328 protein-coding genes, 7 tRNA genes, 3 rRNA genes and 1 pseudogene (1 of these 339 only partly in view) are annotated in these 324,744 nt (G+C 38.8%); 188 read left to right on the top strand and 151 right to left on the bottom strand.

Features of this window, described 5'->3' with window-relative positions:
- The first annotated feature begins 107 nt into the window (after window positions 1-107).
- Window positions 108-581, top strand: coding sequence for a crossover junction endodeoxyribonuclease RuvC (ruvC, locus tag SULBA_RS12670; protein ID WP_014770690.1), 474 nt, complete (start codon window positions 108-110; stop codon window positions 579-581).
- Here ruvC and thyX read toward each other — a convergent pair.
- The 5 genes from thyX to SULBA_RS12645 form a co-directional block, all read right to left on the bottom strand.
- The gene (gene thyX / locus SULBA_RS12665) at window positions 578-1,192 is read right to left on the bottom strand and encodes an FAD-dependent thymidylate synthase (RefSeq protein WP_014770689.1); all 615 of its coding nucleotides are present in this window, start codon (window positions 1,190-1,192) and stop codon (window positions 578-580) included. The two genes, ruvC and thyX, sit on opposite strands and share 4 nt — an antisense overlap.
- Window positions 1,193-1,248: 56 nt before the next feature.
- Window positions 1,249-4,077, bottom strand: coding sequence for a flagellar hook protein FlgE (gene flgE / locus SULBA_RS12660; RefSeq protein WP_014770688.1), 2,829 nt, complete (start codon window positions 4,075-4,077; stop codon window positions 1,249-1,251).
- A 77-nt stretch (window positions 4,078-4,154) separates the two neighbouring features.
- Window positions 4,155-5,855, bottom strand: coding sequence for a flagellar hook-basal body complex protein (locus SULBA_RS12655; RefSeq protein ID WP_014770687.1), 1,701 nt, complete (start codon window positions 5,853-5,855; stop codon window positions 4,155-4,157).
- 12 nt (window positions 5,856-5,867) lie between these two features.
- Window positions 5,868-6,557 (bottom strand): flagellar hook capping FlgD N-terminal domain-containing protein, encoded by a 690-nt coding sequence (locus SULBA_RS12650; RefSeq protein WP_014770686.1) that lies wholly within the window; start codon window positions 6,555-6,557, stop codon window positions 5,868-5,870.
- Between the two features lie 21 nt (window positions 6,558-6,578).
- Window positions 6,579-8,246: a flagellar hook-length control protein FliK gene (locus SULBA_RS12645; RefSeq protein ID WP_014770685.1), complete on the bottom strand. Its 1,668-nt coding sequence runs from the start codon at window positions 8,244-8,246 to the stop codon at window positions 6,579-6,581.
- A gap of 208 nt (window positions 8,247-8,454) precedes the next feature.
- Here SULBA_RS12645 and typA point away from each other — a divergent pair, with 208 nt between their 5' ends.
- The gene (gene typA, locus SULBA_RS12640; RefSeq protein WP_014770684.1) at window positions 8,455-10,254 is read left to right on the top strand and encodes a translational GTPase TypA; all 1,800 of its coding nucleotides are present in this window, start codon (window positions 8,455-8,457) and stop codon (window positions 10,252-10,254) included.
- Window positions 10,255-10,429: 175 nt separating this feature from the next.
- Window positions 10,430-10,882: a flagellar basal body-associated FliL family protein gene (locus tag SULBA_RS12635; protein ID WP_014770683.1), complete on the top strand. Its 453-nt coding sequence runs from the start codon at window positions 10,430-10,432 to the stop codon at window positions 10,880-10,882.
- On the opposite strand, the gene SULBA_RS12630 is transcribed toward SULBA_RS12635, so the two are convergent.
- The 10 genes from SULBA_RS12630 to SULBA_RS12585 form a co-directional block, all read right to left on the bottom strand.
- Window positions 10,866-11,954, bottom strand: coding sequence for an MFS transporter (locus SULBA_RS12630; RefSeq protein WP_014770682.1), 1,089 nt, complete (start codon window positions 11,952-11,954; stop codon window positions 10,866-10,868). The genes SULBA_RS12635 and SULBA_RS12630 overlap by 17 nt on opposite strands.
- A complete protein-coding gene (locus SULBA_RS12625) occupies window positions 11,951-12,412 on the bottom strand; it encodes an RDD family protein (RefSeq protein WP_014770681.1) in 462 nt (153 codons plus the stop codon). The genes SULBA_RS12630 and SULBA_RS12625 overlap by 4 nt, the downstream gene beginning before the upstream one ends.
- A gap of 6 nt (window positions 12,413-12,418) precedes the next feature.
- On the bottom strand, window positions 12,419-13,027 hold the full coding sequence (gene pyrE, locus SULBA_RS12620; protein WP_014770680.1) for an orotate phosphoribosyltransferase: 609 nt from the start codon (window positions 13,025-13,027) through the stop codon (window positions 12,419-12,421).
- Window positions 13,028-13,037: 10 nt separating this feature from the next.
- A complete protein-coding gene (gene frr, locus SULBA_RS12615) occupies window positions 13,038-13,598 on the bottom strand; it encodes a ribosome recycling factor (protein ID WP_014770679.1) in 561 nt (186 codons plus the stop codon).
- Window positions 13,585-14,541, bottom strand: a complete 957-nt coding sequence (locus SULBA_RS12610) for a polysaccharide deacetylase family protein (protein ID WP_014770678.1) — start codon at window positions 14,539-14,541, stop codon at window positions 13,585-13,587. The genes frr and SULBA_RS12610 overlap by 14 nt, the downstream gene beginning before the upstream one ends.
- A gap of 6 nt (window positions 14,542-14,547) precedes the next feature.
- On the bottom strand, window positions 14,548-14,886 hold the full coding sequence (secG, locus tag SULBA_RS12605; RefSeq protein WP_425353015.1) for a preprotein translocase subunit SecG: 339 nt from the start codon (window positions 14,884-14,886) through the stop codon (window positions 14,548-14,550).
- A gap of 89 nt (window positions 14,887-14,975) precedes the next feature.
- Window positions 14,976-17,324, bottom strand: coding sequence for an HD domain-containing phosphohydrolase (locus SULBA_RS12600; protein WP_014770676.1), 2,349 nt, complete (start codon window positions 17,322-17,324; stop codon window positions 14,976-14,978).
- 2 nt (window positions 17,325-17,326) lie between these two features.
- Window positions 17,327-19,543, bottom strand: coding sequence for a CHASE2 domain-containing protein (locus SULBA_RS12595; protein WP_014770675.1), 2,217 nt, complete (start codon window positions 19,541-19,543; stop codon window positions 17,327-17,329).
- Between the two features lie 3 nt (window positions 19,544-19,546).
- Entirely contained in the window at window positions 19,547-20,848 is a 1,302-nt protein-coding gene (locus tag SULBA_RS12590) for a tetratricopeptide repeat protein (protein ID WP_014770674.1), read from the bottom strand.
- Window positions 20,848-22,422: a FecR family protein gene (locus tag SULBA_RS12585; RefSeq protein ID WP_014770673.1), complete on the bottom strand. Its 1,575-nt coding sequence runs from the start codon at window positions 22,420-22,422 to the stop codon at window positions 20,848-20,850. The genes SULBA_RS12590 and SULBA_RS12585 overlap by 1 nt, the downstream gene beginning before the upstream one ends.
- Window positions 22,423-22,581: 159 nt before the next feature.
- Here SULBA_RS12585 and SULBA_RS12580 point away from each other — a divergent pair, with 159 nt between their 5' ends.
- The 7 genes from SULBA_RS12580 to SULBA_RS12550 all read left to right on the top strand — a co-directional run bounded on the left by SULBA_RS12580 (window position 22,582) and on the right by SULBA_RS12550 (window position 30,346).
- Window positions 22,582-23,268, top strand: coding sequence for a methyltransferase domain-containing protein (locus SULBA_RS12580; RefSeq protein ID WP_014770672.1), 687 nt, complete (start codon window positions 22,582-22,584; stop codon window positions 23,266-23,268).
- A gap of 354 nt (window positions 23,269-23,622) precedes the next feature.
- A complete protein-coding gene (locus tag SULBA_RS12575; protein WP_014770671.1) occupies window positions 23,623-26,046 on the top strand; it encodes a molybdopterin-containing oxidoreductase family protein in 2,424 nt (807 codons plus the stop codon).
- 2 nt (window positions 26,047-26,048) lie between these two features.
- Window positions 26,049-26,714 (top strand): 4Fe-4S dicluster domain-containing protein, encoded by a 666-nt coding sequence (locus SULBA_RS12570; RefSeq protein ID WP_014770670.1) that lies wholly within the window; start codon window positions 26,049-26,051, stop codon window positions 26,712-26,714.
- Window positions 26,702-27,967, top strand: a complete 1,266-nt coding sequence (locus SULBA_RS12565; protein ID WP_014770669.1) for a polysulfide reductase NrfD family protein — start codon at window positions 26,702-26,704, stop codon at window positions 27,965-27,967. Before SULBA_RS12570 ends, SULBA_RS12565 begins: the two co-directional genes overlap by 13 nt.
- A 32-nt stretch (window positions 27,968-27,999) precedes the next feature.
- Complete coding sequence (locus SULBA_RS12560) at window positions 28,000-29,220, top strand: rhodanese-like domain-containing protein (protein WP_014770668.1); 1,221 nt, start codon at window positions 28,000-28,002, stop codon at window positions 29,218-29,220.
- A gap of 78 nt (window positions 29,221-29,298) precedes the next feature.
- Window positions 29,299-29,616 (top strand): hypothetical protein, encoded by a 318-nt coding sequence (locus SULBA_RS12555; RefSeq protein WP_014770667.1) that lies wholly within the window; start codon window positions 29,299-29,301, stop codon window positions 29,614-29,616.
- A gap of 187 nt (window positions 29,617-29,803) precedes the next feature.
- Window positions 29,804-30,346, top strand: coding sequence for an isochorismatase family protein (locus SULBA_RS12550; protein WP_014770666.1), 543 nt, complete (start codon window positions 29,804-29,806; stop codon window positions 30,344-30,346).
- Between the two features lie 49 nt (window positions 30,347-30,395).
- On the opposite strand, the gene SULBA_RS12545 is transcribed toward SULBA_RS12550, so the two are convergent.
- Window positions 30,396-31,103, bottom strand: a complete 708-nt coding sequence (locus SULBA_RS12545) for a Bax inhibitor-1/YccA family protein (RefSeq protein ID WP_014770665.1) — start codon at window positions 31,101-31,103, stop codon at window positions 30,396-30,398.
- Window positions 31,104-31,580: 477 nt separating this feature from the next.
- Between SULBA_RS12545 and SULBA_RS12540 the strand changes: the two genes are divergently transcribed.
- From SULBA_RS12540 to SULBA_RS12505, 8 genes are all read left to right on the top strand, one after another.
- Window positions 31,581-33,089: ribosomal RNA gene (locus tag SULBA_RS12540) — 16S ribosomal RNA — on the top strand.
- 90 nt (window positions 33,090-33,179) lie between these two features.
- Window positions 33,180-33,256, top strand: a tRNA-Ile gene (locus SULBA_RS12535).
- Window position 33,257: 1 nt separating this feature from the next.
- Window positions 33,258-33,333: transfer RNA gene (locus SULBA_RS12530), tRNA-Ala, on the top strand.
- Window positions 33,334-33,652: 319 nt separating this feature from the next.
- A 23S ribosomal RNA gene (locus SULBA_RS12525) occupies window positions 33,653-36,566 on the top strand.
- Window positions 36,567-36,701: 135 nt separating this feature from the next.
- Window positions 36,702-36,817, top strand: a 5S ribosomal RNA gene (rrf, locus tag SULBA_RS12520).
- Together the 16S, 23S and 5S rRNA genes with 2 tRNA genes alongside form the textbook arrangement of a ribosomal RNA operon.
- 271 nt (window positions 36,818-37,088) lie before the next feature.
- Window positions 37,089-37,427, top strand: coding sequence for a hypothetical protein (locus tag SULBA_RS12515; RefSeq protein WP_014770664.1), 339 nt, complete (start codon window positions 37,089-37,091; stop codon window positions 37,425-37,427).
- A gap of 35 nt (window positions 37,428-37,462) precedes the next feature.
- Entirely contained in the window at window positions 37,463-38,923 is a 1,461-nt protein-coding gene (locus SULBA_RS12510) for a DUF3373 family protein (RefSeq protein WP_014770663.1), read from the top strand.
- 93 nt (window positions 38,924-39,016) lie between these two features.
- On the top strand, window positions 39,017-39,265 hold the full coding sequence (locus tag SULBA_RS12505) for a hypothetical protein (RefSeq protein ID WP_014770662.1): 249 nt from the start codon (window positions 39,017-39,019) through the stop codon (window positions 39,263-39,265).
- Window positions 39,266-39,310: 45 nt separating this feature from the next.
- Here SULBA_RS12505 and SULBA_RS12500 read toward each other — a convergent pair whose 3' ends face one another.
- The 3 genes from SULBA_RS12500 to moaC are packed head-to-tail and all read right to left on the bottom strand — an operon-like array spanning window position 39,311 to window position 41,252.
- The gene (locus SULBA_RS12500; RefSeq protein ID WP_014770661.1) at window positions 39,311-40,531 is read right to left on the bottom strand and encodes a DUF6781 family protein; all 1,221 of its coding nucleotides are present in this window, start codon (window positions 40,529-40,531) and stop codon (window positions 39,311-39,313) included.
- Window positions 40,532-40,543: 12 nt separating this feature from the next.
- Complete coding sequence (locus tag SULBA_RS12495; protein WP_014770660.1) at window positions 40,544-40,801, bottom strand: HP0495 family protein; 258 nt, start codon at window positions 40,799-40,801, stop codon at window positions 40,544-40,546.
- On the bottom strand, window positions 40,779-41,252 hold the full coding sequence (gene moaC, locus SULBA_RS12490) for a cyclic pyranopterin monophosphate synthase MoaC (protein ID WP_014770659.1): 474 nt from the start codon (window positions 41,250-41,252) through the stop codon (window positions 40,779-40,781). Before moaC ends, SULBA_RS12495 begins: the two co-directional genes overlap by 23 nt.
- A gap of 238 nt (window positions 41,253-41,490) precedes the next feature.
- On the opposite strand from moaC, the gene SULBA_RS12485 reads away from it, so the two are divergent.
- Window positions 41,491-41,766, top strand: a complete 276-nt coding sequence (locus SULBA_RS12485; RefSeq protein WP_014770658.1) for an RNA recognition motif domain-containing protein — start codon at window positions 41,491-41,493, stop codon at window positions 41,764-41,766.
- Window positions 41,767-41,826: 60 nt separating this feature from the next.
- Here the strand turns inward: SULBA_RS12485 and SULBA_RS12480 are convergent, their stop codons facing one another.
- From SULBA_RS12480 to SULBA_RS12460, 5 genes are all read right to left on the bottom strand, one after another.
- The gene (locus SULBA_RS12480; protein WP_014770657.1) at window positions 41,827-42,888 is read right to left on the bottom strand and encodes a phospholipase A; all 1,062 of its coding nucleotides are present in this window, start codon (window positions 42,886-42,888) and stop codon (window positions 41,827-41,829) included.
- Complete coding sequence (locus SULBA_RS12475) at window positions 42,878-43,165, bottom strand: Dabb family protein (protein ID WP_014770656.1); 288 nt, start codon at window positions 43,163-43,165, stop codon at window positions 42,878-42,880. Before SULBA_RS12475 ends, SULBA_RS12480 begins: the two co-directional genes overlap by 11 nt.
- 36 nt (window positions 43,166-43,201) lie before the next feature.
- Complete coding sequence (gene mobA / locus SULBA_RS12470; protein ID WP_014770655.1) at window positions 43,202-43,780, bottom strand: molybdenum cofactor guanylyltransferase; 579 nt, start codon at window positions 43,778-43,780, stop codon at window positions 43,202-43,204.
- Entirely contained in the window at window positions 43,780-45,045 is a 1,266-nt protein-coding gene (gene leuC, locus SULBA_RS12465) for a 3-isopropylmalate dehydratase large subunit (RefSeq protein ID WP_014770654.1), read from the bottom strand. Before leuC ends, mobA begins: the two co-directional genes overlap by 1 nt.
- Window positions 45,046-45,156: 111 nt before the next feature.
- Window positions 45,157-45,384, bottom strand: a complete 228-nt coding sequence (locus SULBA_RS12460) for a YgaP family membrane protein (RefSeq protein WP_014770653.1) — start codon at window positions 45,382-45,384, stop codon at window positions 45,157-45,159.
- Window positions 45,385-45,536: 152 nt separating this feature from the next.
- Here SULBA_RS12460 and SULBA_RS12455 point away from each other — a divergent pair, with 152 nt between their 5' ends.
- From SULBA_RS12455 to SULBA_RS12440, 4 genes are all read left to right on the top strand, one after another.
- The gene (locus SULBA_RS12455) at window positions 45,537-46,244 is read left to right on the top strand and encodes a peroxiredoxin (protein WP_014770652.1); all 708 of its coding nucleotides are present in this window, start codon (window positions 45,537-45,539) and stop codon (window positions 46,242-46,244) included.
- Window positions 46,245-46,514: 270 nt separating this feature from the next.
- Window positions 46,515-47,951 carry a catalase gene (locus tag SULBA_RS12450; protein ID WP_014770651.1) on the top strand — a complete coding sequence of 479 codons (1,437 nt, stop codon included), beginning with the start codon at window positions 46,515-46,517 and terminating at the stop codon, window positions 47,949-47,951.
- Window position 47,952: 1 nt separating this feature from the next.
- Window positions 47,953-48,477 (top strand): ankyrin repeat domain-containing protein, encoded by a 525-nt coding sequence (locus tag SULBA_RS12445; RefSeq protein ID WP_014770650.1) that lies wholly within the window; start codon window positions 47,953-47,955, stop codon window positions 48,475-48,477.
- A gap of 19 nt (window positions 48,478-48,496) precedes the next feature.
- Window positions 48,497-50,143 (top strand): methyl-accepting chemotaxis protein, encoded by a 1,647-nt coding sequence (locus tag SULBA_RS12440; protein WP_014770649.1) that lies wholly within the window; start codon window positions 48,497-48,499, stop codon window positions 50,141-50,143.
- Here SULBA_RS12440 and SULBA_RS12435 read toward each other — a convergent pair.
- Window positions 50,140-50,541 carry a gamma-glutamylcyclotransferase family protein gene (locus SULBA_RS12435; protein ID WP_014770648.1) on the bottom strand — a complete coding sequence of 134 codons (402 nt, stop codon included), beginning with the start codon at window positions 50,539-50,541 and terminating at the stop codon, window positions 50,140-50,142. The two genes, SULBA_RS12440 and SULBA_RS12435, sit on opposite strands and share 4 nt — an antisense overlap.
- 190 nt (window positions 50,542-50,731) lie before the next feature.
- On the opposite strand from SULBA_RS12435, the gene SULBA_RS12430 reads away from it, so the two are divergent.
- The 12 genes from SULBA_RS12430 to SULBA_RS12375 all read left to right on the top strand — a co-directional run bounded on the left by SULBA_RS12430 (window position 50,732) and on the right by SULBA_RS12375 (window position 62,646).
- On the top strand, window positions 50,732-52,363 hold the full coding sequence (locus tag SULBA_RS12430; RefSeq protein WP_014770647.1) for a methyl-accepting chemotaxis protein: 1,632 nt from the start codon (window positions 50,732-50,734) through the stop codon (window positions 52,361-52,363).
- 123 nt (window positions 52,364-52,486) lie between these two features.
- Complete coding sequence (locus SULBA_RS12425) at window positions 52,487-52,972, top strand: GNAT family N-acetyltransferase (RefSeq protein ID WP_216593425.1); 486 nt, start codon at window positions 52,487-52,489, stop codon at window positions 52,970-52,972.
- A 1-nt stretch (window position 52,973) separates the two neighbouring features.
- A complete protein-coding gene (locus SULBA_RS12420; protein ID WP_014770645.1) occupies window positions 52,974-53,429 on the top strand; it encodes a methylated-DNA--[protein]-cysteine S-methyltransferase in 456 nt (151 codons plus the stop codon).
- Entirely contained in the window at window positions 53,426-54,568 is a 1,143-nt protein-coding gene (locus tag SULBA_RS12415; protein WP_014770644.1) for a glycerate kinase family protein, read from the top strand. The genes SULBA_RS12420 and SULBA_RS12415 overlap by 4 nt, the downstream gene beginning before the upstream one ends.
- Before the next feature lie 3 nt (window positions 54,569-54,571).
- Window positions 54,572-55,897 carry an NFACT family protein gene (locus tag SULBA_RS12410; RefSeq protein ID WP_014770643.1) on the top strand — a complete coding sequence of 442 codons (1,326 nt, stop codon included), beginning with the start codon at window positions 54,572-54,574 and terminating at the stop codon, window positions 55,895-55,897.
- 176 nt (window positions 55,898-56,073) lie between these two features.
- Window positions 56,074-56,400 (top strand): hypothetical protein, encoded by a 327-nt coding sequence (locus SULBA_RS12405; protein WP_014770642.1) that lies wholly within the window; start codon window positions 56,074-56,076, stop codon window positions 56,398-56,400.
- Window positions 56,401-56,460: 60 nt separating this feature from the next.
- Window positions 56,461-57,225, top strand: a complete 765-nt coding sequence (locus SULBA_RS12400) for a phosphatidate cytidylyltransferase (RefSeq protein ID WP_014770641.1) — start codon at window positions 56,461-56,463, stop codon at window positions 57,223-57,225.
- The gene (gene dxr / locus SULBA_RS12395; RefSeq protein WP_014770640.1) at window positions 57,226-58,293 is read left to right on the top strand and encodes a 1-deoxy-D-xylulose-5-phosphate reductoisomerase; all 1,068 of its coding nucleotides are present in this window, start codon (window positions 57,226-57,228) and stop codon (window positions 58,291-58,293) included.
- A 94-nt stretch (window positions 58,294-58,387) separates the two neighbouring features.
- A complete protein-coding gene (locus tag SULBA_RS12390) occupies window positions 58,388-59,638 on the top strand; it encodes a uracil-xanthine permease family protein (RefSeq protein WP_014770639.1) in 1,251 nt (416 codons plus the stop codon).
- 12 nt (window positions 59,639-59,650) lie between these two features.
- The gene (locus tag SULBA_RS12385) at window positions 59,651-60,979 is read left to right on the top strand and encodes an alanine/glycine:cation symporter family protein (RefSeq protein ID WP_014770638.1); all 1,329 of its coding nucleotides are present in this window, start codon (window positions 59,651-59,653) and stop codon (window positions 60,977-60,979) included.
- Between the two features lie 6 nt (window positions 60,980-60,985).
- Window positions 60,986-62,107 carry a metallophosphoesterase gene (locus SULBA_RS12380; RefSeq protein WP_014770637.1) on the top strand — a complete coding sequence of 374 codons (1,122 nt, stop codon included), beginning with the start codon at window positions 60,986-60,988 and terminating at the stop codon, window positions 62,105-62,107.
- On the top strand, window positions 62,104-62,646 hold the full coding sequence (locus SULBA_RS12375) for a hypothetical protein (protein WP_014770636.1): 543 nt from the start codon (window positions 62,104-62,106) through the stop codon (window positions 62,644-62,646). Before SULBA_RS12380 ends, SULBA_RS12375 begins: the two co-directional genes overlap by 4 nt.
- Here SULBA_RS12375 and SULBA_RS12370 read toward each other — a convergent pair.
- Window positions 62,643-63,254 (bottom strand): SAM-dependent methyltransferase, encoded by a 612-nt coding sequence (locus SULBA_RS12370; protein WP_014770635.1) that lies wholly within the window; start codon window positions 63,252-63,254, stop codon window positions 62,643-62,645. The two genes, SULBA_RS12375 and SULBA_RS12370, sit on opposite strands and share 4 nt — an antisense overlap.
- A gap of 230 nt (window positions 63,255-63,484) precedes the next feature.
- Here SULBA_RS12370 and SULBA_RS12365 point away from each other — a divergent pair, with 230 nt between their 5' ends.
- The 15 genes from SULBA_RS12365 (at window position 63,485) to SULBA_RS12290 (ending at window position 72,396) form a co-directional block, all read left to right on the top strand.
- On the top strand, window positions 63,485-64,441 hold the full coding sequence (locus tag SULBA_RS12365; RefSeq protein WP_014770634.1) for an IS110 family transposase: 957 nt from the start codon (window positions 63,485-63,487) through the stop codon (window positions 64,439-64,441).
- The gene (locus SULBA_RS12360; RefSeq protein WP_014770633.1) at window positions 64,434-64,745 is read left to right on the top strand and encodes a hypothetical protein; all 312 of its coding nucleotides are present in this window, start codon (window positions 64,434-64,436) and stop codon (window positions 64,743-64,745) included. The genes SULBA_RS12365 and SULBA_RS12360 overlap by 8 nt, the downstream gene beginning before the upstream one ends.
- Window positions 64,730-64,885 carry a hypothetical protein gene (locus tag SULBA_RS13000; protein ID WP_014770632.1) on the top strand — a complete coding sequence of 52 codons (156 nt, stop codon included), beginning with the start codon at window positions 64,730-64,732 and terminating at the stop codon, window positions 64,883-64,885. Before SULBA_RS12360 ends, SULBA_RS13000 begins: the two co-directional genes overlap by 16 nt.
- Before the next feature lie 6 nt (window positions 64,886-64,891).
- The gene (locus SULBA_RS12355) at window positions 64,892-65,086 is read left to right on the top strand and encodes a MarR family transcriptional regulator (protein ID WP_014770631.1); all 195 of its coding nucleotides are present in this window, start codon (window positions 64,892-64,894) and stop codon (window positions 65,084-65,086) included.
- Window positions 65,083-65,556, top strand: a complete 474-nt coding sequence (locus SULBA_RS12350) for a hypothetical protein (RefSeq protein ID WP_014770630.1) — start codon at window positions 65,083-65,085, stop codon at window positions 65,554-65,556. The genes SULBA_RS12355 and SULBA_RS12350 overlap by 4 nt, the downstream gene beginning before the upstream one ends.
- 142 nt (window positions 65,557-65,698) lie before the next feature.
- A complete protein-coding gene (locus SULBA_RS12340) occupies window positions 65,699-67,114 on the top strand; it encodes a hypothetical protein (protein WP_014770629.1) in 1,416 nt (471 codons plus the stop codon).
- A 2-nt stretch (window positions 67,115-67,116) separates the two neighbouring features.
- Window positions 67,117-67,488, top strand: coding sequence for a D-Ala-D-Ala carboxypeptidase family metallohydrolase (locus SULBA_RS12335; protein ID WP_014770628.1), 372 nt, complete (start codon window positions 67,117-67,119; stop codon window positions 67,486-67,488).
- Between the two features lie 9 nt (window positions 67,489-67,497).
- Window positions 67,498-67,818 (top strand): hypothetical protein, encoded by a 321-nt coding sequence (locus SULBA_RS12330; protein WP_014770627.1) that lies wholly within the window; start codon window positions 67,498-67,500, stop codon window positions 67,816-67,818.
- 11 nt (window positions 67,819-67,829) lie between these two features.
- Window positions 67,830-68,387 (top strand): hypothetical protein, encoded by a 558-nt coding sequence (locus tag SULBA_RS12325; protein WP_014770626.1) that lies wholly within the window; start codon window positions 67,830-67,832, stop codon window positions 68,385-68,387.
- Window positions 68,387-69,502 (top strand): hypothetical protein, encoded by a 1,116-nt coding sequence (locus SULBA_RS12320; protein ID WP_014770625.1) that lies wholly within the window; start codon window positions 68,387-68,389, stop codon window positions 69,500-69,502. The genes SULBA_RS12325 and SULBA_RS12320 overlap by 1 nt, the downstream gene beginning before the upstream one ends.
- Window positions 69,503-69,812: 310 nt before the next feature.
- Window positions 69,813-70,025 (top strand): hypothetical protein, encoded by a 213-nt coding sequence (locus SULBA_RS12310; protein WP_014770623.1) that lies wholly within the window; start codon window positions 69,813-69,815, stop codon window positions 70,023-70,025.
- 18 nt (window positions 70,026-70,043) lie between these two features.
- Window positions 70,044-70,253, top strand: coding sequence for a hypothetical protein (locus SULBA_RS12305; RefSeq protein WP_014770622.1), 210 nt, complete (start codon window positions 70,044-70,046; stop codon window positions 70,251-70,253).
- A 140-nt stretch (window positions 70,254-70,393) separates the two neighbouring features.
- Window positions 70,394-71,158 (top strand): hypothetical protein, encoded by a 765-nt coding sequence (locus SULBA_RS12300; protein WP_014770621.1) that lies wholly within the window; start codon window positions 70,394-70,396, stop codon window positions 71,156-71,158.
- A gap of 8 nt (window positions 71,159-71,166) precedes the next feature.
- The gene (locus SULBA_RS12295; RefSeq protein ID WP_156790544.1) at window positions 71,167-72,033 is read left to right on the top strand and encodes a hypothetical protein; all 867 of its coding nucleotides are present in this window, start codon (window positions 71,167-71,169) and stop codon (window positions 72,031-72,033) included.
- Window positions 72,034-72,396: a hypothetical protein gene (locus tag SULBA_RS12290; RefSeq protein ID WP_014770619.1), complete on the top strand. Its 363-nt coding sequence runs from the start codon at window positions 72,034-72,036 to the stop codon at window positions 72,394-72,396. It begins immediately after the preceding gene.
- Between the two features lie 347 nt (window positions 72,397-72,743).
- On the opposite strand, the gene SULBA_RS12285 is transcribed toward SULBA_RS12290, so the two are convergent.
- From SULBA_RS12285 to SULBA_RS12275, 3 genes are read right to left on the bottom strand one after another with little or no spacing between them, the layout of a single operon-like run.
- Entirely contained in the window at window positions 72,744-72,941 is a 198-nt protein-coding gene (locus tag SULBA_RS12285; protein WP_014770618.1) for a hypothetical protein, read from the bottom strand.
- Between the two features lie 2 nt (window positions 72,942-72,943).
- Entirely contained in the window at window positions 72,944-73,561 is a 618-nt protein-coding gene (locus SULBA_RS12280) for a hypothetical protein (protein ID WP_014770617.1), read from the bottom strand.
- Window positions 73,562-73,563: 2 nt separating this feature from the next.
- Complete coding sequence (locus SULBA_RS12275) at window positions 73,564-73,878, bottom strand: hypothetical protein (protein WP_014770616.1); 315 nt, start codon at window positions 73,876-73,878, stop codon at window positions 73,564-73,566.
- Between the two features lie 188 nt (window positions 73,879-74,066).
- On the opposite strand from SULBA_RS12275, the gene SULBA_RS12270 reads away from it, so the two are divergent.
- From SULBA_RS12270 to SULBA_RS12235, 8 genes are all read left to right on the top strand, one after another.
- Complete coding sequence (locus SULBA_RS12270) at window positions 74,067-74,426, top strand: hypothetical protein (protein ID WP_014770615.1); 360 nt, start codon at window positions 74,067-74,069, stop codon at window positions 74,424-74,426.
- Window positions 74,427-74,429: 3 nt separating this feature from the next.
- Window positions 74,430-74,774, top strand: coding sequence for a hypothetical protein (locus SULBA_RS12265; RefSeq protein ID WP_014770614.1), 345 nt, complete (start codon window positions 74,430-74,432; stop codon window positions 74,772-74,774).
- Window positions 74,774-74,992, top strand: a complete 219-nt coding sequence (locus SULBA_RS12260) for a hypothetical protein (RefSeq protein ID WP_014770613.1) — start codon at window positions 74,774-74,776, stop codon at window positions 74,990-74,992. Before SULBA_RS12265 ends, SULBA_RS12260 begins: the two co-directional genes overlap by 1 nt.
- A gap of 127 nt (window positions 74,993-75,119) precedes the next feature.
- Window positions 75,120-75,713 carry a hypothetical protein gene (locus tag SULBA_RS12255; protein WP_014770612.1) on the top strand — a complete coding sequence of 198 codons (594 nt, stop codon included), beginning with the start codon at window positions 75,120-75,122 and terminating at the stop codon, window positions 75,711-75,713.
- A gap of 17 nt (window positions 75,714-75,730) precedes the next feature.
- Window positions 75,731-78,616: a cache domain-containing protein gene (locus SULBA_RS12250; RefSeq protein ID WP_014770611.1), complete on the top strand. Its 2,886-nt coding sequence runs from the start codon at window positions 75,731-75,733 to the stop codon at window positions 78,614-78,616.
- A 30-nt stretch (window positions 78,617-78,646) separates the two neighbouring features.
- Entirely contained in the window at window positions 78,647-79,393 is a 747-nt protein-coding gene (locus tag SULBA_RS12245) for a M15 family metallopeptidase (RefSeq protein ID WP_014770610.1), read from the top strand.
- Complete coding sequence (tsaD, locus tag SULBA_RS12240; RefSeq protein ID WP_014770609.1) at window positions 79,390-80,394, top strand: tRNA (adenosine(37)-N6)-threonylcarbamoyltransferase complex transferase subunit TsaD; 1,005 nt, start codon at window positions 79,390-79,392, stop codon at window positions 80,392-80,394. Before SULBA_RS12245 ends, tsaD begins: the two co-directional genes overlap by 4 nt.
- Window positions 80,395-80,442: 48 nt before the next feature.
- Window positions 80,443-81,207, top strand: coding sequence for an NYN domain-containing protein (locus SULBA_RS12235; RefSeq protein ID WP_014770608.1), 765 nt, complete (start codon window positions 80,443-80,445; stop codon window positions 81,205-81,207).
- A gap of 31 nt (window positions 81,208-81,238) precedes the next feature.
- On the opposite strand, the gene SULBA_RS12230 is transcribed toward SULBA_RS12235, so the two are convergent.
- From SULBA_RS12230 to SULBA_RS12220, 3 genes are read right to left on the bottom strand one after another with little or no spacing between them, the layout of a single operon-like run.
- Window positions 81,239-82,012, bottom strand: a complete 774-nt coding sequence (locus tag SULBA_RS12230) for a UDP-N-acetylmuramate dehydrogenase (RefSeq protein ID WP_014770607.1) — start codon at window positions 82,010-82,012, stop codon at window positions 81,239-81,241.
- Window position 82,013: 1 nt separating this feature from the next.
- On the bottom strand, window positions 82,014-82,280 hold the full coding sequence (gene fliQ / locus SULBA_RS12225) for a flagellar biosynthesis protein FliQ (protein WP_014770606.1): 267 nt from the start codon (window positions 82,278-82,280) through the stop codon (window positions 82,014-82,016).
- Window positions 82,280-83,176 carry a menaquinone biosynthesis family protein gene (locus SULBA_RS12220; protein WP_041671862.1) on the bottom strand — a complete coding sequence of 299 codons (897 nt, stop codon included), beginning with the start codon at window positions 83,174-83,176 and terminating at the stop codon, window positions 82,280-82,282. The genes fliQ and SULBA_RS12220 overlap by 1 nt, the downstream gene beginning before the upstream one ends.
- A gap of 127 nt (window positions 83,177-83,303) precedes the next feature.
- Here SULBA_RS12220 and recA point away from each other — a divergent pair, with 127 nt between their 5' ends.
- The 4 genes from recA to SULBA_RS12200 are packed head-to-tail and all read left to right on the top strand — an operon-like array spanning window position 83,304 to window position 86,593.
- Window positions 83,304-84,341, top strand: a complete 1,038-nt coding sequence (recA, locus tag SULBA_RS12215) for a recombinase RecA (RefSeq protein ID WP_172634087.1) — start codon at window positions 83,304-83,306, stop codon at window positions 84,339-84,341.
- A complete protein-coding gene (eno, locus tag SULBA_RS12210; RefSeq protein WP_014770603.1) occupies window positions 84,338-85,609 on the top strand; it encodes a phosphopyruvate hydratase in 1,272 nt (423 codons plus the stop codon). The genes recA and eno overlap by 4 nt, the downstream gene beginning before the upstream one ends.
- Window positions 85,606-85,872 carry a septum formation initiator gene (locus tag SULBA_RS12205; protein WP_014770602.1) on the top strand — a complete coding sequence of 89 codons (267 nt, stop codon included), beginning with the start codon at window positions 85,606-85,608 and terminating at the stop codon, window positions 85,870-85,872. Before eno ends, SULBA_RS12205 begins: the two co-directional genes overlap by 4 nt.
- A 10-nt stretch (window positions 85,873-85,882) precedes the next feature.
- On the top strand, window positions 85,883-86,593 hold the full coding sequence (locus SULBA_RS12200; RefSeq protein WP_014770601.1) for an AMIN domain-containing protein: 711 nt from the start codon (window positions 85,883-85,885) through the stop codon (window positions 86,591-86,593).
- 44 nt (window positions 86,594-86,637) lie between these two features.
- Here the strand turns inward: SULBA_RS12200 and SULBA_RS12195 are convergent, their stop codons facing one another.
- The 3 genes from SULBA_RS12195 to topA form a co-directional block, all read right to left on the bottom strand.
- Window positions 86,638-87,924, bottom strand: a complete 1,287-nt coding sequence (locus SULBA_RS12195) for a citrate synthase (protein ID WP_014770600.1) — start codon at window positions 87,922-87,924, stop codon at window positions 86,638-86,640.
- Between the two features lie 73 nt (window positions 87,925-87,997).
- Window positions 87,998-88,855 (bottom strand): biotin synthase, encoded by an 858-nt coding sequence (locus tag SULBA_RS12190; protein ID WP_014770599.1) that lies wholly within the window; start codon window positions 88,853-88,855, stop codon window positions 87,998-88,000.
- Between the two features lie 60 nt (window positions 88,856-88,915).
- Window positions 88,916-91,000 carry a type I DNA topoisomerase gene (gene topA / locus SULBA_RS12185; RefSeq protein ID WP_014770598.1) on the bottom strand — a complete coding sequence of 695 codons (2,085 nt, stop codon included), beginning with the start codon at window positions 90,998-91,000 and terminating at the stop codon, window positions 88,916-88,918.
- Window positions 91,001-91,147: 147 nt separating this feature from the next.
- On the opposite strand from topA, the gene SULBA_RS12180 reads away from it, so the two are divergent.
- From SULBA_RS12180 to SULBA_RS12085, 20 genes are all read left to right on the top strand, one after another.
- The gene (locus SULBA_RS12180; RefSeq protein WP_014770597.1) at window positions 91,148-92,629 is read left to right on the top strand and encodes a flagellin B; all 1,482 of its coding nucleotides are present in this window, start codon (window positions 91,148-91,150) and stop codon (window positions 92,627-92,629) included.
- A gap of 103 nt (window positions 92,630-92,732) precedes the next feature.
- Window positions 92,733-94,616 carry a motility associated factor glycosyltransferase family protein gene (locus SULBA_RS12175; RefSeq protein WP_014770596.1) on the top strand — a complete coding sequence of 628 codons (1,884 nt, stop codon included), beginning with the start codon at window positions 92,733-92,735 and terminating at the stop codon, window positions 94,614-94,616.
- Window positions 94,617-94,621: 5 nt separating this feature from the next.
- The gene (locus SULBA_RS12170) at window positions 94,622-96,631 is read left to right on the top strand and encodes a glycosyltransferase family protein (RefSeq protein ID WP_245391468.1); all 2,010 of its coding nucleotides are present in this window, start codon (window positions 94,622-94,624) and stop codon (window positions 96,629-96,631) included.
- Window positions 96,624-97,892, top strand: a complete 1,269-nt coding sequence (locus SULBA_RS12165) for a hypothetical protein (RefSeq protein ID WP_014770594.1) — start codon at window positions 96,624-96,626, stop codon at window positions 97,890-97,892. The genes SULBA_RS12170 and SULBA_RS12165 overlap by 8 nt, the downstream gene beginning before the upstream one ends.
- Window positions 97,885-99,147: a hypothetical protein gene (locus SULBA_RS12160; RefSeq protein ID WP_014770593.1), complete on the top strand. Its 1,263-nt coding sequence runs from the start codon at window positions 97,885-97,887 to the stop codon at window positions 99,145-99,147. The genes SULBA_RS12165 and SULBA_RS12160 overlap by 8 nt, the downstream gene beginning before the upstream one ends.
- Complete coding sequence (gene asnB / locus SULBA_RS12155) at window positions 99,147-100,895, top strand: asparagine synthase (glutamine-hydrolyzing) (protein ID WP_014770592.1); 1,749 nt, start codon at window positions 99,147-99,149, stop codon at window positions 100,893-100,895. The genes SULBA_RS12160 and asnB (SULBA_RS12155) overlap by 1 nt, the downstream gene beginning before the upstream one ends.
- On the top strand, window positions 100,873-101,877 hold the full coding sequence (locus SULBA_RS12150; protein WP_014770591.1) for a radical SAM/SPASM domain-containing protein: 1,005 nt from the start codon (window positions 100,873-100,875) through the stop codon (window positions 101,875-101,877). The genes asnB (SULBA_RS12155) and SULBA_RS12150 overlap by 23 nt, the downstream gene beginning before the upstream one ends.
- The gene (locus SULBA_RS12145; RefSeq protein WP_014770590.1) at window positions 101,864-102,307 is read left to right on the top strand and encodes a GNAT family N-acetyltransferase; all 444 of its coding nucleotides are present in this window, start codon (window positions 101,864-101,866) and stop codon (window positions 102,305-102,307) included. The genes SULBA_RS12150 and SULBA_RS12145 overlap by 14 nt, the downstream gene beginning before the upstream one ends.
- A 2-nt stretch (window positions 102,308-102,309) precedes the next feature.
- Window positions 102,310-103,293 carry a radical SAM protein gene (locus SULBA_RS12140; protein WP_014770589.1) on the top strand — a complete coding sequence of 328 codons (984 nt, stop codon included), beginning with the start codon at window positions 102,310-102,312 and terminating at the stop codon, window positions 103,291-103,293.
- Window positions 103,294-104,331, top strand: a complete 1,038-nt coding sequence (locus SULBA_RS12135; RefSeq protein WP_014770588.1) for a dTDP-glucose 4,6-dehydratase — start codon at window positions 103,294-103,296, stop codon at window positions 104,329-104,331.
- 13 nt (window positions 104,332-104,344) lie between these two features.
- Window positions 104,345-105,250 (top strand): class I SAM-dependent methyltransferase, encoded by a 906-nt coding sequence (locus SULBA_RS12130; RefSeq protein WP_014770587.1) that lies wholly within the window; start codon window positions 104,345-104,347, stop codon window positions 105,248-105,250.
- 96 nt (window positions 105,251-105,346) lie between these two features.
- A complete protein-coding gene (locus tag SULBA_RS12125) occupies window positions 105,347-106,291 on the top strand; it encodes a class I SAM-dependent methyltransferase (RefSeq protein ID WP_014770586.1) in 945 nt (314 codons plus the stop codon).
- Window positions 106,284-107,228, top strand: a complete 945-nt coding sequence (locus tag SULBA_RS12120; protein ID WP_014770585.1) for a class I SAM-dependent methyltransferase — start codon at window positions 106,284-106,286, stop codon at window positions 107,226-107,228. Before SULBA_RS12125 ends, SULBA_RS12120 begins: the two co-directional genes overlap by 8 nt.
- Window positions 107,218-108,411 (top strand): FkbM family methyltransferase, encoded by a 1,194-nt coding sequence (locus SULBA_RS12115; RefSeq protein ID WP_014770584.1) that lies wholly within the window; start codon window positions 107,218-107,220, stop codon window positions 108,409-108,411. The genes SULBA_RS12120 and SULBA_RS12115 overlap by 11 nt, the downstream gene beginning before the upstream one ends.
- A gap of 2 nt (window positions 108,412-108,413) precedes the next feature.
- The gene (locus SULBA_RS12110; RefSeq protein WP_014770583.1) at window positions 108,414-109,724 is read left to right on the top strand and encodes a class I SAM-dependent methyltransferase; all 1,311 of its coding nucleotides are present in this window, start codon (window positions 108,414-108,416) and stop codon (window positions 109,722-109,724) included.
- A gap of 122 nt (window positions 109,725-109,846) precedes the next feature.
- Window positions 109,847-110,491, top strand: coding sequence for a class I SAM-dependent methyltransferase (locus SULBA_RS12105; RefSeq protein ID WP_245391415.1), 645 nt, complete (start codon window positions 109,847-109,849; stop codon window positions 110,489-110,491).
- Entirely contained in the window at window positions 110,488-111,645 is a 1,158-nt protein-coding gene (locus tag SULBA_RS12100; RefSeq protein ID WP_014770581.1) for a glycosyltransferase, read from the top strand. Before SULBA_RS12105 ends, SULBA_RS12100 begins: the two co-directional genes overlap by 4 nt.
- Window positions 111,630-113,420, top strand: a complete 1,791-nt coding sequence (gene asnB / locus SULBA_RS12095) for an asparagine synthase (glutamine-hydrolyzing) (protein ID WP_014770580.1) — start codon at window positions 111,630-111,632, stop codon at window positions 113,418-113,420. Before SULBA_RS12100 ends, asnB (SULBA_RS12095) begins: the two co-directional genes overlap by 16 nt.
- An 8-nt stretch (window positions 113,421-113,428) precedes the next feature.
- Entirely contained in the window at window positions 113,429-114,124 is a 696-nt protein-coding gene (locus tag SULBA_RS12090) for an O-methyltransferase (protein WP_014770579.1), read from the top strand.
- On the top strand, window positions 114,111-115,175 hold the full coding sequence (locus SULBA_RS12085; protein ID WP_014770578.1) for a DUF354 domain-containing protein: 1,065 nt from the start codon (window positions 114,111-114,113) through the stop codon (window positions 115,173-115,175). Before SULBA_RS12090 ends, SULBA_RS12085 begins: the two co-directional genes overlap by 14 nt.
- Here SULBA_RS12085 and pseI read toward each other — a convergent pair.
- Genes pseI through pseB form a run of 6 tightly spaced genes read right to left on the bottom strand, consistent with a single transcriptional unit; the run spans window position 115,172 to window position 120,281 of the window.
- A complete protein-coding gene (gene pseI, locus SULBA_RS12080; protein ID WP_014770577.1) occupies window positions 115,172-116,209 on the bottom strand; it encodes a pseudaminic acid synthase in 1,038 nt (345 codons plus the stop codon). The genes SULBA_RS12085 and pseI overlap by 4 nt on opposite strands.
- Window positions 116,190-116,678, bottom strand: coding sequence for a UDP-4-amino-4,6-dideoxy-N-acetyl-beta-L-altrosamine N-acetyltransferase (gene pseH / locus SULBA_RS12075; RefSeq protein ID WP_014770576.1), 489 nt, complete (start codon window positions 116,676-116,678; stop codon window positions 116,190-116,192). The genes pseI and pseH overlap by 20 nt, the downstream gene beginning before the upstream one ends.
- Window positions 116,641-117,498, bottom strand: coding sequence for a UDP-2,4-diacetamido-2,4,6-trideoxy-beta-L-altropyranose hydrolase (gene pseG, locus SULBA_RS12070; RefSeq protein ID WP_014770575.1), 858 nt, complete (start codon window positions 117,496-117,498; stop codon window positions 116,641-116,643). The genes pseH and pseG overlap by 38 nt, the downstream gene beginning before the upstream one ends.
- Window positions 117,476-118,177 (bottom strand): pseudaminic acid cytidylyltransferase, encoded by a 702-nt coding sequence (gene pseF, locus SULBA_RS12065; protein WP_014770574.1) that lies wholly within the window; start codon window positions 118,175-118,177, stop codon window positions 117,476-117,478. Before pseF ends, pseG begins: the two co-directional genes overlap by 23 nt.
- Entirely contained in the window at window positions 118,174-119,295 is a 1,122-nt protein-coding gene (pseC, locus tag SULBA_RS12060; RefSeq protein ID WP_014770573.1) for a UDP-4-amino-4,6-dideoxy-N-acetyl-beta-L-altrosamine transaminase, read from the bottom strand. The genes pseF and pseC overlap by 4 nt, the downstream gene beginning before the upstream one ends.
- A complete protein-coding gene (gene pseB, locus SULBA_RS12055) occupies window positions 119,292-120,281 on the bottom strand; it encodes a UDP-N-acetylglucosamine 4,6-dehydratase (inverting) (protein WP_014770572.1) in 990 nt (329 codons plus the stop codon). Before pseB ends, pseC begins: the two co-directional genes overlap by 4 nt.
- Before the next feature lie 117 nt (window positions 120,282-120,398).
- On the opposite strand from pseB, the gene SULBA_RS12050 reads away from it, so the two are divergent.
- From SULBA_RS12050 to SULBA_RS12030, 5 genes are read left to right on the top strand one after another with little or no spacing between them, the layout of a single operon-like run.
- Window positions 120,399-121,118 carry a flagellin gene (locus tag SULBA_RS12050; protein ID WP_014770571.1) on the top strand — a complete coding sequence of 240 codons (720 nt, stop codon included), beginning with the start codon at window positions 120,399-120,401 and terminating at the stop codon, window positions 121,116-121,118.
- A gap of 27 nt (window positions 121,119-121,145) precedes the next feature.
- Window positions 121,146-121,733 (top strand): class I SAM-dependent methyltransferase, encoded by a 588-nt coding sequence (locus SULBA_RS12045; RefSeq protein WP_014770570.1) that lies wholly within the window; start codon window positions 121,146-121,148, stop codon window positions 121,731-121,733.
- The gene (locus SULBA_RS12040) at window positions 121,730-122,512 is read left to right on the top strand and encodes an alpha/beta hydrolase (RefSeq protein WP_014770569.1); all 783 of its coding nucleotides are present in this window, start codon (window positions 121,730-121,732) and stop codon (window positions 122,510-122,512) included. Before SULBA_RS12045 ends, SULBA_RS12040 begins: the two co-directional genes overlap by 4 nt.
- A complete protein-coding gene (locus SULBA_RS12035; RefSeq protein ID WP_014770568.1) occupies window positions 122,505-123,677 on the top strand; it encodes a class I SAM-dependent rRNA methyltransferase in 1,173 nt (390 codons plus the stop codon). The genes SULBA_RS12040 and SULBA_RS12035 overlap by 8 nt, the downstream gene beginning before the upstream one ends.
- A 2-nt stretch (window positions 123,678-123,679) precedes the next feature.
- Window positions 123,680-124,177: an Lcl C-terminal domain-containing protein gene (locus SULBA_RS12030; RefSeq protein WP_014770567.1), complete on the top strand. Its 498-nt coding sequence runs from the start codon at window positions 123,680-123,682 to the stop codon at window positions 124,175-124,177.
- 20 nt (window positions 124,178-124,197) lie between these two features.
- Here SULBA_RS12030 and SULBA_RS12025 read toward each other — a convergent pair whose 3' ends face one another.
- Both SULBA_RS12025 and dcd read right to left on the bottom strand, forming a co-directional pair.
- A complete protein-coding gene (locus SULBA_RS12025; protein ID WP_014770566.1) occupies window positions 124,198-124,836 on the bottom strand; it encodes a GNAT family N-acetyltransferase in 639 nt (212 codons plus the stop codon).
- Window positions 124,837-124,842: 6 nt separating this feature from the next.
- Window positions 124,843-125,403, bottom strand: coding sequence for a dCTP deaminase (gene dcd, locus SULBA_RS12020; protein ID WP_014770565.1), 561 nt, complete (start codon window positions 125,401-125,403; stop codon window positions 124,843-124,845).
- A gap of 100 nt (window positions 125,404-125,503) precedes the next feature.
- On the opposite strand from dcd, the gene accB reads away from it, so the two are divergent.
- Window positions 125,504-125,980 carry an acetyl-CoA carboxylase biotin carboxyl carrier protein gene (gene accB / locus SULBA_RS12015; RefSeq protein ID WP_014770564.1) on the top strand — a complete coding sequence of 159 codons (477 nt, stop codon included), beginning with the start codon at window positions 125,504-125,506 and terminating at the stop codon, window positions 125,978-125,980.
- On the top strand, window positions 125,980-127,311 hold the full coding sequence (locus tag SULBA_RS12010) for an acetyl-CoA carboxylase biotin carboxylase subunit (RefSeq protein WP_014770563.1): 1,332 nt from the start codon (window positions 125,980-125,982) through the stop codon (window positions 127,309-127,311). The genes accB and SULBA_RS12010 overlap by 1 nt, the downstream gene beginning before the upstream one ends.
- A gap of 40 nt (window positions 127,312-127,351) precedes the next feature.
- On the opposite strand, the gene SULBA_RS12005 is transcribed toward SULBA_RS12010, so the two are convergent.
- The gene (locus tag SULBA_RS12005) at window positions 127,352-128,203 is read right to left on the bottom strand and encodes a peptidylprolyl isomerase (protein ID WP_014770562.1); all 852 of its coding nucleotides are present in this window, start codon (window positions 128,201-128,203) and stop codon (window positions 127,352-127,354) included.
- Between the two features lie 193 nt (window positions 128,204-128,396).
- Between SULBA_RS12005 and gltX the strand changes: the two genes are divergently transcribed.
- From gltX to upp, 3 genes are read left to right on the top strand one after another with little or no spacing between them, the layout of a single operon-like run.
- Window positions 128,397-129,794 carry a glutamate--tRNA ligase gene (gene gltX, locus SULBA_RS12000; protein WP_014770561.1) on the top strand — a complete coding sequence of 466 codons (1,398 nt, stop codon included), beginning with the start codon at window positions 128,397-128,399 and terminating at the stop codon, window positions 129,792-129,794.
- On the top strand, window positions 129,791-131,065 hold the full coding sequence (locus SULBA_RS11995; protein WP_014770560.1) for a malic enzyme-like NAD(P)-binding protein: 1,275 nt from the start codon (window positions 129,791-129,793) through the stop codon (window positions 131,063-131,065). Before gltX ends, SULBA_RS11995 begins: the two co-directional genes overlap by 4 nt.
- Window positions 131,066-131,698, top strand: a complete 633-nt coding sequence (gene upp / locus SULBA_RS11990; RefSeq protein ID WP_014770559.1) for a uracil phosphoribosyltransferase — start codon at window positions 131,066-131,068, stop codon at window positions 131,696-131,698.
- Window positions 131,699-131,745: 47 nt separating this feature from the next.
- On the opposite strand, the gene eat is transcribed toward upp, so the two are convergent.
- The 4 genes from eat to gdhA form a co-directional block, all read right to left on the bottom strand.
- Window positions 131,746-133,167: an ethanolamine permease gene (gene eat, locus SULBA_RS11985; protein WP_014770558.1), complete on the bottom strand. Its 1,422-nt coding sequence runs from the start codon at window positions 133,165-133,167 to the stop codon at window positions 131,746-131,748.
- 12 nt (window positions 133,168-133,179) lie between these two features.
- Window positions 133,180-134,028 (bottom strand): ethanolamine ammonia-lyase subunit EutC, encoded by an 849-nt coding sequence (gene eutC, locus SULBA_RS11980; RefSeq protein WP_014770557.1) that lies wholly within the window; start codon window positions 134,026-134,028, stop codon window positions 133,180-133,182.
- Window positions 134,025-135,431: an ethanolamine ammonia-lyase subunit EutB gene (locus tag SULBA_RS11975; RefSeq protein ID WP_014770556.1), complete on the bottom strand. Its 1,407-nt coding sequence runs from the start codon at window positions 135,429-135,431 to the stop codon at window positions 134,025-134,027. The genes eutC and SULBA_RS11975 overlap by 4 nt, the downstream gene beginning before the upstream one ends.
- A gap of 201 nt (window positions 135,432-135,632) precedes the next feature.
- The gene (gene gdhA, locus SULBA_RS11970) at window positions 135,633-136,988 is read right to left on the bottom strand and encodes an NADP-specific glutamate dehydrogenase (RefSeq protein WP_014770555.1); all 1,356 of its coding nucleotides are present in this window, start codon (window positions 136,986-136,988) and stop codon (window positions 135,633-135,635) included.
- A 180-nt stretch (window positions 136,989-137,168) separates the two neighbouring features.
- Here gdhA and SULBA_RS11965 point away from each other — a divergent pair, with 180 nt between their 5' ends.
- Entirely contained in the window at window positions 137,169-137,897 is a 729-nt protein-coding gene (locus tag SULBA_RS11965; RefSeq protein WP_014770554.1) for a TerC family protein, read from the top strand.
- 296 nt (window positions 137,898-138,193) lie between these two features.
- Window positions 138,194-139,201 carry a rod shape-determining protein gene (mreB, locus tag SULBA_RS11960; protein ID WP_014770553.1) on the top strand — a complete coding sequence of 336 codons (1,008 nt, stop codon included), beginning with the start codon at window positions 138,194-138,196 and terminating at the stop codon, window positions 139,199-139,201.
- 90 nt (window positions 139,202-139,291) lie between these two features.
- On the opposite strand, the gene SULBA_RS11955 is transcribed toward mreB, so the two are convergent.
- The 5 genes from SULBA_RS11955 to nrfD all read right to left on the bottom strand — a co-directional run bounded on the left by SULBA_RS11955 (window position 139,292) and on the right by nrfD (window position 146,012).
- Window positions 139,292-140,986 carry a methyl-accepting chemotaxis protein gene (locus tag SULBA_RS11955; RefSeq protein ID WP_014770552.1) on the bottom strand — a complete coding sequence of 565 codons (1,695 nt, stop codon included), beginning with the start codon at window positions 140,984-140,986 and terminating at the stop codon, window positions 139,292-139,294.
- An 11-nt stretch (window positions 140,987-140,997) separates the two neighbouring features.
- Window positions 140,998-141,795: a phosphate ABC transporter substrate-binding protein gene (locus SULBA_RS11950; protein ID WP_014770551.1), complete on the bottom strand. Its 798-nt coding sequence runs from the start codon at window positions 141,793-141,795 to the stop codon at window positions 140,998-141,000.
- Between the two features lie 95 nt (window positions 141,796-141,890).
- Window positions 141,891-142,592, bottom strand: coding sequence for a 4Fe-4S dicluster domain-containing protein (locus tag SULBA_RS11945; protein ID WP_014770550.1), 702 nt, complete (start codon window positions 142,590-142,592; stop codon window positions 141,891-141,893).
- Between the two features lie 14 nt (window positions 142,593-142,606).
- A complete protein-coding gene (locus tag SULBA_RS11940) occupies window positions 142,607-145,165 on the bottom strand; it encodes a molybdopterin-dependent oxidoreductase (protein ID WP_014770549.1) in 2,559 nt (852 codons plus the stop codon).
- 10 nt (window positions 145,166-145,175) lie between these two features.
- Complete coding sequence (nrfD, locus tag SULBA_RS12830; protein ID WP_014770548.1) at window positions 145,176-146,012, bottom strand: NrfD/PsrC family molybdoenzyme membrane anchor subunit; 837 nt, start codon at window positions 146,010-146,012, stop codon at window positions 145,176-145,178.
- Window positions 146,013-146,136: 124 nt separating this feature from the next.
- Between nrfD and SULBA_RS11930 the strand changes: the two genes are divergently transcribed.
- Genes SULBA_RS11930 through SULBA_RS11920 form a run of 3 tightly spaced genes read left to right on the top strand, consistent with a single transcriptional unit; the run spans window position 146,137 to window position 149,749 of the window.
- Window positions 146,137-147,009 carry a substrate-binding domain-containing protein gene (locus SULBA_RS11930; protein ID WP_014770547.1) on the top strand — a complete coding sequence of 291 codons (873 nt, stop codon included), beginning with the start codon at window positions 146,137-146,139 and terminating at the stop codon, window positions 147,007-147,009.
- Window positions 147,006-148,367, top strand: a complete 1,362-nt coding sequence (locus SULBA_RS11925; RefSeq protein ID WP_014770546.1) for a sensor histidine kinase — start codon at window positions 147,006-147,008, stop codon at window positions 148,365-148,367. Before SULBA_RS11930 ends, SULBA_RS11925 begins: the two co-directional genes overlap by 4 nt.
- The gene (locus tag SULBA_RS11920; RefSeq protein ID WP_014770545.1) at window positions 148,364-149,749 is read left to right on the top strand and encodes a sigma-54-dependent transcriptional regulator; all 1,386 of its coding nucleotides are present in this window, start codon (window positions 148,364-148,366) and stop codon (window positions 149,747-149,749) included. The genes SULBA_RS11925 and SULBA_RS11920 overlap by 4 nt, the downstream gene beginning before the upstream one ends.
- Before the next feature lie 27 nt (window positions 149,750-149,776).
- Here the strand turns inward: SULBA_RS11920 and SULBA_RS11915 are convergent, their stop codons facing one another.
- From SULBA_RS11915 to SULBA_RS11905, 3 genes are all read right to left on the bottom strand, one after another.
- Window positions 149,777-152,248, bottom strand: a complete 2,472-nt coding sequence (locus SULBA_RS11915; protein WP_014770544.1) for an arsenate reductase (azurin) large subunit — start codon at window positions 152,246-152,248, stop codon at window positions 149,777-149,779.
- A gap of 10 nt (window positions 152,249-152,258) precedes the next feature.
- Window positions 152,259-152,747 carry an arsenate reductase (azurin) small subunit gene (locus SULBA_RS11910; RefSeq protein ID WP_014770543.1) on the bottom strand — a complete coding sequence of 163 codons (489 nt, stop codon included), beginning with the start codon at window positions 152,745-152,747 and terminating at the stop codon, window positions 152,259-152,261.
- 282 nt (window positions 152,748-153,029) lie between these two features.
- Window positions 153,030-154,310 carry a hypothetical protein gene (locus tag SULBA_RS11905; protein WP_014770542.1) on the bottom strand — a complete coding sequence of 427 codons (1,281 nt, stop codon included), beginning with the start codon at window positions 154,308-154,310 and terminating at the stop codon, window positions 153,030-153,032.
- Window positions 154,311-154,463: 153 nt separating this feature from the next.
- On the opposite strand from SULBA_RS11905, the gene SULBA_RS11900 reads away from it, so the two are divergent.
- Genes SULBA_RS11900 through SULBA_RS11865 form a run of 8 tightly spaced genes read left to right on the top strand, consistent with a single transcriptional unit; the run spans window position 154,464 to window position 158,820 of the window.
- Window positions 154,464-154,862, top strand: coding sequence for an arsenate reductase ArsC (locus SULBA_RS11900; protein ID WP_014770541.1), 399 nt, complete (start codon window positions 154,464-154,466; stop codon window positions 154,860-154,862).
- Complete coding sequence (locus tag SULBA_RS11895) at window positions 154,859-155,566, top strand: cytochrome c biogenesis CcdA family protein (protein ID WP_014770540.1); 708 nt, start codon at window positions 154,859-154,861, stop codon at window positions 155,564-155,566. Before SULBA_RS11900 ends, SULBA_RS11895 begins: the two co-directional genes overlap by 4 nt.
- 8 nt (window positions 155,567-155,574) lie before the next feature.
- Window positions 155,575-155,988, top strand: coding sequence for a thioredoxin family protein (locus SULBA_RS12825; RefSeq protein ID WP_014770539.1), 414 nt, complete (start codon window positions 155,575-155,577; stop codon window positions 155,986-155,988).
- A 9-nt stretch (window positions 155,989-155,997) separates the two neighbouring features.
- A complete protein-coding gene (locus SULBA_RS11885) occupies window positions 155,998-156,363 on the top strand; it encodes a rhodanese-like domain-containing protein (protein ID WP_014770538.1) in 366 nt (121 codons plus the stop codon).
- A 5-nt stretch (window positions 156,364-156,368) separates the two neighbouring features.
- Complete coding sequence (locus SULBA_RS11880) at window positions 156,369-157,103, top strand: sulfite exporter TauE/SafE family protein (protein WP_156790543.1); 735 nt, start codon at window positions 156,369-156,371, stop codon at window positions 157,101-157,103.
- Between the two features lie 14 nt (window positions 157,104-157,117).
- Window positions 157,118-158,077 (top strand): permease, encoded by a 960-nt coding sequence (locus tag SULBA_RS11875; protein WP_014770536.1) that lies wholly within the window; start codon window positions 157,118-157,120, stop codon window positions 158,075-158,077.
- Between the two features lie 9 nt (window positions 158,078-158,086).
- Complete coding sequence (locus SULBA_RS11870) at window positions 158,087-158,548, top strand: rhodanese-like domain-containing protein (RefSeq protein WP_014770535.1); 462 nt, start codon at window positions 158,087-158,089, stop codon at window positions 158,546-158,548.
- Complete coding sequence (locus SULBA_RS11865; RefSeq protein WP_014770534.1) at window positions 158,545-158,820, top strand: thioredoxin family protein; 276 nt, start codon at window positions 158,545-158,547, stop codon at window positions 158,818-158,820. Before SULBA_RS11870 ends, SULBA_RS11865 begins: the two co-directional genes overlap by 4 nt.
- Window positions 158,821-158,845: 25 nt before the next feature.
- Here the strand turns inward: SULBA_RS11865 and SULBA_RS11860 are convergent, their stop codons facing one another.
- Genes SULBA_RS11860 through SULBA_RS11850 form a run of 3 tightly spaced genes read right to left on the bottom strand, consistent with a single transcriptional unit; the run spans window position 158,846 to window position 164,465 of the window.
- Window positions 158,846-160,228 (bottom strand): efflux transporter outer membrane subunit, encoded by a 1,383-nt coding sequence (locus SULBA_RS11860; RefSeq protein ID WP_014770533.1) that lies wholly within the window; start codon window positions 160,226-160,228, stop codon window positions 158,846-158,848.
- Window positions 160,218-163,343, bottom strand: a complete 3,126-nt coding sequence (locus SULBA_RS11855; protein WP_014770532.1) for an efflux RND transporter permease subunit — start codon at window positions 163,341-163,343, stop codon at window positions 160,218-160,220. The genes SULBA_RS11860 and SULBA_RS11855 overlap by 11 nt, the downstream gene beginning before the upstream one ends.
- Window positions 163,344-164,465: an efflux RND transporter periplasmic adaptor subunit gene (locus SULBA_RS11850; protein ID WP_014770531.1), complete on the bottom strand. Its 1,122-nt coding sequence runs from the start codon at window positions 164,463-164,465 to the stop codon at window positions 163,344-163,346. It abuts the gene before it with no gap.
- A gap of 209 nt (window positions 164,466-164,674) precedes the next feature.
- On the opposite strand from SULBA_RS11850, the gene SULBA_RS11845 reads away from it, so the two are divergent.
- Both SULBA_RS11845 and SULBA_RS11840 read left to right on the top strand, forming a co-directional pair.
- Window positions 164,675-166,108: a sensor domain-containing diguanylate cyclase gene (locus tag SULBA_RS11845; RefSeq protein ID WP_014770530.1), complete on the top strand. Its 1,434-nt coding sequence runs from the start codon at window positions 164,675-164,677 to the stop codon at window positions 166,106-166,108.
- A gap of 29 nt (window positions 166,109-166,137) precedes the next feature.
- Window positions 166,138-166,902 carry a sulfite exporter TauE/SafE family protein gene (locus SULBA_RS11840; protein ID WP_014770529.1) on the top strand — a complete coding sequence of 255 codons (765 nt, stop codon included), beginning with the start codon at window positions 166,138-166,140 and terminating at the stop codon, window positions 166,900-166,902.
- Between the two features lie 30 nt (window positions 166,903-166,932).
- Here SULBA_RS11840 and mnmA read toward each other — a convergent pair whose 3' ends face one another.
- From mnmA to SULBA_RS11780, 12 genes are all read right to left on the bottom strand, one after another.
- Window positions 166,933-167,952 (bottom strand): tRNA 2-thiouridine(34) synthase MnmA, encoded by a 1,020-nt coding sequence (mnmA, locus tag SULBA_RS11835; RefSeq protein ID WP_014770528.1) that lies wholly within the window; start codon window positions 167,950-167,952, stop codon window positions 166,933-166,935.
- A 90-nt stretch (window positions 167,953-168,042) separates the two neighbouring features.
- On the bottom strand, window positions 168,043-168,360 hold the full coding sequence (locus SULBA_RS11830; RefSeq protein ID WP_014770527.1) for a hypothetical protein: 318 nt from the start codon (window positions 168,358-168,360) through the stop codon (window positions 168,043-168,045).
- Between the two features lie 46 nt (window positions 168,361-168,406).
- On the bottom strand, window positions 168,407-169,690 hold the full coding sequence (locus tag SULBA_RS11825; protein ID WP_014770526.1) for an aminotransferase class V-fold PLP-dependent enzyme: 1,284 nt from the start codon (window positions 169,688-169,690) through the stop codon (window positions 168,407-168,409).
- Between the two features lie 11 nt (window positions 169,691-169,701).
- Complete coding sequence (gene cobA / locus SULBA_RS11820) at window positions 169,702-170,970, bottom strand: uroporphyrinogen-III C-methyltransferase (RefSeq protein ID WP_014770525.1); 1,269 nt, start codon at window positions 170,968-170,970, stop codon at window positions 169,702-169,704.
- A complete protein-coding gene (locus SULBA_RS11815; RefSeq protein WP_014770524.1) occupies window positions 170,967-173,249 on the bottom strand; it encodes a sulfurtransferase TusA family protein in 2,283 nt (760 codons plus the stop codon). The genes cobA and SULBA_RS11815 overlap by 4 nt, the downstream gene beginning before the upstream one ends.
- Window positions 173,250-173,421: 172 nt before the next feature.
- Entirely contained in the window at window positions 173,422-173,826 is a 405-nt protein-coding gene (locus SULBA_RS11810) for a M67 family metallopeptidase (RefSeq protein ID WP_014770523.1), read from the bottom strand.
- Entirely contained in the window at window positions 173,823-174,629 is an 807-nt protein-coding gene (locus SULBA_RS11805; RefSeq protein ID WP_014770522.1) for a HesA/MoeB/ThiF family protein, read from the bottom strand. The genes SULBA_RS11810 and SULBA_RS11805 overlap by 4 nt, the downstream gene beginning before the upstream one ends.
- The gene (thiS, locus tag SULBA_RS11800) at window positions 174,626-174,832 is read right to left on the bottom strand and encodes a sulfur carrier protein ThiS (RefSeq protein WP_014770521.1); all 207 of its coding nucleotides are present in this window, start codon (window positions 174,830-174,832) and stop codon (window positions 174,626-174,628) included. The genes SULBA_RS11805 and thiS overlap by 4 nt, the downstream gene beginning before the upstream one ends.
- Window positions 174,833-174,841: 9 nt before the next feature.
- The gene (locus SULBA_RS11795) at window positions 174,842-176,215 is read right to left on the bottom strand and encodes a sulfate adenylyltransferase subunit 1 (protein WP_014770520.1); all 1,374 of its coding nucleotides are present in this window, start codon (window positions 176,213-176,215) and stop codon (window positions 174,842-174,844) included.
- Complete coding sequence (cysD, locus tag SULBA_RS11790) at window positions 176,215-177,093, bottom strand: sulfate adenylyltransferase subunit CysD (RefSeq protein WP_014770519.1); 879 nt, start codon at window positions 177,091-177,093, stop codon at window positions 176,215-176,217. Before cysD ends, SULBA_RS11795 begins: the two co-directional genes overlap by 1 nt.
- A 174-nt stretch (window positions 177,094-177,267) precedes the next feature.
- Entirely contained in the window at window positions 177,268-177,960 is a 693-nt protein-coding gene (locus SULBA_RS11785) for a phosphoadenylyl-sulfate reductase (protein ID WP_014770518.1), read from the bottom strand.
- Window positions 177,957-178,184 carry a DUF2061 domain-containing protein gene (locus SULBA_RS11780; protein ID WP_014770517.1) on the bottom strand — a complete coding sequence of 76 codons (228 nt, stop codon included), beginning with the start codon at window positions 178,182-178,184 and terminating at the stop codon, window positions 177,957-177,959. The genes SULBA_RS11785 and SULBA_RS11780 overlap by 4 nt, the downstream gene beginning before the upstream one ends.
- Window positions 178,185-178,394: 210 nt before the next feature.
- On the opposite strand from SULBA_RS11780, the gene SULBA_RS11775 reads away from it, so the two are divergent.
- The 3 genes from SULBA_RS11775 to SULBA_RS11765 are packed head-to-tail and all read left to right on the top strand — an operon-like array spanning window position 178,395 to window position 181,935.
- Window positions 178,395-179,414, top strand: coding sequence for a Fe(3+) ABC transporter substrate-binding protein (locus SULBA_RS11775; protein WP_014770516.1), 1,020 nt, complete (start codon window positions 178,395-178,397; stop codon window positions 179,412-179,414).
- On the top strand, window positions 179,414-180,976 hold the full coding sequence (locus tag SULBA_RS11770; protein ID WP_014770515.1) for an ABC transporter permease: 1,563 nt from the start codon (window positions 179,414-179,416) through the stop codon (window positions 180,974-180,976). Before SULBA_RS11775 ends, SULBA_RS11770 begins: the two co-directional genes overlap by 1 nt.
- Complete coding sequence (locus SULBA_RS11765) at window positions 180,973-181,935, top strand: ABC transporter ATP-binding protein (RefSeq protein WP_014770514.1); 963 nt, start codon at window positions 180,973-180,975, stop codon at window positions 181,933-181,935. The genes SULBA_RS11770 and SULBA_RS11765 overlap by 4 nt, the downstream gene beginning before the upstream one ends.
- A 20-nt stretch (window positions 181,936-181,955) precedes the next feature.
- On the opposite strand, the gene SULBA_RS11760 is transcribed toward SULBA_RS11765, so the two are convergent.
- Together SULBA_RS11760 and SULBA_RS11755 are read right to left on the bottom strand one after the other, a co-directional pair.
- Window positions 181,956-182,825 (bottom strand): DMT family transporter, encoded by an 870-nt coding sequence (locus SULBA_RS11760; protein WP_014770513.1) that lies wholly within the window; start codon window positions 182,823-182,825, stop codon window positions 181,956-181,958.
- A gap of 91 nt (window positions 182,826-182,916) precedes the next feature.
- The gene (locus SULBA_RS11755; protein WP_014770512.1) at window positions 182,917-183,420 is read right to left on the bottom strand and encodes an NAD(P)H-dependent oxidoreductase; all 504 of its coding nucleotides are present in this window, start codon (window positions 183,418-183,420) and stop codon (window positions 182,917-182,919) included.
- Window positions 183,421-183,887: 467 nt separating this feature from the next.
- On the opposite strand from SULBA_RS11755, the gene SULBA_RS13210 reads away from it, so the two are divergent.
- From SULBA_RS13210 to SULBA_RS11735, 5 genes are all read left to right on the top strand, one after another.
- On the top strand, window positions 183,888-184,061 hold the full coding sequence (locus SULBA_RS13210) for a BrnT family toxin (RefSeq protein WP_342503278.1): 174 nt from the start codon (window positions 183,888-183,890) through the stop codon (window positions 184,059-184,061).
- Window positions 184,058-184,264 carry a BrnA antitoxin family protein gene (locus SULBA_RS11750; RefSeq protein WP_014770511.1) on the top strand — a complete coding sequence of 69 codons (207 nt, stop codon included), beginning with the start codon at window positions 184,058-184,060 and terminating at the stop codon, window positions 184,262-184,264. Before SULBA_RS13210 ends, SULBA_RS11750 begins: the two co-directional genes overlap by 4 nt.
- A gap of 60 nt (window positions 184,265-184,324) precedes the next feature.
- A complete protein-coding gene (locus SULBA_RS11745; protein WP_014770510.1) occupies window positions 184,325-184,915 on the top strand; it encodes a hypothetical protein in 591 nt (196 codons plus the stop codon).
- A gap of 102 nt (window positions 184,916-185,017) precedes the next feature.
- Entirely contained in the window at window positions 185,018-185,248 is a 231-nt protein-coding gene (locus SULBA_RS11740; RefSeq protein WP_014770509.1) for a DUF6364 family protein, read from the top strand.
- A complete protein-coding gene (locus tag SULBA_RS11735; protein WP_014770508.1) occupies window positions 185,245-185,661 on the top strand; it encodes a type II toxin-antitoxin system VapC family toxin in 417 nt (138 codons plus the stop codon). Before SULBA_RS11740 ends, SULBA_RS11735 begins: the two co-directional genes overlap by 4 nt.
- A gap of 322 nt (window positions 185,662-185,983) precedes the next feature.
- On the opposite strand, the gene SULBA_RS11725 is transcribed toward SULBA_RS11735, so the two are convergent.
- The gene (locus SULBA_RS11725) at window positions 185,984-186,421 is read right to left on the bottom strand and encodes a YccF domain-containing protein (RefSeq protein WP_014770507.1); all 438 of its coding nucleotides are present in this window, start codon (window positions 186,419-186,421) and stop codon (window positions 185,984-185,986) included.
- 91 nt (window positions 186,422-186,512) lie between these two features.
- Complete coding sequence (locus SULBA_RS11720; protein WP_014770506.1) at window positions 186,513-187,079, bottom strand: NAD(P)H-dependent oxidoreductase; 567 nt, start codon at window positions 187,077-187,079, stop codon at window positions 186,513-186,515.
- Window positions 187,080-187,220: 141 nt separating this feature from the next.
- Here SULBA_RS11720 and SULBA_RS11715 point away from each other — a divergent pair, with 141 nt between their 5' ends.
- From SULBA_RS11715 to SULBA_RS11685, 7 genes are all read left to right on the top strand, one after another.
- Window positions 187,221-187,562 (top strand): winged helix-turn-helix transcriptional regulator, encoded by a 342-nt coding sequence (locus tag SULBA_RS11715; RefSeq protein WP_014770505.1) that lies wholly within the window; start codon window positions 187,221-187,223, stop codon window positions 187,560-187,562.
- Between the two features lie 108 nt (window positions 187,563-187,670).
- Window positions 187,671-187,985 carry a hypothetical protein gene (locus tag SULBA_RS11710; RefSeq protein ID WP_014770504.1) on the top strand — a complete coding sequence of 105 codons (315 nt, stop codon included), beginning with the start codon at window positions 187,671-187,673 and terminating at the stop codon, window positions 187,983-187,985.
- The gene (locus tag SULBA_RS11705) at window positions 187,982-189,163 is read left to right on the top strand and encodes an ABC transporter permease (protein WP_014770503.1); all 1,182 of its coding nucleotides are present in this window, start codon (window positions 187,982-187,984) and stop codon (window positions 189,161-189,163) included. The genes SULBA_RS11710 and SULBA_RS11705 overlap by 4 nt, the downstream gene beginning before the upstream one ends.
- Window positions 189,160-189,828, top strand: a complete 669-nt coding sequence (locus tag SULBA_RS11700) for an ABC transporter ATP-binding protein (RefSeq protein WP_014770502.1) — start codon at window positions 189,160-189,162, stop codon at window positions 189,826-189,828. The genes SULBA_RS11705 and SULBA_RS11700 overlap by 4 nt, the downstream gene beginning before the upstream one ends.
- On the top strand, window positions 189,825-190,787 hold the full coding sequence (locus SULBA_RS11695) for a hypothetical protein (protein WP_014770501.1): 963 nt from the start codon (window positions 189,825-189,827) through the stop codon (window positions 190,785-190,787). The genes SULBA_RS11700 and SULBA_RS11695 overlap by 4 nt, the downstream gene beginning before the upstream one ends.
- Window positions 190,784-191,287, top strand: a complete 504-nt coding sequence (locus SULBA_RS11690; protein ID WP_014770500.1) for a hypothetical protein — start codon at window positions 190,784-190,786, stop codon at window positions 191,285-191,287. The genes SULBA_RS11695 and SULBA_RS11690 overlap by 4 nt, the downstream gene beginning before the upstream one ends.
- Before the next feature lie 25 nt (window positions 191,288-191,312).
- Window positions 191,313-192,449 carry a nitrous oxide reductase accessory protein NosL gene (locus SULBA_RS11685; RefSeq protein ID WP_014770499.1) on the top strand — a complete coding sequence of 379 codons (1,137 nt, stop codon included), beginning with the start codon at window positions 191,313-191,315 and terminating at the stop codon, window positions 192,447-192,449.
- Window positions 192,450-192,474: 25 nt separating this feature from the next.
- On the opposite strand, the gene SULBA_RS11680 is transcribed toward SULBA_RS11685, so the two are convergent.
- Window positions 192,475-193,284, bottom strand: a complete 810-nt coding sequence (locus tag SULBA_RS11680) for a universal stress protein (protein ID WP_014770498.1) — start codon at window positions 193,282-193,284, stop codon at window positions 192,475-192,477.
- 510 nt (window positions 193,285-193,794) lie between these two features.
- Here SULBA_RS11680 and SULBA_RS11675 point away from each other — a divergent pair.
- From SULBA_RS11675 to SULBA_RS13265, 3 genes are all read left to right on the top strand, one after another.
- Entirely contained in the window at window positions 193,795-194,973 is a 1,179-nt protein-coding gene (locus SULBA_RS11675) for a site-specific integrase (RefSeq protein ID WP_014770497.1), read from the top strand.
- Between the two features lie 142 nt (window positions 194,974-195,115).
- Window positions 195,116-196,357 (top strand): ATP-binding protein, encoded by a 1,242-nt coding sequence (locus SULBA_RS11670; RefSeq protein ID WP_014770496.1) that lies wholly within the window; start codon window positions 195,116-195,118, stop codon window positions 196,355-196,357.
- An 89-nt stretch (window positions 196,358-196,446) separates the two neighbouring features.
- Window positions 196,447-196,569 carry a hypothetical protein gene (locus SULBA_RS13265; protein ID WP_280938017.1) on the top strand — a complete coding sequence of 41 codons (123 nt, stop codon included), beginning with the start codon at window positions 196,447-196,449 and terminating at the stop codon, window positions 196,567-196,569.
- Here the strand turns inward: SULBA_RS13265 and SULBA_RS11665 are convergent.
- The 19 genes from SULBA_RS11665 to SULBA_RS11570 form a co-directional block, all read right to left on the bottom strand.
- Entirely contained in the window at window positions 196,540-197,430 is an 891-nt protein-coding gene (locus SULBA_RS11665; RefSeq protein WP_014770495.1) for a helix-turn-helix transcriptional regulator, read from the bottom strand. The two genes, SULBA_RS13265 and SULBA_RS11665, sit on opposite strands and share 30 nt — an antisense overlap.
- A 5-nt stretch (window positions 197,431-197,435) precedes the next feature.
- Window positions 197,436-199,151, bottom strand: coding sequence for a hypothetical protein (locus tag SULBA_RS11660; protein ID WP_014770494.1), 1,716 nt, complete (start codon window positions 199,149-199,151; stop codon window positions 197,436-197,438).
- A gap of 9 nt (window positions 199,152-199,160) precedes the next feature.
- Window positions 199,161-200,087, bottom strand: a complete 927-nt coding sequence (locus SULBA_RS11655; RefSeq protein WP_014770493.1) for a hypothetical protein — start codon at window positions 200,085-200,087, stop codon at window positions 199,161-199,163.
- Window positions 200,080-200,496 carry a TerB family tellurite resistance protein gene (locus SULBA_RS11650; protein ID WP_014770492.1) on the bottom strand — a complete coding sequence of 139 codons (417 nt, stop codon included), beginning with the start codon at window positions 200,494-200,496 and terminating at the stop codon, window positions 200,080-200,082. The genes SULBA_RS11655 and SULBA_RS11650 overlap by 8 nt, the downstream gene beginning before the upstream one ends.
- 8 nt (window positions 200,497-200,504) lie before the next feature.
- Window positions 200,505-201,062 carry a hypothetical protein gene (locus SULBA_RS11645; protein ID WP_041671860.1) on the bottom strand — a complete coding sequence of 186 codons (558 nt, stop codon included), beginning with the start codon at window positions 201,060-201,062 and terminating at the stop codon, window positions 200,505-200,507.
- 48 nt (window positions 201,063-201,110) lie between these two features.
- Complete coding sequence (locus tag SULBA_RS11640) at window positions 201,111-201,773, bottom strand: hypothetical protein (protein ID WP_014770491.1); 663 nt, start codon at window positions 201,771-201,773, stop codon at window positions 201,111-201,113.
- A gap of 330 nt (window positions 201,774-202,103) precedes the next feature.
- Complete coding sequence (locus SULBA_RS13095) at window positions 202,104-202,847, bottom strand: hypothetical protein (protein ID WP_014770489.1); 744 nt, start codon at window positions 202,845-202,847, stop codon at window positions 202,104-202,106.
- A gap of 14 nt (window positions 202,848-202,861) precedes the next feature.
- Complete coding sequence (locus tag SULBA_RS11625) at window positions 202,862-203,053, bottom strand: hypothetical protein (RefSeq protein WP_014770488.1); 192 nt, start codon at window positions 203,051-203,053, stop codon at window positions 202,862-202,864.
- 188 nt (window positions 203,054-203,241) lie between these two features.
- Complete coding sequence (locus SULBA_RS11620; RefSeq protein ID WP_014770487.1) at window positions 203,242-204,390, bottom strand: hypothetical protein; 1,149 nt, start codon at window positions 204,388-204,390, stop codon at window positions 203,242-203,244.
- An 81-nt stretch (window positions 204,391-204,471) separates the two neighbouring features.
- Window positions 204,472-207,615 carry a type I restriction endonuclease subunit R gene (locus tag SULBA_RS11615; protein WP_014770486.1) on the bottom strand — a complete coding sequence of 1,048 codons (3,144 nt, stop codon included), beginning with the start codon at window positions 207,613-207,615 and terminating at the stop codon, window positions 204,472-204,474.
- A gap of 176 nt (window positions 207,616-207,791) precedes the next feature.
- A complete protein-coding gene (locus tag SULBA_RS11610; RefSeq protein ID WP_014770485.1) occupies window positions 207,792-209,900 on the bottom strand; it encodes an AAA family ATPase in 2,109 nt (702 codons plus the stop codon).
- A gap of 89 nt (window positions 209,901-209,989) precedes the next feature.
- Window positions 209,990-210,481 carry a dual specificity protein phosphatase family protein gene (locus tag SULBA_RS11605; RefSeq protein ID WP_014770484.1) on the bottom strand — a complete coding sequence of 164 codons (492 nt, stop codon included), beginning with the start codon at window positions 210,479-210,481 and terminating at the stop codon, window positions 209,990-209,992.
- Window positions 210,469-211,620: a restriction endonuclease subunit S gene (locus SULBA_RS12890; protein WP_083834408.1), complete on the bottom strand. Its 1,152-nt coding sequence runs from the start codon at window positions 211,618-211,620 to the stop codon at window positions 210,469-210,471. The genes SULBA_RS11605 and SULBA_RS12890 overlap by 13 nt, the downstream gene beginning before the upstream one ends.
- On the bottom strand, window positions 211,613-213,127 hold the full coding sequence (locus SULBA_RS11595; RefSeq protein WP_014770482.1) for a type I restriction-modification system subunit M: 1,515 nt from the start codon (window positions 213,125-213,127) through the stop codon (window positions 211,613-211,615). The genes SULBA_RS12890 and SULBA_RS11595 overlap by 8 nt, the downstream gene beginning before the upstream one ends.
- Window positions 213,128-213,185: 58 nt before the next feature.
- On the bottom strand, window positions 213,186-214,106 hold the full coding sequence (locus tag SULBA_RS11590; RefSeq protein ID WP_014770481.1) for a hypothetical protein: 921 nt from the start codon (window positions 214,104-214,106) through the stop codon (window positions 213,186-213,188).
- 287 nt (window positions 214,107-214,393) lie between these two features.
- A complete protein-coding gene (locus SULBA_RS11585) occupies window positions 214,394-214,702 on the bottom strand; it encodes a DUF2958 domain-containing protein (RefSeq protein ID WP_014770480.1) in 309 nt (102 codons plus the stop codon).
- A 1-nt stretch (window position 214,703) separates the two neighbouring features.
- Window positions 214,704-215,357, bottom strand: coding sequence for a Rad52/Rad22 family DNA repair protein (locus SULBA_RS11580; RefSeq protein WP_014770479.1), 654 nt, complete (start codon window positions 215,355-215,357; stop codon window positions 214,704-214,706).
- Between the two features lie 9 nt (window positions 215,358-215,366).
- Window positions 215,367-215,951, bottom strand: a complete 585-nt coding sequence (locus tag SULBA_RS11575; protein ID WP_156790542.1) for a siphovirus Gp157 family protein — start codon at window positions 215,949-215,951, stop codon at window positions 215,367-215,369.
- Between the two features lie 10 nt (window positions 215,952-215,961).
- Window positions 215,962-216,780: a DUF932 domain-containing protein gene (locus tag SULBA_RS11570; protein ID WP_014770477.1), complete on the bottom strand. Its 819-nt coding sequence runs from the start codon at window positions 216,778-216,780 to the stop codon at window positions 215,962-215,964.
- A 496-nt stretch (window positions 216,781-217,276) separates the two neighbouring features.
- Here SULBA_RS11570 and SULBA_RS11565 point away from each other — a divergent pair, with 496 nt between their 5' ends.
- Entirely contained in the window at window positions 217,277-217,507 is a 231-nt protein-coding gene (locus SULBA_RS11565) for a MerR family transcriptional regulator (protein WP_014770475.1), read from the top strand.
- Window positions 217,508-217,705: 198 nt separating this feature from the next.
- On the opposite strand, the pseudogene SULBA_RS13310 reads toward SULBA_RS11565, so the two are convergent.
- Window positions 217,706-217,922 (bottom strand): annotated as a pseudogene (locus SULBA_RS13310) (IS256 family transposase); the annotation flags it as partial.
- Between the two features lie 168 nt (window positions 217,923-218,090).
- On the bottom strand, window positions 218,091-220,832 hold the full coding sequence (locus tag SULBA_RS11560; RefSeq protein WP_041671859.1) for a hypothetical protein: 2,742 nt from the start codon (window positions 220,830-220,832) through the stop codon (window positions 218,091-218,093).
- 944 nt (window positions 220,833-221,776) lie between these two features.
- Between SULBA_RS11560 and SULBA_RS11550 the strand changes: the two genes are divergently transcribed.
- Window positions 221,777-222,931, top strand: a complete 1,155-nt coding sequence (locus SULBA_RS11550) for a tyrosine-type recombinase/integrase (protein WP_014770473.1) — start codon at window positions 221,777-221,779, stop codon at window positions 222,929-222,931.
- 23 nt (window positions 222,932-222,954) lie between these two features.
- On the opposite strand, the gene SULBA_RS11545 is transcribed toward SULBA_RS11550, so the two are convergent.
- Both SULBA_RS11545 and SULBA_RS11540 read right to left on the bottom strand, forming a co-directional pair.
- A complete protein-coding gene (locus tag SULBA_RS11545) occupies window positions 222,955-223,284 on the bottom strand; it encodes a hypothetical protein (protein WP_014770472.1) in 330 nt (109 codons plus the stop codon).
- A gap of 14 nt (window positions 223,285-223,298) precedes the next feature.
- On the bottom strand, window positions 223,299-223,778 hold the full coding sequence (locus SULBA_RS11540) for a hypothetical protein (protein ID WP_014770471.1): 480 nt from the start codon (window positions 223,776-223,778) through the stop codon (window positions 223,299-223,301).
- 155 nt (window positions 223,779-223,933) lie between these two features.
- Between SULBA_RS11540 and SULBA_RS11535 the strand changes: the two genes are divergently transcribed.
- The 12 genes from SULBA_RS11535 to SULBA_RS11480 all read left to right on the top strand — a co-directional run bounded on the left by SULBA_RS11535 (window position 223,934) and on the right by SULBA_RS11480 (window position 236,761).
- Window positions 223,934-224,179, top strand: coding sequence for a hypothetical protein (locus SULBA_RS11535; protein ID WP_014770470.1), 246 nt, complete (start codon window positions 223,934-223,936; stop codon window positions 224,177-224,179).
- Between the two features lie 131 nt (window positions 224,180-224,310).
- The gene (locus tag SULBA_RS11530; RefSeq protein ID WP_014770469.1) at window positions 224,311-224,751 is read left to right on the top strand and encodes a hypothetical protein; all 441 of its coding nucleotides are present in this window, start codon (window positions 224,311-224,313) and stop codon (window positions 224,749-224,751) included.
- 329 nt (window positions 224,752-225,080) lie between these two features.
- Window positions 225,081-225,683 carry a hypothetical protein gene (locus SULBA_RS11525; protein ID WP_014770468.1) on the top strand — a complete coding sequence of 201 codons (603 nt, stop codon included), beginning with the start codon at window positions 225,081-225,083 and terminating at the stop codon, window positions 225,681-225,683.
- A gap of 178 nt (window positions 225,684-225,861) precedes the next feature.
- Window positions 225,862-226,635 (top strand): P-loop NTPase family protein, encoded by a 774-nt coding sequence (locus SULBA_RS11520; protein WP_014770466.1) that lies wholly within the window; start codon window positions 225,862-225,864, stop codon window positions 226,633-226,635.
- Between the two features lies 1 nt (window position 226,636).
- Window positions 226,637-226,993, top strand: coding sequence for a hypothetical protein (locus SULBA_RS11515; RefSeq protein WP_014770465.1), 357 nt, complete (start codon window positions 226,637-226,639; stop codon window positions 226,991-226,993).
- A gap of 11 nt (window positions 226,994-227,004) precedes the next feature.
- Complete coding sequence (locus tag SULBA_RS11510; RefSeq protein ID WP_014770464.1) at window positions 227,005-227,334, top strand: hypothetical protein; 330 nt, start codon at window positions 227,005-227,007, stop codon at window positions 227,332-227,334.
- Window positions 227,335-227,501: 167 nt separating this feature from the next.
- Entirely contained in the window at window positions 227,502-231,458 is a 3,957-nt protein-coding gene (mobF, locus tag SULBA_RS11505; protein WP_014770463.1) for a MobF family relaxase, read from the top strand.
- Window position 231,459: 1 nt separating this feature from the next.
- Window positions 231,460-233,133, top strand: a complete 1,674-nt coding sequence (locus tag SULBA_RS11500) for a type IV secretion system DNA-binding domain-containing protein (protein WP_014770462.1) — start codon at window positions 231,460-231,462, stop codon at window positions 233,131-233,133.
- Window positions 233,134-233,162: 29 nt separating this feature from the next.
- Complete coding sequence (locus SULBA_RS11495; protein ID WP_014770461.1) at window positions 233,163-233,546, top strand: hypothetical protein; 384 nt, start codon at window positions 233,163-233,165, stop codon at window positions 233,544-233,546.
- On the top strand, window positions 233,543-234,139 hold the full coding sequence (locus SULBA_RS11490) for a hypothetical protein (protein ID WP_014770460.1): 597 nt from the start codon (window positions 233,543-233,545) through the stop codon (window positions 234,137-234,139). Before SULBA_RS11495 ends, SULBA_RS11490 begins: the two co-directional genes overlap by 4 nt.
- Window positions 234,121-236,505: a hypothetical protein gene (locus tag SULBA_RS11485; RefSeq protein WP_014770459.1), complete on the top strand. Its 2,385-nt coding sequence runs from the start codon at window positions 234,121-234,123 to the stop codon at window positions 236,503-236,505. Before SULBA_RS11490 ends, SULBA_RS11485 begins: the two co-directional genes overlap by 19 nt.
- A gap of 1 nt (window position 236,506) precedes the next feature.
- Complete coding sequence (locus SULBA_RS11480) at window positions 236,507-236,761, top strand: hypothetical protein (RefSeq protein WP_041671857.1); 255 nt, start codon at window positions 236,507-236,509, stop codon at window positions 236,759-236,761.
- 56 nt (window positions 236,762-236,817) lie between these two features.
- Here the strand turns inward: SULBA_RS11480 and SULBA_RS11475 are convergent, their stop codons facing one another.
- The 15 genes from SULBA_RS11475 to tig all read right to left on the bottom strand — a co-directional run bounded on the left by SULBA_RS11475 (window position 236,818) and on the right by tig (window position 246,298).
- The gene (locus SULBA_RS11475; protein WP_014770457.1) at window positions 236,818-237,333 is read right to left on the bottom strand and encodes a hypothetical protein; all 516 of its coding nucleotides are present in this window, start codon (window positions 237,331-237,333) and stop codon (window positions 236,818-236,820) included.
- A gap of 6 nt (window positions 237,334-237,339) precedes the next feature.
- Window positions 237,340-237,510 (bottom strand): hypothetical protein, encoded by a 171-nt coding sequence (locus SULBA_RS12990; RefSeq protein ID WP_014770456.1) that lies wholly within the window; start codon window positions 237,508-237,510, stop codon window positions 237,340-237,342.
- A gap of 88 nt (window positions 237,511-237,598) precedes the next feature.
- On the bottom strand, window positions 237,599-238,300 hold the full coding sequence (locus SULBA_RS13090) for an SHOCT domain-containing protein (protein WP_014770455.1): 702 nt from the start codon (window positions 238,298-238,300) through the stop codon (window positions 237,599-237,601).
- A gap of 237 nt (window positions 238,301-238,537) precedes the next feature.
- Window positions 238,538-238,622: transfer RNA gene (locus tag SULBA_RS11465), tRNA-Leu, on the bottom strand.
- Between the two features lie 47 nt (window positions 238,623-238,669).
- A tRNA-Arg gene (locus tag SULBA_RS11460) sits at window positions 238,670-238,746 on the bottom strand.
- A 20-nt stretch (window positions 238,747-238,766) separates the two neighbouring features.
- A tRNA-Arg gene (locus SULBA_RS11455) sits at window positions 238,767-238,843 on the bottom strand.
- A 23-nt stretch (window positions 238,844-238,866) separates the two neighbouring features.
- Window positions 238,867-238,943, bottom strand: a tRNA-His gene (locus SULBA_RS11450).
- Between the two features lie 29 nt (window positions 238,944-238,972).
- Window positions 238,973-239,050: transfer RNA gene (locus SULBA_RS11445), tRNA-Pro, on the bottom strand.
- 225 nt (window positions 239,051-239,275) lie between these two features.
- Window positions 239,276-239,854: a phosphoribosylglycinamide formyltransferase gene (gene purN / locus SULBA_RS11440; RefSeq protein WP_014770454.1), complete on the bottom strand. Its 579-nt coding sequence runs from the start codon at window positions 239,852-239,854 to the stop codon at window positions 239,276-239,278.
- On the bottom strand, window positions 239,845-241,242 hold the full coding sequence (locus SULBA_RS11435) for a bifunctional ADP-dependent NAD(P)H-hydrate dehydratase/NAD(P)H-hydrate epimerase (RefSeq protein ID WP_014770453.1): 1,398 nt from the start codon (window positions 241,240-241,242) through the stop codon (window positions 239,845-239,847). Before SULBA_RS11435 ends, purN begins: the two co-directional genes overlap by 10 nt.
- 8 nt (window positions 241,243-241,250) lie before the next feature.
- Complete coding sequence (locus SULBA_RS11430; RefSeq protein WP_245391467.1) at window positions 241,251-242,759, bottom strand: YifB family Mg chelatase-like AAA ATPase; 1,509 nt, start codon at window positions 242,757-242,759, stop codon at window positions 241,251-241,253.
- Between the two features lie 29 nt (window positions 242,760-242,788).
- Entirely contained in the window at window positions 242,789-243,304 is a 516-nt protein-coding gene (def, locus tag SULBA_RS11425) for a peptide deformylase (RefSeq protein ID WP_014770451.1), read from the bottom strand.
- The gene (locus SULBA_RS11420; RefSeq protein WP_014770450.1) at window positions 243,301-244,389 is read right to left on the bottom strand and encodes a GGDEF domain-containing protein; all 1,089 of its coding nucleotides are present in this window, start codon (window positions 244,387-244,389) and stop codon (window positions 243,301-243,303) included. Before SULBA_RS11420 ends, def begins: the two co-directional genes overlap by 4 nt.
- 23 nt (window positions 244,390-244,412) lie before the next feature.
- A complete protein-coding gene (clpP, locus tag SULBA_RS11415; protein ID WP_014770449.1) occupies window positions 244,413-245,003 on the bottom strand; it encodes an ATP-dependent Clp endopeptidase proteolytic subunit ClpP in 591 nt (196 codons plus the stop codon).
- The gene (tig, locus tag SULBA_RS11410; protein ID WP_014770448.1) at window positions 245,003-246,298 is read right to left on the bottom strand and encodes a trigger factor; all 1,296 of its coding nucleotides are present in this window, start codon (window positions 246,296-246,298) and stop codon (window positions 245,003-245,005) included. The genes clpP and tig overlap by 1 nt, the downstream gene beginning before the upstream one ends.
- Window positions 246,299-246,426: 128 nt before the next feature.
- Here tig and folE point away from each other — a divergent pair, with 128 nt between their 5' ends.
- From folE to SULBA_RS11355, 11 genes are all read left to right on the top strand, one after another.
- Window positions 246,427-247,002: a GTP cyclohydrolase I FolE gene (gene folE / locus SULBA_RS11405; RefSeq protein WP_014770447.1), complete on the top strand. Its 576-nt coding sequence runs from the start codon at window positions 246,427-246,429 to the stop codon at window positions 247,000-247,002.
- Complete coding sequence (gene fliI, locus SULBA_RS11400) at window positions 247,002-248,306, top strand: flagellar protein export ATPase FliI (protein WP_014770446.1); 1,305 nt, start codon at window positions 247,002-247,004, stop codon at window positions 248,304-248,306. Before folE ends, fliI begins: the two co-directional genes overlap by 1 nt.
- Window positions 248,307-248,405: 99 nt before the next feature.
- A complete protein-coding gene (locus SULBA_RS11395; RefSeq protein ID WP_014770445.1) occupies window positions 248,406-249,596 on the top strand; it encodes a NifS family cysteine desulfurase in 1,191 nt (396 codons plus the stop codon).
- Between the two features lie 43 nt (window positions 249,597-249,639).
- On the top strand, window positions 249,640-250,629 hold the full coding sequence (locus tag SULBA_RS11390; protein WP_014770444.1) for an iron-sulfur cluster assembly scaffold protein NifU: 990 nt from the start codon (window positions 249,640-249,642) through the stop codon (window positions 250,627-250,629).
- Window positions 250,630-250,687: 58 nt separating this feature from the next.
- Window positions 250,688-250,909, top strand: a complete 222-nt coding sequence (locus tag SULBA_RS11385; RefSeq protein WP_014770443.1) for a MoaD/ThiS family protein — start codon at window positions 250,688-250,690, stop codon at window positions 250,907-250,909.
- A gap of 3 nt (window positions 250,910-250,912) precedes the next feature.
- A complete protein-coding gene (locus SULBA_RS11380) occupies window positions 250,913-251,359 on the top strand; it encodes a molybdopterin synthase catalytic subunit (protein ID WP_014770442.1) in 447 nt (148 codons plus the stop codon).
- Window positions 251,356-252,570 carry a molybdopterin molybdotransferase MoeA gene (locus tag SULBA_RS11375; protein WP_014770441.1) on the top strand — a complete coding sequence of 405 codons (1,215 nt, stop codon included), beginning with the start codon at window positions 251,356-251,358 and terminating at the stop codon, window positions 252,568-252,570. The genes SULBA_RS11380 and SULBA_RS11375 overlap by 4 nt, the downstream gene beginning before the upstream one ends.
- A gap of 43 nt (window positions 252,571-252,613) precedes the next feature.
- Window positions 252,614-253,081, top strand: coding sequence for a hypothetical protein (locus SULBA_RS11370; protein ID WP_014770440.1), 468 nt, complete (start codon window positions 252,614-252,616; stop codon window positions 253,079-253,081).
- Window positions 253,072-253,311 carry a hypothetical protein gene (locus SULBA_RS11365; RefSeq protein ID WP_014770439.1) on the top strand — a complete coding sequence of 80 codons (240 nt, stop codon included), beginning with the start codon at window positions 253,072-253,074 and terminating at the stop codon, window positions 253,309-253,311. Before SULBA_RS11370 ends, SULBA_RS11365 begins: the two co-directional genes overlap by 10 nt.
- Window positions 253,301-253,549 (top strand): hypothetical protein, encoded by a 249-nt coding sequence (locus SULBA_RS11360; RefSeq protein WP_014770438.1) that lies wholly within the window; start codon window positions 253,301-253,303, stop codon window positions 253,547-253,549. Before SULBA_RS11365 ends, SULBA_RS11360 begins: the two co-directional genes overlap by 11 nt.
- 133 nt (window positions 253,550-253,682) lie before the next feature.
- Window positions 253,683-253,889 carry a zinc ribbon domain-containing protein gene (locus SULBA_RS11355; RefSeq protein WP_014770437.1) on the top strand — a complete coding sequence of 69 codons (207 nt, stop codon included), beginning with the start codon at window positions 253,683-253,685 and terminating at the stop codon, window positions 253,887-253,889.
- Here the strand turns inward: SULBA_RS11355 and SULBA_RS11350 are convergent.
- Both SULBA_RS11350 and SULBA_RS11345 read right to left on the bottom strand, forming a co-directional pair.
- Entirely contained in the window at window positions 253,886-254,353 is a 468-nt protein-coding gene (locus SULBA_RS11350) for a threonine/serine exporter family protein (protein WP_050985290.1), read from the bottom strand. The two genes, SULBA_RS11355 and SULBA_RS11350, sit on opposite strands and share 4 nt — an antisense overlap.
- Complete coding sequence (locus SULBA_RS11345; protein WP_280938023.1) at window positions 254,353-255,078, bottom strand: threonine/serine exporter family protein; 726 nt, start codon at window positions 255,076-255,078, stop codon at window positions 254,353-254,355. Before SULBA_RS11345 ends, SULBA_RS11350 begins: the two co-directional genes overlap by 1 nt.
- Window positions 255,079-255,338: 260 nt before the next feature.
- Between SULBA_RS11345 and SULBA_RS11340 the strand changes: the two genes are divergently transcribed.
- The 4 genes from SULBA_RS11340 to SULBA_RS11325 all read left to right on the top strand — a co-directional run bounded on the left by SULBA_RS11340 (window position 255,339) and on the right by SULBA_RS11325 (window position 257,880).
- A complete protein-coding gene (locus SULBA_RS11340; RefSeq protein ID WP_014770434.1) occupies window positions 255,339-255,773 on the top strand; it encodes a hypothetical protein in 435 nt (144 codons plus the stop codon).
- A gap of 230 nt (window positions 255,774-256,003) precedes the next feature.
- Complete coding sequence (locus SULBA_RS11335; RefSeq protein WP_014770433.1) at window positions 256,004-256,612, top strand: Crp/Fnr family transcriptional regulator; 609 nt, start codon at window positions 256,004-256,006, stop codon at window positions 256,610-256,612.
- 58 nt (window positions 256,613-256,670) lie between these two features.
- Complete coding sequence (locus tag SULBA_RS11330; protein ID WP_014770432.1) at window positions 256,671-257,258, top strand: GNAT family N-acetyltransferase; 588 nt, start codon at window positions 256,671-256,673, stop codon at window positions 257,256-257,258.
- Window positions 257,242-257,880, top strand: coding sequence for a LysE family translocator (locus SULBA_RS11325; RefSeq protein WP_014770431.1), 639 nt, complete (start codon window positions 257,242-257,244; stop codon window positions 257,878-257,880). Before SULBA_RS11330 ends, SULBA_RS11325 begins: the two co-directional genes overlap by 17 nt.
- 83 nt (window positions 257,881-257,963) lie before the next feature.
- Here the strand turns inward: SULBA_RS11325 and SULBA_RS11320 are convergent, their stop codons facing one another.
- Genes SULBA_RS11320 through SULBA_RS11310 form a run of 3 tightly spaced genes read right to left on the bottom strand, consistent with a single transcriptional unit; the run spans window position 257,964 to window position 259,930 of the window.
- Window positions 257,964-258,194 carry a hypothetical protein gene (locus SULBA_RS11320; protein ID WP_014770430.1) on the bottom strand — a complete coding sequence of 77 codons (231 nt, stop codon included), beginning with the start codon at window positions 258,192-258,194 and terminating at the stop codon, window positions 257,964-257,966.
- Window positions 258,191-258,613, bottom strand: coding sequence for a YqaA family protein (locus SULBA_RS11315; RefSeq protein WP_014770429.1), 423 nt, complete (start codon window positions 258,611-258,613; stop codon window positions 258,191-258,193). Before SULBA_RS11315 ends, SULBA_RS11320 begins: the two co-directional genes overlap by 4 nt.
- Window positions 258,614-259,930, bottom strand: a complete 1,317-nt coding sequence (locus SULBA_RS11310) for an MFS transporter (RefSeq protein WP_014770428.1) — start codon at window positions 259,928-259,930, stop codon at window positions 258,614-258,616.
- Window positions 259,931-260,076: 146 nt separating this feature from the next.
- On the opposite strand from SULBA_RS11310, the gene SULBA_RS13060 reads away from it, so the two are divergent.
- The 5 genes from SULBA_RS13060 (at window position 260,077) to SULBA_RS11290 (ending at window position 264,207) form a co-directional block, all read left to right on the top strand.
- A complete protein-coding gene (locus SULBA_RS13060) occupies window positions 260,077-260,247 on the top strand; it encodes a hypothetical protein (protein WP_014770427.1) in 171 nt (56 codons plus the stop codon).
- A gap of 47 nt (window positions 260,248-260,294) precedes the next feature.
- Window positions 260,295-261,362 (top strand): murein transglycosylase A, encoded by a 1,068-nt coding sequence (mltA, locus tag SULBA_RS11305; RefSeq protein WP_014770426.1) that lies wholly within the window; start codon window positions 260,295-260,297, stop codon window positions 261,360-261,362.
- A gap of 48 nt (window positions 261,363-261,410) precedes the next feature.
- Window positions 261,411-262,001: an RdgB/HAM1 family non-canonical purine NTP pyrophosphatase gene (gene rdgB, locus SULBA_RS11300; RefSeq protein WP_014770425.1), complete on the top strand. Its 591-nt coding sequence runs from the start codon at window positions 261,411-261,413 to the stop codon at window positions 261,999-262,001.
- Between the two features lie 98 nt (window positions 262,002-262,099).
- Window positions 262,100-263,314: a saccharopine dehydrogenase family protein gene (locus SULBA_RS11295; protein WP_014770424.1), complete on the top strand. Its 1,215-nt coding sequence runs from the start codon at window positions 262,100-262,102 to the stop codon at window positions 263,312-263,314.
- 65 nt (window positions 263,315-263,379) lie between these two features.
- Entirely contained in the window at window positions 263,380-264,207 is an 828-nt protein-coding gene (locus SULBA_RS11290; protein WP_014770423.1) for an SDR family oxidoreductase, read from the top strand.
- 26 nt (window positions 264,208-264,233) lie between these two features.
- Here SULBA_RS11290 and SULBA_RS11285 read toward each other — a convergent pair whose 3' ends face one another.
- Window positions 264,234-266,372: a methyl-accepting chemotaxis protein gene (locus SULBA_RS11285; protein WP_014770422.1), complete on the bottom strand. Its 2,139-nt coding sequence runs from the start codon at window positions 266,370-266,372 to the stop codon at window positions 264,234-264,236.
- A gap of 131 nt (window positions 266,373-266,503) precedes the next feature.
- On the opposite strand from SULBA_RS11285, the gene nspC reads away from it, so the two are divergent.
- Window positions 266,504-267,649, top strand: a complete 1,146-nt coding sequence (gene nspC / locus SULBA_RS11280; RefSeq protein WP_014770421.1) for a carboxynorspermidine decarboxylase — start codon at window positions 266,504-266,506, stop codon at window positions 267,647-267,649.
- Window positions 267,650-267,727: 78 nt separating this feature from the next.
- On the opposite strand, the gene SULBA_RS11275 is transcribed toward nspC, so the two are convergent.
- Window positions 267,728-268,834, bottom strand: coding sequence for a M20 peptidase aminoacylase family protein (locus SULBA_RS11275; protein ID WP_014770420.1), 1,107 nt, complete (start codon window positions 268,832-268,834; stop codon window positions 267,728-267,730).
- A gap of 182 nt (window positions 268,835-269,016) precedes the next feature.
- Between SULBA_RS11275 and SULBA_RS11270 the strand changes: the two genes are divergently transcribed.
- From SULBA_RS11270 to SULBA_RS11240, 7 genes are all read left to right on the top strand, one after another.
- On the top strand, window positions 269,017-269,679 hold the full coding sequence (locus SULBA_RS11270; protein WP_014770419.1) for a nucleoside recognition domain-containing protein: 663 nt from the start codon (window positions 269,017-269,019) through the stop codon (window positions 269,677-269,679).
- Window positions 269,672-270,142 carry a YjiG family protein gene (locus tag SULBA_RS11265; protein ID WP_014770418.1) on the top strand — a complete coding sequence of 157 codons (471 nt, stop codon included), beginning with the start codon at window positions 269,672-269,674 and terminating at the stop codon, window positions 270,140-270,142. The genes SULBA_RS11270 and SULBA_RS11265 overlap by 8 nt, the downstream gene beginning before the upstream one ends.
- A gap of 31 nt (window positions 270,143-270,173) precedes the next feature.
- A complete protein-coding gene (locus tag SULBA_RS11260) occupies window positions 270,174-270,884 on the top strand; it encodes a response regulator transcription factor (RefSeq protein ID WP_014770417.1) in 711 nt (236 codons plus the stop codon).
- Window positions 270,869-272,419: a PAS domain-containing sensor histidine kinase gene (locus SULBA_RS11255; protein ID WP_014770416.1), complete on the top strand. Its 1,551-nt coding sequence runs from the start codon at window positions 270,869-270,871 to the stop codon at window positions 272,417-272,419. The genes SULBA_RS11260 and SULBA_RS11255 overlap by 16 nt, the downstream gene beginning before the upstream one ends.
- Window positions 272,420-272,532: 113 nt before the next feature.
- Window positions 272,533-273,921, top strand: coding sequence for a hypothetical protein (locus SULBA_RS11250; protein ID WP_014770415.1), 1,389 nt, complete (start codon window positions 272,533-272,535; stop codon window positions 273,919-273,921).
- Between the two features lie 10 nt (window positions 273,922-273,931).
- Window positions 273,932-275,092, top strand: a complete 1,161-nt coding sequence (locus SULBA_RS11245) for an MBL fold metallo-hydrolase (RefSeq protein WP_014770414.1) — start codon at window positions 273,932-273,934, stop codon at window positions 275,090-275,092.
- 49 nt (window positions 275,093-275,141) lie between these two features.
- Window positions 275,142-276,932, top strand: a complete 1,791-nt coding sequence (locus SULBA_RS11240) for a CobW family GTP-binding protein (RefSeq protein WP_014770413.1) — start codon at window positions 275,142-275,144, stop codon at window positions 276,930-276,932.
- A gap of 56 nt (window positions 276,933-276,988) precedes the next feature.
- Here the strand turns inward: SULBA_RS11240 and SULBA_RS11235 are convergent, their stop codons facing one another.
- The 3 genes from SULBA_RS11235 to rhuM are packed head-to-tail and all read right to left on the bottom strand — an operon-like array spanning window position 276,989 to window position 280,979.
- Window positions 276,989-278,053, bottom strand: coding sequence for a restriction endonuclease subunit S (locus tag SULBA_RS11235; protein WP_014770412.1), 1,065 nt, complete (start codon window positions 278,051-278,053; stop codon window positions 276,989-276,991).
- Window positions 278,054-278,112: 59 nt separating this feature from the next.
- Window positions 278,113-280,140, bottom strand: a complete 2,028-nt coding sequence (locus SULBA_RS11230; RefSeq protein ID WP_014770411.1) for an HsdM family class I SAM-dependent methyltransferase — start codon at window positions 280,138-280,140, stop codon at window positions 278,113-278,115.
- Between the two features lie 11 nt (window positions 280,141-280,151).
- Window positions 280,152-280,979, bottom strand: a complete 828-nt coding sequence (gene rhuM, locus SULBA_RS11225) for a RhuM family protein (protein ID WP_014770410.1) — start codon at window positions 280,977-280,979, stop codon at window positions 280,152-280,154.
- Window positions 280,980-281,147: 168 nt separating this feature from the next.
- Between rhuM and SULBA_RS11220 the strand changes: the two genes are divergently transcribed.
- From SULBA_RS11220 to SULBA_RS11190, 7 genes are all read left to right on the top strand, one after another.
- Window positions 281,148-282,071, top strand: coding sequence for an EF-hand domain-containing protein (locus tag SULBA_RS11220; protein ID WP_014770409.1), 924 nt, complete (start codon window positions 281,148-281,150; stop codon window positions 282,069-282,071).
- Window positions 282,072-282,145: 74 nt separating this feature from the next.
- The gene (locus SULBA_RS11215) at window positions 282,146-282,817 is read left to right on the top strand and encodes a response regulator transcription factor (RefSeq protein ID WP_050985289.1); all 672 of its coding nucleotides are present in this window, start codon (window positions 282,146-282,148) and stop codon (window positions 282,815-282,817) included.
- Window positions 282,810-284,063: an ArsS family sensor histidine kinase gene (locus SULBA_RS11210; protein WP_014770407.1), complete on the top strand. Its 1,254-nt coding sequence runs from the start codon at window positions 282,810-282,812 to the stop codon at window positions 284,061-284,063. Before SULBA_RS11215 ends, SULBA_RS11210 begins: the two co-directional genes overlap by 8 nt.
- Window positions 284,064-284,120: 57 nt before the next feature.
- Window positions 284,121-285,092 (top strand): DNA adenine methylase, encoded by a 972-nt coding sequence (locus SULBA_RS11205; protein ID WP_014770406.1) that lies wholly within the window; start codon window positions 284,121-284,123, stop codon window positions 285,090-285,092.
- Window positions 285,093-285,281: 189 nt separating this feature from the next.
- Complete coding sequence (locus SULBA_RS11200; protein ID WP_014770405.1) at window positions 285,282-286,370, top strand: transglutaminase family protein; 1,089 nt, start codon at window positions 285,282-285,284, stop codon at window positions 286,368-286,370.
- A complete protein-coding gene (locus SULBA_RS11195) occupies window positions 286,371-286,703 on the top strand; it encodes a mercuric transporter MerT family protein (protein WP_014770404.1) in 333 nt (110 codons plus the stop codon).
- Window positions 286,700-286,981 (top strand): heavy-metal-associated domain-containing protein, encoded by a 282-nt coding sequence (locus SULBA_RS11190; protein ID WP_014770403.1) that lies wholly within the window; start codon window positions 286,700-286,702, stop codon window positions 286,979-286,981. Before SULBA_RS11195 ends, SULBA_RS11190 begins: the two co-directional genes overlap by 4 nt.
- Here the strand turns inward: SULBA_RS11190 and SULBA_RS11185 are convergent.
- On the bottom strand, window positions 286,978-288,750 hold the full coding sequence (locus tag SULBA_RS11185; protein WP_014770402.1) for a DEAD/DEAH box helicase: 1,773 nt from the start codon (window positions 288,748-288,750) through the stop codon (window positions 286,978-286,980). The genes SULBA_RS11190 and SULBA_RS11185 overlap by 4 nt on opposite strands.
- A gap of 366 nt (window positions 288,751-289,116) precedes the next feature.
- On the opposite strand from SULBA_RS11185, the gene SULBA_RS11180 reads away from it, so the two are divergent.
- The 11 genes from SULBA_RS11180 to SULBA_RS12820 all read left to right on the top strand — a co-directional run bounded on the left by SULBA_RS11180 (window position 289,117) and on the right by SULBA_RS12820 (window position 297,551).
- Window positions 289,117-289,368, top strand: coding sequence for a phosphopantetheine-binding protein (locus SULBA_RS11180; RefSeq protein ID WP_014770401.1), 252 nt, complete (start codon window positions 289,117-289,119; stop codon window positions 289,366-289,368).
- Complete coding sequence (locus SULBA_RS11175) at window positions 289,343-290,470, top strand: beta-ketoacyl-[acyl-carrier-protein] synthase family protein (protein ID WP_245391412.1); 1,128 nt, start codon at window positions 289,343-289,345, stop codon at window positions 290,468-290,470. Before SULBA_RS11180 ends, SULBA_RS11175 begins: the two co-directional genes overlap by 26 nt.
- Window positions 290,460-291,101, top strand: a complete 642-nt coding sequence (locus SULBA_RS11170; protein ID WP_014770399.1) for a beta-ketoacyl synthase chain length factor — start codon at window positions 290,460-290,462, stop codon at window positions 291,099-291,101. The genes SULBA_RS11175 and SULBA_RS11170 overlap by 11 nt, the downstream gene beginning before the upstream one ends.
- Entirely contained in the window at window positions 291,098-291,448 is a 351-nt protein-coding gene (locus SULBA_RS11165) for a hypothetical protein (RefSeq protein ID WP_014770398.1), read from the top strand. Before SULBA_RS11170 ends, SULBA_RS11165 begins: the two co-directional genes overlap by 4 nt.
- A gap of 1 nt (window position 291,449) precedes the next feature.
- On the top strand, window positions 291,450-292,763 hold the full coding sequence (locus tag SULBA_RS11160; protein ID WP_014770397.1) for an alpha/beta fold hydrolase: 1,314 nt from the start codon (window positions 291,450-291,452) through the stop codon (window positions 292,761-292,763).
- A gap of 8 nt (window positions 292,764-292,771) precedes the next feature.
- Entirely contained in the window at window positions 292,772-293,719 is a 948-nt protein-coding gene (locus tag SULBA_RS11155) for a hypothetical protein (protein WP_014770396.1), read from the top strand.
- Entirely contained in the window at window positions 293,716-294,858 is a 1,143-nt protein-coding gene (locus SULBA_RS11150; protein WP_014770395.1) for a beta-ketoacyl-ACP synthase III, read from the top strand. The genes SULBA_RS11155 and SULBA_RS11150 overlap by 4 nt, the downstream gene beginning before the upstream one ends.
- Window positions 294,859-295,245, top strand: coding sequence for a DarG family dialkylresorcinol biosynthesis protein (locus tag SULBA_RS11145; RefSeq protein ID WP_014770394.1), 387 nt, complete (start codon window positions 294,859-294,861; stop codon window positions 295,243-295,245).
- Complete coding sequence (gene darH / locus SULBA_RS11140) at window positions 295,242-296,237, top strand: BtrH-related acyltransferase DarH (RefSeq protein ID WP_014770393.1); 996 nt, start codon at window positions 295,242-295,244, stop codon at window positions 296,235-296,237. Before SULBA_RS11145 ends, darH begins: the two co-directional genes overlap by 4 nt.
- A gap of 145 nt (window positions 296,238-296,382) precedes the next feature.
- Window positions 296,383-296,967, top strand: a complete 585-nt coding sequence (locus SULBA_RS11135; protein ID WP_014770392.1) for a hypothetical protein — start codon at window positions 296,383-296,385, stop codon at window positions 296,965-296,967.
- A 14-nt stretch (window positions 296,968-296,981) separates the two neighbouring features.
- Window positions 296,982-297,551 carry a hypothetical protein gene (locus SULBA_RS12820; protein WP_014770391.1) on the top strand — a complete coding sequence of 190 codons (570 nt, stop codon included), beginning with the start codon at window positions 296,982-296,984 and terminating at the stop codon, window positions 297,549-297,551.
- Between the two features lie 56 nt (window positions 297,552-297,607).
- Here the strand turns inward: SULBA_RS12820 and SULBA_RS11125 are convergent, their stop codons facing one another.
- From SULBA_RS11125 to SULBA_RS11105, 5 genes are read right to left on the bottom strand one after another with little or no spacing between them, the layout of a single operon-like run.
- A complete protein-coding gene (locus SULBA_RS11125; protein WP_014770390.1) occupies window positions 297,608-298,333 on the bottom strand; it encodes a hypothetical protein in 726 nt (241 codons plus the stop codon).
- Between the two features lie 8 nt (window positions 298,334-298,341).
- Window positions 298,342-299,499, bottom strand: coding sequence for a beta-ketoacyl synthase N-terminal-like domain-containing protein (locus tag SULBA_RS11120; RefSeq protein WP_014770389.1), 1,158 nt, complete (start codon window positions 299,497-299,499; stop codon window positions 298,342-298,344).
- Window positions 299,496-299,762, bottom strand: coding sequence for a phosphopantetheine-binding protein (locus SULBA_RS11115; RefSeq protein WP_014770388.1), 267 nt, complete (start codon window positions 299,760-299,762; stop codon window positions 299,496-299,498). Before SULBA_RS11115 ends, SULBA_RS11120 begins: the two co-directional genes overlap by 4 nt.
- A gap of 3 nt (window positions 299,763-299,765) precedes the next feature.
- Window positions 299,766-300,926 (bottom strand): ABC transporter permease, encoded by a 1,161-nt coding sequence (locus SULBA_RS11110; RefSeq protein ID WP_014770387.1) that lies wholly within the window; start codon window positions 300,924-300,926, stop codon window positions 299,766-299,768.
- Window positions 300,926-301,789, bottom strand: a complete 864-nt coding sequence (locus SULBA_RS11105) for an ABC transporter ATP-binding protein (RefSeq protein ID WP_014770386.1) — start codon at window positions 301,787-301,789, stop codon at window positions 300,926-300,928. The genes SULBA_RS11110 and SULBA_RS11105 overlap by 1 nt, the downstream gene beginning before the upstream one ends.
- 171 nt (window positions 301,790-301,960) lie before the next feature.
- Between SULBA_RS11105 and SULBA_RS11100 the strand changes: the two genes are divergently transcribed.
- Window positions 301,961-302,344: a hypothetical protein gene (locus tag SULBA_RS11100; protein WP_245391411.1), complete on the top strand. Its 384-nt coding sequence runs from the start codon at window positions 301,961-301,963 to the stop codon at window positions 302,342-302,344.
- A 40-nt stretch (window positions 302,345-302,384) separates the two neighbouring features.
- On the opposite strand, the gene SULBA_RS11095 is transcribed toward SULBA_RS11100, so the two are convergent.
- From SULBA_RS11095 to SULBA_RS11055, 9 genes are read right to left on the bottom strand one after another with little or no spacing between them, the layout of a single operon-like run.
- On the bottom strand, window positions 302,385-303,566 hold the full coding sequence (locus tag SULBA_RS11095) for an AMP-binding protein (protein WP_014770384.1): 1,182 nt from the start codon (window positions 303,564-303,566) through the stop codon (window positions 302,385-302,387).
- A complete protein-coding gene (locus tag SULBA_RS11090; RefSeq protein ID WP_014770383.1) occupies window positions 303,563-305,677 on the bottom strand; it encodes an MMPL family transporter in 2,115 nt (704 codons plus the stop codon). Before SULBA_RS11090 ends, SULBA_RS11095 begins: the two co-directional genes overlap by 4 nt.
- Window positions 305,661-306,137 carry a hypothetical protein gene (locus SULBA_RS11085; RefSeq protein WP_014770382.1) on the bottom strand — a complete coding sequence of 159 codons (477 nt, stop codon included), beginning with the start codon at window positions 306,135-306,137 and terminating at the stop codon, window positions 305,661-305,663. Before SULBA_RS11085 ends, SULBA_RS11090 begins: the two co-directional genes overlap by 17 nt.
- Window positions 306,138-306,141: 4 nt before the next feature.
- A complete protein-coding gene (locus tag SULBA_RS11080; RefSeq protein WP_014770381.1) occupies window positions 306,142-306,675 on the bottom strand; it encodes a hypothetical protein in 534 nt (177 codons plus the stop codon).
- Complete coding sequence (locus SULBA_RS11075; protein WP_014770380.1) at window positions 306,675-307,364, bottom strand: SDR family oxidoreductase; 690 nt, start codon at window positions 307,362-307,364, stop codon at window positions 306,675-306,677. The genes SULBA_RS11080 and SULBA_RS11075 overlap by 1 nt, the downstream gene beginning before the upstream one ends.
- The gene (locus tag SULBA_RS11070) at window positions 307,361-308,881 is read right to left on the bottom strand and encodes an HAL/PAL/TAL family ammonia-lyase (protein WP_014770379.1); all 1,521 of its coding nucleotides are present in this window, start codon (window positions 308,879-308,881) and stop codon (window positions 307,361-307,363) included. Before SULBA_RS11070 ends, SULBA_RS11075 begins: the two co-directional genes overlap by 4 nt.
- Complete coding sequence (locus SULBA_RS11065) at window positions 308,878-309,741, bottom strand: lysophospholipid acyltransferase family protein (RefSeq protein WP_014770378.1); 864 nt, start codon at window positions 309,739-309,741, stop codon at window positions 308,878-308,880. Before SULBA_RS11065 ends, SULBA_RS11070 begins: the two co-directional genes overlap by 4 nt.
- Complete coding sequence (locus SULBA_RS11060) at window positions 309,738-310,442, bottom strand: glycosyltransferase family 2 protein (RefSeq protein WP_014770377.1); 705 nt, start codon at window positions 310,440-310,442, stop codon at window positions 309,738-309,740. Before SULBA_RS11060 ends, SULBA_RS11065 begins: the two co-directional genes overlap by 4 nt.
- Window positions 310,429-310,755, bottom strand: a complete 327-nt coding sequence (locus SULBA_RS11055) for an ApeI family dehydratase (protein ID WP_014770376.1) — start codon at window positions 310,753-310,755, stop codon at window positions 310,429-310,431. The genes SULBA_RS11060 and SULBA_RS11055 overlap by 14 nt, the downstream gene beginning before the upstream one ends.
- Window positions 310,756-310,811: 56 nt before the next feature.
- Between SULBA_RS11055 and SULBA_RS11050 the strand changes: the two genes are divergently transcribed.
- Window positions 310,812-311,882 (top strand): methyltransferase, encoded by a 1,071-nt coding sequence (locus SULBA_RS11050; RefSeq protein WP_014770375.1) that lies wholly within the window; start codon window positions 310,812-310,814, stop codon window positions 311,880-311,882.
- On the opposite strand, the gene SULBA_RS11045 is transcribed toward SULBA_RS11050, so the two are convergent.
- From SULBA_RS11045 to SULBA_RS11035, 3 genes are all read right to left on the bottom strand, one after another.
- The gene (locus SULBA_RS11045; protein WP_014770374.1) at window positions 311,869-313,107 is read right to left on the bottom strand and encodes an ArsS family sensor histidine kinase; all 1,239 of its coding nucleotides are present in this window, start codon (window positions 313,105-313,107) and stop codon (window positions 311,869-311,871) included. The genes SULBA_RS11050 and SULBA_RS11045 overlap by 14 nt on opposite strands.
- A complete protein-coding gene (locus tag SULBA_RS11040; protein WP_014770373.1) occupies window positions 313,104-313,781 on the bottom strand; it encodes a response regulator transcription factor in 678 nt (225 codons plus the stop codon). Before SULBA_RS11040 ends, SULBA_RS11045 begins: the two co-directional genes overlap by 4 nt.
- Before the next feature lie 132 nt (window positions 313,782-313,913).
- Window positions 313,914-314,633, bottom strand: a complete 720-nt coding sequence (locus tag SULBA_RS11035; protein WP_014770372.1) for a thioredoxin domain-containing protein — start codon at window positions 314,631-314,633, stop codon at window positions 313,914-313,916.
- Between the two features lie 94 nt (window positions 314,634-314,727).
- On the opposite strand from SULBA_RS11035, the gene SULBA_RS11030 reads away from it, so the two are divergent.
- Window positions 314,728-314,934, top strand: coding sequence for a hypothetical protein (locus SULBA_RS11030; protein ID WP_014770371.1), 207 nt, complete (start codon window positions 314,728-314,730; stop codon window positions 314,932-314,934).
- A gap of 23 nt (window positions 314,935-314,957) precedes the next feature.
- On the opposite strand, the gene SULBA_RS11025 is transcribed toward SULBA_RS11030, so the two are convergent.
- The 9 genes from SULBA_RS11025 to selB form a co-directional block, all read right to left on the bottom strand.
- Entirely contained in the window at window positions 314,958-315,620 is a 663-nt protein-coding gene (locus SULBA_RS11025; RefSeq protein WP_014770370.1) for a winged helix-turn-helix domain-containing protein, read from the bottom strand.
- Between the two features lie 193 nt (window positions 315,621-315,813).
- Window positions 315,814-317,373 carry a flavocytochrome c gene (locus SULBA_RS11020; protein WP_014770369.1) on the bottom strand — a complete coding sequence of 520 codons (1,560 nt, stop codon included), beginning with the start codon at window positions 317,371-317,373 and terminating at the stop codon, window positions 315,814-315,816.
- A gap of 131 nt (window positions 317,374-317,504) precedes the next feature.
- Window positions 317,505-318,164 carry a response regulator transcription factor gene (locus SULBA_RS11015; protein WP_014770368.1) on the bottom strand — a complete coding sequence of 220 codons (660 nt, stop codon included), beginning with the start codon at window positions 318,162-318,164 and terminating at the stop codon, window positions 317,505-317,507.
- Window positions 318,165-318,239: 75 nt separating this feature from the next.
- Window positions 318,240-319,586: an OprD family outer membrane porin gene (locus SULBA_RS11010; RefSeq protein ID WP_014770367.1), complete on the bottom strand. Its 1,347-nt coding sequence runs from the start codon at window positions 319,584-319,586 to the stop codon at window positions 318,240-318,242.
- Window positions 319,587-319,684: 98 nt separating this feature from the next.
- A complete protein-coding gene (locus tag SULBA_RS11005) occupies window positions 319,685-320,317 on the bottom strand; it encodes a cytochrome c3 family protein (protein WP_014770366.1) in 633 nt (210 codons plus the stop codon).
- Window positions 320,314-320,754 carry a cytochrome c3 family protein gene (locus SULBA_RS11000; protein WP_014770365.1) on the bottom strand — a complete coding sequence of 147 codons (441 nt, stop codon included), beginning with the start codon at window positions 320,752-320,754 and terminating at the stop codon, window positions 320,314-320,316. The genes SULBA_RS11005 and SULBA_RS11000 overlap by 4 nt, the downstream gene beginning before the upstream one ends.
- 2 nt (window positions 320,755-320,756) lie before the next feature.
- Window positions 320,757-322,322 (bottom strand): flavocytochrome c, encoded by a 1,566-nt coding sequence (locus SULBA_RS10995; protein ID WP_014770364.1) that lies wholly within the window; start codon window positions 322,320-322,322, stop codon window positions 320,757-320,759.
- Window positions 322,323-322,583: 261 nt separating this feature from the next.
- Window positions 322,584-323,498, bottom strand: coding sequence for a DUF234 domain-containing protein (locus SULBA_RS10990; protein WP_014770363.1), 915 nt, complete (start codon window positions 323,496-323,498; stop codon window positions 322,584-322,586).
- Window positions 323,499-323,578: 80 nt separating this feature from the next.
- A protein-coding gene (selB, locus tag SULBA_RS10985; protein ID WP_014770362.1) for a selenocysteine-specific translation elongation factor crosses the window boundary here: on the bottom strand, window positions 323,579-324,744 show its 3' portion. 670 nt of this gene lie beyond the right edge of the window; the window shows 1,166 of its 1,836 coding nt (coding positions 671-1,836); its start codon lies beyond the right edge, outside the window; its stop codon occupies window positions 323,579-323,581.

Genomic DNA, 324,744 nt, shown 5'->3' with positions numbered 1-324,744 from the left:
TGTTTTATTCTAGCTAAACTATTATTAGTTAGACGTTAAAGCGGTTCTTTGTATAATGTGAAAAAAGTTATTCACCCTGTGAATTAACCTGTGAATAAAGGAAAAAAGTGTTTATTTTAGGAATTGACCCAGGCACCCGAAATTGTGGGTATGCCATCGTTAAAAAAGAGAAAAATAAGTTGGTTTTAATAGAAGCTGGGCTTATTAAAATTAAAGAAAAAATTCTTCAACATCAAATCATGGAATTGGTTGAAGGGCTTGATATTATTTTTAAACAGCATGTGATAGATGAGGTAGCAATTGAAGATATTTTTTATGCATTTAACCCTCAAACGGTTTTAAAATTAGCACAATTTCGTGGTGCATTAAGCCTTAAAATTTTGCAAGTTAAAGGTAATTTTAGTGAATACACCCCCTTACAAGTCAAAAAGGCAGTAACGGGCAATGGTAAGGCGCAAAAAGAGCAAGTGGCATTTATGGTAAAGAAGATTTTAGGGATTTTTCAAGAGATTAAACCTTTGGACATTACTGATGCTATTGCTATAGCCATTACACATGCCCAAAGGGTAAAAGTGAGTTAAGAAGGTTCTTGAATACTAAAGAGGTATTTGTGCTCTTCTGGGAGTGCATTATAGAGTGCATGGGCTAGATTTTGAATTTCCCAAAGCGCACTTTTATCGCTACGCAGGGTTAAAAAGTTTTGAAGGCTTCGTGCATTAATGGTCCAGGTAAGTTCTGTTTTATAGCTCTCTGGAAGGCAGTATTTTGCCTTATCGTTGCTAATGTTTTGGACAAGGACTAGACGAAGGTTTTCAAGTGCTTTAATGCTCATCTCATCAACCATCTCCACACCTGTTAAAACAAGGTATTTTTCAGCACGTTTTATATCTTTACATGTAAAGCTCTCTTCGTTTTTTAACTCCTTAAGCGTATAGCGTGTGGATTTGACAGAGAGTGATGCCATACGGTGACGGGAGAGTTCTTGTAAAAGCGCACGAGAGATTCCCTCAATGTAAAAGTTATAAACCAAATGCTCTAAGGTTGAAGCGTGTTTAAATTTATTGCCCACACGGTCAATCAGTTCTTTATCTTTTTGTCCACCCTCATCACTTTTATCAAAACTTTGCCAACACGTACGAATAGCATCAGCACAAATGAGAAGGGGAGTGTAGTGGTTGAGTGTAACTTTCATGTCAATGAGTCCCTTGTTTTTTTGGGACTCATTGTATTACATGTAAGCTAAAAATGCTATTTGAGTTGGAGCAGGGTGTTGAGCATTTCATCTGCTGTGGTGATGGTTTTTGAGTTGGCTTGATACCCTCTTTGAATCACAATGAGTTGCGTCAGTGAGCGTGATAAGTCGACGTTACTCATCTCTAATGAACTGGCTTGAACGGAGCCTTTTCCTGCTGTTCCTGCTTGCCCAAAAACAGGATCACCTGAGTTTGAGGTTTGAATATAGCAGTTACCCCCATCGCTGTCTAAACCTCCATTATTGGTAAAGCTTGCCATCGCAACTTGTGCAAGACCAAAACTTTTTCCATTGGTGAAAACACCAATAATGGTTCCATTCTCATCAATTTTAAGTTTTGATAAATCACCGCCTTCATAGCCATCTTGGGTAATATTTCCTGTGCTTGAGTCTTTATCAAAACTGGTAATACCATCGAGCTGCCCAACAGAGCCAAAATTAAGTTGAATAATTTGATTTGCACTCGAGCCATTATTGGCAGTAAACGTTAGGTTTCGTGGGGTGTAGGTGGCAAGAGAACCATCGGAATTAAAGTTAATGGAGCCTGTTACAACATTTTTAGGGCTTGCCCCTAAATTAATATCGCCTGGTTCAGCAACCGAAATGGTAACAGACCACTCCGTACCTCCTGTTGCATTAAAACCTGTTTTAGTGTATTGTAAACGAAGGGTGTGTTTGGAACCTAGTGAATCATACACTTCAGTTGTTGAAGCTAAACTTGCCATATAAAGGCTTTGTGTGCTTCTTGTTGCTGTACCACTAATTAATGTTCCATCAATGGAACTCATAATGGAAGTAAAACTTTTATTTGCCGAAATACCATTTGAGGTTAAGCTGGTTACTTTAAGGTTGAGAGGATAATCATCCTTAGATAAAAAATTTGTTCCCACGGCGAGCGTTGAATCGACGGTGGTTGATGGAAGAATAATATCCGTAGCACCACCTGCTGCTGTAGAGCCAAGAGGAAGGGTAATCAATCCTTCCGATGCCAAAATCGTAGCACCTGATGGAATGGTATCACCACCTGTATAAGCGGTACCAGCGATGGTGAGTGTTCCTGTATAGCTTGCTGGTAAGGTAATGGCTGCACCTAAGGTTGTACCTGCTGCTATTGTAACGCTGGATAAACTCAATGCTGTGGTAAGATCCGCTGCTGTGGTAGAGGTTGAGGTACCAACGGTTGAGCCTTGTGGTAGGGTTACATCGCTATCCAATACAGAACCTGCAGGAATAAAGGCACCATCCGCACCTGTTGGACCATATACAAAGGTTGTGGCACCTATGGTAACCGTTACATCAGAAAAAGGGTAAACATCTTCGCCAAAAATGGTTCCCTCTGCAAATAAAACATTACCATTTGCTAAAGCAGATGCTAAATAAGACGAAGATTTTGCAGCAGGCGCTACAAGCGTTGTCTCATCAATAATATCTTCATCATCTTCATTAAACGCATCCCCTGTTGGATTGGCAACAACAAATTGCCCTGCTGCATTAACGGTGACAGTAACCCCATCGTTTTTATCTGCAATACCATCACCCGTATAATCAACATGAAGCCTTGCATCTTTTTGCATGGCTTCTCGTAAATCTTCAGTAGTTGTAAAATAACGAGGATCTGAATCTAGCTCTGTATGGGTATTATTTTTAGGAGAACTGCTGTAGGTATACTGATAAGCGGTAATCACATTTAAGTCTTGAAAACCAGTTGCAGATATTAAACTGGCACTGGTTGCTGCGGGGTCTGTGTCTATATCGAGTTTAATATTTTTTGTTGATTCTGTCTCTCCATTAGCATTGGTATTGGTAAGGGTAATATCATTGCCTCCTGTAGGTGTTGCTACAACCCCCGTAATAGAAGTTTGGGCATTAATTGCGGCAGCAATTGCGGTTGCAACCGCATTGTCTCTATCCGCTGCAGTTGGATAAGAGGTTGCAGGTGTGGCAATATCTGCTGTGATTTTTGTACCATTTAGGGTCATAGTGATGATTGTGTTTGCCCCTGCTGCCGTTACTTCTATCTTTCGTGATGTTGCCTCTGCATAACTAATCCATGAACCTTGTCCATCTCTTAAGCTTAAGGCATCGCCATTGGCGTCAAAAAGAACCCCAAAGTCAACTCCTCGTTCATGGATTTTTGTATCGCTGTTAAAAATAGCATCAGCAGTATCGTCTTCATTATGCACTTCAGTATTAGATTTAATGCCATCATTATTGCTGTCCACCCAACCGCTGTTAGAATCTAGGGAGTAGATAGCGGTTTTATTGGTACCAACACTGATGCCTGAATCCAGATTGGCTTTAACGGAAACCAAAGAAGTCGCTTTTGCAGGGGTAGTAAGACCTGGGGTAATTAAAATATTAGTAATCGGTGAGGTATTGTCAATTAAGCCTGTGGTTTCATCTTTGAGCCAACCTTGAACAATATAACCGTTGGCATCCACAAAGTTACCATTGGCATCAAAATTAAAATCACCGTTTCGGGTGTATTTGTAGGTGACGCCTTTATCGGGAGAGACAACAAAAAAACCATCCCCACTAATAGCAAGGTCGGTGTCTTTGTCGGTGGTTTCAATGGAACCTTGTTCAAAAATCTTTGTGACGGTACTTACTGTTGTTCCCAAACCAATTTGCATGGAGTTTTGACCACCCAAATTTCCTTGTGGTGAGGTCGCAATAGAGACCGTTTGGCTTAAAAGGGTTGAAAAGTTTGCACGTGAATATTTATACCCTTTGGTGTTAACGTTTGCAATGTTGTTAGACTCAACATCCATCGCAACTTGGTGTGCTTGTAATCCGGTAACGCCGGCCCAGAGTGCTCTCATCATAGCGTATCCTTTGTCTCTCTTTTGATAAGTTTTGTATTTAGTAAAAGCAATTTTTATTCCATGTTACTTTTTGTTTATTAAGCTTTCATGTTAATGGCATTTTTTAGCAGTTCATCACTGGTGGTAATACTTTTAGCACTCGCACCAAAGGCTTTTTGAACCACGATAAGTTCAGTTAAAGCAGTGGCAAGGCTTACGTTGCTTCCCTCTAATTTTTTACTGTAAATTTTTGTTCCTAAAAAACTCTCACCGTTGTCGTCAGTGTAAAAAAAGGCTTTACCACTGTTAGCAGATTCGGAGAAAAGAGTGGAAGATTGGGCTGTTAAGCCTTGATCATTTTGAAAATGATAAACGGCAATCTTAGCCACAGAAGAGCTTTTGCCGTTGCTAAAACTTGCGACAATATTGCCGTTGGTATCCACAGCATACCCTGTTAAAAAACCTTCTAACGTACCATTAGAACTTGAAGTATTGGATTTTGATATATTGGCATTGGAGACCATACCGTCGTATCCGCCAACTGAACCCAAATTAAGACTAAGGGCAGTGCCTCCATTGTTGAGTGTGGGCATAGTGTTACTTGCCAAAGAGCCATCAGCATTAAAGGTTAATACACCTGTTTGGGTATCGATAATTTCATAAACTTTATTAGCCGTTTTATCAACGTAGTATTGCGTGGTGTCGTATGTTTTTGAGGCATCGTACGTTTCATAAAAACTGTAAATATTTGCCGTGGCGTTCCATGTGGTTTCTGTAGAGGTTTGGGGTACGACTTTGGTAAAAGTCATATCTAAAGTATCTTTATCACCATCAGGACCAATGATTGTCATACTAAAATGTTTTTGGGTAGCGACTTCTTGTTCTGTTTGGAGGGTCGCAGATGTAACGGTAAATCCACTGCTTAAATCGTATGTACTCACATCATGGCTGTTAATGTTCCATGCTAAATTTTCATCTAACTCAGCGGTGAGTGAGAGTTTATTGCCACTGGCATCTTGCAGTACAACATTGACAATATCTCCTTTTTTAGGGTTGAGTGCAGCGGTCGTATTAGCAGTTGTACCACTCAGGCTTAGGGTTTTAGCTGTCGTATCAAGGGTTTGGGTTGGATAGTCTGTGGTATCTAAATTGAGCGTGACATTGTCCACATTAATGGTTGGGTCTAAATTAGCACCATACGAAGCAATGGTTGTAGCAACAGGGTGATAATACAAATGATTGGGTAGATTGACAATGCCTTGTGTACCAATAGTCCCAAGTGCAACATTGTTGAGCGCTGTAATGCTGTAAGGAGTCACCGAAGTTACGGTGCCATTGTTGTAGTATTGACCAAATTGTGCCAAAGTATCTGCGTCTAGATTGGCTGGAGTTATATTATTGCCTAATGTAGCAAGAAGGTAGTTGCCATTGCCATCGACCAAATTTCCATTGGCATCAAGTGAAAAACTGCCTGCACGGGTGTAGTAGGTATTGCCATCTGCACCTTGAACACCAAACCATCCTTCGCTTCCAAGCGCAAGATCAAAGGTATTGTCCGCATCTTGAAGGATGCCTTGTGACATATCTAATGCTGTGGTAAGGCTTTGTGCTCCCATGCCTACCCCATTGGAGTAGCTGTTGTACGTTCCTATAAGAATAGAGGAAAACAAAGAGGAGACCTCCGCACTGCTTCCTTTGTACCCGTTGGTATTGACATTGGAAATATTATTGCCAATGACATCCATATAAAATTGGCTGGTTTTAACACCTGATACGCCATTATAAAAGGAGCTATTCATACACTATCCTTTTTATGCCAATGATTTATCATAAAATTCAAGCACTTCATCAATAGCATAATAGTAAGTGCCTAATTTAACATAGGCTGCACCATCAATGTAGCGTACGGATTCTACAGGGTAAGTTCCTGATTGGGTTGTTTTTAAATCGCCATTGCTATCGGTGTACGTCACGGTTGCACCATACGTGCCATCAGCAAGTTGATTACCATCATTATCCACACCATCCCAATTAAAGGCAACCACACCGCTTTTACCTTTAGTAGATTCGCTAATATCGATTGTCTTAACAGTCTTGCCATCAGTATCTGTAATGGTAAGTGTCCCTTTTGCAATTTCAGTGGGAAAATAAATTTCAAAATTGGAAGCTTTATCTTTAAGCGTAATGGCAGAACTTCCTAAACTTGCCATCTGTCCAATAACACCAATGGCACTAAAATTGGTATTGGCGGCCAATTGTTCAGAGAGCTTTTCAAGAGCGGTAGTGGTATTTTGCGATGCTTCAAGAGAAGAGAGTTGCGCTGTTTGGGTTAAGATTTTATCACTGTCCATTGGATCAGTGGGGTCTTGATGCTCCAATTCTGTGAGTAAGAGTTTTAAAAAATCATCGTTACTCAGGGATGATTTGGTTGAACTTGTTGTCGATGAGGTAGCCGTTGATGCGCTAGAACCTGTAATTAGATTTTCCCAACCTGTTGCCATAATAAATCCTTTATTTTTAGTTTAAACGTATTGAGGAATAACAATCTCTAAGAGTGTTGTTTCCTCTTCACTGGTTTCTGTGGTAAACGTATCGACGTTTCCACGACTGTTTTGTTTTTGATTTTGATGTGATTGTTCACTGTTTCTTTGATCGCTAAAATTCATCTCTAAATTGGTAAATCCCATATTAATGAGGGCACTTTTTACTTCGGCTTGATTTTGGGTAAAAAGTGACATCGTTGTTGTGTTAGACGAAATGTTTACATGTAAATTATTGCCTCGTGTAAGAAGCGTGACATCGACTTCTCCCAAATTTTTAGGACTAAGTGCTAATTCCACTTTCATAATAGGAGGTTTATAGGTTTCAATTTTTTCTTGTAAATCAGAAGCAAATTGATTTAGACTCTCTTTGAGGGTTGTGCTTTTTGTGTTTAGTTCTTGTTTAAAGGTTGTCTTAATATCGGTCTTATCAGTGGTGATGATTTGTGTTTCATCAGAAGTACTGGTGGCGGTTTCATCGACACTAAGGGTTGTTTTTTGTGTTTTTAACACCTCTTCTACAGCAACGTCATCCGTGTTTGTTTCTAACTTTACAGTTTTTAACATATTTTCAAGGGGTTTTGTCTCGTTTGTTTTAGGAGTTGTTTTGATCTCTTCGGACTTTAAACTTTGCCTTAACGGTTCTTCATCGGCTACAAATTCTGTTTTTAACACAGAATCATTCGCTACTTTTGCCACGTTTTTTTCTCTTTTTGCATCAAGTTCTGTTGTAAGCGCAGGGGCTATTTTTGCTGTGGATTCCTCATTGGACAGAGCTTCTGATTTCATTAAAGTTTCTGTTTTTATAACCGTTTCTGCTTTCAATGGAGCTTCTATTTTTTCTGTTTTATTTGGATTAAGAGCTTTTTGAATCATTGTTTCAAGGGGTGTGGTTTGTTGCTTTTCATTTACTGTTGAGGGTGTTGTAGCGATAGTGACAGATGACTCTTTGGTTGTATCCGTAGAAATTTTTTGGGTGCTTTCTTTTGCAATCAACTCACTTAAAATGGAGGGTGTTGGTTTAGATTCTGTTTTGGGTGTTTGCTTATCTAAAAAATTTATGACATTGTTGGTCAATGGTTTAATGAGCTCTTTTGTTTGGGTGTTATTTAACGCTACTTCAAGGTCATCAAAAAAAGCGTTTTCTTTTAGGGTAGAAAATTTTGTTTGAAGGCTTTGTAAACTCTCTTGGGAGACGGTTATTTTTTCCAAACCTAGATTGTATTTTTCAGAAAGGGCTACAAGTTCACTCACATTTTTCACGGCGGCAAACTCTTGACGTGTCGCTTCACTGGCGAGTAATTTATCTAAGGTAGGTGAGGTATTGAGTGTGGGAAAACTGGTTTGAGTGGAATCTTCTTGCAAACTTTGAATCACACTTAAAAGGTCTTCTAATAGATGTTCATCAATACTTTTAGCTTCTTGCGTAAGGATGGGTAAGTCGTTGGAAATAAGTTCAAGCGTGTCACTTGGTTCATAGGAATTTGCAGGCGATTCTTGTGTTAATTCACCCAATATGATTGAAAAAAAACTCTGTGCAAATGTGCTACTACCATCCTCATTGTTTGCAGAGATGGTGGCACTGTTGACAGGTGTTGCAAGGCTTAAAGGGTTACTTTGCGTCTGAACAAAAGCAAGAATATCGTACATCATACTGCCTTTTTATGCGTCTCATAGAGATAGTTTTGTATTCATTAAAAGCAATATTCGTTCCTTTTTGTATATAAAGGTTGAAAAATCTTTTACATGTAAGATTTTAGTCAGAACATGGTATAATCTAGCATAGTTACTTCTTCAAACCTACACCAATCACGTACGTTTTATTGAGATGTAAACCTTAAATTTCGAGGAGAATTTTTTGCAAGAGTTTAGAAATATTGCCGTGATCGCGCACGTTGATCACGGAAAAACAACCCTAGTGGATGAGCTGCTAAAGCAATCAGGTACGTACAGTGCGCACCAAAAAGTAGAAGAAAGAGCAATGGATAGCAACGATTTGGAGAAAGAACGTGGTATTACCATTCTTTCTAAAAATACAGCGATTCGTTATAAAGAGACTAAGATTAACATTATCGACACTCCAGGCCACGCCGATTTTGGTGGTGAGGTTGAGCGTGTTTTAAAGATGGTTGATGGTGTTTTATTGCTGGTTGATGCACAAGAAGGTGTTATGCCACAAACCAAATTTGTTGTTAAAAAGGCATTGAGCCTTGGACTTTGTCCGATTATTGTGGTCAATAAAATCGACAAACCTGCCGCTGATCCTGATCGTGTGATTGATGAAGTGTTTGACCTTTTAGTTGCTCTTGGTGCGAATGAACAACAACTTGAATTCCCCATTATTTACGCTGCGGCACGTGATGGTTATGCTAAATACAGCATGGATGATGAGAACAAAAATCTTGAGCCATTGTTTGAAACCATCATTAAGCATGTTCCAGCACCTTCTGGTAAAGCGGAAAATCCTCTTCAACTTCAAGTGTTTACCCTTGATTATGATAACTATGTGGGGAAAATTGGTATTGCTCGTATTTTTAATGGAACTATCAAGAAGAATGAGACAGTTATGCTTGCAAAGGCCGATGGTGAGCAAGTACGTGGACGTGTATCAAAATTGATTGGTTTTCATGGCTTGGATCGCATTGATATTAACGAAGCAGAGAGTGGTGACATTGTAGCAGTAGCTGGTTTTGAAACACTGGACGTAGGTGATAGTTTAGTTGACCCTGCTAATCCTATGCCACTTGATCCTTTGCACATTGAAGAACCGACCCTCTCCGTTGTGTTTGGTGTTAATGATTCGCCATTTGCAGGACTTGAGGGTAAATATGTTACTTCAAATAAACTTGCAGAACGTCTTGAATCTGAGATGAAAACAAACATTGCGATGAAGTACGAGTCTGAGGGTGAGGGTAAGTTTAAAGTTTCAGGACGTGGAGAACTTCAAATTACCATTTTGGCTGAAAATATGAGGCGTGAGGGTTTTGAGTTTTCACTTGGTCGCCCTGAGGTTATTATTAAAGAAGAAAATGGTGTAAAAATGGAACCATATGAGCATCTTGTGATTGATGTTCCTGATGAATTCACGGGTGCGGTTATTGAGAAATTAGGTCGCAAAAAAGCAGAAATGAAAGCGATGAACCCAACAGGTGATGGGCAAACCAGAATTGAGTTTGAAATTCCTGCTCGTGGTTTGATTGGTTTTCGTGGACAATTTTTGACCGATACCAAAGGTGAGGGCGTTATGAACCACTCCTTTTTAGAATTCCGTCCTTTAAGTGGTGAAGTTGAACACCGTAAAAATGGCGCATTGATTTCTATGGAGACAGGTACTGCGATGGGTTACTCACTCTTTAGTTTACAAGAGCGTGGTATTTTATTTATTGATGTACAGGTAAAAGTCTACGCAGGTATGATTATTGGTGAACATTCACGTCCAAACGACTTGGATGTCAACCCCATCAAAGGTAAGCCACAAAGTAACGTAAGAAGTAGTGGAGCAGATGAAGCAATTAAGCTTGTGCCACCTCGAAAAATGAACCTTGAATTAGCGTTAGAGTGGATTGAAAATGACGAATTGGTAGAGGTCACACCAACCAATATTCGTATTCGTAAAAAATACCTTGACCCAACCGTACGTAAGCGTATGAGTCGTTAAACTATACTTTACATGTAAAAAGATTTTGCCACGAATATGTGGCAAAATCACTGCTATTTACTCTTTTTTTTAGTTCAAATCAATTTTTAGTTTTTAGGGTGTTCATAAGGATTATACTTTTCTTATGGTTTTGCCGATATGCTATGGCAGATACAAACTTTGAAGTGGAGCAGAGATGTTTAATGAACGATTGCTTAAAATTTCACTCGCTTTTATAGCGCTTCTTATCCTTTTTGGAATTTTTATGCTTAATTATGCGTTGAAAGATGATGATTCACGTTCATCGTATGAAAATATACCCCAACAAAAGAGTGCTAAGCGAAGTACCAATGCAAATGAGGTTAGTTTGGATACGATTTATATCAATATTAAATCCCCAAAATTTAAAATTTTAAAAGCAGATATTGCCCTTGAGATGAAAAGTGCTGAGTCTAAAAAAGCGTTGCAAGGAAATATGCAAAACGTACGCAATGTAATGTTACGCTATTTAAATGAAATGGAAGCAAAAGGCTTGGAAACCAATGAGGGGAAAGACCGTCTTAAAGAGGAGTTGATAACACTTTTGGAGGAAAATTTTGGTTACGATGTTGAACGTATTTACCTCAAAAATTTTATTCTTTCCCCTTGAAAAAGAGCAGGCTAATATACGCCAATAGTGCTACAACACTTGCATATAAATAAAGATATTCCCCGTAAAAATAGCCTGCTATGAGGGCTCCTACAAATCCACCTAAACCAAATGAAATACCATAGTAAAACTGAGCTGCAAGTTTTTTATGCGCATAAAGGGTGTATAAAAGGCTAAGGGCTGCTGTGTGATGCAAAGCAAAACTAAAGGCATGGAAGGATTGTGAAAGGTAAGAGATAAAGAGCGATGAGGGAAAAGCAAAGAGTAAAAACCATCGTATGGCGGTGCTAAAGATGCTAAAGCGCACTAAATTTAAAAGGGTAAAACGCTTTAAAATAGGGGCTTGAAAATAAAAAAGCACAATTTCGCAAACCACTCCAAATGCCCATAAATAACTGGTGGTCTCTAAACTAATACCGTGTGCCGTTTCGTAAATCGTAAAGAAATTATAAAAAGCACCAAAACTAACTTGCATTAAAAAAAGAGCTAACCAAAAATAACTTACATGTAAAAGATTAAAAGGCTCATTCTCTGCTGTTGACGTTGTAAAATTGACATTATTGTGGGTTAGCCAAAATGCAAAAAGCGCTGTAAGGACTATAGCGCAGATGAGATAATGCAGACCATTGGTGTAATCATCTAAATGACGTGCTAGGACAATAGCAATCAGCATAAAGCCTAAGGACCCAAAAAGGCGTGATTTTCCGTAGCGCTCTTTTTGGAGATGCTCCATGGCATAGGTCTCAATGTAGGGTAAAATGAGACCTAATGAGGCACCTAGAAGCATGTTGGGTACCATAAAGAGGTAAAAATTATGAATACTTCCATAAAAGAGAAATACCGCACAAATCGCTCCAAGGAGTGCACCATAAAAAGTCTTTTGTGTGAGTTTGAAATGTTTAAGAAAGAAAAAAGGAACGATAAAACGCATGAGTGGCGCAAGGGCAAAAATGGTACCAATTTGCAAAGCGCTGTAACCGAGTATTTGAAGAATTTTGGGCATGAAAATAACATACACCCCTGTTACGACAAAATAAAAAAAGAAAAAACCAGAGATTTTAAAAAAAATCATTTGCAAAGGGGTGCAGTATGGCTTAACACATCATACAAGGCACGTCTGTCTTTACGAAAAAGTGGTACAAGAAGTCCAAAAAGGGAAGCTGTAGTTATAACCATCATGCTATAACGTAAAAAAATACGTTGCCATGAAGGTGTTTTAAGGGAGGATAGCTCTTTGAGTTCTATCTCATAGGCTTTGTAGCCAGGGGTTTGTCCCTTACGTACTAAGAAGAGGGTAGTAATGAGACCATAGGAGAGTAAAATGATTCCCCATCCCATTCCCATATGTTCTGCAAACCCTTCACGAGAACCAAAAATAAAGTAAAAAACACTGTATAAAATAGGCATTAAAAGCATAAAAGAATCAACAATAAAGGCTTTTAAACGTCTGGAAAAGGGTGCGATGACGTAAAGAGGTTGTGTGCTTTGCACCTCTTTTTTAACGCCTTTTTTAGACTCTCGCCATCGCATAGGCTCTTAATTTCCCCTGCTACCAGGTTTATGAGCCACACTGCCTTCTTGACACAAAGGGCACTCACTAGGCTCATAAATATCAAATTCAAAATCTGCTAATGCAAAAAATGGGGCATCGTTTGGAAGTTTACATGTAGGTTTTGCACTCACAGTACTTCCTACCCGCTTGCAAAAACCACGGTTAGCAAGGGCTGCAAAACCGACAATCTCTCCGCCCATGCTCTGCGCTACTTTGGCCGCTTCAAGGGCAGAACCGCCTGTGGTGATAATATCTTCACAGACAAGAATTTTTTCACCTTTTTTCACTTCAAAGCCACGGCGAATGGTCATTTCGCCATTGACACGTTCTGCAAAAATAAAGCGTTTGCCAAGTGCGCGTGCTAACTCATAGCCTGCTAAAACGCCTCCTAAGGCAGGAGAGCAGATGGTGTCTATTTCAATACCGTGTGCTTCAATCATCTTTGCCAATTCTACGGCTAAGGTCTCAGCGACTTTTGGGTCTTCTAACACCTTAGCGCTTTGAAGGTAGTAACGTGAGTGCTTACCACTGCTGAGGAGAAAATGTCCTTCTAAAAGGGCATTGGCATCTTTGTATATTTGTGCTACGTCCATTCAAAACCCTTTAAATTTTAAGTAATTCAGCTTCTTTTTCTTTGACCAAATCATCGACTTTGGAAACCGTGGCATCGGTGATTTTTTGGACTTCATCTTGACCTTTTTTGGATTGATCTTCCGTGATGAGTTTGTCTTTTTCAAGTTTTTTCACTTGATCGTTGGCATCTTTACGTACGTTTCGAATGGCAATTTTTGCTTTATCGCCCATAGATTTTGCTTGTTTAGCGCCCTCTTTTCTTTGCTCACTGGTCATTGGAGGAAAGAAGAGTTTAATGCTCTCACCATCATTGTTGGGATTGACACCAATGTTTGCTTGCATAATGGCTTTTTCAATTTCTCTGAGCATTTTTTTCTCCCATGGAGAAATGGTAATGGTGGTTGCATCGGTTGCTAAAACCGTTGCAACTTGACTAAGACCTGTGGGTGTTCCATAATAATCGACGTGAATGTTATCTAAAATCGTGGTAGAGACTTTTCCGCTACGAATGGTCATAAAGTCACGTTTAAGTGCTGCAATACATTTTTCCATATGCTCTTTTTGTTCTGCATATACTTTATTTAGTTCCATAGTTATCCTTTACAAGTAGTTTCGTTGAAATTTTATTGCCCACCGAGATCATGATTCGTGTGCGCTCTTTGATGGCAATTTTATTTAGGTTTGTTTTAAAAATACCCTCACTCAGTGTGAGTTCTTCATAGCCATACCCACTAATGTACATGCCCCCTTTTGATGCCGTCATTTTTACCTTTACATGTAAAGAAGTAAGCGTGTTGTTGTTTGAAAGCATCAAAGGTTCAATCCATTCACTCTCAAGCGCTTTATAGTTTAAAAATCCTGCTAAATCGCTTTTTCCAACAAGGGCAGATCGGTCTAAATCCAATGGGTCGCTAAAAGATGCAACCGCTCCCATGTTTTGGTTTAAAATGGCTTTAAACCCAAACGAGGAAGCGATAGCTTTGATTCGGGGTGAAAATTCCCCAAAAGGATAAGAAAAATAGCGTGGTTTAAAACCTAGGCGTTTTTCAAAGAGTGCCAAACCCTCTTCAAAATCTTTTGTTAATGCATCATCGCTTAGTTCGTGCATATGGGGATGGTTTAACGAATGAAACTCTAAAGAGCCATACTTGGTCGTTTCACGTAGCTGTTCCCAGCTCATAAAATCACCGTATTTCTTTTCAGTTGCACCCACATACACAAACAGTGAAAAAGGGTAGTTGTATTCTTTAAAAAGGGCTAAGCCATGCTCATAAAAACTTTTATAATTATCATCAATGGTTAAAACCACCCAGTTGTCTGGGATGGCTTCTTTGTTGTAAAGCGCATCAACCAATCTTTCCAATGGAATGACTTCATAGCCATGTTTTTTAAAATAATCAAATTCTTTGCGAAGCTCTTCAAGGCTTGTATTGGTTGATGGGTGTCTGGTATCGTTAAAACGATGATAGACAAAGATATGGGCATCTGCCCATACCATAACACTTAAACACAGGACAATCCAAAAAGATTTCATAACAGATTATTTAAGGGTTGGAGCTTCAGGAGCAGCAGGTGCTACGGGCATTGATGTGCTAGGATTGGCAGGTACAACGCTTTTTTCAATTTTAATCTCTTCAGCCAAAGAGACTTTTCGGTCTTGATTATAAAAGTAGCCCAGTGCCAGTGTGTTTGCAACAAAAACAATAGCCAAAATAAAGGTAAATTTTGCCATAAATCCAGCTGGTCCTTTTGCACCAAAAAGGGATTCATTGCTTCCACTGTATGCGCCAAGACCAATAGAAGAGCTTTTTTGAAGCAATACGGCAATGGTTAAAATAGCGGTTAAAATAAACTGAAAAACCAGCAAAACGGAGGTGATCATTCGTCATATCCTTTGTTTTCAAAATAGTGTAGAACTAAGGATTATATCTAAAATGGATTAAAAAATCGCTAAAGCATTTTTTCTTGCTAAAAATCCAATGAAACCTCATCCATACAATGCTTAGGTAAGAAGTGTTTGGCATAGTTTAGATAGAGCCCAGAGGTGTAGAAAAAACGAACCAAGTCTTCATCAATCTCTCCCTCTTTTGCCATCGTATAGAGAATTTTCATTGCTTTTGAAAGAGGCATACCCTCTTTGTAGGGGCGATCGTGTGCGGTTAAGGCTTCAAAAATATCGGCAATAGCCAAAATACGTGCTTCAAAACTGATTTCATCTCCTTGCAGTCCTTGAGGATAGCCTTTTCCATTGAGTTTTTCATGGTGATTTCCTGAAATCTCAGGGATTCTTTGGTATTTTTTAGGAAAAGGCAGACGGTTTAAAATATCAACACTCAATTTTGCATGGGCATTAATAATGTCACGCTCTTCTTTGGTTAGGGTTCCTCTTTGAACGCTTAAATTATACGCCTCATCCTGTGTTAAAAGTATATAGGTCATACCATCAATATTCCATGGTTCTTGTGCCATAGATTGTATGGATGCTCTATCTTCATCGTTCGTAAATTCCACGCCAGTGTTGCTTCGTTGTATCAGGTGCCAATAAGACTCCAGCAAGGATTCCTTAATAGATTTTTCTTCCAAAGAGAGTTTGCCCTCTAAATACGCAATATGCAATGCTTTTTGAATCAGTGCAAACCGTGTTTCAATAAGCCCTATGCGATCAAAAAGTGTTTCAAGCTTACATGCTTTATCTATGATTTGCTCAGGCGTTGCTAATTTACCGATGTCATGCATTAAGGCTGCAAAATTAATCTGTTTAATTTCTTCAGCACTAAAGTGTTTGTTGGCATAAACTGTTTGATCTTCATTGATAGCTTCTGCAAACATAACACTTAGCCTTACCATACGTTGAATATGCCCAGCAGAATAAGGCGATTTTTTGCTTATGGCGAAAATAATGCTTTTTAAAAAAGACTCCAAAAGGGTCTCAAGTCCTTGAATAAGAGAGGTGTTGGTAATAGCAATCGCTGCTTGTGAGGCAAGAGAGAGGGTTATCTTTTCATCTTCGCAATCAAATGGGATTACATTGTGCGTGTTATAATCGTATTTATTAATCAGTTGCAAAACACCAATAATCTCTTTTTCATGGTTTTTCATAGGAATCACAAGCATGGATTTTGAGCGATACCCTGTTCCCTTGTCAAATTGCTTTGTTCCCTCAAAAGAGAATCCCACAGCTTCATAAACATCAGGAATATTGATTAAACGATCTTCTAGGGCACACGTAGCGGCTACCATGGTTTTATTGGGGGTGCTATCTTCAAGGTAGAGCGGAAGTGGTAGCCACGAGATGGCATCACTGGTTCCTCCCATCTTAATGTGTAAAGAGTCTGTTTGAATGACTTTAAAGTGTAAGGCATGATTATCCAGTAAATAAAGTGTTCCTCCATCGGCATTGGTGAGATTTTTAGCTTCGGTGACAATCATTTCTAAAAGAACATCAAGGCTTTCATTGGCAGAGAGTGCGGTACCAATTTCGGTGAGCTTTTGAACACGCTTATCGTTTTTAGATGTGTGCAGCGCTTGTTGCAAGGCTCCTGAAGCAAGGTCTATGCGTTGAGCATCTTTTAAAATCATTGTTTCACCAATTCCTATTGCAGCAAGTTCTTGGGTAATTTGTTCTGTGTAGAGTGATTTGAGGTGGTTCACATAGACTTTGAGTTCGGTGCGCTTAAGGTGGCTCATCTCTTCTTTGAGAAAGGCGGGGGTGAGGTGTTTGCTTGTTGTTGCGATGTTGACAAAATGATTAGGAAAGGAGACATCTATTATCAGGGCTTTGATATGGGGCATTTCATTGAGGCGTTTCCAAAGTGCTTCATTGCGAAAGGTATCGCCTGAGAAAAGAACACCGCTTCCTTCTTGCTCAATGAAGTAGCCACAACACGGTACAGAATGGTTTGCTAAAATAGGGGTGAGGGTAATGCCCTCTTCAATGGCATAGCTTTGCTGCAGGTCTATCTCAACATAGGTAATGGCAGGAATGTGCGTATTGGGAAGGTAAAGCTGACTAAAATCAGGCCATAAAACATCATTAAAAAGATGTTTTTTTAAGGCTTCAAGGGTATGAGGAAGTCCATATAAGTAGAGTGTTTCCGTGCGTTTACTAAAAAAATGGTCAATCACAAAAGCCGTATCAATAATATGATCCAAATGGGCATGTGAGAAAAAAATACGGTTTACATGTAAAGCCTCTTCGCCTAAGGCATGGATGATATTTCCCGCATCAATCAAGGTGTGTTGATTAACATAAATACATGTGGTAAAGGCCTCTTTTGATCTGCTCCCTTGCGAACCTAAAATGCGAATAGAGCTCATGGTTATCCTTTGCTGGTATGTATAAATACCCCGTTAAATGCTACAGGGGGAAAGGCACAGTAGTGCTCACAGCGTTCTCGATAAAGTGTATAAATGCCTTCATTGCTTTTATTGGGTTCTTGCTCAAGGGTTTTAAAACGGTGCAGGGCTTCTTCAAAGCGAGCCTCTTTATACAGGGCAATGGCTTCGTGATAGGAGGTCAGTTCTTTTTGAAGCGCTTCGTAACTTTGTGGATAAAGAGGTTCTTTTTGAGGTGTGTTAAAATCATGAATTTGCCATAATTCAACAGGCTCATTTTTGCCTTTGACGGTGACCAAATCTAAAAACCGAAGGATATAATCACCCTCAAGCTGTGCTTTTGTGAAATGAGAGATAATAAGGCGTGCATGGTAATATTTACATAAAGACTCTATGCGAGAGCCTAGATTGATGGTATCGCCAATAACGGTATAATCGCTTCGATTTTCTGTTCCCATCTCCCCCACCACCGCAATACCTGTATTAATACCAATGCCTATGTCAATAATAGGCATTGCCTTTTCCTCAGCCATGGCAGCAATCGTTGAAAACTCAGGATTTTCTTTTAGTTTGGCATTTAGCGTAGGGAGGTAATGGAGTTGCTCTAAAGCACTGATGATTGCTTTATCGGCGTGGTTATAGGTGTCAACAGGGGCATTCCAATAGGCCATAATGGCATCCCCAATAAATTTATCCACCGTACCTTCGTTACGAATAATGATTTGACTCATCGGATCCATATAGGCGTTTATGAGGTGTATCAGCGATTTTGGGGAGCTTGACGCTTCTGAAAGAGCTGTGAAGCGACGTATATCGGAGAAGAAAATGGTAATTTCTTTTTCAATACCTTGTAAAACAGTCTCACCCGAGGTTAAAATACTCTCCATAACCGCAGGGCTGACCTTGCTTGCAAATTTATGTTTAATCAGCTCTTTTTGTTTGATTTCAAGAAAGTAGTTGATCACCTCTCCTATGATAAAGAGGCTATTCATCGCCAGTATGGGGATAACGGTGTTGAAAAGTATGCCATAATCGACCATACTAGCGTAATGGACTCCTATGAGAAGTGTGTTGAGGACAATAAGGGTTATAAAACTCAGCATGGCACTAGGAAGCAGTAAAAGAGCAAAGACAAGCAGACACAGAAGCGTGATACTAAGAAGATCAACACCCCATGTCCACACGGGTTTTGCGATATGGTCTTGATGCAAGATATTATCAATGGCATTGGCATGCACTTCTACCCCAGCATAAACACTCTCAAAAGGGGTACTGCGAAGGTCTAAAAGTCCTGCAGCAGAAGTTCCAATAAGCACAATTTTATCCTTTACATGTAACGCATCGACCTTTTTCGTGTAAACATCTATGGCGGGGATGTATTGATAGCTGTGTTGGCTACCACGATAATTGATCATCATACGCCCAAAGAAATCGGTGGGGATACGGTGTTCTCCTAAAGCAATATGCTCCATGCCTTGTTCATCATACTGAATATGAATCTGTTTTTCCTCCAAGGCAATACGTGCTATTTCAAGACTCAAGGAAGGATAGATGATGCCATCGTATGCCATGATTAAAGGGATGCTTCGTACCACACCATCGCTATCGGGGATGGTATTAAAATAGCCACTTGAGTAGGCGGCTTCTTGAAGGGGTGGAATATTAAGAATAGGACGATAGGGTTTTAGAAGTGATGAGAATTCAGGGCGGTTGTGCTCTAGGATTATTGCTGCGGATTTTGGAATGCCTTTGGGCTCAATGGCATCTGGATTTAAGGCGAAAACATAACCTAAAATGGTCGGTGTTTGTGCGATGGTTTGTGCAAAAAGTGCGTCATAATCAAGCAGATGCTCAAAAGGCAATCCCAATGTTTTAACAACGCTTTGAGGTGAGCTTTTGTCTGCTTCTGCAAAGACAACATCCAATCCGATAATGCTAGCACCTAAGTCATTGAGATTTTGTAGAAGGGTCGCCATCATATCTCTGCTCCATGGCCATTGCCCTAAAGTATGAAGGCTTTTCTCATCAATATCAACAATAACAATATTGGTATCCCCTTTGATTTCACCTCTGCTTTGGAGCATTAAATCTTTTATTTTATACTCAAAGGGTTGCCAAAATGAAGGAAAATAGAGAGACACCATCACCGCTCCTATGATAATAAAAAGGGTGGCGATGCCGTGTGCCAAAGTTTTTTTCATGGGCTAAAAACTTTTAATGTAGTTTAACCCAACCGTTTTTTTGGAATACTCATACGGTTCTTGTGTTGATTTTTGATCCTTATAGCTTAGGATTGCATTGAGGCTTGAGGTTTTACTCAGGGCATAGCTCAAGCTTGCACTGTAGGTGTTTTCTTTATCTTTGCGATGAGGATTGTTAAATCCAAAATCTTTTACATCATAATCTTTATCTTCATAGGCGTAGTAGAGTGAGCCTGTAAGCTGTCTCATCAGCTCTTTGGAAGCTTCTATTTTATGTGTCCATGTGTCTGCGTCGACATTTAGTCCTGTTCCTCGTAGTTTATGACTCTTTTCATAGCTACTCCCAATACTGAGAATAATAGGGTCATCTCCAAAAGAGCGTTTATAGGTAAGTGCCCATAGGTGAGCATTGGCATCGAGGGTATCATCATCACTGTAAGCAGTTCGCTTCAGGGAAACACTAGGGAGCAACATCGATTTTTCATCTATCAGATACGTTCCTTCCATACCTGCTTGAAGTACTTTTGCATAGCCTTCCCCTGAGAGGTAAACACGATCAAAACTGATGGGAAATCCAATTCTATAAGCGTTTTGCGTCCAATAGGGTTTTGTGCTCAGTGAGACAAGCGCAAGGTTATTGTCTTGAATATGGCGATTCATCTTGAGATAAAAAAGAGCATTGGATTCGACCAACCAATCTCCTCTTTGACCTATATCATAGATATTCGTAAGCCCTGCACTGGTGTACATGTAGGTATCGCTTTTTTCTTTATCTGAATTAATGGGAAAACTCAAATAGTTAAATTGTGACATGCCCGTATTGTTTGCATTGCTATCGTGTATGACGCCAATACTCACACTAGCAAGCCATGCAGTTTTAGTGAGTTTTTGTTCTAAATTGGCTTTAAAAGATTCAACATTATTTTTAACATCAAAAGGTAAATTCTCCATCAGTACAGACTTGATTTCAACACTGGCTTGTTCGTATTGCCCTGAAATATAATAAATACGGGCAATTTCAAGTTTCGTACGTACATGATTGGGATCAAGTATGAGTACCCTATCAAATGCCGCTAAAGCTTCATCGTATTTTTGAAGCTCTATGGCGCATAAGCCTAAATAGAAGTGCACTTGGGCATGAGTTGCCATTTCGCCACTCAACGTATCTAGTAAATCATAGGCTTTGTCATACTCTTTTGCTTCAAACCCTTTTTTTGCTTCTTCAAAGCGTTGCTCATAAGGCGTGCCTGCTACAAGAAGGCTACTGGTTAGTAAGCTGAGCAGTACTTTTGGCAGTGTTTTCATTATCGTACCGCCTTAAAGACACCTACGGCTTTGTTGGTACAGCTATCGCCACACGCTTGGATGGTTCCGCCAATGGCTTGCGCATTGGCACCAAAAAATTGCCCATGGATTGAGCCATTACTCACATCTATTGTTCCGCCATTGGTGCCCAATGAGGTCTCAAAACTAAATCCACTTGACGTGATGGAGCTGGTATTGGGTTTAAGCACCCAGTTATCTCCTGCACTGGAACTGAACGTAATAGAACTAGCACTGTTTATGGTTGAGGTGGAGCCAAAGTTAAAAATTAAATTGACATTTGAGGTATCGGTATTAATTGCATTCCATGACGAGCCAACATAGGTTTTTCCTAACACTTTCCCTGTATAGGTATAGGTTGTGTTATGGGTCATTAAGGCTTCAATTTTACTCTCAGGCGTACGGGTAGAACCTGCTACCCAATAATTTTCTGTCTCTAAATCAGGGTTGTTTTCATCCAATTGGGTTGTGCCCCAAACGCCCCATGAAAGGTACTGCGATGCTGTTGCATCGGTGCTTGTTGCGGTACCAAAGTAGCCTAGTGAGTTTGCGGAATCAACAAAACCGACACGAGCGAACAATTGGTCGTGGCTGTATGTTGCAAAGTTAGGTGCATAATCGTCCTGTTCAATGTAGGTTGCTAAATCAATGTAGGTTACAACAACATTACCATGATTTATAAATGCGTGGGCTAGTCCACCTGTGGGTGTGCCGAGTCCATAAACTAAATCAAGATCAGGATTAGGCACATACATCCCCCCTGTGGTTTGGGCGGTAGAGCGATGGATACTAAAGTCTAATAGGAAATAAGGGAAGTCATTGGTATTGGGTGTTGCAAGTCCTTGAAGTGTTAGTGTGCCTGTTCTTATTTTTGGGGCATTGTAATGAGTTTTTGCACGGTTTTCATTGTTGGTGTCCTCTACCGAATCAAGCGTATTAGGCAAGGGTGAGCCTGAAGGGTTTTGTGCTAAAAATTCACTAAAAAAAACCTCTCTTGTTTCTTGCGGTGGTGTTGGGTCTTGGTTTAGTGGAATGGCAGTAAATTGACCTGCTGGAACTTCAACGGTAACACCTGTATGGCGAGACATCACGAGAATACGCCCACGCAAACACGCAATGATATCTCCTTCATCTCCTGTTTCGCCTCTTATGATGGTACCTCGAATACCAATGGTCGCTGTTTTGGTTTCAAGTTGAAAATTTTCAGGAGCTTTTTTCCCAATGGCACCAGTGATGGTTTTAAAGGTGCCTTGATTAAATTTAAACTTTGCCTTCGGCTGTGTGGATTCATGAAGGTATTCTTGAATATCCATAACCGTAGAACTACCTAAAGTAATAACGGTTTTATCTTCAAAAATAAGTTGAATTTGACTTTTCGCTTGTGTGTGAATGACATCATGCTCTTCTATAAGCGCACCGTTAGAGAGTGCTACGGTGTTTTGATGACGCAACGCAAGAGCTTCTCCTTTAAGAAGCGACACTTTTCCAATAGATGCCCAGACTTGTGTGCTTGCAATAAGCCACAGTGCAATTACTAAACGCCCCCATTTAGACATGCAAGACCTTTGTGTGAGAAGTATGGTTTATTGTATGAAAAGATTTCTTAAAAGAATGTAGGACTCTTGATACTTTTCTTTACATGTAAGTTTAAAAGTCACTTTTTAGCCATTTGGGGGTATAATTTTTTTTAAAAAAAAGTAGGTATTTTAAGACAGATGATAGCAAAACACATTCAAGAATTTTCAAAAAATGCTTACTGCTACGATGCTTATACCTCATTACAACAAGAAGTAGCACACTATTTGGTTTCACATATTAGCACACAGCCTCAGAAAATTTTAGATTTGGGATGTGGCAGTGGAGCTGTTTTTAAGAATATTTCATGGCCTTTTGAACGCTTTATTGGGGTTGATTGTGCCATTAATATGTGCAACCTTCATCCGAAGTCTTCAAACGTAAAACTCATGTGTGAGCGTTTTGAATCATCGCACCTTTTTGAGACACACTACGATCTCATCCTCTCTTCGTCTGCTTTACAATGGGCAGATGATATTGTAGCGTTGATTCACAAAATTGCTTTGTCCTGCAAAGAGGGTGCTTTTGCTATTTTTACCGATAAAACCTTTGATACGCTGTATTCAATGAGTGGCTTAAACCGTTTTTTGCCAAATGCTCAAGCCCTTATTTCGCTTTTTGAAACTCTCTTTACATGTAAAGTAGAAACCAAAACCTTTCGTCTATATTTTGAAGACAATCTTTCAAAATTCCGTCACATTAAAAAAAGTGGTGTTAGTGGAGGGCAAAAGCAGTTAAGTGTTACACAAACCAAAGCATTGATTACTCATTATCCTTATGACTATCTTGAATATGAGGTACTTTTTGTTTGGGGATTTCCTAAATAAACTTACAATGTATAATCTACACTTATAAAAGAACATCTACTTTCTTATTTAAACTTAAATAAAAAAATTGACCCTAATTTATTTTTTTTGGTTTTTTTGATGAAAATACTTCATGAAAGGTTTAATAAATTTAACCTTTTTAAGAATAAAATGCCAAAAAAATAGAAAAAATACCTCTTATCAAATGCCCATCAATTCGATATTTTACACTATTTATATACCTTTTGTTCATTTTTTTTTACCTTTTGTAAGTTCTTTCTAAGATTTTACCTTTACAATGGATGTTACAAGATATGCGTTAAAAGTGTTGTTTAGCGTTTAAAGCTTAAGAGCCAAAGAGAATAAGGAGATGCAATGAAAGTAGAGATCTCACGAAGGAGATTTCTTCAAGGAAGTGTCGCACTAAGTGTTGTGGGTGGAACCGCACTAAGTAGCACATCCATTTTAGCAAACTCAGATAAGAAACCTGAAAATTTGCTGATGAAGGAAGTTCCAACCATTTGTGAAATGTGTGTGAATAAATGCGCTGCTATTGCGCATGTTAAAAATGGCATTGTCACCAAATTAGAACCTAACCCTCTTTTCCCAAAATCACGTAATATGTTATGTGCTAGAGGGGCTGCTGGTATTCATGCTGTGTATGATCCTGATCGTCTAAAATATCCTTTAATTCGAGCAGGAGAGCGAGGCGATGGTCAATACCGTCGTGTATCATGGGATGAAGCTTATGCATACATCCAAAATAAATTGGTGAAAATTTTAGATGAGGAAGAGGATAATCGCTCCTGTATTGGCTATTGCGCAGGTGAGGGCTTGGCAGAGCATACCTTTAAAACATTTATGGCAGATAAATTTGGTTCTTCTAACTTTTTAAATCACTCAACTATTTGTTTGCAAACGGCTGTTTCTGGCTACACCTTAACCATTGGTGGGTATGGTCAAGCTGATTTAGAAAATGCCAAATATGTCATTATGGCAGGAGCTAACCGTGCAGAAGCGATTTTAACCCCTGATACAATGGATATGTTTAAACGCACACGTGGCAGAGGCATGAAGCTTGTGGTGGTTGATCCTCGCTATACCAATACCGCCATGCACGCAGATACCTATTTACCAATCCGACCTGGTACGGATTTGGCGTTTGTTTTAGCATTGACGTATGTGGCAATTAGCACGAAGAGCTACAATCGTACGTATGTCGCTAAGAATTTTGTTGATTTTGATAAATATGAAAAACATATCCTTGAGGGTGGTTATACCCCTGAGTGGGCTGAAAAAATTACAGGCATTTCTGCTTCAGAAATTCGTAAAATAGCGCATGATTTTATGGCACATGCCCCACAATCTGTTTATTATCAAGGCAGACGGACTACGTGGTCAAAAAATGATTTTCAGCTACGACGCGCTATGGCGCTTTTTACGGCGCTAGGTGGAGGCATTGATGTTAAAGGTGGTATCGTTTTTGGTAAAAAATTGCCTTTAGGTGATCATGCCGTGAGTGCGCCGATGTATGCCAATGCACAGCCTCGTATTGATAAAAATGTAGCAGCTGTTGTGGGTGCTACAGGTTCATGGGTGGGGTGGAGAAATATGGTAGCAGAAGGTAAAACACCGTACCCGATTCGAGGTATGTTTGTTTATAAACAAAATCCAATGCTCTCTGTTCCAAATTCTGCAAAAACACGTCAAATGTTTGAAAAAATGGATTTGGTTGTGGTGATTGATACGATGCCAAGCGATACAGCAATGTTAGCAGATGTTATTTTACCTGAGTGTACGTATCTTGAGAGAGAAGACCCTGTTCAATCGTTTGCAGGAGTTGAGCCTGCCATAATTTTGCGTGAAAAGGTCATTGAGCCTATGTACGAGACAAAGCCTGTCAATGACATTATGCGTGAGTTAGCACAAAAATTGACACAGCCACTGTGGGAAATTACCAAAAAATATGATGAAGATGTACAAGAGGCGATTGAAGAAGAGGATGAACAGAGCGTTTTTGAAGAGGGTGGCTTTGATTTAGCAGAACCATTTATGCACTCTCAAGAAGAGACCAATCATCATATGGTGGTGAGTAAATACGGAGAAGATGCATGGAAAATTTTGAGAGAAAAAGGGGTGTTTTATCCTAATATGCTTACCTATTTCAAAAAAATAGATAACAATACCTATGAGTATTATCCAAAAGATAAAAAATTCTATTCTGTTTTGAAACTAGAAGAAGAGTATGACCCAGAAGCGTATTTACATGATTTATGTGTCAATCCAACGGATATTGCAGAGTTAAAGCGTTCTTTTAATACTCCAAATAAAAAAGTTGAGTGTTATCTTTCTAGTATGGTTGCTCGAAAAATAGACCCTATGCCAACGTGGCATGATGAAGAATATGTCAAAGTTCCTGAAGGAAAATTTAAATTTATCACAGGCAGACATGCGCAATTTACACAAAGTTCAACAGCGAATAATATTATGCTTTTAGAATTAATGCGTGAGAACTATTTATGGATTAATGATAAAGAAGCTCAAAAATTAGGTATTCGCTTTGGTGATAACATTGAAGTAACAAGCAGTGTTGGTCAAGTACGCATTAAAGCCTATCCAACACCAAAAATTGTTCCACAAACGGTATTTTATATTCATGGCTTTGGTGCAAAATCAGATGGATTAACCTTTGCACATCGCAATGGAGCAAGCGATAATGAAATTATTGAAGATACGATAGAGCCAGTTCATGGTTGTGCCAATATGCATGACACGCTTGTAACGCTGAGGAGGGTGTAAAAATGAATTACGCAATGGCATTAGATTATCAAAATTGTATTAACTGTAAAGCGTGTGAAGTAGCGTGTAAAGAAGAAAACGGTGTCCAGCTAGGCGCTGATAAACAACGTATTTGGGTAGGAGTTGTTGAGGGAACTATTTTTGGAAAGCCATTTGCCAATCTTTATCCTTCTCAATGTAACCATTGTATTGATGCACCTTGTGTGAGTGTATGTCCAACCAATGCAAGTCATTTTGCAGAAGGCGGTATTGTTAAAGTTGAACCGCATAAATGTATTTTATGTAAAGGATGTATGGAAGCATGTCCTTATGATGCACGTTTTGTGGATGATACCATGGTCGCTGTTGATAAATGTACTTTCTGTGATCATCGTTCTTTAGAAGCGGGTGGGACAACAGCTTGTCAAGCAACCTGTCCAACCAAAGTAAGACTTTTTGGTGATTTGGACGATGAGAACAGTGATTTGGTGAAATTACTTAAAACGAAACGCTTTTTCTTTCAAAAAGAGTATACCAATACCTTGCCAAAGCTTTTTTACATCTTACCCGATGATGAAGCGTATGCAAAGCAGAGTGTCTCGCATGACACCATTATTCATACATGGGATGACATTAAACCTCTTTATGAAGAAGCAAAAAATAGAAGGAGTAAAGAATGGAAAAAATAACATTTATGGGTCTTGAAATTAACAAGATTTCTATTTTTGGGCTCTTATTTAATAAAACAATGCTTCTTGGCTATTTCTTTATGGCATTAGCGATGGTCGGTATTTATGAGATTTTTGATGTGAGGTATTTTAGCGCAGCAGCCAATGCGCATGCTTCAGGTCTTAATCCAACGGATCCTGCACTCAAAGAGGCAATGCGTTTAGCCGTATTTGGTGATGTGGGAGAGGTAAATCGTAACATTCCATGGACACTGTTTATCGTGAATTACATGTACATGATTTACACAGGCAGTGGAGTGATTTTTCTTGTTGCCTTAGCCGAGTTGATGGGGTTTCATGTCATTGCCAAAGCAGCAGCTGGATTTATGGCTGTTGGTCTATCTATGGTATTTGCTGGACTGTTTACCATCGCAACGGATTTGAATATGCTTAATATGTTGTGGATGGTTTTAACGCCAAATATAAGTGCAGGTATGTGGTTGATGTTACCGCTTTATTGTACCTATATCCCTTTTGTTCTATTTGAAATTTACTTACTTTTGACGAATAAAAGAGAGTGGGCTAAACGTTTAGCTTTACCTATTTTGGTTTTAAGCATTGGCGTGGATTTGGTGGAGTATTATATTCAAGCGAAGCTATTTTCTATGAATACCGCACGTCATCTCTGGACAGAGTTTCCATTTTTGACGTTTTATTTCATTATTTCAGCCTTTGTTTCTTCTTTGGGTGTTATGGGTATTTACAGTTACTTAGTACACAAAAATAAAGAAGAATATAATGAATTAATGGATTTAATTAGAAAAGCGATGTTATTTTTTGTTTCTATCCTAGCACTTTATGAAGTTTTTGGGTATATGACAGTTGACAAAGATTGGTCTTTTTTAATTCTTTTTGGACCTTTTAAACCTATTTATTTTGGAGGTTATATCTTATTGACATTAGCTTTACCATTTTTCTTTATTTTCAAACCAGGTAAATCACTCTATACCCTGCTTGCATCTGTGTGTGTGGTGATAGGTGGTTTTGTTGGACGTTATATTTTCGTCTATGGTGGCAATGCCAATCCAATGTCAAATCGTTTTGGGTTGGGTTACGAAAAATATGATTTTTACGCTTTAGAAAAATCATTTAATTATGTAGCTCCTCATTTAGGTGAGATACTGATTGTTGTTGGTTCTTTAGGTGTGATTATGATTGTCTATAAACTGTTTGATAGTGTTCTCTCTGTAAGTGATTTCAGAGAACATCATTAATACGTGAAATTTAAACTTTTAAAGGAGAAAAAATGAAGTTAAGAATTTTTGGAGCAAGTATCGTCGTTGCAGGTTTGCTTCTTAGTGGATGTACAGCGACACAACCAGAAGCAGGTACGGCACCCAGTGCAAAAGTTTTAAATGCACCAACACCTCACGTCAAAGGCTTGATAGAGAAATTTAAACTTCAAGATGTTGATTATGCGTATGTTAAAGCTGCCATTGGCAATGGCACACGCAGTGGTGCAAAGGCGCTTTTAATTGATGCCCGTCCAAATCCTAAATATTTAGGAGGAACCATTCCATCTAGTTTGAATATTCCTGATACACAAATTGATAAATACATCGGACAGCTTGACAAAGTGGCTAAAGATAAAGAGATTATTGTTTATTGTGGTGGATGGGATTGTGAAAAAAGTCCTATTGTTGCAGGTCATTTGAAAAGTAAAGGCTTTACAAACGTAAAACTTTACCAAGCAGGTGAGCCAGAGTGGGCGACTAAGAGTTATTTAGAAGTAGGAACTCCTGTTGCACAAAGTGCATTTAAAAACAGTAGTGCGTTGATGATGGATGCTAGACCGTACGTTAAATTTTTAGCAGAGAGTATTCCTGGTTCTATATATATGAATGATGATGAACTTCCCAAATTAATGGGTCGATTCCCTGTAGATAAAAATACACCTATTATTACGTTTTGTGCAGGTTATGAATGTCATAAATCACATGTTGTTGCCAATAAACTCTTAGAATTAGGTTATACAAAAGTAAGTGTTTATGCGGGCGGACTTCCTGCATGGAAAGAGGCAAAGCTTCAAACAACGAAAGGTGAGTCAAAAGCCGAAGTCAAAGCTGACGCAACACCAAAAGCACCAGCTATGGTTGATGGCGTGAAACTGGGTGTTGATGAAGGATCTGTTGATGGCGAGTGGTATAAAGCACACATCGTAGCAGGAACAGTACCTGCTAATGTAGCGATTATAGATGTAAGAAGTCCAGCAGAATTTACTAATGGTCATATTAAAGGCGCCATCAATATTGAAGCAGGTAAAATGAGCGCAGTTGATTTTGCAGCCAAACTTCCTAAGGGTAAAGTTGTTATTATCAATTGTGCCACAGGTGGTCGTGCGATGGAAGCACAAATGAAGCTTAAAGATGCCAAAGTGGATGTGAGTCGTGTCTTTTTCTTTGATGCAAATATCAAATGCGATACTTCAAATAAATGTGAAATTAAAGTGAATGAGCCTTTAGGTTAATTAACTATTACATGTAAAGAAATATAGAGATGTTATATCTCTATATTTCTAAAATCAATTTTAATATAAGGAGATAGAGTGTCAAAATTCTTTAAATTGCTTTGTGCAATTATGGTAAGTATAAGTTTTCTAAGTACAGCAGCCCTTGCTGATGCAGGAAAAGGTCAAAAACTTTTTATTAAAGAGCTTAAAGGTCCTTGCGGTTTTGATGGTGCTACTATGGCAAAAAAACATACGCAAGCGGAGTGGAAAGCGATTCAAGAGAGTGGTAAGCTCAATGATGAAATGTTGAAATTTTGTCCAAATGCAAAGCCCTTGAAAGATTCTTATATTGAACATGTGTATGACTTTTTGTTTAACTATGCAAGTGACAGTGGTAACGTTCCAGCATGTTAAATGTGAAAGCAACAGGTTGTTGCCCACATCTGTATATTTTACGTTAGTCTAAAATTAGGGTGGGAGTTATGCTCTCGCCCACACCGATACTCCTCTTTTGCTTCTCCATACAATTGAGATTAACTTCCTTTTCACATAAAGATTCAGATAAAATTGTCAATATATTTTGAATATAAAGAGGTTTTTTATGCGTTTAGACTCTCGACACTCTGTATTATTACTTATTGATGTCCAAGAAAAACTTTTTCCTCATATTGAAAATGCAGATGCGCTTGAAAGACATTTGATCACCTTGATTAAAGGAGTTCAAGCATTAGGTATTCCCATTGTATGCAATCAACAATATACCAAGGGATTGGGCGCAACCATATCTTCTGTTGCGCAATGTTTAGGGAATCTGCCTGTTTATGAAAAATCTACCTTTAGTTGTTGCCTTAATGAAGATATGATGCAAACATTACAAACTTTACATGTAAAAACGGTGATTGTTGCAGGAATAGAAAGTCATATTTGTGTGCAACAAAGTATTATGGATCTCCTTGAGAAAGGCTTTGATGTTATCGCATGTGCAGATGCGATGGGTTCTCGAAAACAAGTCAATCACGATTTAGCCCTTCGTCGTTTAGAACAAGAGGGGTGTCTTTTAGGTTCAACGGAATCAATTTTGTTTGAATTTCTAGGAAGTGCTACGCATGAAGCATTTAAAATTATCAGCCAACTTGTGAAGTAACTGGTATAAATAAGAGCGGGGCCTGCATAACATTTTGCCCCGCACGGTACTACTCGTCTCTAGAACCAAAAATCCCAAGAATTTGTAGCAGTGATATAAAAAGATTTAAAAAGTCTAAATAAAGAGCAATAGCCCCTTCAATAGGTGTTTCATAAGCACCTCTGATAATGTTTTGTGTATCGTAAAGAATAAATGCACTAAACAATATGGAGCTAACACTTGCAATAACAAGTTGCAAAATAGGACTATGAAAGAAAATATTAATCAATCCAGCAACAACAACAACGATTAATGTAATGAATAACATTTTGCCCATGGTTGTAAAATCTTTTTTCGTGTTCATTGCGAAAACTGAAAGTCCACCAAAAGCAACTGTTGTTAAAATAAATGCGTTAGCAACAATATTTGCTCCACCTTTTAACCCTAAAATACTCGAAAGTAAAGGTGCGAGAGTTAACCCACTTAGAAAAGTAAAGCCAAAAAGCAATATTAAATTAAGACCTGCTTTTCGTTTTGCAGCATAAAGCCCAAACAAAAAGACAAACTCTAAAATAACAATTCCCCAAAACCAAGAGGCAACAGTACTTGCCATACCTATACCTACATATGCCCCAACACTTGCGGCAAGAAGAGAAGCTGCAAAGAGCTGATACGTTTGCTTAATGAAAAGTCCTATAGAACTTTCTTTGCCTTTTGCATGCTCATAGGCACCCTCATGCGAGTGTTGGTGTATGTAATTTCGATCATACAGACCCATGTGATTCTCCTTTTAGATGTTAATAACAGTATTTACACAAGACATATTCTATCAAAATTAATCAGAAGGAATGCTATTTTGTGTTCTCTATTATATGGAAAGAGAGTAAATGAAAAATTAATCAAATTGTATATGAAAATAAATATCCATTTTCGTTTAAAATCTTTTAATCTTCTTTTAAGGGACATGGGTATATAATTTCGTCCTCGTTTGAGAGAACGGGGTTAAAGAGAAGCACCCAAAGTAGGGGATTTGCTTCAAGTTCATTACCATTTTAACAATGTCAAATTCAATCTTTGAAATCTAAATAAGCGACCTTAGTCAGTGACGCGAAAAAAGAGATTATCAACTCTTTGAAAAAAAAGAGATACTTTAAGTCATTGAAGAAAACACTTCATAGCTTTGGTGCGACGCTTGCGTTGTGCTTTAGTATTTGGTTCTTTAAAACAGCTTTGCTGTCTGCTAAAAGAACGAAACTTTATGGAGAGTTTGATCCTGGCTCAGAGTGAACGCTGGCGGCGTGCTTAACACATGCAAGTCGAACGGATAAAATAAGCTTGCTTATTTTGTTAGTGGCGCACGGGTGAGTAATGTATAGCTAACCTGCCCTTTAGTGGGGGACAACAGTTGGAAACGACTGCTAATACCCCATACTCCTTCTTACTATAAGGTAAGTTGGGAAAGATTTATCGCTAAAGGATGGGGCTTTATTGTATCAGCTAGTTGGTGGGGTAATGGCCTACCAAGGCTATGACGCATACCTGGTCTGAGAGGATGATCAGGCACACTGGAACTGAGACACGGTCCAGACTCCTACGGGAGGCAGCAGTGGGGAATATTGCACAATGGAGGAAACTCTGATGCAGCAACGCCGCGTGGAGGATGACGCATTTCGGTGTGTAAACTCCTTTTATAAGGGAAGATAATGACGGTACCTTATGAATAAGCACCGGCTAACTCCGTGCCAGCAGCCGCGGTAATACGGAGGGTGCAAGCGTTACTCGGAATCACTGGGCGTAAAGGATGCGTAGGCTGTAATATAAGTCAGGAGTGAAATCCAACGGCTCAACCGTTGAACTGCTCTTGAAACTGTTTTACTAGAATATGGGAGAGGTAGATGGAATTAGTGGTGTAGGGGTAAAATCCGTAGATATCACTAGGAATACCGATTGCGAAGGCGATCTACTGGAACATTATTGACGCTGAGGCATGAAAGCGTGGGGAGCAAACAGGATTAGATACCCTGGTAGTCCACGCCCTAAACGATGCACACTAGTTGTTGCGATGCTAGTCATTGCAGTAATGCACTTAACAGATTAAGTGTGCCGCCTGGGGAGTACGGTCGCAAGATTAAAACTCAAAGGAATAGACGGGGACCCGCACAAGCGGTGGAGCATGTGGTTTAATTCGAAGATACACGAAGAACCTTACCTGGCCTTGATATCCTAAGAATCCTGTAGAGATATGGGAGTGCTAGTTTACTAGAACTTAGAGACAGGTGCTGCACGGCTGTCGTCAGCTCGTGTCGTGAGATGTTGGGTTAAGTCCCGCAACGAGCGCAACCCTCGTGTTTAGTTGCTAACAGTTTGGCTGAGCACTCTAAACAGACTGCCTTCGTAAGGAGGAGGAAGGTGAGGACGACGTCAAGTCATCATGGCCCTTATGGCCAGGGCTACACACGTGCTACAATGGCTAGGACAAAGAGACGCGATACTGCGAAGTGGAGCAAATCTTAAAACCTAGTCTCAGTTCGGATTGAAGTCTGCAACTCGACTTCATGAAGCTGGAATCGCTAGTAATCGTAGATCAGATATGCTACGGTGAATACGTTCCCGGGTCTTGTACTCACCGCCCGTCACACCATGGGAGTTGAATTCACCCGAAGCCGGAATACTAAACTAGTTACCGACCACGGTGGGTTCAGCGACTGGGGTGAAGTCGTAACAAGGTAACCGTAGGAGAACCTGCGGTTGGATCACCTCCTTTCTAGAGTATAGGGGCACTATCTCACAATGGTGCTCCGGCGAGCACTTGTCTAGGGAAGCTTATTTAGTTTTGAGAGATTGAATGAAAAAGGGGCTTATAGCTCAGGTGGTTAGAGCGTACCCCTGATAAGGGTAAGGTCAGAGGTTCGAGTCCTCTTAAGCCCACCATGGGGAATTAGCTCAGCTGGGAGAGCGCCTGCTTTGCACGCAGGAGGTCAGCGGTTCGATCCCGCTATTCTCCACCATTTTTTAGAGAGATGGTGAAAGATTGCTAAGAGACATTGTTAGTGAAAATGAGGACACAACGTCTAATATAAGAACAATTTTAGTTGTTTTTATATTAGACTTTTTAGTCTAAGTTTATGTTCTACAATTTAGAATACGATGCTTTGCGTTGTACTTTAGGTTTGGTTCTTTAAGATAGCTTTGCTATCTGGTGAAAGAACATAAAGATGTTATTTAATTTATTATTGTCAAAGTCAACAAAACGCAAAAAAAACAATTTACAACTTGTTAGATGGTTTACATTTAATAAGGGAGTGAAATGTGCATTAGAATACGAATAGGTAAGCTATTAAGAGCGAATGGTGGATGCCTAGGCTGTAAGAGGCGATGAAGGACGTACTAGACTGCGAAAAGTTGCGGGGAGCTGTCAAGAAGCTTTGATCCGCAAATATCCGAATGGGGCAACCCAACTGATAGTAATATCAGTTACCCTGCGGGGAGCGAACCTGGTGAAGTGAAACATCTCAGTAGCCAGAGGAGAAGAAATCAAATAGAGATTCCGATAGTAGCGGCGAGCGAACTTGGAAGAGGGCAAACCTGTTGCTTGCAACAGGGGTTGTAGGACTGCGTTGTAGAATGATGCTAGATAGTAGAGTAACCTGGAAAGGTTAACCATAGCGGGTGATAGTCCCATATACGAAATCTTAAATCATCTTAGCAGTATCCTGAGTAGGGCGGAACACGTGATATTCTGTCTGAAGCCGGGAGGACCACCTCCCAACCCTAAATACTACTTACAGACCGATAGTGAACCAGTACCGTGAGGGAAAGGTGAAAAGAACCCCAGTGAGGGGAGTGAAATAGAACCTGAAACCATTTGCTTACAATCATTCAGAGCCCTATGTTTTATACAGGGTGATGGACTGCCTTTTGCATAATGAGCCTGCGAGTTGTGGTATCTGGCGAGGTTAAGAAAACTCGGAGCCGTAGCGAAAGCGAGTCTTAATAGGGCGAATTAGTCAGATGCTGCAGACCCGAAGCGAAGTGATCTATCCATGAGCAGGTTGAAGCTGGTGTAAGAGCTAGTGGAGGACCGAACTCATTGACGTTGAAAAGTCTCGGGATGACTTGTGGATAGGGGTGAAAGGCCAATCAAACTTCGTGATAGCTGGTTCTCTCCGAAATATATTTAGGTATAGCGTCATGTTGTAGTATACGGGGGTAGAGCACTGATTGGGCTAGGGCCTATACCAAGGTACCAAACCCTGTCAAACTCCGAATACCGTATATGTAATCATGGCAGTCAGGCGGCGGGTGATAAAATGCGTCGTCAAGAGGGGAACAACCCAGACTACCAGCTAAGGTCCCAAAGTGATAACTCAGTGGAAAACGATGTGGAGTTGCTCAAACAACCAGGAGGTTGGCTTAGAAGCAGCCATCCTTTAAAGATAGCGTAACAGCTCACTGGTCTAGCGATTCTGCGCGGAAAATATAACGGGGCTAAAGTTATCCACCGAAGCTGTAGATTCTATTTTTAATAGAGTGGTAGGAGAGCGTTCTAGTCAGCATTGAAGGTGTACCGGTAAGGAGCGCTGGAGCGGCTAGAAGTGAGTATGCAGGCATGAGTAGCGATAAAACGGGTGAGAATCCCGTTCGCCGAAAACCCAAGGTTTCCTACGCGATGTTCGTCATCGTAGGGTTAGTCGGGACCTAAGTCGAGTCCGAAAGGGGTAGACGATGGAAAGTTGGTTAATATTCCAACACCAATTATAGAGCGCGATGGAAGGACGCTTAGGGCTAAACGAGGCAACTGATGGAATAGTTGTTCGAAGGGAGTAGATTAGATGACAGGCAAATCCGTCATCTTTTATTCGAGACCTGACAGGCACTTGATGCTCTTCGGAGTGGATGGTGAATCGTTGATGCCGTCGAGCCAAGAAAAGTTTCTAAGTATATCTGTAATTGCTCGTACCGTAAACCGACACAGGTGGGTGAGATGAGTATTCTAAGGCGCGTGGAAGAATTCTGGTTAAGGAACTCTGCAAAATAGCACCGTATCTTCGGTATAAGGTGTGCCTCCTTCTGTATATGGACTTGCTCCAAAAAGCGGAAAAGGTTGCAACAAAGAGTCCCTCCCGACTGTTTACCAAAAACACAGCACTCTGCTAACTCGTAAGAGGATGTATAGGGTGTGACGCCTGCCCGGTGCTGGAAGGTTAATTGATGGTGTTAGCGCAAGCGAAGCTCTTGATCGAAGCCCCAGTAAACGGCGGCCGTAACTATAACGGTCCTAAGGTAGCGAAATTCCTTGTCGATTAAATATCGACCTGCATGAATGGCGTAACGAGATGGGAGCTGTCTCGACCAGAAATCCAGTGAAATTGTAGTGGAGGTGAAAATTCCTCCTACCCGCGGCAAGACGGAAAGACCCCGTGGACCTTTACTATAGCTTGACACTGCTGTTGGGATAAAGATGTGCAGGATAGGTGGGAGGCTTTGAGGGTGTGACGCCAGTTGCACCTGAGCCATTGTTGAGATACCACTCTTCTTTATTCTGATAGCTAACTGGGACATATTATCTATGTTCAGGACAATGTCTGGTGGGTAGTTTGACTGGGGCGGTCGCCTCCTAAAAAGTAACGGAGGCTTACAAAGGTTGGCTCAGAACGGTTGGAAATCGTTCGTAGAGTATAATGGTACAAGCCAGCTTGACTGTGAGACATACACGTCGAGCAGAGACGAAAGTCGGTCATAGTGATCCGGTGGTTCTGTGTGGAAGGGCCATCGCTCAAAGGATAAAAGGTACCCCGGGGATAACAGGCTGATCTCCCCCAAGAGCTCACATCGACGGGGAGGTTTGGCACCTCGATGTCGGCTCATCGCATCCTGGGGCTGGAGCAGGTCCCAAGGGTATGGCTGTTCGCCATTTAAAGCGGTACGCGAGCTGGGTTCAGAACGTCGTGAGACAGTTCGGTCCCTATCTGCCGTGGGCGTAGGAAAGTTGAGGAGAGTTGACCCTAGTACGAGAGGACCGGGTTGAACGAACCACTGGTGTACGGGTTGTTCTGCCAAGAGCATCGCCCGGTAGCTATGTTCGGATGTGATAACCGCTGAAAGCATCTAAGCGGGAAGCCAACTCCAAGATGAACTTTCCCTGAAGACCTCATGAAGACTACATGTTTGATAGGCTGGGTGTGTAATGGGTGAGAGCCCTTTAGCTGACCAGTACTAATAGGTCGTTTGGCTTACATATTATTACGTATGATAATGCTATTTCACTTCCTTATTAAGTGTAAAGCGTGATGTTGACTAGACAATACTAAAATCACCAAAAGAATGGTGAATTAAGCCTATTTCGTTATAATATGACATAGATTTAATTCACGATTCTGGTGGCTATAGAGAAGAGGAAACGCCCTGTCCCATTTCGAACCAGGAAGCTAAGCTCTTCATCGCCGATAATACTCTCCCTTACTGGGATGGAAACGTAGGTCGCTGCCAGTTCCGTGATTCTTCCTCTTATCTTTATTCTAATAATAAACAATCTAAATTAACACTTATTCCCTTGATAAATGCTATAACTTATCTTTCTTTCTAATTCTACTTATACCTTTTATGCTTCGTTATATGTCATTTATACTCCCCCCTCTCTTTCTGCTCTTATTGTTACTTATAGGTAAAATAAATTTTTACTAATATCTCTAAAATACTCTTTTAAATTTAAATTTACTTTACTTTTGTTATCATCAGCGTATCTTAATATTAAAGGATTGTGATGAAAAAAGTTCTCAATTTCTTCGTTTCGACGTTGATGATTGTTGGGTTATTAGGTACATCTGCTTTAGCAGATGCTGCGAAGGGGCAAAAGTATTATTTAAAATACATGAAAAAAGAATCGGGTATGAATGGTGCTAAATTCGCTACTGAACATACACAAGCAGAATGGAAAGTTCTTTTTGATGGTAAAGCTGAGAAGTTTATTGCCGAGTATTCTAAGAAATACCCTGGATTAGAAGAGTTTCTAAAAGGCGAAAAATTTGAAAAATTTATGCCAGATATTAGGGATTTTTGCATTGAGTTTGCCAGTGATAGTGGTAATGTTCCTGCGTGCTAATGTGGTTAAATAAATTTTACTATAAAAGATAAACAATGAAAAAAACACTGGTAATACTCTCTTTAGGGCTTTCGTATGTATTGGGTGCCGATGATTCACTTCGACAAGAAATAGAAGCATTAAAAGCTCAGATGGCTGAACTTAAAAATGCTCAATCAAAAATTAACATTGATGCGCTTAAAGCGCAAATATCAGAGGTAAAAGCGCATGATGCCAATGATAATATCAAGTGGAGCGTAGATTTACGTACCTCTTATGATGCGGTTGATTATAAGGTAAATAAATCAGCTAATGCAATGGGTACTGTTGCGCAAGATGAACGAAATGGTGTTTGGACGAATAAACTGATTCTTGGTATGGCTGCACAACCTGCGGATAATTTAGTCTTTAAAGGATCACTAGGAGCCTATAAAGCCTTCGGTCAAACCAATATGTCAACGAATGGAACTATGTTTCAGTCTTTTGATTGGTATGGTACACAAAAACCAAATGACAGTACTATCAAATTAAGAGAAGCCTATTTCTTGTATTTTGGAAATATGGGTGACATGCCATATACGGCAAGCTTTGGTCGTCGTCCCTCTATTGATGGGTTCTTAACCAATCTTAGAGCAGATAATGAAAACCCAGCTTCTCCAATTGGGCATAATATCAATATGGAATTTGACGGTGCGAGCTTTAAGTTTGATTTAGACAAACTAACAGGTATTTCTGGTATGTATGTCAAACTTTGTTTAGGTCGGGGATTCTCTGAGACAAGGGGATCTTATTCTATGGACAGTAGTGGCGGATTTAATTCAAGCTATTCAGAAGATGGAGATACGCCCAATATGGATTTAGCGGGGCTTATTTTTCAAGTCTATGACAATGGTCAATATAAAGTCATGGCAAATGCTTTTAAAGGCTGGAATATGATGGATATTAATATGCTATCAGCTACCTCTTTTAAATTTGCAGATGTGGGTGATTTAACAGGCGGTGCATTATCCTTACAAGTTAATGGTATTGGTGATGGTATCAGTGATTTCTTAGATGATAGTATTTTCTTTATCTCTTATGCCTTTAGCAAAACAGATCCAAATAATAGTGTCTTAGGTACAACAACAGGTACTGCAACAGGTATGCTGGGAAGTACGGATAGTGAAACAGGTTCTTCTATTTACGCAGGTATTCAGGTCCCAAGCTTCTTTGCAGGGCATCGATTGGGCTTAGAGTACAATCATGGTAGTAAATATTGGAGAAGCTTTACTTATGGAGAGGATACCCTTGTTGGTTCAAAATTAGCTGCTCGTGGTGATGCCTATGAAGTCTATTATACCTTGCCACTTGTCGGTAAGAACTTGACCGCACAGTTGAGTTACTTGTATATTGACTATGACTACACAGGTAGTGATAGTTTTTTTGGATGGACAGGTTCACCTCAAAAAGTTAATGAAACAGCAGGGGCTGTGCAAACAGCTCAAAATGTGCGTGCCTCACTTCGTTATCGTTATTGATAGAGTTTAGGAGAGGAGTCTTTTTAGGATGAAAAGCTAACGAACAGTCAAAATGTGCTAGGCTATTCCATGGAGATAAAACAAGGAGTGGTGATGCGGTATCTTTTTATGATTGTTGTGATGCTTTTCATCACAGGATGCTCTAGTATGACAAAAGAAAATTACGATAAGCTTCATGTAGGTATGACGTATACTGAGGTACGTGATATTTTTGGGAAAGCTAATCATTGTGATAGTTTTATTGGAATGCGTGATTGTATGTGGGGTGATGAAACGCAGTATATTAAAATTAAATTTGTGGATGATAAGGTTATGCTTACCTCCTCAAAAGGATTGAAGTAGCAGAATTTAATGCGTTACATGTAAGGAAAATCCTTACATGTAACGTTATTTTTCATCTTTTTTGATAGCTTCTTTGGCTCCTTTAACCGCACCGTCTACCATGTTCTTAGCAACTTCCCATGCACGAAAACCTAATTTTTTAGCCTCATTGGCTACCTGTTTTGCTTTATCGCTTTCAAATTCGAATTGTTTGAGGGATTCTACTTTTGCGGAAGCAATTTTTTCAAAGACATTCACATCTTTTTTGAAGGATTCTAATTTTTTTTCAGCCTCACCTTTTAGGGTTTCAATACGCTCGGAGAGGAGCTCTTTAACTTCGTTGGTAGTTCTTTTAAGTTTTGCTACAGAGCTATTCATCTCTTCAATCATCTCTTTAATAATGCCAGAAGAAATACCCTCTGATTGTGAAGCAAATACGCTGAGCATAACAATAAACTCTTCATCAATTTTAAGAAGTTCTTTTCGTAAAAGTGATAAATCCATTTGCAAGAGGCTTTCAATATCTTCAGTTGGCATGTATTTAAAATCATTTTTAAATTTTTCAAGTGCTTTTGTAATGCCATCATGCACACCGTTAATAGATCCCTCAAGAATCTCTCTTGCGTGAGCAAAATCTTCATCGGCAATGTCAATGCTTGCAGTGATAATGGTCTGTGAAATATCCAAAATACGTTGCTTTGTTAATTGTCCCTCTTGAATGCTCAGGTAGGTTAAATTTTTACTGATGGTATGAATGGTATCGGTAAGGTCATGCCCTTTTTCAAGCGTTGTTAAAAGCGCTTCTTGCACCGTTTCTTTTAAAATACCTAACATTTCAATGCCTCTTAGTTTTGCATCATTTAGTGCAATAAAGGCGGCGTGTTTTGTGTCGTCTGTAAGGTTTTCAATATGAGCTTCAAGCGTGGAAAATGTTTGTGAAATTTCTTCTCTAATATGCTGTTTTTGAATAAAAATACTCTTTTCAAGCTGCTCTTTTTCATAAATCGTTTTGTATAAAAACGCTTCTTTATCATGGCTTGTTGCACGCAAAAGACCATTAATAACATGTTCTACGGCTTTAGGAGTTTTCAGTCCCTCATCGTGAAGCACTTTACAGTAAAGTTCAAAAAGCTCTCCAATACGGTTTTGGATATTTTTTTCATCTTTAAGGCGTTGGACTTTCTTGCGTGTAAGCTCAAAACTCATCTCTTGAATGAGATGTAACAGTTGAGGATTTTCTTTATTTTCTTTAAGGGTTACTGAAAAGATATGTTGTGTAGATTCCATAAGGTATTCCTTCTAAAGTACGAATTTAATATGTTGATGTTGTTTGAGTCGTTCGAATAGCGTTTTTCTGTCATCGGTATTGTGGACTAAAACACGTAAGGTGTAGCTTGCATAGTTACCTTTGGTGCTATTTTGTGATTTTCGTATATCATGAATACGCTCTTCAAGTAGCTCTTGCACAATGCTTATGATGTCATGTTCTACACTTAAAACCAGTTTGTATTCCCAATGACACGGATAATCAAGTTTAAGTTCGGGTGTAGTTTCCACTCTTCCCTCCACTTTTTGATTCAAGCTGAATGGCATTAATGACCATAGATTTATCAATGGCTTTTGCCATATCATAGATGGTTAGAAGTCCAATACTAACACCCATAAGCGCTTCCATTTCAACACCAGTTTGTCCTTTGAGTTTTGCAGTTACAGTGAGTTTAAATCCTGGAAGTGTGGGAAGCTCTTCCACATCGCAATTGACAGAAGTGAGCATTAAGGGGTGGCACATAGGAATGAGGTCACTGGTTTTTTTTGTTCCCATAATAGCTGCAATCACAGCAGTTTGGAGCACAGGACCTTTTTTTGTCTGTTGGGAAATAATTTGATGAAAGGCTGTTTGACTCATTGTAATTGTGCCACTCGCAATAGCGATACGAAATGTATCCTCTTTATCACTGACATCGACCATTTTTGGTCTATCTTTTTCATCCAAATGGGTTAATTGCATACGCACCTCGTTACATTTATATTGATTAGACTGATTATAGCACCATTTCTCTTAAGCGCTGTGTGATAAGAGTGTGTCAATTTTTCTCATTCTAAAGAAAAAGGGAGGATTCTGAGTATAGAAATGTTTATTATTATGCTACAATGATTGAATAAAGTCATTTATGTTACCCTCTAAGTAACGTATTTACGGGCAAAAGGTAACATTGAGTGATTTAAAAAAGAGGAGTGTGTTCACGATGAATATTTATGTAGGCAATGTCAAGTATGAGATGACGGGCGATGAGTTAAAAGAGATGTTTTCTGCGTATGGTGAGGTTTCAAGTGCTAGAATCATCAGCGATAGAGATACGGGTCGTTCAAAAGGTTTTGGTTTTGTTGAAATGCCAAATGATTCAGAAGCAAAAGCTGCTATTGAAGCAACCAATGAAAAAGAGATTGGTGGAAGAACTTTAAAAGTTAATGAAGCAAGACCACGGGAAGAGCGCCCAAGACGTTCTTCAAGAGATTTTTAACGAAGCATTACATGTAAAGAGAAGGTACAACACGTAGCGTTGTTCTTCTCTTTACTGCGTTTAGCGTGAAAGCGCAAAGCCTATGCCAATACGTTCGGTACGTTTATTGTAGTCAATAAGGCTCTCTGCATAACCACTATAGAGTTGTATGTATCCAAAAAGATTTTCTTCCCACAATGGAAAAGTCCAATCCAGTTGAACAGCGCCTTTGTTTTCTGTATCAAAGTGAAGATTGTTGCGTAGCAAAAGTTTAAAGGTATGTTTTTTCCATGGATAAATGAGCTCCAAGTCACCGTATCCTAAATAATCCTCAATGTTTGGATTATCATCGCTGTGTTCATCTTCTTTGATGCGGTACCAGATACGTGGAGAGACAATAAGATTGCCTGCTTGAAAAAAGCCTTTTGCATAAAGACGATTCCATGAACGTGACTTTTCACTATCTTTGCCGTTTGATTCGTGTAAAATTCCAAATTGATAGGCTTTAATAAAGCTTTCAGTGTCAAAGTGAGGCATAATAACAAAAAGTTCGGGCTGATAGTTTGTCTCACGAAAAGGCGCAGAGTCTTCGCTTGTTTGCCACCATGATGTTTGCGTATACGCTAGTACAATACTCTCATGTAAGCCAAAAAGATTATCGACAAGGTCTTTTTGGAAGCTGAGTTGAAATTTACTCTCTTGATGCTTTCTATTGTCGTGCGTGACTTTATCATACGTTGCGGGTAAGAGGTAGTTCATTTTGTAAGGTGCAATATCAAAGCTTTGCGTAATCATTTGCTTCATTGACTGATAGGTATCGGCGTCATCATAATTGTCTAAAAATGAACTATACACTGCTTCGGTGCGTTCAATTTTTTGTAAGCGTTCCACTATTGAATCTTCCAGTGCTTTGGTGTGGGCTGTTTTTTCTTCTAGACTCAAAGTAGCTGCTTTCTTATACCATATAAAAGCACTCTCTTTATCATTTTGTGCCTCATACTGTTGCGCTAACGCATAAGCAGCCGATGCGTCACCGTAGGAGGCTTTTTTTTCTAAAGCACTTGTATCAAGAGCCATGAGTGCTAGAGGAAAATGACAGAGAAAAAGAAAAAAACGCTGCTTTTTGAAAACTTTAATATTCATAATCAACGATTTTACTGAGCGTTTGTATTGATTTTAAGAACTCAACAACTTTTACATGTAAAGGATGTATCGCATAGGCCTGCAAATCTTCTTTCGTTTTAAAATCACTAATCAGTGCAAGATCAAAGGCCCGCTCTTCAGGAGAGAAATTAACACCTACTTCCAGATGAATCAGTTCATCAATGTTACCTTTAAGGCTCATAATGCGCTCTTTAACAGCATTTTTGTTGGCTTGTGAAGCATCAACAAGTTTAAAAAAAACAATGTGTTTTACCATGGGTAAACTCCTATGTGAGGTTTATTTTAGTTTGTATCATCCTAGAAGCTTCTTTGCATATACATAATCTTCGAAGCGGTTGAGATTTAAAAAAGGTGTATCTTCTTCAAACGGTACGTATTGCGTAGTACTTTGATTGAGTACGGTGCGAATTTTATGTTCATCTCTCTTTAAACAGGTACGAATATTTTCTTGAATGGAGGGAGCATAAATGGCGCACAAGGGGTGTGATGAAGTAGGTGATGTTGCAATAATCGCATCAGTGCTCTCTTGAAGTGTTTGATAGAGTTTTTCAAAAATTTCAGGGGTAACAAAAGGGGTGTCAACACTAAGGACGCATACAGGCGTGTTAAAATATTCTAAAATAGAGAGTAATGCAATCAAGGGCGAATGCGCTTCATAGGTTGCATTGTCGTTAATAAATAAGGCTTCAAAATCAAATTTATCACGTTTTTTTGTGCTTACATGTACACTTTTAAAATAGGGTTGAAGCCTTGCAATTTGGTACTCTGTTAGGGTTTTAAAATCGCCAAAGGGAAGCAAGGCTTTATCACTTCCCATGCGTGAACTTTTCCCGCCAGCGACAATGACTAAAGGCAGCGGGATATAAGTCATTAAAGCGTTCTTGGATCGGTGATTTTGCCCATCACCGCACTGGCTGCTGCAACAGCGGAGTTGGCAAGGTAGATTTCACTACTTCGTGCTCCCATGCGTCCTACAAAGTTACGATTGGTCGTGGAGACACAGCGTTCACCTTCACCTAAAATCCCCATATAGCCACCCAAACATGCCCCACATGTGGGATTGCTAAAGACGGCTCCTGCTTCTACAAAAATATCGACTAAGCCTTCTTTTTGTGCTTGTAAGGAGATTTTTTGAGTTGCAGGGGTGATGATTAAACGGGTTTTACGTGCGACTTTGCGACCTTTAAGAATACTAGCAGCAATACGTAAATCTTCCAAACGGCCATTCGTACAACTCCCAATAAAGACTTGGTCAATGGTTAAATCATCTTGAACCGCTTGGTTAATCGACTTTCCATTGGATGGTAAGAAAGGATAGGCAATAACAGGGTCAAGATTGGCAACATCAATGTGAAGCACTTGAACATAGGTTGCATCCGCATCAGAGTAGAAAAATTTTGCCTCTCGTGCAAGACTTTTGTCGTTTAAAAAAGCTTTGGTAATATCATCGACGGCAACGATACCGCTTTTTGCACCCGCTTCAATCGCCATGTTACAGAGTGAAAAACGGTCATCCATGCTTAAATGTGCAATGGTATCCCCTGTGAACTCTAAGGCTCGGTACAATGCACCATCCACGCCTAAAAGGCGAATCACCTCAAGGATTAAATCTTTTCCGTAAACATGTTTTTTAGGTTTTCCGCTAAAAACAACTTTAATAGATTCAGGTACTTTAAACCAGTTCTCACCTGTAATCATCGCAAACGCTAAGTCAGTCGAACCCATGCCCGTGGCAAAGGCACCAAGAGCGCCGTGTGTACAGGTGTGCGAATCTGCACCGATGATGACATCGCCTGGAACGATTAAGCCTTTTTCGGGCAAAAGGGCGTGTTCAATACCCATGTCTTTTTCATCAAAATAGTGTTTGAGGTCGTGTTTATATGCAAATTCACGACTGATTTTGGCTTGATTGGCACTGGCAATGTCTTTAGCAGGAATGTAGTGATCCATAACGATACTAAAGCCATCAGGATTGGCAAGCGTGGTAGCGCCACTCTCTTCAAACGCTCGAATAGAAATAGGTGTGGTAATATCGTTACCAATCACCATGTCAATTTTACTTTTGACAATTTCACCCGCAAACACAGGATGACCGACGTGGTCGCTAAAAATTTTTTCAGTAATGGTTTGTCCCATAATCATACACCTTACAATAGTAAATTGGGATATTTTAGCAAAAAATGGTTTAAGCGAAGAAAAGAGGTTGGTTGAGGAGAAAGAGTTCCCCTCAAAGAAGAGTCTAAGCGCTTATCGCCCGCAGCCGCAGCCGCCACTTCCGCAAGAGCTTTCATCATCATTTTTAGAAGTGTCAATACCAAAAGGAAGGTAAGCAGGGCAAAAACGAATGATAGCCGTTGCTAAAACAACCACACCAATCAGTCCAAACCAACTGTTGTAAATAACACTTAAAATGGCAATTAAAATACCTGCAATCATCCGAAGCATTTTATCGGTTTTTCCAACATTACATTTCATGATAATACTCCTTAATTTAAATTGGAGTTATTATATCTTGTTTTCAATAAATAGCAAACAGTTTCTCAAATGATAAAAATTACTATTGACAAATAATTATTCTTTTGCTAGAATTCCATCACCAAATCAAATTAAAACGATAAGGAGAAATTATGGCATGTGACACCAATACGGTTGAAGCAAAAGCTTCTCAAACAAATCAAGAAAATCAAAATTCAGAAATGAAAGTACAGGAGAAAAAATCAATGAGTTCATCTTTAGTTTTACAAAAAGCCCCAGAATTTAAAATGGATGCGTATGACGCAAAAACAGGTCACTATACAACGGTTAACAGTGAAGATTATAAAGGTAAATGGCATGTAGTTTGTTTTTATCCAGCGGATTTTACCTTTGTGTGCCCCACTGAAATCGCAGCGATGAATGCAAAATACGATGAGTTTCAAGAGCTTGGTGTTGAAATCTTAGCGGTTTCTACTGATACTAAGTTTTCACACAAACGTTTTGTGGAGACAGAACCTATTTTAGCAGGTCTAAAATTGACTATCGGTGCAGATCCAACAGGTACAGTAAGCCGTGCGTTTGGTGTTATGATTGAAGATGAAGGTATTGCGCTTCGTGGACGTTTCCTTATCAATCCAGAAGGTGTATGTGTCGCACAAGAAGTTCAAGCACCAATGGTTGGACGAAACGTCAATGAATTTTTACGCCAAGTGAGAGCATGGCAACATGCCAGCAAAACAGGCGAAGTATGCCCAGCAGGTTGGAGACCAGGTAAAAAAACATTGCCTGTAGCGACTGATGTTGAGCAGATGACAGGTCGTGTGGGTGATTATATTACCATTGAAGAGATTCTCTCTTAATTTTTTTACATGTAAATAGACAAGACCCCTTATAAAGGGGCTTGTCATATTCTTTTCTTTTCTCATCACATTCTTTTCTTTATCCTTCATTCTATAGACATCCTATTGTGTAGTCGTTCGTAGCAGCAATATATCATCTTTGGTTCTAATGACGATAAAATATTTTATTATATTTATTAAATGATAAAAATTACTATTGACAAATAATTATTAAAATATTACTATTCTGTTAGCTATTCAAGAAATTTGTAGAGTAAAAAAGGATAAACAATGAAAACACACTCAAAAACAATGACAACAACTGCTGGAAATCCCATAGCGGACAACCAAAATTCTTTAAGTGCGGGTTCACGGGGGCCGCTCTTAATGCAAGATTATCAACTTCTTGAAAAATTAGCGCATCAAAATCGTGAGCGTATTCCTGAGCGTGTGGTTCATGCCAAAGGTTCGGCTGCGTTTGGAACGCTGACCATCACGCACGATATTTCACGTTACACCAAAGCCAAAGTGCTTCAAAAAGGGGTGGAAACAGAGCTCTTTTTGCGTTTTTCAACCGTTGCAGGTGAGCGAGGTGCTGCAGATGCCGAACGCGATGTGCGAGGGTTTGCGATTAAGTTTTACACCGATGAGGGCAATTGGGATTTGGTGGGCAATAACACGCCTGTTTTTTTCATCCGCGATCCTCAAAAATTTCCCGATTTTATTCACACCCAAAAACGCCATCCACGAACCAATCTGAGAAGTAATGCGGCTATGTGGGATTTTTGGTCACTTTCGCCTGAGAGTTTACACCAAGTGACGATTTTAATGTCCGATCGTGGGCTTCCTAAAGGGTTTCGCCATATTCATGGGTTTGGTTCACATACGTACAGTCTTATCAACGCGCAAAACGAGCGATTTTGGGTGAAATTTCACTTTAAATCCGAACAAGGCATCGAAAACTATACCAATGCCGAGGCTGAAGCGGTTGTGGCAAAATCACGTGAGAGTTCGCAAGAAGATCTGTTTGCTGCGATTGAGCGTAAAGCGTTTCCAAGATGGAAATTGAAAATTCAGATCATGACCAAGGCGCAAGCAGAAGTCTGCTCTTTTAATCCCTTTGATCTCACCAAAGTATGGCCGCATGGAGATTATCCATTGATCGATGTGGGTGTGATGGAGCTGAATCGCAATCCGCAAAATTACTTTGCTGAGGTAGAACAAGCCTCCTTTAGCCCTTCCAATGTCGTTTCAGGCATTAGTTTCTCACCCGATAAAATGCTCCAAGCCAGAGTCTTTTCGTATGCGGATGCGCACCGTTACCGTGTGGGAACGCACTACGAGATGTTGCCGATTAACCGTCCAAAAGTAGAGGTAAACACCTACCATATGGATGGCTCAATGCGTTTAGATGTGCCTGATTTTGGGGATGCTTACTACGAACCAAACAGTTTTGGGGGAGCTAAAGAAGATAAGACGTATAGCGAGCCTGCATTTCCTGTCAATGGGGATGGCGATAGATACGATCATCGTATTGGAAATGATGACTTTTCCCAACCCAGAGCACTGTTTAGGCTGATGAGTTTGGATCAAAAAGCACAACTTTTTGGCAATATTGCCTCTGCCATGGCAGGTGTGCCAAGAGAGATTATTGAGCGACAAATTGCTTTATTTGATCAGGTCGATCCAGATTATGGTACTGGTGTGCGTCACGCATTAGGAATCTAAGATGGAAACACTCAGTAAAGAAGAAGAGGCTCGCTACGGTGAGCTTCAAGAAATGGCGCTTGATTTTGCACGCCATGGAGAGTGCGATATTTTAGAATCTATGCTCAAAAGTGGTTTACATGTAAACGTATCGGATGCCAAAGGCAACACCCTTCTTATGTTGGCTGCTTACAATGGTGAACGCGATACGGTTAGGATGTTGCTCTCTTATGGTGCTTTGGTGGATCAGAGAAACGACAGGTACCAAACACCTTTAGGCGGTGCCGCATTTAAAGGGTATTTGGAGATTTGCAAAGCTTTGGTTGAAGCGGGGGCTGAGGTAGATAGTGATAATGGTGGTGGACGAACGCCCATTATGTTTGCAGCCTTGTTTGGGCGTGTTGGCGTTGTGGAGTATTTGCAAAGCGTTGGAGGGAAAGGAAAAGAAAAGAAGATTATTGGTTTTTCTCCTCGTAGTGTTGCTAAAGCGGTCTTGTATGTAAAAATGCTTTTTACGGGGAAGCCTAAACGCTCGCTTGTAGCATAGGTTTGATAAAGGAAAAATAATGATATTTTTGACACAGTGGAGTATACGAAAAAAGCTTATGGGTGGTTTTGGGCTTGTGGTGGGCTTGATGTTTATTCTTACAGCCATAGGCATTCAAAAGGTTAATTTTATTGATGAAACACTGTATGAAATCACCGATGTCAATTCTCTCAAACAGCGTTATGCGATTAATTTTAGAGGCAGTGTGCATGATCGAGCCATTGCCCTGCGTGATGTAGTGCTTATAGACGATAAAAATGCTTTAACACAGGTGCTAGATGAGATAAAACGCTTAGAACAGTTTTATGAAGCATCCGCCAAGCCTTTGGATGCTATTTTTGCACAAAAAGAGGGTGTTGAAGAACAAGAACGGCTTATTTTAGAGAAGATTAAAAGGGTTGAACAAAAGGCAATACCTTTGATAGCAGAGGTTATTGCACTGAAGCAAAGCAATGAGCATAGTAGAGCAAAGGCTCTTCTTTTAGAACAGTTAAGCCCTGCATTTAAAGCATGGTTAGGCGCTATTAATGAATTTATTGATTTTGAAGAGGCAAAAAATCAGCTAGCAACGCCTAAGGCACGAGAAGTCGCTGGAAGTTTTGCACAGTTTATGATTGTGTTACTGTTGATTGCCTTTGTTCTTGCTAGTGGGGTTGCATGGCGTATCTCTAAAAATCTGACCTGCTCTTTGGGTGCTGAGCCAAAAGAGGTTTCAGAAATTGCAAATTATATTGCCAATGGAGATTTAACACGTCATTTAAGTGTAAAAAATGAGGGGAGTATTTTGGGTGCAGTGCTAAAAATGCAAGCTAACCTTAAAACCATTGTTTTGCATATTATTCAAACGTCTAATGTATTGGCGCAAAAAGCCGAAGAGGTGCATAAGGCTTCTGAAAATTCAAAAGAACTTGCGTCCAAGCAAGAGCAAACATCCCTCTCTTTGGTTCAAGAGATTGGGAGCATTAGCGCAAAAATTGATGCAATTGCGCTGATTTCTAAGCAAGCAGAGGAAAATTCACGCCAGAGTTCTCAACTGTCTGAAAAAGGGCGTGATGTTGTGACACAAACCGCCTTACATATGGAGGAGGTTACCCGCAATGTCAAAGCTTCGGCAATGCATATTGAAACCTTGAATCATCATTCACAAAGCATTGGTGGGAGCGCTGCTTTGATTAAAGAGATTACGGATCAAACCAATCTTTTAGCCCTCAATGCCGCCATTGAAGCAGCCCGTGCAGGTGAAGCAGGGCGTGGGTTTGCTGTGGTTGCCGATGAGATTCGAAAGCTAGCAGACCGCACCGATGTGGCGACCAAAGAGATTTCTCAGATGATTGGCATCATTCAAAGCGAAACGAAAAATGCGGTTTCCAATATGGAAAATGTGGTCACACAAATTGAAAAAAGTTATGACATGACGCATGAAGCAAGTGCTATGTTGGAACAGATCTATACGCAAGCGAGTGATTCACTGATAAAAACGCATGAGATGAGCCTCTCATCAGAAGAACAAGCGCAAAAGGTTTCAGGATTGGCAGGCAATGTACATTCTATTGCGCAGATGTCACAAAGCACTACCCGTTCAATGCAAGAGAGTGTTGCTGCGGTCAGTGAACTCATGCATATTTCTAAAGATTTACAAAAACGTATGGAGCACTTTAGCGTTTAGTGAAAGCCTTTGTATTCTTCTAAAAAGGTCTGAATGCCCTCTTGTGCAAAGAGGGCATCACTCCATGGCTTGGTATCGATTAAGTGAAAATAAGCCTCTTTTAAAATATACGCCGATGCTTTAATGGGAGTGTTTTCTACCAGAAGCTCCACCTCTTTACGTTCGTAATACTCGCCTTCAAAAGTATCAAGGATAACCAAATCTTCGTCTGACATATCGTAATAAACCACACCTTCAACGAAGGTGTTTGATTTAAAGATGACAGGGTAAACATCGTCTTTAATGGCACGTCTCTCATAGCCATGCAGGGTTGCTTTCTGGGCGAGATAGTTGCCTTTAACCAATTTGTGCCAAACATTTTCAAACATCAGTGATCCGTATGTAAAGAGGTGTGTCATTGCCTGCTCCTTGATGAAAATCATACCATGCTTTGTGTGCGTTTTGTGCTTAAAAATTATGCAAATTACACACGGGTATAGGGAACAAGGTAACCTGTCTTGTTTTGATTAAATTTTAATCAAAAATAAACATAAATTGTATACATTAATTTCATAAAATGACAGTTACGTTATAAATAAGGAAAGTAGAGTGACCATTAAATCAAAACTTATGCTGCTTGGGGTTTGTGCTTTTTTAGCGTTAATGACCGTATCGGTTGTTTCTTATCTGAGTATCGAAGCCACAAAAATAAAAGGGGACAAATACAACGATATTATCCTCTCCAAAGATCTGATAGCCGACATTCTTCCTCCTCCTGAGTATATCATTGAAAGCCGACTTGTCGCCTATATGATGCTTGAGGCCACAGATGAAAAATCTTTAAATGAATTGATTGCCAAAATAGATTCTCTTAAAAAAGACTATAGGGAAAGACAAACATACTGGGATGAAAATCTTAAACATACTGGGATGCGAAAATTGATATTAGAAGATACCAAAACACCAGCGTTTGAGTTTTTTGAAATAATGGAAAAAGAGTATGTTCCTGCGCTCAAAGCACACCAGAGAGAAAAAGCACAAGCGCTTTCCAGTGGCATACTCAGTGCTACCTATGAAGCGCATAGAGCCATGGTGGATAAACTGGTCGAAATGGCAAATAAGGAAGCGCTACAGGATGAAGAAGATGCGACTGCAATATTGCAAAAAAGCAGTACCGCAATGATTGTTACCGTTCTGTTCGCATGTGTCGTTATTTTAGTGATAATTTTTCTGACAATAAAAGCGATTACATCAAAGCTTACAATGATCAATAACGCTGTTACTGAACTTGTCAAAGGTGATGGCGATTTGACCAAAAAACTTGAACTAGAAGGAGACGATGAAATCGTAGATGTCTCTATGTTGCTCAATACGTTTGTTGAAAAAATAAGAATCACTGTAGCTGAGGCTAAAAGTCTTACCATTGAAAATGCAACTGCATCAGAAGAGCTCATTGCAACAGCCAAAGCCATTGAAACAAGGGTTTACCATGAATCAGCAATGCTACAAGATGCGGTTCAAAAAGTTGAACCTATGAGACAATCTGCTGTTAATAGCTCAAGCACGCTCAATGCAAGTAAGCAAGAGATTACCAAAGCTTCTGAAAAACTCAATGAGACCAGAGTCATAACGATGGGTATTATGGAGAAAATTAGAGAAAACTCGCAAAGTGAGCTTGCGTTATCTGAGAAACTTCTTCACCTTGTTGAAGATACACAACAAGTCAAAAATGTGCTTGGTGTTATATCTGATATTGCCGATCAAACCAATCTCTTAGCGCTGAATGCTGCCATAGAAGCAGCTCGTGCGGGGGAACATGGAAGAGGCTTTGCTGTGGTTGCTGATGAGGTAAGAAAATTGGCCGAAAGAACCCAAAAATCTTTGGTTGAGACCAATACAACGATCAATGTTATTACGCAATCCATTAGTGATTTAAGTGAAACCATGCAAAGAGACATTGAAAAAGTAAAACATGTTATGGAAACTTCATCTCATATTGAAACAGCACTCACGGATGTCTCTCACACTATGACTAAAATTACAAAAGTTGCAGAACAGAGCGCTCAACAAGCAGATGAAACCTCTTCTCAAATTCAAGAAATAGCACATAATCTTACAACGGTAGGTTTGTCTTCTTTGGATAACACCAAAAGTACCAAAGAGATGATGCTCGCTATAGATCATCTTAATTCAATGACTGAAAAGCTATCCTGCAAAATGGATGATTTTAAAGTTCAATAAGCTGTACGATACGTATTAGACGTTTTATAGTTTGTCAAAACGCACAGATTTTGTTTTGGCAAACTATCTTTAGACACTAAAATGAATTATTCATTTTAGTGAAATAGCATCAAAAAGAGTATAATGAATAAAATCATTAGTAAGAGATTCCCCCAAATGGTTACATGTAAAAGAAACAACAGTCATCAAGATTTTTGTGCTTTAACAAAGGCATTGGATGCAGAGCTAAATGCACGCTATGGAAAAGAGCAAGCACTGTATGACAAGCACAATGTGATTGATCCCATTGAAACGGCTTTGGTTGGTTATGAAAATGATGTTCCCGTGGCATGCGGGTGCTTTAAAAAAATTGATGCCAAAACGGTTGAGATCAAACGCATGTTTGTGGACCCAAACTGTCGCAGGCGTGGCTTTTCTTCACAACTTTTATGCGAATTAGAAGCGTGGGCAGTGGAGCTTGGCTTTAGCGAAGCGTGTTTGGAGACAGGCAAAGGTCAGCCTGAAGCGATTGCGCTTTATGCCAAAATGGGGTATGCGGTCATTCCCAATTATGGACCTTATGTGGGGATGGAAAACAGCGTCTGTATGCACAAAGCACTAAGGAGCTAGCATGGTTTACTGTTCATTTTCATCGCCTGTTGGGTTGTTGCTGATCTCAGCTGATGAGCGTGGCATTTGCGCTTTAGATTTTGACGATAATGGTGAAATCCTCAAAGATTCAAATCAACACATTGAACTACTTAAAAAAGAGTTAGAAGCCTATTTTGCAGGCAAACTCAAAAATTTTAGTGTGCCATTGAATCCCAAAGGCACTTTCTTTCAGCAAGGGGTGTGGCGTGTACTTCAGCGTATTCCCTACGGTGAGACCATTTCGTATAGCCATGAGGCAGAACTGCTCAAACAGTCCAAAGCTGTGCGTGCGGTGGCTAATGCCAATGGTAAAAACCCGATTGCCATTGTGATTCCTTGCCACCGTGTGATTGCTAAAGATGGAAGCATAGGGGGATACAGCAGTGGGGTTTGGCGTAAAGAATATCTTTTAGCGTTGGAGCAAAAATACCGATGAATGTTGTCATAGCAATTGATTCTTTTAAAGGGTGTGCAAGTTCGCAAGAACTTTCAGGATGGATAGAAGAGGGCATTAAAAACGTTTACGTAGAGGCGGAGGTAACACCGTGTTTTATTGCCGATGGTGGTGAGGGAATGCTTCATGCCTTAATGCAAAATCGTGATGGAAAAATTATTACATGTAACGTGCATAACCCGTTGATGCAACCCATTGAAGCGCAGTATGGCATTTTAAGTGATGGCATGACAGCGGTAATAGAAATGGCGCAGGCCTCTGGGCTTCCTTTGGTACCAAAAGAGCAGCGTAACCCATTAAAAACGACCACGTATGGGGTGGGAGAGTTGATTAAGGATGCGCTTTTAAGAGGGTGTCGCAAATTTATTGTGGGTATTGGGGGCAGTGCGACCAATGATGCAGGGCTTGGGATGCTTCAAGCATTGGGGTACCGTTTTTTAGATAAAAATGGCGATGTTTTGGGGTATGGTGGTGAGATACTAGAAAAGGTTGAGAAGGTTGATTTTTCAGGCGTTGAGCCTTTGCTCGAGCAGTGTGAATTTAGCGTGGCATGTGATGTGGACAATGTCATGTATGGGGCAAAAGGGTGTGTGCATGTGTATGCCCCACAAAAAGGTGCTGATGCGTTGATGGTTGAGCGTTTGGATGCGGGTATGGTGCATTTTTGCGAGGTGCTCGAACGCTCTTATGGCAAAAGCATAGCGCATGTGGCAGGTTCAGGGGCAGCAGGTGGTATGGGCGGTGGTATACTGGCATTTTTAAAAAATGCGTCGCTTCGCTCAGGCATTGAGATTATTTTAGATGCGATGCATTTTGATGAAACGCTTAAAGGGGCAACGCTGGTCATTACAGGTGAGGGGCGTATTGATACGCAATCCCTGATGGGAAAAGTGCTCAGTGGGGTTTCTAAACGTGCTCGCAGGGCGGGAGTCCCACTCATTGCGCTGGGAGGTGGCATTGCCGATGATTTGGAGATGTGTGAGGAGATTGACGCACTGTTTTCCATTATGCGTTACCCTATACATTTAGAAGAGGCGATGGAAAAAGAGCGTACCAAGCAGTTGGTGACCAAAAGCACGACAGAAATTTTTAGACTGATTCGTGCTATTTTACGAAAGTGATGAATGAAACATAAAGAGCTGATTTTAATTAATAATTTTTTACACCAATACCACAAAATTTCCTCCATTTACCGTGTGGACGATAATGTTTTACGCATTGTGTTTGAAGCAGGTGAGGCCCTTTTTATCGACCTCTCACGGAATGATTCGTATCTGTTTTATAAGAGCGATTTTAAACAATCCAAACGCTATAACGCTCCTTTTGATGTGCTTTTACACAAGCGCTTTGCCAATGCAAAAATTGTTTCTATGAAAGTAGAGGAGAGTAACCGTATTTGGCGTATTTGCGTGCTTTCAAGTTCGAGTTACAAAGCCTTTGAGACCACTTTACAACTGGAATTTACAGGACGCAACACCAATGCGATTATCTTAGATGAAAATGAGGTGGTGTTAGAGGCCTTGCGGCACATTGATGCGAGTGTGAGTTTTCGCAGTGTGAAAGTGGGAGAGGTGTTGGAGCCATTACCTCCTAAAGAGCTCAAAGAGAAGCCTTTTACGATAGAAGGAAGCGTGGAAGATTATTTGCAAGAGAGCTATAAAAAGCGTTTACATGTAAAGCTTTGTGAGCTAAAAAACCAAAAAAAAGCGGTGCTGGAGCGAAAGAGTGAAAAGCTCAGGCAAGCCATGAATGCTTTAGAAAATGAGGAAGAACTTTTAGCCAAAAGTGAGCAGGCGCATAAAGAAGCAACGCTGGTACTAGCGCATGTGTATAGCATTAAAAATTATCAAGAGCGTGTGGAACTTTATGACTTTGATGGAGCGCTTGTGAGCATTGAGTTACCCCTAGCGCATTCGCCTCAACACGCCGCCAATATGCTTTATAAAAAGTCGAAAAAATTGCGCCAAAAAGCCTTTTCTATTCACAGGCAACGGGAAAATTTGGAAGAGAAACGACTCTTCTTGGAGCGGATGATGGGGGTGATTGAAGCGGCACGGGATTTGGAAGAGATACACATTTTAACGCCCAAAGTCACCAAGCAGAAGCAAAAAGGCGATGATAGCAATTATGAAACGTTTTGGCTGGAGGGGTACCGCATTTTATTGGGTAAAAATGAGAAGGGCAATCTTGCTCTGTTGCAAGAGGCAAAAAAGAGCGATATGTGGTTACATGTAAAAGATATGCCCTCAGCGCATGTGATTATTTGCACCGAAAAGCAGAGTGTGCCTGAGCCTATTTTAATTTTTGCAGCAAAGTTGTGTGTGGATTTTAGCCTCTCTCAAAAAGGTGGCTATTTGGTCGATTATACACAACGCAAAAACGTGAAGCCTTTTGATGGAGCGAATGTTGCTTATGAGACATATCAGACACTCAAAATTTACAAAGAGTAAGTCTCCTTTCTGGCTCTCTGGCTCGAAAGAGCCAAGCTTTAGTGCCTAGTGCAACGTAGCTTTTTAGGCTTTGCCTAGAAAGCGTGTCAAAATCAGCGGGAGCGAATGTTGCTTATGAGACGTATCAGACACTCAAAATTTACAAAGAGTGAGTTTTACATGTAAAGGAGGAAGGTATGGCAGTAGGTCCTATTGGTAGTGTGGTGTATGCAAACCAAATGATGCCAGCACAAGCGGCGAAACAGATGGATTATCAAAACAGTGTTCAGATGCAAAATGCACTGGCTGCTGCCATGCAAGCCGAAAAAGAGGATGAGGTGCAAGAAGTACGGCCTCCTGAAGAGAGCTATAAAATTGACCCTGAAAATGAGCATGAACGCCATAAGCACGACCAAGAAAATGCCTCTAGCTCAAGCAAGGAGAAGCCTGAAGAAGCAGAAACGGAAGAAGAGCCTGAAGCGGTACCTTTTGTCACAAGTGGGCATTTAGACATTAAAGCTTAGCCTCACCTTTGGTTTGCTATGATTGCTTCTTATATAAAATACCACTATCAAAGAGTTCTTATGAATTTTAAAACACTCTACGAATCCAATAAACAGCGTGTTGTCACAGGCTTAGTGATGCTAGGTTTTGCAACCTTGCTTGCCTTTTTAGATAATTCCATTTTAACATGGCTGGTATTGGGTGTTGTTTATTTGTTCGCTTTTCATGAAGCGATGAATCTTTTTGGTGTACGGGATGTTAAACTGTATGTGTACGCAGTGCTTTTATGGTTAATCGCCTATGTCTATCCCAATCCTGATGATTTAATCTATCTTATCTTAATTCTCTCCCTCTCCATTATGGCATACACAAAAAAAGTGGATTATAAACTCTTAGCCCCGTTTCTTTATCCGTCCATTTCTATGCTCTTTCTTTATGCTCTTTATCATGATTTTGGCATGTCGGTATTGGTGTGGTTGGTTTTTATTGTAGCACTCACCGATACGGGAGCCTATTTTGTGGGTAAAAGTATGGGTAAAACCTCTTTTTCTCCCTCATCTCCGAATAAAACACTTGAGGGTGTTGTGGGTGGCATTGTGATTGGAAGTGTTGTTGGTGCGCTTTATGGCACCTTTTTTATCCCTTTTTGGCTCTCTGCATTTATTGCCCTTTTAGCCTCAGTATCTTCTGTATTTGGGGATTTGTTTGAGAGCTATTTAAAGCGTGAAGCAGGGGTAAAAGACAGTGGCACCCTTTTCCCAGGACACGGTGGTATGCTTGATAGACTCGATGGCTATTTGTTTGGTGGTGTGGTTATGGTTATTTTACTTCGAGGGTTGGCGTAAGTGGTACTCTTAGGATCCACAGGCTCGATTGGGCTTAATGCGCTGCTCATCGCTAAGCGTTTTGGCATTGAGGTTGAAGCGTTGGTGGCGGGGAAAAATATAGCTCTTTTAAATGAACAAATTAAAGAACATCACCCTAAATACGTTGCCATTGCGGATGAAAAAGACCGCTCTTTGGTCAACCATCCACATGTTTTTGTGGGTAAAGAGGGCATTTTAGAACTCATGCAAAAAACAGAGAGTTTTTTAGTTGTCAATGCTTTAGTCGGTTTTGTGGGGCTTGCTCCTAGTATTGAAGCACTGCGTTTAGGCAAGCGCCTCGCCCTTGCCAATAAAGAATCTTTGGTGGTTGCAGGGCATTTACTGGACACCAAAAAAATTACGCCCATTGATAGTGAACATTTTGGACTTTGGTATTTGTTGGGCAATCGTCCCATCTCAAAAATGATTATTACCGCCAGTGGTGGTGCCTTTCGTGATACACCTTTGGAAAAACTTGCTTCTATGTCGTTTGAAGATGCACTCAAGCATCCTAATTGGAGTATGGGCCCCAAAATCACCATTGATAGCGCAACCATGACCAATAAGCTTTTTGAACTGTTAGAGGCAAAGTGGCTTTTTGGGTGTGAAAAGCTAGACGCTATTATTGAGCCAAAATCTATCATTCATGCCTTTGTTGATTTTCAAGATGGCAGTACCACCGCTCATTTAGCTAAGGCGGATATGAAACTACCCATTGCATTTGCTCTTTTGGGTGAGGTACAAGAGGCTATTTTGCCACCGATTGATTTGGTCAGTATTGGTTCTTTTTCGTTTCAAAACATTGATAAAGCGCGTTATCCTATTTGGGAAATTAAAGACGATGTGCTGGCTAATCCTAAGCGAGGTGTTGTTATTAATGCTGCGAATGAAGTGGGTATTGCTCAATTTTACAACCGTGAAATCTCTATTTTAGAACTGGCTGAACGCACTAAAAAAGCCTACCGCTTTTTTGAAGATGCACTCCCTCAAAGTTTAGATGAGGTGTTTCAAATTGACAAAGAAGTTCGACATTATTGCTTAAAATAAGAACAATTTTTTTCTTTTTTTTCTTTTTTTGTCTATTATAATAAGACTTTTAAAATTCTAAAATCTTTCAAAAAATTCGTATAAAGAGGTGTGGATGCTCCATCGTACAGATTATGTTTTTAGGCTCAAAGAGAGCATTGTTGGCTTACAATTTTTATTTGTTGCCTTTGGCGCATTGGTGCTCGTACCTATGCTTACAGGACTGGATTCTAACGTAGCCCTTTTTACGGCAGGTGCTGGAACATTGCTTTTCCAACTTGTAACACGCAAACCAATTCCTCCTGTTTTTTTGGCTTCTTCGTTTGCCTTTATTGCGCCTATTTTGTATGGCGTAAAAACGTGGGGTATTGCAGGCACTATGAGTGGATTGGTGGCAGCAGGTTTATTTTATGTACTGTTGAGCCTTTTAATTCATCTTCGAGGCAGTAATTTTATTCATAGGCTTTTGCCTCCTGTCGTCACGGGTCCTGTGATTATGACCATTGGGTTGATTCTCTCTCCTGTTGCGGTCAATATGGCAATGGGTAAGACGGGGGATGGTGCGATCGTTTTAGTTCCTTTTGCTCAAGCCATAACCATTTCTCTGGTTGCCTTGGTGATTACGGTGTTGATTACCTTACTTGGTAAGGGTGTTTTTCGACTCTTGCCTATTATGTTTGGCATTATTGGTGGGTATGGTGTCGCCCTTATGCTTGGTGTGGTACGTTTTGATGCGATGATCAATGCTCCATGGTTTGCGATCCCGTCTTTTACAGCACCTGAGCTTAATTGGGAGGCGATTTTATATATTTTACCTATTGCTATTGCCCCTGCTGTTGAGCATGTGGGGGATATGTTGGCGATTAGTAATGTTACCAAACGGGATTATTTGGAAAAGCCAGGTTTGAAAAAAACACTTTTGGGCGATGGATTAGCAACGATGTTAGCTTCCTTCTTAGGAGGACCTCCCAATACTACTTATTCTGAAGTGACGGGAGCTGTTACCATTACTAAAGCGTACAATCCTGCTGTGATGACATGGGCGGCATTGTGTGCTATTGTGTTAGCTTTTGTTGGAAAACTGGGTGGATTTTTAGCGACGATTCCTGTGCCTGTAATGGGGGGTATTTTATTGCTCTTGTTTGGGCTTATTGCTTCTATCGGTATGGAGACATTGATTAAAGGCAATGTTGATATGGCAGAGCCTCGTAATATGATTATTGTCTCCATTATTTTGGTTTTTGCTATTGGGGGCATGAGTTTTGATTTGGGTGGTGTGAAGTTTAGTGGTATTGGATTAGGCGCTATTGTAGGTATTTTGTTGAATTTTATTTTGCCAAAAACACGCCATTTTGATGGCTATTAAAAAGGAGCTTTTGTGGAATTATTAGAAACGATTATTTCAAACCTTTCAGCCATTGTTTGGGGTCCTCCGATGTTGATTTTATTGGTAGGAACAGGTGTTTATTTAACGATTATTTTAAAAGGAATGCAATTTTGGGCATTACCGCATGCCTTGAAGCTTATTTTTCATAAAGAGAGCGATGGTGAGGGTGAAATTAGCCATTTTGCTGCCCTGATGACAGCCCTTGCTGCAACGGTGGGCATTGGAAATATTGTTGGTGTCGCAACGGCCATTACGCTAGGTGGACCAGGAGCTATTTTTTGGATGTGGGTCACGGGTTTAGTGGGAATGGCAACCAAATACTCTGAGGCCGTTTTGGCAGTCAAGTACCGTCAAAGAGGGCACCATGGCTATAAAGGTGGACCAATGTATTACCTAACGTACGGCTTAGATATGCCTCGCCTTGGTATGATGTTTGCGGTTTTTACGGCTCTTGCCGCCTTTGGTATTGGCAATATGACACAAGCCAATGCTGTTGCAACTATTTTAGAGACACAAATGGCAATTCCTCATTGGGTGACAGGTTTGGTGCTTCTAACATTAACTGCGCTGGTTATTTTAGGGGGTATTAAGTCCATTGGAAAGTTTACGTCTGTGTTGGTTCCCTTTATGATTGTGGCATATATTTCCGTGGCATTGATTATTTTAGTGATGAACGCCGATAAAATTGGTGGCGCCTTTGGACTGATTTTTTACCATGCGTTTAACCCCATTGCCGCAGGTGGTGGGTTTGTAGGTGCTACGATGGCAGCAGCCATTCGTTTTGGTGTGGCACGAGGTGTCTTCTCCAACGAATCAGGTTTGGGTTCTGCCCCTATCGCAGCAGCTGCTGCTAAAACCAATGATCCTGTGAGACAAGCATTGGTGAGCATGACTCAAACCTTTATTGACACCTTAGTCGTGTGTACGATGACAGCTTTAATTATTTTAATTTCACCGTTTTGGCAAGAAGGGGTGAGTGCAGGAACACTGACCATGCAAAGCTTTGGCTTGCATTTGGGTTCTTTTGGTGTGGTCGTTGTGGTTATTGCTACGGTTTTGTTTGCATACTCTACAATTTTAGGGTGGAGTTATTATGGTGAAAAAGCGTTTGAGTATATTTTTGGTGAGCGTTTTATTCGTCTGTATCGTGTTTTGTTTATTGCAGGTGTTATGGTTGGAGCAATGATGAAATTGGAATTTGTATGGAATTTCTCGGACTTAATGAATGGGTTAATGGCGATTCCAAACTTAATTGCGCTTCTTTTACTTTCAAAAGTAGTTTCCATTGAGAGCAAGCGTTATTTTGAGTCTTTAAAATAAAATACAATGTTTCGCCTTTCCTTTGCGTTGGTAGCGCTTATTGTTTTATCGCTTATTAATCTTTACAGCTATCAACGCTTCTTAAAGCGTTTAGATTTTTTACGCAAGATTCAGCTGCCCATTAAAGTGGGCATGGTGCTGATCACGCTGTGTGAAATTTCTTATTTTATGTTTTTGCGTTTAGATGGATTGGATCCTTTTTTGTATGCTCTTTTTTCAGCGATGATTGGGGTCTCTTTTATGCTTTTTTGTGTGGCACTGCTTTATGATTTGTTTCACATCCCGTATGCCAAAATTCCGCACGATTACTCCAGACGTCTTTTCCTGAAAATGGTCTTTGATGTGACCATGCTTCTTTTGGCACTCTCGTACATGCTCAAAGGTTTTTTCAACGGTATGAAAGCGCCTGTGATTAAAGAGGTGGAAGTGCTGATTCAAGGATTGCGTGAGGAGCTTAGCATTGTGCAGATTAGTGATGTGCATATTGGTAAAGTTTTGGGTAAAGCATTCATGGATGACATTGTAGACAAAATAAATACCCTTAATGCTGATATTGTTGTGATTACAGGTGATTTGGTGGATATGCCCGTGCATGAAATTGGAGATAAATTAGACAGCTTAGGTACGATAAAAAGCCGTTTAGGTGTCTATTTTGTTCCAGGCAATCATGAGTATTTTTATGGAGTTCATGACATTATGGCGCATGTAGAATCTTTAGGCGTGCATATTTTACCCAATCGTTCTATGGTCATTCACAATACGATTAATCTTGTAGGCGTGATGGATATGATAGGCAAACGCTTTGATTTTTCGCCCCCTGATGCCCCTCAAGCCTTTTTACATGTAGCGCCTGAATTGCCAACAATTTTATTGGCGCATCAGCCAAAATTCATTAAAGAGTTAAAAGATGAGAACGTCGATTTGATGATAAGTGGGCATACCCACGGTGGGCAAATTTTTCCGTTTGGGCTTTTAGTCTTATTGGATCAACCGTATCTTAGTGGATTGTATCAGCATTCAAAAACCACACAGGTGTTTGTCAGCAACGGCGCAGGATACTGGGGACCTGCAGTGAGGGTGATGGCTCCTAGTGAAATTGTCAAACTTATTTTAAAGCCAAACGCATGAAGCACGGGGTTCTTGGTATTGTCATCATGCTCTTTTTTGTGGGATGCAGTGTGAAATACGATGCGTTACATGTAAAGCGTGATGGTTTAGAAACATTAACACAGGAGTTGATGCACTTAGGTGAAAATGTTAGCTATCCAGAGGCTCGGCTGTTGGCGTATGAAGCGTTAAGCTACCCTCAGACTTTAGCGAAGAAGTATGGACTGGTCTCTCCGCCTACGTTTCATAATTTTTTAATCAACACAGGTATTAAAGAGCGAGGCTTGTGTTATGAGTGGAGTGAGGATATGATGGCACACCTCAAAAAAGGGCATTATGAAAGTTTTGATTTACGATGGGGTGTGGCGAATAAGGGTGCGTTTGATGAGCATAACAGTGTGGTGGTTGTGGCTAAAAATGCCCCTTTTCCCACGGGTATTTTGCTAGATCCATGGCGAAATTCGGGGGTACTCTATTGGGGAAAATTAAACGATGATCCTTCGTATGTATGGGTTGAAAATAGTGAACGAAGCCGTTATTATGGGACGATTCAGCCTTAGGCGGTTTTTTCTAAAATCATACGAATAACGCTTCCTCTGCCTTTATGTTTTTCCCCTTCATTGAGTATCACAATTTCTTGCGAGAGCTTATGCACATGGCATGGAAGTTTTTTAAGGATTTGGCTGAGTTCATGAAGGTCATAAAGTATCTTTTCATCCCGTGGACCCCCGCTTTTAAATTGCAGTTGGCTTTTACTGAAAAATTCTGCAATAAAGAGCCCTTTTTCTTTGAGGGCTTGCAGTGATTTCTCAAACAAGAGAGGCTGTTCATCGTTGGGGAGATGCAAATAGGTACACACAATCGCATCGTAGAGATTGGTGGGGGCATCCCACTGGTTTAGCAGCGTATGATGAACGGTAATGCGAAGATAACGCTCTTTGGCATAGCGTCTTAGTTTTGAAAGGGCAACAAACGATGCATCTAAGGCCTCAACATGTGCAATGCCTTGTTCTGCTAAGAAAAGCGCATTGCGTCCCTCACCTTCTCCCAGACAAAGAATGTTTTGGGCATTTTCCAGACGATCAAAATTCTCTTGAACAAAGGCATTTGGCGCTTCTCCATAGATAAAATCCGCCTCTTTAAACTTCTCATCCCACACTGCTTGCATATATCTAACCTTTAGCGATGAAGTAAATCAATGAACTAGGATTTATATTGTACTTGTAAGATTCTCTCGTTATTCCGATATGCGAATTCATCCTGTTATTGTACTAAGGCTTCAAGCCTGTATTGTAGATAAGGGGAATTCGTGTACTAACTTTTAATAATAATCTAGTGTCATATGAGCACGTTTACAAGTAAAAAGAAGTACACATTATACATAAAAAGGGGTTTACCATGAGTAAAGTTTTTGTAGGTGTTGATGTTTCCAAAGATACTTTGGATATTTCTTTTTCTCTTGATGGATTAAAATATGATAGTTTGACTATCTTTAATAATGAATCTTCGATTTTAGGCTTTTTTGATTATCTCCAAAAAACCTATAAAAAATCTTCTTTCTTTTTTGGCTATGAAGCTACTTCAAATTATATGCACGTACTCCAAAAGCTCTGCCATGAGGCTAATTTTAAGCAGGTGATGGTTAATCCTTATACCATGCATCATTACTTAAAACATTTAAATGCTCGTAAAAAAAATGATGTCATTGATTCTTTAGGTATTACAAAATACATCCAAACATTAAGTGAAGATGATTTTAAAACTACGTTCAATCAATCTCAAAAAATACTCAAAAAATATAACGCTTCTTTGTCATTGCTCAGTAAGTTGAATACACAGTTAAAAAATTTTATCCATTCCCAAAAAGATAATGATGTTCTCTATCTTGATAATGCCTTATCTTCCCTTCTTTCTTTAATCAAGGAAGTTAAAAAACAACTTTCAAAAGAAGCGCAAAAAGTTCTTATTGCCCTTTATCCCCATGTTGAATCAATTAAAAGTGATATTAAGGGTGTAGGTTATGCTCTTCTTTTAGAACTCATCCCCATTTTTCTTAGTTCTCAAAATTACACATTGAAACAACTTCAAAGCTTTGTAGGTCTTTCACCTCGTGTTTTTGAGAGTGGCTCTTCTGTTTATAAAAGAGAGAAAATTTCTAAGCGTGGAAGTTCTCTCGTTAGAAAACTTCTCTACATGTCGGCTATGGTCTCTCTTCGTTTTAATCCCATTATCAAAGAAAAATATGACCGTATGGTCTTGGGTGGAAAAGCAAAAATGGTGGCTCTTGTAGCTTGTATGGCTCATATCTTTAGAGCTGTTTACATTAAATTTAATCAAGGATTCGTAAATGTCTGATATTGTTTTTAATAAGATTCCAAAAAAACCCTCTCCATTTCCTCTTTTTCAATTTGATAAAGAGCTTTTTATTAATGATTTTATTCTCGGCTATTCTGTACATGATGATTTAACCTTTCGTTCTGTTCTTCTTCATCTTGAACATGAGGGCGCTAAATATCCATGCGGTGAGATAAAGCTTTACCATTCGGGCAATGTTTACAACTATGAACGCACTTTTGGGAGCGCTCAAAGATTGGCTCATGAGATTGTTCTTCGTTTTAATGCTTTCCGTGAAAAGGGGCAATTATGTTTAAAATTTTAATGAATGGCAATGTGATAGATACATGCGTTACTTATGCTCAAGCGGTTAGTAAAGCTCAAAAGGTAAAAAATCTTTTTTGTAAAAATACATTTGATGTAATTGTAGAAGATTCTCGTGGTCGTGTTTTAGATAGGTTTTAAAAAAAAATGAGATTTGAAGTATCAAAAGCAGATTATGAAATTTACGTATCTGTTTTAAATTTATTAAAAAAAGGTGGGGCAAAATGTTCAATCACTAGAGCAGATATTATTCGAGAAAGTGGCGTTTCACCTCAATTGGTGTCAAATCGAATTTTAAATTCATATCAAAAAGAAAAATTTTTAAAGGAAAACATAGCATGAAAACAACAATGAAAGAAATTAATGGTAAGCAAGTTCCTGTGACTACGATTGAAAACGGTGAGGCTGTAAACAATGTAGAGATTAAAGATATGAATCCTTTAGCAGGGAATTTCACCATGGAAGATTTTAACCGTATGATGGCATTACACAATCAAAGAGTAAACGCCAATGAGGTGACTTTATCCGCTGAAATTACCGCAAAAGAGATTATCAAAGGGAAAGAGAGAATAGACAAAGATAGCCGTTTACCCGTTCTTGATTCTGATGGCTTTCCTACATTTTACCCAAACCGTTACAAAATCACTTTCACGTTTAAAGGCGGTACTCTAACCCAAACCGTGAGTGAAGAGATGTATACCTCTTTAGAAATGGGCGCTACTTACATGTTAAAGGGTGCTTTAGGATTTGTTAAAGATTTTGGGCAAGAAGTCCTTTCCCCTATTTGGAAGAGTTGGGAAAAGGTCGCATAACCAAAGGGCTTAACCGCCCTTTTTTTTTGTTTATTTGGTCGGTGTTTAAACCTCGCACCGACTTAATAAGCAAAAATCACTTTGCCCCCACAATGGTTTATCAAGGGGGGCTAAGTGGGACAAAAATTAAAAAAGGTACTCAATGCAAAAAGAGCAAAAATTCGTGAAACTTTGGCAAAATGTAGACACATTAAAATATCACCTTTACCTCTCTTTATTGATAACTTCAAAAGACATAAGCTTTTATAATCTCCTCATTGATAAATTACTAGGGATTAAATCACAATCTCAAACAAATCGCAATGAAAACAAAAATGTTTCACAATTTCAGCACGATTTTAAAGGCTCTTTGTTTCAAGTGGCTCCCTCCACAGTAAGAGGCTTTAGCGTTACGATTGCAAACGCTGACGTTACAATTCATCTCAAAAAAATAACAATCACATGTGATCAAAGTCCTTTTTGCAAAGTTGAGTTCCGCTCCTCTTTTCTTCAACGCTTTGGCTATCTTGGCGCTGTTCAAAAAATCAATCAATTTTTAAAAGAGAACATTATCAGCGCTTTTCAAATCAAAATCAGTGAAATCCATTTGCACTGTGACGTTCAAGGCTATACCTTTTCCGTTCTTGATTTTCACCGCATTAAATCACGAACTAGAAACAATCGCTATTACAATGATGAAAGCTCCTCCACGGATTCTTTTTATCAAAACGGGCGCAAATTTCAAGGCTTCATGCGTGGCGGTGGTGATTATTTAATGCGTGTTTACAATAAAACAAAAGAAATACAAAAATTCCCAAATAAAGGCTTTATTCAAACGCTTTGGAAAACAAATCCTAACTATAGCGAATCACAAGAAGTCTTTAGAATTGAGTTTCAACTAAGGCGTGAAAAACTTAAAAACATGGTGATTAATGATGAAGTGCTAGATGGTTTTGAGGTGATTTTAAATAACCTTAACAACATTTGGGGGCGTTGCTTGGATGATTTTAGCTTAAGAGATTTGGACGATAAAAACACGTTAGAAATCATGCTAGGCTATAAAACTAACAAAGATGGCTCTAAGCTTTTGCTTGAACCTGAGACAATTCGAAAACGCTTTCAAAGAAGTGAAATTCACCCCCTGTGGGATACGATTCAAACCTTTAATGGTCATGTAAAAACGGACGTTATAGAAACATTTAAAAAACCGTTTACAACTGACTTTCTTTATGTTCATAATGCCTTTAAAGCCTTCTTGAGTACTACCCTTAGCCATTATGGAGATGTGCTACCCTCTACAATTTGTGATGCTATGAATAAGGTTGAAGAATACACACAATCTAAACATGAAAAAACAGTCTTGCAAGATGTTTACTCCAGACGCTTAGACCGTTTTAATCGTCTTGAAAAATTAGAAAGAGATGATGAGATTCTCTATCAGCAAAAACATACCTTTGTTAATCGTGTATTTGACCATATAGAGCAATCTTACGACCATATGTACCATTTGGATGTGGCATACGATTCAAAAGATTATTTTATTAAAAAATTCCAAAAATTCTTAGGTGAGGCGGTTTAAAAATGATTGATTGGAAAACTATAAAACACTTCAAAAAAGAAGAGTTTACATGTAAATGCGGTTGTTCATTGAACAATATTAGCTATACGCTTGTTTTGATGTTGGAAGATGCTAGGAAGTTGGCAAATATGCCTTTTAAAATTAACTCAGCGTGCCGTTGTGAAGCACATAATAAAAAGATAGGAGGTGTTAAGGATAGTGCACATGTTAAAGGATTGGCGGTGGATATTTCTATCCCTAGCGATGGTGCAAGATTTGTTATTTTGTCGGCTCTTTTAAATGTTGGGTTTTGTCGTGTGTTAATTTACCCTACATTTATTCACGTTGATTTGGATTTAGACAAACCAAATCCAATAATTAAAATTATGAAATAAGGAAAAAAAATGGATTTAAAAAGTTATGATTGGAGCGCTGTTTTAAATGGCGTTGGTAAAATTGCTACGGTGTTTAACCCTGCAATAGGTGGTGGTTTATTGGTTGCTTCTGAGGTTGTGGAAAAGTTTAATACTGATTCTACTTTATCAAATAATGACGTTCTTAAAAATGATGTCATAGGCTTAACCCGTTGTTCTGAAATTCTAGCAGATTACATCCAAAAAGTTGAGCTTAATCAAGCCCCTACGCTTGATAATGTTAAGCTCGTTCATGAGTCTTTAAAGTCTCTTGATGTTGTTTTTGATAAAAATTATGCGATTATGAAGTAAAAGGGGCTCTTATGCAAATTTCTGTAATGCTTGAATACCTTGACCGTCGTTCTAAGTCTATCTTTGGGGAATGGTATGGTTCTGAAAATACCTTTATTCTTGTTTTTAGATGCATGGATGATGAGGGTAAAGTTACTTATCGTGGTTGGAATTTTGGGGATATAGTATACTCTACTTCTGGTTCTTTTGAGATTGATGGGGTTACCTATAATTTTACTTTTACATGTGAGCCTTCTACTCCCTTTTCTATTTTTTTTAGTCCTGTTTTGGGTAATCCTGTTTTAATGGAAAATTTTACAATTGATTCGTTTCCGACTTTAGAGCGTATTGTTCAGAGTTTTTCATCTGCTTCATCCTCTTCATTCCCCTCATTGAATGGTAAATATGGTTCTTTGCCTGATGGCACAGAGGTTACCGTAACGGGTAAGAAAAATGAATATACTGTTGTTTCTTCGGAAATGCTTTGGAATGATTCTAGTTCTAGCTCATACATGATTGTTTATGTTTTAAAAGATGAAGATGACTTGTTTATGATGGCACCTGACGTTTCAGTCAAAGAGGTGGCATAATGGGTGCGGTTGCTGTTGATTATGTTAATCAGCCCTCAAACAATGTTAAATATGTAGGTAATGGAGCCGTAAAGGTTCCTGCTCCTACTGTCGCTACTCCTCCTATTTCTACAAATGTTAGCACCGTTGTTAATAAGTCTGTAGAATCTGTTTTTGGCTCAAACGGTAAAGCTGGGGGGAAGACTATTGGTAGGTCTAATCTTTTAGGCTTAGCCGTTTCTTTGGCGGCTCCTCTTATTTATGATTATTTTACAGATGATGAAAAAGCATCTTTAACAGATTCTGAGCTTCAAGCTGTAGAGCGTTATGAGTCGCTTCAAAAATCGTATGAAACTCAACTTGCTGCTTTAAAAGATTTGGAAGAAATGAATCATAAGGTTTTAGAGAAAGCGCCTGAGGTTGTGGCTACTCCTTTTACTGCTTATTCTCAAGGAGAAGCTCTCCCTACCGTTTTATCCAATAACTCTAAAGCTCTTGTAAAATCTGTCGATTCTCTTGCATCTGTAAACGCCAAAGGTGTTGGCGCAATTGTTGAGGCGGTTGGTGTTCTTTCTAACTCCTTGAGTAAAGAACTTGTAAATCTTAATACTACGTTAAAATCAAGTTTGTTGATTCAACAACAACTTTTAGATATATCTTCCGCCACTTTACAAATTGAAGCTCAAAAATTTGCTAATCCATCCGTTCAAGTTGTTGCTACCTCTTTAGATAAACTTTCTGAAAATGTTAAACCTTTTAATGCTTCTATTGTAGGTGTGAATAATGCTCTTGATGAGCTTGTTAAATTAAAAGCAGTTGACAATGAACAAGAAAAAGAACATTACGCTTTACGCTCTGAGGAGATTGAGCTAAGTAAAGAGGCTTTTGAATATAATAAAACCGCTCAAACTGTGAAAGATTTAGACGGGAACACCATTGCAAAGCTTGAACCTCGTGAAGCTGAATTGGTTAAAAATGCGGTTGTAGCTGTTGAAAAGACAGATATTAATAATTTTGAATTAGATGAAGAAGATATTGACATCGTTACCCCTTTTGATATATCATCTATTTATGGTTATGAGCATAATTCTGTAATTTATGAAAATATTATTAAGGGATTGGGAGGTTCGGTATAATGTTAAAAAATAAATTTAATTTAAATTATAAGCGTTTTTTTATTTTGCATATTTTTAAAGTTTTTTTTCTTTTTTTCTTTTTTCTTTTTTGTGTTTTTCTAGCTTATAAATTTAATTATCTTGGTTATCCTTCTTCAGCTGATATTTATAAGAAAATGTATTATGGCCTGGGTGGAAAAGAAAATTTAGATAATTATAAATCTAGTTATCTTCCAAAATGAGCAATGAAAAGTGTTATATGAAAAATATAAATTGTTGATTATTTTTGTTTTTTTTCTCTTTAATATTAATTGGTTGGGGATTGGTAAATATGTTTCAAAAAATAAAAGATGATTTTTTAGGTTTGCTTTATATTTTTTTGGAGGTTATTGTTTTTTTTCTTTTTCTTTGGTTTGTAGTCAAGCCTTTTATTTTTCCTACTATCCCCTCTTCTTTAGAAATACAGATGGAAGCATATGAAAAGGCTTATGGTAAAAAAATGGATATTCCTGACTATCTTCGTGAGACTCTTCCTAAAAATTAGGTGAAAAGGGATTGTAAAATGTTTAAAAAGATAAGAGAACAATTTTTTGGATGGCTTTATATTTTTTTATTTTTTTCTTTGTTCTTTTTTGTCTTTTTTGGTCGTGATATTTATGATTATTATTTTGCTCCAAATCCTGTTGAACAGTATATTGAAGCTTATGAAAAAGCTTTTGGAAAAAAAATGGAAGTTCCTGAACATTTAAAACAATATGTTAGAGATAAATAATAAGCCATTGATTTGGCTTTTTTCTTTTTAAAAAAATCAAATCACCTCCCTTTTGAATTCCCTTTTTATCGTGTCTTAACGTACCCATGATTTGATTTTTTTGTTTTATTTTAACATTCTTTAAAAAAAAAGGATGTTTTATGTCAGATGGTAAACAAATTAAGCAAATAGGGCAGAACACTGCAGAGGAGTTTTTTGAAACAATTCTCTATATGACCGCTTATGAAGAATCACGTAAAATTATGAAAGATTTTACCAAAGATATTGATAATCCCATTTTAAAAGAAGCGGTTGAATCGGCTATGAGTGTATCTATGTTTGGTTTAGTTTTTTTGGGTGTTCAATATCAAGAAAAAATCATTGAAAGAATTTTTAATGTTGCAGAGGCTCTTTTTGGTTACTTGATTATTGACCCTGCAAAAAGAGGTTTAAACAAATTAAGGAAATATAAAGGTATTAAGTTATTAAAGCGTATTCCTTACTTTAATTCTTCCCGTCAAGAAAATATCGCTTTGGCAAATGTAGTTGCTACACATCAAGGTTTTAAGGCTAATGGTTCTGCTTTAACTAACCCAACTCCCCGTTCTACTGATACTTATAACTCTGCTTTAAACACTAAGCAATCAGTCTACCAACGGGAAAACCTCCATTTTCAATTCGGCAACGCAATGGCATCCCGTTACAATGAAACCCTTTTGTTTAAACTTTTCACAAAATCATTCACCGCTCAAGATGAAATGCTCATTAAAAAAATGCTAGGTCGTGAGACGGGTGCAGTCCTCAACATTGAAGACTTGAACCACGTTGCTGATTTCATGTTTGTAAAAGACACAAACGGCAAAGTAACGGGGCTTTCAGAGGCGTTTTTTCAGCTTGTAAATACAATGGGTTATATTAATAAATAAGGATAGTTATGATGTCTCCTTTGCGTTCTCATTTGCTTTCACTTGTTTCTCATCTTAATGTCGTTAATGGTTATAACAAATTTCCTATTTTTGACCCTGTTGAGAATGTTTTTACTGGTGAGTTTGTTTTTATTCCCTTTTATGCTCCTAATAATAATAATCCCATTTTTTTCTATAATCTTGAATTTTGGCTTACTGGTCAGGGTGGTCTTACTGGAGTTTCTCCTCCTCTTTTCGCTATTAGGTATGATGATGTTTATGCTCTTTGCCGTCATACTCCTTATACTTATGGTCCACTATTTCCTCCTAGTTTTTCCTCTGTTGAGGATACTTCTGTTTATGTTAATGGGGAACACCATTTTGATTCTTCTTTAGATAGTGCTTATTCTTTTCTTTTTGATTGTGTGAATCCTTACACTTCTGGTAATGTTGGTCATAACGGTTTTAATACTTTTTTTACAAAAACATTTTATTTTGATAAATATCCTAATAGTACTGCCATTCGTTGGCATTATGAAATGTTTGATTTTTTTTGTTTTGCTGATGGTATTGAATGTTGTTACTCTGACTTTTCCCCAATAGTTAAAAACCTAGGCGCTACTCCCTCCCCCGTTCAACTCGAAAACCTAAAACAAATTTGCTATCTCTTAGGCGTAGATACCGCTGAAAATGGCTTAAAAGAGTGTGAACTTATGAAAGAGTACCTTAAACGATTAAATCAAATTCTAGGTGGTTCTCCATATGTTGAGCCAAACGATAATTTAAAATCAATTTGTAATCTTTTAGGCGTTGATTCTGCTGAAAATGGTTTGAAAGAGTGTGAATTATCAAAAGACTACGTCAAAAGAATTTCAAAAATGTTAGGAGCTGAATAAATGCCAAAATATAGAGTGCAACTTAAACAAGGTTCACGCACTATCGTAAACCACATTGAAGCAAAAAGTGTAGGCGCTGTGCTCACCTTTTATGAGTCCATCAGCACAATGAAAGTGACTGAGATTTTAAAAATAGAGTACGAAAATGACACCATGCCCCCCGTGGATGATATGCTCTATCATCCGCTCTTTAAAGGCATTATGAAAACAGATACACGCATGGCTAAGCAGATTATTATCAATAATGTAAAACTCTCTAAAAATGAAAAAGAAATCGCACAACTTTGTATCCAAAACCTAGAAATAGAAGGTCAGAATATTGATAGTCTTTATAGTGCACTTTTTAAAACTAAAATGGGTTAGCTTTAGCATTCTTTCTCTCTTCTCTTCACCCCTTTAGGGGTATAGGCACATCACTACAAATCTGGGGCTTTGCCCCCGTTTGTAGTGATAGAGTGCCGTAGCACAAAGTAGGCTTTGCCTCATCGCCACTCGGTCAAACTGCAATAAAGAATAGAACGCAAAATACATAAAATAATGCAAACTATTTTCCAAACGCCACCCTAAAAGCCCGCTCTTAATTCCCCATTCTTTAAAACGGTTATGTAACAAAGTGCTGAGGCGCAAGCCTCCTCTCTTTTAAGCGTGACGTAATAGGATGATTTTTACATGTAAAAAAAAGAGGATGAGAATGTGCAAAGCACACTCTCTTAAAACGTAGGGTTTATGATAGCGTTTATCTCTGCTTCTTCTCGCTCTGAAAGAGCGATCATATCTTTATCAATGCTTTTAAAATACCCAAAAGCTTTTTCAAGCTCTCCAACTTTTTTAATTAAAACAACCCCATGCCCTTGACCGTTTACCGCTGTGCGATAATCTTTTTCGTTCTGCATAATGTAACTGTGCATTTTTACTCCTTTGTATAGTTTAAAACAATTTTTGTTTCTGTGTATATTGTTAGATTTGCATAAGTTTGAATTTTTATAGTTCCGTTTTGTAGGAAGAGATTTATCCATGCTCCATTATTCGCAGTGTTTGCATTTACAGGAATATAAGGTAGGGGCATTGTTGAGCTTCTGTCTTTTGGCATTGTGTAGCTTTCCCCTGAGTTAATCCAATATTTGTTCAATGAGTTATGATTTGGAATTGTGATTGCTTTAGTTGTTGCATTTGGCAATGCCCCACAATCAACTTCTATTCCAAACACCTCTTTTCCATTACGTGTATATCCACATTTGTATTCCGTTCCGCTCACGTTGTAAGCCTCTGCTTTTTTATTAAGCATTGTGATTATCTGCTCTTTCGTATACACCTCAAAATCTTCCACGGATACAGTAATTGTGCTAAGTGGTTTCCATTGAATCGGCTCAATACTCTTTAATGCATAAAACCCATAAGGCTCAACCACTAGGCAAATTTTGTCTAAATCTTCCTCTTTCGCTTTATATAAATCTCTTTCACTTTCACTCATAAATTTAAAATTATGAATGACGTGAACATCTCCTGCTTTTACGTCTCTATGTTGCATTTTTATAAACTCCTTAAAATTGTTTTGTTTGCAAAAAGTACATTATTCCCACAATAAAGAACACTTGATGGCGTGATAACCTTTTTTGAGAAATCCATGCTCATTTCTGCATTATCAAAGAAATCTTTTAACATGTTTGCATATTTTGCTATGTATTCAAGATAACCTATCTCATGAGCGTTTTTACATGTAACACCGCTCAAATCCTCTTTTTCTTCTAACCTTTCCCCACACTCAAAACATTTTAATACCCCTACGTCTGTAATATCAAACGCAACCTCAAACAATGTTTTAAAATCTTCATTGTCTATTGTCAAAAAAGCCTCCTTTTTTCTTTAAAATATGTTTTAAATAATAAGAGCTTTTTTAAAAAATCAAATCACCCCCTTTTGAAAAGCCCTTTTTATCGTGTTTTAAAACACCCATGATTTGATTTTTTTTTATTTTTATAAACTTCTTTTTAGTTTTTGCAAAAACAAATTACAAGAAATTAAGGAGAAAAAAAATGATTAAACAAATCATTGGCGGTAAAACTGTTAAGACTGTTTATGCCGATATGTCGGCGGCTGATTTAGCAGTGCTTCAACCTCTTATGGAGGGTAAACTCGAAATTTATGATAAAAAATTCGAGGGTGGTACGGCTACAAGCGTTCCTACTGAAATGAACTATATTCGTTTTTCTGTGGGTAAAAAGATTTCTAAAAATGTTACTATGAGTGCTTCTGTTAGCGTTCCTCACATTAAGCAAGGTAAGAGCTTTGCTGATTGTAAAGCGATTGTTATCGGTGCGTTTGATTGTGGTTTTGAATCAGATGCAAAATGTGATTATTCGAATCTTATTGGTTCGTTAAGTGCTAAGGAGTAAAACATGGCAAAAACATTGATTTATAACACTTTGGGGGCGACCACTAAGTCTTTTTCTGTTCCTGCGGATGATACTTCTGCAAGTGCTTTTTGTTCTGCTATGCTTGATGGCGAATACGAGGGTTTTGTAAAAAAATCTGAGAGTGGTACTGATACAGGTATTACAGGTTACCATGATGTGCGTGTTCAGGTTTCTAATGACACAGGTTCTAAAACCTACTTTGGCTTTTTGGCTAAAATTGGTGTAACCGATGTCGAGATTCAAAATGCACTGATTGGTAAAACATTCAATGGCGTTAAAGCTGATAAGCTTTTTGTTCAAATGAGAGAAGTTAAAGTAGGCGCTTAATGAATTTCTCCGTTACGCCTGAATTTATTTTGACTTTAGCCGTTCAGATTGTTTTTATTGTTGGCTTCTTCACTTCTTTACGAGAGAAAGTAAAATTCTTAGAAGCGGATGTAATCGCCATCAAAAAAGCAATCAAAGAGGGGCAAGAACAACATAAACTCATCGCTAAAATTGATGGAAAACTCGACTTGCTTATCACTCAACTCTCTCAAAAATGAGGCTAGAGGCTTAATCGCCTCTAACCCCTCTAAAACTTCAAAATAATCAAAATCTCTTAAAATAAATGCCTCTCTTGACTTTTATCATATAATCTACAATGTAAAAAAAATCATCGAAGGAAAAATCATGAAGTATCCTGCATTTTTTAATACGGTTGAGGCTATCACCATGTATGACCCACTCTCTGAGGTCTTAGGCGCTTTTGAAGAGGGAAAAATATGTTTTTCATACACCGATGTGGTAAAGAGTGCAGGGCATAGTTGCCCTAGCATTGCAGGTGCATATTTAATGGTGCGTGAAGGGCTTAAGAGGCTTTATCCTGATACCTTGCCTTTAAGAGGTGGGATTGAAGTTTTTTTTAAAGAAGCTTTAGAAGAAGGGGTAACAGGTGTCGTTGCCAATGTCTTTTCCCTGATTACAGGGGCAACGGATGTGTGGGGATTTAAAGGGATAAATGGGCATTTTTCTCGTACAGGATTGATGCATTTTAATGCGGATATTGCCTTACATGTAAAGCTTAGAAGAACCGATACCACAGCGGAAATCAATGTGGCGTATCAGCCCTCGTGTATTCCCCCTGATTCACGTATGGACACCTTAATGCCTCAATATTTTACAGGCGTACCCACGGTAGAAGAAAAGAGGCTCTTTGCCCATTTATGGCAAGAAAGGGTGGCTAAAATTTTAGAAAATTTTGATAAAGTAATACTCTTACATTAACTTTTTTGGAGTAGCCATTGTTAAGTATAAAAAAACAAAATATTGTTAAATGGATTGTTTTTTTGCCTGTAATAGCCGTACTCCTTACCTTTGTAATTATTTTGGCAATGGTGATTTCTTTTGAACAAGCCGATTATGTCCGTTCTCTTGAACAAGCACGTATTTCGTATGTGAAGCGCTCTAAAATTCAAGCCCAAGAGCGGATTGATAAACTGATTGATTATATTAATGTTAATGAGACCTTATTGCGTAATGAGGCCAAAGAAGAGGTTGAAAACATTGTCAACCTAGGGTATAAAATTATGTCGGATACCTACTATGAAAACTCTTCGTTACCGCATGAAAAGATTATTGAAAATATTAAATCCAAACTCAAAGATGTACGCTTTTTTAATGATTTGAGTGGGTATTATACAATTTTTGACTTTGAGGGTAAATGCATTATGCATGGTGTGAATGAATCACTTGAGGGTAAGAATTTAATCAATATGAAAGATGGTGAGGGAAATTTTATCATTAGAGACTCTATTGAGTCTTTAAAAAAATACTCCGCTTACGCCTCTACATGGAGTTGGAAAAATCCACATGAACAGGTTTATCGTAAAAAAATAGGCTATTCTAAGCATTTTGCTCCACTGGATATTTTTATTATCAGTGGACGCTACGAAGATACCATTTTAGAAAAAATCAAAAAAGAGACGCAAAAAGTACTTTTAAATACAAAGTACGGTGAGTATGGTTATATTTTTGCGTACGATTATGACGGTTATACTATTTCTCATGGAAACCATGAATTTATAGGCAAAAATAGACTAGATGTTGTGGTCAATGATCAGTTTGTCATTCGTGATATTGTGGAGGGTGGAAAGCAAATTGCGGAGGGATTTTTTATGAACTACACCGCTTCGTATCATCCCATTGACAAAGACAGGCAAAAGGTCTCTTTTATTCGTCCTATCCCCCAATTTAAATGGGTCATTGGTACGGGAACCTACCTTTTAGAAGAGAATAATGCATTTTTAGAACAAGAAAAGATACTCAAAACAAAAATGCAAGCCAATATTGCCAATCTAGTGCTTATCTCAGTTGTGATTATGTCCCTTATTGTCGTATTAATGTTTATCATCTCTGTTAAATTACGCTCCATTTTGTCTCGTTATGAAAACCATCTTTTGTTAAACAATAAGCAAATTAAAGAACAAAAAATGGTGTTTGAAACCTTGTACCAAAAATCTGCTGATGGGATTTGGCTTTTAAAAGAGGGTGTCTTTATTGATTGCAATGAAGCCATTATGAAAATGTTTAAAGCGAAGGATAAAAAGCAACTCATCAATGTGACCTTAGCGGAGGTATCGCCTGATTATCAGCCTGATGGGCAAAATTCTTGTGACAAGTCACATTGGATGAACTCCATTGCTGCGAAAGAGGGCGTGCACAAGTTTGAATGGTATGCGCAAGCGTTTGATGGAACATTTTTATGGCTGAGCGTGGTTATGACGACTATTTTTATGAATCAAGGAAAGATTCACCACTGTTCTGTACGTGATATTACGGCACGAAAAGCATTGGAAGAGGAAAATAAAAAGCAGAAAAAACTTTTGATGCATCAAGTTGAACATGATATTTTAACAGGACTTCCTAACCGTAATTTACTGCAAGACAGGCTTTCACAGGCTATGAAAAAGGCAAGCCGTGATAATAAGGTTTTGGGCATTATGTTTGTGGATATTGATAAATTTAAAACCATCAATGATTCCCTCGGGCATGATGCAGGGGATATGCTTTTAAAAACCATTTCAAAACGGATGCAACACAGTGTTCGTGAGACCGATACGGTAGCTCGTTTAAGTGGGGATGAGTTTATTGTGCTCTTGGATGGATGCAAGGATGTTAACGATATTTTTGTGGCAATTAAAAAATTAGTGGGTGCATTTCAAGAACCGTTTATTTTTAGCAACGAGAGTTTTAGAATTACCATGAGTATTGGGGTGAGTGTTTATCCTAATGATGGAGCCATCGCCAGTAAATTGCTGAAAAATGCTGATATTGCGATGTATAAAGCCAAATCTCAGGGACGCAACCGTTATGTCTTTTTTGATCAAGAGATGAATCAAGAGACCAATGAGCATTTAGAAGTGGAAAAAAGTTTATATAAAGCGTTAAAAAATGAGGAATTTGCTCTGTATTATCAGCCGCAGGTTAATCTTAAAACAGGGGAGATTGTAGGCTTTGAAGCGTTGTTGCGTTGGAATCATCCTCAAAGAGGCTTGACGGCACCTGGGTATTTTATTCATATTGCAGAAGAGAGTGAATTGATTATTGAACTTGGTAATTGGGTGATTCGTGAAGCAATGCGACAATTTAAAGTCTGGTATGACAAAGGGTTACATCCAGGAAAAGTGGCCATTAATATTGCAGGTAAACAACTCGAATCTGGGCATTTAATTGATTTTATATTGCAAAGCCTTAAAGAGAGTGGGTGTAAGGCAGAATGGATCGAGATGGAAATTGTAGAGCGGTTTATTATGAAAGATACCACAAAATCCATTGCACTTTTGAAGCGTTTTCGTGAGTTGGGATTGGATATTTCCATTGATGATTTTGGGACAGGGCACTCTTCTTTAGCCTATTTGAAGCAGTTACCTATTACCAAACTTAAAATTGATCAGAGCTTTGTGCAAAATTTAGAGGACAGCAGTGAAGATCGAGCGATTGCTCGAACAATTATCGAGTTAGGACGAGGTTTGGGGTTGGTTGTTCTGGCTGAGGGGGTAGAGACGAAAGTCCAAAAAGAGTTTATTCACAGCAGCGGATGTGAGTTGATGCAAGGTTATTTATTTAGTAAGCCCGTGGATGCGAATGCGGTAGAAGTGATGTTGAAAAACCAACGTCACATGTTATAATCACAGATAAAATCATTACATAGGGTCTTTATGCAACGAAGGGATTTTTTAGGATTTTTAGGCGTAAGTCTTTTAGGCAATGGAGCATATGCGGATACCTTAGAGACAGAAGATGTCTGGCTTAGTAAAGAGCAGCAACTGCTTTTAGCATCGGTTCTTAAAAAACTTACCTTAGTAGAACGCACCATAGGGCATGCCAATTTCAATCTCATCTCGTTAGATGAAACACTAAAAATTGCAAAAAATTATCCCAAAATTGAGCCTTTTAGCCCTTTAGAGCTTGCCTATATTGAAGAGGTTTTTTATACAGACCCTCGTAAGTATGGGTTTTATGGACACAGAACCATTGATCAGATGAGTGCCGTGATTAACAAAAAAGAAGTGGTGAAAATTGGTGGCACAGGGCATTATGTTTTTGGTGATTATGCCCCTCTTCTAGAGCGCCTTATGAAAGATATAGGAGATTCGCTCATTTTAACTTCAGGTGTTCGCAGTATGGTGAAGCAGTTACGTTTACATCTTGAAAAAATTGAGAGTGAAAATGGCAATGTTACCATGGCATCTCGTTCTCTCGTTCCTCCTGCGTATTCGTATCATTCTATTGGCGATTTTGATGTCGGTAAAAAAGGATGGGGGCATCAAAATTTTACAGCAAACTTTGCCCGTACAGAAGAGTTCTGGAGGCTCCAAAAGCTCTCCTATGTCTCCATGCGTTATACCATCGGCAATGGCGATGGAGTGCGTTTTGAGCCGTGGCATATAAAGATTGTCTCATGATTTTAAGTATTGAAAGTAGCTGTGATGATAGCTCTATTGCCATCACACGCATTGATGATAAAAAGCTTTTATTTCACAAAAAAATTTCTCAAGACGCGGAACATGCTAAGTACGGTGGGGTCGTACCAGAACTTGCCGCACGACTGCATGCTGTGACATTGCCTAAGATTTTAGAAGAGACTCAAGTTTATTTTTCAGAGCTTAAAGCAATTGCTGTAACCAACGAACCAGGGCTTTCTGTCACTCTGGTGGAGGGGGTCAGTATGGCAAAAGCACTTAGCGTAGCGCTGGGGCTTCCTTTGCTTGGGATTAATCATCTCAAAGGGCATATTTGCTCTTTGTTCATTGAAGATGAAACACGTTTTCCTATGGATGTTTTGCTTGTCTCTGGAGGGCATACGCAGCTTTTACATGTAAAGAGTTTAGAGCACATTGAATTGCTAGCAAGCACCATGGATGATAGCTTTGGTGAGAGTTTTGATAAAGTAGGAAAAATGCTAGGACTTGCTTATCCTGCGGGTGCGGTTATTGAGAGTTATGCCAAAAGAGGTGATGCTAAACGCTTTGATTTTACCATTCCTCTGCAAGGTACGTCATCCTCTTTATTGGCGTTTAGTTACTCAGGGCTTAAAAATCAAGTGAGGCTTTGCATTGAGGCGCAAGAAAATATGGATGAGCAAACCCTGTGCGATATTTGTGCTTCGTTTCAACGTGTAGCCGTAGCGCATTTGATGCAAAAAATAAAAAAAGCCTATAAAGAGCGAAAAGTGGAGCACTTTGGTGTGGTAGGTGGGGCGAGTGCAAATCTCTATTTAAGAGATGCGCTTGAAAGCTTTTGCGCTTCTAAAAAAGCGCTATTACACACCGCTAAGATGGAGTTTTGCTCCGATAATGCGGCGATGATTGGTCGATGTGGTGTGGAAGCGTATAAGAAAGGTGCTTTTGTACGTTTAGAGGATTTAAAAGTGCGTAGTTCCTCCAAAGATATGTTTTATACGTGAACATTATTTTTAGAGAGTAAACCATAAAGAGACAAGGGAGGTTATGCGATGAAATCTTTACAAAAAATTGCATTATTAATTGATGCAGATAATACACAACTCTCTAAAATTGAATATGTCATTCGTGAAATTTCTACACATGGACGTATCGTTGTCAAAAGAGCCTATGGCAATTGGAAAAAAGAGGGCCTTAAACACTGGGAGAGTGAAATAAAAAGATTGGCGATTAAGGCTGAGCAGCAATTTGATTATGTCGCAGGAAAGAATGCAACCGATATGGCATTGGTGATTGATGCGATAGAGTTATTGCATCGGGGAATTTACGATGCTTTTGTGATTGTCTCAAGTGACAGTGATTTTACGCCCCTATCCATTAAAATACATGAGTCAGGTATCTATGTGATGGGTGTTGGTGAAAAAAAGACTCCTGAAGCTTTTAAAAACTCATGTGACGAGTTTATTTTCCTAGAAAATTTAGAAGATGACATCAATGAAAAAACATCTAACGAAGGGAATGAAAAAGTCATAAGCGATGATATTAATGAAATACATAGTCTCTTAAGAATTGCATCTGACAAGTATCAAGATGATGATGGCTTTGTAAATGTGAGCTCGGTTGGTTCCTTTATTAAAAGAGCGAAACCAGATTTTGACCCTCGAACGTATGGATTTGAGAAATTACCTCGATTAATTGAAGCATTTCCTGATAAGTATGAAATGACAAAATATGCAGGAAAAGGGACGGTAAATATTATTGCGTATCGATGCAAACAGGATAAAAAACAGATTCATGCGTTGGTGCAGAAAAGGTAAAATAGCGTTTAGAATGTTTACATGTAAAGCGCTAGAGGATAATAATTTCCTCTTCAAGTTCCACTCCAAAACGCTTGAAAACCTCTGCTTTCACCTCCGTGATGAGCTTCAGTGCATCTTCAAACGTTCCACCCCCTGTGTTCACCAAAAAGTTGGCATGTACGGGACTAAACATCATAGCGCCAATTCGTTTGCCTTTAAATCCCGCTTCTTCAATCAGTTTCCCAGCATAGTGCCCTTTTGGATTTTTAAAACAGCTGCCTGCGCTGGCCTCTTTAGGTTGATTGTCACGCATTTGCTTAAACATTGCTAGTAGACTTTCATCAAAACCCTCGTTACATGTAAAGGTGGCTTCATACACGATGCCATCAATGTTCGCAAAGCGGTAGCCATGGTTTATCTTAGATTTTTCTATCCATCCGTTTTCAGTGCGAATCGCACGGAGGTTATTGAACACTTCCCACTCTTTAAGCCCCGCATTCATAGCAACCATACCGCCTAGGGTTCCTGGGAGTTTTTGCATCAGCTCAAAGCTTGCAAGGTTGTGTTTTTTAGCAAAGGAGAGGATTTTACCACTGGGTGTGGCTCCACCTACATGTAACACATTTTCTTCTAATCGAATGAAATCAAAAGACTTGTCCAACATAGCAAGGGGTGGAGGTGTTGGGCTGATTAAAAGGTTGTTTGCACCACCAATTAAGCGATAATCCAAAGGGAGTGGCATCAGTGAATCTAAAAGAAAGACATCCACGCTCGGACCAATTTTAATACTTGAATAGCTTGAAAAATGAATTGTTTTTGTCATCTTAAAAAATGAACGTAGGAATCATGTCGAATAGGCGGGTGGTAAATTCTATCATCATGTTCATCATCCATGGCATGGTAAAAATAGCAACCACAATGGTAATTAAAATTTTAGGAACAAAACTCAGTGTTGATTCATTGATTTGGGTAACCGCTTGAAAAATACTAATGGAAAGACCTGCAATCATTCCCGCTAAAAGCATGGGTAAAGAGAGGTAAAGAGCAATTTTAAAGGTTTCAACACCTAAACCAATGAGTTTGGCTTCCATTAGCGCATCCTAAGTGCTTCGTATTCATGCGGAATAAGATAATCTTTTGCCTTGATGCTTTGGTCGTAAAAACCATGCTGATAGCCAAGTTCAAAAAGGGTATCAATGGCTTCATATTGTAGGTCGTTCATTTCGATGGAGTGAGCGTTAGCATACAGACCCAAATACGTTTTCAGCGTCGCATCATCAACCCGAACCAGATTACGCTCAAGCAACATTTTGGAGAGAAGCTGTTGATGCGTATGGGCAACATCAACCGCTTTAATGAGCGTTTTTTCACAATGAATCGCTTGCAATAATGGCATAGAACGGCGCAATGCCATACCGCCAAGAGGCAGAGGAAGCTCTTTATTGGGGGTTAACTCTTTCCAAATATCCCATAGCTCACGCTCGACCACAAGGGTATCACTAAAATCTAAAATACTCTCATGAATCAAAACCCCTGCATCTACTTCACCACTAAGCACAGCATGTTCAATTTCTAAAAAATTTTTATACACAATACGTGCTTCAGGATAGGCGATTTTAAATAAAAGAGCGTTGGTGGTGTGCGTCCCACTTAGGGCGACTTTAAAATTACGTTTGAGCGTGCTCTCTTTTTTCTTCACCAGTTTGGGACCATAGCCCTCACCAAAGCTGACCGCTGTGCGTAAAAGTGCATAATCGTTTCGAATTTTTGGGTACAAGGCAAAGCTAATGGCGCTAATGTCATAGGTAGTTTTAAGGGCTTCAACGTTGAGGGTTTCAATGTCTAGAGCGATATTGTCAAAGCAGACATTCCCTGTGTCAACCCAGCCAAATTTGATGGCATAATACATAAAAATATCATCAGCATCGGGGGAGTGCGCTACGCTAAGTGTTTTCACAAAAATCCTTACATGTAAATCTTTTTGCATTGTAACATATTGCAGATTGAAATATTTTGAGCCCCTTTATTTATTTTTGACTACAATCACCTCAAAGGGCTTTTTCAAGCTCGAAATGATAAAATAATAACACTATGAAATGAGGGGTCACATGCAAATCGATGAAAATAAGAGAAAAGCTCTCGAACTTGCGATAAAGCAGATTGATAAGGCGTTTGGAAAAGGCGCACTTGTAAGGCTTGGTGATAAGGTGGTTGAGCCTATTGCTTCTATTAGTACAGGCTCGATTGGTTTAGATTTAGCCCTTGGTATCGGTGGCATTCCACAGGGGAGAATTATTGAAGTGTATGGACCTGAGAGTTCTGGTAAAACAACACTATCACTTCAAATCGTTGCCGAAGCGCAAGCCAAAGGAAGCATCTGTGCGTTTGTGGACGCTGAACACGCCTTAGACGTTAAATATGCGGGGAATTTGGGGGTTGATATTGAAAACCTATTGGTTTCACAACCTGATTTTGGTGAGCAGGCTTTAGATATTGTTGAAACCCTTGCACGCAGTGGCGCGGTGGATGTGATTGTTATTGACTCTGTAGCTGCATTGACACCAAAGAGTGAAATTGAAGGGGATATGGGCGATACCCATGTAGGACTTCAAGCACGACTTATGAGTCAAGCCCTTCGTAAACTTACTGCTGTTGTGCATAAAATGAACACCACGGTTATTTTTATTAATCAAATTCGTATGAAAATTGGAACGATGGGGTATGGTTCTCCTGAGACAACTACGGGTGGAAATGCACTCAAATTTTATGCTTCTGTACGTATTGATGTACGTAAAATTGCGACGTTAAAGCAAGGTGAAGAGCAAATTGGTAACAGAGTGAAAGCCAAAGTCATTAAAAACAAAGTGGCTCCTCCATTTCGTCAAGCAGAGTTTGATATTATGTTTGGCGAGGGGATTTCTAAAGAGGGCGAAATTGTTGATTATGGTGTAAAACTCGATATTATCGATAAAAGTGGTGCGTGGTTTAGTTACAATGAAACCAAATTGGGGCAAGGACGTGAAAATGTCAAAGCCTTTTTAAAAGAAAACAAGGCGGTTGCCCTAGAAATTGAAGAAAAAATCAAACAAGCCATCAGTGGCAATGCCATGGTGATGGCATGTGGCGTTGATGATATAAAGGAAGATGAATGATCTATATCGAAGATATAAATGCAGATGAGGTTTTGGACAGTCGGGGTAACCCAACCGTTCGTGCTCGTGTAACATTGAGTGATGGTACCGTTGCCAGTGCGATTGTGCCTAGTGGTGCAAGTACTGGTAAGCGAGAAGCGTTGGAACTTAGAGATGCGGACAGTCGCTATATGGGTAAAGGTGTGTTAAAAGCATGCGAAAATGTGAACACAGAAATTTCGGATGAGCTCATTGGCTTAAGCCCGTTTAACCAAGCAGTGATTGATGAAACGATGAAAAACCTTGATGGCACAGAAAATTATGGCCGTTTGGGTGCCAATGCCGTCCTTGGTGTCTCTATGGCAGTCGCTCGTGCGGCAGCTCAGAGTTTAGATGTACCTTTGTATCGCTATTTAGGTGGTGCCAATGCCATGACGCTTCCAACACCGATGTTTAACATTATTAACGGTGGAAGCCATGCGAATAACAGTGTTGATTTTCAAGAGTATATGATTATGCCACTTCAGTTTGAGAATTTTTCAGACGCACTGAGATCATGTGTGGAAGTCTATCATCAGCTGAAAAAAATTATTGCTTCTATGGGAGAGAGTACCGCTCTTGGAGATGAGGGTGGTTTCGCTCCTAATCTTAAAGACAATGAAGAGCCGATTAAAGTGATTATGCAAGCGATTGAAAAAGCAGGCTACAAAGCAGGCGTGGATATAGCTATCGCCTTAGATGTGGCAAGCAGTGAGCTTGTCTGTGAGGGTGGGTATAAATTAGCGTCTGAAAATCGTGTTTTAAGCAGTGCTGAGCTCGTGACATATTATGAAAATCTCTGCGCAAAATACCCAATTGTTTCTATTGAAGATGGTTTGAGTGAGGATGATTGGGAAGGTTGGAAACTTTTAACTGAAAAATTAGGTTCAAAAATACAATTGGTGGGCGATGATTTGTTTGTGACCAATAAGAAAATTTTGGCGGAGGGAATTGAAAAAGGTATTGGAAATGCCATTTTGATTAAACCAAACCAAATTGGAACCGTTACGGAAACCATGCAAACGGTACGTCTTGCCCAACGTAACAATTATAAATGCGTGATGAGCCATCGAAGTGGCGAGAGCGAAGATGCGTTTATTGCTGATTTTGCCGTGGCTCTCAATGCAGGTGAGATTAAAACAGGTGCAACCGCACGTGGTGAGCGAACTGCAAAGTATAATCGTTTATTAGAGATTGAAAATGAAGTCGTTTATGGCGAGTATATAGGAACAAAACTTTTTGCTAAATGAGTGATGTTTTAGACGAACTTGAACACAATCCACAAGAGGGCAAAGCCCTCTTTTATTTAAAATTATTATCGCTTATTGTCCTTGTTATAGGTTTTGGTCTTTATATTGGTGATGTTCTTTTTGGAAAAAGCTCCTTAGATATTCTTTTAAATCTTCAAGCCGACAAGGATACCTTAAGCCAAAAGATTCAAAGCCTTAAAGAAGAGAATTCCATTTTACAAAAAGAGTATTTTGAGTTGCGTCAACTAGACCCTGATCGATAGGAGTATGTGAATGCAGAAATTTTTTTGGCTTTTTTTAGTGTTAATCATAACGCTAGAAGCAAGAGAAAATCCTTTTAAGAGCCTCTCTTCTACGGAGGATGTCGGTAAAATGACGGATATTGAAGAGCATATTGAAGAGTTTAAAAACATCTCCTTTACGCTTCCTAGTAGCGCACGTATTTTAAAAAGTGTTACCATTAGCTTTCAAAATATTGATGGCTCCATCGGCTATGAAGAAAAAGTGTTACATCATATGGTTGATTGGCATCATCCTTTAGTCCTTAGCCATAGCATTCCTGTGAAAGAGAAAGTATCCGTTACTCCCCCTGTATCTAGTACAACTCTTTCTAAAGAGGCAACTGAAAAGATTCAAAGTAAAATATCTCTTCTTGCCCCTACCCCAACCATACAAGAGAAGCGTGAAAAACCTTTGGTTTTAGCAGAGGGTATCTCTTTTTTACTCGATGAAAATGAATTAATCCTTTTTACGAAAGATAGCAAACTCCGTGATTTTTTAGTGGTAGACCCCTATAAAATTGTCCTTGATTTTAAAAGAGTACGCTCTTTTACGACAAAAACGCTTCCCTTTTTAAAATCACACTTTGTCTCCGTTACGCTTGGAGAGCATAAAGATTTTTACCGTTTAGCGATTTTATTGGATGGGCATTATCGTTATGATTTACAAGCATTTGAGGGTGGGTATCGCATTAAATTAAAATAAAAAAGTTTACATGTAAGGAAAAATATCCTTACATGTAAGAGCGTTTAAATATCAAATTTTGGTGTTCGCTCGACAGGTCCTAGATAGTGCTGGCGAGGGCGTGCAATCTTCATATCAGGTTGTTCTTTTAACTCAATCCATTGTGCAATCCATCCTGGAGTTCTTCCAATCACAAAAATAACCGCAAACATCTCTTTAGGAATTTTAAGCGCTTGTAAAATAAGTCCTGAATAAAAGTCAATATTAGGGTAGAGTTTTCGTTTGATAAAATACTCATCATTTAAAGCAATTTCTTCAATACGGTGTGCCACTGCCATTAATTCTGTGTCAATGCACAGGTCATTCACCAACTGCTTTTGGAGATTTTTCAAGATGGTTGCTCGTGGGTCAAAGTTTTTATAGACCCTATGACCAAATCCCATCAATCGAAACGGATCATTAGGATCTTTTGCCTTAGCAATAAATTTATCGACATTATCAACATTCCCAATTAATTCTAACTGACGAATCACAGACTCATTTGCTCCACCATGTGCACGACCCCAAAGTGCTCCAATACCAGCTGAAATAGCGGCATAAGGATGTGCATGTGTAGAAGCAACCACACGAACAGCAGTGGTTGAGGCATTTTGCTCATGGTCAGCATGCAGGGTGAAAATCGTATCCAATGCTTTAACTTCAATAGGCTTTAAATCAATATGATGATGAGGATACCCTCGTATCATATATAAAAAGTTCTCCGTAAAGCCTTTGTCTAAGTCGGGATAAATAATAGGAAGTCCCTGTGAATAACGGTAGGAAAATGCTGCAATCGTAGGAATTTTTGCCACAATACGATGTGCCATCTCTTTAGCTTGCTCAGGGGAGTCCATATCTAAATGGTCAAAGTAAAAGGTAGAAAGGGCTGAAACAGCTGCCGATAAAATGGCCATAGGATGAGCGTTATCAGGGAATGCATCGAAGAGTTTACGCATACTTTCATGCACAAAAGAGCGCTTTTTAAGTTCCATTAAAAAGTTTTTATACTCTTCTCTGTTGGGCAGTTCGTTGTGTAAAAGCAAATACGCTGTATCTAAGAATGATTTTTTCGTTGCTAGATAGGCAATATCGTATCCACGGTACATGAGTTTACCAATATCCCCATCAATGTAGGTAATTTTTGAACGGCAGCTTGCGGTGGAGGTAAACCCACGATCCAGTGTAAACATGCCAGTATTGGCATAAAAAGAGGATATATCAACCACATCCGAACCCAGTGTCGCCTTAAGAATGGGAAATTCAAATTCCTTACCTGTGCGATTGTCAATAAGGGTCACAGTATCTTTACTCATACGTATCCTTTCTAAAAACGATTGAACTTACATTAGGATTTATTATAGCAAATTTTATTTCGTATGAAACGATTTATGCAGGTGTCACATGCTGACAGAGTGTGGCAACCGTGTAGCCCAAATGTTCAATCATGGCTCTATCCCGCATCGGAGCTTCCCCTTTGGTGGTAAGATAGTCTCCAATAATAATAGAATCCGCCCCTGCTGCAAAAATATCACAGTGTGGGCTAAAGGTTTGTTCACGTCCTCCTGCTATCATTAAAACACTCTCTTTAGGAAGTTTGGCTCTAAATTCTTTGATAATATCAAGCGCTTCTGCTTCACTTAAAGGGGTCGCTTTAAGAGGCAATGCAGGATTTGAGATGTAAAAATTAAGGGGTACTGTTGCAGGGGAGAGTTCGCAAATACTTTGGAGTAAAGAGGCTCTATCCGCTTCACTCTCTCCCAATCCCACAATCCCTCCTGTAAATAAAAAGAGCCCCACCTCTTTGACATTTAAACAGGTTTGATAACGCCCTTCCCATGAATGGGTTGTGCAGATGTTAGAGTAAAACTCTTTGGAACTCTCTAAATTATGGTTATACGCATTGACTCCTGCTTCTTTAAGGGCTTTGAGTTGCTCAACACTCGCCGTTCCATTACAAGCGATTAAAAGAAGTTGAGGTAATTCACGTTTAACCGCACGGGCTGCTTCACACACGAAGGCAAGTTTTTTATCATCCAGTCCAAGACCAGAGGTCACCAAACAAAAACCAAGGGCACCATTGCTTGAAGCACATTTTGCTTCATGAACAATTTGCTCAATGGCTTTGTATTTGTAGCGCTCAATATCGGCATTGTGATGGGCACTCTGGGTACAAAACCCACAATCCTCCGCACAACTTCCGCTGGAAATATTGCAAATAGAACATAAAAAAATAGGTTTTTTCATCAGGTATTTTTCCTTACATGTAAAGATAGGTGAGATGGTTTTGGAAGAAAAGAAGAGTGCTTACGCCTCTTCTTTGTGTTTGCATTTAATGCACTCATAAATCTCTTTTTTACGTAGTTCTCGTTTTGCCATAATGTAGCCACATTCAGGGCATTTTTTATCAGTGGGTTCGTAATTGGAGATAAATTTGCATTTGGGGTAATTACCACAGCCAAAAAATTTGCCTCGACGGGAGCTTCGCTCAATAATATCGCCACCACACTCAGGACAAGGTACCGCAAGCTTGACATGCTCTTTAGGAGCACTTTCACTCACTTTTTTAAGGTTTTGTGTGTATTTACATGTAGGATACGTACTGCATGCAATAAACTCACCAAAACGCCCTTTTCGTCGCACAAGCTCTTTACCACACTCAGGGCACATTTCGCCTGTGAAGACAATAACTTTTTGGCTCTGAATCTCTGTTTTTCCTTTGGCAACTTGCGCTTCAAACGGTTCGTAAAAATTCCATAAAATGGCTTGCCAATCCTCTTTATCCTCCGCAATGAGGTCTAGGCGCTCTTCCATGTTTGAGGTAAAAGAGGAGTCTACAATTTGAGGAAAGTGTTGCTCTAAAAGCTCCGTGACTTGAAACGCCACTTCAGTAGGGACAATTTGCTTCTTTTCAATATTGATGTATTCACGTGCACTTAACACCGAGATAGTTGGCGCATACGTGGAAGGTCTGCCAATACCAAGGCTCTCTAATTTTTTAATCAAACTGGCTTCTGAGTAGCGAGAAGGTGGCTCTGTAAAGTGTTGATTGGCATCAAGTTTACTTAACGCAACGTCTTGTTTAAGCGCTAAATCTGGAAGCAATTTATCTTTGTCATTATCGCCATAGACTTTGTAAAAGCCATCAAAAAGGAGTTTGCGACCACTGGCTTTAAACTTACCACTTTGGCTTTCAAAGATAAGCGTTTGGGATTCAAAACGGGCATTGTTCATTTGTGAGGCTAAAAAGCGGTTGTAGATGAGTGCGTAGAGTTTGAGCTCATCAGAAGCCAAATACGCACTTGCAATCGCTGGGGTGAACTCCAAAATGGTCGGACGAATCGCTTCGTGTGCTTCTTGTGCGCTTTTGCTTTTGTTGGCATAAAAACGAGCTTTTTCAGGCAGATAGGCTTTGCCGTATTGATTTAAAATCTGCTCACGTGCCGCTTCAATCGCCTCTTTAGAGATATTAAGCGAGTCGGTTCTCATATAGGTAATAACCCCTTGAACGCCTTGATGGGTCTTAACACCCTCGTACAAGGTTTGTGCGAGCATCATCGTTTTTTTAGGCGAATACCCCAACGCACTGGAGGCACTTTGTTGTAAGGTTGAGGTCATAAAAGCAGGGCTGGGAGAACTCTCACGCTCTTTTTTCTCCAAAAGGGCGACATGAAAAGCTTCTTTTAAAAGTTTTTCTTTGATGGCATAGGCACGCTCTTGATTGCCTATGCTCATTTTTTCAATTTTTTCACCCTCAAACTCAACCAATAAAGCGTCAATGGTTTTGTTAAAGAGTGCATCAAGGCTCCAAAACTCTTCTGACTGAAAGGCTTTTATCTCTTTTTCTCTATCGACAATTATTTTAAGGCTAGAAGATTGCACACGCCCCGCACTTAAGCCTTTTTGGATTTTTGAGGAGAGCAGGGGAGAGAGTTTATAGCCTACAATTCTATCGAGCAGGCGTCTGGCTTGTTGTGCGTTAATACTGCTTTCATCTAAAGTGCGAGGATTTTCTAGCGCATGGGTAATGGCATGTTTAGTAATTTCATGAAAAACAATACGTGGCAAGCTTTTAGGGTCTTTACCAATGGCGGTGGCAATGTGAAACCCAATGGCTTCTCCTTCTCTATCCTCATCGGTTGCGATATAGACTTGATCGGCTTCTTTTGCCAGCTCTTTCATCTCTTTAACCACACTGGCGTGATCTTTTGGTACACGGTATTCGGGGATAAAGGTTTGGTTTTCTATTTTAATGCCAAAACTGCTTTTGGGAAGGTCTCGAATATGCCCTTTAGAGGCGACAACGGTGTAATTTTTACCTAAAAAATTTTTAATCGTTTTGGCTTTAGTGGGTGATTCCACAATGATGAGATTTTTCAATGATTTTTCCATAATAATATAGGTTACATGTAAACATTTTTTTGTATTCTATCGAAAAAAAAAATCTATGCCAAACGCTAAAGTTTTTTTTTGAGGTGACGATGTAGTTTACATCAAAGGCAAGGAAGCCCGAGAAATAAAACGATAAAAGGATTTATCATGCGTATTAACACTAACGTCTCTGCTCTTGCAGCACAAACGAACCTCACAAAGACTAATAGCGCTCTTAGTAGCTCTTTGTCTAAACTCTCTTCAGGTTTGAGAATCAACACAGCGGCTGATGATGCTTCAGGTATGTCAATTGCCGATTCTCTTCGTTCACAAGCAAATGCTTTGGGTCAAGCGGTTTCTAATGCGAACGATGGTGTATCTATCGCTCAAATTGCAGACGGTGCGATGGATGAACAGATTAAAATTCTTGATACCATCAAAACTAAAGCGACTCAAGCAGCACAAGATGGTCAAAGTCCCGCATCTCGTAAAGCGCTTCAATCCGATATTTCTAAATTGGTTGAATCCCTAGACAACATTGCAGGCTCAACCTCATTCAACGGTAAAAACTTGCTTTCAGGTAGTTTTACCAATGCAGAGTTCCAAATCGGTGCTTACTCTAACCAAACCGTTAGTATGAGTATTGATGCAACCAGTTCTGATAAAATTGGTCAAACCCGTTTTGAAACCAGTGCTATGGGTACAGCTCTTGGTACAGCAACGGTTACGTATACTCCTGAAAGTGGTGCAGCTAATAATATCGTATTTGAATCGGTTACCATTAGTACCAGTGCGGGTACAGGTATTGGGGCATTGGCTTCGGTGATTAATAAAAACTCTGAAACCACAGGGGTTACTGCAAGTTGGAGTTTAACCCAAACAGGTGATCAAGCGATTGCTGCAGGAACTGTTGAAGATCTCACCATTAATGGAACTATTGTTGCGGCTTCTTTAGCGGTTGAAGCGAATGATAGCAATGGTGTTTTAGTTGATGCGATTAATCAGTTTACGTCAACTACAGGTGTTTCTGCAAGCGTTGATGCACAGGGACAACTCAACCTTACATCGACTGATGGTAGAGCCATTCAAATTAGCTCAGATGGCACAAATAGCCTAGATACTCTTACGGGTATTGCTGATGGTGTTTCAACAGGTCGTTTAACGCTAACAAAGGCGGGTGCAGCGGATATTCAGATGACAATTGCAGGTGTAACAGACCTTGATACCACAAGTCAAAGTGAATCGAGCTTAAGCCTTCGTGACATGATGAGTGCAATTAGCGCGGATGATGCAGAAGCAATGGGTGCGTTTGCGAATGATAACGTTGTAGGCGCTAATCAAGAATTAACAGCGGGTGTAACAACGTATGCGGGTGCACAAGCGATGATTAAAATTGCTCAAACAGCGCAAGAGAAACTTGATACCATTCGTGCAAACATCGGTTCTGTTCAAAATCAGTTGACATCAACCATCAACAACATCTCTGTAACACAAGTAAACGTAACATCAGCGGAATCTCAAATCCGTGACGTTGACTTTGCTGAAGAGTCTGCAACGTTCTCAAAATATAACATCATGGCGCAAGCTGGAAGTTATGCTTTAAGTCAAGCAAACTCTACACAACAGAATGTATTGAAATTGTTACAATAGTAACAATTTTTCTCTCTAAGGGTAGATGGGGCGACCCATCTACCCTTTTTTTATGGGTATAGTTCTTGCTTTTAAAAGGGCTACGTGACACAAAAGGTGAACCATGGCTTTGTATGAAAAAAATTTCTCAGCACTTTCGTTAAAAAATCCTTCTCTTGCCCATGCGCTAAGTAGCTTGTCTTTAGAAATTCCGTATGAGATTTTTATGGAAAATGAAGCGCTTGAAACACTTAATTTAGTCCATACCACAACCTTTACACCCCTGTATGCAACCAAACCGCAAATGGTTTTAGAAGAGCAAAAAGAGCAGTTTAAAGTGTTTCAAGAGTACCCCTACCTTTACTTTTTTGGTCTAGGCAATGGGGCATTGTTGAAACATCTTTTAGCGAACCAAAAACATCAGCGTATCGTAGTGATTGAGCCTGATGCTTACATCGCTTATGTGGTGTTAAATGTGGTTGATTTTTCCAGAGAGCTAACGAGCAATCGTTTGGTAATTTTTGGAAAAGATGCGCTCAATTTTCCCACCATCTCTGCACTTTTTAGCACCTTTGAGACACAGCGCTATGCTAAACTTTATGATTTACATGTAAGCAGTGCGTTTTACGAAATGCATGAAGAACTCATCATGCAAAGCAATCGTTTGTTTATGGAGTGTTTGCACCAAAGTGTCCAATCGGCTGGCAATGATGTGCACGACGCCCTTGTGGGGGTGGAGCATCACTTTATGAACCTTCCTTTGATGCTTAAAACTCCACCTTTGCTTCAATTTTTTAAACAGGCTAAAACGACCGAAGTTGCCGTCTTAGTTTCCACAGGTCCCTCTTTAGCCAAACAATTACCGCTTTTGAAAGAGATGGCACCTTATATCACTATTTTTGCCGTGGATGCAAGTTTTCCTGTTTTAACACGCTATGGCATTAAGCCCGATGTGGTGGTCTCCATGGAGCGCATTCCTTTAACGGGGCGCTTTTTCAAAGAGACGCCTAAAGAGGCGTTTGAAGGCGTTGTCTTTTCCCTCAGCTCCTTGCAACACCCTGAGGTGGTGGGAAGCATAAAGACTGGGGTGATGCAGATGAATATGCGCCCTTTTGGCTATATGATGGAAACAGGTGCGCATGCGTGGGGCTATGTGGGTATTGGGATGAGTGCGGCAAATAAGGCGTATGAGCTTATTTACCACAGTGGTTTTAAAACGTGCGTGCTCATCGGGCAAGATTTGGCGTACAGCGATGAGGGCAAAAGTCACTCAGCAGGGCATGTGTTTGGCGAAGATGAGGTCAAGCACAAAGCGGGTGATGGATTTGTAGAGCGTTACGGTGGTGGAGGGGTCATTAAAACCACAGCGGTGTGGAACTGGTTTCGGGCATTTTTTGAAAAAGATATCGCCGAAACCAAAGAGCATATGCAAACCATCAATGCCACGGAGGGTGGTGCTCGTATTTTTGGAGCGATTGAGCGTGCTTTTAAAGAGGTGATGACAACGGTCGATAAAAGCAGAATCAAAAAGCCCATTGCATTGACGCCTCTTCATGAGACAGAACTCAAGCGTGTACAACAAGAGGTGGCCCACAACATTGAGGCGATTCGCTCTTTTTTAGCACAGCAACGAACGTTGGTCGAGACTCTCTTTTTAAAAACCGCAACACTGTGCGAAGCCCTTGAGGCAAACAAAAACGTAACACTAGAACAGTTAGAAGCTCTTGAAGCGCAGATTCTAGCAGTGCGTAAGCGTGTCAGAGAAGAGCGATTTGAGCAGTTGATTTGGCATGTGGGGCAGTCGATGCTTTTGGTGCAAGAGATGGATTTGGCGTGTATTGAAGTACGCTTTACATGTAACGAAAAAGAGCGCTACGAAAAGCTCTCGTTGTGGATACAAGCGCATAAAGGATGGCTTTTTGCCCTTGCGGGCTGCATTGATGCCATTCAAGTGGCGATGGAGCGCAAAGGAAGCCACTATGGTAGCACATCTGCGGTAAAGGTATGAATGTGATGGTAGATGATGCTTATGTTGCAAAACTCACTGAAGTCTTATCTCAGCCTTTAGACTTTGAGACGTTTGAGGGTATTTTGCGCTCCAATATACCTGAGCTTTATAAGCGCTCACGTGTTACAGGAACATTTCAATGCTCCCATGAATATGTGATAAATCTTTTAGAGGCGTTACGTGCTAAGTTGTATGTGTATCTTAAAGAGGGGCATCTTTTAGAGAATAATTATATCAATCTATGGTTTTTATTTTCGCAAACGTCTTTGAGGAATGATGCAACATTAAGCTCCTTTATAGCCTTACTTGAACAGAGCTATGCGACGTATGATGTCACTCAAAAAGAGCGTTTTATTTTTGCGCATCTTTTATTTGTTTTGAAGATGGCAAATGGAGAGGGAGTGAAGTGTTTGTCGTGGTTTATGGGGGAACATCTTTGGTTTGATGGAAAAAGTTATCATCTCATGGATGCCAATGCCCAAGCACTAAGAAGTTTTTGTGAGTCATTTGAAATCCCTGTAGAATGGGTCATTCAAGGACTCGCAGACTCTTTGGATGTGGAGCGTTTTTTAAAGGCAAGCTATGCGACTCGTATGGGCATTGGTACGTGGATATTAGGCTTTTTTTGGCAGATTAAGGGATTTGAAAATCATGCTTCTTGGAGAGATATTTTATATCCTGTTTTGAAGCAGCTCTTTGTTACATGTAAAGAGCGTGGAATGATGGAGGAGGTGATGAATTTGCACTTTTTAATGAGTCATATTGTCACCAATCGTATTCAAACGCAAGAAGAGATGAAAGAATTTAACATTGAAATTGAAGAAGAAGCAAGTGCTTTTTATGCCAAATGGGCAGAAGAACAGAAGCTTTCTTTGCCTAAAACATCTTTACATGTAAAGAAGAAAATAGCACTCGTAAAAGATAGAATCGTGGAGAATTCTCCTTTTAAAGTCGAGTTTTCGCTTTTAAGTGCATTGTCTGAAAATGAAGATTTTAAAAAGAATTATGAGCTTATTGTTTATTCGATGGCAATCATTGAAAAAAGTTTAGACGATGAAAGATGTATTGAAAGTATCCGAAACTTGGGCTTTGAGGTAAGATGTGTTGCGTTTGAGAGTCTCAATCCTAAAACCAATTTTCAAAGCCATTTGACACGGGCTTTAGCGATACGTCATGATATGCAAAAAAATGAAATTGATACGATGATAGTGGTAAACAATAATACCCCCATTGCGAGTTTTTTATTGAGTACACGAAGCTGTGTGAAGCAGATATTTTGGAGTCATGGGAATTTTGAGTACGATGTATTAGGAATTGATAAGAGAATGAGTCATTTTTCAGCAGAAACAAAATTTAAGTTTAGTCTCTTTGACATTCCCATTTTAGAGCAATTTTCAAATCCTCAGAGTGATTTTTTTGAAAAAGAAGCCATTAATATACGTAAAAAGTGGGCGGGAAAGCGTATCCTTGGAAGCATTGGGAGGCTGATTAAGTTAGATAGTGATGTGTATCTTGAAGCACTTTCAAAAATACTTAGCAATAATCCAAATACGATCTATCTTGCCTGTGGAAAAGGAGATATGCAGAATATTCGTGAAAAGCTCATTCGTTACCATATAGACGAAGAAAGGTTTATTTTTACAGGTTTTGTGAATCCTCATCTTTATGGGTATGTTATTGATTATTATTTAGATACGTTTCCCCTGCATTCAGGGGAAGCATTGAATGAATACATAGCAAAAGGGCGTGTTCCTTTGATTTTATTAAATAAAAATCATATTGCAAAAGATACCTATATTAGGTTGGGTATGTTGGATTCTCTTGAGAAAATACATGCATTTAGCGTGGAAGAGTATGTCAAAATAGCCAATTACATTTTAAGTGATGATACTATTTTTGAAAAAGTGAAAAAAAATATGATCCTTTTTGCAAAGCAGGTAAGTGAAAAACTTTTAGAGATTAAAAAGACAGTCGATGACTTTGTAAACATTGTAGAAGAAGCAAATCATGCGTAAAGACGGTTTAATTATTTTGGAAGAAGAATACAAGCCCATTGCTTCAGCTTTAAAAACACTAAAACATAGTTTGTTGGTTAAAATGATTGGTGTTTTTGGTGCTTTTATTTTCATGATTGCTTTGCCAATTGTTGGATTATTGAATGTAGTATTCCCTGCGAAGAAAAAACGTGTTATGGTTGGAACACATTCTCTTGTCAGTAATATTCACTATAAACATCTGCTTAATGGGGCTTTGCTTGATTATGAGATTGAAATTTTTGTTTTTACTGATTGGCTAAATGAGCCTTCTTATTATGATATTCAAGCAAAAGATATTTTGCCAAAATGGTTCATATGTCATGACGCTTATTTACTCTCTCCTTATATTGTATTTATTTGGGCAATGCGTCGTTATAGAGGGTTTTATTGGCACCTTGATGGTGCTATTTTAGAGAGAACTGCATTGTGGCGTTGGGAGCCGTTGCTTTTAGAATTATTTTCTAAAAAAGTTATCATTCAAGCCTATGGATCGGATCAGTGGACTTTGTTGCAGAGTACGGATGATATCAATTTTAAATTTGGACTCTCAAGGTTTAGAAAACGTTATTTTATGATGGATTTTAAACGCATAGAACTTCGTTATATGTGGGCACAATATGCTCATTTAATGGCTGGGGATATACGCTATTTACCTCGTTTTAGCTCCTTTAGTATGGCACATTTTTATGTAGATTTGGATCTTCTGCCTTATAGATATAATGAAAATATGGATAAAATTATTGTTTCTCATTTTGCTAATCATCGTGAACGAAAAGGTTCCTATGCGATTGAAGCGATGTGTGAAGAGCTTAAGGCTGAGGGATATGCTATAGAGTATAGAAGTATTTATGGAGCAAGTCGCCAAGAAGCACTTGCTATTTTAGATGAGTCTCATATCTTTATCGAGCATCTTTTTAATGGTGTTATGGGGACAGGTGCACTTGAAGCAATGGCAAAAGGAAATGTGGTATTGACAAATTTTGATCAGCGCTTGATAGATTTTTGTTTGGTTCAAGATTATGTATTTTATGCCACATTTTTTAGAGAGATGCCTATGGTAAATGTGAATGTTTATACGCTCAAACAAGCATTGATTTCACTCATAGAAGATAAAGATACGTTAAAAAAACGAATTGAAGATTCTCGCAAGTTTGTTGAGTTGAGTAGTAAGCGGGTTGTTGATGGGTTTTGTGAGAAAAATATTTTTCAAAATTTGTTTGATGGAGTGAAGAGTGAATAAAAATATGCAGACGCATGGTTGGGTTGCTCTTGATACGCCATTTGAACCACCTGTTTATTTTTGGCAAGAAGTAAAATATTATATCATAAGAGGAATTGTTGATGTGCTTGTTTTTCCATTCTTCCTATGTATAGTTTTAGGTTTAGTAATATGGAAAAAATCTTGCAAACAGCCTTTAAAAAAGAGAATGTTTTTTGGATCTCATCCTATTGTGACTTTTGTTCATAATAAACATATATTAGAAACTGAATATGAGTGTGTTTTATTTGCTTTTGAGGATTGGTCAAATGGTACAATGCACAAAGGAATAACACTTAAAGATATTATGCCATCGTTTTTAATAGGAAATACTCCTTATATGTTAGGTAGTTATTGGGCTATGGTATGGGTTTTATTACGATTTGAAGTTGTACATCTTTATTTTGATGGTGGATTATTAGAGCGAACATTATGGTGGAGAATTGAACCCGTTTTATACCAAGTATTTGGTATAAAAGTAGTTCTTTACCCATATGGAACCGATGTTATGAGTACTGTAAGAAATGTAAATAGAATACAACGTTTTGGGCATATGCGTTTTTCTAAAAAATATTTTATGATGGATTATAAACGAGAAAAACGTAATTTTTGGTGGAGTAAATATGCTAACCTTGTCATAGGTTATGCACCTTATATTGATTTTTTACCAAGATTAGATGTTTTAACATGGCATGGACATATTGTGTATGATGTTGATAGGGTTCCTTTTCCTTCTATAAAACCTAAAATTAAAATTATTCATTTTGCTTCACATGGTGTAAGAAAATCTAGTTATTTTATAAAAAATGAATTAGATAAATTGTCTAAAGTTTATCCTCAAATTGAAGTTGAATGCTTAAGTGGTTTGTCAAGAGATGATGCTATTAAGAAAATTGAAGATTCACATATTTTTATTGATTCATTAAATGATGGTTATTTGCAGTTTTCTTCTTTGGAAGCAATGCTTAAAGGAAGAGTTGTTCTTTCATTAATAGATACCCAATTGCAAACATTTTTTATGCAAATTGCGCCTTTGGAGTATAGCTCTTTTTTCCAAGATTTACCTTTGATAGGAATTAATTCTGATACGCTTTATACAAAACTTGAAGAATTGATACTTCATCCTGAAAAATTAGAAAGCATTGCAAACAAGAGTAATGAATTTGCTCGTAATATGGTAGCTCAAAATATTGAAGGGTATAAAATTATTATGGCAATGCTCGTGGAGCAAAAATAGTGTGTGCTATATTTGGCTTTGTTGCACCCAAAAATCAAGAATTATTAGAAAAAATGGCACAGAGTTTAAGGCATAGAGGTCCTGATGATAGGGGCTTTTGGCAATCAGATGAGTGCTCTTTAGGATTGGATCGTTTAGCTATTTTGGATATTAAAGGCGGAATGCAACCTTGTGTAAAAGATACAATTGTCTCTGTGATGAATGGAGAAATTTACAACTTTCAAGCCTTGCGAATTGAACTAGAATCTTTAGGATACGCCTTTAGTTCAAACCATTCTGATGCGGAAGTCATCCCCTTTGCATACAAAGAGTGGGGGCTTGATTTTGTGGATCATTTGGAGGGTATGTTTGCCATTGCTCTATGGGATAGTGTTTTGCAAAACCTTATTTTGGTAAGCGATCCTGTGGGAAAAAAACCGTGTTATTACACACTTGAAAAAGGAGATGTTTACTTTGCTTCGGAGATAAAAGCTCTTTTACATGTAAAGCCAAATCCGTCGATTTGCGAGAAAGCATTGTATGCGTTTTTAGCTAAAAAAACAGTTGCTTCACCTTATTCTATTTATGAGGACATTCTGCAAGTACCACCTGCAACGATGATGATTTTTCATCAAGGAGTTTTGGTAAATGAAAGACGTTACTGGACTCCTTGTTTTGATGGTAGTTTGGTTTTTTCTAGCGAAGATGAGTATGTAAAATTAATCACAGAGTCTTTAGAGCGTTCTGTAAAAATGCGTGCTCAAATGGATGTTGAATTTGGTGCTTTTTTATCTGGAGGGCTTGATTCAAGTCTTGTGGCAACATTGACAGCCCAACATACAAGTAAGCAACTTGAAACATTTACCTTGGTTTATGAGGATAGCATAGAAGGTAAAGATGATGATGAACGTTTTGCACAAATAGTTGCTGAAAGAATTGGAGCTAAAAGGCATATTTATAGATTGGGACATGAAGAGGTTTGGAGCTCTTTGTCCAAAGTATTAAGAGCGTTTGATGAGCCATTTTCTGCAACCATAAGTCCCTATTTTTTGTGTTCATTGGTTGCACAGCATGTAAAAGTGGCATTGTGTGGAGATGGGGCAGATGAGTTATTTGGGAGTTATTTCACGCATCGAAATTCAGCTAAATTAGATGAAATAAAAAATTATCAATTGTCAAATGGTTTATGGCGTAAAAAACTGAATGTTTTTAGCGATGAAGAACTTTCTATGTTGTTTGGAAAGTATATTAGTACGCCAGAACTTTTTTTTGGTGGAGCACATGCAATAACACAATTACATCAAACACTTGAAGGTGAGTTTTGTGATCAGCTTCCTAATCAGGTTCTCAAATACGCAGATCGTCTTTCGATGGCACATAGTGTTGAGATAAGAAGCCCCTTTTTAGATCGCTCTTTTATTGAATTGGTCGGGCATATCCCTAGTTCACTTAAAATCAAAGAGCAAGAAGTAAAATATATTTTAAAAAAAGTTGCATTGCAGTTTTTACCAAAAGAGCTTGTTTTTAGACCAAAAGAAGGTTTTGTTTTGCCTATTTGGCGTTGGATGGATAGTGTGTGGAAGGATCGCATCAAAGAAACATTAAAGATGTCCGATATTAATGTTGATTTTGGGATACAACAAGCGTATGTTGATTCTTTGGTAAGGGAATGGGAAAATGGAGCGTCTCATCATGCAAAAATTTGGAGTTTGGTTGTATTGACAATTTGGAATAAGGAGAGAAAATATGGTTATATCAGAAACGCATAAGAAGAAATTACTCGCCATTGAGAAAAATTTAGAGCAGCACGCTTTCCCACCTCAGATTGTAGTAGAAACAACTTCTGTGTGTAATATGAAATGTGCACATTGTAATCATAAAATAATGAAACGTCCAAAATTTCATATGAGTAATGATATATATTGCAAAATTATTGATGAAATTGCTCTTCTAGCACCCGATACCGAGGTGTGGCCTACTTTTTATGGCGAGGCATTTACTTTGGGAGATAAACTTTTTGAAAGATTGTGTTACGCAAGAGATAAAGGGCTTCGCAATCTCGTTTTAAATTCAAATGGTAAATTATTGGGTCGCAAAGATTATATTGATCAGATTTTAACATCAGGACTTAAGCGTTTTATTCTCTCCTTAGATGGGTTTAAAAAAGAGACGTTTGAGCGTATTCGTGTGGGTGGAAATCGTGATAAGATATACGCAAATGTCGAAAAGTTACTGTCTCGAAAAAAAGAGTTAGGGCTTGAATTTCCTATTATACAATGTCAGTTTTCAGCCATTGATGATAATGCTTTAGAAGTTGCTGCGTTTAAAGATTTTTGGGAAGTAAGAGGTGCTGAGGTAAAAGTTCGAAATATGCTTTCGTGGACAAATAGTGGCGATGTGGTTGCAAGTAATTTAGACTATGAAACTGATTTTAGGATTGCGTGTCCTTGGGGAAATAATACAATGGCAATTCACGCAAATGGCAATATCGTCGCATGTGCAGTTGATTATGAAGGAAATTTTGTAGCTGGAAATGTTGAAGAAAAAAGTTTAAAAGATATTTGGCAACATGATCATTATCAAAAGCTTCGTAAAATTCATAGGGAGCATCGCTGGAATGAATTGCCAGAAGTTTGTAAAACGTGTCCTGATTGGCAAGCGGTTGGTGCTGAATATTATGAAAATAAAACTTTAGGTGAAACGAAAGAAGAAGCTAGACCTTTTTGGTGGAAACATCGTGAAGATAGTTAGTTTAAAGGAAAATATCGTTTGGCTAGAGAATTATGTAGCGTTGAGAAATCAATATGCTAAGGCACTTTTTTCTTCTGAAATGAATAGTGATGAAACGAGAGATTGGCTTAACAATAGAGATATTGAGGTTTTGATAGCCATAGAAAATGATGCGCTTTTAGGAGTGGGAATTTTATACCTTAACAAAAAAGGTGAAATAACACTCTTTGTCAAAAAGCCAAATCAAGGTATAGCCAAACTTCTTTTAGAAAAACTACAAGACTATGCAAATCAAAAAAATTTGCTTGAGCTTTGGGCATGGGTACACGATGAAAATAAAGCTTCCCAAAAGTTTTTTATCAACAATGGATTTATAGATTTTAGTAAAGAAAATAAGACTGTTAATACAACAACATATTCAGGAATAATATACAAATACAGATTGGATTAACTATGCAAAAAATAGAACATACAAATAAACATTATGGCATCAGAGCTGAGGCAGTTGAATTTCCCATGATGATAGTATTATCGTTTAGTTATGTATGCAATGCGCTTTGTCCCAATTGTCCTTATACAAATTCTTCCATTAGAAGTGACTATAAAGATGCAAAATATATGAGTGAAGAAATTTTTAAAAAAATAGCGGATGAAGCGGGAAAATATGGAGCTTGGCTTCGCATTTCTGGTGGTGGAGAGCCTTTAATGCATCCGCAATTTTTAGAGTTAATGGCGTATGCTAAATTAAAAGGGTGTAAATTAGGCATTATTAATAATGGCTCATTGATGAGTATTGATAAGGCTAGGGCATTGTTTGAGATGGGTGTTGAGATGTTAGAGTTCTCTGTTGATGCTGCGACAAAAGAGGATTATGATATTGTACGAAAAGGGCTTGATTTTGACACATTAGTTAACGCTGTACGCACTCTTTATGCTTTAAGAAATGAGATGAACGCTCCCACTAAAATTTTAGCATCTGCTATCAATCAGCAAGGCATTGATGTGGATTCTGTGGAAGCATTTTGGAGTCCTTATGTAGATCAATTTCAAAAAAGAAAATACCTCACATGGGGAATCAATGACCCACAAAATTCAGCAGATGATACTCCTTATCTTCCTCCTGAAGAAAAAATCCCTTGCCCTTTTATTTTTGAGCGTTTAAATATCGATAGTCGTGGGCAGATTATGGTGTGTGGTTATGATATTGCTGCCAATACAAACATGGGCAATATTCGTGAAAAAAGTATCAAAGAGATATGGCATTCAGAGGGATTTGAGTTTTATAGACAAAAACATTTAGATAAAAAAGGCGATGAGATAGCGATGTGCAAAGAGTGTCCTGATTGGAAATACCGATCGTGGCATCATAATTACTGGAAGTTAGTTGAGAATGCAGAAAAAGTAAAGAACCAAGCTTTACATGTCAAAGGAAATTAAATGAAAAAAACGTTTCTCATTACGGGTGGTGCGGGATTTATAGGTTCAAATTTTTTGCATTATATTTTCAATGCCTATCCTAATTCAAAGATAATTGTTTTAGATCTTTTGACTTATGCGGGAAATGTTGATAATTTTCCCGTCAAGCCCAATAATAATTCTGGGCGTTTTGAATTTTGGTATGGTAATGTAACCAATAGTGCTTTGGTGGAAGAGTTGGTTGAAAGAGCAGATATTGTGGTGCATTTTGCCGCAGAAACACATGTAACACGTTCTATTTATGACAATCGAAATTTTTTTGAGACCGATGTTATTGGAACGCAAACAATCGCCAATGCGGTACTTAAAAATAAAAAAAGCGTTGAGAGGTTTATTCATATCTCTACGTCAGAAGTGTATGGTACGGCTGAGAATTGTACGTTTATGGATGAAAATCACCCGCTAAATCCAGCATCTCCTTATGCCGCAGCCAAAGTAGGTGCGGACAGATTGGTTTATTCGTATGTAAATACTTATGATATTCCTGCAACCATTGTTCGTCCTTTTAATAATTATGGTCCCAGACAACATCTTGAAAAGGCGATTCCTCGTTTTATCACTTCTCTTCTTTTGGGTGAAAAACTAACCGTTCATGGAAAAGGGGAAGCCTCAAGAGATTGGATTTTTGTGGAAGATACATGCAGGGGTATTGATGCTATTTTATCTGCTCCAATTGATAAGGTTAAAGGTGAAGTTTTTAACTTAGGAACAAGTAGAACCATTTCGATTCGTGATGTAGCTTTAAGTGTTACTAAGCTTTTTGGTTTTGGGGAAGAAAAAATTATTTACAATGAAGACAGACCTGGTCAAGTGGATTGTCATTTGGCAGATATTTCAAAGGCAGAAAATGTACTCGGTTGGAGACCAAAGGTTACCTTTGAAGAAGGACTTAAAGATACGATAGTTTGGTATAAAAATAATAGACAAATGTGGGAAAAACAGATTTGGATGCGTGAAGTACCGATTATGCTTAAAGATGGTAAGAGAGTAATCCATTAAAAGGAAAAAATAAATGATTTGCCCAGTTTGTAAAACGTCCATAGTCAATTCTAAGCATATTTGGAAATATGAATTTAGTGAAATTATTCAATGTAATTTTTGTGGCGTCGTTCATCATGTTAGAAATAGCACTTTATATAAAGAGCAAGTGTTTGCTACCTATAGCAAAAATAGTTGGGGTAATTTTAATAAAGAGGATTATGATTCAAATTTAGCATCAGTTCAAATTGCTCAGCATGCGGATAGAATGAAATTTAATCTACAATTTTTTCAAGAGTTTATATCGTTTGATAACAAAAAATCAATTTTGGATATTGGTGCGGGTATTGGCTTGCTTGAGTTTATTGTTGAGCAGACAAATGAAAAACTTGCAGATATGAATTTCGTATTATTAGAGCCGATAGCTGAAAATTATCAAATTTTAAGAGAGCGTTATTCTAATTATGTTGTTCTTAATGGGCATTTAGAAGAGTATGAAAATATTGAGTCTGTTTATGATGTAATATTCTGTCAAGGAGTAGATTATCTTTTTAATGATATAGATAAGTCTTTTTCACTGTTACATAGATTATTGAAAGATGATGGCTTATTATTTATATCAAGAAATGTTTTTATTGATATGCCTTGTTATTTTGGAGGAGAAAAAATAGATACTTTGCAAAAACTTTTTTCTCCCAATCCTTTAATTAATATATTTTTTCTTGAAACTCATTATAGAGAATTTTTAGAAAAGAATTTTGAAATTTTATCTTCAAAAGAGTATTTAGAAAAATATGGAAAAGGATTAGCCGTTGGTAAAAGCTACAACTATGTATTAAAGAAAAAATCTTTAATTTATGATCAATCAGCAATAATGAATCAAGATTTTAAAGAAGTATATGATATTGCTATACAAAAGTTATCTGTAAATAAAAAATAAAATGTTTAACGAAATAATATAACGATATGGGATAAGGGGGTAATTGATGGGATATAAAAATATTGAATTAAAAAATAAATATATTTTGGAATGAAAATGAGTGTTTTCATCCCCTCTTTATTGCTTGATATGATTGTTGAAAACAATTTGAAGTTACATAAGGAGTTGATACCTTTTGGCTCTAAAAAAGAAATTGAAAACTATTTTTTATCGCTTTGTGAAATGAATGAATTACCTCGTTTTGAAAAGTTTTTTACCAGCAAAAAAGAAGATAGGCGTTATCTTGAAATCGGAAGTGGTTTTGGGTTTAATCTTATCAATGCAATTCAATCAGGCTATAACATCGTAGGCATTGAGCCTGGGAGAAGCATAGGTTTTGAAGATAGATTCAATCTCGCTCTGAAGCTTATAGAAGCAAACGGCATTAGCCCTGCTGAACAGTATATCTACGATATGGTGGCAGAAAATTTAAGTCAATTTGATAATGAAACATTCGATATGGTTTTTAGCATTGCTGTATTGGAGCACGTTTTAGACATAAAAAAATCATTGAGTGAGGCACAAAGGGTTTTAAAGCAACAAGGCATTATGTATATGAATATTCCAAACTATAACTCTTTTTTTGAAGGACATTATAATATGCTTTGGATTCCTTATGTATTACTTTATAAGCCTTTTGCAAAAGTATATGTTAGGTTTAGAGGAAGGTCTGATTTTTTTATTGATGAGCTTAATTTTACAACACCTTCGCTCATTGATGCTTTAGCACACGAAGTGTTAAAAGAGGGGAGATATTATATTTTGCCTCATTTTGATGGATGGCTTGGAAAATTTGGATTTTATTACTATTTTTTACGTACTGAGTTGCCAACCAATAACTCTTTTTTACTTTTTATAAGAAAAAAGAGTTGGTTGAAATTTCTTGCAAATAGTGTGGTGAGTGTAGTTGTGAAAACGGGGATGTCTTTAGGTTTGTGTAAAGTATTTAATGTGCTCTATATTAAAGATGAGCAAGGATTTAAAGGACGATTTTATGCATAAAAAAGCATTAGAGTATTTGGTGTGCCCTTCTTGCCAGCGTGATTTTGAACTTAAAGATGTTGTTGAAGAGAGTGGCTGCATCAAAGAGGGAAAACTTTTTTGTCCATCGTGTCAAGCATCGTTTAAAATTCATAACTTTATTCCTCGTTTTGTAGAAGATCAAGAATATGTGGCATCTTTTGGGGAAGAGTGGCATCTTTTTAAACATGTGAAAAATACGAGACCTTTGATGTCAAAAGATGAAATGAACCAATATATGGGACTTAAAAAAGAAGATATTGAAAATAAAGAAGTTCTTGAGATTGGTTGTGGGGCAGGTCCTTATTTGGATATAAGTGCAAGAGAATTTCATGCAAAGCATATTATTGGTATTGATTTGAGTCGTGCTGTGGACGCTGCTTATGAAAATGTAGGACATTTGGACAATGTAACGATAATTCAAGCCAATCTTTTTAGGCTTCCTTTGCGAAAAAAAAGTTTTGATGTGGTGTATTCTTTGGGTGTTTTGCACCATACACCAGATACGCATAAAGCCTTTGAAGCTATTGCCCCTTTTGTGAAGACTAGAGGGCTTTTAAGTATTTGGTTGTATGGAGCGTATTGGCTAAAGAAAAGTGTCAATCAAGATAGAATTAGAAAGCTTTTTACTTCTAAAATGTCGCCGATGGCGCTGTATCGTTTTTCCATCATCGCCTCATGGCTTTATTATCTCTACAAAATTCCTTTTATAGGGCATGCGTTTAGGGAAACATTGCCGATTGCGATGGATAAAGACCGTCATGTGAGGGCACTCAATACCTATGATCTTTACAGCCCAACGTATATCAATCGGCATTATGTTGATGAGGTGTATCGATGGTTTAGCGAAGAAGGGTTTGAAAAAATTGAGCCGTGTCATTATATTTTGGGTATGAAAGGCTATAAGCGTGAAGTGTAATTCCCCTTATATTTTTAAAATAGCGGATATTCCAGAAGATCGTTCGCTTATCCTATACGGCGGGGGACATGCTGGAAGAATTTTAATAGCTCTTTTGCGTATATATCGCCCACATCAGCTCATCAGCTATATTGTTGATGATGCACATGTTGGTGACATAGATGGTATAGCGATTATCTCTTCTGCTGAACTTGAACAAATATATATACCAGAATATTTGGTTTTGGTTTCTGTGCTTTTATGTGAGAATATTTTAAGTGTATTGGAGCGAATGAATATAAGGCATTATGCATTGATTCGCTTGAATTATCCCCATGATTTAAAAGAGTGTGAGGCACTAGCAAAAATGCATCAAGACTCTTATGCTATCACTCCTAGATATAGTTCGATACAAGAGTATCATAAAGGATATTTTGAGCGTGTCATAGAGATATTTGAAAAAGAAGAAGATAGCGCTTTATACAGTATGATAGTTCATAATTGGCATAAGCGAAATTTTGATGTGAGAGATTATTATGTTCATCATTTTCCTTTTATAGGAAGGCATTATTTAGAGCATTTGGATTTTTCTGATGTTAAGGTAATGATAGAAGGTGGGTTGGCTGATGGAATCAATACCATTGAATTCTTACATGTCATGCCAAAGATAGAAAAAATATATGGGTTTGAACCTCTGTACAATGCCTATGAACATCCGCATAAAACGTATTTAAATGCAAATCCAAAAGTGCAGATTTTAACGCAAGGGCTTTGGCATGAAAACACTACATTAGCCATAGATACATCCAGTGATCTTCCCCTTGCGAGTGTGAGCACTTTAGAGGAAGTTAATTTCTCTTCTCATCTTGAAATTGAGGTGGTAAGTATAGATAGTTTTGTGGAAGAGCGAAAGATTGAAAAAATTGATTTTATCAAATTTGACATTGAAGGCGCAGAATTAAATGCGCTTAGAGGAGCTTATAAAACCCTTCAAAAAGATAGACCAAAATTAGCCATTTCGATTTATCATTCTTATGAAGATTTGTACCAAATCGCCCTTTTTTTAAATGAAACACTCAAAAATTATAGTTATCGTTTAGGGCAGTACCATTATGATTTAGGGGAGACGGTGTTGTATGCTTTTCCTAAGGAGTCCAATACCGCCACGACATGTGAAAAAGAATTATTATTTAAAAGGGTTTAATATTGGAAATAAAATCTTTGCTTATTGGTAATACGGTTGTTGTATTTGACGAAGAAATTATGGATAAATTGTCTGATTCATACAATATGTTTGTTAAAAGTAATGTTTTAATGATTAAAAGAAAAGATTTGATGGATAATAATTGCCATTCTTTTGAAAATATTATATTTTTTGGAATCACTCCTAATACACTTGCAGATGTAGAATACATCAATCAAGTGTGTCCTAAAATGGTCTATTGGTATGATGAAGTAACGAATCAGCTTAATCCTATTATATATTCTTTGTACGATGGAAATCTTAGTGTTGCAAAACTTCCATTTAGCATGATGATGCAAAATATTGAAAGAAGATTTTTGTTTGAACTTGCAAAGCGTGTTAGTCATCATGAATCAATCTTTGAAATTGGGCGAAATAGTGGTGGATCTACTCTTGCTCTAGCACTTGGAAATCAAGAAAAACACAATCTTTCTGTGCTGGTTTCTTTAGATATTCTACACAACCCTCTTTATGATTATTATGCTAAAAAATATGAAGTGATCAAAAAAATCAAATGTTTTGTTCAAGACTCCAAAACATTTGATTGGAAAGGTGAAAATAAAAATCTTCCAATAGGACTTTTATGGATAGACGGAGAACATACTTACAATGGTTGTAAAAGTGATATAGAAAGATATAAAGGATTTCTTTCAGATGGAGGAATGATAGCTGTACATGATTATGGAAGCGGAAATCCAGAAATCGCAGGTATTATGAAAGCTGTTCATGAAAGTATTGTTGAAGATGATAATTTTGAAAATTTTTGTGTGATTGGCAGTATTTTTTTTGCACAAAAAAAGGGTGGTAAACAAATTCTTGATACAAAAAATCTTTCTTTGGAAAAGAGCATTCCTTATTATATTTTAGAATATTTAAGACATTATACTCCTGTGTTTAATTCCAAAATAGCTATTTATGGTACAGGTTTTCAAAGTTTAGATATTTTTTGTATGGCAAAGCAATACGGTTTAGAAAAAAATATAGTAGCATTTGTGGATGATTTTTCTATGCAAAAAACTTTTTATAACTTACCAATAATATCACTCAGTGAGACCAAAAGTATGAATATAGAACATATTTTAATTGGTTCAAAAGATCACGAAGAATCTATGGCACAAAAACTAAAAACTAGTGGTTGGAGTGAAAAAGATTTTACCCGAATCTATACAGCCGAGGCTTTTAAAAACTTTATAGCTTCTGGTAAAAATATTTATCGATTTGAATCATCAAGATGGAATGAACTTTTTATATTTGATCGAAATTTGGGAGAGTAATAGTGGAATTTTGGAAAAAAACTTGCAACTTTTTCTCTTATAAAATTATTCCTTTTCTTACAGGGGCAAATAAAGCGCCAGATGTGTACATTACCGATGGCTTTTATCTTAATTGGAGGCAAATGAAGCACTCGATGCACAAAGCAAAAGAGTATGCTACGGGGATTTGCTTGGACATTGGCGCTGGTAAAGCACCCTACAAGCGCTACCTTGAACCACATTGCAAAAATTACATCATTACTGATAGTGAAAAAACACATAGCCATATGTTTAAAGACTCACACACAGATTTTGTGATGGCAGAAGCCACGTTGCTCCCTTTTGATAATGAAAGCATAGATACGGTTGTTTTAACGCAAGTGCTAGAACATGTGTTTGATTATGAAAAGGCTTTGAGTGAAGCGGTGAGAGTTATGAAAAAAGAGGGTGTTATGTTGCTCTCCGTTCCTTTTATCTATCAGGCACATGCAACACCCTATGATTATCATCGTTTTAGCGAATATGGCTTAAAAATGCTTTTGCAAAAGTATGAATTAGAAGTTCTTGAGTGGCATTATCAAGGCTATCTTGGAACGACTCTTTTTTCTATCATCAATGGTTTTATCTGGGAAAAACTAGCCTGCATACGCTCTCTTCGCAATAGCGTGTTGCTACCTTTTATCTTAATTATCTTTACATGTAATAATGTTTTTGGGTTGATTTTAGATCTTATTCCTGCGAAACATTTTTCGCCAAATTTTTTTGTGATAGCTAGAAAGAAAGCATGAAAAATATAGCAATCATAACGCATAATCTCTGCTTGGGGGGTGTTCAAAAAAATGTTTCATTGCTTGCAAATGCACTCTCTTCAACCCATAAGGTCACTCTTATTTTATTCGAAGATAAACCTTTTTCATACCATTTAGATTCTAAAATAACTGTCTATACGCTTTTACACCATGCTTTGGAACTGGACAATAAAACAGAAGAGGAACTTCAAAACATAGGCAAAGCGCTTTTTGATGCGAGAAGTAAAGACCTTACACACCTTTTTGAAAGTCATGTATTTGATATTGTGGTTTCCTTTGAGGATTATAATAACCTTTGCACACTTAACGCTCTTAAAAAAGGAATGAAAGCCATTGTCTCTTCACGGGTGAGTTTAGAGCATGGCTATAAAAATCGCTTGATTCATCTTTTGCCCTCTTCTTTTTATAAAACAACTATGCAAAAGCTCTACCCAAAAGCTGAATGTGTGGTATCGGTCAGTGATGGCGTCAAAGAGGAGTTGGCAAAACTTGGAATACGTGCTAGAACAATTGCGAACGGAATAGAGCTTAAAAAACTTCAAACACTCTCACAAGAAGCGTGTGCATTAAATGACGAATTCTTTTTACATGTAGGACGGTTCGATACCGCTCAAAAAGCACAACATGAAGTCGTAGAGGCATACAGAAGTGTGGCAAAAGAGCTTCAAAGCGCACTGGTGTTTGTGGGGGATGGAAAAGACAGAGCTAAGGTAGAAGCGTTGGTTGGTAACTACGGTTTGCAAAAGCGTATTTTTTTTATGGGATTTGACGAAAATCCTTATCAATATATGCGAAAATGTAAGGGATTTATTTTTTCATCGTACTATGAGGGAATGCCAAATGCTTTACTTGAGGCATTAAGCCTTGGGTGTGCTGTTGTGGCGTACAAGTTTGAGCCATCATGGAGAGAATTTGATGGCAAAGAGGCTGTTTTATTTGTAGAAAAAGGCGATATAAAAGAGCTTTCAAAGGCTTTAGTTCGCTTGGAAAAAGAGCCGATATTCAGAGAAACATTGCAAAAAAATGCCCAATGTAGTATTCAAAAGTATTCTCAAGAGATGTGTCAAAAGCGTTGGAGAGAGCTTATAGAAACTGTTGTGAAAAAGGAAGATCAATTGTGTGTGGAATTTTAACAGCCATTGGCAATCATAACAAAAAAACCTTTGAAAAAGCGCTGTGTAAACTCTCCCACCGTGGACCTGATGCAATGGGAATATGGGGGGAAAAAGATGTTCTTATGGGGCATACAAGGCTTGCTATTATAGACCTTGATGAGCGATCAAATCAGCCGATGGTGGACGAGCGGTATGCTTTGGTGTTTAATGGAGAGATTTATAATTTTGAAGAACTTAAACGTGAGTATGCGCTTACATGTAAAACCACCAGCGACACGGAAGTGCTCATTAAACTTTATGAAACATTGGGTCATGCGATGCTCTCACATCTCAATGGTATGTTTGCTTTTTGCCTTTACGACAGGCTCAACGATGAGCTTTTTATGGCACGAGACCGCTTTGGAAAGAAACCTTTGTACTTTAGTCAGAGCAAAGGTTTAATAGTCGCAAGTGAAATAAAGGCGGTTTTAGAGCTTTTAGGAACAACACCTGCGATGAATAAAGAAGGGTTTAGAGACTATTTTGCTTTTCAAAGTACCGTGCCACCCTATACATTTTTTGAGGGAATTCATAAGCTTGAAGCGGGCATGTATGCAACCTTTTCAAAAGGAACTTTTACATGTAAACGGTATTACGAGGTTGGAGAAAAAGCGCTTTTACATGTAAGCGAAAAGGAAGCCCTCGAAAACATAGAAGCATTGCTTTTAGACTCTGTACAAAAACGTTTAGTGGGTGATGTTGAGGTGGCTTCATTGCTTTCAGGAGGCATTGATTCTTCGCTGGTGAGTGCTATTTATGCCAAAGCCTCAGGCAAAAAAATCAATACCTTCTCCATTGGGTATGATGAGCATTTGCATTATGATGAGCTAACGCAAGCCAAAGAGGCATCCGTTTACATTGGTTCACAGCATCATGAACTTCGTATCAATAAGCGAACATACATTGATACCATTGAAAACACGCTTGCACATTTGGATGAACCTATGGGCGATACAGCGTGTATGCCGACGTATTTGCTATCCAGAATGGTGCATCAATCAGGTATTAAAGTCTGCCTCAGTGGTGAGGGAAGCGATGAGATATTTTTAGGGTATGACAACTACTTTGAGATGGCAAAATATTATCAGATGCATTCAGAGCTCTCAGCGCCGAGCAAGATGCTCTTAAAAAACTACTTAGAACGTAATCCTAATTGGTCTCGCAATTGGGAGTCTTTAAGGCGCATTAGTGCCAATGAGCATCCCTTTTACAGTGGAGGCGAAACCTTTACAAAACGCCAGTTTGATGCACTGTGTGGTGAAGAAACGAAGGATGTACGCACAAGCGTTGCCATTGATAAGAATCCGTTTTTATGGATGAGTACGATTGATTTTAAGATTTGGGTTGCTGAGGTATTGATGAGCAAGATTGACCGTATGTCCATGGCGCACTCTTTAGAGCTTCGAGCACCCTTTTTGGATTATCGTTTGATGGATTATTGTCTTGCGTTGCCTCCTTCTTTACGAGCGGGCGATACCAACAAATACCTTCTCAAACAGATTGCCCAAAAGTATATCCCCTCTTCTATTATTGAGCGTAAGAAAAAAGGGTTTAGCTCTCCGTTTATTGAGTGGTTGTATGCTGAATATGGCGATGAAATTTTAAAATTAATGTTACATGTAAGCCATCACAGCGGTCTATTTGATGCTTCATTTGTGACATTCTTGTACCACGAAGGCAAAGAGGGACGCTTCAAACAGCATGTTTGGTCACTGTATCTCTTTTGCAGATGGTATAATCAGTTTTATTTATAAGGATAAGCATGCTATTTACATCTCATGACCATACAATTTTTGAAGCCATTGAAGCCATTCGGACGAAGCGAAAAGCACAAGATGCGCTCATTGCTCTTGTGGATTATGGTGCAGGAGATCCTGAGGCGACACGAAGTCCTGAGCAGATGTATCAAGGGGTTCCAAAAGAGACTACCATCGCGCAACTTTCATCCATTGGCTTAAAAGGTGAATGGGCACAGGAGCTTTATTCTTTGGTACAAAAGCATCGTCCCAAAAAGGTTTTAGAGCTTGGAACATGTTGTGGTTTTTCAGCGATTTATATGGCAAAAGCATGCTGTGATTCACATATTTATACCATTGAAGGTGATCCCACTGTTGCCACTTTGGCAAAAGAGAACATAGACGAAGCAGGGTGCAAAAACATCACGCAGTATATTGGGCGTTTTCAAGATGTTTTACCGACCCTTTTAAAAGCGCCTTTGCAGATTGATTTGGCGTTTATCGATGGTCACCATGATAAAGAGGCAACGGTGCGCTATTTGGAGATGCTCAAACCTTATTTGAGTTCAAAAGCGGTGGTGGTTTTTGATGATATTTCGTGGTCCGAGGGCATGAAAGAGGCATGGGAGAAGATTTGTAAAGACTCTTTTTTTGAATCGTGTGTTGATATGAAAAAACTAGGAATATGCTTCGTTAAAGGAGAGATGAATGATTTGGTTTGATTTGGTGACTCCAAAATCGGTACTTTTTTTTATTCCCATTATCAAGCAGATTGAAAACAAAGGGCGTAAGACACTCATTACGGCACGTGAAGGGGAAGGGTACAGTGAAGTTGTGGAATTGTTACGGTTACACAACATCCCTTTTACCAATCGTGGTGAGTTTGGTGGGGCGTGTTTGCGGGATAAATTGCACGCTTCTATTGAACGTCAAAAGGCGTTAATGGAATTTGTGAGCCTCTACAACATCGACCGTTTGGTCTGTCTGTGTTCGGTGGATGCCAATCGTGTGGCGTTTGGACTGGGCATTCCTGTGATTAATTTTTACGATATTCCCCTCTCCGACCATAAAGAAAACTTCAAAAAAGCGCTTCCTCAAGCACGCTTAACCTTGCCACTTTCCAATCGTGTCATTAAACCTTTTGTCGTGCCTGATGATATTTTTCGCCGTTTTTCACTCGATGATGAGCAGATTTTCTCTTACGGATTTATCGACCCTGTCATTTGGCTCAAAGCGTTTAAGCCTGACATGAAAAGCGTTGAAGCGATTTTAAAGCCGTATGGTTTGGATTTGAAAAAACCGTTAATTGTGATTCGTGAAGAAGAATATAAAGCGAGTTATGTGGATAAACACTACCCCATTTTGTACGATGCGATGCAAGAGATTGCTACACAAACAGGGGCAAATATTGTCATTATTCCTCGTTACGAGAGCCGTTATCTTAAAGAGCAATTTCCTTTTGTGAGCGTGTTAGAAGAAAAAGTGGTCATTCAGCATCTTTTAGCCTATGCGGATTTGTTTATCGGAGGAGGAGGAACGCTCAATACCGAGGCATGCTATTTTGGAACGCCTACCATCTCTACACGCAGTTTTATCAGCCACTATGACAAATACCAAATCGACCAAGGGTTGATGGAGTGGGTCAATACCAAAGAGGAATTGCTTGAAGCGGTGGGACGTATGATGAGCAAGCGTTACGATGAAAGAGCCAAAGAAGTTTTCGGTGCTATGGTAGTGGATGTGGAAGCCATAGTGGAGGCTATTTTAGACTAGTCTAACATCTCTTTGGTAGCCCTCTCCCCTTTGCTTAGGTTTTTGGAGGCACGTTTGCCTAAAATCTCTCCTAGATATTTTGGATGCAGTCCATACCCTGGGCGAATGGAGCGAATGTTCTCTTCTGTAAAAACTTCGCCTTTTTGAATGGCTTTGGTGACATAGAGGCTTCTGGAAAACTGTCGTCCTTTAATGGTGTTTGGCTCGTTTGGGTAAGAAACTTCCCCTCGTAATTTTTCTGCTTCACGCACGGCGTGCACCATTGCTGAAAACGCTTCCACATCAAGTGAAAAAGAGGCATCGGCTCCACCAATGCTTTTATCTAAGATAAAATGTTTTTCAATCACTTTTGCTCCAAGGGCTACTGCCATGACAGGGGCGGTGAGACCTAAGGTGTGGTCTGAAAATCCCGCAATGACTCCAAAACGCTTTTGTAACTCAGGAATCATCAGAAGATTGGCATCCTCTAAAGGAGCAGGATAGGATGACGTGCATTGAAGTAAAACAATCTCCTCATTTCCCTCTTCCTTGCAGATGCGTACGACATCTTCGATTTCTTCCAGTGTGGCAATGCCCGTGGAGATAATAATGGGGCGTTTTTTAGAGGCGACGTAGCGCACGAGGGCGTAATCTGTAATTTCAAAGCTAGCAATTTTGTAGGCAGGTGGGTTAAATGATTCTAAAAAGTCCACCGCACGTTTATCAAAGGGAGTTGAAAAACAGAGCAATCCCTCTTCTTTAGCACACGCAAACAGTGCCTCGTGCCATTCCCATGGGGTGTAGGCTTCTTCATAGAGTGCATACAAGGTTTTGTTATCCCAGAGTGTTCCGCCTTTCACCACAAAGTCTTCTTTATCGCAGTTGATGGTGAGTGTATCGGCGGTATAGGTTTGAAGCTTGATAGCGTCCGCTCCTGCTTTTTTGGCAGCACGTATCGTTTGTTTGGCAATGTCCAAACTCTGCCCATGATTGGCGGAGAGTTCAGCGATAATAAACGTGTGAGGGCTGTTTAAATCAAAATGAGCGATGTTCATTGTCTAACTCCATACAAATAATCTCGTGTTTATTTATTGTTTTTCGTGCTGTCTCGCAAAAGCCAAAGGCTTCATACAGTGCTTTGGCTTTGGTATTAAACGCAAAGAGTTCCGCACAGAGTTTTTTTACATGTAAGGCTTCAAATCCATAGGTGATGATGGCATTCATCAACTCTTTGCCTATTCCTTTGCGAGAAAGTGTGGGATTGGCGTAAAGTCCTATGGTTGCGCATTGTTGTGTGATATGCGTAAAATCAATCACGCCTATATCCACACCTTTGTGTTGCACCAAAAAATAGCGTTTATCCAGAGATTTTTTTAAACTCTCTATAAAAAGTAGGTGTTCTTCAAGTGAAATCATCTGCACATGGTACATAAAGGCTCTTACCTTTTCGTGGTTGCGCCATGTTAAAATCATTGCTTTTTGGGTGTTACTTAGCGTTGTAAAGTCGCATAAATGCGTGCTCATTCCACTCCTTTAACACAAGATAGCCCTTTTGGTGAAGATACTGAAACATTGCTTCTTGATTTTGGGCTGTTTGAATGGCAATAAAAGGCACTTCCATAAAGAGCACCTCATGCACCATCACGCTAGGTGTTGTAATGACACAATGGCTTTGGTGCAAAAGTTTAGCTACTTCTTTTGAGTTTACATGTAAAGCGATGTTAGGCGTATCTGCCACAAAAGATTTCAACGCTTCAAGATGTGCATTGGCAGTGGTTGTGAGAATGGCAATGCGTTTGTCTTTGGGTAAGGTTTGTAAAATGGTTTGCGTTAGATTGCTTGCGTCACTTCCCCCCATCGCAATGCACACATCGTAGATTTTCTCACGCTGAATCGTTTTTTCTGTATGGAACTCTTCTCGTATCAAAGGCACTCCACAACGAAGTTCGCACCCTTTTGGAACAAGCCCCTCGTAGCGTGAAGCGTCCGCATAAAGGTTTGGGTTGAGGAGAATATCGCAGTGATGGCTCTCATAGGTGTCATCAACGCTTAAAATCTTCACCCCCATTGCCTCTTTGATTTTTCGCTCGAAAGAGACGTCAATGCCGTAATGGTCGATGACTAAAAGCGTTACATGTAAAGCGTGAATCAGTGCGATAAGTTCGCCCGCATCGTTAGACGTGAGGCGTTTAACCTCGTAGGGAATTTGGTCAATAATATTGCCCTCTAGCGCTTGGCACGCAAAAATGACTTCACCCTCAAATTCTTTGGCAAGGACAAGGTCTCTCATGATGTGCCCAAGTCCTATGGTGCTTGAACTATCAGCCCTGATGAGTATTTTCATGAACTATCTTATACATGAGTTCCGCCCTTATCCAATCTTCAGGCGTGTCGATGTCTTGCACGAGGTGAGGAGGTAGTAAAAAAGCTGTTGAATGGGGTGCAAAGATGGTTTTATTCTCTAACCATGCTTCTGGCTTTCCCCAATAAAATTGCCCTGCATCGTGGTACGCCTCTTTTAAATCCTGACTCCGAATGGCAAAATTTTCAGGAGAAAACATTTCAACCCTATCATCATGGGTGAGGCGGATGGCTCGCTGAATGGGGAAGGAAAAACGGGTTGCACTAAAGCAATAAAGCGCGGTACATGTAAAAAGTTTTTCATAAGCCTTTTGGAGAAAAGAAGCCTGAACAAAGGGTGCGGTAGCGTAGAGACAACAGACGGCTTTGATGCCATTAGTATATATGCCACTGTTTTGAATCGCATGGGCAATAACGGGAATCGTAGGCGTGTAATCATCACTGAGTTCACGAGGTCGCATAAAAGGAACTTCAGCTCCATAAAAACGTGCGACATCGGCTATGGCTTCATCATCGGTGCTCACGATGATTTTATCAAACAGTCCGCTTTTTTGAGCTGTTTCAATGCTGTAAGTGATGATGGGTTTACCGCAAAACTCCTTGATATTTTTGCGAGGAATGCGCTTACTTCCCCCTCGTGCGGGGATAATAGCAATGTTCATCGGTGGCACCCTTTGATGGATTCGCACACTTCTAAAAGGGATTGAATGACATACTGCGCCTCTTCTATGCTCATTCCCTGATGACATGGAATGGAGAGCTCGGCTCGGTAAAAATCCTCCGTATTGGGTAGGTAAAGTTCCCCAAAACGCTCTTTGTAGTAGCTAAACTGATAAATGGGTTTGTAATGCACTTGCACGCCCACACCTTTTACATGTAAGGCTTGAAAAATCTCCTCTTTGGAACACCAGAGATTTTTGGCAAGTAAAATGGGGTAGAGATGATGGCTGCTTTTTTTGCTATTATCAATGCCAATGGGCGTAAAATAAGGCGTGTGCGCAAAGGCGACATCGTACGCATGAGCAATGGCATTTCGTTTTTCTATAAAGCTATCCAATCGCTTGAGCTGACTTAGCCCCAAAGCACACGCTACATCGCTTAAACGGTAGTTTTCGCCCAAAAGTACCATGTCAGAATTCCACAAGGTTTTTTTCACAATGCCGTGGCTTCTTAAGAGTTTGGCTTTTTCGTAAAACTCGGTGTTATTGGTCGCAATCGCACCACCTTCAAAAGTGGTGATGGGTTTGATGGCATGAAAACTAAAAATGCTCATATCCGCTTTTTGTCCCACTTTTTGCCCATTGATTTCGCTTCCAAGTGCATGAGAAGCATCTTCGATTAAAAAGAGATGGTGAGCGTCACACAGAGCTCGTAAGGCATCAATTTCCACAGGATTTCCGCCAAAATCCATGGGCACAACGGCTTTCGTGTTTGGCGTGATGAGTGCTTCAACTTTTTTCTCATTCATATTGCCATCAAATTTAATGTCACAAAAAACAGGAGTCGCACCGCATTGAAGAGCCGTGTTGGAAGTGGCGGCAAAGGTGAGGGGTGTTGTGATGATTTCATCTTCCTCTTTAAGCCCAATGATTTGATACGCTACGTGCAAAGCGGAGGTGGCTGAGTTCATGACACAGACGTGTTGTACGCCTAAGTAAGAAGCCAGCGCTGCTTCAAACGCCTCGACTCTCTCCCCGCCTGTTAAAAAATCACCCTTTAATGTTTCAACCACAGCGTCAATATCGCACTGTTCTATGCTTTGTCTGCTATAAGGTATCATGCCTCTATCATCTCCAAAAGTCCTTTGGCATCAAGCCATTGTGTATTGGTTTCTGAGCTGTACTCAAAGCCGTATTGAACAGGTGTTCCCTTCTCTTTTAGTGCATTACATGTAAAGTCTGCTTTTTGCGCAAACTGAATGCTAGGCTGAATGACAAAATGGTCGTCAAACTCTAAGGTGAGGTGGCTGTCATCTTTGGGAACCATCACCTCGTGCATCTTCTCTCCTGGGCGAATACCAATGATTTTTATCCCAAGATGTGGCGCTAAGGCATGGGCTAAGTCAATCATTTTCATGGAAGGAATTTTAGGAACAAAAATTTCTCCTCCTTGCATCCGCTCAAAATTTTTCAAGACAAAATTGACCCCTTGTTCTAGGGTAATCCAAAAGCGACTCATCTGCGCTTCGGTAATGGGAAGCTCTTTTGCCCCCTCTGCGATGAGACGTTTAAATAAAGGCACCACAGAACCTCTGGAGCCTATCACATTGCCATAGCGTACGACGGAGAATTGGGTACGTTTGGAGCCTCGTATGTTATTGGCAGCGACAAAGAGTTTATCGCTAGCAAGTTTGGTTGCGCCATAAAGGTTGATAGGGTTAGCGGCTTTATCGGTGGAGAGGGCAATGACTTTTTGCACCCCACATTCAAGTGCGGCATCAATGACATTTCCCGCTCCGTTAATGTTGGTTTTAATGCACTCCATCGGATTGTATTCTGCAATAGGAACGTGCTTGAGTGCTGCGGCATGAATGACAAAATCAACGCCATCCATCGCACGTTTCAAACGCTGCTCATCTCTGACATCCCCAATAAAAAAGCGCATACACGGGTGGGTGAATTGTTGTGCCATTTCGTATTGTTTAAGCTCATCTCGTGAGAAAATAATAATCTTGTTTGGTTGGTATTTTTTTAAAAGAATTTCGGTGTATTTTTTACCAAAACTGCCCGTTCCGCCTGTGATGAGTATATTTTTTTGATTAAACACGCCACGCCCTTTACATGTAAAGATTTATTTTAAAAAGCAATTCTAATTCCGCACTCTATTTGACAAGAGTATGATAGGAGTAGTATAATAAAGACATCTTTAAGTAAGGGGCATGTGATGAAAATTTCAAGCAGTTCCAATACCCAAATTCTCAATCTTATTTCACAAAACAAAGAGAATACCTCAAATACATTAGAAAAAATTGGTGCAATGAAAGAGCTTAGCGGGGTTGATAGTGCCAATCTTGTTATCTCCGATGCCCTCTCTTCTCAAATCTCTTCGCTCACCCAAAGTGTCCAAAATGCCAATGAAACGGTGAGCATGTACCAAATTGCCGATAGCTCACTCCAAGCGCTTCAAGCCAACAGTGATAGGCTGAATGAACTCTCCGTACGCTACAACAGCGCTTCCCTCAATGATGATCAAAGAGCGATGGTGCAAAAAGAGTTTAGTGCCATCCAAGGGGCGATGCAAGACATCACAGAGCAGACCACGTACAATGGGCAAAATATGCTCTCCAGTGCTTATGGACTTGAAGTTTCAGGACTCTCAGAACTTTCGGTGGATGATCAAGAAGGCATTGCCAATTTTAGAGAAAATTTGAGCAGTTTAAGCCAAACCGCAGGTGGTAGTATCAATCGTGCTATGAGTGAGATTACCAATTCGCTGACTACGATTACCAATTTAAGCAGCGCTAATGCGCAGATTGCAGAAAAACCAATGGAAGAAAAAATCGCCCAACTGAACAGTGATGAGATAAAACTGACCAGCTCAACGCTTGCCCAAGTGCATCAGAACAATTTGATGCAACAAAGTATTTTGGCACTTTTAAATTAAACGTGCCTCCTTTTTCACCTTCTTCTGATGTCTCGTATTAACAACCAACGCTTTTACCAAAATGCTATAAAACGCTACGGGTGTACTGCCCGTGGGTTGAATTGGAACTCTAAGGGCTCACAGCATATCCGTTTTGAAGTGATTTATGAGCTTTTAATGCCCTATTTACAGCACAGCAGTGTGATTGATGCGGGGTGTGGTTTTGGTGATTTTTACCTTTTTTTACAACAAAAAGGCACCGTTCCTAGGGCATATACAGGGTATGATGTGCTTTTAGAAGCACTTTTTGTCGCACAAAAACGTACCAAACAGCACTGTGTTAAGTGTGATATTTTAAACGATAGCCTTGCGTTGGCGGATTTTTACGTTGCCAGCGGATCGATGAATATTTTAAGCCGTGAGGAGACTTTTACCTTCATTCGCCGTTGTTTTGAGGCGTGCAATCAGGGATTTATTTTTAATCTCTTAAGGGGTGAAGAGCGTGAGGGGCATTTTAACTACTTTTTACCCGAAGAAATTGAAGCGTATGTGAGCGATTTTGCTTACGAAGTGCAAATGTACGAGGGGTATATGGAGGGGGATTTTACCGTGTTTTTGAAGAAGGAGGGGGTATGATTAAGGTTTTAATGGGTGTGGTGGTGCTCTATGTGGGAGCGATGGGGTATCTTTATTTTACCCAAGAGAAACAGATTTTTGCAGCACATCTCATTGAAGAAAAACCCGCCCCACAAGGCGAAAATCTAGAGCCATTAGCGTTACATGTAAATGAAAATGTTGTTTTAGAAGGGATTTTACGTAAAGATGAACAGAGCAATGCAGGATTGCTCCTTTACTTTGGTGGTAATGCAGACGATGCTACCCATTTTGTCTTACATGTAAAAGCCTTGCAAGGCTATGATGTGATTGCGTTTAATTATAGAGGTTATGGCAAAAGTGGTGGAAAACCCAGTGAGGAAGCATTTTTTAGCGATGCACTGAAAATTTATGACACCTACGCACGGGGTAGAAAAGTGGTGATTATGGGGCGAAGTTTGGGCAGTGGGGTGGCAAGTTTTTTGGCATCCAAAAGGGTGAATGATGGTTTGGTGCTTTTAACCCCGTATGACTCCATTGTCTCTATGGCACAGAAAAAATACCCCATTTTTCCCATTGATTATTTAGTAAAACATAAATTTGAGAGTGTGCGTTATCTTCCGTTTGTGAATGCTAAGGTTGCGGTGATGGAGGTGCAAAACGATGCGACCATTCCACGCTACCATCTTGAAAAACTCTTAGAGGCTATGCCCGATACTCCTTTACATGTAAGCTTTTCAAATACGACACACGGCGATGTGCTTACCCATCCCTCTTTTTGTGAAGAGCTTCAAAAAATATTAGGAAATTTTAATGAATAAAGTCTATATCAAACACTCCGTTGTTCCAAAACTTAGACGTTTTACCCCATGGGTTTATGCCAACGAAATCGACTCTAACAAAGAAGAGTTTCAAAGTGGTGAAGTGGTCGCACTCTTTTCTAAAAAAGATGGTTTTTTAGGAACCGCCTATGTCAATCCCAAATGTGCCATTTTTGCACGGGTTCTTAGTTTTGGAAAAGAGGAGATTGGTAAAAAGTTTTTTCATAACCGCATTAAAAATGCCATTAAAAAACGTGAAGCGCTTTTAAACGTGAGCAATTCTGTACGGCTTATTCACTCCGAAGCCGATTTTTTACCTGGACTCATTGTCGATAAATACGGTGAAAATCTTGCCATTCAAATCAACACCGCAGGCATGGAAGTGTACCGTGAGCTCATCATCAGCACGCTCAAACAGTTTTTAAATCCCACGTGGATGGTTGAAAAATCAGACCTACACTCTCGTGAAATTGAAGGGCTTGAAGATAAAAACGGCACACTGTTTGGAGAGCCTTGTGTGCAGTTTGAACTCAAGGAAAACGGTTTACGTTTTTTAGTGGACATTGAAGATGCGCAAAAGACAGGCTTTTACCTTGACCAGCGCAAAAACAGAAGCATATGTGCACAGTACATTAAAGAAAATGATAAGGTTTTAGACTTGTGTTGCAACGCAGGGGGCTTTGGCATTTATGCGTTGCATGCAGGAGCTAAAGAGTGCGTGTTCGTTGATGCCTCCGACTCGGCCATTGAGCAAACCAAAGCCAATTTAGAACACAATGAACTTGTGAGTGAATCTTTACATGTAAACGATGTTTTCACCTTTTTAAAAGAGCAAAAATACAAAAATAGCTTCGATATGGTCATCATCGACCCGCCATCCTTTGCCAAAACCAAAGAGCAAGCCGTAGGTGCTAAACGAGGCTTTAAACACCTTTTGATGGAGTCCACCAAAGCAGTGAAAGATGGCGGGTTGATTGGCTTTTTCTCGTGTTCACACCATGTGGGGCGCAAAGAGTTGTTAGATATTGCGATGGAAGTCTCCCACGATGTCAAAGTACAGTACGTACTTTTAGAGCAGATGCAACAAGACAGTGACCACCCGTGCTTGATTAACGCAAGTGCTTCGTTTTATTTAAATGGGTTGTTGTTGAGGGTTGAGAAGTAATTATGAAAAGTATGGTTTGCCTCTTTTTTTTAATTTTTTTTGTTCAAACCATGTCTGCAAAATGCACTAAAAGTTTCTCTTTAGTGCAAAATAATGCGGAAGTATATGATAAAAAAACAGGGCTAATTTGGAGTCGATGTACGCATGGGATGTCTTGGAAAAATGGTGTTGGATGTGTTGGTGAGATAGAGCTTTTAACATTAAAAGAAGCTAGGAAAATAGAACAAACTAATAAAAAATGGCGTTTACCGAGTATTGATGAACTTGCAAGTTTAGTGGATGTAGCGTGTAAAGATTATCCTATTGATAGTACGGTTTTCCCTGATATAGACTCTGATGAAGGGGAGTCTACGTATTGGAGTAGAACAACGTATTTGAGTAATGAAGAGACTAAAGAGATGCCTTCATTGTTTTATACGATGGATTTTATGCAGGCTAGGGTAGATGCCCATACTCAAGGGATTGCATACAAAATACGTTGGGTGAGAAATAAAAAATAATTTAGGGTATTGTGTTTTTTTTAGTCAAACTTAAAATAAGAGGGTGTATGAGCAAGCATCTGTGCAATGCGAGGGTCATCTTTGGAACAGTTGTATGCGCCATTATATAAGGTTTCAAGCCATCGTTTGAGGGTCGCTTTTTCAAGTGTTGTGTGTGGGTAATGCAGCAGTAAAAGTTTCATAGGAGGTGGTGTTTCATCACTGTGAAGCGGTAACATATAATCAAAAGGCTTGATTTTTAAAGCACCCATTTTACGGTAGAACCGCTCTCTTTTTTCACGGATTTCCTGCTCGAAAGAGGCATGTTCGGGTGAGTCTATTTCAATGAGAATGGGGCGAATTCCCTCTTTATCAAAGAGCAATTCAATGCTTTTTTTTAGCAAAAAAGAGCCTAAGCCTTTGGCTTGAATGTGTGGAGTAATGGCAATGTATTCAAGAAGAAAAAAATCAGTATTTTGAGGATGAAAGATAATACAAAAGCCAACAATTTCTTCGTCATTATACGCTAAATAAATGGTGTAAAAAGGAGCCTCAAGCATGGAGAAAAGTGTCTCTTTACTCTTTTGTTCGCTAGGAGGAAATGCCTTGGCGTAGATGGCATAAAAGCCATCAAAAGCTAAGGCATTTTGAGCGGTTAAAATCGTTACATGTAAAGGCATGAAAAATTATTTTAAGATGCGTGGCAAGGTAATACCTGTTTGACCTTGGTATTTCCCTTTTTTGTCTTTATACGTGGTCTCACATTCGCTATCACCCTCTAAAAAGAGCACTTGTGCGATGCCTTCATTGGCATAAATTTTAGCAGGCAACGGGGTGGTATTGGAAATTTCAATGGTGATGTGACCTTCAAATTCTGGCTCAAATGGGGTTACATTTACAATGATGCCACAACGTGCATAGGTACTCTTCCCTAGACAAATCGCAAGGACATTTTTTGGGATTCTAAAGTACTCAACCGTGCGTGCCAACGCAAACGAATTTGGTGGAACTATACAAATATCTCCTGTAAAATCAATCACATTTTTATCGTCAAATTCTTTGGGGTCAACCACAGTAGAATTAACATTGGTGAAGATTTTAAATTCACGTCCCACGCGGATGTCATACCCATAACTGCTCACACCGTAACTGACCACATCTTTGCCCACTTGCTCTTCGCAAAAAGGCTCTATCATACGCTCTTTAAGCGATTTTTCACGTATCCAACTGTCTGCTTTCAAACCCATAAAACTACCTTTATATTATTAAGTGAGTGTATATCTTTAGTATGGTATTATAACACACTTTATGTTATGCCAAAAGATGGCAAATTATTAGGAGAATTCAATGGATAAAAATGAAATCAGAGAGTTAATGCGTTTTTTTGATAAAAGTGACATCACAAAACTAAAAATCAAAGAGGGTGATTTTAGTATTGAGTTACAAAAAGGTTTTGAGCCTACTGTGGTACACGGTACACCGATGGTATCTGCGCCGATGGCACCTGCTGTGGCAACTTCAGCACCTGTAGCAAGCTCTGTACCTCTTAGCAGTGGAGAAGCCAGTGTTAATGCGGCATCTGCTGGATTAAGCATCAAATCTCCCATGGTGGGAACATTTTATAAATCTCCAGCTCCAGGGGCTGCTGCGTTTGCAAAAGTCGGCGATGTGATCCGTAAAGGTCAGCCAATTGGTATTATTGAAGCGATGAAAATTATGAATGAAATTGAAGCAGAGTTTGACTGCAAAATTTTAGATATTTTAGTTGCAGATGGACAACCCGTTGAGTTTGACATGCCAATTTTCATGGTGGAGAAAGTTTAATGAAGATTGAGAAAATTCTTGTTGCCAATCGTGGTGAAATCGCGCTTCGTGCAATAAGAACCATCAAAGAGATGGGGAAGCAAGCCATTGCGGTTTATTCAACAGCGGACAAAGATGCGCTTTATCTTCAACATGCTGATGCCAGTATTTGCATTGGTGGGGCAAAATCGAGTGAGAGTTATCTCAGTATTCCCTCAATTATCAGCGCAGCAGAAATTAGCGGGTGTGATGCCATTTTCCCAGGGTATGGTTTTTTAAGTGAGAATCAAACCTTTGTGGAGATTTGTCAACACCATAACATTAAATTTATTGGACCTTCTGTAGATTCTATGGTGTTAATGAGCGACAAATCCAAAGCCAAAGAGGTCATGAAAAAAGCAGGTGTACCTGTTATCTTAGGCAGTGATGGCGCCCTGAAAGATGTTGCACAAGCTAAAGAACTTGCGGAGCAAATCGGACTTCCTGTCATTGTAAAAGCAAGTGCAGGTGGTGGCGGTCGTGGTATGCGTGTGGTTGAAAAAATGGAAGATTTGGAAAAATCGTTTCTTGCGGCTGAAAGCGAAGCTTTAAGTGCGTTTGGCGATGGCACGCTGTATATGGAAAAATACATCAAAAATCCTCGTCATATTGAAGTGCAAGTGATTGGCGATTCTTTTGGCAATGTGGTTCATATTGGGGAGCGTGATTGTTCGATGCAAAGACGTCATCAAAAACTGATTGAAGAATCTCCTGCAATTGCGTTGGATGATAAAACCAGAGCACGACTTCATGAAGTCGCTGTGAAAGCAACGAAGTACATTGGCTATGAAAATGCGGGCACCTTTGAGTTTCTTTTAGATGCAGATAAAAACTTCTACTTTATGGAGATGAATACACGTCTTCAAGTCGAGCACTGTGTCAGTGAAATGGTGAGTGGTATTGACATCATTGAGTGGATGATTCGTGTAGCTGAGGGTGAAAAACTGTTTGATCAAAGTGCACTCACTTTCAAAGGTCATGCGATTGAGTGTCGTATTACAGCGGAAGATCCTGTTAAATTTATCCCAAGTCCTGGTAAGATTACCAAGTATATTATTCCTGGTGGTCGCAATGTCCGTATGGATTCACATGCGTATCAAGGCTATTCTGTGCCACCTCATTATGACTCCATGATTGGAAAACTCATTGTGTGGGGTGAAGATAGAACCCGTGCTATTAAAAAGATGAAACAAGCACTCAGTGAGTTGCAAATTGAAGGAATTAAAACGGTTCGTGATTTTCACTTAGGGATGATGGACAACGAAGACTTTATTGACAATAAATTCGATACAAACTATCTTTCTCGTTATTAATACAAAAGGGTCGCTAAAAGAGCGACCCTTTTAAAACTACTTATGGTAAACGTACCACTTTAATATTTGCAGAAGATTTGAGTTTTTCAAAATACTCTTGAATCGCTTTTTGCTCTTTTCCTTCAGACAATTTTGAGTGAATATAGTTTTTTGCATCATCGAACGAGACAGTTTGAGCATTGTGTTTATTTTTCACGTAAAACATGACATAATTTGGTTCTGATTTAACAATCGTAGAAAATGTATTGGTAGCGGTTTTATTGAGGAGTGTTGCAAGGTTTGCATCAATTTTTCCTGCTTGAAAACTTCCCTCTTTAAGTTCAACATCTTTAGAAACACCCATAGGATTTTGTTTAATGGCTAGCAGACTCTCTTGATTTGTACTGGTATAGATGGTTACATCAAAACCACTGGCTTGCGAAAATTCATGAAGGTTTTCATTATAATAGGCTTTAAGCTCACCATCACTCATCTGTTGTAATTTTGTGCTGATGATTTTTCGGTACAACTTGTCACGTTTAAGTTTATTTTTTAATTCATCTTTGTACTCAACAATATCAATATTTTTAGATTGAATCATGGCAATAAAATCATTTTTACTCATGGAATTGCTGTTGGCTAAATTTTCTAAATATTGTTCAACCTCATAAGCGTCAATACTAATGTTTAACTTTTTAATTTCAGCTTCTTCGAGTTTTTGTTGAACAAGAATATCTAAAGCCTCTTTTTTTGAGAGGTTAAAGCGTTGTGAATATTTAAAAACATCATAAAGTGTAATGGGTTCTTTGTTAATAATTAAAGAAATGCCATCAACGGTTCCAGCACTTGCAGGAGAGAGAAGAAGCGTAGCGCCTAAAGTTACAAAAGTTAACACCTTCAATTTGATCTTCATTCATAATCCTTTGTTTTAAGAAAACTCTCTATATAATCACTATGTATTAAAATATAAGAAGCTACAAATAATAACATTTTTTTGAACAAAATAAATTAAAAAAATGTTTTTTCCTCCCGCTTCTTGTAAAAAATTTCGTTATTACGTAACAAAATGATACATAATTTATACATAAATGAAAAGGTTTGATGGTATGGTTGTGACACGTTTTGCCCCAAGTCCCACAGGATATTTGCATATTGGAGGGCTTAGAACAGCACTTTACAGCTATCTTTGGGCGAAAAAAAACAATGGAAAATTTTTGTTTCGCATTGAAGATACAGATTTGGCACGTAACTCTAAAGAAGCGGTTGATGCTATTTTAGAAGCGTTTAAATGGCTTGGTTTAGCACATGAGGGTGAGGTTGTTTATCAATCTAAGCGTTTTGAGCTTTATAAAGGCTATGTCCAGAAGCTGTTGGACGAGGGAAAAGCCTATAAATGTTATATGAGCAAAGAAGAACTTGATGCGCTTAGAGAAGAACAAAGTGCTCGTAAAGAACGCCCTCATTACGATGGAAGATACCGTGATTTTACAGGGACACCTCCAAAGGGTGTTGAGCCTGTGATTCGTATTAAAGCACCTATGAGTGGTGTGGTCTCTTTTGTGGATGGTGTTAAAGGTGAAATCTGTTTTAATGCCACTGATATTCTTGATGATTTTATTATTGCACGTAGTGATGGCACGCCAACGTATAATTTTGTTGTGGTGATTGATGATGCCCTGATGGGTGTTAATGAAGTAATTCGAGGGGATGACCATGTTTCTAATACCCCCAAACAGATTATTTTGTACGAAGCTTTAGGTTTTGAAATTCCAAAATTTTACCATGTCCCAATGATTTTAAATCCAGAGGGCAAAAAGCTTTCTAAGCGAGATGGTGCTGTGGATGTTATGGATTATAAACGTGAGGGCTATCTTCCTGAGGCATTGCTCAATTTTTTAATTCGTTTGGGTTGGAGTCATGGTGATCAAGAGATTTTCTCACGAGATGAGATGGAGGCATTGTTTAACCCTAATACTATTAATAAATCGGCTTCTGCCTACAATCAAGAAAAACTGTTATGGCTCAATGCGCACTATATTAAACAAGCAAGCTATGAGCGTTTGGTGGAAGAGTTACGCTTTTTTGGTGTTGATTTGTCCTTACATGTAAAAAAAGTGTTACTAATTGATGCACTAAAAGAGAGAGCAAAAACCTTAGTGGAGTTTGCACGTTTGGCAAAAGAGATTTTAGAAACACCAACGTGTTACGATGAAAAAGCCGTTGAAAAGTTTTTAAACGATGATGCTGTCATAGTTTTAGAGCATTATTTTGAAGCTTTAAAAGGTGAAAAAACGATGCATACTGCGGGTGAATTTGAAACATTTACCAAAGTATTTTTAGAAAAAAAAGGCTTAAAACTTAAAGATTTAGCACAAGGCATTCGTATTGCAATGGTTGGAAGTTCAGTAAGTCCTTCCATTTTTGATGTTTTAGAAATTATTGGTTATGAAAATGTATTAGAGCGAATTCAAAAATTAATATCTTTTAAAAGGAGAGCGGTGTGAGTAAAGGAAAAGTAACAAAAGAGGAATCTTTAGCGTACCACATTGGTGGAAAAATTGAGATTAGTGTGAAGTCACGTTGTGATAGCGCAAGAGATCTTTCTATGGCATATACCCCTGGCGTTGCGCATCCATGTTTAGAAATTGAAAAAGACAATGAATTGGCATACCAATACACCAATAAAGGGAATCTTGTTGCGGTTATTACCGATGGTACGGCTGTTTTAGGGCTTGGAGATATTGGTGCAGTTGCGGGTAAGCCTGTTATGGAAGGGAAATCTGTTCTGTTCAAAAAATTTGCAAATGTTGATGCGTTTGATATTGAATTAGACGAACATGACGCCGATAAAATTGTCGAGATTTGTAAAGCACTCTCTCCAACCTTTGGTGGTATTAACCTTGAAGATATTAAAGCGCCAAAATGTTTTGATATTGAAGAAAAACTTCAAGCAAGTGTCAACATTCCAGTCATGCATGATGACCAACATGGAACAGCGATGATTACCAGTGCTGGTTTAATTAATGCGCTTGAAATCAGCGGTAAAAAAATTGAAGATATGAAAATTGTAGTCTCTGGTGCAGGGGCAGCTGGTATTGCATGTGCAAAAATGTATAAACTCTTAGGTGCAAAAAACATTGTGATGATTGACACAAAAGGAGTGATTCACTCTGGAAGAACCGATTTGAACAAATACAAAGCAGAATTTGCGCTTGAAACCAGTGATAGAACCCTAGAAGATGCAATGCGTGGTGCGGATATGTTCTTAGGTCTCTCTGCTCCTGGCGTTGTGACTCAGGATATGGTTAAATCTATGAATCCTTACCCCATTATTTTCGCACTTGCTAACCCAACACCAGAGATTTTACCTGAAGAAGTCCATGCGGTAAGAGACGATGTTATGATGGGGACAGGCAGAAGCGACTATCCAAATCAGGTCAATAATGTCTTGGGTTTCCCTTTTATCTTTAGAGGTGCTTTGGATGTGAAAGCAACTAAAGTAACGGAAAATATGAAAATGGCAGCAGCGGTTGCGTTGGCAAAGTTGGCTAAAGAAGAAGTACCTGAATATGTTAAAGTAGCGTATAATGGTGAAGATTTGAAATTTGGTTATAACTACATCATCCCAAAACCGTTTGATAGACGTGTATTGGTTTGGGTAAGTGCAGCTGTTGCGGAAGCTGCGATTAATGATGGTGTTGCACGTGTGGAAGATTTTGATATTGGATTGTACAAACGCGATCTTCAAGAAATCATTGATGCTGAGCTTAAATAAATGCACAATGTTCATGTTATTAAGCATCCATTGATTGAACACAAGCTTTCTATTTTAAGAGATGAAAAGACAGAGCCATTTCACTTTCGCTTGTTGGTCGATGAAATTTCGTATTTGATGTTATTTGAAGCGACACGAGATTTGCCCTTGCGAAAAGTGTCTGTTAAAACGCCTGTGGCGGTAGCTGAGGCTCAAAAATTGGATGCAAAAATTATGATTTGCCCCATTTTGCGAGCAGCACTTGGTATGCTAGATAGCGTTTTTAAACTTATTCCCGATGCAAGTGTTGGATTTTTAGGCTTTCAGCGCAATGAAGCAACACTTGAAGCAGAGTTTTATTATGCAAAGCTTCCAGCCGATCATAAAGAGCGTACAGCGATTATTATTGATCCTATGTTTGCCACAGGTGGAACAGCGATTGATGCGGTAAACTTTTTGAAACAAAAAGGGGTAGAGGATATTCGTTTTTTAGCGCTTGTTTCAGCACCTGAGGGCCTAAAACGTTTTTATGAGGTTCATCCTGATGTCCCTGTGTACACAGCGTGCATTGATGAGGGTTTGAATGAAAATGGCTATATTGTCCCTGGTCTTGGCGATGCAGGTGATAGAGTTTTTAATACACAAAATAGTTAAGTAAAGTAAATGTGCGCAAAGAAATCTTCTTTGCGCACCCCCATTTTCTATAGTTCGTGCTCTAATTCTTGCTCTGCTTTTGCAATCATCGCAAACTCTTCTTCCGCTGTTTTAGCAACCAAATGATGTTTACTGTACATAAAGAAGTAAAGTGCTCCTATGACGTAGAGGATTAATGTATAATTAAACGCTCGTGGATCAAAGGCATACACACCTGTGAGTGCAATAAGCGATAATATCAAAGCAATGCCTGATGTTGCAATTCCACCAGGGGTTTTATACGGTCGTTTCATATGCGGCTGTTTGATGCGTAGAAGAATATGACTCAGTGACATTAACGCATACGAAATCGTTGCACCAACAACAGCCATCGCAAGCATCAAATCACCTTCTCCTGTTAAGGAAGCAAAAAAACCTAAGATACCAGGAATAATCAGTGCCCAAATAGGCGTTTTTCGCTCACTGGTCAGCGATAAAAATTGAGGCAAATACCCTGCTCTTGAAAGTGCAAAAACCAGTCTACTGTAACCGTAAATAATGGAGAAAAATGAGGCAATCAGTCCTGCAAGGGCTAAAACATTGACCATGGTAGCCAGTTTTGCATTTCCAACGGCATTTAATGCATCCACTAAAGGGACTTTACTCTCTCCCATCATCTGTGCACCACTTGCACCTGCGAGTAAAAAAAGTACCAATGCGGCGGTAAGAAGTAAAAAAACCATCGCACCGATGATGCCACGTGGAACATCTTTGGCAGGATTTTTTGCCTCTTCTGCTGCCAAAGGCACACCCTCAACGGCTAAAAATAACCACATTGCAAAGGGAAGTGCTGCCCAAACACCATGCCAGCCTAGTGGTAAAAAGTGTGTTGCCCCTACAACATCCGCTGATGGTGCAATGTCAAATAAATTAGCAACATTAAAATCACCTATGAGCGCAATAGCAGTTGCAATAATGGCAAAGACTGCCAACGCGCTAATGACCATCATGGTTTTAAGCGCTTCACCTGCTCCTAAAACATGGATACCAATAAATACCGCATAAAATGCAGCATAAACAAGAGGTCCATCAATGCCCAAAAGCTGCTCCGTTGCTGCACCAATGAAGATGACAATGGCTGCTGGGGCTAGAGCGTATTCGATTAAAATGGCAAGCCCTGTTAAATAGCCACCCGTTGGTCCCATCACTTGCCTTGCAAAACTGTATCCACCACCTGCTGCGGGAATGGCTGCGGACATCTCTGCTAGAGAGAGCACCAATAACATATACATAGTACCCATCAAAATGGAAGCAATGAGAAATCCACCCCATCCTGCTTGTGCGATACCAAAATTCCATCCCGCAAAATCTCCTGAAATGACATAGGAAATGCCAAGTCCTGCTAAAAGCAACCAACCAGCTGTTCCTTTTTTAAGCTGTCTTTTGGCTAGATACTCTTCATTGAGTGCCACATTTACGCCTGTTTGCATTGTTAAATCCTTTTAGTTTAGTAGAAAATTTGTTTCTTTGAGTTGTTCTTGTGTTTCTTCTTCTGCTCGCTCTTTAATCGCAACGCCTGAAAGATGCAATTTTCGTGATTCTTTCAATAAGTAAAGCGCTTTTTTTGCCGCTTCTTCATAACTCAGTCCTTCTTTTCGAATATTAGAGATACAATTACGATGCGAATCATTCAACCCTCCTTTGGGCGCATAGGTCATGTATAAGCCCAAGCTATCGGGTGAACTGAGCCCTGGACGCTCACCAATGAGGACGACAACACTCTTTACATGTAAAAGCTCTCCCACTTCATCACCAATGGCAACCCTGCCTTGTTCTACAATGCAAAACGGAGCAAGCTTCCATGCTTGTGTATCTTTAGCAAGCTCTTTGGTAAGGGTTTCAATGAATGGCAATGCATTTTCATGAATAGCAAGCGAAGAGAGTCCATCAACAACGACAATGCCAACATCGTAGCTCTCTTCTTTGTCTAAGTTTTCAAGCTTCTCTTTTGAGGCCGTATTGAGTCTTCGTCCAAAGTCGGGTCGTTGTAGGTAGGTGTTGCGATTTTGGGCTTGTGAATGCAACAAAACGGGGGTAACGCCCTCTTGTAAAAGTCCTTTTTGGCTTTGCGCTGAAAGAAGCGAAATATCTAAACACAGGTGAGAAAATTTTTCAAAAAGTGTGTTTACATGTAAAGGCAAATGCACCGCATCACGAGCCTTTGCGTGGGAGAGTTGAAAGTTTAAAAGTTCATGCGTTGGAATGCTAATCCCACTTCTTCCAAGACCAATGCGTGCATCAGTATAAGCTCTGAGCGCTGACCATGGGTTGTGAATAACGGTGTGACTCATAGCGGTTTTCCTAAGAGATGTGAGAGGGGTTTTGCAAAGAGGGCTGGAACACTTTGGTTGAGTAAAAAGCCCTCCATTGTTTTAAAAATTTCCATTTTAAGAAGCCATGCTTCAAATTCAGGAGAGGGTTTAAGCCCTAAAACCCGTCTTGCATAGAGGGCATCGTGAAACGAGGTGGTTTGGTAGTTGAGCATAATATCATCAGAGCCTGGAATCCCCATAATAAAATTAATCCCAGCAACCCCTAAGAGCGTGAGAAGATTGTCCATATCGTTTTGGTCGGCTTCGGCGTGGTTGGTGTAGCAAATGTCACAGCCCATGGGAATTCCTAAGAGTTTTCCACAAAAGTGGTCTTCCAATCCTGCCCTCGTAATCTCTTTGCCATCGTACAAATACTCAGGTCCAATAAATCCCACAACCGTGTTGACGAGCAATGGGTTAAATTTTCGTGCCAGTGCGTAGGCTCTGGCTTCACAGGTTTGTTGGTCAACGCCAAAATTGGCATTGGCGGAGAGGGAGCTTCCTTGTCCTGTCTCAAAATACATCACATTGTTGCCCACACTGCCTCTACCTAGGGAGAGAGCGGCTTCTTGCGCCTCTTTTAGCGTGGCGATGTTAAAGCCAAAACTCTCATTGGTCGCTTGTGTTCCCCCAATGGATTGAAAGACTAAATCCACGGGTGCTCCTTTTTCAATGGCTTCAATGGTGTTTGTCACATGGGTTAAAATGCACGATTGGGTTGGGATTTCGTATTTGCTAATGACTTCATCCAGCAATTTTAAAAGCTTAATGGCTTGTGTGACATTGTCCGTCGCAGGATTGATGCCAATCACCGCATCGCCGTTACCATACAGTAGCCCATCCAAAAGGCTTGCGGTAATGCCCATCATGTCATCGGTAGGGTGGTTAGGTTGAAGTCTGGTGGAGAGCCTGCCTCGAAGTCCAATGGTATTACGAAACGCAGTGATGACTTCGCATTTTTTAGCGACCATAATGAGCTCTTGATTGCGCATAATTTTACTCACTGCTGCGACCATTTCAGGGGTGAGTCCAGCGCTAAGGGCTTTGAGAACTTCTGGGGTTGTGGCATCGCTTAAAAGAAAGTTTCGAAACTCCCCCACGCTTAAATGGGCAATGGGCGCAAAGGCTTGAGCGTCGTGTTCATCGAAAATGAGTCGGGTAATTTCATCGCTCTCATAGGGAATAAGCGCACTTTCTAAAAAGCTCTTCAATGGCACTTCACTCAGACGCATTTGCGCAATGACCCGCTCCTCCTCAGAGGTCGCTCCAACGCCTGCTAGCATATCGCCAGAGCGTTTGGGTGTGGCTTTTGCCATCAAATCTTTTAAATCTTTAAAGTGGTAGGTTTGGTTTCCGTAAATAAATTTATAGTCGTTAGACATTTAGAGACACTTTCTTCGTTTGATGAAGAAATGCTAACATATTAGGAGTATTGATTAAACACTATATTTGTATATTTTTTAATCATTAAAATTTATTAAATCTAAACAAAGCATATAAACCAAAAAAAGTATAACGTATGTGGGGGATAGGGATGAAAGTAAAGATAGCTTTACATGTAAAACGGGCAAAAGCCCGTTTTACTACACTGCACCTTGGTCAATGAGCGCATCGGCGACTTTTCGAAAGCCTGCGATATTTGCGCCTAACATAAGGTTTCCCTCATCGCCAAACTCCACTGAGGTAGCGTAAGAGAGTTCAAAAATGTGTTTCATAATGTTTTGAAGTTTTGCATCTACTTCGCCAAAACTCCATTTTTCCATGCTGGCATTTTGGCTCATTTCTAACTGACTCGTAGCCACACCACCCGCATTGGCTGCTTTAGCAGGTGCATAGCCAATGCCATTGGCTTGCATGTATTCAATGGCTTCAATGGTACTTGGCATATTAGCCCCCTCAGTCACCACCATACAACCATTTTTGTGAAGTGTTTTAATGTCTTCAAGGTTAAGCTCATTTTGAGTGGCACTTGGAAATGCGGCAAAGCAAGGAATACTCCAAACCGCATGCGTTCCTTTTGTATACGTCTCTACAGGAATATAAGAAGCAGTAGGGTGTGTTTTGAGGTACGCACTTAGCGGTTCACGATGTATCTCTTTAATGGTTTTCAGCAAGGGTAAATCAATGCCATTTTTATCGTAAATTACCCCTTTGGAATCGCTACATGTAACAGGTATAGCACCCATGTCATAGAGTTTTTGAATGGTATAAATTGCAACATTTCCTGCGCCTGAGACAGTGCATACTTTGCCTTTTATGCTCTCACCTTTTTTATTGAGAAGGTTTTCCGCAAAGTAGACTGCACCAAAACCTGTGGCTTCCGTGCGTGCTAAAGAGCCACCCCAATTAATGCCTTTGCCTGTTAAAATACCATCGTAGCGGTTGGTGAGGCGTTTGTACATACCAAACATATAGCCAATTTCTCGACCTCCTACACCAATGTCACCTGCTGGAACGTCGATGGTTTCTCCGATGTGTTTGGAGAGTTCTAGCATAAACGATTGGCAAAAACGCATGATTTCACCCTCGCTTTTTCCCTTAGGGTCAAAGTCACTACCGCCTTTTCCTCCGCCAATAGCAAGTCCTGTCAGTGAGTTTTTAAAAATTTGCTCAAATCCTAAGAATTTAATAATGCTCAAATTGACACTGGGGTGAAAGCGAAGCCCTCCTTTGTAAGGGCCAATGGCATCGCTGAATTGGACACGATAGCCGATGTTTGTGCGAATTTTCCCTGCATCATCCATCCAAGGAACTCGAAAAATAATTTGACGGTCAGGGATAATCATACGCTCGATAATGTTGTATTTTGTGTATTTTGGGTCTGATTTTAAGAGAGGTTCAAGTGAGGTGAGTACCTCTTTGACAGCTTGGTAAAATTCATCTTGTCCTGGGGTACTGTGTTGGGTTGCTTTTAGGGCATCTTCAATAAATGAACTCATGGCATTCCTTGTAAAAAATCTCGGATTTATACTATAGTGAATGGCTTTAAGATACTCTTTGACTTTTGGGTTAATCACAAAGAAACTCTCTTAGGATGCATTACATGTAACGCCTTTTTGCTAAGAAGACTTATACGTGAAAGAGGGTAAAATAAACCAAAAATTTAGGATAAAGCAAAGATGATAGAGTCATTATTGACATTTGAAGCGTTGGTGGCATTGTTGACATTAACGGCTTTAGAAATTGTACTGGGCATTGATAATATTATTTTTATTGCGATTTTAGTAGGAAGATTGCCTGAACATCAAAGAGATAAGGGACGTATTTTTGGTTTAGCCCTTGCAATGGTGACTCGTATTTTACTTTTGCTTTCACTTTTTTGGATTATGAAACTCACCACACCGCTTTTTACAATTCTAGCACAAGAGATTTCAGGACGTGATTTGATTTTGATTGTAGGTGGATTATTTTTGTTAGCAAAATCAACCACAGAGATTCATCATGGGATTGAAAACGCAGGTGAAGAGGAGAGGGAACTTCAAAAAACTCCTCGTAATTTTTTTAATGTTTTAGTTCAAATTGCTATTTTAGACATTGTTTTTTCACTTGATTCGGTCATTACCGCGGTGGGAATGGTTAATGATGTAAGCATTATGATTTTAGCGGTGATGATTGCAGTGGGCGTGATGATGGTGGCAAGTAAAAGTATTTCTCGTTTTATTGATGCCAATCCAACCATTAAGATTTTAGCGCTCTCCTTTTTAATTTTAGTGGGTGTAACATTGATTGCAGAGGGACTTGATTTTCATATTTCTAAAGGGTATGTTTATTTTGCGATGGCGTTTTCCTTAGCCGTTGAGTCGTTAAATATTTACGGTAGAAAAAAACAGCGTAAAGCCCAGCAATAATCTTTGCGTGGGCATTGTTGCCTAAGCAAAACTCAGTGTTAACGTAGCTTTGAGAGCTTTGCTTGAGAAGTGTGATAAAAATAGAGAATAAGCACGAGAGTGCGTGGGCATTGCGCCGAGCAAAACCCAGTGTTAACGTAGCTTTGAGAGCTTTGCTTGAGAAGCGTGATAAAAATAGAGAATAAGCACGAGAGTGCGTGGGCATTGCGCCGAGCAAAACCCAGTGTTAACGTAGCTTTGAGAGCTTTGCTTGAGAAGCGTGATAAAAATAGAAATTAGACTAAAAAAGAGGTAAGATGTTTTCGTTTATTCGCTCTTCCAACCCGTCGTTTGCCATTGATTTGGGTACGAACAACACCCTTGTGTATCAGCCACGTAAAGGGATTATTTTAGAAGAGCCCACCTCTATTGCGTATGATTATAACCGTCGCTCTTTTTTTGATTGCGGTGAGAGCTCAAAGCGCATGGTGGGAAAAAATCCTAAATACATTGAAATTATGCAACCGCTCTCCAAAGGAGCCATTTCAAACTTAACGGTGGCAAAAGCGTACATTAAAGAGGTGATTGCGCGTATTTCACGCAAACGTATTTTTAAACCCCATATTATTGTGAGTGTTCCAAGCGATTTGAATGCCATGGAGCGTAATGCGGTCATTGAAGCGGGACGTGAGGGGGGTGCGAAGAGTGTGCAACTCATTAAAGACCCTTTTGCCGCCGCCCTTGGAACGCAGTGTGCCATTGAGCAACCTCAGGGTGTTTTAGTGCTCGATGTGGGTGCAGGGGTGAGTGATATTTCACTGCTCTCTTTGAGTGGTATTGTCATGTCAAAATCCTTGCGAATGGCAGGAAATGACCTTGATGAAGCGATTATTGAGCATTTTAAAGCGACTAAACGGGTGTTAATTTCTCCGAGTGACGCCGAGCGCATTAAGCACGAGTTGGGCAATCTTGTGCATCCAGAAGCGTTACAAATGAGCATTAGTGTAAAGAATTTAGTGACACGTTTACCTGAGACATTTACCGTGAATGCCATCGATGTGCATCAGGCTATTCTTCCTGTCATCGATAAAATTGTAGCCCTCACCCATACGATGCTCTCTGAGCTTCCTCCTGTTTTTGCTTCGGATATTTACGATAGGGGTATTTTGCTTACAGGGGGCTCTTCCATGCTTAAGGGCTTAGATACGTACTTATCTTCTAAGCTTGAAATTGCAGTCAACCCTGTTGAAAATCCTCTTCATAACATTATTCTAGGGGCAGGACGTGCAATTGAAGAAGAGCGTTACAGTAAGCTTTTTAAGTAAGTTCTTGTAAAACAATTTTTACAAGAACTTACGTGTTAATGTTGGGTATTTTTTGGTTACATGTAAAGCGATTGTGTTTCATGAAAATGCTTAGAGTTTAAACTCCTGCATGTTCATTTGAAGGGTATCTGCGGTTGTTTTTAATTGTATAGAAAATGATAAAAGTTTATTGGAAATATCTGCCATGGTGTCTGTCTCTAGGGTGAGTTTATGCGTAATTTCTTGTATGTTGTGACTCTCTTGTTGTTGCGTATGGGTTTGGTTCTCTACTTGATTTAATTCGGTATGCAGTGTGAGAATGGCGTTACTAATGCCATTAAAGGCATGGAGTGCAATTTGTGTTTGAGAAATGACCTCTTGCAAACTGTTCGCACTGTTTTCTATTTGAGTTTGAACGCCTACGGCTTTTGTATGAATATTTTCCACAATATGCTCAACATTGCCCGTAGCCGCTTGTGACATCTCTGCTAGGTGACGTACTTCATCGGCTACGACTGCAAATCCCCGTCCATGCTCTCCTGCACGTGCTGCTTCAATGGCAGCATTGAGGGCGAGGAGATTGGTCTGGTCTGAAATACCCTCAATAGCTAAGAGAATGTGGCGAATTTGTTCGGTTGCAACCGTTAGAGATTCTGTGGTTTGCTTGGTTTCTTGTGTTGCCTCTGCTGCTTGTTTTAGATTGTCAATAGAAACTTGCACGGTATGACTCACTGCTGTGTTATTGCTTAAAAGTTTTTGTGCATCATCCATTGTTGTATTGGTAATCAGCCCAATGTGTTGCGAGATAGCGCTAAAGTTTTGGTTGGTTTCATTAATTTTTTGCGTATGCATGATGACTTTGTCCGCTGCTTTTTCAAGATGCTTAACAATATCATTGACCACGGTAGCGGTTTGGTCTAAGGCTTTAGCCTGCACAACAATAAAATTGATTTTTTGGCTGAGGTTTTCAACGATGCTGTTATATAAAGAGCCTAGTTCTGCTACTTCGTCACTTCCTGAGAAGCGAAGGCGTTTTCTAAAATCTCCATCGGCTAAAACTCTAAACGCAACTCTAAAATCTTTGAGTTGTTTGGCAAGAATGGTTGGAAGATAGATGGCAAGAGCGAGCATGATAAGGGAGACAGCCCCGCCTAAGGTATTGACGATGACCATCTTTTGATGCATGGCGTCGTTCGCACGCTTAAGTGCTTCAACGCTTGTGAGTGTTTGTGTTTGGGTGGTGAGCGCTAAGGAGATAACATTTTGTCTTATATTTTCTCTTTTTTGAATTTCATCACGAAACAGTGCAATGAAAGCATCGAGTTTTGGCGAGAGCGAAATAAGCGAAATTTGTTTGGCTCTCTCATCGTTAAAGGAGACAATGAGTTTATCCATGTTGATAAAATCTTCGTGTATGCTTTGAATCTCTTGCGTCATACGGGTAGTTAAAAAAGAGAGTGCTTTATCTTCCGATGCTTTTTTAAGCGCAGAAAGTAAAGCGTTAAAATCAAGCCAATACGCACCATCGTGTAAAGAGGCGTAATTTTTTTGAACTTTGCTCATATTTTCAAGAATGAGTTGTGTATGAGAAAGAGCTGTAATCTCTTTTTGAAGGGCTTCAAGATTGGTAAGCTCTTTACTTTGGGTTATGGTTTTGCTTGAAACATTTTCCAAACGCTCTTCCATAATTTTTTCGGTGCTAAAAAAGGAGACAGATAAATAGAGTGCATAGGATGTAAATAAAATGAAAAATAAAAACATAAGAGAAAATATTTTAGCGTGAATACCTAATTTCAGTGAAGTCATCTCAGCCCTCCTTAACGTGCAGAAACAAATGTTTTATTAATAATCGCTTGTGCTTCTTTACTGTAGACATACTCTAAAAATTGCAGTAAAGGTGCAGAAATATTCTCTTTGGTCACTAAAATCAGTGGTCTTGAGATAGGGTAAGAACCATCGGCAATATTTTTTTCAATAGCTTCAATGCCATTAATCGCCAGGGATTTGACCTCAGGATTGGTTTTACTAAAAACCATACTCACCGCTGTGATGGCATGGGGGTGATTTTTCACATAGGCGACTTCATCAAGCGGCGCATCGACTTCAATGGCATCTTTGCTGTACGTTCCAATAAGTGTCTTTGTGTCGAACACAATTTCAGTAAAGACAATTTGTGTCGCTCTTTTATCCCCAAGAATTTCAACAACAACGTCGATTTTTGCATTGTTGCCACCCACTTCTGACCAGTTGGTGATTTTTCCACCAAAAATTGCTTTGAGCTGTTCCATGCTCAGATTTTTCACAGGATTGTCTTTGTGTACAACCACACCAATGGCATCGTAACCAATGATGAAAAAACGAAGATTTTGTGCGCGTTCTTTATCTTCGATACCCCGTGAAATACCTGCTAAATCAACTTTGTCTTTTAAGAGTGCATCTACACCTTGTCCAGAACCTGGGTTTTCAATGCGTGAAAAAGTATGCCCAGCTTTTTGAGAAAATTCTTTTGCCAATACTGGAAAAACAGTTTTCCCAATGGTAGATGAACCAGCATAGGACAAATCAGTTGCATAGATGAACACAAAACTTAGCATCCATGTCAATAGCATGCGCATGTGAGACTCCTTTTAAAAATGTACAGATTGATGGCAGGATTAGAAAACCCTTTAAAGAGGATATTCCCTCTCTTTAAAGGAGAGGGAATAATGCCTTATGCGTTGTAATCTCTGATATAAAACACTTTAGGCTTGGTACCTTTTTCAGGTAATAAGACTGTTGGTTTATGCGCACGAAGTAACGAAGCAATTTTACTTTTTTCATCGTTCATATCGCCAAAGATTCTAGCATCTGCTGGACAGGCAACAACACATGCAGGTGCTAAGCCTTTAGCAACACGGTGGTTACAAAAGGTACACTTTTCAACCGCACCTTTTCTTCGAACCGCTTCATACCCATCCGCACCACGTGCTGCATTGAAGTTAGGAAAGGGTGCTTTTGCTTTATCGGAAAGTTCTTTTTTAGAGAAAGTTCCGCCTTTTACTATCGCACTCTCATCGGTTGCATAATCTAAAAATGCATGGTGTTTGTTGTAAAAGATAACCCCATAAGGATCTGCCAACATACAGCTTTTACAGCCAATACAAATGCTTGGGTCATGTACTACAAAACCATCTTCATCTTTGTGCATCGCATGAGTTGGACAGACTCTCACACAGGGTGCATCTTCACAGTGGTTACACAGCGTTGGCGTGTGTTTGTAAGTGACGTTTGGAAAAACACCATAGGTTTCTGTTGTGTGAAACGCCCAGTTGATACCCTCTGGGGTATTGTTTTCACTTTTACATGCTAAATCACACGCACCACATCCGACACAACGATGAAGATCAATGATCATTCCATATTTTTTTGCCATAATCTATCCTTTCCCTATATCTTTTCAATTTTGACGCGTGCATTTCCACCATGGCGTGGCGTTGAACCCACCATGCGCTCAAAATCATAGACATGAAGATTATTGTTGTTTGCACCTCGTGGTTTTGAGCCAAACACTTCAGAGCCAACACGACCAAATGCCCAGTGACCTTGACCGTAGCATTTCACAATAACACCTGGACGAATTCCTTCCCAGAGTTTGACTTCACTTTCAATACTTCCTTGAACCGATGTGATTTTGATTTTGTCTCCATCTTTGAGTCCCAGTTTTTTGCCATCCAGCGGGTTGATTTTCGTGACATCTTTTCCTGCAACATCACCTGGGTCAACGTCTTTGATTTCATAATACCAAGGGGCATTTTGACTGCGACCTTCACGATTAAGTCGTGAGCGGTGCTCTGCAAAAATGAACGGATAGGTCTTTTCATCACCATGCCGTACGGCTTCTTCATAGTGTGGGACAAAGCCTAATTCTCCTCTACACGTATAATTGAGCGCCTCTAATGCCTCATCAACCGTTACTTTGTTTTTCTCAGCATGTTCGATAAGCACTTTTTTCAAAGTTTCGCTGTAAAACTCAAACTTTTTTGTTTCGGTTGCAAAGTTATCAACCTTTTTGCCTATTTTGTATTTTTTCGTTTTCCACACACCTTTATCTAAAAGCTCATTCCAACTGTTGATGGTGTCGCCTTTTTCATTGCTTTCACCACTCCAGATAGGCTTTGTGAACTGTTTTACTGCATAGAGGTCAAACTCTTCTGGGGTTGTGGGTGCTTTACCGCTTTCTGGGTCTTTGAAGTTATCTTGGAAATAGCGCAGTGGACCATCAAAACCTTTTTTTGCCAACGCTTGAGCAATCAAGAATGGAATTTCTGTTTCATCCGTTTTGGCATCGGCAAAGGATTTAACAAGAGGTTGATGAATGGTGAGATAGCCTTGGAGGTTTTGTTTGTTTTTACTAAATCCATAGCGTTCAAACATATGCATTTTAGCAGGCAAGACAATATCGGCGTACATACTCATTTCCGCTAAATGGGTTGTGATGTGGGCATAAAATGGTAATTTTTCCATTGCTTTTTCCCAAACATTAGCACCATTGATAGAGAAAACAAAGTTGTTCCAATAACCAATCGCTACTTTTACATCGTAGGGTTTGTCTGTTAAAATAGAATCAGCCACTTGTTGTGTGACAACACCACCGCCTGTTTTTTTGTTAAAAGCACCCAGTTTGAGTGTCCCACGTTGGTCAATTTTTTTCTGTTTGAGTGCTGCTTCAAACTCTGCTGGTAGGTAAGGTTTGATATCGGGAGTTTTTCCTGAAGGCGCTGAACTTCCTTGGAGTGTTCCTCCCACCGCATCGACTGAACCTACAAGGCCATTGAGTGCGTGTGCGGCTAAAGAGGCATACGCACCACGAATTTGCATAGAAGCACCTGTTGTTACCCATGAAATCGCTTTGCTTCCTGCATCAGAAAATTCTCGTGCGATTGTTCGAATGTCTTTCGCACTAATTCCTGTGATTTTTTCAGCCCACTCAGGCGTTCTCTCTTTTAATTCTAAGTTCCACCATGCCACAACACCGTACGTGTGGTTTTCTTCAAAGACAACAGGGAGAGATTTTTCATCAACAATCACTTCTGTTGGAACAGTAGAGCCTGGAATAAAGTAGTTTTTTCCATCTTGAAAGTCACCCACAAAAGATTTGTTCCATCGTCCTTCACTAAGAATCACATGCGCAATAGCAACGGCTAAGGCACTATCGGTTCCTGGAATAATCGGTGCCCAACGATCCGCCTTTGCCGCTGTTGCGGAGAGACGTGGGTCGATAATAGTAATTTTAGCTCTGTCTTTAACATAGCCTTGTTGGTTCATAAACCATGGTATTTGGCGGTTTGAAGAAACCATATCCGTTCCCCATCCCAAAATATAACGGGTATTGTCTAAATCAAAGTCTGCATAATCCCAAAATCCCTCAGTGTAGTAACGACCAAATTTTTCAGTTTTTGCACAAATAGATGCGTGAGAAATATTGTTTGGGCTACCAATAAGTTTTGGGAATGTGTTGTATAAAATTTCATTCATATGGGTGTAACGTCCACGCATAAGAACAAATTTATGAGATTCTCCTGCTTTAATGAGTCCTAAAATTTGCTCAGCAATGGTATTAATCGCTTCGTCCCACGAAATGGGCACGAATTTAGGATCAATGCCTTTGCCTTTTTTAGGATTGGTACGTTTAAGTGGTGTTTTCACACGGTCTGGATCATACACTTGTTGAATGGCTAAATGAGGACGTGGACAGATACGACCCATACTAGGAGAGTTTGGATTGCCACGTACTTTAACGACTTTTCCATCAACCACAAGACCTTGAATCGGACACCAACTGGTACAGCCTTGACAGGTGGAGCTCATCCATTTGCCAGTTTCACCTTCGTACTGTAATTCACCGATTTTCGCTTCGGCTTGTGTCGTTGTAAAGACCGATACGGTTCCTGCAACTGCCGCTGAGGCTGCTGTTGTTTTTAAAAAATCTCTTCTGTTTAAACTCATCATATACTCCTTATACCGCTTGACCAAGATAAACAACAAGGTTTTTGAGGAAGAAACTTCCGATTACCATCGTTGCAAAGGTTGGAAGAGCCACTGCTTTTAGGGTTGTTTTCCCTAAAATAACCATTGTTAAAAGCGCCAAAGGAATCAACAGCCCAACGATAATGCTCAGTCCCCAAAACTCTAATCCAAAGCTTCCCATTAAGACATCATAGGCATGTTTGGACGATGCGGTTGTAAGCGCTAGGTTGTAGACCCATGCAAAAATGGCTGCAAGTTCAAGTGTTAAAATCATGTTGATAATGACAGGAATTTTGAACTTTTGAAGCAGGGTATCAAGCTCTGAGAGATTGAGAAGAAACACCAATGAAGAACCTGCAAGAATAGAGGAGATAAAGAAAATAACAGGAATGGCGTTGTTCCAAGGCTCGATGCTAATACCTGTAAGCAAAAGACCATGATACAGACCAACCAAACCAGCCAAAACAGCTCCTATATAGACAAATTTAGCACAAACGCTCTCTACCCCTTTGGTGAGAATACTAAATGCGATGAGTAGCCCAACTGCCACAAACGCACTTTGTAAAAAGATACCAATCGACATAAACGAGGTAGGGTTGATCGCATAGATTGTCTTAATGACATTCAGCGGTCGACCAAGTTCTGTTAAGAGCAGTAATAAACCTGCAATCACTAAAATAGGCGTAATAATAAACGCTTTTTTAATCATACTCTCATAGATTTTGGCATCCATGTAGTACAAAACAGCCCCGACTAAGAAGGCACCTACCCCTAACCCACCTAAGAACAAGTCGAGTGAAACCCGAACATCCCAGAGTAAATCCATTGTGGACTCCTTTAAAGTTTCTTGAACATTTCTTCAAGTACAATGCATCAGTAGCAATGAGTGTTCCAACTCTTATAAATCCCTAAAATAGGGGATTTTATTAATAAAAAGGAGCTTTAAGACAATGCAAAACATTCAATTTTTGACCACTGCCTTTCAAAAATATACCATTGGATTTTTACTGCTGTTGTTACCCTTTTCTTTATGTGCCAAAGAAAAAATCGTCTTAGGGCTCACAGGAACTGTGTTTAAAGATGACCTCAAAAATTTTATGGATTGGGAAAAATATTTGGAACACAAAATTGGTGATTTTGACGTACAAATACATTTTACAAAAACCTATTCGGGAATGAACCAGCTCATTAAAGAGCAAAAAGTTGATATTGCCTATGTGTGCAACTCTAGCTATACTAAATTGGATAAAGAGGGGACGGGTAAACTCTTAGCCATTCCTATTTTTGATGGAAGTGATACCTATTACTCCTACATTATTACAAAAAAAGAGAATCCATACACGTCCATTTTAGATTTTAAAGGTAAGCTTTTTGCCTTTACCGATCCTCAGAGTAATTCAGGTGCAATTGCTCCTAGTTATTACCTATTAACACAAGGGCTTAGTCCAAAAACATTTTTCAAATCTTTTATCTATACGTATGAGCATGGAGAGTCGATTAAAGCGGTCATTGATGGGTTTGTCGATGGGGCAAGTGTGGACAGCATTGTGTATACACGTTTTGCTCAAAAACATCCAAAGAGCATTGAGCAGTTAAAGGTGATTCAAATTTTAGGACCCTATACCAATTCGCCTATTGTCGCACGCACGGCTTTGCCTCAAAAAGATTTTCTCAAGCTTCAAGAGGCTTTTGTCACCATGCATTTAGACCCTTATGGAAAGAGTATTTTGGAAAAACTCTCTTTAGAGCGTTTTGACTTACCCTCCAATCAAGATTTTTCAAATGTAACGAAAATGTTAGAAACGATTGAAAGTATGCAATGAATAAGCTCTTAGGGTATCTTTTTTCACTCTCTGTTCACATTAAATTAGCCACACTGATTTTTTGGGTGGTGGTTGCCATATCGACGGTATCGGTTATGATTAACATCGATATTCAAAAAAACCATACCAACCAAATCATTGATGAGTTGATTAAGACCAATATTAGCTCCAATCAAGCTTTTGTGAGTGATTTTATTTTAACCCACAATCAATGGGAGCTTTACAAATTTTTAAAATCACTCTGTTTAAGCAGTATGATAGAAGAGGCAGGGTTTATAGACAATGAAAATATGATAGTTGCCCATACCAATACGAAAGCGTACAGGTTAGGCGATTTGTTTCAAAATCAAGATTACACCAAAGTGCCCTTTGTTCAAGATGGTGTTGCTTTTGGGACATTTGTTTTAAAGGTGAAGAACCAAACCTTTTTTGGGATGCTTAAAGAGAGTTTGTTAGCACATGTGTTATTATTGATGTTTTCCCTTTTGTCATTAATTATTGCGGGTGTTTTTGTGGGAAGGCTTTTGGGACGACTCGATTTGTTGGCACATAATGCTCAAGCGATGATTGAAAAGCGTTGGGATGCTGTTGTGGTGTATCAAGGAAGAGAGAATGATGAAATTACACATCTGATTCAAACGACTACGCAGTTGATGCACGAATTAAAAGATTCGATTGAGAAAGAGGAAAAAAATGCTCGCATTGCGCACTCGTTGATTATTTTAGGAGAAATTAGTTCTTCATTTGCGCACGAGGTTAAAAATTTGCTCCAGCCTTTAAAGCTTCTGATTTCACCAACACATATTCCCGATGCAGAAGATATGCCTATTATTCATGGGGCATTAAAGCGCATTGACCATCAGGTGGTTGACTTTCTCGCTTTAGCAAAACCTGCTGATTTTAAGTATGAAAAATCTTTACATGTAAAGCCTCTTGTGGAAGAGGTTTTGGCGTTACTGCAAAGCTCTTTTGGTCTTAAGCATGTGAGCATTGAGAGTAAAGTGGATGAGGATTTTAGGGTAAAAATGGGAGCAAATGGCATTGAGATTATTGTGATGAACCTACTAACCAATGCCCTTGAAGCGGCGTATGAATTAAGTACCATAGAACTCTCGTGGAAGCGTTCCCAAAGGGCTGGATATTCGCTTTTGTGTGTGAAAAATCGTGGTGAAAGTATGGACGAAAAAACCAAAGCCAATTTGTTTAAACCTTTTTATACTACCAAAAAAGAGGGGTCTGGGTTAGGGTTATTTAGTATTTATAAAATTGTGTATCTCTCAGAAGGATATATTGAGTTTGAGAGCGAACATGAGCAAACAACCTTTTGTTTGTATATTCCGTGTGAAGAGGTTTCATGAAAATTGCTATTATTGATGACCAACAAGAGATTCGCTACTCGGTGGCAAAAATTTTACAGCGTTACAATCACACCCCTTTTCAATTTAATGGAGAAGAGTTTGAACTCTCCTTAATGCTTGAAGCACAGGGTGTGGAGCTTTTAATTGTGGATGTGATGTTAGGGGGAAGTTTTACAGGAATAGACTTAATTAAGCAGTTTAAAAAAGCAAAACTAAACCTTCCTGTGATTCTTATGACCGCATACACCACCCCTAGCAATATGATAGAAGCCTCTAAAATAGGGATTAAAGATATTTTGCAAAAACCCTTTGATGAGACCGAACTGTTGAAATTGGTTGAAAAATACGTCCACGTTACACCTAAAAAAAAGAGTGAGTCTATTGCTTTAAAGCAAGGAGATGAGGCTTTTGTGGGCTCTTATGAAACCATGAAAGAAATTTATAAAAAAATAGGCATTGCGGCTAATAATGATTTGTGTGTGTTGGTTTATGGTGAAACAGGAACAGGCAAAGAGTTAATTGCCAATTTAATTCATACCAATTCAGAGCGAAATGCCCATGCGTTTATTGCGGTGAATTGTGCTTCCATTCCTAAAGATTTGTTTGAGAGCCAGCTCTTTGGGCACGAGAAAGGCTCGTTTACCAGTGCGGATAAACAGCACATTGGGTACGCCGAGCAAACAGGGGAGGGAACCTTGTTTTTGGATGAGATAGGGGAACTTGACAGTGAGCTTCAAAGTAAGTTATTGCGCTTTTTAGAAACGAAAAAATTTAGGCGTATTGGTGGCTCAAAAGAGATTACGTTTGAGGGAAGAATTATTAGTGCGACCAATGCAAAACTCAAAGAGTTAAGTCAGCAAAAACTCTTTCGTGAAGACCTTTACTTTCGTCTCTCCATGCTCACCATCACCATGCCAACGCTTCAAGAACGTAAGCATGATATTCCTATTTTGTGCGAGCATTTTATTGCCAAGGCAAATCATGACCTTAAAACGTCTATTGCGGGTATCTCCCAAGAGGTGTTGGCGCTTTTTCGAGACCATGCGTGGCGGGGAAATATTAGAGAGCTTCGTAACACCATTTACAGTGCGTGTTTAAATGCGAACGATGAAATAATTCGGCGTGAAGATATTCAAGAGTGGGAAGCGCATCACGATTTGCCCAACACAAATTTGGAAGATTATTGTCGACATTTTTTAGAGACTCATGGGATTGAGCGTGTGGTTGAATTGAAAGAGAAGATGCAAAAAACCTTTTTACATGTAAGCTTTTCGCTCTACCCAAATATTACGCAACTCTCAACGCTACTGGATATTTCACGCAATACTCTGAAAAAACAGCTCAAAGAGTTTGGCATTTATGAAACTGAAGAAGAGAAGTAAAGAGGTAGCCTAAGCTACCCCTTGCATTTAAGCACGCTCTAAGAACGTCATATCTTTAATGAGTCCTTCGCTTCGTCCTACTTTAACGATGTTGGCAGCTGTTCCTTTGTAGAAAGGAATTTTGGTGTCAGGATCGACATAATCGGTGCAGAGGTCGTTGATGATGGAGTTTTGGAACCCAAAAGCGCCAAAGACTTCGCCTTTACGTACGGCATCGGTGACAATCGCAATCGCTCGTGTGGCGCCATAGTCGTTATTCAGTTGGACAATATCGCCACTCATCACACCTAGCTCTTTAGCATCACTGGGGTGAATCTCAAGCGGAGCCATTGGCCAGCGTTTGGCGGTAAATTCAAGACGACCTGTGTGGTAGTTTGACTGCCATACTTCGTTGATACGCCCTGTATTGACCCAGTATTTGTAGCGTTTGACCTGTTTTGCGACCTGTTTTGGCATGGCAGGTTGGGGTGTGGGTAAGAACGTTGCTCGACCTGATTTGGTGCCAAACTTGCCATCGGTGTAGTTAAGACGTGTGCCTAAAAGCTTGCCATTTTCGACTTTGACGATAGGGAGTTGCACACCGTTATTGCCTGCTTCTCTTAAAAGCTTATAGGTTGCAAGCGTCCCCGTTGCGCCTCCTTGACTTGCCATCTTAGCACCTTGACCTGCAAAACCGTCCATAAAGGCGTCCTCTTCGCTCTTCCACTCAAAGCCTTCAAAGCGTTTTGCCATGGTTTTATTGCCAGATTTTAGGTACTCCGCTTTGAGTGCATTAGCGATGTCTGCGGCAATGAGACAATCAGGCTTAGCAGTACCTGGTGCATCCATCACTTTTTCAGACAGACGCATTCTTCGCTCACCACTCATGGAAGTGAGGTTCATCTCCATCGTTGTCGCGGCAGGCAAGACAATGTGCGCTCGCTCGCTTGATTGCGTTGGGTAAATGTCCACATCGACCACAAAAAGACCGCCTGATTTACATGCGTTGTAGATAATATCGCAGAGTTCATCAAGGTTGTTTCCATGATACCCGTTAATCGCATCTTTGACGATTTGACTGCGTTTACTTACCGCATTTCTAAGGCGTTGTGTCGCAATGGACTGCCCAAACGGATTGGTTCCCCAGATGGAATAGACAAGGTATTTTCCCTCAATGATGTCCGTGTCGATGACGGCAAGGTTTTGACGGCTTGGCCCGTGATACTCGGGTCTTGTGTAACCCTCTTGGTGACCGCCTGCGCGGCACACGCCCGTTCCCACACGTCCCACGCTGTGCGTTAGCAGTGCTAAATTGACAATGGAAGCGACATTTTCGTAGTTTTTAATTCCCCAAATGATGCCTTTTTCATAGTAAATCGCATTGCGAGGGCGGTGTCCGCTTGGTTTTGGCTTTGCGATCCATTCGGCCGCTTTTTTGATGTCAGAGACGCTAATGTTTGTCAGTGCAGAAGCGTATTCAAGGGAGACTTTATTGACCTTGTACATTGCATCAAAGTTCTCTGTATGGTTTTTGATGAACTCTTTAGCCTCCCAGCCTTGCTCGATGATGTAACTCACAAGGGCATTCATCAATGTAATATCTTGAGCGGGTTTGATCTGGAGATGAAGCACATTCTCTTTGCCTGCAATCGCAATGGCGTTGGTGATGGATGCCGTGCGTCTTGGGTCAATGAAGATAATTTTGCCATTAGATACGCTCTCGCCTTTGTCAAACTCTTTCTTTTTAGCTTCTAGCGTACTGCCATCGAGATTGGCTTGCATGTGAATGTTAAAAAGGTTCGTTTGACACTCGTAAGGATTACACCCAATGACCACCATCGTATCGGAGAGACTCGTGTCATAATAGCTGCTGTTAAGCTCACCAACACCCATTTCACGGCTTGAATGCACTTCTGAGTTATACGCAGGGCGATTGTGAATGGAAGCTGACGCCGTGCCTATAGCGGTGTGAAAGAGCTTACCAGTACCCCATGTGTTTTCAAAGCCACCGCCGCCACCACCGTGGTCAAAGGTTTTATGCGAAATCTCATCGGCACCGTCGTTATCGATGATTTTTTTATAGACTTTGGCTATCACGCTGATGGCTTCTTCCCATGAAGTTTCCATGAGCATGCCACCACGGAAGATTTGAGGCTCTTTGAGTCTGTCTTTGGTTGGGCTGGCTGCGTTGAATGTTGAAACGCCCATCATACCGCCACGTACGGAGTTTTGTCCGACATTGACCACACATTGTGTATCAGGAATAACCATCAGGTTGTATTTTTTGCCATCCCTATCGGTAATGGTGTTGTACATGCGTTCACTGCACCACTCACCGTAGGTGGGTTGTTGTTGTGAAAGATCGATGCCAAGGGCATTGTCTTTGTAGGTTCCCTCTGTGCCAAGAGGCCATTTATAAGACTTATAGCCACACCCGACAATACAAAATTCACAGGTAACATTTTTGACTTCAGCATTTTTATGCGGAATGGGGAGTCTGTCGTTTAAAGTAAGTGCCATGGTGTTCTCCTTAACCTACGTTATTGTTAATGCGACCAAAGATAAGCCCATCCATACCAATGGCAAAGATGTCATCACCACTGATCTCTAAAAGCACACGAGGAAGGGCCCCTGTTGCGTGACCAATAATCATTTGTCCCTCTTTTTTTGCGTCATATTTGGTGAAATGACAGGGGCATTCAAACAGTGCTTTTTCTTTGTTATAAACGGTTGGACACCCTTTGTGGGTGCAGATAATGCTGTAGGCTTTGACTTCATTGTTCACATAGACCGCTTTACACAAAGCGTTTTCATCAGGGTATGAAAAATCAAGTTCACCCGCTTTTTTGAGCTGTGCTAAAGAGCCTATTTTATGTTTTGTGTAGCCTCCATACACGGACATCTCAAAAGGGGTTTTATTGCTAGCCATAAGCGATGGTGTCGCAACTACCGCACCTAAGCTTAGGGCAGAGAATTTTAAAAATTCTCGTCTGTTGTGTCTTTTCTCTAGGCTTACCATCTGTGTCTCCTTTAGTGGAATATACTTTTTTAAGGTAATCCATTTTTTCTAAAAAGAATCTAAAAATGTAACATTAAACTATAATGATTTGTTATCAACGATTTTTTTTAAGTAGGGTAAAGATATGAAAAGCCTTGTGTGAAGCTTTAGAGGCTTACATGTAAAAGAGTGGAATTATTTTTTCGTCATTTGATGTGTGATATTTACGTTACATTTTTACACATATTAAAGTTTTAGAAGGTATATGAGTGTGTTTACATGTAAACGTGGTTTGTATGTGTTTTACCGTGAAGCAAGGGTTTTGGCTAAGGCTCTTTGAATCCTTTCGTATTGTTTGTCCAAAGGGTGAGTACTCTTTTCAGAGGTTTCAACAAAGGTTTTGGCTTCATTGTAGCGTTTTACCCACATATCTATCTCTTTGTTTTTATTGCTTAAGCGCAGATCAATTTCGTCACAGTTTCTTCGTACTTTTGTCTTTTCATTCAAAAGTGTATCTTCTTTTTTGAAGAGTTTTGTCATAAGCATTTTACGGTTAAAAATGCTCTCAACCCCATTTTCATTGAAGGTGACTTCCTCGGAGTCACTCTCATTGAGTTTGTCCATGGTACGGTGAAGTTGGAGAATTTTATCCTCTATGCTTTGGAGGATATTTTGAGCGTTTTGCATCTCTTGTAAAATTTCTTTTTGATCCATGGCAAGGGTTTCTATTTTCTTTTTAATGGTAATAAGCGCATTTTTTTTATCGTAAAGGGTTTGTTTGGCTTTTTTATGTTGGAGCATCGTGGAGCGAATGGTGGTGGTATTCCATGCGTGATTACTTTCGTCTAAAATAGGGTTGGGTTTATGGCGATTGCCTTTGGAATCTATGGTCTCATGTACACTAAAAGCGCTTAAAAATTCAATGGCTTTTTTATCACTGTTGGAGAAATGAAAGAGAATATCTTGTGAAATTTGAAGCATCATTTCATCAAAAAGTTCACGTAAAAGGTAGAAACTAAACCCTCGAATGGTTTTTAAATCTTCCAATTTAGTCTGTGTAATCACAACCGTTTCAACCACGTTGACAAGTGTGGGAATAAAAATACGTTTAAAGTGAGCAGGGGTAATTTTTCGAAAACTAAGGTTCTCTTCAATGATGTAATGCAAAAAGTCCATGATGGATTTTTTATACTCACCGTTTGGAAAAAATTGATTTTTATAGCCCTCTAGCATTGTGTTATCAATGCCACATGCTCTACGCTCCGCATTTTCTTCGCTAGTGAGTTGAAAAAAAAGTTTAATATAAATGCCCCCTTCCACAAAAATAATCAAATCATTGGGTTCGAGGTTTAAGCGTTCGCTGAGGTGCTCACGCAAAACATCTTTGTAGGAAGCATAATGTTTGGGTAGTTTGGTGGTATTCAAAAGTGCAATAATTTCTGTAAGTTCACTGTCTTCAAAACCGTAAAGCGCTTCGTGAATTTTATAGTTTTCAATGGGGAAGTTTTGAAGAAAAAGGGTTATTTTTTTTTCAACATCACTAAATTTTAGATGGTGTGATTCATTTGGGTATTCATTCATCATTTTTTCGTCATTCCGTACTAAAAGATTATGGAATATGCATTGTACCAAAAAGAGAAAACAAATGCATTGCAGAGTCTGTTATATATCAACATATCTTGATATATAACAGATACTGTGCTATGATGTTGCATTATTTACATGTAAAGGTGAGGAATGAAAAAAGTTCTGATTTTATGTACGGGAAACAGTTGCCGAAGCATTATCGCAGAAGCGTTGGTCAATGCTAAATTAGAAGGGATTGAGGCGCAAAGTGCTGGAGTAAAAGCGACGGGCAAGGTCAATGCATATGCGAAAAAGGTTTTAGAAGAGGAAGGCATTTGGAGGGATTCATACCATTCCAAAACGCTGGATGAGGTTTTACATGTAAACTTTGATTTGGTCGTGACCGTGTGCGATCATGCCCATGAAACCTGCCCGATGTTTCCTCGTCCCATTCCTAAAATTCATGTGGGGTTTTCAGACCCAGATGGAAAAGATTATGGGGCGTTTATTCTTACATGTAAAGCGATAGAAGCGGAACTTTTACCGATTATCAAAGAAAAACTTTCATGAATGTAGAGCAGATGCTCGTTGAAATGACTTCGCAGTTTGGAATATGGGCGATTGTTGCTTCCTTTGGCATCGGTCTTTTGACTTCGCTGGCTCCATGCTCCATCATCACCCTTCCCCTGCTTGCAGGCAGTGCGCTTGGTTTGTCGATGGATTTGAGTGCTAAGCAGAAAAAAGTCTTTATTTACCAATACTCCTTTTTGTTTGTTTTGGGCTTGGTGATAAGCTTTTCATTGCTGATGCTTTTTGTCTCGAAAATGGGCATGATGCTCTCGTTTGCGCCCTTTTGGGCGTATCTTTTAGCATCCCTTGCTACCTTTGTTGTGGTGGCGTATGCGCTTGGATGGATTCAAGGGTTTGATAAAGACAAGGTGGCACGAAAGTTTTTAAAGTTCAAACTTTTAGGAGCCATCATCATCGGGCTGATTTTTGGGCTGGTGAGCACGCCGTGTGCTTCAGCACCTTTGGTGGCGATTATCACCATTGCAAGTCAAAGCGGTTGGGTCTATTCGTATGCCCTTGTTTTGGCGTTTGCATTGGGGCATGGTATGTTGCTTTTGGTGGCAGGAACCTCACTTGGCTTTACACAAAGTGTCGTTTCAAGTCGCAAGATTAATAAGGTGAGTCGTGTGATTAACGGCTTTTTTGTTGTGGTTTTGGTGGGAATTGGCGTTTATTTTCTCTACCAAAGTTACCGTGTTTTTTAGGATGAGCGATGAAATATAAACAAGTGATGGTCGTTTTAGTACTTCTTTTATTTGCAGGGTGTACGTTGGAAGAAAAATCAAGCGTAGCCCTTCCTAGCGAAGGTTTGGCTGCAACGGCGTATGAGAAAATTGTTCCTATCATTGGGAAAGAAGCCGTGCTTTTGGAGTTTGGCTCTACCACGTGTGCATCGTGCGTGGAGATGGGAAAGATTTTGCGTAAAATAAAAGAGGAAGACCCCCAAAGTCATGTCTATTTTATTGAAGTGTATGATGACAAAATGGCAATGAAAAATTACGGTATACAGATGATTCCCACACAAATTTACCTCAATTCCAAAGGCGAAGAGACAGATAGGCATATGGGTGTGGCGAGTTATGAGCAGTTACGCTCAAAGCTTAAAGCGGAGAAAATTATTCAGTAGGGAGAGAAAATGGACAGTTATATTCGTAGCCTTGATATGAAAGTGATCGCACGGGACAATATAGACGCTGATGATTTTATAGCGATGTATAACAGAGGTGAGGCAATTTTACTGGATGTACGCTATGGCTTTGAGCATCACGTGTGGGGACTTCCTTTTACATGTAACATTCCTTTGAATGAATTACCTGATAGACTTGATGAACTACCTAAAGATAAAATTATCGTATGCGCCTGTCCTGAATCGTGTCGTTCCAATATTGCTAAGCAGTATTTGTGTGTGAAAGGGTTTGATGCAAAAATTCTCTCTTGCGGTCTTCTTGTTTTAATGAGTCGTCTTAAAGGTGGCAAGGCTAAAGACCTTTCTTTGAAATAATCATGATGGAATATGCGCTTTATTTTGGTGTGACATTGATTATCTCCACCCTCTTTTCTATTGGGGGGACGGGTTCAGCCGTAGCATTAATTCCGATGCTTAATTTTTTAGGGGTTGGATTTGATATTGCTAAGGCAGTTGGGTTATTTGCCAACACAGCTTCAACGATTGGTGCATCTATTATGAATGTGCTTCGCAAAAGCATTGATGTTAAGCGTACACTACCGTTTGTTTTCATGTCTGTGGCATGTTCTCCTTTGGGCGCTTATGTGTCGACACAGATTGATGTGCATTATGTCAAGATTGGGTTTGCTTTTTTTCTTCTTTTTAGTGCGACGATGATGTTAGTACAAAAAAAACAAGGCAGTGTTCGGTTTACATCCGCATGGTTTATGGTATTTATGGGGGGTGTGGTTGGTTTTTTAGGCGGACTTTTGGGCATTGGCGGTGGAGCGATTATTATCCCTTTACTGATTTATTTAGGGTATGACGCAAAGCAAACGGCTATAACGGTAAGTTTTATGATTCCTTTTTCAACCCTTGCTGCTTTTTTAACGTATGTTTATTTGATTGAAATTGATTGGATACTTTTAGGCGTTGTAGCTTTAGCAGCTGCTCTTGGTGGTGTGCTTGGGAATTATATTATGGTGTTTAAACTCAGTGTGGAACATACACGAAAATTTATTGCTTTTTCGTTGTATCTTATTGGGTTTAAAATGATGTATTCATTGATAATTTAAAAAAGGATATAACGATGTTTGATTGGTGGGAGCAGTTAAGTGCTGTGATGGTTTTTGATGGACTAGGACTTGTGAAAGGCTCACAGCTAGGCGAAGCCGTGCATTTTTTTATTTACGATACCTTGAAAATTTACATGCTTTTAGTGGCGATTATTTTTGCGGTGAGTTTTTTGCGCACCTACTTTAACACCGAAAAGGTGAGGGTCTATTTGCAAGGTAAAAGTGAGTTTAGTGGCAATGTCTTAGCCGCACTTTTTGGCATTATTACCCCTTTTTGCAGTTGTTCGGCGATTCCTTTGTTTTTAGGGTTTATGCAAGCGCGTATTCCTATGGGCATTACCTTTAGCTTTTTGATTTCAGCACCGCTGAACAATGAAATTGCCATTGCGATGCTTTTTGGTCTTTTTGGCTGGAAAGTCACAGCTCTTTACATTGGGTTTGGTCTTTTGGTGGCGATTTTAGGGGGATTTATCATTGGAAAATGTAACTTAGAAAAATACGTACTTATTCCTGTAACGCCTATGAGCGGAGATTTAGAAGAGGTACACATTCGTTTACATGTAACGAAGCGTATCAACGATGCGTGGGTTTATACCAAAGATATTTTCATAAAAATTTATCTCTACGTGCTCATTGGTGTGGGTATTGGGGCGTTTATTCATGGCTATATTCCTGCAGATTTTATTGCACGCTATGCAGGTGGTGATGCGTGGTATGCGGTGCCTTTGGCGGTTCTGCTTGGCATTCCTATGTACTCAAATGCTGCAGGGGTGATGCCTTTGATTGAAGTTTTAACCAGCAAAGGGATGCTTTTGGGCAGTGCGCTAAGCTTTATGATGGCAGTTACCGCCCTCTCTTTGCCTGAGGCGATGATTTTAAAGCGCATTTTACATGTAAAGCTTATTGGTGTCTTTTTTGGCATTGTTGGGTTTGGTATTTTGTTGGTGGGCTATGTTTTTAATGCGATTTTATAAGGGGAAACGATGAGAAAAATCATTGGAGTTTTTTTGGTGTTGGTAGGACTTTTGCAAGCGCAAACGCCTAAAGAGGTGAGTTTTGATGCCTATTTGCAAGGTTTTGGTTATGAAGAGCGCAGTGCTATGAAAATCAGAACACCCGATATGCTAGCCCTTGTGGAAGAGGGAAAAGCAGTGTTGGTGGATATTCGCTTTAAAGAGGAGTATGCGGCGTGGCATATTGCAGGCTCGCTCAACATTCCGCTGAATGAACTTCCCAAACGCTATCAGGAACTGCCAAAAGATAAACTCATTGTTACAGCGTGTCCGCACAACGACCGCTCCAATATGGCAAGGCTTTATTTAACCCTCAAAGGCTATAAGGCGGTCTATTTAAACGATGGGCTTTTGAAAACGGCTGATTTTTTGCGAGGTGAGAATGCTAAAGAGTATATGGATGAACTTAAAACGTTAAAGGAGAAAAAATGAAAATCGAAATTTTAGGAACAGGGTGTGCCAAATGTCAGGCATTAACCGAAGCAACCAAAAAAGCGGTAGCGCAAAAAGGGATTTTTGCAGAAATTGTGAAAGTGGAAGACATTATGCAGATTATGAATTATGGTGTCACGTCAACCCCTGCATTGGTGGTAGATGGTGCTGTTGTAAGCAGTGGCAAACTCTTAAATGCTGATGAAATTATTGCTCTTTTGGATTCACATAAACCTTCACAAGGCGGATGTTGTTGTGGGGGTAAATGTTAATGTAACAGGAGGGACTTCCCTCTTGCTACTGATGTTGATTCCATCCTCCACCTAAAGCTTTAAAGAGTTCTACTTGTGAAACAAGAAGGGTTTGTTTTGTGGTGGTATGGTTAAGAGACGCATTTAAAAGACTTTTTTGAGAATCAAGAACTTCAAGCCAGTTGGCTGCTCCATTTTCAAAGCGTGTTGTTGTAATGGAAAGCATTTTTTGATATGCCTTTATTTCATCTTCATGATAGAGTAGCCTGTTTTGAATGAGTGCCTCTTTAGAGAGTGCATCATAAACTTCTTTATAAGCTTTTTTAACCGTTTGTTCATAACTAATGAGCGCACTTTGCAAATCTGTTTTGGATAGTTCAACTTTGGTATTAATTTTGCCAAAATCAAAAATTGGCAAGGTAAATGTTGGTCCAAAACCCCATTTGTTAGCTGTTGGTTGAAAAAGATTACTGGAGCTTTCGCTTTGTTGTCCATAACTTCCTGTAAGGCTAATGCTGGGAAAATAAGCAGAGCGTTCTACGCCAATAAGCGCATTTTTACTGTGTAAATTCATGAGGGATTCTTGAATATCAGGTCTATTTTCCAGTAAATCAGAAGAGATACCCTGAGGAATAGTCACAGGAGATGGTAAGTGGTCGATGAGTGGTTTTTCACCATCAAAAAGTTCTTTGGGAGATTTTCCCAAAAGAATGGCTAAAGCACTTTGTTGTGTTGTTTTCGTTTCAAGAAGTACTCCTTTGCTTGCATTTGCATTATTGTATTGTGCGAGCGCTTGCGTTGCCAGAAGCTCATTAATTGTACCTGCTTGGTGTTGTTGGCTTCTGTATGTATAGCTTTGACGATAATTTTCAATACTCTCATCAAGAATTTTAATGCGCTCTTCAAGTGAGGCAAGATTTAAATAGGCTTGAATAACATCATTAATTAAGGTATTGGTTACGGTTTGGTATGCCATTTTACTTGCGAGGTATAAGGACCAATTTGATTCTGCTTGGTTACTGAGTTTTCCCCAAAAGTCTATTTCATATTGCAATGAGAGACCCAGGGAATAATCTGTATAGTTGTACCGTTTATTTTGATACGTCTCTTCACTTGTTTTCTGCCTAGATTGTGTTCCTGTGGCATTGAGGGATGGGTAGAGATTGGCATCGCTTAACCCATACATTTGCTTCGCTTTTAAAATGCGAAGGGCTGAAAGTTTAATATCATCATTGTGTGTTAATGCTTCTTCAATAAGGCGATTGAGCGTTTCATCGTTAAAAGAAGTCCACCATTTTTCGTTTACATGTAAAGCAGTCAGAGGCTTGTTGGGAAGTTCTATGGAAGGAACTTGAAGGGTTGGAGAGAGTGAGCATCCCGATAAAATAACCATTGTGAGTAATGATATGCTGATATATTTACGCTTCATTGAATCCTCCTTTAGAATAAAATTTCTCCTTCATACGCATAATAAAATAAAAGAAGAATGGTACAAAGACAATACCAATGAGTGTGAGTGTTACCATACCCCCAACAATGGTTGTTCCTAAAATATGACGACTGTTGGCTCCTGCCCCATTGCTTAGTGCCAGAGGAAGAGTTCCTGCAATAAATGCCAAAGAGGTCATAATGATAGGACGAAAACGAATTTTTGCTCCTTCAATTGTTGCACAGAGCAAAGGAGTACCACTTTTGATACGTTGCATAGCAAATTCGACCATTAAAATAGCGTTTTTAGCCGAAAGCCCCACCAACGTTACAAGCCCAATTTGGAAATAAATATCGTTTTGTAACTCCCATGTGAGTGTGAAAAGTGCTGAGCCAAAAAGAGCAAAAGGAATGGCAAATAAAACTGCAAAAGGAATAGTCCAACTTTCATAAAGAGCTGCTAGAATTAAAAAGACAAAGACGATGGCGTAAATTAAGGCATTATTTCCTTCTTTTTGGAGGCGTTTTTCTTGAAAAGAAGCTCCTCCCCATTCTAGGGTATAGCCATTTGGTAAAATTTCTTGAGCAATGTTTTCTATGATCTGCATCGCTTCTCCTGAGGTATATCCAGCAGCAGGTTCTCCTAAGATTTGGGCTGCTTGAAACATATTAAAACGTTGCGTTACACTTGGATTGACGATAGGTGTTAAGGTAGCAAGAATACTTATGGGGATAAGATTTCCATCGCTTGAGCGGACAAAGACATCACTATAATTATCAACCCCTTCTCGAAATAAGTGTGTTGATTGAAGATTGACTTTGTAGGTACGACCAAAAAGATTAAAATCATTTACATAGACATTTCCAAATGTAGCTTGAAGGGTGGTATAAATATCTGAAATTTCGACATTGTATGCTTTTGCTTTTTTAGTATCGACAGAAATAGCGTATTGTGGGACATTGGTGTTGAGCGTTGTTCGAACAGCTTTTAGTTCTTCTCTTTGCGAAGCTTTTTGAACGATTTCTTTTGCGTAATGGCTAAGCGCACTGTATCCTGTTCCTGTACGATTTTGTATATAGAGTTCAAATCCACCTGTAACACTTAGCCCCATAATGGGTGGTGGTGTTACAGCCACAATGCGCGCTTCTTTATTTTTTGAAAATTGTGTGGTTAGTGTTTTGGCAATAGCATCTAAGCTTTGATTGGCATCTTTTCTTTGACTCCAATCAACCAAGCGTATATAACTGTATCCTGCATCGGTTTTATAAGCCTTAGAACTAAAATCGGTTCCTGAAAAGCCACCTACTTTAGCAACCAGAGGGTTATTTAGGGCTATGGAAGCAATCTCTTGATTGACGGCGAGTGTTCGGCTAAGTGAAGCACCAGGAGGAAGTGTACTGACGGCAAAAAAAGTGCCTTTATCTTCCTTCGGAATTAGTCCTGTTGGAATTTTTTGCCAAATAAAGTATGTGGCCATTAGCATAACGCCAAAAAGAAGAAGCGTTATAAAACTAAAACGAATTGTACGCTGAACAATACTTCCAAATCTTTCTGTTAATGCATGAAAAAAATGATTAAATTTTTGGATAAACCAAAAGGGTTTATGTGTTTCATGTTTCAAAATTAAAGCACACAAAGCAGGTGTTAACGTGAGTGCGATAAGCCCTGAAATGGAGACAGAAATAATGAGCGTGATAGCAAATTGTTTGGACATGACACCACTCATACTGTTGGAAAAAACCGATGGCATAAACACAGCACAAATCACCAATACAATGGCAATCACAGGCCCTGTAATTTCGTGCATGGCTTTAATGGTCGCTTGCTTAACGTTCATTTCGCCTTGTTTTAAAATACGTTCTACATTTTCAATGACAATAATGGCATCATCGACCACCAGTCCAATTGCAAGGGTGAGACCAAAAAGCGTTAGAAGGTTAATAGAAAATCCCATAGCGTAAAATCCCGCAAAGGTTCCAACAATAGAGACTGGAATTGCTAAAAGAGGGATAATGGTTGCTCTTATATTCCCTAAAAAAAGATAAACGACCAACACAACAAGAACAACCGCTTCTAATAAAGTCATAATAACTTCTTTAATAGAAGCTCTTACAAAGGTTGTGGGATCATAGGCTGCATCAAGCTGTAAATCACTTGGAAAATTTTTTGAGAGTTCGGCAATTTTGTCATCTAACTGCTTGGAAACATCTAAAGCATTTGCTTGTGAGGTTAAGAAAATTCTAATAGCAGACATAGGTTTGCCATTAAAAAGGCCTGCAAAAAAGTAACTCTCAGAGCCCAACTCTACCGTAGCAACATCGCCTAATGTTAAAGTCGAACCATCAGGATTTGCTTTTAGAATAATTTCTTTAAACTCTTCTGGTTTTTGAAGTCTCCCTTGCGATGCGATGGTATAGGTAAAAGAAGCTGTTTGGCTGATGGGTTCTTGTGCTATTTGCCCAGAGGGATATTTTTCATTTTGGTTTTTAATGGCACTGAGGACTTCCATGGTTGTGATTTGATAGAATGAGAGTTTTTGTGGATCAATCCATATACGGATAGAATAATCTTTATTGCCAATAATACTAGCATCTGCAACACCAGGAATACGTTTAAACTCTTCAATAATATTGTTAATTGCATAGTTGGCAATATAAGTAGTGTCGTGAACATTTTCTTTGGATGTAAGTGCTATAACACGTAGTACATCAGGTGATTTTTCAGTTACATCAACCCCTTGTCGTTTAACTGCGTCAGGGAGTTTATTAGAAGCCATTTGGACACGGTTATTGACATCAATTTTTGCTTGGGCAATATCGGTTCCCACTTCAAAAAAGAGGTAGATATTAAATGCGCCACTAGGAGAAGTTGTAGAAACCATATAAATCATATTTTCTAATCCATTGAGCTGTTGTTCAAGCGGTGACGCAACTGTTTCTTCTAATGTTTTTGCATCCGCTCCTGGATAGGTTGTGGAGAGAATAATTTGTGGAGGGACAACATTTGGGTATTCTTGCACTGGCAGTATCCGAATTGAAACAATACCCGCAATAAGGATAATAAGCGAAATAACAGAAGCAAAGATGGGGCGTTCAATAAAGAATTTGGAAAACATCTATTTTCCTTCTTTGTTAATGATTTTATCAATTTTTACAGGCGTATCTTGTTTGATTTTGAGAAGATTATTGACAATGAGTATATCCCCCTCTTTTAACCCTGCTTCGATAATGGCATTGCCATGACTGACTTCCGCTGTTACAACATTTTTAAGAATAGCTTTATTGTTTTCGATGATATATACGTTGGTTCCCAAAGGATTTTGTACTAAAGCCTTTTGTGGAATTTGAACGACATTTTGTCGCACAAGACCTATTAGCGAAATGGTTACAAACTGATTTGGAAGCAGTTCTTTATGAGAATTTTGAAAGGATGCTCTGGCTTTTAAAGTGCCAGTTTTGGCATTGATGGTGTTATCAATAAAATCAACTACGCCTAACTCTTTGTATGCTGTTTTTCCAAGCAGGAGAGAGGCTTTGAGTTTTCCTTCTGTTGGATGCGCCCATGTCCCATTTTTAATGGTGTATTTTTCTTTGAGAAGGTCACTATTTGGAATAGCGAACTCTACATGTAAAGGATCAATTTGAGTAATTTCTACCAGGGGTGTCCCCTCTGTTACTAGCGCACTTACATCAATCAGTTTTGCACCACTATATCCATTTATTGGCGATTTAATGGTCGTTCTCTCTAAATTAATAGTCGCAATATCCAAGGAAGCTTTTGCACTTTCTAACGCACTTTTTGCACTCTCGTATGCCCAGTAAGCGGTATCTTTGTCTTGTTCGCTGGATGCGCCTTTATCAAAAAGAGTTTTAATACGATTCCACTCCTTGCTTGTTTTTTGTACTTGAATCTCTTGTAAGGTAACATTGGCTTTTGCCAGCTTCTGTGCTGCACGATAACTATCAGGCTCTATTTGATACAAAATATCTCCCTTTTTAACAAAGTCACCTTCATTAAAAAATTTTTCAAGCAATATTCCATTGGCTCTGGCTTTGAGTGTTGTAGTTTGAGAACTGAGTGTTTTTGCTGGATAGGTTAGGGTAATAGCTTCTTCTTTAGGAGCGCCTACTTTAAAAACATCTACAGGAATCAATGTTGGGGTTCCTTCTGCATAGGAAGACGCTGAAGCACATGTGATTAATAGGTAAAAAAACAATTTTTTGGTGGGAGCAAACATTTTATTTCCTTTAAAATAACCTAGTACAATGTTATATATACTCATATTAACATATGTAGATATTTATTGTTGGCGTTAGTTTAGCATGGTTCGTGTTAACGAATATTAATTAAGACTATTTTTTGCATAAAATTATTTATTAATTTTTTTTGACAAACAATGCAGTGAAATCGTTTTGTGTTATACTCTCTCCTTATAAAGGAGAGAGGATGCAGTTAAAAACAAAAGTGGTTTTAACCATAGCGGGTTTATTGCTCGGCGTTTCACTGGTGGGTTCTTTTTTTAATTACCTCAAAAATGTACGAGACACGCAAGCACAACTGCAAAACACCTCTTTACCTCTCTCGGTAGATAACATCTACACGGAGATTCAGCAACGTATGATTGAGCCTCTTTTGGTTTCATCGCTCATGTCCCATGACACGTTTTTGCGTGATTGGATTATGGAAGGGGAGGCTGATATGAACGGTATTGTGCGTTATCTAACGCAAATTCAGCAAAAATATGACATTTTTACCACGTTTTTGGTCTCTGATGTCACGAAAAATTATTACCATCCTCGGGGCTTAATTGATGTGGTCAATGACCAAAACAGTGCGGATGCATGGTATTTTCGTTTTAAAGATCAAGCAGAACCGTATGAGATTAATTTGGACTACAACGCTCATTTAAGCGATACACTTATTATGTTTATTAACTACAAAGTGATGAATTATAAAAATGAGATGATTGGTGCTACGGGCGTGGGTGTACGGCTGGTGAACATTGAGCAGATGCTCAGTTCCTTTAAAGCAAGGTACAAATACGATGTCTATTTTATTGACACAAAGGGTGAGCTAACGCTGTACGCACAAGAGTTAAATAAGCGGGGAAATATCGCTAATATTGAGGGATTAAAGAAAATTCAAGAGGCTATTTTTAGCGGAAAACAGACCCAATTTGAGTACAAGGATAAAGCGGGCGAGTACCTTTTAAACACCAAATACATCGACAAACTCAAACTCCATCTTTTTGTGGAAATCAATAAAAAAGAGTATTTAAACGAGATTCAAAAGACCTTTTATCTCAATCTTATCATGTCGCTTTTGGTCACGTGTTTGGTGATTGCGATTATTCTCTATACGATTAATATTTATCAAAAACAGTTGGTACAATTGGCGAGTGAAGATGCGCTCACAAGCCTTTCGAACCGAAGAACTTTTAATGAATCCTTTGAGGCATTTTATAAATTGCACCAAAAAGGGCTTAAAAAAATCACCCTTTTATTGATTGATATTGATGATTTTAAAGAGGTGAATGACCTTTTTGGGCATTTGGTCGGTGATGAAACGCTGGTACGTGTCGCACAACTTTTACAAGCACACGTGCGTTCTAGTGATGTTGTGGCACGTTGGGGTGGCGAGGAGTTTGCCATTTTACTCCTTGATGTGGAGAAAGAGCACGCCAAAGAGATTGCACAAAAAATATGCCAAGCAATACAAAACGATGCTTTCTTTTTGGAGCGTTTGCGCAAACCTTTGACATTGAGTATTGGTGTGGGTGAGCTCAGCAACTTTGAGAGTCAAGATGGATTGGTGCATAAAGTGGATAATGCTTTATATGAGGCAAAAAAAGCAGGTAAAAATCAAGTAGTTGTGGTTTAACACATACTATTTACATGTAAAGGTGCACTATGGAACTTTTTCTTGTTGGCAGTGTTGCTCTACTGGCTTCTTTACTGACTTTTTTTTCGGGCTTTGGATTGGGCACACTTCTTATGCCCATTATTGCACTTTTTTTCCCTCTGCCTCTTGCGATTGCTATTACGGCTATCGTTCATTTTTCCAATAATCTTTTGAAATTTTTTCTTCTTGTGAAGCACAGTGATATTTCTATTTTATTGCGTTTTGGCTTACCTGCGGTTATTTTTTCTTTTTTGGGCGCATGGAGTTTAGAGCGTTTAAGTGTGTGGGAATGGAGTTTTGCCTATAGCATTTTGGGTGTTGCCTGTACAATAACCCCACTTAAATTCATCATTGGTGTGGTGATAGCACTTTTTCTTATCCTCGAATCAAGCGCTACTTTGCATCTTCCAAACGCCTTTAAAAAACTTTGGTTGGGTGGCGCTTTAAGCGGTTTTTTTGGGGGATTGAGCGGGCATCAAGGCGCTTTTCGTAGCCTTTTTCTTACCCAAAACGCACTCTGTAAAGAGGTCTTTTTAGCCACAGGTGTGAGCATTGCGGTGGTAGTGGATCTCTCCCGTCTTAGTGTGTATGCCAAGCATTGGGAGAGTGCACTTACACAATGGCAGATGATTGTGGTGGCAATTGTGTGTGCTTTTGTGGGGACGTTTATTGGCAAACAGTATCTTCAAAAAGTGAGCATTGAGTTTATTCGTACGGTGGTGGCGTGGATGTTAGGAAGTGTTGCGGTTTTATTGATTGTAGGCATTTTGTAGCATTACATGTAACGCTACAAAATAAGCTGCTTACGCTTCTATCCAGCCTCCGCCTAAGACTAAATCTTCTTGATAAACCACAAGGGCTTGACCGCTGGCAAGTCCATACACACCCTCTTCAAGTTCAGCGATGATTTTATCACCCTCGATTTTCACATGGGCTTTGACTTGTGGGCTTCGGTAGCGAACTTTTACCCCATACGTCCCCTCTTTAAAATCCTCACCTAAGGAGAAGTTTTGTGCTATGACTTGTTTTTGGAGTAACTCCTCTTTAGTACCTGCAATAACCGTGTTGCTCTTCGCATCAATGCCTACCACAAAATGAGGGTCATGCGCACCGTTGATGGTTAAGCCTTTTCGCTTTCCAATGGTGTAGTGCATGTAGCCTTTATGCTCTCCAATCACTTTTCCGCTTGTATCTTTCACCACCCCTTTTTGGTCAACATCGAGGTGTTTTTTTAGAATATCAATGTACGTATCGGTGACAAAACAAATTTCTTGCGACTCTTTATAGGTTTCTAAACTTCCAAGCCACGGCAGTTTTTCTAGGGCAATGGGTTTAATGTCCTCTTTTTTCATCTCGCCTAGTGGGAAAATGATTTTTTCAATCACCTCTTTTTTAAGACCAAAAAGAAAGTAACTCTGGTCTTTGCTCATGTCATAGGCTTCTTGAATATGCCCATTTTTCACTCTGGCGTAATGCCCTGTGGCAATTTTTTCACAGCCAAATTCTAAGGCTTTTTGAAAGGCAAAGCCAAACTTCATCTTAGGGTTACAAAACGCACAGGGATTTGGCGTAAGTCCTTGCTCATAAGAGCGCACAAAGTAGTCATAGACATGCTCTTTAAAAAGGGCTTTTGCGTCAATGATGTGGGTTTCAATGCCCAAATGCTGGCTTACTTTTTCAATGTTGGCAATGTTAACGCTGTGTTTTTTCTCATCGTCATGCAGTTTGAGGTAAATCCCCACCACTTCATGACCTTCTTCTTTGAGTAAATAAGCGGAGTAGCTTGAATCAATTCCTCCGCTCATCAGTAGTGCAATTTTCATAGTTATATCTCTTTTATTTACATTTTCGACGTCTAAAGAGTAAAAGTCTTTACGTTTCGTGTTGGCCCAAAAATAGGACACCATTTATTTTTAATCACGTGTTGGTTGATTGCAATCTTGAAATTTTTCAAAAGTAGCTTCATTCACATATTTAACAAATCTTGCAATATAGTCTGGATTTTCACAAGTTGAACCATCTTCTAATTCGTAAAACCCTTCTTCTGCATGTTCAAATAAATCTTCAAAATAAGGTAAGGTAATTTCTTCATTGTTATTTTGTTTTGTAACACAAACAGTATTTAAATTGTAAGATATGATTTTCCCAAAATAGACTTCTTTTGCTTCTGTCCCATCCTCTAAAATAGTGCGTATAGAAACAAGTATGACTTTGTTTTTTAAATCTTCCACTCCAGAATCTCCTTATTTACCGCATGTTTTGTTTCATTGTCTATTATTAAAAATCAAGCAGATACGGTTTCTCGGAAGCTGCTTCATCACTTGCCACAGCTTGCTCTTCTTTAAAGAGCGCTTGATCCATATCTTCAATCAAATCTTCCACATCTTCAATACCCACGGAGAGACGTATCATCCCCTCATTGAGTTCGTACGCAAGGCGTTGCTCTTCAGGATACTCCGCATAAATCGTATGGTACGGCGCAATCGCCAAAGATTTGTTATCTTGAATGTTGGTTCCTCTGCGAATCAGTTTGAGTTTGTTTAAAAAGGCATAAGCACTTTTTTTATTGGCTAAACTAAACGTGACAATCGCCCCACCTCCGCTAAACTGTTTCGTGGCATTTTCGTAGGAGCGTGAAGCTTCTAAGAGAGGATAATCAACACGGCAAACCTCGCTTTTGGTTTGCAAATGTTTGGCAACCACAAGGGCATTTTCGCAACTTCGCTTCACTCGTAAATCCAGTGTCTCTAGTCCCAAAGAGAGAAGGGCTGCACTTTGAGCAGTGAGCGTTGCACCTAAATTGCGAAAGGTCTCTTTACGCAAGCGTGCCATAAGTGCATTGGGACCAAATTTTTTACAATATGGCGCTAGGTTTGCATGGTTTTGCCACTCAAACGTTCCATTATCGACAATTAAACCACCCAAAACATGACCGCCACCGCTTAAGTATTTGGTTGCAGAGATGATTTCCACATCTACGCCATGTTTTTTCGCATCAAAAATGTTCCACGGTGTCATCGTGGTATCGACAACAAGAGGCACATGGTGTTCACTCAACACCGCTTTGATGGCTTCAAAATCAGGCACAATGAGTTGAGGGTTACTTACACTCTCGCAAAAAAGAAGGCGAGTTTTTTCATCGATGTTGGAGCGGATTTCCTCGAGATTGTTCACATCTACAAAGCGCACTTCCACACCAAAATCACTCAAAAGTGTCTGGAATAAAGAGAGCGTGTTGCCAAAAAGATACTTCGTGGTGATGATATTATCGCCATTTTTCAAAAGCGCAAACAAGGCGTTTGAAATTGCCGCCATCCCTGTTGCTGTTGCAATAACACCCAATGCACCACTGATAGCTTTGATTTGTGTTTCTAAGGCTTCAATGGTAGGGTTTGAGGAGCGGGTGTAGACATGCCCCATTTTAAAGCCCTTAAAAACGGCTTCCAACTCTTCTGCTTTTTCAAATTCAAAGGCGGAGCTTTGATAAATTGGAAAGCGCATTGCGCCATGAACATCGTTTTGAATTGGTTTGCTGTGCAGTGCTTTGGTCGTAAATCCCATAAGAATCCTCTTTACATGTAAATAATTTTACCGCTATTTGCAGAAGCGATAATGTTCTCACGTGCGACGCACTCACCGATAATCAGTACGGCTGGGGTGGAACATAAAGCAGCCATTTTATCTAAATTTGCCACAGTTCCCACAATGGTGACTTGATTGGGCAAGTCAATTTTTGAGACAAATGCTGCAGGGGTGTTCGCATCAATTCCCTCTTTAGCAATAGCGTCTTGAATTTTTTTGGCAAAACTGTGTGCCATTAAAACGATGACGGTATGAAGCGGTTGGCGAATGAGCGTAATCCACTCATCGTTAAAAAGGCTCTCCCTAAGGTGTGCTGAGACGATGCTCACCCCTTTGGAAATATCACGAATGGTCGGCACAATGCCAGAGACCGTACACGAGCGAAAGGCAGAACTGACACCGTTTATGACTTCAAATTCAATGCCGTGTTCTTTGAGCGTTTGCTTCTCTTCTCCCAAACGTCCAAACAAAAGTGGCTCACCCCCTTTAAGCCGTCCTACCACCAATCCCTCTTTGGCGTATCCTACCAAAAGAGCGTTAATCTCCTCTTGCGTTTTGGAATGAAATCCCTTCTTTTTACTCACATCAACGACGTTACATGTAAGTGGAATGAGGGCACGGATTTCTTCTGAAACCAACGCATCTACAAGGGCAACATCGAGCAGTTCAAAGGCATTTAGGGCATCGAGGGTGAGATTGCCTACGTAGCCTGTGCCACATCCGATGAGAAACACTTTTCCCACACCCTCTTTGGCAATGCCACGAAGCCTTGCCAAATCACGCTCAGGTTGTTGACGCTCACGTTTGAGGCGCTCAATCAAAGAGCCTAGGTTACGGGGTAAAATGCGCTCTACTTTATCACGAATGACTTGCGCTAAGCTGGGCGAACTGCCACCGCTACTGATGGCGACTTGAATGTCATCTCGTTGGGTGAGTGCGCTAAAGTAAAAATCGCACAGCTCTGGCACATCTACCACGTTGAGCCAAAAGTGATGCAGGGGTTTGAGTGCAACTAGACGAGAGGTTACCGCTTCATTGCCTGTGGCATCAATAATCACCTCATAACCTATGGCGTCAGCATCTTCAAAGGCTTTACATGTAAAGGTTTTGGATGCAAAGTAGTCGTCCAAAACCTCTTGTGCGATGATGTCGTGTGGAAAATCAAGACTATCAAGCACTTTAGATTTTTGCGCCGCTACTTTTCCCGCACCAATGAGAAGCGTTTTTTTGGGCTTAAGTGCGATGCCAAGCGTTCTCATTTTTTGACAATCCTTACACGCCAACCCTTGCCCTCTTTTGTGGTGGCTTCTACCGTGTGTCCCTCACTTGAGACCGATTTTGGCACGTTATCAATGGGTGCGCCATCATCCAATAAAATTTCTAAAATTTCACCGCTCTTCATTTTTGAAAGCTCCATTTTGGTTTTGACAAAGTTCATCGGACATGCCACGCCGCTTAAGTCTTTAAAGTGGGCTGATTTTTCAGGTTGCGCTTGTGCACTTGCCGCCAACTCTTTTTCTTTGGCAAATTTTAGCGTATGATCCATGCTTTCGTAAAGCTTCATCACCTCTTCGGCAAGTTCGATTGATTTTTCATCCGCATCGCCTTCTAGCATGGTGCCAAAGTAAGCATTAAGAAGCGTGGTGTCGATAAAATGGGTTTTGAAGGCTTTAAGCACACCTGCTTTATCACGTGCATCCTCTCCACGTGTGACGAGTAGCATACGAGCGGCTAAAAGACGAATCAACTCATAGTCTTTTTCCTCTTTCTCAAGTGCTTCTTTAAGTGCTTTTTTATCGGCTTCGATAAGGTCATACATACCTGCACTACACTCACCTGTTCCTCGACCTTTGAGTGAGAAGAGTTCAACCGCGTCGTAGTCAAAGTAAGGGTTTTTATCCTCTTTGAACGAAGGAATATCGACGTATTTTTTACTGATTTCGGTAATAATTGCTAATCCACCATCGTCAATCCAGTCTGCAAAACTCTCATAAGCCTTTACATGTAAAAGCCATGTATCCAAAACTTCTTCCACAAAAGCAGGAACATGAAAGGCTGCAACATCACCTGCTTTTTGGGCGTACACACTTCCATCGCCATGGGTGCGTGAACCTGCTACGACGTTGTAGGCAGGGTAGGAGTAGCCCTCATTGCGTTGGACTTTTCCGAAAAATCCAAGATCGCCGATGAGGTGTTTGCCACAACTGTTTGGGCAACCCGATAAATGAATCTTAAAGCCTTGAAGGGCGTCATAGTCACGCTCATCGATGAGTTTATTGAGACGTTTTTGAATCGCATCCACCGCGCCACGAGGACGCGCGATGCCAAGCTGACAGGTTGCCGCTCCCGTACATGCGACCATATCGCCAAAGAGCGTTGGTTTAGAGACTTCCACAGAAAATTTTTGCAAGATGTCGTGCAAACTTGCCATTTGAGGCGCTGTGAGGTTGCGAATGTAAAGGTTTTGATCGCCTGTAAAACGAAGCACATCTTCACCAAAGGGTAAAAGTGCATTGGCAAGGTTGCGTGCGTTTTCAAAGTGAATATCACCCAAATGCACAGGCACTTTACAGCCATAAAGCCCTGCTTGTTTTTGGGCGTAAACGTAACGATTCCACCATTTTTGAATGTTTGTAGGAACGCTAAATGGCTCATGCGTGGTGTCACCCACCGTTCGCTCGATTTCAGTGATGGGCATCTCCCAATCGCCCTTAGCTCTAAGGTCATTTAGTTCCACTTCTAAAAGTGTGTTAAATTCTTCAAGACCCAAATCTTCAAATAAAAAGCGAAGGCGTGCGGCATGTTTGTTTTTGCGGTTGCCGTATTTGTCAAACACTTGTTTGATGGCTTGCGAGTATAAAAAAACTTCGGTGTCGGGTACAAACTCACGCAACAGTGTTCCTAAGCGAGACTTCGCACCCATACCACCAGCGGTGAAGAGCTTAAAGCCTTTGATGCCACCGTGAATTTTAGCGATAAAGCCTACGTCATGGATGGTTGCATAACCACGGTCTGCCTCAGAACCACTAAACGTGATTTTAAATTTTCGTGGAAGTGCGAATGAATCTTTTTGCTCTAACATTTTAGAGGTCATCGCAAGAGCGTAAGGAGAGACATCAAAGACTTCATCTTGCGCTGTGCCTGCAAGTGGGTCAGCCATCACGTTACGCACGGTATTTCCTCCGCCACCTCTGCCGCTTAAATCAATACTGTGCAGGGTTTCGATAATACTGATAATATCTTCGATTTTGACATAATGCAGCTGTGCGCCACCACGGGTGGTGATGTGAATGGCTTCATGTGCGTACTTTTGGGCTAAATCCGCTAAAGTCAACAGTTGTTTAGGTGTTAGGATACCACCTGCTAGTTTAATGCGCACCATAAAGGTATTGGCGGCACGTTGCTCATAGACACCAAAAGGGACACGCATGGTTTTAAAGGTCAGCTCATCGAGTGTGCCTGCTAAAAAATCAGCATGGTTTTTTTTAAATGTGGCAAGGTCATCATAGACCATTTGGGGGATTTCGTATCTGCTCATAATCGTAACTCCTTATTGTTACATTAGAGAGTTCTTGTAGAACTCTTAACACGTTTTTAAAGCAAAGCTTCAAAAACTACGCTAACACTGCGTTCTCTTCGGCAGAGTGCCCACGCACCCTTGGTGCTTTTTAATAAAAAAATCGCTTTGTGTTCTCTTTTATGCGACTTCATCACACCTCTAAAATAATTTCAATTTCTTCAATTTCAACCGTTTTATTTTTAATCAAAAATGACTTCACATCAGGCTCTATCCCTGCCAGTGAGATAATGACATAACTCACATTAGGATCAAACGCCAAACGAATGTCTTCCTCGCTTGGGCGTGCGGGGGTTTCAGGATGTGAATGGTACACACCGATTAAGCGAAGCCCCTCTTTTTGCGTCTTTTTAAAGGCATCAAATTGCTCCTGTGGGTCAAAGCTAAAGTGTTCGTTGCTTTCATCGGTGTTTCTCATAGGAATCGCATACTTCACTTCGCCATTAATCCCTGCTAAATAACCACACGCTTCAATGGGGTTGTCTTTGAGTGCGTGGAGAACCATCTCGTTGTACGCACTTTGTGGAATTTTTATCATAATTTTGCCTCACAGACCACGGCTTCATAGTCTTTAATTTCCTTTATTCCATGCTCACCGCACACCCGACACTTTGGATTTTTCTTAAAATTGACGTTTCTAAAGTTCATGGTTTTTGCATCAAAACTTAAAAGTCTGTTGTACAACGGCTCACCCACACCCACGATGTATTTCAGCGCTTCTGCGGCTTGAATGGTTCCTAGCATTCCAGCAACTGCGCCTAAGATACCTGCACTCGAACACGTTGGAATGGCATTGGCTGGTGGTGGGCTATCAAACACACATGCGTAACATGCACTCTCGTTGGGTTTAATCGTCATGGTTTGTCCACCAAAACGTAAAATACCACCGTGAGAATAGGGCACGTTTGCCAAAACACACGCATCATTAATCAAAAACTTTGATGAAAAATTGTCCGTTCCATCGATAACAAAATCATAGCCTTTCACAATGTCCAAAATGTTGGAAGCGTCTAAAAATTTTTGATAGACCGTGACTTTCACATTGGGGTTAATCGCTTCCATCTTCGCTTTGGCGGAGAGCACTTTGGGTACGTTTACATCGGCTGTGGTGTGAATGACTTGACGCTGAAGATTGCTTAAATCCACCACGTCGCCATCGACGATGCCAATTTCTCCCACACCCGCAGCGGCTAAGTAGAGTGCCACAGGAGAGCCAAGTCCGCCTGCACCAATGACTAAAACTTTAGAATTGGCAATTTTCTCTTGCCCTTCAATACCCACATCTTGTAAGATAATGTGACGTGAATAACGCTCTAATTCCTCATCGCTAAACTCTCTCATGCGCCACCTCCCATGAAGTATAAAAAGTTAATCTCATCACCCTCTTTAAGCACAACACTTTTGTGTTCGTCTTGTCTTACAAATTCATCGTTGAGTTGTACCGAAACCATGTCAGGTTGTTCAACATTTTCAATAATGAGTAATTCTGGCAAGCTAATAGCCTCTTTTATCTCTTTTGTTTCGCCGTTAATTATAAGTTTCATTGACTATCCTTAGTTAAATTGGTGTGGAAAATGTTTACGAAGAAGCGCAAAAAGCTCCTCTTCAAACTCAGCACTAGTACTCGCTTTGTCGACCAAAACATCGCTTACATGTAACGCTTTGGTTCGTCTTGTTGTGTATTGTTCCAACACTTCGGTGATGATGCCCCCGCCTGCAATGTCAAACTCATCAACAATGACAAAACGCCCCAGCTTTTGGTTGTCGCAAAAAAGTTCCATCGCCAAAAGGTCATGCACCCTAAAGATGACACACGCTGCTTCATGGCGTGAGACATGGGGTTCATCATCGCTATCAAGTGTGTCGCCATCAATCACCCGTTTAATCTCTTCAAGATAAATCGTACTTTGCGCTGAGCCTATCTTGATTTTATAGGGCTTATTGAGCTCCAACGGTCGTGCCCCTAGCCAAAAAAGATTCGCCTCAAAACGGTTACTCACCTTTGGTGCACTCTGGTCTGCTCTGGCGACCACTTCACCGTTTTTCACATAAATTTGAGTTTGAAGGGTAAATCCCACCGCCTCACTCTCTTTAACACTGGTTTTCACTTCTGTGTTAAAACTCTCAATACTCGCCACACGTGAGCGTTTGAGCGAAGGGTAAAAGATGACTTCATCGTTTACATGTAATTCACCACTACTCACCGTTCCTGCGTAAATACGCCTATCATCGTTGTCACGGGTAAACTTGTAGACATCTTGCAGAGGCATTCTAAAATGCTCTGCCTCTTTTTCTTCAATGCTCTCAAAGCTATCTAACACTTCAAGAACCGTTTTGCCTTTATACCACGGTGTTTGCGGGGCATGTTCAATCAAGTTGACGCCACCACGAGCGCTGATAGGGATAAAAATCTCCGCCTTAACACCAAGGGTTTCTAAATATTCGGTGTACTCCACTTTGAGTTTGGTAAAAGCAATCTCGCTAAAGTCCACCAAATCCATCTTATTGACCACAACAGCAATTTGCTTGATGCCTAAAAGGGAGAGCAACATGCCATGGCGTTTGGAGTTCTCTGCCACACCCTCTTTAGCATCAATAAGAAGCAAAGCCGCCTCCGCACGTGAAGCACCGCTGATCATGTTTTTCAAAAATTCGATGTGCCCAGGAGCGTCAATGATGATGTACTCTCGTTTTTGACTTTGAAAAAAAACACGTGCACTATCAATCGTGATGCCTTGCTTTTGCTCATCGGCTAAGGCATCAAGCAAGAAGGCGTACTCAAACGGACGTGCATTGTTTTCACACATCTTTTTCACACTCTCTAGTTTTCCTTGTGGCAATGAGTCGGTATCGGCAAGAAGCCGTCCGATGAGTGTGCTTTTGCCGTGATCGACGTGTCCTGTGATGACAATATTGAGTCTTTGCATTACATGTATCCTTCTTTTCTAAGGGCTTCTAGTGTTCCACCACCGTCTTTATCTTGCGCTCTGCCTGAGCGTTCCGCAATATCTTTAAACTTCCCAGAAGTTAGCTCTTCAATAATCTCTTGAGGGTTCGTCGCCTCAGAATCGACTGGTGCCGTACATGGAAAACAGCCCAAAGAGCGGTAACGTTTGCCGTCTCCTTTGTTAAAATACAAATCAATAATAGGGATATTTTCCCTTTGAATGTACTCCCAAATATTAAGCTCCGTCCACTCTAAAAGTGGGTGAATGCGCACGTGAGTGCCTGGTGCAAAGTCCGTTTTGTACTGATTCCAAAGCTCTGGGGGTTGCGTACTGGCATCCCACTCACTCTTTTCATCACGGGCTGAGAAAACACGCTCTTTAGAACGACTTCCCTCTTCATCCGCCCTGACACCTACGATGACACCTGTGTAAGGAGCACCGTTTAATTCTTCTTCCCACTCTTTTTTATACGGGTTCCATTTACGGCGTGCCCATGTGCCATCTAAGGTGTACTTGAGCGCATCGCTTTTGAGTTTTTTACAGCAACTAAGGCGGTCTAATCCGTTCACAAACGTTTCGCCTTTGGCTAGGGCTTCTTTATTTTGTCCCACGACCAAGTTTAAATCCCATTGAATGGCAATTTCATCACGGTAGCGAATCATCTCGGGCACTTTAAACGCCGTATCAATGTGCACCAACGGGTAGGGAACGTGTCCAAAAAATGCTTTTCGTGTCAACCATAAAAGTACGGTGCTATCTTTACCAATACTCCAAAGCATGGCAAGATTTGGGAAGCTTCGATACGCTTCACGTAAAATGTAAACACTCTGTGCTTCGAGTCTGTCTAAATGGTTCATTAGTAAAATCCTTAATTGATTTTTTAATACGTATCACAAGCAAAGCTCGTGATACTACGCTTTTGAACTTTAATAACGCCAACAGAGCAAAGCTCCTTGTGGCTACGCTAATGCTAAGTTTGCCTCGGCGGCAAGCCCACGCTTCGCTTTTACTTTGATGTACTCAAAGTAGTATTAATTTTTATGTAAATGCAATCCGCACTCTTTATGTTCAGGGTTTTCCCACCACCAACGTCCCGCTCTGATGTCTTCGCCATCACGGAGGGCACGTGTACAGGGTTGACAGCCGATGCTTTTAAAACCTTTGGCGTACAAGCCATTTTTAGGAATGGCGTGTTCTTGCATGTAACGCTCTACATCTTCATCACTAAAGTGTGCTAAAGGATTAAATTTTAAGAGCTTAAAATTTTCATCATACTCCATCAAAGGGGTATTGGCTCGGGTGATGGACTGAGCACTTCGAATGCCACTTATCCAGCATTGATACCCTTTTAACGCCTCGTGTAAAGGGAGTATTTTTCGTACACGACAACACTCTTTGCGAAGATTAATGTCATCAAAAATGCCATACTCTCCCACGCTTTCTTCTAACGCTTTGATGGTTGCATCCTCTGCGCTAAAGCGCTCAATTTTGATGCCAAAAAAAGCTTCGACTTCTTTTTCATACGCCAAAGACTCCTCAAAAAGTTTGTGCGTATCAAGGGTAAAAACACGAAAATCAATGCCTGCTTTTTGCGCCAAAGAGAGGGCAATCGCATCTTCACTTTGGTGGCTAAATGCCAACGTGACGTTGAGATGTTTCTCGCCAATTAACGTGTGAAGCATGTGCAACGCTTCGGTGATTTTAAGTTCATAGCTCTGATTCATATTTGATACTCGGGTTGTTCTTTTTCTCTTCCAAAATCAATTTTATTCCATGCACGTTCGTGAAAATAGTACAAAGCTGTTTTGGTTATGAGCTCAAAAGCACCGATAGAAACAGCAGCAAGCGGACTACCAGTGACGATAAAACTAATTAGCATTGTATCGAGCGTTCCTAGTGTTCTCCATGAAATCGCTTTAACAATGCTTCGCTTCTTATGCTCTACCATACGTGCTCCTGCTTAAATTTTCAGAATAATAGCATTTTACTTCTCTATTGTCAAGTAAAATTATTAAAATACTCAAGATTAAAACAGCAGGGTATTGTATGGCGATAAAAAGAAAAAGGCTTAAACTTTTTAATTGATAATAGTTATTATGATTTATTAAAAGTTTTTTATATTAGACTGCCACAAAATAATCAAACAAGGAGAAGAATGATGCGTGTTTCATCGAGTCTATTTAAGCTATTTTTAGGGCTTAGCGTTGCTTCAAGCATGGCGCTTGCCAGTGAGGTCAATGTCTATTCCCATCGCCATTACGACAGCGACAAAGCGCTTTTTAAAGCGTTTGAAGAAAAAAGTGGCGTTAAGGTCAATGTCATTACGGCAAAGGCAGAAGAGTTGGTTACAAAGTTGAAAATTGAAGGAGCCAACAGCCCTGCTGATGTGCTCATTACCTCTGATGTTGGTAATTTATACGAAGCCAAAGAGGAGGGGTTGCTCCAAAAAGTTGACTCTAAAATTTTACATGTAAACATTCCTGAGCATTTACGAGACGGTGAAAATGAGTGGTTTGCTCTTACGAAACGAGCACGTATTTTTGTCTACAATCCTGAAAAACTCTCTGAAAAAGAGCTAGGAAGTTACCTTGATTTAAGTGATCCTAAATTTAAAGCTAAATTGCTTACCCGTAGCTCTTCTAACTCGTACAATAAATCGCTTTTAGCCTCTATTATCGCCAATCACGGTGAAGCCAAAGCGCTGGAATTTGCCAAAGGATTGGTTGCTAATTTTGCCAGAGAGCCTAAAGGGAACGATAGAGACCAAATCAAAGCCGTGGCAAGTGGTGAGGGGGATTTGGCGATTGTGAATACCTACTATTTAGGCATCATGCTGAACAGTAAAGACCCCAAAGATGTTGAAATCGCAAAAAGTGTTAAGCTCTTTTTCCCTGCTCAAAAAGCAGAAGGTACGCACATTAACATCAGTGGAGCGGGTGTGACAAAGTATGCTAAAAACAAAGAGAATGCCATGAAGCTTATTGAGTTTTTAAGCAGTGTTGAGGCGCAAACCCTCTTTGCCGAAGCGAACCATGAGTACCCTGTTAATCCTGCGGTTAAAGCTTCTGGTACCGTCGCAACCTTTGGAGTGTTTAAAGAAGACACACTGCCTCTTGGGGACGTGGGAAAATACACCAAAAAAGCCGTTGAAATTGCAACAAAGGCAAATTGGCGATAATGCAAAAATTTAAATACTTACTAGCCCCTTTTTTGGGGCTGGTCATCGCTCTTCCTATTGTTTGTCTTGTCCTTTATTTTATTGCTCAGAATGATTTTTTTATGAGAAACATCAACGCATCTGAGCTGGTACGTTACACATACCATACAAGCTTTGTTCTTGTAGGAACAGCGTTTTTAGTACTTCTTTTAGGCATCAGTACAGCGTTTATGAGTGCACGTTTTGTGTATTTTGGGAGTCGTTTTTTTAGCCTCATTTTTGTGCTTCCTTTAGCTTTCCCCGCCTACATCTTAGGGTACACCTATGTGGGATTTTTTGAGTTTCATGGCATCTTAGCCACGCTTCTCTTTCAGCCCAAAATTAAACTTGACATCTTAAATATTTACGGTGTTACGGCAATTCTCTCGTTTGCGATGTTCCCATACGTCTTTATCTTAGCACGAGTCTCTTTTGCTTCACTCTCTTCAACGGTGGTCGAACTCGTTTCACTCAAACAGCTTTTCTTTTTCAAAGCCTTTTTCACGGTGTATCTCCCCTTAGCGTACCCTGCCATTTTTGCGGGACTTGTGCTTGCCATGATGGAAGTGCTTAGTGATTATGGAACGGTAGCCTACTTTGGTGTTGACACCTTTAGTGTGGGCATTTTCAAGAGCTGGTTTGGCTATGGCAATTTGGGTGAGGCGATTAACCTTGCGATGATACTGCTCGTGGTTGTGTTTGCGATGATGTTTGGCGAAGCACGTCTTAGAGCCAAAATTCGTTTTATCAGCGCCACGCACAGCAGTCAAAAAGCGCCTAAAGTTCAGCTCAAAGGTTGGCACAATGCCCTAGCGTTTGGGCTTTCCTTTTTGATTGGTACGGTGAGCCTTTTCATTCCCACAGGTGTGCTTTTGTACTGGTTTTATCTTGATTTTAACACACTGGATTGGAGTGCTTTGGGCTATCTCTACCATACCCTTAGCCTCAATGTCCTCTCCTCTTTGCTGATTATTGCTTTAGCCTTTATCATGGTGTATGCTTCACGTTTTTACCCCAGCACCTTGGGTACTTTTAGCCATAAACTCTCGATACTAGGCTACTCCATTCCTGGTGCGATTGTTGGTATTGGCATTTTATTGTTTACCAATTTTATTGACCAAAGTGTGGGTAAAGTCATTCTTGGAGGCTCTTTTTTTGCGCTGATATTTGCCTATTTGAGCCGTTATTTTGCCGCTAGCATTGGCTCGGTTGAAAACGGGTTTAGTAAGATAGACAAAAGCATTGATGATGCGACCACTGTTTTTGGAACAAGCGAATGGGGACGCATTTTTAACGTTTATGTGCCACTTTTGCGACCGTATTTGCTCAGTGGTTTTTTGATTCTTTACATTGACCTTGCCAAAGAGCTTCCTGCAACCTTACTGTTAAGACCGTTTAATTACGACACCATTGCCATTCGCATTTACGAGCTAGCGAGTAATGAAATCCTCTATAAAAGTGCTTTTCCATCGCTCTTATTGGTGGTGACAACTGCCATTGCGGTCTTATTACTCCATTCAAAATTTGTACGAGGTAGCAGATGAAACCCATCGTTAGCATCGAAAATTTACACAAACGTTTTTGCAAAGGCAATGTTTGTGTTGCCAATGAAGTCTCTTTTTCCATTCAAGAAGGCGAGATTTTTACCATTTTAGGCAGAAGTGGCAGTGGTAAAACCACGCTTTTGCGGATGCTCTCAGGACTTGAAACGCCAGACAGTGGCACAATTTGCATTGGCGATAAGGTTGTCTTTGACGCCAAAACCAATGTCCCTCCCAATCAGCGAGAAATTGCCATTGTCTTTCAAAACTACGCACTTTTACCCCATCTAAACATTGCTCAAAACATCGCTTTTGGAAGCAAAGCTGACCAAAAAGAGCTTTTACATGTCATGCAAAAAACGAAGATAGAAACCCTCTCTTCCAAGTACCCGCATGAGATTAGTGGAGGGCAACAACAGCGTGTGGCATTGGCACGTGCCATTTTAGATAAGCCCAAAATTTTACTGCTTGATGAACCACTGAGCAACATCGACACCGAGCTTAGAGCCATTTTAAGGGCGGAGCTTAAAGAGATGATCAAACGCTTTGGCATCACAGCGCTTTTCATTACGCATGACAAAGAAGATGCGTTTTTTCTCTCAGATCGCATTGCCATTATGGAAGGAGGTGACATTTTGCAAATTGGCTCACCCAAAGAGGTTTACAACCATCCAAACTCATTGCAGTGTGCTCATTTTTTAGGCAAGATGAATGTACTACCTCAGAGCTTACATGTGGGTGAAAAAGAGTTCTATTGCCGTTTGGATGCGGTGCACTTAGGTGGACATTTGAAGCACAAAGCTTTCATTAAAGAGATTGTTTTTTACGGCAATTTTTACGAAATTTCTTTAGACGTTGAGGGTGAACTTTTGATGGCATACAGTTTTGATGATAGCTTGAACGTAGGGCAGAGCATCGGGTTTGAGATTGATAAGAATAAATTGATGTATTTTGAGGGGTGAGAGGGTTTACATGTAAAGCGTTAGAAACACTTGCGCCTTTCGTAGTAGCGCATAAAAAAGTGGTGTAACCAGAGTGAAAAACCAATGACCACACTGCCTATTCCCAGTAAGCTAAGATTGGTTTTGCTTCCCCATAAAAGAAGATTCATCAAGAGTCCTACGGGAACTAAGGCGTTGTTCATAATGGCAAGCACGCCCGCATCCACCTCACACGCTCCTTTGTTCCACCAAAAATAGCCCAGACCAGAAGCAACACAGCCAAGCCAGAGTAAAACGCCCCACTGAAGCAAAGAGGGAGAGAGTTTTTCGGGGTTGGCAAAGAGTGTAAAGGCAAAAAGGCTGACCACAAGTGCGCCAAAATGAAAGTAGCCAAACACCTCTTTTTGAGAGAGATTTGGGTGGGACTCCATTAGCTTTTTATAACCGCTTTGTCCGATGGCAAAGGAGAGATTGGCTCCTTGAACCAGTAAAAATCCTGTGATAAACTCCGCACTGATGGCATGGTAGCGAATGATGTACGCTCCCAAAACCGCCACACCCGTGCTGATGAGGTAGAGGGGTTTGAACTGCATTTTTAAGCCATCATACACAAGGGTAACATACATTGGGGTAAAAATGGTAAATAAAATCACCTCAGGCACACTAAGGTAGCCAAAAGCGTGGTAGAAAAAGAGGTACATAAGACCGATTTGAATGCTACCAATGAGCATAGTTTTCAGCGCTAAGATTTTTGGAATGCCACGAAAACGGGTGAGCGGTAAAAAGATAAGCGAAGCGATACAAACACGAATAAGTACGGCAAAATAGTTATCCAAAGAGCCTGCTAAAAACTCGCCAATAAAACTAAATGAAAACGCCCAAATAAACGTAACCGCCACTAAATAACGCATGATTTTTCCTTCAAAATTTCACGCACACTCTACCACAGTGAAGGTTAGAAGGAAGAAAAGTGAGGAGGTTACATGTAAAGAAAAAAAGCGCTTATTTTCGTGCAATGGCTACAAATTGCGTCAAAATTCTCTTTAAACTTTCTGCTTCGACTTTTTTATCGTACGTTGCTAAAATCTCTCGAGGGGCAACGATGGCTCCTAGTTTGCTAAATTGCGTTCGCATGGCATTGCAGACCTCATTTCCCCCACTTCCTGAATGGGTAGCAAGTTGAACGTATTTGAGGGTAAAGAGTTCTCTAAAATGCTCTCCTTGTCTGGATAACCACGCAACCACATTGGTTAAAACAGGAGGAATGGAGTAGTTGTACTCAGGTGCTACAACGATGTAGCCTAAGGCGTTTTTCATTTTCTCTGAGAGGGCTTTGATAGAGTCTGGAATGCCTTGGTTGCTCTCTTTTTGAGTGTCGTAGAGTGGAGCGTTTAACGTGACGAGGTTGATGATTTCGCTTTTGCATTGCATCGCTTCTAGCGTGTGTTGAATCTCTTGCGCTAACTTCATATTTTCATTTAAACTTGCGACTAAGATGATAAACATGGAAAATCCTTACATGAATATAATTAGGAGAATGATACTCCTAATAACTCAGACAATCAATAATCTAGATGCCTAACTCTTTTTTTGAAGGTTTCCTTTAGCACTGGCGGATTTCTTGCACAAGGGGGGGCGATGCAGTGAAATGGTATGGAAAAAGTTGAAAGTAAAGACCTGACCTTTTTTTCTGTTGGTATTGTGGCAAAGACGGCTATGGTGATGATAATTTACGTTGACGAAGCGAAGTAATACAACGCATCGCCACTCCGATGATAGGAAAATGGTAAGGTTTTTACATGTAAATATATTTTCTTCTTGATATATCATGATAATATCATTACAATATCTACATGAAAACACTCCCCTTTGAATGGGAACAAACCAAAGCAGTATCAAACCTTAAAAAACATGGCATCTCATTTGAAGAAGCCAAAACCATTTTGATAATGAAAATATAAGGTTTATGCTTAATCCTAAACATTCAGAAAACGAAGAGCGTTTTTATCTTACTGGGTATGAGTTATACCCTCAAAATTTTGACGGTTGTTCATTGTTACCGAGATCATGAAGGTATCATCCGAATCATCTCTGCACGCAAGTCAACCAAAAATGAAGCAAATCAATATAAGGAGTTTTTATCATGAAAAAAGAGTACGATTTTAGCCAATCTGTTAAAAATCCTTATGCAAAAAAAGTTAAAAAACAGATTTCACTCAATGTGGATGTTGAGACCATTGACTATTTTAAAGCGTTATCTGCCAAAGTAGGGATGCCCTATCAAACGCTGATTAATTCATTTTTGATGGACTGCGCGCAAAGGCATGTTGAGCCTAAAATTCAGTGGTGAGTTTAGGAAATAGAAGAAAAAGTAAAAGTTTAGCTCTATTTGACTATTCAAAGGAATTCAATGTTAGATATACTGAAAATAGAACAGTGGGAAAAGTATGTAAGGTCTATTCTAGACAAACCTACCTTTAGCGATTGGATACAAATTATAGGAGTTATTGTTGCTGCTATAGGGGTTATTATTGCATGTATACAAATTTTCGATTCAAGCAAGGTAAAACAAGAAATAAATTCTACTTTAATTGAATTCCAAAGTAATCTACAGCAAATCAAATATGTAAGGGAAAAGTATCATCCAGAAAATGTTTACTTAAGAACACGAGATGGCATAGTAGATGCTGTTGATAAGCTAAATGCCCACCATAAAGAAATGCATGAACCTGTAAAATTTGAAAAAATTTACCAATTAATAAAAGATTATGGCACGAAAAAAACGAATGATAGACTTTCTGAAGTTTCAATTCTTGTTAAAGATAAAACAATGGCAGTTACTTTATATGTTGCATCTATAAAGCCTGATGAGATAAGTGGACAAAAAGAGTTTGATAAAATCAATAATAAGTATATTAGTTTGGTCAATGAGGTTTCATCTGCTTATGCCGAATATCATGGTTTTATACAAGGCTTGACACTCAAAGATTTTGAGTATTAGCGTGAATCAATAAAAATAAGATTATCTCTAAATTCCCTTTTGACACAAAACAAAAAATACCGTATAATAATCAAAAATATATACGACTAAAAGGAGTGGAGCATGAGTTCGAAAATAACGCTTTATACCGATGTGCAGTTGATCGAAAATATGAAACTGTATGCAAAAAAGCATAATACTTCTGTTTCGAAAATGGTAACACAATTTTTTGAGTCTATTTTGAAAAAAGAGGAAAAAAGTGCTCCATCGTCTAAAACGTCACAGCTTCGAGGTGTTTTAAAAGGAGCAAAGGAAGATGACTATTTAACGCATTTAGAGAAGAAATACCTATGAGAGTATTGCTCGATACCAATGTTGTTTTAGACCTTCTTTTAGACCGTGAACCTTTTAGTGAACTCGCACAAGCGATTTTTTTAACAGTAGAATCAAAGCAGATTCAAGGTTTTTTATGCCCCACCACACTCACCACGCTTTACTACCTTTTAAGTAAACACCTTAATAAAAAACAGTGCAATCAAACGATGGAAAACTTGCTGGCTCTGTTTGAGATAAGCACTCTTACAAAATCCGTTTTGATTGATAGTGTGCGAAGTGTTGGGAGCGACTTTGAAGACAGCGTGATTTACACCAGTGCGAAACATACCAAGATAGATGTTATTGTCACACGTGATAAAACAGGCTTTAAAAATTCAGCCATCAAGGTGATGTCTCCACAGGATTTTTTGATTTTTATGGATGCAAACTAGAGGAAAATAAGCTTTCATGTTTACATGTAAATCTTATTTCCTTTACGCTCCATCTTTAACACCCCTAATTCCCCTCACTTTGCGACATCAGATGAAACAAGCCAATTTTGTAAATGCTCAGTTTTCGTTTGAGCATCTCGCACCACTTGAAACTTCAAGCAGTTTAGCGTGTGCAAAAAAGTATTTTTTAATGACCGATGGGTTTCTTGTAACACAGACAAAGCTCACGTCCCCTTCGCTTCGTTTGAGGAGAGCTCAAATAACGCCTGAGCCATAACACTGCTGAGTGCACCTACGCCAAAAAAGACACATTTGAGATGGTTTATTTTAACTCTTCCCCTTTTTGATAGAGTGCATCGGCGACTTCTTTATCGACAATGGTCATACCAATGGGTGCTAGTGAGATACCGATGAGTTTGAGGTGTTGAATCGCAAAGGGTATACCAATGATGGTGATAGCACACGCACATGCGGAGAGAATGTGCCCAATAGCAAGCCAGATGCCTGCGAAAACAAGCCAAATTACATTGCCAATAAAACCTAGTGTGCCTGTGCCGATGTCCTCTTTTTGGTGCAGCATTTGTCGGCTAATGGCTTCTTTGCCAAAAGGGAAAAAGGTAAATTGACCGATGACAAAACATGCTTTTGCCCATGGAATGCCGACGATACTTATGAGTGCCATCAGCCCAAAAAACCACCACGAAAGCCCCATAAAAACACCGCCAAAAAGAAACCAGATGATATTGCCAAGTAATCGCATAACCACTCCTTGCATTTTAGGAAGTAGTGTACTTGAATTTGGTTAAAGGAGCATTACATGTAAAGCGTTTTTTCTTTACATGTAAAAGGGTTTAGTTGCTTTGGAGGTATTTAAAAAGGGAACTGCTCCAGTCCTCTTCGTGTAAAAGCGCTTTGTACTCAAGGGCTTTTTGCGCAAGCTCTTCTTCTTTGATTTTCAGCGCACCGTGGACGGCAAAAGGTGCGGTATAGACCATGCCTGTAAACAAAGCGGTGATTTGCAGTGGCTTTAAGAGTTCACTGATGGAAGCATGGTCGTAAGCGCCTGCTTGATACGCATAGTCAGGAGAGCCTGTGGTAAGCGCCACTTTAAACTCTTTGTTAGCCAGTTTACTCCCTTCACTTCCATAGGCAAAGCCATACTCTAGGACTTTGTCTTGCCACTCTTTGAGTAAAGAAGGGGTACTAAACCAGAAGAGTGGAAACTGAAATACAATGCGCTCATTCGCTACAAGAAGGTCTTGCTCTTTTTTCACATCAATCTCCCCTGTGCGACCATAGGTGGCATAAAGGTCGTGAACGGTGATGTGCTCTTCATGTGAGATAGCATTGATGAGTGCTTTGTTTAATCGTGATTCATTCATCGATGGATGGGCAAGAATGACTAAGGTTTTTTTCATGGTAAATCCTTTGAAAGTTTAATTTTGAGAAATTTATCGTATATAAACTTATAATATACTTAGTGAAATAAATGTTAGTAATGAATTTATTTCACGCTTAACTTCTTCTGTGTTATAATCTGTACACATAAAGGATAAACCATGTACGAACTCAACGGAGAAGAATTTTTCTGTCCCATGCAAGTGACCTTGCATATTTTAAATGACAAGTGGAAGTTGTTTATTGTCTATAGCTTGCTTGATGGAGCAAAACGCTTTAAAGAGATTTGCGATACCTTTCCTAGTATCACACAAAAAACCGTCTCTATCAAACTCAAAGAGCTTGAAGCGTCACAGATGATAACACGAACCGTCTATGCACAAGTCCCTCCCAAGGTAGAGTATGCGCTCAGTGCAACAGGAAAAAAAATAGAGCCAATGGTCAAAGCCATGTATGAGTTTGGTCTCTTTTACGTTAAACAACATGGGTGCGAGAAGCAGTAAACAGCGTTACATGTAAAGTCTTGTTTAACACTAATTTAGCATATGAAAATTAAAATGTTACACTTATGTTTTTAAATTCAAAACATTTTTTTAAGGATTTATTCGTCAATGACACGCAGCATGTTGTTTCTTGTAACATTTTTTGTAAGTGTTGGTGTGTGTCTAGCCGCACAGTTTGTCTATTTGTATGCCACGAGAACCCTCAGCCCTAAAGTGCTTGAAAAAAAAACACGTTTTATCGCTCATGTGGGTTTGCCTGATATGAGTTTGGTGGGAGAGGCTCGTTATGTAAGGCATCGAAGTTTAAGTGATATTTTTTCTATTTTTGGTGAGTCACCTGAGCTTTTGGAGTATTTTCCCTCCACCTTTGTGTACCACTATGCTCCTTATGTCTCAACGAGCAGTGGGAGCGTGGAGCCATGAAGTTTAATGTGTATTTGCTGCAATTTTCACTCTCATCGCTGATGCGCAAAGGAGCAAAAACGCTTTTTGTGTTTTTACTCTTAACCTTTCTTATTTTTTTACTCTCATCGGTTTTGTTTATCTCTGATGCCATGAAGCAAGAGCTCAATGGTACGCTTCAAAGCCTTCCTGATATTACCCTGCAGCGACTTCAAGCAGGAAAACAGATAAACGTGCCTTTGAACAGAGTGGATGCGCTTTTAGAGATTGAGGGCGTGAGTGCGGTTATTCCTCGGATTTGGGGCTATTATTATTTCAAGCCTGCTGGGGTGAATTTCTCCGTGGTGGGTATTGATGCGTTTGAGCAGAGTTATAAAGAGAGTTTGCAAAAAATTGTCGATACGCATGATGTGAAAGCTTTAGAAAAAGAGGATGGCATGTTGGTTGGCAAAGGTGTGCAAAAACTGTTGCAAAGCTATCATTATCAAGATTTTTTTAATTTTATTACGGCTGAGGGTAAATGGAAGAAAATGTCTATCGTCGGGAGTTTTGATAGCGATGTTTCCCTTGAAGCAAACGATATGATAGTCCTGCCTAAAAAGAGTGCCTATGAAATTTTTGGAATGCCACGCCATGAAGCTACCGATGTGGTTTTAAGGGTTGCAAATCCTGAGGAGATTGCGACGGTGGTGCGTAAAATTAATGAGCTTTATCCTGATATGCGTGTCATTACCAAAGAAGATATTCGTGTGAGTTACCACAATATTTTTGATTATAAAAGTGGGTTTTTTCTCGCCCTTTTTGTTGTCTGTGCCTTTACCTTTTTCATGATAGTGTATGATAAACTAAGCGGTCTTAGCTCTGAAGAGCGAAGAGAGATAGGGGTGTTAAAGGCATTGGGATGGAGCATGGATGATATTTTAAAAGAGCGTTTTTATGAGAGTTTCATCCTCTGTTTTGGGGCATTTTTGCTTGCTTTAGCACTTTCAATGGCGTATGTTTTTTTCTTCAATGCACCGCTTTTAAATGCCCTTTTTGTGGGGTATTCTACGCTGAAACCCTCCTTTGAATTACCGTTTTATTTTAACGCACCGATGGTCATTTTACTTTTTTTCTTTAGCGTGCCTGTGTATGTGGGCTCTGTGATAATTCCCTCGTGGAGAGCGGCAATGTTGGATGCGGATGAGGTGCTTCGATGATCGTCTTAGAAAATGTCTACAAACAGTATGAAACAAGCGCACAACGTGTGGATGCCCTGCAAAATATTTCTTTACATGTAAAAGAAGGGGAGTGTGTTATTTTAAAAGGGGCAAGTGGGAGTGGAAAGAGTACCATTCTCTCTTTAATTGCAGGGCTTTGTAAACCAAGTTCTGGCAATGTGATGGTTGATGGTGCTTCCATTTCTAAATTGATTGATCCTTTTAGTGCACATGTAAGACGAGAAAAAATCGGTTTTATTTTTCAGCGTTTTCATCTGATTTCCAATTTAAGTGTTAAAGAGAATATTCTTTTGCCACTCATTCCAAGCAACCCTGATGCAAAGGTGTTAGACGCTAAAGTCAATGCGGTGATGCAACGCTGTGAAATTGCCCACAAAGCCAATACCCTCACACGGTATCTCTCAGGCGGTGAGCAACAGCGTGTTAGCATTGCTAGAGCGTTGGTAAATTCTCCTAAAATTATTTTAGCCGATGAACCAACGGCAAATTTGGATGAAACCCTCTCTTTGCACTTTATTGACATGCTTCGAAGCTTAAAAAACGAGGGTGTGAGTATGCTGATTGCAACGCATGACCCACTTTTTTTCCAGTTAGAGTTTGCAGATCGCATCATTGAAGTGAAGCATGGAGTGATTGTCGGATGAATCTTACCCCTGAAATTATTATGCTTTTGATGCTCGATGGGCTTTTTCTCTTTTTTGGAACGCTTGCCTTTGTGCTCTCTTTGAGGATATTTATTGCATGGGATAGAAATGCCACCACAAAAAATCAGTATCAACTTGAAAAAAATGCTTATCTCGTAGGCATTGTGGTAAAGTATATTTTGATGCTCAAAGTGCCTTTATTTCTCTTTTTTATTTACACCTGTGATACGCTCTCAAGCATTATTACAGGGGCAATGTGCGCAGCGGGTGTGGTGAATTCAGTGGATTTTGGGCTTTTTTTGCTCTTGTTTAAACTCTTAAACCTCTATCTGTTTGGGTTTTGGTTACTTTTACATTCTAACGATGTACGCTCTGAGGTTCAGCCTTACATGAGAGCTAAATCGTTCTTTTTTTGTGGAATCTTTTTTGTTTTAGTTGCAGAAATTGTGCTAGAGATTTTGTTTTTTACCTCCTTAGATATTAGTAAAATTGTCAGCTGCTGTGGCACTCTTTTTTCTGCAACAGAACATACTTCTTTCTCCTTTTTATTTGCCATGGATGAGAGGGTTGTGGTAGCTATTTTTTACGCCTCTTTTACTTTAATGGTGGTGGGATTTTTCCTTCGAAATGGTGCGGTTTATCTCTTTAGCAATCTCTTATTTCTTCTTTTTGGTATTGTCTCATTGATTGTTTTTTTTAGTACCTATGTGTACGAACTTCCGACACACCATTGCCCATTTTGTTTACTGCAAAAGGAGTATTATGGGGTAGGGTATGGGATGTATACGAGTTTATTTTTAGGAACATTTTATGGGATTGGTGGTGTGTTAATGGCGCACATCAGTGCCAAGCCTGCGGTAAAAATCATGCGTTTGTCACTTCTGTTCAATGGGATATATCTGCTGTTGGTAAGTGCGTATCCTCTGGTTTATTTTCTTAAAAATGGGGTGTGGTTGTGAAAAAATCAACATTCATTTTAATTGCTTTTCCACTAATAGCATTGGTATTTTTGTTTAGTTATTACGCTAAAGTTAACCAAAAACCAGATGAAATTAACAATAAAGCGCAACTTCCCCTTGAATTTAAAGACAACACCCTTCAATGTCCACAGTGTCATATGTATTTGGTAGGTAAAAAAGATACCGCTCAATTCATTACGTCTAAGGGAAAAACATACTTTTTTGATGATATTGGCTGTTTTGTCTTGTGGCAAGCAGAGCAAAAAATAGAGCTAGAGGGCGGAAAACTGTGGGTTTTTAGCCGAGATAGTAAGCGTTATATTGATGGGTTTGATGCATGGTATTCCCTTAGGGATGAAACCCCCATGCAGTATGGTTTTGGGGCGTATGAAGGGAAAAAAGAGGCGTTTGTGGGGTATGAGCAGATGCGCCTTCGTATGCTTCGAGGGGAAAATATGAGTGATCCAAGGGTGAGAAAACTCTTAGTAGAAGAGCGTTAAATCTTTACATGTAAAAGGAGAGAGTATGTTTAAACGATTGGGTATGGTCTGTTTTGGGTTGCTTTTTAGTTCAATGCTAATTGCACAAGAGTTTAGTAAGGTAGCTTCCAACGAGCCTGAGCTGATTCAAAAAGGTGAGGACAAACTCTACTGTCCTATTTGCGGTATGAACTTAAAGCAGTACTACAAAACTTCACACGGGGCAATTTTAAGTGATGGTACAGCAAAACAGTATTGTTCTATGCGTTGTTTGGCTGCGGATTGGGAGGCGATTGAATCGCGCCTTGTTAAAGTGGTGGTCACCGACGTAGTGAGTGAGAAGCTGATTGATGCGAACAAAGCAGTTTACGTCGTGGGTTCTAAAGTGCCAGGAACCATGAGTGTGGTCAGTAAGGTGGCATTTGAAAAAGAGGCAGATGCGCTTGCGTTTATGAAAGAGTATGGCGGAGAGTTGGCAAGCTTTGAGAGCGCTTTTGCCAAAGCCAAAGCTTCTTTGAGCGATGATGTGGATGAGTTTATTAAGAAAAAGCAAAAGGGTATGTACCCTATGGGTGAAAAAATTTACCACAAAGCATGCGATAAAGAGAAGATTCATCTGCATGATTTTAACACGATTAGTGAGTTGAAGTTTTCTTTGAAAAAAACAAAACTCTGTGGTGAATTGGAAGAAAAAGAGCTTCAAGCGGTTTCACTCTATTTGTGGGAAATTTTGCGTTTGTCAGAGCACAATCATACGCATAAAAGTGTGATTCATGTCGAAAAAGATGAAAAATGTCCTGTGTGTGGAATGTTTGTCTATAAATACCCTAAATGGACGGCACGCATGAGCTATGAGGAGAATGGTAAAAAAGTGAGTCATGCGTTTGATGGGGTGAAAGATTTGCTCAAGTTTTATCACAATCCATCCAAATGGGGAAAATACACCAAACAAAACGATGCGGCATATACGATTTTAGTCAGTGATTATTACACGCAAGAAGCAATTGATGGCAAGAGTGCATTTTATGTGATAGGAAGTGACACCTATGGACCGATGGGAAAAGAGTTTATCCCTTTTGCAACGCTTAAAAGTGCGCAGAGCTTTTTAAAAGACCACAAAGGCAGTGAGATTTTGAGTTTTGATAAGATTAGCGAAGCGTTAGTTTACGCACAAGATAAATAAGACAAGGGGAAATTCCCCCTTGTTATTAATGAAGTTTATAGATAAGAACATCGGCGGTGGATTCTTTAAGCACATTAAAGGCAAAAAGACTAATCGCCCCTGTTGTATGCATGGCAACAAGTTCAGGATTAATCTCTTTGAGTGTTTCAAAATCTAAATCTTCACGAAGTAAAGTACTGATACGTTCTTTTGGAAGATGATTGCTTTGAACAAATGCCTCTAATTCAGCTTTACTATCAGCCAAGCAGCGTTTTTTAAACTCCGCAATATCTTCTCTATCCAGACCATAAAGACTGAGGCGAAACTCCACAGGAACTCTCCAAATATGAAGCAAGTTTAGATGCGCTTTTGGAAATAGCTCTGTAATACCTTGAATAAAGAATGCAGAATCTTCAGATAAATCGGTTGGCAGAAGGATGGATTGGTAGTCTGATGGAAGAGTATTTTTAAAAACAAGCACAGGCGTACCTGCTTTTTTAATAATATTTTGCATATCAGAGCCAATAAAAATTTTCTCTGCAATGTATTTGTTTTGATTGTCTTCAATGACGATGAGTGTAGCGTTTATTTCTTTAGCAACATGAGAAATAGTACTTTTGAGTTCACCCTCAAGGCAATGAAAATACTCTGGTACAAAGGATGGAATTGCCTCAGCAATCTTGTTTAAACACTGTACTCTAATGTACTCTTTATTTTTGAGTGTAAAAAAAGAGGTTTCAACAACATGGATAACATGCAATGATGCATTAATAACGTTGGCTAAATGGAGCGCTTTTTTCAAAACACTGGTACTGTTTTGTGAAAAATCTGTCGCAACTAAAAGTGTAGGCTTCATACGTTCCCCTTTAAAACAATTTTCAAAGCTCAAAAGAGCCTTTTTTAATTTTACAATAAAAACATAGATTTAGGATAAAAGGGGGATAAAGTACAAAATTTGAAATGGGATGATTATGCCATCTCATCAAGACACTTCATCTGTAATGTGAAAATATCATTGTGTGTCATTCATTTCAAATGTATTGTTCAAAATACTGATAGCCTGAAGCAAAAAAGTAGTTAAAAGATGTTCAATTTGATTTCTTAAAAAGAGAGAAAAAGCTTTTGAAAAGTCCCTAGAAAAGGGATGGTGCGGATAAAGAGACTCGAACTCCCATGCCTCTCGGCACCAGATCCTAAGTCCGATTAGTAGAGTAAATACAACTAAATACAAGTAATTACGGAATCCCTAATTTATGGGATTCCGTAGCCATTAATGACTTTCTTGTAAGGTACAAGTAACTATAATTGTTTATAAAAATGTGTACCCTAATGTGTACCCTAACACAATATGCTCAAGGTTATAAAGATGGCTGATATTCTTGTAAAAGTGAATCTTCCAAATGTAGATTGTCGCAATATGTATTTTATTAATAATGATGAAATTTTTAGTGGTAAGGAAATCACAAAAGCGCCAACCTATATTCCTCGAGATTATAAGCTTGTACTACGCATTACATATGTTAATCAAAGCTGCGTGCGAACACAAACTAAAAAAACATTTGATTTTTCTCAAAAGACCACTTTTTTACAAGCTCTTCGACAGGTTTCTTCTCAAAGAGAAATACTATTGACAAAGTTAATAGAAGGCTCGCATAAAGAATTGAAGATTAAAATTCCAACTCTTCAGCAAGCATGGGAGGAATTTATGGATATGAAGAAGAATCAACTCTCCCTCAATACACTTGTTTCGTATAAAACGTTTGCTAACAAATGGATACTTTCTCAACCAGACTTAGCAAAGGCGCCCATTGATAAAGTTACAACACGTAAATTACAATCGATTGTTAATGGTATTTTAGATTCTGGGAAAAGCCCTCGTACTGCAAAATCGTTAAAAGAAACTCTTCGACCTATGTTCAAACGCTATGTATTAGATGGGACATTAAAATCAAATCCAGCAGACTTAATTCAAATACCAAAATTTGATAATCAGATGAGCGTTGAATTATCCGATGAAAAAACAAAAGAGCTTTACGATATTTTGTATAACTATCCGTTAGAGCCTTTTAAAAGTATATTTATTTGGTTAACGCATGGTAGAAGGCTTAATGAGACATTAAGCCTTCAATGGAGTGACATTAACCTTGAAAACAACACTTATACTATCAAATACGAGAACAATAAAGTCAGAAAGCCGATGACGTATAAATTGAGCAAAGAACTTATAGGAACACTAGAAGTTCTAGGAATTCAGAGTGGAAATCATTATATTTTCCATGCGTTCAGCGATAAAAGTAGAAAAATGGATAAGGGAACGGTACGTAATCACTGGGATAAGGTCTTAAAACAATTAGGAGTTCATCTTAGAATTCATGATCTAAGACACTTGATTGGTGGAACGTTGGTATCAAGTGGAAGAACACTAGAACAGGTGGCTTCTGTTTTAGGGCACACGTCTATTAGTGTGACAAAGCGGTATTCTAAAGTTCGTCAAGAAGTAGCAGCAGAGTCATTGGAAGACTTTTTTAGTAGAGTAAGAAAATAAAAGAAGAATTATTAATATTTGATAATAAAAATATTTATCAAAAGTATAATGTGTGATTCGGAAGAATAAAAAATTTATTTATATGTATTGTATTACATATAAAGTTGATGTATAATTGTTTTATAAAACATTAGGACAAGCTATGTTAGAAGAACTATTTATTAAAAGCCGTGAATTTATAGCACTCAATAACCAAGTATATAAGCGTTATTTTTTAATAACAGAACCATTAGAACATAGACTTTCTATTATTGTTGGAGCAAGAGGTATTGGTAAAACAACGACCATCGCACAATATATGAGTTTGCATTATAAAGAGCATGAAGCTTTGTATGTTAATCTTGATGATATCCAGAACACCTCCCAATTTAGCATGACAGAGATTGCAGAAGAGTTTGTTTTAAATGGTGGAAAGCTGCTATGCTTTGATGAGATTCACAAATATAACTCTTGGTCAGCAGAGCTTAAAAATATTTATGATCGTTTTGGTGAACTTAAAATCATTGCTACAGGAAGCTCGGCTTTACAAATCAATCAAGGTAGCCATGATCTCAGTAGACGTGCTATCGTCTATACAATGGTAGGCATGAGCTTTCGAGAATTTTTAGAATTGCATTATGGGTTTGAATTTAGTTCTTATGATTTACACAATATTTTAGAAAACCATGTAGATATAGCAACAGAAATTAAAAAAATGATTGAAATCAAAGAGCATAAGATTATCCCTTTGTTTAAAAATTATCTCAAATACGGTTATTATCCTTACTATTTATCAATGCCCAATATAACATTATTCCTGCAAACCCTTCAACAGAATATCAATGTCTCTATTGAGAGTGACCTACTCTATGTCTATCCAAAACTCAATGGTACTAGTATTAAAAAAATCAAAATATTACTCTCTATTATTATCAAAAGTGTACCGTTTGAGCCAAATATCAGTGATATGAAAAAAGCTGCTGAAATAGCAGATGATAGAACGTTAAAAGAGTATCTTTCAAAACTAGATGATGCAGGGCTTATTAAACTTCTGATGCGAAACGCTTTAGCCATGAAGTCTATTGATAAGCCAGAGAAGATTTATCTCGCCAATCCAAATTTAATGTACACAAAAGAGCCTGATATTGGCAACTTGAGAGAAACGTTCTTTGTAAATCAATTAGACAATTATTATAAAATCAAACGAAGCCTTAGTGATGATGGTATTTTTGCAGGTAAGAGTGGAGATTTTTATTGTGAGGAAAAATATACATTTGAGGTGGGTGGCAAAAAGAAGGGATTTGGTCAAATTAAAGACACCCCTGATTCTTATGTTGTGAGTGATGATTTGGAAATAGGAATTGGACATAAAATCCCATTATGGCTCTTTGGATTTTTGTATTAGTTCATGTGAAGAAAAAGAGGGTTAGAAACGATTAAATATAAATAATCGTACCATTTATGGTGTGATTATGATGTCTCCATAGGTGCCACTTGAAAACAGTATCAAGAGATATTGCAGAGTTGTGTGACTTTCAGCGCATTGAGCAGATGGAAGTTATGGAATTATTGAATAGCTATATTATCTTAATTGTTGTTCGAGAGATACTCCTCTAAAATCTTTTCAAACTTAGTTTGTAAATCCGTTGGTTGTAGAATTTTTATATGTGGTAACCAATATTTGACGATGCTAAAGAGTTCATCTTCGTAGGATACTTTTGTAGAAAGAATAAGATAATCATCATTTTGTTCTATGATTTTTTGGTTAGGAAGAAGTGCTCTTCTAAAAAAATACTCAGAAACATTTGAATTGATTTGTAAGGTCACCTCAAGAGTATTATTAGAAAACCATGTTACTTCATTTTTTTTGAGAAGTTCTACAAACTCAGGATTCTCTGAAAAATTAGTATCTAAAAATTTCAATTTGGTGATTTTTGAAAAAGTAAATGTTTTGAAAGTACCATCTTCATCTGCACCCAAATACCAAATACCATTGATATTGACAAGCTTGTAAGGGTTTAAAACTCTTTGTTTATTTTTATAAGTACATGAGATTTGTTGATGTTTGAGAATCCATGCAGAGATAGTTTCAAAAGATTTCTGTTGGTTTGTAATACTTTCATGGTTGAATGATTTAATAAGATATGCTTGATTGGTTTTGATATTAAGCAGATCCACAATAAATTCATTGGTTAAAGCAGGGTAGAGTGATTTTATACCACTTAGAGTAGCAAATGCCTGAATGTCTTTAAAGCTTAGATCTCCAAATGCAAAAGACTTAGCAAAATAATACCCATTTTCTTTTTTAATAGGTAAAAATGCAAGTCGCTCATTGACATCTCTTTGGATAGTTCGCTTATTGACATTGAACTCTTCACATAGCTCTTCAATTGTAAATCTTTCTTTAGCAACCAGTTTTTGCAGAATCAATGCTAATCTCGTAGCTATTTTATCGTGTTCAGTTATTTGTTTACTCATATTTTTTAGATCACTAATTGTTTTTTACTACTAAGTAGCGCTAAAAATTCGTCGGTAGATTTAGCTTGTAGATCAATATGCATAAAATTAGCCATTTGATAGACTGAATTATTTACATTCAAATTATTTTCTATAGCATGGTGCATATCTGAAGCTATCTTTTTAAATTGAAGTTTTTGTTTTGCTAACACTTCAATGGATGCTTTTTCAAATATGTCAGTATTCTTTTTGATTGTTTCAATTCTTAATTCAAAAATTTCTTTTACTCTCATTAGTCGCTTTTCACTTTTAACCGAGAATAGATCAATTTCATCCAGAACCCAGACTACCAAGGTTGTTGCTAATCCTGATACAATTATTGTAGCTATATCCCCTATAATTGGTATTTTACTCAAGGTTTGTTCAAATGAGAAGATTAAGATTGGAACTATCGCAGATGCTACTATTTTAACTATAGCATCTGCTTTCTGAGCAGGGGATATTATATTACCATTCTCATCTTTGTCTTTTAATATAATCTTCAATGCTTCTTTTAAAGCCAAGTATCCATCAGAAATAATTTGAACAATTTTTTGAAATATACCTTTGCATACTTGAATTAAAGCACTTATTAATATCCCAATGAAGTTTTCCATAATTTTTTGTAAATTTTCGCCTAGCATATGAAGTATATTCTCTTTTATAAAGTTATATGCTCTTTTGATTCTTAATAAAAAAGCTTCAAATTTATTCTTAGTTTTTGATGCAAAATCTCCTAAAATTCCATGAGTAAACATATCTTTGATTTCAAACCAAATAGGTTTTAAAATAAAAATAATAACATCTCCTAACGCATCTAACCCAATATTTTTAGCCATTAACTTTCTAGCTTCATTTTTTTGTGCTTCATTTGCCTTTTTTTCTAATTCTAATGCCTTTTGCTGTTCTTCAGGGGTTAATTTATTTGGATTTTTTTCAATATATTCACTCCATGACATATCATTTTTAGATATGTTGAGAGATGCGTTAATATATGATTCATTTTCTGGTAATCCGACTAACTTTTCAAGGTCATCTCTGTAAAGATAAGGATTATTTTTATTGTCTTCACGTATCTTGCTTATTGGATTAATATGATCCATATGTGACGTCTTTATATCTTTTTGCTTAGCACCAGCTATAGTTAAATCAAGTGTTTCACCAGTGATATTATCAATGACAGTTGTAGTAGTTATTGTTTTTATTTCGCCATTTTTATCTTCGTATGTAATGGTTGTATCTCTAACTAAACCTTTTTCTTCTTCTGTTGTACTTCGAGGTTTAGTATCATAAAACTTCATTCTTGTCCACGGACTATAATGTGCTTTTTCTCCTTGTCTCAGGAAGAAGTCATGGTTAAATATCGTTTGTTTAGGCTTAAAAGTTTTATAGCTAAAAGAGTTAACATCATTTACTAATCTACTAGGGGTAATATTGGTTTTTCTGAAGGTACCTTCAAGTTTTGGATGTTTGATAAGCCCATCAAATATATTAAGAAGCATAGGTGTCACAAGATTATCAATAACCTTTTCTTTACTTTCAAATTCTTTGTAAATTTGCTCCAATATTTCTATAGACGATTGTTGGTCGAAGAGTTCATACTCCATTAATTTTTTACTCATATTGAGCGGAGATGTGCCATTGAGCTCATCAAGCATCTCATCAAGCGAAAGTTCTTTTATTATATATTTTTCGTTACTCATCATTTATCCTTATGCTACAGCTAGTTCTTGGGTGACTAAAAGCTTGATATTATTAATAGATTTTTGATCTTCTTCGTTGACATTACCTTGTTCATCAAGATAGCCCATTGTAGCCATTGTTTTCAAAATGATAGAAAGATTGAAAAGCGCTTGAAATTCTTCTATATGAACTATAGGCATCATTTTAAAATCTAACTTTCCAGTTTCTAATGCAATATCATTTAACATGTTTTTTTGCATTTGAGAAGCAATTCCATATCTAAAACGATGCAGTAATTTTTCATAATTATGTATGAGAGAAGCAAAATATTCTTCAACATTTTCAAGTGCTAATAATGCTGTTTCTAACTGAGTAATATGTGCATTCATCTTTGTAATTTCTTCATGTACTCTTTTTTCTTCTGCTTGTACATTTCGTAAAGTTTCTACAGCTTTACTTCGTGTTGACCAACCTAAAGTAATTATTCCTATAGTGATCTCTTGAGCTTTCATATTATTGAAGTCAATGCTATATAAGTCATTTTTTGATCTCACGGCATTTAAATTTTTCATTTCATAAATACTACTATCAAAATATTCTATGAAACTCTCACCTTGAATGGAAAGATTATGCAGACGATTTGCTAATAAGGTAAATTGAGAAAAGTGGTTTTTGTAAATTTCTTGTTTATGATTGTTTATTGAAGTTATTGTTTGTTCCAAAGAATCTAGGAGTATTTTTGATTGTTGTTCATAGGATGTTTCTGTTTTATTATATTTTCTTGTAATTTTCTTACGTAATTTTTCAGCTTGCTTGAATTTATCTTCTCCCGTAATTCTACTCAAAACTTTTGAACCGTGTTTTTTAATGTCCTTTAGAGTAGAATCTAAAGTATCTCCAGTAACTCCAAAAAAATCATTTATAGATTTTAAAGGGTTATCAAAAATATCAAGCATTATCATTTCCTTTGTTGATAATCGTGTATCCTAATTTGACAATATGATCCATTGCCAAGGTCCATTTATTTATCTTTTCTAACTCTTCACTTGAAACTTTAAATTCACTAGCAAGGTGATTGATAAAAGTTTTTTCATTTTCATGTACTTCACCATCGGTTAATAAAATTTCAAAGAGTTCAATGAGAATTATTCTTTTAGTTTTAGAAGAAGTATTTTTAAGATTAGCAATAACACTTTCTAAATCATTTTGTTTTGAAATTATATACTCTTCTAAAGAACATTCATGTTTATAACTCTCAAATACAATAACTTCCTCATCTTGATGCATCCCATCTATCCCCATGAGATGATACGCTAATTCCAAAAAATCTTCTTGCTCTTCTTCTTTTAATAAATGTAAATACATGGTCATTCCTAATAATGAGTTTCTTGTGTTTGTTCTAATGCCCCATCTTCTGCGTAAAAATATTCAATTCTTTTAGTGACCTCACCAATCTCATTGTAAAAATATTCAAAAAGAAGATTTGCATGTGAATCGTACTCACAGCCTCTATGTAATCTATCATCTTGATAATGTGCTGAGTATGTCAAGATATTTTCGTTAAATGTCTCAGTATAAGATTTTCCCCCATTCTCATTGTAATAAACATTTGTAATAGAATTGTCTTTTTTATCGATAATTTTAACAATTTTACAATGTCCAAACTCTTGAGTAAAAAATTCATTCTCGTATATATGCTCTTTAGAGTTTAAGGTTTTATTTGCCGTATTAACATAATTATCAATTTTTAAATTTAAGATTTGCTGGCTAATTGTATGAAAAGTGGACTGCACTAAATTTGTAATATTTTGTTCAAGGCTTGTTATGTATTCTTGAGTTGCTTTCTGTTGATGTTTTACATTTTTTAGAACTATAAGTAAAACAATGAACTGAAGTAACACAACGAAGAACAATAGTAAAAGTATTTCCATAGAGAATTCCTTTGTAAAATATAAATGATTAAGAACTAATATATTTCATTAACTCTTAAATAGCTCAATTGTATGCTTAATTCTATTAAAAGATCTTATTGTAACCTTTGAAATTGTTACATTATCGCTACTAACTTTACAACAAATAACATTTTCTAAAAAAGTTTGAATTATATATAATTTTTTAATTTGATTTTGTGAAAGTGTATAAGGTTGCACTGAAGATTGATTTTGAGTGGGCAATGTTTTAATTTCATCAATGTATTGAGAGAGAAAGTTATTTGCCGTTGTTAATATATCGCAGAATTTTTCTATAATGAGATAGTTTTCTTCTGTATATCGTAGTGGTGTTTGTTTTTGGTCTCTTATCAGTTCTATTTCACATGGTTTATAGATTTCTGAACAAGAATTTTTTGTAGTATCAAACAGTAACTCATCAATGTCGTTATAGATGATTGTTGCTGTTGTACTTTTAATATCATCAAGTTCGTCTAAAAGTAAAGCTAGTTTTTCTTTATTTTTTGATTCATCAATCTTTTGGATTAAGCCATCAAAAAACTTTTCTGTTTTTTGATCAACACTGTCAAGCCAATCAACTCCTTTCATCAGAGTATCATTGATTTTATCAAGATTATCCTCATTGCTAAGAAACTGTTTGATTTTATAGCCTGTGGCTGCAATGGCGACTCCGCCTAAAATAAGTGGTAACATATTTGCTCCTTATTCTTAAAATAACAATCAAAGTTTAATTAAATGGTATGACAGGTTGTGTCGTAAATGTAAAGGGATACTCACGGGATATCTTTAAATACTTTTTTTGTATGCTAGGTGCTATATAGCCAGCCAAAAGAAACCCTAGAAGTCCTAAAAAAAGTTTAAAAAACTCAGAACTTATCCCTAACTCTATAGCTCCAATATAACCCATATAGGCTCCAAAAAAAGAAAAGATGATAGTGAAGCATAAAGGAAATCTCAAGGCAATGCAAAAAATAAGGATGACATATAGCATCGATAGCTCCTTTAAAATAATGGATGGTAATATTAATTGGTTAAACTAAATGTCCAATTTCCATGATCTGTTATGACTTCAACTTCAATTGCATTACAAGATTGATAGGTCCCCTGATATTGTTCTCCAAATTTTAAACGCAAAGGAAACTTCGCATTTAAGGCATTAGTCTTACAATTCCCACGATTAACAATAACATTACTTATTTGTACATTATTGACTTTTGAGATAACGTCAATATTTACAAATTGATATATCTGTCCTGTTTTTATATTGGCAGGGAAATTTTGTACTTTTAGTTGAACTGGTACCTGATTTGATTGTGTGGGTAAATTTTTATTTTGCTGGTTATTGATAGTATTTTCATCATAAGCCGTACATGCTTGTACTATATCAGATAGCTTTTCTGAGTTGTTTGGCTCAAATTTTTTATTGTTAAGTGTGATGGTTTTGGATGTTGGAAGTGAATAAATAAAATTGCCCCACGCCGTTTTATCGCTTTGAGCACTGGTTGCATCTATACTCGTTGGTACAGTCGTTTTAGTGTTATTAACGCCAATAGAAACAGCTTGCCCAAGTTTGATTTCATTTCGTTTTTCATTTCGTAAATATAAATAACTTCCTTGATCATTACACTCGATGAGTAATTGATTATTGTCTTTGTCGATAATAGCATGCGTTGATGTTCCGCCCATTGCCCAGCCTGTCTCCCAAGGCATACCAGCCCAACAGTTCAGCCCTACCATAGTAAGTATCGCAATTTTTTTTATTAACATAAATGCTCCTTGCATTAGATTTGTGTATCTTTGTTTGGTTTTGTTTCTAAAGCATTTTGAATGGCTTCATAATTAAATGAATCATTGTTTTCATTGGATTTGGGAGAAGAGGGTATTTCAGATTGAAATACGTATAAATCACGGATACACTTTCTTAAAATATATGTTGTAAGAATAAAAATAATCCCTACGGTAATTGAAAGCATAAAGGCTCAACCTTCTTCCAAATATTATGGAAGAAGTGTAGCCAGAGTGTGTGACAGGTTGTGTCATGGTATTGTTACAGGCATGATAAAAGAAGTTGAAAAAGATAAATATTAGAGGGGAAAACGCGATATTTTAAGGGGGGAGTGGTATGTATTCATCTCCAATATTTAGATCAGTTTTCGGGAAATTATAATTTTTGAATATTTTTCATAAAATTTTCTATATTGTTTTCGTAAGCTAAATAAGGCTTTCTGGCAGCTTCAGGAGATAAATTTACTAATTGAATAATAAATAGAATCAGATTTTCAAGTACGGTATTGAGATCTACTAAGTTAAGCTCTGAATGAAGCCCTGCGTTAAATAATGAAATTAATTTATCAAGTTGACTACCAACTTCTTGGATGCAAACTATATCTAAAGAGTTTTCTTTAACTACTGTTTCAATATATGCCCATAATCTATTCTTGTATTGTGTTTGCCCAACTTTTCTTCCATTATACAATTGATCTGAAGCTGGAAATAGATAGTCTGCACATTGTTCTAATATTCTTCTTCCAGATAATGCGCATTGTGCTATATCTTCTTCCGTTTCTACTCTTTCGTATGTTCTTGCTAGAGCTGCGAAAGAATTAAACAGTTTAGGATGCAACTCTTCCAATGATATGATCAAGTCATCTAAAATATCATCGGTTAAAGTTTTTATATTTAAAAAAATATTTTTTGTGTCCTGGACTCTAGTATAGTGTTCTAAAGTGTCATAGTCATCAAAAATTGTTTGCATTGCCCCCAAGTCTTCAAAGATAACTTCATAACCATAAGTTTCAAAATATTCTTTGGAACTTAAATCAGGATCTTCATTTTCTGACATAGAAAAAAATAAAGAGCATTTTTTTCCATGCAGTCTATAGCTAGTAATTAGAGAATTTTTAAAAAAATAAACATGATAAGGGTTTTTCAAATTAATATCCATTGAGCCTAAATATGAAGGATCTAATTTTAGAGAATTATGTAAGAAAATAGCCGTATTCTCACTCATGTTTTGAAAAAATAAACAATAAATTGTTACCGTTTGAGATAAATCTGTAAGTTTCGGTTGTATTAAATAATTAAAATTGTAAGGAGTGTATACCTGCCTATTTAATTCATAAAAATATTCATATGTTGGTGCTTTACTTTGTGATGCAGTTGAAAAAGTTAATATATCACCTACTGAGACTTTCATATTTCTATTGCTTTTCTGAATAATATCTTTTTCTAATATTAGCTTTAAGATAGGATAGCCATAAAAGCCATGATATTTTTCATGGTCTGAATTAAATAAAAATGCAACATTCATTCTAAATTTCCTATGACTGAAATAGTGTGAATTTTATATAATTGATTTTTTGAGACTCAAATATTATTTTTAGCTCTCTATTCATTGCCTAAATTTCTTAAAATTCTCAGCTTGTTCAAATATCTCTTTAAACACTTCATCTTTAGTAATTGGTGGATAGCCGTGTTTGGCAAGCAACATAATCAAATCCACTTTGAGTTCAGCTTTGATGTCTTCTCGTATATTCCAATCGGTATATTTAGATTTATCATCAACGACAATTTTGACTTCTTTTGCAAGGGCTATTAATTTATCATCAGGATATGAAAAGTCATATTTAATAGAGATCATTTTCAATATGTCGTAAAAAGCTTTTTCCTCAAAATCAATGCCCAAATCACCAAATGACTCTTTCTCTTTTTTCAATGCATTATAAAGATCAATGATCTCATCAGTGAAGTCCTCAAGGACTTCACTGACAAGTACATCTTCTTCTTTTCTTTCATTGTATTTTGCAACTAAAGCAGTAAATTTTTTTGAAAAATCAATTGCTTTGACTTTATTTGTTTTTTTAAATTCTTCTAATGCTTTGGCTAAAAGCTTTTGCAATAGCTTAATCTTCGTATTAGGTAGCTTTATTTTATTGATTTTGTTTATATAATCTTCATCAAAAATATCAATTTTTGATTCTTCTTCACTGCCTAATTTATAGATCACTTGAATGCCATCGCTTTTAAGAGCTTCTTCTATCATTTTTGCAACTTTTGCATTCATTTGTGCAGTATCGGGGGCATCGCCACGAGTTAGTTTCACGACAATTGAGCGAACAGCTAAATAAAAATGAATGAAATCTTTTTCGAGTTGCGTAAATTCTTCACTACCACAACAAATATCATAGGCAGATTTTAATCGTTTAACAAGATAGATAAAGCGTGTTTCAAGCTCTTTAGTCAATTGAACATATTCACTTGCAAGGTTTAAACACTCAAGTTGTTCTAGTGTGGTTCCGCTAAAGTACAAATGGCTGTCAAATTTATGAAAAAGTTTTGAAAGCAAGTCTAAATGATCTTTAACCACTACAATAGAGGCTTGTATATCTTCAAAGTTTTTACTATCAACCTTTGAAAATTGCTTTAAAGCTTTATTCATGGCTGTTTTGATACCAATGTAATCTACAACAAGCCCTTTATCTTTATCTGCATATTTTCTATTTACTCTTGAAATTGTTTGGATAAGATTGTGTTGCTGTATAGGTTTGTCTATATAGATCGTATCTAAACATGGTACATCAAATCCTGTAAGCCACATATCTACAACAATGGCTATTTTAAAGTTTGATTTTTCATTTTTAAATTGCGTATCGAGTGTCTTTCTATACTCTTTGGTTCCTAGAAGATTGTATAACTCTTTTTCGTCATCTTTATTTCGAGTCATAATCATTTTGAGTTTTTCAAGAGGTAGTATCTTCTTTTTCTCTTTCTCGCTAAGCTCTACATTTTCATCACAGATACGCTTTTCATTCCATTGTGGTCGTAAAGCAATAATCTCTTTAAAAAGGGCATAGGCTATAGGTCTACTACTGGAAACAAATATAGCTTTACCTTTGAGCGTGGCTCCTTCACTTACTCTTGTTTCATAATGTTCTACAAAATCTTTTGCTAAGGCTTTTATTCTCTTAGGATCACCAAGAATGTTCTCCATATTTGCCATAGCTTTTTTGCTCTCATCAATTTGATGCTCGTTTGCTCCGACATTAGCGCACTCTTCATAATATGCTTCTATCTCATGAAGCTTACTGTTATCCAGCAATACTTTTGCTGCTCTTCCTTCATAAACGATCTTAACAGTAATCTCATCTCGAACGGATTCAGTCATGGTATAACTATCAATGACATCGCCAAAAACATCTAAAGTTCCATCGATTGGCGTTCCTGTAAATCCAACATAGGTTGCATTTGGTAATGAATCATGCAGGTATTTTGCAAAACCGAATGTCTTTTTAACACCATCTTTTGTGGTTTTAATCTTTTGATCTAGGTTGATTTGGCTTCTATGCGCTTCATCGGATATACAGATGATATTTTCTCTATTGCTAAGTAGCTCAATATCTTCCGTGAATTTATGGATGGTGGTTAAAAAAACACCACCGCTTTCTCTGCCCCGTAATTTTTGTCTCAAATCTTCTCGGCTCTCAACACTGACAATACCATCATCACCTATAAAACTTTTAGCATTTGAAAATTGACTACTAAGCTGTACATCTAGGTCTGTTCTATCAGTGATAAGAATGATCGTAGGACTAGAAAAATGGATACTTTTCATAAGCAATCGAGTGAGATAAAGCATGGTAAAGCTTTTACCGCATCCTGTAGCACCAAAATAGGTACCACCTTTACCGTCACCGTGTGGTTTTTGGTGAAGTTTTATATTGTCATAGAGTTTTTTAGTAGCGTAATATTGAGGATATCGACAAACTATTTTTTCTTCTTTTTTTGATTTGTCGGGCATGTAAATAAAATTATGAATAATGTCGATGAGTCGTTCACGATTAAATGCTCCTTTAATCATGGAGTGCATAGAAGCAATACCATCCACCTCTACTTCATTACCTGTGATTTTTCTCCAAGCATAAAAAAACTCATAGGGTGAGAAAAATGAACCTACCTTATTATTCACTCCATCGCTGATGATACAAAATACATTGTATTTAAAAAGTTCTGGAATATCTCTTCGGTATCGTGTAGTAAGCTGCACATACGCATCATGAATTGTTGCTTCTTCTCGAATGGCACTTTTAAATTCAAAGACTACAAGAGGTAAACCGTTAATATAGAGAATACCATCAGGGATTCGTTTTTCATAGCCAATGATTTCTAGCTGATTGACAATTTTGAAGGTGTTTTTGTCTAAATTTTCATAGTCTATCAGTTCTATAAAAATATCTTTTTCGTTTGCATCTTCTCGCTTAAAGATAAATCCATCAGATACTAGTTTCATAATAGCTTTATTGGTATCGTACAAATCATTCGAAGGATAGTTTTCTAATATGCGAATGATTTGATCGATTTCGCTCTTGGTAATATGTTGGGATTCATATCTGGCAGCTAAATACTCTTTGAGATCATCTTTGAGGAGTACATCACTCTCATGTCTTATCAGCTCTTTGCCGTTTTGATGGATAATTTCTTGCTCATGAAGCAACTCTATAAATGCTTGCTCTAATTTATCTTCTGTAAATTTATTCATGATTACTTTCCATATTTTATAGTACTTCTCAAGTCTTCACATAAGAAACTGTATTTTATATCCGAAGTAATATACAATGTTTTTAGGTAGTTCTTTTTATTTAGCACACGGCGTCTGCTAAGATTTGATATTGTTAAATCGTTAGTCATTTTTTGTTGCCTATCAAATTTTTCATTTTATAAACCATTGATAAATTCATCACACCTATTCAGAATAAATTGTGGTGCAATATCATATTTCATTGGATCAAGTTGAAACAATAGTTCATTTTCAATATGATAAACTTCATTAATAAACTTCATAAAAACATCATCAGGGCTTATTTTGTCTTCTCCATCAATTATTATTCTAAATAATATTATTTTTGCAAAACTATCATTCGTTTGTTTATAAAGGCTAATGAGTTGTGGATTATCTTTAAATTTATTTAGTAGAGAATTGTAATCAAAGTTTGCAATTTTATTTTGAATTCCATTTATACCATTATTAAAATCATCATCTGATAGTTGTTGGTATTGATCAGCTATTTTTTCTTTTCTTTGATCTGTTGCTTCTTCTTTGCTTCTTTTATGGAGTAAATTTGATAAAACTTCATATTCATTACTTTTATCATCTATTGATTCATAATATCTTCTCAAATAAATCATTTTGATAATCTCATTTATAATGCCAGAACTTGTAATTTGATTACATATTTGAGAAAATGATAATAAATCGTTTTTTGTTATTGCCAATTCTTGAATTTGATTGTTTTTTGTATGTATAAAATAAGCATTAGTTAGATTTCCAAATTTTTGATGCAAAACTTTCACAGAGTCAATAATTGGCTCAATATCGTGTGTAAGCATTAAAACAGTCTTACCTTTGAAAGAATTATCTTCTCTAAATAACATATCCATAATCGCATATTTTTTATTTTTATCAAAAGAAGAAATTGGATCGTCTAAAATTATCAAGTCTGCTTTTTTTGAAAGTGCTTCATACATAAAAAGAACTAATGCAAAGGCATTTTTTTCCCCAAAACTTAAATATTGATTACCTTTTGAAATTTTCTCGTCTGATTCTATGTGTTTCAATTTTAATTTATAGCTTCTATCTTCACTTGGAATTAATACTTCGTATTGATACCCTGCTTTTTTTAGAAAATTGTTTATGTTTTTTTGATTTTTTTCTATAGATTTTTTGATTTCTGTGTTTTGTATTCCAATATTTCTTTGAAGTTCTATAATCTGCTCTAATGTAGTATCTATTGATTTATTAAATTCTTCTACAATTTTTTCAGTTTTATCGGATTTTAATTTATCAAAGCTTTCATCGATTTTTATCTTCAAGTCCTCAATTTTTTCCTTGATTTTTTCATCTTTCAAATTATTAAATGAAATCTCTCTTAGATTTTTTAGTCTTTGTAAGAAACTATCTATTTGCCCTTTAATTGTAACTAAATATGTTTTTTCTTCAGGGAGTAACCCCTCAGTTTTTTTTGTAATTTCTTTTAACTTATTTTTGGAAGCACTTGAAAAGTAATCTCCTAAATCTTCTAGAACCCTGATAATTTCTATAAAATTTTTAATAACATTTTTATCATAATTTTCCGAAATTGCTTTAATTTTTACTTTTCTTGATTCATCTGTAGCTGAAACACAATATGGGCAACTATCATGATCCTTGCTAAAATCATTTCCTTTCATTTGCCACTCTAGCCAGCTAACACATGTTTCTTTATTTTGTATAAATGGTTTGTATTCTTCTAAACCTTCTGGAACGTCATAAAATTTACTTTTAACACCTTTAGAAATTGCGGATGCATCAGAAAGTCCATCTTTTGTTGTTTTAAAACTTTTTGACAAGTTTTCAAAATCTAAAATTATCTTGTCTAATTCATTATTAGCTAAGAAAACTTTTTTTATAGTTTCTAATTGTTGTTCTATTTTTCTTTCTGTTTCAAGATAGTTTGGAGTTTGTATGAAAATTTCAAAACTATTGGAAATCAACTCGTCTTCTCTATAAACAAATTGACTTAAATATTCTTCATTAAAGATAAATACACTTTTTATATCTTGTGAGATTATTACTTCTGGCTTTATCTCTGAAGCTGTGTTTTTAACTTTAAATGGCGTCAGTTCTTTTAATTTATTTGGGGATTCAATTCCATATTTTATAGCCTTTGCAATTGTACTTTTCCCCGTTCCATTAATTCCATATTTAATGTTAAGTTTATTTATTTCTAAAGTTATTTTTCCTTCATCGATATTATTACAATTTTTTATTTCGATGATGTTTTGCATACATTAATCCTTTATTTTACTTCATCACTCAAAAGATTTGGCAAAAGAGTACATCTCTCAAGTTCTCAAGAGTTTGAATTTGTTTATGATTACTTTTCACTTTTTAACCATCTTGCTTGAATATACTCTAAATTGCCTCTTTTGGGTTGATAGTTATTGTAAAAATTATTTGTAAAATTTATAAAGGTATTGGTTGTATCTATCAACTCATTTTCTAACATATACATAAGAGCGATAGATGGACTACGAGATTCACCCAAACTACAATATATAAAAATCTTTTCATTATTTTCTAAATGATATTTTATGAATCTCAAAGCAGCATTTATCATTTCATCACTCACATATTTCGGATCTTCTCCATCTATCATATTCAAATAGATAGCATTCTCTTCTTCTTTATATAGATAATATGGGTTACCTTTATCACAACCTTTACCGCTCCAACCAATTTTTGATTGATGTGTTACAAACCCACTGGCACGATTTAAGGCGCATACTATCTTCATATTGTTTTTATATGCAGTAGTATATTCTTCTTTAGTTCCAACATATATATTCAAATCACCTATTTGTTGCATATCGAAGTCCTCTCTTTACTTTGATTAACCCTTACTTCCCCACTCAGAAGCTTTGGCAAGAGTGTATCTCGTAAGTTTTCAAGTGTTTGGATTTGTTTTTGATTTTGTTTTATTTTATCCCAAGCATTGTCTGTATATATTTTAAATTTTTCTTGTTCTTGTAAAGATGGTAAAGCAAAAGAAATCTCATTGAGCACTTTTGTTGTTAAACTAGGGACAGCAGAACCAACGTTCATATTTGAAAAATTCAGAGTTTTTAGAAATTCAAAAAGTAATTTCCCTGATATTTTTTCTGAATTAATTTTACTCCAAAAGATTGTATCAACTGTCCAAAATGGTTCATCAACATAAAAGATATTATTCAAAGTACCTTTTCTAGGGATAAGAATAGATTCTTGGTTATAAATAGCTGTATCTCCATATCTCATAATGCCACCACTACCATAAATTGGTACTTTCCCATCGTTTAAATGTTTGTGGTCTTTCCCATATTTTAATTCCATAACATCACTTAATGTTACTTCCTCCCACTCCTCTCTGGCTTCTTCGATGAACCATTGTCTAAAGAGTGTTTGGGCGAGGTCTTCGAGGGTTTTGTTTTGGCGGTGGAGAAGGTCTATCTTATCATCAAGGCTACTCAACACCTCTGCAATTGCTCTTTGTTCTTCAAGAGGTGGGAGTAACAACTCCAAAGTTTTTAAACCAGCTATAGTGAGTGCCTCTTGTGTTGAACCAATTGTAATTTCACGTAATGACTCTTTGCCCACAGATGAGCTTAACCATTTAAACAAAAATATTGGATCTAAAAGTTCATTATCTATGTTTTTAATCCAAGTTAAATTACCATCTTTAAAATAAAATTGCTCGTCATGCTGTACCAAATATGGTATACCTAATGTTCCTACAGAAGTTAATAGAATATCATTCTGTTGAGGAACACCAAATTTTGATTTAATCTCTTGATATTTATCATGTGAAATAAATAAATCAGTAGAAATTTTCTTCCGATTAAATTTTTCAATCACCTCTTTTGAACGCCAAAAAGGAATTCCTGATGGAACATATTCTGAATAAAAAATTCGTTTGCTTGATGTAATCTCTGCAACTTCCCCCAACTTACATTCTCTCCAACTACTCATCCACTACCGCCAAGTTCACTTTTGCAAGATTTGCAAGGATGCGTTCATTGAGGCTTTGTTCTTCTTTCATTTGCTCTTGAAGCTTTACATGTAAACTTTCAAATCGCTCTTTAAAGTCAAATTCATCTTCACTATCTTCTAGCCCCACATAACGCCCAGGTGTGAGTACATAGCCAAGTGTACGCACTTCTTCTACACTTGCACTTTTACAAAAACCTTTTACATCTTCGTAGTGTTTTTCGACTTTCCAGTTATGGTACGTAGATGCTATCTGTTCTATGTTTGCTTCGCTAAAATCTTTGTTGCGTCTGTTGATAAGATGTCCTATATTTCTTGCATCTATAAAGAGGATGTCATTGGTTTTTTTATTCTTTTTGATAAACCAAAGACAAGCAGGAATTTGAGTGTTGAAAAAGAGTTTTGCAGGAAGATTGACGATACAATCGATAAGATTGTTCTCAATGAGTTGTTTTCGTATCTCTCCCTCGTTGCTTGAATTACTTGTTAAACTTCCTTTAGCAAGTACAAATCCTGCAATGCCGTTTTCCGAGAGCTTTGAGACCATATGGAGTATCCATCCGTAGTTTGCATTTGATGCAGAAGGTACTTCATAGCCTGCCCATCTTGGATCATCCAGTAGTTCATTCACACCTCGCCATTCCTTTTGGTTAAATGGTGGATTTGCCATGATATAGTCTGCTTTGAGGTCTGGATGTTGATCTTTAAAAAAGCTATCGGCGGGGACTGCTCCAAGATTTGCAGATATACCTCTGATGGCTAAGTTCATTTTGGCAAGTTTATACGTCGTTGCTGTAAACTCTTGCCCATAGATAGAAATATCTTTTTTATTGCCTTTATGTGCTTCTATAAACTTGAGGGATTGTACAAACATACCACCTGATCCACAAGCAGGATCATAGATTTTCCCTTTGTAAGGCTCTATCATATTAGCTATCAAATTGACGATAGATTTTGGAGTATAAAACTGCCCTCCAAGTTTACCTTCTGCAAGGGCAAATTCACCTAAAAAGTATTCATAAACACGTCCGACAACATCATGCCCTTTATCTTCTAGTGTGTTGATGTTGTTGATCGTATCGATAAGGGAAGAGAGCTTACTCGGATCAAGACCAAGTCTTGAAAAGTAGTTATCTGGTAGTGCACCTTTGAGGGAAGGATTGGTTTTTTCAATGCTTGCAAGGGCTGTATCTATTTTGAGAGCGATATCATCTTGTTTGGCATTTTGTTTTATATATGACCACCTTGAAGTCTCAGGAAGGTAAAAAACATTATCCATGGTATAAAACTCAACCATATCGATAAATGCTTCTTTACCTTCTGCTAAGAGCTTTTCCCTCCGCTCTTCAAAGGTATCACTGACAAATTTTAAAAAGATAAGTCCTAAAACGATGTGCTTGTATTCACTTGATTCAACAGAACCTCTTAGCTTATTTGCGCTTTCCCAGAGGGTTTCTTCCATCGATTTTTGATTTTTTTCTTTTGCCATTGACCCATAATCCTAACATACAACTGAATATTTTATATTTTATCATAATACACATGTCTTAAAAAGTATTTCTGACCGTATTATGGATATTTTGCATAGATAATTCATACATGAACCATACTTCAAAATCATCTATTTTTAAAAGTTGTTCCACAAAAGATTTGATCTTCGTTATATCAGGGTAGAGTCTGTAGGTATCAAAACCAAGTTTAGTTATTTCTCTTTTATAGAAAGATTGATATTTTTCATATGCTTCTATTACACGATTTTTTTCATAGCTGTTCTTAAAATACATTACATAGTATCTGTTAAGAGCTTTTTCAATTGGCTCTATGTCAAAGCCATACTTATGAAAGTATTTTGGTTGTAGCTTTAGCTCAAAACGTGTCATCTGTTGAACGAGGTTTTCTTTATGGCTTTTGTTATATACATAAGATCTCAGTACAGCCTTATCTACTCTTTTCAGTGGTATTTTTTCGATATATGTTGTGTCAAAATATGCTTGCGATTCACTAAGCGCATAATAGTCTGTTTTAGGCGACTTTTTAACGCATAGTGCCAAAATATTATCAAATTTACACTCTGCATCGATACATACATCAAGCTCTGTCAATTTAAAAGCTATGTTATTGTCATTAAAAAAAGCACATATTTTTAGTAAGCAATAATGAGAGATAGAATCTATTTTTTCATTGTATCTGCATAAACCTGCAAACTTAACACTAATATAATACTTTTGTATACAACCTACAATACTACGGCTTCGCTCGTTAGATGATCCTGTTGTGATCGTAGCAATAACCGTTTGATGGCTATAAATAAAATAATCTCTTTGAAAAACATCCTTTTTGTCTTGAATATAGAATGCACCTGTTGTTGCTAATGTTTGAATTAAAGTATTTACAGCTTCTTGTTGTTCTAATGCAGTATCAAAGTCTACTTGTACTTTGACAGTGTCAATGACGGTATGATAGTTCATCTTTATTTCCTTCAAATGTGAGTATAAAAGATAAATTAAATGTGCTCTATCATCTTCGTAGTAAAGTTATATTTGGTATAACATATAACCCTTATATTATATGCTTTGTTATTTACCCTATATTCTTGGTGTTTTTCAAAAGAAGTTATATTTCAAAAAACGCTATGTTAATGGCACGTTAATATATCTCTCAATTCATTGGTATGTTGAAAAAAAATATTTACGTGTAATTTGGATCGTAGCAAAGAACTAAGCCTTTGCTACGATAGAGATATAAGTTTGGACTCCTATTCGTACTTTTTGCGTATTTGAGATAGCGGTGTCGGTTGAAATAACACATCTCGTTCAACCGCCAAACCTAAAAACCCCTTGACAGTTCTCAATTCCTTTAAACTAAAATAGCCTAATTCATTCTCAAGTCCTTGCACATAACCATAGCATGTATCCATATCTTCCTTGAAAAGCTCAATAACATACCATGTCCAATTTGAATCAGGTGTAAAGAGCTTAATATGGCACAGAGGATCTTTTGTGTCTTCCGTTTGGTAGAGTGTTGGGATGCTATCACGTAGTGAGATTGGTATGAGATCATCCATCTTATGCCGCCTGTTGCTCTAAAGGTTTACACCAATGTTTCAAGCGTCCATCCCACTTGAATCCACATGCCTTGATGGTGTCTTTTTTCGCAAAAATATCATCACCCATGACAATGAGGTTTTGTCCTTGTTGCATTACGCTCAAGCCTAGATTGGAGAGTTTGGAATAATCTTGTGGGATAGCGTTCACTTTGTTAGAGGGTTGTGGTTGTTGAGAATTCTGATGTTGTCTGCTTTTATCGTAGAGTGAATTGCCAAACTGATTTCCAAAGCTTCTCATGGAGCGTTTAAGTGCATCCGTCACCGCTTCTTTAGCAGCACTTTCATGTGCATCGGAGAGTGTTTTGGCAATACCCGTACCAAAGCCAACATCCTCACGACTGATATGGTGTTCATGCTTGGCATCAGATACTTTTACCGAAACAACAGCCTTATAACAGATGACAATGTTTTGATTTTGGTTAGATTCTTGGGATACTTGCTCTAATGTAGAGATGTTATAGCTCCAATTGCCATAACCAAAAATCCTATTAGCCGTATCGATGACATCAAACCCCTCTAAATAGGCAAGCTCAATATCGCCTTTTGAGCGACTTTTGATTCGTGTGTTTTCAAGCTCTTGTGCGAGAGCTTGATTTTGTGGTTGATCAAACATGATTTCTCCTTATGCTGCTTCAACGATGTTGAGTAGTTCTTCTGCTTGAGTACCTAGTCCTATACGTTTTGCATTGACCTTTACTTTTGCAAGTGTCTTTGTGGTATTGGTTTCGCTTTTCACAAATGCTGCTAACTCTTCTTTACCTTCACCGCTCATCATTGCTTGCTCAATCGCTTCAACATCGGGTTGGTATTTAATATAACCCAAACGCATCACCGCTTCATGGTCTAAAATGGTGAAGGAAGTTTGTGTACTAGATGTTTCATTGCTAAGGGTTAGCGAACTAATGATATTTCCATCAATACGATCAACACCATTTTCTAAGAACACTGTAGCAATGATCTCTTTGGCGATTTCAAGCGAATCAGAGAGCCTCTTTTTGAGGTTTTGAAGCTCTTTAATATCGTTGGCGAGGGTATCAATCTTTGATTTGATCTCTTGAAGTGATAAGCCCACATAATCAGCTCTTTGATAGTAGGGCTTGGCGGTATCTTGAAGAATGGAATGGACGTAGTCTGAGAAGTACTGTGTGGATTTAGAGGTTGCTAAGCTTTCAATGTGTGTTTGTAGTTGATAATTGAGCAGTTTCATCATTCATCCCTTATGCTGCCATCATGAGAGAAGGTGTTTTCAAATCAGCCACCATTTGAACAATAGTGAAGAGTTCTTTATTCATTTTGAGATTGGCATCAATCGCGGTAATAGGTTTGGATGTAAATGTTTTACCTGTTACTTTGTTAGAGCCTTTGATTCCACCTCTAATGATTGCTTCTTGAACACGGTTAAAGACGTTCCACAGTGTAGGCGCTTCATCTTCATCTCTTTGTACTTGCAAGAACTCTTTAAAGTCAACGCTATGCACTTCTTTATCGAAACGAATATCCAGTGCTACTTTGGCAAACGAGTGTTGCTCTGCAACGGATAGCTCAATCGCTTTGAAAGTTTCAATCTCTTCTTGGATACTTGGCATATGTGAGGTTACTTCTTCAATGGCTGTGTGTACTTTCTCAAAGTTAAAGCCAGCGTGAATGATGGAGTGGTGTGAAAAGGTGTGTGATGGCACCACGAGCATATTGGCACACACAAGGCGGAAGATGGCTAAATCAACACTAAAGGAGGATGTGCGATTGTGCGAATTGGTCAGTACAATATCCGCATATTCTTCATTAGCACTGGGACGTAAAAGATGCTCTAGGCTTCTAAACTGAATGATGTGTTTTTGATAGCCTTTGTTTTCATGGTTTCTCACGCGACTTTCACCAGCCATGATGGGGTAATAGCCCGCTTGTCTGAATGTATCCAATACTGAATAGGTTGGTACAAAAGCATATTTATCAGAAACACCTTCAATCGGATTTTCTGAAAAGATGGAGGGTGCTTGTGCTCTTAATTGTTCATTGCTAAGTGGTCTTACACTCATAGTTATTTCCTTATTAGGTTTATGATTATGTTTGAAAGTCTTATAGACTAAAGCATTGTTTCTATTTGTTTGAATTAAGCGTCTCTTTTATCGCGGTTGCTATTGCAATCACTAATGTTAAAATGACGGATGGTTCCATCTTCTACACTCCTGATAGTGGTTTACAATATGAATGACGAGGGGTAAAAGCAGTATTAGCATCTGGCAGTTACACTTCTTTGGTTTTTGAAATGACTTCGTTTTCATAACACATCTCCCATTTTCCGTTTTCCAACCAAAACTAAGCTCATTAGTTTGGTATGGAATGTGACATTTTCATCCTCTGTTCGCATAGGTCTCCTTTTTGTATGATGTAGTGTGGACGTCAAAAGAATAGGCTCTATTCTTCTTTCTATGGTGATGATATGTGGTTGGAAAAAAGTGGAAATCAAGATGTGAATAAAATTTTTGAAGAACCTCATTGTTTGATAAAAATTGAACAGTTGAGGAGCCTACAGTGAAAACTAACTACGATGAGTTAATCCAAAAAGGCGTAATTTTTAATTTGAAAGAAATTGAGGAGATGAATATAATCAAAATAGATATGGCAAAGAAGCTTATATCGAAGAATGAAATTGAAGTTGTCAAAATAGGGAACAAGCTTCATATCTCTAGGTCTGAGCTTATACGCTATCTTGAGGCTAATACTATTGTGGCATATAATCTAGATTTTCGCCCCTGCATTTAAGCACTTATTATATCTTTGTAAAAAGACTTTGTTGTATAAGGAGTATTTATAAATTTGATTTGGAGAGTAAGCCTTATGTTTATACTAATTTTAACCCAGACTGCTAGCTAGCAGTCTGGGTTAATTTAAATTTTATAAAGCCTGATCTGTCAACACAAAATGATACACAGAAACAAATATGGATAGCAAACTTCATATTGGAACATCTAGTTCAAATGCTCCATGATCACTCTTCATAATCTTTGAACTGTAACCGTTCTTTCTGTTTCTTGTGAGGTCTCGAAAAAGGTGAGAGTCTATCTCGCTTCAGTGAGTTGGTTAATAAGTGGAGCCAGAGCTTCATCTTTTCCACCAAGTGCTTTGCCTTTCCTATCAATTGTAATATTATTGCCTCTGTGTCTATCTGTATTTCTATCGCTCAATCTTTTTGTATACCAGATTGACACAGTTTTCTAACGCTTCCCCTAGGAATATTATCCATCTAATATTGCTGAGAATTGCCCAGAGAATCCAAAGAGAAAGGCTTGAGAGCACACTGAGAAAGGCTGAGAGTAGCTCTCAAAGCTTAATAATGTACTTAATATTAGACTTTTTTAGCTTTACTTTCTTTATACTCTTCATGGATTTTAATAGCATTATCTATATTATCATGCTTGTATTTTTTAATATTATCTTGGCTGGAAATTATGATTGCTCCATAAGGAATTGTTATATCTTTTGCTAAGGTGTAGCCATTGATTTTATAAAGCTCTTTGTAATTTGTGTCTTTTGAAGTTTTATGTGCTGGAAATAAAACCTTTTCTTTTTGTTCTGCTGTTAAAATTTTTAGAGTCTTTACTTCTTGGGCGAACATCTCATCTTTTTCTTTTAACTTATCCGTTAGCTGTTTTTTGTTTTCAAACTTTTGTTCATGTGTGGCATTATAGTAATGAAGCAAATCTTGACCTATAAAGTATCCATCTTCATAATTAAAAGCATTTTTTAGTCGCTCATAGATTGCACCACCTTCAGCCTCTTTTACCTTTTCAAAATACTCTATATTTTTATCTTTAATCGCTTGAATAAAATCATCAATCTCTTTTTCAATATCCTCTTTGTTTATATTAGATGTTTTATTGCCACTTATCTCTTGTCTATGTTTTGTATCCATAGCATATTTGGTAAATTTGTAGTTTCTGTTAAAAGATTGTAAAACATTAGTAAAATTCTCTAAATCTTTTTCTATTTTATCTTCAAGTATCAATTCATCAGGTACGCCTAGCTTTTCAATAATAGTATCCATATCATTAACTCTAATGATTGTACATTTTGACAATGCTCTTTTAATGTAAGGGGAAGGGTTTTTAGCTGTAATTATCATCTGTCCATGTATGATAGATTCCTCTTGCTCATTCTCTTTATTTAGCCTAGTGATTGATTTTTTCACTAAAAGATCTTTTACAAGTCTATACAAGGTTTCATCATCAAATTTTGTTGCAGCATCAGTGATATCGCCTATGTGAAAAAAGAGTTTATCTTTTGCAATATCAAAATATGAGGCAGTATTGCACTCTTTATCATTAATAGTAATACAGTATTGTAGTCCGAAAATCTCTTTTATAATTTTATCCCACAAAATATTTTGTGTCACTTCTTGGTCGCCAATTAGCACTAATGCAGTACCACTTTTTTGTAAGTTATGGAAAAAATAAGCTAACCAATTCATCACATAGTAGTATGAATGTATATCCTCATTTACAAGATAAAAAATAAGATCTTCTATGAAAGATGAGCGTCTGCAATTTGATGTATCTTTCATAGTTTCAAGCAAATAGCTATCCTCATTAAGAGTAAATAGATTATCAAAACTAGTTGCATTATTGCTAGTAAGATTAGTGTTATTAAAGCGTTTTAAGAGATATTTTGTAGGTACAAATCGGTTTCTTGTATAAAATAAATGGTTGTAATCTTGAGAGAATTCCATAGGGGATTGAACATCAAATTTATCATCATCTATGGTTGGTATTGCATTTTCAAAAAGTAGTATTTTTATTACATTGGATGCTCTCTCACTTTGTTTTAACTTTTGATTTTGTATACCATTAAGTTTATGTACCAATACAATTTCGATTGCGTGATTAGCAAAAAATACACTATTGAATCTATTTAAAAAATTAGTTATTCTATCTTTTAAGGCTCTAGATAATAATTCACTTATTCCTTCTTTATTTTCATGAATAATATTACCACCAATTTTTGAACGAAAACAATATTTGTCAATTCTGGTATCAAACCATAAACTTGCGCCATTTTCATTTAGAATATTTAGCACTAAGCTCTGCCAATAAAAAATTTCTGACCACTCTTGATTATTTTTCATTTCGTTATAGTTTTGTATAAAAAGATTTACCTGCTCATTTGCAAGAAAGTTATAGACTCGTCTATTATATTTTTGGTTGGCTGTTTCTATAAGTTTTGTTAAAGTATCCATATTCTTATCGTTGGCAACCTCTAATTCTTGGTTACTCAATATTGTTGGCATATTATGATCCTTTAATATAAGCCAATCAGGCTCACTTGCTTTTCTTATTTCTAGTTCATTTTTGTAAGATTGTCGGTCAAATTCTTGTTGCTGTTCAGAGATTTGTGGTAGTATTTTTATAAATTTATTTAAATTAGATAATATCTCATAGCTTTCTGAAAGCTTTTTTGGGGTGTTCATGGTGAAAGATATATTATATTTTTCAAAAAAAGCTTCTTGTAGGATTACTCTTATCATCATTAGCACATAAAAACGAGGATACCTACTACTATTTTCAGGAATCTTTATATCCTTATTGAATAAATTATTAATTATGTTGATTATGTAATTTTCATATATTTGCTTAAACAATGTAATTTCAGAATCTTCAAGATAAATCCCAAAAATTGTATTGTTTTGTATTGTACAAAGTGCATCATAGAGATGGTATTTAAAATGTACTTTAGCACTATTTGAAGAGTTGATAAAATCAATTGAAAAATCAATTATGTTTTTTGAAAATGATGTTGCACTGACAATATTGAAGAGATTATTAAATTTGAATATTGTATTTTTTGTTGGATTTTGTAATATATCTATTTGATTTTTTTCAAACTTGTGTGCGTTATTAGTAGGTATGCCATTTTTAATGTTAATTAGTTTATTAAATAGATTGTATATTAGATATTTTAGGTATTGATGTATTGAATCATTTATTAGCAAATGACTGCATGATTCTTCTTGCTCATTGAGAGGATTAAATTCTATGTTAATCGGATTTTTATAATTATCATATATAAAATATGGACTATCTGCGCAAACCATTTGCTTGTTGTCATATTTTACATGACGGTTATCTTTTAAATATTTATTATAAAGATACGATGAAATACAGCTTAATTCTAGTGTCTTTATAATGTATTCGTAAAATGATAATATTCCAGTGATATTAGACAAGTACATTAATTTTTCAATTCCGCGGTTTAAATCGCTCTATAATTTCATTTTTTGTAAAAAGTATTCAGATGAATCTGAAAAATTATACTATTATTTTTTGTTATTTAGTAAATGACTATAAACGAATATATAAAAGTGTAATTTGAGAAAATTTAAAAGAAGAAAGTACCGATTCCAAGAGGATGTAAAGTCCTATATTGTGCGTAGTGCGGATAAAGAGACTTAAATTTTCGAATAGCCGTTAATATCCTAAAATAGGCATATAGTTCATTTTACTACCTAAAAGGCACCAATTAGGCACTAAAACTTCCACTTGTTGTGCCTCACAAGTTCATTTTAGAACCTCAAAATATAGTCAAAGAAGCACACATAAATTTTCTAGCAGTATTTTAGTATCATGTAAGCAGTGAAGAAAACTTCTGAAAATAGATGTTAATGAAATCATGCATTGAATTGGTGATAAATTTTTTAATGTGTACCCTAATGTGTACTTTTGAGATTTTGAAAGTAAAAATGTTTTTTGATTTTTGTTTGAAAGTCCCTAAAATAGGGATGGTGCGGATAAAGAGACTCGAACTCCCATGCCTCTCGGCACCAGATCCTAAGTCTTTTTTTCTCATCTTTTCATTAATCCTTAATCTTTTTCAAATGCTCACAAAATACCACAATATAGGCTTTTTATAACTATTCATATTTTTCAATATTAGTCATTATAAAGTATATATTTTTAAATATTGTAGTAAAAACTGTAGTAAAAATTATCTATTTTGCTATAATAAAAAATCAACATTGAAAAGTTCAAAGGATAGCGATTGGCACTAGAACCAGTTGGCGGCAAATATGAGGGAGTATGGAAAAATATACTCAAAAATGGAGATATATCCTTCTATATAAACTACAGAGATGAGCACAATAAGCCGAAAAAAGTTCTAGTTGGCAAAAAGACCGCTTCAAGTGATTTTACTGCTAGAGATGCGTATTCTAAACTCATTGAAATTAAATACAAAATCCAGCATGACGAAGAGCCAACCATAAAAGGTTCTCGGGTCAATAAAATTAAACTAGATGATTTATGGAAAGTTTTCTATGAGCATGCAAAAGTTAGTAAAAAATCTCACCAGATGGATAAGTGGAATTATGACAAGCACATTGCCCCTATTTTTGGCAATAAAGCCGTTAAAAGTTTAAAATCATTAGACCTAGAAAACTTCAAACAAGACTTAATCCGTACAGGGCTAGCAGCGCAAACCGTCAAACATCAAATAACGCTCATTAGAACCATCTTTAATTATGCAATAAAGCATGAGATAATAACTAATTTTGTAAACCCTATCTCTAACGGAAAAGTGAAAATGCCAGATGTGGATAATCATAGATTGTCATTTTTAACCAAAGAACAGGCAAAAGAGCTTTTGGAAATATTGCAATCTATTGATACAACAACGTATCATTTAACAGTATTGCTTTTATTTACAGGTGCAAGATTTAGTGAAATCACAGGGGCGAGTTCAAAAAAAAATAAAAGTAGTGATGAGACTGGTATTAGATGGAACGATGTGAATTTTGAGACAAACACAATTTATTTTAAAAAAACCAAAAATGGCAATGCCAGACATATATATATGAATGATTTATTGTTAAAAACGATCAACCATCTCAAAGAAAATAAAAAATCTGACTTGGTCATTAGCACAAGTACAGGTGGAAATATTTTGAGAGTATCAGACCACTTCATGACTGCACTAGAAGCAGTCATCCCTAAAAACAAAGACGCAAAAACGCAACATAAAATCACCGCTCATAGCTTAAGGCACACGCACGCTAGCTGGCTTGCGATGAGTGGACTTGACATTTTACAGATAAAAGAGCAACTAGGGCATAAAACGCTTGAAATGACATTGCGGTATAGTCACCTCGTGCCAAATAGAAGGCATGAGGCTACAAAAGGATTAAGTTTGAAACTTTGACATATAAGCTTCTTGACTCAGACTTACTTAAGTGTTTGGATTTTGGGAAGGGCTTGGGAAAGATCCTCAATCGTCCCATGTTCTGTTTCATTGTACATTCTACTATATTCTAAAATGATAACTTCTTTTAGTAAATTTTTTAAATTCTCAATAACTTCGTTCTCATTTTGATTCATGATTAATTTATTAAAATTCTCAAGTATTTCTGAATAACGATTTTTTATCTCATCCTCTTCTTCTTTCTCTACCGCCTTTTTATATTTTTCTAACATTTCATTTAAAGCCGAAGCTTCTATCTTTTCATTTTTATTGAGATAGTCTAATAATATTTCTAATATTTCTAATAATAACATTTAAATCTCCTTTTTTATCTCGTTATCATTTTTTCAAGTTTTTCAATTCTTAACTTCAATTCTTTTATATCATCTTTAGTGTCATTGCCACTTTTGCCTATGACAAGAATTGCCTTTTCCATTATTTCTAAATTTTCTCCTAGCTCTCTTTTACTCATATTTTCTACTGTATCCGCAGAAAATATTTTTTCTTCTTTTCTTCTTGTATTACTTAGGCTGCTAAGATTAGAATGAATTGCGTTATTCATCATACTATTAGTAAAAACAATCCCACCTTCAATATTATTAAATTGTAAATACTCTAATCCCTGATTTTCTTGCTCTTGCTGTTCTTTAAAAATAGATATAAATAACTGTAGTGCCTCTGAGTCAAATTGTAAAAGTTTATCTATTAGTGATGAATTTGTGAGTCTTCTACTCTTTCTGTAGCGTTCAATATTCTGTTTTGCTTCTTTAGAGATCATAAAGTTGACTTTGAGCGATTCTGATGTCATTTTTATTCCTTATGTTGTTGTTTTATCATTATAACATTAAAAGAAGAAAAAAAGAGTAAAAAATAAATATTTTAAGTTGGAGTAAAGAAAATAAAGATTAGAATTACAAAAGAAGAAAAAAAGAAGATATAAAGAGTAAAATAAAAGGAAAAGAAATGAATGAAAAAATAAAAATGATTTTTGAAAAATATCAAAAAATGAACCTTGATATTAATGAGATGAGTCAGGTGATTGGCATTAGTGTTTCAAAGGCAAATAAATTATTTTGTGATCTTGGTGAAGCCCAAATTTTGAAGAGAAAGTTATTGCCAAGATGGCGCAAAATTGGGAAAACAAGATTATGGAGCATACAAGAAATTATCGAATGGAATGATGGAACGGAAATCACCAAAATAGCATAGTCGCCCTAGTTCTCTCCACGACCAAATTTTGAGAACTAAGGCTTAATCGACAACACTTAATAAAGCATTGTAGTCTACTATTATAACTCACACATGCTTATTACGTGCCAAAAAATTAAGGTACAAAAACAGTGAGCGACAATAAAACTAAAAAGAGAGAACGCGATTTTGCGCAAATCTCTAATAATTTTTTACGCGACCCCAATATCTCATTTAAAGCCAAAGGGCTATTTTCATACATGTTTAGTATGGAAGATGGCTGGAATTTCACCATTAAAAGCATTGCAAATCAACAAAAAGACGGCCAAGCAGCCATCATAGCCGCCATGCACGAATTAAAATCACATGGCTATATAACCTATACCAAAAGTAGCGATGGTACTGGTACATACTATTTGGACGATTGCCCAAGTTTTGAGCCAAATGTTGAAAACCCACATTTGGGTTTCCCCAAGTTGGGAAAATCGACACGTATTAAGAATACTAAATTAGATGATAAGAAAGAGGGGTTTCAAAAAGAAAAAAATATACCTCAATTCTTCACTACAGTCAGACCCGTCAACTCAGCATAATTTTTTTCTTTTAAAAACTCAAAAAATAACTTAGGGGAGAAAAATTCCCTTACCCACCCCACAATCTTCATTTAAGCCCCTTCTAAGAGGCTTAAATGAGGGTTTAAATTTACTTTACGCTACTGGTGTAAAGCCTCATGTTTTTTACATTACTAGTGCGACACCTCCGTAATAATTAAACCGTTAATCAAGTGGCGGGTATCCTGGGTGGGTGGCTGGATTGAGTCCAGCTTGAACGCATTGTCAATTTTTACCTTAATATCTAATTGAGAACAAATTGATACTTGCCTTGTTTTCAATTAGATATTTTGCCAAAAGGAGTTTTAAAAATGAAAGAAGAGTTCGAAGAATGTGAAGAACCGTATGATCAAGATGAGTACGAGGATGAGGAGGACGAGGGAGCATTTGAGCAGCCAAAATCTTTTCAAAGCGTTTCTCAAAGAAACACCAACACACCAGAACCACAAGTGCCAAAAACACCTATTGCAAAACATGAACTATCGCATAGTCTAAAGCCTAAATCAATAGACCTTAAAACGATTGAAGCCTCAAACAAAGCCGCGCAAAAAATGCTCAAGCACCTTGAGTTAGTTGATTATCACATGGCTAGTTTTTTAAAATTTGAACAAAAAGTTTCAAGCTTTAAAATTAAAAACACCATTTTTTTAGGCATTGCCGCCTTATTAGTCGGTGGCTATATTGGAAGTTTTGCGCAAAGTGAGCTCAATCAATATTATTTAAATAGCGAATTAAAAAATAAAGCTGGCGAAGCTCTTGAGTTACAAGGGCTTCTAAAAAAATACAATATCCAAGTGGCGGAGAGCGACACAGTTTTTCAACTTTACACACTCAAAAACCAATACACAACAGGCATCAACAGCACAGACGGAAAATTTTCCATCTTGCAAATCCAAAAATCAAAAGGAAAATAATATGAATGTCTTAGCTTACAACTTCAAAGGTTGCGCGAGTAAGAGCACGACAAGCAGCATAGTAGCATCTTATTTAAGTTGCAATGTCAAAGGTGGCTCAGCCAAAACAACTAATGCGTCTTTAATAGCATCATTTCAGCCGAAGATGGCAAAAAGAATCACAAAAGGAGGAAAATAAATGAAAAAGAATGTCTTAGTTTACAACTTCAAAGGTGGCGCGAGTAAGAGCACAATTAGTAGCGCGGTAGCATCTTATCTACAGGATGCAACATTAATAGAGATCGATTACATTAACCAGAGCGACTCAAGGCTGGACGCTCAAGGATTTTATGAAAGTTTACAGATGGATTTCATTGATGAAACCAGCGAGTCATTTTTTGAATTTGAAAATCTGCTCTTAAGCCCAGGCATAAGAATAATAGATGTTGGCGCTGTAATGTTAGACAGATTTCATTCAGCCATGAAAAAGAGTAATTTATACGATACCTTGGACTTGATTATCATCCCAGCTATGGACGGTTCGGAGGATTTTAATGTTGCCATAAAATTTTTAGAAAACATTAAAAATGAAGTCGATCCTCAAAAAATAATGTTTAGCTTTAATCGATTCAACAATTTTGAATACGCCGAACCTAAAGAGCAATTTGAGACTTTTTTTAACAATCTAAAAAAACTAAAAAAAGAGTATGGAATCGACTTAAACGATGAAGCTAATTGGTTTGTTGTAAAAGACTCCAAAGCCATCAAAAAATCACGCAGTATGGGTGTTACCCTTAGATCCCTAATCGATAGTGACGTAGATGCTATCACGAGAGCGCAGAGAGCTGAGCCCGATGATGCTATCAGGCTTGAATTAACTAAACAAAGAGGTTTAGTCCTAAACGCCCAAAATCTATATCGAGAGTTTATTGAACCAATGATGGCCAAAATTGCAAATAAGCTAGGGGCTTAAAATGGCGGGTGAAGTAAAAATATTAAGCGATGAGCAGTTTAATATTTTAATGAGTGATATAGCACAACTCATTGGGCAAGTGCAAAAAATTGAGCAGAGTTTCAATCCCAAAAAACTAAAACAAGAGATACTTAATGAATTTAAGATTGCTTTAAGTAAAAATTCTCTTTTTGAAAGTCTAAAAAAAGAAGGGCTGGAGCTAGAGCTTAACCTTATCGCCCTTCGAAATGTGAGAGAGGAATTTTACGAATGTAAGCGTAAGAGTGAGCGAGGGATTATCATTACTGGGCTTGGTGGTCTATTTGTAGGTGGCTTGTTTGTCACCTTAACCTTTTGGCTAACAGGGCTATTTGGATAGGAGCGTCAAAAATGGATTTAGCACAATTCAAAAAAAAACATAAAGTAAAAAAAATCTCAGAATTACATAAATTTAATTCTGAGATTTCACAGCTTATTGAAGAAGGTTTTTCTCAAAAATCGATATGCGAATTTTTGAGATTAAATGGAGTTGAGGCTAAACAATCAAATTTGTCTCAATATATTAAAAGACAACAACAGCCAAAAAAAGTGAAAGAAGATTTAGAGATAGAAAAAAAACCTACTCCACAAAAAACCACTACACCTTCAAATCTATTCAAAAAAAGTGAAGTCAAAAGCTTTGAAATCATAGAACCAGACTACAGCCAATTTGAACGTTAATATTAACGCTTATTACGCATTATCATAGGTTATTAATACCTTTTAATGGTTATTACTCAAATATTAATGAGTTATTAATCAATTATTACTCGCTAGAGAGAGGCACCAAACCCACCTATGAGGTGGAACGCTGCTTTTAAAGAAAAAATCTCAAAAAAGGAGAAAAATTGTTAGCACAGCCCAAAATTACAACCGCTTCTAATGCAAGGAATTATTTTGAAAAAGACACTTATTATCTTAATAATGAGTTTGAACAAGGTTCATTTTATGGTGGACTTAAAGATGAACTCGGATTAAAAGATTTTAATTTAAAAGACTTCGATTCTCTTTTGGCTGGACGACATCCTGTAAGCGGAGAGCAACTCATAAAGCTCACTAAAAAAGATTTTGATAAAGATGGAGATAGACTCCGAGCAGCTTGTGATTTAACTTTTGCAGCAGATAAATCAATTTCAATTTTATATGAAGTTTCAAGCGATGACGTAAAAGCTCAAATAAGAGAAGCTTTTACAGAGTCTATTTCAGTGGCCTTAGATTTTGCAGAGGCTAATTATTCAAACTCCAAGAGTCGAGATAATGTACAAGGTCAAAAAGCACAACCTAAAATGATTTTTACGAGATTCGACCATAGTGAAAGCCGAAATAACGATATGCATTTACATCAACATTGTTTAGCCATTAACATGATTCAAGACGAAAATGGTAAATGGAAAAGCGTTGAGTTTAATCAAATAATGATGAATCATCAACTTATAGGTCAAATCCAGCGTAATTCATTTGCACAAAAACTTCAAAAATTAGGTTTTGAAGTAGAGATAACAGATGCAAAAGTGGGCACATTTTCCCTAAAAAATGTCAATAAATATCTAAGAGATAAGTTCTCAACTCGTAAAGATGATATTAAAAATGAGATGGCAGAGTCAGGGCAAACAAGTTATAAAGCAACCCATACCGCCCAAAAACAAACAGCTAAATGGAAAGATAAAAACAAAGATAGAGAGGCAATTCAAGAGCACAACATAGAAAGGCTGAAAGAAGCTGGAGCGGATATTGCCTCAATAAAATATAAAAAAGCAGATTTAGAGGTACGACATATAACAGCCAAAGAATGCGTTCAAATCGCCATCACGGACATTACAGATAGGAAATCTGTATTTAGTCGTGAAGACATTTTAAAACATGCGCTCAAAGTCAGCTTAACCACTGATGTATCTATCGAAGCCATCCAAAACGAGTTTAAAAATTATAAAGATTTGATAGAAATCAATCAAGAAGAAAATCAATACACGACCAAAGAAGTGCTTGAAAAAGAGACATATATTTTTAGTAAAAAAGAGAGCATTAATTTTTCTATCACTTCAGATAAAACCCAAGTAGATAAGGCAATTAAAGAGTTTGAAAAAGAAAAAGGTTTTGAGCTGAAAGAGGGACAAACTCAATTAGCTCACACTATTCTTACATGCGATAAGCAATTTATTCTTGCTCAAGGTGTTGCAGGTGCTGGTAAATCTACATCTCTCGAAATTGTTAAAAATGTAGCAGAGGCTCAAGACATAAAAGTCATTGCACTAGCTCCAACAGGAACAGCTACTGACAACTTAGCCAAAGAGGCAGGGATAAAGGAGTCTTACACCGTTGCTAAGTTTATTCAAGAAAATGGAAATGGAGTCAAAGACGCTATCGTAATCATAGATGAGGCTGGTATGTTAGGGCTCAGAGACACTGAGGCGCTGATTAAAATAGCAGAGGAAAATAATTTAAAATTGGTCTTTTCAGGAGATCAAAATCAAAAGAAAAGTATCTCTCAAGGTGATATATTTGCAGGAATGCAAAGGCAGGGATTTGAGACAGTATATTTAGATGAAGGCAATCGACAAAAAAATCATTTGATGAAAAATGCAGTTAAAAATATTTTAGACAAAGATATATCTGCTGCATTAAATATTTTAAAAGACACCACTAGAGAGATAAAAAAACCTAAAGAGAGGCTAAAAGCCGCAGAAGTTGAATATCTCAAAGATAGACACAATTCACTCCTAATCACTACGACCAACTCAGACCGTAGAGCTTTAAATAGCTCTATACGCTCTCATTTAATCGGGAACGGAAAGATAACCGAATCTAAAAATTTTGCTACTCGTGAAGTTCCAAGTATGTCAGCGCTGGAAAAGAGAAGCGCAATCTATTACCAAGTAAATGAGAAAGTATATTTATCTAAAAATATAGGTTCAATCAGTGCAGGCAGAGAAGCGATAATCAAGAAAATCAATATCGATAAAAACACTTTAGAAATAGAGCATTTTTTTAAAGATAAAACATTTACTGAGACAGTATATTTATCCACACACGGCAATAGCTTAAATTTGTTCAAAGAGACGTTTACAGATTTTGGGGTGGGCGAGCAAGTCATCATGAAAAAAAACGACTCTAAACTGGGGTTAAAAAATGGACAAATTGGAACAATAACAGCAATTGTAAACAATGAAATAACCGTGCAGTTTGAAAAAGCAGTGAAAACTTTTAGTCTTAAAGACTACAAATACATCCAACACGCTTACGCCATCACGGACTTTGCCTCTCAAGGTAAAACCACAGATAAAGTCATAGCCGTCGCAAATTCACAATCCGCAAGTTTTAATGATTTTTACACGCAAATAACACGAGCAAAATTTGAAGCTCACATTATCACCGACAATTTAAAAGAGTTGCAGCTACGAGCTGCCAGAGATAGCCAAAAGCTAAATGCAACTGATTTAATCAGCGCACAAGAAAAAAAGGAAACAACAATGCAACAGCCAACGCAACCAAAACAACTTAAGTTAACTCAAGAAGAGTTCAGCCAACTATCTAAACGCACAAAAGACGAATTAAAGTTAACTGACCCAGCAGCGGTTCTGAATGCTCTAGGCATTCCATACAAAGAGAAAAACGGTAGATATGAGTTTAAAGTTCGAAGCGATGATAAAACAGCGAGTGCCAACATGTATATTGATAAATTAGGAGAATGGAAATACAACGATTTTGGCGGCAATAACGGCACTATTGAAAATCTCATTATGGAAACAACCAAAGTTTCCTACAAGGAGGCTTTAGATTACGCAATAGTTCATTTGGGGATAACAAACCACGTAAAAGAGAGATTGGATGAGCTAAATGGAACAAGAACAGCGATACGCACAGCCTCAGATTTAAGCTTTAAGATGCAAGAAAATCTTAAAAGAGCGGAAATACACATTAATTCCAAAGTGACAAGTGTAAAAGAACTTAAAGACTATGCTCCAGCGGTTGAATATCTAGCATCAAGAGGCATTCACAAAATACCGCCACAACTTAAAATGATCACGGGGGAATATATGGCAAAGGACGGCACCATCAAAAAAGCCTTTGGTGTTGGGATTGAGTCAATCGGTGGCGGAGGTGATATTCACTTTCTTAAGCCTTTGGGCAGTTTAAAATCGATGAATCTAGGCGAGAAAAATATCTCCCTTTTTAAAAGTCAGACCCCAACTCAATCAGTTTGTGTTTTTGAGAGCAAAATGTGTTATGCAGCGGCATATAATCAACGTGATTTTACCCACACTGATGTCATTATCGCCAACAGCACGTCCAACGCTCACAAGGTAGCTGAAGCCATAAAAGACAAATATACACAGGTAGCCTTTTATAATCAAAATGATAAACCAGGTATTGATTTCGTCAAAAAAGTTTCAAGCGAAGCTCAACAAACAGACTTTACATACATCAAATATCAAAAAAATGAACAAGGTAAAGACATCAATGACCTACACAAAGATGGGGTTCAGCTCGAAGAGCGGGAAGAAAAAAGCTTTATGCTTAAAGTCAAAGAAACATATAAAGGAATTGATTCAATCATCTCTTCACTTGAAAATTTTAAAGAGTTTTATGATTTTTTAACCCACATGCAAAAAGGAGATGTTATTGAAATTTTTAATTCTCTTGAATATATCGCAACTGAACGCCCAGACCTTGCAAGAGCTTCATGTGAGATAATAGTGGATTTTAGCAAAGATATAACCGATCGAGAATATACACTAGAAGAAGTCGCTAAAAATCTAGCACAAGAAATTTACGAAGAAGTGCAAGAACGCCCAAGGGAGAGATAAGATGATAGATACAATCATAGATTTTATGTTCAGTTGGTATTTTGGGTTCTTGTTGGTTTTATTTATTTTGCTCTATGGCAACATTTTTACAAAGGAAAAAATGGGCTTTAAATGCAATAAGTTTGTGGATACTTCATCTTTAAACCCTCTTGATGTGATAGATGGTAAAAAATGGACAAGCACAAGGGATTTAGCTAAATACCGTCAGAAGAGCAAAAAAGACTTCTTTATTGGTAATTTTCGTTTTTCACCGAGTGTTCTAAAAAACTGTAAGCCACCGTGGTGGTGGCGACGGAAGAAAGAAAAAACATCTATTTATTTAACCCGTGAAAACCTCATAACTTCAACTATGATTTTTGGAGGTATGAAGTCAGGTAAGTCAATCTGTTTTTTAAATTTCCTTGATAATATCACTGCATACGATAATGCACTGGTGCATGACGGCACGAAGCTTGAATTTATAGCTAAAACATACAATCCTATCAGGGATATTATTTACAATTTCTATGATGATAGGGCTACTGTTCATAATATTTTGGACGAAGATACCGCCATTCAAGCACACTTTTTTCAACTTATGCTCTCAGCAACAGCAGGGAAAAATAGCGATTCAGGTTTTTTTACAACAGGTGCAAGTGAGCATATTCAAAATCTAGCACTTCTCGCCAACGCTCAAAATTTTACTTGTGCAAAAGATAAGTGGAATTTCTTTGTGGTTAAATTAGAGACTTTGGTTGAAAATGCTTTAAATGATGGTCAAAAGAGTGAAAAGGATGTAATAGCAACACTTAAGCAGATTATGACTCCATTTTTACTGATGAACTATCGAATACAGGACGATGCAGAGACTTTTACTATTGATGAGTTTTTGGATAAAAATCATGCCGCTAAACTCTTTGTTTCATATCCTCGTAAGCTACAAGCAAACATGCAAGGGCTATCAGCTGCTTTTATCAGCATGTACACAATGGTACATTTGTCAAGACCAGATACAGATAATAAGCTCTATCTCTATCTACTAGATGAACTTTCTTCTTATTTGAGAGTTTTAGGCGATGATGTTGACACATTAAAAGATCAGACAGAGCTTTTACGTAGCAAAGGTGGCGCCTTTCTAGGTGGTTTGCAAGGTAAAGAAGAGGAAGAAAAATATAATAAAATCCTCGATAAAACAGTCACTCAAAAGCTCTTTTTTAGAACGGATGGTCGAGATACAAAAACGCTACTCCAAGAGTCAATCGGCAAAGTCACTTATATATGTGGCAAAGATAGCGTCTCAACCCAAGGGATCAAAGCCAAGACTACATCATTTGCTACCGACCAAAAAGAAATCAATGTCGTAAAAGAAGATGATTTTTTAGAATTAGGTGAGAAATTTGAGTATATCGCAAGTATTGGAGACGACCTATATCGTGGTTATATTCCAATTCCACCAGATGAAGCGGAAAGAATAGCCAAGGTAAGGACGATCAAAAAGAAAAAGTTATCAAAAGAAAAAGAAGATTTAGAGATAGAAAAAACATACAAAAACAAACCTTTTATCCCGTATGTTAATCTCAAGGCTTTTGAAGATTATCTTGCCGCACGGTATGAGTCCTATCAAATAAAAAGAGACAAACAAAATATCACACAAAAACTCACTAAAAAATTTCTGAACACAGATACTGATTTATGAGTGCCCCCCCCAACAATAGGAGATTTACAATGAAATTCCAAAAACCCTCAAAACAATCAATCGCAGTCGCTACCTTACTTATACTTTCTGTAGGCTTTATTGCAGTACAAGTTGATTACCATGAGCATCAAAAACCCCTCAAATACGCAGCCTTAACTATGGATCAGAAAGCTGAACTCTATCATATCAACAAGCGGCTTACGCAGATAGAAAGAGATTCTGACGATGAAGACAGAGATAATTATGAAGTTTTTAAAGCCACAGGAAAAATAAGATCAAAGCTTATTCACACGTTCAACAACAGCGAATATAAAGACTTAAGAGCACAACGTGAGGCTCTTTTCAACCCACCAACACGGAAAACAGAGGGCTTTGGCTATGCCGTTTTAAACTTTTTAGGATTTAAAAAATGAAAAATTTAACCATCACGCAAAAAATCGCCATCAAGTGGCTCACGACAATCGACAGCAACCAAGCTATTTATCTTCTGTTAAAACCCTTACATGTAACGCTAAGGGTTTTATTTTACGCACTCTTAATTGGAGGTACATTTTTTATCTCAAAGTTTGGCTTATCTCTTACAGAGTTAACAAAAGATGTAAGCCTAGCAATCGCGCTAATCCCAACAATCGGAGTTTCTTTTATTGTCTTCTATGAATCCATTTTTAGCCTCAACGTACCAGAAATTTTAAAAGAAAAACGAGAGCAAAAACAATTTATAAAGGCTACAAAAGCGCAGTGGTGGCGACTACGCAATATGAAGTTTTGGGTAAGAATTATCCTTTACTTATTCATTTATATTTTTATCCAGCAGTTCTTGCAAATAGCCTCAATGGTAGCCTTTTTTGAGACCGTGCAAGCACCAACGCAAGCGCATATAAACGAGTTTATTAACCAATTCCAAACTCTTCTCAAATACTTCACAGTCGCCTATATCCTCATGCTAGGCACAATGGAGTATTTCATCAATAAACGAAAGGCTAAACAATGTTCAAGTCAATCATAATCTTAGTTCTCACGCTTTATGGCGTTTTACATGCAGAGCCTCAATCTATGACACCAGAGCAGATAAGAAAAGATTTCGAGGCACAAAATCAAGACAAATACCGTAACGATAATTTTGAGATAGTTCAGCCCTCTAAATTGATTGAAAATCAAATCGTGAAACCAGAGTTTACTACCACAGTTGAGAACACCAACGCAGTGGATTGTCAATCATTTATGGCAGTAGGGCACACCGCTACACTCTATAATATCGATGCAGTAAGCGGCACGGTTACATGTATGTATGCTAAAAAATCAAGTGAGCTTTCAAGTCTTTACGAGCCAGAGGGAGTGTTTACAGTCTTTTACCCAAAAATAAAAGAAAACTTCAAATTAAATCCAGACCTTGCCCAACAGCAAAACGCGGCAATAATTGCGCGTAAAGATACTATGGTCAAAAGTCTTATCGATACCAAAAATACCATCTCAAACTCTATCACACAAGCGCAGGGAAACTATCTTAGTATTACCCAACTACTCACGGCGGGCGTGCTGGCTGATGGGGAAGTCATAAATTCTGTAGCCACAGAAAGTACAGGTAAATTGCAATTGCAGGGAGATTACACCTCTGTTTATACCAGTGATACAGGTGTGAGCGATAACGGCTATATTATCCAGGGCGAAGTTGTGAATATATTCAAGACATATGCCTCTTTAAGCTCCTCAATGTTGGCGTACATATGGTTAATATTCATTTTTGTTGGTCTCTACACGGCAGCCAGAATGGGTATAGCTAAACTTAATAAGCATGACCGCACCGTCTCGTTCAAAAGTTTCGGTGTAATCAGTTTAATCGGCTTTTTAGCCTTTGCTCCCATTAACTCAAGTTCACATAATCCCCCAGGATATGGCAATCAAGAGGAAGAATTTTCTACTGCAGTGAGTAACTTTCAGCGGATGTCAATGGCTGGATATTATCTCTTTTCGGAATTGGCAGATGATATCGCCAAAAAGATTACAGACAATACACTTGATACACTTTTGAACAAATCAGGGATTGGTACATCTCAACAAATCATCGCAGCTGCTGCTGGAATGGCACAAACCAAACAATTGATAGATTATCATACAAAGCTCAAAACAGCTTGTGCAAATACTTATGATACTGAATACCTTAGTAAGGCTTTTGGAACTCCAAATAGCATTTATCCAAGCAGTGAAAAATATGCGCTTGCGGTATCTATTTATTCTCCATCCGCTGGTATTAATTATTATGATAAGTCTCCAAATGGACTTGTCTTAGGGAATGTTGCAGATGGCAATTATCCTCAATTGTCTTTTTCATTTTGTAATAGAAACGATCATCTCTTGGCGATATATACGAAACAAAATAAAGATTTTACCACATCGTACAACGCAGCGATAGAGATAGATCCACAAGCAGACCAAAAGATTTCTATTTTAAAAACGCTCATAACGTTTCAATATGAGCTACAAAGAACATGGGGATATTTGTCCATTTTAGGGCTGCCAGTAATTCAACTCCAAACGGAACTAGAACAAAATCTTTACATAACAAAAACCTTGCAAGAGAGAAGCGGCGTCACGGACGAGACAAGTAGCCTGTTAAATTCTCTAATCAGCAGTATTCCCTATATGTTGGTACCAGGAGCAGGAAATATCTATAATTCCACCTCTAGCACGATAAGAGACCTCTCTCAAGGTGCAAAAGATACCGCATGGGGTAAAGCTCTCGGTTGGTTCGGGGGAAATATTGTCGCTTCTGTTGCAACGAATACAGCAGCATTCTCAGTTGCATATACTATAACTGTTACTTTGCTCAAAATTCTACCAATAGCTGGGATTATTATCATTGGGCTGATGCGGTTCATAACAATATTAATAAAGATATTTATTTTTAATTTTGCGAGTTTAATTCTTTTTCCCATCATCATTGCACAAAACAACGGGGAACACATGGGCAAGTTCACCTTGAGGGTGTTTTTGATTATGCTGGAGATACCTGTATTCGTGCTTAGCGTATGGGTTGCCATCACAGCAAATAGCCTACTTAACAGTATTGGCGCTGTGTTTAGTAAGGGTATCATTAAAGGTATGCTTCAAAATAATGCCGCAGGAGTATCAAAAGAGTGGAGTTTTTCGGCTCTTTTTCAAATGTCAGGAGCATTCATAGATACGATCAAGATATATTTTCTTAACGGTCTCATGGAAGTCGCTATCAGTCTATTTTCGATTATTCTCATTTATAAAATTATCGTCTCATTGCACACAGCCATATTTGAAGGATTAGAACTGAAATCGGCCGCTGTGCTTGACGAAATGGTCAGTTCAATAAGATCCGAAGCCAATCTCGGAGGAAAAATCTAAAATGAAAACATCAAACCCAATAACAGGAGAAAAAATGCAAACGCTAAGTAAAAAAATAGTTGAGGAAAATGTAAAACTTGTTGAAGAGCTCATCATCTATACCGATGAAAAAGTTCAAGAACCCAAAAAGCAAAAGCTAAAAGAGTTGCTTGAGAGCTTAAAAAAGTTCCTCTTGGACAAAAAGGCTTCATCAGCTCGTAAGGCTGAAATCATTTTGCGAATGCCACTGCTGCAAATAACCGTCCGCAAAGCTTAAGAGCTAGGGGCGCACGTGCCCCTAGCTCAATAACTCCATTTTTCTGATTAAGTTCATCAAATATTGAAAATCATCCAGTCTTCATTTTCATGTGAACCAGATTTTGGTAAAGAAATAAAGCCCATATTTTCATATATCTCGCGAACTTTTTCATTGACTGGAACAAGTCCAATTACGTGAATACCAATTTGTTCTTTAACACTAAACCCAATGGTTCCAATTGTATAATCCAACAAAAGGTATTCAGAAAGTTTCATATTTCCTAATTCGTGAAATTGTATTGTTCGATAATCTGATTCTATGAAAATATATTCAATAGCAAGACTAGCTATATCATCAATTTGTGTAGTTGTACCAATGTTTATGAACGCACAATATTTTTCTTTTACTTGATCATAACAAGCATGAATAACAGTAGTTGCTTTTGCATCTTCATTATCAAAAGCCAATTCAAATGTATTTTTGAAGATTTCTTCTGTATTTGGAAGATCAAAAACTGGAGAGTATTGATCTTTAAAAAAACTCTCCAGCTTGCTTTGTTTGATAGGCTCTATTAAAAAGCGTGAAAGCATTTAATCCTAAGCACTTTTAGATTGTTTAGCAGTAGTGCACTCTCTTTTTGCTAAAAGTCTTGTTATAACTTCTTGCTGTTTAGGCGTTTGTTGAAAAAGTTCTTTTTTCTGCCCAGGCGTTAGACCACTCACTCTTCGAGCTTGCTGAACTTTCCCATTACGGACAACATATCCCATAGTCAACCCCCTTTATTGATTTTGCTAGTTAATTTTACACAATTTATGTTTAATAAGCAATGATGACTTTGACTAGTGGCAAATGCCCCTAGTTCAATAATTCCATTTTTTTCTTCTCATACTCTTCTTGCGTAATCGCACCCTTCTCCAACAACCCAAACCAATACTCCAAATCTTTAGTATCAGGAGAAATACTATTTTTTGGTTTTTCTTTTATATTTTTTAGAGCCCTAACAGATGTTGTGCCAAGAACTGTTGTTTGTACGCTCCCTTTCCCTCTTTTATCTGTCTTACCAGATGTAATGGCCGACTGTTGATTACCTACTACAAATACTCCTTCTGCTCCTAACGCATAAGCTTCTTGACAAGCAAATATTAATGCTTGCATATTGTTATTTGTTAAATTTGCTGATTTTGTAATATCTTTAATAATCTCGTAAGTAAAATCGGATAATTCTTCAATATGATAAAATATTTTTAATTTTTTTGATAAAAATTCATCAAAATATATTTGTTCTAAGTGACCTTCATAACGATTTCTTATTAAGAAATACAAAGTTATTAAAGGGAGATATACAAACATAGTAGCTAATCCTAAAATAAAAAATGCTCCACCATCATCTTTTATCCCTTTAGTCATAACTTCGAACAATAAAATTACCCAAGGAATAAGAAATATTATATTTATAACATTTCTATAAATTAAAGCATATTTGAATCTTCTCAATATTTTTTTAGAATAATCTGAATTAATCCCTAATTGTGGAAATAGTTTAAAATAATTTTTCATATTTTGTCACTTATGATAAATTTAATCATTTCTATCATTATAAGTCCTTTTTTAAATCTTGATAAAATTATAAGAATAGTTGACTTAAATTTGTATGGAGTAAGTGTTTATAAAGAAGAAGTGTTTTAAAAAGAGAAAATTAACATTGAATAGCTGTAGTTAAAATGTAGTAAAAAAATGTTTTTGAAGTATTCTTAAAGTGAGAGTAAATTTGTTTGAAAGTCCCTAAAATAGGGATGGTGCGGATAAAGAGACTCGAACTCCCATGCCTCTCGGCACCAGATCCTAAGTCTGGCGTGTCTACCAATTTCACCATATCCGCACACAACAGTAGTAAATTTTGCGAAGCTTGAGCTTCGTCTTAAAAGGTGGTACGCCCTACACGATTCGAACGTGTGACCTACGCCTTAGAAGGGCGTTGCTCTATCCAGCTGAGCTAAGAGCGCATCTGCTCGGATTTTTTGGGTGGTGCGCTCGAAAGGAGTCGAACCTACAACCTACGGATCCGAAGTCCGTTGCTCTATCCAATTGAGCTACGAGCGCACAACTGCATCTTCTAAATCGAATGGGGTGAGTGATGGGGATCGAACCCACGACCCTCAGAACCACAACCTGATGCTCTAACCGACTGAGCTACACCCACCATCATAATGACATAAAAAATTTTAAACATGGTCGGGGCGAAAGGATTCGAACCTTCGACCCCCTGGTCCCAAACCAGGTGCGCTGACCAGACTGCGCTACGCCCCGACATTAAAAAAACCTAAGATGGTCTTTTTAAGGCTGAAATTCTAGCTAAAATCTTACATTTTGTCAAGGAAAAGTTTTTAGGCTTTTTTGCGAAATGCACTCACTCCTTTATGTTGTAACAAAGGATTTCAGATAAAAGGGCTTATTTTACCGTTTGCCTCGTCAAATATAAGTGTTTTAAGAAAGATTAACATCATCGTAATATTTTATGCTCAGTGTTTCTTCTTATTTTTTATCGAGTAAGTTTTTGACAGTTTGCGGTAAAAGCTCGTGCTCTAGTGCGTGAATTTTATTTTCAAACGCTTCAAAACTCATACCCTCATATTTTGTAAAACAGCGTTGTGCGATGATGTCACCGCCATCAAGCTCTTCACTGACATAATGCACACTAATGCCAGCAACTTTCATGGGAGAATCAAAACTCTCTTGTATCGCATTGCCACCTTTAAAAAGGGGAAGCAAAGAGGGGTGTAGGTTGATGGCTTTCACATGACGTGTAAAAATGGGGGTTAAAATACGCATAAAGCCTGCTAAAACGGTCAGTTCAGCACCACTTTGGGCGATAGCTTCCACCAGAGCTTCATCAAAGGCTTCACGGCTAGCATAGCGTGTATGGTCGATAATCAATGGTTCAAGACCAAAACGTCTGGCTTTTTCAATACCTTGTGCGTCAGGGCGATTGCAAATGGTGAGGGCAACTTCTATTTTGGCGTGTTCAAAAGAGGTTTGATAGAGAAATTCAAGCAGTTTTTCAAGGTTACTGCCTGTTCCACTAAAGAGAATAGCGATTTTTTTTATAAGCATTTAAGACCTTTACAAATATCAAGCGGGGTAAGTGCAAAATTATTACATGTAAGTTTTTTCGAAACGAGAGCATGCGCTAAAGAGGCGTGAATGGCAGCATCTTTTAGGGAATAACCTTGTGCAATCAAGGCACCAATCATTCCCGCTAAAACATCGCCACTGCCTCCTTTAGCAAGGGAGGGCGTGCCATAGGTATTGATAAAAAGTTCACCCTTGTGCGCAATGATCGTGTTTGCTCCCTTGAGCACTAAAACCACATGGGGGAATATTTCACTAAATTGTTTTGCATAGAAGAAGCGGTTAGATTGAATCTCTTCAACACGTATTTTTTCTTTACATGTAAAGGATAAAATAGAGCTAAATTCTTTGGGATGGGGTGTGAGGACGAGTGGTTTTTGAGAGTTTAAAAGCTCTACTATGAGTTCATGGTGACATAAGGATGCATCAATGACAAGCGGTAAATCGTTTGAAAGCAAAAGATGTTTGACCCATGTTGCATCAAAAGGCATTTCCAGCCCCATACCTGCTAAAATGACCGAAGCATTTTTGGGAAGCGTGGGCGTGTGCATAAGATAGACGGGAAGTTTTTTTATTTTTTCACCAATAAGACTGACCAATCCTGCACCAAAATGAAAAGCGCCTATACCTGCTAAATGGGCAGCCCCTTCTTTCGTGCCTTGAAGAATCGCTACATGACCAAAAGAGCCTTTGTTGCTATTTTTTTGAGTACGAAAAGGGAGTTTGAGGTCTTTTTTCTGTAACACAAAAAAAGGTGAGGGCACTTCATAGGCTTTGCGTGTTATGCCTAAAGAGGCAACACGGATTTTCCCTACCGCATCTTTTAGGGTGTCATTGAGAAGGCAAAGTTTTAAAGCGCCCATCACAATCGTTTCATGGGCATGAAAAATGGTAGAACTCAGCGTGAGGTCATTTAGAATACCACTGGGAATATCGCAGGCAATTTTGTAGCCTTTTTGGGTGTTCAGTGCTTCAAGTAGCTTACATGTAACGCTCTCCAAAGGACGATTCAGCCCTGAGCCAAAGAGGGCATCGACGTAAACATCGGCATCTATTAACGTCTCAACAATAGGTACACCTAGCTTTTTTGCACGCTCCAGTTGAAGCTGTGCCAGAGGGGATTTTACCTGCGATGGAAGATAGAGTGCGACGTTGAATTTTCCATGTAAAAGACGTGCTGCAACCATTCCATCTGCACCATTATTTCCTGAGCCACAGATAAAAAGGGCATTTTTTTTACATGTAAGCTTTTTTTTCACTGCAGAAGCAAGGGCTAATCCTGCATGTTCCATTAAAATTTCAGGGCTGAGTGAAAAGTGTGTGTAACAACGTTCATCCAAAGTATGGGTCTCTTCATAGGCGTAATGCATGGCGTCTCCTAGCGTTTACGAAAACTTAAAGCTTCAAGCAAGTGTTCTTGGTGGATGCGCTCACTTTGTGCCATATCGGCAATGGTACGAGCCATACGTAAGACTTTATGCACACTTCTTTGGCTCAACCCTAAATGGTTTTGTGCCATCTCTAAACGCTCTTGCGCCTCATCATTAAGTGTGCAAAAACGTAGGGTGTCTTGTTCGTTCAGTTTACCATTGAGTTCATTTTGTCCACGATTTTTTTGCATTTTAAAGGCTTCTAGGATGTGTGTAAACATCTCTTTTGAGCTAAGTCCTTGCTCTTTAGAGTGCTCTTCACTCATTTGAATGTACAGATCAATGCGATCCATAATGGGTTCAGAAATGCGGTTTTTGTAGCGATTGATTTCGACTTCAGAGCAACGGCATTCATGGGTTTTGCTGAAAAGATTGCCACAAGGGCAAGGGTTTTGAGCCGCAGCAAAAAGAAATTTCGTAGCGTAACTTATTTTGGTATTGACACGAGAAATAAGCACACGGTGATCTTCTAATGGCTCTCGTAAACTCTCTAAAACCGCTTTTGAGAAGTTAGGAAATTCATCAAAAAAAAGCACACCATTATGCGCTAAAGCAATTTCACCCGCTTGGGCATGGGTACTTCCTCCCCCAAAAATAGAGGGTCGTGAGGAAGTATGGTGGGGAGAGCGAAAAGGGCGAAGTGGGCTTAGTTCACGCTCCTCTTCGTGCAAAGAATAGTAGGCATTGGATTCTAAAATTTCCTCAATACTTTGAGGGGGTAAAATATAGCGTAAGCGTTTAATACTCATACTTTTACCACACCCAGGGCTTCCTTCCATCAGAAGGTTATGCATCCCAGCAGCGGCAATCATCAAGGCACGTTTGGCTCGGTGTTGTCCTAATACATCGCTAAAATCAAAAGGAAATTCGCTAGCGTAGAAATAGGATTTTCCTTGGATGTCAAGGCTGTTTTCGCACAAAGGGCGCACTAGTTTAGCTTGTTCTGATTGATAGCGTTTTTCTTTAAAAAAAAGAACTGCCTCGTGCAGGGTTTCAACACCAAAGGCTTGAATATGTGGGATTTGCTCGATTTTTGGAAGTAGAGCGTTTGGTACTAAAACACGAAGATTCGGGATGTGTGCTGCTAAGGAAAGAATAATGGGAAAAATGGCATTGGTTTTTTTAATTTTTCCATCCAGCCCTAATTCACCAAAAATAAAAAAATCCTTACATGTAAAACGCTCTTTTTGAATCGCAATAAGCAGTGCAATGACTAAATCAAAGTGGCTTCCCTCTTTTTTCAAGTCCGAGGGCGAGAGATTAATAGTGATTTTTTGAGAGGGAAATTCAAAGCGAATGCTCGAAAGTGCAGATTTAATACGCTCACGAGATTCTTGAATGGATTGGTCCGCCATGCCTACAATACTAAAGCCAGGAAGGGCTCTCACCAGGGTGGACTCAACGGCAACTTCATGGGCTTTATTGCCGTATAATGTCGCACATTTGGCATGTTTCACTCTGGAGAGTTCAACGGCTTCTTCCACAACTATTTACCTGCTTTGTACTTTTTTTTCCACTCTTTTTCAAATTTTTTACGTTTTAGATAGGAGAGTTTTTCAATAAAAAGATGCCCTTTAAGATGATCCATTTCGTGCTGTACCGCAATTGCCATTAACTCACTAAACTCTTCTTCATGCATCACGCCCATACGGTCATGAAAGCGAAGTTTTATATGCTCTGCTCGGGTTACTTCATCGTAATACCCAGGGACGCTTAAACACCCTTCTTGGTAGACAGTAGAGCCATCTTTTTCAACAATAAGAGGATTTATAATTTCGTAAAGATTCTCTTTTTTTTGAAGCCCTTGTTCGTCTACTAAATTAATAAGAAGGACATTGAGTGGCACACCAATTTGAATGGCTGCAAGTCCAATCCCCTCTTTTGCCACCATCGTTTCATACATGTCATCTAAAAGTTCATGTAAACTCAAATCAAAATGTATGACGTCACGTGAGATTTCTCTGAGTATTTTATTGGGATAAACTAAAATCTCACGAATCATTGCGCCTCACTTTCATGCAAGGGGGTGCAGACAATATAAGGCACAAGTTCTTTTCCTGTTTTAGGTAAGCCTTCAAGGGAAGATGCTAAAAATTCTTCTATGCTGTGCTCTGTATCCAGTGCGGTAATAGCAAGTTCTATATCGGTTTCAATTTCTGAACTTCCTACGAAAAAGCTTGTTTGATAGACAAGCTCGCTGATACGGTCACACGCTTTTTTGGCCGAAGTTAAATCGGTATGCTTTAAAATCATTGCCAGTGTACCATCGCCAAAATGAGCCACGACATCACTTCTGCGAGATGTCTTAAGAAGGAGTTTCGCAATGTTACGCACGATGGTATCTTTTTCACGTTTATTAGCAATTTTTTCTAAAGAACTCTCTTTTACTCGAGCCAATACAAGTGTACTAGGGTGTGCATAGGTTTTAATCAGTTTAATTTCATCTTTAAGCGATTTAACAAGATAGCGTCTATTATAAATACCAAATTTTGCATCAAAAATCGATTGACTATCGACTTCTTGGAGAATAGTTGTTGTTTTTTGATAATACCCTTTGAGTAAATCAATTTGTTTGGTAGTAAGTTCGAACATCTTCTTCAAGTCTTCGCCCAATGAAGAAATAATATTTTGAGTTGCTAGGAAACTAGGATTCGTTTCAAGTTGCGTTGAGCGTTTTTTAATAATGTCTTGCATCACATTAAGATTACGGTAGACCGTAGAGACAACTTGCATAATATTTTTAACTTGAGCAAATCCTTCTTTAATCTCTTGCTCAATGCGTGCGTGACTTTCATCATTGTTGTTGTTTTCAAGTTCTAAGAAGTCATTAATACGCTTTTTAAATGCACTAGGTTTACTTTCTAGGAGTTTGTCAAAATAAATTTGAAAATTAATGGGGGTAGGAGGGATACTTTCATCCCCCATTACTTTTAAGACAAGGGCTGCAAATTTATCAAGTTCATTGTTAGATGAAGAGGGTACAACAGGCTCTTTGAGAATAGGTGGGGGGGCTTGTTCTATGACATCATCTTTGGTGTCAATATTATATACACCCACATTCCCTTTTTCTTTATTGAAACGAACCATTGCTTACCTTCTTATGATGTTAATTATTTAAAACTTTTATCAAGCACTTTGTCGATGAGACCATAGGTACATGACTCTTCTGCGCTCATAAAAAAGTCACGTTCCGTATCTTTAATAATTTTAGGCAATTTTTGATTACAATTTGCAGCTAAAATCTCATTGAGTACCTGTTTCATACGTAAAATTTCTTTAGCCTGAATTTCAATATCCGTTGCTTGCCCTTGTGCACCACCTAAGGGTTGGTGAATCATAATACGTGCATTAGGAAGTGCATAGCGCTTCCCTTTGGTGCCAGAACTGAGTAAAAATGCTCCCATGGAAGCAGCTTGACCAATACAGATCGTACTAATATCGGGTTTGATGTAATTCATCGTATCGTAAATACTAAAACCACTGGTAATCACACCACCTGGAGAGTTGATGTAGAGATAAATATCTTTTTCAGGATCTTCTGCCTCAAGGAAGAGCAACTGTGCTACGATGGAAGAAGCCACGGCATCATTAATCTCCCCACTTAGCATGATAATACGATCTTTTAAAAGGCGTGAGTAAATATCATAACTTCTCTCACCTCGCCCTGTTTTTTCGATAACGACAGGAACATAATAGCTCATTACTTACCTTTTGTGAAAAGTTGGTTGAAGAGTCTCTCTTCAATAATAGACATTTTAATTGCTGGAAGTACACCTTGTTTTTGATAGAATTCTAAATATTCTTTTGGATTGGCACCTTGTTGCATTGCCTCAAAATAGATCATTTGAAGAACTTCTTGGTCGTTTACAACAATGTTTTCTTGACGTGCAAGTTCATCAACAATAAAGGTTAATTTAACGCTTTTTTCAGCATCGTTTCTGAATTCTTCTCTTTTTTCTTTAATTTTTTCTGGGTTTTCTGAATACTCTTTAATAGTTGCTTCATCCATCTTGCCAAAAACACCTCTCATTTGAAGATCAATTTCTTGATCCACAATGTTCTCTGGAAGATCCAGTGCAATTTTTGCTAAAACATTCTCAACAAATTGAGGCTTAACTTCTTCATTGAAAAGTTTTGCTAATTTTTCGTTGCGAATTTCTGTTTCAATTTGTTCTTCTAATACTTCCAAAGAAGCATTTTCAACACCTGGAAGTAATTTTTTAATCATCTCTTCACTTGGGGTTTCAGGAACATCTTTGACTTTTATCTCTTTAACGGTGACTTTAAAAACGGTTGGTTTACCTGCAAGGTCTTTGTTGCCATAATTTTCAGGGAAAGTAAGTTGAATCTCTTTTTCTTTGCCAGCTTTCATGCCCACAATACCTTCTTCAAAACCTGGAATGAAAGAGTTGCTTCCGATTTCTAATGTATATCCTTCTGCTTTACCACCTTCAAAGGCAACACCGTCTAAAAAGCCTTCAAAATCAATGACAACAAAATCACCTGATTTAACGGCTCTTTTTTCTTCAACCGTTTTAAGATCTGCAATCAATGCTAATGTTTTTTGAAGTCTTTCACTCATCTCTTTTTTAGTAACTTTTGGTGCTTTGTATTCAGGAACACACTCTTTGTATCCTTCCACATTGACACTTGGTTTGAAAGAGAGTTTCATAATGAGCTCTAATCCACCCTCTTTTTCTTCAAATTTAGAAAAGCTAGGCTCACCTACGACTAAATCTGCTGTGACATTAAGCTCTGCTAATGCTTGGGTATAAAGGTCTCTAAGTGCTTCTGTTTGGGCATCATCTTTGAGTTGTTTGCCGTAGCGTGCTTTTACGACGTGCGCAGGAACCTTTCCTTTTCTAAAACCATCCACTTTCATATTTGAAGCAGCCGATGCAACAAGCTTATCTTCTTTTTTTTGTAAAAGTGCAGGTGAAATGGTCGCTTCCACAGCAGCATTGGCACTATTGGTACGGTTAACTTTAATTTGCATAAAATCCCTTTTCGAGTTAAAATTTTGCTCAAATATACCAAAAAATTGCTTTTAAGTCGCTTTTTATCCATTAAAAAGCAAAATAGAGATAAAATATGTCGTCTTAATTTTAATGAAAGTGAATCCCGATGCACAGAAAAGAAGAGTTTGAACAAGCTGTAAAAACAATGTTAGAAATTATAGGCGAAAATACAGAGCGAGAAGGGCTTTTAAAGACACCAACACGTGTTTTTAAGGCATACGAATATATGACACAAGGGTATCATCAAAGTCCCAATGAAGTTTTAGGCGAGGCTCTTTTTGAGAGTGACAATAATCAAATGGTTTTAATTAAAGATATTGAATTCTATTCGATGTGTGAGCACCATCTTTTGCCAATTATTGGACGTGCGCATGTTGCATATATTCCCGATGGAAAAGTGGTGGGTCTTTCAAAAATTCCTCGTATGGTTGATATTTTTGCACGTCGTCTTCAAATTCAAGAACAACTCACAGAACAAATTGCCAAAGCGATTGATGATGTCATCGCACCTAAGGGTGTAGGTGTTGTGATTCAGGCACGTCACATGTGTATGGAGATGCGAGGGGTTGAAAAGACCCATTCCAATACCACCACATCAGCATTGCGTGGGCTCTTTTTAAAAGCAGATACGAGAAAAGAGTTTTTTGATATTATTAATGCACCGCAGGCTAATCGCTACTAATGCCCCTTTCCCGTCTTAAAACAAAACTTCAAGCCAAAAGCCTCTCCCCTATGTTTGGTACCATTACCAAAATCAGCTCTACCACCATCGAAGCATGTGGGCTTCGTCCGAGTATTGGTGATATTGTTAATTTGGTCTCTTTGGATAGTCCAAAAAGTGAATTAGGTATGGTTACAGAGGTAGATCGCAATGCTTTTTTTATCTCTCCTTTTGGCTTTATTGAAGGGTTTAAAATTGGTGATAAAGTCTTTATTAGCGAACAAGGGATGATGATTCCTGTAGGTGAAGAGCTTTTGGGTCGAGTGGTTGATCCGTTTATTCGCCCAAAAGATGGCAAAGGAACGATAGGTGCAAGTTCACAAGCACCCATTATGAAAGCACCTCTTGATGCAATGAAGCGAGGGTTGATTACAGAGCCATTCCGTGTAGGGGTCAAGACAATTGATGGGCTCCTTACCTGTGGGAAAGGTCAAAAAATGGGCATTTTTGCAGGCAGTGGCGTGGGTAAGTCAACGCTTATGGGGATGATTGTACGAGGTTCTGAAGCGCCTATTAAAGTGGTGGCGCTCATTGGCGAGCGTGGACGTGAGGTACCTGAGTTTATTGAAAAAAACTTGGGTGGCAATCTGGAAAACACCGTGATTATCGTTGCAACCAGTGATGATTCACCTTTAATGCGTAAATATGGAGCTTTTAGTGCGATGAGTGTGGCAGAGTATTTCAAAAATCAAGGCAGAGATGTTCTGTTTATGATGGACTCCGTGACCCGTTTTGCCATGGCGCAACGAGAGATTGGGCTAGCATTGGGTGAACCGCCTACTTCTAAAGGGTATCCACCCTCTGTGTTATCACTTTTGCCACAGTTGATGGAGCGGGCGGGTAAGGAAGAGGGTAAAGGTTCTATTACGGCATTCTTTACCGTTTTGGTTGAGGGTGACGACTTAAGTGACCCGATTGCGGATCAATCACGCAGTATTTTAGATGGGCATATTGTGTTGAGCAGGGAATTAACCGATTATGGGATTTACCCACCAATTAATATTCAAAACAGTGCCTCAAGGGTTATGGGTGATGTGATTGATGGGGATCATAAAAAAGCGGCGATGCGTTTTAAGCGTTTAAATTCCATTTTGAAGGAGAATGAAGTTTTAATTCGTATTGGAGCCTATGAAAAAGGGAATGATAAAGAATTGGATTTGGCCATTGCGAAAAAAGAGAAAATGAATGGTTTTTTACAGCAAACTCCCGAAGAGGTCGTTGCGTTTGATGTGACGATTAATGAGCTAAAACAAATCATTGCGTGATAGTGAAATTATTTTAGTATTTTTTAATATAGAAAGTAATAGTATTCAGAAATTAATTAGGGTAAACTTTATCCTATATAGAAATGGAGAGAGAAGAGAATGAGAGTCTATTTAGATAATAATGCAACAACCATCGTTGACCCTAAGGTGTTTGCAGATATGGTGCCTTATTTTTGTCAGATGTATGGCAATCCAAATTCGTTGCATGAATTTGGCAGTGAGAGCCATCCAGCCCTTCGCAAAGCAATGGATCAACTCTATGCGGGTATTAATGCTAGTGATGATGATGACATTGTTATCACATCTTGCGCAACAGAAAGCAACAATTGGGTGCTTAAAAGCATCTATAATGATTATATTTTAAACGGTGAAAAAAATCATATTATTACCAGTGAAGTAGAACATCCAGCCGTTGGCGCAACCTGTAAATTTTTAGAAAGTCTAGGCGTTAAAGTGACCTATCTTCCTGTGAATACCGATGGTATCATCAATGTTGAAGATCTTAAAAATGCGCTTACAGATAAAACAGCACTTGTTTCCATTATGTGGGCGAACAATGAAACGGGAATGCTTTTTCCTATTGAAGAAATTGGAGCACTTTGCAAAGAGAAAGGTGTACTTTTTCATACCGATGCGGTACAAGCAATTGGTAAAGTTGCTGTCGATGTTAAAAAAGCCAATGTTGATTTTTTAAGCTTTTCAGCGCATAAGTTTCATGGACCTAAAGGTGTTGGAGGACTTTACATTCGCAATGGACAAGTCTTGTCCCCTTTCTTCCATGGAGGAGAACACATGGGTGGACGCCGTAGTGGAACCCTTAATGTTGCTGGAATTGTAGGAATGGGTAGAGCGATGGAGCTTGCCGTTGAAGCGCTTGATTTTGAAAAAAGCAGTGTGAGATATTTACGGGATAAGCTTGAAGATGCCTTGCTTCAAATTCCTGAAACCTTTGTGGTTGGAACCAAAGAACAACGTGTTCCCAATACAATTTTGATTAGTGTCAAAGGTATTGAGGGTGAGGCGATGCTATGGGATTTGAATCAAAACGGTATAGGTGCGAGCACGGGAAGTGCGTGTGCGAGTGAAGCGCTTGAGTCCAATTCTGTTATGGAAGCCATTGGCGCAGAAGCAGATTTGGCGCATACAGCGCTTCGTCTCTCTTTATCTCGTTTTACGACCGAAGCTGAGATTGATTATGCCATTGATATTATCAATAAAGCGGTTGTCAGACTTCGTGCGATTTCAAGTACTTATGCGTACGCTCCAGAGTGGCACGTAAGTAAGTTGTAAGAGAATAGTTTCATTTACATGTAAAGATTTTAAAGGATAAAAAATGGGAAAAAATAGTTTAATTGGCGGCTCTATTTGGGAGGAGTACAGCCAAAAAGTACAAGATTTGATGAACAACCCCAAAAATATGGGACAACTTACCGAAGAAGACGCTAAAAATATGGGCGGAAAGCTCATTATTGCAGATTTTGGTGCAGAGAGTTGTGGCGATGCGGTGAGGCTGTATTGGATTGTGGATGAAGCCACAGAAGTGATTAAAGCAGCGAAATTTAAAAGTTTTGGCTGTGGTACCGCCATTGCCAGTTCTGACACGATGGCAGAGTTGTGCATTGGCAAAACGGTTTCTGAAGCGGTTAAAATTACGAATATTGACGTTGAAAAAGCAATGCGTGATAATCCTGACATCCCTGCTGTTCCTCCGCAAAAAATGCACTGTTCTGTTATGGCGTATGATGTCATTAAAGCAGCAGCAGCTTCATTTAAAGGTGTGGATGCAGCTTCGTTTGAAGATGAAATCATCGTGTGCGAATGTGCACGTGTGAGCCTTGGAACGATTAAAGAAGTAATTCGTCTTAATAACCTAACAACGGTGGAAGAGATTACGAACTACACTAAGGCAGGTGCATTTTGTAAATCCTGTGTGAAGCCTGGTGGGCATGAGGACAGAGAGTATTATTTGGTGGATATTCTCAAAGATACCAGAGCAGAGATGGAACATGACCGTCTTTTAGCCATTTCAAATGCGCAGGTTGAAGGTGGAAGTAGTATCGCTTTTGAAGAATTGACGGTGGTTAAGAAATTCCAACAAATCGAAGCCGTCATTGATGAAAACATTCGTCCAATGCTTGTGATGGATGGTGGAAATCTTGAAATTCTTGACATCAAAGAGGGTGATGATGGTATGACCGATGTTTACATCCGTTATTTGGGTGCATGTAGTGGGTGTGCTAGTAGTTCTACGGGCACTCTTTTTGCAATTGAAGCCGTACTGCAAGAGAAATTAAGCAAAAATATACGAATATTACCAATATAAAACGGTTGGAGGGATTTGCCCTCCAATACGTCTTACATGTAAAAATCAAGGATGTATTGTGGCAAAAGTTGAATTTTTAGGACCCATTGGTCGTCCTAGTATTGAAGTGGATATTGTAAATCTCACTGAACTTAAAACCCTTTTTCAAGATGATAAAGAGCTTCAAGAGTGGCTTGCTATTTGTGCGGTAGCGCTTAATGATACGCTGGTTTGTACCCTAGACATGCCTGTTACTTCAAACGATAAAATCTCTTTACTACCTCCTGTATGTGGAGGTTGAGGGATGTTAGAACTTCATGATGGATCTTTACATGTAAAGCATATTCTCGCTTCTTGGTACGATCAAATCAGCGATAAAAACTACGGTGCGTTTATTCCTTTTGTGGGCATCGTGCGTGATGAAGATGGTATAGAGGGGCTTAGTTTTGATATTTACGAGCCGATTTTAAAGAGTTGGTTTGATGCGTGGCAGACAAAAGCCAAAGCGCAAAATGCCACTCTTTTGATGGCACACTCCCGTGGCGACGTGCCCAATCACACCTCAAGCTATATTGCCGCAGTGGTTTCTCCCAAACGAAAAGTCGCACTTAAAATGATTAACGATTTTGTGGAAGATTTTAAAGCCAATGCTCCGATTTGGAAGTACGATTTGATTGATGGCAAACGCATTTACGCCAAAGAGCGCTCACACCTGCTTCAAGGGCATGGTCTTTTAAAGGCGGACGCATGAGCAAGACATTTCTCCCATTTGATGAAACCCTTCAAGCACTTGAAAACTCCATCACAACAGAAATGGGCATGGAGCATATTTTCATCGGTGATGCGTTGGGTCGTTTTTTGGCAACTGACATTGTCGCAATGGAAAACAATCCGACCCATGCAACCGCTTCAATGGACGGTTATGCCATTGCCTTTAGTGATCAACAGCAAGGCACCCTACATGTAAACGCTTTTGTACCTGCAGGCAGTGAGGCAACAGGCATGGTTACACAGGGTGAATGTGTGAAAACCTTTACGGGTTCACTCATGAGTGAAGGCAGTGACACGCTCATTCCCATCGAAAATGTTGAGGTTGAAGGGGATACTATCCGCATCACTTCTGCGGTTCCCAAAGGCTTTGCGGTACGCCCCGTGGGGGAAAACTACCAAGCGGGTGAAGTGCTCATTAAAAAGGGGACGAAAATCGGTTTTGCGCAGATCGGTGTGATGGCAGAACTGGGGATGGTGCAAGTGGAAGTCTTTATGAAACCCCGTGTTGCGATTTTATCCACTGGCAATGAAATCTTAGATTTTGGGGAAGTGAAAACTTCTCATGCGCAAATTAGAAGTTCCAACCATGTTACCGTTGAGGCTATCTTGCGCCAACTGGGTTGTGAAACGATGCGTTTTAAGCTGATTCGTGATGATCGTGATGTGATTGAGCAACAACTTCGTCAAGCGCTCATGTGGAGTGACATCGTCGTAACCACGGGTGGTGGCAGTGTGGGGGATTTTGATTATTTGCAAAGCATTCTCACCGATATGAAAATCGAAAACATTATCGATGGTTCGTACATGAAACCAGGTCGCCACATTCGTGTGGTGAAATCTGGTTACAAATACATCTACGCTCTGCCAGGATTTCCGTACAGCGCATCGGTGTGTACCTTTTTATTTATCGCTCCACTGCTTCGTAAAATGCGCGCACAAACCTTTGCGCTTCCTACATGTAAGGCAAAAATGGGTGAGTTTTACAAAAAGCGCTCCAAATTTGTCGAATTTACCGCTTGCAATCTTCGTTTTTGCGATGGTGAATTGGTAGTGGATTTGGAAGGTAAAAAAGAGGGAAGTAGCGCTATTTTAAACAATCTTTTGGATAAATCTTCTTTGCTTCGTGTGGAGAAAGATGTTCAAAAAATCGAAAAAGGCGAGAGGGTTGAGGTGTTGTTGTTGGAGGTGTAAAAGATTTGATAAAATAATTAAGAAATTAAAAGGAAATTTTGGTATGTTTAAAACATTTAGAGAGGATGTTTGGAATATCTCGGATGAAGAAACCAAAAGTATTAAGAGCAAAGAAATACTTCTAAAAGAATATGAACATATCAATAAGCTTGTAGAAGAAAAAGCACAATTTACTAGCAATTTAACATTATTAATTATTTCTGGAACTGGAATACTTTTTTGGAATGTAGTACAGGGTGTAGTGAGTATACTTAAATATTTTTCTGAGAATAAAGATAGTAAAAAAATGGTAGAATTTATGCAAGATAATCTGCCTTCTTTTGTTGAAGTAGTCATAGAGAGTGCATTTATTTTTGCAGTATTTTTTGCTTTTATGTGTTTTTTTGACTTATGGAATAAACAGAGATTAATCAATCGAAAAGTTCTAATCTTAAATTTATTAAAACACAATAAAGAACAAAGTTCAATTAAAACACTATTGTTGAATAGAAAGGAGAGACAATGCAAATAGCCGTAGATATAACCTTGCCCCATATTTTAAAGCTTATTTCGCAAATGAATCTCAATGAAATTGAAGAAGTAAAAAAGACGATTGTCAAAAAGGAACTGTACTTTAAAAAATTTCAAAAAGACGATTTGGGTGCGGTAATGAGCGATTTTAAAAAAGAGAATTATTCCGATGAGTTTTTAAAAGAGCTTGAAGAGGGTTTGAAAAGAAGTTCTGTTTACCATGCACATTAAACCTATAAGAAGTGATTTAGAAGCGTATCTTAGAGAACATAATCTAACGAAAAAGTTTCAAAAAGCAAAAATCTTTTTTGAAAACAATCCTTTTCATCCTTCATTAAATACAGAAATTTTGGAGCCTAAAGAGCGGCTCATTTATTCGTTTAGGCTGGATAAAAAGTATAGAGCTATTTTTATTTATATCGATACTGAAACGATTGAAATTATCACATTAACCAATCATTATAAATAATTGCAAAATAACATGAAAAAGGCGAGATGGTTGAGGTGGTCTTGCTAGACGTGTAAACGTCTGGCACTGCCCCAAAAACTTCGTTTTAGTCTTTACATGTAAACATATAATCTCTACGTTTTGAAAGGTTTATATGAATCATACACTGTTTGATAAAACCATCACCTGCCCTTATTGCTGGGAGAGTTTTTCAATTTTTATTGAACCTAGCCTTGAGCTGGGAGAGTGTTATGTTGAGGATTGTTATGTGTGTTGTCGCCCTATGGAAATTTACATTGCATCCAAAGATGACGATTTGATAGAGATTCGTATTCAGCGTATTGAGGGCAATGCGTTTTAAATAATCGGCTGTTGACGTTTGGTGTAGTACATGGAAGGCAAGACTAAGCCAAAGGCGATAGCAAATAAAATACTAATCGCATGCAAACCATTTTCAATCAAGCTTGAAAGCAGGGCATCTGTGACACCGTCTTTGTTCATACTTACAAGGCTTATCATCATTTCATAGGCATATTTCCCTGGAATCATGGGAATAATAGAAGGAACGGTGTAAATAGGGCGAGGCATAACATAACGCTTTGACCAAAAGACACCAATAACACCAATCAGCGTTGCCGCACTGAAGGTTGAGAATTCAATAGAGAGATGATGGTAGAGTAAAACTTCTCTTGTACCATACGTGAGCGCACCGCCTAAAGCACAAAAAGGCAAGGCTGAACGGGGTACATTAAAAATCATTCCAAATCCAACAGCAGGAATTGCTGCCCATAAAGTATCTAACAAAAGTGTAGCCCACGCTAACATTACCATCCCTTCACTCCTAAAAGACCAATGGCAAGCATAATGCCAAGTGAGGTCATAAGGGTGAGCAGTGTTGCTTGTGTCCAACGCCCCCACCCCATACTAATATACCCTTTAAAAGCATCAAGCATTGCGTTGATGTAGGGAAATCCAGGAACAAGTAGCAACACACTTGAAGAAAAAACAATACTTGCAGTGGTGCTTAATTCATGATACAAAGAAAGACTGGCAATCAGGGTGCAAACAAAAGCGGTAAAGGCAAAGACGATAAGCATAGAGTATTTGCGTGAGGAGAGTTCCATGCGTACTGCCATACCCACAGCCGAGGCTAAAAAAGTGATCCAAAAACCCACCCAATCTGCCCCGTGTAAATGGCTAAAAGCCGCACATGAAAGGCCAATGGCAGGAATGAGTAACCATTTTGGATAAGGATTGGCGTGGATGTTTCCAATTTGTCTCTCTATGAGCATGACATTTCGAGGGTTTTGCTCAGCCAAAATGCACAGTGAGACAATTTGATGCACAATAGACATATTAATCGGTTGGTCATGCGCACGTCTTGTTGTGGTCACAGAAGAGTCTCCGATGAGGGTTGTGAGAACAATGGCTGAGGGAATAAGCGATATTTCAATGGATGTACACCCAAGGGCAATGCCTAAACGTGAAGAGAGTTGTTCAATTAAGCGACTCTCTGCACCGTATTCTAAAAGCATCGCTGCTACACGAATGACAATAGAAGTGATTCGAGTCTGTTCTTCGCGCGAAATCGTGAGAAATCCTTTGGTAAAGCTATTTAAAAAGTATAGTAAAAATTGATTGAAATGAAAATGGAATTTTAACCCGTATGTGCTTAATTTTTAAACACACGCTATGAGGGTGTACTTTTTTAGAGCATAGGTGAAAAAAATTTTCTTTTTTGTGTGACATTGGCATAACTGTTTAAGATTTTATTATAATATTGTTCATCCCAAATTATATAGGAGACAGTATGAAACGTGTTTTACTCTCAATGGCTGTAGCAGGTGCTTTGGTGTTACCCCTTAGTGCTCAAGAGGTTAAAGGTTTAAATGTTCTTATCACATCAGGTGATACCCAAACCCAGATGATGGGCATGGTGCTCTCTACCAGTGCACTTAAAGATCACAGTAAAGTTGTGAACATCACGCTTTGCGGTCCTGCTGGAAATTTAGCGCTTAAAGAGTTTGAATCAGGAAGTGTTAAGCGTGGAGATGGTCAAAGTGTCAATCCCAAAAGTGCGCTTCAAGGTTTAATGAAAGCAGGAGCATCGGTGCAAGTGTGCCCACTCTTTTTACCCACAGCAGGAAAAGATGCTTCGGCTTTAGTCGAGGGTGTGAGTGTTGCAAAACCGCCAATGGTTGCTAAAGGTCTGGTTGACCCAGCGTTTCAAAACATTAGTTTCTAATGTAAAAAAGTGTTTACATGTAAAGATTTTCTTTACATGTAAACGAAATGAGTGCTTAAAATCCTATATTAAATAAAACGATACCGAGTCATTTCAATTACATCTTAGCGTCTTTATATTTCTTCTTCATCCAATGAACAATCACAAAGTGATCAAACTTTTAACACACAATGCGGTATCATTCAACAATGATTCCATTGACACATCATTATACATAGGATTGAACAAATATGCTCTCTTCTTCCCTTGAAAACGCTCTTGCAACATTGCATGACACTCTCTCCGACCTATCACCTATCTCACCGCCTGTATGGGAAGAGGCAAAAGGTTACTTTAGCCTCAAAACCTTTCCCAAAGGTGCCCATCTTTTTGATATTGGAGATAAGGTCAAAGATTTTTATTTTCTGATTGATGGGTTGGCACGCTACTACTACATCAGCGAAAGTGGCAAAGAGTTTAACAAATCGTTTGCAGAAAAACCAGGGCATTTGCTTAGTAGCATTTCTTCGGTGTCAATGCAGGACGAAGTCTCTCCTTTTTGTGTGGAAACCCTCTTTTTCTTTACGGTATTGAGTATTTCGTATGAAGACTTCAGAGCCCTTGGTGTAAAACATAAAGAGTGGAACGATTTGATGCTTCACATATATGAGCGGTTGATTGTTAAAAAAGAGCGTAGGGAAGCGGATTTTTTGCTTTTGAGTGCGAAAGAGCGTTATCTAAAATTCCTAAACGACTATTCAATGATTGAGCAAGTGGTGGCAAATTACCACATTGCTTCGTATCTTGGCATCACGGAAGTCGCACTTTCACGCATACGAAAAGAGATGAAATTAACCTAAGTTAATGACAAAGAACGCTTATAGCACTATAATGGTGTATCTTTTTTAGGAGTATGCCATGCAATTAAAAATAGCAGATTTCCATGACATCGATGGTATTTTTGCGCTTCATTCAAAGTATCAAATTGACACCATTTTGGAAGAAGATAAAAAAGATGGTTTTGTCACTACTGCGTTTAGCAAAGAACAACTAAGCGATATTATCGAAAAAGAGCAAGGCATTTTTGTTGCTATAGAAGAAGGTGAAATCGTTGCTTATGTGATGTCTGCTTCATGGCAATACTGGTCTCCTTGGCCGATTTTTGCTGTAATGATGGAGGATTTGCCCCATTTAATCTTTCAATCTCAAACACTCAGTGTTCACAACTCATATCAGTACGGTCCCGTGTGTGTCGATAAGCGTGTGAGAGGTAGCGGTGTTTTGGAAAAACTCTTTGACTTTGCGCTTGAGCGTATGCAACAAAAATACCCTATTCTTGTCACCTTCATCAATAAGATCAATCATCGCTCTTACGAGGCGCACACACGAAAAATTGGCTTAAAGGTGATTGCAGAGTTTGCATTCAATGGCAATGCGTACTATGAACTTGCATTTGATACTTCAAAACGAGTGGGTAAAGGAGTGGACAATGATACCACTGAATGAATGGTTGCTTTTTTGCGGAGCCGCTTTACTTATGGTACTAACCCCTGGTCCCAATATGATTTATTTGATTTCTCGCTCCATTAGTCAAGGAAGCAAAGCAGGTATTATCTCATTGTTAGGCGTAATTGTGGGTTTTTTGGTGCATATGGTTGCAGCAGCTATTGGTCTAACAGCACTGTTTCTTGCTATACCTCTTGCCTACGAAGCCCTTAAATGGGTGGGTGCCTTGTATCTGCTTTGGTTAGCATGGCACGCTATTAAGCCAAGGGCTCGTTCGCCCTTTGAAGCAAAAAATCTCCCCTATGATTCAGCTTCAAAACTTTTTTTGATGGGCTTTTTGACCAATGTGCTCAATCCAAAAATCGCCATTTTTTACTTAGCGATTCTCCCCCAATTTATTTCATCACACCATGGATCTGTTTTTTTTCAGAGTATGGTGTTTGGGTTCACGCAAATTGTTATAAGCTTTTCCATAAATCTCTCCATTACGCTTTCAGCGGCAAGTATCGCTTTTTGGTTTGCTCGAAATCCAACATGGATTGCAATTCAGCGTTATTTTATGGGTTTTATACTGGTTACGTTAGCCATTCGCCTCGCCTTTGAACCACGCCAAAATGAGTAAAAAGAGGATGGTATAAAAGTGGAGGAAGTGGTAAAGGATGAGAATAGCTAAAAATAGGGCTTTACGCTTTACATGTAAAACATTCACCTCTCTTTATGCCTCTTCCCATTAAATGAAAAAATTGTCTGAAGATTGATTTTTTTGCCACCTTTTAGCATTAAAAACTCTTCATACTCTATCATCATTAATTCTGTAACAACATCTTTAATGGTAGTGCTTTGCTCGTTTTCCAAATAGACAATGGTGGAAGGAATTTTTCTTTGAATAGCGACCATGAGTTGGTCGTAAAATTCACAGCAGATGGGTGTGTTCATTGGGTGAGCGCCAAAAATCCAAGATACATAAAAACATACCGAGACAGTTTAGCAAAACACACAATCATAAGAAACTTCCACCATACATAACGCACGATACCCGCAACAAAGGTGAGAGGGTCTCCGATGAGGGGAAGCCATGCAAAGAGCAAACTCCATGCACCGTATTTTTCAAAAAGAAGGGTTGCTTTGCTGAGATGTTTTTCTTTCATGTAGCCTTTACGCAAGCAAAAATTAGTGGCGTATTTCCCTAAAAAATAGTTGAGAAAAGAGCCTAAGGTGTTGCCCAGCGTGGCACTGGCTAAGAGTGCATAGGGATTGAAGTGTTCGTTTAAAAGGTAGAGTAAAAGCGCTTCGCTTCCCCCTGGTAAGAGTGTGGCGGAAGCAAAACTGCTTAGAAAAAGAGTGAAAAATCCCAATTATTCTAAAACCGCTAAAATGGTCTCTTTGTCGGTGAGTTCGGAGTCGTATTTGACCACTAAGAGTTGTTCACTCTCGTTTTTGTACCATTCCACGACCCCTTTTACATGGCTGAGGTGTAGCATACGTGTGAGATCAATGGTTTCAAAAGGGAGGTAAAGATTTTTATTGATACTAGGATTTTTTAAAGAAGCTATGAGAAAAAGCCACAAAATACAGGCAATAAATATCACCCAAGCAATTTCCATAATGCCAAAGTGTTGTAAAAACAAGCCTCCAAATACCCCACCAATAAAAGTTCCTGCATAGCCAAAAGAGTTAAAAACACCAAGGGCCGCTCCTTTTTGATGAATCTTTGCGTATTTACTTGCCATGGATTGCATGAGCGGTTCGTGCATATTGAAACCAATAAAAAAGAGCACAACCCCTACGATAAACCATGGCGCGCTTTTGGCATAACCCATCATCACATAGCTTGTTCCAAAGAGCACGATGCCAATCATAAGCATCTCTTTGGCTTTGTGTTTTTTCTCACCTAAAATAGCTGAAGGCCCCATGGCAAGAACACCACAAATCATAGCAGGCAGATAGACCATCCACAACTCTTTTTTCTCAAATCCAAACTCTTTAAACATAATGATAGGAATGACCATAAAGGCTAGGGTCATCATCCCTTTTTGCAACAGGTTGGTGATGTTCATTTTCATTAAATTGGTGTCTTTGAAAATGTGTTTAAGCTCTGCTTCATCCGCTCCGTAATGGTGAACGATTTTAGGAGGATTTGGCACTTTAGTGTAGAGCACAATAATCGCAAAAACAGAAAGGGCTGCGGTGATGAAAAAGAGCTTATCCACACCGTAGTACCCGCCAATGAGCGAGCCTAGCATCATGGAAATTGCAAAACTTGCCGCAATACTTCCACCCATAATCGCCATGGCTTTGGCACGGACTTCTTCTTTGACCATATCGCTAATCATTGCCGTTCCAACTGCACCAATAGCTCCTGCACCTTGTAAAAATCGTCCAATCATGAGTCCGTAAATATTTTCACTAAACCCACAAACAAGTGAACCTATCATAAAGATGACTAAACCAATAAAAATCGTAATTTTTCGTCCAATTTTATCAGAGAGAATGCCAAAGGGAATTTGTAAAAACATTTGTGTAATAGCATAGCCACCAATGGTAATACCCACTAAAAATTCACTCGAACCCTCTAGATGAAGCGCATAAACCGAAAGGACAGGTAAAACAATAAACAGACCTAAAAAACGAAGGGAGATAATAAGTGTCAGTGGGAAAATAGTTTTAAACATGGATGCAATATTCCTCTAATTTTAATCACGTTGGATTTTACCTTTGTTAAACTTTGAAAAGTCTATGAAATTTTAAAATCTCACTTTGTACAAGCTGGTTTTATGTTATAATCCTAGCCAACAAGATACCAAGAAAAGGAGTGGATATGGAATTTGAAATTACACATATTTTAGGCTTTATTGGGTGTGTGTTGGCGTATTTTATTACGCTTTATTATATTGGATTGAACCATTGGGTTGTAATGGAACACAATAAAATTTATGCAGAGTTTGATGCGATTAAAGCCGAACTTGTAAAGCTTAAAAAACAAGGTTAACTAAAAATTAAGAGATGCTTGCGTGCATCTCTTTTCAATGGATGTCGATGCGCTATTTTTTTCTTTCTTTTTGTATTCTCGTAGGTTTTACTGGCTGTGCTTCTAAACTCTCCCCCACATCGCAAGACGACGCTTTTGCTTCAACGCTTCAAGAGCAAAACAAGCATTTTGAAAGCTTTAGTCATGAGGAAAATTTTGATGAGCTTTTAATGCTTTTTCGTGAGAATTGTAAAGCCCCTCAGACGCAAAAAGTCTATGCTAAGGTGTGTGAACACTCTTTACATGTAAAGGATGCAAAAGCCTTTTTTCAAAATACTTTTGTACTTAAAAAAGTAGAACCCAATGAGCAACGCTCTATGCTCACAGGTTATTATGAGCCACTGTTGCATGGAAGTTTAAAAAAGAGTGAACGCTTTAAATACCCTGTGTATGGCAAGCCTAAAGATTTGATTAAAATTGTGGGTGAAAATGACGCAAAAATGCGTGGGCGTTCTGTGAAAGGAAAGGTAGTACCGTATTTTACCCGTGAAGAGATTGCTAAACGTAAAATAAACGCAGAAATTTTATGTTATGTGGACGATAAAATAGACCTCTTTTTTATGGAAGTACAAGGCTCAGGACGTGTTGAGCTAGAAGATGGCAGGGTGATATTTATAGGCTACGCCGATAGTAATGGGCATACATATAAATCACTCGGGAGAGAAATGGTCGATAGAGGGATTTTCTCAAGCCCAGAAGAGGTTTCCATGCAAAAAATTAAAGCATGGCTTGAGGCGCATCCTTCTAAAATTGATGCACTTTTAAACACCAACCCCAGTTATGTTTTTTTCCGCAAAATGGAGCAACGTGCTACGGGGAGTTTGGGTGTTGTATTAACGCCTGAACGCTCTGTAGCGGTAGATAGAAATTATATTCCATTAGGCTCACTTGTGGCGATTAAGAGCGAATCACCTTATTACAAAGTGGAAAAGTTTGTTTTTGCACAAGATACGGGTGGGGCGATTAAGGGGCCTAACCGAGCCGATATGTTTATGGGGTATGGAGAGCGAGCCAAATGGATAGCAGGTGAGCTTAAAGCACCGCTTGAAGTGTGGGTGATGGAGCCGAAGTTTTAAACAAAAAATGGGTAAAATAAAAGCGTATATGAGTAGGGAGAATGAGCATTGAAAATTGTTTTAGCTACGTCCAATCAAGGTAAGGTGAGAGAGTTTCAATCATGGATTCATGCGTATGAAGTGGTTGCGTACAGCGACATTATGGAGCCCTTTGAGATTGAAGAAACGGGTGTCACGTTTAAAGAAAATGCCCTCATTAAAGCACGAGCGGTGTATGAAAAACTGAGTGATAAAAACGACATCGTTTTAAGCGATGACAGCGGGATTAGCGTGCCACTTTTGGGTGGAGCGCCTGGTATTTACAGTGCACGTTATGCAGGTGTCACTGCTAGCTCAAGCGATAATTTAAACAAACTCATTGCCACACTTAAAGAACACGGTGTTGAAAAAACGCCTGCTTTTTATACCGCAGCCATTGCGCTTGTGTGTGTTAAAGGAGCGTTTTGTGTGCACGGTTGGATGCATGGAGAAGCGATAGCAGAGGCTAGGGGTAATAATGGTTTTGGGTATGACCCCATGTTTATTCCTTGTGGATACGATAAAACGTTAGGCGAGTTAGATGAGAATGTGAAAAAAGCCTTTTCACACCGTGCACGTGCGTTGGAGTTAGCATACATCGTGCTAAACTCTTTGAAATAAAGTAGTAATAAACACAACCTATAATAGGCTTTTTTGATAATTTCTATTGCGATAGGGATTATTAAAGAAGCCTCATAATGAAACCTAAAAGGAAAATCATGGCAACAGTATTAATTATCGGTGCGGGCGGTGTAAGCCGTGTTGTGACCAAAAAATGTGCGATGAACAGCGATGTTTTTAGCAAAATTGTTTTAGCAAGCAGAACCAAATCCAAGTGCGACCAAATCGCTAGTGAGATTAAAGAGTCTTTACATGTAAACATTGAAACCGCAGCGATTGATGCGGACGATGTGGACGCACTGGTCGCTTTAATCGAAAAAGTAAAACCAGCACTCGTACTAAACATCGCTCTTCCATACCAAGATTTGACCATTATGGACGCATGTGTGAAAACCAAAGTGCCTTACTTAGACACGGCTAATTATGAACATCCAGACCTTGCAAAATTTGAGTACAAAGAGCAATGGGCACGAGATAAAGCTTTTAAAGATGCGGGCATTATGGCACTTTTAGGCAGTGGATTTGATCCAGGAGTTACCAATGTTTATTGCGCTTACGCACAGCAGTATCTTTTTGATGAGATTCATACGATTGATATTTTAGACTGTAATGCAGGCGATCATGGCTATGCGTTTGCAACCAACTTTAATCCAGAGATTAACCTCAGGGAAGTAAGTTCCAAAGGGCGTTACTGGGAAGAGGGCAAGTGGATAGAAACAGAGCCCGTTTCGGTAAAAATGGTGTGGGATTACCCAGAAGTGGGTCCAAAAGACAGTTATTTACTCTACCATGAAGAGCTAGAATCCCTTGTTTTGAACATCAAAGGATTGAAGCGTATTCGCTTTTTTATGACCTTTGGTCAAAGTTATCTCACGCACATGAAATGTTTGGAAAACATCGGTATGCTTCGCATTGATGAGGTGGAGCATAAGGGCATGAAAATCGTTCCTATCGAATTTTTGAAAACTTTGTTGCCTGATCCTGCCAGTCTTGGACCTCGCACGGTTGGCTTTACCAACATTGGGTGTGTGTTTGAAGGTTTGAAAGACGGCAAAAAACGCAAAATTTACATCTACAACGTCTGCGACCATCAAGAGTGTTACCGTGAGACGGGTGCGCAAGCGGTCAGCTATACCACGGGTGTGCCTGCGATGATTGGAGCAAAACTGATGCTAGAGGGCAAATGGAGCGGCAAGGGTGTGTTCAATATGGAACAGTTTGACGCCAAACCGTTTATGGATGAACTCAATACGCAAGGACTTCCTTGGAAAATCATCGAGATGAAACCAGAACAAACGTTCGAAGTCAAATAATGCTATTTCTGGGGCTTTACATGTAAAGCCCCAACCTCTTTTTCTTTTACATGTAAAGGCGAATTGTGTCAAAATTCATTCTTATTACTGGCTGTTCAACGGGCATTGGTTACGCTTGCGCGCACGGACTTCAAAAACTCGGTTACAGCGTTTTTGCAACGTGTCGCAAAGAAGCGGACGTTGAGCGTTTAAAAACTGAGGGGCTCAATGCGTTTAAGCTTGATTTATGCGATACCAACAGTATGCAAGAAGCACTTTCTTGGATGCTTTCTCTTACCAATGGTCGCATTGATGTACTTTTTAACAATGGCGCTTATGGGCAACCAGGAGCTGTGGAAGATTTGAAGCGAGAGGTTTTACGTGAACAGTTTGAAACCAATGTCTTTGGCACACAAGAATTGACCAACCTCGTTCTTCCTTATATGCGAAAACAAGGCAGTGGTCGCATCATTTACAACAGCTCCATCTTAGGTTTTGTTGCAATGAGTTACCGAGGGGCATACAACGCTTCCAAATTTGCCATCGAGGGGTTGGCTGATACCTTGCGACTGGAGCTTTATAAAAGCGGTGTGTATGTCGTGCTCATTGAGCCAGGACCGATTCGCAGTGATTTTCGCAAAAATGCTCTTGCCAAATTTGTACAACACATCGATCAAGAACATTCCGCCCATCGTGAGATTTATGCCAAAACGCTAGAGAGGTTGCAAAAAAGTGGTGATGCTCCCTTTACGCTAGGTGCGGAGGCAGTTTTAGATGTTTTAGTACACGCCATCGAGGCAAAAAAGCCAAAAATACGCTACGCCGTGACCTTCCCCACTAAACTGTTTGCGGTCTTAAAACGCCTTTTACCTACTACGTTGATAGACACCATCGCACGCAAAGCAGGAGAGTAAGAAGCCTCATTTAAGAGGCTTTACCTTTAGGTTCTAAATTTATTTAAAATAGCATTGAGTTTTTCAGTGAGTGCGTTAAGATGTTCACTCGCTCCTGCAATCTCCTCAACACTTCTGGTATTTTGGGTTGAAAGCGTGTTGATCTCTTCAATTTTACTTACAATAAGATCGATTTTATCTCCCGTTTTAACGTAATCTTCCACGGTTTTATCGTTGAGATTGGTGGCGATTTCCATACTACTAACGGTCATATTGATTTTATCTTCTACGCTTTGGGCTATGCTTGAGAGCTCTTGAATCTCTTGAGAGTTGTGGTTCATCTGTTCGCTGCTGTCATTAATGGATTGGACAATGACATTAATGGTCGCATTAATCTCCACTAAACTTTTTTGCGTACGCTCGGCTAGTTTTCGCACTTCATCTGCCACAACCGCAAAACCACGTCCGTGCTCCCCAGCTCTTGCTGCTTCAATAGCAGCGTTGAGGGCTAAGAGGTTGGTTTGATCAGCAATATCGCCAATCACGGTTAAGACATTTTTTACCTGTTCTGCATCAGAGCTTAATTGTTGAATGCGGTGTGCTAATTCCATCTCCGTTGTTGCACTGCTTTGCACACGTTTGCCTAAGAGTTCAATGTGTTCACGTGCATTTTTGAGTTCTTGGTTGGCTTTTACAACCTCTTGTTTGCTTTGTTTTGCTTCTTTGATGGAGTTGATAATCTCTTCTTTTGTCTCCCCCGACATATGGGTTGCTTGCGCAATGATAGCCGTAGAGTCTTCCACTCGTTTACCCACTTGCAAAGTGGTTGTGGAGAGTTCATGTGCAATGGATGCGTTTTCACTGCTGGTATCTTTTGCCAGTGCGATGGTAGAGCGGACTTTTTCAATGAAATTATTGATTTCATACGAGGCATCGCCTATTTCATCTTTGTTTTTCACTTCCAGTTTTTTTGTTAAATCCCCATCGCCTACAGCTAAATTATGGGCTGTTTGTTTTAAGTTCACTAAAGGTGTGGCAATCATGGCGTTAATCACCATATACACAACTCCTAAAACAACAATTGCCAACAAAGAGCTCGAGAGAATCATAGAAAAAATCATACTGTTAATATTGGAAGCGATTTTTTCTTCTTGTTTGGCGACACTGGCTTCAACCCCATCAATATAGACGCCTGAGACAATCGTCCAATCCCACTCTTTGAAGTATTTGGCGTAGGCGAGTTTTGGAGCATCTTTTTTGGTGATGGGGTGCTCCGAATTGTAGATGACAAAAACCCCTTCTTTTGGGTTTTTCAATGCCCCCTCAATCAGCTCTTTACGAAACATTTTCCCCTGAGAGTCTGTGCTATCCAGTTTGATTTCTTTGCCTTGACGATCTTGCTTTGTGGCATGAAACGCATACACATAAGTGTTCGCAGTGCCTTTTTTGAAACCAAAAAAGTAGCCCTCGTTGTCATCCGTGTAGCGAAGAGTGTTAAGAATCTTAATCGCCTCATTTTGAAAATGTTCTTTGATGCTCGAGGCATAATCGCCCGTACCGATAACGATGTTTAAGGGTTCATAGTAGAAATTATACGAGAGTTTGGGTTCATCTTGTTTGGTAATGGGATGCGGCCAAATGAACTTGGTAACCCCCGTTCCCTCTTTGGCTGCTTTGAGGAGGTCTTTGATAACAAAGTTTCCCTCTTTGTCTTTCATCTCGATCAAATTTTTACCAACCAGTGCTTTGTTGATGGGATGAACGACGTTGATACCTTCCATGTTATAGGCATAAAAATACCCCACATCGTTGTTGTAGCGGTAGCCATTAATCAGCGCTAAAAGCATCGTGTGCAGTTCATCTTTAGAGAGTTTGTCTTTGTTGTTGGTGTAGATGTCATCCAATGTTTTTTTGAGGATCATCGCATCGGCTTTGATCTTTTGTGCGATGTTGGACTCCGAAGAAGAGGCTTCATAAAAGGAACCAATCGCCTTTTCCGCCATCGTCGTATAAGCTTTGAGCTCTTGCTTATTCATATCTAAAATGAATTCTCGCTCATCATGTACTTGCGTATTAATCAGTGCTTCTGATTTGTAAAAAATGACTCCGAGTGATGCAATCGTTAGTACCCCAAGACTTACAATAAACAATACAAGTGCTTTAATTTTAATATTGACCCCTTGCATTTACTTCCCCCTCTTCACATCTAAATGAGCTAATAATACTCTCATACAATCGTCTTTTTGAATAATTTATGTAATATTTTTTTGTTAAGGCGAAAGATGTTACATTTCGTGAGTAAAAATGGGAGAAAAATATGGTTAAAATCAGCAAAATAGAAACAGTGATTGAAAAGATTCAAACCCCAGCGTATGTGTGTGAAGAGGCACTTTTAGAGGAAAATTTAAAACGTTTAAAAGAGGTCGCTGAGCGCTCAGGGGCTGCCATTTTGCTCGCCCTCAAAGGCTTTGCGTTTAAAGCACTGGCTTCTTTGGTGGACAAATACCTCAGTGGCTGTACGTGTAGCGGGCTTCATGAAGCTAAATTTGCGCATGAGTTTTTTAAAGGCTCGGTGTGCACGTACTCTCCAGCGTACAAAGAAGAGGAGATTGACGAGGTCATCGCTTTGAGTGACCATCTTATCTTTAACTCGTTCAACCAATGGGAAAAATACAAAGCAAAAGCGCTTGGCAAAACCAGTTGCGGTTTGCGCCTCAATCCTGAAGTCTCTTCAAGCCCTGTGGATTTGTATAACCCGTGTGCTCTTTACAGTCGCTTGGGCATCACCAAAGAAAATATGCAATACGACAAATTAGAGGGCATCGAGGGGCTTCATTTTCACGCTTTGTGCGAGCAAGATGCTAGCGCTTTGGAAGAAGTGCTCAAAGGCTTTGAGGAGCGTTTTGGTGAGCTGATTCCTCGTATGAAATGGATTAATTTTGGAGGAGGGCATCACATCACCCGTGAGGGCTATGATGTGGAAAAACTCATTGCGCTGATTCAAGATTTTAGGAAACGATATAACGGCATTACGGTTTATTTGGAACCTGGTGAAGCGGTGGGGTGGCAAACAGGGTCATTGGTGGCGAGTGTTTTGGACATCGTGCACAATGGCATGGACATTGCCATTCTTGACATCTCCGCTGAGGCGCATATGCCTGACACCCTTGCCATGCCCTATCGTGCAATGATTCGAGGTGCAGGAGAGGTGGGTGAAAAGCCTTACATGTACCGCCTTGGAGGCCCGACATGTTTGGCGGGCGACATTATGGGGGATTACAGTTTTGACGCACCACTTCGTATTGGCGATAAGCTCATCTTTGAAGATATGATTCACTACACCATCGTGAAAAATACGACCTTTAATGGCGTAAAACTCCCCGATTTGGCTGTTTTACGAAAAGATGGAAGCTATGAAGTGGTAAGTCAGTTTGGGTACGATGAGTACAAAAGACGCAATTAAAACGCTTTACATGTAAAGCATTTTTTCCACTAAAAAGGGGATGCCTTGTGCGTGACATCCCCTTTTTGCAAGGGGTTTTTAGGCGTTGAGTACTTTTTGGGCGGCTAGCATTAAAATATCTTTACCGTGTTCTAAAGCATTTTTGTTAAACGCCATTTGAGGATGGTGTAATCCAGGGGTTAAGTCGCATCCTAGACCAAAATAGCCTGCTTTAATAGAAGGTTTTTCTTTGATATAGTAATGAAAATCTTCCCCACCCGCTGTTTTAATCGGCGGACACAACCCCTCTTCTCCATAAACCTCTACAATAGCTTTTGTTAAAACATCAATGGCTTCATCAGAATATTCAGCTGCAGGAATAGCAAAATAGTTGGTGACATCCACGCTTGCCCCAACCGTTGCGGCTCCTGCAATAATCGCCGATTTTGCTTTTTCAAGAAGGCTATCCATGGTACTGTTAAATTCAGAACGCACGTCCCAAATCACGGTTGCTTCATTGGGAATAGCATTGGTAACACCTGCATCTGCAATGATTTGGGTGGCCTTAATGCTGTAGGATTGGGTTGGATTGAGATGAATGGCATTGACTGCTGTTATGGCGGCAACGGCTGCATCAATGGCGTTGATACCCAAATGAGGACGTGCCCCATGTGCTGAGACGCCATGAAAAACGCCTTTGAGCCTTTGCGAGGCGGCATGGTAGAGCGCAGGGGTTGCTTTGCCCATGCTTGTCTCTTCAAGCGGGCGTAAATGCAGCCCTAAAATCATATCAACATCATCAATTGCCCCACCGTTAATCATTGCCAAAGCCCCTGTACCAATCTCCTCAGCAGGTTGAAAAATGATTTTAAGTTTACCTTTTTTAATACATTGATTGGCGAGTAGCTCCTCAGCGGCAGCTAATACCATAGCAGAATGTGCATCGTGACCGCAGGTATGCATGGCGCATGGTTGCCCATCAATGATATGTCCTAACGCATCTATATCGGCACGTAATGCTAGGGTAGAACCCTCAACCCCACTGTCATACACTCCCACAACCCCTGTTGTTTCGCCTACATTCGTGGTGACATGAAAGCCTGCTTTTTGCAGTTCTTGGGCTAAAAAAGCGGCAGTTTTATATTCTTGAAACCCTAACTCTGGAATGGTATGCAAATAATCATACACTTCAATCACTCGTGACATTTTTTTCCTTTAACGTGCCTGTGTGGCATTGTATTATCGTATGAATGATGTCTGATTTTAGCTTATTATCGACTTACTCTAGCATCAATTTTTAATCAAAAAGGGTTTTATTATTATGAAATACTTTGCTATCATAGCAAGTTGTTTTTTTTAAGGAATATAATTTTCAAAGGAGGAGTGTTGTGGCATTAGAACATAATGAACCAACCAACGAGTGGAATGTGGGGATTGGTGCGTATATTGCATTGATTTTTGCGGCATTGTTTTTTTCAGGCCTTTTTATGAAAGTGGAGGGCATGGCGTGGCTAGGTGCGCTTGATTTTACAACATTGGCTGGAAAATTTGGAACCATTCAAGAGGCGAAAGGTACTTTTGTAGGCTCTGGTGGTACGAGTGCGAAGGGTGGCTTTTTGTTTGCGCTTTCCTTAGTCCCTACGGTGATGTTAGCATTGGGAATGCTTGAAATTTTTAGCCATTATGGTGCCATTCGTGCTGCGCATAAGCTATTAACCCCTTTATTGCGACCTATCTTAGACATTCCAGGGCGTACGGGTTTGGCGTTGATTACGGATTTGCAAAGTACCGATGCGGGTGCGGCACTCACAAAAGAGTTACGAGATGAGAATCAAATTACTAAAAAAGAGTTGGTGGTGATGTGCGCATGGCAATACTCAGGTGCGGGGATGATTAACAATTATTTTGCGATTGGTTCAGCGCTATTTTCGGCATTAACCGTTCCCATTTTATTGCCTTTGGCCTTAATCTTCATTTTTAAATTTATTGGAGCGATAGGGGCTCGTTTTGTGTTAAATACGGTTTATAAAAAGGATTTTACCCATGAGTAATCACACCACACCAACCAGCAACAACCCGTTTGATATTTTTGTCATTGGCGCACGCAAAGGATTTAACATTGCGATTAATAACTTGATGCCTAATGTTTTAATGGCGTATGTTATTGTTGAGATTTTAAATGTCACAGGTGCTATGAAAGCGATTGGTTCTATTTTTGCTCCTGCTATGGGACTATTTGGATTGCCAGGAGAAGCCATCACCGTACTTTTAACCACATGGTTATCGTGCTCTGCTGGGGTAGGTATTGCTCTTAGTTTGTTTACCAAAGAGATTTTGACAGGGACGCATTTGAGCATTTTAATGCCAGCACTCTTTTTAATGGCATCACAGATACAATACATGGGACGGCTTTTAGGCGTTGCGGATGTTCCTAAAAAATATTGGCCTTTGTTAATGGTTGTCAGTATTGTAAATGCATGTGTTGCCATGTTAATTATGCGGTTTTTTGTCTAAGGAAACAGCGTTACATGTAAAAAGGAAAAAAATGGATTCAGAAGCGCTTTTATCGCTTAAAGAGGCATGTAAGAGTAAGCGTGTTCTTTATGTGGAAGATGACTTTGATGTTAGAATTCAAACCGCTAAAATGCTTCGACTCTATTTTAAAGATGTTGTTGAAGCACACGATGGGTTAGAGGGGCTTCAATGCTTTAAGCAAGGCTCTTTTGATTTTATTTTTACCGATATTACGATGCCAAAAATGGATGGCTTGGGTATGATTGAAGCCATACGCAAGCGCAATCCATCCATTCCTATTGTTATTTTTTCTGCGTACGACACCACAGAGTATTTTCTAAAAACGATTGAGCAAGGTATTTCAGGCTATATCTTAAAGCCGTATGGATTTCATGAGATTGTATCGATTCTTGAAAAGATTGTTAAGGTTTTGCCTCACGAAAAAGGGCATGTGCTTTTGATGATTGAAGGGTATTATTGGGAAAGGGCAACGCAATGTTTATGTCAAGAGGAACGGGAGATTAAATTAAGCAGGCATGAACGTGCTTTGTTTGATTTGCTGACCTCCTCAAAACAGCGTATTTTTTCCAGTGAAGAGATAGAAATAGCCGTGTTTGATGATGATCTTAGTGATAACAAACGGGTGCGTAACCTTCTGTCTCGTTTACGCCAAAAATTAGGATGCGACCTCATACAAAGCGTCTACGGGGAAGGGTATAAACTACGATGGCTGCATCTTTAAGTAGCACGGTAAGCCTTAAACAAAAAGCCGAACGGTTCGAACAACTCTTTAGCAACAGCGGTGTAGGAATTTTTATTGTCGATAAAGAGCGTTTAATTATTGAAGCCAATGAAGCTTTTTGTAAAATTTTTGGCTATTTACCTGAGGAAATTTTAAACCACTGTGCTCTTGATTTGCATCTTTCTTATGCAGCGTATGTCAACTTCGCCGAAATAGCCTTTAATAAAGTTAGGCAAAACGAAGCGCTGAATTTAGAATATCCTTTTAAACACAAAAACGGAAAGATGATTTGGCTTCGCATTGCAGGAGATTCCATACCCAGCAATGAAGAGGTCTTGTGGACGATTAGCGATATTACAGAGCGCATAGAGACACAAGAGCGTTTGAGGCAAAGTGAAGCGCTTTTACGTAATGCGGAGGCGATTGCGCATTTTGGAAGTTGGGAAATTGTGTTGGATGAAAGAGGGCAGATGAAATGGTCTGAGGAGATGTTTCGCATTTATGGAGAAGACCCCCATTCCTTTCATCCGACGTTGGAATCATTTCATCACTATTTGAGTCCTAAAAATCTCAAACGGATGTATGCGATTAACGAGAAAGCGTTGTTTAGCGGTAAGAGTGAAATGCTTGATTATGAGATTGTACGCAAAGATGGAAGCAAGGTTTTTATCAACACATTCCGTAAAGCGATTTACGATGAGAATGGCATACCGCTTAAATTGGTTGGAACAACATTAGATATAACCAAGCAAAAAGAGAATGAGCGAAAAATCAAGCAACTCAATGAAACCCTCCATCACGAAGTGCAAATTCAACTCGAAAAATTGCGTGAAAAAGATAAACAATTACAGTACCAATCCCGCCTCATTCAAATGGGCGAGATGCTCAGCATGATAGCCCATCAGTGGCGACAACCCTTAGCTGCGATTGGGGCAACTACGAGTTATTTATTGGCACGTATTGAGATGGATGAAATAGAAAAAGAAGCGTTTCAAGAAGAGGTGGAACATATAGAGGGGTATGTATTGCATCTCTCTAAAACGATTGATGATTTTCGAAATTTTTTCAAAGCACTGAAACAAAAAGAGAGCGTTACGCTTGAAGCGTTGGTTGAGAGAACACTTACCATTGTTAAACCGCTTTTAATGACGAAGAATATTTCCATTTTCACAGAGTTTACATGTAACGAAGAAATTGAGACCTATGGCAATGAATTGGCTCAGGTCATTTTAAATATTATCAAAAACGCAGAAGATGCATTGATGGATAATGGCATTAAAGAACCCACTATCTGGATTCGGACGTATTGCGATTCTCGCTTTCTTTTTTTAGAAATCAGAGATAACGCTGGAGGGATTGAAGAGGCGTTATTTGAGAAAATTTTTGAGGCGTATTTTTCAACCAAACTCCATAAAGATGGTACAGGTGTAGGCTTGTGTATGTCAAAAACTGTGGTGGAAGAGCATTGTCGGGGTGTGTTAAAAGTACACAACGAAGATGGCGGTGCTGTTTTTACCATTATACTTCCTAAATGAGACATTTGCGAGACATTGTTTCTTCTTTTTTCTGTTTCAATTGAGACAATCCCCAGACACTCTCCTCTTATAATAACTTCATGCATTTAAAATATTATTGCAGGAGGTTTTTCATGGAAACACCACTTTATCTCGAAGAGAGAAGTTTGGTGAAGCGTTTTAGTGGTCCTTTACCCATACTGCTCAATACTCTTTTTGTCTTGACATTGTTTTATGTCTCATGGTGGATATTTCAAGACCCAAGGGGTATTATGCGTATGTACACGCCGTATGTAGGGTACATGTGGTGTCGTTGGTTGTTGGTTATTATGATTTGGATAGCCTACATTTTTGACTTTTGGCCTTTTAGCAGGTCGTGGCTGAAAAATACACATCCTGTTTTAAAAGGTGTTATCTTAACGACACTCACCGTAGCGTTGTTTATGATTGTGTTAAAAGGGTTTTTTGAGACGATTTTAGGTGAGTATGCCATTGCGTACTTTAGTCCTGAGCGTCTTACGAAAGAGGGCATTGTTGAGTTTTACGCTCTTGAATACTCCGCACAAGCGATTTTGATGTTTGCGGCAATTGCTTCGTGGCTTAGTCCTGCGTGGGTAGTGGCGATGGAGAGTTCACCGTGGGATAAACTCACTCAGCCTGTGAAAGGCTTTTCTATTTTGATGTTTACCTTTTTTATCAGTGTCATTGTCTATTTTGTGGCGTTTCACTCTCACATGGCGATTTTATTTGATCCGTGGCAAAAATTTGCGGCGATTACGCCTCCGTGGTGGGAAGATTTTGCAGGAACCGTGCATGGTAACTTTAACATCGCATGGATTATGTGTTGTACGGTGATTGTCTGGATGCATGAGACCATTTGGGAGCGTTATCCTTTCTCTATGATCGAAACACCGTGGCTTCGTCGTGTGGCTTCTTTCTTTGGCATTATTGTCATTGCCGTAGCGCTTAGCTTCTTTCTCTACTTTGCACAAGAGTTGGTTTGGGGTGAAGCGATTCGAGGAACCAGACGTGACGCATCACCTGATTGGCGTTGGTTGCATGTGGGTGAAATGGCAATTTTCTGGCTTTTACCAGCACTTTACATGCATTTTTACATGAAAAATGGCTTTAATGCGTACAGTAAAGTGGTCAATGTCTTTTTACGTACGGTTGCTTCTATTGCAGGAGCGGTGGTGCTTTATTATGTCTATTATAAAACAGCGCATCTCTTTTTAGGGACTCAAGAAGGATTCTCTCATCCTCAACAGTTTCCGATGATTCCTTTGATTTGGTTGATTAACATTATGTTGATTAACTACTGGTTTATGGATGGCTGGCCAGGATGGCGTTTGGCTGAGGCGAGTGAAAAAGCACCGATTACGCATGTGAGTTATGAGCGTGTTGCTTTGAGTGGTTCGTTTTACAAAGGGGTTGCAGGTGGAACACTTGCGGGGGTAGCACTTTACTTTGTGATTGTCTATCTTATCCCATTCATGGGCTCAGCGCTCATTATCTTTAAATAAGGAGAAAATCATGTCAACAGAACAAACAACAAGACGGGATTTTCTAAAGGGTGCGGTGACAGGACTTGGTTTTGGAACGATGGCGACCATGGGAATCTTCTCCTATTCGCCAATGCGTTCTTTCTTTTTGCCTGAGGTTGAGCGTAAAATGGCGGACTTTGGTGCATGCAAAAGTGTGAAAATTACCAATATCTCAGAGACCAGTTGGTTTGATAACTCTATTTTGATGGGGGATATGAAAGGGGCTGGTGGACTTTTGGTTGACCAATACCTTTACAATTGGCCTCCCTTTGGCGATGGCTCAGGGCTTGCGAAAGGAAGTTATGAAAGAGGCATTGCAAAAATCAAACACCTCCTACCGCATAATCTTGAAGAGGCGTGGAAAATTGTGAAAGCCAATAGCATTCATCCTGATAACGCGGGGGGATTTGCCGCACTGATTGAGATTGAGCGTTTGGATGGTGTGAAGAAAAAATACTTGCTGGATAGTGGTTGGTCGTATGAGTGGATGGATAAGGCATTTAAGCGTGAGGGCATTGATAAGATGCTTGCGAACAATGAGATTGAAGCGCTCATTATTTCGCATGAGCATTTTGACCATTTTTGGGGATTGCCTGTGACGATGAAGTATGCGCCTAATATTAAAATCATCATCCCCGATGGTTTCTACAAAGAGGGCTTGCAGTACATCAAAGACTCAGGACACAAGGGCGAATTGGTGGTGCATAAAAAAGGTAAAAATGACATTGAACCAGGGCTGTGTGCCTATACCTTTGATGTGCCCATTATCTCACGGGTGTTTGGCGAACAATCTATCTTTGCTAACATTAAAGATAAGGGTTTGGTGAGCATTTCTGGGTGTTGTCATCAAGGGATTATTCAGTTTATCTCCACGGCGAAGAATGAGCTCAAATACGACAACGACAAGATGCACGGCATTTATGGCGGGCTTCATATCTCTCCGTTTGATGATTGGGATCCAAAGTACGATGATTTGGTCATTGCTCTAGGTGGTTGGGGGTTTGATATTATTGGGTGTAACCACTGTACGGGACTTTTAACGGCAGAGAAATTCATACGAGCAGGTTATCCTGTGGTGAAAGGTACAGCACAGCACCGCTCTAAAAGCCATGCCTATTTGGGCAACGGAGATACACTAACCTTTGGGTAAATTTGCGGAGCCAAAGTGGTAAGCTTTGGCTCTTTTTGAGGAGAATGGTATGAATCTTGTGGAACTTTATCCCTCGTCGTTTGATGGCTCATTTGAGGATTATCGAGCGTTTATGCGCTCCGTGCTCATCAAAGGCTCGTTTGATGGTATGTTAAAAAAGCTTACAGGTTATAAAGGGATGTATCTGTGCCAACAACCCACAGAGTGTTGGACGCTCAAGTTTGACCAATTTGAAGGCATTTTTGGGATGGTGTTAGCGGAGGTAAGGGATGGGTTTGGACGGTTCCATCTTTACTATTTTCCCAATCTCGAAGAAGCCTTACTCGATAAATTTTCGCTCAGTGAAGCGTTGGTTGCGCACGATAAAGATTACCGTGAAAAGATACGCTCTTTTGCGCTTTATCCTGAGCTTTTTGGGCAGTTTTATATTGCAAGTTTATCGTTACATGTAAACTTTGCAACGCATGCTTTATTGCTTTTTTATGAGACATTTTTGAGAGATCGTGTGTACGCTAAAGAGGGTGTTTTATCGTATGATAAGCGTTATGTGGTTGAGCCTGAGGGTTTAGATAAAGACCTGCCTTCGTTTCGTTTGCTACTTCCTTTGATGAATTTTCTTAACACCACGCTTTCTCGTATTGCCACGGAGGCACCCTCGTACTTTGAGCTATTTAAAAAACGAGAGCAGAGCATGATGTACAATGGCAAAGGCGTCTTTACATGTAAAGAAGATGCGCCAACCCTTAAGCTTTTCATTGCGCTAGGATATGGGGATGACTCTTTTGATGATTCTATGGAGCAGCTTTTGATGGGACGACATGTGGAGGTAATCCATGAGCGTATGAGCCTCAATGCCTTTTTGCAAAAAGCACCGTGGTATGACCTCTCTGAAACTCCTTTAGGAAATGTTGCACGTACCACTGGTCGTGGCGTAAAACCTAAAATGGTGGTGGTCACAGGATTTTTAGGTTCAGGAAAGACGAACTTTTTGCAAAATTACATTGAGTATGAGACTGAGAAAAACCGTTTTGTGGGGATTATTCAAAATGAGATAGGCAAGACGGGTTTGGATGGGAAATTGGTCGATTATGATTATTCACTCGTGGAGATGGATGAGGGGTGTGTCTGTTGCTCTTTGGCAGGACAGCTTCGAGCAGGAGTGAATACGCTCATGAGCAAAACCTATCCCGATACGATTTTACTAGAAACCACAGGGGTGGCAAACCCTTTTAATCTCTTATCGGAGCTTCATGAGCTTGAAGATGTGGTGGAGTTGGAAGCCATTGTCACGGTGGTGGATGGGTCTACGCTCTTTGATTTGGCGGGGGAGTATACTATTTTTCTGGATCAAATTCGTGCCGCAGATGTGATTTTACTGAATAAAATAGACAGAATGAGCGAAGCAGAAATGGTAAAAGTAGAACAATTTTTGTATGAAAATAACCGATGTGCTAAGGTGATTCGAACCACTCAGTGCGATGTCCACCCCCATGTACTTGAGCTCTCCTTGCATGCGAGCACGGCGCAGATTGCTTCATTGGTTGCTGAAGAAGATGAGGTGATACATACGCACTTGCACGATAATATCTCCAGTTTAAAACTAAGCGTACCTCGTTCTTTGTGTAAAGAAAAATTTGAAGCGTATTTGAACCATCTTCCTTCTACGATTGTACGGGTGAAAGGGATTGTGCGGTTTGAAAATGAATCCACGCAATCGGTGGTGCAATACGTCAATGGCACCTACGAATTTGTCCCCCAACACGAAGACCAAGTGCATGAGATGTTTTTGGTTTTTATAGGCAAAAACCTCGATAAAATGTACCTTCAAGCCCCAGTGTAAAGCGTTACATGTAAAGAGGAAATTTTTGAAAAATCCTTTTTGCCTGCTTTAAAAAACTATGCTATGACGTGTTTGGTAGCGGCTATTTTTCTATCGGCATAAGTAACCACATCTTTGATAACGAGCTTTTGGATGGCTGAGATAAAGGTATTTATTGTCTCATAATCGGGTTGATGGTTTTGTGTTGGAAGTGTCATTTTGAAGCTTAAACTTTGAGAGCTTCTTAATTTTTTTCCAAAAGAAAATTTACCACGTATTGATTTTTCCATTGATGCTGTAAAAAATAGCATTGTTTCTTTGGAATACTCTCTTTTGTTATTCCAATAGACACCCGTATCGTCACCTGCTCCAAAATCATAATTTCGATAGAATGTATTACCAAAAATGTCTATCGTAATTGAATTTTTAGGAAAACGTGCCACAGGATTTGAAATATAATTTACAACGCCTGTATTGGTTGTTCCTGCCATAACAAAAGGAATATTTCCTGAAATTTGGTCATCTTTTTTGAGTCTTCTGCCTTGAACAATTTTGTTGAAAATGCTTTCATACGTAAACGTGCCAAACTCAACTTTTCCTTGTTTAAAGTCTTCTAAGACCTTCTGCTCTTTGTGCGTCAAAGTCGTATCTATTAGCCCTGTTGCTAATAGATACGCTTCAAGCTCCGCTAGGCGCTCCGCTTCAAGCTCCGCTATAAAATTTTCCATAAAATCAAAATCTATTTTTCCATTTTTGATGGGGAGTTGGATTTTAAGATTTTTTAATTTATCCAACGTTGGGTAATTTCCGTATCCATCTGAAAAGGTTTCACATAACGATTTATTAATAACTGCAACACTATATAAAGAGATTAAATTTTGATAAGTGTTTTTTTGAGTTAATGAAAATATATTTTGACTTGCATACCATTCTTCTTGTCTAATTTGTGCCACAATAGTTCCAATTTGGCTTACAGAAATGACATTTTTAGGATTTGGTTCTATTTCTAATTTCTGTAAATATCCTTTTATCCCATTATTATTTCGTGTTCTCCCCACAAACTCAATATAATCAGTCTGCTTTTGTTCTGTAAGAATTAATTTTCCTTCATCAAAACTTTTTACAGTTTTAACTTCAAACAAATCATCTAATTTAAATTCACCCCACTCAACGCTTTTTAGTTTCTCGTTAAGTGGGGAATCTACTTTCCCAAATCACCTCGCCCTTTGAGGATATTGGATACTTCCCATGCTAAATAGTCACTGACGGTTTTTTTAAAATCGGCTAGTGTTGGTTTTGTATCTATAGGAGCGGTTTGATTCCAATCAGCCCCATTTTTAGGGTTAATTGTGCCTTCATAATACTCTTTACATGTAAAGATATTTAGTTTGCTTTTCCCAAAACGAACGAGATTTACCACTTCTTCGTAACGCTCTTTGGCTCTGTCAGAATCTTTAAGGTTATTGCTTGCTTTTTTACGGTTGGTTCGTGTGTAGCCGTCATTGGAAAAGTCGATAAACTTGACCATCTCATCTTTGTGGTGTTTTTCGTTTACTTTAAACACATACACATTGGTTTGCACGCTTGATTTGCCGATAAATAAATCTATGGGCATTTTGATACTAGCAATAAGCGTATGTTTTTCTAAAATACGCTTGTTATACTCTTTGGCTTTTCCTGAACCTGCTGAGTTTTGGATAATGATAGCGGCGTAGCCTTTGTTCATCATATTTAAGGCACGTTCGACAAAGTTCATGCCGTTTCCACTCGCTGAATAAGGCGGGTTAAGAACAAAGGCATCGGCGGGGAAGGTTTCTTCCGTTTTGCCAAAACCGTATTTGCCGTCAAAATCGCTTAATGAGTCTTTGTTTAAGATGTTGGAGCTTCCATCGCCCATCAAAATCATATTGAGAATGGCTAGCATGTAAACGCTTGAGAGTAATTCAAGTCCTAAAAGTTGTTCGGCTTTGATTTTTATCTCTTTTTGAGAGAGCTGTTCGGGTGACGTGATAGTATTTTTAGCATCGTTAAGCATTTCATTCATCGCTGCAACCAAAAGTCCTGCTGAGCCTGTCGCAAAGTCCCAGACATAGGAGTCTTTATTGACTCTGGCTAATTTTACAAGGAGTGTTGCAACATAAGAAGGTGTTAGCACTACGTCGTTGAGCTTGTCTTGACTAAAACCTAGCCATCCGTACATTTCATTGAAAAGTTTTCCCGTAAAATCAGTCGTTAAGCCTATCTTGTAGTAGATGCCCAAATCATCTACTATTTTTGTAAAAACCCTTTTAAGTTGGCTTTCGCCATTTTCTACTTTGTTGATATTTTCCGTTAGAAGCGTGTTTGATAGAGTTCTAATGATTAACTCTTTTTTGTCTTGCGGTAACTCTTTTTTATTTAAAAAAGCAGTGATTCGATTGATGAGAATGTCGCCATCTCGTCCACCGATAAATTCTTGTGATTTTAGCTCTGATTTATCGAGTGATGGAACTTGATTTGGAATACCAATCGTTGCGATAATGGAGGCGGCAACAAGATACACACGGTCGTTTTCACCTAAACCTTTTTCATTTTGATAAATATCGTTGTTAAGCTTAACTAAGCTTGCATCAATTTCTTTTTCTCGCTGTTCTTTTAGCCTGTCAAGTTCTTCTTGCGGTAGATTTAACATTTTTACTTTTTCGATAAACGCATCGAAGTTTTCTTTTTTCAAAAATGAAAAATCTGAGAAGTCTCCAACTTTTTGTCCAATACCATAATTGTTTTTAGAGACGAAATAAACACCGATTTCATGGCGTATTTTTCCACTATTTTCATCTTTATAACCTGTCATTCCAATAGCAATAATGTCCGTGTAGCTCGTATGATGCAAAAGAGCATTGGCATAATGCACCGCACCGTTTACCGCAAAGGAGTTGATATTTTTTAAATGAGGTTCATTTTTAGCCGTTTTATTTTCGACTTGTTTGTTAGCATCAAGTTTTTCAAGTTTGCCTTTATAGCCTTTGTACTCAATGAGAATAGGATAATAATCTAAATTTTTATCTTGCAGGAGTAATTTTGCATCAGGACGATTTCCACCGATACCACCGTTTTTGGAGTAATAATCATCAAGTGCTTTATCTATTTCGCTGTTTAAAGATTCTTGCTCTAATTTATAAGCTAATTTGTAAGACTTTAACCAACCATTGGCTAAATCTGCAATATTTGGTTCTATGGATTGTGCCATTTTTTTAATTCCTATATATTTTTTAATAGTTCATGTGCGTGAATATTCATCGGATTGACCGCAAATACTTTTTTGCCTAAATCTTTCAAACTTGCCCCGAAATGATACACGCTCTCATCGCAAATGAGAAATCTATCGTGAAAGTTTTGAGTAGTTTTCACTTCAAGATTGCCGTATTGTTTGTTGTATTTTTCAATGTCTAATTGGAGTTGTTTGGTGATGTTCCCCGTGTAAACGGTGAATTTTACACTTTTATTTTTTGAAAAGAGGGTCAAGATAGACTCATCAATGTAGTTGTCTATCAATGTGATGGAGACTTTGGCACGTTTGATGAGGTCGGACAAAAGAGCATATGCGTCAAATACTTGTCCATTAAAAAAGATGCCTTCTTTCATTTCAAGCGTGTTGTTTTTGATGTGAGATTTGATAGCCTCCACATCTTTTTCAAGGCTTGATAAGCGTTGTTCTGTGATTTTATGTGAATTGAGTGCGTAGCCGTTTTGGATGTAGTTTTTGAGTACGGATGTTGCCCATTGGCGAAATTTTGTCGCTTTTTTTGAATTGACACGATAGCCAAGAGAGATAATCATATCGAGGTTATAGAAATTTATTTTCCTGACTTTTCCATCTTTCGCAACTTGTTCCAAAATGGAACAGGTTACATTTTCCATCAGTTCCTCATCTTTATAGATATTTCCGATATGCTTAACGATAGCAGGTCGTTTTACGTTAAAAATATAAGCAATATCTTCTGCATTTAACCATAGTGTTTCTTCATTCACAGAAACTTTTAGCTCGATTTCTCCATCGTTATAAACAACCACATTAGACTGATTCATACTTAAGCTCTCTTAAATTAGTAGCGTCATTGTACCTCGTTGGTCGTTAAAGTTTTCATAGCCATTTTTACCATAAACCTTTACATGTAAAAATGTTACCCACCGTTTACCGCTTTGGTATTAGGATGGCATGTGGGAAATTTCCCAAGCCAAACAAAGGAGGAGACTATGACCGTTGGTTCAAGTTCTCTCTACGAAACCTACCTTTCGTACGGTAACACGACCAGCTCGAATCGCTCTAGTGGTTCGGGGTTTGCAGAAGCGTTGCTTACTTCTATGGACTCTGATAGCAGTGGTTCGGTTGATAGTGCGGAATTTAGTAGTGCTGCCCTAGCACTCTCTATAAGCGATGAAAGTGCTATTAGTAGCGCTTTTTCGTCATTGGACAGTGATGGCGATGGCACCATTTCTCAAGAGGAGCTCAGTGCTTCGTTTTCGCAAAGTAGTTCTACCATGGCAGCAGGTGGTATGCCCCCACCACCTCCGCCACCATCTAACAGTGAAGAAGACACAGGTTATACACAAGAGGAGCTCACTGCAATGGCAGAAGAGGTTGGCTCAAGTGATAGCAATTTGGCTTCTTTGTTGGCATCGGTTATTGAAAATTTCGATGCGGCTGATAGCGATGGAGATGGTAAAGTTACTTCTGCTGAAGCGATGGCGTATCAAGAGGCTTCACGTGAGAGTACACAAAGTACTGAGGCAAGCAATGTTGCAAGCTCTGGTGCTATGCCTCCACCACCCCCACCACCTTCTGTTTCCAGTGATACAGAAGAGGCAGAGGGATACACCGCAGCGGAGCTTACCGCTATGGCAAACGATGCTACCAAAACCGATAGCAATCTTGCTTCGTTGTTGGAGTCTATCGTTGAAAATTTTGACGAAGCCGATACCAATGAAGATGGCAAAGTAAGTTCAGCAGAAGCGCAAGCCTATAAAGAATCGACTAAAGCCGACAGCATTGGCACAGAAGAGGTTGCAACAGCTAGCTCAACAGAGGATTCTTTGATGAGTGCGCTTTTAGCGCAAATCGTTTCACGATACGCAACGCAAAGCTCACTTTCAAGCTCATCGTTTAGTTTAAGCGCTTAAACCCTAAACCACGCTCTAAGCAAAGCGTGGTTTGGTGTTACTTTTGGTTTACTTTATCTTCGTTATAATCAGGCATGATGAACATACTGATGATTGAAGATGACGTAGAATTGGGTCAACTTTTGCAAGAATCTCTCTTAAAAGAGCAGATTCAAACCAGCCTAGCCTTGAGCCCTTTGGAGGGTTTAACTGCTTTGCAAAATGGCGTATTTGACGCACTTGTACTTGACCTCTCCTTACCACAAATTGATGGGCTTGAGATTTGCCGTATTGTGCATCAAAGCCTGCCCAATCTTCCAATTATTATCTCCTCCGCACGCTCAGATATGAACGACAAAGTGATGGGTTTTGAACGGGGAGCGGATGACTTTTTACCCAAACCTTATGACCCACGAGAGTTAGCGTTTAGGCTTCGAGCCATTCTAAGGCGGCGCAGTAGCGTTGAAGAGGTAAGCTCTGTGACGTTTTGTGTCGATGAGGAGCGCCATACCATCAAGCGTGGCAAAGAAGCACTCAAACTCACCCAAGCAGAGTATGACATTGTCTTGTATATGCTCAAAAAAGAGGGGTATGTTATTTCTCGAGAAGAGCTTTTGTTAAACATTGGTTCCATCAAGTATGAGAGCAGTTTGAAAAGCATTGATGTCATTATGGGGAGGATTCGCCAAAAAATAGGCGATGACCCCAAAAAACCTCGTTTTATTCTCTCGGTACGAGGGGTGGGGTATAAGTTTGTCAATGCGTAAAATTTCCATCATTACGCTTATTTCCCTCTTTTTTGCGTTGTGTTTGGTGGTGATTAACCTTGCGTTGGCGTTGGAGTATAAACGTCAAAACAGTGAGTTAAACTACTTTGCGTTTCAGCGTTTTATCATGGCAGTAAGGCTCTCCCAAGATGTCTCCTTTGAAGCGCTCAATGAGCAGCTAAAACCTTTACATGTAAGGATAAGTTCTATGCCAGCGCAAACGCTCTACGAAAGCGGAGAGCCTCTTTTGGAAGACCCTTTATTTGAGATGATGCGCTATGAAAAAAAGCTCTATTTTGTGCCTAAGCAAGGCTTCCCACCGCCACCACCTCCGCATGGTTTTAAAGAGTTTGGTATGCCACCACTACCGCCCATGTGGTTGGTTGATGAACGGATTGTTTTAGAAGATGAGGGAGTGTTTCGTCCTGAGCGTGTATGGATTTTAGGGGTGGTGATTAACCTTTTGATGGTGCTCTTTTTTAGTGTGGTGCTTCGAAAACTTTTGCGACTGCGTCATCTTAAACGTGCTATCGAAGATGTGGGAAATGCGAAAAAATTTCAAGCTATTGGGGTGGAGAGTGAGGATGAATTGGGTGAAATTGCGGTTGAGTTTAATCACGCCATGGAGAAAATTCACCACCTCAAAGAGGCACGAACGCTTTTTTTACGCAATATCTTGCATGAGCTTAAAACACCCATTATGAAGGGTAAAATAGTCTGCCATAGCTTAGAAAATGCCAAACATCAAAGCCAAATGGAGCGCATTTTTGAGCGCTTAGAAACCCTTTTAGAAGAGATGGTAAAGGTGGAAAAACTCAGCTCCAACGAGTGGGTTTTAGAGCCAAAGGCGTATCGGATGATCGATGTGTTAGACCATGCAAGGGATTTACTGCTGTGCGATACGAGCCGTATTGAGGTGCATTCACAAGAGTTTGTTTCTCTTATTTTGATTGATTTTGAGCTTTTTGCCACGGCGTTGAAAAATCTTTTGGACAATGCTCTTAAGCACTCGACACACACGGTGGATGTACGTATTGAAGAGGGGATGGTGTGTATTGAGAGTGTGGGTGAGGAAATTGCCAAAGAGAAGATGGACTTTTCACGCCCGTTTAACCGTGCGGTTGAGGGTTCTAGTACGGGGTTAGGGCTAGGGCTTTACATTGCTAACGCCATTATCGTGAAGCATGGATTTGTTTTAGAGTATTTACATGTAAAAGGTAAAAACGGGTTTAAAATCAGCTTTTAACTCTTTACATGTAAAGTGATTTTTTTGCTATGATATAAAAAATCGTGCAGGAAAATGATGAACTACATAGGCTCCAAAGCAAAGCTTTTACCCTTTCTTGAAAAACACATTTTAGCGCTGAGCGAGGACTCGTTACAGGGAAAAATCGTCTGTGATTTGTTTGCAGGAAGCGGGGTCGTGGGAAGTTTTTTTGCGCAAAAAGGTGCGCTGGTTCTTAGCAATGACATGGAGTATTACAGTTATGTGTTGAACAAAGCACAGTTGCAAACGGGTGTGCTAGAAGGCGTTGATACAACAATAGAAGCGCTTAATGCGCTTGCGCCTGTGCAAGGTTGGCTTTTTACGCACTATTCTAAGCGCAGTGGCAGAGGGTATTTCTCCGATGAAAATGCGCAAAAAATTGATGCCCTACGTCAGGGTATTGAGGCGTACAAAAAGAATGAAATGCTCTACTTTTATCTGCTTGCCTCGTTGCTGTGCAGTGCAGATACAGTGGCAAATACCGCTTCGGTGTACAGTGCTTTTTTAAAAAAACTTAAACCTCAAGCCTGTGAGGCTATGCGTTTAAAGCCACTGCCTTACACCCCAAACCATGCACTCCATCAGGTTTTTTGTGAAGATGCTAATGTGCTTATCTCAAAGCTTAAAGGGGACATTCTCTACCTTGACCCACCATACAATCGCAGGCAGTACGGGGCGAATTATCATCTCTTAAACACCATTGCGCAGTACGATACCTTTGTGCCCAAAGGCAAAACAGGGGTGAGGGACTATGTGAGTTCACGCTACTGTAAAGCCACCACGGCGCTGTGTGCCTTAGAAGAGATTATTCAAAAAGCAGCGTTCTCCTACGTGGTTTTAAGCTACAACGATGAGGGGCTGTTGTCGCACGAAGCGATTGAGGAAATGATGAAAAAATATGGTGATTTTTCGTTTGTTAAAATGCCGCATCACCGTTTTAAAGCCTACAAAAATAAAGCACATAAGCACCATATTTACGAGTATCTCTATCTTCTTAAAAAAGCTTAATAGTATTGACTATGACGATTTTAAGATTTGAAAATGTAAAATCATTCATGCACGCAGTCTAAGGGTTAGATGAACATAAATAGCCTTTCTTAAGTTCTACTTCTTTATGTTTACCCTAGCGTTAGCGTAGTTTTTAGAGCTTTCCTCTCAAAACGTGTCAAGAATTTTATGATCAAAAAAGGATTTTTCATGCAAAGAAGAGCATTTATGAAAGGGTGTGTTGCTTTAGGTGCCAGCGGTGTGATTTTCCCACATGTTTCTATTTTAGAGGCAAGTGAGGCTAAGAGCAAAAAGCGTGTTTTTCACGTTAAAAACAGCTATAACCTCCAACATGAAAATGTTAATGGTTTTACAAAATTATGGGTGCCACTGCCTCTGGAGAGTTCGTATCAAAAGGTGAGCGATTTTAAGTTTAACTCTAACGCCACCCGTGCATTTGTAACGGACAAAAATACGTACAAAGCCAGAACTCTCTATACTCAGTGGAAAGAGGGTGGAGAAAAACTGCTTGAGGTAAGCTATACCATTACCACCTATGAGCGCACGGTGGACTTAAGCAAAGCAAAGAGTTCAACCAAATATCCCAAAGAGGTTGCGCGCTATCTCAAACCCACCGCACATATTCCTACCACGGGAAAAGTAAGAGCGTTAGCCCTTCAAATTACGCAAAATGCGAAAACACCGCTGGAAAAAGCCAAAGCAATTTATATGTGGGTGACAGAAAACATGTACCGTGACAACAGTGTGATTGGATGCGGTGTGGGTGATGCGGGAAAGGCGATTGAGGAGAATATTTTGGGTGGAAAATGCACCGATATTAGCTCTGTGTTTGTTGCCCTTTTACGAAGTGTGAGCGTGCCATGTCGTGAAATGTTTGGCATTCGACTGGGCAGTTCTCGTTTTTCTAAAGCGTGCGGTAGCAGTGATGAAAATGGCTTAGCAAAAATTACAGGGGCGGAGCATTGTCGAGCGGAGTTTTACATTAATGGATGCGGATGGGTTCCGTGCGACCCAGCCGATGTGACCAAAGTGATTTTGGCAGAGAAATTAACACTGAATGACCCGCTTGTAAAAGAGGTACGTGCGTACTTTTTTGGCAATTGGGAGATGAACTGGATGGGCTATAACACAGGACGTGATTTTATTTTAGAGCCAAAACCTTCCCAAATTCCTCTTAATATGTTTGGGTACCCTTACGCAGAGGTCGAAGATGAGGTCTTAGACTACTACGCTCCAGCCTCGTTTTGTTACAGCTTTCTCTCTCAAGAAAAATTTTAAATGAAAAAAGAGGTGCTGAGTGTCATTACAGCGCTTTTTACAGCGGTTTTAGCAACAACATGTTGCTTGCCGCCTCTGCTCTTTTTACTCTTTGGCATTTCGTTTGGATTTTTGAGTTTTGCTGAGTCGCTAAGCCCGTTTCGCATTCCACTTTCTTTGTTTTCTCTACTGATTTTATGGTTTTCATGGCGAAGTTACACGGCACAATGCGTTACATGTAAGCTTCAAAAACGCAAGACTTATGCGTGGATGTATGCCATAGTTTTAGGCGTTATTTTATTGATTTTACTTTATCCTGAGTTTGCGCAGTTTTTTTTAGAAGGGAATGAATGAGGTATATTTTCATGCTTGTAATGGCAACCGTGTTATTCGCACAAGAAGAGGTGGTGATTTTGGTTTCAGGGATGCACTGTCCTTTATGCACCACAGCGGTGAAAAAAGCACTCAAAAATGTGGAGGGTGTGGAGAGTCTCAAAGTCACCCTAGAGAGCAAAAAAGCAGTGATTGTTGCGAAAGAGGGAATTGAAGATAAGGTCTATTTGGATGCGGTTAAAACGACGGGGTATGAGGGCGTGATAAAATCACGCACCTCAATAAAAGCGAAGAATTAATCTTTTTTGTAAGCGTTACGAGGAGCGGCTTTTGGAGCGCGACCTGCATCGCTACGTGGTGCGCTTGGTCTATCGGCTCTTGGAGCGCGGGGTGGTCTGCTATCACCGCTATCACGTGTACCTTTGTATCCGCCGCCATCACGTGAACCTGTTGAGCTACCCTCTTTTGCAAATGGGTTACGGCTCTCACCACGTGGTGCGCTGTCACTTCGTGGAGGACGTGAGTCTCTGCTTCCAGCATCTCTAGGGTTAGAGCCTTTGTAGCCGCCACCATCACGTGAACCACTTGACGTTCCTCTGTAGCTACCACCATCACGGCTTCCACTAGAGTTTCCTCTATAACCGCCACTGCTTCTACCACCTGAGTTTCCTCTATAACCGCCACGTCCGCCACGGCTGTTTTCACGCTCTTCAATGTTTTTAACCACATTTTCTAAGGTTTTTTTATCAAGTCCGATTTTATCTGGTCCTACGGGGCTGTTCTCTTTTAAAAGATTGGAGAGAAGTTTAAGCGCAATTTGAGACATATCCATCTCTTCTTCTAAAAGAGCTAGAAGTTTAACTGCACTCTCATGAATATCTGCGTTTTTAATATCATCTGCAATTTTAACCAGTTTGTTCTCTTTAACATCTCTCAAACTTGGCACAATTCTGTGTTCGATTTTTGAGCCAACTTTTTTACCAATTCTCTGCATTGAGTGAAACTCAATAGGCGTTACAAGCGTAATCGCAGTCCCTTTTTTACCCGCACGTCCTGTTCGTCCAATTCTATGTACATAACTCTCTGGATCAAATGGCATATGGTAGTTAAAAACGTGGCTGATGTCAGCAACGTTAAGACCACGTGCGGCAACGTCGGTTGCAACAAGAATCTCAATTTGTGAACTACGAAACGCCTTAATAACGCTCTCACGTTGGTTTTGCTCCATATCCCCATGAAGTCCTTTTGCGGCATACCCTACTGCCATGAGTTGTGTGGAGAGTCTATCAACCTCTTTTTTAGTACGGCAAAATACGATGGATTTCTCAGGCTCAAGCGCATCTAAAAGACGAATCATCGCATCGTCTCTCTCGTATTCGTTGATCACGTAGTAAAGTTGTTCAATATCATCATTTGTCGTGTGATCTTTTGGTGTCACACTGACAAATTTTGGATCATTTAAGATTTTGCTTGCAAGACGTTTGATGGGATCTGGCATTGTTGCTGAGAAAAGGAGGGTTTGACGCTCTTTTGGAAGGTAGGTAAAGATCTCTTCGATGTCTTCTAAAAAGCCCATATCAAGCATCTCATCGGCTTCGTCTAGGACAACCATTTTTGGTGAAAAACCAGGAAGTCTGCCATTTTTAAGAAGATCAAGCATACGACCTGGTGTGGCAACGATAACGCTTGCCCCTTTTTCAATCAAACCAATTTGACGGCTGTAAGAGCTACCTCCATAAATGGTAACGGTTTTAATGCCGCAAAAACGTCCCAACGAGTAAAGCTCATCGCTCACTTGTGTGGCTAGTTCACGGGTTGGCGTAATCACTAAAAGTTGAACTTTGTTTTGGTGCGCATCTATCATGCTCATGGTTGGAAGACCAAATGCGGCTGTTTTACCTGTACCTGTTTGTGCTTGCGCAACGATGTCATGTCCTGCTAATACTAAAGGAATTGACTCTGCTTGTACGGGGCTTGGTTCTGTAAAGCCCGCTTCTGTAACGGCTTTTAGAATATCTTGGTGTAAGCCAAAAGATTCAAATGTGGGTGTTGATGTGTTGTTTTCCATCTGTTTTCCATGTGTTTTATTTTTCCAAAACAATACTAACGTGCACTTAGCACAAAACTCATGTACATAAAAATTTTAATGGGGAATAACCCGTCAATATCGTATGTAAAAAACCTACATACTCACTGAGGATTTCTCAAATCTGGTAGGTTTTAGGTGAAGTTCTTTTTTAATGAAGTTCTGAAATTGACGTCATTATAGTGGAATTAGTTTAAAATAATATTAAGGTTTTAAAGTGAGTTTGCATATAGAGTGTTTTTATGGAAAAATGTCATATAAATGTTACGCCATGCTTATTTTTTATAAAATTAAAAGTGATATTAAAGTACACTTAAACACAAAATTGAATGTAAAGGTTAGCGGGCGATGGTTGATGTTAGAACACTCAAAGAGATTTTAATTCGTAACTTAAAATTAGAAGATATAACACCTGAAGATATTGACGATGAAATGCCTTTATTTGGGGAAGATGGCCTAGGGTTGGATTCAGTAGATTCGATTGAATTGGTGTTAACGATTGATAAAGAATTTGGCATTAAAATAGTCGATTCCAAAGAGTATCAGACCATTTTTGCCACCGTAAAAAGTTTGCTTGATTTTATTAATGCAGCCAAATAGTGTTTTTATCACGGCGTTTGAATCTGTGTGTTGCGCAGGTTTAAACAGTGAATCTTTGTTTGAGGCGATTTGTACACATCAAAGTGGTATTGGAAGTTATGATGGGTATGTGAAAGACAAAACGGTAGCGCTTGGAAAAGTTCCTTCTCGAGTCTCCTTAGAGACACTTTTGCATCGGGTATGTGAGACAGTTCGTATTCAAAGGGGCATAGAAGATTTTTACGACACGCTTTTGGTGGTGGGCTCATCCGTGGGTGGCATGCAACGTACGGAGGAAATTTTTTTTCGTGACCATTCTTATGCGCAGGTTGATCCTAAACGTCATATCATTCACACGATTGCTTCATCTTTGCATGAAGTGTATGGTTTTAAGGATGATATCTCTTTTTCTACTGCGTGTACGTCCAGTGCGAATGCGCTAGGATATGCGTATGAAGTGATTCAAAAAGGGGTCTATCAACGCGCATTGGTCGTAGGGTTTGATACGCTCTCTTCTACCACTGTTTTAGGTTTTGATGCATTGGGTGTTTTAAGCACACAGGCATGTTGTCCTTTTGATGAAAAGCGTCAAGGGATGAATGTTTCTGAGGGCATTGCGGTTTTACTGCTTGAAAATGAGCCAGTACAAGGGTGTGTACAGCTCAAAGGGGTTGGATACAGCTCTGATGCGCATCATATGGCACAACCCTCTGCTCATGGGGAAGGTGCAATAAAGGCGATGCAAAATGCTTTGGAATGTGAGGGTGTTTTACCTCACGAAGTGGATTATATTAACGCACATGGCACAGGAACGTTGGCAAACGACCATAGTGAAGCATGTGCAATTGAAGCGCTTTTTGGTTCACGCCCTTTTGTGAGTTCTACCAAGTCTATTACAGGGCATACGTTGGGTGCTGCTGGTGCCTTAGAGGCAATTATTTGTGTGTTAGCACTTCAAAAACAGGTGCTTCCACCTAATACCTTTTTGAAAACCCCTGAAAATTCAACACTTCGTTTTGTATATGAACTTCTTTCTCATCCTCTTAGGTACGTTTTGAGTAACTCATTAGCATTTGGTGGCAATAATATTTCACTGCTTTTTGGAGTTTTTGATGAAGGTTAATTTAGAGATTTTAAGCAGTGCCTATCTTTTAGGAGAGAGTAGCGTATCTCTTTCTCGTATCAAAGAACTCGTGCCTAATATGATGCTAAGAAGAAGGCTCACCCCTGCTTCCAAACTGTTGGTGGAGCTCTTAGCGTGCATGGAGCATTTTGATAAAGGACGTATTATTTGCGGGAGTGCATATGGCGAATTGGGGGTAAGTGCCTCTTTGCTTGAAGCGATGAAAGAGGGGAGGGGTGTAAGTCCCAGTGATTTTCAAAACTCGGTGTACAACACCGCCGTTTCGTATCTCTCCATTTTGACACAGAATCACAGTGAAATTTTGACACTTTCAAGCGGGGATAAAACGGCATGCAATGTCTTAAAAGCGGGAGCGCTTAAGGCACTCGATGGCGATGTGTTATTGCTTCTTTGTTTTGAAACACTTAATATTCCTCGTATTGCTGAGGTGAACCGTTGTATTGATTATTTGGAGAGTGCGGTGGCATTGGTCGTGCGCCATAGTCACATGCAAGCCAATGTTACTGTGCAAAAAAGCCAGACTAAAGGCATTCCCGCTTCCATTAGTGAGATGCTTTTTATTGCGCAAGAAGCAGAGAAAAAAACGTGTGTGGTGGAGGTGGAGTTATGAATCTGCCTCATTTAGCGCCTATTCGCTTTGCTAAAGAGGTGTTGAGGCGAACAGAAAACAGAGCAGAAGTGCTCTGTGAGTTTGCTTCTACGCCTACGCTTGCCATGATTGTTGAAGCTGCCGCACAGTCCTTTAGCGCCTTTGGTGAGGAGGAAACGCCTCGCATGGGTTTTTTGGTTTTAATGAAAGAAATTACTTTACATGTAACACCCAAAGAGAACGCTTTAGTGATGCACTGTGAACACAAAGGCTCATTTGGTATGACATCTGAGCTTTTTTTTGAAGCTTTCATAGGGCATGAAAAAATCGCCGATGGCACGGTGATGATAGCCCTGCAAGAGGTGTAGTGTGCGTCTGTTTTTTCTTTTTTGGCTTTTGTGCGCCACGCTTTTATCTGCCAATACTTTAAAGGGTGTTTACGTCACCGAGCCAGTGTTTAACAGTTCCGTTTATCTTCAAACTTCAGGCAATCCCAAAAATAAAGCGGTGGTGTTGGTGCATGGCTTAGGCGATGAGGCTTCTAGCATTTGGGAAGGTACTGTTGCTCTTTTGGAAAAAGAGTACTATGTGGTTCGGTTTGATTTACCAGGATTTGGAAACTCGAGTAAATCCAATGAGCTTTATTCACCTGAAAATTACGCCAAAGTGATTCGTTTTCTCACTCAAACCTATCTCAAACGCCCTTTTCATTTAGTGGGGCATTCGATGGGGGGAGCCATTGCGCTTTATTATACCCATGCGTATCCTATGGATGTTGAAAGCTTGGTATTGGTGGATGCGGCGGGTATTTTGCATCCTTTGGCGTACAGTAACTTTTTAACGCACCGCAAAGTCAATCACTTTTTCGAGGAACAAGGAGAGCTCTTTCAAGGCATCCAGTCTCAAAAACTCAATCGCTTTGTCGATAGATTGAGCGATAAAATTAACGCCAAAATGGAAAATATGGAGAGTATTTTACACTCACCTACCCTTAGAGAGAGTGTTCTTGGTGGAACGCCTGCCACCATAGCTGCGGTGGCATTGGTGCAAACCAGTTTCAATACGATTCCGCAAAGCGTACTGCAGAGAACGACCATTATTTGGGGAAAAAATGATGAGATAGCGCCGTTGCAGACAGGGTATGTTTTAGACAAACTCATGCCTCACTCCACGCTTGCTATCCTTCCAGAAGCCGCCCATGTGCCGATGCTCTCACACGAGAGGGAGTTTTATGCTGTGCTTTTGGCACATCTTGAAGGTAAAATGGTTGCAACGCCTCCTCCTAAAATGGGCAAAGACGCTTACACCATTAAAGTGCGCCATGTCTCCAATCAGCGCTATTCAGGGCGTATTAAAAACCTTGTCATTTATGATTCGCAAAAAGTGGTCATTGAAAATGCCATCGTTGAGAATTTAAGTCTCTTTAATGCGGAGGTGGAAATACTGAACAGTGTCATTGAAAACAAAGACGCCCCTTTGCGGGTTGAAAATTCGGCACTTTCGATTGTGGCGAGTGACATTGTGGGGAGTTTTAAACTCTACAACAGCCGTTTGAATTTAGCGGGAGTGAAAATGCAAAGTCGTGCCAAGCCCATTGTGGCAGTGACTCCCTCACGGGTCATTTATTCATTGTCGCAAATCAATGAAAAACGTATTCATGGCAAAGAAATTTTAGGACGATAGGAACAAACGTGAAGAAAATTTTAGTCGTTTCATATTCGCAAAGTGGGCAATTAAACGAGGTGCTTCACTCCATGCTCGCTCCTTTGAGCGAAGCAAAATGTTATGAGATAGTGCATCGCACCATTAAGCCTATCAAAGCTTACCCATTTCCGTGGGATTTTTGGACGTTTATGGGTGTTTTTCCTGAAGCGGTTGCGCTTGAGCCGTGTGCGATAGAGCCTTTTGAAGCCGATGAAAACGTTTATGATGTGGTGATTTTAGCCTATCAGGTGTGGTTTCTCTCACCCTCCATTCCTATCACCGCATTTTTAAAATCAGCCTATGCCAAAGAAAAACTTGCTAATGTTCCCGTTATCACCGTGATTGGGTGTCGCAATATGTGGATTATGGCGCAAGAGAAGGTGAAAATGCTCCTCAACGAGATAGGCGCAAAGCTCATCGATAACATTGTTTTGGTGGATCAAGGAAGCTCTTTGGCGACGTTTATCACCACGCCTCGCTGGATGCTTACAGGTAAAAAAGAGGCGTTTTGGGGATTGCCAAAAGCGGGGATTAGCGAAGCGGAGATAGAGCGTGCCTCTCGTTTTGGTCGTGCGATTCATCAAGGGTTGCAAAACGATGAAGAGAAACGCTTTAAGCCTTTATGCAAGGGCTTAGGAGCGGTGAATGTGGATGAGAAGCTTATTCGCAGTGAAAAGATTGGCACACGCAGTTTTACGATTTGGGGAAAACTCATTCGGGCATTTTCCAAACAAGGGGAGCTGAAACGCCATGCGTTTATTTGGCTGTATACGCTTTTTTTGGTGGCAATGATTATCACGGTTGTGCCTTTAAATATGCTTATTCAAACGCTCTATCGAAAAATAAATAAAACAGCGGTTGAGAAAGAAAAAGCTTTTTATGAGCTTCCTTCAGGCTCAGATACTTATAAACTCAAGGAATTTTTAGCATCATGAACAACGCAATTTACATTAACGATATTCAAACTTTTATGCCCAACGAGCCTGTTTCTAACGATGAGATGGAGGAGTATTTAGGCTACATTGGCGGTAAAAAATCCAAAGCAAAAGCGATTGTCTTGCGCAGTAATGGGATTAAACAGCGTTACTATGTGTTGGAAAAAGGGACGCAAAAAGCGCTTTTTTCCAATGCGCAAATCACCGCCAATGCCATTAAAAAACTTCAAAACGAACACTTTGGGCTTGAATCGATGGAGGTGCTCTCGTGTGGGACAACCATGCCAGATCAGCTTATGCCCAACCATACCTTAATGGTGCAAGGTGAGCTTGGTCTCAATGAAATTGAAACCCTCAGTGCTTCAGGCATTTGTCTAAGTGGTATGAATGCTTTAAAATATGTCTACTATGCCATTAAGAGTGGGGAGTGTGAAAGCGGTGTTGCCACAGGTTCAGAGACAGCCTCTCTAGCACTTAGGGCGCAAAATTTTGAAGAAGAGTCCAAACAGTGGGCGCTTTTAGAAGCCAATCCGACCTTAGCGTTTGAGAAAGATTTTTTACGCTGGATGCTCTCCGATGGGGCAGGAGCGATGTTGCTCCAAAACAAGCCTAACACAAACAAACTCTCATTAAAAATAGAGTGGATAGAACTGCTCTCCTATGCAGGGCAAATGCCAACGTGTATGTACAGCGGATGCGAGATAGTCGATACAAAGCCTGTGGGGTGGCGTAATTACACGCAAGCGGAAATTATGGAAAAATCGCTTTTAGGTGTTGCACAAGATGTCAAACTTTTGAATGAAAATATCGTAGAGTACACGGTTGTGAAACCTTTGAAAAAAATCTTAGGCAAAAGAGTGTTGGTGGAGAAAGAGATAGATTACTTTTTGCCACACTACTCCTCACACTTCTTTAGAGATAAACTCTATGCAGGTATGCAAGAAGCTGGACTTGAGATACCCTATGAGAAGTGGTTTACCAATTTACCTCGCTGTGGCAATACAGGTTCGGCTTCCATTTACATTATTTTAGAAGAGTTATTTCACTCCAATAGACTTCAAAAAGGGGAGAAGATTTTGTGTTATATCCCTGAGAGTGGGCGTTTTTCCACCGCATTTATGTTGCTAGAAGTGGTTTAAATGATAGAAATTCCGCACGAAAAAAATGAGACCCTTGAGGGAATGCAAAAGGTGATGTACGCTCAAAATGAGCAGGGTACTTTTGAGCGTTATAACTATGGAAGCTCCATCGAGGAGTTTGCGACTCAAGTGGCGGTAGAAGAGTATGAACTCCTCAAACAAGAGTGTTTAGGTCGCATTCAAAAGGGAGAAGATTCGCCCATTGCGTTTTACATGTATGAAAATCGAATGGATTTGCCAACCTTAGCGAGTGCGGTGGGTATGTTTCAATTTCGAGTCAAGCGTCATCTTAAAATGCGTGTTTTCAAGCGCATGAGTGATGCGCTTTTGCAATGTTATGCCGATGCTTTTTCGATTTCACTTGCTCAGTTAAAGGAGTTTCATTGACCCCAAAGCCTTTTGAACATGCCCAATTTGCCCACTGTGAAAGCGGTGTGATGGCAACGCTTTTTTCTGCGTATGGATTTCCTTTAAGTGAGCCCATGGCGTTTGGACTGGCGCATGCCTTAAGTTTTGTCTATTTACCTTTTGTAAAAGTGAACAATCTGCCTTTAATTGCCTATCGAAGCCTGCCCAAAAGCATTATTAAAACGCTTTCAAAATCGTTACATGTAACGATGAAAACGCAGACGTTTAAAGGCGAAAAAGAGGCGAATGAAGCGCTTAAAGGCGTGCTCAGTGAGGGAAAAATCGTAGGGCTTCAAACCTCGGTCTATTATTTACCTTATTTTCCCAAAGATATGCGTTTTCACTTTAATGCCCATAACCTTTTGGTCTATGGCATGCAAGAAGAAAACTACCTTATTTCCGATCCTGTGTTTGAAGAGGCGGTGGTGTGTTCGCAGGAGGGGCTAAGTAAGGCTCGTTTTGCCAAAGGTGTTTTTGCGCCCAAAGGGTTTATGTACTATCCTAAGAACATGCCACAAGAGGTGGATATGCATGCCATCTTACACCAAGCCATTGTGAAAAATGCCAAAGCAATGCTCACTCCTTTTCCCTTTGCTGGGGTAAAAGGCATGCGAAAATTAGCCCAAAAAATTCTAAGTCTTCAAACAGAAGAGAATCAGCGTTACGTGAAGAATTACCTTACCCATATTGTACGCATGCAAGAAGAGATTGGCACAGGAGGCGGTGGATTTCGATTTGTCTACGCAGCGTTTTTGAAAGAAGCAAAAGAGTATGGTTTAAATGAAGCGCTTTTAGAGGAGGCTTCAGCACTTATGGTGAAATCAGGTAGTGCGTTACGAGAGTTTGCGCTCTACTGTGTGGAGGGAAGTAAAAAGCCTCAGAGTCTCAATACCCAAAAAATCGCCAATAAACTCATAGAAGCCTCCACGTATGAAGAGCAAGCTTTTAGGCTTTTAAAAACACTAAAATAGCGTTACATGTAAAGGGTTTTCTTTGTTACTTTTAGGCTTTACAAATATTTAAAAGTAGATGGTTATAATTTTGTGTTAAATACGTGAGTTTACAGAGTATTTAATAAGCAAGTGGGTTGAAAAATGAATAATACAAAGGGCAAAAATGAAAAGTATAATAGGCGGGATATTTCTTGTATTGTTATTGAGTGGATGTTCTCATAAAATATCTATTGCACCATCTTTAAATGACATAAGGGAAGTGCAAGTCGAAAACAAAGCAGATGTGAATGTGGGATATTATATTTCTGATGAAGCGAAAAAGACAGCAACGACAACGCCTGGTGGCGGGGGCGATAACATTACCTATACGCCGTATGCTGATCTTGAAGGTGCTTTGAACACCATGCTTTCTCGTAAATTTAAGAGGGTTTATGCGGTCAAATCTCTTGAAGATAAAGCGTATATTGCGAATAAAAACATTATATACCTATTTACGACTACAATAAAAACAGATTCATCTTCTACCAATGTGCTTATCTGGCCACCAACAGATTTTACCGTGGAGCTTTCATGCAATGCTGTTAACCTTGATGGAGCTATGGTATGGAGCGATACGATGTCTGCTAAAGGGCATGCGAGTGCGGGTGAATTGATGAAAGATTTTTCGTTGTCGGCTAAAAGAGCCACAGAAACGGCTTTTAAAGAGATGCTTCTCAAGCTAGAGAAAACAGATAAATTCAATCAATAAGAAGGAATAGACCCATGAAATATCTAAAACATATCGTAGTGTTTTTAGGCTTAGCTCTGTTTATGTCAGGGTGTTCAAGCAAGGGGATTGAATTTACCCCCAATTTTAATTCGATTAATGAATTGAAAGATAGCGATTTAAAAACCATGCGTGTTCAAAAAAATGATTTCTCTTCAGCAGAGGCACACGCAAAAACGGTTTTGGTGGGCAGAGGAACCAATCAAATGCTCTCTCCTTATGGTGGAAGCTTTCAAGAATACCTAGAAATTTCTTTAAAAGAAGAGCTCAAACAAGCCTCTCTTTACGATGAGAGCTCCGATATTAAAATTACCACAGAGCTATTAACCAATAAACTTGATACGGGAATGAGTACAGGAACGGCTGATTTGTCTGCAAATTTTAAAATAGTGATACGTGAAAAAGAGGTATTTAATAAAAATTATACCATTCATCATGAGTGGGAATCATCATTTGCTGCTGCAACAGCCATTCCAAGCACGCTTGAAAATTACCCAATTGCTATGCAAAAGCTTATCGATACATTTTTGTTTGATAAAGAGGTTATAACCACACTGCGTAAATAAAGAGATAAAGAGAGGCCCCTTTAAATAATTTTGTTGGTCTCTCTTTATCTAAAAGTCTATAATTTCTGCATCTTTATAACCATACATTTTCCCTTTTCATCATGTTTTACATGTAAAAGATTTTTGCTTTCATGCGCTAAGCATTGAAAGATTGTTCCACTGTTTAATATTGTGTCAGGATAACTTCTATGCATTACTTCATTATTGGCAAATGCTTCGATGCTTTCTATTCTAGCGAGGGCATTATGAGGTTCACGATTGGCATAAAGCCAATAGCTTTGATCGTGTGTATTTTGCGTGACAAAAGGGTGGTGCTTTTCTTCTATAAAACTCAAGGAAGTATCGACATATCCAACTAAAACATCGTCTACTTCTTTGTGTATAAGGTCAAAATATGCCAGTTGTAATGCTTTTTCAAAACTTTGGTTGTGAGCAGTAAGCATCATGTGTTTTCCTTCTGCCTTGAGTGCTTGAGCGATGTAAAAACTGGCATTGGTGTTAATACCCAAAAAATCAAAAGGCATAATGATGCCATCTTTTTTACTGACCTGCTCTAACACAGAAACCATACTCTCTACGGGTCCATATTCGGTGGCTAAGTAGATGCCAATATTGGAAGAAAAGGGTTTGTTTTGAAGGCATGAGAGTGCGCCATAAACGGCTAAAAGGTTAAATTTATTGGCACGTCTGAGATTGATTTTACATACAGAAGCTAGCTTTTGTTTATAAAGTGTGAGCTCTTGAGTAGGCTCTAAAAGTTCATACGCATGGTGAATATACATCTTCTCTCCTAGTCTCGTGCCAAAATGAGGGAAGTGGTATTTCCCCCAAAGGCGACAAAATTGAAAAGTATGGAGAGAGGTTTATCTTTACATGTAAAAGGCTCACGCATGGGCGTGAAGCTTGTCTCTTTTGTTCCTTTTTCAAATCCTAAAGTATGAGGAAGAAAGCCTTTTTTAGCGCATAAGAGCATTAAAGCAATTTCATTGCATCCACTCGCCCCCAATGTATGTCCAATAAAAGGTTTTAATGCTGTCACAGGGGCGTGTGTCTTATATTTTTCAAATAGAAGATTAAGGGCATTGGCTTCGGAAGTGTTGTTATTTTCACTCCCCGTGGCATGGGCTTTAATAAGATTGATGTCATGTAAGTGAAGATGCGCTGCCTTAAGTGCACCATCCATCGTTTCAAAAATAGGCTCACCCGAGGGATCGCTTGTGGTTTCACTGTAAATATCGCAGATATTTTTTGAACTTTTGTAGTAAAAATCATCTGTGTGTTTGGGTTGATTTTCGAGTATAAGCGCTGAACACCCCTCTCCTAAAATAATTCCATCGCTTTTTTCATCAAAAGGACGGTAGATATTGCTTTTAGAGAGGAGCATTAAAGAAGAAAAGCCATTGTAGGTGGTTTGATTAAACAGTTCAATGCCTAAAACCAACGCTTTTGAAATGACGCCTTGCTCAATCATTTTAGATGCATAGGCAAGAGCATTAACGCTAGAGGTGCAGGCAGTGGAAAACAAAAGTGCTTTATGTTTGGAGTGTGTTAACGTTTCAAGGTATTCACCTAAGTAGCCATACCCAATATGCTCAAATGCTTTTCCTTCTTTGCTTAATACGTAGCGTGTATAGCTCTCTTCATTTAAGGAAATGCCCATAGCTGTTGAGCCAATAAAAATGGCTAACTCAGCCTGTTCTTCCTTGTCTAATTTTGCTGCTTCAATAGCTTTTTTTACGACATAATCAATACATGTATAGAGTTTTTTTTCTTCAGATTCAAATGATTCTAAGAGATGATAATAGGGCTTTTGTGCAAAATGCTCTTGTAAAAAAATTTCATAATTGTGAGCATTGAGACTATGTACTGTACGGGTGATTTCATTTGGAGTTTTGCCTAAATTGCACCACAAAGACGCTCCTGTAAGATACGCTTTGTGTGAACTCATTGTGCCCCAATAAAGTCTGCTAAAGTGTTAATATTGCTCATAATGGAGCGAATTTTTTTGCTATCGGTAATTTCAATGCCATATTTTTCTTTCAACGCCATTGAAATTTGAAGCGCATCCATAGAATCGAGTTGTAGAAGTGCATCTGAACCAAAAAGAGGCGCATCATCGTCAATATCTTCAAGACTAAACTCTTCTTTGTCACACTCTTTTAAAATGAGTTCTTTGAGTTCTTGTTTGAGTGCATTAGGGGTTTGGGTCATAGTTTAATCTCTCCTGTATTTAAGCATAAGGTAAGCAAGGCTAAAAAAGCAAAGGGCAAAGGCAAGGAGTTTGAAAAGCGCATGTTGAATGTCTCCAAAACTGCCACCATTGACAATAACCTCCAAAAAGCTATCGAGTGCCCAAGACATAGGCGAAAGTTCTGAAATATCTTGCATCAGTTTTGGCATCACAATTTTAGGCACCATAATACCTCCCAGTGCTGAAAGCATGATGTTGGACGTTCCGCCCAAAATCGTTGCCATTTCACTGCTGTTACTGATGGTCGCAATACTCAGTGCAAAGGAAATCGCCGCAATGGAAACAACAGCAGAGATGAGCATGAGCAAAAAGAGACTTCCTTGAATCACCAGCGCATCGCCTCCTAAAAGAGGTAAGAGATACATACCCACTAAGAGCATACAAAAAACCTGTAACTGATTCATCACAAAATAGGGAATAAATTTTCCAATCATAACGCCACTTAAGGGGATATTCATGCTGCGAAGTTTGTCCATGGTGCCAAAATTTTTCTCGTTAATAAAGGTGTTGGAGATAGGAATAAGAATAAAAAACATCGAAAAAATAAGCCATGAAGGGACACTGTGTTGTACGGAGGTGATTTGTGTGGGATGGTTGTCCTTGAGCACATAGGTATGGGTAATTTTCTCTTCAAAACGTGCTTGTGTCGCTGATTTGAGGTTAAGAACGGTTGAAAAATTTTCAATGACCATCTCTGCCATTTTAAGACTCAAAAACTGTTTTAAAAAGGCAACTTGTTGGTAAGCGACATCCGAGCGAGAGATAATTTTAATGGACGCCTCTTCATTTTTGACAATATTTTCCATAAAATTAGGCGTCATAGAGAGAATAAAATCGTAGGTTTTATTGGAGAGTACCTCTTCAATGATGGTGTCATTTTCAATGAGGCGAAAGTTGAAAAATTGGTTTTGATTGAGTTTGTCCATAAAGGCACCAAAAGCGGAGGCATTACTTTCGCTTTGAACACCAATGTTGAGTTTGACATCGTATTTATTAGCATAGGTGTTTTGAAGCGCTAAAGACATGATAATAATAAACAGAGTTGGCATCACAAAGAGTACAATGAGTGCGTGTTGATTGCGTAAAATAAGTAGAAATTCTTTTTTTAAAGTATGGTACAGCATTAATCCCTCAGCTCTTTTTTTGTCAACGATAAAAAAAGAGCTTCTAAACTGTTTTTAGGCAGTTGAAGCTCTTTTACATGTAACGATTTTTCTTTGATTTCACAAAAAACGTCCACCAGCGCATCGTAATTTTCGTAGAGGTTGATCTCTTTTTGACTCTCATCGCTTAAATGCAGTGTGGCGATGTGGTCATTTTTCATGAGCTCCTCTTTGCTTTGGTGGAACATAATTTTTCCGTGGTCTAAAATGGCAATATCATCGCAAAGGTACTCTATCTCATCCATGTAGTGTGAGGTGTAGATAATGGTCGTTCCCTCGCTTTGGTTGATTTTTTTAATCACATTTAAAATATAGTGGCGAGATTGAGGGTCTATGCCCACAGTTGGCTCATCGAGATAAAGTATTTTAGGGTTATTTAAGAGCCCAATGGCAATATTAAGGCGTCTTTTAAGCCCTCCTGAAAAGCTCTCAGCACGTTTATGGCGGTATTTTTCCAGTGCGGTCATCTCTAGGGCATATGCAATTTGACGGCTCAAATCTTTGTGTTTGAGTCCATGCAGTGCGCCAAAAAATTCTAAGTTTTCATAAGCACTCAGCGTTGGATAAAAGGCATAAGATTGGGGAACGAGGCTACACAGAGATTTGATCTCTTTTTGGTTTTTATCCCAGTCATGCCCTAAAATCGTAATTTTCCCTGTATCTTTGGGAATGAGAAAATTTAAAATGGAAACAAGGGTGGTTTTTCCTGCACCATTTGGACCCAGAAGTCCAAAGATAGAGCCTTGTTTGATGCTTAAATCTAAATGGTCTAAAACGACATTTTTCGAGTAGCGTTTTAGAAGATGGGTAATGTGAATCGCCATAAACTCTCTTTTGCAGTATAGTAGTTAGGAGTGTAATCAATTTTTAATTATAGATTGCTTTGAGAGGCGCAAATCATAAGGATTGATGGGTTTTGGCTCAGTTATTTTTAACCTTTCACTCAATACAATAAGCTTAAATTTTTTTAAAGGATGGGCATGAGAAAGTTTAAGATGTTATTTATAGCGGCGTTAGCTACGTTAGCGTTTGTGGGATGTACAGCAGCTCCAATTTATAATGTTGAGAGTAATAGCGTGGTTTCAAATAACGAAACAAATACATCACTCAAAGACGTTGAAAAAGCTATTATTCGAGCAGGTGCAGGTCTTGGTTGGGTCATGAAAAAAGTGGAAGATGGTAAGATTCAAGGGGTGCTTACGTTGCGTAAACATGTTGCCGTTGTTGTTATTAATTATAATACTAAAGCATACAGTATTCAATACCAAGATAGTACTGCACTTGATTTTAATCCAGCAGAAAACACTATTCATAAAAATTACAACACATGGATACAAAATCTTAACAAAGCCATTCAAGTACAGTTAAGTATGCTATAACACAAAGGGTTCTAGTCAAAGCTAGAACCTTCCTTCTTTTTTATCGTAGCGGCATCATCTTTTTACCCATAAGAGAAGTCTCTATTTTCTCGACTCTATAAAGCTTCATGGGAATATTAATGTTTCCTAGGCTCTCTTTGAGGGCATATTGAATCTCTTTAAGACGTATTTCACGTTCACTCTCAATAAAGAGCTCCACCACTTCATCTTTGAGTTCACTATCTAGATGTTTGACATTGGCAAGGGCTTTGTTTACCCCTTCCATACGTTCTAAAATTTCTTCTATTTGTGTAGTGGCATAGCGTTTTCCCGCAATTTTGACAATGGTATTGCTTCGTCCTAAGAGTTGAAATTTCCCCTCTTCAATGCGTGCATAGTCAAAACTTTGAATGGCACCTCCTGTCTCCACCAAGCCCTCTTGCCACAGCTGATGTGAGATGAAAGGAGACTTTACATGTAAAAGCTCTTTGGCATTTAAAGAGACTTCAACCCCATGAAAAGGAGTCCAAAACGTATCGTCTTGCTTTTTAAAAGCAATGCTTCCAGTCTCGGTTGAGCCAAAAAGCTGAATGAGTGTGGTGTTAAAGGTGTCACAAAACACTTTGGCAATATCGCTACTTAGAGGTCCTGTGGAGCTAATAAAAATGGTCTGACTCAAATCTTTAGGCTCATTAAGGCGTAAAAGGGATTTGATGTAAAGCGGTGTGGTGACAATCAGCGAGTTTTTTGTGGCACACGCCAACAAATCATGGGGTAAAAAATGCTCTTTAAAGAGAAGCGGTTTGTTCAGTTTTAAGGGCAGAAGCAATGCAGCTAAAAAACCATAAATATGAATAAAAGGAACCGTAGCCACGATATTTTCAACGCTAAAATTTCCAAATTCTCTAAGTAAGGCTTCCATATCTGTCTCAATGTTCGCTTTGGTTTTAAACGCTCCTGTGGGAGAGCCTGTGCTCCCTGAGGTAAAAAACATCGCAGCAAAATCAATGGTCTCTAATACCGAAGTATCAAAGGAGGTTACTTTTTGTGCAAGGGTGGTGTTGTCCTGGTCATACAAAATAGGTTTTGCCCCTGAGAGATAGGCTTTTAAAATGGCAAGCGCACTTGCTTCTTTACTGGTTGATGCAATAGGCAAAATGCGCCCCTTAAGCGTTTTATCAACGAGGGTTTCACTCTCATAAACGCTTTGGGTTTGGTCATCATGGACGATGGTAATTTTCATTGTTTTTCTCTTCCTAATAGTAGTAAAAATAGGGCAATAACGCCCACACTCGCCACCCAGCCAATGTGCTCAAGGGCGCCAATACGACTAAAAATCAACACACCAAATCCTGCAAAGGTACTCAAAAGCGAGAGGACAATAGCGTTATGCGTTGCGTTACTCTCTTGGGTACGCTCAGCTTTGTAAATTCCATAATCAATGCTCAGTGCCATCACGATAAAGAGCATAAAAAGATGCATGAGTGAGAGAGGCGTTCCCCATAATGAGAGCAAAATGAGGGCCAAAGGAAACAGAATAAAGCTTAGGCAGAGTAAAAAAGCATACGGTCGAATGCGCAGTAAAATCAGCACAATAAGCCCCATGGTAAGCAGACCACACCAGAGCAGTTCGGTATGGATTTCGTTTAAGGCTTTGCTAAAGAGGGTTTGAGCTTCTAGGCTATGGGCTAAATGTTGGGCTTCTAAAAGGGGCACATCGGCTGCTTTAACCATACCTAGGGTGTAAACATTTCCTTGATAAGAGAGAACATTTAAGCCCATTTGCTTGAGTAACGCCTCATTAAGGGGTGTGAAGGGTGGATTGAGCTGTGTTGTGCTGTATGCCTCTTTGAAAAAATCTTCTCGAAACCCTTTTTTTCTTGCTTCTTCTTGAAGGATGGTTTGTGTGGTTTTGGCATCAAAAGCGGCTAAGGTTTTTGCTTGCGCTTGAAAACTTTGTTCATCGAGTAAAAAAGAGAGAGGTATGAAAGCGTCAGCGCTTTTTTGTGCAATTAAACGGCTTTTTGCTACTAAATCATCGATGTTTCTGGCTTCAATGAGTATCGGTGTTGTACCAATATTTTTCATATTTTTTTTAAAAAAAGCCTCTTCACTCAATAAGGTTTGGTTGTGATAATCCAGTGCTCGAATGTTGCCATCAAGCTTTAAAAAGGGAATAAGCCCTAGTAATATCAGTGCTGAAATAGCGGTAATGAGAGGGTAGGGTAGATGCAATGTGGGTTTGAAAAAGTGAAACACGGGAGCGCTTTTAAACCCCATGTAAGGGTAGAGAAACGCAAAATGTAGGTAGCTAAACACAAGGGTTAAGATGGCAAACAAGCAGAGTTGCTGAATCAGTAAGAAATTGACCCATCCAAAAATAAAGAAGCCACTGATGGTGGTTAAAAAGCCAAAGAAGACGGCGGTGTTAAACCCTTTTTTGCGTGAGTAATGCCCATGTAAATAGTGATGAAACATGTAATCAATAGCGACCGTACTCATGGCACTTCCAAAAGCAAGGACAAAGAGTGAAATTTCACTCCAAACACAAGAGAGCACCAAAAAGGCAAGCATCACAGAGCTTGCAAGGCTAAGGGCCGTGTTTATTAGAAGAAAAATATTTCGAATGTATACAAGGTACAAAAGAAGCAACAAAAACGTGGAAATACAAACCAGTAAACTGACATCGTCTTTAATGTTTTTGGCATTTTCAACAAAGTAAAAAGAGGGACTAAAGTATCGAATGTTTTCAAACCCTTTGAGCGCATCATGTACAAACGCATAGAGTGCTTCATGGTGTGTGAGTCCGTGCTCAGGGTTGGGTTTAAAAATGGCAAGATAGCCAAAATCGCCTAGGGCTAAGTGCCCATTTTTTATCATCAGGCTGTGATTCTCTTTGGGGGCGCTCAAGTAGCCCAGTGGGTCGTAGCGATCAATCGTGGTATAAAAGGGATTATGCACCATCGCTTCATGAAGGCGCTGAAGTGTTGCTCCAATGTCATCGGTGGGTTTTGGCTGAAACGCTTTGGTATAAAAAGCGTAAGTTTTGAGGTATTCCACACGTTTAGCGTTAGGGGTGATGTCACTGTGAAGCAGGAGCTGATGATCGCGTGTGAGTTTGGATTCAATGGCTTTAATGCGTTGGAGTGAGCTTTTATCAAACCCTTCGCTGGCAATGAGAATTTCGTTGGTGGTATTGAAGTGTGCGTAAATATCTAAATAGGTTTTGCTCTCTCCCTCAGGCAAAAAAGCACTAAGATTGGAGGAGAGGTGGATGCGCTCTTTTAGGAGGAAAAAGCCTGTAAGTACCGCTATAAAAAGGAGGATATTCAGCGTTTTATTCCATAATTTCAATGTCAATCCTATCACCATTTTTCATCGTTACATGTAACGCACTCAGACGTTTATTTTTACGCTCAATACGCACCCCAAAAAGCACATGGCTTATCGCCTCTTTAGGAGAGAGATAGGTACTGTTTTGCTCAACGTTGGCATCAAAAAACTCCTCCAGTAAAAGGGTGTTTTCTTCATGAACCGCTTTAATAATCATAAATAAATAGGTGAGTGAGGGCATCTGTTGTGCTTCAACCATCTGGTAGCCATTTTCATCTTGAATGGAGAGTTTATCTTCAAAATAGGTGAGCACTTTGGTGTTGGGTTTCGTGTACTCAATCACAATAGTATGCTCGCCAAAGGTAATAAATCCCTCAAGTGCAAGCGTTTTATCCAGCGCATAGAGGTAGCGCGTCTCTTTAAACGCAGAAGCGCCTAAAAGCAGGTTGAACATAAGGCAGAGTAGCGCAAGAAACTTCATTGCTTTAGTCTCGCCTTAAAAAGACAAAATGGCGGTGTAAAAATTGTACAACTCCCCCTAAAAGAAAGACCATATACCAACCAAACGAGGAGTAAATAATCCAATAACCGTCGTTTTTGAGCAATAAAATCGTTACATGTAAAAGGATGTTGACAAACGCTAAGCCAATCCAAAAGAGGGTTGAGCGGTTAATGTACGCCTCTTCTTTAGCACTTAAAGGGCGTCTGTGCAGTTTTTTTGCAAAGTAGACAATAATCGAGTCATTGTCAAAATAGCTGGCAATAAGGAAAAAGAGAAAGGCTAAAGAGATGAGCAGTGGAAGAAATTTGAGGACTAAAAAGTCATCCATGACAAACGTACCAATGGCAACTACGATATAAAAAAAGGGAAAAATAAGCGTTTTAAGGTTTCTCTTTTTTAGGAGCAACAGCCAAAGTACCCCCAAAGCCCAAAGTCCTAAAGCAACGGTTTTGACATTAAAATAGCCCAGTAAAATGACCACAATGGGAGCGTATAAAAACGAGAAAAGAATGTGCATTATCTCACCATCCCACCACTGATATTAATCACCTCGCCATTAATGTAAGTAGCTTTATCGCCCAAGAAAAAGATGACTTCAGCGACCTCTTCGGGTTTGCCTAAGCGTTTGCAGGGGATGATTTGGGTAATGGATTTATCCACATGTTCAATCATCTCCGATTCAATCACCCCAGGGGCTACCGCATTGACACGAATGTTGTAGCGTCCAACTTCAACACATAAGGCTTTAGTAAAGGCGTTAATGCCCCCTTTACTCGCAGAGTAGTTCACCTGTCCTCCATTGCCTACCACGCCTGAAATCGAAGAGACATTCACAATCGAGCCCTCTTTGGCTTTCATCATCTGCGGTAAAATCGCTTTGGTAACATAAAAGAGGCTGTTAAGATTGGCATTCATAACATCGCTCCATTCACTCTCTTCCATAAAGAAGAAGAGTTTGTCACGGGTAATGCCTGCGTTATTGACTAAGACATTTACATGTAAAGATTCAAAAGCTATTTTGACTGCTTCTTGATTGGTTAAATCGCATTGGATGATTTCGCCCTGCTCAATGCTCTCAAGCAGGCGTTGCGCCTTCTCTTTTTGGGTATGGTAGTGAATGTAGACAAAGTAGCCCTCTTGTGCAAAATAACGTACAATGGCTTCACCAATGCACCCAGTCGCTCCTGTGACTAAGACTTTTTTCATGCAAAAACCCCTCGATGAAGCTTTTTTTGAACCTGCGCAATGTCCACATCCATACGTCTATCTTCCATCAAAGCAGGTATTTTTTTACGAAGGGTGGTGTAGCTTTTCAGTAAGAAAGGGGAAACATTGTGTGTACCTCGAATGTCTATGGCTTGTGCAAGTCCAATGAAAGCGATGCTCAGCATTAATTCCAAAGGCTCCATCATCTTTTTAAAATCGAGTGCGGCAGTGGTTCCCATGCTCACTTTATCTTGATTAAGCGATTCGGTAGGGCGTGAATGGATGGATGCTGCGGTGGTATTTTTAATGACATCAGCACTGAGAGAACTGAGCGTAATTTGCATGGCTTTAAAACCATGAAAATAAGGCTCTTTTGAGAGTTTAAGGTTTTCGCCAATGCCTCGATTGAACTTGTGGTCAACCAAAAGGGCAAACTCTTTATCCAAAAGGTCGGCAAGATTGGCGGCACAAATTTTCAGTGTGTCCATTGCATGGGCGACGTAGCCACCGTAAAAATTGCCTGAGGTGTAAATTTTTTCATTGACACCATCAATGAGCGGATTGTCATTAACGGAGTTAATCTCCTCTTCCACCCATTTTTTAGAAATGGCTAAATTGTCACGAATAACCCCTAAGACTTGAGGTGCGCAACGCATGGAGTAGGTATCTTGAATGTTAAGGTCATTGTCCTCAAAAAATTTGTCGTACCTATCATCCCGCCCATGAGTCAGTTTTGAGCCTTCAATTTTAGCTTGAATGTTAGCAGCACTTTGGATTTGTCCGTTAAAAGGTTTAGCTTCATGCACAAAGGCATCCAGTGGGGTGGTGTCGCCCAGTAAAACTTCAAACATGCCCGCCACAAAAGACTCCATGCTTGAGAGGATGACCTCAAAACGCTCCAGCGCACACAGCGCAATCGCACTCATAATGGTCGTACCATTCATAATGGCGAGGGCTTCTTTGGGCTTAAAAACATAAGGGGTAATGCCTAGCTTTTCATACACCTCTTTTGTGCTTTGAATTTTTCCCTCAAACCATACCTCTCTCTCGCCTGCAATCACTGCGGCAATGTAGGAAAGTGGTGTTAAATCACCACTTGCCCCCACCGAACCTAACGAGGGAATCACAGGAATAATCTCTTTTTCCAGTAAAAGCTCCAAACGCTCTAAAAGGGCATAGGAGATACCTGATTTGCCTTTTGCAAGGGAGATAAGACGGCAGATAAGGGCGTAACGAGAAGCTTGTATACTCAGCGATGCGCCTACGCCACAGCCGTGAAAACGGTAGAGGTTTTGTTGGAGTATTTCACTTTGTTCATAGGTGAGGTAGTTTTTACCACTTGCCCCATACCCTGTGGTCACACCGTAAATGGGTTTGCCTTTTTTAATTTCATTCATTAAAAAGGTATGTCCTAACATAAACGCCTCTTGAAAAGCAGGCTCTTTTGAAATGCAAATCTGTGTCGCTTTTGTAATCTCGTCTAGTGAAATATAGCGGTTGTCTAGGGTTAGTTTCATGTTCTCTTCTCTTTCCAAAAATGATAAAAATTAAACCATTGCTTAGGGTAGCGCTTCACTACATCTGCTAAAAAATCAGCGTAGTGTTGCATAGTGGTTTCAATTTCTTCGGTTTGATGATGGGTTTTATTCATGGTTAAATCAATAGATTCAATGCGATAGGTTCGAGGTTTTTCGTAAATAACCACCATCGCAATTAAAGGCTTTTGTGTTTTGTAGGCAATGGCAAAAGGATTTTGATTAAAAAGGGCAGGTTTGCCAAAAAAGAGGAGCTCTTTGGCATGTTTAGGCTCTGTGGCACGGTCTGCCATCATGGCGATGGCTTCGTCGCGCAGTAGTGCGGAGGCAATTTCAAGGGAGACACTCGAAGCCCCCTTAGAGAGGTCAATGATGTGTAAATTACTGTTTTTGGTCTCTAAGGATTCTTCAATCGCTTTAATCTCTTCTAAAAGGGCTTCTTGCATAATGACATTCATTTTAAAGCCACTAAAACAGTTCCCAGCAGCCGCCCAGCCCCCAAAATGTGATAAAAGTAAAATGGAGCCTTGTTGAACATTGCCTAAAAGAAGCTCAGGATTGTCCATAACAAATGTGTAACTTTGTGGCGCTACTTTGGAGATAAAGCGGTCACACATGGTAATGGCAAAGTGGCGTAAATGCTCAAAATAGTTCCACAGTGTAAAAGGCTCCCCAATCTGTGCGTAGTACTCTTTGAGGGCTTCTTTGACGTTGTGTGCAACTAAAAAATAAAAAAAAGTGACAGGATACATAAGGTAATAAATAAAGGTGTAGCCTAAGGTTTTATAGAGATTAAAAACGAGCCGAATGCTCCAGCCACTCCCTCTTTGTTTCGTACTCATCGGTATCTTTTTTTCAAATAAAACTTGCGAGGCAAGAGTTTGACATGCACCATAACAATGGCAGCGGTGTCCCAAAATTTTTTAAAGTGGCTCACACGCTCTTCAGGTTTAGGGTAGTAACACTCCACTACCACTTCTTTAATGAGCCGTTTTTTCCATGCGTGTTTGACCAACACTTCCATCTCCCAATCAAAGCGTTTGGTCTCAATGACCAAATCTAAAATGGACGTCGGGTAGAGACGAAAACCTGAGAGTGAATCGGTAATGTGCTGCTCCGTGTCCCAACATGCCCAAAAATTACTAAACCATCTGCCAAATTTTGAGCCATTGGGCACATGGTTAATTTCAAAATTGCGTGCCCCGATGATAATCTGATGCTCACCATCGCAGGCTTCTATGATTTTGGCAATTTCACCCGCTAAATGTTGCCCATCGCCATCAAGGCTAATGAAATACTCAAAGCCTTTTTGTTGTGCCTCTTTTGCCCCTGTAATAATGGCGGCTCCTTTGCCCTGATTGGTTTCATGGCGTAAGAGAGTGAGCCTCTCATGGGGCGTGAGCAGTGACGCCACAGGTGTGTTTGAACCGTCATCGACAATAATGAGTTCATACCCATGAGAGAGGACATCTTGGGCTACGTTTTGGATGGTTAATGGGTTGTTGTAGGTGGGCACAACAACAATAATATCACTCTGTTTCATAGATAAGTTCAGCCACTTTCTCGTTGGAATTTTTGACGGTTATTTTGACCTTTTTTTCGTTACATGTAACATCAAAAAAGAGGGTTGTTTTAGGCAAAATAGGTTTTAGAAACTTTGCTTTTTGAATACGTTTAATCTTTACATGTAAAAGCTGTGCACTCATATCGAGTAAGACAAATCCAGGCAATAAAGGGTTGTTTGGAAAGTGTGCTTGAAAAATGGGATGATGCGCATCGCTCAAGGTAACACTTAGCTGGTGTGGCTCGAGTGTTATGGGCGTATAAAGATTGGTTAAAATCGTATTATCCTTCACGTTAGTTTCAACATAAGATGGTATATTATAAAAAGATAGCTAAATAAAGGCAAAAAATGAATCGTTTTTTTGAAGAGAATGACACCTGCTCCGCTTTGGAAGCACAGTATAACGCCCAGCGCATCGCTTTTGCACCCATTATTTTCCAAACTGCTCGTTCCATGAGAGATTTGGGTGTTTTAAGAGCACTTTATGAGCATAAAGAGGGAATGAGCCTTGAAGCACTGGTAGAGGAGACGGGATTGAGCCTTTATGGACTCATCACGCTTTTAGAAACAGCGCTCAGTGCGGATATTGTGAAACAAAAAGAAGCACTTTATTTCATCACAAAAACGGGTTATTTTTTACTCAATGACCCTATGACCATTGCCAATATGAATTACAACCATCATGTGAATTATCAAGGGCTTTTTTGGTTGGATAAAGCGATTGTGAGTGGTAAACCTGAGGGCTTAAAAGTGTTTGGTTCATGGGAGAGTATTTACCCAGCCCTTAGCTCTTTACCAGAGGAGGCACAGCAGAGTTGGTTTAGATTTGATCACTTTTACTCCGATAGCGCTTTTGCTGAAGCGGTGCAAAAACTCTTAGTCCTTAAGCCCAAACGCATTTTGGATGTGGGTGGCAATACGGGTAAGTTTTCGATGCTCGTAGCCAAAAGCGATACACAATTACATATAAGCATTATGGATTTGCCTGAACAGCTCGCATTGGCAAAAGAGAACATCCAAAAAGAGGGTTTAGATAAGCAGATTTCCCTGCTTCCTGCTAATGTTCTTTCCCCAGAACATCTCTTCCCCAAAGGGTTTGATATTATCTGGATGAGTCAGTTTTTAGACTGCTTTAGCGAAGAGATGATTGTAATGATTTTGAGCAAAGCCAAAGAGGCAATGGATGAGCATACACGGCTTTGCATTATGGAGCCGTTTTGGGATAGACAGCGTTTTGAAACCTCTGCGTATTGCATTATCAATACATCGCCTTATTTTACCGCTATGGCAAATGGTTACAGTAAGATGTACCACTCTAAAGATTTCATTGCCTTAATTGAACGCGCAGGGCTTATAATAGAAGCCATTGACGACCATTTAGGGGTGTGCCAAAGCCTGTTGTATCTTAAACGCTCTTAAGCACAATGCGAAAATGGTTAATGCCCTTTTTGTGGGTGTATTCTAATTTCATCCCATGCAAACGAATGACATGCCATGTAATAAAAAGACCAAAGCCTAAGCCTCGGGAGCTTTTTTGTTTTTTACCCTCTAAAAAATAAGGCTCAGCGTAGCGCTCAAGAGAGAATTCTAGTTCTGGGGCATGATTGGAAATGGTGATGGTATTTAGGGTGTTTTCAAGATAAACCTTACCATCACTGGCGTAGTTAATGCCATTATCAAGCAGGTTTTTTAAAGCAACCCCAAAGAGTTCAAAATCAACCGAAATTTCAATGGGCGAGAGGTTACATGTAATGTGCTCTTTCTTATCTTCTAATATATCCAAAGCAAAGTCCACCACATCTTCAATATGATAACTCTTGATGTCGAGTTTTAATTCATCAGCACTCAGTTTTTCAATGCGTGAAAACTCTTCTAAAAGGGCTTCTTGACGCTTAAACACATTTTGCAAAATCTTCGCATAGGTGGCATCTTCTATCATTTCAGAGGCAAGTTTCCCTTTGGTGATAGGCGTTTTTAACTCGTGCATAATGTTGCGTAAAAAGAGTTGCCTTGAATCTCTGAGTGATTTGATTTTAGAAACGGCAGCGTCAAATTCATTGGCAAGAGCGGCAATTTCATCTTTTTTACTGCTTTTACATGTAATGTCATAATGCCCGTTGGCAAAGTGTTTAATTTGTTCGCGCAAGGTCTTAAGAGGTAGGATGCTACGCAAAATACCAATGTAGAGAAAAATAACAAAAGCAACAATGAGGAGTGGAAAAAAAAGGCGTGGGAAAAGCTCTTTTTCATAGGGTAATTGCACCACCAGTGGGGGATTTTCTTTGTTGTGTAAAATAGCATACATATGGATACCATAGGGTAATATTTCCATACGAAAGCGCATTTTCTCTTCCATTTGGCGCATAGGAATAGGACGTGGGTGTTGGGGAAGTTCTAAAAGCGATTGAATGAGTTTACTATCATGCACGATAACAAAGCCCAACTCTTCAAGCTTACTTAGATCGAGTTGACGTGTTTGGGGAACAAAAGCAGAACGAATGGCAATGTGTGCGTAATCACTCATTTGTCGAATAGTCTCTTCTCTCTCATGCAAAAAAAGAGAGACAAAAATAGCGCCAATACCAAAAAGTGCCAGCGCAAAAATCAGTGATATACGGGTAATAATCGAATGGTACCACTTCATGCTTGAAGCCTATAGCCTATGCCTCGTACAGAGTGAATCAGTTTTGGCTCTTTGGAGCTTTCTCCGAGTTTGGTGCGAATACGGCTAATCAGTACATCCAAACTTCTGCTCTCATTCTCCTCGTTAAGGCTTAAGGCACTGCCTAAGAGTTCAGCTCTGGAGACCACACAGTTGTTCTTTTTAATGAGATGGGCTAAAACATCAAATTCTGCTGGGGTGAGGGTGAGGGGTGTGCCTTGAAAAAAAATGGTATGGCTCTCTTCTTTAAGGATGAGAGTCATGGGTACGTCTTCTTGTGGATAGGTACTTTTTTTATAACGCCTTAGCACACTCATAATGCGAGCATAAAGCTCTTTGGGCTCATAAGGCTTTGGTAGATAATCATCCGCACCTAATTCTAGTCCAATAATTTTATCTTCCAAATCACTGCGAGCTGAGGAGATAATAATAGGAATATCGTTTTTTAAACGCACTTCTTTGCAGATTTCAAGCCCGTCCATGCCAGGTAAGGAGAGATCAAGAATCAGCAGGTCATATTTTTTGAGACTTAAGGCACTAATGCCAAGATAGGGGTCTTCGTAGTTGGTAACGGTGATGTTGTAGCGTTTGAGAAAATGGGTTAAAATTTCAGCCAATTCGCTGTCATCTTCGATCATTAAAAGATTGGGTTGCATAGCACACATCCTTTAGGTTTCTTTCTAAAATCATACGCTGTTTGTTTGAATGGTTTGTTAATCGTAGGAATGTCCACTAAAAGGCATGTGAGGCGAACATAGACGCTTACAAAAGCGTCTATGTGAAAGATATTATTTTAAAAGCTCTTTTTCACGCACCATAAAAGGAACCCCTTTAATGCCTGCGCCAAAATATTTTTGTTTGAGTGTTTCAATGCGTCCAACTTCTTCATCACTGATTTTTTGCTCATAACTGACGGTTTCGTCAAAGTATTTTTTCAAAATAGCAATTTTCTCTGCATCATTTTTTGCTTTAGCACTCTCTTTGTAAACCAAAACTGATTTTTCTAAAGAAGTACGTGCATGTACAGGTGTAAAAATCAGCTTAATGTTATTGGTCGTAAGTCTTTGCTCAATTTGTGCTAATTCTTGTCTGCAATAAGGACATTCTGGGTCGGTAAAGACAACTAAAGTCTCTTTTTTAGGATCATTACCTAATGAGACGATGTTCTTTTTATCTTCTTTTTTGTAAAGCGCTGAGAGATTTTTTTGAAGATCTGCCATCTCCATCATCTCTTTAATGCTTCCGCCTTGTTTAATACTAATGACATCAGGGAAGATGAGGTCATCTTTGGTAAAAATACTCAATTTTTGAGAACGCGCGCCATCGCTTAAGTTAAGCGTTACAAAATCCATACCTTCGATATTATCGACTTTTTTACGAGAGATAACTTCGATGGTGATATTGGGAACTTGAATTGTCGATTTGAAGTGTTCAACAATTTGTGCGTCTGTTGCTGCAAAAAGTGTGCTAGAAAGCAGTGCAACAAACCATAAAATCTGTTTTTTCATTCATTTTCCTTATAATTTTACAGAAATAATCTGCATGAAATGAGAGGTATTGTACAATAAAAAAGGTAATAAATTGTTAATCCAAAGGATTATAATGCAAGAGAATATCGATAAACAGGGGCTTATAAAGGAAATTGAAGGGCTCATAGAATCTGACCCAAATGCACCAATTTCTTCTTTTTCTATGTTGGATTTTTTAGAGATAGATGAGCTGTGTTCTATCAAAGCAACTCTGCTGAAATCCAAAGCAAACCGTTCCGTAGAAAATGAAAAATGGTTTGATGCGTTGTGTAAAAAGTAATGTCTAGGCTTTACATGTAAAGCTTAGGCGATAGGATGCGTCATAATCTTATACCCTTCCCCCTTAATGGTTTCAATGAGATGAAGAGGCATCTTTGCACGCAATTGTCTGACTAAAGAGCGCATTCGCTCTTCACTGACAATTTCGTCATGATAGACGTACGAAGCAATTTCATTAAATGAGACAATACTGGGTGATTTTAAGAAAAGGTGTTTGAGTAAGAGTGCTTCTTTTTTTCCGAGCATTATTTCGTCATTGTAGTGGATAAATTTTGAATTTTGAAAGTCAAAATAGATCTCTTTGGTGACGAAAAAAATACTATCATTCCAGACATTGCAGAGTTTATAAATACTAAATGTAATCTCTTCAGGTAAAAAATCTTTAACTAAAACGCAGTCATAGCCCAAATAATAAAGGGGTTTAAATAAGGAGGGGTCTGGGTCTTTTTCTAAAATCAGAAGCACAGGTGCAGTACTTTCATTTTCTCTGATATATTTTATCGTGCTTGGGTTGAGCGGGTCTTTTAGGTTCAGTACGAAAAGAGCGTACGCATTTAAGGAGCTTTCTTGCAATAATTCTGATTCATGACTCAATTGCTTAACGTCTACTTTTAAGCGTAACGTATTTAAATAACTTGCTATACGTGTCGCTAAGAGTTTATCTGGCTCAAGAAGAACTATTTTCAAAATCTGTCCTTTAGGTCATTTTTGACGTTTTATTGTGGTATTAATTCTATCTATAATTTACTTATTATCTTGTTTTTTTTAATCTATTGACATAGAAGGTTGTAGCCTTGTAACACTATGGAAGATAAAAAATGAAGCAGAACGGATAGGGACGTAAAAACAGGGATTAGAAACTGTTTTTACGTCTTTTTATTTAGATAGTTTCTCCAGCAATTAAGCCAAAGGTTAAACAATCCGTAACAGCAACCGTACCCAAACGGCTAGCACCGTGTGTTCCTCCCGTTACTTCGCCTGCGGCAAATAGACCTGGAATTGGTTTGTTGGTATTAGCAGAAATAACACGTGCACTGGTATCAATTTTTAAACCACCCATAGTATGGTGAGGTTTTGGCATCAAACGAATGGCATAAAAAGGCCCTTTCATATCAATAGGAGCCGCTTTTAAATCTTTTAGGGTTTGTTTTTTAAACTCATCCTCTTTACCTGCAAGAGCGTCTTCATTGTATTTTTTAACCGTTGCTTTGAGCGCATCGGCTGGAATTTTATAATTGGCTGCTAGTGCATCAAGGGTATCAAATTTTTTCATAACACCTGTTTGAATTCCTTTTTCAACTTGAGGATAGATTTGCTCACCAAAGGTATTATAGGTACCAAAGCTTACAGGGAACATTTTTGGAGCTTCTCTTAAGATAACATACTCAGCATCCGCTCTGGTTTTTCTATCTGCCATTTCATTCATAAATCGTTTGCCGTTTCTAACATCTACAGCGATTCCATGAACAAAGAGACCTTGTTGGGTTAGAAGGGGTGCTACACCAAAGCCCCTCTCATCTGGGCTTGCCCATGGTCCTTGTTGAATCCAGTCAATATGCACAGGCATAGCACCGATTTGAAAGGCTTTGAGCATTGCACCTGCGGTTGCGCCATCGTGGTTGGTTGCATCTTGGTCTTCTGCAATTCTAGGGTCTTGCATTTTTCTATAGATTTTGTCCATTGCAAAACCACCAGAGGCTAAAATAACACCTTTTTTAGCACGGTACACTTTTTTCTCACCGCTTTTATTCTCAACATCATCGCTTACAAGGTTTTTATCGAAGCGATAATTAATACGTGCGGTGACACCTAAAACCGATGTGCCATCGCTACTCATAACAAAATCATCCATTTTAGCACGGGTGAGAATCTTGCACCCTGGAAGTTTTTCAACAAAGGCTGCCATAGGTTGAATAATGCCTGAACCACTCATGTTTTCAGTGACTAAGGTACGAGGGGCAGAGTGTCCGCCAAACCATGCAGGTTTGACATCTTGAAATTTTGCACCGCATTTTAGAGCAAATTCTAAAGCGTCATTAGAGCGTTTAACAATGGTTTGAAGCATCTCAACGTGGTTAATACCCAAACCTGCTTTTAAACAATCGGCAATAAATTTCTCACCCGAATCTTCAATGCCATATTTTTTTTGCCATGTACTGTTGGGAACGGCCATACCACCACCATTAATGACGGAGTTGCCACCTACACGTCCCATTTTTTCTAAAATCAAAACTTTATAGCCTCTCTCCGCCGCTTTAGCCGCAGCTGCAAGACCTGAAAAGCCTGTACCAATAACGATAACATCGTATTCTTCATCAAATTTTACTTCTTTTTCTGTGGGTGCTGCTGCCATCGCTTGACTTGCGCTGAGCATGGCACCTGTAACTCCTAGTGCTCCTAGTTTTAGAGCATTACGTCTTGACATTGTCTCTTGACTCATTTAAAACTCCTTTTTCAGTGTTTTGATTGTTGACACTTGAATTATAGTAATTAACTGTAATATATAATGTAAGATTTTTTTTAAAGCAATATTTAAAAAATGTGTTTAAAAAAATGCTTTTTAGTTTTACTTTAGCTTGAGACAATCATCTGATACCCTTTGCCATTAATGGTTTTAATGCATTTGAGGGGGAGTTTGTCTCTAAGCTGTTTAATGAGTGCTCGAATGCGCTCTTGTGTGATGACTTCATTGTGATAGACAAAGGCGTTTATTTCATCCCATGTAACGATATGAGGTGATTTTAAAAAGAGGCATTTAAGCAATAAGGATTCTTTCCGCCCTAACAATATAGGTTCTTCTTTGGTAATAAACATTCCTTGTTTAAAATCAAAATACATGCCATTACGTAGAAAAAAAACATCGTTATTCCAAATATCGCAGAGTTTATAAATACGAAAGACCATCTCTTCAACAGGAAATGGTTTAAGGATGACATCGTTGTAGCCAAGATAATAAAGGGTTTTAAGCATCATGGCATCTTCCATGGGCTCTACAATCAGTAAAATGGGAGCGTAGCCTCCGTTGTCTCGAATAAAATCTATCGTACGTGCGTCAGTGGGATTTTTGAGGTTGAGGACAAATAAGGCGTATTCATCCAAAGAAGTGGCTTCATCAAACAGTGCTTGTTTATCGTAGGCTTTTTTTATGGTGATGTGTAAGCGGCAGTTGTTAAGGCAGATGTCTATTTCTTCTTGGAGGACTCTATCATGTTCAAGAATAAAAATTTTCATACGCAGAACATCCCTTTGAGATAATTTTTTTACATGTAAGGCTTTAAAGCATTACATGTAAAAAAACAATAGGCCTTACACACAAGGTGCAAAGCCTATCAGCGCATAAAAATCAGAAGTTGTATTTAAGGTAAAAACGTCCATAAAGGAAATATCACCAGAAACATGATCATACGTACCATAACCTGCCCATAGACGTGTTGAGAAACCTTTAAGTGCACCACTGAAAGCGTACTTGATGTCGATGTTAATTTCATCGGCACCATCAAGGTTCATGCCAGCGTTAGCAATACCTTTAGTACTTTGGTCATAATGTGCGTATTTTAAACCTGTGCTAAGACCAGGGACTCCAAAACCATAAATGGCTTCAACGGAGTACGCATCCACACCTGCAAAAATAGCATTGTTGGTAAGCATATCGGTATAAGCAATGGTATCTGGAACGTGACCTAAGGTGCCTGGAAAGTTTGCTTCTTCATCCATAGTGGTGTAGGCAACATTGAGTTTTACACCTGAAATTTCAGTACTTGCTTTAAACCCGTAGAGTCGTGCATCATCACCACCCACTTGACTAGTAGGACCAGGAGTAGAATAAACACGGCTATCATAATCAGCACCCGCATAGGTTATTGCTAATGAAAGAGGGAAGCTAATAGGTAGTTTGTATTCTGCTTGTAAGTAGTATTGGTCATATCCTCCCGCACCTACAAATACAGGGGCATCGTAAAAGCGTGCATTTTCATTGGTTGTCATGTACTGACCGTCAACTGTTAAGCCTTGAATGCTTTTATTGACAAAGAAAAGTGAATAGATACCTTTTTTCAAGTGCATATCTTTTTGGGTTGCTGTGTTTCGTGCATCACTGCCATAACGCATTTGCCAATCTTGAATGTACATGAGTTTAACCATGGTATCTGGAATTTCATTGATGGTTAACACGGCTGCATCAAACGAGTCTTCCAAAGCAAAGGCAGAACTGGTCATGATAAGGGGTGTTTTAATTTTTTGGCGACCAATCATAATGTTTGATTTTGAGTAGGTGTACTGAATGTACGCTTCTGAAAGAAGGGTTGTACTGACGGAGTTACGCTCATCATCTTCGCTAGCAGGTTGTCCGCCAGGTGTTCCATCATAATCTTTTTTGTGAAAACCTAAATCATGAGCCGATTGAAATGCCATACCCAGTTTAAAGCCATACAAGCTATCGGTGACGTATTTAAGTTCAGCTGCGACGGAACCAACATTGACATTATTCACAGGGGCGGTTTGTGTCGTAGCATCCGTTTCTGAGCCTGCAGTGTAAACAAAACGTAACTCACCTGTGACTTTACCGTTTTTAAACGCATCAGCAAGTGTGTCTGCTGCATACGCCATGGTGCTAAGACTCATAAGCGCTGCAAGGGATAATTTAACGAGTTTCATATTTCTTCCTTTATGTTAAGGTTTTTTCGCCAAGAAAATCAATCAACCTTGCCCATCGTATTATAAACAATGACCATACAATGAGCAATGGTTTAGCCTTATTTCAACTTTTCAATCAGGGTTTTTTCTATCTCTTCTTTTTTCTTATCGAATTTGCCATTGTAAAATTCATACTCTGGTTTGTAATAGTTAAGATAGCTTTTTAGACCATGGTGACCCACTTCAACGTGGCATGAAGCACATCCAATTTTGTTCTCAGTGTCTTTAAGGCTATCGTAATGCGCATGCATTTTAATCCCTTTTTCACTGATATTTGGATTGGTTTGATAATTGGTATGACAACTAATGCATCCCGCATCCACTACAAAATGGTCACGTTTTGCACGGTTTGCATGCCAATCAATGGCATCAGGATTGCCAAAAAAGTGAATCGCGCCCTCAACCACACCGTTTCTAGCTTTGGTATAGATATAATTTAAAACATTGTCATGTGGTAAGTGACAGGTAACACATGCCACCTTCATACCGCTTTTACCAGCACCACCGTGTACATCGGTATGATACGCTGCAACCATAGGTGCCATTTCATGACAAACGATACAAAATTTATCGTCACTGGTTCGATGTAGTCCCTCGTACATTGCAAGAGAGAACAGAAGACCAATGAACACACCCGCTGCGCCAAAGAGAAAAAGTTTGCTCTTGATAAACAAAAGAATTTTTTTCATCATGGTGTCTCCCTCATCCATAGCTTCACATCATTGCTGTGACAGCTTAAACACATATTGTCTGACTTTTGGTGTTCAAAGTGACACTCATCACAATAAAGTTTTGGACCATCGTGAATGGAATTGTGCGGATTGACGTGTAATGTATCCATAAATTTAAGTCGCTCTGCCAAATACTGTTTTGATTTATGACAGGAGAGACACCCCTCATCCCCAATCAATTTAAAATTCTCAGGGTTGTCGCCTTGATTCTCATGACAATCTGTACACTTGAGTGACAGTTTTGCATGGTGTGCTTTTATAGGGAACTTTTCTTTCATTTCAGCACTTATTGGTATCTCTTTTGCAGGAGACGGAGTTGCCGCCTCACTGCCTATAAGAGACATAGCGCTTAGAAGAAGAAAAACTCCTATAGAAAAAAGAGTTTTTTTGCTACGCATGATTAGATACTTTCTCCTGCTACCATACCAAATACAAGACAATCTGCAATCGCACAACTGCCTAAACGACTTGCACCGTGTGTTCCACCTGTGACCTCTCCTGCTGCATAAAGGCCTGGGATTGGTTTGTTTGTGTTCCCTGAGATAACTTGTGCTTTGGTATTGATTTTTAGACCACCCATTGTATGGTGAGGTTTTGGAACGGTACGAATCGCATAAAATGGTCCTTTCATCTCAATCGCCTCTTTGCCTACAACATCTTTAAGGGATTGTTTTTTGAATTCATCTTCAACGCCATTTTTTGCATCTTCGTTGTATTTTTTAATGGTTGCTTTAAGGGCATCGGCAGGGATTTTGTAGTTCGCTGCTAATGCATCAAGGGTGTCAAATTTTTTCATAACGCCAGATGCAAGACCTTTTTCAACCGCTGCATAAATTTGCTCATCAAAGGTGTTATACGTACCAATGGCTACAGGGAATGCTTTTGGATCTTGGTGTAAGATGACATATTGAGCATCTGCTCTGGTTTTACGATCAGCCATTTCATTCATAAAGCGCTTACCGTTTCTTACATCTACGCAAACACCTTTAACAAAGAGACCTTGTTGTGTAAGAAGAGGTGCTACACCAAAACCTTTCTCATCTGGGCTTGCCCATGGTCCTTGTTGAATCCAGTCAATATGCACAGGCATTGCACCAATTTGGAAGGCTTTAAGAAGTGCACCTGCGGTTGCGCCATCATGGTTGGTTGCATCTTGATCAGGAACAATACGTGGGTCTTGAAGTTGTCTATAAACTTTATCCATAGAAAAACCACCACTTGCTAAAATAACACCTTTTTTCGCTTTATAGACTTTTTTCTCACCTGATTTGTTTTCAACATCATCGCTTAAGAGTTTGTTATCAAAGCGGTAGTTTGTTCTAGCCGTAACACCCACAACACTTGTACCATCAGCACTCATTACAAAATCATCAAATTTTGTACGTGTCATTAATTTACAACCAGGCAATTTCTCAACAAAAGCAGCCATAGGTTGGATAATCGCAGAACCACTCATGTTTGATGTAACAATGGTTCTATTAACTGAGTGACCACCAAACCATGTGGGTTTTTTACCCAATTGGTATGTTGCACCACATTTAATGGTAAAATCTAAAGTCTCTTGTGCACGTTTACCAATGACTTCTAGCATCTCAACGTGGTTAATACCAAGACCCGCTTTTAGAGCATCTTTGATAAACAATTCTGATGAATCTTGAATACCAAATGCTGCTTGATCTTTGTTATTTGGAACGGCAAATGCACCACCGTTAATAACAGAGTTTCCACCCACACGACCCATTTTTTCTAAAATTAAAACTTTTAAGCCTCTCTCTGCCGCTTTTGCTGCAGCTGCCAATCCTGCAAAACCTGTACCAATAACGATTACATCGTATTCTTCGTCAAATTTTACTTCTTTTTCAGTTGGGGCCGCTGCCATTGCGCTCGTTGCACTTAGCATCGCACCTGTTACGCCTAAAGCACCTAGTTTTAGAGCATTACGTCTTGACATCATCTCTTTACTCATGGAAAATCTCCTCTATTTGAAGTTCTTTTTTTATTTCAAGCTTAATTTTAACAACTAGATGTGATATTTAATGTGAGATATGTAAAAAAAGTTTTTTTAGAGGAGAATATGTTACTTATTATACATTATCACCGATTTTAAGAGAAAAAAAGTGTTTAGAAGTCCTAAAAATGGAAGAAGAGGTTTTTACATGTAAAACCTCTTGAAAAAAAAAGTTATATTTTTTATAAAAGATTATAAATCAAAAAAAGGTAGAAGTGTTTAGTATTTTTTCCCCACACACGAGAGAATCTCTTTATCATGGATGGATTCAACAAGGGGTTTGAGGCTTTTACATGTAAAGAGTTTGAGTGTTTCATTTTTAAGGGCTTTGAGTTCGGCACTAAAACCACTTTTGCTAAAGATCACCAGCATATCAGGCTCGAACTCTGCTAACGCACATTTTTCTCTTAGGCTTGAGAGTTCGGATTTTTTCACTTTGGTATTGGTGTATTTGCAACTACCTGCGATGAGTTTGCCTGATTTTGTTTTGGCTAAAATATCAATTTCACAGTTTTTATCCCAATAGCTTCCAACTTCTACAATACTATCTTCGATAAAACTTTGTTGTAAAAAAGCCTGAGAGAGTTGTATAAAAATAAGGCTACTAAAAGCGTGCTGATGGTTTTCAAATGCTTTTTTTACTTCACTAAAATCATTCTCTTTAATACTCTTATAGTAAGGCGAAACAAAAGCAAACCAAAAACGCATAAAAGGAGCGTTGAAGTTGAGTTTATCGGAGTTGTCATCCTCTTCTCTTAAGGGTCTCTCTAGGGAATACTCACGCTCTACCAGACCACTACGTAAAAGTGTATGAAGCGCTTCATTGCCCTCTTCACGGCTTAGTCGAGCACGTTTAAACGAAGAAAATATCCGTCTATCGCCCGTGGCACAAGCGCTTAAAATGGCATGGACGTGTTTGTTGCTGTGGGTGAGTTTGGTGATGTCTACGTGAATGTAAGGGTAATTTTTTAAAATTTTATGCTCAATGAGTTTGAGTAGGGGTTGCGTGGTATCAATACTCCAGTGAGTACCTCCAAAAACGCTAAAGTATTCGATGGCACGCTCAAGGTCCATCAGAGCATTTTGGCGGTAAAAAGAGCGAAATTGTGCTAAAAGTGTAGGGTGGTGTGACATAAAAAGCCTTTGATGATTTTATGCCATTATACACGAATTTCATCAGCGAGAAAAAAGAGGTTAATGCAGCGGGCACTAACCTAGAGAAGAACACGACGGTTTCCCTCTTTTTTCACATCGTCAAAATTATCGAGGTAATCAAGGTAGGCGACTAAGTATTTTCGGCTCATATCGAAGTGTTCTTTAAAATTTTTAATCTCAATGCCGTTTTCTTTGCGCATAATCTCGCGTACATGAGCCATCATCGCACTGAGCGCTGTTGTTGTCACAAAAAGATTGTGTTCTAGGCGTACCACTTTTTTAGCACGGGTGAGGCTTTTAAGTGCATCATCGCCCATTTTACGGTCAATGTCTAAATCATCGTAGATATTATAAGGCGCATCTGGCGTAAATTCACCTTGTTGTAAAATGCCATAAATCCTCTCTTCAATGAGTGTTTCAAGGTTGTCAATGTCAATATGTGCATTTTTATAGACACCGTTTAAAAAGCTGAGCATTCCCTCAGTACTGAGTTTTTTAAGCACATGTTCAATAAAGAGCGCACTTGCCCATTTGAGTTTGAGGGAGAGAGACGTAGCAGAGAGTAGGGCATAGCTGTTTTTTGCATAAATTCCTCGAATAATGGTTTCTAATTCGTGTTCTACCTCAAGAGGGTAAAGCACTAAGCCTTTTTCATCGACAAAAACATGCTCCATCTCCCGTGCAATAGCAATGGCCTCATCATGGTTGAGTCCAAAGCGTTGGTTGGAGGAGATAAGCCCAAATCCGTGTTTGTGCATACCGACTAAAATAGTAAAGGCTCTTTGATACGCTTTGGTATCAAGGGCTTTGAGTAGCTCGAGTTTGAGTCTCTTTTTCATGGGGTCGTTGATGGGGTTTAGTACACGTCCACCTCCAATGGTTCGACCACGTGCACAAAGAATAAAGGGCTCATCGTGCACTAAAAAGAGGGTTTGTTTAAATTGCAATTTGGCATAGCCAGAGGGAGCCGATTCTTCGGTTTCGTAAAAAAGAATACGTGCTTCCACCTGTTTGGTTCCCACATACACAATAACAGTGCTGTTGTGTTTGAGGCTGTGCCCACCAATGCTCTCTAGCCAGACGTCGGCACTATCAAAACCTCGTATGTAGCCTTTTTTACATAAGAGTGCCCCTTTTTCAAAAGAGGTTTTTTGAGCACTTTGAAGGTTGATGGCAGTACGCTGGGACGCATAAGCAGATTCTACATCGTGGTCGTGTACTTGAA

Source organism: Sulfurospirillum barnesii SES-3 (assembly GCF_000265295.1).
GTDB lineage: Bacteria > Campylobacterota > Campylobacteria > Campylobacterales > Sulfurospirillaceae > Sulfurospirillum > Sulfurospirillum barnesii.
This window is presented reverse-complemented; position numbering and strand designations above follow the sequence as displayed.

Coding starts and splice junctions, on each gene's coding strand:
- SULBA_RS11485 (WP_014770459.1), top strand. CDS start 234,121: ATGTTCAAGTCAATCATAATCTTAGTTCTCACGCTTTATGGCGTTTTA.
- SULBA_RS11775 (WP_014770516.1), top strand. CDS start 178,395: ATGCGTGTTTCATCGAGTCTATTTAAGCTATTTTTAGGGCTTAGCGTT.
- SULBA_RS12325 (WP_014770626.1), top strand. CDS start 67,830: ATGCAAATTTCTGTAATGCTTGAATACCTTGACCGTCGTTCTAAGTCT.
- SULBA_RS12165 (WP_014770594.1), top strand. CDS start 96,624: ATGCGTAAAGACGGTTTAATTATTTTGGAAGAAGAATACAAGCCCATT.
- SULBA_RS11360 (WP_014770438.1), top strand. CDS start 253,301: ATGCACATTAAACCTATAAGAAGTGATTTAGAAGCGTATCTTAGAGAA.
- SULBA_RS11610 (WP_014770485.1), bottom strand. CDS start 209,900: ATGCAAAACATCATCGAAATAAAAAATTGTAATAATATCGATGAAGGA.
- SULBA_RS11825 (WP_014770526.1), bottom strand. CDS start 169,690: ATGGGATTTACGACCAAAGCACTGCACAGCAAACCAATTCAAAACGAT.
- SULBA_RS11260 (WP_014770417.1), top strand. CDS start 270,174: ATGGATTCAGAAGCGCTTTTATCGCTTAAAGAGGCATGTAAGAGTAAG.
- SULBA_RS12890 (WP_083834408.1), bottom strand. CDS start 211,620: ATGAGTAGTTGGAGAGAATGTAAGTTGGGGGAAGTTGCAGAGATTACA.
- SULBA_RS11595 (WP_014770482.1), bottom strand. CDS start 213,127: ATGGCAAAAGAAAAAAATCAAAAATCGATGGAAGAAACCCTCTGGGAA.
- SULBA_RS11395 (WP_014770445.1), top strand. CDS start 248,406: ATGAGAGTCTATTTAGATAATAATGCAACAACCATCGTTGACCCTAAG.
- SULBA_RS11510 (WP_014770464.1), top strand. CDS start 227,005: ATGGATTTAGCACAATTCAAAAAAAAACATAAAGTAAAAAAAATCTCA.
- SULBA_RS12575 (WP_014770671.1), top strand. CDS start 23,623: ATGAAAGTAGAGATCTCACGAAGGAGATTTCTTCAAGGAAGTGTCGCA.
- flgE (WP_014770688.1), bottom strand. CDS start 4,077: ATGATGAGAGCACTCTGGGCCGGCGTTACCGGATTACAAGCACACCAA.
- SULBA_RS11335 (WP_014770433.1), top strand. CDS start 256,004: ATGCTCTCTTCTTCCCTTGAAAACGCTCTTGCAACATTGCATGACACT.
- SULBA_RS11210 (WP_014770407.1), top strand. CDS start 282,810: ATGCGTAAAATTTCCATCATTACGCTTATTTCCCTCTTTTTTGCGTTG.
- SULBA_RS11685 (WP_014770499.1), top strand. CDS start 191,313: ATGTTTAAACGATTGGGTATGGTCTGTTTTGGGTTGCTTTTTAGTTCA.
- pyrE (WP_014770680.1), bottom strand. CDS start 13,027: ATGGACGTAGCACAAATATACAAAGATGCCAATGCCCTTTTAGAAGGA.
- SULBA_RS11580 (WP_014770479.1), bottom strand. CDS start 215,357: ATGTTTGATCAACCACAAAATCAAGCTCTCGCACAAGAGCTTGAAAAC.
- eno (WP_014770603.1), top strand. CDS start 84,338: ATGATCTATATCGAAGATATAAATGCAGATGAGGTTTTGGACAGTCGG.
- SULBA_RS11525 (WP_014770468.1), top strand. CDS start 225,081: ATGAAAGAAGAGTTCGAAGAATGTGAAGAACCGTATGATCAAGATGAG.
- rhuM (WP_014770410.1), bottom strand. CDS start 280,979: ATGAATCAGTCTAATGTGGTTGTTTATAACGATGGAGAAATCGAGCTA.
- nrfD (WP_014770548.1), bottom strand. CDS start 146,012: ATGGATTTACTCTGGGATGTTCGGGTTTCACTCGACTTGTTCTTAGGT.
- eat (WP_014770558.1), bottom strand. CDS start 133,167: ATGCAAACAGGCGTAAATGTGGCACTCAATGAAGAGTATCTAGCCAAA.
- SULBA_RS11705 (WP_014770503.1), top strand. CDS start 187,982: ATGAAGTTTAATGTGTATTTGCTGCAATTTTCACTCTCATCGCTGATG.
- SULBA_RS12300 (WP_014770621.1), top strand. CDS start 70,394: ATGTCAGATGGTAAACAAATTAAGCAAATAGGGCAGAACACTGCAGAG.
- SULBA_RS12375 (WP_014770636.1), top strand. CDS start 62,104: ATGAAGCACGGGGTTCTTGGTATTGTCATCATGCTCTTTTTTGTGGGA.
- SULBA_RS11005 (WP_014770366.1), bottom strand. CDS start 320,317: ATGATGAAAAAAATTCTTTTGTTTATCAAGAGCAAACTTTTTCTCTTT.
- fliI (WP_014770446.1), top strand. CDS start 247,002: ATGCCCCTTTCCCGTCTTAAAACAAAACTTCAAGCCAAAAGCCTCTCC.
- thiS (WP_014770521.1), bottom strand. CDS start 174,832: ATGAAACTTATAATTAACGGCGAAACAAAAGAGATAAAAGAGGCTATT.
- dcd (WP_014770565.1), bottom strand. CDS start 125,403: ATGGGTTTGAAAGCAGACAGTTGGATACGTGAAAAATCGCTTAAAGAG.
- SULBA_RS11475 (WP_014770457.1), bottom strand. CDS start 237,333: ATGCTTTCACGCTTTTTAATAGAGCCTATCAAACAAAGCAAGCTGGAG.
- SULBA_RS11355 (WP_014770437.1), top strand. CDS start 253,683: ATGAATCATACACTGTTTGATAAAACCATCACCTGCCCTTATTGCTGG.
- SULBA_RS11665 (WP_014770495.1), bottom strand. CDS start 197,430: ATGAGTAAACAAATAACTGAACACGATAAAATAGCTACGAGATTAGCA.
- SULBA_RS12825 (WP_014770539.1), top strand. CDS start 155,575: ATGAAATATAAACAAGTGATGGTCGTTTTAGTACTTCTTTTATTTGCA.
- SULBA_RS11840 (WP_014770529.1), top strand. CDS start 166,138: ATGGAACTTTTTCTTGTTGGCAGTGTTGCTCTACTGGCTTCTTTACTG.
- tsaD (WP_014770609.1), top strand. CDS start 79,390: ATGATTTTAAGTATTGAAAGTAGCTGTGATGATAGCTCTATTGCCATC.
- SULBA_RS11965 (WP_014770554.1), top strand. CDS start 137,169: ATGATAGAGTCATTATTGACATTTGAAGCGTTGGTGGCATTGTTGACA.
- SULBA_RS12005 (WP_014770562.1), bottom strand. CDS start 128,203: ATGAAGATCAAATTGAAGGTGTTAACTTTTGTAACTTTAGGCGCTACG.
- SULBA_RS11895 (WP_014770540.1), top strand. CDS start 154,859: ATGAATGTAGAGCAGATGCTCGTTGAAATGACTTCGCAGTTTGGAATA.
- SULBA_RS10990 (WP_014770363.1), bottom strand. CDS start 323,498: ATGTCACACCACCCTACACTTTTAGCACAATTTCGCTCTTTTTACCGC.
- moaC (WP_014770659.1), bottom strand. CDS start 41,252: ATGCAATTAACCCATTTGGATGAAAAAGATAGACCAAAAATGGTCGAT.
- SULBA_RS12255 (WP_014770612.1), top strand. CDS start 75,120: ATGAAGTATCCTGCATTTTTTAATACGGTTGAGGCTATCACCATGTAT.
- SULBA_RS12170 (WP_245391468.1), top strand. CDS start 94,622: ATGGTAGATGATGCTTATGTTGCAAAACTCACTGAAGTCTTATCTCAG.
- mltA (WP_014770426.1), top strand. CDS start 260,295: ATGCGCTATTTTTTTCTTTCTTTTTGTATTCTCGTAGGTTTTACTGGC.
- SULBA_RS11605 (WP_014770484.1), bottom strand. CDS start 210,481: ATGCAACAAATAGGTGATTTGAATATATATGTTGGAACTAAAGAAGAA.
- leuC (WP_014770654.1), bottom strand. CDS start 45,045: ATGGGACAAACCATTACTGAAAAAATTTTTAGCGACCACGTCGGTCAT.
- SULBA_RS11480 (WP_041671857.1), top strand. CDS start 236,507: ATGAAAACATCAAACCCAATAACAGGAGAAAAAATGCAAACGCTAAGT.
- SULBA_RS12560 (WP_014770668.1), top strand. CDS start 28,000: ATGAAGTTAAGAATTTTTGGAGCAAGTATCGTCGTTGCAGGTTTGCTT.
- SULBA_RS12010 (WP_014770563.1), top strand. CDS start 125,980: ATGAAGATTGAGAAAATTCTTGTTGCCAATCGTGGTGAAATCGCGCTT.
- SULBA_RS12570 (WP_014770670.1), top strand. CDS start 26,049: ATGAATTACGCAATGGCATTAGATTATCAAAATTGTATTAACTGTAAA.
- SULBA_RS12135 (WP_014770588.1), top strand. CDS start 103,294: ATGAAAAAAACGTTTCTCATTACGGGTGGTGCGGGATTTATAGGTTCA.
- SULBA_RS11420 (WP_014770450.1), bottom strand. CDS start 244,389: ATGGTTCGTTTCAATAAAGAAAAAGGGAATGTGGGTGTATATAATATT.
- SULBA_RS11040 (WP_014770373.1), bottom strand. CDS start 313,781: ATGCAACCCAATCTTTTAATGATCGAAGATGACAGCGAATTGGCTGAA.
- SULBA_RS12150 (WP_014770591.1), top strand. CDS start 100,873: ATGGTTATATCAGAAACGCATAAGAAGAAATTACTCGCCATTGAGAAA.
- SULBA_RS12370 (WP_014770635.1), bottom strand. CDS start 63,254: ATGCAAGCAGTGTGGGATGAGAAGTTTAAAGAGGCGGATTTTATCTAT.
- SULBA_RS11590 (WP_014770481.1), bottom strand. CDS start 214,106: ATGAACTATCATACCGTCATTGACACTGTCAAAGTACAAGTAGACTTT.
- SULBA_RS11435 (WP_014770453.1), bottom strand. CDS start 241,242: ATGCATTACGCCTATGAAGAGACCCATACTTTGGATGAACGTTGTTAC.
- SULBA_RS12400 (WP_014770641.1), top strand. CDS start 56,461: ATGAATTTTAAAACACTCTACGAATCCAATAAACAGCGTGTTGTCACA.
- SULBA_RS11755 (WP_014770512.1), bottom strand. CDS start 183,420: ATGTTTATCATCTTAGTCGCAAGTTTAAATGAAAATATGAAGTTAGCG.
- SULBA_RS12600 (WP_014770676.1), bottom strand. CDS start 17,324: ATGAGCTCTATTCGCATTTTAGGTTCGCAAGGGAGCAGATCAAAAGAG.
- SULBA_RS12205 (WP_014770602.1), top strand. CDS start 85,606: ATGAGTGATGTTTTAGACGAACTTGAACACAATCCACAAGAGGGCAAA.
- pseC (WP_014770573.1), bottom strand. CDS start 119,295: ATGATACCTTATAGCAGACAAAGCATAGAACAGTGCGATATTGACGCT.
- eutC (WP_014770557.1), bottom strand. CDS start 134,028: ATGAGTCACACCGTTATTCACAACCCATGGTCAGCGCTCAGAGCTTAT.
- SULBA_RS11195 (WP_014770404.1), top strand. CDS start 286,371: ATGAAAAAAGAGGTGCTGAGTGTCATTACAGCGCTTTTTACAGCGGTT.
- SULBA_RS12260 (WP_014770613.1), top strand. CDS start 74,774: ATGAATTTCTCCGTTACGCCTGAATTTATTTTGACTTTAGCCGTTCAG.
- SULBA_RS12390 (WP_014770639.1), top strand. CDS start 58,388: ATGCTCCATCGTACAGATTATGTTTTTAGGCTCAAAGAGAGCATTGTT.
- cobA (WP_014770525.1), bottom strand. CDS start 170,970: ATGAGAACGCTTGGCATCGCACTTAAGCCCAAAAAAACGCTTCTCATT.
- SULBA_RS12475 (WP_014770656.1), bottom strand. CDS start 43,165: ATGGTAAAACACATTGTTTTTTTTAAACTTGTTGATGCTTCACAAGCC.
- SULBA_RS11915 (WP_014770544.1), bottom strand. CDS start 152,248: ATGGCACTTACTTTAAACGACAGACTCCCCATTCCGCATAAAAATGCT.
- SULBA_RS11030 (WP_014770371.1), top strand. CDS start 314,728: ATGCAAGAGAATATCGATAAACAGGGGCTTATAAAGGAAATTGAAGGG.
- SULBA_RS12595 (WP_014770675.1), bottom strand. CDS start 19,543: ATGAAAAAAACTTTGGCACACGGCATCGCCACCCTTTTTATTATCATA.
- SULBA_RS12100 (WP_014770581.1), top strand. CDS start 110,488: ATGAAAAATATAGCAATCATAACGCATAATCTCTGCTTGGGGGGTGTT.
- SULBA_RS12420 (WP_014770645.1), top strand. CDS start 52,974: ATGGTTTACTGTTCATTTTCATCGCCTGTTGGGTTGTTGCTGATCTCA.
- SULBA_RS11720 (WP_014770506.1), bottom strand. CDS start 187,079: ATGAAAAAAACCTTAGTCATTCTTGCCCATCCATCGATGAATGAATCA.
- SULBA_RS11715 (WP_014770505.1), top strand. CDS start 187,221: ATGTACGAACTCAACGGAGAAGAATTTTTCTGTCCCATGCAAGTGACC.
- SULBA_RS11125 (WP_014770390.1), bottom strand. CDS start 298,333: ATGTATATTCACCATGCGTATGAACTTTTAGAGCCTACTCAAGAGCTC.
- pseI (WP_014770577.1), bottom strand. CDS start 116,209: ATGAACATCGCTCATTTTGATTTAAACAGCCCTCACACGTTTATTATC.
- SULBA_RS10995 (WP_014770364.1), bottom strand. CDS start 322,322: ATGAGTAAAGAGATGATGTCAAGACGTAATGCTCTAAAACTAGGTGCT.
- SULBA_RS12035 (WP_014770568.1), top strand. CDS start 122,505: ATGAATAAAGTCTATATCAAACACTCCGTTGTTCCAAAACTTAGACGT.
- SULBA_RS11520 (WP_014770466.1), top strand. CDS start 225,862: ATGAAAAAGAATGTCTTAGTTTACAACTTCAAAGGTGGCGCGAGTAAG.
- SULBA_RS11325 (WP_014770431.1), top strand. CDS start 257,242: ATGATACCACTGAATGAATGGTTGCTTTTTTGCGGAGCCGCTTTACTT.
- SULBA_RS12105 (WP_245391415.1), top strand. CDS start 109,847: ATGAAGCACTCGATGCACAAAGCAAAAGAGTATGCTACGGGGATTTGC.
- pseF (WP_014770574.1), bottom strand. CDS start 118,177: ATGAACATTGCTATTATCCCCGCACGAGGGGGAAGTAAGCGCATTCCT.
- SULBA_RS11375 (WP_014770441.1), top strand. CDS start 251,356: ATGAGCAAGACATTTCTCCCATTTGATGAAACCCTTCAAGCACTTGAA.
- SULBA_RS11850 (WP_014770531.1), bottom strand. CDS start 164,465: ATGTTTGCTCCCACCAAAAAATTGTTTTTTTACCTATTAATCACATGT.
- SULBA_RS11045 (WP_014770374.1), bottom strand. CDS start 313,107: ATGAAGTGGTACCATTCGATTATTACCCGTATATCACTGATTTTTGCG.
- SULBA_RS11815 (WP_014770524.1), bottom strand. CDS start 173,249: ATGAGCAGATACGAAATCCCCCAAATGGTCTATGATGACCTTGCCACA.
- SULBA_RS11885 (WP_014770538.1), top strand. CDS start 155,998: ATGGACAGTTATATTCGTAGCCTTGATATGAAAGTGATCGCACGGGAC.
- SULBA_RS11675 (WP_014770497.1), top strand. CDS start 193,795: ATGGCTGATATTCTTGTAAAAGTGAATCTTCCAAATGTAGATTGTCGC.
- SULBA_RS11745 (WP_014770510.1), top strand. CDS start 184,325: ATGTTAGATATACTGAAAATAGAACAGTGGGAAAAGTATGTAAGGTCT.
- SULBA_RS11920 (WP_014770545.1), top strand. CDS start 148,364: ATGAAAATTGCTATTATTGATGACCAACAAGAGATTCGCTACTCGGTG.
- SULBA_RS12175 (WP_014770596.1), top strand. CDS start 92,733: ATGGCTTTGTATGAAAAAAATTTCTCAGCACTTTCGTTAAAAAATCCT.
- SULBA_RS11680 (WP_014770498.1), bottom strand. CDS start 193,284: ATGAAGCCTACACTTTTAGTTGCGACAGATTTTTCACAAAACAGTACC.
- SULBA_RS11010 (WP_014770367.1), bottom strand. CDS start 319,586: ATGAAACTCGTTAAATTATCCCTTGCAGCGCTTATGAGTCTTAGCACC.
- accB (WP_014770564.1), top strand. CDS start 125,504: ATGGATAAAAATGAAATCAGAGAGTTAATGCGTTTTTTTGATAAAAGT.
- SULBA_RS11075 (WP_014770380.1), bottom strand. CDS start 307,364: ATGAAAAAAGTCTTAGTCACAGGAGCGACTGGGTGCATTGGTGAAGCC.
- upp (WP_014770559.1), top strand. CDS start 131,066: ATGCACAATGTTCATGTTATTAAGCATCCATTGATTGAACACAAGCTT.
- SULBA_RS11120 (WP_014770389.1), bottom strand. CDS start 299,499: ATGAGTTCACACAAAGCGTATCTTACAGGAGCGTCTTTGTGGTGCAAT.
- SULBA_RS12305 (WP_014770622.1), top strand. CDS start 70,044: ATGTTTAAAAAGATAAGAGAACAATTTTTTGGATGGCTTTATATTTTT.
- SULBA_RS11620 (WP_014770487.1), bottom strand. CDS start 204,390: ATGAATGTTGCATTTTTATTTAATTCAGACCATGAAAAATATCATGGC.
- cysD (WP_014770519.1), bottom strand. CDS start 177,093: ATGAACCATTTAGACAGACTCGAAGCACAGAGTGTTTACATTTTACGT.
- SULBA_RS12820 (WP_014770391.1), top strand. CDS start 296,982: ATGAAATATCTAAAACATATCGTAGTGTTTTTAGGCTTAGCTCTGTTT.
- SULBA_RS12450 (WP_014770651.1), top strand. CDS start 46,515: ATGAAAACACACTCAAAAACAATGACAACAACTGCTGGAAATCCCATA.
- SULBA_RS12585 (WP_014770673.1), bottom strand. CDS start 22,422: ATGTCTAAATGGGGGCGTTTAGTAATTGCACTGTGGCTTATTGCAAGC.
- SULBA_RS11640 (WP_014770491.1), bottom strand. CDS start 201,773: ATGTTACCACTTATTTTAGGCGGAGTCGCCATTGCAGCCACAGGCTAT.
- SULBA_RS11085 (WP_014770382.1), bottom strand. CDS start 306,137: ATGAAGTTTCTTGCGCTACTCTGCCTTATGTTCAACCTGCTTTTAGGC.
- SULBA_RS12590 (WP_014770674.1), bottom strand. CDS start 20,848: ATGAAAACACTGCCAAAAGTACTGCTCAGCTTACTAACCAGTAGCCTT.
- gltX (WP_014770561.1), top strand. CDS start 128,397: ATGGTTGTGACACGTTTTGCCCCAAGTCCCACAGGATATTTGCATATT.
- SULBA_RS12415 (WP_014770644.1), top strand. CDS start 53,426: ATGAATGTTGTCATAGCAATTGATTCTTTTAAAGGGTGTGCAAGTTCG.
- SULBA_RS12230 (WP_014770607.1), bottom strand. CDS start 82,012: ATGACAAAAACAATTCATTTTTCAAGCTATTCAAGTATTAAAATTGGT.
- SULBA_RS11845 (WP_014770530.1), top strand. CDS start 164,675: ATGCAGTTAAAAACAAAAGTGGTTTTAACCATAGCGGGTTTATTGCTC.
- SULBA_RS11905 (WP_014770542.1), bottom strand. CDS start 154,310: ATGATGAATGAATACCCAAATGAATCACACCATCTAAAATTTAGTGAT.
- SULBA_RS11310 (WP_014770428.1), bottom strand. CDS start 259,930: ATGTTTAAAACTATTTTCCCACTGACACTTATTATCTCCCTTCGTTTT.
- SULBA_RS12195 (WP_014770600.1), bottom strand. CDS start 87,924: ATGAGTAAAGATACTGTGACCCTTATTGACAATCGCACAGGTAAGGAA.
- SULBA_RS12320 (WP_014770625.1), top strand. CDS start 68,387: ATGGGTGCGGTTGCTGTTGATTATGTTAATCAGCCCTCAAACAATGTT.
- SULBA_RS12460 (WP_014770653.1), bottom strand. CDS start 45,384: ATGAAATGTAATGTTGGAAAAACCGATAAAATGCTTCGGATGATTGCA.
- SULBA_RS12405 (WP_014770642.1), top strand. CDS start 56,074: ATGGCAGTAGGTCCTATTGGTAGTGTGGTGTATGCAAACCAAATGATG.
- SULBA_RS11795 (WP_014770520.1), bottom strand. CDS start 176,215: ATGCAAAGACTCAATATTGTCATCACAGGACACGTCGATCACGGCAAA.
- SULBA_RS12330 (WP_014770627.1), top strand. CDS start 67,498: ATGGATTTAAAAAGTTATGATTGGAGCGCTGTTTTAAATGGCGTTGGT.
- SULBA_RS12565 (WP_014770669.1), top strand. CDS start 26,702: ATGGAAAAAATAACATTTATGGGTCTTGAAATTAACAAGATTTCTATT.
- SULBA_RS12650 (WP_014770686.1), bottom strand. CDS start 6,557: ATGGCAACAGGTTGGGAAAATCTAATTACAGGTTCTAGCGCATCAACG.
- SULBA_RS12990 (WP_014770456.1), bottom strand. CDS start 237,510: ATGGGATATGTTGTCCGTAATGGGAAAGTTCAGCAAGCTCGAAGAGTG.
- SULBA_RS11625 (WP_014770488.1), bottom strand. CDS start 203,053: ATGCTTTCAATTACCGTAGGGATTATTTTTATTCTTACAACATATATT.
- SULBA_RS11735 (WP_014770508.1), top strand. CDS start 185,245: ATGAGAGTATTGCTCGATACCAATGTTGTTTTAGACCTTCTTTTAGAC.
- SULBA_RS11285 (WP_014770422.1), bottom strand. CDS start 266,372: ATGCAAGGGGTCAATATTAAAATTAAAGCACTTGTATTGTTTATTGTA.
- SULBA_RS11875 (WP_014770536.1), top strand. CDS start 157,118: ATGTTTGATTGGTGGGAGCAGTTAAGTGCTGTGATGGTTTTTGATGGA.
- pseH (WP_014770576.1), bottom strand. CDS start 116,678: ATGAGCACGCATTTATGCGACTTTACAACGCTAAGTAACACCCAAAAA.
- SULBA_RS11060 (WP_014770377.1), bottom strand. CDS start 310,442: ATGAAACAGAGTGATATTATTGTTGTTGTGCCCACCTACAACAACCCA.
- SULBA_RS11340 (WP_014770434.1), top strand. CDS start 255,339: ATGAAACGTGTTTTACTCTCAATGGCTGTAGCAGGTGCTTTGGTGTTA.
- SULBA_RS11940 (WP_014770549.1), bottom strand. CDS start 145,165: ATGAGTTTAAACAGAAGAGATTTTTTAAAAACAACAGCAGCCTCAGCG.
- SULBA_RS11035 (WP_014770372.1), bottom strand. CDS start 314,633: ATGAAAAAACAGATTTTATGGTTTGTTGCACTGCTTTCTAGCACACTT.
- SULBA_RS11350 (WP_050985290.1), bottom strand. CDS start 254,353: ATGTTAGCGTGGGCTACACTTTTGTTAGATACTTTATGGGCAGCAATT.
- SULBA_RS11945 (WP_014770550.1), bottom strand. CDS start 142,592: ATGGCAAAAAAATATGGAATGATCATTGATCTTCATCGTTGTGTCGGA.
- SULBA_RS11700 (WP_014770502.1), top strand. CDS start 189,160: ATGATCGTCTTAGAAAATGTCTACAAACAGTATGAAACAAGCGCACAA.
- purN (WP_014770454.1), bottom strand. CDS start 239,854: ATGCTTATAAAAAAAATCGCTATTCTCTTTAGTGGAACAGGCAGTAAC.
- fliQ (WP_014770606.1), bottom strand. CDS start 82,280: ATGGAAGCCAAACTCATTGGTTTAGGTGTTGAAACCTTTAAAATTGCT.
- SULBA_RS11255 (WP_014770416.1), top strand. CDS start 270,869: ATGGCTGCATCTTTAAGTAGCACGGTAAGCCTTAAACAAAAAGCCGAA.
- SULBA_RS12045 (WP_014770570.1), top strand. CDS start 121,146: ATGTCTCGTATTAACAACCAACGCTTTTACCAAAATGCTATAAAACGC.
- SULBA_RS11925 (WP_014770546.1), top strand. CDS start 147,006: ATGAATAAGCTCTTAGGGTATCTTTTTTCACTCTCTGTTCACATTAAA.
- SULBA_RS12480 (WP_014770657.1), bottom strand. CDS start 42,888: ATGAATATTAAAGTTTTCAAAAAGCAGCGTTTTTTTCTTTTTCTCTGT.
- SULBA_RS12190 (WP_014770599.1), bottom strand. CDS start 88,855: ATGAAAAAACCTATTTTTTTATGTTCTATTTGCAATATTTCCAGCGGA.
- SULBA_RS11910 (WP_014770543.1), bottom strand. CDS start 152,747: ATGGTAAGCCTAGAGAAAAGACACAACAGACGAGAATTTTTAAAATTC.
- SULBA_RS11205 (WP_014770406.1), top strand. CDS start 284,121: ATGAACTACATAGGCTCCAAAGCAAAGCTTTTACCCTTTCTTGAAAAA.
- SULBA_RS11250 (WP_014770415.1), top strand. CDS start 272,533: ATGGAAACACCACTTTATCTCGAAGAGAGAAGTTTGGTGAAGCGTTTT.
- SULBA_RS11535 (WP_014770470.1), top strand. CDS start 223,934: ATGAATGAAAAAATAAAAATGATTTTTGAAAAATATCAAAAAATGAAC.
- SULBA_RS12645 (WP_014770685.1), bottom strand. CDS start 8,246: ATGTACGATATTCTTGCTTTTGTTCAGACGCAAAGTAACCCTTTAAGC.
- SULBA_RS12545 (WP_014770665.1), bottom strand. CDS start 31,103: ATGGGTCTGTATGATCGAAATTACATACACCAACACTCGCATGAGGGT.
- SULBA_RS12280 (WP_014770617.1), bottom strand. CDS start 73,561: ATGCAACATAGAGACGTAAAAGCAGGAGATGTTCACGTCATTCATAAT.
- SULBA_RS11515 (WP_014770465.1), top strand. CDS start 226,637: ATGGCGGGTGAAGTAAAAATATTAAGCGATGAGCAGTTTAATATTTTA.
- mnmA (WP_014770528.1), bottom strand. CDS start 167,952: ATGAAAATTGCACTACTGATGAGCGGAGGAATTGATTCAAGCTACTCC.
- SULBA_RS12085 (WP_014770578.1), top strand. CDS start 114,111: ATGATTTGGTTTGATTTGGTGACTCCAAAATCGGTACTTTTTTTTATT.
- SULBA_RS12235 (WP_014770608.1), top strand. CDS start 80,443: ATGAAATCTTTACAAAAAATTGCATTATTAATTGATGCAGATAATACA.
- SULBA_RS12440 (WP_014770649.1), top strand. CDS start 48,497: ATGATATTTTTGACACAGTGGAGTATACGAAAAAAGCTTATGGGTGGT.
- SULBA_RS11650 (WP_014770492.1), bottom strand. CDS start 200,496: ATGTATTTACATTTATTAAAAGAAGAAGAGCAAGAAGATTTTTTGGAA.
- SULBA_RS11215 (WP_050985289.1), top strand. CDS start 282,146: ATGATGAACATACTGATGATTGAAGATGACGTAGAATTGGGTCAACTT.
- SULBA_RS12445 (WP_014770650.1), top strand. CDS start 47,953: ATGGAAACACTCAGTAAAGAAGAAGAGGCTCGCTACGGTGAGCTTCAA.
- SULBA_RS11855 (WP_014770532.1), bottom strand. CDS start 163,343: ATGTTTTCCAAATTCTTTATTGAACGCCCCATCTTTGCTTCTGTTATT.
- SULBA_RS11380 (WP_014770442.1), top strand. CDS start 250,913: ATGTTAGAACTTCATGATGGATCTTTACATGTAAAGCATATTCTCGCT.
- SULBA_RS13000 (WP_014770632.1), top strand. CDS start 64,730: ATGTTTAAAATTTTAATGAATGGCAATGTGATAGATACATGCGTTACT.
- SULBA_RS12285 (WP_014770618.1), bottom strand. CDS start 72,941: ATGCACAGTTACATTATGCAGAACGAAAAAGATTATCGCACAGCGGTA.
- SULBA_RS12365 (WP_014770634.1), top strand. CDS start 63,485: ATGAGTAAAGTTTTTGTAGGTGTTGATGTTTCCAAAGATACTTTGGAT.
- clpP (WP_014770449.1), bottom strand. CDS start 245,003: ATGAGCTATTATGTTCCTGTCGTTATCGAAAAAACAGGGCGAGGTGAG.
- SULBA_RS12220 (WP_041671862.1), bottom strand. CDS start 83,176: ATGCAAAAAGATTTACATGTAAGGATTTTTGTGAAAACACTTAGCGTA.
- thyX (WP_014770689.1), bottom strand. CDS start 1,192: ATGAAAGTTACACTCAACCACTACACTCCCCTTCTCATTTGTGCTGAT.
- SULBA_RS11975 (WP_014770556.1), bottom strand. CDS start 135,431: ATGTCTAACGACTATAAATTTATTTACGGAAACCAAACCTACCACTTT.
- frr (WP_014770679.1), bottom strand. CDS start 13,598: ATGGAACTAAATAAAGTATATGCAGAACAAAAAGAGCATATGGAAAAA.
- SULBA_RS11955 (WP_014770552.1), bottom strand. CDS start 140,986: ATGACTTCACTGAAATTAGGTATTCACGCTAAAATATTTTCTCTTATG.
- SULBA_RS11220 (WP_014770409.1), top strand. CDS start 281,148: ATGACCGTTGGTTCAAGTTCTCTCTACGAAACCTACCTTTCGTACGGT.
- SULBA_RS11670 (WP_014770496.1), top strand. CDS start 195,116: ATGTTAGAAGAACTATTTATTAAAAGCCGTGAATTTATAGCACTCAAT.
- SULBA_RS12580 (WP_014770672.1), top strand. CDS start 22,582: ATGATAGCAAAACACATTCAAGAATTTTCAAAAAATGCTTACTGCTAC.
- SULBA_RS11265 (WP_014770418.1), top strand. CDS start 269,672: ATGAGTAATCACACCACACCAACCAGCAACAACCCGTTTGATATTTTT.
- SULBA_RS13095 (WP_014770489.1), bottom strand. CDS start 202,847: ATGTTAATAAAAAAAATTGCGATACTTACTATGGTAGGGCTGAACTGT.
- pseG (WP_014770575.1), bottom strand. CDS start 117,498: ATGAAAATACTCATCAGGGCTGATAGTTCAAGCACCATAGGACTTGGG.
- SULBA_RS11295 (WP_014770424.1), top strand. CDS start 262,100: ATGGCAACAGTATTAATTATCGGTGCGGGCGGTGTAAGCCGTGTTGTG.
- SULBA_RS12335 (WP_014770628.1), top strand. CDS start 67,117: ATGATTGATTGGAAAACTATAAAACACTTCAAAAAAGAAGAGTTTACA.
- SULBA_RS11490 (WP_014770460.1), top strand. CDS start 233,543: ATGAAAAATTTAACCATCACGCAAAAAATCGCCATCAAGTGGCTCACG.
- SULBA_RS11900 (WP_014770541.1), top strand. CDS start 154,464: ATGAAAAAAGTTCTGATTTTATGTACGGGAAACAGTTGCCGAAGCATT.
- SULBA_RS12410 (WP_014770643.1), top strand. CDS start 54,572: ATGAAACATAAAGAGCTGATTTTAATTAATAATTTTTTACACCAATAC.
- SULBA_RS11615 (WP_014770486.1), bottom strand. CDS start 207,615: ATGAATAAATTTACAGAAGATAAATTAGAGCAAGCATTTATAGAGTTG.
- SULBA_RS12485 (WP_014770658.1), top strand. CDS start 41,491: ATGAATATTTATGTAGGCAATGTCAAGTATGAGATGACGGGCGATGAG.
- SULBA_RS11695 (WP_014770501.1), top strand. CDS start 189,825: ATGAATCTTACCCCTGAAATTATTATGCTTTTGATGCTCGATGGGCTT.
- mreB (WP_014770553.1), top strand. CDS start 138,194: ATGTTTTCGTTTATTCGCTCTTCCAACCCGTCGTTTGCCATTGATTTG.
- SULBA_RS11390 (WP_014770444.1), top strand. CDS start 249,640: ATGGGAAAAAATAGTTTAATTGGCGGCTCTATTTGGGAGGAGTACAGC.
- SULBA_RS11865 (WP_014770534.1), top strand. CDS start 158,545: ATGAAAATCGAAATTTTAGGAACAGGGTGTGCCAAATGTCAGGCATTA.
- SULBA_RS12380 (WP_014770637.1), top strand. CDS start 60,986: ATGTTTCGCCTTTCCTTTGCGTTGGTAGCGCTTATTGTTTTATCGCTT.
- SULBA_RS12630 (WP_014770682.1), bottom strand. CDS start 11,954: ATGATTTTTTTTAAAATCTCTGGTTTTTTCTTTTTTTATTTTGTCGTA.
- SULBA_RS12425 (WP_216593425.1), top strand. CDS start 52,487: ATGAATAAAATCATTAGTAAGAGATTCCCCCAAATGGTTACATGTAAA.
- SULBA_RS12500 (WP_014770661.1), bottom strand. CDS start 40,531: ATGGAATCTACACAACATATCTTTTCAGTAACCCTTAAAGAAAATAAA.
- SULBA_RS12140 (WP_014770589.1), top strand. CDS start 102,310: ATGCAAAAAATAGAACATACAAATAAACATTATGGCATCAGAGCTGAG.
- SULBA_RS11870 (WP_014770535.1), top strand. CDS start 158,087: ATGAGAAAAATCATTGGAGTTTTTTTGGTGTTGGTAGGACTTTTGCAA.
- SULBA_RS11245 (WP_014770414.1), top strand. CDS start 273,932: ATGTCAACAGAACAAACAACAAGACGGGATTTTCTAAAGGGTGCGGTG.
- SULBA_RS11115 (WP_014770388.1), bottom strand. CDS start 299,762: ATGACCCAAACCCCTAATGCACTCAAACAAGAACTCAAAGAACTCATT.
- SULBA_RS11365 (WP_014770439.1), top strand. CDS start 253,072: ATGCAAATAGCCGTAGATATAACCTTGCCCCATATTTTAAAGCTTATT.
- SULBA_RS12455 (WP_014770652.1), top strand. CDS start 45,537: ATGGCATGTGACACCAATACGGTTGAAGCAAAAGCTTCTCAAACAAAT.
- SULBA_RS11330 (WP_014770432.1), top strand. CDS start 256,671: ATGCAATTAAAAATAGCAGATTTCCATGACATCGATGGTATTTTTGCG.
- nspC (WP_014770421.1), top strand. CDS start 266,504: ATGGTTAAAATCAGCAAAATAGAAACAGTGATTGAAAAGATTCAAACC.
- SULBA_RS11585 (WP_014770480.1), bottom strand. CDS start 214,702: ATGGATGATCTCATACCAATCTCACTACGTGATAGCATCCCAACACTC.
- SULBA_RS11570 (WP_014770477.1), bottom strand. CDS start 216,780: ATGAGTGTAAGACCACTTAGCAATGAACAATTAAGAGCACAAGCACCC.
- SULBA_RS11145 (WP_014770394.1), top strand. CDS start 294,859: ATGATAGAAATTCCGCACGAAAAAAATGAGACCCTTGAGGGAATGCAA.
- SULBA_RS11185 (WP_014770402.1), bottom strand. CDS start 288,750: ATGGAAAACAACACATCAACACCCACATTTGAATCTTTTGGCTTACAC.
- SULBA_RS12550 (WP_014770666.1), top strand. CDS start 29,804: ATGCGTTTAGACTCTCGACACTCTGTATTATTACTTATTGATGTCCAA.
- SULBA_RS11760 (WP_014770513.1), bottom strand. CDS start 182,825: ATGCGTTATTTAGTGGCGGTTACGTTTATTTGGGCGTTTTCATTTAGT.
- SULBA_RS11230 (WP_014770411.1), bottom strand. CDS start 280,140: ATGGCACAATCCATAGAACCAAATATTGCAGATTTAGCCAATGGTTGG.
- SULBA_RS11880 (WP_156790543.1), top strand. CDS start 156,369: ATGGAATATGCGCTTTATTTTGGTGTGACATTGATTATCTCCACCCTC.
- tig (WP_014770448.1), bottom strand. CDS start 246,298: ATGCAAATTAAAGTTAACCGTACCAATAGTGCCAATGCTGCTGTGGAA.
- SULBA_RS11655 (WP_014770493.1), bottom strand. CDS start 200,087: ATGCTTGATATTTTTGATAACCCTTTAAAATCTATAAATGATTTTTTT.
- topA (WP_014770598.1), bottom strand. CDS start 91,000: ATGGAAAAATCATTGAAAAATCTCATCATTGTGGAATCACCCACTAAA.
- SULBA_RS12510 (WP_014770663.1), top strand. CDS start 37,463: ATGAAAAAAACACTGGTAATACTCTCTTTAGGGCTTTCGTATGTATTG.
- SULBA_RS12635 (WP_014770683.1), top strand. CDS start 10,430: ATGTTTAATGAACGATTGCTTAAAATTTCACTCGCTTTTATAGCGCTT.
- SULBA_RS11150 (WP_014770395.1), top strand. CDS start 293,716: ATGAACAACGCAATTTACATTAACGATATTCAAACTTTTATGCCCAAC.
- SULBA_RS11165 (WP_014770398.1), top strand. CDS start 291,098: ATGAATCTGCCTCATTTAGCGCCTATTCGCTTTGCTAAAGAGGTGTTG.
- SULBA_RS12025 (WP_014770566.1), bottom strand. CDS start 124,836: ATGCCTTTACATGTAACGATTTTAACCGCTCAAAATGCCTTAGCTTTT.
- SULBA_RS11785 (WP_014770518.1), bottom strand. CDS start 177,960: ATGAATCAGAGCTATGAACTTAAAATCACCGAAGCGTTGCACATGCTT.
- SULBA_RS11710 (WP_014770504.1), top strand. CDS start 187,671: ATGACACGCAGCATGTTGTTTCTTGTAACATTTTTTGTAAGTGTTGGT.
- SULBA_RS11170 (WP_014770399.1), top strand. CDS start 290,460: ATGAAGGTTAATTTAGAGATTTTAAGCAGTGCCTATCTTTTAGGAGAG.
- SULBA_RS12125 (WP_014770586.1), top strand. CDS start 105,347: ATGAGTGTTTTCATCCCCTCTTTATTGCTTGATATGATTGTTGAAAAC.
- SULBA_RS12050 (WP_014770571.1), top strand. CDS start 120,399: ATGAAAATTTCAAGCAGTTCCAATACCCAAATTCTCAATCTTATTTCA.
- SULBA_RS12655 (WP_014770687.1), bottom strand. CDS start 5,855: ATGAATAGCTCCTTTTATAATGGCGTATCAGGTGTTAAAACCAGCCAA.
- SULBA_RS11950 (WP_014770551.1), bottom strand. CDS start 141,795: ATGCGCATGCTATTGACATGGATGCTAAGTTTTGTGTTCATCTATGCA.
- SULBA_RS11080 (WP_014770381.1), bottom strand. CDS start 306,675: ATGCACATTCTTTTCTCGTTTTTATACGCTCCCATTGTGGTCATTTTA.
- SULBA_RS11860 (WP_014770533.1), bottom strand. CDS start 160,228: ATGAAGCGTAAATATATCAGCATATCATTACTCACAATGGTTATTTTA.
- SULBA_RS11805 (WP_014770522.1), bottom strand. CDS start 174,629: ATGAGAGAGTTTAGCGATGAGGAATTAGAGCGTTATTCACGTCACATT.
- SULBA_RS12515 (WP_014770664.1), top strand. CDS start 37,089: ATGAAAAAAGTTCTCAATTTCTTCGTTTCGACGTTGATGATTGTTGGG.
- SULBA_RS12350 (WP_014770630.1), top strand. CDS start 65,083: ATGAAAACAACAATGAAAGAAATTAATGGTAAGCAAGTTCCTGTGACT.
- SULBA_RS12505 (WP_014770662.1), top strand. CDS start 39,017: ATGCGGTATCTTTTTATGATTGTTGTGATGCTTTTCATCACAGGATGC.
- SULBA_RS11810 (WP_014770523.1), bottom strand. CDS start 173,826: ATGATAAAAATTCCACAAAGTGCGTACAACGAGATGGTTCTCCACGCA.
- SULBA_RS11575 (WP_156790542.1), bottom strand. CDS start 215,951: ATGAAACTGCTCAATTATCAACTACAAACACACATTGAAAGCTTAGCA.
- SULBA_RS12360 (WP_014770633.1), top strand. CDS start 64,434: ATGTCTGATATTGTTTTTAATAAGATTCCAAAAAAACCCTCTCCATTT.
- SULBA_RS12355 (WP_014770631.1), top strand. CDS start 64,892: ATGAGATTTGAAGTATCAAAAGCAGATTATGAAATTTACGTATCTGTT.
- SULBA_RS11015 (WP_014770368.1), bottom strand. CDS start 318,164: ATGAAAATTTTTATTCTTGAACATGATAGAGTCCTCCAAGAAGAAATA.
- def (WP_014770451.1), bottom strand. CDS start 243,304: ATGATTCGTGAGATTTTAGTTTATCCCAATAAAATACTCAGAGAAATC.
- SULBA_RS11545 (WP_014770472.1), bottom strand. CDS start 223,284: ATGTTATTATTAGAAATATTAGAAATATTATTAGACTATCTCAATAAA.
- SULBA_RS11930 (WP_014770547.1), top strand. CDS start 146,137: ATGCAAAACATTCAATTTTTGACCACTGCCTTTCAAAAATATACCATT.
- SULBA_RS12180 (WP_014770597.1), top strand. CDS start 91,148: ATGCGTATTAACACTAACGTCTCTGCTCTTGCAGCACAAACGAACCTC.
- SULBA_RS11750 (WP_014770511.1), top strand. CDS start 184,058: ATGAAAAAAGAGTACGATTTTAGCCAATCTGTTAAAAATCCTTATGCA.
- SULBA_RS12030 (WP_014770567.1), top strand. CDS start 123,680: ATGAAAAGTATGGTTTGCCTCTTTTTTTTAATTTTTTTTGTTCAAACC.
- SULBA_RS11065 (WP_014770378.1), bottom strand. CDS start 309,741: ATGAGTACGAAACAAAGAGGGAGTGGCTGGAGCATTCGGCTCGTTTTT.
- SULBA_RS12090 (WP_014770579.1), top strand. CDS start 113,429: ATGCTATTTACATCTCATGACCATACAATTTTTGAAGCCATTGAAGCC.
- SULBA_RS12245 (WP_014770610.1), top strand. CDS start 78,647: ATGCAACGAAGGGATTTTTTAGGATTTTTAGGCGTAAGTCTTTTAGGC.
- SULBA_RS11660 (WP_014770494.1), bottom strand. CDS start 199,151: ATGAGTAACGAAAAATATATAATAAAAGAACTTTCGCTTGATGAGATG.
- SULBA_RS13060 (WP_014770427.1), top strand. CDS start 260,077: ATGGAATTTGAAATTACACATATTTTAGGCTTTATTGGGTGTGTGTTG.
- gdhA (WP_014770555.1), bottom strand. CDS start 136,988: ATGAGTTCATTTATTGAAGATGCCCTAAAAGCAACCCAACACAGTACC.
- SULBA_RS11110 (WP_014770387.1), bottom strand. CDS start 300,926: ATGCTGTACCATACTTTAAAAAAAGAATTTCTACTTATTTTACGCAAT.
- SULBA_RS12310 (WP_014770623.1), top strand. CDS start 69,813: ATGTTTCAAAAAATAAAAGATGATTTTTTAGGTTTGCTTTATATTTTT.
- SULBA_RS11095 (WP_014770384.1), bottom strand. CDS start 303,566: ATGAAAATTACCATCGTCCATGATGACCAAACCCAAAGCGTTTATGAG.
- SULBA_RS12295 (WP_156790544.1), top strand. CDS start 71,167: ATGATGTCTCCTTTGCGTTCTCATTTGCTTTCACTTGTTTCTCATCTT.
- mobA (WP_014770655.1), bottom strand. CDS start 43,780: ATGACTTATATCCCGCTGCCTTTAGTCATTGTCGCTGGCGGGAAAAGT.
- SULBA_RS11725 (WP_014770507.1), bottom strand. CDS start 186,421: ATGCGATTACTTGGCAATATCATCTGGTTTCTTTTTGGCGGTGTTTTT.
- SULBA_RS11275 (WP_014770420.1), bottom strand. CDS start 268,834: ATGTCACGAGTGATTGAAGTGTATGATTATTTGCATACCATTCCAGAG.
- SULBA_RS11070 (WP_014770379.1), bottom strand. CDS start 308,881: ATGAAACTAACCCTAGACAACCGCTATATTTCACTAGACGAGATTACA.
- SULBA_RS11540 (WP_014770471.1), bottom strand. CDS start 223,778: ATGACATCAGAATCGCTCAAAGTCAACTTTATGATCTCTAAAGAAGCA.
- SULBA_RS12270 (WP_014770615.1), top strand. CDS start 74,067: ATGATTAAACAAATCATTGGCGGTAAAACTGTTAAGACTGTTTATGCC.
- SULBA_RS11050 (WP_014770375.1), top strand. CDS start 310,812: ATGAATCGTTTTTTTGAAGAGAATGACACCTGCTCCGCTTTGGAAGCA.
- SULBA_RS11135 (WP_014770392.1), top strand. CDS start 296,383: ATGAAAAGTATAATAGGCGGGATATTTCTTGTATTGTTATTGAGTGGA.
- SULBA_RS11190 (WP_014770403.1), top strand. CDS start 286,700: ATGAGGTATATTTTCATGCTTGTAATGGCAACCGTGTTATTCGCACAA.
- SULBA_RS12625 (WP_014770681.1), bottom strand. CDS start 12,412: ATGCGATGGCGAGAGTCTAAAAAAGGCGTTAAAAAAGAGGTGCAAAGC.
- SULBA_RS12120 (WP_014770585.1), top strand. CDS start 106,284: ATGCATAAAAAAGCATTAGAGTATTTGGTGTGCCCTTCTTGCCAGCGT.
- SULBA_RS11320 (WP_014770430.1), bottom strand. CDS start 258,194: ATGAACACACCCATCTGCTGTGAATTTTACGACCAACTCATGGTCGCT.
- SULBA_RS11740 (WP_014770509.1), top strand. CDS start 185,018: ATGAGTTCGAAAATAACGCTTTATACCGATGTGCAGTTGATCGAAAAT.
- SULBA_RS12435 (WP_014770648.1), bottom strand. CDS start 50,541: ATGACACACCTCTTTACATACGGATCACTGATGTTTGAAAATGTTTGG.
- SULBA_RS12040 (WP_014770569.1), top strand. CDS start 121,730: ATGATTAAGGTTTTAATGGGTGTGGTGGTGCTCTATGTGGGAGCGATG.
- SULBA_RS12610 (WP_014770678.1), bottom strand. CDS start 14,541: ATGAAATCTTTTTGGATTGTCCTGTGTTTAAGTGTTATGGTATGGGCA.
- SULBA_RS11780 (WP_014770517.1), bottom strand. CDS start 178,184: ATGGTAGAGCATAAGAAGCGAAGCATTGTTAAAGCGATTTCATGGAGA.
- SULBA_RS12265 (WP_014770614.1), top strand. CDS start 74,430: ATGGCAAAAACATTGATTTATAACACTTTGGGGGCGACCACTAAGTCT.
- SULBA_RS11240 (WP_014770413.1), top strand. CDS start 275,142: ATGAATCTTGTGGAACTTTATCCCTCGTCGTTTGATGGCTCATTTGAG.
- SULBA_RS11770 (WP_014770515.1), top strand. CDS start 179,414: ATGCAAAAATTTAAATACTTACTAGCCCCTTTTTTGGGGCTGGTCATC.
- SULBA_RS11560 (WP_041671859.1), bottom strand. CDS start 220,832: ATGGTTTGCGCAGATAGTCCATATTTTATATATGATAATTATAAAAAT.
- SULBA_RS11180 (WP_014770401.1), top strand. CDS start 289,117: ATGGTTGATGTTAGAACACTCAAAGAGATTTTAATTCGTAACTTAAAA.
- SULBA_RS11000 (WP_014770365.1), bottom strand. CDS start 320,754: ATGCGTAGCAAAAAAACTCTTTTTTCTATAGGAGTTTTTCTTCTTCTA.
- SULBA_RS11370 (WP_014770440.1), top strand. CDS start 252,614: ATGTTTAAAACATTTAGAGAGGATGTTTGGAATATCTCGGATGAAGAA.
- SULBA_RS12340 (WP_014770629.1), top strand. CDS start 65,699: ATGCAAAAAGAGCAAAAATTCGTGAAACTTTGGCAAAATGTAGACACA.
- SULBA_RS12200 (WP_014770601.1), top strand. CDS start 85,883: ATGCAGAAATTTTTTTGGCTTTTTTTAGTGTTAATCATAACGCTAGAA.
- SULBA_RS11100 (WP_245391411.1), top strand. CDS start 301,961: ATGTTATTTATAGCGGCGTTAGCTACGTTAGCGTTTGTGGGATGTACA.
- SULBA_RS12130 (WP_014770587.1), top strand. CDS start 104,345: ATGATTTGCCCAGTTTGTAAAACGTCCATAGTCAATTCTAAGCATATT.
- SULBA_RS11020 (WP_014770369.1), bottom strand. CDS start 317,373: ATGAGTCAAGAGACAATGTCAAGACGTAATGCTCTAAAACTAGGAGCA.
- SULBA_RS11105 (WP_014770386.1), bottom strand. CDS start 301,789: ATGGCGATTCACATTACCCATCTTCTAAAACGCTACTCGAAAAATGTC.
- folE (WP_014770447.1), top strand. CDS start 246,427: ATGCACAGAAAAGAAGAGTTTGAACAAGCTGTAAAAACAATGTTAGAA.
- SULBA_RS13090 (WP_014770455.1), bottom strand. CDS start 238,300: ATGAAAAATTATTTTAAACTATTTCCACAATTAGGGATTAATTCAGAT.
- SULBA_RS11500 (WP_014770462.1), top strand. CDS start 231,460: ATGATAGATACAATCATAGATTTTATGTTCAGTTGGTATTTTGGGTTC.
- SULBA_RS11645 (WP_041671860.1), bottom strand. CDS start 201,062: ATGGAAATACTTTTACTATTGTTCTTCGTTGTGTTACTTCAGTTCATT.
- SULBA_RS11200 (WP_014770405.1), top strand. CDS start 285,282: ATGCAAAGAAGAGCATTTATGAAAGGGTGTGTTGCTTTAGGTGCCAGC.
- SULBA_RS12290 (WP_014770619.1), top strand. CDS start 72,034: ATGCCAAAATATAGAGTGCAACTTAAACAAGGTTCACGCACTATCGTA.
- SULBA_RS11495 (WP_014770461.1), top strand. CDS start 233,163: ATGAAATTCCAAAAACCCTCAAAACAATCAATCGCAGTCGCTACCTTA.
- SULBA_RS11765 (WP_014770514.1), top strand. CDS start 180,973: ATGAAACCCATCGTTAGCATCGAAAATTTACACAAACGTTTTTGCAAA.